At 71.9% G+C, this 439743-nt stretch carries 436 protein-coding genes, 9 pseudogenes and 2 riboswitches (1 of these 447 cut by a window edge); of the genes and pseudogenes, 227 read left to right on the top strand and 218 right to left on the bottom strand.

Annotated elements, in window-relative coordinates:
* A pseudogene (locus ACTMTF_RS07170) lies at nucleotides 1-634 on the bottom strand (DNA-directed RNA polymerase subunit beta); the annotation flags it as partial.
* Between the two features lie 251 nt (nucleotides 635-885).
* Nucleotides 886-1296, bottom strand: a complete 411-nt coding sequence (locus ACTMTF_RS07165; protein WP_441109803.1) for a YkvA family protein — start codon at nucleotides 1294-1296, stop codon at nucleotides 886-888.
* A 167-nt stretch (nucleotides 1297-1463) separates the two neighbouring features.
* Between ACTMTF_RS07165 and ACTMTF_RS07160 the strand changes: the two genes are divergently transcribed.
* Nucleotides 1464-2108, top strand: a complete 645-nt coding sequence (locus tag ACTMTF_RS07160; RefSeq protein ID WP_441109802.1) for a hypothetical protein — start codon at nucleotides 1464-1466, stop codon at nucleotides 2106-2108.
* Nucleotides 2109-2310: 202 nt separating this feature from the next.
* Complete coding sequence (locus ACTMTF_RS07155; protein WP_396999109.1) at nucleotides 2311-2490, top strand: hypothetical protein; 180 nt, start codon at nucleotides 2311-2313, stop codon at nucleotides 2488-2490.
* On the opposite strand, the gene ACTMTF_RS07150 is transcribed toward ACTMTF_RS07155, so the two are convergent.
* Nucleotides 2487-3491: a helix-turn-helix transcriptional regulator gene (locus ACTMTF_RS07150; RefSeq protein ID WP_441109801.1), complete on the bottom strand. Its 1005-nt coding sequence runs from the start codon at nucleotides 3489-3491 to the stop codon at nucleotides 2487-2489. The two genes, ACTMTF_RS07155 and ACTMTF_RS07150, sit on opposite strands and share 4 nt — an antisense overlap.
* A 110-nt stretch (nucleotides 3492-3601) precedes the next feature.
* Between ACTMTF_RS07150 and ACTMTF_RS07145 the strand changes: the two genes are divergently transcribed.
* The 3 genes from ACTMTF_RS07145 to ACTMTF_RS07135 all read left to right on the top strand — a co-directional run bounded on the left by ACTMTF_RS07145 (nucleotide 3602) and on the right by ACTMTF_RS07135 (nucleotide 6242).
* A complete protein-coding gene (locus tag ACTMTF_RS07145; protein ID WP_441109800.1) occupies nucleotides 3602-4024 on the top strand; it encodes a VOC family protein in 423 nt (140 codons plus the stop codon).
* A gap of 82 nt (nucleotides 4025-4106) precedes the next feature.
* Nucleotides 4107-5135 carry an aldo/keto reductase gene (locus ACTMTF_RS07140; RefSeq protein ID WP_441109799.1) on the top strand — a complete coding sequence of 343 codons (1029 nt, stop codon included), beginning with the start codon at nucleotides 4107-4109 and terminating at the stop codon, nucleotides 5133-5135.
* A 3-nt stretch (nucleotides 5136-5138) separates the two neighbouring features.
* A complete protein-coding gene (locus ACTMTF_RS07135; RefSeq protein WP_441109798.1) occupies nucleotides 5139-6242 on the top strand; it encodes a winged helix DNA-binding domain-containing protein in 1104 nt (367 codons plus the stop codon).
* A 43-nt stretch (nucleotides 6243-6285) separates the two neighbouring features.
* Here the strand turns inward: ACTMTF_RS07135 and ACTMTF_RS07130 are convergent, their stop codons facing one another.
* On the bottom strand, nucleotides 6286-7326 hold the full coding sequence (locus ACTMTF_RS07130) for an aldo/keto reductase (protein ID WP_441109797.1): 1041 nt from the start codon (nucleotides 7324-7326) through the stop codon (nucleotides 6286-6288).
* A 107-nt stretch (nucleotides 7327-7433) separates the two neighbouring features.
* Between ACTMTF_RS07130 and ACTMTF_RS07125 the strand changes: the two genes are divergently transcribed.
* The gene (locus tag ACTMTF_RS07125) at nucleotides 7434-8024 is read left to right on the top strand and encodes a TetR/AcrR family transcriptional regulator (protein WP_441109796.1); all 591 of its coding nucleotides are present in this window, start codon (nucleotides 7434-7436) and stop codon (nucleotides 8022-8024) included.
* Nucleotides 8025-8061: 37 nt separating this feature from the next.
* Here the strand turns inward: ACTMTF_RS07125 and ACTMTF_RS07120 are convergent, their stop codons facing one another.
* Nucleotides 8062-9378, bottom strand: coding sequence for an aspartate aminotransferase family protein (locus ACTMTF_RS07120; protein WP_441109795.1), 1317 nt, complete (start codon nucleotides 9376-9378; stop codon nucleotides 8062-8064).
* A gap of 118 nt (nucleotides 9379-9496) precedes the next feature.
* On the opposite strand from ACTMTF_RS07120, the gene ACTMTF_RS07115 reads away from it, so the two are divergent.
* Nucleotides 9497-10411 (top strand): LysR family transcriptional regulator, encoded by a 915-nt coding sequence (locus ACTMTF_RS07115; RefSeq protein ID WP_441109794.1) that lies wholly within the window; start codon nucleotides 9497-9499, stop codon nucleotides 10409-10411.
* On the opposite strand, the gene ACTMTF_RS07110 is transcribed toward ACTMTF_RS07115, so the two are convergent.
* Nucleotides 10404-11861, bottom strand: a complete 1458-nt coding sequence (locus tag ACTMTF_RS07110) for an MFS transporter (protein WP_441109793.1) — start codon at nucleotides 11859-11861, stop codon at nucleotides 10404-10406. The two genes, ACTMTF_RS07115 and ACTMTF_RS07110, sit on opposite strands and share 8 nt — an antisense overlap.
* A 356-nt stretch (nucleotides 11862-12217) precedes the next feature.
* Between ACTMTF_RS07110 and ACTMTF_RS07105 the strand changes: the two genes are divergently transcribed.
* Nucleotides 12218-12814, top strand: a complete 597-nt coding sequence (locus tag ACTMTF_RS07105; protein WP_441109792.1) for a helix-turn-helix domain-containing protein — start codon at nucleotides 12218-12220, stop codon at nucleotides 12812-12814.
* Nucleotides 12815-13114: 300 nt separating this feature from the next.
* On the opposite strand, the gene ACTMTF_RS07100 is transcribed toward ACTMTF_RS07105, so the two are convergent.
* On the bottom strand, nucleotides 13115-13462 hold the full coding sequence (locus tag ACTMTF_RS07100) for a histone-like nucleoid-structuring protein Lsr2 (protein ID WP_441109791.1): 348 nt from the start codon (nucleotides 13460-13462) through the stop codon (nucleotides 13115-13117).
* Between the two features lie 702 nt (nucleotides 13463-14164).
* On the opposite strand from ACTMTF_RS07100, the gene ACTMTF_RS07095 reads away from it, so the two are divergent.
* Entirely contained in the window at nucleotides 14165-15268 is a 1104-nt protein-coding gene (locus ACTMTF_RS07095; protein ID WP_441109790.1) for a glycerophosphodiester phosphodiesterase, read from the top strand.
* Nucleotides 15269-15391: 123 nt separating this feature from the next.
* Here ACTMTF_RS07095 and ACTMTF_RS07090 read toward each other — a convergent pair whose 3' ends face one another.
* Nucleotides 15392-15628, bottom strand: a complete 237-nt coding sequence (locus ACTMTF_RS07090; protein ID WP_441109789.1) for a hypothetical protein — start codon at nucleotides 15626-15628, stop codon at nucleotides 15392-15394.
* A 196-nt stretch (nucleotides 15629-15824) separates the two neighbouring features.
* On the opposite strand from ACTMTF_RS07090, the gene ACTMTF_RS07085 reads away from it, so the two are divergent.
* Entirely contained in the window at nucleotides 15825-16658 is an 834-nt protein-coding gene (locus ACTMTF_RS07085; RefSeq protein ID WP_441109788.1) for a hypothetical protein, read from the top strand.
* 85 nt (nucleotides 16659-16743) lie between these two features.
* Here the strand turns inward: ACTMTF_RS07085 and ACTMTF_RS07080 are convergent, their stop codons facing one another.
* Nucleotides 16744-17196 (bottom strand): hypothetical protein, encoded by a 453-nt coding sequence (locus ACTMTF_RS07080; protein ID WP_441109787.1) that lies wholly within the window; start codon nucleotides 17194-17196, stop codon nucleotides 16744-16746.
* A 264-nt stretch (nucleotides 17197-17460) separates the two neighbouring features.
* Here ACTMTF_RS07080 and ACTMTF_RS07075 point away from each other — a divergent pair, with 264 nt between their 5' ends.
* The 4 genes from ACTMTF_RS07075 to ACTMTF_RS07060 all read left to right on the top strand — a co-directional run bounded on the left by ACTMTF_RS07075 (nucleotide 17461) and on the right by ACTMTF_RS07060 (nucleotide 21306).
* Nucleotides 17461-18351, top strand: a complete 891-nt coding sequence (locus ACTMTF_RS07075; RefSeq protein WP_441109786.1) for an ABC transporter ATP-binding protein — start codon at nucleotides 17461-17463, stop codon at nucleotides 18349-18351.
* Nucleotides 18348-19088 carry an ABC transporter permease subunit gene (locus ACTMTF_RS07070; protein WP_441109785.1) on the top strand — a complete coding sequence of 247 codons (741 nt, stop codon included), beginning with the start codon at nucleotides 18348-18350 and terminating at the stop codon, nucleotides 19086-19088. The genes ACTMTF_RS07075 and ACTMTF_RS07070 overlap by 4 nt, the downstream gene beginning before the upstream one ends.
* Nucleotides 19089-19152: 64 nt before the next feature.
* Entirely contained in the window at nucleotides 19153-19782 is a 630-nt protein-coding gene (locus ACTMTF_RS07065; RefSeq protein ID WP_441109784.1) for a TetR/AcrR family transcriptional regulator, read from the top strand.
* A gap of 57 nt (nucleotides 19783-19839) precedes the next feature.
* Nucleotides 19840-21306, top strand: coding sequence for an MFS transporter (locus ACTMTF_RS07060; RefSeq protein ID WP_441109783.1), 1467 nt, complete (start codon nucleotides 19840-19842; stop codon nucleotides 21304-21306).
* 52 nt (nucleotides 21307-21358) lie between these two features.
* On the opposite strand, the gene ACTMTF_RS07055 is transcribed toward ACTMTF_RS07060, so the two are convergent.
* A complete protein-coding gene (locus ACTMTF_RS07055; RefSeq protein WP_441109782.1) occupies nucleotides 21359-22921 on the bottom strand; it encodes an FAD-binding oxidoreductase in 1563 nt (520 codons plus the stop codon).
* A 72-nt stretch (nucleotides 22922-22993) separates the two neighbouring features.
* Nucleotides 22994-23494, bottom strand: coding sequence for an FBP domain-containing protein (locus ACTMTF_RS07050; RefSeq protein ID WP_441109781.1), 501 nt, complete (start codon nucleotides 23492-23494; stop codon nucleotides 22994-22996).
* A gap of 66 nt (nucleotides 23495-23560) precedes the next feature.
* Here ACTMTF_RS07050 and ACTMTF_RS07045 point away from each other — a divergent pair, with 66 nt between their 5' ends.
* Nucleotides 23561-24136 carry a TetR/AcrR family transcriptional regulator gene (locus ACTMTF_RS07045; protein ID WP_441109780.1) on the top strand — a complete coding sequence of 192 codons (576 nt, stop codon included), beginning with the start codon at nucleotides 23561-23563 and terminating at the stop codon, nucleotides 24134-24136.
* Nucleotides 24137-24175: 39 nt separating this feature from the next.
* On the opposite strand, the gene ACTMTF_RS07040 is transcribed toward ACTMTF_RS07045, so the two are convergent.
* Nucleotides 24176-24670, bottom strand: coding sequence for a signal peptidase II (locus ACTMTF_RS07040; protein ID WP_441109779.1), 495 nt, complete (start codon nucleotides 24668-24670; stop codon nucleotides 24176-24178).
* A 188-nt stretch (nucleotides 24671-24858) separates the two neighbouring features.
* On the opposite strand from ACTMTF_RS07040, the gene ACTMTF_RS07035 reads away from it, so the two are divergent.
* Entirely contained in the window at nucleotides 24859-25764 is a 906-nt protein-coding gene (locus ACTMTF_RS07035; protein ID WP_441109778.1) for an LLM class F420-dependent oxidoreductase, read from the top strand.
* 5 nt (nucleotides 25765-25769) lie between these two features.
* Here the strand turns inward: ACTMTF_RS07035 and ACTMTF_RS07030 are convergent, their stop codons facing one another.
* A complete protein-coding gene (locus ACTMTF_RS07030) occupies nucleotides 25770-26639 on the bottom strand; it encodes an LLM class F420-dependent oxidoreductase (protein ID WP_441109777.1) in 870 nt (289 codons plus the stop codon).
* Between the two features lie 175 nt (nucleotides 26640-26814).
* Between ACTMTF_RS07030 and ACTMTF_RS07025 the strand changes: the two genes are divergently transcribed.
* Entirely contained in the window at nucleotides 26815-27951 is a 1137-nt protein-coding gene (locus ACTMTF_RS07025) for an FAD-dependent oxidoreductase (RefSeq protein WP_441109776.1), read from the top strand.
* A gap of 28 nt (nucleotides 27952-27979) precedes the next feature.
* Here the strand turns inward: ACTMTF_RS07025 and ACTMTF_RS07020 are convergent, their stop codons facing one another.
* On the bottom strand, nucleotides 27980-28612 hold the full coding sequence (locus tag ACTMTF_RS07020) for a cation transporter (protein ID WP_441109775.1): 633 nt from the start codon (nucleotides 28610-28612) through the stop codon (nucleotides 27980-27982).
* Nucleotides 28609-28974, bottom strand: a complete 366-nt coding sequence (locus ACTMTF_RS07015; protein ID WP_441109774.1) for an ArsR/SmtB family transcription factor — start codon at nucleotides 28972-28974, stop codon at nucleotides 28609-28611. The genes ACTMTF_RS07020 and ACTMTF_RS07015 overlap by 4 nt, the downstream gene beginning before the upstream one ends.
* Nucleotides 28975-29186: 212 nt before the next feature.
* On the opposite strand from ACTMTF_RS07015, the gene ACTMTF_RS07010 reads away from it, so the two are divergent.
* Both ACTMTF_RS07010 and ACTMTF_RS07005 read left to right on the top strand, forming a co-directional pair.
* Nucleotides 29187-29744: an RNA polymerase sigma factor gene (locus ACTMTF_RS07010; protein ID WP_441109773.1), complete on the top strand. Its 558-nt coding sequence runs from the start codon at nucleotides 29187-29189 to the stop codon at nucleotides 29742-29744.
* Entirely contained in the window at nucleotides 29737-30012 is a 276-nt protein-coding gene (locus tag ACTMTF_RS07005) for a hypothetical protein (RefSeq protein WP_441109772.1), read from the top strand. The genes ACTMTF_RS07010 and ACTMTF_RS07005 overlap by 8 nt, the downstream gene beginning before the upstream one ends.
* Here the strand turns inward: ACTMTF_RS07005 and ACTMTF_RS07000 are convergent.
* Genes ACTMTF_RS07000 through ACTMTF_RS06980 form a run of 5 tightly spaced genes read right to left on the bottom strand, consistent with a single transcriptional unit; the run spans nucleotide 29993 to nucleotide 35592 of the window.
* On the bottom strand, nucleotides 29993-32515 hold the full coding sequence (locus ACTMTF_RS07000) for an FtsX-like permease family protein (RefSeq protein ID WP_441109771.1): 2523 nt from the start codon (nucleotides 32513-32515) through the stop codon (nucleotides 29993-29995). The two genes, ACTMTF_RS07005 and ACTMTF_RS07000, sit on opposite strands and share 20 nt — an antisense overlap.
* Entirely contained in the window at nucleotides 32512-33204 is a 693-nt protein-coding gene (locus tag ACTMTF_RS06995) for an ABC transporter ATP-binding protein (protein WP_441109770.1), read from the bottom strand. The genes ACTMTF_RS07000 and ACTMTF_RS06995 overlap by 4 nt, the downstream gene beginning before the upstream one ends.
* Entirely contained in the window at nucleotides 33201-33710 is a 510-nt protein-coding gene (locus ACTMTF_RS06990) for a PadR family transcriptional regulator (RefSeq protein ID WP_441109769.1), read from the bottom strand. Before ACTMTF_RS06990 ends, ACTMTF_RS06995 begins: the two co-directional genes overlap by 4 nt.
* 59 nt (nucleotides 33711-33769) lie before the next feature.
* Nucleotides 33770-34447, bottom strand: coding sequence for a response regulator transcription factor (locus tag ACTMTF_RS06985; protein WP_396999142.1), 678 nt, complete (start codon nucleotides 34445-34447; stop codon nucleotides 33770-33772).
* On the bottom strand, nucleotides 34444-35592 hold the full coding sequence (locus tag ACTMTF_RS06980) for a sensor histidine kinase (protein ID WP_441109768.1): 1149 nt from the start codon (nucleotides 35590-35592) through the stop codon (nucleotides 34444-34446). The genes ACTMTF_RS06985 and ACTMTF_RS06980 overlap by 4 nt, the downstream gene beginning before the upstream one ends.
* A 106-nt stretch (nucleotides 35593-35698) precedes the next feature.
* On the opposite strand from ACTMTF_RS06980, the gene ACTMTF_RS06975 reads away from it, so the two are divergent.
* The 4 genes from ACTMTF_RS06975 to ACTMTF_RS06960 all read left to right on the top strand — a co-directional run bounded on the left by ACTMTF_RS06975 (nucleotide 35699) and on the right by ACTMTF_RS06960 (nucleotide 39423).
* Entirely contained in the window at nucleotides 35699-36616 is a 918-nt protein-coding gene (locus ACTMTF_RS06975; RefSeq protein WP_441109767.1) for an ABC transporter ATP-binding protein, read from the top strand.
* Complete coding sequence (locus ACTMTF_RS06970) at nucleotides 36613-38124, top strand: hypothetical protein (RefSeq protein WP_441109766.1); 1512 nt, start codon at nucleotides 36613-36615, stop codon at nucleotides 38122-38124. Before ACTMTF_RS06975 ends, ACTMTF_RS06970 begins: the two co-directional genes overlap by 4 nt.
* Nucleotides 38121-38876: an ABC transporter permease gene (locus ACTMTF_RS06965; protein WP_441109765.1), complete on the top strand. Its 756-nt coding sequence runs from the start codon at nucleotides 38121-38123 to the stop codon at nucleotides 38874-38876. Before ACTMTF_RS06970 ends, ACTMTF_RS06965 begins: the two co-directional genes overlap by 4 nt.
* A gap of 232 nt (nucleotides 38877-39108) precedes the next feature.
* Entirely contained in the window at nucleotides 39109-39423 is a 315-nt protein-coding gene (locus ACTMTF_RS06960; RefSeq protein ID WP_441109764.1) for a hypothetical protein, read from the top strand.
* 79 nt (nucleotides 39424-39502) lie between these two features.
* Here ACTMTF_RS06960 and ACTMTF_RS06955 read toward each other — a convergent pair whose 3' ends face one another.
* Nucleotides 39503-40540 carry a TetR family transcriptional regulator gene (locus tag ACTMTF_RS06955; protein WP_441109763.1) on the bottom strand — a complete coding sequence of 346 codons (1038 nt, stop codon included), beginning with the start codon at nucleotides 40538-40540 and terminating at the stop codon, nucleotides 39503-39505.
* 235 nt (nucleotides 40541-40775) lie between these two features.
* Here ACTMTF_RS06955 and ACTMTF_RS06950 point away from each other — a divergent pair, with 235 nt between their 5' ends.
* Nucleotides 40776-41501 (top strand): DUF2249 domain-containing protein, encoded by a 726-nt coding sequence (locus ACTMTF_RS06950; protein WP_441109762.1) that lies wholly within the window; start codon nucleotides 40776-40778, stop codon nucleotides 41499-41501.
* A 4-nt stretch (nucleotides 41502-41505) separates the two neighbouring features.
* Here the strand turns inward: ACTMTF_RS06950 and ACTMTF_RS06945 are convergent, their stop codons facing one another.
* Genes ACTMTF_RS06945 through ACTMTF_RS06935 form a run of 3 tightly spaced genes read right to left on the bottom strand, consistent with a single transcriptional unit; the run spans nucleotide 41506 to nucleotide 45633 of the window.
* Entirely contained in the window at nucleotides 41506-41943 is a 438-nt protein-coding gene (locus ACTMTF_RS06945) for a DUF4149 domain-containing protein (protein WP_441109761.1), read from the bottom strand.
* A complete protein-coding gene (locus tag ACTMTF_RS06940; protein ID WP_441109760.1) occupies nucleotides 41940-42794 on the bottom strand; it encodes a multicopper oxidase domain-containing protein in 855 nt (284 codons plus the stop codon). The genes ACTMTF_RS06945 and ACTMTF_RS06940 overlap by 4 nt, the downstream gene beginning before the upstream one ends.
* A gap of 55 nt (nucleotides 42795-42849) precedes the next feature.
* Complete coding sequence (locus ACTMTF_RS06935; RefSeq protein ID WP_441109759.1) at nucleotides 42850-45633, bottom strand: hypothetical protein; 2784 nt, start codon at nucleotides 45631-45633, stop codon at nucleotides 42850-42852.
* A gap of 413 nt (nucleotides 45634-46046) precedes the next feature.
* Here ACTMTF_RS06935 and ACTMTF_RS06930 point away from each other — a divergent pair, with 413 nt between their 5' ends.
* Entirely contained in the window at nucleotides 46047-46469 is a 423-nt protein-coding gene (locus ACTMTF_RS06930) for a pyridoxamine 5'-phosphate oxidase family protein (protein ID WP_441109758.1), read from the top strand.
* 96 nt (nucleotides 46470-46565) lie between these two features.
* On the opposite strand, the gene ACTMTF_RS06925 is transcribed toward ACTMTF_RS06930, so the two are convergent.
* Complete coding sequence (locus ACTMTF_RS06925) at nucleotides 46566-47831, bottom strand: MFS transporter (protein ID WP_441109757.1); 1266 nt, start codon at nucleotides 47829-47831, stop codon at nucleotides 46566-46568.
* Nucleotides 47832-48090: 259 nt separating this feature from the next.
* Here ACTMTF_RS06925 and ACTMTF_RS06920 point away from each other — a divergent pair, with 259 nt between their 5' ends.
* The 7 genes from ACTMTF_RS06920 (at nucleotide 48091) to ACTMTF_RS06890 (ending at nucleotide 54841) form a co-directional block, all read left to right on the top strand.
* Nucleotides 48091-48900: an IclR family transcriptional regulator domain-containing protein gene (locus ACTMTF_RS06920; RefSeq protein ID WP_441109756.1), complete on the top strand. Its 810-nt coding sequence runs from the start codon at nucleotides 48091-48093 to the stop codon at nucleotides 48898-48900.
* Between the two features lie 85 nt (nucleotides 48901-48985).
* Nucleotides 48986-50176: a CaiB/BaiF CoA transferase family protein gene (locus ACTMTF_RS06915; RefSeq protein ID WP_441109755.1), complete on the top strand. Its 1191-nt coding sequence runs from the start codon at nucleotides 48986-48988 to the stop codon at nucleotides 50174-50176.
* The gene (locus ACTMTF_RS06910) at nucleotides 50173-50979 is read left to right on the top strand and encodes a citryl-CoA lyase (protein ID WP_441109754.1); all 807 of its coding nucleotides are present in this window, start codon (nucleotides 50173-50175) and stop codon (nucleotides 50977-50979) included. Before ACTMTF_RS06915 ends, ACTMTF_RS06910 begins: the two co-directional genes overlap by 4 nt.
* 24 nt (nucleotides 50980-51003) lie before the next feature.
* Nucleotides 51004-51867, top strand: coding sequence for an extradiol ring-cleavage dioxygenase (locus ACTMTF_RS06905; RefSeq protein WP_441109753.1), 864 nt, complete (start codon nucleotides 51004-51006; stop codon nucleotides 51865-51867).
* Nucleotides 51864-52226 carry a hypothetical protein gene (locus ACTMTF_RS06900; RefSeq protein ID WP_396999158.1) on the top strand — a complete coding sequence of 121 codons (363 nt, stop codon included), beginning with the start codon at nucleotides 51864-51866 and terminating at the stop codon, nucleotides 52224-52226. The genes ACTMTF_RS06905 and ACTMTF_RS06900 overlap by 4 nt, the downstream gene beginning before the upstream one ends.
* Nucleotides 52223-53209: a quinone oxidoreductase family protein gene (locus ACTMTF_RS06895; protein ID WP_441109752.1), complete on the top strand. Its 987-nt coding sequence runs from the start codon at nucleotides 52223-52225 to the stop codon at nucleotides 53207-53209. Before ACTMTF_RS06900 ends, ACTMTF_RS06895 begins: the two co-directional genes overlap by 4 nt.
* A 168-nt stretch (nucleotides 53210-53377) precedes the next feature.
* Complete coding sequence (locus ACTMTF_RS06890) at nucleotides 53378-54841, top strand: amidohydrolase family protein (protein WP_441109751.1); 1464 nt, start codon at nucleotides 53378-53380, stop codon at nucleotides 54839-54841.
* Between the two features lie 226 nt (nucleotides 54842-55067).
* Here the strand turns inward: ACTMTF_RS06890 and ACTMTF_RS06885 are convergent.
* A pseudogene (locus ACTMTF_RS06885) lies at nucleotides 55068-56314 on the bottom strand (RNA-guided endonuclease InsQ/TnpB family protein).
* Between the two features lie 180 nt (nucleotides 56315-56494).
* Between ACTMTF_RS06885 and ACTMTF_RS06880 the strand changes: the two are divergent.
* Nucleotides 56495-57187 (top strand): class I SAM-dependent methyltransferase, encoded by a 693-nt coding sequence (locus ACTMTF_RS06880; protein ID WP_441109750.1) that lies wholly within the window; start codon nucleotides 56495-56497, stop codon nucleotides 57185-57187.
* Nucleotides 57188-57190: 3 nt separating this feature from the next.
* On the opposite strand, the gene ACTMTF_RS06875 is transcribed toward ACTMTF_RS06880, so the two are convergent.
* Complete coding sequence (locus ACTMTF_RS06875) at nucleotides 57191-57769, bottom strand: TetR family transcriptional regulator (protein WP_441109749.1); 579 nt, start codon at nucleotides 57767-57769, stop codon at nucleotides 57191-57193.
* 87 nt (nucleotides 57770-57856) lie between these two features.
* Between ACTMTF_RS06875 and ACTMTF_RS06870 the strand changes: the two genes are divergently transcribed.
* The 3 genes from ACTMTF_RS06870 to ACTMTF_RS06860 all read left to right on the top strand — a co-directional run bounded on the left by ACTMTF_RS06870 (nucleotide 57857) and on the right by ACTMTF_RS06860 (nucleotide 59790).
* Nucleotides 57857-58294: a MarR family winged helix-turn-helix transcriptional regulator gene (locus tag ACTMTF_RS06870; RefSeq protein WP_396999163.1), complete on the top strand. Its 438-nt coding sequence runs from the start codon at nucleotides 57857-57859 to the stop codon at nucleotides 58292-58294.
* Complete coding sequence (locus ACTMTF_RS06865) at nucleotides 58291-59121, top strand: alpha/beta fold hydrolase (RefSeq protein WP_441109748.1); 831 nt, start codon at nucleotides 58291-58293, stop codon at nucleotides 59119-59121. Before ACTMTF_RS06870 ends, ACTMTF_RS06865 begins: the two co-directional genes overlap by 4 nt.
* 102 nt (nucleotides 59122-59223) lie before the next feature.
* Nucleotides 59224-59790, top strand: a complete 567-nt coding sequence (locus ACTMTF_RS06860; protein WP_441109747.1) for a hypothetical protein — start codon at nucleotides 59224-59226, stop codon at nucleotides 59788-59790.
* 74 nt (nucleotides 59791-59864) lie between these two features.
* Here the strand turns inward: ACTMTF_RS06860 and ACTMTF_RS06855 are convergent, their stop codons facing one another.
* Both ACTMTF_RS06855 and ACTMTF_RS06850 read right to left on the bottom strand, forming a co-directional pair.
* On the bottom strand, nucleotides 59865-60512 hold the full coding sequence (locus ACTMTF_RS06855) for a response regulator (protein ID WP_441109746.1): 648 nt from the start codon (nucleotides 60510-60512) through the stop codon (nucleotides 59865-59867).
* Nucleotides 60509-61633 carry a sensor histidine kinase gene (locus ACTMTF_RS06850; protein ID WP_441109745.1) on the bottom strand — a complete coding sequence of 375 codons (1125 nt, stop codon included), beginning with the start codon at nucleotides 61631-61633 and terminating at the stop codon, nucleotides 60509-60511. Before ACTMTF_RS06850 ends, ACTMTF_RS06855 begins: the two co-directional genes overlap by 4 nt.
* Nucleotides 61634-61798: 165 nt before the next feature.
* Here ACTMTF_RS06850 and ACTMTF_RS06845 point away from each other — a divergent pair, with 165 nt between their 5' ends.
* Both ACTMTF_RS06845 and ACTMTF_RS06840 read left to right on the top strand, forming a co-directional pair.
* Nucleotides 61799-63193 carry an OFA family MFS transporter gene (locus ACTMTF_RS06845; RefSeq protein ID WP_441109744.1) on the top strand — a complete coding sequence of 465 codons (1395 nt, stop codon included), beginning with the start codon at nucleotides 61799-61801 and terminating at the stop codon, nucleotides 63191-63193.
* Nucleotides 63194-63220: 27 nt separating this feature from the next.
* A complete protein-coding gene (locus tag ACTMTF_RS06840) occupies nucleotides 63221-63337 on the top strand; it encodes an MFS transporter small subunit (protein ID WP_441109743.1) in 117 nt (38 codons plus the stop codon).
* Between the two features lie 37 nt (nucleotides 63338-63374).
* On the opposite strand, the gene ACTMTF_RS06835 is transcribed toward ACTMTF_RS06840, so the two are convergent.
* The 5 genes from ACTMTF_RS06835 to ACTMTF_RS06815 all read right to left on the bottom strand — a co-directional run bounded on the left by ACTMTF_RS06835 (nucleotide 63375) and on the right by ACTMTF_RS06815 (nucleotide 66774).
* Nucleotides 63375-63872 (bottom strand): DinB family protein, encoded by a 498-nt coding sequence (locus tag ACTMTF_RS06835; protein ID WP_441109742.1) that lies wholly within the window; start codon nucleotides 63870-63872, stop codon nucleotides 63375-63377.
* Nucleotides 63869-65107: an RNA polymerase sigma factor gene (locus ACTMTF_RS06830; protein WP_441109741.1), complete on the bottom strand. Its 1239-nt coding sequence runs from the start codon at nucleotides 65105-65107 to the stop codon at nucleotides 63869-63871. Before ACTMTF_RS06830 ends, ACTMTF_RS06835 begins: the two co-directional genes overlap by 4 nt.
* Nucleotides 65104-65439, bottom strand: coding sequence for a YciI family protein (locus ACTMTF_RS06825; protein WP_441109740.1), 336 nt, complete (start codon nucleotides 65437-65439; stop codon nucleotides 65104-65106). Before ACTMTF_RS06825 ends, ACTMTF_RS06830 begins: the two co-directional genes overlap by 4 nt.
* A 136-nt stretch (nucleotides 65440-65575) precedes the next feature.
* Nucleotides 65576-66184, bottom strand: a complete 609-nt coding sequence (locus ACTMTF_RS06820; protein WP_396999172.1) for a dihydrofolate reductase family protein — start codon at nucleotides 66182-66184, stop codon at nucleotides 65576-65578.
* 44 nt (nucleotides 66185-66228) lie between these two features.
* Nucleotides 66229-66774 (bottom strand): dihydrofolate reductase family protein, encoded by a 546-nt coding sequence (locus ACTMTF_RS06815; protein WP_441109739.1) that lies wholly within the window; start codon nucleotides 66772-66774, stop codon nucleotides 66229-66231.
* Between the two features lie 102 nt (nucleotides 66775-66876).
* Between ACTMTF_RS06815 and ACTMTF_RS06810 the strand changes: the two genes are divergently transcribed.
* Complete coding sequence (locus ACTMTF_RS06810; RefSeq protein ID WP_441109738.1) at nucleotides 66877-67002, top strand: hypothetical protein; 126 nt, start codon at nucleotides 66877-66879, stop codon at nucleotides 67000-67002.
* Between the two features lie 259 nt (nucleotides 67003-67261).
* Here ACTMTF_RS06810 and ACTMTF_RS06805 read toward each other — a convergent pair whose 3' ends face one another.
* From ACTMTF_RS06805 to ACTMTF_RS06750, 12 genes are all read right to left on the bottom strand, one after another.
* Nucleotides 67262-68062 carry a nuclear transport factor 2 family protein gene (locus ACTMTF_RS06805; protein WP_441109737.1) on the bottom strand — a complete coding sequence of 267 codons (801 nt, stop codon included), beginning with the start codon at nucleotides 68060-68062 and terminating at the stop codon, nucleotides 67262-67264.
* A 62-nt stretch (nucleotides 68063-68124) separates the two neighbouring features.
* Nucleotides 68125-69084, bottom strand: coding sequence for a sigma-70 family RNA polymerase sigma factor (locus tag ACTMTF_RS06800; protein ID WP_441109736.1), 960 nt, complete (start codon nucleotides 69082-69084; stop codon nucleotides 68125-68127).
* A 45-nt stretch (nucleotides 69085-69129) separates the two neighbouring features.
* A complete protein-coding gene (locus tag ACTMTF_RS06795; protein ID WP_441109735.1) occupies nucleotides 69130-69273 on the bottom strand; it encodes a hypothetical protein in 144 nt (47 codons plus the stop codon).
* A 17-nt stretch (nucleotides 69274-69290) separates the two neighbouring features.
* Nucleotides 69291-69656 (bottom strand): TIGR04222 domain-containing membrane protein, encoded by a 366-nt coding sequence (locus tag ACTMTF_RS06790; protein WP_441109734.1) that lies wholly within the window; start codon nucleotides 69654-69656, stop codon nucleotides 69291-69293.
* 63 nt (nucleotides 69657-69719) lie between these two features.
* Entirely contained in the window at nucleotides 69720-70526 is an 807-nt protein-coding gene (locus ACTMTF_RS06785) for an urease accessory protein UreD (protein ID WP_441109733.1), read from the bottom strand.
* A complete protein-coding gene (ureG, locus tag ACTMTF_RS06780; RefSeq protein ID WP_441109732.1) occupies nucleotides 70523-71203 on the bottom strand; it encodes an urease accessory protein UreG in 681 nt (226 codons plus the stop codon). Before ureG ends, ACTMTF_RS06785 begins: the two co-directional genes overlap by 4 nt.
* Nucleotides 71204-71229: 26 nt before the next feature.
* Nucleotides 71230-71913, bottom strand: a complete 684-nt coding sequence (locus ACTMTF_RS06775) for an urease accessory protein UreF (RefSeq protein WP_441109731.1) — start codon at nucleotides 71911-71913, stop codon at nucleotides 71230-71232.
* Entirely contained in the window at nucleotides 71913-73709 is a 1797-nt protein-coding gene (locus ACTMTF_RS06770) for an urease subunit alpha (RefSeq protein ID WP_441109730.1), read from the bottom strand. The genes ACTMTF_RS06775 and ACTMTF_RS06770 overlap by 1 nt, the downstream gene beginning before the upstream one ends.
* Nucleotides 73702-74340, bottom strand: a complete 639-nt coding sequence (locus tag ACTMTF_RS06765; RefSeq protein WP_441109729.1) for an urease subunit gamma — start codon at nucleotides 74338-74340, stop codon at nucleotides 73702-73704. The genes ACTMTF_RS06770 and ACTMTF_RS06765 overlap by 8 nt, the downstream gene beginning before the upstream one ends.
* Nucleotides 74341-74458: 118 nt before the next feature.
* A complete protein-coding gene (locus ACTMTF_RS06760) occupies nucleotides 74459-75313 on the bottom strand; it encodes an alpha/beta fold hydrolase (RefSeq protein ID WP_441109728.1) in 855 nt (284 codons plus the stop codon).
* An 11-nt stretch (nucleotides 75314-75324) separates the two neighbouring features.
* Nucleotides 75325-76338, bottom strand: coding sequence for an aldo/keto reductase (locus tag ACTMTF_RS06755; protein WP_441109727.1), 1014 nt, complete (start codon nucleotides 76336-76338; stop codon nucleotides 75325-75327).
* A complete protein-coding gene (locus tag ACTMTF_RS06750) occupies nucleotides 76338-76772 on the bottom strand; it encodes a PPOX class F420-dependent oxidoreductase (protein WP_441109726.1) in 435 nt (144 codons plus the stop codon). The genes ACTMTF_RS06755 and ACTMTF_RS06750 overlap by 1 nt, the downstream gene beginning before the upstream one ends.
* A gap of 88 nt (nucleotides 76773-76860) precedes the next feature.
* Between ACTMTF_RS06750 and ACTMTF_RS06745 the strand changes: the two genes are divergently transcribed.
* On the top strand, nucleotides 76861-77691 hold the full coding sequence (locus ACTMTF_RS06745) for a helix-turn-helix domain-containing protein (RefSeq protein WP_396999188.1): 831 nt from the start codon (nucleotides 76861-76863) through the stop codon (nucleotides 77689-77691).
* A gap of 7 nt (nucleotides 77692-77698) precedes the next feature.
* Here the strand turns inward: ACTMTF_RS06745 and bla are convergent, their stop codons facing one another.
* Nucleotides 77699-78658, bottom strand: coding sequence for a class A beta-lactamase (bla, locus tag ACTMTF_RS06740; RefSeq protein ID WP_441109725.1), 960 nt, complete (start codon nucleotides 78656-78658; stop codon nucleotides 77699-77701).
* A 154-nt stretch (nucleotides 78659-78812) separates the two neighbouring features.
* Nucleotides 78813-79100 carry a hypothetical protein gene (locus ACTMTF_RS06735; RefSeq protein WP_441109724.1) on the bottom strand — a complete coding sequence of 96 codons (288 nt, stop codon included), beginning with the start codon at nucleotides 79098-79100 and terminating at the stop codon, nucleotides 78813-78815.
* Nucleotides 79101-79156: 56 nt separating this feature from the next.
* Between ACTMTF_RS06735 and speB the strand changes: the two genes are divergently transcribed.
* The 3 genes from speB to ACTMTF_RS06720 all read left to right on the top strand — a co-directional run bounded on the left by speB (nucleotide 79157) and on the right by ACTMTF_RS06720 (nucleotide 81193).
* Nucleotides 79157-80179, top strand: coding sequence for an agmatinase (speB, locus tag ACTMTF_RS06730; protein WP_396999191.1), 1023 nt, complete (start codon nucleotides 79157-79159; stop codon nucleotides 80177-80179).
* 64 nt (nucleotides 80180-80243) lie between these two features.
* Nucleotides 80244-80651, top strand: coding sequence for a VOC family protein (locus ACTMTF_RS06725; RefSeq protein ID WP_441109723.1), 408 nt, complete (start codon nucleotides 80244-80246; stop codon nucleotides 80649-80651).
* A complete protein-coding gene (locus tag ACTMTF_RS06720) occupies nucleotides 80648-81193 on the top strand; it encodes a YdeI/OmpD-associated family protein (protein ID WP_441109722.1) in 546 nt (181 codons plus the stop codon). Before ACTMTF_RS06725 ends, ACTMTF_RS06720 begins: the two co-directional genes overlap by 4 nt.
* A 38-nt stretch (nucleotides 81194-81231) precedes the next feature.
* Here ACTMTF_RS06720 and ACTMTF_RS06715 read toward each other — a convergent pair whose 3' ends face one another.
* Both ACTMTF_RS06715 and ACTMTF_RS06710 read right to left on the bottom strand, forming a co-directional pair.
* Nucleotides 81232-81447 carry a tautomerase family protein gene (locus ACTMTF_RS06715; protein WP_441109721.1) on the bottom strand — a complete coding sequence of 72 codons (216 nt, stop codon included), beginning with the start codon at nucleotides 81445-81447 and terminating at the stop codon, nucleotides 81232-81234.
* Between the two features lie 47 nt (nucleotides 81448-81494).
* Nucleotides 81495-82244 carry an SDR family oxidoreductase gene (locus ACTMTF_RS06710; RefSeq protein WP_441109720.1) on the bottom strand — a complete coding sequence of 250 codons (750 nt, stop codon included), beginning with the start codon at nucleotides 82242-82244 and terminating at the stop codon, nucleotides 81495-81497.
* Between the two features lie 129 nt (nucleotides 82245-82373).
* Here ACTMTF_RS06710 and ACTMTF_RS06705 point away from each other — a divergent pair, with 129 nt between their 5' ends.
* The 10 genes from ACTMTF_RS06705 (at nucleotide 82374) to ACTMTF_RS06660 (ending at nucleotide 89462) form a co-directional block, all read left to right on the top strand.
* Entirely contained in the window at nucleotides 82374-83243 is an 870-nt protein-coding gene (locus ACTMTF_RS06705; protein ID WP_441109719.1) for an MmyB family transcriptional regulator, read from the top strand.
* Nucleotides 83244-83293: 50 nt separating this feature from the next.
* Nucleotides 83294-83524, top strand: a complete 231-nt coding sequence (locus tag ACTMTF_RS06700) for a hypothetical protein (RefSeq protein ID WP_396999197.1) — start codon at nucleotides 83294-83296, stop codon at nucleotides 83522-83524.
* A gap of 2 nt (nucleotides 83525-83526) precedes the next feature.
* Nucleotides 83527-83991: a Clp protease N-terminal domain-containing protein gene (locus ACTMTF_RS06695; RefSeq protein ID WP_441109718.1), complete on the top strand. Its 465-nt coding sequence runs from the start codon at nucleotides 83527-83529 to the stop codon at nucleotides 83989-83991.
* 492 nt (nucleotides 83992-84483) lie between these two features.
* Nucleotides 84484-85281: an SDR family oxidoreductase gene (locus ACTMTF_RS06690; RefSeq protein WP_441109717.1), complete on the top strand. Its 798-nt coding sequence runs from the start codon at nucleotides 84484-84486 to the stop codon at nucleotides 85279-85281.
* A 27-nt stretch (nucleotides 85282-85308) separates the two neighbouring features.
* Nucleotides 85309-85737, top strand: coding sequence for a MarR family winged helix-turn-helix transcriptional regulator (locus ACTMTF_RS06685; protein ID WP_441109716.1), 429 nt, complete (start codon nucleotides 85309-85311; stop codon nucleotides 85735-85737).
* Nucleotides 85738-85808: 71 nt separating this feature from the next.
* Entirely contained in the window at nucleotides 85809-86252 is a 444-nt protein-coding gene (locus tag ACTMTF_RS06680) for a hypothetical protein (protein ID WP_441109715.1), read from the top strand.
* Nucleotides 86253-86299: 47 nt separating this feature from the next.
* Entirely contained in the window at nucleotides 86300-87259 is a 960-nt protein-coding gene (locus ACTMTF_RS06675; RefSeq protein ID WP_441109714.1) for a DUF5996 family protein, read from the top strand.
* On the top strand, nucleotides 87246-87512 hold the full coding sequence (locus tag ACTMTF_RS06670) for a hypothetical protein (protein WP_441109713.1): 267 nt from the start codon (nucleotides 87246-87248) through the stop codon (nucleotides 87510-87512). Before ACTMTF_RS06675 ends, ACTMTF_RS06670 begins: the two co-directional genes overlap by 14 nt.
* Nucleotides 87513-87560: 48 nt before the next feature.
* The gene (locus ACTMTF_RS06665) at nucleotides 87561-88064 is read left to right on the top strand and encodes a GbsR/MarR family transcriptional regulator (RefSeq protein WP_441109712.1); all 504 of its coding nucleotides are present in this window, start codon (nucleotides 87561-87563) and stop codon (nucleotides 88062-88064) included.
* A 24-nt stretch (nucleotides 88065-88088) separates the two neighbouring features.
* Nucleotides 88089-89462 (top strand): serine hydrolase domain-containing protein, encoded by a 1374-nt coding sequence (locus ACTMTF_RS06660; RefSeq protein WP_441109711.1) that lies wholly within the window; start codon nucleotides 88089-88091, stop codon nucleotides 89460-89462.
* Here the strand turns inward: ACTMTF_RS06660 and ACTMTF_RS06655 are convergent.
* Nucleotides 89452-90330, bottom strand: a complete 879-nt coding sequence (locus ACTMTF_RS06655; RefSeq protein ID WP_441109710.1) for an alpha/beta fold hydrolase — start codon at nucleotides 90328-90330, stop codon at nucleotides 89452-89454. The two genes, ACTMTF_RS06660 and ACTMTF_RS06655, sit on opposite strands and share 11 nt — an antisense overlap.
* Before the next feature lie 43 nt (nucleotides 90331-90373).
* Here ACTMTF_RS06655 and ACTMTF_RS06650 point away from each other — a divergent pair, with 43 nt between their 5' ends.
* The gene (locus tag ACTMTF_RS06650; protein WP_441109709.1) at nucleotides 90374-92590 is read left to right on the top strand and encodes a BTAD domain-containing putative transcriptional regulator; all 2217 of its coding nucleotides are present in this window, start codon (nucleotides 90374-90376) and stop codon (nucleotides 92588-92590) included.
* A 242-nt stretch (nucleotides 92591-92832) separates the two neighbouring features.
* Nucleotides 92833-93156, top strand: a complete 324-nt coding sequence (locus ACTMTF_RS06645) for an STAS domain-containing protein (protein WP_441109708.1) — start codon at nucleotides 92833-92835, stop codon at nucleotides 93154-93156.
* On the opposite strand, the gene ACTMTF_RS06640 is transcribed toward ACTMTF_RS06645, so the two are convergent.
* Nucleotides 93103-94092: a helix-turn-helix domain-containing protein gene (locus ACTMTF_RS06640; RefSeq protein ID WP_441109832.1), complete on the bottom strand. Its 990-nt coding sequence runs from the start codon at nucleotides 94090-94092 to the stop codon at nucleotides 93103-93105. The genes ACTMTF_RS06645 and ACTMTF_RS06640 overlap by 54 nt on opposite strands.
* A gap of 73 nt (nucleotides 94093-94165) precedes the next feature.
* Between ACTMTF_RS06640 and ACTMTF_RS06635 the strand changes: the two genes are divergently transcribed.
* Nucleotides 94166-94489 carry a cupin domain-containing protein gene (locus ACTMTF_RS06635; protein ID WP_441109707.1) on the top strand — a complete coding sequence of 108 codons (324 nt, stop codon included), beginning with the start codon at nucleotides 94166-94168 and terminating at the stop codon, nucleotides 94487-94489.
* Between the two features lie 5 nt (nucleotides 94490-94494).
* On the opposite strand, the gene ACTMTF_RS06630 is transcribed toward ACTMTF_RS06635, so the two are convergent.
* Entirely contained in the window at nucleotides 94495-94842 is a 348-nt protein-coding gene (locus ACTMTF_RS06630) for a DUF6968 family protein (protein ID WP_396999209.1), read from the bottom strand.
* A gap of 120 nt (nucleotides 94843-94962) precedes the next feature.
* On the opposite strand from ACTMTF_RS06630, the gene ACTMTF_RS06625 reads away from it, so the two are divergent.
* The 3 genes from ACTMTF_RS06625 to ACTMTF_RS06615 all read left to right on the top strand — a co-directional run bounded on the left by ACTMTF_RS06625 (nucleotide 94963) and on the right by ACTMTF_RS06615 (nucleotide 97796).
* Complete coding sequence (locus tag ACTMTF_RS06625; protein WP_441109706.1) at nucleotides 94963-95736, top strand: MerR family transcriptional regulator; 774 nt, start codon at nucleotides 94963-94965, stop codon at nucleotides 95734-95736.
* The gene (locus ACTMTF_RS06620; RefSeq protein WP_441109705.1) at nucleotides 95733-96938 is read left to right on the top strand and encodes a cytochrome P450; all 1206 of its coding nucleotides are present in this window, start codon (nucleotides 95733-95735) and stop codon (nucleotides 96936-96938) included. Before ACTMTF_RS06625 ends, ACTMTF_RS06620 begins: the two co-directional genes overlap by 4 nt.
* Before the next feature lie 111 nt (nucleotides 96939-97049).
* A complete protein-coding gene (locus ACTMTF_RS06615; RefSeq protein ID WP_441109704.1) occupies nucleotides 97050-97796 on the top strand; it encodes a hypothetical protein in 747 nt (248 codons plus the stop codon).
* 12 nt (nucleotides 97797-97808) lie between these two features.
* Here the strand turns inward: ACTMTF_RS06615 and ACTMTF_RS06610 are convergent, their stop codons facing one another.
* Nucleotides 97809-98702 (bottom strand): SMP-30/gluconolactonase/LRE family protein, encoded by an 894-nt coding sequence (locus ACTMTF_RS06610; RefSeq protein WP_441109703.1) that lies wholly within the window; start codon nucleotides 98700-98702, stop codon nucleotides 97809-97811.
* 81 nt (nucleotides 98703-98783) lie between these two features.
* Here ACTMTF_RS06610 and ACTMTF_RS06605 point away from each other — a divergent pair, with 81 nt between their 5' ends.
* Together ACTMTF_RS06605 and ACTMTF_RS06600 are read left to right on the top strand one after the other, a co-directional pair.
* The gene (locus tag ACTMTF_RS06605) at nucleotides 98784-99641 is read left to right on the top strand and encodes a polysaccharide deacetylase family protein (protein WP_441109702.1); all 858 of its coding nucleotides are present in this window, start codon (nucleotides 98784-98786) and stop codon (nucleotides 99639-99641) included.
* 59 nt (nucleotides 99642-99700) lie between these two features.
* Nucleotides 99701-99847: a hypothetical protein gene (locus ACTMTF_RS06600; protein ID WP_441109701.1), complete on the top strand. Its 147-nt coding sequence runs from the start codon at nucleotides 99701-99703 to the stop codon at nucleotides 99845-99847.
* Between the two features lie 50 nt (nucleotides 99848-99897).
* Here the strand turns inward: ACTMTF_RS06600 and ACTMTF_RS06595 are convergent, their stop codons facing one another.
* Both ACTMTF_RS06595 and ACTMTF_RS06590 read right to left on the bottom strand, forming a co-directional pair.
* Nucleotides 99898-100767 carry a hypothetical protein gene (locus ACTMTF_RS06595; protein ID WP_441109700.1) on the bottom strand — a complete coding sequence of 290 codons (870 nt, stop codon included), beginning with the start codon at nucleotides 100765-100767 and terminating at the stop codon, nucleotides 99898-99900.
* Entirely contained in the window at nucleotides 100764-101276 is a 513-nt protein-coding gene (locus ACTMTF_RS06590) for an RNA polymerase sigma factor (RefSeq protein WP_441109699.1), read from the bottom strand. The genes ACTMTF_RS06595 and ACTMTF_RS06590 overlap by 4 nt, the downstream gene beginning before the upstream one ends.
* A gap of 190 nt (nucleotides 101277-101466) precedes the next feature.
* Between ACTMTF_RS06590 and ACTMTF_RS06585 the strand changes: the two genes are divergently transcribed.
* From ACTMTF_RS06585 to ACTMTF_RS06575, 3 genes are all read left to right on the top strand, one after another.
* Nucleotides 101467-102303, top strand: a complete 837-nt coding sequence (locus tag ACTMTF_RS06585) for an alpha/beta fold hydrolase (RefSeq protein ID WP_441109698.1) — start codon at nucleotides 101467-101469, stop codon at nucleotides 102301-102303.
* Nucleotides 102296-102859 (top strand): TetR/AcrR family transcriptional regulator, encoded by a 564-nt coding sequence (locus tag ACTMTF_RS06580; protein WP_441109697.1) that lies wholly within the window; start codon nucleotides 102296-102298, stop codon nucleotides 102857-102859. Before ACTMTF_RS06585 ends, ACTMTF_RS06580 begins: the two co-directional genes overlap by 8 nt.
* Nucleotides 102860-102987: 128 nt before the next feature.
* On the top strand, nucleotides 102988-104340 hold the full coding sequence (locus tag ACTMTF_RS06575) for a sensor histidine kinase (RefSeq protein WP_441109696.1): 1353 nt from the start codon (nucleotides 102988-102990) through the stop codon (nucleotides 104338-104340).
* Between the two features lie 33 nt (nucleotides 104341-104373).
* On the opposite strand, the gene ACTMTF_RS06570 is transcribed toward ACTMTF_RS06575, so the two are convergent.
* On the bottom strand, nucleotides 104374-105594 hold the full coding sequence (locus ACTMTF_RS06570; protein ID WP_441109695.1) for an MFS transporter: 1221 nt from the start codon (nucleotides 105592-105594) through the stop codon (nucleotides 104374-104376).
* Nucleotides 105595-105853: 259 nt separating this feature from the next.
* On the opposite strand from ACTMTF_RS06570, the gene ACTMTF_RS06565 reads away from it, so the two are divergent.
* Complete coding sequence (locus ACTMTF_RS06565; RefSeq protein WP_441109694.1) at nucleotides 105854-106159, top strand: DUF4342 domain-containing protein; 306 nt, start codon at nucleotides 105854-105856, stop codon at nucleotides 106157-106159.
* On the opposite strand, the gene ACTMTF_RS06560 is transcribed toward ACTMTF_RS06565, so the two are convergent.
* Nucleotides 106098-106919, bottom strand: a complete 822-nt coding sequence (locus ACTMTF_RS06560) for a universal stress protein (protein ID WP_441109693.1) — start codon at nucleotides 106917-106919, stop codon at nucleotides 106098-106100. The two genes, ACTMTF_RS06565 and ACTMTF_RS06560, sit on opposite strands and share 62 nt — an antisense overlap.
* Nucleotides 106920-107049: 130 nt before the next feature.
* Here ACTMTF_RS06560 and ACTMTF_RS06555 point away from each other — a divergent pair, with 130 nt between their 5' ends.
* Nucleotides 107050-107691: a response regulator gene (locus ACTMTF_RS06555; RefSeq protein WP_396999241.1), complete on the top strand. Its 642-nt coding sequence runs from the start codon at nucleotides 107050-107052 to the stop codon at nucleotides 107689-107691.
* A 2-nt stretch (nucleotides 107692-107693) separates the two neighbouring features.
* On the opposite strand, the gene ACTMTF_RS06550 is transcribed toward ACTMTF_RS06555, so the two are convergent.
* A complete protein-coding gene (locus ACTMTF_RS06550) occupies nucleotides 107694-109382 on the bottom strand; it encodes a sensor histidine kinase (protein ID WP_441109692.1) in 1689 nt (562 codons plus the stop codon).
* Between the two features lie 141 nt (nucleotides 109383-109523).
* Here ACTMTF_RS06550 and ACTMTF_RS06545 point away from each other — a divergent pair, with 141 nt between their 5' ends.
* From ACTMTF_RS06545 to ACTMTF_RS06535, 3 genes are all read left to right on the top strand, one after another.
* Nucleotides 109524-110231: a CBS domain-containing protein gene (locus ACTMTF_RS06545; RefSeq protein ID WP_441109691.1), complete on the top strand. Its 708-nt coding sequence runs from the start codon at nucleotides 109524-109526 to the stop codon at nucleotides 110229-110231.
* A 167-nt stretch (nucleotides 110232-110398) separates the two neighbouring features.
* A complete protein-coding gene (locus ACTMTF_RS06540) occupies nucleotides 110399-111148 on the top strand; it encodes an HAD family hydrolase (RefSeq protein ID WP_441109690.1) in 750 nt (249 codons plus the stop codon).
* Nucleotides 111145-114066: a pyridoxamine 5'-phosphate oxidase family protein gene (locus ACTMTF_RS06535; RefSeq protein ID WP_441109689.1), complete on the top strand. Its 2922-nt coding sequence runs from the start codon at nucleotides 111145-111147 to the stop codon at nucleotides 114064-114066. The genes ACTMTF_RS06540 and ACTMTF_RS06535 overlap by 4 nt, the downstream gene beginning before the upstream one ends.
* 21 nt (nucleotides 114067-114087) lie before the next feature.
* Here ACTMTF_RS06535 and ACTMTF_RS06530 read toward each other — a convergent pair whose 3' ends face one another.
* From ACTMTF_RS06530 to ACTMTF_RS06505, 6 genes are read right to left on the bottom strand one after another with little or no spacing between them, the layout of a single operon-like run.
* Entirely contained in the window at nucleotides 114088-114927 is an 840-nt protein-coding gene (locus tag ACTMTF_RS06530) for a universal stress protein (protein ID WP_441109688.1), read from the bottom strand.
* A gap of 5 nt (nucleotides 114928-114932) precedes the next feature.
* Nucleotides 114933-115640, bottom strand: a complete 708-nt coding sequence (locus ACTMTF_RS06525) for an ABC transporter ATP-binding protein (RefSeq protein WP_441109687.1) — start codon at nucleotides 115638-115640, stop codon at nucleotides 114933-114935.
* On the bottom strand, nucleotides 115633-116523 hold the full coding sequence (locus ACTMTF_RS06520; RefSeq protein ID WP_441109686.1) for an ABC transporter ATP-binding protein: 891 nt from the start codon (nucleotides 116521-116523) through the stop codon (nucleotides 115633-115635). Before ACTMTF_RS06520 ends, ACTMTF_RS06525 begins: the two co-directional genes overlap by 8 nt.
* On the bottom strand, nucleotides 116520-117341 hold the full coding sequence (locus ACTMTF_RS06515) for an ABC transporter permease (RefSeq protein WP_441109685.1): 822 nt from the start codon (nucleotides 117339-117341) through the stop codon (nucleotides 116520-116522). Before ACTMTF_RS06515 ends, ACTMTF_RS06520 begins: the two co-directional genes overlap by 4 nt.
* On the bottom strand, nucleotides 117341-118300 hold the full coding sequence (locus ACTMTF_RS06510) for an ABC transporter permease (protein ID WP_441109684.1): 960 nt from the start codon (nucleotides 118298-118300) through the stop codon (nucleotides 117341-117343). Before ACTMTF_RS06510 ends, ACTMTF_RS06515 begins: the two co-directional genes overlap by 1 nt.
* 14 nt (nucleotides 118301-118314) lie before the next feature.
* Nucleotides 118315-119862: an ABC transporter substrate-binding protein gene (locus ACTMTF_RS06505; protein WP_441109683.1), complete on the bottom strand. Its 1548-nt coding sequence runs from the start codon at nucleotides 119860-119862 to the stop codon at nucleotides 118315-118317.
* A gap of 173 nt (nucleotides 119863-120035) precedes the next feature.
* On the opposite strand from ACTMTF_RS06505, the gene ACTMTF_RS06500 reads away from it, so the two are divergent.
* From ACTMTF_RS06500 to ACTMTF_RS06485, 4 genes are read left to right on the top strand one after another with little or no spacing between them, the layout of a single operon-like run.
* Nucleotides 120036-120971, top strand: a complete 936-nt coding sequence (locus ACTMTF_RS06500; protein WP_441109682.1) for an AraC family transcriptional regulator — start codon at nucleotides 120036-120038, stop codon at nucleotides 120969-120971.
* Nucleotides 120972-121012: 41 nt separating this feature from the next.
* Nucleotides 121013-122434 carry a pyridoxal phosphate-dependent decarboxylase family protein gene (locus ACTMTF_RS06495; RefSeq protein WP_441109681.1) on the top strand — a complete coding sequence of 474 codons (1422 nt, stop codon included), beginning with the start codon at nucleotides 121013-121015 and terminating at the stop codon, nucleotides 122432-122434.
* The gene (locus ACTMTF_RS06490; protein WP_441109680.1) at nucleotides 122431-122994 is read left to right on the top strand and encodes a helix-turn-helix domain-containing protein; all 564 of its coding nucleotides are present in this window, start codon (nucleotides 122431-122433) and stop codon (nucleotides 122992-122994) included. The genes ACTMTF_RS06495 and ACTMTF_RS06490 overlap by 4 nt, the downstream gene beginning before the upstream one ends.
* A gap of 22 nt (nucleotides 122995-123016) precedes the next feature.
* On the top strand, nucleotides 123017-123535 hold the full coding sequence (locus tag ACTMTF_RS06485) for an N-acetyltransferase family protein (RefSeq protein WP_441109679.1): 519 nt from the start codon (nucleotides 123017-123019) through the stop codon (nucleotides 123533-123535).
* On the opposite strand, the gene ACTMTF_RS06480 is transcribed toward ACTMTF_RS06485, so the two are convergent.
* Entirely contained in the window at nucleotides 123528-124820 is a 1293-nt protein-coding gene (locus ACTMTF_RS06480; RefSeq protein WP_441109678.1) for an ArsB/NhaD family transporter, read from the bottom strand. The two genes, ACTMTF_RS06485 and ACTMTF_RS06480, sit on opposite strands and share 8 nt — an antisense overlap.
* A 236-nt stretch (nucleotides 124821-125056) precedes the next feature.
* Here ACTMTF_RS06480 and ACTMTF_RS06475 point away from each other — a divergent pair, with 236 nt between their 5' ends.
* Nucleotides 125057-127237: a prolyl oligopeptidase family serine peptidase gene (locus ACTMTF_RS06475; RefSeq protein ID WP_441109677.1), complete on the top strand. Its 2181-nt coding sequence runs from the start codon at nucleotides 125057-125059 to the stop codon at nucleotides 127235-127237.
* Nucleotides 127238-127469: 232 nt separating this feature from the next.
* Nucleotides 127470-128747, top strand: coding sequence for a hypothetical protein (locus tag ACTMTF_RS06470; RefSeq protein ID WP_441109676.1), 1278 nt, complete (start codon nucleotides 127470-127472; stop codon nucleotides 128745-128747).
* Here the strand turns inward: ACTMTF_RS06470 and ACTMTF_RS06465 are convergent.
* Nucleotides 128720-129469, bottom strand: a complete 750-nt coding sequence (locus ACTMTF_RS06465; RefSeq protein WP_441109675.1) for a dihydrofolate reductase family protein — start codon at nucleotides 129467-129469, stop codon at nucleotides 128720-128722. The genes ACTMTF_RS06470 and ACTMTF_RS06465 overlap by 28 nt on opposite strands.
* Nucleotides 129470-129563: 94 nt before the next feature.
* Here ACTMTF_RS06465 and ACTMTF_RS06460 point away from each other — a divergent pair, with 94 nt between their 5' ends.
* The gene (locus ACTMTF_RS06460; RefSeq protein WP_441109674.1) at nucleotides 129564-130724 is read left to right on the top strand and encodes an epoxide hydrolase family protein; all 1161 of its coding nucleotides are present in this window, start codon (nucleotides 129564-129566) and stop codon (nucleotides 130722-130724) included.
* A gap of 64 nt (nucleotides 130725-130788) precedes the next feature.
* Nucleotides 130789-131325 (top strand): NUDIX hydrolase family protein, encoded by a 537-nt coding sequence (locus ACTMTF_RS06455; RefSeq protein WP_396999263.1) that lies wholly within the window; start codon nucleotides 130789-130791, stop codon nucleotides 131323-131325.
* 9 nt (nucleotides 131326-131334) lie between these two features.
* Here the strand turns inward: ACTMTF_RS06455 and ACTMTF_RS06450 are convergent, their stop codons facing one another.
* Nucleotides 131335-132087: a siderophore-interacting protein gene (locus ACTMTF_RS06450; protein ID WP_441109673.1), complete on the bottom strand. Its 753-nt coding sequence runs from the start codon at nucleotides 132085-132087 to the stop codon at nucleotides 131335-131337.
* A gap of 95 nt (nucleotides 132088-132182) precedes the next feature.
* On the opposite strand from ACTMTF_RS06450, the gene ACTMTF_RS06445 reads away from it, so the two are divergent.
* On the top strand, nucleotides 132183-132923 hold the full coding sequence (locus ACTMTF_RS06445) for a TetR/AcrR family transcriptional regulator (protein ID WP_441109672.1): 741 nt from the start codon (nucleotides 132183-132185) through the stop codon (nucleotides 132921-132923).
* A 48-nt stretch (nucleotides 132924-132971) separates the two neighbouring features.
* Here ACTMTF_RS06445 and ACTMTF_RS06440 read toward each other — a convergent pair whose 3' ends face one another.
* Complete coding sequence (locus ACTMTF_RS06440) at nucleotides 132972-133313, bottom strand: ArsR/SmtB family transcription factor (protein WP_441109671.1); 342 nt, start codon at nucleotides 133311-133313, stop codon at nucleotides 132972-132974.
* Between the two features lie 84 nt (nucleotides 133314-133397).
* Here ACTMTF_RS06440 and ACTMTF_RS06435 point away from each other — a divergent pair, with 84 nt between their 5' ends.
* On the top strand, nucleotides 133398-134474 hold the full coding sequence (locus tag ACTMTF_RS06435; protein WP_441109670.1) for an NADH:flavin oxidoreductase/NADH oxidase: 1077 nt from the start codon (nucleotides 133398-133400) through the stop codon (nucleotides 134472-134474).
* A gap of 58 nt (nucleotides 134475-134532) precedes the next feature.
* On the opposite strand, the gene ACTMTF_RS06430 is transcribed toward ACTMTF_RS06435, so the two are convergent.
* A complete protein-coding gene (locus tag ACTMTF_RS06430; protein WP_441109669.1) occupies nucleotides 134533-136050 on the bottom strand; it encodes an SDR family oxidoreductase in 1518 nt (505 codons plus the stop codon).
* A 165-nt stretch (nucleotides 136051-136215) separates the two neighbouring features.
* Here ACTMTF_RS06430 and ACTMTF_RS06425 point away from each other — a divergent pair, with 165 nt between their 5' ends.
* Entirely contained in the window at nucleotides 136216-136770 is a 555-nt protein-coding gene (locus tag ACTMTF_RS06425; RefSeq protein WP_441109668.1) for a fasciclin domain-containing protein, read from the top strand.
* 50 nt (nucleotides 136771-136820) lie between these two features.
* Here the strand turns inward: ACTMTF_RS06425 and ACTMTF_RS06420 are convergent, their stop codons facing one another.
* Both ACTMTF_RS06420 and ACTMTF_RS06415 read right to left on the bottom strand, forming a co-directional pair.
* Nucleotides 136821-137630, bottom strand: a complete 810-nt coding sequence (locus ACTMTF_RS06420; RefSeq protein ID WP_441109667.1) for a pentapeptide repeat-containing protein — start codon at nucleotides 137628-137630, stop codon at nucleotides 136821-136823.
* A 96-nt stretch (nucleotides 137631-137726) separates the two neighbouring features.
* A complete protein-coding gene (locus ACTMTF_RS06415) occupies nucleotides 137727-138662 on the bottom strand; it encodes an NAD(P)H-binding protein (protein WP_441109666.1) in 936 nt (311 codons plus the stop codon).
* 96 nt (nucleotides 138663-138758) lie between these two features.
* On the opposite strand from ACTMTF_RS06415, the gene ACTMTF_RS06410 reads away from it, so the two are divergent.
* Complete coding sequence (locus tag ACTMTF_RS06410; protein ID WP_441109665.1) at nucleotides 138759-139172, top strand: winged helix-turn-helix transcriptional regulator; 414 nt, start codon at nucleotides 138759-138761, stop codon at nucleotides 139170-139172.
* 81 nt (nucleotides 139173-139253) lie between these two features.
* Here the strand turns inward: ACTMTF_RS06410 and ACTMTF_RS06405 are convergent, their stop codons facing one another.
* Genes ACTMTF_RS06405 through ACTMTF_RS06395 form a run of 3 tightly spaced genes read right to left on the bottom strand, consistent with a single transcriptional unit; the run spans nucleotide 139254 to nucleotide 141525 of the window.
* Entirely contained in the window at nucleotides 139254-139898 is a 645-nt protein-coding gene (locus ACTMTF_RS06405; protein WP_441109664.1) for a response regulator transcription factor, read from the bottom strand.
* Entirely contained in the window at nucleotides 139889-141001 is a 1113-nt protein-coding gene (locus ACTMTF_RS06400) for a sensor histidine kinase (RefSeq protein ID WP_441109663.1), read from the bottom strand. Before ACTMTF_RS06400 ends, ACTMTF_RS06405 begins: the two co-directional genes overlap by 10 nt.
* Before the next feature lie 2 nt (nucleotides 141002-141003).
* Nucleotides 141004-141525: a GbsR/MarR family transcriptional regulator gene (locus ACTMTF_RS06395; protein WP_441109662.1), complete on the bottom strand. Its 522-nt coding sequence runs from the start codon at nucleotides 141523-141525 to the stop codon at nucleotides 141004-141006.
* Between the two features lie 87 nt (nucleotides 141526-141612).
* Here ACTMTF_RS06395 and ACTMTF_RS06390 point away from each other — a divergent pair, with 87 nt between their 5' ends.
* The 4 genes from ACTMTF_RS06390 to ACTMTF_RS06375 all read left to right on the top strand — a co-directional run bounded on the left by ACTMTF_RS06390 (nucleotide 141613) and on the right by ACTMTF_RS06375 (nucleotide 146146).
* Nucleotides 141613-142536, top strand: coding sequence for an ABC transporter ATP-binding protein (locus ACTMTF_RS06390; protein ID WP_441109661.1), 924 nt, complete (start codon nucleotides 141613-141615; stop codon nucleotides 142534-142536).
* A complete protein-coding gene (locus ACTMTF_RS06385; RefSeq protein WP_441109660.1) occupies nucleotides 142533-144125 on the top strand; it encodes an ABC transporter permease in 1593 nt (530 codons plus the stop codon). The genes ACTMTF_RS06390 and ACTMTF_RS06385 overlap by 4 nt, the downstream gene beginning before the upstream one ends.
* Nucleotides 144126-144199: 74 nt before the next feature.
* Nucleotides 144200-144772, top strand: a complete 573-nt coding sequence (locus tag ACTMTF_RS06380; protein WP_441109659.1) for a TetR/AcrR family transcriptional regulator — start codon at nucleotides 144200-144202, stop codon at nucleotides 144770-144772.
* 168 nt (nucleotides 144773-144940) lie between these two features.
* Entirely contained in the window at nucleotides 144941-146146 is a 1206-nt protein-coding gene (locus tag ACTMTF_RS06375; protein WP_441109658.1) for a Cmx/CmrA family chloramphenicol efflux MFS transporter, read from the top strand.
* Here ACTMTF_RS06375 and ACTMTF_RS06370 read toward each other — a convergent pair.
* The gene (locus ACTMTF_RS06370; RefSeq protein WP_396999280.1) at nucleotides 146107-146781 is read right to left on the bottom strand and encodes a class I SAM-dependent methyltransferase; all 675 of its coding nucleotides are present in this window, start codon (nucleotides 146779-146781) and stop codon (nucleotides 146107-146109) included. The two genes, ACTMTF_RS06375 and ACTMTF_RS06370, sit on opposite strands and share 40 nt — an antisense overlap.
* A 211-nt stretch (nucleotides 146782-146992) precedes the next feature.
* On the opposite strand from ACTMTF_RS06370, the pseudogene tnpA reads away from it, so the two are divergent.
* Both tnpA and ACTMTF_RS06360 read left to right on the top strand, forming a co-directional pair.
* Nucleotides 146993-147297 (top strand): annotated as a pseudogene (tnpA, locus tag ACTMTF_RS06365) (IS200/IS605 family transposase); the annotation flags it as partial.
* Nucleotides 147188-148108 (top strand): RNA-guided endonuclease InsQ/TnpB family protein, encoded by a 921-nt coding sequence (locus ACTMTF_RS06360; RefSeq protein ID WP_441109831.1) that lies wholly within the window; start codon nucleotides 147188-147190, stop codon nucleotides 148106-148108. The pseudogene tnpA and the gene ACTMTF_RS06360, both read left to right, overlap by 110 nt.
* Nucleotides 148109-148196: 88 nt before the next feature.
* Here the strand turns inward: ACTMTF_RS06360 and ACTMTF_RS06355 are convergent, their stop codons facing one another.
* From ACTMTF_RS06355 to ACTMTF_RS06345, 3 genes and pseudogenes are all read right to left on the bottom strand, one after another.
* Entirely contained in the window at nucleotides 148197-148838 is a 642-nt protein-coding gene (locus ACTMTF_RS06355) for a hypothetical protein (protein WP_441109657.1), read from the bottom strand.
* Between the two features lie 157 nt (nucleotides 148839-148995).
* Nucleotides 148996-149094, bottom strand: a complete 99-nt coding sequence (locus ACTMTF_RS06350; RefSeq protein ID WP_441109834.1) for a MerR family DNA-binding transcriptional regulator — start codon at nucleotides 149092-149094, stop codon at nucleotides 148996-148998.
* Nucleotides 149088-149204: pseudogene (locus ACTMTF_RS06345) on the bottom strand (Tn3 family transposase); the annotation flags it as partial. The gene ACTMTF_RS06350 and the pseudogene ACTMTF_RS06345, both read right to left, overlap by 7 nt.
* On the opposite strand from ACTMTF_RS06345, the gene ACTMTF_RS06340 reads away from it, so the two are divergent.
* Together ACTMTF_RS06340 and ACTMTF_RS06335 are read left to right on the top strand one after the other, a co-directional pair.
* Entirely contained in the window at nucleotides 149157-149306 is a 150-nt protein-coding gene (locus ACTMTF_RS06340) for a hypothetical protein (protein WP_441109833.1), read from the top strand. The pseudogene ACTMTF_RS06345 and the gene ACTMTF_RS06340 sit on opposite strands and share 48 nt — an antisense overlap.
* A gap of 210 nt (nucleotides 149307-149516) precedes the next feature.
* Nucleotides 149517-150077 carry a hypothetical protein gene (locus tag ACTMTF_RS06335; RefSeq protein ID WP_441109656.1) on the top strand — a complete coding sequence of 187 codons (561 nt, stop codon included), beginning with the start codon at nucleotides 149517-149519 and terminating at the stop codon, nucleotides 150075-150077.
* Between the two features lie 91 nt (nucleotides 150078-150168).
* Here ACTMTF_RS06335 and ACTMTF_RS06330 read toward each other — a convergent pair whose 3' ends face one another.
* Entirely contained in the window at nucleotides 150169-150669 is a 501-nt protein-coding gene (locus ACTMTF_RS06330) for an AAA family ATPase (RefSeq protein ID WP_441109655.1), read from the bottom strand.
* Nucleotides 150670-151737: 1068 nt separating this feature from the next.
* Between ACTMTF_RS06330 and ACTMTF_RS06325 the strand changes: the two genes are divergently transcribed.
* The 3 genes from ACTMTF_RS06325 to ACTMTF_RS06315 all read left to right on the top strand — a co-directional run bounded on the left by ACTMTF_RS06325 (nucleotide 151738) and on the right by ACTMTF_RS06315 (nucleotide 153559).
* The gene (locus ACTMTF_RS06325) at nucleotides 151738-151977 is read left to right on the top strand and encodes a hypothetical protein (protein WP_441109654.1); all 240 of its coding nucleotides are present in this window, start codon (nucleotides 151738-151740) and stop codon (nucleotides 151975-151977) included.
* Between the two features lie 791 nt (nucleotides 151978-152768).
* On the top strand, nucleotides 152769-152960 hold the full coding sequence (locus tag ACTMTF_RS06320; protein WP_441109653.1) for a hypothetical protein: 192 nt from the start codon (nucleotides 152769-152771) through the stop codon (nucleotides 152958-152960).
* Nucleotides 152960-153559 carry a hypothetical protein gene (locus tag ACTMTF_RS06315; RefSeq protein ID WP_441109652.1) on the top strand — a complete coding sequence of 200 codons (600 nt, stop codon included), beginning with the start codon at nucleotides 152960-152962 and terminating at the stop codon, nucleotides 153557-153559. The genes ACTMTF_RS06320 and ACTMTF_RS06315 overlap by 1 nt, the downstream gene beginning before the upstream one ends.
* A 289-nt stretch (nucleotides 153560-153848) precedes the next feature.
* On the opposite strand, the gene ACTMTF_RS06310 is transcribed toward ACTMTF_RS06315, so the two are convergent.
* A complete protein-coding gene (locus ACTMTF_RS06310) occupies nucleotides 153849-154025 on the bottom strand; it encodes a hypothetical protein (RefSeq protein WP_441109651.1) in 177 nt (58 codons plus the stop codon).
* A gap of 463 nt (nucleotides 154026-154488) precedes the next feature.
* On the opposite strand from ACTMTF_RS06310, the gene ACTMTF_RS06305 reads away from it, so the two are divergent.
* From ACTMTF_RS06305 to ligA, 3 genes and pseudogenes are all read left to right on the top strand, one after another.
* Nucleotides 154489-155421, top strand: a complete 933-nt coding sequence (locus ACTMTF_RS06305; protein ID WP_441109650.1) for a PLP-dependent cysteine synthase family protein — start codon at nucleotides 154489-154491, stop codon at nucleotides 155419-155421.
* 132 nt (nucleotides 155422-155553) lie between these two features.
* Nucleotides 155554-155937, top strand: a pseudogene (locus tag ACTMTF_RS06300) (DUF4326 domain-containing protein); the annotation flags it as partial.
* 351 nt (nucleotides 155938-156288) lie between these two features.
* On the top strand, nucleotides 156289-158430 hold the full coding sequence (gene ligA, locus ACTMTF_RS06295) for an NAD-dependent DNA ligase LigA (protein WP_441109830.1): 2142 nt from the start codon (nucleotides 156289-156291) through the stop codon (nucleotides 158428-158430).
* Nucleotides 158431-158536: 106 nt separating this feature from the next.
* Here the strand turns inward: ligA and ACTMTF_RS06290 are convergent, their stop codons facing one another.
* Genes ACTMTF_RS06290 through ACTMTF_RS06280 form a run of 3 tightly spaced genes read right to left on the bottom strand, consistent with a single transcriptional unit; the run spans nucleotide 158537 to nucleotide 162642 of the window.
* On the bottom strand, nucleotides 158537-159646 hold the full coding sequence (locus tag ACTMTF_RS06290) for a DUF917 domain-containing protein (RefSeq protein ID WP_396999291.1): 1110 nt from the start codon (nucleotides 159644-159646) through the stop codon (nucleotides 158537-158539).
* Complete coding sequence (locus ACTMTF_RS06285; protein WP_441109649.1) at nucleotides 159631-161313, bottom strand: hydantoinase/oxoprolinase N-terminal domain-containing protein; 1683 nt, start codon at nucleotides 161311-161313, stop codon at nucleotides 159631-159633. Before ACTMTF_RS06285 ends, ACTMTF_RS06290 begins: the two co-directional genes overlap by 16 nt.
* A gap of 15 nt (nucleotides 161314-161328) precedes the next feature.
* The gene (locus ACTMTF_RS06280) at nucleotides 161329-162642 is read right to left on the bottom strand and encodes a purine-cytosine permease family protein (RefSeq protein ID WP_441109648.1); all 1314 of its coding nucleotides are present in this window, start codon (nucleotides 162640-162642) and stop codon (nucleotides 161329-161331) included.
* A 308-nt stretch (nucleotides 162643-162950) separates the two neighbouring features.
* Between ACTMTF_RS06280 and ACTMTF_RS06275 the strand changes: the two genes are divergently transcribed.
* The 3 genes from ACTMTF_RS06275 to ACTMTF_RS06265 all read left to right on the top strand — a co-directional run bounded on the left by ACTMTF_RS06275 (nucleotide 162951) and on the right by ACTMTF_RS06265 (nucleotide 165072).
* Nucleotides 162951-163307, top strand: a complete 357-nt coding sequence (locus tag ACTMTF_RS06275) for a hypothetical protein (RefSeq protein ID WP_441109647.1) — start codon at nucleotides 162951-162953, stop codon at nucleotides 163305-163307.
* 150 nt (nucleotides 163308-163457) lie between these two features.
* A complete protein-coding gene (locus tag ACTMTF_RS06270; RefSeq protein WP_441109646.1) occupies nucleotides 163458-164249 on the top strand; it encodes a TetR/AcrR family transcriptional regulator C-terminal domain-containing protein in 792 nt (263 codons plus the stop codon).
* 166 nt (nucleotides 164250-164415) lie between these two features.
* Nucleotides 164416-165072 carry a class I SAM-dependent methyltransferase gene (locus ACTMTF_RS06265; protein ID WP_441109645.1) on the top strand — a complete coding sequence of 219 codons (657 nt, stop codon included), beginning with the start codon at nucleotides 164416-164418 and terminating at the stop codon, nucleotides 165070-165072.
* Here the strand turns inward: ACTMTF_RS06265 and ACTMTF_RS06260 are convergent.
* The 5 genes from ACTMTF_RS06260 to ACTMTF_RS06240 are packed head-to-tail and all read right to left on the bottom strand — an operon-like array spanning nucleotide 165063 to nucleotide 168182.
* The gene (locus ACTMTF_RS06260; RefSeq protein ID WP_441109644.1) at nucleotides 165063-165785 is read right to left on the bottom strand and encodes an SRPBCC domain-containing protein; all 723 of its coding nucleotides are present in this window, start codon (nucleotides 165783-165785) and stop codon (nucleotides 165063-165065) included. The two genes, ACTMTF_RS06265 and ACTMTF_RS06260, sit on opposite strands and share 10 nt — an antisense overlap.
* Nucleotide 165786: 1 nt before the next feature.
* Nucleotides 165787-166374 (bottom strand): ArsR/SmtB family transcription factor, encoded by a 588-nt coding sequence (locus ACTMTF_RS06255; protein ID WP_441109643.1) that lies wholly within the window; start codon nucleotides 166372-166374, stop codon nucleotides 165787-165789.
* Nucleotides 166375-166406: 32 nt separating this feature from the next.
* Entirely contained in the window at nucleotides 166407-167639 is a 1233-nt protein-coding gene (locus ACTMTF_RS06250; protein ID WP_441109642.1) for an RNA polymerase sigma factor, read from the bottom strand.
* Between the two features lies 1 nt (nucleotide 167640).
* On the bottom strand, nucleotides 167641-167991 hold the full coding sequence (locus ACTMTF_RS06245; protein WP_441109641.1) for a YciI family protein: 351 nt from the start codon (nucleotides 167989-167991) through the stop codon (nucleotides 167641-167643).
* Between the two features lie 44 nt (nucleotides 167992-168035).
* Nucleotides 168036-168182 carry a hypothetical protein gene (locus tag ACTMTF_RS06240; protein ID WP_441109640.1) on the bottom strand — a complete coding sequence of 49 codons (147 nt, stop codon included), beginning with the start codon at nucleotides 168180-168182 and terminating at the stop codon, nucleotides 168036-168038.
* Between the two features lie 123 nt (nucleotides 168183-168305).
* Between ACTMTF_RS06240 and ACTMTF_RS06235 the strand changes: the two genes are divergently transcribed.
* The 4 genes from ACTMTF_RS06235 to ACTMTF_RS06220 all read left to right on the top strand — a co-directional run bounded on the left by ACTMTF_RS06235 (nucleotide 168306) and on the right by ACTMTF_RS06220 (nucleotide 174025).
* Entirely contained in the window at nucleotides 168306-169424 is a 1119-nt protein-coding gene (locus tag ACTMTF_RS06235; protein WP_441109829.1) for a winged helix DNA-binding domain-containing protein, read from the top strand.
* Nucleotides 169425-170050: 626 nt separating this feature from the next.
* Nucleotides 170051-171652: a ribosomal protection-like ABC-F family protein gene (gene abc-f, locus ACTMTF_RS06230; RefSeq protein WP_441109639.1), complete on the top strand. Its 1602-nt coding sequence runs from the start codon at nucleotides 170051-170053 to the stop codon at nucleotides 171650-171652.
* Nucleotides 171653-171718: 66 nt separating this feature from the next.
* Complete coding sequence (locus tag ACTMTF_RS06225) at nucleotides 171719-172324, top strand: TetR/AcrR family transcriptional regulator (RefSeq protein WP_441109638.1); 606 nt, start codon at nucleotides 171719-171721, stop codon at nucleotides 172322-172324.
* Between the two features lie 72 nt (nucleotides 172325-172396).
* Nucleotides 172397-174025 carry an FAD-dependent monooxygenase gene (locus ACTMTF_RS06220; RefSeq protein ID WP_441109637.1) on the top strand — a complete coding sequence of 543 codons (1629 nt, stop codon included), beginning with the start codon at nucleotides 172397-172399 and terminating at the stop codon, nucleotides 174023-174025.
* 44 nt (nucleotides 174026-174069) lie between these two features.
* Here the strand turns inward: ACTMTF_RS06220 and ACTMTF_RS06215 are convergent, their stop codons facing one another.
* Nucleotides 174070-174405, bottom strand: coding sequence for an ArsR/SmtB family transcription factor (locus ACTMTF_RS06215; protein ID WP_441109636.1), 336 nt, complete (start codon nucleotides 174403-174405; stop codon nucleotides 174070-174072).
* A gap of 437 nt (nucleotides 174406-174842) precedes the next feature.
* On the bottom strand, nucleotides 174843-177071 hold the full coding sequence (locus ACTMTF_RS06210) for a sensor histidine kinase (protein ID WP_441109635.1): 2229 nt from the start codon (nucleotides 177069-177071) through the stop codon (nucleotides 174843-174845).
* Nucleotides 177072-177284: 213 nt separating this feature from the next.
* On the opposite strand from ACTMTF_RS06210, the gene ACTMTF_RS06205 reads away from it, so the two are divergent.
* A complete protein-coding gene (locus ACTMTF_RS06205; protein ID WP_441109634.1) occupies nucleotides 177285-177944 on the top strand; it encodes a response regulator in 660 nt (219 codons plus the stop codon).
* Here the strand turns inward: ACTMTF_RS06205 and add are convergent.
* Both add and ACTMTF_RS06195 read right to left on the bottom strand, forming a co-directional pair.
* Nucleotides 177886-178887, bottom strand: a complete 1002-nt coding sequence (add, locus tag ACTMTF_RS06200) for an adenosine deaminase (protein WP_441109633.1) — start codon at nucleotides 178885-178887, stop codon at nucleotides 177886-177888. The genes ACTMTF_RS06205 and add overlap by 59 nt on opposite strands.
* A 43-nt stretch (nucleotides 178888-178930) precedes the next feature.
* A complete protein-coding gene (locus ACTMTF_RS06195) occupies nucleotides 178931-179692 on the bottom strand; it encodes a class I SAM-dependent DNA methyltransferase (protein ID WP_441109632.1) in 762 nt (253 codons plus the stop codon).
* 189 nt (nucleotides 179693-179881) lie between these two features.
* On the opposite strand from ACTMTF_RS06195, the gene ACTMTF_RS06190 reads away from it, so the two are divergent.
* Both ACTMTF_RS06190 and ACTMTF_RS06185 read left to right on the top strand, forming a co-directional pair.
* A complete protein-coding gene (locus ACTMTF_RS06190; RefSeq protein WP_441109631.1) occupies nucleotides 179882-180634 on the top strand; it encodes a protein phosphatase 2C domain-containing protein in 753 nt (250 codons plus the stop codon).
* A gap of 216 nt (nucleotides 180635-180850) precedes the next feature.
* Nucleotides 180851-181750, top strand: a pseudogene (locus tag ACTMTF_RS06185) (RNA polymerase sigma factor); the annotation flags it as partial.
* Here the strand turns inward: ACTMTF_RS06185 and ACTMTF_RS06180 are convergent.
* From ACTMTF_RS06180 to ACTMTF_RS06170, 3 genes are read right to left on the bottom strand one after another with little or no spacing between them, the layout of a single operon-like run.
* Complete coding sequence (locus ACTMTF_RS06180) at nucleotides 181747-182847, bottom strand: winged helix DNA-binding domain-containing protein (RefSeq protein WP_441109630.1); 1101 nt, start codon at nucleotides 182845-182847, stop codon at nucleotides 181747-181749. The pseudogene ACTMTF_RS06185 and the gene ACTMTF_RS06180 sit on opposite strands and share 4 nt — an antisense overlap.
* A gap of 16 nt (nucleotides 182848-182863) precedes the next feature.
* Nucleotides 182864-184294, bottom strand: coding sequence for a WS/DGAT/MGAT family O-acyltransferase (locus ACTMTF_RS06175; protein ID WP_441109629.1), 1431 nt, complete (start codon nucleotides 184292-184294; stop codon nucleotides 182864-182866).
* Between the two features lie 38 nt (nucleotides 184295-184332).
* Nucleotides 184333-185397 carry a winged helix DNA-binding domain-containing protein gene (locus tag ACTMTF_RS06170; protein ID WP_441109628.1) on the bottom strand — a complete coding sequence of 355 codons (1065 nt, stop codon included), beginning with the start codon at nucleotides 185395-185397 and terminating at the stop codon, nucleotides 184333-184335.
* 9 nt (nucleotides 185398-185406) lie between these two features.
* Between ACTMTF_RS06170 and ACTMTF_RS06165 the strand changes: the two genes are divergently transcribed.
* Complete coding sequence (locus tag ACTMTF_RS06165; RefSeq protein WP_441109627.1) at nucleotides 185407-186594, top strand: cysteine desulfurase-like protein; 1188 nt, start codon at nucleotides 185407-185409, stop codon at nucleotides 186592-186594.
* Nucleotides 186595-186668: 74 nt separating this feature from the next.
* On the opposite strand, the gene ACTMTF_RS06160 is transcribed toward ACTMTF_RS06165, so the two are convergent.
* A complete protein-coding gene (locus tag ACTMTF_RS06160) occupies nucleotides 186669-187490 on the bottom strand; it encodes an SDR family oxidoreductase (RefSeq protein WP_441109626.1) in 822 nt (273 codons plus the stop codon).
* A gap of 75 nt (nucleotides 187491-187565) precedes the next feature.
* Between ACTMTF_RS06160 and ACTMTF_RS06155 the strand changes: the two genes are divergently transcribed.
* Nucleotides 187566-188033 (top strand): MarR family winged helix-turn-helix transcriptional regulator, encoded by a 468-nt coding sequence (locus ACTMTF_RS06155; protein WP_441109625.1) that lies wholly within the window; start codon nucleotides 187566-187568, stop codon nucleotides 188031-188033.
* A 20-nt stretch (nucleotides 188034-188053) separates the two neighbouring features.
* Nucleotides 188054-189025, top strand: coding sequence for a tyrosine-type recombinase/integrase (locus ACTMTF_RS06150; protein WP_441109624.1), 972 nt, complete (start codon nucleotides 188054-188056; stop codon nucleotides 189023-189025).
* A gap of 16 nt (nucleotides 189026-189041) precedes the next feature.
* Here the strand turns inward: ACTMTF_RS06150 and ACTMTF_RS06145 are convergent, their stop codons facing one another.
* On the bottom strand, nucleotides 189042-189707 hold the full coding sequence (locus ACTMTF_RS06145; RefSeq protein ID WP_441109623.1) for a TetR/AcrR family transcriptional regulator: 666 nt from the start codon (nucleotides 189705-189707) through the stop codon (nucleotides 189042-189044).
* A gap of 107 nt (nucleotides 189708-189814) precedes the next feature.
* Between ACTMTF_RS06145 and ACTMTF_RS06140 the strand changes: the two genes are divergently transcribed.
* From ACTMTF_RS06140 to ACTMTF_RS06105, 8 genes are all read left to right on the top strand, one after another.
* Entirely contained in the window at nucleotides 189815-190189 is a 375-nt protein-coding gene (locus ACTMTF_RS06140; RefSeq protein ID WP_441109622.1) for a nitroreductase family deazaflavin-dependent oxidoreductase, read from the top strand.
* Nucleotides 190190-190284: 95 nt separating this feature from the next.
* Complete coding sequence (locus ACTMTF_RS06135) at nucleotides 190285-190665, top strand: YbaB/EbfC family nucleoid-associated protein (protein ID WP_441109621.1); 381 nt, start codon at nucleotides 190285-190287, stop codon at nucleotides 190663-190665.
* Nucleotides 190662-190976: a hypothetical protein gene (locus tag ACTMTF_RS06130; protein WP_441109620.1), complete on the top strand. Its 315-nt coding sequence runs from the start codon at nucleotides 190662-190664 to the stop codon at nucleotides 190974-190976. The genes ACTMTF_RS06135 and ACTMTF_RS06130 overlap by 4 nt, the downstream gene beginning before the upstream one ends.
* 7 nt (nucleotides 190977-190983) lie before the next feature.
* Complete coding sequence (locus ACTMTF_RS06125) at nucleotides 190984-194958, top strand: hypothetical protein (RefSeq protein WP_441109619.1); 3975 nt, start codon at nucleotides 190984-190986, stop codon at nucleotides 194956-194958.
* 1 nt (nucleotide 194959) lies between these two features.
* On the top strand, nucleotides 194960-195661 hold the full coding sequence (locus ACTMTF_RS06120) for a hypothetical protein (protein WP_441109618.1): 702 nt from the start codon (nucleotides 194960-194962) through the stop codon (nucleotides 195659-195661).
* Nucleotides 195662-195929: 268 nt separating this feature from the next.
* Entirely contained in the window at nucleotides 195930-196307 is a 378-nt protein-coding gene (locus tag ACTMTF_RS06115; RefSeq protein ID WP_441109617.1) for a hypothetical protein, read from the top strand.
* Between the two features lie 256 nt (nucleotides 196308-196563).
* The gene (locus ACTMTF_RS06110) at nucleotides 196564-196971 is read left to right on the top strand and encodes a MerR family transcriptional regulator (protein ID WP_441109616.1); all 408 of its coding nucleotides are present in this window, start codon (nucleotides 196564-196566) and stop codon (nucleotides 196969-196971) included.
* An 87-nt stretch (nucleotides 196972-197058) separates the two neighbouring features.
* Nucleotides 197059-197195, top strand: a riboswitch (cyclic di-AMP (ydaO/yuaA leader).
* 13 nt (nucleotides 197196-197208) lie between these two features.
* On the top strand, nucleotides 197209-198126 hold the full coding sequence (locus ACTMTF_RS06105; RefSeq protein ID WP_441109615.1) for a D-alanyl-D-alanine carboxypeptidase family protein: 918 nt from the start codon (nucleotides 197209-197211) through the stop codon (nucleotides 198124-198126).
* 15 nt (nucleotides 198127-198141) lie between these two features.
* Here ACTMTF_RS06105 and ACTMTF_RS06100 read toward each other — a convergent pair whose 3' ends face one another.
* Genes ACTMTF_RS06100 through ACTMTF_RS06075 form a run of 6 tightly spaced genes read right to left on the bottom strand, consistent with a single transcriptional unit; the run spans nucleotide 198142 to nucleotide 205470 of the window.
* On the bottom strand, nucleotides 198142-198864 hold the full coding sequence (locus ACTMTF_RS06100) for a maleylpyruvate isomerase family mycothiol-dependent enzyme (RefSeq protein ID WP_441109614.1): 723 nt from the start codon (nucleotides 198862-198864) through the stop codon (nucleotides 198142-198144).
* A complete protein-coding gene (locus tag ACTMTF_RS06095; RefSeq protein ID WP_441109613.1) occupies nucleotides 198864-199700 on the bottom strand; it encodes a fumarylacetoacetate hydrolase family protein in 837 nt (278 codons plus the stop codon). The genes ACTMTF_RS06100 and ACTMTF_RS06095 overlap by 1 nt, the downstream gene beginning before the upstream one ends.
* On the bottom strand, nucleotides 199697-200845 hold the full coding sequence (locus tag ACTMTF_RS06090; RefSeq protein ID WP_441109612.1) for a cupin domain-containing protein: 1149 nt from the start codon (nucleotides 200843-200845) through the stop codon (nucleotides 199697-199699). The genes ACTMTF_RS06095 and ACTMTF_RS06090 overlap by 4 nt, the downstream gene beginning before the upstream one ends.
* A gap of 14 nt (nucleotides 200846-200859) precedes the next feature.
* Nucleotides 200860-202053 (bottom strand): thiolase family protein, encoded by a 1194-nt coding sequence (locus tag ACTMTF_RS06085; RefSeq protein WP_441109611.1) that lies wholly within the window; start codon nucleotides 202051-202053, stop codon nucleotides 200860-200862.
* 16 nt (nucleotides 202054-202069) lie between these two features.
* Nucleotides 202070-203302 carry an FAD-dependent oxidoreductase gene (locus tag ACTMTF_RS06080; RefSeq protein WP_441109610.1) on the bottom strand — a complete coding sequence of 411 codons (1233 nt, stop codon included), beginning with the start codon at nucleotides 203300-203302 and terminating at the stop codon, nucleotides 202070-202072.
* Nucleotides 203299-205470, bottom strand: a complete 2172-nt coding sequence (locus ACTMTF_RS06075; protein ID WP_441109609.1) for an acetate--CoA ligase family protein — start codon at nucleotides 205468-205470, stop codon at nucleotides 203299-203301. Before ACTMTF_RS06075 ends, ACTMTF_RS06080 begins: the two co-directional genes overlap by 4 nt.
* 548 nt (nucleotides 205471-206018) lie before the next feature.
* Between ACTMTF_RS06075 and ACTMTF_RS06070 the strand changes: the two genes are divergently transcribed.
* The 10 genes from ACTMTF_RS06070 to ACTMTF_RS06025 are packed head-to-tail and all read left to right on the top strand — an operon-like array spanning nucleotide 206019 to nucleotide 217968.
* Nucleotides 206019-207572 carry an ABC transporter substrate-binding protein gene (locus ACTMTF_RS06070; RefSeq protein WP_441109608.1) on the top strand — a complete coding sequence of 518 codons (1554 nt, stop codon included), beginning with the start codon at nucleotides 206019-206021 and terminating at the stop codon, nucleotides 207570-207572.
* 3 nt (nucleotides 207573-207575) lie between these two features.
* Entirely contained in the window at nucleotides 207576-208556 is a 981-nt protein-coding gene (locus tag ACTMTF_RS06065; RefSeq protein WP_441109607.1) for an ABC transporter permease, read from the top strand.
* Complete coding sequence (locus ACTMTF_RS06060; RefSeq protein WP_441109606.1) at nucleotides 208553-209416, top strand: ABC transporter permease; 864 nt, start codon at nucleotides 208553-208555, stop codon at nucleotides 209414-209416. The genes ACTMTF_RS06065 and ACTMTF_RS06060 overlap by 4 nt, the downstream gene beginning before the upstream one ends.
* On the top strand, nucleotides 209413-210486 hold the full coding sequence (locus ACTMTF_RS06055; protein ID WP_441109605.1) for an ABC transporter ATP-binding protein: 1074 nt from the start codon (nucleotides 209413-209415) through the stop codon (nucleotides 210484-210486). The genes ACTMTF_RS06060 and ACTMTF_RS06055 overlap by 4 nt, the downstream gene beginning before the upstream one ends.
* Entirely contained in the window at nucleotides 210483-211487 is a 1005-nt protein-coding gene (locus ACTMTF_RS06050; protein ID WP_441109604.1) for an ABC transporter ATP-binding protein, read from the top strand. The genes ACTMTF_RS06055 and ACTMTF_RS06050 overlap by 4 nt, the downstream gene beginning before the upstream one ends.
* The gene (locus tag ACTMTF_RS06045) at nucleotides 211484-212863 is read left to right on the top strand and encodes an MmgE/PrpD family protein (RefSeq protein ID WP_441109603.1); all 1380 of its coding nucleotides are present in this window, start codon (nucleotides 211484-211486) and stop codon (nucleotides 212861-212863) included. Before ACTMTF_RS06050 ends, ACTMTF_RS06045 begins: the two co-directional genes overlap by 4 nt.
* Nucleotides 212860-213996, top strand: a complete 1137-nt coding sequence (locus ACTMTF_RS06040; protein ID WP_441109602.1) for a CapA family protein — start codon at nucleotides 212860-212862, stop codon at nucleotides 213994-213996. Before ACTMTF_RS06045 ends, ACTMTF_RS06040 begins: the two co-directional genes overlap by 4 nt.
* Nucleotides 213993-215042 carry an ABC transporter substrate-binding protein gene (locus ACTMTF_RS06035; RefSeq protein WP_441109601.1) on the top strand — a complete coding sequence of 350 codons (1050 nt, stop codon included), beginning with the start codon at nucleotides 213993-213995 and terminating at the stop codon, nucleotides 215040-215042. The genes ACTMTF_RS06040 and ACTMTF_RS06035 overlap by 4 nt, the downstream gene beginning before the upstream one ends.
* Complete coding sequence (locus ACTMTF_RS06030; protein ID WP_441109600.1) at nucleotides 215039-216772, top strand: ABC transporter permease; 1734 nt, start codon at nucleotides 215039-215041, stop codon at nucleotides 216770-216772. Before ACTMTF_RS06035 ends, ACTMTF_RS06030 begins: the two co-directional genes overlap by 4 nt.
* A 56-nt stretch (nucleotides 216773-216828) precedes the next feature.
* Complete coding sequence (locus tag ACTMTF_RS06025) at nucleotides 216829-217968, top strand: ABC transporter ATP-binding protein (protein WP_441109599.1); 1140 nt, start codon at nucleotides 216829-216831, stop codon at nucleotides 217966-217968.
* A 98-nt stretch (nucleotides 217969-218066) separates the two neighbouring features.
* Here ACTMTF_RS06025 and ACTMTF_RS06020 read toward each other — a convergent pair whose 3' ends face one another.
* From ACTMTF_RS06020 to ACTMTF_RS05930, 19 genes are all read right to left on the bottom strand, one after another.
* Nucleotides 218067-219317: a 2-hydroxyacyl-CoA dehydratase gene (locus ACTMTF_RS06020; protein ID WP_441109598.1), complete on the bottom strand. Its 1251-nt coding sequence runs from the start codon at nucleotides 219315-219317 to the stop codon at nucleotides 218067-218069.
* Nucleotides 219305-220396, bottom strand: a complete 1092-nt coding sequence (locus tag ACTMTF_RS06015) for a 2-hydroxyacyl-CoA dehydratase (RefSeq protein ID WP_441109597.1) — start codon at nucleotides 220394-220396, stop codon at nucleotides 219305-219307. Before ACTMTF_RS06015 ends, ACTMTF_RS06020 begins: the two co-directional genes overlap by 13 nt.
* Before the next feature lie 2 nt (nucleotides 220397-220398).
* A complete protein-coding gene (locus ACTMTF_RS06010) occupies nucleotides 220399-221637 on the bottom strand; it encodes a CaiB/BaiF CoA transferase family protein (protein ID WP_441109596.1) in 1239 nt (412 codons plus the stop codon).
* A complete protein-coding gene (locus ACTMTF_RS06005; RefSeq protein ID WP_441109595.1) occupies nucleotides 221630-222760 on the bottom strand; it encodes a CapA family protein in 1131 nt (376 codons plus the stop codon). The genes ACTMTF_RS06010 and ACTMTF_RS06005 overlap by 8 nt, the downstream gene beginning before the upstream one ends.
* Nucleotides 222757-223551: an amino acid ABC transporter ATP-binding protein gene (locus ACTMTF_RS06000; RefSeq protein WP_441109828.1), complete on the bottom strand. Its 795-nt coding sequence runs from the start codon at nucleotides 223549-223551 to the stop codon at nucleotides 222757-222759. The genes ACTMTF_RS06005 and ACTMTF_RS06000 overlap by 4 nt, the downstream gene beginning before the upstream one ends.
* A gap of 14 nt (nucleotides 223552-223565) precedes the next feature.
* Nucleotides 223566-224441, bottom strand: a complete 876-nt coding sequence (locus ACTMTF_RS05995) for an amino acid ABC transporter permease (protein WP_441109594.1) — start codon at nucleotides 224439-224441, stop codon at nucleotides 223566-223568.
* Complete coding sequence (locus ACTMTF_RS05990; protein ID WP_441109593.1) at nucleotides 224438-225337, bottom strand: transporter substrate-binding domain-containing protein; 900 nt, start codon at nucleotides 225335-225337, stop codon at nucleotides 224438-224440. Before ACTMTF_RS05990 ends, ACTMTF_RS05995 begins: the two co-directional genes overlap by 4 nt.
* Nucleotides 225338-225503: 166 nt before the next feature.
* The gene (locus tag ACTMTF_RS05985; RefSeq protein WP_441109592.1) at nucleotides 225504-225959 is read right to left on the bottom strand and encodes a MaoC family dehydratase; all 456 of its coding nucleotides are present in this window, start codon (nucleotides 225957-225959) and stop codon (nucleotides 225504-225506) included.
* Nucleotides 225960-225970: 11 nt separating this feature from the next.
* Nucleotides 225971-226885, bottom strand: a complete 915-nt coding sequence (locus ACTMTF_RS05980) for an SDR family NAD(P)-dependent oxidoreductase (protein ID WP_441109591.1) — start codon at nucleotides 226883-226885, stop codon at nucleotides 225971-225973.
* A gap of 76 nt (nucleotides 226886-226961) precedes the next feature.
* On the bottom strand, nucleotides 226962-227894 hold the full coding sequence (locus ACTMTF_RS05975) for a PaaX family transcriptional regulator (protein WP_396999350.1): 933 nt from the start codon (nucleotides 227892-227894) through the stop codon (nucleotides 226962-226964).
* Between the two features lie 72 nt (nucleotides 227895-227966).
* The gene (locus ACTMTF_RS05970) at nucleotides 227967-229445 is read right to left on the bottom strand and encodes an acyl-CoA synthetase (protein WP_441109590.1); all 1479 of its coding nucleotides are present in this window, start codon (nucleotides 229443-229445) and stop codon (nucleotides 227967-227969) included.
* 8 nt (nucleotides 229446-229453) lie between these two features.
* Nucleotides 229454-230644, bottom strand: a complete 1191-nt coding sequence (locus ACTMTF_RS05965) for a cytochrome P450 (RefSeq protein ID WP_441109589.1) — start codon at nucleotides 230642-230644, stop codon at nucleotides 229454-229456.
* A gap of 27 nt (nucleotides 230645-230671) precedes the next feature.
* Nucleotides 230672-231892 (bottom strand): cytochrome P450, encoded by a 1221-nt coding sequence (locus tag ACTMTF_RS05960; RefSeq protein ID WP_441109588.1) that lies wholly within the window; start codon nucleotides 231890-231892, stop codon nucleotides 230672-230674.
* 123 nt (nucleotides 231893-232015) lie between these two features.
* On the bottom strand, nucleotides 232016-233884 hold the full coding sequence (locus tag ACTMTF_RS05955) for a helix-turn-helix domain-containing protein (protein ID WP_441109587.1): 1869 nt from the start codon (nucleotides 233882-233884) through the stop codon (nucleotides 232016-232018).
* Nucleotides 233885-234065: 181 nt separating this feature from the next.
* Nucleotides 234066-235073, bottom strand: a complete 1008-nt coding sequence (locus ACTMTF_RS05950; RefSeq protein ID WP_441109586.1) for a branched-chain amino acid ABC transporter permease — start codon at nucleotides 235071-235073, stop codon at nucleotides 234066-234068.
* The gene (locus ACTMTF_RS05945; RefSeq protein WP_441109585.1) at nucleotides 235070-235933 is read right to left on the bottom strand and encodes a branched-chain amino acid ABC transporter permease; all 864 of its coding nucleotides are present in this window, start codon (nucleotides 235931-235933) and stop codon (nucleotides 235070-235072) included. Before ACTMTF_RS05945 ends, ACTMTF_RS05950 begins: the two co-directional genes overlap by 4 nt.
* A 9-nt stretch (nucleotides 235934-235942) precedes the next feature.
* Nucleotides 235943-237184 (bottom strand): ABC transporter substrate-binding protein, encoded by a 1242-nt coding sequence (locus ACTMTF_RS05940; protein ID WP_441109584.1) that lies wholly within the window; start codon nucleotides 237182-237184, stop codon nucleotides 235943-235945.
* Nucleotides 237185-237221: 37 nt separating this feature from the next.
* Nucleotides 237222-237929 (bottom strand): ABC transporter ATP-binding protein, encoded by a 708-nt coding sequence (locus ACTMTF_RS05935; protein WP_441109583.1) that lies wholly within the window; start codon nucleotides 237927-237929, stop codon nucleotides 237222-237224.
* A complete protein-coding gene (locus tag ACTMTF_RS05930; RefSeq protein WP_441109582.1) occupies nucleotides 237916-238656 on the bottom strand; it encodes an ABC transporter ATP-binding protein in 741 nt (246 codons plus the stop codon). Before ACTMTF_RS05930 ends, ACTMTF_RS05935 begins: the two co-directional genes overlap by 14 nt.
* Nucleotides 238657-238994: 338 nt before the next feature.
* Between ACTMTF_RS05930 and ACTMTF_RS05925 the strand changes: the two genes are divergently transcribed.
* Nucleotides 238995-239573, top strand: a complete 579-nt coding sequence (locus ACTMTF_RS05925) for a dihydrofolate reductase family protein (RefSeq protein ID WP_441109581.1) — start codon at nucleotides 238995-238997, stop codon at nucleotides 239571-239573.
* A gap of 15 nt (nucleotides 239574-239588) precedes the next feature.
* On the opposite strand, the gene ACTMTF_RS05920 is transcribed toward ACTMTF_RS05925, so the two are convergent.
* Nucleotides 239589-240296, bottom strand: coding sequence for an SDR family oxidoreductase (locus ACTMTF_RS05920; RefSeq protein WP_441109580.1), 708 nt, complete (start codon nucleotides 240294-240296; stop codon nucleotides 239589-239591).
* 73 nt (nucleotides 240297-240369) lie between these two features.
* On the opposite strand from ACTMTF_RS05920, the gene ACTMTF_RS05915 reads away from it, so the two are divergent.
* Nucleotides 240370-241173, top strand: a complete 804-nt coding sequence (locus ACTMTF_RS05915; protein WP_441109579.1) for a helix-turn-helix transcriptional regulator — start codon at nucleotides 240370-240372, stop codon at nucleotides 241171-241173.
* A 101-nt stretch (nucleotides 241174-241274) separates the two neighbouring features.
* Nucleotides 241275-242192, top strand: coding sequence for an NAD-dependent epimerase/dehydratase family protein (locus ACTMTF_RS05910; RefSeq protein WP_441109578.1), 918 nt, complete (start codon nucleotides 241275-241277; stop codon nucleotides 242190-242192).
* Nucleotides 242193-242210: 18 nt separating this feature from the next.
* On the opposite strand, the gene ACTMTF_RS05905 is transcribed toward ACTMTF_RS05910, so the two are convergent.
* Nucleotides 242211-242681: a MarR family winged helix-turn-helix transcriptional regulator gene (locus ACTMTF_RS05905; RefSeq protein ID WP_441109577.1), complete on the bottom strand. Its 471-nt coding sequence runs from the start codon at nucleotides 242679-242681 to the stop codon at nucleotides 242211-242213.
* A 107-nt stretch (nucleotides 242682-242788) separates the two neighbouring features.
* On the opposite strand from ACTMTF_RS05905, the gene ACTMTF_RS05900 reads away from it, so the two are divergent.
* Entirely contained in the window at nucleotides 242789-244132 is a 1344-nt protein-coding gene (locus tag ACTMTF_RS05900; RefSeq protein WP_441109576.1) for an FAD-binding oxidoreductase, read from the top strand.
* On the opposite strand, the gene ACTMTF_RS05895 is transcribed toward ACTMTF_RS05900, so the two are convergent.
* From ACTMTF_RS05895 to ACTMTF_RS05885, 3 genes are all read right to left on the bottom strand, one after another.
* Complete coding sequence (locus tag ACTMTF_RS05895) at nucleotides 244051-244773, bottom strand: class I SAM-dependent DNA methyltransferase (protein WP_441109575.1); 723 nt, start codon at nucleotides 244771-244773, stop codon at nucleotides 244051-244053. The two genes, ACTMTF_RS05900 and ACTMTF_RS05895, sit on opposite strands and share 82 nt — an antisense overlap.
* Nucleotides 244774-244935: 162 nt before the next feature.
* Nucleotides 244936-245337, bottom strand: a complete 402-nt coding sequence (locus ACTMTF_RS05890; RefSeq protein ID WP_441109574.1) for a four-helix bundle copper-binding protein — start codon at nucleotides 245335-245337, stop codon at nucleotides 244936-244938.
* 140 nt (nucleotides 245338-245477) lie between these two features.
* Nucleotides 245478-246077 (bottom strand): TetR family transcriptional regulator, encoded by a 600-nt coding sequence (locus tag ACTMTF_RS05885; RefSeq protein WP_441109573.1) that lies wholly within the window; start codon nucleotides 246075-246077, stop codon nucleotides 245478-245480.
* A 61-nt stretch (nucleotides 246078-246138) separates the two neighbouring features.
* Between ACTMTF_RS05885 and ACTMTF_RS05880 the strand changes: the two genes are divergently transcribed.
* The 7 genes from ACTMTF_RS05880 to ACTMTF_RS05850 all read left to right on the top strand — a co-directional run bounded on the left by ACTMTF_RS05880 (nucleotide 246139) and on the right by ACTMTF_RS05850 (nucleotide 253000).
* Nucleotides 246139-248127 carry a HelD family protein gene (locus ACTMTF_RS05880; RefSeq protein ID WP_441109572.1) on the top strand — a complete coding sequence of 663 codons (1989 nt, stop codon included), beginning with the start codon at nucleotides 246139-246141 and terminating at the stop codon, nucleotides 248125-248127.
* A gap of 111 nt (nucleotides 248128-248238) precedes the next feature.
* Nucleotides 248239-248547: a hypothetical protein gene (locus ACTMTF_RS05875; RefSeq protein ID WP_441109571.1), complete on the top strand. Its 309-nt coding sequence runs from the start codon at nucleotides 248239-248241 to the stop codon at nucleotides 248545-248547.
* A 19-nt stretch (nucleotides 248548-248566) separates the two neighbouring features.
* Nucleotides 248567-249163, top strand: coding sequence for an NUDIX hydrolase (locus ACTMTF_RS05870; RefSeq protein ID WP_441109570.1), 597 nt, complete (start codon nucleotides 248567-248569; stop codon nucleotides 249161-249163).
* Nucleotides 249164-249380: 217 nt separating this feature from the next.
* On the top strand, nucleotides 249381-250106 hold the full coding sequence (locus ACTMTF_RS05865; protein WP_441109569.1) for a lysophospholipid acyltransferase family protein: 726 nt from the start codon (nucleotides 249381-249383) through the stop codon (nucleotides 250104-250106).
* Nucleotides 250107-250109: 3 nt separating this feature from the next.
* Nucleotides 250110-251729: a penicillin-binding transpeptidase domain-containing protein gene (locus ACTMTF_RS05860; RefSeq protein ID WP_441109568.1), complete on the top strand. Its 1620-nt coding sequence runs from the start codon at nucleotides 250110-250112 to the stop codon at nucleotides 251727-251729.
* Nucleotides 251730-251822: 93 nt separating this feature from the next.
* Nucleotides 251823-252467: a GntR family transcriptional regulator gene (locus ACTMTF_RS05855; RefSeq protein ID WP_441109567.1), complete on the top strand. Its 645-nt coding sequence runs from the start codon at nucleotides 251823-251825 to the stop codon at nucleotides 252465-252467.
* A gap of 53 nt (nucleotides 252468-252520) precedes the next feature.
* Nucleotides 252521-253000 (top strand): OsmC family protein, encoded by a 480-nt coding sequence (locus tag ACTMTF_RS05850; protein ID WP_441109566.1) that lies wholly within the window; start codon nucleotides 252521-252523, stop codon nucleotides 252998-253000.
* Between the two features lie 45 nt (nucleotides 253001-253045).
* On the opposite strand, the gene ACTMTF_RS05845 is transcribed toward ACTMTF_RS05850, so the two are convergent.
* The gene (locus ACTMTF_RS05845) at nucleotides 253046-253435 is read right to left on the bottom strand and encodes a DUF3040 domain-containing protein (RefSeq protein WP_441109565.1); all 390 of its coding nucleotides are present in this window, start codon (nucleotides 253433-253435) and stop codon (nucleotides 253046-253048) included.
* Nucleotides 253436-253461: 26 nt separating this feature from the next.
* On the opposite strand from ACTMTF_RS05845, the gene ACTMTF_RS05840 reads away from it, so the two are divergent.
* The 4 genes from ACTMTF_RS05840 (at nucleotide 253462) to ACTMTF_RS05825 (ending at nucleotide 259635) form a co-directional block, all read left to right on the top strand.
* The gene (locus ACTMTF_RS05840; protein ID WP_441109564.1) at nucleotides 253462-254493 is read left to right on the top strand and encodes an Rv2578c family radical SAM protein; all 1032 of its coding nucleotides are present in this window, start codon (nucleotides 253462-253464) and stop codon (nucleotides 254491-254493) included.
* 165 nt (nucleotides 254494-254658) lie between these two features.
* On the top strand, nucleotides 254659-254781 hold the full coding sequence (locus ACTMTF_RS05835) for a hypothetical protein (RefSeq protein ID WP_396999378.1): 123 nt from the start codon (nucleotides 254659-254661) through the stop codon (nucleotides 254779-254781).
* 64 nt (nucleotides 254782-254845) lie between these two features.
* Nucleotides 254846-258166 carry a S41 family peptidase gene (locus ACTMTF_RS05830; protein WP_441109563.1) on the top strand — a complete coding sequence of 1107 codons (3321 nt, stop codon included), beginning with the start codon at nucleotides 254846-254848 and terminating at the stop codon, nucleotides 258164-258166.
* A 155-nt stretch (nucleotides 258167-258321) separates the two neighbouring features.
* Nucleotides 258322-259635, top strand: coding sequence for a glycosyltransferase family 4 protein (locus ACTMTF_RS05825; RefSeq protein ID WP_441109562.1), 1314 nt, complete (start codon nucleotides 258322-258324; stop codon nucleotides 259633-259635).
* Here the strand turns inward: ACTMTF_RS05825 and ACTMTF_RS05820 are convergent.
* The 4 genes from ACTMTF_RS05820 to ACTMTF_RS05805 form a co-directional block, all read right to left on the bottom strand.
* Nucleotides 259595-260503 (bottom strand): S1C family serine protease, encoded by a 909-nt coding sequence (locus ACTMTF_RS05820; RefSeq protein ID WP_441109561.1) that lies wholly within the window; start codon nucleotides 260501-260503, stop codon nucleotides 259595-259597. The two genes, ACTMTF_RS05825 and ACTMTF_RS05820, sit on opposite strands and share 41 nt — an antisense overlap.
* A 48-nt stretch (nucleotides 260504-260551) precedes the next feature.
* A complete protein-coding gene (locus ACTMTF_RS05815) occupies nucleotides 260552-261013 on the bottom strand; it encodes a hypothetical protein (RefSeq protein ID WP_441109560.1) in 462 nt (153 codons plus the stop codon).
* 6 nt (nucleotides 261014-261019) lie between these two features.
* On the bottom strand, nucleotides 261020-261613 hold the full coding sequence (locus ACTMTF_RS05810) for an RNA polymerase sigma factor (protein ID WP_441109559.1): 594 nt from the start codon (nucleotides 261611-261613) through the stop codon (nucleotides 261020-261022).
* A 189-nt stretch (nucleotides 261614-261802) separates the two neighbouring features.
* Nucleotides 261803-263083 carry a S8 family peptidase gene (locus ACTMTF_RS05805; RefSeq protein WP_441109558.1) on the bottom strand — a complete coding sequence of 427 codons (1281 nt, stop codon included), beginning with the start codon at nucleotides 263081-263083 and terminating at the stop codon, nucleotides 261803-261805.
* 95 nt (nucleotides 263084-263178) lie between these two features.
* Here ACTMTF_RS05805 and ACTMTF_RS05800 point away from each other — a divergent pair, with 95 nt between their 5' ends.
* Both ACTMTF_RS05800 and ACTMTF_RS05795 read left to right on the top strand, forming a co-directional pair.
* A complete protein-coding gene (locus ACTMTF_RS05800; protein ID WP_441109557.1) occupies nucleotides 263179-265836 on the top strand; it encodes a CHAT domain-containing protein in 2658 nt (885 codons plus the stop codon).
* A gap of 141 nt (nucleotides 265837-265977) precedes the next feature.
* Nucleotides 265978-266694 (top strand): HNH endonuclease family protein, encoded by a 717-nt coding sequence (locus ACTMTF_RS05795; RefSeq protein ID WP_441109556.1) that lies wholly within the window; start codon nucleotides 265978-265980, stop codon nucleotides 266692-266694.
* A 4-nt stretch (nucleotides 266695-266698) separates the two neighbouring features.
* Here the strand turns inward: ACTMTF_RS05795 and ACTMTF_RS05790 are convergent, their stop codons facing one another.
* Nucleotides 266699-267535 carry an SGNH/GDSL hydrolase family protein gene (locus tag ACTMTF_RS05790; RefSeq protein ID WP_441109555.1) on the bottom strand — a complete coding sequence of 279 codons (837 nt, stop codon included), beginning with the start codon at nucleotides 267533-267535 and terminating at the stop codon, nucleotides 266699-266701.
* 217 nt (nucleotides 267536-267752) lie between these two features.
* On the opposite strand from ACTMTF_RS05790, the gene ACTMTF_RS05785 reads away from it, so the two are divergent.
* Nucleotides 267753-268982 (top strand): isochorismate synthase MenF, encoded by a 1230-nt coding sequence (locus ACTMTF_RS05785; protein WP_396999388.1) that lies wholly within the window; start codon nucleotides 267753-267755, stop codon nucleotides 268980-268982.
* 46 nt (nucleotides 268983-269028) lie between these two features.
* Here the strand turns inward: ACTMTF_RS05785 and ACTMTF_RS05780 are convergent, their stop codons facing one another.
* Nucleotides 269029-269646 carry an IMPACT family protein gene (locus ACTMTF_RS05780; protein WP_441109554.1) on the bottom strand — a complete coding sequence of 206 codons (618 nt, stop codon included), beginning with the start codon at nucleotides 269644-269646 and terminating at the stop codon, nucleotides 269029-269031.
* Between the two features lie 85 nt (nucleotides 269647-269731).
* Here ACTMTF_RS05780 and ACTMTF_RS05775 point away from each other — a divergent pair, with 85 nt between their 5' ends.
* Nucleotides 269732-270841 carry an epoxide hydrolase family protein gene (locus tag ACTMTF_RS05775; RefSeq protein ID WP_441109553.1) on the top strand — a complete coding sequence of 370 codons (1110 nt, stop codon included), beginning with the start codon at nucleotides 269732-269734 and terminating at the stop codon, nucleotides 270839-270841.
* Between the two features lie 42 nt (nucleotides 270842-270883).
* Here the strand turns inward: ACTMTF_RS05775 and ACTMTF_RS05770 are convergent, their stop codons facing one another.
* From ACTMTF_RS05770 to ACTMTF_RS05760, 3 genes are read right to left on the bottom strand one after another with little or no spacing between them, the layout of a single operon-like run.
* Nucleotides 270884-271648 carry an ATP-binding cassette domain-containing protein gene (locus ACTMTF_RS05770; RefSeq protein WP_441109552.1) on the bottom strand — a complete coding sequence of 255 codons (765 nt, stop codon included), beginning with the start codon at nucleotides 271646-271648 and terminating at the stop codon, nucleotides 270884-270886.
* Nucleotides 271645-272679: an ABC transporter permease gene (locus ACTMTF_RS05765; RefSeq protein ID WP_441109551.1), complete on the bottom strand. Its 1035-nt coding sequence runs from the start codon at nucleotides 272677-272679 to the stop codon at nucleotides 271645-271647. Before ACTMTF_RS05765 ends, ACTMTF_RS05770 begins: the two co-directional genes overlap by 4 nt.
* Before the next feature lie 53 nt (nucleotides 272680-272732).
* Nucleotides 272733-273713 (bottom strand): substrate-binding domain-containing protein, encoded by a 981-nt coding sequence (locus tag ACTMTF_RS05760; RefSeq protein WP_441109550.1) that lies wholly within the window; start codon nucleotides 273711-273713, stop codon nucleotides 272733-272735.
* A 176-nt stretch (nucleotides 273714-273889) separates the two neighbouring features.
* On the opposite strand from ACTMTF_RS05760, the gene ACTMTF_RS05755 reads away from it, so the two are divergent.
* Both ACTMTF_RS05755 and ACTMTF_RS05750 read left to right on the top strand, forming a co-directional pair.
* Complete coding sequence (locus ACTMTF_RS05755; RefSeq protein WP_441109549.1) at nucleotides 273890-275026, top strand: aromatic ring-hydroxylating oxygenase subunit alpha; 1137 nt, start codon at nucleotides 273890-273892, stop codon at nucleotides 275024-275026.
* A gap of 33 nt (nucleotides 275027-275059) precedes the next feature.
* Nucleotides 275060-275698: a TetR/AcrR family transcriptional regulator gene (locus ACTMTF_RS05750; protein WP_441109548.1), complete on the top strand. Its 639-nt coding sequence runs from the start codon at nucleotides 275060-275062 to the stop codon at nucleotides 275696-275698.
* Here the strand turns inward: ACTMTF_RS05750 and ACTMTF_RS05745 are convergent.
* Nucleotides 275695-276522 carry an HpcH/HpaI aldolase/citrate lyase family protein gene (locus tag ACTMTF_RS05745; protein WP_441109547.1) on the bottom strand — a complete coding sequence of 276 codons (828 nt, stop codon included), beginning with the start codon at nucleotides 276520-276522 and terminating at the stop codon, nucleotides 275695-275697. The genes ACTMTF_RS05750 and ACTMTF_RS05745 overlap by 4 nt on opposite strands.
* Complete coding sequence (locus ACTMTF_RS05740; RefSeq protein ID WP_441109546.1) at nucleotides 276519-277706, bottom strand: CaiB/BaiF CoA transferase family protein; 1188 nt, start codon at nucleotides 277704-277706, stop codon at nucleotides 276519-276521. Before ACTMTF_RS05740 ends, ACTMTF_RS05745 begins: the two co-directional genes overlap by 4 nt.
* 57 nt (nucleotides 277707-277763) lie before the next feature.
* Between ACTMTF_RS05740 and ACTMTF_RS05735 the strand changes: the two genes are divergently transcribed.
* On the top strand, nucleotides 277764-278438 hold the full coding sequence (locus ACTMTF_RS05735) for a GntR family transcriptional regulator (protein ID WP_441109545.1): 675 nt from the start codon (nucleotides 277764-277766) through the stop codon (nucleotides 278436-278438).
* Nucleotides 278435-279124 carry an HAD family hydrolase gene (locus ACTMTF_RS05730; RefSeq protein ID WP_441109544.1) on the top strand — a complete coding sequence of 230 codons (690 nt, stop codon included), beginning with the start codon at nucleotides 278435-278437 and terminating at the stop codon, nucleotides 279122-279124. The genes ACTMTF_RS05735 and ACTMTF_RS05730 overlap by 4 nt, the downstream gene beginning before the upstream one ends.
* 13 nt (nucleotides 279125-279137) lie before the next feature.
* Here ACTMTF_RS05730 and ACTMTF_RS05725 read toward each other — a convergent pair whose 3' ends face one another.
* Nucleotides 279138-279911, bottom strand: coding sequence for an inositol monophosphatase family protein (locus ACTMTF_RS05725; protein WP_396999404.1), 774 nt, complete (start codon nucleotides 279909-279911; stop codon nucleotides 279138-279140).
* A gap of 144 nt (nucleotides 279912-280055) precedes the next feature.
* Between ACTMTF_RS05725 and ACTMTF_RS05720 the strand changes: the two genes are divergently transcribed.
* Both ACTMTF_RS05720 and ACTMTF_RS05715 read left to right on the top strand, forming a co-directional pair.
* Nucleotides 280056-280796, top strand: a complete 741-nt coding sequence (locus ACTMTF_RS05720) for a GntR family transcriptional regulator (RefSeq protein ID WP_396999406.1) — start codon at nucleotides 280056-280058, stop codon at nucleotides 280794-280796.
* A 221-nt stretch (nucleotides 280797-281017) separates the two neighbouring features.
* Nucleotides 281018-281401, top strand: a complete 384-nt coding sequence (locus ACTMTF_RS05715; RefSeq protein ID WP_441109543.1) for an STAS domain-containing protein — start codon at nucleotides 281018-281020, stop codon at nucleotides 281399-281401.
* On the opposite strand, the gene menD is transcribed toward ACTMTF_RS05715, so the two are convergent.
* On the bottom strand, nucleotides 281355-283040 hold the full coding sequence (menD, locus tag ACTMTF_RS05710; protein WP_441109542.1) for a 2-succinyl-5-enolpyruvyl-6-hydroxy-3-cyclohexene-1-carboxylic-acid synthase: 1686 nt from the start codon (nucleotides 283038-283040) through the stop codon (nucleotides 281355-281357). The two genes, ACTMTF_RS05715 and menD, sit on opposite strands and share 47 nt — an antisense overlap.
* On the bottom strand, nucleotides 283037-283939 hold the full coding sequence (locus tag ACTMTF_RS05705; protein ID WP_441109827.1) for an o-succinylbenzoate synthase: 903 nt from the start codon (nucleotides 283937-283939) through the stop codon (nucleotides 283037-283039). Before ACTMTF_RS05705 ends, menD begins: the two co-directional genes overlap by 4 nt.
* An 81-nt stretch (nucleotides 283940-284020) precedes the next feature.
* Between ACTMTF_RS05705 and ACTMTF_RS05700 the strand changes: the two genes are divergently transcribed.
* The 3 genes from ACTMTF_RS05700 (at nucleotide 284021) to ACTMTF_RS05690 (ending at nucleotide 287023) form a co-directional block, all read left to right on the top strand.
* Nucleotides 284021-285166 (top strand): AMP-binding protein, encoded by a 1146-nt coding sequence (locus tag ACTMTF_RS05700; protein ID WP_441109541.1) that lies wholly within the window; start codon nucleotides 284021-284023, stop codon nucleotides 285164-285166.
* Between the two features lie 43 nt (nucleotides 285167-285209).
* Nucleotides 285210-285533: a hypothetical protein gene (locus tag ACTMTF_RS05695; protein ID WP_441109540.1), complete on the top strand. Its 324-nt coding sequence runs from the start codon at nucleotides 285210-285212 to the stop codon at nucleotides 285531-285533.
* Between the two features lie 167 nt (nucleotides 285534-285700).
* Nucleotides 285701-287023, top strand: a complete 1323-nt coding sequence (locus ACTMTF_RS05690) for an RNA polymerase sigma factor (protein ID WP_441109539.1) — start codon at nucleotides 285701-285703, stop codon at nucleotides 287021-287023.
* A gap of 130 nt (nucleotides 287024-287153) precedes the next feature.
* On the opposite strand, the gene ACTMTF_RS05685 is transcribed toward ACTMTF_RS05690, so the two are convergent.
* Entirely contained in the window at nucleotides 287154-287552 is a 399-nt protein-coding gene (locus ACTMTF_RS05685) for a hypothetical protein (protein WP_441109538.1), read from the bottom strand.
* Between the two features lie 114 nt (nucleotides 287553-287666).
* On the opposite strand from ACTMTF_RS05685, the gene ACTMTF_RS05680 reads away from it, so the two are divergent.
* The gene (locus tag ACTMTF_RS05680) at nucleotides 287667-288227 is read left to right on the top strand and encodes a TetR/AcrR family transcriptional regulator C-terminal domain-containing protein (protein ID WP_396999420.1); all 561 of its coding nucleotides are present in this window, start codon (nucleotides 287667-287669) and stop codon (nucleotides 288225-288227) included.
* Nucleotides 288228-288424: 197 nt separating this feature from the next.
* Entirely contained in the window at nucleotides 288425-288622 is a 198-nt protein-coding gene (locus ACTMTF_RS05675; protein WP_336206534.1) for a DUF5999 family protein, read from the top strand.
* A gap of 237 nt (nucleotides 288623-288859) precedes the next feature.
* Here ACTMTF_RS05675 and ACTMTF_RS05670 read toward each other — a convergent pair whose 3' ends face one another.
* Nucleotides 288860-289453 (bottom strand): alpha/beta hydrolase family protein, encoded by a 594-nt coding sequence (locus ACTMTF_RS05670; protein WP_441109537.1) that lies wholly within the window; start codon nucleotides 289451-289453, stop codon nucleotides 288860-288862.
* 83 nt (nucleotides 289454-289536) lie between these two features.
* Here ACTMTF_RS05670 and ACTMTF_RS05665 point away from each other — a divergent pair, with 83 nt between their 5' ends.
* Nucleotides 289537-289881, top strand: a complete 345-nt coding sequence (locus ACTMTF_RS05665; RefSeq protein ID WP_396999424.1) for a hypothetical protein — start codon at nucleotides 289537-289539, stop codon at nucleotides 289879-289881.
* A gap of 67 nt (nucleotides 289882-289948) precedes the next feature.
* On the opposite strand, the gene ACTMTF_RS05660 is transcribed toward ACTMTF_RS05665, so the two are convergent.
* Nucleotides 289949-290398, bottom strand: coding sequence for a hypothetical protein (locus ACTMTF_RS05660; protein WP_441109536.1), 450 nt, complete (start codon nucleotides 290396-290398; stop codon nucleotides 289949-289951).
* 117 nt (nucleotides 290399-290515) lie between these two features.
* Nucleotides 290516-291454, bottom strand: a complete 939-nt coding sequence (locus tag ACTMTF_RS05655; RefSeq protein WP_441109535.1) for a tetratricopeptide repeat protein — start codon at nucleotides 291452-291454, stop codon at nucleotides 290516-290518.
* A gap of 184 nt (nucleotides 291455-291638) precedes the next feature.
* Between ACTMTF_RS05655 and ACTMTF_RS05650 the strand changes: the two are divergent.
* Nucleotides 291639-291815, top strand: a pseudogene (locus ACTMTF_RS05650) (VOC family protein); the annotation flags it as partial.
* An 82-nt stretch (nucleotides 291816-291897) separates the two neighbouring features.
* On the opposite strand, the gene gcvP reads toward ACTMTF_RS05650, so the two are convergent.
* The 12 genes from gcvP to ACTMTF_RS05590 all read right to left on the bottom strand — a co-directional run bounded on the left by gcvP (nucleotide 291898) and on the right by ACTMTF_RS05590 (nucleotide 305516).
* On the bottom strand, nucleotides 291898-294735 hold the full coding sequence (gene gcvP, locus ACTMTF_RS05645) for an aminomethyl-transferring glycine dehydrogenase (RefSeq protein ID WP_441109534.1): 2838 nt from the start codon (nucleotides 294733-294735) through the stop codon (nucleotides 291898-291900).
* 160 nt (nucleotides 294736-294895) lie between these two features.
* Nucleotides 294896-294987: riboswitch (glycine riboswitch) on the bottom strand.
* An 18-nt stretch (nucleotides 294988-295005) separates the two neighbouring features.
* Complete coding sequence (locus ACTMTF_RS05640) at nucleotides 295006-295626, bottom strand: MerR family transcriptional regulator (protein WP_396999434.1); 621 nt, start codon at nucleotides 295624-295626, stop codon at nucleotides 295006-295008.
* Between the two features lie 148 nt (nucleotides 295627-295774).
* Nucleotides 295775-296245 carry a bifunctional nuclease family protein gene (locus ACTMTF_RS05635; protein ID WP_082310546.1) on the bottom strand — a complete coding sequence of 157 codons (471 nt, stop codon included), beginning with the start codon at nucleotides 296243-296245 and terminating at the stop codon, nucleotides 295775-295777.
* 106 nt (nucleotides 296246-296351) lie between these two features.
* Nucleotides 296352-296978, bottom strand: coding sequence for a transcriptional regulator FtsR (gene ftsR, locus ACTMTF_RS05630; protein WP_396999436.1), 627 nt, complete (start codon nucleotides 296976-296978; stop codon nucleotides 296352-296354).
* A 23-nt stretch (nucleotides 296979-297001) separates the two neighbouring features.
* Nucleotides 297002-297514: an FHA domain-containing protein gene (locus ACTMTF_RS05625; protein WP_396999438.1), complete on the bottom strand. Its 513-nt coding sequence runs from the start codon at nucleotides 297512-297514 to the stop codon at nucleotides 297002-297004.
* A gap of 264 nt (nucleotides 297515-297778) precedes the next feature.
* The gene (locus ACTMTF_RS05620) at nucleotides 297779-300283 is read right to left on the bottom strand and encodes a sugar phosphate nucleotidyltransferase (protein ID WP_441109533.1); all 2505 of its coding nucleotides are present in this window, start codon (nucleotides 300281-300283) and stop codon (nucleotides 297779-297781) included.
* A 3-nt stretch (nucleotides 300284-300286) separates the two neighbouring features.
* Nucleotides 300287-300868 (bottom strand): CDP-alcohol phosphatidyltransferase family protein, encoded by a 582-nt coding sequence (locus ACTMTF_RS05615; protein ID WP_396999442.1) that lies wholly within the window; start codon nucleotides 300866-300868, stop codon nucleotides 300287-300289.
* Nucleotides 300869-301368: 500 nt separating this feature from the next.
* Nucleotides 301369-302118 carry a GNAT family N-acetyltransferase gene (locus tag ACTMTF_RS05610; RefSeq protein WP_441109532.1) on the bottom strand — a complete coding sequence of 250 codons (750 nt, stop codon included), beginning with the start codon at nucleotides 302116-302118 and terminating at the stop codon, nucleotides 301369-301371.
* Nucleotides 302108-302701, bottom strand: a complete 594-nt coding sequence (locus ACTMTF_RS05605; RefSeq protein WP_441109531.1) for a phosphoribosylanthranilate isomerase — start codon at nucleotides 302699-302701, stop codon at nucleotides 302108-302110. Before ACTMTF_RS05605 ends, ACTMTF_RS05610 begins: the two co-directional genes overlap by 11 nt.
* Before the next feature lie 10 nt (nucleotides 302702-302711).
* Complete coding sequence (locus ACTMTF_RS05600) at nucleotides 302712-303137, bottom strand: hypothetical protein (protein WP_441109530.1); 426 nt, start codon at nucleotides 303135-303137, stop codon at nucleotides 302712-302714.
* Nucleotides 303138-303201: 64 nt separating this feature from the next.
* On the bottom strand, nucleotides 303202-303900 hold the full coding sequence (locus tag ACTMTF_RS05595) for a response regulator (protein WP_396999450.1): 699 nt from the start codon (nucleotides 303898-303900) through the stop codon (nucleotides 303202-303204).
* Nucleotides 303897-305516: a sensor histidine kinase gene (locus ACTMTF_RS05590; RefSeq protein WP_441109529.1), complete on the bottom strand. Its 1620-nt coding sequence runs from the start codon at nucleotides 305514-305516 to the stop codon at nucleotides 303897-303899. Before ACTMTF_RS05590 ends, ACTMTF_RS05595 begins: the two co-directional genes overlap by 4 nt.
* A 128-nt stretch (nucleotides 305517-305644) precedes the next feature.
* Here ACTMTF_RS05590 and ACTMTF_RS05585 point away from each other — a divergent pair, with 128 nt between their 5' ends.
* Together ACTMTF_RS05585 and ACTMTF_RS05580 are read left to right on the top strand one after the other, a co-directional pair.
* Complete coding sequence (locus ACTMTF_RS05585; protein WP_441109528.1) at nucleotides 305645-306253, top strand: class I SAM-dependent methyltransferase; 609 nt, start codon at nucleotides 305645-305647, stop codon at nucleotides 306251-306253.
* Between the two features lie 4 nt (nucleotides 306254-306257).
* Complete coding sequence (locus ACTMTF_RS05580; RefSeq protein WP_441109527.1) at nucleotides 306258-307439, top strand: acyl-CoA dehydrogenase family protein; 1182 nt, start codon at nucleotides 306258-306260, stop codon at nucleotides 307437-307439.
* A 321-nt stretch (nucleotides 307440-307760) separates the two neighbouring features.
* On the opposite strand, the gene ACTMTF_RS05575 is transcribed toward ACTMTF_RS05580, so the two are convergent.
* The 3 genes from ACTMTF_RS05575 to ACTMTF_RS05565 are packed head-to-tail and all read right to left on the bottom strand — an operon-like array spanning nucleotide 307761 to nucleotide 310147.
* A complete protein-coding gene (locus tag ACTMTF_RS05575) occupies nucleotides 307761-308540 on the bottom strand; it encodes an enoyl-CoA hydratase/isomerase family protein (RefSeq protein WP_396999458.1) in 780 nt (259 codons plus the stop codon).
* A complete protein-coding gene (locus tag ACTMTF_RS05570) occupies nucleotides 308537-309451 on the bottom strand; it encodes an alpha/beta hydrolase (protein ID WP_396999460.1) in 915 nt (304 codons plus the stop codon). The genes ACTMTF_RS05575 and ACTMTF_RS05570 overlap by 4 nt, the downstream gene beginning before the upstream one ends.
* Before the next feature lie 9 nt (nucleotides 309452-309460).
* Nucleotides 309461-310147: a gamma-glutamyl-gamma-aminobutyrate hydrolase family protein gene (locus ACTMTF_RS05565; protein WP_441109526.1), complete on the bottom strand. Its 687-nt coding sequence runs from the start codon at nucleotides 310145-310147 to the stop codon at nucleotides 309461-309463.
* A 534-nt stretch (nucleotides 310148-310681) separates the two neighbouring features.
* Here ACTMTF_RS05565 and ACTMTF_RS05560 point away from each other — a divergent pair.
* A complete protein-coding gene (locus ACTMTF_RS05560) occupies nucleotides 310682-311749 on the top strand; it encodes a globin domain-containing protein (RefSeq protein ID WP_441109525.1) in 1068 nt (355 codons plus the stop codon).
* A gap of 6 nt (nucleotides 311750-311755) precedes the next feature.
* On the opposite strand, the gene ACTMTF_RS05555 is transcribed toward ACTMTF_RS05560, so the two are convergent.
* Nucleotides 311756-312547, bottom strand: a complete 792-nt coding sequence (locus ACTMTF_RS05555) for a helix-turn-helix domain-containing protein (protein ID WP_441109524.1) — start codon at nucleotides 312545-312547, stop codon at nucleotides 311756-311758.
* Between the two features lie 167 nt (nucleotides 312548-312714).
* Here ACTMTF_RS05555 and ACTMTF_RS05550 point away from each other — a divergent pair, with 167 nt between their 5' ends.
* Nucleotides 312715-313794, top strand: a complete 1080-nt coding sequence (locus tag ACTMTF_RS05550) for a WD40/YVTN/BNR-like repeat-containing protein (protein WP_396999468.1) — start codon at nucleotides 312715-312717, stop codon at nucleotides 313792-313794.
* A 3-nt stretch (nucleotides 313795-313797) separates the two neighbouring features.
* Nucleotides 313798-314106: a molybdopterin synthase sulfur carrier subunit gene (locus ACTMTF_RS05545; RefSeq protein WP_396999470.1), complete on the top strand. Its 309-nt coding sequence runs from the start codon at nucleotides 313798-313800 to the stop codon at nucleotides 314104-314106.
* Between the two features lie 46 nt (nucleotides 314107-314152).
* Here ACTMTF_RS05545 and thyX read toward each other — a convergent pair whose 3' ends face one another.
* The 4 genes from thyX to ACTMTF_RS05525 all read right to left on the bottom strand — a co-directional run bounded on the left by thyX (nucleotide 314153) and on the right by ACTMTF_RS05525 (nucleotide 321118).
* Nucleotides 314153-314863 carry an FAD-dependent thymidylate synthase gene (gene thyX, locus ACTMTF_RS05540; RefSeq protein WP_396999472.1) on the bottom strand — a complete coding sequence of 237 codons (711 nt, stop codon included), beginning with the start codon at nucleotides 314861-314863 and terminating at the stop codon, nucleotides 314153-314155.
* A gap of 105 nt (nucleotides 314864-314968) precedes the next feature.
* Entirely contained in the window at nucleotides 314969-317614 is a 2646-nt protein-coding gene (locus ACTMTF_RS05535; RefSeq protein WP_441109523.1) for a M4 family metallopeptidase, read from the bottom strand.
* A gap of 173 nt (nucleotides 317615-317787) precedes the next feature.
* Nucleotides 317788-318933 carry an amidohydrolase family protein gene (locus tag ACTMTF_RS05530; protein ID WP_441109522.1) on the bottom strand — a complete coding sequence of 382 codons (1146 nt, stop codon included), beginning with the start codon at nucleotides 318931-318933 and terminating at the stop codon, nucleotides 317788-317790.
* A gap of 52 nt (nucleotides 318934-318985) precedes the next feature.
* Nucleotides 318986-321118: an anthranilate synthase component I gene (locus tag ACTMTF_RS05525; protein WP_441109521.1), complete on the bottom strand. Its 2133-nt coding sequence runs from the start codon at nucleotides 321116-321118 to the stop codon at nucleotides 318986-318988.
* A gap of 271 nt (nucleotides 321119-321389) precedes the next feature.
* On the opposite strand from ACTMTF_RS05525, the gene ACTMTF_RS05520 reads away from it, so the two are divergent.
* The 4 genes from ACTMTF_RS05520 to ACTMTF_RS05505 all read left to right on the top strand — a co-directional run bounded on the left by ACTMTF_RS05520 (nucleotide 321390) and on the right by ACTMTF_RS05505 (nucleotide 329050).
* Complete coding sequence (locus tag ACTMTF_RS05520) at nucleotides 321390-322817, top strand: glycosyltransferase family 39 protein (protein WP_441109520.1); 1428 nt, start codon at nucleotides 321390-321392, stop codon at nucleotides 322815-322817.
* 126 nt (nucleotides 322818-322943) lie between these two features.
* Nucleotides 322944-326441 carry a S8 family serine peptidase gene (locus tag ACTMTF_RS05515; RefSeq protein ID WP_441109519.1) on the top strand — a complete coding sequence of 1166 codons (3498 nt, stop codon included), beginning with the start codon at nucleotides 322944-322946 and terminating at the stop codon, nucleotides 326439-326441.
* 93 nt (nucleotides 326442-326534) lie between these two features.
* On the top strand, nucleotides 326535-328115 hold the full coding sequence (locus ACTMTF_RS05510; RefSeq protein WP_441109518.1) for a CocE/NonD family hydrolase: 1581 nt from the start codon (nucleotides 326535-326537) through the stop codon (nucleotides 328113-328115).
* Complete coding sequence (locus ACTMTF_RS05505) at nucleotides 328097-329050, top strand: helix-turn-helix transcriptional regulator (protein WP_441109517.1); 954 nt, start codon at nucleotides 328097-328099, stop codon at nucleotides 329048-329050. The genes ACTMTF_RS05510 and ACTMTF_RS05505 overlap by 19 nt, the downstream gene beginning before the upstream one ends.
* On the opposite strand, the gene ACTMTF_RS05500 is transcribed toward ACTMTF_RS05505, so the two are convergent.
* Nucleotides 329041-329934, bottom strand: coding sequence for an SDR family oxidoreductase (locus ACTMTF_RS05500; protein WP_441109516.1), 894 nt, complete (start codon nucleotides 329932-329934; stop codon nucleotides 329041-329043). The two genes, ACTMTF_RS05505 and ACTMTF_RS05500, sit on opposite strands and share 10 nt — an antisense overlap.
* A gap of 320 nt (nucleotides 329935-330254) precedes the next feature.
* Here ACTMTF_RS05500 and ACTMTF_RS05495 point away from each other — a divergent pair, with 320 nt between their 5' ends.
* The 5 genes from ACTMTF_RS05495 (at nucleotide 330255) to ACTMTF_RS05475 (ending at nucleotide 335194) form a co-directional block, all read left to right on the top strand.
* Nucleotides 330255-330467 (top strand): DUF3311 domain-containing protein, encoded by a 213-nt coding sequence (locus ACTMTF_RS05495; protein WP_396999490.1) that lies wholly within the window; start codon nucleotides 330255-330257, stop codon nucleotides 330465-330467.
* Nucleotides 330464-332074 carry a monocarboxylate uptake permease MctP gene (gene mctP, locus ACTMTF_RS05490; protein ID WP_441109515.1) on the top strand — a complete coding sequence of 537 codons (1611 nt, stop codon included), beginning with the start codon at nucleotides 330464-330466 and terminating at the stop codon, nucleotides 332072-332074. Before ACTMTF_RS05495 ends, mctP begins: the two co-directional genes overlap by 4 nt.
* A 71-nt stretch (nucleotides 332075-332145) precedes the next feature.
* A complete protein-coding gene (locus ACTMTF_RS05485; protein WP_441109514.1) occupies nucleotides 332146-332865 on the top strand; it encodes an ABC transporter ATP-binding protein in 720 nt (239 codons plus the stop codon).
* A complete protein-coding gene (locus ACTMTF_RS05480; protein WP_396999496.1) occupies nucleotides 332862-333683 on the top strand; it encodes an ABC transporter permease in 822 nt (273 codons plus the stop codon). Before ACTMTF_RS05485 ends, ACTMTF_RS05480 begins: the two co-directional genes overlap by 4 nt.
* 98 nt (nucleotides 333684-333781) lie before the next feature.
* Nucleotides 333782-335194 (top strand): dihydrolipoyl dehydrogenase family protein, encoded by a 1413-nt coding sequence (locus ACTMTF_RS05475; RefSeq protein WP_441109513.1) that lies wholly within the window; start codon nucleotides 333782-333784, stop codon nucleotides 335192-335194.
* Here ACTMTF_RS05475 and ACTMTF_RS05470 read toward each other — a convergent pair.
* The 3 genes from ACTMTF_RS05470 to ACTMTF_RS05460 form a co-directional block, all read right to left on the bottom strand.
* A complete protein-coding gene (locus tag ACTMTF_RS05470) occupies nucleotides 335182-335844 on the bottom strand; it encodes a TetR family transcriptional regulator (protein ID WP_396999500.1) in 663 nt (220 codons plus the stop codon). The two genes, ACTMTF_RS05475 and ACTMTF_RS05470, sit on opposite strands and share 13 nt — an antisense overlap.
* A 93-nt stretch (nucleotides 335845-335937) precedes the next feature.
* Nucleotides 335938-337839: a bifunctional sugar phosphate isomerase/epimerase/4-hydroxyphenylpyruvate dioxygenase family protein gene (locus ACTMTF_RS05465; RefSeq protein WP_441109512.1), complete on the bottom strand. Its 1902-nt coding sequence runs from the start codon at nucleotides 337837-337839 to the stop codon at nucleotides 335938-335940.
* A 55-nt stretch (nucleotides 337840-337894) separates the two neighbouring features.
* Nucleotides 337895-338749, bottom strand: coding sequence for a shikimate dehydrogenase (locus ACTMTF_RS05460; RefSeq protein WP_441109511.1), 855 nt, complete (start codon nucleotides 338747-338749; stop codon nucleotides 337895-337897).
* Between the two features lie 259 nt (nucleotides 338750-339008).
* Here ACTMTF_RS05460 and ACTMTF_RS05455 point away from each other — a divergent pair, with 259 nt between their 5' ends.
* The 5 genes from ACTMTF_RS05455 (at nucleotide 339009) to ACTMTF_RS05435 (ending at nucleotide 345235) form a co-directional block, all read left to right on the top strand.
* Complete coding sequence (locus tag ACTMTF_RS05455) at nucleotides 339009-340364, top strand: MFS transporter (RefSeq protein ID WP_441109510.1); 1356 nt, start codon at nucleotides 339009-339011, stop codon at nucleotides 340362-340364.
* Nucleotides 340365-340472: 108 nt separating this feature from the next.
* The gene (locus tag ACTMTF_RS05450; protein WP_441109509.1) at nucleotides 340473-341360 is read left to right on the top strand and encodes a hypothetical protein; all 888 of its coding nucleotides are present in this window, start codon (nucleotides 340473-340475) and stop codon (nucleotides 341358-341360) included.
* A complete protein-coding gene (locus tag ACTMTF_RS05445; protein WP_396999509.1) occupies nucleotides 341357-342454 on the top strand; it encodes a hypothetical protein in 1098 nt (365 codons plus the stop codon). Before ACTMTF_RS05450 ends, ACTMTF_RS05445 begins: the two co-directional genes overlap by 4 nt.
* A 64-nt stretch (nucleotides 342455-342518) precedes the next feature.
* Complete coding sequence (locus ACTMTF_RS05440) at nucleotides 342519-343946, top strand: hypothetical protein (protein ID WP_441109508.1); 1428 nt, start codon at nucleotides 342519-342521, stop codon at nucleotides 343944-343946.
* Nucleotides 343943-345235 (top strand): AAA family ATPase, encoded by a 1293-nt coding sequence (locus tag ACTMTF_RS05435; RefSeq protein ID WP_441109507.1) that lies wholly within the window; start codon nucleotides 343943-343945, stop codon nucleotides 345233-345235. Before ACTMTF_RS05440 ends, ACTMTF_RS05435 begins: the two co-directional genes overlap by 4 nt.
* On the opposite strand, the gene ACTMTF_RS05430 is transcribed toward ACTMTF_RS05435, so the two are convergent.
* Nucleotides 345232-346161: a GNAT family N-acetyltransferase gene (locus ACTMTF_RS05430; RefSeq protein ID WP_441109506.1), complete on the bottom strand. Its 930-nt coding sequence runs from the start codon at nucleotides 346159-346161 to the stop codon at nucleotides 345232-345234. The two genes, ACTMTF_RS05435 and ACTMTF_RS05430, sit on opposite strands and share 4 nt — an antisense overlap.
* Before the next feature lie 67 nt (nucleotides 346162-346228).
* On the opposite strand from ACTMTF_RS05430, the gene ACTMTF_RS05425 reads away from it, so the two are divergent.
* The 3 genes from ACTMTF_RS05425 (at nucleotide 346229) to ACTMTF_RS05415 (ending at nucleotide 347674) form a co-directional block, all read left to right on the top strand.
* Nucleotides 346229-346546 (top strand): STAS domain-containing protein, encoded by a 318-nt coding sequence (locus tag ACTMTF_RS05425; RefSeq protein ID WP_396999517.1) that lies wholly within the window; start codon nucleotides 346229-346231, stop codon nucleotides 346544-346546.
* Between the two features lie 65 nt (nucleotides 346547-346611).
* Nucleotides 346612-347157, top strand: coding sequence for a TetR/AcrR family transcriptional regulator (locus ACTMTF_RS05420; protein ID WP_441109505.1), 546 nt, complete (start codon nucleotides 346612-346614; stop codon nucleotides 347155-347157).
* Nucleotides 347158-347251: 94 nt separating this feature from the next.
* A complete protein-coding gene (locus tag ACTMTF_RS05415) occupies nucleotides 347252-347674 on the top strand; it encodes an ATP-binding protein (protein ID WP_441109504.1) in 423 nt (140 codons plus the stop codon).
* Here ACTMTF_RS05415 and ACTMTF_RS05410 read toward each other — a convergent pair.
* Entirely contained in the window at nucleotides 347661-347795 is a 135-nt protein-coding gene (locus tag ACTMTF_RS05410) for a hypothetical protein (protein WP_396999523.1), read from the bottom strand. The two genes, ACTMTF_RS05415 and ACTMTF_RS05410, sit on opposite strands and share 14 nt — an antisense overlap.
* A gap of 80 nt (nucleotides 347796-347875) precedes the next feature.
* Entirely contained in the window at nucleotides 347876-348835 is a 960-nt protein-coding gene (locus tag ACTMTF_RS05405; RefSeq protein ID WP_441109503.1) for a Ppx/GppA phosphatase family protein, read from the bottom strand.
* 239 nt (nucleotides 348836-349074) lie between these two features.
* On the opposite strand from ACTMTF_RS05405, the gene ACTMTF_RS05400 reads away from it, so the two are divergent.
* Both ACTMTF_RS05400 and ACTMTF_RS05395 read left to right on the top strand, forming a co-directional pair.
* Entirely contained in the window at nucleotides 349075-349890 is an 816-nt protein-coding gene (locus ACTMTF_RS05400) for a formylglycine-generating enzyme family protein (RefSeq protein WP_441109826.1), read from the top strand.
* 4 nt (nucleotides 349891-349894) lie between these two features.
* Nucleotides 349895-351040, top strand: coding sequence for a UDP-N-acetylglucosamine--N-acetylmuramyl-(pentapeptide) pyrophosphoryl-undecaprenol N-acetylglucosamine transferase (locus ACTMTF_RS05395; protein WP_441109502.1), 1146 nt, complete (start codon nucleotides 349895-349897; stop codon nucleotides 351038-351040).
* A gap of 14 nt (nucleotides 351041-351054) precedes the next feature.
* Here the strand turns inward: ACTMTF_RS05395 and ACTMTF_RS05390 are convergent, their stop codons facing one another.
* From ACTMTF_RS05390 to ACTMTF_RS05360, 7 genes are all read right to left on the bottom strand, one after another.
* Nucleotides 351055-351927: a hypothetical protein gene (locus ACTMTF_RS05390; protein ID WP_441109501.1), complete on the bottom strand. Its 873-nt coding sequence runs from the start codon at nucleotides 351925-351927 to the stop codon at nucleotides 351055-351057.
* Between the two features lie 41 nt (nucleotides 351928-351968).
* Complete coding sequence (locus tag ACTMTF_RS05385) at nucleotides 351969-352886, bottom strand: hypothetical protein (protein WP_441109500.1); 918 nt, start codon at nucleotides 352884-352886, stop codon at nucleotides 351969-351971.
* A gap of 33 nt (nucleotides 352887-352919) precedes the next feature.
* A complete protein-coding gene (locus tag ACTMTF_RS05380) occupies nucleotides 352920-353810 on the bottom strand; it encodes a hypothetical protein (protein ID WP_396999532.1) in 891 nt (296 codons plus the stop codon).
* A 49-nt stretch (nucleotides 353811-353859) separates the two neighbouring features.
* The gene (locus ACTMTF_RS05375) at nucleotides 353860-355875 is read right to left on the bottom strand and encodes an MMPL family transporter (RefSeq protein ID WP_441109499.1); all 2016 of its coding nucleotides are present in this window, start codon (nucleotides 355873-355875) and stop codon (nucleotides 353860-353862) included.
* 164 nt (nucleotides 355876-356039) lie between these two features.
* Nucleotides 356040-356690, bottom strand: coding sequence for a response regulator (locus ACTMTF_RS05370; RefSeq protein WP_441109498.1), 651 nt, complete (start codon nucleotides 356688-356690; stop codon nucleotides 356040-356042).
* Between the two features lie 31 nt (nucleotides 356691-356721).
* Complete coding sequence (locus ACTMTF_RS05365; protein WP_441109497.1) at nucleotides 356722-357966, bottom strand: sensor histidine kinase; 1245 nt, start codon at nucleotides 357964-357966, stop codon at nucleotides 356722-356724.
* A 195-nt stretch (nucleotides 357967-358161) separates the two neighbouring features.
* Entirely contained in the window at nucleotides 358162-361242 is a 3081-nt protein-coding gene (locus tag ACTMTF_RS05360; protein WP_441109496.1) for an NACHT domain-containing protein, read from the bottom strand.
* 135 nt (nucleotides 361243-361377) lie between these two features.
* Here ACTMTF_RS05360 and ACTMTF_RS05355 point away from each other — a divergent pair, with 135 nt between their 5' ends.
* Complete coding sequence (locus ACTMTF_RS05355; protein ID WP_441109495.1) at nucleotides 361378-362031, top strand: nucleotidyltransferase domain-containing protein; 654 nt, start codon at nucleotides 361378-361380, stop codon at nucleotides 362029-362031.
* The gene (locus ACTMTF_RS05350) at nucleotides 362028-362801 is read left to right on the top strand and encodes a nucleotidyltransferase domain-containing protein (RefSeq protein WP_441109494.1); all 774 of its coding nucleotides are present in this window, start codon (nucleotides 362028-362030) and stop codon (nucleotides 362799-362801) included. The genes ACTMTF_RS05355 and ACTMTF_RS05350 overlap by 4 nt, the downstream gene beginning before the upstream one ends.
* A 138-nt stretch (nucleotides 362802-362939) precedes the next feature.
* Here ACTMTF_RS05350 and ACTMTF_RS05345 read toward each other — a convergent pair whose 3' ends face one another.
* Entirely contained in the window at nucleotides 362940-363419 is a 480-nt protein-coding gene (locus ACTMTF_RS05345; RefSeq protein ID WP_441109493.1) for a winged helix-turn-helix transcriptional regulator, read from the bottom strand.
* A 94-nt stretch (nucleotides 363420-363513) separates the two neighbouring features.
* On the opposite strand from ACTMTF_RS05345, the gene ACTMTF_RS05340 reads away from it, so the two are divergent.
* From ACTMTF_RS05340 to ACTMTF_RS05330, 3 genes are all read left to right on the top strand, one after another.
* Nucleotides 363514-364731, top strand: coding sequence for an MFS transporter (locus ACTMTF_RS05340; protein WP_441109492.1), 1218 nt, complete (start codon nucleotides 363514-363516; stop codon nucleotides 364729-364731).
* 122 nt (nucleotides 364732-364853) lie between these two features.
* A complete protein-coding gene (locus ACTMTF_RS05335; protein WP_396999550.1) occupies nucleotides 364854-365183 on the top strand; it encodes a nucleoside triphosphate pyrophosphohydrolase family protein in 330 nt (109 codons plus the stop codon).
* 75 nt (nucleotides 365184-365258) lie between these two features.
* The gene (locus ACTMTF_RS05330; protein ID WP_441109491.1) at nucleotides 365259-365936 is read left to right on the top strand and encodes a 2-phosphosulfolactate phosphatase; all 678 of its coding nucleotides are present in this window, start codon (nucleotides 365259-365261) and stop codon (nucleotides 365934-365936) included.
* A 1-nt stretch (nucleotide 365937) separates the two neighbouring features.
* Here the strand turns inward: ACTMTF_RS05330 and ACTMTF_RS05325 are convergent, their stop codons facing one another.
* Nucleotides 365938-366873: a GNAT family N-acetyltransferase gene (locus ACTMTF_RS05325; protein ID WP_441109490.1), complete on the bottom strand. Its 936-nt coding sequence runs from the start codon at nucleotides 366871-366873 to the stop codon at nucleotides 365938-365940.
* Between the two features lie 127 nt (nucleotides 366874-367000).
* Here ACTMTF_RS05325 and ACTMTF_RS05320 point away from each other — a divergent pair, with 127 nt between their 5' ends.
* The gene (locus ACTMTF_RS05320; protein WP_441109489.1) at nucleotides 367001-367981 is read left to right on the top strand and encodes a hypothetical protein; all 981 of its coding nucleotides are present in this window, start codon (nucleotides 367001-367003) and stop codon (nucleotides 367979-367981) included.
* An 11-nt stretch (nucleotides 367982-367992) separates the two neighbouring features.
* On the top strand, nucleotides 367993-368517 hold the full coding sequence (locus ACTMTF_RS05315) for a hypothetical protein (RefSeq protein ID WP_441109488.1): 525 nt from the start codon (nucleotides 367993-367995) through the stop codon (nucleotides 368515-368517).
* 4 nt (nucleotides 368518-368521) lie between these two features.
* Here the strand turns inward: ACTMTF_RS05315 and ACTMTF_RS05310 are convergent, their stop codons facing one another.
* Nucleotides 368522-369316, bottom strand: a complete 795-nt coding sequence (locus ACTMTF_RS05310; RefSeq protein ID WP_441109487.1) for a class I SAM-dependent methyltransferase — start codon at nucleotides 369314-369316, stop codon at nucleotides 368522-368524.
* Between the two features lie 146 nt (nucleotides 369317-369462).
* Between ACTMTF_RS05310 and ACTMTF_RS05305 the strand changes: the two genes are divergently transcribed.
* The 3 genes from ACTMTF_RS05305 to ACTMTF_RS05295 are packed head-to-tail and all read left to right on the top strand — an operon-like array spanning nucleotide 369463 to nucleotide 370961.
* Entirely contained in the window at nucleotides 369463-369879 is a 417-nt protein-coding gene (locus ACTMTF_RS05305) for a CBS domain-containing protein (RefSeq protein ID WP_441109486.1), read from the top strand.
* A 9-nt stretch (nucleotides 369880-369888) separates the two neighbouring features.
* A complete protein-coding gene (locus tag ACTMTF_RS05300; RefSeq protein WP_396999564.1) occupies nucleotides 369889-370236 on the top strand; it encodes an MmcQ/YjbR family DNA-binding protein in 348 nt (115 codons plus the stop codon).
* Nucleotides 370237-370268: 32 nt separating this feature from the next.
* On the top strand, nucleotides 370269-370961 hold the full coding sequence (locus tag ACTMTF_RS05295) for a B3/4 domain-containing protein (protein ID WP_396999566.1): 693 nt from the start codon (nucleotides 370269-370271) through the stop codon (nucleotides 370959-370961).
* 21 nt (nucleotides 370962-370982) lie between these two features.
* On the opposite strand, the gene ACTMTF_RS05290 is transcribed toward ACTMTF_RS05295, so the two are convergent.
* The gene (locus ACTMTF_RS05290; protein ID WP_441109485.1) at nucleotides 370983-371906 is read right to left on the bottom strand and encodes a hypothetical protein; all 924 of its coding nucleotides are present in this window, start codon (nucleotides 371904-371906) and stop codon (nucleotides 370983-370985) included.
* An 87-nt stretch (nucleotides 371907-371993) separates the two neighbouring features.
* Between ACTMTF_RS05290 and ACTMTF_RS05285 the strand changes: the two genes are divergently transcribed.
* The 8 genes from ACTMTF_RS05285 (at nucleotide 371994) to ptsP (ending at nucleotide 378837) form a co-directional block, all read left to right on the top strand.
* Entirely contained in the window at nucleotides 371994-372755 is a 762-nt protein-coding gene (locus ACTMTF_RS05285) for a DeoR/GlpR family DNA-binding transcription regulator (RefSeq protein WP_441109484.1), read from the top strand.
* Between the two features lie 61 nt (nucleotides 372756-372816).
* Nucleotides 372817-373860 (top strand): 1-phosphofructokinase, encoded by a 1044-nt coding sequence (pfkB, locus tag ACTMTF_RS05280; protein WP_441109483.1) that lies wholly within the window; start codon nucleotides 372817-372819, stop codon nucleotides 373858-373860.
* Between the two features lie 43 nt (nucleotides 373861-373903).
* Entirely contained in the window at nucleotides 373904-375157 is a 1254-nt protein-coding gene (locus ACTMTF_RS05275; RefSeq protein WP_441109482.1) for a PTS transporter subunit EIIC, read from the top strand.
* A 3-nt stretch (nucleotides 375158-375160) separates the two neighbouring features.
* Nucleotides 375161-375469 carry a PTS lactose transporter subunit IIB gene (locus tag ACTMTF_RS05270; protein WP_441109481.1) on the top strand — a complete coding sequence of 103 codons (309 nt, stop codon included), beginning with the start codon at nucleotides 375161-375163 and terminating at the stop codon, nucleotides 375467-375469.
* On the top strand, nucleotides 375462-375890 hold the full coding sequence (locus tag ACTMTF_RS05265; protein ID WP_441109480.1) for a PTS sugar transporter subunit IIA: 429 nt from the start codon (nucleotides 375462-375464) through the stop codon (nucleotides 375888-375890). The genes ACTMTF_RS05270 and ACTMTF_RS05265 overlap by 8 nt, the downstream gene beginning before the upstream one ends.
* Nucleotides 375887-376891: a zinc-dependent dehydrogenase gene (locus ACTMTF_RS05260; protein ID WP_396999579.1), complete on the top strand. Its 1005-nt coding sequence runs from the start codon at nucleotides 375887-375889 to the stop codon at nucleotides 376889-376891. Before ACTMTF_RS05265 ends, ACTMTF_RS05260 begins: the two co-directional genes overlap by 4 nt.
* A gap of 10 nt (nucleotides 376892-376901) precedes the next feature.
* The gene (locus tag ACTMTF_RS05255) at nucleotides 376902-377186 is read left to right on the top strand and encodes an HPr family phosphocarrier protein (protein WP_396999581.1); all 285 of its coding nucleotides are present in this window, start codon (nucleotides 376902-376904) and stop codon (nucleotides 377184-377186) included.
* On the top strand, nucleotides 377179-378837 hold the full coding sequence (gene ptsP, locus ACTMTF_RS05250; RefSeq protein WP_441109479.1) for a phosphoenolpyruvate--protein phosphotransferase: 1659 nt from the start codon (nucleotides 377179-377181) through the stop codon (nucleotides 378835-378837). Before ACTMTF_RS05255 ends, ptsP begins: the two co-directional genes overlap by 8 nt.
* Before the next feature lie 3 nt (nucleotides 378838-378840).
* Here the strand turns inward: ptsP and ACTMTF_RS05245 are convergent, their stop codons facing one another.
* Both ACTMTF_RS05245 and ACTMTF_RS05240 read right to left on the bottom strand, forming a co-directional pair.
* Nucleotides 378841-381339, bottom strand: coding sequence for an ATP-dependent Clp protease ATP-binding subunit (locus tag ACTMTF_RS05245; RefSeq protein ID WP_441109825.1), 2499 nt, complete (start codon nucleotides 381337-381339; stop codon nucleotides 378841-378843).
* A 98-nt stretch (nucleotides 381340-381437) separates the two neighbouring features.
* Nucleotides 381438-382079 carry an SDR family oxidoreductase gene (locus tag ACTMTF_RS05240; protein WP_441109478.1) on the bottom strand — a complete coding sequence of 214 codons (642 nt, stop codon included), beginning with the start codon at nucleotides 382077-382079 and terminating at the stop codon, nucleotides 381438-381440.
* 23 nt (nucleotides 382080-382102) lie between these two features.
* Between ACTMTF_RS05240 and ACTMTF_RS05235 the strand changes: the two genes are divergently transcribed.
* Nucleotides 382103-382795, top strand: a complete 693-nt coding sequence (locus tag ACTMTF_RS05235; protein ID WP_396999587.1) for an HAD family hydrolase — start codon at nucleotides 382103-382105, stop codon at nucleotides 382793-382795.
* A gap of 60 nt (nucleotides 382796-382855) precedes the next feature.
* The gene (gene gndA, locus ACTMTF_RS05230; RefSeq protein ID WP_441109477.1) at nucleotides 382856-384280 is read left to right on the top strand and encodes an NADP-dependent phosphogluconate dehydrogenase; all 1425 of its coding nucleotides are present in this window, start codon (nucleotides 382856-382858) and stop codon (nucleotides 384278-384280) included.
* On the opposite strand, the gene ACTMTF_RS05225 is transcribed toward gndA, so the two are convergent.
* From ACTMTF_RS05225 to ACTMTF_RS05215, 3 genes and pseudogenes are all read right to left on the bottom strand, one after another.
* On the bottom strand, nucleotides 384277-385035 hold the full coding sequence (locus ACTMTF_RS05225; protein ID WP_441109476.1) for a thioesterase family protein: 759 nt from the start codon (nucleotides 385033-385035) through the stop codon (nucleotides 384277-384279). The two genes, gndA and ACTMTF_RS05225, sit on opposite strands and share 4 nt — an antisense overlap.
* Nucleotides 385036-385071: 36 nt before the next feature.
* A pseudogene (locus ACTMTF_RS05220) lies at nucleotides 385072-385437 on the bottom strand (aldehyde dehydrogenase family protein); the annotation flags it as partial.
* Nucleotides 385438-385510: 73 nt separating this feature from the next.
* Nucleotides 385511-385744, bottom strand: a pseudogene (locus tag ACTMTF_RS05215) (aldehyde dehydrogenase family protein); the annotation flags it as partial.
* Here ACTMTF_RS05215 and ACTMTF_RS05210 point away from each other — a divergent pair.
* Nucleotides 385671-386039, top strand: coding sequence for a hypothetical protein (locus tag ACTMTF_RS05210; RefSeq protein ID WP_441109475.1), 369 nt, complete (start codon nucleotides 385671-385673; stop codon nucleotides 386037-386039). The pseudogene ACTMTF_RS05215 and the gene ACTMTF_RS05210 overlap by 74 nt on opposite strands.
* Nucleotides 386040-386079: 40 nt before the next feature.
* On the opposite strand, the gene ACTMTF_RS05205 is transcribed toward ACTMTF_RS05210, so the two are convergent.
* Nucleotides 386080-386433, bottom strand: a complete 354-nt coding sequence (locus ACTMTF_RS05205) for a VOC family protein (protein ID WP_441109474.1) — start codon at nucleotides 386431-386433, stop codon at nucleotides 386080-386082.
* A 232-nt stretch (nucleotides 386434-386665) separates the two neighbouring features.
* On the opposite strand from ACTMTF_RS05205, the gene ACTMTF_RS05200 reads away from it, so the two are divergent.
* Complete coding sequence (locus ACTMTF_RS05200) at nucleotides 386666-387502, top strand: helix-turn-helix transcriptional regulator (RefSeq protein ID WP_441109473.1); 837 nt, start codon at nucleotides 386666-386668, stop codon at nucleotides 387500-387502.
* Between the two features lie 340 nt (nucleotides 387503-387842).
* Here the strand turns inward: ACTMTF_RS05200 and ACTMTF_RS05195 are convergent, their stop codons facing one another.
* Entirely contained in the window at nucleotides 387843-388682 is an 840-nt protein-coding gene (locus tag ACTMTF_RS05195; RefSeq protein ID WP_441109472.1) for a LysR family transcriptional regulator, read from the bottom strand.
* Between ACTMTF_RS05195 and ACTMTF_RS05190 the strand changes: the two genes are divergently transcribed.
* The gene (locus ACTMTF_RS05190) at nucleotides 388681-388812 is read left to right on the top strand and encodes a hypothetical protein (RefSeq protein ID WP_441109471.1); all 132 of its coding nucleotides are present in this window, start codon (nucleotides 388681-388683) and stop codon (nucleotides 388810-388812) included. The two genes, ACTMTF_RS05195 and ACTMTF_RS05190, sit on opposite strands and share 2 nt — an antisense overlap.
* A 341-nt stretch (nucleotides 388813-389153) precedes the next feature.
* Here the strand turns inward: ACTMTF_RS05190 and ACTMTF_RS05185 are convergent, their stop codons facing one another.
* A complete protein-coding gene (locus ACTMTF_RS05185; protein WP_441109470.1) occupies nucleotides 389154-390056 on the bottom strand; it encodes a LysR substrate-binding domain-containing protein in 903 nt (300 codons plus the stop codon).
* A 173-nt stretch (nucleotides 390057-390229) separates the two neighbouring features.
* Between ACTMTF_RS05185 and ACTMTF_RS05180 the strand changes: the two genes are divergently transcribed.
* Nucleotides 390230-390973, top strand: a complete 744-nt coding sequence (locus ACTMTF_RS05180) for an SDR family oxidoreductase (protein ID WP_441109469.1) — start codon at nucleotides 390230-390232, stop codon at nucleotides 390971-390973.
* A gap of 185 nt (nucleotides 390974-391158) precedes the next feature.
* Nucleotides 391159-391587 (top strand): type II toxin-antitoxin system PemK/MazF family toxin, encoded by a 429-nt coding sequence (locus tag ACTMTF_RS05175; RefSeq protein ID WP_441109468.1) that lies wholly within the window; start codon nucleotides 391159-391161, stop codon nucleotides 391585-391587.
* A gap of 22 nt (nucleotides 391588-391609) precedes the next feature.
* On the opposite strand, the gene ACTMTF_RS05170 is transcribed toward ACTMTF_RS05175, so the two are convergent.
* Nucleotides 391610-391786: a hypothetical protein gene (locus tag ACTMTF_RS05170; RefSeq protein ID WP_441109467.1), complete on the bottom strand. Its 177-nt coding sequence runs from the start codon at nucleotides 391784-391786 to the stop codon at nucleotides 391610-391612.
* Nucleotides 391787-391820: 34 nt separating this feature from the next.
* Between ACTMTF_RS05170 and ACTMTF_RS05165 the strand changes: the two genes are divergently transcribed.
* The 3 genes from ACTMTF_RS05165 to ACTMTF_RS05155 all read left to right on the top strand — a co-directional run bounded on the left by ACTMTF_RS05165 (nucleotide 391821) and on the right by ACTMTF_RS05155 (nucleotide 395152).
* Nucleotides 391821-393155, top strand: a complete 1335-nt coding sequence (locus tag ACTMTF_RS05165; RefSeq protein ID WP_441109466.1) for an NAD(P)/FAD-dependent oxidoreductase — start codon at nucleotides 391821-391823, stop codon at nucleotides 393153-393155.
* A gap of 61 nt (nucleotides 393156-393216) precedes the next feature.
* Entirely contained in the window at nucleotides 393217-393930 is a 714-nt protein-coding gene (locus tag ACTMTF_RS05160) for a DUF3152 domain-containing protein (RefSeq protein WP_441109465.1), read from the top strand.
* Nucleotides 393931-394030: 100 nt separating this feature from the next.
* Complete coding sequence (locus tag ACTMTF_RS05155) at nucleotides 394031-395152, top strand: MBL fold metallo-hydrolase (RefSeq protein WP_441109464.1); 1122 nt, start codon at nucleotides 394031-394033, stop codon at nucleotides 395150-395152.
* Here the strand turns inward: ACTMTF_RS05155 and ACTMTF_RS05150 are convergent, their stop codons facing one another.
* Nucleotides 395153-395287, bottom strand: coding sequence for a hypothetical protein (locus tag ACTMTF_RS05150; RefSeq protein WP_441109463.1), 135 nt, complete (start codon nucleotides 395285-395287; stop codon nucleotides 395153-395155).
* Between the two features lie 61 nt (nucleotides 395288-395348).
* Here ACTMTF_RS05150 and ACTMTF_RS05145 point away from each other — a divergent pair, with 61 nt between their 5' ends.
* Nucleotides 395349-396275 carry a pirin family protein gene (locus ACTMTF_RS05145; protein WP_441109462.1) on the top strand — a complete coding sequence of 309 codons (927 nt, stop codon included), beginning with the start codon at nucleotides 395349-395351 and terminating at the stop codon, nucleotides 396273-396275.
* 136 nt (nucleotides 396276-396411) lie between these two features.
* Nucleotides 396412-397446 (top strand): WXG100 family type VII secretion target, encoded by a 1035-nt coding sequence (locus ACTMTF_RS05140; protein ID WP_441109461.1) that lies wholly within the window; start codon nucleotides 396412-396414, stop codon nucleotides 397444-397446.
* A 158-nt stretch (nucleotides 397447-397604) separates the two neighbouring features.
* On the opposite strand, the gene ACTMTF_RS05135 is transcribed toward ACTMTF_RS05140, so the two are convergent.
* From ACTMTF_RS05135 to ACTMTF_RS05100, 8 genes are all read right to left on the bottom strand, one after another.
* A complete protein-coding gene (locus ACTMTF_RS05135; protein WP_441109460.1) occupies nucleotides 397605-398021 on the bottom strand; it encodes a VOC family protein in 417 nt (138 codons plus the stop codon).
* Nucleotides 398022-398031: 10 nt separating this feature from the next.
* Nucleotides 398032-398406: a helix-turn-helix transcriptional regulator gene (locus ACTMTF_RS05130; RefSeq protein WP_397001514.1), complete on the bottom strand. Its 375-nt coding sequence runs from the start codon at nucleotides 398404-398406 to the stop codon at nucleotides 398032-398034.
* Nucleotides 398407-398542: 136 nt separating this feature from the next.
* Nucleotides 398543-400540, bottom strand: a complete 1998-nt coding sequence (locus ACTMTF_RS05125; RefSeq protein ID WP_441109459.1) for a protein kinase domain-containing protein — start codon at nucleotides 400538-400540, stop codon at nucleotides 398543-398545.
* A gap of 33 nt (nucleotides 400541-400573) precedes the next feature.
* Entirely contained in the window at nucleotides 400574-401530 is a 957-nt protein-coding gene (locus ACTMTF_RS05120; protein WP_396999641.1) for an ABC transporter permease, read from the bottom strand.
* Entirely contained in the window at nucleotides 401527-402498 is a 972-nt protein-coding gene (locus ACTMTF_RS05115) for an ABC transporter permease (RefSeq protein WP_441109458.1), read from the bottom strand. Before ACTMTF_RS05115 ends, ACTMTF_RS05120 begins: the two co-directional genes overlap by 4 nt.
* Complete coding sequence (locus ACTMTF_RS05110) at nucleotides 402491-404029, bottom strand: sugar ABC transporter ATP-binding protein (RefSeq protein ID WP_441109457.1); 1539 nt, start codon at nucleotides 404027-404029, stop codon at nucleotides 402491-402493. Before ACTMTF_RS05110 ends, ACTMTF_RS05115 begins: the two co-directional genes overlap by 8 nt.
* A 1-nt stretch (nucleotide 404030) precedes the next feature.
* Nucleotides 404031-405098, bottom strand: coding sequence for an ABC transporter substrate-binding protein (locus ACTMTF_RS05105; RefSeq protein WP_396999647.1), 1068 nt, complete (start codon nucleotides 405096-405098; stop codon nucleotides 404031-404033).
* Between the two features lie 15 nt (nucleotides 405099-405113).
* On the bottom strand, nucleotides 405114-407642 hold the full coding sequence (locus ACTMTF_RS05100) for a PA14 domain-containing protein (protein ID WP_441109456.1): 2529 nt from the start codon (nucleotides 407640-407642) through the stop codon (nucleotides 405114-405116).
* Nucleotides 407643-407916: 274 nt separating this feature from the next.
* Between ACTMTF_RS05100 and ACTMTF_RS05095 the strand changes: the two genes are divergently transcribed.
* Nucleotides 407917-408717: a DeoR/GlpR family DNA-binding transcription regulator gene (locus ACTMTF_RS05095; protein WP_441109455.1), complete on the top strand. Its 801-nt coding sequence runs from the start codon at nucleotides 407917-407919 to the stop codon at nucleotides 408715-408717.
* Between the two features lie 66 nt (nucleotides 408718-408783).
* Nucleotides 408784-410286: a sugar ABC transporter ATP-binding protein gene (locus ACTMTF_RS05090; RefSeq protein WP_441109454.1), complete on the top strand. Its 1503-nt coding sequence runs from the start codon at nucleotides 408784-408786 to the stop codon at nucleotides 410284-410286.
* Between the two features lie 27 nt (nucleotides 410287-410313).
* Here the strand turns inward: ACTMTF_RS05090 and ACTMTF_RS05085 are convergent, their stop codons facing one another.
* From ACTMTF_RS05085 to ACTMTF_RS05045, 9 genes are all read right to left on the bottom strand, one after another.
* Complete coding sequence (locus ACTMTF_RS05085; protein WP_441109453.1) at nucleotides 410314-412902, bottom strand: glycoside hydrolase family 78 protein; 2589 nt, start codon at nucleotides 412900-412902, stop codon at nucleotides 410314-410316.
* Nucleotides 412903-412924: 22 nt separating this feature from the next.
* Nucleotides 412925-413752, bottom strand: coding sequence for a carbohydrate ABC transporter permease (locus ACTMTF_RS05080; RefSeq protein WP_441109452.1), 828 nt, complete (start codon nucleotides 413750-413752; stop codon nucleotides 412925-412927).
* A complete protein-coding gene (locus ACTMTF_RS05075) occupies nucleotides 413749-414627 on the bottom strand; it encodes a carbohydrate ABC transporter permease (protein WP_441109451.1) in 879 nt (292 codons plus the stop codon). The genes ACTMTF_RS05080 and ACTMTF_RS05075 overlap by 4 nt, the downstream gene beginning before the upstream one ends.
* Complete coding sequence (locus ACTMTF_RS05070; protein ID WP_441109450.1) at nucleotides 414621-415922, bottom strand: ABC transporter substrate-binding protein; 1302 nt, start codon at nucleotides 415920-415922, stop codon at nucleotides 414621-414623. The genes ACTMTF_RS05075 and ACTMTF_RS05070 overlap by 7 nt, the downstream gene beginning before the upstream one ends.
* 231 nt (nucleotides 415923-416153) lie before the next feature.
* Nucleotides 416154-417191 carry a LacI family DNA-binding transcriptional regulator gene (locus ACTMTF_RS05065; protein ID WP_441109449.1) on the bottom strand — a complete coding sequence of 346 codons (1038 nt, stop codon included), beginning with the start codon at nucleotides 417189-417191 and terminating at the stop codon, nucleotides 416154-416156.
* A gap of 177 nt (nucleotides 417192-417368) precedes the next feature.
* A complete protein-coding gene (locus tag ACTMTF_RS05060; RefSeq protein ID WP_441109448.1) occupies nucleotides 417369-419129 on the bottom strand; it encodes an MOSC domain-containing protein in 1761 nt (586 codons plus the stop codon).
* Between the two features lie 112 nt (nucleotides 419130-419241).
* Nucleotides 419242-420264, bottom strand: a complete 1023-nt coding sequence (locus tag ACTMTF_RS05055) for a coiled-coil domain-containing protein (protein ID WP_441109447.1) — start codon at nucleotides 420262-420264, stop codon at nucleotides 419242-419244.
* 143 nt (nucleotides 420265-420407) lie between these two features.
* Nucleotides 420408-422093, bottom strand: coding sequence for a protein kinase domain-containing protein (locus tag ACTMTF_RS05050; RefSeq protein ID WP_441109446.1), 1686 nt, complete (start codon nucleotides 422091-422093; stop codon nucleotides 420408-420410).
* 123 nt (nucleotides 422094-422216) lie between these two features.
* Nucleotides 422217-423299, bottom strand: a complete 1083-nt coding sequence (locus ACTMTF_RS05045) for an FAD-dependent oxidoreductase (protein ID WP_441109445.1) — start codon at nucleotides 423297-423299, stop codon at nucleotides 422217-422219.
* 131 nt (nucleotides 423300-423430) lie between these two features.
* Between ACTMTF_RS05045 and ACTMTF_RS05040 the strand changes: the two genes are divergently transcribed.
* Nucleotides 423431-423994 carry a DUF305 domain-containing protein gene (locus ACTMTF_RS05040; RefSeq protein WP_441109444.1) on the top strand — a complete coding sequence of 188 codons (564 nt, stop codon included), beginning with the start codon at nucleotides 423431-423433 and terminating at the stop codon, nucleotides 423992-423994.
* 13 nt (nucleotides 423995-424007) lie between these two features.
* On the opposite strand, the gene ACTMTF_RS05035 is transcribed toward ACTMTF_RS05040, so the two are convergent.
* Nucleotides 424008-424871, bottom strand: a complete 864-nt coding sequence (locus ACTMTF_RS05035; RefSeq protein WP_441109443.1) for an SMP-30/gluconolactonase/LRE family protein — start codon at nucleotides 424869-424871, stop codon at nucleotides 424008-424010.
* A 140-nt stretch (nucleotides 424872-425011) separates the two neighbouring features.
* Here ACTMTF_RS05035 and ACTMTF_RS05030 point away from each other — a divergent pair, with 140 nt between their 5' ends.
* From ACTMTF_RS05030 to ACTMTF_RS05015, 4 genes are all read left to right on the top strand, one after another.
* Nucleotides 425012-425836, top strand: coding sequence for a class I SAM-dependent methyltransferase (locus ACTMTF_RS05030; RefSeq protein ID WP_441109442.1), 825 nt, complete (start codon nucleotides 425012-425014; stop codon nucleotides 425834-425836).
* Complete coding sequence (locus ACTMTF_RS05025; RefSeq protein WP_441109441.1) at nucleotides 425833-426483, top strand: TetR/AcrR family transcriptional regulator; 651 nt, start codon at nucleotides 425833-425835, stop codon at nucleotides 426481-426483. The genes ACTMTF_RS05030 and ACTMTF_RS05025 overlap by 4 nt, the downstream gene beginning before the upstream one ends.
* Before the next feature lie 53 nt (nucleotides 426484-426536).
* The gene (locus ACTMTF_RS05020; RefSeq protein WP_441109440.1) at nucleotides 426537-427358 is read left to right on the top strand and encodes an MBL fold metallo-hydrolase; all 822 of its coding nucleotides are present in this window, start codon (nucleotides 426537-426539) and stop codon (nucleotides 427356-427358) included.
* A 118-nt stretch (nucleotides 427359-427476) separates the two neighbouring features.
* Nucleotides 427477-428289: an alpha/beta fold hydrolase gene (locus ACTMTF_RS05015; RefSeq protein ID WP_441109439.1), complete on the top strand. Its 813-nt coding sequence runs from the start codon at nucleotides 427477-427479 to the stop codon at nucleotides 428287-428289.
* Between the two features lie 50 nt (nucleotides 428290-428339).
* Here ACTMTF_RS05015 and ACTMTF_RS05010 read toward each other — a convergent pair whose 3' ends face one another.
* Complete coding sequence (locus tag ACTMTF_RS05010) at nucleotides 428340-429110, bottom strand: NADPH-dependent F420 reductase (protein WP_441109438.1); 771 nt, start codon at nucleotides 429108-429110, stop codon at nucleotides 428340-428342.
* 76 nt (nucleotides 429111-429186) lie between these two features.
* On the opposite strand from ACTMTF_RS05010, the gene ACTMTF_RS05005 reads away from it, so the two are divergent.
* The gene (locus tag ACTMTF_RS05005) at nucleotides 429187-430035 is read left to right on the top strand and encodes a LysR family transcriptional regulator (protein ID WP_441109437.1); all 849 of its coding nucleotides are present in this window, start codon (nucleotides 429187-429189) and stop codon (nucleotides 430033-430035) included.
* Between the two features lie 385 nt (nucleotides 430036-430420).
* On the opposite strand, the gene ACTMTF_RS05000 is transcribed toward ACTMTF_RS05005, so the two are convergent.
* From ACTMTF_RS05000 to ACTMTF_RS04990, 3 genes are all read right to left on the bottom strand, one after another.
* Nucleotides 430421-431197: a DUF4291 domain-containing protein gene (locus tag ACTMTF_RS05000; RefSeq protein WP_441109436.1), complete on the bottom strand. Its 777-nt coding sequence runs from the start codon at nucleotides 431195-431197 to the stop codon at nucleotides 430421-430423.
* 163 nt (nucleotides 431198-431360) lie between these two features.
* Nucleotides 431361-431948, bottom strand: a complete 588-nt coding sequence (locus tag ACTMTF_RS04995) for a hypothetical protein (RefSeq protein ID WP_441109435.1) — start codon at nucleotides 431946-431948, stop codon at nucleotides 431361-431363.
* Nucleotides 431949-432088: 140 nt separating this feature from the next.
* Nucleotides 432089-432856: a hypothetical protein gene (locus ACTMTF_RS04990; RefSeq protein ID WP_441109434.1), complete on the bottom strand. Its 768-nt coding sequence runs from the start codon at nucleotides 432854-432856 to the stop codon at nucleotides 432089-432091.
* Nucleotides 432857-433150: 294 nt separating this feature from the next.
* On the opposite strand from ACTMTF_RS04990, the gene ACTMTF_RS04985 reads away from it, so the two are divergent.
* Nucleotides 433151-433510 carry a hypothetical protein gene (locus ACTMTF_RS04985; protein ID WP_441109433.1) on the top strand — a complete coding sequence of 120 codons (360 nt, stop codon included), beginning with the start codon at nucleotides 433151-433153 and terminating at the stop codon, nucleotides 433508-433510.
* A gap of 84 nt (nucleotides 433511-433594) precedes the next feature.
* Here ACTMTF_RS04985 and ACTMTF_RS04980 read toward each other — a convergent pair whose 3' ends face one another.
* On the bottom strand, nucleotides 433595-434233 hold the full coding sequence (locus ACTMTF_RS04980) for an Lrp/AsnC family transcriptional regulator (protein ID WP_441109432.1): 639 nt from the start codon (nucleotides 434231-434233) through the stop codon (nucleotides 433595-433597).
* A gap of 109 nt (nucleotides 434234-434342) precedes the next feature.
* Between ACTMTF_RS04980 and ACTMTF_RS04975 the strand changes: the two genes are divergently transcribed.
* The 6 genes in view from ACTMTF_RS04975 to ACTMTF_RS04950 are tightly spaced (at most 10 nt apart) and all read left to right on the top strand, a layout consistent with a single transcriptional unit that may run on beyond the window.
* Nucleotides 434343-435917, top strand: coding sequence for an ABC transporter substrate-binding protein (locus ACTMTF_RS04975; RefSeq protein WP_441109431.1), 1575 nt, complete (start codon nucleotides 434343-434345; stop codon nucleotides 435915-435917).
* A gap of 6 nt (nucleotides 435918-435923) precedes the next feature.
* The gene (locus tag ACTMTF_RS04970; protein ID WP_441109430.1) at nucleotides 435924-437051 is read left to right on the top strand and encodes an ABC transporter permease; all 1128 of its coding nucleotides are present in this window, start codon (nucleotides 435924-435926) and stop codon (nucleotides 437049-437051) included.
* Nucleotides 437048-437923, top strand: coding sequence for an ABC transporter permease (locus ACTMTF_RS04965; protein WP_441109429.1), 876 nt, complete (start codon nucleotides 437048-437050; stop codon nucleotides 437921-437923). The genes ACTMTF_RS04970 and ACTMTF_RS04965 overlap by 4 nt, the downstream gene beginning before the upstream one ends.
* Nucleotides 437920-438720, top strand: coding sequence for an ABC transporter ATP-binding protein (locus ACTMTF_RS04960; RefSeq protein WP_441109428.1), 801 nt, complete (start codon nucleotides 437920-437922; stop codon nucleotides 438718-438720). The genes ACTMTF_RS04965 and ACTMTF_RS04960 overlap by 4 nt, the downstream gene beginning before the upstream one ends.
* A complete protein-coding gene (locus ACTMTF_RS04955) occupies nucleotides 438717-439640 on the top strand; it encodes an ABC transporter ATP-binding protein (protein ID WP_396999706.1) in 924 nt (307 codons plus the stop codon). Before ACTMTF_RS04960 ends, ACTMTF_RS04955 begins: the two co-directional genes overlap by 4 nt.
* A 10-nt stretch (nucleotides 439641-439650) precedes the next feature.
* On the top strand, nucleotides 439651-439743 hold the 5' end (the start) of the coding sequence (locus tag ACTMTF_RS04950; protein WP_441109427.1) for a M24 family metallopeptidase. The gene runs 921 nt beyond the window's last position; the window shows 93 of its 1014 coding nt (coding positions 1-93); it begins with the start codon at nucleotides 439651-439653; its stop codon lies beyond the right edge, outside the window.

Here is a 439743-nt window from a genome sequence, read left to right as displayed (position 1 = left end):
TACGGTCGATGCGCACACCGACGCTGTCGCGCTTGTCGATCTCGAACTCGAGCCAGGCACCCCGCGACGGGATGACCCTGCAGGCGTACAGGTCCTTGTCCGAGGTCTTGTCGACGCTACGGTCGAAGTAGACGCCCGGGGAGCGCGTCAACTGCGAGGTGACGACACGCTCGGTGCCGTTGATGACGAACGTGCCCTTCGGCGTCATGAGCGGGAAGTCGCCCATGAACACCGTCTGGCTCTTGATCTCACCAGTGGCGTTATTGATGAACTCCGCCGTGACGAACATCGGGGCGGAGAAGGTCATGTCCTTGTCTTTGCACTCATCGACCGAGTGCTTCGGCGGCTCGAATCGATGGTCGCGGAACGACAAGGACATGGTCCCCGAGAAGTCCTCGATCGGACTGATCTCTTCGAAGATCTCTTCGAGACCCGACTGGGTCGGGACGTCCTTGCGACCGGCCTGACGAGCCGCCTCGACCCGGCCCTTCCACTTCTCGTTACCGAGCAGCCAGTCAAAAGACTCGGTCTGCAGGGCGAGAAGGTCAGGAACTTCGAGGGGCTCCTGGATGCGCGAAAACGAGACGCGACTGGGACCGGCGGGTACGGCCGAGGCGTTGCGCGAGGCTGCCAACAAATGTCCTTCCGGAGGCACGGATGGAATCGAACTGCGCGCATGCCAAACGCCCCGGCCAAATCCCGGGGCGTCAAAAGGCGGCGCAAGGCAGCAGCATAACGCGAATAGAAACGCGTGTCCACATATATTATGGGTGTCAACTACCGTGCCACGTTCATGATTGCACAGCCGGGTGGTCTCGTCAACTCCTCCGGTCGCGGTGAGCTTTCACACCGCACGGCCCGTACGGTGTCCTCTCGGCAGGGGGCTCAGGCGGCGGGCAGCCCCGCCAGACGCCGGACGGCGGCGAGCCCGTCCGGGGTGCCGGGCCAGTGGCGCTCCAGCGCCTGGGGCCCGGCGCCGCGCACCACCGAGCGCAGCACGAGGGCGACCACGATGGCGTCGTCGGCGTAGCCGAGGACGGGGATGAAGTCCGGCACCAGGTCGATGGGCAGCGCCAGGTAGGCCACCAGCAGCCAGAGCCGGATGCGCACCCGGCGCGGCAGGCCGGCGTCGCGGGCCAGGCGCGAGATGAGCCGGAGCAGGTCGGGCAGCAGGCGGATCGCCTCGGTGAGCAGGTTGCCCCGGGGCCGGGCGATCGCCAGCGCGGCCAGGGCGAGCAGCCACAGCAGCACCGTCCCACCCACCACGGCCATCACGACCACGAGCCGGTCGTCCACTGGTCATGCCTCCCCCGCGTCAGCCCAGATCCGCCAGAACTCTACCTTTCGCCCGCTTACCCACACCGACCGGAGACCGGCAAGGCCCCGCACGGCCCGATCCGCGGCCTGAGGCAGCGGGCGGCCCATTGAGGCGGGCCGGCGCCGGGGTGCGGCAGACTGTGCGGGTGATCATCGTGCAGCCCGTCCTGGAGGCCCACCCCTCCGACGGCTTCTCCCTCTGGCCGGTCGCCGAGGCCGAGTCGTACGACCACCTTCCGCTCAGCGGCGGGCTCAGCCCCGCCGAGGTCGGCACCGCGGTGATGAGCCTCGCCGCTTGCAACGACGTCGATCCCCCGGCCGGCGCCCCGCCACGCCCCGCGGATCCGGTCGCGGCCTTCCTGCACGGGCTGCTCACGATGGACGACCTCTTCGCCGCCGGCGGGCTGCGCGTCACGGACACCGCCACCGGCATCGTCCTGCTGCCGGGCTGCTGCATCGGCCTGGAGGACTGGCGAAACTGGTCCCTGGCCCTGGACGGCGGGCCGGCCCCTTTCTCCTACGACTTCGGCCACGACCCGTCCCCGACGGTCGAACGCGTCGGCGAGACCGTCCGCCTGACCGTCGACGGCGAACAGGACGACAGCCCGGTGATCGAGGTGACCGCCGCCGAGCTGCGTCATCTGCTGGCCGGAGCGGAGAAGGACCTGACCGGCTTCCTGAACCAAGTCTCCGGCTGGGCCGCGCGCGAGCTCCCCGGCCATGCGACCTCGATCGTCGCCGCCGTCTCCCGTGCCCTGGACATACCGCCGCGCCGCGAACCACTCGCTTAATCAATCGAAGGCGACTCTAGAGAATTTCTCGCATGTCGCGTGGCGCAGTGAAGGGCTGTTTCCGCATTCGGGCAGTAGAGTGCCAACATCGACGCTGAGTAGTCGATCAATTACCAAACGATGCGATTACGGACAGGGTCGATATAGCTCTTCAAAAGCAGCCAAAGGGGACTCTTCTCCCCTCGTACGAAAGGGGGATCACATGCCATCCCAGCTGCCCCTTCTGAGCGCCGCACTGGTCATTCTCGCCGTTCTCTGGCTCACCTATTACGCGATCCGCCGGCTCTCCGACGTCGCACCGACGACGATCGCCGCCGTCATCACCGCCCTGGCCGCCCTGCTCACCGCCACCGCCCATCTCCTCGGCCTGCTTCCCGCCTAGCCGTGCGGCCGCTCCTCAGGATCCGCCGCCTTGGCGTAGCGGCGGGCCAGGTGCGCAAAGGCCTCCTTGAGCTCGGCCGGGCCGACGACCTCGATGTCGGCGTCGAATCTGCCGATGGCGGCGGCCAGGCCGGGCCATGACCACGAGCCCAGGGTGAGCCGGCAGCGGTCCGGGCCGAGTTCCTCGACGAGTCCGTCGCGGACGTAGTGGGACACGGCGGCGGCGGGCAGGTCGAGGATCACCTCACCGCGGCAGGGCCAGTCGCCGGAGTCGCCGGCGCCTCTGAACCTGGCGGCCACGAAGGCGGCCACCTCGCCGCCGGGCACCTCGCGCGGGGTGAAGCGGGGGCCTGTGGGGGCGCGGGGGGTGATCCGATCGGCTCGGAAGGTGCGCCAGTCCTCGCGGTCGAGGTCCCAGGCGACGAGGTACCAGCGCCCGCCCCAGGTGACGAGGTGATGGGGCTGCACGCGGCGCGGCGCGGTCCGCGTGTCCTCCTCCGCGCTCTGCGGGGAGAAGGAGGCGTAGTCGAGGCGCAGCACCTCGCGAGCGTGCACGGCGGCGCTGAGTGCCATGAGCACGCCGCTGTCGACCTGCGGGTCCGGCCGGAGCGCGGGCCGCTCGACGGCGGTGACCCGGAGGGTGTCGATCCGGTGGCGCAGCCGTGCGGGCATGACCTGCCGGACGGTGTTCAGCGCGCGGGCCGCGGCCTCCTCGATGCCGGCGCCGGCGGTGGTGGCGATCTGGAGGGCGATGGCCAGGGCGACGGCCTGCTCGTCGTCGAACAGCAACGGGGGCAGCTCCGTGCCGGCGTCGAGGCGGTATCCGCCGTCGGGGCCCTTGAAGGTCATGATGGGGTAGCCGAGCTCGCGCAGGCGGTCGACATCACGGCGCACGGTGCGCGGGCTGATGTCCAGCCGCTCGGCGAGCAGCGCTCCCGGCCAGTCCCGGCGCGCCTGGAGCAGCGAGAGCAACGCCAGCAGGCGCGCTGAGGTCTTCGGCATGACTCCATTTTGGCCCAAGTAGCGGCCACACCCTGTCCTCTACCCCTGCGACTGTCGTCTTGCGCCGGACCACGGCGTACCGATCGACAAGCGAAGCACAGGAGCCATCCATGGCCGTCAAGTCCGTGACCCATCTGAACTTCCGGGGCGACGCCCGCGCGGCGCTGGAGTTCTACCAAGCCGTGTTCGGTGGGGACCTCGCCGCCATCACGTACAAGGACGCCGGGAGCGTGCAGGACCCCGCCGAGGCGGATCAGGTGATGTGGGGGCAGGTGCTCGCCGGCAACGGCTTCCACGTGATGGCCTACGACGTGCCCTCGCACCTGCCGTGGGACCAGGGGGAGAACTCCTTCTTCCTCTCCGTCCGCGGTGAGACCGCGGATGAGATCACCGCGTACTGGGAAAAACTGTCCGCTGGAGCCACCATCGTGCAGCCGCTCGCGCCCGCGCAGTGGGCGCCGCTCTACGGGATGCTCAAGGACCGCTTCGGCGTCGTCTGGGTCCTGGACGTGGTGAGCGAATACGGCGGGTGAGCATCGCGCGTGGTGCGGGTGGCGCCTCCCGCACCACGCCGCCGCGCCCGCGATCACCACATGCTCGAAGGGAACGACCAGAATGAGAATGCGACCTTTGGGGCGGACCGGGATACAGGTCAGCCCCTACTGCCTGGGCACGATGATGTTCGGCCAGGTGGGCAATCCCGACCACGACGACTGCGTCCGCATCATCCACCGAGCGCTGGACGCGGGGATCAACGTCGTCGACACCGCGGACGTGTACGCCTACAGCGAGACCGAGGAGATCGTCGGCAAGGCGCTGAAAGGCCGCCGCGACGACGTCGTCCTAGCCACCAAGGTGAGCGGCCCGATGGGGGACGATCCCAACCGGCGAGGCAACTCCCGGCGCTGGATCGTCACCGCGGTCGAGGACTCGCTGCGTCGCCTCCGGACCGACCACATCGACCTCTACCAGATCCACCACCCCGACCCCCGGACCGACATCGAGGAGACCCTCGCCGCGCTGACGGACCTGATGCGCAGCGGCAAGGTGCGCGCCATCGGCACCTCGAACTTCCCCGCCTCGGACATCGTCGAGGCTCAGTGGGTGGCCGAGCGGCGCGCTCTGGCCCGCTTCCGCACCGAGCAGCCGCCGTACTCTCTCCTCAACCGCGGCATCGAGCGGGAGGTGCTGCCCGTCTGCGAGCGCTACGGCCTGGGCGCCCTCGTGTGGAGCCCGCTCGGGATGGGCCTGCTCACCGGCCGTCACCGAAAGGACCGGAAGGCTCCCGAGCGCCGGATGGCCTGGGTGCCCAGGCACATGACCGACGAGCGTACGCACGAGACCGTCGAGCGGCTCGCCCTGCTGGCCGAGGAGGCCGGAGTGCCCTTGACCCACATGGCGATGGCGTTCGCGGTCACCCACCCGGGCGTCACGGCGGCGATCATCGGGCCGCGCACCATGGAGCAGCTCGACGACCTGCTGGCCGGCGCCGATACCATCCTGGATGATGACATTCTCGACAGGATCGACGAGATCGTGCCTCCGGGGACCGACGTGGGCCCGCTCGACGTGTCCTACGATCCGCCGGCCGTCACGCGGGCGGCGCTGCGCCGGCGATCGGCCGGCGAGCGCGCGGCGGCGTGACCGATGACCGTTCTGGGCAACCGGGCGCTCAACCGCGCGACGCTCGCCCGGCAGTTGCTGCTCGACCGCGCCGACCTGCCGGTTCTCGACGCCGTCGGGCACCTGTGCGGGCTCCAGGCGCAGGAACCGCAGGAGCCGTTCGTGGGGCTCTGGTCGCGGTTACGCGCGTTCGACCCGGCGGTGCTGTCGGATCTGCTGATCCGGCGGAGCGTGGTGCGGACCCACCTCATGCGCCGCACGGTCCACCTCGTCACCGCCGAGGACGTCCTGGCGTGGCGGTCCCGGCACGACGCCATGCTGCGCCAGCGGGTGCTCGGGGTCTACCGGGACGAGCTCGCCGGGGTGGACCTCGACGAGCTCGCGGCGGCGGGCCGGGCGCTGCTGGCCGACGGTGAGCCGCACTCGATGAGCCAGGTCGCGCGGGAGCTGGCCGGGCGCTGGCCGGCGCCCGGACCGCGGGCGCTGGGCGAAATGGTGATCGCCGCGCTCGTCCCGGTGGCGCAGCTGCCGCCGCGCGGGGTGTGGCGCGCGCGGGCGGGGGTGCGCAACGTCCCGCTCTCCTCCTGGCTGGGACGCGAGATCGACCCGCCGTCCCCGGACGGCTCCGACCCGGTCGGTGAAGCGCTGGTACGGCGCTATCTGACCGCGTTCGGACCCGCCGCCTCGGCCGACCTGCGTGCCTGGTGCGGCCTCGCCGGGCTGCCGGGCGCGGTGGCCGCGATCCGGGACGAGCTCGTCACCTTCCGCGACGAGCGAGGCCGGGAACTGCTGGACCTCCCCGACGCGCCACGCCCCGACCCCGGCACACCCGCTCCGGTACGGTTCCTGCCGGCGTTCGACAACGTGATCCTCGGTTACCACGACCGTGGCCGGATCATCGACCAAGCCCACCGGGGCCTGTCGGTGGCCGGTGCGCGCGTCGTCCTGGTCGACGGCCGGGTGGCCGCGACCTGGACCGTCGAGACCGAGACCGGCACTGTGACCGTCGCGCCGCTGCGTGCCTTCTCCCGGACCGACCGCGACGCCGTGGCCGAGCAGGGGCGGGCGCTGGCGTCGTTCCTCTCCGACGGCGACGGCCACCGCGTGCGGATCGCCGCGCCTGCCTGAGGGACGCGGGTTCGGGCGCCCGCGCGGTCATGCGGCGGCCCGGTCAGGCGGCGGCCCTGTCATCGGCGGCCCTGTCATCGGCGGGGCGGCGGCGCAGGGCCGGGCGCTGCAGGGCCGGGGGCAGGTAGGCCATGTCGAGCGTGCCGACGTCGGTGCCGGGCGGGACGATCTCGTCGATCCGGTCGAGGATCTCGTCGGTGAGCGTGACGTCGACGCCGGCGAGCAGGTCGTCGAGCTGCGCCATGGTGCGTGGCCCGATGATCGCGCTGGTCACGCCGGGATGAGCGATCGCGAACGCCATCGCGAGGTGGGTCATCGGCAGGCCCGCCTCTTCGGCGAGCGGGATGATCCGCTCGACGGCGTCGAGCCGGCGCTCGTCACTGAGGTGCTTGAAGTGGGCGGCGCGGCGGAGGTCGGTCCGCTGTCCCCTGCGGACGCGCCCGGTGAGCATGCCCTGCGCGAGCGGGCTCCACACCATCGTGCCCATCCCGTAGCGCTGGGCGACGGGCAGCACTTCGGTTTCGATGCCGCGGCTGAGGATGGAGTAGGTCGGTTGTTCGGTGCGGAACCGTTCCAGGCCGCGCCGCTCGGCCACCCATTGGGCTTCGACGATGTCGGAGGCGGGCATCGCGGACGATCCGATCGCCCGCACCTTACCGCTGTGGATCAGATCCGAGAGCGCGGAGAGCGTCTCCTCGATGTCGGTGTCGGGGTCCGGCCGGTGGATCTGGTAGAGGTCGATGTGGTCGGTCCGGAGGCGGCGCAGCGAGTCCTCGACCGCGGTCATGATCCAGCGTCTGGAGTTGCCTCGCCGGTTGGGGTCGTCACCCATCGGCAGGTGCAGCTTGGTCGCGAGCACGACGTCGTCGCGACGCCCCTTGAGCGCCTTTCCCACGATCTCCTCGGACTCTCCGCGGGCGTACGCGTCGGCGGTGTCGACGACGTTGATCCCCGCGTCCAGCGCTCGGTGGATGATGCGGATCGAGTCGTCGTGGTCGGGGTTGCCGATGGCCCCGAACATCATGGCGCCCAGAGCGTAGGGGCTGACCTTGATGCCGGTCCGGCCGAGGGTGCGGTACCGCATGCTGTTTCTCCTGAGATCGCGCTGGATGACGTATCCTGGACTTAACCGGAACGCCTTTCCGGAACTATACGGAAAAGCTTTCCGGTTAAGCAAGCGAAGGAGTTGTCGTGACGGAGAACACGGCGCCGCGCCGGCTGCGCGCCGACGCGCGACGCAACGTCGACGCCCTGCTCGAAGCGGCGAAGGCCGTCTTCGGCACCTCGGGCGTGGACGCCCCCGCCAAGGAGATCTCCGATCTGGCCGGCGTCGGAGTCGGAACCCTGTACCGGCACTTCCCCCAGCGCTCGGACCTCGTCAAGGCCGTGTTCCAGCGCGAGGTGGACGCCTGCGCCGACGCCGCACCGGCCCTGGCCGCGGCGTACGAGCCAGGGGAAGCGCTCGCCAGGTGGCTCCACCGGTACACCGAGTTCCTCGCGACCAAGCGAGGACTCGCCACCGCCCTCCACTCGGGCGATCCGGCCTTCGACGCCCTGCCCGGCTACTTCATGCAGCGGCTCGCGCCCACCCTCGGCTCCCTGCTCGAAGCCGCGACGGCCGGCGGCGAGATCCGCGCCGGCATCAGCCCCGAGGACCTCCTGTACGCCGTCGCCAACCTGTGCCTGCCCGTGACGGACGAGGGGGTCGCGTACAGCCGGCGCATGGTCGCGCTCCTCATCGACGGCCTGCGCTACGGCGCCGAAACGAGCCGGCCGGGCTGACCCTGGGCCGGCCTCGGCCGGGCTCCCGCACGTCGGTTCATGGGTTGACGGGCGCGGCGGCGTCGAGCACCGCCTTGAGAGACGCTTCGAGGATGTCCACACCGGCGTGCAGTTCGTCGTCACTGATCGTGAGAGGCGGGGCGATCCGGAAGATGCCGCCCATCCCGGGCAGCTGGACGATGTTCATGTGCAGGCCTCGGTCGAGACAGGCCGAGGTGACCGCTGCGCCCAGCGCGTCGGCGGGCGCCTTGCTCTTCTTGTCCCGCACGAGCTCGACACCCTGGAGCAGGCCACGGCCGCGAACGTCACCGACGACCTCGTACCCGTCACGCAGCGCCAGCAGCCGGCCGGTGAGCTGATCGCCCAGCTCCGCCGCGCGCTCGACGAGGTTCTCGCGGTCGATGACGTCCAGGACCGTCACCGCGACCGCGGCCGCCAGCGGATCGGAGACATGCGTGGTGTAGAAGAGGAAGCCCCGCTCGTGGCAGACCTGCTCGATCTCGGCGGTCGTCACGACGGCCGCCACGGGCAACCCGGCCCCGAGGGTCTTCGACAACGTCAGGATGTCCGGGGTGACCCCATCGCGCTCGAACGCGTACATCGCCCCGGTGCGGCCGAGACCGGTCTGCGCCTCGTCGAGGATGAGCAGCATCCCGCGCTCGTCGCACATCTCCTTCAGACGGCGCAGATACCCGGGCGGCAGGTCGAGGATCCCGCCCGAGGACAGGATGGGCTCGACGAGGCAGGCGGCGAGGCTCCCGGCGGACTGCTGGTCGACCAGCGCGAAGCCGTAGGCGAGCTCGGTCTCCCAGTCGTACGACCCGTCGGAGGAGCGAAACGGCGAACGGTAGGCGTTCGGCGCGGGCAGCGCGAGGTTCCCCGGCGCCGGCGGGCCGTAACCCCGCCGCCCGGCCGAGAAGGTCGCGGAGGCCGCCCCCTGGGTCATGCCGTGCCACGACCGGTCGAAGGAGACGATCTCGTAGCGGCCGGTGGAGAGCTTGGCCATCTTGATCGCGGCCTCGTTCGCCTCGGCCCCCGTGGTGAGCAGCAGCATCTTGGCCAGCGCGGGAGGCAGCGTCGCGGTGAGCCTGTCGGCGAGATCCAGCACCGGAGCGCTGAGCATGCCGCTGAAGAGGTGGTCCAGCGACGCGACCGCGGACGAGACCGTCGCCACGATGTCCGGGTGCGCGTGGCCGAGGATGGCACTCATCTGCCCGGAGGTGAAGTCGAGGATCCGCCTGCCCTCACGATCGAAGACGTGCACGCCGGAGGCGCGTTCGATGATCCTCGGGGTGAAGCCGACTCCGTAGCGGATCAGCAGCCGGTCCGCCTCGTCCCAGAACGTGGTGTCCATCGTCAACCTCTCTGACCGACGCCGAATGTCGTGCTCGCTGCCATCTTCGATCGCCACAAGAGTCGTAACAAGCAAACAAATGCGACATACCATTCGGCACTGCCTTACAGTCGGCACCATGCTCAACCCGCGACGCCTCGCGATCCTGCGTGCGGTGCTGGCGGCCGGGTCGATCAACGGCGCCGCCCGGAACCTCAGCTACTCCCCCGCGACGATCAGCCAGCACATGACCGCCCTGGCGAAAGAGACCGGCCTGATCCTGTTCGAGAAGCAGGGACGCGGCATCGGCCCCACCGAGGCCGCACGGCACCTGGCCGACGAAGCCCAGTCGCTCCTCGCCGACTTCGGGCGCCTCGATCGCGTCGTCGCGGACCTGCGGGGCGGCCAGGCGCAACATCTGGCCATCGCCTGCTTCGCCTCCGCGGCCGAACGATGGATACCCGAAGTCGTGCGGGCCGTCCGCCGGCACCAGCCGAACCTCACCGTCGAGATCAGCCTCAACGAACCCGTCGACGGACGCGGCCGCCGGCGACCGGACCTGGACATCAGGACCGAGCCCGCCAACGGCGCCGACGTGCGCCTCGACGGCTACCGGCGGCACGAACTCACCGTCGAGGAGCTCGTCGCCGTGCTCCCCGGTACGCACCCGCTCGCCGGCGCCCGCGAACTCGCTCTCCGGGACCTCGCGACCGAACCCTGGGTCGATCACGACATCTACGACAGCCCGATCGGGCAGATCGTCCTGAGCGCCTGCAGGTCCGCCGGCTTCACGCCACGCCACGCCGCCCGCCTGGACGATCACCGGGCGGCGCTGCGGCTGGTGGCGGCGGGCATCGGCGTCACCGTCCTGCCGCGCCTGGCCGTGGCGGAGCTCCCCGACGGACTCGTCGCCAGGCCGATCGTCCGCCCTGCCATCCTGCGGCGCATCGTCGTGCACGCCCGCCAGGATCAACGCCGTGGCGACCTCATCGCCCGCGCGGTGACACGGCTTCACGAGAGCGCCGCCGCATCAAGCGCCTCACCGATCAGGTAGGCACGCCAGAAGATCGCCGTTGCCGCGGACCCCGCGCGAGAACGTAGACGAACAGGACCGCCATGACCACCGCGCCTGCCCACATGGCCTGCTGCCACCCGTCGACGAAGGACTCCCGGGCGGCTCGGGCGAGCGCCGACGCCTGAGGGCCGGTCAGGTCGGCGACCACGAGGGCGTTGGCGATGCCCTCGCGGGCGGTGTCGGCGGCGGCGTCGGGCACTCCGGCGAGCCGGGAGTCGATGGCGCCGCGGTAGCCCGCGGTCAGGACCGCGCCGAGCAGCGCGACACCGAGCGCCGAGCCGAACTCCCGGGTGACGTCGTTGAGCGCGGACGCCACCCCTTGACGCGCACGCGGCAAGGCGCTGGTGATGGCCTCGGTGGAGGGCGTCATCGTCAGCCCCATACCGAGCCCCATGGCGAGCATGCCGGGCAGGATCGAGAGGTAGCCGCCGTCGACGGAGACGAAGGCCGCCATGAGGACCAGCCCCGCGCCGCCCAGGAAGATCCCTGAGGCCATCGTCGAGCGGCCGCCGATCCGCGCGGCCACGCGCGGTGCGAGGCCGGAGGCGAACATCATCAGCAGCGCCATCGGCATGAGCGCCAGGGTGGAGCGCAGGCCGGACCAGCCGAGCACCGCCTGGAGGTACGGGAAGAGGACCACGAAGATCCCCGCCTGCACGCCGAAGACCGTCAGGAGCGACACGGAACCTCTCGCGAGCCCCCGCTCCCGGAACAGGCGGACGTCGAGAAGCGGAGCCCGCCGGCGCAATTCCCATGCCACGAATCCGGCACCGGCGACCAGGCCGACGAGCAGGCTCGCCAGCGTCGCGGGCGCGGTCCAGCCCCGCTCGGGGCCCTCGTGCAGGAAGAAGACCAGCCCGACCACCGCGACCACGGACGACAGCGAACCGACGACGTCGAACCCGTGCTCTGACGCCTCCCGCGAGTCCGGGATGGATCGCAGCGCCATGACGAGGGCGACGACGACGAGCACGATCGGCAGGACGAAAAGCCACCGCCAGCTCGCCAGGTCGACCAGGACGGCCGACAGGTACATCCCCAGGATGCCGCCACCGCCGGCGACGCCGGTCCACACGCCGATCGCCTTGGAACGTTCCTCGTCCGGGAAGGTCGAGGTGATGACGGCGAGGGTGACCGGCATGATCATCGCCGCGCCCACGCCGCTCAGGAAACGTGCGGCGAGCATCATCTCGGACGACGTGGCGAAGCCGGCCGCCGCACTCGCGGTTCCGAAGACGAGCAGGCCCGCGAGCAGCATCGTCCTGCGGCCCCACCGGTCGCCCATCGCGCCCAGCGGCAGCAGCAACGCGGCCAGGGTGATGGTGTAGAGGTTGATGAACCACAGGACCTCGGTCTGCGAGGCGTCGAACTCGACGGCGAGCGCCGGCTGGGCGACGTTCAGCCCGGTCATCGAAGCGATGACCGCCATGAGCGCGACGCAGACCCCGATCAGGATCGTACGTCGTTGTCGTGGGTCTCGGACGATCGGGCCGAGGGCCTCCGTGGCTGAGGACCGGTTCGTACTCAAGGGCGTTCCTTTCGGGCAGGCGCTGTCGGAGCGGGTGATCAGCGGTGTCGGGTGGCACGCACGACGACGTCGTGGAGGGAGACCGCCCGGTCCCCCGGCCGGTGAGCGTGCGCGGGTGCTCGTCGGCGGTGACGATCTGCCGCTCCGAGCCGATCATGTGCGGCGGTGGCCGGCGCCTGGGCGCCGCCGCACCCCGCCATCGTGCTGACCGGGCAGGCGGATGTGCAAACCCTGTTGCCAAATGGCAAAATGGCGGGGTGGACGAAGCCATTGACCGCACCCTTGACGCTGTCGGCCCGAGGTTGAAACGCCTTCGGCTGCATCGCGACGTCACGCTCGCCGACCTCGCGGCAGAGACCGGCATCTCCATCAGCACCCTGTCCCGGCTCGAGGCCGGCCTGCGACGTCCCACGCTCGAGCAGCTGCTTCCGCTCGCCCGCGCCCACGGGGTCACGCTCGACGAGCTCGTCGATGCGCCGCCGACCGGCGACCCCCGCGTCAACCTGCGTCCCATCCCCTGCGGCGACGGCTCGGTCATCATGCCGCTCACCCGCAGGCCCGGAGGGATCCAGGCTTACAAGTTCGTCCTGCCGGCCGGCAGCGACGACGACGAACCCGACCTGCGCACCCACGAGGGCTACGACTGGGTCTATGTCCTCAACGGAACCCTCCGCCTGGTCCTCGGAGAGCACGACCTCATCCTCAAGCCCGGAGAGGCGGCGGAGTTCGACACGCGCACCCCGCACTGGTTCGGGGCCACCAGCGCCGGCCCCGTCGAGCACCTGAGTCTCATCGGCAAACAAGGCGAACGCGCGCACGTCCGTGCGGCACCGAGACACGGCCCGGCCGAGTGAGAGCTCGTGCCGTCAGAGCTACTGTCATGACGGTGTCGATGTCGCCGTCGAGCCGAGATCAGTGCGGGGTGGCGTCCGCAGCGTCTGCGGTGCCCCAATGCCGGCGCTCATGCGCATCGGTCAACGGCGCCTACGCCGACTTTCTCGCTTCGGTCACCGAGCGAGCGGGCCAGCGCCCTTTACATTGTAGATTCATACTTCTCGCCTGCTTCGCGCGCCGGGTGCCCTGCGCCCGGCGCGCAGCAGGAACAAGGAGCACGCCGCCCAGCTGAGGCGGCTCTCCAAGCTTCCGCCCGTGCCCTAGTGGGACGCTTCGTACTTCTCCACCACCGTGGAGGCGATCCGGCCGCGCTCGCTCACCGGAAGGCCCTGCGTCCTGGCCCACTGCCGGATCTCGGCCGACTTCTCCCGGCTCAGGGCACGAGCGGAGCCGACCGCCCCGCGCCGGCCTCGCGCGGCCCGCTCACTCCTGACCGCGCGAGCCTTGGTGATGAAGGGCGACAGCGCCTTGCGCAAGGCTTCCTCGTTCTTCTCCCCCAAGTCGATCTCATACGCGACGCCGTCGAGACCGAACTTGACGATGTTCTCCGACTCCATCGGGCTGCCATCGAGGTCGTCAATGAAAATCTCTTGAATCCGCTTAGCCATGTTCGAACTCCACGCTCGTCAGGATTTTTGGGCTACTGTAGCGCTCTTCAGTAGAACAAGCGCCACCCAAGACCTTAGTGCCCGCCAAACAAGGCGGCGAACTGCCACTGAAGCACGAAGTCAGTCACAGCCGCGCCGAACTCCGCACGGCATAGTGAGCCAGCCTCATGGCGGAACCGCGTTAGCGCGTCACCGGCGGATGTCTTCCGCCTCATACGCCCACACGAACTCAAGGTGAATCTCATCGGGCGCTGACCAGCACTGGTGAGCCAATCCCGCGCGCGGCGCCACGTACCCCTCAATCTTTGGGCGTTGTCGGTGCGCCGTCGTAGTCAGGGCCGATAGGCTAGCGCCGAAACGGTCCAGCGTGCCCTCGATGCCCGGCGCAGCAAAGGCCCTCGTCGCGGGGTTGTCATCCGGCCGATATCCCGTCGGCGGATCATCACGATGCGGACCACACTATCGAAGCCGAATTCAAACGATTGGCCACGGTCCTTCCGCACTCCGGGAACACTCCGCGCACCAATCGGCATCCCGGCCCGGTGTCCGCGATTCCCGGACGTGGCCGACAGGGAAATGAGACGGTCGGCGGATACCGTCGGCACGGAGCGCCGAGCCGGCTCTCGCCGTGATGGAGCCCGCACCATAATCAGCCATCGCGCCGTAACCCCCGGGCCACCCGGGCGGCCTACCGTACGCCGCATGATGATCCGCAAGCTCGCCGCCGGAGCGCTCGCCGTCCTGATGGGCGGCACGGTCGCCGTCGTGCTGTCCCAGCCCACTCCCGCCACGGCCGAGCGCCGCGGCGTCGCACCGCTCGTGATCGGGCATCGCGGCGCCAGCGCCCACCGCCCCGAGCACACCCTGCTGTCGTACGAGGCCGCCATCGCGATGGGCGCCGACTACATCGAGCCCGACCTGGTCGCCACGAAGGACCATGTGCTCGTGGCCCGGCACGAGAACGAGATCTCGGGCACCACCGACGTGTCCGCCCGGACCGAGTTCGCGGACCGCCGCACGACCAAGACCATCGACGGCAGGCAGGTCACCGGCTGGTTCACCGAGGACTTCACGCTGGCCGAGCTGAGGACGCTGCGCGCCAAGGAGCGCGTCCCGGACCTGCGGCCGGACAACGCCGCCTTCGACGGGCTGGCCGGGGTGCCCACGTTCGAGGAGGTCGTGCAGCTGGCGCAGCGGCACGGCGTGGGCGTCTACCCCGAGACCAAGCACCCGACCTACTTCGACTCGATCGGCCTGTCGCTGGAGGAGCCGCTGCTGGAGGTGCTGAAGGAGCACCGGGTCCGCAAGGTCTTCATCCAGTCGTTCGAGACGGCCAACCTGCGTGACCTGCGTGCCAAGACCAGGCTGCCGCTGATCCAGCTCATCACGCAGGGCGGCGCCCCCTACGACTGGGCGGCGGCAGGCGACTCACGCACCTACGACGACATGGTCAAGCCCGAAGGGCTGCGTCAGGTGGCGACGTACGCCGACGGGATCGGTGTGGACACGCGGCGCGTCATCCCCGTGGACGCCGACGGCAGACTCCAGCAGCCGACCACGCTCGTCGCGGACGCGCACCGCCGGCGGTTGAAGGTCCACGTGTGGACCGTACGGAACGAGAACTCCCAGCTGCCTCTGGACCACCGGCTGGGCAACCCGGCGAGCCCTGTGTACCAGCGGGCCACGGGCGATGTGATGGGCTGGCTGGACCGGCTGCTCGCCGAGGGCGTCGACGGCGCTTTCTGCGACGACCCCGCCATGGGCCGGGCCGTCGTCGCCCGCCAGACGGCGGATCCCAAGCTCTGACCTGCCGCGACAGCGGAGCTCCTGCCGAGTGCCCGGCGCTTCCGGGCCTGGGCGGCGCGCGCGAGGCCCGCCCGCACGCCTCGGCGATCACCGTGCCGCCCAGCGCTCCGGAAGATGGGCGAGTCAGAGGGTGAGGCAGCCCACGAGCGGGACTTCGGGCGGGACGGCGAGGGCGCCGGTGGGGCTGGCGACACCACCGGTCGTGCAGTTGGCCATCACCACGGGGTCGATCCTGGTGATCGACTCCAGGCTCTTCATCGTCGCGGGATCGACGACAGCGTGAGCCGGGGCGGACAGGGTCATGCCGCCGATGGCGGCGATCACCGTGGCGGCGGCGATCCTACGGGGGTATGTACGCACTGGAACCTCCTTGGTGGTTATGCGGACGACCATCGTTCATCACAAACGGTAGTTGTACGGCAACGCTTTGTACACGACTGCATGATGAGAAAGTGCACATCAGCCTGCCGTCGAGGCCCGGAATCCTTGATCGACTTCCTGGTGCCGGCTGGCTAATCTGGGGCCTTCACTCCCAACCCCCCCAGGAAGTGGCCAAGTGCCCCGTCGTCATCGTTTCGGCATTCCCGCCCTGCTCGTCACGGGTCTGTACGCCTGCACACTGGTGGTCGCCGCCGTGATCGCGCTGAGCGCCGGCGACCTCGGCGCGTTGTGGCGGTTGACCCTCTTCACGGAGGTGGACGAAGACGTCGCGGTGACGTGGGTGAACACGCTCGTCCTGATCGCGGCCGGTCTTCCGTGCGCCTGGGCGCTGTGGCAGAGTCTGCGCGGGCCGCTGGCGGGGCCGCCGCCGGAGCTGGACCGGGACGCCCGGCGGTTGCGGGCGGGGTTGTACGTGGCGGCGGCGTCCTGGGCGTCCTACGTCGTCGCGCCCTCCTGGCCGTGGTGGGCGGCGGCGCTGGACGCCGTGGTGATGTGGGTCGTCGTGCTGCTGTTCCAGTCCGTGCTGGGAGGCAGCCTGGAGCAGGCGCATCACGCGCGGACCGCGGGCGTGGTGGCGTACGGGGGCCTCGCCGCCATCGCGGTGCTCGATGCCCTCGGCTGGCCCCAGGCGAACTGGCTGCTCCTCATCTGCGGCATCGGGGCCCTGCTCTGGACGGTGCTCGTCCTGCGGGCACAGCGGCGGGACGGCCGATGGCGGCGGGCCACCGTCCGGTACGGCATCGCCGGCCTGGTGGTGCCGATCATCCTCTCGCTGACGGCCACGCTCCTCGACAGGGACGCGAGCATGTACCACGACGTCGCGTTGACAGCTGAGTTCCTGACGGTGATCTGGCTGGCCCGCTCCGCCCACGACCTCGCCGATCCGCGTGACGAGCCGGCCCCGCCCGTGGCCTCACCTCTCGCCGCGGAGCCTCCCGCGACCTCGTGACGCGTGCTCGTGGCCGCTGGTCGTGAGCCCTGCTCGTGAGCCCTGCTCGTGAGCCCTGCTCGTGAGCCCTGCTCGTGACGCCCGGTCAGCTCGCGGCCCGCCGCGTCGCCGCAGCATAGGACCGGAGCATCTCGGCGAACAGGCCGATCACCAGGACTCCTAGGACGCCGTGGTACCACCGCCAGCCCACCCCGATGCCCACGAACCCGTCCACGATCATGATTCCCGCGCCGCCGCCGACGGCCAGCAGCATCCCGGCCAGCACGAGGAGCATCAGCGCTCTCGGCACCCTGCGCCCCAACGCCGTGACCGTGGCGAGGGCGACGCACGCGCCCAGCACGCCGGAGGCGGTGGCGAACCACTGCGCGGTCGCCGCGTCCAGGAAATAGCTCTCCGCCTCGGCGGCCGACACGGGCGGGCCGCCCGGAAACCCGAGCCGGGCCTGCAGCGCGAAGGCGGCCTTCCCTGCCGCGTAACCGAGGAACAGCACCGCCACCGCGTACGCCGGCCACTTTCGCGGGCGATCAACATCAACCATGACTGTGACCGTAGAGGCCGCGCATCGGCCCTGACTCCCCACAGCGAGCCAGACTCCTCCCCCGCAGGGGGGAGACAGCAGCGGGAGCACGCCCCGCTCCCCCGCGTCGGCTCCTGGGCGGGCAAGGTCTTCGCGTCCTGGGCGGGAGGTCTTCGCGCCCGCCCCGATGCGACCTGAGGGGTAGGACCAGGGGCCTAGAGCCCTCGCCCGAGAACCGGCCCTGGGGATGACGAAAACGACCGCCCGGGACGGCACGCTTGGATCATGACCGCGATCCGAGCAACGAACCTCAGCAAGCGCTACGGTGGGGTCGTCGCGATAGCCGACCTGTCGTTCGACGTCGAGCCCGGCCAGGTGACCGGGTTCCTGGGGCCGAACGGGGCAGGCAAGTCCACGACCATGCGCATGGTCCTCGGGCTCGACCGCCCTTCGAGCGGATCGGTGCTCGTCGACGGCAAGCCGTACCACGAGCTGAGACATCCGCTGCGCAAGGTGGGCGCGCTGCTGGACGCCAAGGCCGTGCACGGCGGGCGCAGCGCCCGCAACCACCTGCTGGCCATCGCGCAGAGCAACGCCATCCCCGACAGCCGCGTGAGCGAGGTGCTGGAGGTCGTCGGCCTGCGCGAGGTCGCCAAGCGGCGGGTCGGCGGGTTCTCCCTGGGCATGTCGCAGCGGCTGGGCATCGCCGCCGCGCTGCTCGGCGACCCGGAGATCCTGCTCTTCGACGAGCCCGTCAACGGGCTGGACCCGGACGGCATCCTGTGGGTCCGCACGCTCATGCGCAAGCTGGCCGCCGAAGGGCGGACGGTGTTCGTCTCCAGCCATCTCATGAGCGAGATGGCGCAGACCGCCGACCACCTGATCGTGATCGGCAAGGGCCGGCTCATCGCCGACACGAGCGTGGCGGAGTTCATCGGCCGCAGCTCGCAGGGGTACGTACGCGTGCGCTCGCCCCGGCTGGCCGAGGTGGCCGAGCTGATCAAGGTGGGCGAGTCGCATCCCGACCACCTGCGGGTGACCGCGATGAGCACCCTCGAGATCGGCACCGTCACCGCACGGGCCGGGATCCCGCTGGAGGAGCTGACCTTCGTGCAGCCCTCGCTCGAAGCGGCCTACATGGAGCTCACCAAGGACAGCCTGGAGTTCACCTCATGATCGACATCCTCAGGTCCGAATGGACCAAAATCCGCTCGGTCCGCTCGACGATGTGGACCCTGGCCGTCACCGGCGCGCTGATGCTGGGCTTCTCCGCCCTCATCAGCGCCTCGGCCAAGAGCATGGCCACCGGGCCGATCCCCGGCGCGGAGGCGATCGTCCTGGCCCTGACCGGCACGATGATCGCCGCGCTGTCCATGGCCACCCTGGGCGTGCTGGTGATCTCCAGCGAGTACCGCACCGGGGGCATCCGCACCTCGCTCATGGCCGTGCCCAAGCGCCTGAGCCTGCTGACCGGCAAGATCGTGCTGTTCGGCGCGGTCTCGATGGTCGTCTGCACGGTCGCGGCGGCCGGCGCGATCGGGGTCGGCGTGGCGATCACCCAGCCGCCGTCGATCGACCTGCTCGAGGTGGTGCGGTTCGCGCTCGGCGCCGGCCTCTACCTGACCGCGTGCGGACTGTTCGGCCTGGGCCTGGGCACGCTGATCAGGCACACGCCGGGCGCGATCGTGTCGGCCATCGCGCTGATGCTGGTGCTGCCCACGCTGTCGACTCAGCTCCCGGGCGCGTGGGGCAGGACCGTGTCCGAATACTTCACCACCAACGCCGGCTTACTGGTCGTGTCGGGCCAGAGCAGTGGCTCCCTGGGCCCGTGGAGCGGTTTCGCGGTCTACCTCGCCTGGGTGGCGGTCGCCATGGTCTCGGGGGCCGTGCTGATGCAACGCCGCGACGCGTAACCGTCAACTGTACCGGCGGGCATCGAAGGCGGAGCCCTCGATGCCCGCCGGTACAGTTGAGGAGATGGTCACCCGTGCGAGTTCCAGCGGACGTCGCCAGTTCCTCACCCGCGCGATCGTCGTGGCGGCCGGGCGGCGGGTGGCCGAGGCGGAGGGCGTCGGCGGGCTGACCATCCGGCGGGTGGCCGCCGAGCTGGGCGCCGCCCCCATGGCGATCTACCGGCACGTCAAGGACAAGCAGGAGCTCGTGCTCGCCCTCCTGGACGACGTGGCCGAGGGCCTGCCGCCGCTGCCGGACGGCGAGGGGTCTGCGCAGGAGCGGCTCGTGACCGCGTTCGCCGCGGTGGACGCCTACCTCGCCCGGCATGTGTGGGTCGTGGAGATCCTGCGGCAGGGCGAGCTGTTCGCGCCGCGCGCCGCCGCGCTGTTCGTGTGGACGCTGGATCGCTTCGCCGAGCTCGGCCTGGACGATCAGGAGGCGACCGACGCGTACGCCCAGCTGTGGTGGTACGTCCTCGGTCATCTGTCCTACCTGCCCGGCACCACCCCCGAGCGGCGTGCCGCCCGCCAGGACCTGCTGGCCTCGTCCGTCGAGGATCCGGCGCGCGCCCGCCGGGCCGTCGGCTCCTTCGACCATGAGGCCGCCTTCCTGAGCGGACTCCGGGCCCTCGTGTACGCGCTCGCGGCCCGCTGATCACACCCCGCCGGACTTCCTATTTAGGTTTACCTAATTTCTGTGTACTTTGTACGCATGACTCAGCCCCTGAAGGCCGGGTGGACCCTGGCCGTCGTCTGCCTTGCGGCGGTTCTGCTCACCCTGGACATCACGATCGTCAACGTCGCCCTCCCCGAGATCGCCGGTGAGTTGTCGGCCCGGCTGGACGGCCTGCAGTGGGCCATCAACGGCTACACGCTCGCGTTCGCAGCCCTGCTGCTCATCTCGGGATCCGTCTCCGACCGCGTCGGCCGCCGGGCCATCTTCACCGCCGGGGTCGTCCTGTTCACCGCCGCCTCGGCGGCCTGCGGGGCGGCCTGGAGCGTGAACGCCCTGGTGGCCTTCCGCATCGCGCAGGGCGTGGGCGGGGCGATGATCATGGGCACCGCGATGGCGCTCATCGCCGGCGCCTACCCGGCCGGCCGGGCCCGGCAGAGCGCGATCGGCGCGTTCTCCGCCGCGGGGGGCGCCGCCGCCGGGCTCGGGCCGCTCTTCGGCGGCCTGCTGGTGGACACGCTCGGCTGGCGCTGGATCTTCTGGGTCAACGTGCCCGTGGGCCTGCTCGTGCTGGCCGGCGCGCTGCTCCGGCTGCGCGAGCCGGCCAGGACCGCCGCCGCGGGCCGGCTCGACGTCCTCGGCGCGCTGCTGGCCGTCGCCATGCTGTTCGCGCTCAACTACGCGCTGATCGCCGGCCCCGACCAGGGCTGGGGCTCGCCCGGCGTACTCGCCGCGCTGGCCGCCGGACTGGTCCTGCTCGGCGCGTTCGCCGTGACCCAGGCGCGCCGCCCGTACGCTGTGCTGGATGTACGGCTGTTCCGCGTGCCGTCGTTCACCGGCGCGGTGCTGCTCACGTTCCTGGCCAGGATCTGCAGCTTCGGCATCCTGCCGTACCTGATCCTCTGGTTGCAGGGCATGCTCGGCCACTCGCCGCTGGAGACGGGGCTGCGCCTGCTGGCCATGACGCTGCCCATCCTGATCGTCGCCCCGCTGGCCGGGCGGCTGGGGCAGAAGATCCCCGCCGCCCGGCTGCTGGCCGGGGGCTTCGCGCTGATCGCGGTCGCGTTCGCGCTGATGGCCAGGGTGGGGCCGGACAGCGACTGGGCCGTCGCGTTCCCCGGCCTCGTCCTGCTCGGCGTCGGCGGGGCGCTGGCCTTTCCGCCGCTGCTGGGGGTCACGCTCGACGTCGTGCCGCGCGAGCGGGCCGGGATGGCGTCCGGCCTGTCCAACACCTTCTTCCCCCTCGGCACGGCCACCGGCGTCGCCGCCTTCGGGGCGATCTTCACCGCGCGGATCGACGCCGCGCTTCCCGGGCAGGCCGCCCTGGTGGCCGGCGGCCGGTTCGACCTGGTGAGCGGGCCCGACCTGGAAGCGGCCCGGACCGCCTTCACCGGGGCGCTGTCCGCCACCTGCCTGGTGGCGGCGGCCGCCGGGCTGGCCGGCGTGGTGATCTCCTTACTGCTCATCCGGGCACGCGACATACGGCCCGTGCCGGTGACCGTGTGACGGACGGATGCCGTACGCGGGACCACGCGACCGGTGTGGACGCCCGAAGTCGTCAGGGCTCGATGGACTGGCCGTGGCGGAAGACGTCACGGGGGTCCCAGCGCCGCTTGGCGCGCTGCAGCCGGGGGTAGTTTCCGCCGTAGTAGAGGGTGGACCAGGGCACTCCGGAGGTGTTCCAGGCGGGGTCGCTCAGGTCGAGGTCCGGATAGTTGATGTAGCACCCGTCGGTGGTCTCGCCGGGGACGGGGACGCCGCCGGGGTACATGTTCCGGTAGAGGGTGCGGATCCATCGCAGGTGGTCGGTGCCGTCCTGGTCCTGCGGCCAGTAGATCTGGTGCTGCAACTTCATGATGGAGTCGCGCTGCGCCATGGCGGTCTCCTCCGGCCGCACCCGGTTGACGGCGGAGCCGTAGGAGTCGATCTGTACCACCGCCTCGCGGGAGGTCTCCCTGTCCTCGGTCAGCCCCCGCCATAGTGCGGTGACCTGATCCGGGGGCAGCGGCCGGCGCATGTAGGCCGACTTGTACTTGCCGCATTTGTCGTTGGGTTTCGGGGCGCCCATGACCCTGCTGATCACCTTCCAGGGCAGCGCCGCAAGCTCCCGGCGCTCGCCGGCGAACAGGCCCGCCGGCTCGCCGAACGCCTCGCTGACGGCGAAGGCCGCATGCTCGCCGAACACCTCGGTCAGCGGGTGCAGCTCGCGTTCGACGCCCCGGTTGATCTCCCGTTCGAAGGCGACGATCAGGTCGCGAGCGTTGGGGACGTCGGCGTCGATCTGGGCGATCAGCCCGATCTCGGGCCGGCTCGCGTGGGTCAGCAGAAGGATGGCGAACAGGTCGGCGTACTCGTCGTCGGGCCCGCCCCGGTGCCGGTCGAAGAAGGCGCCGAAGTTGCCGACGATGCGCCGGAACCGGTCCTCGTCGACCTCCGCCCATTTCCAGCCGCCGCTGGCGAGCAGGACGCTCCTGGGCGCCTGGGGCAGGTCGCGGAACCACATCCGGGTGACGATGCCGAAGTTGCCTCCGCCGCCGCCCGTGTGCGCCCACCACAGGTCCTTGAGGTCGGGATCGACGTCGTCCCTGGTGGCGGTGACCAGTTCCACCCCGCCGGCCTCGTCGACGACGGCGACCTCCACCGCGTGCAGATAGTCGACGGTGAGTCCGTACTGCCGCGACAGCAGGCCGAAACCGCCACCGGCCACGTGCCCGCCGAGCCCGACCGTGGGGCACGAGCCGCCGGGCAGCGCCTGGCCGGTGGCCTGGTACAGCTTCTTGTAGAGGTGGCCGATGGTGGCGCCGGCCTCCATGCAGACGGCGTCCATGGCGTCGTCTGCGTAGACGCCGTCCATCAGCGACATGTCGATGATCACGCGTACGTCGGGAGAGCAGACGAAGTCCTCATAGCAGTGACCGCCGGAGCGGACCGTGATGCGTGACCTCTCCGGGGCCGCGGGTTCGCCGACCGCCTCCCGCAACGCCTGCCTGACCTCCTCGCGGCTGCGCGGGAGGCGGATGTAGTCGGGCCGGGCGCCCAGCCAGCGGGAGTTGAACCCGCGGCGGAGCGGCTCGTAGCGGGGGTCGCCGGGCTCGATCTTGGTTCCGGAGTGACACGCCATCGTCGAGCCTTTCGATGTACGGACGAACCGGCGTCACTCAGCGTAATGGATGAGTGACCGAGGGTCACGCTTTCACTCGAGCACTTTGCCGATGAAGGCGGCCACATTGGCCCGCGCGCGGGCGGCCCTTTCGTCCACGGAGAGGGTCTCCTCGAAATCGGCTCCCATGACCGGCTGTTTCCGGCCCCGGATGTAGAGAGAACAGGCCAGGTCGGTGCACAGATACTGCCCGACCGTGTTGCCCAGGCGGCCGGCCTCGCCGGTGCGGCGGGCGGTCATCAGCGCCACGCCGCCGCTGGTGTGGGTGGTCAGGCAGAGGGAGCACATGCTGCGCGCGGTGAACCCACGCGCGGCGACGGGGGCGGCCCGCAGCGCGATCCCGACGAGGCCGCCGTCGTCGCGCTCGGCGACCACGTAGCCGCGCTCGGGGGCGCCGGGATCGCGCCAGCCCAGGAAGTCGAGGTCGTCCCAGGGCTGCTCGTCGAGGTCCCTGGGCACGCCCAGGCGCTTGGCCTCTCCCTTGGAGCAGTTGACGAACGACCCTCGGATGCCGCTCTCAGTGATGGGTCTCATGTACGGCGAGGCTAGCTTCCCTAATACAATTAGACAAATAATTAATTTGGTTAGTCAGGAGGATCCATGGCACGTGCGGGCATCACCGCCGAACGCCTCACCCGGACGGCTGCGGAGCTGGCCGACGAGATCGGCTTCGACCAGGTGACCGGCTCGGCGGTCGCGCGCAGGCTCGGCATCAAGGACCCGAGCCTGTACGCGCACATCGCGAACGCGCGAGAGCTGAAGGTGCGGGTGGCGCTGCTGGCCCTGGAGGAGATGGCCGACAAGGCCGCCGCCGCGCTGGCCGGGCGCGCGGGCAAGGACGCGCTGGTGGCGCTCGCCGACACCTACCGCGAGTACGCCAAGAAGCATCCGGGCCGCTACACCGCGTCCCGGTTCGAGCTCGACGCGGAGACCGCGGCCGGCAGCGCGGGGCCCCGGCACACGGAGATGATGCGGGCGCTGCTGCGCGGCTACGACCTGCCGGAGCCCGACCAGACCGACGCGGTGCGCTTCCTGGGCAGCACGTTCCACGGGTTCGTGAGCCTGGAGATGGCGGGCGGCTTCCGCCACACCCCGCGCGACGCCGACGCCTCCTGGGCCTGGGTCCTGGACACCCTCGACCACGCCCTCAGGAACAACCCCGCAAGGCCGGCATGAACGACACGTGCCGGGGCGCGCCCGGCCGAGCGGCTCTGCCTACGCGGACGTACGCCCCTTGTCGGTGGCGTCCCCGAGGGGGATGTCGCGCAGGGTGAGCACCATGAGCAGGACGCAGCTCAAGGTGAGCGCGATGTCAGCGACGTTGCCGACGAACAGGCCGCCGTAGTCGATGAAGTCCACCACATGCCCCTGGGCGAAGCCGGGCGCGCGGAAGAGGCGGTCGAGCAGATGTGAGAAGGCGCCGCCCAGCAGCGCGCCCAGCACGACGGTCCAGGCGGTGGAGCGCAGCCGCCGCCCGACGTACAGGATCGCGCCGACCGCGACGGCCGCGACGATGGTGAACACCCACGTCGCCCCCGCGCCGATCGAGAAGGCGGCACCGGGGTTGAGCAACAGCCGCAACTGGACCAGCTCGGGGATCACCGCGATGCGCTCACCGTTCGAGAGCGCGGAGATCGCCCAGAACTTGGAGGACTGGTCCACGACGAGAACCACCGCGGCCAGCATGAGCATCCATCCGTACGGCCGCATTCGTCCGCCCCCATCCGCAGTGAGTCCCGTCGACATCCTTGGTGCCGAATCTATCGAGATCGGCCGCGCCCGGCGCGCCGACCGCGTTCCCGACCCGGTGGGCGAACACGGCAAGTCGTGACCCGTACCTCGGGGCGGGACTGCATATCGTGGTGTGACACACGTGACGACGGAGGCGGTGGGCTGCGATGACCGATGTGGCGGCGCTCAAGCGGCGCATGGGACGAGTAGGGGTCTGGAACAGCACCCTGGGCGGCGAATCGGCGTCATTCGAGCGCGAGGCGGCCGCCGAAGTGGAGCGGCTGGGCTACGGGACGCTGTGGGTCGGCGAGAGCCCGCAGGGCAAGGAGGCGCTGGTCCATTCGGCGCTCCTGCTGGGCGCGACACAGCGCATGATGGTCGCCACCGGGATCGCCAGCATCTGGGCCCGCGACGCCATCGCCGCCTCCAACGGCGCGAACGCCCTGGCGGAAGCGTTCGACGGCAGGTTCGTGCTCGGTCTGGGCGTGAGCCATGCCCCCGCCGTGTCGGCGCGCGGCCATGACTACCGCCGGCCGGTGTCGGCGATGAGCACCTACCTGGACGCCATGGACGGGGCGAAGTACGGCGGCCCGCTGCCGGAGCCGGCGCCACGACTGCTGGCGGCGCTCCGTACCAAGATGCTGGAACTGTCGGCGCGGCGCGCCCAAGGAGCGCATCCGTACTTCGTGCCCGTCGAGCACACCGCGCGCGCTCGTGCCGTCCTCGGCCCGGATCCGATCCTGGCGCCGGAGCAGACGGTGGTGCTCGACACCGATCCGGAGCGGGCGCGGCGGACCGCCCGCCGTTTCATGTCGCTCTACCTGGCCCTGCCGAACTACGTGAACAACCTGCGCGACCTGGGCTGGAGCGACGAGGACTTCGCCGGCGGCGGCAGCGACGCGCTGGTGGACGCCATCGTGGCCTGGGGCGAGCCAGAGAAGATCATCGAGCGGGTGCGCGCCCACCTCGACGCCGGCGCGGACCACGTCTGCATCCAGCCGCTCGCCGACACGCCCCGCGACGCCCTGGAGCACCTGCGCGTCCTGGCCGCCTCCGACGCGGTCTCGAGCTGACCGGCCTAGCCGGTACGCAGGCCGAGCGCGTCCGCCGCGGCGGCCAGGGCGCCGAGGTGCTCGTCGACCGAGCGCAGGCCCGCCTTCATGGTGGTGACGCCGAGGTGCGTGGCGCCGGAGTCCCGCCAGCGGCGGGCCGCCTCGGCCAGCTCCGCGGCGTCGCCCGTCCAGTGGACCCGGCCTTCCATGCCGAGGGTGGCCGGGTCGCGCCCGGCCTGCGTGGCGGCCTCCTCGACCATCGCCCTGGCCTCGTCCAGCTCGGGCCCCGGGGACAGCTGCGGGAACCACCCGTCGGCCAGGCGTCCGGCACGGCGGTAGGCCGGGGGTGACTGCCCGCCGAACCAGACGGGGATGGGCCGCCGCACCGGCAGCGGCGCCAAGCCCGCTCCTGTCACCCGGTGGAAGGCGCCGCCGAACGTGACCGACTGCTCGGTCCACAACCGGCGCATCAGACCGACCTGCTCCTCGATCCGCCTGCCCCGGGTGGTGAAGTCCTGGCCGAGCGCCTCGTACTCGACCTGGTTCCAGCCGAGCCCGACGCCCAGCCGCAACCGGCCGGCGCTGAGCAGGTCGACCTCCGCCGCCTGCTTGGCCACCAGCACCGTCTGCCGCTGGGGCAGGACGATGACGCCGGTGACGAGCTCCAGTGAGGTCAGCGCGGCGAGGTACCCGAACAGGACCATGGGCTCATGGAAGGTGCTGCGCACGTCATAGGGCCCCTGCCAGCCCTGGTGGACCGCCGGGTCGGCGCCGACCACGTGGTCGAAGGCCAGCACGTGCCGGAAACCCAGCTCCTCGACGGCCTGGCCGTAGGCGCGCACCGCACCCGCGTCCGCGCCGATCTCGTTCTGCGGGAAGACGACACCGATCCGCATACCTGGCTCCCGTCACGTCGGCTCCCGAGCATCATCGCGCGCCCCGGCGCCGATCCCCCGCGCGACGCTCCGGCGTTCGAGTAGCTGGACGACCGGCTGCTGATCTCTGGTGGCGGCGACCTTGATGCTCTATAAAGAGTAGTACTACTCGTTGTAGAGCTTGGGAGGCTCGCCGGTGCGGGTGATCGTGGTGGGCGCGGGGATCAGCGGGCTGGCCACGGCGCGGGGACTGACCGACGCCGGGCACGAGGTGGTGGTGCTGGAGCAGGCGGCCGCGCCGCGCCTCGGCGGCGGGGCCGTCACCCTGTGGTGCAACGGCACGGCGATCCTCGGCGACCTGGGCGTAAGCCTGGCGGGGGTGGGACAGCGGCTGACGACGTTGCGCCTGCGGACGGCCGCCGGGCATCAGGTGCTGGAGTTCGACCTGGAGGCGCTGGCGGATCGGTTCGGCTCCGAGGCGCGGGTGATCCCGCGCGGGTCGCTGATCACCCTCCTGGAGAGCGGCCTGCCGGAGGGCACCGTCCATTTCGGCGCCCATGTCGCGGCGCTGCGGGCCGACGGTGACGGCGTGCGCGTGCGGACGCGGTCAGGTCAGGAGTACGACGGCGACTTCCTGGTCGGGGCCGACGGCGTGCACTCGCAGGTGCGCGCCCTCGTCCTGGGCGATGGCCGGGCGGCCGTGCTGGGTGCGGCGATCTGGCAGGGACTCACGCCGGCCCCCTTCGATCCGGGGCCGGTCACGACGTTGATGATCGGCCGGCGGGGCGACTTCGGGTACATGGGCGCGGGTGACGGGCTCATGCAGTGGTTCTTCGACGTGCCGTGGTCGCCGGACGCGCCGCCGGTGGACAAGCCGCTGGAGATGCTGCGCCGGCGGTTCGCGGGATGGGCCGCGCCGGTCGAGCGGGTTCTGGCGTCGCTCGGGGACGGCGACGCCCAGCTGTTCCCGCACATCCGGCACAAGGTGCCGTGCCGCTGGGGCGCCGGGCGGTGCGTGCTGCTCGGGGACGCGGCGCACGGGATGCCGCCCGTCATGGCACAGGGCACGAACCAGGCACTCGAGGACGTGGCCACGCTCGTCGACTGCCTGGACTCCGTACCCGACCCGGCCGCGGTCGTCGGCGTCTACTCGGCCAGGCGGAGACGGCGGGCGGCGCTGGCCTCCACGATCGCCTCGCGCAGCCTCGCGGTGTCCGGACCGAGGACGTTGATGCAGAGCGAGTACGTCATGCGCATGAACGGCGCCGCACCGCCGCGCCTGGCCACCCAGGGGTTCGGACGCCTGCTGAGTACCCTCAGCGACCGGATCTGACCGGAGGCGACCGCATCGGTGGGGGCGGTCAGTCGTCGCAGACGAGCTCACCTTCCCAGGCCTCGCGGCCCTCCATGACGGCGAAGGCGGCGATGACGAATCCGGCGACCGCGTCGATCCAGGTCCAGCCGAAGGCGGCGTAGGCGAGCAGCCCGGCGAAGGTGGACACGCTCAGCCAGGCGCACAGCTTGGTCTCGGCGGCGTCGGCGATCACCAGGCGGGAGTTCATCTCCCGGCCGGCCTTGCGCTTGAGGTGGGCCAGGGCCGGCATGACCACGATGGAGACGCCGGTCAGCGCGATGCCGGCGATCGAGGTGTCGGGAGCCTCGCCGCCGATCAGGTCGCGTACGCCTTCGACGACGACGTACGCGGCCAGCGCGAAGAAGGTGATCGCGATGAACTTCAGGGCCCGCCGTTCCTTGGCCGGGTCAGGCTCGCCGCCGCGGATCTCGGCGCGCAGCCGGGTCAGCACCACCGCGGCGGCGGCCACCTCGATGCCCGAATCGATGCCGAACCCGATGAGCGAGACGGCCGAGGCGCCGATGCCGGCGGCGACGGCGATGACGCCCTCGACGAGGTTGTAGCCGATGGTGAAGCGGGCGTAGCCGACCGCGCGGTGCGCGGCGGGCCCGGTCACGGTGGGCAGCCCCGCACCGCTCACCTGCCCACCTCCGCCTCGGGACACAGCGCGACCGCGTGCCCGGTGGCGGCCAGCAGCTGCTCGGCCGACGCGAGGAGATCCATCAGTTCCGGGCGGGTGAGCGCGTAGAACGACTGGCGGCCCTCGGCGCGGTAGTCGATCAGCCCGCAGTCGCGCAGGCAGGCCAGGTGCTTGGACACCGTGGACTGGGCCAGCCCGAGCTCGCCGGTCAGGTCGACCACCCGCGCCTCACCGCGGGCCAGGCGCCGCACGATGCGCAGCCGGGTCTCATCGGCCAGCGAGTGGAACAGCGCCGCCGCGGGCGGCAGGCCCGCGGCGATGTCGGCGCTGACACACCGCCCGCCTCCACCAGTAATCGTCATATGGCGATGATAGCGCCATATACCGATGATCGTACGCCGGGATGACCTGACGGAGGTGAATCCTTTCGTGGCCCGCGCGCCTCTCATACGTGTCCGGCGACCTCGCCGGGCCACGAGATGATGGAGGTTCGTCATGACCCTGTGGATCGCCGCCGCGGTCGCCGCCCTGCTCATCGGCACCTGTAGCGTCGTGGTGCTGCGCAGGAGGGGGCGTGGACGTGGCTGACCCGACCTGGTCCGACGAGCGGCTGGTCGCCGCCGCGCGCGAGGGCGACGCCGAGTCGCTCGCCGCTCTGGTGACGAACGCGCACCCGCACGTGCGGCGGTTCGCCCGCACGCTGTGCGCCACGCCGGAGGACGCCGAGGACGCGGCCCAGGAGGCGCTGATCGTCCTCTACCGCAAGATCGGCACGTTGCGGGCGACCGGTGCGCTGGCCTCGTGGATGTTCCGCGTCATCCGCAACGAGTGCGTCCGGCGGGCCCGGCTCGCGTTACGGCCCGTCCCGCCCGCCGGAGAGAGCCTGATGCCGTCGGCCGAGGACGAGATGTTCCGGCGGCTGGAGGGCGCGCGGGTGGCGGCGGCGATCGCGGCGCTCCCCGCCGACCAGCGGCGGGTGCTCGTCATGCGCGACGTGCAGGGCTTGAGCGGCCGGATGGTGGCGAGCACGCTGGGGTTGAGCATGCCGGCGATGAAGTCGCGGCTGCATCGCGCCCGCGCGGTGGTCCACCGCCGGCTGTCCGAGCCCGTCGGGGACGGCGACGATGGCTGAGCAGCGCGGTTTCGCCAGTTCGTCCGTGCCCCGGCACCTGGCGCGCGGCGCGGCCGGTTTCGGCGCGCTGATCGCCTCGTTCGCGCTCATCCCGCTGGTGGGACCGGTCAGCCTGGTGCTGGCGCCGGTCGCGCTGCTGGCCTTCCGTGGCTGTCCCACCTGCTGGATGATCGGGCTCGTGCAGACGATCTCGATGGGACGGCTGCGGCGTACGTGCACGGACAGCGGGTGCGAGCTGACGGCGCGCGTCACAGGAGCCGGCGAGTGAGGGGCTGCCCGGTCCGGGTGATCAGCGCTCCGAGGGTCGCCAGGACGGGCAGCCCGACCGCCACTGCGATCAGGAAGGGCCACGGCATGGCGATCGTGGCGGGATCTCCGGCGCCGTACGTCGTCATCGGCCGGCTCAGGGCCACCCCCGTCACCGTGCCCGCGACCAGCCCCACCAGCGCGCCGAGCCCGGAGATGTAGAACGCCTGGCCGGCCACGACCACCCGCGACGTCCCGGGTGAGGCGCCGATGGCCGTCATCGTCGCCCGCTCGGGCCGCATGTCGGCGGCGGCCAGGCGGGTGGCGGCCAGCGTGCCGCCGACGACGAGGACGAGTGCGCCGGCGAGCCAGCCCCACAGGCCGGGGTCGGGGACGTTGCGATAGCCCTCCTCGGCGGCGACCGTGACGCGGGAGGTCACCTTGGCGAGATCGCGCCCCAGGGTCGAGTCGGCCGGCAGCCGGTGCATGGCGTACAGCTGGCGTTCGGCCGTCGAGAAGCCGGCCCGCTCGACCAGGGCGCGCGGCAGCAGGGCGCCGCCCTGGTGCTCGTCGGCGGAGGTGGCCAGCACCGCGGGCACGTCGAGCTTGCGCGGAGGGCCGGACGTGGAGCTCGCCCGCAGCGTGAGCTTGCCGTCCCGCAGCGCGGCCGGGTCGAACACCACGGCCTTGCCGCTCGCCAGCGCCGCGGCCGCCCCGGGGTCGTGGCGTCCTTGCAGGAGCCCGAGCAGGGCCTGGTCTCCGACGGCCACCGTACGACGCGTCTTCGTCCCGTTCCATCGCATCGTGTACCGCAACACGTAGCGGCGGCCCTGGGCGTCCTGCACCTGATAGCCGGCGGCCAGGGGCACGCCCGGCAACAGGCGGGCCGTTTCGGCGCGCAGCTTGGTCCAGGTCGCGTCGGCCATGGTGCCGCCCCAGATCGCCAGCGTGCCGGTCGGGCGCGCCGAGGTGTAGGCGTTCCGCCGGTCCATGTACTCGCTGTGGGCGCCGATGCCCACCGCCACGACCGTCGCCGTAACCGCCATGACGGCCGCCACGGCGCTCGCCGTACGGGAGCGGTGGCGGACGGCGTCACGGACGGACACCCGCAGCGGGAGCCGCAACCGCGCGGCCATCCGCCCGGTGTAACCGATCAGCCATGGTGTCAGCGCCACCAGCCCGAACAGGACCAGCACCGCCGAGGCGAGCACCCACACCGAGCCCGGCTGGCGCCGCGCCACCACGGTCGCCCCCAGTCCGGCCAGCACCAGGGCGACCCCCACCAGGGGCCATCCCCGCCGATCGGCCACCACCGGCGCGCGGCCGGCCAGCACCGCCGCGGTGTTCTGCCGAGCCGCCTGTACCGCAGGCACCAGCGCTGCCACGAGCCCGGTGAGCAGGCCCAGCGCCGCGACGCAGAGCACCGGCGTCCACGGTACGTCGGCCGGGCCGACCGCCGGACCCCAGCGCGCTCCGGCTCCCACTCCCCAGCGCGCCACGACGTGGGGGCCGATCGTCCCGGCCCCGAGGCCCAGCACCATCGCCACCAGGGTGGCCGCACCGCCGAGGACCAGCCCGTCGGCCAGCACGATCGCCCGCAGGTGCCGGGCCGAGCCGCCCTGCGCCGCGATCTCGGCCAGTTCGCGGCGCCGTCTCCGTAGCCCGACCGCGAAGGCGGGCCCGGCCAGCAGCACGGTCACCAGCACCACCATGATCACCATGGCGCCGAGCCCGACCATGCTCTGAACGTCGAAGGCCGGCCCACGAACCGGGGTGCGCAGCGGGTCCGTGAGCATGGCGCGGGAGGTGACGTGCAGACCGGCTCTGTTCAGCGTGGGCACGTCGGCCCAGGACACGGGCTTCGCGGTGTCGGCGAGCCATCCGGTGCCGTACTCGCCCTGGGAGAAGAACTCCTCCGGCTCCGCCAACGGGAGATCCGGGCCCACGACCTGCCGGAGCGACGGCAGGTGCGGGTGCTCGACCACGCCCACCACCGTCAGCGGCGCCGCGCCGGACGGCCGCAGGAGATCGCCGGGCCGCAGCCCGAGCGCGGGTGTCACCGCGACCTCGCGTGCGGCGGGGAACCTGCCCTCACGCAGCGTCAGCACTCCCTTGGTGAGGGGATCACGCAGATCGGTCTCCAACGCGTCGGCCCGCTCCGTGCCCAGCCGGAGCACGCCGGTGTTGAAGGGGATCAGCCGGGTGTCCGGTCCGAGCAGTGCGGTCACCTCGGCGGCGCCGAGCCTGGACACGGCCGCTTCGTCGCCGCCCGTGTGCCAGCTCCCCCCGTTCGGCTCCTGGCGGAGCACCGTGCCCTCTCGTGTCCGCACCAGGCGGGCGTCCGCGGTGCCGAGCGTGGCCACCTGCCCCTCCTGGGCAGTGACGTTCATGGTCTCGATGAAGGTGAGCATCGTTGTGATCACCAGGACGGGCAGGCCGATCATCACCATGATGAGCGCGCTTCGTCCCCGGGAACGCCACGCGTTCCGGCGGGCGATGCGCAGCGCGGCGAGCACGGCGCTCATCCGGCGCTCACCAGCGACGCGTCCGTGGAGTCGGTGATCAGCCCATCGCGGAGGAACACCACCCGATCGGCCCAGGCGGCGTAGCGCGGCTCGTGGGTGACCAGCAGGACCGCCGCGCCCGCGTCGCAGCGCGCCCGTAATATGCGCAGGATCTCGTCGCCGGCGCGCGTGTCGAGCGCGCCGGTCGGTTCGTCGGCCAGCAGCAGCCGCCGCTCGCCCACCAGGGCGCGGGCGATCGCGACCCGCTGGCGCTGGCCGCCGGACAGCTCGTCGGGGAACCGGTCGGCCAGGTCCGCCACGTCGATCTCCGCCAGCACGGCCATGGCCTGCTCGCGGGCCGGGCGGGACCGCACGCCGTCGAGCTCGCGCGGCAGCATGACGTTCTCCGCCGCCGTCAGCGACGTGATCAGGTTGAGGTCCTGGAAGACGTAGCCGACGCCGCGGCGGCGCAGCGCCGCCAGGTCGCGGACGGTGGCGAGGTCCTGCTCGCCGATGTGCACCGTCCCCGACGTCGGCCGGTCGAGCCCGCCCGCGAGGTTGAGCAGGGTCGACTTGCCGGACCCGGACGGGCCCATGACCGCGACCAGCTCTCCCGCGTCCACCTCGATGCTCACGCCCTTGAGAGCGTGTACGGCCGCCGCCCCTTCGCCATGCACCCTGGCCACCTCGGCCAGCCGTACGACCGTCATCTTTCCTCCTTGAGAACGGCCTCGCAGTGGTCCAGCCACCTTTGCTCGGCCTCGGCCTGGAAGATCATGGAGTCCAGCACGAGCCGCTGGGCCGCGCCCTCCGGGGCGGCTCTCTTGGCCTTGGTCAGCTGCTGCAGGGCGCGCATGGTCGCCGTGCGCTGCTTGCGGATGACCTCGGTGACGTCCACCTCCTTGGCGGCGACGGCCATGGCCAGCTTGATGACCAGCTCGTCCCGCGGCCGGTCGGACTGGACGACGGGGGTGCCGAACCAGCGCGCCATCTCCGCCCGGCCAGCCGTGGTGATCGTGTAGACGACCCGGCCCTGCTCGTCCGACTCCCCCGGCTCGACCAGGCCGTCGCGCTCCATGCGGGACAGCGTCGTGTAGACCTGGCCGATGTTGAGCGGCCAGGTCGCCCCTGTCGACGCCTCGAACTCCACCCGCAGCTGGTAGCCGTGTCTGGGTCCCGTGCTGAGCAGGGCGAGCAGGCCATGCCTGATGGACATGGATACTAAGTATGCATATTCAGTATGCCTTGTTCAAGAGGATCTCCGAACGGAGGCGGTCAGGCGGAGCCGTCGAGCGCGTCGGCGATGCGGTAGCCGACGCCGGGGGTGGTGGTGATGACGCGGGGATCGCCGAGTTTGCGGCGCAGCCGGCTGATGGTGACGGTGACCGTGTTGGTGAGCGGGTCGGCGTGCTCGTCCCAGACCTGTTCGAGGAGGTCCTCGGCGCTCAGGAAGGCGGGGGTGGCGAGCAGGAGGGCTTCCAGGAGGGCGAACTCCTTGACCGACAGGTCCAGGTGACGGCCGTCGCGGGTGGCGACGCGTCGTACGGGATCGAGCTCGACGCCGGCCGCGCGCAGGACGCGCGCGCGGGCGGCGGGCCGGCGACGGGCCAGCGCGCGGACGCGCAGCACGAGCTCGGGGAAGTGGAACGGTTTGGCGAGGTAGTCGTCTGCGCCCAGGGCCAGGCCGCTGACCCGGTCACCGGGGGCGCCGGCGGCGGTCAGCATCAGGACCATCGCCCGCTGGTCGTGCTCGGTGATCATCTGGCAGAGGGTGTCGCCGTGGATGCCCGGCAGGTCCCGGTCGAGGACGATCACGTCGTAGGGGTTGAGGTCGAGCTTGGCCGCCGCCTCCAGGCCATCGTGCGCCACGTCCACGGCCATCCCTTGGTCACGCAGCCCTTCGGCCAGCACGGCGGCCAGCGCCCGCGCGTCCTCCGCCACCAGCACCCTCATGCCCGGACCTCCGAAGGCGGCAGGGTGACGGTGGCTCGGAGGCCGCCCTCCGGCCGGGCGTACAGGTCCAGGGCGCCGCCGTGGGCGGTGGCGATGGCGGTGACGATCGACAGGCCCAGGCCGGAGCCGGTGTCGGAGCCGGTCCGGTCCGCCGCGAGCCGTTGGAACGGCTCGGCCAGCCGCGCCACCTGCGCCTGGTCCAGCACGCGCCCGCCGGTCTCCACGACGAGCGTCGCGCCGGACGTGACGGTGACCCTGATCCAGCCGTGCTCGTGGTTGTGCACGATGGCGTTGTCGATCACGTTGCCGACCATCCGGGACAGCAGGGTCGCGCTCCCCCGCGTCCAGGCATCGTCGAGATCGCCGTCGAGGTCGCCGCCGCGCAGGGTGAGGTCCTTGGCGGCGAGGTCGGCGGCCCTGGCGTCCAGGGCGGCCGACACCAGGCGGCCGAGCGAGACCTCCTGCCGGTCGACGAGGGCGCCGTGCTGGGCTCGGGCGAGGGTGAGGAAGCCGTCCAGGAGCCGGTCGATCTGGTCGAGCTCGGTGCGCAGCCGGTCGGCCAGCTCCAGGGTCTGTACGGGGACGGGGCCGGGCTTGGCAACGGCCACGTCGAGCGACGCCCGCATGGTGGCCAGCGGGGTGCGCAGTTCGTGGGAGGCGTCGGCGACGAACCGGCGTTGCGCGGCGAAGGCGCCCTCCAGCCGTCCGAGCAGGTCGTCGATGGTGTCGGCGAGGTCCTTCACCTCATCGGCGGGGCCCGGCACCGCCAGCCGCTCGTGCAGGTTGTCGGCGGAGATCCGGCGGGTGGCCGTGGTGATCGTCCGCAACGGGAGCAGCACCCGGCCCGCGATGAGATGGCCCAGCACGGGTGACAGCACGGCCACGACGGCGAGGGCGACCGCCGAGCCGATCAGGGTCTGGCGTGACTGGGCCTCCCGCGCCTCCGACAGCTGGGCGATGAGCTCCTGCGCGGCGGCGAGCGTGGGCCCGCCCGGGGCGTTCCCGACGGGCGCGGTCTCGCTGACCCGTGTCCCGCTCAGGCCGATGAGATCGCTGATGACCAGCAGCCCGACGGCGGACGCGAGGATCACGCCCGCGTACATGACGGTGAAGCGCCACCGTACGGTGGCCGGGCGTCGCGGCATCGGTCTCCCCCAAGAGTGCAGGAGTCCAGGATGCCGTGCCGGACCTAACAGCGGTGTGACAGCCTCCGTTCGGCCCGCGTAAGGGGCATGCGCGTACAACCGACCCATGCGAGCAACCATCGAAGTGTCCGGGCTGCGCAAGCGGTTCGGCCCGGCCCTGGCGCTGGACGGCATGTCCTTCACCGTCCGGCCGGGGCAGGTCACCGGGTTCGCCGGGCCCAACGGCGCGGGCAAGTCCACCACCATGCGGGTGATCCTCGGCCTGGACGCCGCCGACGAGGGGCACGCCCTGGTCGGCGGGAGGCCGTACACCGGCCTGCGCACGCCCCTGCGCCACGTCGGCGCGCTGCTGGACGCCGCCGCGCTGCAGCCGAGCCGCACCGCGCGCGACCACCTGCTGTGGCTGGCCCACTCCCAGAAACTGCCCGTCAGGCGGGTGGACGAGGTGATCGAGCAGGCCGGGCTGACCTCGGTGGCCCGCCGCAGGGCGGGCGGCTTCTCGCTCGGCATGCGGCAACGGCTGGGGATCGCCGCGGCGCTGCTCGGCGACCCGCCGGTGCTGATGCTGGACGAGCCGGTCAACGGGCTCGACCCGGAGGGCGTCGTGTGGATCCGGGGTCTCCTGCGCTCGCTGGCGGCGGAAGGCCGCACCGTGCTGGTCTCCAGTCACCTGATGAGCGAGCTGCAGGACACGGCCGACCATCTGGTGGTGATCGGGCGTGGCCGGGTCATCGCCGACACGAGCGTGGCCGAACTGATCGCCGCCGCCTCCGGCGGCAGGATCACGCTCCGCACGACGGCGCCGGAGCGCGCGAGGCCGGCGCTGGCCCACGCCGGCGGCGCCGTGTCCGTCACCGCGGTGGACACGCTCGTCGTCTCGGGGCTGCCGGCCGAGCGCGTCGTGGCCCTGCTCAACACGGGCGGGGTGCCGTTCTCCGAAGTGGCCGCCCAGCGCGCGACGCTGGAGGAGGCGTACCTGGAGCTCACCAGGGACGCCGCCGAGTTCCGTGGGGTGACGCGATGACGGTGCGCGCCGAGTGGACCAAGTTCAGGACGGTACGCGGCTGGGTGATCGCCATGGGCGCGGCGGCGCTGGTCATCGTGCTGCTCGGCCTGTCGTCCGCCTCGGGGAGTCACGCGTCGTGCGGCGCCGGTCCCGTCGAGAGCGCCTGTCCCGCGGCTCCCGTGGGGCCGGGCGGCGAAGCCGTGGACGACAAGTTCTTCTTCGTGCACCGGTCACTGGCCGGGAACGGGAGCATCACCGCCCGCCTGACCTCCATGTCCGGCCAGATCCGCAAGCCCGACGTCACCCCCGGCGTCCGGAACGTCGTGGCGGGACTCGTACCGTGGGCGAAGGCCGGAGTCATGGTCAAGGAGAGCACGAAGCAGGGGTCGGCGTACGCGGCGGTGCTGGTCACCGGGGCACACGGGACGCGGATGCAGCACGACTTCACCCACGACGTGGCCGGTCGTCCGGGCGGCGTGTCGCCGGACTCGCCGCGCTGGCTGCGGCTGACCCGCTCCGGCGACACCCTCGCCGGGTACGAGTCCGCCGACGGCGCGAGCTGGGCCGAGGTCGGCACCGCCCGGCTGACCGGGCTCCCGGCCACGGTCGAGATCGGGCTCTTCGCCGCCTCTCCCGGCGATCTGACGGTGACGCGGGGGGATCTCGGCGGGTCCGTCTCGGCGTCGCGCTTCACCGAGGCCACCGGCGTCTTCGACCGGGTCACCCTGGAGGGTGAGACGTCCGGCGGCTGGCGCGATGACGACATCGGCGCCACGAAGGGGCCCGACGGCTCGTTCCACCATCCGGGCCGGGCCGGCCGGTCCGGCGGCACGTTCAGCGTCACCGGGGTGGGCGACATCGCGCCGTCCATCGAGGGGCAGACCGTCGAGCGCACGCTTTCGGGGGTGCTGATCGGGCTGATCGTGGTGATCGTGGTCGCGGTCATGTTCATCACCGCCGAGTACCGGCGCGGGCTCATCCGCACCACGCTGCTCGCCGTCCCGGATCGCGGCCGGATGCTGGTGGCCAAGGCCGTCACGATCGCCGGGGTCACCTTCGCCGCCGGGCTCGCCGCCACCTCGACCACCCTCACGATCGGCACCCGGATCCTGCGCGCCAACGGCAACCAGATCCTTCCGGTGTCCCCGCTCACCGAGGCACGGGTGATCGTCGGCACGGCGGCTCTGCTCGCCGTCGCCGCGGTGCTCGCGCTCGCCCTCGGCACGCTGTTCCGGCGGGCCGTCGGCGCGGTCATCGCGGCGGTGCTGCTGATCGTGGTCCCGTACGTCCTCGCGACCACCTCCGTGCTGCCCGACACCGCGGCGCACTGGCTGCTGCGTGTCACTCCGGCCGCGGGCTTCGCGATCCAGCAGAGCATCCCGGAGTACGCCCACGTGCTCGGGCACTACGCGCCGATCGCCGGGTTCTACCCGCTGGCGCCGTGGGCCGGGTTCGCCGTGCTGTGCGGCTACGCGGCGCCGGCGCTCGGCCTGGCCGTCGTCCGGTTGCGCGGGCGGGACGCATGAGACGGCATCTGCACGCGGAATGGACGAAACTCCGCACCCTGCCGGGCACCGGCCCGCTCCTGCTCGCGCTGGTCGCGGTGACCGTCACCGTGAGCGTCGTGGCGGCCGCCGTGGTGTCCTGCGCCCCGGCCGGCTGCGGCCACGACCCCGCCAGGATCAGCCTCTTCGGGATCCAGGCGGGCCAGGCGGTCGTCGCCGTCCTGGCCGTGACGGCGATCAGCGGCGAGTTCGGCACCGGCATGATCCGCACGACCCTGGCGGCGATGCCGCACCGGATGGCCGTCCTGGCCGCGAAGGCCGTCCTCCTGGCCGGGCTGACGCTGGCGGCGGGCGGCGTCGCCGTGCTCGGGTCCGCGCTCGCCGGGCCGCGCGTCCTGCTCGGCAACGGCTTCCCCCCGCCGGCCTACGACGGGCCGATGGTGCGCGCCGCCTTCGGCTCGGTCCTCTACCTCGCGCTCGTCGCCCTGCTCAGCCTGGGGGTGGCCACCGCCGTACGGGATTCGGCGGCCGCCATCGGCGTCGTCCTCGGCCTGCTCTACCTTTTCCCGGCCGTCATTCTCATGATCCCCGACCCGGACCTCGCCGAGCTGCTGTGGCAGATCTCGCCGACGACCGCCGGGCTGTCCATCCAGGCGACCACCCGGCTGTCCGCTCTCCCCCTCGGCCCCTGGGCCGGCCTGGGCGTCCTGGCCGCCTGGGCCGCCGCGGCGCTCCTGACCGGCGGGCTGCTGCTGCGGGCACGCGACGCGTGACCCCGCCCGACGGTCGTCCGCGCCACGGCTCAGCGACACGTACGACCCGCCGTAGGTGTAGACGCCGGTCGCCGCGTTGACGTCGAGGTCCACCAGCGCGTCGGCCTTCGCGACCCGGTTGCGCTCCCACAGACCCGCGCCGGCCGCTAGATCGAACCTTTCGGCTCCGGGCGGTATCGAATGTGGTGACCAACGCTTTCTTCTGTGGAGTCGGCCGAGCCGGAGGCTGTTCGTGGACAACTTCGTCATCGCGATGATCGCGGCGAGTGCCGTACTCGCCGGGGGCGTCGCCTCCGTGGTCACGCGTCGTGATCTACGGGGTGGAGGCAGAGCGGTGGTTTCCCTGGCCTGCGCTCTCCTTGTGGGCGCCACCTGCCTGTTCATCCCCTATCTTCCTGTGGTCGCCTTCCTGGGGGTCGTGGTGGTCTATCTGATAGTGCGGCGGCTGTTCTCGGCCGGGTTCGCGCTCGTCGCCTCGGGGGTCCTTCTTCTCGGCGGGTGCTCGTTCTCCGTGCTGCTCATGATGGCCGCCCTGGAAAGGATGTGAGGTCGAGGCGGCCTACGACCGCATGGCTCCTGGCGGTGCGGATGGTCGGAGGCCCGTACGCGGTGACGGGTCTCGTGTCTCAGTCCTCCGCGGTCGCCGCCGCGTAGGCGGCGCCCCGGCCCCGGGCGCGGGCGACGATCTCGCCCGCCCGGACGCGCACCGCGGCCTCGGTGGTGTCGTCGGCGTCCGGGAGTCCGGCGGCCGAGGCGATGGCGGAGCCGTCATCGAGGACGAGGTGAGGGCCCTGCCAGGCGTCCGGCGCGAGCACACCGCGCAGGCACCCGATGAGGTCGCCGACCCGGAGCCGGATGAGCCGCCCGGTCTCGGCGGGGTCGCTCGTGACCACGGCCACGGTGATCCGGTCGCCCGGACGGGCCGCGCGGACGGCCTCCTCGGCGGCCTCCAGCCGGTCCGCGCCGAGGACCGCGACCACGCCGTCGGCGTCGAGGCCGACCTGGCGGCCGGTGATCTCATCCCGCGACGACGCGGGCGGCCGCCAGGGCTCCTCGACCACGTCCGCCAGGGGGACGAAGGGCAGGTACGGCGGATCCCAGGTGTCGGCGAGGTCGAGGCCCGCCAGGTGCTCGCAGGCGCGTGCCACGTCGAAGGGGTCGCCGAAGCCGGGCGCGGTGTCGGCGAGGTGGCCGGCCCCGTCCAGCAGGGTGAGGACCAGCTCGGCCAGCCGCACCCGGCGTCCCGCACGCGGTGCGGCTGCTTCCAGCGTGAGCGCGAGGAGCAGCGCCTCCAGCTTGGCGGCCTGCGCCAGCGTGGTGCGGCCCGGATCGTCGTCGAACACCCCGGCCAGCGAGCGCAGGCGCAGCTTGCCGCCGGCGGAGGTGTCACCGATCATCGGCAGCCGTTCGAGCCGGGCGCGGGCGAACCGGCTCAGTGCCTCGGCCGGGCCCGCGGGCTCGATCGAGTCGACCAGGACCGCCAGGTAGAGCGCGCGCTTGCTCGGGAAGTTGGAGTAGACAGCGCCACGGGTCAGCTCGGCCCGCTCCGCGATCCGGTCGACCTTCGCGTCGGTGTAGCCACGCTCGGCGAACTCCTGTCCCGCCGCGGCCAGCACCGCCGCGCGGGTGCGTTCCTGCTGCTGCGCCCGGGTCAGCCTGACCATCGCGCCCCCTTCACTCCCTCATTACGATACTCACAACACTCCGATGCCGCGACCATCTCAATGCTTCGCCAGAAGCGATACGCCAGAGGAGAACGGCCCTGATATTCGGGCCCATGGTCCCGCCGGGGAAGTGACCTGTAGCCGATGACGCCGCCCGTGCGGCGGGCCTAGCGTTTCCCTCGTCCCGTTCCCCGCTCCCTCATGACGATCTCGCCGTTCAGACAGGAAGTGCCTCTTGACCGCACAGGACGCCACGCTGGCGACGATCCGCGCCCATCACGACCGGCTCGGCCGGACCATGTCCGACCACGCGCTCACCATCCGCCGCTCGATCGACCGGCTGACCTCGCCGGCGCCCCGGCGGGAGGTGCTGGTCGCCTTCTGCACCGAGGAGATGCTGCCGCACGCGATGGCGGAGGAGGAGACGCTCTACCGCGTCGCCGGCGACCTGCCGCGCACCCGGCTGCTGGTCCAGGCCATGCACGGCGAGCATCTCACCCTGCGCGAGCTGACCGGCGACCTCGCCGCCGCCGGCACCCAGGGCGAGATCATCGGCCTGGCCGCCGCCCTGAACGCCGTCTTCCAGTCACATCTGGTCAAGGAGAACGAGATCCTGCTGCCGGCGCTGATCGACGCCGGGGTCGATCTCGCGGCCCTCCTCGACGGGATGCACGAGGTCCTCGGCGCGGCCGGCAGCGGCGACCACCAGGCGGTCCAGCGACCGGCGGCGGCCGGCCCGGCCCCCGAGCTCGACGTGTGCGCGCTCCCTCCGGCCCAGCGCCACGAGCGGATCTTCGCCACCTTCCACGGCCTGACCGAGGGGACGGCGTTCATGCTCGTCAACGACCACGATCCCAAGCCGCTCTACTACCAGTTCGCCGCCGAGCACCCCGGCGAGTTCACCTGGGACTACGCCGAGTCCGGCCCGGAGCTGTGGCGGGTCCGGATCGGGCGTCCCTGACGGCTCAGGTCGCCGGTAGGGCGGTGGCCAGCAGGATGATGCCGATCGAGCCGATCAGGGAGGCCACCGCCAGGGCACGGGCCGAGCGCCGGTGCCCTGCGCCGGTGGCCCAGCCGTGCAGTCCCGCCGCGACCATGACCGCGCAGAACAGCCCCAGCTTGGCGGCCAGGATCCGCCCGTAGCCAGGCTCGGCCAGCGACGCCCAGGTGACGCCCTTGTGCCAGGCGATGGCCACGCCGGTGGCGAGCTGCACGGGCAGGAACACGACACCGGTGATCATCCCGAACCGGCGGCCGATCGCGGTCAGCATCCGGCCGCGCCGCTCGTCGTCCAACTGGCGGCGCGCCAGCGGCAGCACCACCAGGGAGACCGTGAGCTGCCCGCCGACCCACAGCGCCGCCGACAGCACGTGCAGGAACCTCACCACCGACCACCAGGTCACCGGGCACCCACCCTGAACAGGCCGTGCGCGCCGCCCTCAGCCTGGCGCATCGTGTGGTCCACCACCGGGTACGTGGCCGGCTCGGGGAAGACCAGCTCGGCGAAACCGCCCTGAGCCGGGGCCAGATCCAGCACCTGGGCGCCGCCAGGATCACTCTCACGCAACAGGTACGCACCTTCTCTGTAGATCGTGTCGAACGGCGCCCCCACCACGTGCAGCGCCGTGCCAGAGCTGGGGCCGGCCGCCACGGCCCAGATCCGCACCCGCTCGCCGGCCTTCGCCGTCAGGGGCGCGTGGTCGTACCCGGCGGCGGTGCCGTTGAACATCCAGCCGTCCGGGCGGCCCTCGCGGATCTTGGCCACCTGGGCGGCACCGCCCGGCTCGCCGAGGTGGAGCTCACCCTGCACCAGAAGGTACTCCCGGTCGACCTTCGGCAGGCCGGGCGGGTCGATGATCACCGCGCCGTACATGCCGTTCGCGATGTGCTGCGTCATCGGCATGGTGGAGCAGTGGTAGAGCCACGCTCCGGCGAACTCCGCCCGGAAGCGGTAGGTGAGCCGCTCCCCCGGCGTGATGCTCCGCATCACGCCGTCGGGCGCGTTCGCCCCGGCGTGGAAGTCGATGCCGTGGTCCATGCTGCCGCCGTTGACGAAGGTGACCGTGAAGACGTCGCCGACGCGGCCGCGCAGCACCGGCCCGGGGACGGTGCCGTTGTACGTCCACACGCGCTGCCGTACGCCGGGCGCGACCTCGCGCACGACCTTGTCGTCCACACGGAGCTCGACCTCGTGCTCCGTCCCGCCGGGCGCGGGTTCGAGTGCCGCGTCGTACGGGGTCCAGCCCGGTGACATGGGCGCGGACAGGTCGAGGGGGTCACCGAAAGCACTGTGCCCGTTGTGCCTGGTGTCAGCGGGCAGGGCCGGGGCCCCCGGCCGGGACGACGCGCATGGTCATGCCCGCGGCGCGGTGCCCGGCGACGGTGCACCAGCCGTCCACCGCCTCGCCCAGCGGCCGCAGGGTCAGCGTGGCGCTCTGCCCGATCCCCAGCATGGGGGTGCGTTCGCCGGTGGCCAGCCGCAGGTCGTGCCGCTGGGCGTCGGTGTTGGTGACGCGCAGCGTCAGGACGGTGCCGGGAGCGGCCTCGATCACCGAAGGCCGGATGCTCATCCCGGACAGCGTCACCTCGACCGTCCGGGCGCCGGTGGCGGTGACCTGCGTCCGTGGCCCGGCCCCGCCGGTCGTCGCCACCACGACCGCCGCCGCCGTCAGCAGGCAGCCGGCCGCGACCCCGGCCATCGCGGGCCAGGCCCGCCCGCGCCCCTCGCGGTCGCGGGCGGGCCGTTCCTCGACCGCGCGCGTCCTCGTCAGCGCGAGCACGGCCAGCATGACGAACGCGGCGCCGGCGGCCAGCACCAGCGCCCAGCCCAGCAGCCTGAGCGGCGCGGGCACCGGCAGCGCCAGCAGCGGGACTCCGAGGTTGAGCGCCGCCAGCCGGGCCACCCAGCCGCGCTCCAGCAGCGCCGCGTTCTCCTTGAACCTGGCAGGGCCGCCGCCCAGCACCGCGGGCAGCAGGTGCAGCAGCGAGCCGAGCAGCACCTGGGCGACGAACCCGGCCAGCACGAGCGGCAGCAGCGGCGCCAGCGCGGCGGCCACCTCCCCCGCCGGGCGAGTGGCCAGGATCACCAGGTCGGCGACGATCGCCACCTCGAACCAGACGACGGAGGCCCCCAGCATCCAGGCCGCCCCGGTGTGCGGGCGGCGCCGGCGGGCCGCGTCGGCCAGCGGCACCAGCGCGGTCAGCGTGCCTGCCGCGTACGCGACCAGCCCGGCGAGCGCGACCCACCGCCAGCCGGTCACCAGCCCGGCGACGGCCACGGCCAGGCCCGCCGCCACCAGCGGCAGCCCGGCCCGTGACGCCCGGCGGGTCCGCTCCGACATGCGGGTGCGCAGGACCGTCGGCCACAGAGTGAACAGCGTGCCCAGCACGGTCAGGCCGATCCAGCCGAGCAGGTTCACCTGGGCGTGCGCGGCGTGCAGCCGTTCGTACGTCTCACCGTGGACCGCGTGCGCCGCCAGCAGCCCGCCGAGGACGCCGCCGGCGGCCAGCGCCCCGGCCGCGCAGACGTACCAGCCGATGACGTGACCGAATCTGCCCGGCAGCGCGTGCCGTACCAGCGAGATCAGGGCGTGGGCGTGCCACAGCACGACGGCCACCGCCACGCCCGCCCCGGCCGCGGCCAGGTGCCAGGGTCCGGCCGCGACGCCGTACAGGATCGCCAGTGTCGCGGCGTTCAGCAGCGCGAGCCGCGTCAGGCTCCAGCGCTGGTCGGGCGTGCGCGCCCGCAGGAGCGCCACGGTGAAATGCTCGCTCCAGATGAGGACGGCGGTGGAGACGGCGCCCAGCAGGAACACGTGGACGAGCAGCCAGCGGGGCGCCGGCAGCGCCTCCCCGGCGAGCGCCACCGCGACGGTCAGGCCCAGCCAGCCGAGCACGATCGCGTTCGCCCGCAGGTGCCATGACGCGCGCGGGCGCGGCGGCGTGAACGGTTGCGGGCCCTTCTGTATGCGTACCTCGACGGGGTTCACCGCGGGCACCTTCCTATCGTGACCGGCGCGCGAGCACGCCACCGCGACCGCGCATCCGGCGAACAAGAGCAGAGCGAGTACGGCCAGCACGCCGCCCAGCGTGCGCACCGGGCCCAGCGCGGTCAGGTCGCCGGCGACGCGGGCGGCGACCGCCGCGTGCAGCAGCGCCAGCGGCGCGTACAGCACCGGCCGGTACGGCAGCCGCACGCGGAGCAGCGCGGGCAGGATCACCGGGGCGTGGCCGAAGACCATCGACATCACGAAGCCGAGGAACAGGGCGTGCAAGGCCGCGTCGTACAGATGGCCGCCGGTCGTCAGGCCCGTGGCCGCCCACAGCGCGCCGGCCGCCGCCAGCCAGCCGTAGCCGGCCAGCAGGCAGACGGCCGCGTACCGGGGCAGTCCGGAGCCGCGGACCGTCCGGCGGGCCACGTCGTGCCAGGCCAGCCAGGCGGCCACCGCGAGCATCCCGGCCCCCGCCGTCCGCGCGCCCGCGCCGGGGTTCGCGAGGGAGACCACCGCTCCCGCGCCGAGCAGCGCGGCCGCGCCCATCAGCCCGCCCCGGACGCCGGCCCGCGGGAACGCGACGTGCGCCAGCTCCAGCCGCTCGGCGGCGATGGTCAGCACGTGGAAGGCGGCGAACCAGACGATCAGCTCCGGGATCGGCCGTCCGGCCAGCCAGAGCAGACCGCCGGCGAACCAGGGCAGTCCCCCGGCCAGCTGCAGGGCGGTCTCGCGGCTCAGCCGCCGCCCCAGCAGCGCCACGTACACGCCCACCAGCCAGCCGCCGGCGGCGGTGAGCGCCAACCGGCCGAGCGGCTCGACGCCGGCGGCCAGCGCGACGGCGCCCAGCCCGGACAGGGCGGGGGCGAGGTAGGCCCAGCGGCTGCGCAGCGCCACCGCGCGCTCCAGCGCGATCAGCGTGCCCAGGAAGCCCAGTGCCATCAGCGGCCCGTGCTGCTCGGTGAACGCCACCGGCGCGGGCACCTGGGCGATCAGCAGCGCCAGGCCCCCGGACAGGCCCGCGAGCAGCGCGACGGCGGCCCCGGCCAGCAGCGGGAGCCTGCCGACGGCCAGGCGCGCGCGTACCGGGCCAGACGCCGGCACGGCGGGGCCGGTGGGCGCGTGGGGACTGTGGGGATCGCGGGGGCGCGCTGACGCGGGTGGTGTGGACACGGCCGGATGTGCTCTCCGCGGGTGGTCAGGTGGAGGGGACGTGCCCCACGCTAGGCCCGGACCCCGTCTCGGCGACCGGGCCGAAGGTCACCTTCACCGGGACCAAAGTCCTTTCCCGCACCGGCCGGCGGGTGCCGGTGAGATCCGGGCCGCGACGCGCGCCGTGCACGCAGGCCGTCCTGCCGGTGCCGGCCGGTGACGAGCCGGCCAGGCCGGTGACATGGGCAGACAGCGTCGCCGCGCAGCCGGCGCAAGCCCGTCCCTGCCCGTGAGCGACTCCTCACGGGTGGAAGAGATGACTTAGGTCCCTGTCACGGACGGACGCGCGACGGGAGGATGGCAGGGTGATATCCAGCACGGCGGGCACGCGAGACCTCAGGGACCTGCCCGAGGCGGAGGCGCTGCGGCGCCTGGCCAGCGTGCCGCTGGGCCGGATCGTCTTCACCCGCCAGGCGCTTCCGGCGGTGCGGCCGGTGAATCACATCGTCGTGGACGGCCAGGTGATCATCCGCTCCGACCTGGGCACCATCCTCAGCGCCGAGGTGGCGCCGGCCGGGGCGGTGGTGGCCTTCGAGGCCGACGAGCTCGACGCGGCCGAGCGGCTCGGCTGGAGCGTGATCATCACCGGCATGGCGCGCCTGGTCACCGACCCGCGGGAGATCGAGCGGTTCAAGGCCCGCCTGAGCCCCTGGGTGGCCGGGACCATGGACCAGGTGATCCGCATCCGCCCGGAGATCGTCACCGGCTTCGAGCTGGTGCCGGCCTAGCGGGACGACTCATCCGGCCGCCTCCCGCAGGGCCGCGAGACGTCCGATGGACCATCTCCGGCGTCGTCGGCGGACATGGTCCCGGAGCAGCGGTCCCTACTGCGCGGCTTGTCTCGGGAGCACCATCTTGGACGTCTGCATGAGGGCGACCGCGGCGATGCCGACGATGGGCAGGATGGTTAGCTGCCACAGCCCCGCGCCGTCCCAGCCGAGCAGTCCGACCAGCCGGGCGAACAGCAGCCCGGAGAAGGCGGCCGCGACGTAGTAGAAGAGGATGAACAGCCCGGCGCCGCGTCCGACGTGCTGAGGACGTACGGCCCGCTGCATCGCGGTGGCGCAGTTGGTGAAGAGGAACCCGCTGCCGAAGGTGCCGACCAGGAAGGACAGCACGTACTGGGCCGAGGGGGTGGTGGCGACCTGGTACATGAAGTAGGTGCTGACGGCGGTCGCGGCGAGGGAGAAGGCGAGCAGGCGCGGCTGGTTCATCCGGTCGCCCAGCCAGCCGGCGGGCAGGGCCATCATCGCGCCGAAGCCGAAGAAGGACACGGCCAGCGCGGCGTCCTCAGGGGTGAAGCCGAGCGACTCGCGGAGGAACGTCGGGTACAGCCCGAGGTAGCCGTAGACGACCAGGCCGGACACGGCGGACACGATGCCCACGCCGAGGGTGTTGCGGTTGTACGGCGAGGCGGGCACGTGGTCGTAGGAGACGGCGGCGGAATCGGTGCCGCCACCGGTGACGGCCTCGGTCAGCTTGCGCGACACGAAGAGGGCGGTCAGCAGGCAGAGCACCAGCCCGGCCGAGGCGAACAGGAAGAAGGGGGCGCGCCAGGTGCCGAAGCCGGTGGCGATGTCGGTGCCGACGAGCGGGCCGAGGAAGACGCCCGCGCCGAAGGCGACACCGATCACGCCGGCGGCGACCGAGCGGCGGTGGAAGAAGAACGCGCCGACGATCGCGTACAGGGCGGTGGCCTGGACGCCCTCGCCCACGCCGGACAGGAGCCGGTAGACGCTCATGTCGGCGATGCCCACCGACAGTGGGATGGCGAGCGTGCCGAGGGAGTAAACCAGGACGCTGACCATGATGATGCTCTTGCGGGAGAGCCGGTCGGCCAGATAGCCGGTCGGCAGTCCGGCCAGCGCCAGCCCCAGCGTGAAGCCCGTCGCCAGCCACCCCGACTCCGCCAGGGTGAACCCGAGCTCTTTCGAGATGTCGGGCAGCAGGGGGTAGAACAGCTGCCGGTCCATGGCGTTGAGCATGTACGTGGCGCAAAGGACGGCGAAGCCGACGGCGATGGACACCTTGGTCAACTGGTCGGACCGAGCGGTGCTCTGATCGGGTGGTTGTTGAGCGGTGCTGCTCATGTGCTGCTCCAATCGGAGGGTGGATCGCGCGCAAGGCCGCTGGTGGCGCTGGTTCGGGACGGGGGTTCCGGACGTTCGTCCGCATCACGGTCGCTCACGGGTGGCCCTAGAATGATGTGATGAATGACACCTGTCAAGAGGGTGCATTCACCGGGACCGCTACAGCTTTGCGGTCCAGGTGTCCGAGTCGCGGACAGCTTGGGACTCATCCCTTAGAGTCGGCTGCACACAGCCGTACCGGAAATACTCCTAAGGAGTAGTGATCGCCGTGGCCCGTCGAAGCAGCGACCCTGACTTCATCGAAGCGCTCGCCAGGGGCCTTGACGTGATCCGGGCATTTCGCCCCAACCGTCCAGTGATGACGCTGTCCGAGGTCGCCACCGAAGCCGGCCTGGCCCGGCCCACGGCGCGGCGCATCCTGCTCACCCTGGAGGAGCTCGGCTACGCCCGGGCCGACGAGAACGGGTTCGCGCTCACACCGCGGATCATGGAGCTCGGGGTGGCCTACGTCCGGTCGACAGGGCTGTGGGAGATCGCCCGGCCGCACATGGAGTGGCTGGTCGCGCGCACGCACCAGTCGTCCTCGATCGCCCAGCTGGACGGCTCCGACATCGTGTACGTGGCCCGCGTCGCGGTGCCCAAGATCGTGACACTGCGGGTCGACATCGGCACCCGGTTCCCGGCCGCGGCCACCTCGCTGGGCAAGGTCCTGCTGGCCGCGCTGCCCCCCGCCCAGCTGGCGTCGGTGCTGGCCGAGCCGGGGCGCTCCGGCGTGCAGCCGAGCGCGAGCCCCTGCGAGGAGGAGCTGGAGGCGGCGCTGCGCGAGGTGCGGGCCAAGGGCTGGGCGCTGACCGACCAGCAGCTCGCGCCCGCGATCCGGTCGGTGGCCGCGCCGCTGCGCGACGGGTCCGGCCGGGTCATCGCGGCCCTCAACGTCAACGCCCACGCCGCCGAGACCTCGCTGCTGACCCTGGTCGACGAGTACCTCCCGCTGCTGCTGCAGGCCGCCGGCGAGATCAGCGCCGACTGGGCGCGGCACGAGTCGGTGCCGTACGTCACGGCGGGTTGACCCCCTTGACAGAAGAAAGCGGGACCTCCGAGACTGGCTCCAGCGGACAACCGTCCGCTTGACGGACGGAGAGGTTCTGAGCGGAATGACCAAGCTGACCGACGAGCGACAACGACCCGCCGGGCCACTGGCCGGTCTGCTCGTGGCCGACTTCTCCCGCATCCTGGCCGGGCCGTACTGCACGATGCTGCTCGCCGACCTCGGCGCCGAGGTGATCAAGGTGGAGTCGCCCGGCGGCGACGACACCCGGACCTGGATGCCGCCCACCCGCGACGGGGTGTCGACCTACTACCTCGCCATCAACCGCAACAAGCGCTCGATCGCCCTGGACCTGCGCGATGACGGCGACCTCGCCGCCGCGCGGGAGCTGGCCGCGCGCGCCGACGTGGTGGTGGAGAACTTCAAGCCCGGCGGGCTGCGCCGCTTCGGCCTGGACTACGACAGCGTCAGCGAGGCCAATCCGGCCGTCGTGTACGCCTCGATCAGCGGGTTCGGCGCCGGCAAGGGGGCCGCGATCCCCGGCTACGACCTGATGGTGCAGGCCATCTCGGGGCTGATGAGCCTGACCGGCGATCCCGAGGGCCCGCCCTACCGCGCCGGCATCTCGGTGTTCGACGTGATGACCGGACTGCACGCCACGATCGGCATCCTCGCCGCGCTCCGGCACCGCGAGACCTCCGGCGACGGCCAGCACGTCGAGGTCAACCTGCTGTCCTCGGCGCTGTCCGGGATGGTCAACCACGGCAGCGCCTACGTGGCCGGCGGCGAGGTGCCGTTCCGGATGGGCAACGCCCACCCCAGCCTGTTCCCGTACGAACCGCTGCCCACCGCGGACGGCGAGCTCATCATCACCGCCGGCAACGACGGCCAGTTCGCCAAGCTGTGCCAGGCGCTCGGCCTGCCCGAGCTGGTGGACGACCCCCGCTTCGCGCGCACCGAGGACCGCACCGCCAACCGGGAGGAGCTGCGGCCGTTGCTGGTGGAGCGGTTGCGGACCCGGCCCAAGATGGAGTGGTTCCGCGAGCTGACCGCCGCCGGCGTGCCGGCCGGGCCGATCAACACCGTCGACGGCGGCGTGGCCTTCGCCGAGGAGGTCGGCCTCGACCCGGTCGTCTCCGTCGGCGAGGGCGACCAGGCCATCCCCTCGGTCCGCAACCCCATCGGCTTCTCCGCCACCCCCGCTCGCTACGACCTGCCGCCGCCCTCGCTCGACGAGCACGGCGCGGAGATCCGCAAGTGGCTCGCGAGCCCCGACCCGACCAGGAGCGTCACGTGACCGACGGCGACACCACGCCCCGCTTCCCCACCTCGATCGGCACGTCCGACGCGAGCACGATCCGGCTGCTCGGCCACGATCTGTCCAACGACCTGATCGGCAAGGTCGGCTTCGGCGAGCTGGCCTTCTGGCTCGTCGCGCAGCGCCGCCCGACGCCGTCGCAGGTGCGGGTGTTCGAGGCGGTCCTGGTGGCGCTGGCCGACCACGGCTTCACCCCCACGGCCCTGGCCGCCCGGCTCACCTACCTGAGCGCGCCCGAATCCCTGCAGGGCGCGATCGCCGCCGGGCTCCTCGGCGGCGGCTCACGCTTCCTCGGCGTCACCGAGGACTGCGGCCGCTTCCTCGCCGACACCCTCGCCGATCACCAGGGCGAGCCGCCCCGCACCGACGAGGAGTGGGACGCGCTCGCGCTGACCGCCGTGACCGAGGCCCGCGCCGCCAAGCGGTTCGTGCCCGGCCTGGGCCACCCGGTGCACAAGAGCGCCGACCCGCGCACCGCCGTGCTCATCGGCATCGCCGAGGAGGAGGGCCTGCGCGGACCCCACCTGCGGCTGTTCGAGGCCATCGGCCGGGTCCATCCGCAGGTGCTGGGCCGCACGCTGCCGCTCAACGGCGCCGGCGTGTGCGGCGCCGCGCTCGCCGACCTCGGCCTGCCGGTCGAGCTGCTGCGCGGCTTCGCGCTGCTCGCGCGCACCGCCGGTCTGCTCGGCCACATCGCCGAGGAACGCACCCGGCCGATCGGGATGGACGTCTATCTGACGGTCGACCGTAACGCCACGTACGTCAGCCCCGAATCCGAATAGTCACCGACCCCCCAAGGAGCCGCCATGGCCATCGTCACCGCGGTCATCGCGTCGACGCACCATCCGTTCTACTACCGGGCGAGCACCTCCCAGGGTGAGGACCGGCCTCCGTTCGCCGACGCATGGGTGCGCAAGGTGGAGGCGTTCCGCGAAACGCTGACCAGGGCCAACCCGGACGTGCTGGTCATGGTCGGATCCGACCACTTCCACCAGCTGTGGCTGGACAACATGCCGCAGTTCCTGGTCGGCAAGGCACCGTTCTACGACGCGAACTGGTACAACGAGGAGCGCGAGTTCGGCCTGCCCCGGATGCGGATGCGCGGCCAGGAGGACCTGTCCTCGCACATCCTGCGCGGCGGCCTGGACTCCGGTTTCGACCTGGCCTTCAGCAACGAGCTGCGCATCGATCACAGCGTGACCTGCCCGATCATCACGCTGCGCCCGCAGAACGACCTGCCGATCGTGCCCATCTACACCAACATCTTCGCGCCGCCGCTGCCGCAGCCGAAGCGGTTCGTGCAGCTCGGCAAGGCCATCCGGGAGCTCGTCGAGTCCTGGCCGTCGGACCTGCGGGTCGCCGTCATCGGCACCGGTCACCTGTCGCTCGAGCTCGGCGGGCCGCGCCAGTTCGGGCCGCACGGCCCCGATCCGGAGTTCGACGCCAGGGCCGTGGAGTGGATCGCGCAGGGCGACATCGAGGGCTGTCTGTCGGAGGTCACCCTGGACAGCCTGCACGGCCCCGGCAACGCCACCCATGGATTCATGGACTTCATGCTCATGATGGGCGTCGCCGGAGAGGGCCGGAAGGCCGACTACGTCGACACCCTCGACCTGTTCCACACCATGGAGGCCTACTTCACCTGGTACCCGAAGGGAGCGCCCGCATGAGCAAGTATCTGCTCAACAAGTTCCTCTACACCGTGGACCGCGACCCCGAGCTGGTCGAGCGCTATCGCGAGCAGCCGGTGGAGACCGTCGCCTGGTGGGAGCGCGAGCGCGCCAACGTGATCCTCAACGTGCCGGAGGCCGAGGCCAGCACCTGGCTGGCGTTCACCGACCAGGAGCGGGAGGCGCTGCGCACCCATGACTACAGCACGCTGTTCGAGCTGGGCGCCCACCCCTTCCTGACCCTGACGCTGTTCATCGCCATGTTCGAGCGCGACCATGCCGAGCCGCTCGGGTTCCAGCTCGAGTATGCGGCCCGGCTCGCGCACTTCTCCATGCCGTATCCGGACATCGCCACATGATGCGGGCCGCGACCATCCGCGCGTGCGGCCTGCCGCCCGCCATCACCACGCGTGAGGCTCCGGAGCAGCCGGACGGCACCGCGCTCGTCGGCGTGACCGCGGCCCCGATCACCCCGCTCGACGTGCTCTGCGCCACCGGCGCCTCCTACTTCGGCACGCCGGCCCTGCCGTACGTGCCGGGTGTGCAGGGGGTGGGCGTCGTCGAGCGGGCCGGCACGATCCCCAGCGGCACCGCGGTCTGGTTCAGCACCACGGCGGGGATGCGGCCGGGCGACGGCAGCATGGCCGACTACTGCGTGGTGCCGGAGGCCGACCTCGTGCCGCTGCCCGGCGGCGTCGAGGCGCCGCTGGTGGCGGCGCTCGGCCTGTCGGCGATCGCCGCCTGGATGGCGCTGACCTGGCGCGGCGAGTTGCGCGCCGGTGAGCAGGTCGTCATTCTCGGCGCGGGCGGCGTCGTCGGGCAGGTCGCCGTCCAGACGGCCCGCCTGCACGGCGCGCGGCGGGTGATCGCCGCCTGCCGTTCGGGCGCGGGCCGGCGACGCGCGTCCGAGCTGGGCGCCGACGCCATGGTGGACCTCTCGGGCGCCGACGACGTCGACACGCTGGCCGTACGCCTGCTCGACGCCTGTGACGGCCCGGTGGACCTGGTGCTCGACACGTTGTTCGGCCTGCCGGCGGCCGCGGCCCTGCGCACGTTGCGGCCGCACGGACGCCTGGTCAATCTCGGCAGCTCGGCCGGCGAGACCGCGCCGTTCGACTCCGCGACCCTGCGCAGCCGCTCGCTGCGGCTGCTCGGCTACACCAACAACGAGCTCACCGCCGAGCAGAGACGCGACGCCCTGGTGGCGGTCGTCGAGCACGCGGCGGCCGGGAAGATGAGCGTCCCGTACGACACCGTGCCGTTGACGGACGTCGCCACGGCATGGGAGCGGCAGGCCTCGGGGCAGTCTTCGCACCGGAGCGTGCTCACCACGGCACATTAATTCGGACACGCGTCCGTTTCTTGGGCCAACTCCCCTTTTACCTGCCCAGGGACTCGTGGCGGAGATGTTGACACAGGGACGAAATGCATTCATCGTTACAGCAACATTTCACCTGTCCGCTATGCGGCGACTTGTCCGTCACTCCGGTGATGAGAGAACTGGGACATCATGAGCGAGACGACCACCTCTGATACCTCCGATCGCCCCGTGGTCTTCCGTGGCGGGACCGTACTCACCATGGACGACCGGCACACCGTCCTGCGCGACGCCGACGTCCTGGTGATCGGCGAACGCATCGAGGCCGTCGGCCCCCAGCTCGACGTCCCGGCGGAGACCCTCGAGATCGACGCCCGTGGCGGCATCGTCATGCCCGGCATGATCGACACCCACCGGCACCTGTGGCAGACGGCCATGCGCGGCTACGGCGCCGACTGGACGCTCACCCAGTACTTCGTCTGGTACTACCTGGAGTCGGGCAAGTTCTTCCGGCCGGAGGACATCTACGCCGGCAACCTGCTGGGAGCCATCGAGGCCCTGGACGCCGGCGTGACCACCACGGTCGACTGGTCCCACGGGCTGCAGACGGTGGACCACGCCGACGCCGCGGTCGACGCCCTGGAGGCGGTCCCGGGCCGGTTCGTGCTCGGCTACGGCAACATCCAGCAGGGGCCGTGGGACTGGTCCGCCAAGCCGGAGTTCCGGGACTTCGTCACCCGGCGCATCGACGGCCGCGGGGACATGCTCGGCTTTCAGATGGCCTTCGACGTGACCGGCGACCCGGAGTTCCCCGAGCGCGCCGCCTTCGAGGTGGCCCGCGACCTCGACGTGCCGGTGAGCACGCACGCCGGCGTCTGGGGCGCCACCAACGACGACGGCATCCGTCTCATGCACGAGAACGGGTTCATGACCCCGTCGACCATCTACGTGCACGCCGCCACGCTCAGCCCCGACTCCTACAACCGGATCGCCGCCACCGGTGGCTCGGTCTCGGTGTCCACCGAGAGCGAGCAGAGCGCCGGCCAGGGCTACCCTCCCACCTGGCGGCTGCGTCAGCATGACATCCCGGTGTCGCTGTCCATGGACACCAGCGCCTGGTGGAGCGGCGACCTGTTCTCCGCCATGCGCACCACGCTCGGCGCCGACCGCTCCCGCGAGCACCTGGAGGCCCACGCCCGCCAGGAGACCATCACCCACTGCACCCTGCGCGCCGAGAACGTGGTCGACTGGGCCACCCGGGGCGGCAGCAAGGCGCTCGGACTGGACAGCGCCATCGGCAGCCTCGAACCCGGCAAGAAGGCCGACGTCGTCCTGATCAAGAACGACCGCTCGCCGGTGATGTTCCCGATCTTCAACCCGTACGGCCACGTGGCGCTGCAGGCGCAGCGCGGCGACGTGCACACGGTCCTGGTCAACGGGCGCATCGTCAAGCGCGACCACCGGCTCGTCGGCATCGACCTCGACCGGGCCCGGCAGGTCGTCGAGCAGACCGTCGACTACCTGAAGGCCGAGCTCGGCGAGGAGGCGTGGGAGAAGGGCATGAACCCCGACGTCCCGCAGGTCGAGGTCCTCGACAACCCGTACACCTACACCGATTACGGAACGTCGGCGACGCACAGCAACAGCGCCGAGTAGCCCCCCCCCCCCCCCGATGCGGGCCCGTGCCGACGCGAGTCGCCCGGCACGGGCCTCCGCTCACCAGGGCGAACCGATCGTGGCCGACATCGGGAGGGCGCGGGGAGGCACGCTCCACCCGCCGTACCGGCTTCCGGGGCGGGCAGGCGGCGTAGCAGGCCCTGCCGCTCTCCGCGCCGCCGCGTATCGCGGAGGGGACGAACCACGTCAACTGTTCTGACGTTCCTCAGGGCTTGACTTCCTCCCCCTCGTGAACGAGGCGGATTCCCACGGTCGCCCGCAGGGTTTCCTGCTTCACCGCCGACCGCCCGCCAGAGAGGACTCTCTGTGAGGTCTTACGTCAGCTCCACAGGCGTTTCACCTCTCCGCCAGCCCGGCGGCGAGGACGTTCTTCGCGGCGTTCACATCCCGGTCGTGGCTCGCGCCGCAGGCACAGGTCCATTCCCGGATGTTCAACGGCATCTGGTCCTGCAACGACCCGCACGCCGAGCACAGCTTGGAGGAGGGAAACCAGCGGTCTGCCACCACGAGCTCCCGCCCGTACCAGGCCGCCTTGTACTCCAGCATCATGCGCAGCTCCCGCCAGCCCGCATCCGAGATCGAACGCGCCAGCGAGTGATTCTTCACCATGGTGCGGACGGTCAGGGCTTCCACGACGATCACTTGATTCTCGCGAACAAGCCGTGTGCTGACCTTGTGCAAGTGGTCCCGGCGCCGGTCGGCGATACGGGCGTACACCCTGGCCACCCGCAGCCGCGCCTTGGCCCGGTTGTTGCTGCCCTTGTCGGTGCGGGCGAGCGCCCGCTGCGCCTTGGCCAGCCGGCGCCGATCCCGGCGCTCGTGGCGCGGGTTGACGATCTTCTCCCCGGTGGACAGCGTGGCCAGCGCCGTGAGGCCCGCGTCCACACCGACCACCGCCTCGACCGGTGCCAGCGGGCTGATCCTCTCCTCGCACAGCAGGGACACGAACCAACGCCCCGCCGCGTCCTTCGACACCGTCACCGTGGACGGCTCCGCCCCCTCGGGCAGCGGACGCGACCAGACGATGTCCAGCGGCGCGTTCATCTTCGCCAGGGTCAGCCGTCCATCCCGCCAGCGGAACGCCGAACGCGTGTACTCCGCCGACAGCCGCGACCTCTTACGAGACTTGAAGGTGGGATACCTGGCCCGTTCGGCGAAGAAGTTCGCGAACGCCGCCTGCAAATGACGCAACGCCTGCTGCAACGGCACCGACGACACCTCGAACAGGAAGTCGTACTCGCCGCCGCGCTTCCACTCCGTCAGCCGAGCCGACGACTCCACGTAGGAGAACCGACGCCCTTCCAGGGTGTAGGCGCGGGTGCGTTCTTCGAGGGCCTTGTTGTAGACCAGGCGGACGCAACCGAACGTCCGGGCAAGCTCTTCAGCCTGCTCAGAGGTCGGATAGAAGCGGTACTTGAACGCCCGCTTCACGAGCTGCGCCACGCCTCGCATCGTATCGCGCGATCACCTGACAGTCGCGCGTTTGTTCGAGGCACCGTCCCACGTTTCCTCCCCGCCCTGAAGGACGGGGTCTCCAAGCTCAAGGAGATTCGATGAAGTGACGTCATTCCGTTCGCCGGAGCGTCCGCAACGCGGCCGGACAGTCCCTTCGCCGTGTGCGATCATGGATCGATGCCGACGACCTGGGACGAGGCGTTCGCGAGCCGGTACGACGAGTGGTCGGCGCACATGACGGCCGACATCGCCTTCTACGTGGACCTCGCGCGTGCGGCGGACGGGCCGCTGGTCGAGCTGGCGGCCGGGAACGGGCGGGTCGCGATCCCGGTCGCGCGGGCCACCGGCCGGCCCGTCATCGGCATCGACATCTCGCCGACGATGCTCGCACAGGCGCGCGCCCACGCGGCCACCGCCGGGGTAGCGCTCGACCTGCGCGAGTGCGACCTGCGCGAACTCACCGTGGAGGAGCCGGCGGCGCTGATCTACTGCCCGTTCCGGTCGCTGCAGCACCTGCCGACGTGGGCCGACCGCCGCCGCGCGTTCGAGCGGGTCGCCGCCTCGCTCCGGCCGGGAGGACGGTTCGCCTTCGACGCCATCGCCTTCGACCACCGGATCGCCGCCCGGCTCGACGGCGTGCGCCAGGAGCGGCCCGTGCCGCACACGATCCGCTACGCGGTCGGCGACAACCGGATCGACATGGTCCTGGACGACGGCGCGACGAGCTCCTTATGGTGGGCGACGAAGAACGAGTGGCTCGGCCTCCTCGACGTCGCCGGTCTCGAACTGGAGGCCCTGTACGGAGGCTTCGCGCGCGAGCCGTACACCGAGGACAGCCGGGAGTACGTGTTCGTCGCCCGCCGCCCGTAGGCTTCAGCCGCTCAGGCCGGACTCCAGGTGCGCCAGGGCCCGGTCGATCTCGGCGGGGCCGTCCAGGCCGGGGTCCTGGGCCCACTGCTGCCAGACCATCGCCACGACCCCGAAGACCGCGCCGATGGCGTCGCGCAGCCGGGGGTCGTCCGCCGCGCGGCCGGCCCTGTCCGCCACGATCTCGCGGATCTCCTGGATGAGGCCGGGGCTTCGGCGCAGGTTGGCCGCCACCAGCTCGGGGACGGTGGCCGCGAACACCTCGCGCGCACGTCCCGCGGCGATCTCCTCGGCGGACAGGGCGGCGAACGCCGTGCGGAACGCGCCGCGCAGGACGGCCACCGGTGTGCCCGGCGGCTGAACGGGCAACGCCTCCATGAGGGGCGGGAAGCGGTCGAGCGTGGCGAGATCCTCCTTCGTCGGGAAATAGCGGAAGAAAGTGGCCGGGGAGATCTCGGCGGCGGCGGCGATCTGCTCGATGGTGGTGGCGCCGTAGCCGCATTCGTGGAAGAGCCTGAACGCCTCACGCAGGATCGCCTCCCGCGTCTTGACCTTCTTGCGCTCGCGTAGCCCGCCGGTGCCCATGGGCGAAGTTTACTGCCAATTGATGGTCTGCTTTCAAATTTTACCGGCCTAACTTGCACTGCTAAGTAAGCATGCTAAGTTAGGTGCGTGGAACGGAACCTGAGTTTCAACCTGCATGTGCTCACCGCCCGGCTGGACCGGGCGGCCGACAGGATCCTGCGGGCGGAGCACGACATCTCCTACAGCCGCTTCCTGGCGCTGACCCTGGTCGGCGAGCTGGGCGTCTCGACGCAACGCGCCCTCGCCGACAGCCTGGGCGTGACCGAGCCGTCGGTGAGCCGGATGACCTCGGTGCTGGCCGCCGAAGGACTGCTCGACGTGCAGCCCGACCCCGCCGGAGGGCACCGCCGGCAGCTGACCCTCACCGACGAGGGGAAGCGGCTGGTGTCCTCGGTCCAGCAAGGGCTCGAAGAACGGGTGGCCGCGCTCGTCCACAACAGCGGCGTGCCGTACGAGGAGTACGCGAGGCACACCGCGCTCCTGCTGGCGGCCGTCGACGACATCGAGAAGAAGAGAACCAAGTGAGCATCCAGACCACCCATCCGCGCACGGTCACCTCGGCCGACGGCACCCCCATCAGCTATCGGACCATGGGCGCGGGTCCGGACCTCATCGTGGTCGGGGGCGCGCTGCGCGCCTCGCAGGACTACCTGCCGCTGGCCTCCGCGCTGGCCGGCTCCCGTACGGTCCACCTCGTCGATCGGCGAGGCCGAGGCGGCAGCGGCCCCCAGGGCCCCGGCTACACCCTGGCCAAGGAGGTGGAAGACCTCCTGGCCGTCCAGGCGGAGACCGGCGCGCGAACGGCGTTCGGTCATAGTTACGGCGGGCTCGTCGTCCTGGAGACCGCACGCTCGTTCCCGGTGTTCGACCACGTCGCGGTCTACGAGCCCGGCGTGCCCTGCGGCCCGGTCCACACCCACTGGATGGCCCCCTACCGGGAACGGCTGGCGGCGGGCGACCCCTACGGCGCGTTCGCCCACTTCGTCCGCGGGTCCGGTGGTGCACCGGCCTTCATGGCCAAGATGCCACACTGGTATCTGCGCCTGGCGCTACGGGTCGGGCTTCGCGGGCCCGCCTGGCGACGGATGCTGCCGCTGCTGGAGGCCAACCTGGCCGAGCACGAGCAGGTCGCGGCCCAGCAGGGCCGCCATATCGCGTTCGCGGCCGTCACCGCCTCGACGCTGATCCTCTGCGGCGGCCGCAGCTCGCGGACGAGCAGAGCGGAGTTCGGCGTGCTGCGGGACACCCTGCCGGACGCCACCCTCGAAACCTTGGACGGCCTCGACCATTTCGGCCCGGAAGGCAAGACGGCCTCGATCGTGGCCGATCGGACACTGGCCTTCCTCCGCTGACGCGCCGTTGGTGGCCCGGCGGACGCGGGCGCTCCTCCGCGGACGCGCCGGTCGTGGCGTCACCGGCTTGCCGTGACGCCAACCTAGCGCCATAGTGCCGTCATGGATCTCACGCCGTACGTCGACAGTCTCCGCCGCGAGCTGGCCGTCGCCGCCGAGGCGGGCGGCCCGGAGGCCCGCGCGCTCGCCGAGCGTCTCACCGCGCCGCTGGACTCGGCCGTCCGGCTCACCCTCCTGGAGGCGCTGTCGGCCGCCGCGGGCGAGATCACCCGCGATCTCGCGCCAGGCTCGGTCGACGTACGGCTGCGCGGCCGTGACCCCGACTTCCTGGTGACGCCTCCGCCGGTCGACACGTCACCGCAAGGGGCGCCCCCGAGCAGTTTGAGCACCGCGCTGGCCGGCGCGGTGGAGGTCGCGATGGGCATCCGGCAGCCCGTTCCCCCGGCTCCACCGGAGTCCGACGACGGCGGCACCTCACGGATCTCGCTGCGCGTCCCCGACCACCTCAAACCACGCATCGAGCAGGCGGCCGGCCGGGAAGGACTGTCGGTCAACGCCTGGCTGGTCCGAGCCGTGTCCGCGGCGCTCGGCCCCGCCGAGGGAGGCGGCACTCCCGAGAGCCACGGCGATCCACGTACCGGACGCCATTACACCGGCTGGGTGCGCTAGCGCACCCAGGGCGGCGGAGAGGTGGACAGCGGCGCTGGGCCGGGAGCCGACCGCGAGCGGTGGCCGGCCCGTGGTCAGCCCGTGGCCATCATGCGGCTCTCCCAGGCCCAGGCCGCGATCTCGACCCGGTTGCGGGCGCCGAGCTTGGCCTGGACGCCCGCGACGTGGCCCTTGACCGTACTGAGCGAGATGAACAGCTCGTCGGCGATCTCCTGGTTGGTGCGTCCTCGGGCGACCGCCTGGACGATGTCGAGCTCCCGCGTGGTCAGGGGCCGCGCGAGCGGGCGGGCCTCGGCGCGGGTTCCGCCGTCGGCGAGGCGGCGCAGCAACCGCAGGGTGATCGACGGCGAGATGAGCGCGTCACCCGCGTACGCGGCCCGCACGGCCTCGACGAGCAGGACAGGGCCCGCGTCCTTGAGCACGAACCCGGCCGCGCCGCAGCGCAACGCGCCGTAGACGTACTCGTCCAGGTCGAAGGTGGTGACCATGACCACGCGTGGCGGCGCGTCGGCCAGCGCGCGGGCGACCTCGATGCCGTCGAGGCGGGGCATCTGGACGTCCACCAGGCACACGTCCGGGCGCGTCCTGCGGGCCTGCTCGATCGCCTCGACGCCGTCGCCGGCCTCGGCGACCACGGTGATGTCGGGCTGGTCCTCAAGGATGATCCGCAGGCTGGCCCGGATCATCTCCTGGTCGTCGGCCAGCAGCACCCGGATGGTCATCGGCGCTTCCCGGACAGCGACGGCGGCGCCGGGACGGTGGCGCGGACGGTCCAGCCGGAGCCGGGGCGGGGGCCGGCCGTCAGGGTGCCGCCGAGGGCTTCGAGGCGTTCGCGCATGCCGATGAGACCGTATCCGGCGTGACGGTAGCGCCTGGCGGGCGCCTGCGGGGCGTCGTCCTCGACCACGACCGTGACCGCCTCCTCGTCCTGGGTGATGTCGATGGCGACCGTGCGGACGTGCCGGGCGTGCCGGGAGACGTTGGTCAGCGACTCGCGTACGACGCGGTACACGGTGCTGCTCACCTCGGGCGGCCAGCCGTCCGGCTCGGCGGCCAGCCGCAGGCGCGCCCGCCGGCCATGGCCTTCGAAGTTCTCGATCAGCTCGGCGAGCCGTTCGTGGCCCGCAACGTCGGAGGCGGTGTCGCGCAGGAGGCCGACCACGCGGCGGGTCGCGGCCAGCGCCTCGGAGCCCGCGGTCTCGATGCCGGCGAGCGAACCGGCCGTCCTGTCGGGATGCTTGGCGGTGACGAGCTGGGCGGCCTGGGCCTGGAGCACGATGCTGGTGATGTGGTGGGCCACGACGTCGTGCAGCTCCCTGGCCAGCTCCAGGCGTTCGGCGTGCCGTACGCGCTCGGCGGCGGCGTGGCGGCGGGCGGCGAGGAGCCGGAGGGCGAGCCCGGCCGCCAGGGCGGCGAGCCAGATCAGGGCGCCCTGCACCGGCACGGCCGAGCGGGGATTGGCGAGGTGACCGGCCGCCATCACGGCCGGTCCCCCGGCGGCGACGGCGCAGGCCGTGCGGGCGGGCAGGATCCTGACCGCGGAGCCGGCGAGCACCGCCAGGCCGAGGGAGGCGGCGGGGCTGGGCTCGGCGGGCAGGTGGACGAAACGGGTGACGAGGACGGCGAGCGCCGCCACGGTAAGGCCGGCGACGGCCGTCCACAGGCGAGAGCGGCGGCGCACCACGGCGAGCACGCCCACCGACGCGCCGACGGCCGCGCCGAACAGCCAGTAGCCGTCGCCCCAGGAATCGGCGACCCAATAAGCCTGGAATGCGACGGCTGTCGCGATGACGACGCCGAGCCCGGCGTCGGCCGCCGCCTTGCGCCGATCGGGGAAGCCCACGGTCGTCCAGGCTAGGGCAGGGGTGCCGCCGGTTGATTCGGCCGAAAGTACGGTCTCGTTCTGCACGGCCGTCGCTGCCTTGTCCGGGGAAGTAGCAAAAAATTCAATTAATCAACGTAGTTTCGGTCTCGACCGGAGACCCCCGAACCACATACCGTATACGGCATGTCTGGCGACATGATCCCCCCGGCTCGGTCCCCGCTGACCCCTGCCTTCCTCGACCGCTCCCGAACCGTGGCACCGCCCGGCTGGAGCCGCTGGCTGATCCCGCCGGCGGCCCTGTCCGTCCACCTGGCGATCGGCCAGGCGTACGCGTGGAGCGTGTTCAAGCCGCCGTTGGAGTCCTCCCTCGGCCTGTCCGGCACGATGAGCGCGCTGCCCTTCCAGCTCGGCATCGTGATGCTCGGCCTGTCGGCCGCGTTCGGCGGCACGCTGGTCGAGCGCAACGGGCCACGGTGGGCCATGTTCGTCTCGATGACCTGCTTCTCCAGCGGCTTCCTGATCTCCGCGTTCGGTGTGGCGATCGGGCAGTTCTGGCTGGTGGTGCTGGGATACGGCTTCATCGGCGGCATCGGGCTCGGCATCGGCTACATCTCGCCGGTCTCCACCCTGATCAAGTGGTTCCCCGACCGGCCCGGCATGGCCACCGGCATCGCCATCATGGGCTTCGGCGGCGGGGCGCTGATCGCCTCGCCCTGGTCGGCGGGCATGCTCGGCGCGTTCGGCACGGACACGACCGGCATCGCGCAGACCTTCCTGGTCCACGGCGTGGTCTACGCGGTGTTCATGTCAGTGGGGGTGATGCTGGTCCGCGTGCCGCCCGAGGGCTGGCTGCCCCGGGGCTGGACGCCCTCCCTGGCCGCCGCCAAGCCGCTGGTCACCACCGCGGACGTCTCCGCGCGCAACGCGATCCGTACCCCGCAGTTCTGGTGCCTGTGGATCGTGCTGTGCCTCAACGTGACCGCGGGCATCGGCATCCTGGAGAAGGCCGCCCCCATGATCAGGGACTTCTTCTCCGACACCGACACCCCCGTCGCGGTCGGCGCGGCGGCCGGCTTCGTCGCGCTGCTCTCCCTGGCCAACATGGCCGGCCGGTTCGTGTGGTCCTCCACCTCCGACCTGATCGGCCGCAAGAACATCTACCGCGTCTACCTCGGCGTGGGCGGGCTGCTCTACCTGACGATCGCGCTGGCCGGCGACAGCTCCAAGCCGCTGTTCATCATGTGCACGATCGGCATCCTGTCCTTCTACGGCGGCGGGTTCGCCACCGTGCCCGCCTACCTCAAGGACCTCTTCGGCACCTACCAGGTGGGAGCCATCCACGGCCGGCTGCTCACCGCCTGGTCGGTCGCGGGCGTGCTCGGCCCACTGATCATCAACGCGATCGCCGACGCGCAGGCAGCCGCGGGCCGGTCGGGACCCGCGCTGTACACGACCTCCCTGTACATCATGATCGCGCTGCTCGTGATCGGCTTCGCGGCCAACGAGCTGATCCGCCCGGTCGCCGAGAAGTTCCACGAACGCGTGCCGGAAACCCCGGAAACCCCGGCCACCCGCTGACCGTGACGAGCCGATGAGGACTCCCGTATGAGCAACGACAGCCGCACCCTGCTGATGGTCCTGGCCTGGGCCTGGGTCGGAGTGCCCTTCGCCTTCGGTGTGTACGAGTTGGTCCTGAAGCTCACCCAGCTCTTCGCCGGGTAACGCCCACGCGGGGCCGGGCACCGTCCCCTGGACGATCTCACCTGGTCAGGACGAGCCATCTCTTGCCGTCGATGAGCTCTCGTGCGGCGTCGAGATGACCGGCATGGCAGGCGGTCTCGGTGATGACGTGCAGGACGACCTCCCGTAGCGTGCGCGCCTGCCAGTCGGCGAACCACTCCGGCCACCACACCGGCGCGGCCTGCATCGAGGTGGTGGCGATGACAGCGTTCGCGGCGTCGATCTCCCGCTGGTAGCAGGTGAGGACCGCTTCGACCGGCACGTCGCGGCCGACCTGCCAGGCGTCGCCGGACTGGCCGAGCCCGTCGATGACGGCCCGATCACCGGAGACGACGGCGCGGAACCAGAACCGCTCGACGTCCAGGGCGAGATGCCGTACCAGGCCCAGGCAGCTCCAGCCCGACGGCAGGACCGGCCGCCGCAGATCCGCCTCGCTCAGGCCGGCCAGGATGTCGTGGACATGCCGTCGCTGATGGTTCAGGTAGGTGAGCAGAGTCTCGGTTTCCGGGCTCATCATCGGAGCGGCTCCCGCCGGGCGTTCTCGTCGGCCCGGTCGAGCAGCGCACGGCGTTCGGGCTCGCTGTGCGCGACGGCGGCCGCCTGCCGGAACAGCACCGCGGCGCGGTCGCGGTCGCCACCCCGGGCGGTGAGGTCGGCTTCTGCGGCGATGGCCAGCGGGTGACCGTCCAGCGCGCCGCCCGAACGCAACCCGGCCAGCAGCGCGAGCCCGGCAGGTGGCCCGTGCGCGTAGCCGTGCGCGACGGCCCGGTTCAGCTCGACCACGGGCGTGGAGTGCATCCGGGCCAGGTCGTCGTAGCACCGGGCGATCGTCGGCCAATCCGCGCCGGAGACCGACGGCGCGGTGACGTGGCAGGCGGCGACGCGCGCCTGCAGCCCGTACGGGCCGTCCTGCTCGACCCCGGCCAGTATGTCCAGGCCCTCGGTGATCGCGACCCGGTCCCACCGGGAACGATCCTGCCTGTCGAGCGGCAGCAGATTGCCCTCGGCGTCCTGGCGGGCATCGCGCCGGGAGTGCTGCAGGAGGAAGAGCGCCAGCAGCGCCGACACCTCACTCTGCCCCGGCATGAGCCGGCGCAGCAGCCTCGCCAGCCGGATCGCCTCCTGCGCGAACGCGGGCTCACCGTCGGCGTCGTAGCCCTGGGTGAACAGCAGGTAGAGCACCGCCAGCACGCCGGGCAACCGCTCGGCCAGGGCCGGGCCGGTCGGGACCCGGTACGGGATCCCCGCATCGGCGATCTTCCTCTTGGCCCTGGTCAGGCGCCGGGTCATGGTCGGCTCGGTGACCAGGAAAGCGCGGGCGATCCGCGCGGCCGGCACCGCGCAGATCGTCCGCAGCGTCAACGCCACGCGCGCTTCCAGCGGCAGCGCCGGGTGGCAGCACGTGAAGATGAGCCGCAGCCGATCGTCCACGACCTCCTCCTCGCCGACGGCTTCGGGGCCGTCGTGTCCGGCCGGCGCGAGCCTGGCCAGTTCCTCCAGCTTGCGGCGTTCCACCGAGGCGCGGCGCAGCGTGTCGATCGCGCGGTTGCGCGCCACCGTCATGAGCCAGCCGCCGGGGTTGGCCGGCATCCCCTCCTGCGGCCACCGCCGCACGGCCAGCGCCAGCGCCTCCTGAGCGCAGTCCTCGGCCAGCGTCCAGTCGCCGGTGACGCGGATGAGCGTGGCGACGATGCGCGGGCAGGCGTCGGCGGCCACCGTTTCCAGAGACGCCGCCTCCAGAGACGCTGTCACTGTTCGAAGTCGGCGAACGGACGCAGCTCCAACCGTCCCGCCCTGGCCATCGGATGAGCGCGAGCGACCTCGATCGCCTCGTCCAGATCGTCGCAGTCGAGCAGGTCGAAGCCCACGATCACCTCCTTGGTCTCGGCGAACGGGCCGTCGGAGAGGATGAGCTCGCCTTCGCGGACGCGGACGGTGGTCGCCGCGGACTCCGGCGCCAGGACCGCGCCCCGCAGACGCCGCCCGCGTGCGTCGTTCTCGGCCACCCAGGCCTCGATGTCCGGCTCGTTTTCCTTGTCCGTGTCAGGCTCGGTGTCGCTGCAGACGAACATCATGTACTTCATGACGCGCTCCTCGGATTGACGGCGTACACCATGGTGACGAATGGGCAGGCGGCTTCCGGACACGCCCCACCGATGATTTCGTGCGGACGATGGTGTCACCGTCTTTCCCGAGTTCGCCCGGCCCGTCGTGCGCGCGCTAAGCGACAGAGCCGTAAGCGGGCTTTCCCGTCCAGTCGTAGGTGACGTACACGACGCCGGCGTCGGTGGGCGTCACCCCGGTGAGCTTCAGCCCGGCGGGTGCGGCCCCCTCGGCGAACAGCCGCTTCCCCTCGCCGAGGACGACGGGGAAGACCAGCAGCCGGTACTCGTCGACCAGCTCGGCCTCCTGCAGGGTGCGCAGGAGATCGCTGCTGCCCTGGACCAGGATCTCGCCGTCGGTGCTCCGCTTGAGCTCGGCGACCGTCTGAGCGGCCTCGCCCACCAGGACCCGGGTGTTGCGCCAGGCGGCGTCCATCGGCGTCCTGGTGGTGACGTACTTCGGCATGCTGTTGATCTTCGCGCCGCCCTCCTCGTCCGGCACGCCGGGCCAGTGCGAGGCGAGGATCTCGTAGGATCTGCGCCCCAGCAGCATGCCGTCCGCGCGGTCGAGCTGCTCGCCCATGATGCGGCCGAACCCCTCGTCCACGTGCGGGGCCAGCCATCCGCCGTGCGGGAAGCCGTTGGAGTCGTCCTCGCCGGGCCCGCCGGGGGCCTGCATGACGCCGTCCAACGACACGAACGTGGAAACGACCAGTTTGCTCGCCATCTGTCACTCCTGTCGTGGTGCGGGACTTCTACCCCATGAGCGGGCTACGGTTTCGTGTAGGTGGCGATGATCACGCCGCTCTTCATGACCTGGGTGCCGGCCAGGGCCAGCGTCGTCTGGACGTCGCTCAGCGGCGCGGACACCGACGGACCGCCCACGAACACCGGGTGGATCCAGAACCGGACCTCGTCCACCAGCCCCGCCTTGACCAGGGCGTGCGTGACCACGCCGTAGCCGTACATCAGGATGTCCGCGCCCGGCCCGGCCTTGAGAGCGGTGACCGCCTCGACGAGGTCGCCCTCCAGCACCTCGCTGTTGTTCCACTCCGGGTCCGTGAGGGTGCTCGAGGCGACGTACTTCTTGACGTTGTTGAAGTAGGCCGCGCCGGTGCTCGGGTCGCTCTCGTCGCGGGTCGGCCAGGCGGCGGCGAAGCCCTCGTAGGTGCGCCGGCCCATCAGCAGGGCGTCGGCGGCGGCCGTCTGCTCACCGGCGAAGGCGGCGGCCTCCTCGTCGAAGTACGGCATGGTCCACATGGGGTCTTCGATGACGCCGTCGAGGCTGATGTAGGTCGAGCTGATGAGCTTACGCATCGTGGGTTCCTCCGGGCTGTGCGTGTTTCTTTCGATGACCACTACTGTGCCCGGAGCTTCTTACGATTCGCTTCAGGCCCCCTTACCGGCAAGATGTGGCGAATGGAGACGAATCGACTCGGGCGCAGCTCAGTGGAAGTGACGCGGCTCGGCTTCGGCGGCGGGCCCATGGGCGGCTACGGCATCGGCCACTCCGAGCGCCGCATCGGCGCAAGCCTGCGCGACTGACGACGATCGGAGTTCACCCTCTCCACCAAGGTCGGCAAGGTCCTCATCCCGCAGGACCCCGAGGGGCGGATGGACGAGGCCTTCATGGTGCCCGCCACGCACCGGCGGGTGTGGGACTTCTCCCGCGACGGCATCCGGCGCAGCGTCGAGGACTCCCTGAGAGCCAGTCGTCCGCGCAGGCGATCGCCACGGACCCTGCTCTACCTGCTCTCGTGGGTGCCGGGCCGTCGTCAACCTGTCCATTCTCCAGCCGTGAACATCACGGAGACAGATCGGCCCTCGCCTCGCCCGTCTCCAGGTCGTACGGAATCGAAAGGTGCTGGTGGACCATCACCCACGCGCCACTCCTGCGCTCGAACACCCGCGTGCCCCGCGACCAGTGCTCGGCCTCCCCGGCGACCCGGACCCGGTTGAGCCCCCACGCCACCGCGAGGTCATCCCCCACCAGGACCCGTAGATCCGGGATCTCCAGGCTGACGTCACCGCCGACGCCCAGGCCGCGCGCGCACACCTCCCGCACCGCCGCCGCCCCCGCATACTGCAGCGGAGCCTCATGCTCGTACGACACCACGTCGTCGGCGACGGCCGCCATCACGCCGTCCAGATCCTTGGCCGCGGTGGCGTCGAACCACCGCTGATGCACCTGGCGCACCTCCCGCTCGGCCGCGCCCCGATCCATGATCGGGAACGAGTGGTGCTCATGCGCCACCACCCACCGGCCGCCCTCCTTCCGCAGCCCCAGCGTCAGCCGCAGCCGGTTGCCCGGATCCTCTCCCGGCATGCCGCACCGCAGCAGCGCCTGCGCGAAGGCCACGTCAGCGCCGGCCGTGACCTCCAGGGACACGATCTCGAAGCAGGCCCCCTGAGCCTGCCACCGGAAGAACGGCGGCCACGTCTCCCGGTACGCCTCGATGCCCCGCACCCCCTCCTGAGGAGGCGGCACGTCGAACATCACGATGTCCTCGGCGTGATCCGCGACGACCCCCTCCAGGTCGCCCCGATGCACCGCCTCCGCCCAGCGCTCGATCAGCGTACGAATCCGCATGTCGTCGGTTGCCATGAGATGAGGTCCCTCCGGTTCGATGTCACCGTCACCCCTACAACCCCCGCCGAACCGGAAACTCATCGCGAATCCGGCAACCCGAACGCCGCGAAGTCCGCGTCCAGGAACGAGACCACCTCCGCGACCCGCCTGCCCCGCACCACGAGCACGTCCAGACCGGCCGGAACGTGCACACCTCGCTCCTCGTCCCACATGTACGTGCCGAACGCGAGCTGACCGTTCGCCCCCACCGGCACGAACCGCCAGCGACTCCGCAACGGCCCGTCGACCAGGAACCCGCGAATGTCGGCCCGCCCCGCGTACCACGCCGTCAGCGGCGGCATCGAGTACTTCGCGTCCTCCGTCAGCATGGCCACGATCGTCTCGACGTCACCCGCCTCCCACGCGCGCGCATACCGCTGAGCGAGCTCACGCCGCCCCTCCTCGCCCAGCTCACCCAGCGTCCGCTGCTGCGTCCGCTCGGGCAGCACCTCCGCCAGCACCTTCCGGGCCCGCTGCAGAGCGCTGTTGACCGCCGCCACCGACGTGTCCAGCAGTCCGGCGACCTCGCCGGCCGCGAACCCCAGCACCTCGCGCAGCAGCAGCACCGACCGCTGCACCGCCGTCAGATGCTGCAGCGCCGCCACGAACGCCAGCTCCACGCTCTCCCGCGCCACCACCCGCGCCTCAGGGCTCAGCTCCGCCGTCCACCCCATCAACCGATCCGGGTACGGCTCCAGCCACGCGACCTCGCCGGCCGTTCGCAGATCGGCGGGCAGCTCACGGCGGCCCCGGCGTTCGATGAGCGTCAGCGCCCTGTTCGTAGCGATCTTGTACAGCCACGGCCGGATCGACCCCCGATCCTCGAACCGCCCCAGACCACGCCACGCGCGATCCAGCGTCTCCTGGACGACGTCCTCCGCGTCATGCGCCGACCCCAGCATCCGGTAGCAGTGGGCGCACAACTCATCCCGGAACGGCCCCACCAGCCGGTCGAAAGCATGGCGATCACCCGCCCGCGCCGCCGTCAACTCACCCATCGCCACCACCTTTATCCACGACCGGTACGGAGGCGGCCCTGGAGATCAGCGATGTTCGTGATCGCGCGGGCGCTCGCCGTGGAGCACGTACGCCTCCAGGCTGTCGTCATAGCCGGGATGCGCGGCGAGCACGTCCTCGTAAGCCGCCTCGCCCGCCGGCGTCCGCACCAACGTTACCCATCTCAGCACCAGCGCGAAGGCCACCGTCAGCGGGCACGGATCCGCTTCTTCAACGGTCTCCAGCCCGGCGCCCGTTCGATCTCGGCTTGGCGGGCGTGGCCCATCCGCTTCGACAGGATGGCGAGCACCAGCCGCTCGGCCGGATGCTCCGCCGACATGCCCGCGACAGGCGAGCACAGGCCCTCCGGGGACTCACGGACGACGTTCCGCCTGACGAGCGCGGTGATCACGGTGTCGGCCGGCGACCGGCCGCCGCCGGCCAGCACGGCCAGCTCGTAGGCGTCGGTGATCTCACCGACGCGGCCACGCCCGCTCCGCCACCGCGACAGGCATTCCACCAGGACCAGGACGACGACGGCCACCAGGCCTGACACGACAACGATCAGGAGCATGACCACCGTCCACCCTCGGGACTCCATCCTCACCCATGCGCCTGAGGACGTACAGGAAGATTTTCAGAGACCGGCCACCCGGGAAGAAGCGGCGTCGAGGAGGCGGCACAGCGCCAGCGGGTCCGGGGCGACGGCCGTCACCAGGATGGCCGGGCCGGTGAGCGGGGTCAGCACGGCCTCCCCCGCTCCGAGGCCGCCGCCGAACAGCCGGACGCCGGGCCGCTCCTCCGCGAAGGCCGGGTCGACGACGAGCAGCTGACCGACGGCCCGATGACCGCCGAGGACGGCGGGACCGTCCCACGACGGCGCCCCGGGACCGTACTCAGTCTGCTGGTCGAGCAGCAGGCGACCGTCGTGCCGGACGGTGAGGCGGCCGGTCAGCCGCCCCGGCGGCTCGTTGGCCCGCCCCAGGACCTGCTCCTCGCGCAGCACGAGCCGGGCGGTGGCGGCCAGGTCGATGACGCAGCTCTGCCGGAGGTTGCTGCGCGCGGCGGAGATCAGCGGCTTGGGCAGCCAGTGCAGCCGCGCCCCCTCCGCCACGGTCAGCCGCACGTCGTAGGCGGCGTGCTCGGGGGTGGGCCCGCGCAGCGCGACGGTCGCGGCGGCCGACGTGACCCGCAGGTCGGCGCCCTGCTCGGCGGTGGCTTCGATGCGCAGCCGGTCACCGCCGAGTGGGGCGCTCATCGCGCCCAGGACGCACACCCTCGCCTGTTTCCCGTACGACCGGCCGCGGCGCAGCTCGAACGGCCCGTCCCCGCACAGAACGGGAAGCGCCGTGGCCCCGCCCACCGCCGTCGCCGTGATCCGCGCGGTGGCCCGTACGCCAAGGCGCTCGGCTTCTCGAGCCGGCCGGGTGGGGGCGACGGTCATGCGGCGCCCGCGGTCCAGTCGGCGAGGCGTTCGCCGACCCAGTCCGCCACCGGCTGGACGCCGCCCTCGGACTTCAGCGTGGTGAAGGCCACCGGGAGGTCGCCCCGCTGGGCCTTGGCGTCGCGGGCCATCCCCGCCAGATCGACGCCCACGTACGGGGCGAGGTCGGTCTTGTTGATGACGAGCAGGTCGGCGGTGGTGATGCCGGGACCGCCCTTGCGCGGGATGTCGTCCCCTCCCGCGACGTCGATGACGAAGATCTGCACGTCGACGAGCCCCTTGGAGAACGTCGCGGTCAGGTTGTCGCCGCCCGACTCGACCAGGATCAGGTCGAGCGGGCCGACCTGATCCTCCAGGTCCTCGACGGCTTCGAGGTTGGCCGAGATGTCGTCGCGGATGGCGGTGTGCGGGCACGCCCCCGTCTCGACCGCCTGGATGCGTTCGGCGGGCAGGACGGCCTCGCGGAGCAGGAACTCGGCGTCCTCACAGGTGTAGATGTCGTTGGTGACGACGGCGATGGACAGCCGGTCGCGCAACGTACGGCACAGGGCGGCGACCGTGGCCGTCTTGCCGGAGCCGACCGGCCCGCCGAGGCCGATGCGCAGGGCTCGGCGGCGGCCGTCGGGGCGTTCGGACTCGGCGGAGACGGGGAGGGCGTCCGCGTGGTGCAGGTGCATGGCTGCTCCGATGGTGTGGTCGGCGGTCAGGAGGCGAAGAGACGTACCGGGCGGTCGGCGTGCCGCTCGGCGGCGAGGTCGAGCAGCGGCGCCGAGGCCGCGGGCAGCACGTCGACGCCCTCGGCGGCGACCTGTGACGCGCGTTCGGCACCGTGCGCCGCGATGGCGTCGAGGTCGGCGGTGAGGCGGGCGAGGACACCGGTGGCGTCGAACGGGTTCAGGCTCAGCAGGCGGACGGTGGCGGTGGCCGGGCCGCTGACGGACTCGTACGCCGCCACGTACGCGGCCTGCAGCGGGGTCAGACCCGCCGATCGGGCGGTGAGGCCGAGGACGACGGGCTGGTGAGCGCCGCGTGGCCGGGCGACGGCGAGTGCGTCGAGCTCGGCCGAGGGCCAGGTGGCGCGGGCGGCCCGCATCAGCTGGCGGCCCAGTCTGCGCGCGGTGTGCCGCAGGGCGGGGGCGGGGGTGCGGGCGTCGGCGGCCTCGTCCAGCAGGAGCGGGTCGTGGCCGGCGGCGGCCGCGGCGGTCAGACCCGCCGCGACCAGCCCGCTGGTGTGCAAACGGCCGCGGCAGAACTCCTCCAGGCTGGCGACGTCGTGAACGCGTCCCGCCGTGACAGCCCACTCCGCCCCGCCGGAGTGGGCGTGCCCACCGGCGGGGAAGCGGCCGTCGGCCAGGACGAGCAGTGCGGCGCTGTGCGGCTGACTCATCAGAAGAGGAAGTAGCGCTGTGCCATGGGGAGCTCCGTGGCGTAGGCGCGCTCGACGAGCTGATCGTCGATCTCCGTGCGCACGTCCTTGGCCGTCGCCCCGCCGATCAGCACCGTGAACGTGTCGGGGTCGATCTGGACGTCGGGGGTGGCGTTGTTCTCCCGCATATCCGCTTTGCGGACCTCTCGCGTGCTGCGTACGGGTCTGAACTGCTTGTCCAGCTTGAGCCGTTCGGGCAGGCCGCCGTCGATGGCCCGTTCGGTCACGAAGTTGACGGAGTTGCCGCGAGAGGCCCGGCCGGTCGCGCCGAACACGGCACGGGGCAGGACCGGCTGCGGCGTCGGGATGGAGGCGTTGGCGTCGCCCACCTGGGCGTAGGCGATCTGGCCGCCCTTGATGACGCGATGCGTCTTGACGCCGAAGAACTTCGGCTCCCACAGCACCAGGTCGGCGAGCTTGCCCGGTTCGATCGACCCGACCTCGTGGTCGATGCCCTGGGCGATGGCCGGATTGATGGTGTACTTGGCGACGTAGCGGCGGGCGCGATGGTTGTCGGCGCCGTCGTCGCCGTCCAGGAAGCCACGCCGGGCCTTCATGACGTGCGCGGTCTGCCAGGTCCTCATGATCATCTCGCCGATGCGGCCCATGGCCTGAGCGTCCGACGACATGATCGAGATGGCGCCCAGGTCATGCAGGATGTCCTCGGCGGCCATCGTGGAGGGCCGGATCCGCGAATCCGCGAAGGCACGGTCCTCCTCCACCAGCGGATTCAGGTGATGGCAGACCATCACCATATCGATGTGCTCCTTGACGGTGTTGTAGGTGAAGGGCCGGGTCGGGTTGGTGGAGGCGGGCAGCACGTTCGGCCGGCTCACGATGGTGATCATGTCGGGGGCGTGGCCGCCACCGGCGCCCTCGACGTGGAACACGTGGATGGGGTGGTCGCCGATCGCCTCGATGGTGTCGGCCACCACGCCCGCCTCGTTCAGTGAGTCGGCGTGCAGGGCGAGCTGGACGCCGGTCTCCTGGCACACCTCCAGGCACCTGCGCAGGACGGCCGGAGTCGCGCCCCAGTCCTCATGGATCTTGAAGCCGAGGACGCCCGCGTCCACCTGGTTGAACAGCGACTCCCTGGACATGGTGCTGCCCTTGCCGAACAGCCCGATGTTGACCGGGAAGGAGTCCAGCGCCTCGAACATCCGGTCGATGTGCCAGGAGCCGGGCGTGACGGTGGTGGCGGTGCTGCCCTCCGCCGGGCCGGTGCCGCCGCCGATGAGGGTGGTGACGCCGGCGGCGAGCGCCTCGTGGATCTGCTCGGGGCAGATGAAGTGGACGTGGGTGTCGACTCCCCCCGCGGTGAGGATCTTGCCATTGCCCGCGATAACCTCGGTCTCGGGGCCGATGAGGAAGTCGGTGGCCTGCTCGTGGCCGTCATGGACGGGGTCCATGGTCTCGTCGTTGTACGCCTTGCCGAGCGCGACGATCCGGCCGTCCCGGATGGCGACGTCGGCCTTGACGACACCCCAGTGATCGAGGATGACGGCGCCGGTGATGACGGTGTCCGGAGGCTCGGGGGCGCCGGGCTCAGCGGAGTCGCGGGGCGCGCAGGACTGGCCCATCGATTCGCGGATCACCTTGCCGCCGCCGAAGACGACCTCGTTGCCGCTGCGTCCGGGCCCGCCGGACCAGTCGTCGGTGATCTCGATCCGCAGGTCGGTGTCCGCCAGGCGGATGCGGTCACCGGTCGTCGGGCCGAACCGGTCGGCGTAGTCGGTGCGGGACAGCGGCTCAGCCATCGAGGTGACCTCCGACCAGGCCGCGCAGGCCCGCGACGACGCGCTTGCCCTCGATGGGCACCAGCTCCGCCTCTCGTGGACAGCCGGGTTCGAAGCGCATGGAGCTGCCGGCCGGGATGTGCAGGCGCTTGCCGTACGCGTCGGCCCGGGTGAAGGTGAGACCGGGGTTGGCCTCGTAGAAGTGGTAGTGGGAGCCGACCTGGATGGGCCGGTCGCCGTCGTTGACGACGCTCACGGTCGTGACCTCCCGGCCCACGTTGAAGTGCACGGGCCCCGCCTCCTCCGGATGTTCGACCTTCCCCGGGCTGACCAGCGGCTCCTCCCCCGCCTCCGGGAACGGGTCGTGCACGGTGACCAGCTTGGTGCCGTCGGGGAAGGTGGCCTCCACCTGGACGTTGGGGATCATCTCCGGGACGCCCTCCATGACCTCGTCGCGCGTGAGCACTCCCCGCCCGGAGGCCATGAGCTCGGCGACGGTGTGACCGTCACGTGCCCCTTCGAGCACGTGCACGGTCAACAGCGCGACCGCCTCCGGGTAGTTGAGCCGCACTCCCCGCGCCCGGCGTTTCTCGGCCACGTCCGCGGCCACATGGATCATCAGCCGTTCCCGCTCGTGCGGAGTCAGGTGCATGTCCGCCACCTCGCCTTCGATCGCCCCGTTGACTTGCTCACCGAACGTAATCTTGTGACCACTCAATGTGACGTGGCGGGACGGTGAGGTGTCCGTCACCGGTGGCCCGGCGATCGGATCAGGCGCTGGGCGCGCCGTCCTCGAAGAACGCCGCCGTCGTCGTCACGAAGCGGCCGGCGTCGTCGAGCCACGGATAGTGGCCGGCTCCCGGCTGCACCACGAGCTCGGCGCCGGGGAACAGCTCGGCGAACTCGGCCACGACGACCGGGATCGAGTTCAGGTCGACCTCTCCGGCGAGCACCAGCACCGGCGCGGCGAAGGCGGACAGGGCCGCGCGGGTGGCGTCCGGGTCGAAGGCGCCCTCGGCGCCGAAGGCGGCCGCCGCTTCGTCGTTGCGCCGGCCGTCCTGCGCGGCCAGATGGGCTCGGGCGGCCTCGTCCCACCGGCCGTAGAAGAACGGGTCGACCGCCGCCCAGCTGTCGCCGGTGGCGTCGCCTGCCACGATGGCCTCCAGAGCCGCGAAGGCCGGCGGGAACCAGGGCTCGTCCGCGCGGAGCCGTGCGAGCTCCAGGCGCGCCTGGCCGGTGGCGTCGATCCCGACGGCCCTGGTGCTCGGCGTGATCAGCGCGAGCCTGGCGACCCGTTCGGGGTGCCGGGCCGCGTACAGGGCCGCGAGGTTCGCGCCCGCGCAGTGCGCGAGCAGGTCGAACCGCTCAAGGCCCAGATGCTCGCGCAACGCCTCGACATCATCGACGAGCCGGTCACAGCGGTAGGAGGCGGCGTCCCGCGGGATCGCCGACCGCCCGGTGCCCCGGAGATCGAACATGATCAACTGCCGGTGCGCCGGCAGGCCGCCGAGTTCGCCGAGGTAGCCGGTGTCCTGCATGCCGCCCGGCAGGCAGATCACCGGGGCCCCCGCGCCGAGCTCGTGGTAGGCGAGATCGGTCCCGTCGAACGCGGAGAAGGAAGGCATGGCAGGCATGGTCACATCCGCGCTCCGGACACGGCAACCGGTTTTTCGCCGAACACCCACGGATCCGCCTCGCACTCGGCGATGAAATCGACCGGGAAGCCCACCGCGAAGTCCGTCGCCGCCTCCAGCTCCCCGATCGCCTCCTCGGACAGCACCACGTCGACCGAGCCCAGGTTGTCCGTCACCTGTTCGACGCTGCCGGCGCCGATGATCGGATGCACGCCGCCATACCGGGCACGGGTCCACGCGAGCGCCACCTGGGCCGCGCTGACGCCCAGCTCGCCGGCGACCTTCAGCACGGCACGCGCCACCGCGTGATCCCGGTCGGTGAGGGATGCGGGGTCGACCCGGGTCGGCCCGTCGACGCCGCCGGGCACGGTGAACTTCCCCGACAGCACACCACCGGCCAGCGGCCCCCACGCGGCCACGCTCATCCCGAACGCCTCCGCCATCGGCAGCAACTCCCGCTCGGCATCGCGCTTGAGCAGGTTGTACGGCACCTGCAGCCCGGCGAACGGCGTCCAGTCCCGCCACTCCGCCAGCGTGTTGGCCCGGCTCACCAGCCAGGCCGGCGCGTCGGAGATGCCCACGTACAGGATCTTCCCGGCGCGAACGGCGTCGTCCAGCGCCCGCATCGTCTCCTCCACCGGCGTGCGCCGATCCCACAGATGCACCCAGAACAGGTCGATGTAGTCGGTGCGCAGCCGCCGCAGACTGCGGTCCAGGGACAGCACGAGGTTCTTGCGGTGGTTGCCGGCGGCGTTCGGGTCACCGCCGTCGCGGGACAGCGTGTACTTGGTGGCGACGACGAACCGGTCACGGCGGCCCTCCAGGAGCTCGCCGAGGATGCTCTCACTCTCGCCGTACGCCGAGGCCGTGTCGATCACGTTGCCACCGGCGCCGGCGTACGCGTCGAGCATGGCGCGATACCTCGGCAGCGCGTCCCCTCGCTCGTAGAAGGACATCGCGCCGAAGAACAGCTCGGACACCCGCAGCCCGGTCCGGCCCAGCAGTCGGTAGCGCATCAGGCCACCTGGCGCGCGGACAGCTCGAAGGAGCCCTGATCGATGCCCCACGCCAGGATCCGGCGCGGTCGGATCAGCATCCACGCGGGATCGAACGGGAACGACGCGTCAAGGCGCAGGCCGACCCGCTCGCCACCCTCGGTGTACGTCTCCGCGTGCCCGCGGATCTCCATCCCGCGCGGCGTCCACGGATCGACCGCCGCCAGGTCGTCGACGAGGAACGACACCTCCGGACGGCTGCGCGCGTCGCGGAACTTCTTGCTCCCCGCCATGTTCGAGCCGGCGTGTCCGCCGATCACGATGCCCTGGGCCTCGGGATCGTAGACGACCCCTACCGGCCTGACGGACGGCCTGCCGTCCGTGCCGACCGTGGCGAGGCGTCCCAGCAGCTGGCCGGTCAGATAGGCGACTTCGCCGTCAGTGAATACGTTCATGGGCCTGAGCCTGCCGGACCGGGCCAGGTGGAGGGAGACCGCCGTGAGACGAGCCCTGCCAGGGCCACCCTCGCCTAGACTCGCGGGCATGGGAGACAACGAGCTGGGCGCGTTCCTGCGCTCCCGGCGGGAGACGGTCACACCCGCCGACGTGGGCCTCCCCGGCGGGTCACGCCGCCGCACGCCGGGTCTGCGCCGCGCCGAGCTGGCCACGCTCAGCGGGATCAGCGTCGAATACCTCACCCGGCTGGAGCAGGGGCGCGACCGCCGCCCCTCCCCCGAGATCCTCGCCGCGCTCGCCGACGCGCTGAGCCTGTCCACCGACGAGCGGGTCCACCTGTACCGCCTGGTCAAGACCGTCACGGGAGGCACCTGCCAGGGGGCCGAGCCGCTGGTCCGCGCCGTGCGCCCCACGGTCGCGGCGCTGCTCGACCGGCTGGGGGCGACCCCGGCGGTGGTGCTGAACCGGCCGAACGACCTGCTCGCCTGCTCCCCCGGCTTCGAGCGCCTGGCCGGCCCCGTCGGCCTGCTGGAGGGCCGGCCGCCCAATCTGGCCCGGTTCGTCTTCACCGACGACCGGGCCAGGTCCGCCTTCCCCGACTGGGCGCATGTCGCGGGTCAGCGGGCCGCCGACCTCAGAGCCGCCGCCTCACTCGGCGATCCCCACGCCGCGCGGCTCGCCGAGGAGCTGTCCATCAGCGCCGGCGCCGAGTTCAGCGACCGGTACGCCGCCTCGGCCGGCCTTCCTGGGCGCACCGGCGCCGAGCGCTGGCGGCACCCGTACGCGGGTGAGCTGGCGCTGGCCTACGAGAGCCTCGACCTGCCCGGCGCCGACGAGCACCGCCTGGTCGTCTACCTCCCGGCGGACGAGGCCACCTCGGCCGCGCTCGACCTTCTCACCGAACACGCCCCGGCCTGACCAAGGGTCAGAGCTTGCCGAGGCCGCGGGCCAGGATGGTGGCGGTGTCCGCGACGACCTTGTCGACGACCGGGGCGTCGATGGCCTTCCGGTTGGTGTAGATCGCCATGATGATGGGGGCGGCCGACGTACGGGGCCAGACGACCGCGATGTCGTTGCCGGACCCGTACTTCGAGGTCGTACCGGTCTTGTCGCCGATCGTCCAGCTCTTGGGCAGGCCGGCGCGGATGCGGGCGTCGCCGGTCTCGTTCGCGATCAGCCAGGCGTTCAGCCGCTTCCGGTCTCTGGCGTCCAGAGCCTTGCCCACCGTGAGCGCGCGCAGGTCACGGGCCATGGCCGCGGGCGTGGTGGTGTCGCGCTTGTCCTTCGGGCTCCAGTCGTTGAGCTCGGTCTCCCACCGGTCCAGCCGGGACAGCGGGTCCTTCAACGTGCGGAAGTAGCGGGTCAGCCCGGCGGGGCCGCCGATCTGCTTGAGCAACATGTTGGCGGCGGTGTTGTCGCTGCGGGTGATGGCCGCCTTGCACAGCTCGGCGACGGTCAGCCCGTCCTTCACGTGCTTCTCGGTGATCGGGGAATTCTCCTTCAGGTCGGCCTCGGTCCAGTGCACGACCTTGTCCATCAGGCCGGGCTCGGAGGTGCGCGCCTTGTGCAGCACGGCCCCGGCGACGATCGCCTTGAAGGTGGACAGCAGCGGGAACCGCTCCCCCGACCGGTAGGAGATCGTCTTTCCGGTGCCGGTGTCGATGGCGTAGGCGCCGACGCGGCCCTTGAAGGACGCCTCCAGCGCTCGCAGCTCCTTCCTGGCCTGCTTCGTGGCCTGGGCCTCGCCCGGTGGCGCCGGCACCGCCGCCGTGACCGTCGCGGCCGAGGCGGCGCCCGTGCCGACGGCGCCGCCCGCCAGGAGGGAGAACGTCAACGCGGTCGCCTGCAGCGCCGCCGTGGAACGGCGGGTGCGGAGATATCTCATGCCATGTCCTTACTGTCGTTGTCAGACGGCAGGAGCAAAGCAGATGTGATCAGGGCATGTCTAATAGCGATATCGCGAAGGAATCCATCACGTTTCCCATATGGTCGCAGGTCGGAGCGGCCTTACGACCATCGCCCGGGGGCGATGCCGTCGGCTATCCGCGTCCGGGCTGGGATTGGCGGCGACGGTGAACGCCGACGAGGTAGGCCGTGCGCGCCCAGAGGAGGATCGTGAGTCCGGCGGCCAGCCATCCCGCCCACACCCAGGCGGGCGCTCCCGATAACCAGGAGCCCAGCGTCCAGACGGCGAAGAGCGCCACCCCGCCGATGGGGGCGGTCGTCACCGGATGGGCCACCATCCGGCGGTTCACCCGGGCGCTGACCTCCACCAGGATGGCGACGACTTCGGTGATGGCTATGAGGACTCTCTCGATAATGGCCATTTCTCTTTTCACTGGGGGGACAGGGCCGCGCGGCCTCCCTGGATTAGGCTGCGCGAATGGCTCGTTACGGCACACAGTACGGTCCGGACATTACCTTCCTTGGCATTCCTCCCTGCGATCTGACCGATCCCTCGACCTATGATGACGCCGACGTGGTGATCGTAGGCGCACCGTTCGACGGCGGCACCTCGCACCGGCCCGGCACCCGGTTCGGGCCGCAGGCGATCCGGTCGACGGACTACCTCGCGCACAACGGCACGAGGCCCAGTCTGGCCCTGCGCACCGACGGTTTGCAGGACCTCAAGGTGTACGACGCGGGCGACGTCGAGATGTTCTCGGGAGACGTCCTGAAGTCCCTCGCCGACCTGCGCACCGAGGTCGCCAAGGTGGTCCGGGCCGGAGCGGTCCCGGTGATCCTCGGCGGCGACCACGCGATCGCCTACGCGGACGCCTCCGGCGTGGCGGACGTGCTCGGCCACGGCCGGGTGTCGATGGTCCACTTCGACGCGCACGCGGATACCGGCGACGTCGACTTCGGCTCGCTGTGGGGCCACGGGCAGCCGATGCGCAGGCTGATCGAGTCCGGCGCGCTGCGCGGTGACAGGTTCCTGCAGATCGGGCTGCGCGGGTACTGGCCGGGGCCGGAGGTGCTGCGGTGGATGGCCGAGCAGCGGATGCGCTCCTACGAGATGACCGAGATCGTCGAGCGTGGCCTGACCGCATGCCTGACCGAGGCGTTCGGCATCGCCACCGACGACTGCGACGGCGTGTTCCTCTCGGTGGACATCGACGTCTGCGACCCCGGCGCGGCCCCCGGCACGGGCACACCCGAGCCGGGCGGGCTGACCGCACGCGAGTTGCTCGACGCCGTCCGCCGGACCTGCCTGGAGTTGCCGGTCGTGGGCGTGGACGTGGTCGAGGTCAGCCCGCCCTACGACCACGCGGACATCACCGCCGCGCTGGCGAACCGGGTGGTTCTGGAAGCCCTGTCGGCGATCGCCCGCAGGCGCCGCGACGCCAGGGACGGCACCACCTGGGACCCCCGGCGCCCGCTCCTGGACGGTCGCGCGAACTCCTGAAGCGTTGAGGAACCGTACGTTCCTCAACGGCTTCTAGGGTTCGAGCAAGGGAAAGGGGCACCACATGTTGCGAGGACTCGCCACCGTCAACTTCTTCGCCGACGACCTTGAGGCGGCCAAGAAGTGGTACACCGAGGTGCTGGGCATCGAGCCGTACTTCGAGCGGCCGGGCGACGGGCTGCCGGCCGCGTACTACGAGTTCAGGATCGGCGACCAGCAGGCCGAGCTCGGCCTCATCGACCGGCGGTACGCCCCGCCGGGCGCTCCCGCCGAGCCGGCGGGAGCGATCATCCACTGGCACGTGGACGACGTGCGGGCCGCCCTGGAGCGGCTGCTGGCCCTGGGGGCCACGCCCTACCTGCCGCTCACCGAGCACGGCCCCGGATTCGTCACCGCCTCGGTGGCCGACCCGTTCGGCAACGTGCTGGGCATCATGTACAACGAGCACTACCTGGAGATGCTGGGCCGATGATGCACTTCACGGACTCCGGCCAGTGGGAGTCGTGGCTGGCCGGGCATCACGAGGACGAGGGCGGCGTCTGGCTGAAGATCGCCAAGAAGGGGTCGGCCACCCCCTCGATCACGATCGTGCAGGCGCTGGAGGTCGCCCTGTGCTACGGCTGGATCGACAGCCATCGCAAGGCCCTCGACGAGCACGCCTACCTGCAGCGCTACTCGCGCCGCCGCAGGAGCAGCCCTTGGTCGCGGGTGAACGTGGAGCGGGTGGAGGCGCTGACCGCGGCCGGGCGGATGCGCCCGCCCGGGCTGGCGGAGGTCGCCGCCGCGCAGGCGGACGGCCGGTGGGAGGCGGCGTACGCCGCTCAGCGTGACGCCACCGTCCCACCCGACCTGGCCGAGGCGCTGACGGCTCGGCCGGAGGCCGCCGCCCGCTTCGAGGCGCTCGACAGGACGTCCCGTTATCGGCTCATCCTGCCGCTGCTGAAGGCCAGGACCCCGGCCGGGCGGGCGGCCCGCCTGGACAAGGCGGTCTCCGGCCTGCTGAGCCGGCCCTGACGGTCAGCCTTCAAACGTCCCCTGGAGCTTGGCGAGGGTCAGCCTTCGGGCGTCCCCTGGAGCTTGGCGAGGGTCAGCACGTCGCCGCCGATGCCCCAGCCGCCGTCGGTGACCTCCTCGACCAGCACCAAGGTGTTGGCGCGGGCGCGCTCACCGTAGATCTCCACGTACAGCTCGGTGGTGCGGGTGACGATCTGCTCCTTCTGCTCCGGGGTGAGGGTGTCGGCGGGGACCTTGAAGTTGGCGAATGGCATGATCGTTCTCATTTCTCGTGCGGGATGGGCGATGACGGCCGCGGGCGTCAGATGATGCCGCCGTTGGCGCGGATGACCTGGCCGTTGATCCAGTGGCCGGCCGGGGAGGCGAGGAAGGCGACGACCTCGGCGATGTCCTCGGGGGTGCCGAGGCGTTCCAGCGGGGGCTGCGCGGCCAGCCGGGCGACGGCCTCGTCGTCGTTGACGTCGAGGAACAGGTCGGTCGCGGTGGGACCGGGCGCGACGGCGTTGACGGTGACGTCCCTGCCGCGCAGTTCGCGGGCGAGGATGAGCGTGACCGCCTCCACCGCGCCCTTGCTCGCGCCGTAGGCGCCGTAGCCGGGGAAGGCCAGGCCCACCACGGACGTGGAGAAGGTGACGATCGCGCCGCCGGGGCGCACCCTGCGGGCCGCCTGCTGGGCGACGACGAAGGTGCCGCGGATGTTGGTGCGGTGCAGCATGTCCAGCTCCGCCAGATCCAGGTCGGCGATGGGCGCCAACAGCATCCGGCCGGCGGCGTGCACGACCACGTCGACGCCGCCGTACGCGGACTCGGCCGTGCCGAACAGCGCGGCCACGGCCTGCTCGTCGGCGACGTCGGCCTGGACGGCGACCGCCCGGCCGCCGGCCGCGGTGATCTCCTTGACCGTGGTCCCGGCCAGGTCCTGGTTGCCGGCGTAGCCGATCACGACGGCGAACCCGTCGGCGGCCAACCGGCGCGCCGCCTGCCCGCCTATGCCTCGGGACCCGCCGGTGACAACGGCGACGCGAGGGTGGTCGGGGTCGAGCTGGGACATGGGAACTCCTGCAGTTGAGGCCGCTGTGCCGTCCACGATGGCGTCGCGCGCCACCCGTAGCCAGGGCTGAACCCACCCTGGGGTCGCCATCCCCTGGCTTCGGCCTCGGCACCGGGTGATGATGAGAACGTGAACCTTCCTGAGCTGGCCGCGTTCCTGAAGTCCCGGCGGGCCCGGATCCGACCGGCCGACGTGGGCCTGCCCACCGGACCCCGGCGCCGGGTGCCCGGTCTGCGCCGCGAAGAGGTCGCGCAGCTGGCCGGGCTGTCGGCGGACTACTACACCGAGCTGGAGCGCGGCAACGGCGCCCAGCCGTCCGCCCAGGCGCTGGCGGCCCTCGCGCGGGCGCTGCGGCTGAACGGCGACGAACGCGACCACCTGTTCCATCTGGCGGAGCGCCCCATCCCGCAGGCGGCGCACAGCCCGACCGCGCACGTCCAGCCGGCCCTGCTCGGCCTGCTGGACCGGCTCACCACCACCCCCGCTCAGATCATCACCGACCTGCACGAAACCCTCGCGCAGAACGAGCCGGCCGCCGCGCTCCTCGGCCGCCCGCCGACGACGCGAGGCCCGGCCGCGAGCTTCGTCTACCGCTGGTTCACCGACCCCGCCTCCCGGGCGCTCTATCCGGCCGAGGACCACCCGCACCACTCGCGGGCCTTCGTGGCCGACCTGCGGGCGGTCGCCGCCCGGCGCGGCCGGGACCCCGAGGTGGCCAAGATGGTGTCCGCGCTCCGGCGGCGCAGCGAGGAGTTCTCCGATCTGTGGGACATCCACGACGTCGCGCTGCGCCGCGGCGACCACAAGCGCATCGTGCACGGCTCGCTGGGTGTCATCGAGCTGGACTGCTACTGCCTGTTCAGCGAGGACGGGCGCCAGCGCCTGCTGTGGTTCACCGCGCCGCCCGGCAGCCAGGGCGCCGCCCAGCTGGAGCTGCTCCTGGTCATCGGTACACAGGACCTGGCGGCGAATGACGGGCCCGACATCCGCCAGAGGTGATAAGCAACTCAAGTTGACTGATTCGGCGGCGGTCGCCTACGGTTACCCGTATGTCCGCCGTTGAGAATCCCGCCTCCCAGGAGCCCGCCGACGCACTGGCGTCCGTGGCGGCGCTGAGGCGCCTGGCCGATCAGATCGAGGACGCCGCCGTCGAGCAGGCGATGCGCACCGGCTGGAGCTGGCCGCAGGTGGCCGAGGCGCTCGGGGTGACGCGCCAGGCGGTTCACAAGAAGCACGCCAAGCGGCTCATCGAAGCCGGCGTCACGCTGAGGAGACGGTGACCATGTCCAGCTTCGACCGGTATCTCCACACCATCATCGAGCGGGGCTCCGACGAGGCCCACCAGGACGGCTCGGCGACGATCGAGGCGCAGCACCTGCTGCTGGCGATCGCGGCCCAGCCGGAGCCCACCCTGGCCTCGGCCGGGCTCGACCACCAGGCGATCCGGGACGCGCTGGAGCGGGAGTTCGAGCACAGCCTGAGCGTGGCCGGGGTGTCCCGCGCCGCCTTCGACCTTCCCCGGCCGACCCGGAGCCCCAAACCCCCGACCCAGCTGGGCGCGTCGGCCAAACTCGCCCTCGAACGCATCGCGAGGGCACACCGCAAGAAGGACCTGCGGCCCGCACACCTGCTGCTCGGCATCCTCCAGGCTCAGGCGGGCACCGTCCCGCGCGCGCTCGCCCTGGCGGGCGTCGACCAGGCCGACCTGACCACCCGCGTACTGCGCACGCTCCCGGACGGCGACTGATCGACCCACCCGGGCTCCCGCCGAACGCGACGGGGCAGCCGTCGAGGAGCGCCTTTCTTCGCCACATCTCACAGAATCTCGCGGCGCGGTTCCCCGAGGCCCGGTTCGGCGCCGTGGAGGTACGCCCGATCATGGACCTGTCCGGCCAGGAGATGTGAGCTCCGGGACCGAGGACCTGCTGCGCCGCCTGGCGCCGCGCGGGTCCTCGCCGCGCCCGTACGGCGGCACGGGCACTTCGGGGCTTCCGAGGACACGCGCGCCCTGAGGACACCGACTGGCCGCGGATCGTCACGCTCCACCGGCTGCTGGAGAAGCTGGACCCAAATGGCCGGCGATCATCGGGGCGCCCTGGACGACTACCGCACGGCCGCCTGCCTCCCCGAACAGGTACCTGCTGGGCCGGGCGGCTCGTGTCACGGCGCGGATTGATCGCCCGGCCGGCGGGCAGTGAGTGCCTCGCGGGCGGCACCGGGAGGAAGGAAGGGGACGGTCATGAGGGGGTACACGCGGGTCGCGGTCGTCACGGGGGCGGACTCCGGCATCGGCAAGGCCACCGCCGTGGCGCTGGCGGAGCAGGGGTTCGATGTCGGCGTCACCTTCCACAGTGACCAGGAGGGCGCCGGGCGGACCGCGGACCTGGTGCGCGGCCTGGGCCGGGTCGCCGCGGTGCGGCGGCACGACCTGACGGACCCCGAGCGGGCCGCCGGGGTCGTCGACGAGCTCGCCGACGAACTGGGCGGCATCGGCGTGCTGGTCAACAACGCCGGCACCGGCTCAGCCGAGCCACTGCTGCGGATGGACTACCAGCGCTGGCGGTCCATCCTCGCCGTGGATCTCGACGGCGCGTTCCTGTGCGCGCAGCGGGCCGCCAGGCGGATGGCCGCCGCCGGCGGGGGCGGCCGCATCGTCAACGTCACCAGCGTGCACGAGGAGTATCCGAAGGTGGGAGCCGGGCCGTACTGCGCGGCCAAGGGCGGACTGCGGATGCTCAGCCGGGTGCTCGCGCTGGAGCTGGCCGAGCACGGCATCACCGTCAACACGGTGGCTCCCGGTGAGATCGCCACCCCGATGACCGGACAGGAGGACCGGCCACCGCAGGACGGCAGCAGGCCCGGCTACCCGATCGACAGGCCGGGCGACGCCCGCGAGGTGGCCGCCGCGGTGGCCTTCCTCGCCGGGCCGGACGCGTCGTACGTCACCGGGGCGACGTTGTTCGTCGACGGGGGACTCGGGCTGATGGGGCCGCAGGCCGCAGGGGCGCTCGGGTCGGGCGACTGGCGCAGGACCTGAACGTCCCGGGTGCGGGAAACTTGCCGGGTGACCACCGCGAACGAACCGCCCGTGACCAGTCCCTCCATCGTGCTGCTCACGCTGGCGCGCCGGATCGAGTCGGAGCTCAACGCCGCCCTGGCGCCGCTCGACCTCACCGTCAGCAAACTCGGGCTGCTCGGTCACATCTCGGGGGTGCCCGGGGTGTCGTTCAGCGATCTGGCGCGGATGTCCGGGACCACGGTCCAGAGCGTCCACGGCGCGGTGAAGGCGCTCGCCGCCGCCGGGCTGGTGCGCGACACCACCGCGCGGGCCGGCTCGGCTTCGGCGATCGAGCTCACGGCTGACGGCACGCGGCTGCTGCGATCGGCCAAGGAGGCGGTGGCCGTGGTCGACGAGCGGCTGTTCGGCCCGGCCGCGGACCCGATCCAGCGGCAGGTCGCCGACGCGGTCCGGGCGGCTTTCGACGGACCCTGACCCCTTTCAGGCAGCCTGAAGCTTTCACTGCTAGGCTTCAGGCTGCCTGAAGGTTACGGAAGGAGACCGTCATGGAAGCCGTACTGCTGTCGGTGCACGTGCTCGCCGGCATCGTGTTCGTCGGGGGCTCCGCCGTCGCGGCGAGCCTGTTCCCGCGCTACGCGCCGGTGGCGGCCGGCGCCGCGCCACCGTCCGAGGAGCGGAACCGGGCGGTGGCCGTCGCGCTGCACCGCATCACCCGCGGCTACGGCGTCTTCGGCCTGGTCGTGCCGGTGGTCGGGATCGCTCTGGCGCTCGTCCAGGGGCGGATGAGCGAGATCTGGCTCAACATCTCCATGGTCCTCACCTTCGTCGCGGGCGGCGTGCTGGCCCTGCAGATCTATCCGCGCCAGCGCGACGCGCTCGCCCGGCCCGGCGACGAGAAGGGGCTGCGCACGCTGTCCATGCTGGCCGGCATCTACAACCTGCTGTGGGCGGTCGTGGTCGTGCTGATGATCGTCCGCCCCGGCGGCTAGGAGCGGCCGCCGGTTCCGCCCGGACCACCGGGGGAAAGGGTGGTGTCATGGAACAGTTCGCCGCGATGCCGCTGGCCGGTTGGCAGGACACCAAGGAGACGTTGCATCGGTTCTGCCAGGTGGTGGGCAAGATCCGGCTCGCCTGCGCGGTCCGGCGCAACCACTGGTGGAACGCGCCGTTCCATGTCACCGGGCGTGGCCTCACCACCCGGCCGATGGGCCAGGTCGACGGCAACCCGATCTTCACCATCGACTTCGACTTCCTCGGTCACCGGCTGGTCGTCACCACCGTGGACGGGCGGGAGGTCTCGTTCGGTCTTCCCGGCGGGTCGGTGGCGTCCTTCCACCGCGACACCATGCGGGCGCTGGACAGCCTGGGGGTGCGGGTGAGCCTGGACCAGCCGCACCCGTTCGACCTGCCCGACGCGGACCGGCCGTTCGCCGACGACACCGAGCACGCGGCCTACGACCCGGTCATGGTCACCCGCTACTGGCAGATCCTCAGTCAGGTGAACCTGCTGCTGGAGGAGTTCGCCGCCGGCTACTCCGGCAAGACCAGCCCGGTGCACCACTTCTGGCACACCTTCGACATCGCCTGCACCCGCTTCTCCGATCGCCGGATCGACCAGCCGCCCGACGCCGACCCCGTCACCCGGGAGGCGTACTCGCGGGAGGTCATCAGCTCGGGGTTCTGGTTCGGCGACCCGGCCTTCCCCGAGCCGGCCTTCTACTCCTACACCGCCCCCGAACCCGAGGGCCTCGGCGGCGAGCCGTTGACCCCCGGGGCCGCCCGGTGGATCACGCAACGGGGCGGTCATCTTGCGGTGCTGCGCTACGACGACGCGCGGGCCGAGGCCGATCCGCGTGCCGCCGTGCTCGCCTTCTACGACAGCGCCTACCGCGCCGGCGCCCGGCTCGCCGGGTGGGACATCGCCCGGTACGCCTGCCCCGGCGGGGTCACCGATCCCCAGCTGGGCGCCGACCAGCGGGGGCGTGTCCCCCGATGACCGGGGCCAGGCCGTCGAGCAGCGGCTTCAGGCCGAACTCGAAGAGCCGGTCGAGGTCGAACCCGCCGGCCAGGTCGTCGACGACCCCGCGAAGGCGGGGTACGCGCCCGACCCGGTGATGGCCCGCAGGCTGTCCTCCTGCCCGCTCATCCACTCGTCCCCGGCGCTCGACCTGGGACAGCAGGGGCAGCAGGGGCAGGGCGCCGCGCCGGAGGACGTCCAGAGAGCGGCGAACGCCAGCACCTTGGACTGATATGTCAGAAATTTGCGTCATTTCAGTTATATCGCTAATGTCTCTCATATGGCTTATGAAGTTGAGTTGGCCTTCGCCGACGAGGTCGGGCGTCACTTCGCCCGGCAGAACGCCCTGCCGCCGATGACCGGACGGGTCGCGGGATGGCTCATGATCTGCGATCCGCCGCAGCAGACCATCGCCGAGCTGAGCGAGGCGCTGCGGGCCAGTCGCAGCGCCGTCAGCGGCGCGGTCGCCATGCTCGAGGAGTGGTCCTGGATCCAGCGGTCACGCGCCGCCGGCGAGCGCGTGGACCGCGTCAGCCTGCATCCCGCGATCTGGCTGAGCATGGTGGACAAGCAGGCGGAGTACACCTCACTCGGCGCGTTGGCACGACACGGCCTGGAAGCGCTCGGCGAGGCCCCCGCGGCCCGCCGGGCGCGCCTGCTGGAGGCCGCCGCCTTCGCCCGCTTCCTCGCCGGGCGGATGCCCGCGCTGGCGGCCGAGTGGCGGGACTACCGCGAGACCCTGCGCGTCTCCGGCGAGCTGCCCGCCGACTCAAGGACGAGCTGACCCACCCCGATGAGGAGACCCCCGATGACCTTCGACGCCGCCCGCTGGCAGGCTCGCTTCGACGAGCTGCGCGCCGCCCACCATGTCCCCGGAGCCTGCCTGGCCGTGCTGTCCGGCGGCGACCTCCACGAGCTGGCCAGTGGTGTGCTGCACCGCGGCACCGGCGTGGAGGTGACGACCGACTCGCTGTTCCTGTCCGGCTCGATCGCCAAGGTCTACACCGCCACACTGGTGATGCAGCTGGTCGACGCCGGGCTGCTGGACCTCGACGCGACCGTGGTGAGCGTGCTGCCCGAGTTCGCCACCCCGGATCCGGAAGCCACCCGGGCCATCACCGTCCGGCAGCTGCTCAGCCACACCGGCGGCCTGACGTGCGACTTCACCTTCGACTCCGGCCGGGGAGACGACTGCCTGGCCACCTACGTCAAGGCCGCGGGCCAGGTGGCGCTGGACTGCCCACCGGGAACGGCCCTGTCCTACAGCAGCCTCGGCTACGTCGTGCTGGGCCGGATCGTCGAGGTGCTGACCGGGCAGACCTGGGACCAGGCGCTGAAGGACCGCCTGCTCACCCCGCTCGGCCTCGGCCACTCGGTGACGCTGCCCGAGGAGGCGCTGCGGTTCCAGGTGGCCATGAGCCACCTCGGGGACCCGGGCCAGGACCCCGATCCGGCGCCCGCCTGGGATCTGATGCCGCGTTCGGCGGGACCGTACGGCAGAGTGATCATCTCCGCGGGCGACCTCGCCCGCTTCGCCCAGATGCACCTCGCCGGCGGGCGCGGCGTCCTGTCGGCCGACGCGGTCGCCGCGATGCGGCGCCGCGAGGTCGACAGCCCGGACAAATGGACCGTCAGCGCCGACGGCTGGGGCCTGGGCTGGACCCTGTACGACTGGAACGGCGTCTCCGGGTACGGCCACGACGGCGCGGCCATCGGCCAATATTCCTACCTGCGCGTCGTCCCGCACGCCGGGGTCGCCGTCGCCCTGCTCACCAACGGCGGCGACGCCCGGCGGCTGTACGGCGAGCTGTTCCGCGAGTTGCTGGACGAGCTCGCCGGGGTGCGCATGCCGGAGCCGTTCGGCCCGGCGGCCGAACCGCCCGTGGTGGACATGTCGCGGCTGGTGGGCGACTACAGGCGTGAGGGGGTCGTCGTCACGGTCGCCCAGGACGACGACGGCGCGCGCATCCGCTACGCGTTCGTCGACGGCATGAAGGACTTCTCGCCACCGCTGGAGATGGACCTCGTGCCGGTGTCGGAGACGGTCTTCGCCGCGACGGGCGGCGGCTCCTCCTTCAGCGAGGAGCACGTGCCCGTGGTGTTCTCCACCCTGACCGACGGCACCGACTGCGTGTACATCGGCATGCGCGCCACCCCCAAGAGCGCGCCGATCAGCGGCTGAGCAGGTCCCGGAGGGCCTTGGCGATGTCGGCCGGCGCCTCCTCGGCCATGAAGTGGCCCCAGGTGACCGGGACGTGGCGCAGGTCCGGCGCCCAGGCGCGCCACAGCGCCGCCGCGTCGAAGCCGAGCGCGCTCCCCCAGTCCTGCTGGAGCACGGTGACCGGCATCCGCAGCCGGTTCCCGGCGGCGCGGTCGGCCTGGTCGTGCTCGACGTCGATCCCGGCGGAGGCGCGGTAGTCGGCCACGATCGAGTCCACGGCCGCGCGGGAGGCGTCCAGGTAGGCGGCGCGGACGTCGGGCGGGATCGCCCCCGGGTCGTTGGCCCAGATGTCCAGGAAGTGACCGAAGAAGGCGTCCGCACCGGCGGCTATCAGCTGCTCGGGCAGGCCCGGCGGCTGGGCCATCAGATACAGGTGGAAGCCGACGGCGGCGGTCGTGCCGTGCATGACGTCCCACATGTCCAGGGTGGGCAGCACGTCGAGGCAGGCCAGGTGGGTGATCGTCTCGGGGTGGTCCAGGCCGGCGCGGAAGGCGACCAGGGCGCCGCGGTCGTGCCCGGCCAGCGCGAACCGGTCATGCCCCAGCTCGCGGGCGAGGGCGACGATGTCGGCGGCCATGGTGCGCTTGGCGTACACGCTGCCGTCGGTCTCGGCCGGTTTGCCGCTGGCGCCGTAGCCGCGCAGGTCGGGGCAGATCACGGTGTGGTCGGTGGCCAGGTCGGCGGCCACGTGCCGCCACATCAGGTGTGTCTGCGGGAAGCCGTGCAGCAGCACGATCGGGCTGCCCGTGCCGCCGACGGCGGTGTTCAGTGACACGCCGTCGGCGACGGGGACCCGCTGATAGTCGAAGCCGGCGATGACAGGCGTCATGGTGTCGCCCTTCCGTAGGTTGCCTTCAGCCTGCCGGGCGTGAATGAGCATCCGGTCAGCGCGCTACCGTGGCCAGGAGAAGGGACGGTCGGGAGTGCGGGTCGAGTTCGGGGTGCTGGGGCCGGTGACGGCCTGGGACGACGACGGTCACGCGATCGCCCTGAAGGGGCCACGGCACCGCGCGGTGCTGGCCCGCCTGATCATCGCCCGCCGGCGCGTCGTCCCAGTCACCGACCTGATCGAGGACCTGTGGGACGATCCGCCGCCCGGAGCGGTGGGGGCGGTGCGCACCTTCGTGGCCGCGCTGCGCCGCGCACTGGAGCCCGAACGGCCGCCCCGCACCCCCGCCCGGCTCCTCGTCACCGTCGGGCCCGGCTACGCCCTGCGCGCCGAGCCGGACGCGGTGGACGCCTGGCGCTTCGAACGGGCCGTGGCCGCCGCCTCGACGCTGCCTCCCGAGGACGGGCTCGACCGGCTGGCCGAGGCGCTGGGATGGTGGCGCGGGCCCGCCTACGCCGGGCTCACCGACCAGGACTGGGCCCGCACCGAGCGCTCGCGGCTGGCCGAGCTGCGGCTGCACGCCGTCGAACGCCAGGCCGAGACCCGGCTGACGCTCGGCCGGGACGCCGAGGCGGTGCCGGACCTGGACGCGCACGTGACCGAGCATCCCTGGCGCGAGGACGCCTGGCGGCTGCTGGCGCTCGCGCTGTATCGCACCGGCCGGCAGGGCGACGCGCTCGCCGTGCTGCGCCGGGCGCGCACCCTGCTGGCCGAGCAGCTGGGGGTGGATCCCGGCCCGGCGCTGCGCCGGCTGGAGAACGACATCCTCCAGCACGCCGACCACCTCGACCTCGCCTCCGGGCCCGGCAGGGCGGCGGCCCGGATCTGGGCGCAGACGGCCGCCGTCTACGACCGCACCGTCACCTCCGGCGCCAGGGCCAGGCTGGAGTCGACGGTGAGCATGCTGCGCAGCCTCGCGGTGACCGGCGGTACCGGCCTGAAAGCCGCGCGCCGGCACCGCCTCGCGGCCATCGCCGCGGCGGAGGAGCTGGGCGACGCCGACCTGACCGCCCGGGTGATCGGCGCCTACGACGTTCCGGCGATCTGGACCCGCTCCGACGACCCCCGGCAGGCGGCGCTCGTCGTGGCGGCGGCCGAACGCGCCCTGGCCGACACACCCGAGGACGCCGACGCGTACGGAGGCCCTCACGAGGTGACGGGCGCACACGGGGTGACGGGCGCGCATGAGGTGGCGCGTGCCCGGCTGCTGGCCACGATCGCCTTGGAGTCGCGCGGCACCTCCTCGCCCCGCGGGCCCGAAGCCGCCCGGCAGGCCGAGGAGATCGCCCGCCGCCTGGACGATCCCGGGCTGCTGGCCTTCGCGCTCAACGGCGTGTTCATGCAGACCTTCGACCGGGCGGGCCTGGCCCCGCGGCGGGACCGGATCGGCGCCGAGCTGGTCGCCCTGTCCGCCCGGCACGGGCTGGTCACCTATCGGGTGCTCGGCCACCTCATCCGCCTCCAGGCACGCGCCGCGCTCGCCGACTTCGCGGGGGCCGACGCGCACGCGGCCGAAGCGGACCGGCTGGCCGGTCGGCACGAGCTGCCGCTGGCCGGGGTGTTCACGCAGTGGTACCGGGCGATGCGGCTCGCCGAGACCGGCCCGGCGTCCGAGGCCGAGGCGGCCTACCGGGACGCCGCCGCCCGGCTGGTCGGCGCCGGCATGCCCGGCCTGGAGCACGGCCTACTGCCACTCGCACTGCTGTGCCTACGCCTACGGCACGCCCTGCCCGACCACCGCGACGACCGGGCCCGGCCCGCCCTGGATGACCGCCGCGACGACGGGGAAGGACCGGCCCCAACCGACCGCCGGAACGACCGGAAACCGCCCGCCCCGGCCGACTCCGAGTGGAGCGGTCTGGTGGATGAGGGCGCTGATTGGGGGCCGTACGAGCCCTGGGCTCGTCCTCTGGTGCTGCTGGCTCAGGGCCGGCGCGACGAGGCCGGCGCTGCGCTGCGCGAGGTCCCCGAACCGCCCCGCGACCTGCTGTTCGAGGCCCTGTGGTGCCTGATCGCGCGAGCCGCGATCGGCGTCGGCGACCGGGAGGCGATGCGGCGCGCGCACCACGAGCTCGCGCCCGCCGCCGCCGAGCTGGCCGGCGCGGGCAGCGGCCTGCTCACCCTCGGGCCGGTCGCCCAGCACCTCGCCTACCTCGCGACTGCCCTCCCTGACCTCCCGGACCTCACCGACCTCACCTGAGCCGAGTCGTACGGCTCCAGAGGTTGGCGCATTCTTTCCCCGTGGCGGCCCAGGTCAGAGCATGCACACCAGTGCTTTTCCGGCAACTGGAGCGTAGGGTTGCGGTATCGAGCATTTCTCGCGCACCGGCATGCATGCCGGTGTCACCTGTGGCGACAGACCGCTCACATCTCCTGAGACGCTGGGCCCGCCGGCCATCCGGTGACCGCCCCACTTTCGCGCTTGTCCGAGAGGAGAAGCTGATGACCGTCACCGACACAGCCCCGCTCGGCGGGGCAGGCCCCGCTGAGCCGACCACCGTCCAGTTGTCCGGCGAACTGGATCTCGTCACCTGCCCGGCGCTGCACGAGGAGTTGCTCCACGTCCTGCGCTCCAGCTCCCGCATGCTCGTCCTCGACCTGTCCGGCGTGACCTTCTGCGACGCGTGCGGGCTCAGCCTCCTCATCGACCTCCAGCAGTGCGCCCGGCAGCGCGGCATCATCCTCGCCCTGACACAGCCACGCCCGTGCGTGTCAAGGCTGCTGCACATCTCCGGCCTGGACCGCACCTTCCCCTTCGTGGTGTGAGCCGAAGGAGCGCCGGTAAGCGGCGGGGGTCGTCCGTACGATGCTGTGAAAGCGCCTGCGCAGGTTGGTGGCGGACGACAGGCCGACCCGTGCGGCGATCGTCTCGACCGGCAGATCGGTCTCCTCGAGCAGTGCCCGCGCCGCCGAGACCCGCTGGCCCAGCAGCCAGCGGCCCGGGCTGACACCGAGCCGGCCGGCGAATCTGCGGGCGAGCGTGCGCGGCGAGACCCCGGCCCGTGCGGCGAGGTCGTCGACGGTGAGCGGTTCGTGCAGCCGTTCGGCGGCCCAGTCGAGCAGCGGGGCCAGGGAGTCGGGTACCCGGCCGGGAGTCACCGCGTACTGCAGCTGCCCGCCTTCGCGATGCGGAGGCATGACCATGTGCCGGGCGACCTGCGCGGCGTAGGCGGCGCCGTGGTCGGCACGGACGAGGTGCAGGCAGAGGTCGATGCCCGCGGCGGTGCCCGCGCTGGTGGCCACGTCGCCCAAGTCGGCATAGAGCGTGTCGGCCTCGACCAGCACCTCGGGGAAGCGGGCGGCCAGGTCGGCGGCCATCCGCCAGTGGGTGGTGGCCCGGCGGCCGTCGAGCAGTCCCGTCTGGGCCAGGAGGAAGGCGCCGGAGCAGAGGGCGACGATGCGCGCCCCGCGCCGGTGGGCCCGCCGTACCGCGTCGATCACGGCGGGGCCGGCGGGTTCGTCCGGGCGCTGCCAGCCGGGGATCACGACCGTGCCCGCGGTCTCCAGCGCCGCCAGGCCGTCGGGCACGGCCATGTCGTAGCCCGCCAGGGTCGGCACCGCCCCGGGACGTTCGGCGCACACCCTGAAGTCGTAGCGGGTGGGCAGGCCGGGCCGGGACACTCCGAAGACCTCGGCGGCGCACGCCAGCTCGAAGGTCGACTGCGGGGGCAGGACGAGGGCGACCACCCGGTGCGGGCTCATCATGGCAGGAATGTACCTGAACGCGTCAATCCAGACGCTGGGCCGGGTGCCGCCCACCGGCCACGATGAGGGCATGACACACGAACCCGATGACATCCAGGTCACCCAGGTGGACGAGGTCGAAGCGGTCGAGGTGGTCCCCGGGATCGTCCGTCGGCGGCTGCCGGCCACCGCATGGGCCCGCGGCTGGATGTACGACTTCGCGCCCGGCGCCGAATGGCCCGAAGTGGACGTACACGAAGGAGAGGAGCGTTATTACGTCGTGTCGGGAGAGTTCCTCGACAGGGGGCGGCGGCTCGGGCCGGGCAGCTATGTGGTGTTCGCGCCGGGCAGCGCCCACCGCCCGCGCACCGAGACCGGGGCGCGCATGCTCGGCATCAGCATCCTGCCCCGGTAGGACGGTCAGGCGCCGAAGAGCTTGTGCACCTCCGGGTCGACCTTCAGGCCCAGGTCGGGCTGCCCCAGCCAGTCCAGCGTGACGGCGGCCGCCTCGGCGCGCTCCTGGAGGCTCAGCCGCATGCCGTACACCGACAGCAGGAACGCCTGCAGGGAGTCGATGCCGAAGAACGCCAGCACGGCCTCGTCGCCCAGGCCCAGGATCTGGTGGGGGCAGAACCAGTCCCCGCCCGGCAGGGGATCGGGCAGCGGCTTGCCGATCCTCAGCACCACCGGCGCGCGGGTGCCGTCCTCGGCGACGGCCTCCACCTGGCGCTCGGCGACGACCTCGCCCAGCTCGTAGGTCTTCGGCATTCGTCCCCCACTCGGCTTCTGACGCGGTTCCGAACACGATAGCCAGATCCGGCGACAGATCCCCACACGAGGCGGACCGGCATTGACCTTGACGCGACGTCAACGTCTTGACTGGGAGACATGCGGATCGGAGAACTCGCCGCGCTGCTCAGGGTGTCCACCCGGACCGTGCGCCATTACCACCATCAGGGTGTCCTGCCGGAACCGTCCCGCCGCGCCAACGGCTATCGCGAGTACGGCATACGGGACGCGATCGCCCTGGCACGGGTCCGCCGCCTGGTCGAGCTCGGGCTGAGCCTGGAGGAGGCCGGTGACCTCGTCGCGGACGATCGGGGCAAGGAGCTGCCCGAGATCCTGGCCGGGATCGACGCTGATCTGGCCCGGCAGGAGCGGGAGATCCGGGCCAGGCGGTCGCGTCTCGCCGAGCTTCTCAGGCAGGCGGAGTCGGGGGCGCTCGGGCCTGACGACACCGCCTCGTCCGAGCTGGTGGCGTTCCTGCGCAAGGTCGACGTCCCGTCGTCGAAGGCGGCGGCGTGGGATCGTGACGTGCTGGTGCTGCTGGACAGCATGACGCCCGCACCCGACCGCGAACGCTCCTCCGCGAGGTTCGCGACGCTGGCCGCCGATCCCGCCATGACAGCCCTGGGCCACGACTTCTACCGGCGGCTGGACGAGCTGGCCGGGGCCGTGCCGGACGACGTCCGGATCGAGCCCCTGGCCTCGGCGCTCGCCGCCTACACCACCGAGCACCTGCTGACCGATCCGACGCCCGGCCCGCCGGACTGGAGCGCCGAGTCGGTCGAACCCTTCCTCCATGAGCTCGCCCCGGCCCAGGCGGAGGTCATCCGCCAGGTGGTCCGGCTCCTCACTGACCGAAAGGTGTCCACGCCATGACGACATTGCCGTTCGACAGGCCCCACCCCATGGAACCACCGCCGGGCTACGCGCCGCTGCGCGAAGCGGCGTCCGTGTCCGCCGTTCTCGCCCCTGACGGGCGTCCTGCCTGGCTGGCCACCTCCTACGACACCGTCGCGACGGTGCTGGCCGACCGCCGGTTCGGGCTGGCGCCGCCCTGCGCCGGGTCTCCCGGCAACGACACCCTGTTCCAGGACGGCGAGGCTCATGCCCGGCTCCGCCGGCTGGTGTCGACGGCCTTCAGCCCCCGGCGGCTGGCCGCGCTGCGCCCGCGTGCCGAGGAACTGGCCGCCGAGCTCGTCTCGGCGATCGCCCGCACCGGCCCGCCCGCCGACCTCGTCACCGGACTCGCGGCGCCCCTGGCGATCACCATGATCGGCGAGCTGCTCGGCGTGGCGGCCGGCGCGCGCGAGCACTTCCGTGACCTCGTCGACGCGGCGAGCGGCGCCGACTTCGTCTTCGGCTCGGAAGAGGACATGGCCGCGGCCGTGCAGGCGTGGGAGGCACTCGGCGACTTCGCCGCCGCGATGGTGACCGCCAAGCGGGAGCAACCCGGGGACGACCTGCTCAGCGCCTTGATCGCGGTACGCGACACCGGCGATGGGCGGCTCAGCGACACCGAGCTCGTCGCGATGACCACCACCATCGTCTCGGCGGGCTACCTGTCGGTCTGCAACGCCATCTCGACCGGTACGATCCGGCTCGCGACCGAAGGGCGGCTCGCCGCCCTGGCGACCTCGGCCCCCGAGCGGACCGACGCGATCGTGGCGGAGGTGCTGCGCATGCAGGCCGGGCTGACCGGCGAGCCCTTCCCCCGCTACGCCCAGGAAGACCTCGACCTGGCCGGTGTCGCGATCAGCGCCGGTGACATGGTGCTGGTCCGGCTCGAAGCCGCCCACCGCGACCCCGCGCACTTCGCCGACCCCGACCGGTTCGCGCCGGAGCGGGGGTCCAGCCCGTCCCTGGTGTTCGGGCACGGACTGCACTACTGCCTGGGCGCGTCCCTGGCCCGCGTCGAGGTGGCCGCCGCGCTGGGCGCCCTGGCCCGGCGGCTGCCCGGCCTCGAACTCCAGGAGGCCGTCGACCGGATCGAGTGGATCCGCAACGGGGTCGACATCGGACCCACGGCCGTGCACGTCACCTGGTCGCCGAGCCGGCCAGCAGGAACCCGGCCAGCGTAGATGACCGGGTTCCTGCTCGCCGGCAGCGCGCGATGAATGCGCAGATCAGCGTACGTTCCCGCTCCGTGGCACGATGGTGGGCGGGGGAAGCACTCCGGGGGGAGGAGCCGGATGGACACCACCGTCACCGAGGTCGCACCGGACATCTACCGCTTGTCGACCTTCGTCCCGGATGCCGGGATCATGTTCAACCAGTATCTGATCGACGCCGAGGAGCCCCTGCTGTTCCACACCGGCCTGCGGGCGCTGTTCCCGTCGGTGTCTGCGGCGCTGGGGCGGGTGATGCCGGTCGAGCGGCTGCGCTGGATCACTTTCGGGCATGTGGAGGCCGACGAGTGCGGGTCCATGAACGCCTGGCTCGCCGCCGCGCCTCACTCACAGGTGGCGCACGGGGTGGTGGGCTGCCTGGTGAACGTCAACGACCTGGCGGACCGGCCGCCCCGGCCGCTGGCCGACGGCGAGCTTCTGGAGCTGGGCCGGCGGCGGGTGCGGCGGATCGAGACGCCGCACGTGCCGCACGGCTGGGACGCGGGCCTGTTCTTCGAGGAGACGACGGGGACGCTGCTCTGCGGCGACCTGTTCACCGCGATGGGCGAGGCTCCGGCACTCACCGACAAGGAGATCGTCGGCCCGGCCCTGACCGCCGAGGACGCCTACGGCGCGACCTGTCTCACTCCGGGGACCGGCCCCGCCATCCGCGCACTGGCCGTGCTGGAGCCGGAGACGCTCTGCCTCATGCACGGCCCCGCCTACCAGGGCGACGCCGGGCAGGCGCTGCGCGACCTGGCGGGGGCGTACGACGAGCGGCTGGCCGCCGAGGGGATCCGGCTGCACGGGCCGATCACCCCGTCGGCCTGAACGTACGGCGTGTCAGGGCCGGCCGACGCCCGGCACGGGCGCGGGGACGGCGAGCACCTGGCCGGTCCTGGGCCCGCCGAACGGGTCCGCCGGATTCCACCGGGCGGCCATGATGAACAGCGTCCGGCGGTCCGGGCCGCCGAGCATGCAGGCGAACGGGCTGCGGTCGAGCTCGATCCGCTGCAGCACCTCGCCGCCTTCGCGGACCCGTACGCAGTCGGTCTCACCGATCGAGGTCCAGATGGCGCCGTCGGCGTCGAGGCAGATGCCGTCGGGACCGAGGCCGTTGGCCCAGACGCGGCGGTTCGACAGGCTGCCGTCGGCGGCGATGTCGAACGCGGTGAGCCGGCCGGCGAACGACTCCGAGATGATCAGCGTGCCGTTGTCGGGCGTCACCACCATCCCGTTGGGGAACTCGATGCCGTCGGCCACCTGGCGGGCCGTGCCGTCGGGGGTGATCAGTGCGATGTATCCGGGGACGAAGTCGGGCCTGTCCCGCAGCGGGACGTTCATGGCGTCGGGGCCCTCGCTCTGGAGGCGTTCGAGGAAGGCCAGGAAGTCGAAGTCGGCGCCGTTGACGTAGACGTTGCCGCGGCCGTCGACGACGATCTCGTTGAACCCGCTGGGCAGGCCGCTCAGATCGGCGTGGCCGACCAGTGACCCGTCGGGCTCCTGGCGCAGGAGACGGCCCTTGGGCTCGGCGTTCTTCGGCACGATCAGCAGGCGGCCGTCGGGCAGCCAGTCGATGGAGTGCGGGCTGATCTCCGGGTCGCGGACGACGACCTCGCTGTCGCCGTCGAGGCCGACGGCGATGATCTCGTGCGCTCCCCAGTGACAGAACCAGAGCCGGTCGTCGTGCCAGCGCGGCGACTCGCCGATCATCAGGTCGTTCAGCAGGACGGTCATGGGTGTGCTCCTTCGCTGGGCGGCGGTCCCTCCTCCTTAAACGAATGGCCTGCGGCCGGATCGACACCCCATGCTGTGCTCATGGACCTCACTTCGAACGAGTTGCTTGGTTGTGCCCCAGAAGCCCGCGTGCTCATTCTCAACTGCGACGACTTCGGGATGCACCAGGCGATCAACGCCGCGGTCGTCGCCTCGATCGAGGAGGGGATCGCCGTCTCGTGCAGTCTCATGCCTCCCTGCCCGGGAGCGGCCGACGCCATGCGGCTGCTCCGGCAGCGGCCGGAGATCCCGTCCGGCATCCATCTCACGCTGACCTGTGAGATGCCCGGCCACCGGTGGGGGCCGCTGACCGCCAAGGAGAAGGTGCCCTCGCTGCTCGCCCCGAACGGCGAACTGTTCGCGGAGATCGGCGGCCTGCTCGCCCAGGCCCGGCTCGACGAGGTCGAGGTGGAGTTCCGGGCCCAGATCGAGGCCGTGCTCGCCGCCGGGCTGTCGCCGACCCATCTGGACTGGCACTGCCTGGCCGACGGCGGCCGGGAGGAGATCTTCGACTTGACCGTGGCGCTGGCCGGGGAGTACGCCCTGGCGGCGCGGGTCTGGCTGGAGCCCGGACGCGGCAAGACGCGGCGGCGCGGCCTGCCGGCCATCGACCACCCCTTCCTGGACAGCTTCTCCCTCGACCTCGACGGCAAGCAGGCCCGGTACGCCCGGATGCTGCGTGACCTGCCGCCGGGGCTCAGCGAATGGGCGGTCCATCCCGGCCTGGGCGACGCGGAGTCCCAGGCGGTGGATCCGGACGGCTGGCGGGTGCGCCGTACCGACTTCGAGTTCCTGACCTCCCCCGAGGCCCGCGAGCTGCTGCGGCAGGAGGAGATCACGGTGATCGGGTACGGGACCGTACAACGGGCTTGGTTGACGGGCCGTCCCGCCGATGGGTGAGGAGGCGCGCAGGGCGACGGCGGCGGACGCCGACGAGCTGGTCCGGCTGCGGGCGGTGCGTGACGGCCCTGCTCGGCTGGTACCGGGAGCGGGGCATCATGGCGGTTTTCCTGCGCGCGTCCAGGGAGGGTGAGCCGCTCTACCGCTCGCTGGGCTTCAGCCACACGCCGGACCCCGCCATGCTGCTCCGGCTCCCCCAGGCCTGACGCGAACAGAGCCGCGCGTCTCACCCGTTCTCCTCCTCGCCGGGCTGCTCTCAGTCGCCGTAGACAGGGTTCCTGGCGACCCGCTTCTCTGACACGAGCAGCCTCACCGTGCCTACCTGCTCGGGCTCCGCGGCCCAGACGATCCAGTGGTCGCCGACCGCGGCCGACTGCTCGCCGGGGTTCATGGAGAAGCCGCCACCCGGGCTCGGCTCGATGATCTGGAAGGACACCCGCAGTCCTCTCTTGCGGGCTTCGGCCACGACCTCGGCCACGGTCCGCTCGTTGGGGGCGTAACCGTCGAGCATCTCGCCTGCGGTGTCGGCCCGCTGGTGAGCCTGGTAGCGCTCTCCCGGCTTGGCCGGCCGCCCCAGGTAGACGGTGCCCCTGCCGCTGAAGCCGGCGGACACCGTGACCTTGAGAAGGCAGCCCTCGTGGCCGGGCGTGCAGTCCTCGGGCTCGAGACCGCCGCCGAGCCGGTCCTTACCGGTCGTGCCGGCGAACCCCATCCGCACGATCTCGCCCACCCTGGTCGGCGAGGCCGGCAGCAGTTCCAGCCGGATGTCGAGGCCGAGCGCCTGGAAAGCCTCGGAGTACTGGGCGTGGTCGGCGAACGGGTCCTTGATCGTGGCGATGTACTCCCCGTTCGCCAGCCGGATGTCGATGGCGGCGTTGGCGTAGGCGGTGGCGGGGCCGTCCCGTCCGGTCAGCAGGGTGGGGGCGAGCAGGGCCACGACGGTCAGCACGGCGGTGCCGGCCAGCGCCATGGCCAGGCGGGCACGTACCGGCGTCCGAGGCAGGAGGCGGCGCCGGGTCGGCGGGGTGGCCATGATCTGCGCGCGTAGTTCTCGCACGCCCGGTCCCTGATCCGGTGCGTGCGGTGCGCGGTCGATGGCCTTGACCAGGTTGTCGATGTCGTTCACGGCTGCCTCATCACGATCGTCGGGGACTGCTGCTCGTCCAGCGCCGCTGCGAGCCGTCTGCGCGCCCGGTGCAGGCGGGTGCGGGCGGCGAGGGTCGTGCATCCCACGACCTTGGCGATCTGCTCGCCCGTGAGCCCTTCCCAGCAGGCCAGCGCCAGGACCTCGCGGTCGCGTTCGGGCAGCTCGTCAAAGGCGATCCGTACGTACTCCAGATCGACGGGCTCGACCGGCCGGTCAGCGACCAGCTCGGCGCGCAGGCGGTCGGCGAGCACCCCCTTGCGTAAGGCGCCGCGCCGCTGGTTCGCCAGGACCCGGCGGGCCACACCGTAAAGCCAGAGCAGTGCCCGCTCCCCCTCCGGGACCTCGCCGATGCGACGCCAGACGATGAGGAACGCCTCGGAGATGACGTCCGCGGTGTCGTCGGGCGAGCTGGTACGGCGGGCGGCGTACTGATGTATCGCCGGGTAGTAGGCGTCATAGATCGCTTCGAAGCGATCTCGCTGTGTCACAGGATCTCCTAGGGGGCAGGTGCCGGACACTGTGGTCAGTGTCCGGCTTCCGCCGATGTGTTGCAGACCGCCGCGAGACCCTCGATCAAGACTGCCCGATTGCGACGAACGCCCAGCCGCGGGTCCGGCGTTTGACTCCTGAGGCTAATAGCATTAGCTTTATGGCTATCAATCATTCCCGGAGGCGGACATGACGGCGTTTCTTGAGGTCGACGGTGGGCGGCTCGGCTACGAGGTGACCGGTGACGGGCCGCTCGTCGTGCTGGTCCATGGCATGGGCGACAGCAGGCGGGCCTACCGCTTCCTGATCCCCCGGCTGGTGACGGCCGGATACCGGGTGGCGAACCTGGACCTGCGCGGTCACGGCGACTCCACCATCGGCTGGCCCTCCTACACCCGCACCGACACGGCCGGCGACATCCTGGCGCTGATCCGCCTGCTGGGAGGTCCGGCCGTGGTCGTGGGCCACTCGTTCGCGGGCGGCTCCGCCACCATCGCGGCGGCGCGGGAGCCCGAGCTGGTCAGCGCCGTCGTGGAGATCGGCCCGTTCACCCGGGCGCAGCGAACCGATCTCGGCGGCCTGCTGCGCAACCCCCGCTACCGCAAGGGCATGCTGCGGCTCATGGGCACCGCCCTGTTCCGCAGCGTCGGGTTGTGGAAGAGCTACCTGTCCCACGCCTATCCGGGGGCCAAGCCGGCCGACTTCGCCGACTACCTCAGCACGCTGGAGGGCGAGCTGCGCGGGCCCGGCCGGATGGCCGTGGTCACCAAGATGGGCATGTCCGCCCCCACCGACGCGGGCGCCCTGCTCGGCCGCGTCTCCTGCCCTGCCCTGGTCCTCATGGGCACCCTGGACCCCGACTGGAACGACCCCCGGGCCGAGGCGGACGGCGTCGTCGCGGGCATGCCGGCCGGGCTCGGCAGGGTCGTGCTGATCGAAGGCGCCGGCCACTACCCGCACGCGCAGTTCCCCGGCGACGTCGCCACCGCGATGCTGCAGTTCCTCAAGGAGCGGAGCCTTGGCTAGAGCGATGCTGTCTCCCGCGGCGGTCGTCGATCACGCGCTGCGGATCGTCGACGAGGAGGGGGCCGGCGCGCTGACCCTGTCCGCAGTCGCCGGGCGCGCGGCGGTCGCGCCGCCGTCGCTCTACAAGCACGTACGCAGCCTCGCCGAGCTGCGCGCCCTGGTGTCCGGACGGATCATGGAGGAGATCGAGAGCCTGGCGAGCGAGGCCGTGCTCGGCCGTTCGGGCGACGACGCGCTCCGCGCCCTCATGCGCGCCTGGCGCTCGTACGTCACCCAGCACCCGCACCGCTACTCGGCGATGCTCCAGTCTCCGGAGCCGGCCACGGCCGCGGCGGGTGAGCGGCTGGTGAACGTCATGCTCGCCGCGTTGCGCGCGTACGACCTGGAAGGGGCGCAGGCGATCCACGCGGCGCGCTGCCTGCGCGCGGCCGTCCACGGGTTCGGGGTCCTGGAGGCGGCGGGCGCCTTCCAGCGGCGTGAGGAGCTCGACGAGAGCTACGACCTGCTGATCCACATGGTCATCTCCGGCCTCCGCTCCCCCCGGCCGGCCGGTTGACGGCTTCGCCCGAGCCGTGCCAGGCGGGGCGCTCGCATGGTCTTGGTTCACAGTTGGTGGTGTCTTACCTCGCCATCGCCGCAGGCTCGCCCGGCGCGCACCTAACGTGATCAGGTGGGCGGAGAGGCATGGTGAGCTTGCGGCGCGACCTGTCCGTGCGGGCTCGGATGACGCTGCTGTCCAGTGTCGTCATGGCGTTGCTGTGCACGACGCTGTCCGGGGTCATCCTGGTGAGCGTCCACGACCATGCCACCGGTGACCAGGCGAATCGGATTCTCCTCGCGGACGTGCACGTGATCCGCCAGATCCTGCGGAACCCGGCCCCTTCCGTGCTCCCCGACCACAGGATCGCCGTCATCCAGGTGGTCGCCCCGGACGGCCGGATCGTGGCGGCGAACGCGCGGATGCGCGGCAGACCCCGGGTGGCCTCCTTCTCCCCGCCCGGACAGAGCGTACGAGCGGACCACGTCATCTGCGACCTGCCGGACTTTCCGCGCACTTGCCTGACGGTCGTGGCCATGAAGATCGACCGGCCCGGGGGCGAGTGGCTGGTCTACGGCGCCGATCCCGTCGTCCCGTGGTACGTCGATCACTCGCTGCTGGCGGCGGTCCTCGTCGGGTCCGTGCTGCTGATCGGCGCCACGGCGATCGGCGCCTACCGTACGGTCAGCAGGACCCTGGACCCCGTGGACGCCATCAGCGCGGAGCTGGCCGAGATCACCTCGACCGATCTGGGCCGCCGCGTGCCCGTGCCCGAGCACCGGGACGAGATCTGGACGCTGGCCGACACCGCGAACCGGACCCTCGACCGGCTGGAGGCGGCGGTCGAGCAGCAGCGGCGGTTCGCCTCCGACGCCTCGCACGATCTGCGCAGCCCCATCACCGCCATCCGCACGCAGCTGGAGGAGTCCCTGATGCACCCGGATCAGGCGCACTGGTCCTCGACCGCGCAGGCGCTGCTGACCAGCATCGACCGGCTGGAGGCGATCGTCGGCGACCTGCTCACGCTCGCTCGCCTGGAGTCCGGGGCCGAGCGCGCGGACGACCGCCTGGACCTGAGCGAGCTGGTCAGGTCCGAGCTGCGGCGCCGCGCTCCCATGAAAGGCGTGCACACCGACCTCCAGCCGGGCGTGCTCGTGTGCGGGGACAGGCTGGAGCTCGCCCGGCTGCTCACCAACCTCATGGACAACGCCGCCCGCCACGCCGCCTCCACCGTGACGATCTCGACCCGGCGTGAGGGCGACGTGGCGGTGCTCGAAGTGGCCGACGACGGCCTCGGCATCCCTCCCGACCAGCGGGAGATCGTGTTCCAGCGCTTCGCCCGGCTGGACGCGGCCCGCAACAAGGACCAGGGCGGCACGGGACTGGGGCTGGCGATCGCCAGAGAAACCGCCCACCGGCACGGCGGCGACCTGACCGTCGAAGACTCGGAACGCGGCGCGCGCCTCGTCCTCCGCATCCCCCTGGCCCCCTCCCGCTGAGCGCCGCTCGGCGGGACAGCGCCGTCCCGGCCTTCAGGGACGCTCGGCGGGGGTGAGGGCGGCGGTGCGGACGTCGCGGTTCGCGGTGGCGAAGAGGGCCAGCAGGGCCAGCCAGCCGCCCAGCGCGAGCGTCGTGGCCTGCGGCCCGATGGCGGCGATCACGGCCCCGCCCAGCATGGTGCCGATCGACAGCGCGCCCATGGTGAGGGTCTGCACGGCGGCCGAGGTACGGCCACGCAGCGGCTCGGGGGTGACGGTGAGCCGGTGGGTGCCGATGGCCACCGAGCAGATCGGCGCGATCACGGATTCGGCGGCGGCGACCAGGCCGAGCAGCAGCGGGCCGGGGGCGGCGGCGTACAGGGGGAACACCAGGGCCTCCACCCACAGCATGGTCACCGCGATCCCGCCCAGAGGGAAGCGGCGCGCGACCCGGTCGGCGAGGAGCGATCCGGCCAGGGCACCCACCGCCGCGCCGCTGAAGATCAGCCCGATCTGTGCCGGGCTCGCCCCGACCCCCTGGGCGAGGGTGACGATGACCAGATATCCGGCGCCGTACCTGAGGTTGTCGCCGGTCTGGACGAGGGCGAACAGGCGGATCACCGGCTGCCGCCACAGCCAGCCGAGGCCTTCGCGGATCTCGGCGGTGACGCGGCCTGCGGGCGCGGCGGCATGCCGCTCCCCCTGGAACGGCGCGCGCATCAGGCGGATGGTCGCCGCGGAGGCGACGAACGAGACGGCGTTCACCACGAACGGCACCGTCCGGCCGAGTCCGTGGACGAGGGCGGCGATCGAGGCGCCGCCCACGCGCAGCGTGTTGAGCACGCCCTGGGTGACGCCGAGAGCGCGGGAGAGCCGGTCAGGGCCGACGATGCTCGGCAGGGCCGCGGCGCCGGCCGCTTCGAAGAGGGTGGTCAGCACGCCGGCCAGGGCGGCGACCGCGTACAGGTGGGGCAGCGTGAGCCCGTCCAGCCACAGCGCGACGGCGACGCTGCCGGCGAGGGCGGCGCGGCCGAGCTCGCACCAGATCATGGTGCGCCTGCGGTCCCAGCGGTCCGCGAGCACGCCCGCGACCAGGCCGAACAGCAGGTAGGAGACGGTGTTGAGGCCGAGGACGAAGCCGCTCTGCCCGGACGAGCCGGTCATCGCCAGCACGAGCAGCAGGAAGGCGAAGTCCTGGATCTGGTCGCCGGCGTAGGAGATGACGCGGCCGGAAAGAAGCAGGTTGAAGTTTCTGTCCCGTCGAAGGGGAATCATGCGGTGACGCTCCGTCAGCGAATGCGGACACAAGGATCGGGATGCCTCGTGCCGGGCGCTATTCGATCGGAGCGGTGCGCATGGCGCGCAGATTAGCAGCGTGCGTTCGCGGGCCGCATCTGGGTTTCCGGGGGCGGATCTACCTGCCGCTGTGGGATCCGGGCGAGTTCTTCACGACCCGGAGGCGGCTGATCACGATCACGGCCCCGGTCGGAGGGAAGCCTCAACCAGAGGTAGCCCGATGAGAGGAACGCCGGACATGACCGTCACCAGGGAAGAGACCAAGGTACGCGGCCCGGAGCTGGCCGAGAGGGTGAAGAAGCTGATCCATGAGGGGAACGTCCGCCGGATCATCGTCAAGGACTCCCGCGGGCACACCGTGATGGAGGTGCCGGTCACCGTCGGCGTGGGCGCGTTCATCCTCGCGCCGGTCATCACCGCCGTCAGCGCGCTGGCGGCGCTGGCGGCGGAGTGGACCATCCAGATCGACAGGACCGACGACGTCATCGGCGAGCCCGGATCACCGCCAGCGGGCACGGCGAGCGCTGGAGCAGGGCCTGGCTGACCGAGCCGAGCACCAGACCGGCGAACGCGCCGCGCCCGCGAGACCCGACCACCAGCAGGTCCGCGCCCGTCGCGGCCTGTCTCAGCGCTTCCGCGGGGTGCCCCTGCACGATCTCCTCGACCACGTCCACGCCGGGGTGGCGTTCGCGGCGCCCGGCGAGGGCCTCCCGCACCACCAGCCGCTCGTCGCCCTCGTCGACGGGCTCCGGTCCCGGCCAGGTCCAGGCGTACACCACCCGCACGCGGGTGCCGCGCAGCTCCGCCTCGGCGAAGGCGAAGTCCAGCACGCCCTGTGAGGCGGGCGACCCGTCGACGCCCGCCACGATCTCGCCGCGCGGCAGCGACGGCAGCTCTCTCACCAGCACCACGTCGCAGGCCGCGCGCCCGGCCACGCCGTGGGCGACGGAGCCGACCAGCATGCCGCGCACGCCGCCGAGCCCGTGGCTGCCGAGGACCAGCAGATCGGCGCCCTCGCTCGCGCCGATCAGGGCGGCGCGCGGGTCGCCGGGCAGCAGGGCCGTCTCCACGGTGAGCCGGGGTCGCTCGGCGCGGGCGCGGTCCTCGGCCGTCGCCAGCACGGACTGGCCGCCCTGCCGCATCCACCTGGCCACCTCGGCGTAGCGGCCGGTCTCGGTGTGGGCCGCCCACTCGGTGATGACGTGCACGATCCTTAGGGGCACCTCGCGCAGCGCCGCCTCCCTGGCGGCCCATGCCACGGCCTCCAGACCCGCCCGTGATCCGTCGACTCCCACCACGATCATGCGCCTGCCCTCTTTCCTCGGTGTTCGAAAGCCTATGCCCCGGAGATCCGGCCTCATCAGCCGGACGGCCCCGGCCGAAAGGACTTTGGTCTCTTCCCCCGGCGTGACCCCGGTGACTACGGTCGGGAACATGATTCGCGTGTTCCTCGTCGACGATCACGAGGTGGTCCGCCGTGGCGTCGCCGCCCTGCTGGACTCGGAGGACGACATAGAGGTCGTCGGCGAGGCGGGCACCGCGGAGTCCGCGACCGCTCGCATCCCCGCGCTCAGACCGGACGTGGCGGTGCTCGACGTGCGGCTGCCCGACGGCAACGGGGTGGACGTGTGCCGCGAGGCGCGCTCCAAGGTGCCGGGCCTGGCCTGCCTGATGCTCACCTCCTACGCCGACGACGAGGCGCTGTTCAACGCGGTGATGGCCGGCGCGGCCGGCTACGTGCTCAAGCAGATCCACGGCTCGGACCTGGTCGGCGCGGTCCGCACGGTGGCCTCCGGCCAGTCGCTGCTCGACCCGCAGACCACCGCCTCGATGCTGCAGCGGCTGCGGGACCGGGCGGCCAGGCAGGACCCGCTGGCCGCGCTGTCGGACCAGGAGCGCAACATCCTCGACCTGATCGGCGAGGGGCTGACGAACCGGCAGATCGGCGAGCGGATGTTCCTGGCCGAGAAGACGGTCAAGAACTACGTGTCCAACCTGCTGTCCAAGCTGAACATGCAGCGCCGTACCCAGGCGGCGGCCCTGTCGGCGCGGCTGCGCGCGGACCGGAACGACTGAGGTCAGAGCGGGACGACCCAGCTGAGCACGGTGCCTCCCGCCTCGGCAGAGGTGACGTCGAAGGAGCCGCCCAGCCCGGTCGCCCGCTTCTCCAGGTTGAGCAGCCCGCTGCGCCTGCCTTCGCGGGGCAGCCCCACGCCGTCGTCCCGGACGGTCAGCGCGAGCTCGTCGCGCGACACCTCCACCGCCACGTCCGCCTTGGCCGCCTTGGCGTGGCGCACCACGTTGGACAGCGCCTCGCGCAGGACGGCCAGCAGGTGCTCGGCGATCTCGTCGGGCACCCGGTTGTCCAGCTGGCCCTCCATCCGCAGGCCGGGCATGAAACCCAGGTGGCCGCGGGCGGACTCGACCAGGTCGACGATCTGGGAGCGCAGACCGGGCCCGGCCGGTCCCGAGGGGCTCTGCAGGGCGAAGATGGTCGAGCGGATCTGCCGGATGGTCTCGTCGAGCTCGTTGATGGCGTGCTGCAGCCGGTTGGACGCCTCCGGCCGGTCCACCAGCCGCACCGCGCTCATGAGGGTCATGGCGATGGCGAACAGGCGCTGGATGACCACGTCGTGCAGGTCCTTGGCGATGCGGTCGCGGTCTTCGAGCAGGCCGAGCCGTTCGGCGTCGCGGCGGGTCTCGGCCAGCTCCAGCGCGATGGCCGCCTGACCGGCGAACGCCTCCAGCATGCGCAGGTCGCCGCCGCTGAAGGGCAGCCGGCCGGACCGCTTGGCCAGGGCCAGCACGCCGCGTACGGTGGCGCCGGAGCCGAGCGGGATGAGCAGCTCGGGGCCGTAGCCGAGGTCCCGCAGCGGGCAGTCACCGTCGTGCAGCTCGTCCGCCGAGGCGGCCCGGCCGCTGGTGAACACCCGCCCGGCCGCCGTCGCCCGCAGGTCGAAGGTGAGCTCGGTCGTCTCGTCGCCGCACTCGCCCTCGGCGAAGTCCACGCCCAGCACCCCGCCGCTCTCCTCCGGCAGCAGCACCTGTACGAGGTCGGCGTCGGTCATCTGCTGAGCGCGGCGGGCCATCATGGTGAGCACCTGGTGCGGTGCGGCGCCGGACAGCAGGCTGGTGGTGATCTCGGCGGAGGCCTGCAGCCACTTCTCGCGCCGGCGGGTCTCCTCGTACAGGCGGGCGTTCTCGACCGCGACCCCGGCCGCGGTGGCCAGCGCGATGACGATGGCCTCGTCCTCCTCGTCGAACTCTCCACCGCCGCGCTTCTCCGTCAGATAGAGGTTGCCGAAGACCTCGTCGCGCACCCTGATGGGCACGCCCAGGAAGGTGCCCATCGGCGGGTGTCCGGGCGGGAAGCCGTAGGACTCGGGGTGGTCGGAGATGCGGCCCATGCGCAGCGGCCGCGCGTCCTTGATCAGCAGGCCGAGCAGGCCGAGCCCGTGCGGCCAGTGCTCGATCCCGGCGATCTCCTCCTCGCTCAGCCCCACCGGGATGAACTGTACGAGCGTGCTCTCCTGCCCGACCACGCCCAACGCGCCGTAGCTGGCGTCCACGAGCTTGGTGGCGGTCTCCACGATGCGGCGCAGCACGGTCTCCAGGTCGAGGTCGCTGCCCACCGAGACCACGGCCTCGAGCAGGGCGTGCACCCGATCCCGGGTCGCCAGCACGGTGTTCAGCCGGACCTGCAGCTCGGCCAGCAGGTCGTCGAGCCGCATCTGGGGGATCAGCGGACTCTGCTCGCTCTCCGTCATACGGACAAGTCTCGCACCCGCCCATGCCGCCGCCCCATGGTGATCGTGACCATCCCATGGGGTGGACGCGCCCCTGTCGAGGGACGCGGGGGGCAGTACCGGCAGAGAAGGATCATTGGTGCAGGCACTTCGGGAGCAGTCATGAGCATGACCGTGCAAGACGTGATGACCACCGACGTGGCGTCCGTCCACGAGGACGCCTCCTTTCACGTCGTGGCCGAGTTGCTGATCGACAGGGGCGTCAGCGGCGTCCCTGTGGTGGACGACGACGACCGGGTCCAGGGGGTCGTCTCGGAGGCCGACCTGCTGGCGAAGGAGGAGTTCAAGGAGCGCTACTACGGCGACGACTACCGGCCGCCGTTGCGCGCCCGGCTGCGGCACGCCTTCGGCGGTGAGGGCAGCGGCTTCTACAAGGCGAAGGGAGAGACCGCGGGCCAGCTGATGAGCGCGCCGGCCCACGTCATCACACCCGACGCGAGCGTCGTCCAGGCGGCCAGGCTGATGGACTCCCGTGGCGTCAAGCGGCTGCCGGTCGTGGACGCCGACGGCAGGCTCGTCGGCATCGTCAGCCGGCTGGACCTGATCAGGGTGTTCGTCCGCGACGACGAGGAGATCAGGAGCCAGGTGATGGAGAGCGTGGCGGACACGGCCGTGTGGAGCCCTCCGGACGCCGTCACCGTCCGCGTGTCCGACGGCGTCGTCATCCTGTCGGGCGTCGTCACCAGGCACACCGAGGCCATCGCCGTCGCCCGCATGGCGGCCAACGTCGACGGCGTCGTGGCCGTGCGCGACAAGCTCGCCTGGAAGCACGACGACGTGGTCGACATCCCCGTCTGGGGCGGCGCGTAGGCGCGTAGACCCGGACGGTCAGGCCCGTCCTCGACCTGGGTCGCCGACGTCTGGTTCCCGGCTCCATCGGACCGCGGCCCGCGCGGGCACGGGCAGGGCCGGAGGTCCCGTCAAGGTGAGTCCGACGACCGTGGATGGCGGGGGATCGCCTGGGTAGCGTCCCTTCCATGGCCGCCATCGATCTGTCCAGCCTGCGCGCCGTGGTGTTCGACACCGACGGCGTGGTCACCGACACGGCACGGGTGCACGCGGCCGCCTGGAAGCACACCTTCGACACCTTCCTGCGCGGCCGTTCCGCACCGTTCGACATCCGAGCCGACTACCTGCGTCACGTGGACGGGCGGCCACGCCTGGACGGTGTGCGCACCTTCCTCGCCTCCCGCGGCATCTGCCTGCCGGAGGGCGGGCCGGACGACGAGCCGGGCGCGCCGACCGTGCACGGGCTCGGCATGGTCAAGGACGAGCTGTTCGTGCGGCAGATCGCCGAGCACGGGGTGGCCGCCTTCCCCTCGACGGTCGCGCTGCTGCACGAGCTGCGCCGCCGCGGCTGCCGCACCGCCGTGGTGTCGGCGAGCCGCCACTGCCACTCCGTCATCTCCTCCTCGGGCCTGATCCACCTGTTCGACGCGCTGGTCGACGGGAACGACGCGGCCCGGCTCGGCCTGCCGGGCAAGCCCGACCCGGCGCTGTTCGCGGAGGCCGCGCGCCGCCTGGGGGTGCCCGCCGCCGAGGTGGCGATCGTGGAGGACGCGCTGCCCGGCGTGGCGGCCGGTCGCCGGGGCGGCTTCGGGTTCGTGGTGGCGGTGGACCGTTCGCGGACGCAGGCTGCGGCGATGACCGCCGCCGGAGCCGACGCCGTCGTCACCGACCTGGCGGAGCTGTCGGTCACCGGACGGGTTCCCGTGGGACCGCGATGAACGCCTGGACCCTGTCCTACGACGGCTTCGACCCCGGCTCCGAGAGCCTCCGGGAGGCGCTGTGCACGCTCGGCAACGGCCGGTTCGCCACCCGCGGAGCCACCCCTGACGGGCTGGTGCGCGCCCCCGGCACCTACGCCGCCGGCTGCTATGACCGGCTGACCTCGCCGATCGCCGGCCGGACGGTGACCAACGAGGACCTCGTCAACCTGCCCGACTGGCTGCCGCTGACCTTCGCCACGCCCGGCTGCGACTTCTTCCGTCCCGAGCGGCCCGGCCTGCTGGACTACCGGCAGGAGCTCGACCTGCGCCACGGGGTGCTGCGGCGCACGCTGCGCCGGCGTGACGAGGCGGGCCGCGTCACCCGGGTCAGCCAGCGGCGGCTGGTGTCCATGGCCGATCCCCTGCTGGCGGCGCTGGAGACCACCTTCACCGCCGAGAACTGGTCCGGCCCGCTGCGGGTGCGCGCCGCCCTGCACGGCGACGTCGCCAACCGGGGCGTGGCCCGCTACCGGGACCTGCGCGGCGACCACCTGACCGGGCACGCCACCGGCACGTGCGACGGCCTCACCTGGCTCACCGCGCTGACCCGCTCCTCGCGGATCACCGTCGCGCTGGCGGCCCGCATGGACGCGCCGGGGCGGGCGGAGGTGACCGCCGAACGGACCGTCATCACCTCCGACCTGGTGCTCGACCTCGTTCAGGAGGGGCCGGAGACGGTGGCGAAGGTGGTGGCGCTGGTCACCTCGCGCGACCACGCCATCCATGACCCGTGCTCCGCCGCCCTGCGTCAGGCCCGGCTGGCCCCCGGCTTCGACCGGCTCCTGGCCCGGCACGCCGCCGCGTGGGAGGGCCTGTGGCAGCGGGCCCGGATGGATTTCACCGACCCGGAGCTCGCGCGGATCGTCCACCTGCACATCTTCCACCTGCTGCAGACGCTGTCCCCGCACACCGCCGACCTCGACGTCGGGGTGCCCGCCCGGGGATTGCACGGCGAGGCGTACCGCGGGCACGTGTTCTGGGACGAGCTGTTCGTGCTGCCGTGGCTGAACCTGCGCTTCCCCGAGATCTCCGTCGGCCCGCTGCGCTACCGGTGGCGGCGCCTGCCGGAGGCCAGGGCCGCCGCCCGCGCCGAGGGGTTCGACGGCGCGATGTTCCCCTGGCAGAGCGGCAGTGACGGACGCGAGGAGACGCAGACCCTGCACCTCAACCCGGCCTCGGGCCGCTGGCTGCCGGACACCTCCCACCTGCAGCGGCACGTCGGCCTGGCCATCGCCTACAACGTGTGGCAGCACCGCCTGGCCACCGGCTCCTCGCCGCCGTGGTGCGTGGAGATGCTGATCGACATCGCGCGGTTCTTCGCCTCGCTCGCCGTCCTCGACGAGGCTTCGGGCCGGTACGAGATCCGCGGCGTGATGGGGCCCGACGAGTACCACACCGGCTATCCGGGCGCTTCCTCCCCCGGCCTGGACAACAACGCCTACACCAACGTCATGACCGTCTGGCTGCTGACGCGTGCCCTGGAGCTGCGCCACCTGGCGACCGGCGTGGCCGAGCACGAGGCCGGGCGCTGGGAGGACATCAGCCGGCGCATGCGGGTCGACTTCCACGACGGCGTGATCAGCCAGTTCAGCGGCTACGCGGACCTGGCCGAGCTGGACTGGGAGCGCTACCGGGGGGTGCGCAGGCTGGACCGGGCCCTGGAGGCGCACGGCGACGACGTCAACCGCTACAAGGCCGCCAAGCAGGCCGACACGCTGATGCTGTGCTACCTGTTCGGCCCCGGTGAGCTGCACGCGATCCTCGACCGGCTCGGCTACCCGGCCAAGCCGGACCTGATCCCGCGCACGATCCACTACTACCTGGAGCGGACCAGCCACGGCTCCACGCTCAGCGCCGTCGTGCACTCCCAGGTGCTGGCCGGCGCCGGTCACGAGCAGTTCGGGAAGCTGTTCGGCGAGGCGCTGATGAGCGACATCAGGGACGTGCAGGGCGGCACCACGCAGGAGGGCGTCCACCTCGGCGCCATGGCCGGCACGCTCGAACTGCTCCAGCGCCGCTACCTGGGCCTGGAACTGCGGGGTGACGGCCTCTGGGTGGATCCGACGCTGCCGGACGGGTGCGGCGCCGTGGCGCTGAACCTCCAGGTGCGCGGGGTGCCGTACGTGATCGAAGCCCGTGACGGCGAGGTGGTCGTGGACGGCGAGACAGCGACGCGTGGCAGGAGCCGCATCGTCACCTTCGGACAAGGGGGAATGAACATGACCGGCACCGGCGATCTCGGGCGCCGCATCGCCTATCACCGCGAGCGCCTCGGACTCACCCGCGACCAGGTCGCCGAACGGGCGGCCGTCTCTCCCGGCTACGTCGAATATCTGGAGGAGAGCATCGGCAGTCCCAGCACCGACGCCGTCGCCCGCCTCGCCGGAGCGCTGGAGACGACGGTCGACGAGTTGCTCGGCGGCGCCGTCGACCGTCCTCCGGGGCGCGGCCCCGCGGCGGCTGCGCCGGTGCTGGAGAAGCTGGACGAACAGGAGTGCCTGCGCCTGATCGCGCCGGGCGGCATCGGCCGGGTGGCGTTCAACGGCTCGCACGGCCCCACGGTGCTGCCCGTCAACTTCAAGCTGCACGAGGGCGCCATCCTGTTCCGCACCGCCGTGGGCGGCCCGATGGATCAGGACCTGTGCACCGGCGTCCAAGGAGTGGAGATCAAGGTGGGCTTCGAGGTGGACCGGATCGACGAGGCACAGCGCGACGGCTGGAGCGTCCTCGTACAGGGCCCGGCGCACCACGTGTCGCCGGAGGAGGCGGCCGCGCTGACCGGCTCGGACGTGAGCCCGTGGGCGGGCGGCGACCGCCGGCTGTACGTCCGCATCATCCCGTCGCAGATCACCGGCCGCCGCATCCACGGCCTGTGACCCCGTACGGATCTGATCGGCTCACCGATCCGGAGTCGGGATGACGGCGATCGGGCAGTGAGCCCGGTGCAGGACCGCGTGGCTCACCGAGCCGAGCACGGCGGCGGCGAGCCCGCCGAGCCCGCGCGAGCCGAGCACGACCAGGTCGGCGCTGCGCGAGGCGTCCGCCAGCACCGGCGCGGGGTGCCCGGGCACCACGGACCCGACCACCTCGGCCTCCGGGTACCGCTCCCGCCAGGACGAGAGCCGCTCCTCGAGGTCCAGGGCATCGGGCGGCAGCGGCCCGAATCCGGCCGGATGGGGCGCGGTGATCGGGTACGGCCTGCCGTAGATGGCGTGCAGCCGCGCTCCTCGCGCGCGTGCCTGCTCCAGCGCGTACGCGATGGCGGCGTCGGAGCCGCTGGAGCCGTCGAAGCCGACGACGACCTCGCCGTAGCTCGTGTGCGCCGGGCCTCGGACGATGACGAGCGGGCCGTGCGTGTGCCCGGCCAGGCCGAGCCCCGCCGAGCCCAGCACCAGCCCGGCGAACCCGCCCAGCCCCCTGCTGCCGATCACCACCGTGTCGGCGGTCTCCGACTCGGTCCGCAGCCGCTCGATCACCGCGCCGGTGACCAGCGCGGTGGTCGTCTCCAGGCCGGGCGAGCGGGCGCGGGCCCGGTCCGCCGCGGCGTCGAGCAGCCGGTGGCACTGCTCGGTGCGGGATTCGTGGTCCCCGCTACGCGGGTGCTCGGCGGCCCACGGCTGGCGGACGAGCACCACACGCAGGGCGAGCCCGCGCCGGGCGGCGTCGTCCACGGCCCAGTCGAGCGCCGCTGCCGCGGCCTTCGAACCGTCCACTCCCACGACGACGAACCTGCTCATCACCGTCACCCCCCACCAGGACGACGTCCCCCCTCGCCGGCGTTGTATGCCGGAGGCCCGGCCATGCGTCCGGGACCTTCGTCAGCCGTCCAGGCGCGGACGTCCGCGCCCGCCCAGCGGTGCAGGAGCTCGGTGTCGTGGCTGATGGCGAGCACTCCGGCGCCGGTGGCGTTGCGGTACTCCTCGATCACGGCGACGAGGTGGGCCTGGGTGGACGCGTCGAGCATGGTGGTCATCTCATCGCAGATCAGGTAGCGCGGCTCCAGGGCGAGCGCGCGGGCCACGCAGGCGCGCTGGAGCTGGCCGTCGGACACCTCGTGCGGCAGCCGGGTGAACAGCTCGGCGGTGAGCCCGAGCCGTTCGGCCAGCAGGTGGGCCCGCGCCAGGGGGCGCCCGGCGGCGCGCAGCGGCTCGGCCATCACGTCCAGCAGGGTGAAGCGGGGGTCGACGGCGAGCCGGGGCTGCTGGAAGATCAGGCCGATCGAGGTGCGCTGCGGGGCGCGGTGCCGCCACCGGCCGACCCGCCGCCCGTCGACGCTGACGGTGCCGGCGGACGGCGGCAGCAGCAGGGCGAGCACGCGAGCCAGGGTGGACTTGCCGCAGCCGCTGGGCCCGGCCAGGCCGACGACCTCGCCGGGCGGCACGGACAGCGACACCTGGTCGAGCACCCGGTGGCGGCCGAAGGCGAGGGTGACACCGGTGGCTTCAAGCATGGTGGCAGGCCACTTCGTTCAGGGGCGGCTGCTCCTGGCACAGGGAGGTGGCCAGGTGACAGCGCGGCTGGAAGGCGCACCCGCCGGGCAGGCGGGTGAGTTCGGGCGGCTGGCCGGGGATCGGCGCGAAGGCACGCGAGGGCAGCGCGTCCAGAAGTCCTCGGGAGTACGGATGCCGCGGCCCGGCGAAGAAGTTGTCCGCCTGGGCGAGCTCGACGACGCGGCCGGCGTACATGACGGCGAGGTCGTCGGCGACCTGCTCGGCCGCCCGCAGGTCGTGGGTGATGATCAGGACGGCGCGGCCCTCGTCGCACAGCCGGCGCAGCTCGGCCATGGTGGCGTCGACCAGCGGACGGTCCAGGCCGCTGGTCGGCTCGTCCGCGATGATCAGCGGCGGGTCGCCGGCCAGGGCCAGCGCGTTGGCGACCCGCTGAGCCATGCCGCCGGAGAGCTGGTGCGGGTAGCGGGCGAGGTCGGCCGGTCGCAGGCCGGCGCGTGCGGCCACCGATTCGGGGGTCTCGTCGCGGCCGAGTTCGCGCAGCGTCTCGGCGAGCTGCGCCCGCGCGGTGCGGACCGGGGTGAGGTGCGCGGCGGGGCTCTGCGGGATGAGCCCGATCCTGCGGCCCCTGATCTGCCGGGCCAGCACCTTCTCCGGCGCGTTCACCAGGTCGAGGGAGTCGAGCCAGGCGTGCCCGGTGACGGTCGCGTTGCCGGGGAGCAGGCCGAGCAGCGCGTGCGCCATCACGGACTTGCCGCACCCGGACTCGCCGACCAGCGCGAGACAGCGGCCCTCGCGCAGCTCGAAGCGGGCGTCGGTGACCGCGTGCACCTCCGCGCCCGGCAGGTGGAAGCGGACGGAGAGCCCGTCGACACGTAGCTTCACAGGACCAGCTCCGATCTCCAGCGCGGGTTGGCGCGGTCGCGCAGGTGCTGGGCGAGCGCGGAGATCGCCAGCGTGGGCAGCAGCACGAGCAGGCCGGGGAACAGGCTGGTCCACCAGTCGCCGGCCAGCAGGGACCGCTGCCCGTCGTTGATCATGTTGCCGAGTGAGGCCAGGTGGGGTGGGAGGCCCAGGCCGAGGAAGCTGAGCGCGGTCTCGTGCCAGATCGCGTGCGGGATCATCAGCACGGTGCTGAGCAGCAGCTGCGGCGCCAGGTTCGGCAGGAAATGCCGGCGGATGACGCGGAGCCTGGACGAGCCGCCGGAGATGGCGGCGTCGATGAAGGGGCGCCCGCGCAGGGACAGCACCTCGGACCGGACGATGCGGGCGGTCGTGGTCCAGTGGGTGACCGCCACGGACACGATCACCGCGGTGGAACTGGGCGCGAACAGGGCCACAAGGAAGATGCCGAACAGCAGGTGCGGCAGCGAGTTGAAGCCGTCCACGACCCGCATCAGCAGCCGGTCGGCGAACCCGCCGGCCGCGCCGGCGACCAGGCCGACCAGGCCGCCGATGGCCACGCTGACCACCGCCGCCACCAGGCCGACCAGCATCGAGACGCGCAGCCCGTAGATCGAGCGGAGCAGCACGTCGCGGCCGACCTCGTCGGTGCCGAACGGATGGCCGGGCGACGGCGGCAGTGAGGCGGCGCGCAGGTCCACGAGCTGCTGGTCGAGCCGGGCGATCAGCGGCACCAGGAGCACGACCAGGACCAGCAGGGCGAGAGTGGCGGCGGCGAGCCGGTACCGGGGCGCGCTCATCAGCTCACTCCCAGCACGCGCACGCGCGGATCGGCCACCGTGTAGGCCAGGTCCGCCAGCAGGTTGCCCAGCACGACCGCGACGGTGGCCAGCAGGGTGAGGGCGGCGAGCAGCGGGAAGTCCACCGCGAGCGCCGCCTTGATCGTGGTGCCGGCCACACCCGGCCAGGAGAACACCGCCTCGACCAGGATGGCCCCGGTCACCAGCTCGGGAACCCGCGCCCCCATGATGGTGATGAACGGCAGCAGCGCCGAGCGCAGCGCGTGCCGCAGCAGCACGGTCCGCTCCCGCAGCCCCCGGGCCCGCGCACCGGTCACGTAGTCCTCCTTGAGCACGCCGATGACCGACTCGCGGACGAACAGCAGCAGCCACGACGACTGCGAGAAGGCCAGCACGGTCACCGGCAGCACCATGTGGGCGAGCAGGCCGGACACCGTCACGCTCGCCGAGGCGGCGTCGGTCAGCCCGCCGGCGGGCAGCCAGCCCAGCGTCACGGCGAACACCCAGACGGCCAGCAGGCCGACCCAGAACACCGGCGCCGCCTCGGTGGCGAACGCGGTGCCGCTGATCAGCCGGTCCAGCCACGAGTCCCGCCGCCAGGCGGCCAGCGTGCCGAGAGCCAGCCCGGCCACCAGCATCAGCGCCAGCGCGCAGCCGACCACCAGCAGGGTCCAGCCCAGCCGCTCCCCGATCACCTGCGCCACCGGCAGGTGCAGCGACCGCGACTCGCCCAGGTCGCCGCGCAATAGGTTGCCGAGCCAGGTCGTGTACTGCTCCAGCAGCGGCCGGTCGATCCCCCAGTTGGCTCTGATCTCGGCCATGATCTGCGGGCTGGTGATCGCCGCCCGGTCCCCCAGATACTGCCGTACGGGATCGAACGGGGACGCCTTGGCCAGCGCGAACATCCCGAACGTCACGGCGAGCAGCAGGGGGACGGCGAACGCCAGGCGCCAGGCCACGATCCGCAGCCACCTCACGAGGCGGGCTTCCAGTTCACGACCGTGCCGAGCAGGCCGCCGGTGGCGTGCTCGTGCGGCTCGACGCCCACGGTGATGCCCTCCCAGTCGCCCCGGACGACGTAGGTGTGCTTCAGGTAGACCAGGTACAGCCAGATCGCGTCCTCGGCGATGCGCCGCTGGAGCTCGTCGTAGGCCTTCTTCCGCTCGGCCTCGCCGGACGCCCGCCGGCCCGTGTCGAGCAGCCGGTCCACCTGGGCGTTCTCGTAGCGGCCCGGGTTGAACAGGCCCTGTCCGGCGTAGGAGGAGTGGAACAGCTCGTAGTTGGTGTAGTCGGGGTCGAACGGGGTGCCGTAGCCCATGATCAGGGCGTCCTTGGCCAGGCGCGGCTCGATGGCGGACCAGTCCAGCCCGGCGAGCCGGACGTCCACGCCGATCTGCTTGGCGTCCGAGGCCACGGCCAGCGCGAGCTCCTTGCGCAGCGAGTCGCCCGCCGGATACATGAGGGTGAACCTGGCGGGCGTGCCGTCCTTGGCCCGCACCCCGTCCGCGCCCGGCTTCCAGCCGGCCTCCTCCAGGATCTGTACGGCCTTGCGCCGATCGGGGACGGCCGATCCGGTGACGGCCGGGTTGTGCCAGTCGGTGCCGGGGGCGATCGGCCCGAACGCGGGGGCGCCCGCGCCGGCGAGGATCACCGACACCATCGCCGAGCGGTCCACGGCCAGGCCGAGCGCCCGGCGGACGGCCAGGTCCCCGGTCACGGGCTGCGCCAGCGGGAACATGACCCCCCGGTAGTCGGCGCTGGGCGCCTCGTGAACGGTGACGCCCGGCTCGTTCCTGAACCGGGCGACCGCCTTGGGCGGCAGCTCGGTCGCGGTGAACTCGCCGGCGGCCATGCGGGTGGCACGCGCGTTGTCGTCGGCCGCGTACGCCAGCACCAGGGTCGGAACGGCGGGCACTCCGCCCCAGTAACGGGCGTTGGCCGTCATCGTGATCTTGTCGCCCTTGGTCCAGGACCCGAAGGTGTACGGGCCGGTCCCGACCGGGGTGGCGGTGGCCGCCGGGTCCGAGCCGGACGGGACGATGCCGAGCGTGGCCCGCTGCAGGATCGGCGCGTACGGATGTTTGAGATGGAAGACGACCGTCCGGGCGTCCGGCGCGTCCACCTTGTCGATGGCGGCGTAGTCGCCCCGGATCGGCGAGTTGTTGGCGGGCTTCAGCACCTGCTCGTAGGTGTAGGCGACATCCGCGCCGGTCAGCGGCCTGCCGTCGTGGAAGGTGACGCCCTGGCGGAGCTTGAAGGTGACCTCGGTGCCTTCGACCTCGGGCAGCGCCTCGGCCAGTGCGGGCTGCAGCCGCAGGTCGGGGGTGCGGCGGACCAGCCCGTCGAACAGCAGTGACCCGCCGTCGGGGGCGTAGCCGAGCATCGGGTTGAGCGTGTCGGGCTCCGACGCCAGTCCCAGCACCACGGTGTCCCGCGCCTGCGCCGCCCCGTCCTGCGAGGGGGCCGAGCAGGCGGCCAGCACAAGGGCCATCGGCCCGATCAATGACAGTCCGCGCCTCATGCGAGCGACCTTAAAGAAGATCCCTCGCTATTGCAACATTGTCGCAACTAGGAAGGACATGCATCCCATGCCGGATGGCGTCTGTCCCCGTTTCCTCCGGCATCGTCCCTGCCGTCCGGATCGAGGGCCCCGCCGGAGATGCCATCGGTCCCCGATCCCCTACGGTGAGGCCTATGAGCTCCGAGGAGTCGGTGCGCTACTGGCGGCACCAGGGGTTGGGCGGCCTGCACCTGATGCGGGCGCGGTTCGTCGGGCACCGCTTCAGCCGGCACAGCCACGAGACGTTCGCGATCGGCGCGGTGGAGTCGGGGGTCGAGGAGATTCGCTTCGCAGACGGCGTCGAGCTCACGGGGGCCGACGAGGTCGTGCTGATCGATCCGGGCGTCGTGCACACCGGCCGGGCGTACTCTCCCGGCGGCTGGACGTACCGGGTCCTCTACCCGAGCACGGAGCAGCTCGCGGCGATCGGCGAGGAGATCGGCGCGCCCGGCCCGCACCCGTCGTTCGCCCGGCGGGTGGTCACCGACCGGCGGATGGCCCGCGCGGTCGTGGCGGCGCACCGGGCCGCCGAGACCGGCGACCCGCTCACCGCCGACTCCCGCCTGCGCCTGCTGCTGGCCCGCCTGCTGGCCGCCTACGGCAGCCAGCGGCCCGGCCGGCCGGCGCACCCGGCGGGCCCGAGCAGCGCGGCGAGGGCCCGCGACTTCCTGCACGCCTCACTCCCCGCCCCACCGCCCCCGCCCGGCCTGGCCACCGCGGCCGGCACGACGCCGGACCCCCGCGACCTCGCCACCGTCACGGGGGCGCCGCCGAACCTCCGCGACCTGGCCGCCGTCACGGGGGCGACGCCGAGCTTGAGTGAGCTGGCCGCCGCTGCGGGGGCGACGCCGTTCGCGTTGTTGCGGGCCTTTCAGCGTGCCTACGGGCTGCCGCCGCACGCCTACCTGACCCAGCTGCGGGTGCGGCGCGCTCGTGAGCTGTTGGAACGCGGCGTGCCGCCGGCGGCGGCCGCCGTGTCCGTCGGGTTCTGCGACCAGTCGCACCTGTCGCGCCACTTCCGGCGGATCGTCGGCGCCACCCCGGGCCTCTACCAGCGAGCGGTGCAATAACGTCCAATCCGCACCGGTACGGCGGCTCCTACCGTGTCCGGATGACGAGCCATCAGGAGCGACTCGCTCTCCCCCTTGACCTCGACCAGGACCTGGTCGCCGAGCTGGGCCGGTACGCGGTGGACTTCCTGGCCGAGCGGATCGGCGAGCTGGAGTCGGCCCCGGCCAGCGACTACCGGCAGGCCGGCCACCTGACCGGGCTGCTGCGGCGGCCTCCGGGCGCGGAGCCCGGCGACTTCCGCGAGCTGCTGGAGACCTTCCGCCAGGCCGCCGGCCAGGGGGTGAACACGGCGGGTCCGAACTACCTCGCCTACTTCCCGGCGGGCGGCCTGGTCTCCTCGGTGCTGGCGGAGATGCTGGCCCAGGCGGCCAACCGCTACACCGGGGTGGCGCAGACGGCGCCCGCGCTGGTCGCCATGGAGCAGAGCGTGCTGACCTGGCTGTGCGACCTGTTCGGACTGCCGACCGGCGCGGGCGGGGTGGTCACGACGGGCGCGTCGCTGGCGACGCTGTCGGCGGTGGTCGCGGCCCGGCACGACCGGCTGGGCGACGACGCCCGCGACGGCACCCTGTACGTGACCGAGCACACCCATCTCAGTGTCGCCAAGGCCGCCAGGATCGCGGGCCTGCCGGCCGACCGGGTACGCCTCGTACCGGCCACCGCCGAGCTGCGGATGGACGTCGGCGCCGCCGCCGAGCTGATCGCGGCCGACCGGGCAGCCGGACTGCGGCCCTTCCTGCTGGCGGGCACCGCCGGGACCACCAGCACGGGAACCGTCGACCCGCTGCCCGAGCTGGCCCGCCTGGCGCGCGCCGAGGGGCTCTGGTTCCACGTCGACGCCGCCTACGGGGGCGGCTTCCGGCTCACCGGGCGCGGCGGGGCCAGGCTCGCCGGGATCGAGGGGGCCGACTCGGTCGCGTTCGACCCGCACAAGAGCCTGTTCATGCCGTACGGGACCGGCGTGCTGCTGGTGCGCGACCCGGCCGTACTGCACGCGGCGCACGCCGCGGACGGGCAGTATCTGCAGGACCTGGACCGCCTGGGAGACCTGCCGGACTTCGGGAACATGGGAGTGGAGCTGACCAGGGAGTTCCGCGGACTGCGCCTGTGGCTGCCGCTGCACCTGCACGGCGTGCGGGCCTTCGCCGAGGCGCTGGAGGAGAAGCTGGACCTGGCCGCGCTCGTGCACCGGGAGCTGAGCCGCGACCCGCGCGTGGAGCTGCCGTGGGAGCCGGACCTGTCCGTGGTGGTGTTCCGGCTGCGCGGCGCCGACGAGGCCAACCGCGACCTGCTGGCCAGGATCAACGCCACCCAGCGGATCTACCTGTCCAGCACCACGATCGGCGGCCGGTTCTACCTGCGGCTGTGCGTCCTGAGCGTGCGCACCCGCGCCGAGCACGTCCGTCAGGCGCTGAGCACCATTCAGGATTGTCTCCCTGATGGGATATCGTCTCAGATATGAGACAGGCCGCTCTGGATGAACGACTCGCCCACCGGCTGGCCGAGCTCCGGACGGAGCACGGCTGGTCGCTGGACGAGCTGGCCGGCAGGTCCGGCGTCAGCCGCTCGACGCTGTCGCGGCTGGAGCGGGGGGAGATCAGCCCGACGGCCGCACTGCTGGGCAGGCTGTGCGCGGTCTACGAGCGGACGATGTCGCGACTGCTGGCCGAGGTCGAGTCCGAGCCACCGCGGGTGGTGCGCGCCGCCGAGCAGGCGGTCTGGCGCGATCAGGCGTCGGGATTCACCCGCAGGTCCGTCTCCCCGCCACACGCGGACCTGCGCGGCGAGGTCGTCGAGGGGACCCTGCGGCCGGGCGCGGACATCTCCTACGACGCGCCGCCGGTGGCCGGGCTGGAGCAGCACCTCTGGGTCCTGGAAGGGGCCGTGGAGATCACCACCGACGGGCGGGCCCATCGGCTGGAGACCGGCGACTGCCTGCGCTTCCGCCTCTGGGGCGGCTCACGGTTCCGCTGCCTCGGCGCCACCCCGGCGCGTTACGCGCTGCTGGTCGTCCTGCCCTGACCCGAAGATCGGAGACACCCTCGTGCACACCGTCGAACGCCTGTCCGCCGAGGACTTCCCCGGCAGTGTCAAGGGCCTCGCCGAGGTCCTGGCCGACGCCGTCGACGACGGCGCCTCGGTGGGGTTCGTGACGCCGTTCGACCGGGAGGCCGCGGCCGCCTGGTGGCAGGAGCGGGCCCCGGCGGTGGCCGACGGCAGTCTCGTCGTCTGGGTCTGCCGCGACGCCGGCGGGATCGTCGCCACCGTCAGCCTGGCCCTGGCGGGCAAGCCCAACTCCCGGCACCGGGCCGAGGTCTCCAAGCTGCTGGTGCACCGCGACGCCCGCGGCAGGGGGCTGGCCCGCGCCCTGCTGGCCACCGTCGAGTCGGCCGCCGCCGAAGCCGGGGTCACCCTCCTGGTCCTGGACACCCGGACCGGCAGCGCGGCCGAGCGGCTCTACCTCACCGGCGGCTGGACCCGCTTCGGCGTCGTCCCCGGCTACGCCGCCGACCCGGACGGCTCCCTGCGCGACTGCAGCTTCTTCCACAAGCCGCTCACATGAGATAGCGCACCCACAGGTACGGCGCGACCAGGCCGACGGTCACCACCGTGACGATCAGGCCGTACTTGGTGAAGTGCCAGAAGCTGATCGGCACGCCGTTGCGTGCGGCGATGCCGAGCACCACGACGTTGGCCGCCGCGCCGACGGCGGTGGCGTTGCCGCCGAGGTCGGCGCCGAAGGCCAGCGCCCACCAGAGCACCTGGCCCGGCCCGTCGCCGCCGACGGCCCGCACGAGCTCCTCCACGATCGGGCTCATCGTCGCCACGTACGGGATGTTGTCCACGACGGCCGACAGCACGGCCGAGCCGCCCAACAGCCCCAGCGCCGCCGTCTCCAGCCGCCCGCCGGTGGCCTGCACGGCCGCGGTGGACAGCTGCCCGATCACGCCGGTCTCGACCAGGCCGCCGACCATCACGAACAACCCGGCGAAGAACACCAGCGTCGGCCACTCCACCTCGGCGATCGCCTGCTCGGTGGTCACCTTGGTCGCGGCGACCAGGATGCCCGCGCCCAGCACCGCCACCACCGACGGCTCGTAGTGCAGCACCGGATGCAGCACGAACGCCGCCATCACCAGCGCCAGCACGGTCAGCGACTGCCACAGCAGCCGCCGGTCGGTGATCGCCTCCCGCTCCTGCAGCACCATGACCTCGGCCGCCCGCTCCGCGTCGTAGCGGAACCGGCGGCCGAACATCAGCCAGCACAACCCGATGAACACCGCCACCAGCACGATCACCATCGGCGCCATGTGGATGAGGAAGTCGTTGAAGCTCAGCCCGCCCCGGCTGGCGATGATGATGTTCGGCGGGTCGCCGACCAGCGTGGCGGCGCCGCCGATGTTGGACGCCATCACCTCGGCGATCAGGAACGGGACGACCGGGACCGCGAGCCGCTCGCACACCAGGAACGTCACCGGCGCGATCAGCAGCACGGTGGTGACGTTGTCCAGCAGGGCCGAGGCGCTCGCGGTGATGATCACCAGCAGGACCATGAGCCGGAACGGCCGCCCGCGGGCCCGTTTCGCCGCCCAGATGGCGAGGTACTCGAAGACGCCGGTCTCCTTGAGCACCCCCACGATGATCATCATGCCGGTCAGCAGGAAGATGACGTTCCAGTCGATGCCCGAATGCTCGGAGAAGAACGCCGACTCGGCTCCGGTGGCGTGGATCAGCAGCATGACCCCGGCCCCGCCCAGCGCGGCCGCCACCCGGTGCACCTTCTCGGTGGCGATCAGCGCGTAGGAGGCCAGGAAGACCGCCACGGCCAGCCAGGACAGCACGGTCATCCGACGATCACCAGCACGTTTCGGGCGCGCACGAACCCATCCTTCGCTGCATCGGGGGCTTACCGGTACGACAACGTACCAATGTCCTCTTCGCACGTTCTTGGCACGTCCGGTGGTCACACCGGTGCTAGGATTCATCCGCTGGTGCCGAGTCGCCCGGCCCGCCTCCGCAGGATTCGCGTCGAGGCCCGAAACTTCCCCACGAGCTCACCGATAAGACGGGCAAGCTCCCCCTTATGGACACCAACCGACTCCCCCACCAGCTTGCCCGCACCCGGCGCTTCACCCTCGGCGTCCCCCGCGCCTTCACCCTTTCGCCCGACGGGAGGCGGGTCCTGTTCCTGCGCACGCGCGGCGGCGAGGACCGGACGAGCTGCCTGTGGCTGCTCGACGGCGGCCGGGAGCGACTGCTCGCCGCCCCGGAGACCCTCGGCGTCGCGGGGCCCGTGCCCGAGGCCGAGCTGGTACGGCGCGAGCGGGCCCGGGAGACCGCGGCCGGCGTGGTCGCCTACTCGGCCGACGCCGCCCTGCGCACCGCCGTCTTCGCCGTCGACGGCGCACTCTGGGCGGTGGACGTCAGCCCGGAGCCTGGCTCGACGGACGACCCGCACACCCCGCCCGTGGACGGATCGGACCCCGGACCCACCGCCACACCACGCCCCGAGCCCACCGCCGCACCACGCCTCGTACCCACCGCCGGGCCGGTGACCGATCCCCGGCTGGACCCCACGGGGCGGCGGGTCGCGTACGTCACCGGGGGCGCCCTGCACGTCGCCGACCTGGCCGGCGGCGGAGACCGGCTCCTCGCCGTATCCGAAGGAGAGAACATCACCTGGGGCCTGGCCGAGCACGTCGCGGCGGAGTCCATGCACCGCACGCGCGGCCACTGGTGGTCACCCGACGGAACCCGGCTGCTCGCCGCGCGGGTGGACACCTCGGCGGTGCGGCGCTGGTGGGTCGCCGACCCGGCCGACCCGGCCCGGCCACCCCGCGAGATCGCCTACCCCGCCGCCGGGACCGCCAACGCCGAGGTGATCCTGCACCTGCTCGACCTGGAGGGGCGGGCCGTCGAGGTCGACTGGGACAGGACCGCCCACGAGTACGTGACCGCGGCCGGCTGGGACGCGCACGGCCCGCTGATCGGCGTGCAGAGCCGCGACCAGCGCTCGCTCCGCGTCCTGGCCGCCGACCCGGACACCGGCCGCACCACGCTCCTGCACGAACAGCGCGACGCCGCCTGGGTGGAGTTGATCCCCGGCACGCCCGCCCGGACCGCCTCCGGCTCGCTCGTCCACACGGCCGACACCGCCACCACCCGGCGGCTCCTGGTGGACGGCCGGCCGGTCACCCCGGAGGGCCTGCAGGTCCGCGAGGTGCTGGACGTGAGCGGCGAGAGCGTGCTCTTCACCGCGAGCGACGAGCCCACCGAGACCCACCTGTGGGCATACGAACGGAACCTCGTACGCCTCAGCGACGGGCCGGGCGTCCACACCGGCGCGCGCGCCGGCGACGCGCTGCTCATCTCCGCACACACCGAGCGCGGACGCGCCTTCACGGTGACCCGTCAGGGCCGGGCCGTCGCTCCTCTGACCACGGTGGCCACTGTCGCCTCCCTCGACGCCGAGCCGGTCGTCGCCCCGCGCGTCACCTGGCTGCGGGTGGGCGAGCGGGAGATCCGCACGGCGCTGCTGCTGCCCTCCTGGCACGGGCCGGGTGGTGATCCGCTCCCGGTGCTCATGGCGCCGTACGGCGGGCCCGCGGGGCAGCTGGTGGTCCGGGCCAGGCACTGGTTCCTGTGTGAGGCGCAGTGGTTCGCGGAGGCCGGATTCGCCGTCGTGATCGCTGACGGGCGGGGCACCCCCGGCCGCGGTCCCGCCTGGGAGAAGACCGTGCACCGTGACACTCTGTCGGCGCCGCTGGCGGACCAGGTGGCCGCCCTGCACGCCGCCGCCGAGCACTGTCCCGCCCTGGATCTGGGCAGGGTGGCCATCCGGGGCTGGAGTTACGGCGGCACCCTGGCCGCGGCCGCGGTGCTGCGCAGGCCGGAGGTGTTCCACGCCGCCGTCTCCGGCGCCGCCCCCAGCGATCAGCGCCTCTACGACACGCACTGGCGCGAACGATTCCTCGGCCACCCCGACGAGCATCCTGACGACTACGACCGCTCCTCGCCGATCGGTGACGCGGCCCGGCTGCGGCGGCCGTTGCTGCTGGTGCACGGGCTGGCCGATGACAACGTGGTGCCCGCGCACACGCTGCGCATGTCGGCGGCGCTGCTCGCGGCGGGCCGCCCGCACCAGGTGCTGCCGCTGTCCGGTGCCACGCACATGCCGACCTCCGAGGCGGCCGTCGAGGGTCTGCTGCGCTTTCAGCTGGACTTCCTCCGGGACGCCCTGAAATCCGCCGGCCAGCCGGTGTAGGCGGCCTGTCTCACCGCCGCGCGGGAGCTGCTCGAGCGGTTCGCCACGGCACAGCACGCACCCGCCCTCGGTGAGGTCGACGCGGGCAGGCCCGGGGCGGACGTGAGCGGGATCGTCATCCCGCTCACCGCCCAGGGCCGCCCGGGCGCGACCTCAGGCCGGATCCCGCCCCAGACGCCTGACGCCACCGAACCGGCTCGCCGCCGCCGAGGTCGGCCTATACGATCACCGGATGCCCGAGCCCCCGTCACGAGCACATCGATCGGCCCGCTGGGCGCGCCGGCTGGCCGCCGTCGTGATCAGCCTCTGCGCGCTGGCCGGCGCGGTGCGGCTCGTCGTGCCCGCCACCGCAGGGCCGACCGGCGAGCCGGCCGGCGTCCAGCGGCAGCTCGCCTTCCTGCGCGCCGCACTCGACGGCGGGGCCGGCGACGACGCGCAGCGGCTCTTCCCCGAGGGCTACTTCTTCCTGCACGCCCTGTACGGCCTGACCTGGGCCGAGCTCGGCATGCGGCGACCGCCCGGCGAGCGGCCGGCGGCGTTACGGGAGGCCCGCTGGGCGCTGGCACGCCTGGAATCCCCTGCCGGCCGCGCCCCGTTCAGCCCGGACCTCACCCCTCCCTACGGCGTCTTCCACCGCGGCTGGACCAACCTGCTACGCGGCCAGACACTGAGCCTCCAACCGGCCGGGCAGCGGGATCCGGCGGAGGCGCGCCGCTTCGCCGACGACTCCGCCGCCCTCGGCGCCGCGTTCGGCGCCTCGGCCTCGCCCTATCTGGCCGCCTACCCGGGCCAGGCCTGGCCGGTCGACTCCACCGTGGCGATCGCGTCTCTGCGGCTGCACGACACGCTGCTGCCGGCCCGGTTCGCCGGCACCACCGAGCGGTGGCTCCGGGAGGTGCGGCGGCGGCTCGATCCGCGCACCGGCCTGCTCCCGCACCAGGCCGACCCCGGCACCGGCGACCCCGTCGAGGTGGCCAGGGGCAGCTCGCAGAGCCTCATCCAACGCTTCCTCGCCGACATCGACCCGGCCTTCGCCCGCGAGCAGTACGCCCGCTTCCGCGACCGCTTCCTCGCCACGCCCCTGGGCCTCGGCCCTGCCGTACGCGAATACCCCCACGGCATGGACGGACCCGGCGACGTCGACTCCGGCCCGCTCCCGCTCGGGATCAGCCTTTCGGCGACCGCCGTCACCCTGGGCGCCGCCCAGGTCCACGGCGACGCGCCGCTCGCCGGCGCGCTGGCCAACTACGGCGAGCTGGCCGGGCTGCCGCTCGGCACCCCCTGGACCAAGCGGTACGCCTTCGGCCTGCTCCCCATCGGGGACGCGTTCCTGGCCTGGTCCAAGACCGCGCGGCCTTGGGTGGCCGCCGTGCCCACCCCGCCGCCGACGGTCGTCTCACCGTGGTGGCGCGTCCCGCTGCTGTCGATCCTTTCGCTGCTCGCCGCTCTGCCGTGGCTCCCCGCACTACGACGCCGACGCCTTTACAAAGTAGATTCTTCGACGGCGTAACGCAGCAGGACGCGCCCCCCCGGCCTCTCCTCCACCCCGAGCAGCCGCAGCCCGGTGGGCGTGGCCTCCCTGTCCAGGTCGGGGGCGGTGAACAGGGCGGCCGTGGTGGTCCCCCCGACGGCCATGGGCAGCACCTCCACCTCGACCTCGTCGACCAGCCCCGCCCGCAGCAGCGCGCCGCCCAGCCTGCCGCCGCCCGTGGCGACGACGGTCTCCGCCCCGAACCGGGCGCGCAGCGCCGTCAGCGCCGCGCCGAGGTCGACCCGCTCCTCCCCCACGACGAGGTACGGCACCCCCTCGCGGCGCAGGTAGGCGAGGTAGTCGAGCGGCGTGCGGGCCGCGGCGAGGACCAGGATGTGCCAGCCCGCCCACGCCTCGTCGGGATACTCCTTGTACGTCCACCGCACCCGCCCCCCGCTGTCCGGGACGGTCAGCCAGCCCTTGGTGGCCCGTGCCGCGATCTCGTCGGGCACGAAGTCGCGTAGCAGCGTCGCGGCGGGCCGGTCGGCGGGCGGCAGGGGCGGCGGCTCGTGGCCGCCGGCGACGAACGACCCACTGCCCTCCAGCAGGATCCGCGGCCGGTGCCGGCGCATGATGTCGGCGTAGCCGTCCTGACCGGACGAGGGCCAGCGCTCGTCGAACATGATCGGTGTGCCCGGAGAGAGCGCAAGGCGGCCGTCCACGGCCGCGCTGTTGTGCGTGATGACTCGGGGACGATCCATCGTCTTCTCCTTCCTCCCGCCGTTCTACCAACGCCCACCGACACTTCCCGAAATGCGGAACGAACCTTTCCGCAATGCCTCCTACGGTGTTCCCATGACCGAGAACAGCGAGATCCGCCCCTTTCACCTCGACATCCCGCAGGCCGACGTGGACGACCTGTTCGACCGGCTGGCCCGGACCCGCTGGCCCGACGAGGCGCCGGGAGCCGCCTGGAGCCGCGGCGTGCCGCTGGACCACGTCAAGGAGCTCGCCGACCACTGGCGGACCTCCTTCGACTGGCGTGAGCGGGAGGCCGAGCTCAACTCCTACCCCCAGTTCACCACGGAGATCGACGGCCGGCGGATTCACTTCCTGCACGTACGGTCTCCGGAGCCGGACGCGCACCCGCTGATCCTCACGCACGGCTGGCCGAGCTCGCCGATCGAGTTCCTCAAGGTGATCGGCCCGCTGACGGACCCGCGGGCGCACGGCGGCGACCCGGCCGACGCCTTCCACCTGGTCATCCCGTCACTGCCGGGCTACGGCCTGTCGCCGCTGGGCGACGCCTCCGGGGGCGACCTGTTCCACGTCGCGCGGGCCTGGGCGGAGCTGATGGCCCGCCTCGGCTACGACAGGTACGCGGCGCAGGGCACCGACGTGGGGTCGGGCGTGGCGATGCTGCTCGCCATGGTCGCGCCGGACCAGGTCACCGGCGTGCACATCAACGGACCGGGGCCGTACCCCCTGGGCGGTCCCGTCGACCTGGACGGGCTGTCCGGCGCCGACCTGGTCCGGGCCGAGCGGTTCAACGACTTCCAGAGCCATGGACTCGGCTACCTGCACCTGCAGTCGACCCGCCCCCAGACGCTCGCGTACGGCTTGACCGACTCTCCCGCCGGGCAGCTCGCCTGGATCGCCGAGAAGTTCGCCGAGTGGTCCGGCCCGGCGGACGAGCCCGTCGACCGCGACCAATTGCTGACCAACGTCAGCCTCTACTGGTTCACCAGGTCGGGCGCGTCCTCCGCCAACGCCATGTACGAGGGGATGCGCGGGTACGCGCGGATGGCCGGTTCGGGTCAGGATCAGGCGCACGCGGGCCCGCCGATGGGCGTCGCGGTGTTCTCCGCCGACTTCAGCGTCCGCGCGCTGATCGACCCGGCGAACGCCATCGAGCACTGGTCGGAGTTCGACCGGGGCGGCCACTTCCCCGCCATGGAGGTGCCGGACCTGCTGACCGGTGACGTCCGGGCGTTCTTCCGCGACCACCGCGGGTGAAGATCGCCGAGATCGGCGGCGTCCCGATCGCGGTTCACGGCCCGGCGGCAAGTACGATCAGCGGGTGACCGAAATAACCGAGACCGTGCCCGGTTGGCTCGCTCCTGAGGAGCTGGAATCGGTGCGGGGCAGGATGCCGATCCTCTACGTGGACGCCGTGCCCGTGCGGGTCGACGACGCGGGCGTGGTGACTCGCCTCGGCCTCCTGCTGCGCATCGCGCAGGACGGCGGCGTGAGCCGTGCCCTGGTCTCCGGGCGCGTGCTCTACCACGAGCGGATCCGCGACGCCCTCCTGCGCCACCTGGAGAAGGACCTCGGCCCGGTGGCGCTGCCCAGCCTGCCCGCCTCCCCGGTGCCGTTCACCGTGGCCGAATACTTCCCGACTCCCGGCGTCACGCCCTTCCACGATCCGCGCCAGCACGCCGTCTCGCTGGCCTACATCGTGCCGGTGCGGGGTGACTGCCGGCCGCGGCAGGACGCGCTCGACCTGGAGTGGTTCACCCCTGACGAGGCCGCCTCGCCGATGGTGCAGCAGGAGATGACCAGCGGCCAGGGCGTGCTGCTCAAGCAGGCTCTCGCCTTCGTCGGCCGGCTGCCCTGACGCGCCGCTTCAGTGCAGGCCCCGCTTGCCCGGGGCCCAGAACGGCTTCACCGTGATCGAGGTTCGCGGCCAGTTCCGTTCACGGACCAGATAGTTCCTGATGAGCTGGCAGGTGCGCGCCTCCCCCGCCAGGTAGGCGGCACCGGCGTTGCCGGGCAGGTCCAGCGCCGCCACCGCCGCCAGCAGCGCCTGTGAGCCGGTCGCCGGGGCGCCGCCCCGGTGCACCCGGCGCAGCCGGTACGGCCCGGGGATCGGCAGCTCGTTGTCCGGAGTGTCGCTCTCCAGGGCCCCGTAGACCTCCACGTCGGGCCCGAGCGCCCGGATCATCGGCCCGAACGCCGCGGTGGCCGTCTCCTCCCCCGCGAACAGGTGGAACGGCGCGGGCCGGGGGTGGAAGTCCCCTTGCGGGCCCCAGAACGTCACCGGATCCCCCGGCCCGGCCGCACGGGCCCACCGCAGCCCGATGCCGTCGCCCTCGTACAGGTGGATCCGCAGTTCGATCGCGCGCTCAGCGGGGCTGTAGTCCCAGATGGTGTAGGTACGCAGCGTCTCGACGGGCCGCAGCAGCCCGCGCAGCGACAGCGGGTCGTTGATCTGGATCCGCACGTGCTGCCCCGGCGTGTACGGCAGCGTGATCGGCTCATCGGCGACGAGCCGGATCCGGCGTATCGCCGGCGTCACCATCCCCACCTCGGCCACGGTCGCTCCGGCGACGTACTTGGCGAACGCGCCGGCGAGCGGGTTACGGCGTTCGGTCCTCATGTCGCGACTCCTTACTTAGAGGCTCTAAACTAGCTTAGAGCCATTAAGCAAACATAGGGTCGTTAGGATGTCAACCGGACGGCAGAAGGAGGACGATGACCGCACAGGCCCCCAGCAGGCGGGACAGGCTGCGGCGGAGCACGCTCGCGGAGATCCACGCCGCAGCGCGGAAACTGCTGGTCACGCAGGGCTCCGCGGCGGTGACGATCAACGCGGTCGCGCGCGAGGTGGGCATGAGCGGCCCCGCCCTCTACCACTACTACTCCGGCCTCGACGACCTCATCGGCGCCGTGACCGCCGGCTTCTACCAGGAGCTCGCCGACGAGATGCGCGCCGCCCGCGACGCCTGCCCCTCCTCGCCGATCTCGCGCCTGCTCGCCACGGCCCGCGCCATGCGCGCCTGGGCCGTCTCGCACCCGGCGGAGTTCGGCTGGCTGTTCGCCCGGCCCGCCCCCGCGCCCGGCAAGCGCCGCCCCGACTCCGCCGAGCACCAGGCCGGGGTCGCCTTCGAGCAGGTCTTCCTGGAGCAGGTGGCGGAGCTCTGGGACAGCGGCCCGTTCCCCGTCCCCGGCCTAGAAGACCTGTCCCCCTCGCTGCGCGACCAGCTGCGCGCCTACTCGGCCGGCCTCGGCGGGCGCCTGCCGCCCGAGGCCGCGCACGTCTTCCTGTCGTGCTGGATCAGGCTGTACGGGCTGCTGTGCATGGAGGTGCTCAACCAGTTGAGCTTCGCCTACTCCGACGTCGAGCCGGTCTTCGAGGAGTGCCTGCGTGACCTGTGCGGCATGCTCGGCCGGCCCTACGAGCCGCCGGAGCCGGCGCACCGCCCCACGTCGTAGTCACGTCGTAGTCACGTCGTACGACCATCAGCGGACCGTCGAGCGAGATCACCGATGGGCTGGAGCCTCGACCGCCGGCCGCTGCCTGGCGGTGGCGGCGACGACGCTGTCGAGCAGGCCGGGGAAGAGCGCGTCCAGGTCGTCGCGGCGCAGGGAGTTCATCTTCGCGGTGCCCCGGTAGACCTGGTTGATGACCCCGGCCTCACGCAGGACGCGGAAGTGGTGGGTGCTCGTGGACTTGCTGACCACCAGGTCGATCTCCGAGCAGGACACCTCCCTGCCGGTCTGGGCGAGGAAGCGCACCACCTCCAGTCGCACGGGGTCGGCGAACGCGTGGAGGACCGCCTCCAGCCGGATCTCCTCGGACGTCGGATGCTCCAGTACTCTCACCCCAGCAATAGTACGACAGGTCTCGTAGTTTGACATTTCTCGTAGTACGTTAAGTGTCGTACAAAGCTCGCCTAGGAGGACCCCGTGCTGTTCGACCCGATCACTCTGCGGTCGCTGACCATCCCCAACCGTGTGTGGATGGCCCCGATGTGCCAGTATTCGGCCGCCGTTGACGGCCCGGCGGCCGGAGTGCCGCACGACTGGCACTTCACCCACCTCACGACGCGGGCGGTGGGCGGCGCCGGGCTGATCCTGGCCGAGGCCACCGCCGTCTCCCCTGAGGGCCGGATCAGCCCTGCCGACCTCGGGCTGTGGAACGAGACCCAGCAGGAGGCGTTCTCCCGGATCACCCGGTTCCTGTCCGAGCAGGGCACCGTGCCCGGGATCCAGCTGGCGCACGCCGGCCGCAAGGCCTCCACCGACCGGCCCTGGCTCGGCGGCGGGCCGGTGAGCGCCGCCGACGGCGGCTGGCGGCCGGTCGCCCCGAGCGCCATCCCCTTCGCCGACGGCCACCCGGTGCCCGAGGAGTTGACGGTCGAGCGGATCCACCGCGTCGTGGCCGACTTCGCCGCCGCCGCCGAGCGCGCCCGCCGTGCGGGCTTCCAGGTCGTGGAGGTCCACGGCGCGCACGGCTATCTGATCGGCGAGTTCCTCTCCCCGCACAGCAACCGCCGCACCGACGCCTACGGCGGCCCGTTCGAGAACCGCATCCGTCTGGCGCTGGAGGTCGCGGACGCCGTACGCGCCGTCTGGCCCGAGGAATTGCCGGTGTTCTTCCGCGTCTCGGCCACCGACTGGCTGCCCGACGGCCAGGGCTGGACCGGGGAGGACACCGTACGCCTGGCCAAGGAGCTGCTCGCGCACGGCGTCGACCTGCTGGACGTCTCCACCGGCGGCAACGCCGCGGGCGTGCGGATCCCCACCGGGCCCGGCTACCAGGTGCCGTTCGCCGGTCAGGTGCGGGCCGAGACGGACCTGCCGGTGGCCGCGGTCGGCGAGATCACCGACCCGCGCCAGGCCGAGTCCATCCTCGCCTCCGGCCAGGCGGACGCCGTCCTGCTCGGCCGCGAGCTGCTGCGCAACCCGTACTGGCCGCTCCAGGCGGCGCGTGAGCTCGGCGTGGAGACGCGCCGGCCCGACCAGTATCACCGCGCCGTCTGAGCCGCGCCGGCCCGCATCCCGGTCCCCGCACCCCGGTCGTGGCGGTCCGGCCACGGCCTCACGCGCGTTCTCGCGCGCCACGGTCATGCGGGCCGGGGTGCGGACGGGATCGCGCGGCGCGGCGGACGGCCGCCGCCGCGACGTTACGCGGCATCCGGCCGAAGATGATGCCGTGGAAGGGCGAGATCAGCCACCAGTAGAGGTGGCCGAGCAGCCCGCGCGGGTGGAACACCGCGCGCTGGTGGTAGACCGTCCGGCCGTCCTCCTGGCTCTGGCTCAGCTCCAGCCAGGCCAGTCCGGGGAGCCTCATCTCGGCGCGCAGGCGCAGCAGGCGTCCCCGCTCGACCTCCTCCACCCGCCAGAAGTCGATGGCGTCACCCACCCGCAGGCGCCGGGGGTCGCGACGGCCCCGGCGCAGGCCCACCCCGCCGGCCAGCCGGTCGAGCGCGCCGCGGATCCGCCAGGCGACGGGCAGGGAGTACCAGCCGTTCTCGCCGCCGATCCCCTCGATGACCTCCCACAGCGCCTCGGGGGGTGCGTCGACGAGCCTGCGGCGCCGGTCGATGTAGAGGCTGCCGCCCGCCCAGCCCGGATCGGTGGGCAGGGGATCGCTGGGCGCGCCCGGCGTGGAGGCGGACGACCACCGCGTCGCCACGTCCGCCTCCTTGATCTTCTGCAGAGCCAGCGTGACGGCCTCGCGGAAGCCGATCAGCCCGTCCGGCGGGTCCGGCACGTACGCCGCGATGTCGTGCTCCCGGCAGACCGCCGGGTTGCGCAGCGACTCCACCAGAGGGCGGGCGATGGTGGCCGGCACCGGGGTGACCAGGCCGACCCAGTGGCTGGACAACCCCGGGCTCAGCATCGGCAGCGGGATGATCAGGCGTCTCGGCAGGCCGGCGACGGCGGCGTAGTGGTGGATCATGTCCGCGTACGTGAGCACGTCGGGGCCGCCGACGTCGAAGGCGCGGTCGACCTCGCCGGGGACGTCCGCCCAGGCGACGAGGTAGCGCAGGACGTCGCGGACGGCGATGGGCTGGGTACGGCTGCGCACCCAGCGGGGCGTGGTCATCACCGGCAGCCGTTCGGTCAGGTGGCGCAGCATCTCGAAGGAGGCCGACCCCGATCCGATGATCATCGCGGCTCGCAGGACCACGGCCGGCACCCCGGACCCGAGGAAGATCTCGCCGACCTCGGCCCGTGAGCTCATGTGCGGCGACAGGTGCCCGCCCGAACCAGGGGTGAGGCCGCCGAGATAGACGATCCGCCGTACGCCCGCCGCCTCGGCGACCCTGGCGAACCCGCGGGCGGCCATCCGGTCGGCCTCCTCGAAGCCCTTCCCGCCGCCCATGGTGTGGATCAGGTAGTAGGCGACCTCGATCCCCCGCAGGGCGTCCGCCGTGCGGCCGGCGTCGCCCGCGTCTGCTTCGGCGATCTCGACCCGGCCCGCCCAGGGCAGGTCGCGCAGCCGTGCCGGCGAGCGCACCATGCAGCGGACGTGGTGTCCCGCCGCGAGCAGCTCGGGGACCAGCCGTCCGCCGATGTAACCGGTCGCGCCCGTGACCAGGCATCGCGTCATTCGTCACACCTCCCGAAACCGTCTTTCTCGGATCCGGATCCGTTCAAGACCAGCGGCAGGTGCTCTTTATCCCCTTTTGGGATAGATACGACCCCAGGCTTCTCGACGCCTCCGGACACTGGATGCGAGGCATAACGCCGACGGCTCCATCGAACCGAGGAGACCATGGTGAAACGACTTCTTCTGGCGGCGGCCATGACGCTGACCGCCACACTGACCACCACGAGCGCATCCGCATCCTCCCCCGCTCCCTCACCCGACGCCAGCCCGTTCGGCCCCGCGTGCTCGGCGATCGAGAGCTCCCTCGCCGGCATCGCCGAGCAGCCGGTCGGGACCGCGGTCTCCGAGGTGAGCGAGCTCTCCACGCTGGCGGACGCGCTGGAGCAGGCGGGCCTGGCCGACAAGCTGAACTCGGCCGAAGAGCTCACCGTGTTCGCCCCGACCAACGAGGCGTTCGAGGCGATCCCGCAGGAGACGCGGGACAAGCTGATGGCCGACAAGCAGCAGCTCACCGAGGTCCTCAACAACCACGTGGTCGAGGGCAAGAACGAGCCGGCCGACCTGGAGGACGCCACTCTCACCACCCTCGGGGGCAGCGAGCTGACCGCCAAGGGCTCGGGCGAGGACCTCACGGTCAACGACGCGAAGGTGGTCTGCGGCAACGTGCCGACGAAGAACGCCACCGTGTACGTCATCGACAAGGTCCTCATGCCGCAGTAGCGGCCGTCCGTCAGGCGTCCCGGCCTTCGGGGCGCCTGACCGGCCCCCGCTCAGGAAGCCCAGTGCTCCGGACGGGTGAGCGCGGGCGGGAGCCGGGTGGCGGCGTCGCCCTTGGCCGCGTTGAGCTGGGACTGGGTGAGGAAGACGCTGCCGGTGAGGTCGGCCCCGCTCAGGTCGGCGCCCCGCAGGTCGGCCCCGATGAGGTCGGCCCGCCGCAGATCGGCGCCCTTGAGATCGGCCCCGATGAGATACGCCCCGCGCAGATTGGCCCCGGCCAGATCGGCGCCCCTGAGGGCGGCCCCGATGAGGTCGGCCCCGCTGCGGTCCTTCTTACGGCGGCCCGCACCGCCCCTGACGAGCTCGCTCGCACGCAGCAGCAGGACGTTGACCCGCTGCCGATGGCCGGCGACGTCCAGCTCCAGCAGGTCGGCCGGCCCTCGGCGGGTCAGGCGCTCGGTCTCGTCCAGCATCGACCGGAGGTCACCGTGGATCGCGCGGGCGGCCGGCAGGGCCAGCGCCTCGGTGAGGTAGGCGAGCAGCTCGTGAAGCTGCCGCATGACCGGGAACACCTCGAACATCCGCTCGGCGGTCTCCGGGTGCCGCCTCCAGTCCCGCCCCTCGTAGGTGACCTGGGAGACCTTCTGGCCCGCGCCGAAGCAGTCGTAGACGGTGCAGCCGGAGAAGCCCTCCTGCCGCAGGCGCCGGTGGATGCCGCAGCGGAAGTCGGCCTGAAGGTTGCCGCACGGCTGCCCGGCGGGCTTGTCGACCGCGAAGTCCGCGGACGCGGCGAAGGGCAGCGCGACACAGCACAGCCCGAAACAGTTCGCGCAGTCAGCCCGCAGGGCCCGCTCGTCCGACAACCCGCTCAGTCCTCTCAGAGATCGCTGTCCATGATAGGCGCGGGTCAGCGCGGCTCGTCCGACGGTGACGTCGAGGTCATGACCCTCGCACCGGCTTCATCGGTTCGTCATGATCGCCGACGAGGGCAGCTGACCTGCCAGGGCTGACTGGACCGACGCCATGACGAGGCCGCGCACCGGCCGCGGCGCGTCCAGGAACGCGGTCAGGTCGCCGCCGCGGCCCTCCAGCAGCCCGGCGCCGATGTTGGAGAACGTCGACATGGTGTGCCCCGCCTGGTACGGCTCCAGCCCGGTCAGCGCCGCCCGCGCCTCGCCCAGCGGCACCGGCCGGTACTCGACGGGCCGGCCGAGCGCCTCGGCCAGCGCCTCCGCAAGATCCCGCCCGCCGACCGCCTCCACGCCCTCCAGCTCGTACGTCCGCCCCGCGTGCCGCCCCGAGCCCCCCGAGGCCCCAGATGCCCCCGAGGCCCCGGATGCCAGGTCCGCCTGCGCCTCGGCCGCCACGCGCACGGCCACAGCGGCCAGGTCGTCGCGGGCGACGACCGACAGCCGCCCGTCGCCGAGCGGCGCGGTGAACACCCCGCCGGCCGCCGCCGCAGCGGCTCCGGCCATGGCCAGCCCGGCCGGGATCTCGGCGTACAGGCCGTTGCGCAGGACCGTGACGTCGAAGGGCGCCTCGGCCAGCCGCGCCTCGGTCCAGCGGTGCGCGAGCGCGATCGTGAGCCGCTCCCCCGAGCCGGCCAGGCTGGTGTAGATCACGTGCCGGACGCCGGCGGCGGTGGCCGCCCGCACCACGGCGCCATGACGGGCCAGGACGACGTCGTCCTCGGCGTACCCCGCCGAGACGAACACCAGCACGTCCACGCCCGCGAAGGCCGGCGCCAGCGTTTCCGGCCGGTCGAAGTCGGCGAGCCGCACCGCGGCGCCGTCACCGGAGCTGCTGGCTCCGGCCGTCGCCAGTCCGCCCGCCGCCCGCAGTCCGGCGAGGACCGCACCGCCAAGTCGCCCCGACACGCCGGTGACGAGAATCATGAGACCACTCCTGTTGTTGATGTTCGCAGGTGACCGAAAGGGTGACCGACGCCCAGCATGGGGGCGTCCTGGCACCCGCTGTAAGGAGGCACTTTCATGTCAGTCGCGCACACGGAGGTAACCCCCCAGGCCCCCGGGCCGTGTGGGGATGACGACTGCGGCATCCGCGACGTGCTCGACCGGCTCGGCGACAAATGGACGGTGCTGGTGATGGTGGAACTGACCAAAGGCGTGCGGCGGTTCAGGGAGCTGCAACGGGCGATCCCCGGCATCTCCCAGCGGATGCTGACGCTGACGACACGGCGGCTGCGCCGGGACGGACTGGTCGAGCGCACGGCGTACCCGACGATCCCGCCGCAGGTCGAGTACCGGCTGACACCGGTCGGCCAGAGCCTGGCCGAGACGATCGAGCGGCTGGCCGGCTGGTCGAGGGAGCACAAGGACGCCATGGCGGCGGCCCGGCAGCGGTGGGACGCGGCCTACCCCGGCGAGGCGGCCGAGCCCCGCTGATCCGCGCCGCTGTTCTGTCGCTTGATCGAGCGCCCCGCACGAGACCTCCGCCGAAGATCGCGCACGGGCGGGGCGACGGGGCTAGCCGTCGAGATAGCGGAGGATCGCCAGCACCCGCCTGCTGTACGCGGGGGTGGCCGGCAGGTCGAGCTTGTCGAAGATGGCGTTGATGTGCTTCTCGACGGTGCTCAGGGACACGTGCATGCCGGACGCGATCGCCGCGTTGGTGTAGCCCTGCGCCAGGCGGCGCAGCACCTCGCTCTCCCGTCCGGTCAGCGTGCGCAGCGGGTCGGTGTGGGTGGTGCGGGCGAGGAGCTGCCGGACCACCTCCGGGTCGATGACGGTGCCGCCGGCGCGGACCCGCTCCAGCGACTCCAGGAATTCGGCCACCTCCGAGACCCGGTCCTTCAGCAGGTAGCCGAGCCCACCGGTCTCGCTGGAGAGCAGCTGGGCCGCGTACGTCTTGTCGACGTACTGCGACAGGACGAGCACGCCCACGCCGGGCCGGTCCTCGCGGATGCGCAGCGCGGCGCGCAGGCCGTCGTCGGTGTGGTCGGGCGGCATCCGCACGTCGACGACGGCGACGTCGGGACGGTGGGCGTCGACCGCCTCGATGAGCGAGGGTGCGTCGCCGACCGCCGCCACGACCTCGTGGCCCGCCTCGCGCAGCAGCACGGCCAGGCCCTCGCGGAGCAGCACGGCGTCATCGGCCAGGATCAGCCGCACGGCGCCTGCCTCGGCAGGGTGGCGCGCACGCGGGTGCCGCCGCCTTCGGAGCCGGTCACCTCGAAGACGCCGTCGAGCGCCAGCACCCGCCGGGCGAGGCCGGACAGGCCGGCGCCGGCCGGGTCGGCCCCGCCCCGGCCGTCGTCGGAGATCACCACGCTCACCGTCCGCTCGTCCTCGGTCAGGACGACCAGGATGTCATGGGCCTGGGCGTGCTTGACCGCGTTGGTGATCGCCTCCCTGGTCACGAAGTAGAGTGCGGTCTCCACCTCCGGGACGGGCCGCCCGGCCAGCCCGTACTGGATCGTCACCGGCACGCTGGACCACTCGGCGACGCCCGCGAGGGCGCTGCGCAGGCCGAGCTCGTCGAGCGCGGTCGGGTAGACGCGCCAGGCGACGCTGCGCAGCTCGTCCAGGAGCCGGCGGGACTCGGTGTAGGCCTGGCCGACCAGGTCCGCGGCGGCGCCGGGGTCGTGGCGGGCGCGGCCGAGCAGCATGGCCAGGGCGACGCCGTGCTGCTGGACGCCGTCGTGCAGGTCACGCTCGATCCGGCGCCGCTCGTCGTCCACCGCGCGGACGATGCCGGACCTGCTCGTGGTGAGCTCGGCGATCCGCCGGCGCATCCGCTCGCTCGTACCGGGGCCGAGGAAGCGGGCGGCCAGGCGCCGCTCGACGGCCACCACGCCCAGGCAGCAGAACCCGCCGACCCCGATCAGGAAGAGGCCGGAGACGAGGCCGACGATCCGGGTCTCGGTGATCAGGCGGATGCCGGGAAAGTGCAGCGACACGGGGATGACCTGCCCCGTCAGCGCCGCCCAGCCGGCCCCCGCCAGGAACAGCAGGCCGAGGAAGAGCAGGGACATCGCCAGGTAGCCACCGAGCAGCCCGGCCAGCCCGCGCAGCGCGAGGTACCCGGCTCCGGCCGGGCCCGGGTCGCTGTCCTGGGCGAACAGGACCCGCAGCCGCGCGCGTTCCAGCGCCACCATCGGAGCCGTCCAGCGCTTCCTGAGCGGCCAGGCCAGGACGAGGAGGAGCAGTTCGGCGGCGCCGGTGACCGTCCCCGTCACGACTCCGGCCAGCCTCCGCGCGACGACGCCCAGCACGGCTACTCCGGCGCGGATCGGGCGTTGACCTCGTTCCACTTGTGCAGCAGCTGGGGCACCTCGCTGCGGAGGAAGGCGAAGAACCGCCGGGTCTCGTCCATCCGGGCGCCCGCGGGCGTATCCGTGCCCAGCACTTCCGCCCCGTCGCGCGCGCCCTCCTCGAAGCGGCGGAACACCTCGTCACTCGACGCCGCCGCTCTGTACCAGGCCGCCTGGTCGACGCGGTAATGGTCGCGGCGCTCTCCCGGGTCGCGCTCGCGGGTCACCATCCCGACCCGCATCAGGTACTTCACCGCCCCCGACACGGCCGACGGGCCCACCTGCAGCACGTCGGCGAGCTCGGCGGCGGTACGCCGGCCGTCGTCGGCGATGAGGAGCGCCGCGAGCACGCGGGCGGCCATCCGGGGATAACCCGAGTCGGACATGATCAGGGCGAAGCGTTCGAGGAACCGCAGCCCGTCGGCCGTGGGCCCGCCGCCACCTGTCTCGATCACGCCGCTCCCGTCCTCAGCTCTGCCGGTCATGCACACCTCTGCGCGTTCGTCTCTGCCCAAGGCTACAGCTTTTCCGATACTTCACGAATTTCGTGAAATTCATGTACATTGCACATCATGTCACAAGTAATCTCCGTATCCGGCCTGGTCAAGACCTTCGGCCGGACACGGGCACTCGACGGGCTGGACCTGACGGTCCGGGCCGGCGAGGTGCACGGGTTCCTCGGTCCCAACGGGGCCGGCAAGTCCACCGCCGTCCGGATCCTGCTCGGCCTGCTGCGTCAGGACTCCGGCACGGCCCGGCTGCTGGACGGCGATCCATGGCGCGAGGCGACCACACTGCATCGCCGGCTGGCGTACGTGCCCGGCGACGTGACCCTGTGGCCGACGCTGTCCGGCGGCGAGACGATCGACCTGCTCGGCCGGACGCGCGGCGGGCTCTCCCCCCGGCGCCGGGCCGAGCTGCTCGACCGGTTCGAGCTCGATCCGCGCAAGAAGGGGCGCGCGTACTCCAAGGGCAACCGGCAGAAGGTGGCCCTGATCGCGGCGCTGGCCTCGGATGCCGAGCTGCTCATCCTGGACGAGCCCACCTCCGGCCTCGACCCGCTGATGGAGACGGTCTTCCAGGAGAGCATCCAGGAAGAGCGGCGCAAGGGACGCACGGTGCTGCTGTCCAGCCACATCCTGGGCGAGGTCGAGGCGCTGTGCGACAGGGTGAGCATCATCCGGCGCGGCCGCACGGTGGAGACGGGCACACTCGCCGAACTGCGCCACCTCACCCGCACGTCGATCACGGCCGAGCTCGACGGCCCCGTCCCCTCGCTCGCCGGCGCGGCGGGCGTGCACGACGTGTGGACGCAGGGCGACCGGCTGCGCTGCCAGGTCGACGGCGGCGCGCTGGACGCGCTGCTGGCCGAGCTCGTGAAGGTCGGCGTGCGGAGCCTGGTCAGCCGGCCGCCGACGCTGGAGGAGATGTTCCTGCGCCACTACGAGGACGCTCCGGCGGGCGCGACCGCGGAGCACGTGGCGGTACGGCGATGAGCACCCTCACCGGCACCGGCGGCCTGATCCGGCTCATCCTGCGGCGCGACCGGGTCCGGGCGCCGGCCTGGTTCGGGCTGGTGGCGCTGCTCGTGATCGGGGTCGCGAGCTCGGTGGCCGGCGCCTATCCCACCGAGGAGGCGCGTCAGGTCTTCCTCCAGACGACCAACGGCGACCCGACCCAGCTCATGATGATCGGCCCGATCTACGACCCGTCCGCCGGAGGGTTCGCCGCGTGGCGCGTCCGCGGGCAGGCCGCCTTGCTCATCGCGCTGGCGAGCCTGTTCCTGGTGATCCGCGCCACCCGCGCGGAGGAGGAGGCCGGCCGTGCCGAACTGCTGGGCTCGACCGTGGTCGGCCGGCACGCGGCGCTGACGGCCGCGCTGACCGTGGCGTTCGCCGCCAACCTGGTCACCGCCCTGGTCGTGGCACTCGGGCTGATGAGCCAGGGCCTGCCCGCGCGAGGCTCCCTGGTGATGGGGCTGTCGGTCGCCGCCGCCGGCTGGGTCTTCGCCGCGCTCGCGGGCCTGACGGCCCAGCTGACCGACACCTCCCGCACCGCCACCGGCATCGCCGTCACGGCGATGGGCGTCCTGTACGCGGTGCGCGCGGTCGCGGACGTCGGCGGGAGCACCTGGGTGTCCTGGCTGTCACCGTTCGGCTGGACCCAGCGGATGCGGCCCTTCGCCGGTGACCACACGTGGCCGCTCCTGCCCGTCGTCGGCCTGGTCCTGCTGCTGGTGGCCGTCGCGTACCGGATCTCCGCACGCCGGGACCTGGGCGCCGGGGTCCTCCCTCCCCGGCTCGGCCCCGCCCACGCCACGCCGGGCCTGCGCACCTCGCTCGCCCTGGCCTGGCGGCTGCAGCGGGGCACGCTGCTCGCCTGGGCCGTCGCGTTCACCGCTTTCGGCGCCGGCCTGGGAGGCGTGGCGCGGAGCGCCGCCGAACAGCTGAACGCCAGCGAGGCTCTCCGAGGGCTGATCGAGCGGATGGGCGGCGGTGGCCGTCCCGCCGACGGCTTCTTCGCCTTCGCCATCTACCTGATGAGCCAGGTCATCACGGTCTACGCGATTCAGGCGACCCTGCGGTTGCGGGCCGAGGAGACCTCCGGTCGCGCCGAAACGGTCCTGGCCGGGCCCGTCGGCAGACTGCGCTGGGCGGGCGGTCACCTGGCCCTCGTCGCCGCTGGGTCGGGGATCGTGCTCGCCGGGCTCGGCCTCGGGATGGGCTTGGTCCACGGGCTCTCCACGGGGGATCCGGGCGGCGAGGTCACGCGGCTGCTGGGCGCGAGCCTGACGCGGCTGCCTTCGGTCCTGGTGCTGGCCGCCGTCGCGGCGCTGGCGTACGGCCTGCTGCCACGGCTCGCCGCGATCATCGCCTACACCGCGCTGGGCGGGTGCCTCGCGCTCGAGTTCGCGGTCGAACTACTGCGCGTCGACCCGTCGGTGCTGCGGGTGTCGCCGTTCGCGCAGACCCCTGGTCTGCCGGTCGCCGAGTTCACGGTGACGCCGCTGGTCCTGCTGGCCGCCGTCGCCACCGGGCTCACCGCTGCGGGACTGGCCGCACTCCGCCGTCGCGACCTCGGCTGACCCGCGACCATCGCGTTACGGCCCTCCGGGACAATATTGGACTGGTCGTTTCAAAACGTGTTACGGTACCGGGCATGGCGCGACCGAGGAAGTTCGAGGAGGAACGGGCGGTAGAGGCGGCCATGCGCGCGTTCTGGGACGCGGGCTACGAGGCCACCTCGACACAGGACCTGTGCGAGGCCACCGGACTGGGCCGCAGCAGCATCTACAACACCTTCACCAGCAAGCGCGACCTGTACGACAGGGCGCTGCGCCACTACATGACGCGGAAGAACGCCAGCCTGTTCGAGCTGCTGGAGCGGGACCTGCCGATCCGGGAGAAGGTACGCGTCCTGCTGTGGCAGATCGTGGACGGCGACGACGACGAGCCGACCGGCTGCTTCGTGGTCAACAGCATGGTGGAGCTGGCTCCGCACGATCCGGAGGTCGCCGCACGCCTCCAGCGCGACCAGGAGCGCCGCCTGGAGGCACTGCGGGCGGCGATCGGCCTGGCCCGCCACCGAGGGGAGCTCGGCCAGGACACGGACCCCGCCGCCCTGGCGCACTTCCTCGTCGCGACGGTCAGCGGGATGCGCGTCGTGGCGCGCGGCGGCGCCGACCGCTCCGCGCTGGAGGCGATCGCCACCACGGCACTCACCGCCTTCTGACGCGGACTACGGCTTTCGCGGCCCTTCACACCGGCACCGGGTTTCTCGCACGGGCGCCGCTTCTGCTTGCTCCCCACCTCGGCACCGGGTTGTGCCGGCCCTCCACACCGGCTCCCGGTTCTTCGCCGTCTTCATTATGTACCGATCTATCTAAAACTTGGAGTTCTGATGCCACTGGCCGTCTACATCCTGGGCTTGGCGATCTTCGCCCAGGGGACCTCCGAACTCATGCTCGCCGGACTGCTTCCCGAGATGGCCGCCGACCTCGGCGTGTCCGTGCCCGACGCGGGGCTGCTGATCTCCGCGTTCGCCCTCGGGATGCTGGTGGGCGCGCCGGTGCTGGCCGTGGTCACGTTGCGCTGGCCGCGCCGTACGACATTGCTGGCGTTCATGGCGGTGTTCGCCGTCACGCACGTGATCGGCGCGCTGACTCCCGACTACGGGACGCTGCTGGCCACGCGCGTGGCCGGCGCGTTCGTGTACGCGGGGTTCTGGGCGGTGGCGACGGTCACCGCGATCGGTCTCGTTCCGGCGGACGCCCGCGGCCGGGCAATGAGCGTCGTGACGGGCGGGCTCACCGTGGCCACCACGCTCGGGCTGCCCGCGGGCACGCTGCTCGGGCAGGCCCTGGACTGGCGGGCCGCGTTCTGGGCGGTGGCGGGACTGTCCGCGCTCGCCGCCGTCGGCGTGCTGGCCACCGTCCCCGGCGGCCGTCCCGCACAGCGCGTCTCCTCCCTGCGCGACGAGCTGCGCGCCATGGCCGCTCCCCGGCTCTGGCTCGCCTACGGCACCACCGCGCTGTCCACGGCGGCGATGCTGGTCACCTTCAGCTATCTGAGCGCGATGCTGGTCGACGCCACGGGGCTCGCGCCCGCATGGGTGCCCGGCGTCCTGGCGCTGTACGGCGCGGGCTCGCTGATCGGCATCACCATCGGCGGGCGCACCGCCGACGCCCGCCCCTTCGGCTCCCTGTACGCCGGCCTGGCGGGGGTGACGGTGATCTCGGGGGCGCTGGCCATGACCGCGGGCGTCCCGTGGCTGGCCGTACCGCTGATCTTCCTGCTGGGCGCGTTCGGGTTCGGCATCAACCCCGCGCTGAACACCCGGGTGTTCACGCTGGCCCAGGACGCACCGACGTTCGCCGCCTCGGTCAATGTCTCGGCCTTCAACGTCGGCATCACCGTCGGCCCCTGGCTGGGCGGGCTGGCGATCGGCGCCGGCCACGGCTACCCGCCGGTCGCCTGGATCGGTGCCGGGCTCGGCGTGGCGGCGCTGGGGACGGTCGTGCTGGCCTCGGCCCTGCGCCGGCGGGCCCTCGCCGCACCTCCGCCGGCTCAGCCGGTCGCCGAACCCGCCGCCTGGCCGGGAGCCTGATAGACCGAGACGGCGAACGGCCGGTGCGCCGAGGTCTCCACGAACTCGCTCACCCGCGACACCCTCGCACTGGCGTCGACGAAGCGGTGCAGCCGCCTGGCCTCCGGCCAGGGATGCACCAGCACCAGGACTCCGCCGGGGGCGAGCAGGCCGGTCAGCTGGGCACTGGCCAGGCGCAGCCGGTCACCGCGGCCGATGTAGTAGAGCGTCTCGGAGCAGAACACCAGGTCGTAGCGGTGCTCGGGGGCGAAGGTGAGCAGGTCGGCCGAGACCAGCAGCGTCCGGCCGGCGGCCTCCGCGACCCGCTCGCCGGCCCGCCGCAGTGCCCGCTCGGAGATGTCCACCGCCGTGACGTGGGCGTCCGGGTGGGCCCGGACGAGCTGCTGGGTGAAGACGCCCTCGCTGCAACCCATCTCCAGGATGCGCCGGTAGGGGTGGGCGGGGACCTGGGCGAGGGTGGCGGCGTACTTGGCCTGCTCGTAGGCGTCCGTGCCCATGTTCCACGGGTCGGGGCGGCGGTGCCACCAGTCGAAGTAGCGGCGCAGCAGGGCTCCCTGTCCCCGTGAGGAGAGCAGGGAGAGCGTCCTGAAGAAGGTGCGGTGCATCTTGTCGGCCAGCTCTTTCACGGCTGTCATGCTGCCCCTGCCGCTCGCGGGACACTGGCGCGCGCAGATTCCATCACATCCTCCTAAGGGGGCCGTCGCCTTGAGGCGACGGGGGAATCGGGAGCGGGAGGGCCGCCAAGGCCCGAGCGTGTAGTGACCTGTCTGGCCTGCGCATCAGGGTTCTCCGTTCGTCACCACAGAAGATGTGCGGCACGGTGATGATGATCGTGTGGCTCGCCAGGTGCGCACTTCCCCCGGCGCGGCGTACGACCTCGGGTACCACGTCGTGTGGTGCCCGAAGTACCGCCGGCCGGTTCCGGGCGGGCGGGTGAAGGCTCGCTTGGAGGAGTTCATCCGCGCCAAGGCCGACGAGCACGGCTGGAGGATCATGCGCTGGAGGTGCTGCCCGATCACGTGCACCTGTTCGTCAAACCGCATCCGAAGACCTCGCCGTCGTACGTGGCCAACCAGCTCAACGGCTTCACCTCCCACCACCTGCGCGCGGAGTCCCCGCACCTGCGCTCCCGGCTGCCCAAGCTGTGGTCGACACTCCCGGCCCGAGCATCCCACCGCGACGTTCGTCCGCCTTCAAGGCGTCGGGCATGTCCGAGTGCACCAGCACCGGCCGGCCAAGGGCCGCGTGAAGACGATCAGCGTCAAGCGGGAAGGACTCCGCTGGTACGTCGTGGTGTCGTGCGACGGGGTGTCCGCCGAGACACTGCCCGCGACGGGTGCAGCGGCCGGGATCGACATGGGTGTTGCCTCGCTCGTCACCACCGGCGACGGCGAACATCTTGAAAACCCGCGTCATCTGGCCGCGTCCGCTGACCGACTCGCGGCGGCCCAGCGGACCCTCGCCCGCAAGAAACGGGGATCCAAGCGCCGCCGTAAGGCCGTCGCCGGCGTCGCGGCGCTGCACGCGAAGATCCGCCGTCAGCGCTTGGACGGCGCGCACAAGGCCGCGCTCACGCTGGTCCGCGCCTACGACGTGATCGTGCACGAGGACTTGCGGATCGCGAACATGACCCGCTCGGCTTCTGGCACGATCGCGCAGCCCGGCCGGAACGTCGCACAAAAGTCCGGGTTGAACCGGAGCATCCTGGACGCGGGCTGGGGGGTGTTCCTGACGATCCTGTCGCACAAGGCTGAAAGCGCCGGTCGAGAGCTGATCGCGGTGAACCCCGCCGGCACCTCCCGCACCTGCTCGCGCTGCGGGCACTGCGCTGCGGAGAACCGCGTCACCCAAGCCGGGTTCCGATGTACGGCGTGCGGGCATACCGCGCACGCCGACGTGAACGCGGCGGTCAACATCCTCAGGGCAGGGCTTGCCCTTCGTCAGGCTGCGGAAGCGGCTTAGCGAGAAGCCGCCCCCTTCAGGGAGCGGAGGAGTCACTGTTCAATCCTGCATGACGTCGATCCAGCGCGCGCGGACCCGTTCGGCGCGTTCAGCCGAAGGTGACGCGGCCCGCGCCGGAGACCGCGCCGGTGCCGCGCATGGCACAGGCGAGCACGCTGTCGGCGGACGTGATGCCGCCGCGTGCCCGCCGGCCCGCCAGCGGGCCGCTGGTCACCGTGCCGGTCAGCAGCCCGCCGCCCGCACTGCGGTCCGCCAGGTCGCCGCCCCGGGTGCGTAGCTTGGAGCTGCCGATCGGGCGGCCCGCCGCGTTGTACCAGGTGATGGTGGCGACGCCGCGCAATCCTCGGGCTCCCGCGCAGGAGGCCTGGCCGGTGGCGCGCAGGGTGACCCAGGCGGACCGGAGCCGGGGGCGCGAGCCGTGACAGCCGCTCAGCCACAGGGCGCCGCGCACGGTGACCTGGCCCGGCATCAGCGTGAGCGCCGGCACGAACGTCGGCGGGCTGCCGGGCGGCGTGCCGACGTCGCAGGCCAGCGTGACGGCGCGGGGCGCGGCCGGGATGAAGGCCGTGGTGCGAGGCTGAGCCGGAGTAGCGGTGAGGGAGGTGGCGGTCTGCGGACGAGCGGGAACGCCGGTGAGGAAGGTGGCGGCGTGTGGCCGGGCGGGAACGGCGGTGAGGCTCAGCGCGGCCATGACCCCTGCTGCGGCAGCGCCGATCGACGTGACGTTCATGAGACCCCCGACAGTGCGTGATTCTTGCATCACATTCTGTAGCAGCCACGGGAGTGGCGGGAGGAATATGAGGGAGCTTCTGGGCAGCCCCATCCGCCACTCCAGCTCCGCCTTGTGCCGCTCCAACAGGCGCGCCGCTCCTCCCGGTGTAGCGGCGTCACCCGTTCGCCCGCCTGACCGGGGTCAGCAAACCCATCGTCTCCCAGTGGCGCAGCACGTAGGTGGCCAGGCCGAAGCGCGCCGCCAGTAGGAACACGACTTCAGTTGCGAGTAGATGCACAACCGGCCCTTGTCGACGTGCCAGTAGATCATGACGCCGTGACCGCCGTAGCGGGCGTGGAACTCGGTCATCAGATTGGAGTCCCAGGAGGCGAACCGTTTGGAGGCGTCCGCGACCTGGCCACCGGCTCCGCCCTGGACGACGCCACGCTGGCGAAGTTCCTGGACGAGAACGGCAGGCTGCTGTGAGCGGTCGGCAGACATCACGGCGCAACGGGATGGGGTGGACGCAGGCCGAGCTCGACGTCGCGGACGTGATGATCTGGCTGCGCGGCAACCACGGTCAGCTACGCCGACATCGCCGCCGGCGTCGGTATCCCCAATGGTCGCCGGCTGCGGCGCGCCGTCCGCGTCGTCCGCGTGATCGCGGCCAATCGGGGCGATCGCCTGGAAAGGTTCATGCCGTCGACCGACCCGGCCCGGCGTCGGGTCCATGTCACCCGCTACATGCGCCACGGACACGGCGATGAGTTCAGCGCCCACGACGCGATGTCCGCCGCACGAGCGGCGATGACGTCGGTCAAGGACATGCACCGCACCACCACCTTCGAGGCCGGAAACTCCCGCTCGATCGCGCACACGGAGTTCGCCACGACGGCCCAAGCCGCCGGTGAGTGCATCACGAAGGTCGCCGGCCTCGACAAGGTCGGCCCACAGGTGCCCGCAGGAGAACACGGGCCCGCTTGCCCAGATGATCGCCGGCCTCGAAGCCCGGTTCACCGAGCATGCAGCAGGCTGACCAGGACCGTTCCGGACGCACCACAACCCCAACGACCGGCCAGGGAGCCCATCATGACCACGCTCGAACGCACCCTTGCCAAGGCCCTCACGGAGATCGTCATCGTGCTTGATCTCAGCGAAGACGACGCCATCGCCGAGGCCTCGATGCGGTCGCCGGAGCCGGCGCTCGCCCTGCTGCAGGACCTGCCGGAGCAGGACCGGCAAGCCCCGCCGATCTGATCAACCAGTTCGCGCACCAAGAAACCGACCATGAGCGGCAGCTGACCGCCTGGGAAACACCCGAAACTCTGGGACTCCTATGTGAGCCTCGTCAAGGCGTGCCGGTCTTGACCTGGCCGATGAGATCCCTCAACTGACTTACAGTCTCGGTGAGCGGCTGACGTGTGTCGATTTCCATCGTTGCCGATGCGCGGAGCAGCGGCTCGACCTCGGCCGTGTCGTTGATGATCCTCTCGCGTTCGTCGAACGTCTTGCCGAACGGGTTGGTTTCACGGGTGGCGATACGCTCGAGCATCACCTCGAGAGGCGCGCTGAACAAGATGACCTGGTCGAACCTGGGATAGAACTTGCCTTGGTTCCGGGACGTTCCGGAGATGAACAGCGGCACGCCTGAGAGTTCGTGTTCGGCGATCAGCTCGGTGATGCGAGCCTCACGCCATTGCAGCTCAGTGCCGGTGCCGCCAGGAACTGGCACGTCTTCCATCCAATCGCCATAGTCGGTGTCCACAACCCGATAGCCCAGCCGCGCCAGCTCACCGAGAACCGTCGACTTCCCGGTGCCGGACATACCGGTTATGAAGATCACCGCCACGTCCGCATCATAACGGTGGCCAATCGGAGCGAGAATGCGAGCAGCCTACGTGCCTTGCGTGCCTTACAGACCTTCAAGCGGCTGACCAGCTAGAACGCTTGAATACCCCAGATAACGATCGATCCCGGCACCTCGGGGAGATCGTGCGGTAGTTGATCCGATTGCAGGGACTCGGCGAGTCGGTGCTTGTCGTCGTAGAGCCAGGCGCGCTTGAACGCCTGGGTGGTCAGTTCGCCTAGGCGGCCTGGCGCCACAGACCTGCGGGCCGTCCCGGTCCCGCGGCAGGTGGACGAGAACGGGACGGCCCTGGAGCGGCCGGCGGTGGGTAATCCACCAGACAGCTAGCGTGCTGCCCGGACCGTGGCGGTGGCAGGGTGAGTGCTGTTATCGCTCACCGAGCCGTGCGAGCCTTGTTCCTGATCATTCGTGCTCCTCTTGTGGACCTGCCCGGCGAGCTTGTCACGTCGCCCCCTGTCTGGTGGGGTCCAGCAGGGGGCGACGTCATGATCAGGTGGCACCGGGCGATGGTGAGCGATCCCGGCGCCGGCGCCCTTGGTCAGCTGGTTGAGACTTCACCGGTTGTCATCTGCGCCGTCACCGCGGTCGCCGTGGTCGTCGTTTGCGGGGGTTGCGGCGAGCGGGCCCAGGAGCTTGCCGCCCGGAGTCTGGACGCTGCTGTGAACGGTGTCGTCTCGGACATCGGCCGAGGCGGGGGTGAGTAGGCCGAGTAGGCCACCTGCCATGACAGCGATGATGACCGGACGCGCGACGTTACTCATGGCGATCCTTTCGTTACCGGTGGGGTCAGGGAGATGGTTTCGCATCACGCCCGCCACTCACAGTAGCAATAGCGCTACTTAACGCTATCGAAGAGCGGCTTGACCAGTTCGGAAGCGGTCACATGCCACCGCCCCTGGCCGGCTCTCGCCTAGTCTGCTCAGGCACGAGTAGGCCTCACTCCGCGGCCGCGCGGCAAGGCCTGGATCGGGCCCGCGCACACCGGGCAGGCGCTGGTCAGGGCAGCGGTCATGGCCTGGCCTTTCGACGGATCAAGGGGGAGCCGGGGAGTTGCGTCGTCCGGTGCCGACCGGCGCCGCCGCGACGGAACGCCTGGGGAACGCCTGGGGACGGGCTGGGCCGGCCAGGCGGTCATGGGCCGTCGGTGCGGCCGGGGCGCTCAGCCGGCATCCGCGCCAGCCAGGCCCGTTCGGCGGCCACCGCATCGTCGACTGGACCGGCCGGATCGGCCGGGGTGGTGGCGGGCCGGTCGGCGTCCTCTTCCCGAAGGCGCCTTCAGCCCCGAAGTAGGTCGATCGTTGCACGTCAGAGGCGTGTTCCGGACGGCGCAGAGGCTGGGGTTTCGGCGCGGAAGGGTGGTGCTGAGATGCGGCCGAATCCGCTCAGAGAACATAACCCCCTGAGCTGACCTGCGGCTATGCCGCCGCGGAAACCGGACAGAGTTGAAGTTCTGAGTGATCGGCGCTAGTTGGCGGTTGGGGACGCCTTCGGGAGGAGGACGCCCGATTGCGTGTACCTGGTGGCGCGAGTGTTACCGACACCCCGTCCTGCGTCGCCCACCGCAGTCACCTCCAACCGGCGCGCATGAGCCGACCGAGACTCCCGACCGGTAACCGCATAGCTTCTAGACCCGCCGAACTGCCGACCTCCAAGGTCCGGTACTTGGGTCGGGCCCGCTGTTGGCGCAGCGGGCCCCCTGCATGTCGAGGTGTTCCGTGGTCGAGGCGGATTCCCCGGACTTCATCGCAAGATCGCCCACTCACAGATTGTTGAACGATGCTTGCGTCTCCCACCATTGAACCCGGCCAGGTGGACGCGGACATAAGCCTGCGCCAGTTCCGCACGAGACCGAACGTGGCAGGAACGACATCGAGCGTTTCCGAACACCGCCGAACACCCGCGCACGCCTGCGCCCCCGCACGCGGACGAATGCACGCTCCATCCCGAAAGAGCCCTGGCGGCGTCGGTGAAAATGGAGCCAGCGCCCTTGATCCCGGCTGGTTGGCGCCGGTCCGGGATCATCGATCCTGCGGGCGTGTTCCGTGGTCGATGTCCTTTCTTGGAAAGGCAGGTAGTCCCCGATGCTCTCCATCCGGCTCCGATCCCCGCGCGCGGGGATCGGCATCCTCATCATCGTGATCATCTTCATGCTGACGCTGCTCCATCTCGGCTACCCACCCGAGACCGTGCTGCTGATCGTCGCCGGCGCCGGCGCCGTCGCGGTCAAGGCCGCCCGGCACCTGGCCCCGCCCTCCCTGGCCAGGGAGGCCTGATGGGACGGGCCCCTACCAACGTCGTCCAGGCCGCACAGCGTCTGCAGGAACTGCTCGGCCAGAACGCCCAGGTCACCGTCCAGCTCCCCCCGCATGCCGTCGGCGACAGATCGTCGTGGTTCACCTCGCCCACCGGTGCGCACACGAGCGTGACATTCTCCTCGAGCTCCCCGCCCGAGCTCACCGGCTCCCCGGCGGCCTCCGGCCCGGCCCAGGCGCCCGGTGGCGCGATCGCCGACCTGGACGGCTACGACGACCTCAAGCCGGATCCGCTCACCGCCCGCACCGCCGCCGACTTCGTGGAGCGGATGAAGGACTACCGCATCTGGGCCGGCGAGCCCAGCTACCGCGAACTGGCCCGCCGTTCCGGTAAAGCCTTCGGTGCCAGCAGTCTGTGCGAGGCGCTCAACTCCACCCGCCTGCCCGCGGAGAAACTGGTCCGTGCCTTCATCTGGGCCTGCTCGCACTCCGAGCATGACATCCAGGTATGGGTGACCGCCTGGCGGCACCTGCGTCTGCGCCACAAACGCGTCCAAGGCGAAGTCCTCGCCCCCGTCACCGAACTGTCCAGCCACGACCAGCGTCGCAAGACCGGATAGAAAACCCCGGACCTCACCCGCGGTCGGAGGGCCAGGACACCGCCCTGGCCCTCCCCTACCCGCCCTCCGCTCGGGTCGGTGCCATAGGCCGCAACATAGGGTCGTATCCCGAGGTCACGGCGTCGCACCGGTGCCTGTCTGATTTACTTACCGAATCGTTCACCGACGTTGATTCTCGACACGAGTTCTCGACGTTAATCACCTGCGACCTTGCGGTTTCCGGCGGGAGTGTCAGCAGACGGCCGTTTGCCCGACACCGACGAGCGATTACATAGAGCTACTTTGCACTTCATGGCACCGACCCGAACGCCGGGCCGACTCGGGGGCCGTCTACTGCGGCGAGCACTACCGTCAGGCCGCGCACCGCGCCCGTGACCGCGCCGCCCGCGCCATGCAGACCCTCACCCACCTGCGACGCCGCCTCACAGCCGACGTCGACCAGCTCGCTCACCTGACCGCCCAACACTCATCACCCTCCACACCACCGCGCATGGTGGTGGGCACACCGACGGCCGCCGACAGCGAGCCACACAGCGACGCAGATGGGCCACCTGGCCGATCGCACGGTGGCGGGCCCATCGAGCGGCTGGGAAGCGCAGCTCGCCGAGCTCGCCCGCCGCACCGCATCGGTGGCCATCGCCGGCGCCGCCCGCAGCCACCGCTCCACCGCTCCACCGCTCCACCGCCGCCGGCTACCGCCACGCCGCCCGCATCGCCGGCCCTCACCCCGCACCCTGACGGGCCCGCCCACGCCCGCACGCGCGGCCACGCAGGTAGGCGTGCGTCCTACTGGTCATATGGTCAAGACACACCTCATGATGGCCACACTCAGTCGAAGACCTCGGTGACCCAGACCTTGAACTGGATACGGCGTGCGATCGGCCAGACGATCGAAGCGCGGCACGGACGTCGAAAGGAACTAATGGATCATGGACAGTGACAGCAGCGTACTGACGGCGATTGGAAACACGCCGCTGGTGAGACTGCGCAGGGTCGTGCCGGCCGGATGCGCGGAGATCTTCGTCAAGGTGGAGGGCCAGAACCCGACTGGGAGCATGAAGGACCGCATGGCCCAGTCAATGATCGCGAGAGCCGAGGGCGATGGGCGGCTAAGGCCCGGTGACACCGTCGTCGAGTACACGGGGGGCAGTACCGGCGCCTCCCTCGCTCTGGTGTGCGCGGCCAAAGGCTACCGTCTGCGGATTGTCAGCTCTGATGCCTTCAGTGAGGACAAGCTGATCCAAATGGCGGCGCTCGGCGCGGAGCTCACCCTCGTGCCCAGCGAGAACGGGCTGATCACCAAGGCCCTCATCCAGGGCATGATCGAAACCGCCCGGGAGTTCAGCCGGCAACCGCGCACGTACTGGACCGATCAGCTGAACAATGCTGACAGCATCGTCGGCTACTACCCCATGGGCGAGGAGATCTGGCAGCAGACAGGGGGACGAGTCGATGCGTTCGTCCACTCGATCGGGACGACGGCCTCACTTCGCGGAGCGATGACTCCGCTCAAGCGTCACAATCCAGCGCTTCGAGTCGTCGCGGTAGAACCAGCGGAGTCCGCGGTGCTCTCCGGCGGCCAGCCCGGCGCACACCGCATCGAAGGCATCGGCATCGGCTACCTTCCGCCGATGTGGGATCCCACCCTTCCGGATGACATCGTTCCCATCTCCACCGCCGACGCCGAGGAGATGGCCAGGCGTCTGGCCCGGGAAGAGGGATTGTTCGCCGGGACGTCGTCCGGAGCGAATGTCCTCGCCGCCATCCAGCTCGGGCAGCGGCTGGGGCCGCAGGCCAGGGTCGCGACCCTGCTGGTCGACTCGGGGCTGAAGTACCTCAGCACCAAGGTGTACCAACGCTGATCGAGGCTCTTCCTGGGGTGCCAAACTGGCGACCTCCCGTAATCAACTGTCGCGTGTTCACGCGTTCAGGGGCCGTCACGGTTACGTGCGTAGTGGCCAGCGGATGGGCGGGGCCGCTGGACATCAAGCCGGATGACGCCTGCTTCCTTCCGGTGTGAACGTGAAGGCGTCCTTGAACGCTCCCCTCCCGCAGCGGACGGCCAAGAGGACAGGTTCGTCGTAGCTGGGGGACCGAGTCGTTTCGGTCTGCCGGGTGGTGATGGCTCACCTCGGCCGACTCCATGGGCTGGAGTTTCCAAGGCCGCCGTACCCCGACTGCCTGTGGGGGTGCGCGTCGAAGGCGACCTCTACCACGGCCGGGTGCCCGCCGGTGCGGTCTACATCGGCCGGGCCTGCCCGGGTTCGCCGGGGAGTCCGTTTCGCAGCCTGGTCGAACACCCCGAGTTGGTCGAGCAGGCCCGCCGCGAACTCGCTGGGAAGGATCTGGCCTGTTGGTGCCGCCCCGGCGACCCGTGCCATGGAGACGTCTGGCTCGACGTCCTCGCCGAGGTCGAGCTGTACGGCGCGGCCGCCGGCTCCGCGAGATCGGGGCCTGTGACACTGGTGACGCTAGGCGAGAGGGGTCCGGCACGCCGTACGAGGAGGACGAGGAGAGCGAGCTCGACGCATTCCCGACGACATGGGAAGCCCAGCATGCCCCAGCCCGCCACGACGTCCCCGGCGACCCGGGGGAGTGCCGGACCCTCGGCATGGCCGCGCTGGTGGCCTTCCTGCCCGCCGAGACGGCACCGAGCCGCAGGTGAGGGCTTTACCGTGGGCGCGGCGGGCGGTACGGAAATTGTCGGTGGGACCCGGCACGATAGGACCATGACTGACGCGCCCCCCATCACCGTCCTGCCCGACCACGCCGCCTACGTGGCGGCGGTGCAACTGGCGGTGGACGCCAACGCGGCCTATTACGGCGCGGGCGAGTCGTCGCTGGACGACGACTCCTACGACCGGTTGTTCCGCGGCATCCAGGCCTACGAGGCCGAGCACCCCGACGAGGTGGTGCCCGACTCCCCCACCAGCAAGGTGGCCGGTGGTGCGGTGGTCGGCGACGTCCCGCACACGGTGCCCATGCTCAGCCTGGACAACGTGTTCTCCGCCGAGGCGCTGGTCAAGTGGGTGGCCGGCCTGGAGCGCCGCCTCGGCCGCCCCGTCGAGACCTACAGCGTGGAGCCCAAGCTCGACGGCCTGGCCATCTCGGCCCGCTATCACGGGGGAAGGCTGGTCCAGCTCGTCACCCGGGGCGACGGCGCGGCGGGCGAGGACGTCTCGCACGGCATCGGCACCATCGTCGGGCTGCCGCTCGAGCTGGCCGAGCCGGTGACCGTGGAGATCCGCGGCGAGGTGCTGATGACCAATGAGCAGTTCAAGGACGCCTGCGCCAAGCGGGAGGCGCACGACGGCACGACGTTCGCCAACCCGCGCAGCGCCTCGGCGGGCACCCTGCGCGCCAAGGACCGGCCCTACGTCTGCGAGCTGACCTTCTTCGGCTACGGCGCGCTGCCGCTGCCTCCGGACGACGACTCCGGCCTCGCCACCCGGCTGCGCGAGCTGCCGCACAGCGAGGTCATGCGGCTGGTCGCCGAGCTCGGCGTGGCCACCACAGCGGCGACCCCCGTCGCGGGCATCGTGGCCACCTCGGTCGAGCGGATCCAGGAGCGCATCGGCGAGCTGGCCGCCGCCAGGCCGGAGCTGCCGTTCGGCATCGACGGCATCGTGATCAAGGCCGACAGCGCGGCCGACCAGGCTGAGGCCGGGTTCGGCACCCGGGTGCCGCGCTGGGCGATCGCCTACAAGCTGCCCGCCACCGAGAAGATCACCAAGCTGCTGGGCGTGGAGTGGGGCGTCGGCCGCACCGGCATCATCGCCCCACGGGCCAGGCTGAAGGAGGTCGAGCTCGACGGCAGCAAGGTCAACTACGCCACCCTGCACAACCCGGCCGACATCGCCCGGCGCGGGCTCATGCTCGGCGACTCCGTCATGGTGCACAAGGCCGGCGACGTGATCCCGCGGGTGGAGGCGCCCGTGGTGCATCTGCGGACGGGTGAGGAGACCGAGATCCCCATCCCGGAGGTCTGCCCCAACTGCGGCGGTGAGATCGACAAGTCGCAGGAGCGGTGGCGCTGCGTGCAGGGCCGCGCCTGCAAGGCCGTCGCCTCCATCCTCTACGCGGCCGGCCGCGACCAGCTCGACATCGAGACGCTGGCGGAGAGCCGCATCGTGCAGATGATGGACGCCGGGCTCATCGTGGACTTCGCCGACCTGTTCACCCTCGACCGGGAGCGGGTCCTCGGCCTGGACCGGATGGGCGAGACCAGCACCGACAAGCTGCTGGCGGCCATCGAGCAGGCCAAGAGCAGGCCGCTGAGCCGGGTGTTCTGCGCGCTCGGCGTGCGGGGCACGGGGCGGTCGATGTCCCGCCGGATGGCGCGGCACTTCGGCACCATGGACGCCATCCTCGCGGCCGACTCCGAGGCCATCCAGGTCGTCGACGGCATGGGCAAGGAGAAGGCGACGCTGCTGCTGGCCGAGCTGGAGGAGCTGCGGCCGCTGATCGCCAAGCTGATCGCCGCCGGCGTCAACATGACCGAGCCGGGCGTCACCGCGCCCGCCGCCGTCGCCGTTGACGGTGCGAAGGACGCCGCCGAGGTGGTCGCCGCCGAGGGAGTCATCGGTGAGGGGGACGCCGTCCTGACGAGCGCGGTCGCCGAGTTGCCGCTCACCGGGAAGACGGTCGTGGTCACGGGCTCCATGACGGGCAAGCTGGCCGAACTGTCCCGCAACGAGATGAACGAGCTGATCGAGCGGGCCGGCGGCAAGTCGTCCTCCAGCGTCTCGGCCAAAACGAGCCTGCTGGTGGCAGGCGAGAAGGCGGGCTCCAAGCGCACCAAGGCCGAGTCCCTGGGCGTGGAAATCATCACCCCGGACGAGTTCGCCACCGAGGTCGCCGCCTTCCTCTGACGCACGCGTGAAGGCCCCTGACGCACGCGTGAAGGTCCCGCCGAGGCAGGGCAGGGCCGGGGTGACATCAGAGGGTCGGGGCAGATGGTCAGGGCAGGTGGTGGCGTCAGGTGGTGGCGGGCGCGGTGAGGTGTTCGACGGGGATGTAGGGGTCGGGGAGACCGAACGCCGCGGGGCCGAAGCAGTCGAGGGCGTCCGGGGTGCGCATGAGAGCCGGGGTGGAGATGGCGAACACCGTCAGGCGCTGGCCGTAGGCCAGGGCCTCGGTCGTCACCGGGGTGCCCGTCTCGGTGTTGAGGGTGCAGATCAGGTCGGGGACGATGGCCGCCACCCGGCCGCCGCGCCTGGCAACGAGGTGCTCGTTCTGGAAGGTGATCTCCAGCTGGTCGCGCGGGTCCTCCAGGTCGGCGAGGGTGACGTGGCCGCGGGCGAAACCGTCCACGGTCTTGCGGTCCACGTCCGTCACCTTGCCTCTGAACAGGACCAGGCCGTGCCGGTAGAGGGTGCCGGACAGGGCGGCGGCCAGGGCCTGGAAGGGGTCGGCGTGCTCGGCGCGGGCCTGCCGGAGCGCGGCGCCGAGGCGGCGGGCGAGAGTGAGGGTGCCGGGCACCGCGGTGCGGCGGACGGTGGCGGCGTCCATCGGATAGTCGCTGATGTAGGAGGCGCCGCCCATCTGGATGGTCATCGCGCGGGCCAGCCATTCCATGCGGCGGTTGTCGGTGGCGTTGATGATGCCCGTGTCGCCGTGGTCGGAGGCGATGGCCATGGGCGAGCCGGAGACGCCGTAGACCGCGAAGGTCTCCATCTGCAGCTCGGGGAAGGCGCGGCCCATACCGTCGGCGTCCACGACCGGCAGGCCGAGCTGCGCGCCGAGCAGGAGCGGCATCATGCTGTTGAGGCCGCCGCACTCGATCGGCATGGTGGCGGCGGCGGTCCGGCCGAGGTGGGCTTCGAGGGCGCGCAGGGCGGCGATGTTGCCCGCGCCCGACGGGAGCTTCTCGATGAAGACGGTGGGAGCGCCCATCATCGCCGACGGGATGACCAGGGCGTCGTCGGGCAGTTCGGCGGCGTCGATGATGGTGACGGTGCGGCCGGCCTTGAGCTGCTGTTCGACGAGGAGGCGGCCGATGTAGGGGTCGCCTCCCCCGCCGGTGCCGAGGACCGCCGCGCCTTCGGCCAGGTCGCGCAGTCCTTCGAGGGTCAGGGCGTAACCCACTGGGGCTCCTCCTCCGTGCGGGTGTGCCGGGCGAGGTCGAGGTCGCCGACCGCTTTGACGCGGATCCGTACGGCATTGCCGGGCAGGTAGCCGACGTGGACCTCGTCGATCTCGACCACCTCGACGGTGTCGGGGGCGGCGCCGGCCGCGACCGCGCGTTCGACGGCCTCCGTGCGCGCCTGGTCGAGGACGTCCTCGCGGGTGTGCGTGGCGGTGATCGCGAACAGCCGGTCGACGTCGCCGCCGATCTGGCCGATGGCGGCGCCGATCGCGTTGGCGACCGCGTGGTGTTCCGGGCGGTGCACGGAGGGGATGCCGGGCAGTTCCGGAGGCATGAGCACGCTGCCGCCTCCGACGACGATGACGGGCAGCGGCGCGGCGGACACCCGCATCCGTTCGACCAGGTCGGCGACGCGGGCGGCCATCCAGGCGATGCCGCGGCGGACCAGGTCGGAGTCGAGGTGGCGGACGTACGCGGGGTCGCCGATGTCGGCCAGCCCGGCCGCGACGGCGAGGTCGGTGGCCGTCAGCACGGAGCCGCCGAAGACGAGCGCCCGTTCGGTGAGCTGATAGCCCACGGACTGCGGGCCGACCTCCAGCCCGTCCCGGCCGGTGGGCCCGTCAGCGCCACCGTGCCTGTCCCTGCCCCAGCCGTGCCGCCCGCCGGGGCCGTCCTCGGTGCCCGCCCTGGTTCCCAGGGCGTGGGTGACGCGGCTGCCGCCGCCGAGGCCGATGGACAGCACGTCGGGCATGCGGAAGTTGGTGCGGACGCCGCCGATGTCCACCTCGCCGGTGGCGGCTCTCGGGTAGCCGCCGGTGAGTACGCCCACGTCGGTGGTGGTGCCGCCGATGTCGACCACGGCGCAGTCCGCCCGGTCGGCGAGGAACGCCGCGCCGCGCATGCTGTTGGTGGGGCCGGAGGCGAAGGTGGCGACGGGATAGCGGCGGCAGTGGCCGGCGTCCATGAGCGTGCCGTCGTTCTGTGACAGGAACAGCGGTGCCGCCACGCCCACGGTGCGCAGCGCCTGCTCGAACGCCTCGACGATGTCGTCGGCGAGGTCGCGCAGGCAGGCGTTGACGACGGTGGCGTTCTCCCGCTCCACCAGGCCGAGGCGGCCGATCTGGTGGGACAGGCTGATGTGCAGGTGCGGGAGTTCGGCGCGCAGGATGGCGGCGGCCCGCTCCTCGAGCTCGGTGTTGACGGGTGAGAACACCGAGGAGACGGCGACGCTGCGGGCGCCGCTCGCCTCGATGGCGGCGGCGACCCGTTTGAGCTGCTCGGGGTCCAGCGGGGAGATGGGGCGGCCGTCGAACTCGTGGCCGCCGTCGCACAGGTGGACGCTGGGCCGGATCGCGGTCAGCAGCCGGTGGGGCCAGTCGACGAGTGGCGGCAGCGCGGCGGTGGCGGGCAGGGCGAGCCGTACGACGGCGGTGGGGGCCAGGCCGCGGCCGGTGACGAGGGCGTTGGTGAAGTGGGTGGTGCCGATCATCACGGCCGTGATGCGGGCGCGGTCGACCCGGCCGGCGGCGAGCAGCCGCCGCAGCGCGGTGACGACGCCGCCGGTGACGTCGTGCGTGGTCGCGGTCTTGATCTCGGCTACGACGGTGGTCTGGTCCATGAGGACGGCGTCGGTGTGGGTCCCGCCCACGTCGATCCCTACGCGCACTGGTGCTCCCGCTGATCAGGTGGTACGTGGCTTCGCGCTCAGCCTGCCGATGACCGCGTAGAGGATGAACGCCGCCACCAGGGCGTTGAGGGCGGGGATGCCCCAGGCCACGAAGTGGCCGATGAGGGCGGCGGCCGGCCAGGCGACGAGCGCGGCGGGCACCCAGCCGGGCGCCGAGGCGGGCAGTTCGCCGCGGGCCCGGGATTCGGCCAGGTCGGCCCGCCATCGGCGGACCACGTAGTACTCGGCGATCAGGATGCCGGCGATGGGCGGCACGGCGACGCCGAGCAGGACGAGGAAGCCCACCAGGTGGTCGGCGATGCCCAGGGCGGCGAGGGCGGTGCCGAGCACGCCGAGCACGATCGTGACCTTGGCACGGCTGACGCGGAGGCCGAAGGCGGTGTCCAGGGCGTTGGTGACGCCGAGGGAGGAGGAGTAAAGGTTCCAGTCGTTGACCTTGAGGGTGGCGGTGACGAGCACGATGGTGCCGACCACGCCGGAGGTGGTGGTGACGATGGCGACCACGTCCCCGGTGCGCAGCGCGTGCGCGAGCAGGACGCCGACGAGCGCGAGGACGTACTCGCCGAGGGTGATGCCGACGATCGTCTGCTTGACGACGTCGGCGGCGCTCCGGTTGAACCGGCACATGTCCGGGCTGATCGTCGCGCCGACGATGAATCCGCCCGCCACCAGGGTCGCCCCCTGGGCCAGGCTGATGACGGGGCCGGGTGGGGCGGAGGCGATGAGCTCGCCGAGCGGCTGCTTGGCCAGCTCGACGGCGATGGCCCAGCCGGCCAGGGCGAGGAAGGCGGGCACGGTGATCCACGCGGTCCAGGCCATGCCCGCGAATCCGTGCACCACGATGGCGGTGATGACCAGGCCGCCGGCCACCGCCCAGACCCACACGGGCGGGCCGCCGAGCAGGGCGGCCAAGCCCTGCCCGAGCACAGCGGACTGGACGCCGAACCAGCCGAGCAGGCTGACCGCGAGGACGACGCCGACGAGGCCGGAGCCGTAGCGGCCGAACCCGGCCCAGCGGGCCAGGAGGGTGGTGGACATCCCTTCGCGCATCCCGGCCACGCCGACGGCGATGGCGGCGAGCTCCAGGATGGCGGCTCCGATGGTGATGGCGAGCACGGCGTCCCAGAAGGTCATGCCCATGCCGAGGGTGGCGCCTAACAGGAACTGGGACAGGGCGCTGAGCAGGCCGAATCGTTGTACGGCCACGGTGGCCCAGCCGTAGCGGGCGTCGGGGGGCACGCGCTGGAGCGCGTAGTCGTCGCGGACGATTCCCTCATCGGACAACGCGGCGTCAGCCGGTTTCGTCATGCGGGCTCCTGTGACGCTGACGGGGGTGTGCTTGCGACGTTAGGTCGGTTCGCGATCTATGGAAAGGGTCGGGGGCCACTCCGTTGCGGCCGGCCCTCCCCCGCCGGGCCGACCCTCCTCAGGGTTAATTACTCACTGTTACCGAAAAGGGGGCGAGAAAAGATGATCTCGCGCTGAGAAGGGGTCTAAGTAGGCCTCTGACCAGGAGTGATACAAGTTCGCCCGGTCAGGTGTGGCGTAACTCCGCAGGGGGGAGACATGAATACGTATAGTGACGAATAGATGTCACTTCGTGATCAGGGGGGATCATGAAAGGTAGTTTTATCGCCGCTGGCGGGGTGCTGCTGGCCGCCGCTGCCATGGCCACGACCATGGTGGGTACAGCCGTCGCCGACGACGACAAGAGGGCGTCGCTCTGCGTCCTGGACGCCTCTCAGGACGCGACCTGGCTCCGCATCGACCGCCACTCGGTCACCGCGGGCACGCGGGACGCCGACGCCTGCAAGGGCCGGGTGGTCTTCAAGGACGATGACGACAAGGACGACGACAAGGACGACAAGTACGACAAGTACGACGAGAAGGACGAGAAGGACGAGAAGGACGACGACGGTCGCCACCACCACTACGGCTGGCAGCAGCCGGGCTGGTGGGGCCTGGACGGCTGACGCTCCCCGGGGCCGGTCCTGAACCACACGGGTTCCAGGACCGGCTCCGGCCTGTGTTCGGGCGGCGCCGGACCGCAGACCGGGCGGGGAACCCGCTGATAGCCTTAGGGCGTAAAGAGATGTTTCGGGCACGCCGCGAGGAGCCGCACGTTGGTCGTCTACGCCGGTCAGGGCGACGCACGCCGTTCGATGGCCCTGCTCTGGCGGGCTGAGGCCGCCCCGGAGAAGCGGACCGGCCCGGGGCCCAAGCCCGGGCTGAGCGTGGACGTGATCGTGGACGCGGCCATCGCCGTCGCCGACGCCGAGGGCATGGCGGCGCTGTCCATGCGCAGAGTCGGCGAGCGGCTCGGCCGCAGCGGCATGGCGCTCTACACCTACGTGCCCAGCAAGAGCGAGCTGGTCGACCTCATGTACGACCGCGCCCTGGCCGAGCTGCCCGCCGCGTACGACCTGCGGGACGGCTGGCGGGCGGCCGTGACCGCGTGGGCCGAGCGGACCCGGGCCTTCTACCTGCGCCACCCCTGGGTGCTGCAGGTCTCGCAGGCGCGACCCGTGCTGGGGCCGAACGAGTTCGCGGTGATCGAGGCGTTGGTGCGGATCCTGCGCGAGACGGGTCTCGACGCGCGCACCCTGCGGGGCGTCGTCGCGCTGCTGCACGACTTCGTGCGCGGGTCGGCCCGGACGGTCGCGGAGTCGCGGCAGGCGCCGGCGGCGACCGGCGTGGCCGACGAGGAGTGGTGGCACGCGCGCGCGGCCCTGCTGGAGGAGGTCGCGCCCGGGTTCGCCGGCCGCTACCCGATGGTGACCTGGCTCGAGACCCAGGCGGCCACTCCCCCGCCGGACGAGCACGCCTCCTACCTGGAGGGCAAGGCGGGCGCGGCGTTCGCCACCGGGCTCGCCGTCCTGCTCACCGGCGTCGAGGCCACCACCTCCGCCCCCTGACCCGCCCACCACTCCCCGCCCGCGACCGACACCACATCCGGGCCCTGACACAGCCGCCTCTCCCAGCCCCGTGACCGGCACACCATGTCCAAGCTCTGGCCTTACGTTCCCTACGCCGTTGGCGGAAACGCTGGCCGGCGGTGTGGGCTCGTGGTCGTTTGGAGGGGTGAAGGCCGCTTATGACGAGATCGCCGACTGGTACGAGCACGAGTTCCTTCCCCAGGGTGACCCGCTGGGTCTGCAGCGGGTGCTGCGCGACCTGCTGGGCGAGGGGCGGGGCCCCTGCCTGGAGATCGGTTGCGGCACCGGCGTGCACGCGGCGCTGGTCCGAGAACTCGGCTGGACGCCGGCGGGCGTCGACCTGTCCGCCGGGATGCTGCGCCACGCCCGCGGCCGCCTGCCGGCCGTACGCGGCGACGCCGGGCGGCTGCCGGTGCGCGACGCGCGACTGCCCGCGGTGATCGCGATGATGACGCACACCGACATGCCCGGCTACCCGGCGGTGCTGCGCGAGGTGGCCAGGGTGCTGCGGCCCGGCGGGATGTTCGTGCACGTCGGCGTGCATCCGTGCTTCTGCGGCGGCTTCGCCGACCGGACGGATCCCGAGGAGGTGCTGATCCGGCCCGGCTACCTCGACGGCCACTGGACGAAGAAGTCCTGGACAGACCGGGGCGTTCGCGACAAGGTGGGCGCCAGCCATTGGCCGGTCCAGGATCTGCTGCACGCGTTCCTGGAGGCGGGGCTGGTGCTGGAGCGGTTCGCCGAGACCGGCGGGGCCGTGCCGATCGTGCTGGCGATCAGGGCCCGCAAACCTCAGCCGTAGAGCCGCTGGAGCCAGGCCCGCCAGGCGGGGCCCTGGTCTCCGGTGTCGCCGAACAGGTGGTGGGAGGCGATCATCATGCCGCCCATCCCCTGCAGGAACCTGTAGAGGGCGTCCCCGGAGCGCACTCCGAGGGTCTGGGCGCCGATGTGGTACACGACTCCCTCGACGGGGGTGAGCCCGTCGGGCGCGAAGCGCACCTTGTCGCCCACCGAAGGATGCCCGAGCTCGGCGTACAGGGTCTCCCAGGCGCGCGGCCAGTCGGTGACCGGCGGGCCGAACTCCGTGAGCGGGGTGGCGGTCCGGCCCGCGAAGTGGTCGAGGTACGCCACCAGGGTGGCGAAGAACAGCGCCAGGCCCCCGGTCATCGCCTCGAACTCGGTCTCCCAGTCGTCGCCCGGCAGGAAGCCACTGGTCACCATGCGCACGGTGGTGCTCGCCTGGTCGCGGCCCTCGATGAGGAACTCGTAGGCGACGAACCGCCCGTCCTCGGCCGTGCCGCTGGTGTGCGCGAAGCGGCGCTGCGGCTCGGCGGCGGTCACGGTGGACGCGGGCAGGTCCATGCCGCCGAAGGCGGTGCTGACGACGCCCTGCGCCACCTCGTTGCGGCCCATGAACCACGAGTCGATGCCGGGGCCGGTGGAGATGGCCGCCCACACCTCCTCGGGGCTCGCCTCGACCAGGGCCTCCTGGGGCAGCTCGAACTCGTGACCCACTTCAGTGCTCCTTCGTCACGGCGGGGTGCACGGCGATCACCAGGCGGTGGTCTCGGCCGCCCTCGGCGCCCTCGTCGTGGTATTTGCTCACCAAGGAGGTGACGGCGCCGGCCAGCTCCTCGGCGAAGGCGGCGCGGTCGGCCGCGGAGGCGAAGCGGATCTCGCCGTCGATGGCGAAGGTGGCCACCCGCTTGCGGGCCTCGGTCGCGCCGGTGACCAGCGAGCCGACGTCGCGGACGAGCTGGGCGGCCAGGGCCAGCAGCCAGCGGGCCGACAGCCGGTCGGGGGATCTGGCGGGGTCGGGCTGCACCGAGGCCAGCGCCGTCGGCGAGATCACGAACGACGCGGCCGTGGCCTGCATGACCCGCTCGGTGACGTTGCCCTTCTTACGCTCTTCGACGAGCTCGACCAGGCCGTGACGCTCCAGTGTCCGGAGGTGGTAGTTGACCTTCTGCCTGGCCAGGCCGACCTTGGCGGCCAGGGAGGTGGCCGAGCCGGGCTCGACCAGCTGGGCCAGCAGCTTGGACCGCATGGGGTCGAGCGACGCCTCCGCTGCCGCGGGGTCCTCGATCACAGCCACTTCGTACATGCGCCCAACGATCGCACCGAAAAAATATCTTGTCAAGCCAGCTTCGCGGCCCGCTCCTCCAGGTAACGCCGCTCGGGCAGGCTCGTGGTGCGACGGGCCGCCTCCCGGTAGGCGGTCACGGCGGCCTCGGCCTCCCCGGCCCGTTCCAGCAGATGGGCGCGGACCGCGGCGAGCCGGTGGTGATGGGACAACCGCTCGTCGGCGGCCACCTCGTCGAGCAGGTCCAGCCCGGCATGAGGGCCGTGCACCATGGCGGCGGCCACCGCCTGGTTGAGCCTGATCACCGGGTTGTCCGCCATGCCCGACAGCACACCGTACAGCGCCAGAATCTGCCGCCAGTCGGTGTCGGCGTCGGTCGGGGACTCGTCGTGCACCGCCGCGATGGCCGCCTGGAGCTGGTACGGCCCGAGCGGCGAGCCGGACAGCGCGCCGGTGACGAGGTCGACGCCCTCGGCGATGGCGGCGCGGTCCCACAGGGCGCGGTCCTGCTCGGCCAGCGGGATCAGCCGCCCGTCGGCGTCGGTGCGAGCCGGGCGGCGGGCCTCGGTGAGCAGCATGAGCGCCAGCAGCCCGGCGACCTCTCCGTCGCCGGGAAGCAGCCGGCGCAGGGCCCTGGTCAGCCGGATCGCCTCCCCCGTCAGCTCCGCCCGATGCAGGTCGGGCCCCGAGGTGGCGGTGTAGCCCTCGTTGAAGATCAGATAGAGGACGTGCAGCACCACGCGCAGCCGCTCGGCCCGCTCGGGCTCCGGCGGGAGCGTGAACGGCACGCCGGTCGCCTTGATGCGCTGCTTGGCCCGGCTGACCCGCTGCGCCATCGTCGCCTCCGGCACCAGGAAGGCCGCGGCGATCTCCGCCGTCGTCAGCCCGCCCACCGCGCGCAGCGTCAGCGCGAGCTGCGAGGGCTGCGACAGCGCCGGATGGCAGCACAGGAAGAGCAGGGTGAGCGTGTCGTCCTGGTCGGGCAGGCGTTCGTCGCCGGGGGCGGGCGCCACGAACTCGTCGGCCGGCACGCGGGCCGCCGCGCTCTCCTCCCTGCGACGGCGCGCCGACTCGCTGCGCACCTGATCGATCAGGCGACGGGTGGCCACCGTGACCAGCCAGGCGCGTGGATTGTCCGGCATGCCCTGCTCGGGCCACTGCACGGCGGCGTCGAGCAGCGCCTCCTGTACGGCGTCCTCACAAGCGTCGAACTGCCCGTGGCGCCGCACCAGCACCCCGAGAACGTGCGGCGCCAGCTCGCGCAGCGCATCCTCGACGGTGCTCACCTCAGGAGACCTCGTCGATGATCGGCCGGACCTCCATGGCGCACAGGCGCGCGTCGGGCCAGCGGGCGGCGATCTCGGTGGCCCGGTCCAGGCTGTCGCACTCGACGATCAGATAGCCGGCCAGAAACTCCTTGGCCTCCAGGAACGGCCCGTCGGTGACCACCGGCACGCCGTCGCGCACCTGGACGGTCCTGGAGGCGGCGGGCTCGGCCAGCGCCTGGCCGCCGGCGAGTTCCCCGGACTCGGTCAGTTCCTTCATCAGCGCGTCGACCTCGGCCATCACGTCGTCGGCAGCGTCGGCGATCGCGTGCTGGGAGGCCGGATTGCCATAGATGAGCAGCATGTACTTCATGCCGCACAGCTAACCAGGCAGGCCGCCCGCTCGCGACTCGTGGCTCATTCCGCGTCGGCGGTCCTGAACCGCTGGTCCTGTTCCAGCATCTCCAGCAGCTCCGCCCGCAGCTTCGGGTCGTCGGGGGCGGCGTCGCCGCAGGCCGGGGTCGGCAGGAGCACGGCGAGAAGAGCGGCGAGCAGCGCGCGCATGAGCGCCCCCCTCCTCAGGGACCCCGAACGTACAACGCCGGCCATCTCCGGCCATTGCGGAAGTCATCCTTCCGCAATGGCTTCTACCGTGGTCGTACGGACCGAGGAGGACGTGTGATCGAGATGTCGTGGCAGCAGGTCAGCGCCAGGCGGCTGGAGCGTGCGGGGCTGACCGCACCGGTGAAGGACGGCACACCGGCGCAGGTCGTGGCCGCGATGTGCGGGGCGCACGCGCAGGTCATGTCGGCTGCCGAGCTGTCCATCGCGCTCCGCCTGGAGGAGGCCACCCGTGCGGACGTGCGGCGAGCGCTGTGGGAGGAGCGCAGCCTGGTCAAGACCCACGGACCGCGCGGCACCGTACATGTGCTGCCCACCCGTGACCTGCCCGGATGGGTGGGCGCCCTGTCATCACTGCCCACGGGGCGCAGCCCCCACTCCGAGAGCGTCCGGATGACGCCGGAGCAGACCGACGAGGTGGTGGCGGCCATCCGAGCGGCGCTGGACGGGGCCTGCCTGACGATCGACGAGCTGCACGACGCGGTCGTCGCCGCCACCGGGCCGTGGGCGGGCGAGGCGGTCATGCCCGCCTTCCAGACGATGTGGCCGCGCTGGCGGCAGGCCATGAGCCTCGCGGCGCACCGGGGCGCGTTCGTCTTCGGCCCGGTCCGGGACCGCAAGGTCACCTACACCGCCCCGCCCGCCGGCCTCCGTCCCGCCGACGGGCTGGCCGAGCTGGTCACGAGCTATCTGCGGGCGTACGGCCCGGCGACCTCCGGCCAGTTCGCCCGATGGCTGGACGCGCCGAAGCGGTGGGCCACGGCGCTGTTCGCGTCGATGGAGCTGGAGCAGGTGCTCTTCGAGGGCGAGCCCGCCTGGGTGGTGGCGGGCGACACCGAGGCCCCCGCCGAAGCGCCGCGAGGGGTGCGGCTGCTGCCGTATTTCGACGCCTACCTGGTGGCGGGCATGCCGCGCGATCTGCTGTATCCGGGACCGGCCGCCGAGCGGGCGCTGGCGGGCAGGCAGGCGGGCAACTTCCCGGTGCTGCTCGTGGACGGGCAGGTGGCCGGTGTCTGGCACCAGCGCCGCTCCGGCAGCAGGATCGACGTCACGGTGGAGCCGTTGATCGAGCTCGGCCAGGCACGGCTGGGCGAACTCGACGAGCAGGTGGCCCGGATCGGGGAGATTCTGGAAGGCAGGCCGCGGCTCACCATCGGCACGATCACCGTGGGGGCGCATGCCTGAGATTTCCTGACCTGACGCACCCGCAAACATGGACAGCCGTTGGGCATGGATCCACCTGCCGGGCGGTAGGCCTGGGGGGACGGTCCCGTTCTCGTCCGAGGAGTCCCGACGTGACACTGTCCCAGGTCCGGCCCGGCGCGCACGCCTGCGCCCGTGGCGTCTTAAGGCCGCCTTCGAGGCGATCACTCCGCTGCGACCACGCGCGCGCCGGAGGCCGCTCGGGGCCGTGCGCGTGGGCCCGCCGGCACCGCCGGCCGGCCGTGGCGCACCCGGCCCCCGTGCCGCCGCCCGTTCCCGCCCCGCGACCGGCGCCCGTCCGGGTCAGCACACCGGTGGAGGTCCTGTCCGGCAGCCATGACGAGCCTCGCCAGGGCTGGCAGCACCTGGGGGGCGTACGGCTGCCGCGCGACCGCTTACTGCTGTTCCCGCGATAAATCGGTCGCACCCTTCGAGTCCTTCGGGTACGGTCGCGGACATGGGTGCATGTTCAGGGATGCCTTTCAGGCTGTGGTTCCACTAAGCCTCCCGCGCTGACGCGGCGAGGCGGCTCTCGGCTTTTCACCGATCGAGCCGGACCACCTCTTTTTCCCTGATCATCTTCTCCGCAGACCTGGAGGGCTCCCCTCGTGAGCCAAGTCACCCTTCGCGACGTGTCCAAATCGTACGGTGAGCGCGCCGTAATCGATCAGATCTCCCTCACCGTCCCCTCCGGTGAGAAAGCCGGTGTCATCGGTGAGAACGGGGCCGGTAAGTCGACCCTGCTCCGGATCATCGCCGGGGCGGACCGGCCCGACGGCGGCGAGGTGATCGTCGCCGCCGACGGCGTCGGGCACCTGCGCCAGACGCTGGAACTTCCTCCCGGCCACACCGTCCAGGACGCCGTGGACGAGGCGCTCGGCGAGCTGCGCGACCTGGAGAAGCGCATGCTCCGCGCCGCCGAGGCCGCCGACATGGACTCCTACGGCGCGCTGCTCACCGCGTTCGAGGCCCGTGGCGGCTACGAAGCCGACGCGCGGGTGGAGGCCGCCATGCACGGCCTGGGCCTGGCCGGCGTCACCCGGGACCGGACCCTCGGCAGCCTGTCGGGCGGCGAGCGGTCCCGCCTGGCCCTGGCCTGCGTGCTGGCGTCGGCGCCGGAACTGCTCCTCCTGGACGAACCGACGAACCACCTCGACGAGCAGGCGGTGACGTGGCTGGAGGACCAGTTGCGCGGCCACCGCGGCACCGTCATCGCGGTGACCCATGACCGCGCCTTCCTCAGCCGGTTCGCCACCGCCATCCTCGAGGTCGACCATGACCGGCGGACCGTCGTCCGCTACGGCGACGGCTGGGACGGCTACGTGGCGGCCCGGGCCGCCGCCCGCCGACGCCGCCAGCAGGAGTACGACGACTGGGTGGCCGAGACCGAGCGCCAGTCCCGCCTCGCCGAGAGCGGCATCGTACGGCTCGGCGCGGCGGAGCGCTCAGCGGACCGGCCGCGCACGGCGGGCCATCGCAGGTCCCACGAGGCCGGGCTGTCGGGCACGGTACGCAACGCCCGCGAGCGGCTCCGGCGCCTGCGGGAGAACCCGGTGCCCCGGCCACCGGACCCGCTCCGCTTCACGGTCCGCCTGGAGGGTGGGGCCGAGGAGACCGCCGGCGGCCATGCGGGCGGAGATGCCGCCTCGATGCGAGGCGTCACAGTGGCCGATCGGCTGTGCGTGAACCGCCTGCGGGTGGCTTCCGGTGAGCGGGTGCTGATCACGGGTCCGAACGGGGCCGGTAAGACGACGCTGCTGCGGGTCCTGGCGGGCGACCTCGCCCCGGACTCCGGCGCGGTCCGGCGGCCTCGCCGGGTCGGTTACCTGCGTCAGGAGGTGCCGCCGGCGGCCTCGCGTACGACGGTGCTGGGCGCGTTCGCCGCCGGGCTGCCGGGACCGGCGGACGAACACGCCGTCAGGCTGCTGTCACTCGGCCTGTTCGCCGGGGCCGAGCTGGGGCGCCCGGTCGGTGACCTGTCCGTGGGGCAGCGGCGCAGGCTGGAGCTCGCCCGCCTGGTGAGCCGGCAGGCCGACCTGCTCATCCTCGACGAGCCGACCAACCATCTGTCGCTCGCGCTCGTCGAGGAGCTGGAGGAGGCCCTGGGCGCGTTCGAGGGGTCGCTGGTGGTGGTCTCCCACGACCGCCGCTTCCGCGGCGGCTTCGACGGCACCCGGCTCACGCTGCACGAGGGCAGACTCGTGAGCTGAGGGCCGACCTTCGCTCGTAGTTGTCAAGGACGAATGTTCGTTCTACGGTGAGGTGGCATGGCCCGCATGCCCAAAGAGCATCTGGAGGCCCGTCGCCGCCAGATCCTCGACGCCGCCCGGCGCTGCTTCATCCGCAACGGCTTCCATGCCACGTCCATGCAGGACGTTCTGGCCGAGGCAGACCTGTCGACCGGAGCCGTCTACCGCTACTTCAAGAGCAAGGACGACATCATCGCGGCGACGGCCTCCGAAGCCCTCGCCGAGTTGGCCGCGGCGTTCGAGGCGGACGAGTCGGCCGCGCCGCCGGATCTGGACGACATCGTCGACCTCGTGCTGCAGGTCGGAAGCCCGCCGCTGTCCGGCTCGCGGGAGTCCGCGCAGTTCATGGTCCAGGTGTGGGCGGAGGCGATGCGGTCGCCGGCGTTGCGGACGAAGCTTCAGGCGGTCATGGAGGAGGCTCGCCGGGTGGTCGCCGGGCTGGTGGCGCGGCATCAGCGGCACGGGCTGCTCTCCGGTGACGTCCCGGCCGAGCATGTGGCGGACGTCCTGATGGCGCTGGTGGACGGATTCCTGGTGTCCCGCGCGGTGTACGGCCACGACGGCCATGCGGACGCGGTGGCCTTCCGTAACGGCATGCGCGCACTGATGTCGGCGCCCGCTCAGGCGAAGTGACAGCGGCTCTTGACGGCCATGGCTCATTCATGCTCTTCTGAAAGAACGATCGTTCGTTTTTTAGGAGGAGTGATGACCGTCGGACCAGACGTACTCATCGCCGGCGCGGGGCCGACCGGCTTGGTGCTCGCGATCGAGCTGGCGCGCAGAGGCGTGATCCCGCGCGTCGTCGACGCGGGCGCCGCCGACCACCGGGAGAGCCGGGCGGTGTCCATCGTGGCCCGGACCCTGGAGGTCCTGGACGACCTCGGGCTGGCCGAGGACGCCATCGACCGCGGCGTGCCGTTGCACGCGCTGAACTTCTACCAGGGCACCACGACGCTCGCCGAGATGGACGTCACGGCCGTGGACTCCCCGTTCCCCCTCGACCTGTGCATCCCGCAGTGGCAGACCGTCGGCTTGCTGCGCGAACGCGCGGCGGAACTCGGAGTCTCCGTCGACTGGGGCACCCGCCTGCTGGAACAGAAGGCGAGCGAACACGGGGTCACCGTGGAGCTCCAGCACGACGACGGCCGTCGCGAGCGCTGCGAGACCAGCTGGCTGGTCGGCGCGGATGGCGCGCACAGCACCGTCCGCGAGGCGGCGGGGATCGGCCGGAAACGGGCGGACCTGCGGCGGGGATTCATCCTGGGCGACGTCGCCGCCGACTGGCCGCTGACGCGCGACCGCTTCCACGTCTACTTCGCCCGATCGGGGCTGGTCGCGGTCTTCCCCATGGCGGGAGGCCACTGGCGCATCCTGGCCGACGCTGGAGAGCCGCCGTCGGCACCCGGCCTGGACGCCTTCGCCGCCCTGGTCGCCGACCGCACGCCCTTGGACCCACGCCTGCGCGACCTGCGCTGGAGCTCGTCGTTCGTGGCCCGCGAAAGCCTGGCCGAGCGGCTGCGCGACGGGCGGGTGCTGCTGGCCGGCGACGCCGCGCACAACCACAGCCCGGTGGGCGGCCAGGGCATGAACACCGGCATGCAGGACGCCTACAACCTGGGCTGGAAACTCGCCCTCGTCGTCACCGGCGACGCCGCCGAAACCCTCCTGGACAGCTACCACGCCGAACGCTGGCCGGTGGCCAAGGCCGTCGTCGACGCCACCTCGGCCACGACCAGGGTCGTCACCGGCAGCACCCTGATCGTTCGCAGAGCCAGACGGCACGCGTTGCGCCTGCTGGGCCGGCTGAACCCGGTGCAACAGCGGCTGTCCGAGGCCTTCGGTGAGCACCTGGTCCACTACCGCGACAGCCGCCTGGTCTTCCAGCGCTGGCGCGAGTCCCCGGCCCGCGCCTGGAGCGACCTCGCGAGCACCGGCCCACGGCCAGGGGAGCTGATGCGCGACGCCTACCTGGAAAGGCGCGACGGCCCGGTGGCACTTCGGCATCTCCTGCGCGGCCCCGGCCACCACCTGCTGCTGTTCGCCGCGGACACCACCGATCCCGCCGCCCTGGCGGCCTGGCGATCCGCGGCCCGCACGGCGATGGCCGGGCACGGCGAGGCGCACGTCATCACGCGAGGCCATCTGCCACCCGGCCCGGCCGCCGGCATCGCCGCGGACCTGCGCAGCGAGGCGCACAACCGCTACGGCGTGCGCCGGTCCAGCCTCTACATCGTGCGCCCCGACAAGTACATCGGCTACCGCGGCGACAGCGTCGACTTCACGGCGGCGAACGACTACTTCCGCGCCCTGACCGCCACGGACGTCGCACGGTAGGCCCCGGCCGGTCGAGCGGCCGGGACGAATCCCTCGCGTGCCGCTCAGTCGCAGGCGGGAGCGAGCGGGGCGGGGTTGCCCATCACCACGTCGGCGGCGGTGGGGAAGCAGCTCACGCAGGTCTCGTTGATCCGGTAGAGGCTGGACGTGCCGCGCTTCTCGACCAGGACGAAGCGCACCTCGGCCAGGATCTTCAGGTGATGGGAGACGGTCGACTGGCCGACGCCCGACGCGGCGACGATCTCCCCCACGGTCATCGGCTCCCGGCGCCTGGCCAGCAGCGACACGATCTGGATGCGGGTGGCGTCGGCGAGCGCCTTGAACCAGCTCGCGTACTCCTCGGCCGCGGCCCGGCCGAGCGGACTCTCATGAGCATTCATCGTCGATCGACGATAGTTGATCGTACGCCTGCGGGCCACCCCTGACCCGCCGCGCACCGGGCCGGAACCGGGCGCCGCGGGGACCGGTGCCGGCGCGAGCGGCGTCGCCTCGCGGGTCCTCGTCGGCGCTCTCGCCGGCTGTCGTCCAGGGCACGAGGTCACCCTGGTCACCTGCATGCCGGCGGGGCGGGCGGCCACGCCGCTGTGCGGCGTTTTCCGTCGCGGGCCGGATCACGTCAACTACGCTGGGGAGTTGTTCATTGACTCTTAGTCATATCTGGAGGTTGACGTGGTGCGTACGTTGAGTCGTTGGGGGCTGGCCGTGGGCATCGCGGTGGTCACGGGACTGGGGCCGGCGGCTCACGCCGCCCAGCAGGCGGGCAGCGGCATGAGCGCGTCACCGGCCGTCCACTGCCCCGAGCCTGGCTCCCCGTCGGCTACCCCGGGTCCGGAGTGTCCTCAGCCGTGCCCGCCGTACTGTCCGTGGGAGCCGCCGCTGCCGTGCCCGCCCTACTGCCCGTGGGAGCCGCCGCTGCCGCTGCCGTGCCCGCCGTACTGCCCCCACTCGACTCCGCCCACCAGGTAGCCGACGGCGAGCCGGCTTCGCCATGAGCGAGGCCGGCCTCCCGCAGAGGTCCGGGCGTGGAGCGTGGCAGCCACGCCTGGACGCGGGTCCCCGACCCGTCGCTCGAGATGCAGAACCTGCCGCCCAGCTCGGCCGCCCGTTCGGCCATCGAGCGCAGGCCGATGCCCCGGCGCCCGCCGTCCGCGCGGAAGCCCGTCCCGTCGTCGGCGACCTCGGCCACCAGCGCACCCGGCGTCACCGTCACCGTGACCCGGCAGTTCGCGGCGCGGGCGTGCCGCACCGCGTTGGTCAGCGCCTCCGACACGATGCGGTACGCCGCCACCTCTAACGCCGCCGGCAGCGCCACCAGCGGATCGGGGTCGAGCTCGACCGTGAGCCGCGGCCCGCCGCCCTGCAGGGAGTCCGCCAGGCGGCGTACGCCCTCGCTCAGCCCGAAGTCGGCGAGCGTCACGGGCACCAGGCCGTCGGTGATGCGCCGGACGTCCACGATCAGCCGGGCGATGCCCTCCGACACCTCCCCCAGCGACGCCGAGGCCGGCGAGTCGCCCGGGATCTGCGCCGACGTGGTGTCGACCCACAGCCGCAGCGCGGAGAGGGTGGCGCCGAGGCCGTCGTGGATCTCCCGGCGCAGCCGGCGGCGCTCCTCCTCGCGGGCGGTGATGATCTGCTCGCGGCTGGCCTGCAGGTCCTCGTACAGGCGGCAGGCGGCGACGGACGAGGCCGCCTGGGCGATCAGGACGCGCAGGATGTCGCGGTCCTGGCCGTCGATCCCGCTCTCCCCCTCACGCGCGCCCACCAGCAGCGCGCCCACGACCGCGCCCTGGTGCACGAGATCGAAGCCGCTGTGCCGGTCCGGCATCCGGCCCCGCCCGGCGATCTCGCGCGGCCCCTGCCGGGTTCGTACGATGATCCGCGCGGCGGGCAGCCCGAGCTGTTCGACGGCGGTCTCGCACAGCAGGCGGGCGGCGTCCTGCGGCCCGGGAACCCGGCCGAGGTCGGCGGCGAGGTCGCGGACCAGCTGGTAGGGGTGCGCGCGACGCCCGTAGTACAGCCGGTCGGCGACTTCGGCCGACCAGCGCGCGGCCCGCCGCGCGGCGAGGCCGATGAGCAGCGCGAGCCCGGCCAGTCCCAGCGCGGGCCCGCTGCGGGCCGCCGGCGCGAGGAACAGCACCACCGCGACCCCGCCGCCGGGCAGCACGATCAGCCCGACGGTGAGCACGAAACAGGTCAGCAGCCACCGGGCCGACCGATCGATGGCCCAGACCCGATCCCGGGTGAACACCCGGACGATCACCGCGCACAGCAGCGCCGCGCAGCAGCCGAGCAGGGCGAACCGCACCCAGCCGCTCGCCTCCAGGTAATACGCCGCCTTCAGGGCGCCCGCCCACAGCAGGTACGGTCCGAGGAACACCACCGCCTGTCGGCGCCGCGCCGAGTCCGCGTGCCGCCAGTGCCGGGTCAGCACGGCCAGCCCGATCCCGATCACCACGGCGAAGCTGAGATTGGCCACGACGTGGAACCGGTCGTAGAGGTCGCCCGCGACCCGGCCCGCCGCCCACGACCGCAGGGGATTGGGCTCGCCCGCCTGCTCGCTCTCGGCGGCGACCGGCAGGAACGACACGACCAGCGCCCACACGGCGACCACGACCACGTACGCGCGCGCGGCCCGCATCCTGCCGTCCGGGAAGCACAGCGGGAGCACGGCCGTGAGGAAGGCGTGCAGCGCGCTGCCGAGCACCCAGACCAGCAGCGCCACGGTGATGGCCGCGGCGTCGCCCTTGACGACCGGCATCAGCTCCGACGCCACCCTGGCCATGATCATGCCCAGCCCGGTGGCGAGGAACAGCCAGCCCATCGCCAGGCCGGCCCGGTGCGCGACGATCACCAGGCCGGACACGGCCAGGACCAGCGCGACCAGCACGGGCCCGGCGTCGTCCAGCAGGGTGCCGACGTCTCGCTCCCTGGCCTGACCGCCGAACAGCAGCGCGCCCCAGCAGACCAGGCTCGCGGCGGTGAGCACGCACAGGATGGAGGCGCCGGTCAGTTGCCGCCTGGCGAGGCGGCCGGCCGGGCCCGTCATCGCGGGACTCCGCCGGGTCGGAAACGCATCACACGGTGACTCCACTTCGGTTCGTACGGGGTGATACGGCGCGTGGTTCTTCGAACGTGGCAGGCCTGTGGTCATGACCGCATGGGGCGGTGGTCCCGGATGCGCCCGGGGTGGGCGCCCGGGATCCGGGCAGAGCGTCAATCGCTGTACGCGTTCAGGCGACTACTCGTAGTGTAGAAGGCTGTGAAGGATGTTCCGGCGGTACGCGTTCTGATCGTGGACGATCATCCGCTCTTCCGGCACGGCCTGCGGGCGGCGCTGGAGAGCTCGGGAGACATCGAGGTGGTGGCCGAGGCGGGCTCCGCCGCGGAGGTCGACGACGCCGTCGCGCGGCACCGCCCGACCGTTGTGATCATGGATCTCGGGCTGCCCGGGACATCGGGCGTGGAGGCCACCCGGCGGCTGGCGGCGGCCGAGGACGCGCCTCCGGTGCTGGTCCTGACGATGTCCGACGACGACGGCAGCCTGGTCTCGGCGCTGCAGGCGGGCGCTCGCGGCTACCTCGTCAAGGGGGCGGGGCGGGACACCGTGCTGCACGCGGTCCACACCGTGGCGGCCGGGGGCGCCGTCTTCGGCCCCGACGTCGCCCGGCGCATCTCGCGTCTGCTCACCGATCCGCGCGGGAACGCCGCGCAGCTACGCCTGCCCATGCTGACCGCGCGGGAGCGGGAGGTGCTCACCCTGGCGGCCCGCGGGCTCAACAACCACCGCATCGCCGCGGCGCTCGTCCTCTCGGAGAAGACCGTACGCAACCACATCGGCCGCATCTTCGAGAAACTGCAGGTCACCAGCAGAGTCGAGGCAGTGACCATGGCCCGGGACGCGGGCCTCGGGGATCCCTGACCTCCCCGGCGAGCCAGTCGTCCACCCCCGTCAGGAGTGCGGCCTTGAGCTCCGGCCGGGCGAACGACGCCTCGATGCCGGTCCTGGCCAGCTCGGCCAGGGCCGGGTCGTCGCAGCCGAAGATGTCGCGCGCGCGGCCGTACTCGCCGGCGAGGGTGGTCTCGCCGTCGGTGTTGAGCGTGACGGCCAGTCCGGCCGCGCGCAGCCGCTGCAGCGGGTGGGCGGCCAGGTCGGGGACGACGCCGAGCAGGACGTTGGAGGTGGGGCAGACCTCGAGCGGGATGCCCCGCTCGCGCACCTCCTCGACCAGGGCGGGGTCCTCCAGCACGCGGATGCCGTGGCCGAGTCGTTCGGCGTGGCCGAGGGTGAGGGCCTCGCGGACGCTGGCCGGCCCGGCGAACTCCCCCGCGTGGTGCACCAGGTGCAGGCCTGCGTCCCTGGCCGCGTCGAACACCTCGGCGAACGGCGCCAGCGGGTGGCTCTCGTCACCGGCCAGCCCGATCCCGATCACCTGCTCGTAGCGGGTGGCGAGCCTGTAGGTCCGCCAGAGCCGCTCGACGGGCCGCCGCCGGGAGTGGTCGAGCAGCACCCGGCACTCGATGCCGTACCGGGCGCCCTCGGCCAGCCCGTCGAGCACCGCCTCCAGCGGCATCTCCGGCGCCCCCAGCCGCTCGCCGTGGGCGGCCGCGGTGAAGGTGACCTCGGCGTAGCGGGTGCCCTGCGCCGCCTCGTCCTCGCAGAACTCCAGCGCCACCCGCCGGAAGTCGCCGGCCGTGCGCAGCAGGCCGCGCACCCGCGCCCGCTGGTCGGCGAACGCGCGGAAGCTCGTGAAGCCCTCCTCCGGCGCCGGCTCGCCGCCGAGGTCGAGCACGGTGCGTGGCCGCACCGTGCTCTCCAGGTGGACGTGCAGGTGGGCCTTGGGCAGCGCGCGGACGTCTCTCACCCGCAGCAGCCTAGGGACCGGCGGGTACGGCGCGCATCCGGATTCATCGCCGCCTGGTGACGCGGATCTTGGACTGCTTGTGCGGTCCTCGCTCCCAGTCCTCCATGAAGGCGGCGTCCAGTCCGTGCCGGTCGGCCAGCGCCACCAGGGTCTCGGTGCGGTAGTAGAAGTCCTCGCGCAGGACCTGGTGCTCCTTGCCCTCGGTGCGGTCGAAGGTGAAGTCGAACCAGCCCGTCGGCCGCATGATCCGGCCGACGTGCGCGAAGCACTCGTCGATCACCTCCAGCGGCGAGTGGGAGAAGACGCTGTGGGCGTGGACGACGTCGAAGTGCTCGTCCGGCAGGAACGCGAAGCGCAGGTCACGTACCGGGGTGAGGTAGGGCATCTTCTCGCGCAGCCCGTGGGTGGCGACGGTGTCGTGGGCGGCCATGAGGATGTCCGGCGAGATGTCGATGCCGTAGTAGTTGCCGGTGTGCAGGTAGTCGACGAACAGCCGCCCGGCCCGCAGATTGCCGCAGCCGATCTCCAGCATGCGGCATTCGGGCTTGAGCCCGTGCTCCACCAGGTAGTCGAACTGCATGCGGCCCAGGGCCAGCCAGCGCTTGTGCGAGTGGGACCCGACGGCGCCCTCCGGGCTGCGCGCCGTGTCGGACTTCATGACCGCCCGGTAGTAGGCGACGTGGTCGCGGGTGCGCAGGCGGAGCCACGAGTCGCGGGCGAGCCTGCGCAGGTGCGGTACGACCTTGTGGGGGTGCTTGAGCGCGTACGAGGCCTGGTGGACGAGGCTCGAACGAGGGCGTGTCATGTGTTGTACCGCCAAAGGTAGATCCGGGCCCTGTCACGGGCCGGAGAGGTGGGCACGGCCGTCATGAGGGGAATGTAAATCACCTGCCGGAGCCTCCGACCGGCTCGCGTGACAATCTTGAATCGCCATTTGCGCAGCCTTTCTCCGTAACGGTTACCCGCGAATGCGCCGGCCATTCCGAGGAGTTCGATGACGCGGGTCCGCTATGCCACTGCCGCCGCGCCGGGCGGCGTCAACGAGGACTACGTGATCGCCGGGCCGTCCTGGGTGGTGGTGCTGGACGGCGCGACCGCGCCGCGCGGGATCGACTCCGGCTGCGTCCACGACGTGAGCTGGCTGGTGCGCACGCTGGCGGGCGCCCTGGCGGTCCGTCTCGACGGCGACGAGCGCCTGCCCGGGATCCTGGGGCGGGCGATCGCCGCCACCATGGAGGCGCACGCGGCGACCTGCGACCTGGGCAACCCGAACTCGCCCTCCTGCACCGTCGCCATCGCCCGCCGTCGCGGCGACCGGCTCGACCACCTGGTGCTGTGCGACTGCGCCATCGGGCTGTGGCGCCACGACGGCACGGTCACGGTCGTCACCGACGACCGGCTCGAGCGTCTGCCCGGCGGGCGGCCGTACTCACTGGAGCTGGTCGCCTCGCTGCGCAACAGGCCCGGCGGGTTCTGGGTGGCGAGCACCTGCCCCGAGGCGGCGGCGCAGGCGCTGACCGGCTCGACGCCGGTGCCCGAGCTGCGCGGGATCGCCCTGTTCACCGACGGCGTGACAAGACTGGCGGACTGGTACGGCCACTCCTGGGAGTGGCTGGTCAGCGGCGCCGCGCGGGCCCCCGAGGAGTTGCTGGCCAGGGTGCGTGCGGAGGAGCGGGCGCACGGCCCGGTGCGCGGGAAGCCGCATGACGACGCGACCGCGGCGTGGATGTCCTTCAGATCAGGTTGAGACGGGCGTCACAAGCTGTCGGTGCCGTTGGGTAGCTTGGGGGTGAACAATTCTCCCGCTCGTGCTAGGGGGCCGATTCCCGAACTCGACAAGCACCCGACGCCGGTGCCGGCGCCGCCGCCGACTCCGTCCAACCCGAGCGAGGAGATCGCCTTGACCCAAGCAGCAGCAGAGCTCGTCGACCTGGACGACAACACGACTTCAGTCATCGGCACCGACTCCGTCAAGACCTACCTGAAGGAGATCGGGCGGGTGCCGCTCCTGACCGCCTCTCAGGAGATCGACCTGGCCAAGCGCATCGAGGCCGGTCTGTTCGCCCGGGAGCGGCTCGACACCGAGGACGGCATCAGCGGTGAGCTCCGCGCCGACCTCGAGTGGATCGCCGACGACGGGGACCGCGCCAGACAGCGGATGCTGGAGGCCAACCTGCGCCTGGTGGTGTCCATCGCCAAGCGCTACACCGGCCGTGGCATGCTCTTCCTCGACCTGATCCAGGAGGGCAATCTCGGCCTCATCAGGACGATCGAGAAGTTCGACTACCGCCTCGGCTACAAGTTCTCCACCTACGCCACCTGGTGGATCAAGCAGGCGATCACCCGGGCCATGGCCGACCAGGCGCGCACGATCCGCATCCCGGTGCACATGGTAGAGATGATCAACAAGGTCGCGCGGGCCCAGCGCACGCTGCAGAGCGACCTCGGCCGCGAGCCCACCCCGGAGGAGATCGCCGCCGAGACCGAGCTCACCACCGACCGGGTGATCGAGGTGCAGGGCTACGGCCGCGAGCCGATCTCCCTGCACACGCCGCTCGGGACGGAAGGCGACAGCGAGTTCGGCGACCTCATCGAGGACACCGAGGCCGTCTCCCCCGCCGAGGCCGTCTCCTTCACGCTGCTGCAGCAGCAGCTGCGCGCGCTGCTGGACGACCTGTCCGAGCGCGAGGCGGGCGTGATCTCCATGCGCTACGGCCTGACCAACGGCAAGCCGATGACCCTCGACGAGATCGGCCGCATCTATGGCGTGACCCGCGAGCGGATCAGGCAGATCGAGGCCAAGACGATGTCCAAGCTGCGCCACCCGTCCAGGGCCATGGCGCTGCGCGACTACCTCGGCTAGCGGCCGGCGCCGCTCGGCCGGTGCTCTGCCGAGGGGCGGCGCCATGTGATGGTGCCGTCCGGCGCGCCCGCGAAGCCGAGCAGGCCGGCGCCCTCGGCGGCGAGTTCGGCCCTGGCCGGCTCCGGCAGCGGGTGGAAGGGCCGCAGGTCCAGCGCGCCGTCCTTGATGTCCCACATGCCGGCGACGACGCCGTCGACGAGGAAGGTGGGGAAGATGACGGCGCCCACGCACACGGCTTTGCGCTGCTCGTCCGTCATCAGCCGGGTGCGGTCGGCGTACGCGACGATGAGGTTGTCGAAGGCCGGCAGGAAACGCACGGGAGCGGGCACGTCCTCCTCGGCCAGCGGCGCGTCCGGCAGGTCGTAGAGGACACGACCCTCGGTGTCGTGATATTTCCGTAAAGACATGGCGTCGATCACCGGCCGCAGCCGGGTCAGGCCCGACCACATCTGCACGTCCATCACGCTCGCGGGGCCGAAGGCGGCGAGGTAGCGGGTGACGAGTCGTTCGACGGGCAGGGCGTCGTCAAGCGGCCGTCCGAGCCACTCCTCGGCCAGGGTGAAAGGGGTCGCCCCGCCCCGGTTCCAGATGCCGCTCGGCGGGGTGTGCACCACCGGCACCAGCGCCTGCGCCGACCAGCCGAGCGCCATCGGCTCGACGTCCGGCCAGCGTTCCAGGAGCAGGTCGCGGAGCTGGGGCCGGGTCAGCGTACGGCCCGCTAGGTGGCCGCGGGCCAGCGTCACCAGCTCGTCCAGGTCCACCCCGGCGGTGGTCCGGCCGAACCCGGCCTGCCGGGCCCGCGACATCGGCGCCTGCATGAGCGGCCGCAGCCACCGGTAGTCGTCGGCCAGGGCCAGATGCTGGGTGCCGCGCAGCAGCGAGCCGCGGACGACCTGCCTGCCGTACAGCAGGGAGGTCAGGTCGTCGTGGGCGAAGGAGGCCAGGCGCGACCACAGGCCGAAGTACGGCGGGTTGACCTCCTGCCCCTGGAGGGCGACCAGCCGCTCGATCGCCCGCGCCGGGGACAGCGACGAGCGGGCGAGCAGGAGCTGGCGGTTCAGCGTCGTGCGGTTGAGCACCCTGCGGTTCAGCTTCATACCGGCAGGCTAGGCACTATCGCGGAAAGGAAGCTTCCGCATTGAGCAGTTCGTCGAGTGCTTCGCGCAGGTGTCCGGCCAGCTCCCACGCGTCCGGCACCATCGTCCGGTCGGTGACCACTCCGAAGTCGAGGGAGCCGTCGTAGGAGAAGGCGGTGATGTTCACCCCGCCGCTCATGTCGGTGATCACCGAGACCGGATAGTGGTGCAGCAGCCGCACGCCGGACACGTACAGCGGGAACTGCGGGCCCGGCACGTTCGAGATGAACACGTTGATCGGCGGCACGGTCTGCCCGACCAGCCCGAACGCCGACCTGGAGGCGAGCCCCATGAGCGCCGCGGGCATCGACTCGCTGAACTCGCGCAGCCACCGCGCGGGCGACAGCGAGAACCGGTCCTTGATCCGCTGCATCGCGTGCCGCACCTCGTGCAGCCGGGCCACCGGATCGTCCAGGTGCACGGCCAGCGGCGCGGTCATGATCGTGACCTGGTTGCCCGTCCCCTCGTCGCCCGCCGCGCGCAGCGAGAACGGCACCCCGGCCACCAGCGGCTGGTCCGGGACCCCGCCGTGCGCGGCGAGCCAGCGGCGCAGCGCTCCCGCGCACACCGCCATGACCACGTCGTTGACGGTGACGTCGAATTCCTTGCGCACCGCCTTGAACTCCTCCAGCGGCAGCGAGACGAACGCGAAGCGCCGGTGCGCCGAGATCGGTCCGCTGAACGGCGTCTTCGGCGCGGGCAGCGACGGCAGCTCCGGCGCCTGCCCGCTGCCCGCGGCCCGGCGCGCCAGCGCCGCGACGGCCCCGCTGCCGGGCAGCGACGACACGACGGGGATCTCGTCCAGGTGCGGCATCGCGCGGGCGGCGAACCGCAACGCCTGCGCCGGGTTGCCGGCCATCCTGGCCAGCCCGCGCGCCACCATCTCGGCGTGGCCGGGCGGCGGCTCGTCCCACTCGGGCTCGTGCTCGGGCGGGGGCGCGGGGACGGGCCCGAGGTCGAGCAGCGCGGCCAGCACGTCCGCGCCGCCGACGCCGTCCACGGCCGCGTGATGGATCTTCACATAGAGCCCGGTACGCCCGCCGCGCAGCCCGTGGATCAGGTAGATCTCCCACAGCGGCCTGCCCCGGTCCAGGCGGCGCGGATGCAGCCGGGCCACCTGCTCGGCCAGTTGCCTGTCGTCCCCCGGCGGCGGCAGCCCGATCTCACGTACGTGGTAGTCGAGGTCGAGATCGTCTTCCCGCACCCAGTAGGGGTGGTCCAGGCCGAACGGCACCGGGGCCAGCTTGCGGTGCAGCGCCGGGACGTACGGCAGCCGCGCCTCCAGCAGGTCCTGCAGGTCGGCGCGGTTGAGACTTCCCTCGAGAACGGCCAGGCCGGCGATGTTGGCGACGTTCGTGGCGGTCTCGAAGTGCAGGAACTGCGCATCCAGGGCGGTCAGCTGGGACATGGTGAAATGGTGACACCTCCGCCCTGAACCAACCAGACTCACCCCACTACTTCAAGTCGGCGGCCCGGCGCGTCCGGCTCGGCGAAGGCCAGCAGCGCCATCCCCTCCTCTTCCAGCGGGTCCATCGGGTGCTCGGCGAACGGGGTGACGAGCAGCCTTGCCTGCTTGCCGGAGCGCTTGATCTGCCATGTGCCGGCGGCGAAGCCGTCGATGAGGTAGGTGGCGCGGATCCGCAGGTTCTTGGTGGCGACCGCGCCGCGGTGCTCGTCGGCCAGCACCCGGGTGCGGTCGGCGTGGCCGAGCATCAGGTTGTCGAAGTCCGGCAGGAACCTGACCGGTGCGGGCACGTCGCCGCCCGGCCGGGGCGCGCCCGGCAGGTCGTACAGCTCTCTGCCCGTCTCGTCGGTCAGCACCTCCAGCCGGTCGCGCAGGCCGGCGAAGACGGGCTTGAGCCCGCCCAGCCCGGACCAGACCTGCATGTCGGCGACGGTGGCGGGCCCGAACGCGGCCAGGTAACGCTCGACCAGGTCCGCCGTCGAGGGCGCCGGGTCGAGGTCGATGCCGGGCGGCGCGAAGGCGGACTCGCGGGCGAAACTCCACCGGTCCCCCGTCGGCACCATGATCAGCGGCGCGAGCATCCGCACCGCGTAGCCGAGCGCCCGGTCGTCGGCCCCGGGGAACTCCGCCTGCAGCCGTGGCCGCAGCTCGTTGAACGTGTGCGGCCGCTCGGCCAGCATCCGGCCGGCGGCCTTCACCACGGCGTCGACGTCCCCGCCGAGATCCACGGCGTCGAAGCGCCGCGCGGCGGCTTCCAGCACGGGCCGCAGCAGCGGCCGGAACGCGGCGAAGTCCGCCGCCGTCACCAGGTGCAGGGTGCCGCGGTGCAGGGTCGCCCGCACCACCATGCGGGCGTGCAGCGCCGCGTGCAGGTCGTCGCGGGCGAAGCCGGCCAGCCTGTTCCACATCCCCAGGTAGGGCGGGCGCGGCTCCTGCGCCTGCAGCCCGGCCAGCCGGTGCACGACGTCGGTCACGGCGCCCTGGTGCCGCCGCAGCAGGTGCTGACGCGCCAGGGTGGCCCGGTTGAGGTCCCGCAGGCTGAGCATGATTCCATCATGCTCCTTCCCATCGCATCAGTACGTTCCTCCTATCCCGCCCTGACCGACGGCCACGCCTACCTCGACGGCGCGGCGGGCACCCAGGTTCCGCAGGCGGTGATCGACGCCATCGCCGGCGCCTACCGAGCCGGAATCGGCAACGTGGGCGGCGCCTTCCCGGCCAGCCATCGCTCGGAGGCGATCGTGGCGGCGTGCCGGGAGGCCGTGGCCGACCTGGTCGGCGGTCGGCCCGGCGGGGTGATCCTCGGCCCCAACATGACGACCCTCACCTACCGGCTGGCCGGGGCGCTGTCCAGGGACTGGGGGCCGGGCGACGAGGTGGTGCTGTCGCGGCTGGACCACGACGCGAACGTGCGCCCGTGGGTGCAGACCGGGGCGACGGTCCGCTGGGCCGAGGTCGATCCGGTGACCGGCGAGCTGCCGGTGGGGCAGTACACCGAGCTGATCGGCGAGCGTACCCGGCTGGTGGCGGTGACGGCGGCGAGCAACGTGCTCGGCACTCGCCCCGACGTGGCCGCGATCACCGCGCTGGCGCACCGGGCCGGGGCGCTGACGTACGTGGACGGGGTGCACGCCACCGCGCACGGCCCGGTCGACATGCGGGCGCTGGGCGCCGACTTCTACGCCACCAGCGCCTACAAGTGGTCCGGCCCGCACATCGGCGCGGTCGTCGCCGACCCGGCCCTGCTGGAGACGGTCAGGCCGGACAAGCTGGCCTCCTCCCCCGACACCGTGCCCAACCGTTTCGAGCGGGGCACCGCCGCCTTCGCCGACCTGGCCGGGGTGACGGCGGCCGTGGACCATCTGGCCGCGCTGACCCCCGGCACGGGGACGCGCCGCGAGCGGCTGCTGGCCTCGATGACGGCGGCGGAGAAGCACGAGCTGGAGCTGTTCGAGGTCCTGCAAGCGGGCCTGGAGGCGATGCCGCACGTCACCATGTACGGCAAGCCCGTCAGGCGCACCGCCACCGCGTACTTCACCGTGGCCGGGCACACGCCTCTGGAGGTGGCCCAGCACCTGGCGGCGCGCGGCGTGAACGTGGCGAACGGGCACAACTACGCCTGGGAGGTCACCGCCGCGCTCGGCATCCGCGACGCGGGCAGCGCGGTGCGGGCCGGCCTGGTCCACTACAACGACCGCTCCGACGTGGACCGGCTCCTGGAGGGCGTGGCCGACCTGGACTGAGCCCGTCCGGCCCGCCGGCCCGGTCGGTCGGTCGGCGCGGCCGGGAAGCCTACCGGCGGCAGGGCGCTTCCGGTTCAGTGGGGCGGCTGGAAGTCACCGGCGTGGTCGGCCGCCCAGGTCTCGAAAGGGCGGGCCGGGTGGCCGGTCAGCTCTTCGACGGTGGCGGTGAGTTCGGCGGGCCTGCCGTCGTTGGACCGCCACCAGTCGAGCAGCGCGTCGGCGACGTGGCCCGGGATGTGCTCGGACATCTCGGCCTTCCACTCCTCCCGGGTGACGTGCCGGGTGCCGATGCTCTGGCCGGTCACCTGGGAGAGGTGATCGATCTGCTCGGCGAAGGTGAGTGATCGAGGGCCGGTCAGCGTGTAGGGCCGTCCGGAAATTTCCGCCTTTGTCAGTACGGCCAGCGCGACGTCCGCGACGTCGGCCTCGTGGATGGGGTCGCTGTGCGCGTTCGGGTACGGCAGGCTCACCGGCCTGCCGGACCTGATCGGCCAAGCCCAGGCCAGCGCGTTGGAGGCGAACGAACCGGGGCGCAGCGTCGTCGCCCTGACCGGCCCGGCCAGCAGGGCGCGCTCCACCTCCAGGTGCGACGCCGCGATCGGGTCGGACTCGGCGCCGGGACCGAGAACGGCCGAGGACGAGAGCAGGACGATGTGCTCGACCCCGGCCCCGGCCGCCTCCCGGACGAACGCGTCGGCGTGTGCGGGGTGGGCGTACAGGAAGACCGAGCGCACGCCCTTGAGCGCGGCCGGGAAGGCGGCCGGGTCGCTCAGGTCGCAGGTGTGCTCGGCCCCGGGGTCGCTGGAGGCGGCGCGGACGTCCATGCCGCGCTCGCGCAGGAGGGCGATGAGGCACGTGGCGACGGCGCCACGGGCGCCGGTGACGAGAATGGTCATGGTTCCTTCAGATCTATAAGCGTGCGTCACGCACATGTTGCGTAACACACATAAACTGGCCGACAGGGAGGGCTCGTGTCGAACCGGCAGGAGTTGATGGGGCGGATCACCGCCGAGAGCCAGCGGCACTACGCGGCGTACGCGCTGTTCAACCAGGCCATGGCCGACCATCTCGGCCTGCACCCCACCGACCTCCAATGCGTGTCCATGCTCGACCTGGAGGGCCGCCCGGTCACCACGGGCCGGATCGCCAAGCTCACCGGGCTGACGCCGGGGTCGGCCTCGCGGCTGGTCGACCGGCTGGAGAAGGCCGGGCTCGTCGAACGGCGGGCCGATCCCGAGGACCGCAGGCGAGCCCTGGTGGCGCTGACACCCGGCGTCCAGGACCGGATCGCCGCGGCCTGGGACCGGCCGGGGGCCGCCTACAACGAGTTGCTCGCCACCTACTCCGACGCCGAGTTGCGCCTCATCGCCGACTATCTGGGCCGGGCCACCGGCATGGCGCTCGGCCAGGTCGAGCGGCTCGCGTCCGGCGACCGCTGAACGGCTTCTAAGATCACCTTATGAGTCTGCCCGCCGTGCTGGACTCGGCGGCGTCGCCCGTCGAGCCGGCCCGCGACGCCTACCACGTCTACCTCGCCTCGCTGACCAGCCCGGAGTCGCGGCGCACCATGCGCGGCTGCCTCGACCGGCTGGCCCGGCTGCTCACCGGCGACGAGTCCGCCACCGGCTCGGGGCAGCCGTGGCACCTGCTGCGCTACGAGCACACCGTGCGCATCCGCACGCTGCTGACCGAGCAGGGCTGGTCGGCCGCCTACGTCAACAAGCACCTGGTGGCGCTGCGCCGGGTGCTCAAGGAGTCCTGGCGGCTCGGCCAGACCACCACCGAGGACTACGCGCGCGCCTCGGACCTGGCCCCCGTACGGCAGAGCCGCCTGCCCACCGGTCAGCACGTGCCGCCGGAGGTCGTCGGAGCGGCCCTGTCGGCCTGCGACGACTCGGCGGCCGGGATGCGTGACGCGGCGCTGATCGCGGTGCTGTACTCGACCGGCTGCCGCCGCGCCGAGGTCGGCGGGCTGGCGCTGGCCGACTACGATCCGGGCGCCCGCTCGCTGCGGGTGCGCGGCAAGCGCGACAAGGAACGCCTGGTCTATCTGACGACCGAGGCGATCGGCCTGCTGGAGCGCTGGCTGAAGGTACGGGGCCGGACTCCGGGGGCGCTGTTCAGCCCGATCAGCAAGGCCGGGCGGCTGCGGCTGCGCGACGACCGGCCGGTGGGGCTGACAGGACAGGGGATCGCCGACATCCTGGCCCGCCGGCTCGGCGAGGCGGGCGCGTCCCCGCGCACCGCGCACGACTTCCGGCGCACGTTCATCGGCGAACTGCTGGACGCCGGGGTCGACCTGGCGACCGCCCAGGCGCTGGTGGGCCACTCCTCTCCGGCCACGACCGCCCGCTACGACCGCCGCCCCGAGCGCACCCGCCGCGAGGCCGTCGACCGCCTCCGCCTCCCTCCGGCCCGCCCCCTGGCCTGACCGGCGGGGGCGAGGTTCACGTGGCGGGGCTCTGCCCGCGGCGAGCTTCGAGCGCGTCCAGGATCAGGTCCAGGCCGTAGCCGAACTCGCTCGTGTGGTCGTAGCCCGGGCGCAGGGCGTGCTCGACGATCATCTCCGTGAGGTACGGCAACTCGTCCGCGGGCAGCCGCCCGAGGATGCCGCCGGCCACTTCGTCGACGTCGGCGGGCGTCTTCACCGGCAGGTTCGCCTCCTGGAGGACGTATCCGCCGATGTAGCTGTCGATGAGCGAGACGGCGTGCGCGGCCATCGGCAGGGTGAACCCCGCCTCCCGGAGGACGCCGAGGACGGCGTCGTGGTGGCGTAGCGTCGCCGGCCCCGGGTGGCGGCGGGAGTCCAGGAGAGCGAGGGCCCAGCTGTGCCGAGACAGGACCGTACGCGCGGAGTGAGCGCGCGTCCGGATCGCGTCGCGCCAATCGCCGCGCTCGGCGCCGGGCAGCTCGATCGCGGCGAACACCGTGTCGACCACGCCGTCGAGGATCGCGTCCTTGTTCGGTACGTGGTGGTAGAGCGACATCGCCTCGACGCCCAGTTCCTGCGCCACCCGTCGCATCGTGATCGCCTCCACGCCGCCGCGATCCGCGACCCTGATCGCGGCTTCGAGCACGCGACCTCGGCTGAGCGGTAGCGGTGCTGGGGACACGACGGCTCCTGGGTGGGCGCGGGTTGACAACCTTACGAGTGTAAGCCAGCCTTACGTCGGTAAGTCTCCTTACGGGTGTAAGTCGCGACGAGAGAAGGTGGTCCCGAATGCCGATGCCGAGGTGGTGGGGGCAGGTCAACAAGCGAGTGTTCAACCCTCGCGCGATCGCGGGCGGAAAGTGGCCGGTGCTGACGCACGTCGGCCGCGCGTCCGGTGCGATTTACCGCACGCCGCTCGACGCGTATCCCGTCGACGGCGGCTACCTGTTCGTCCTGGTGTACGGATCGGGCTCGGACTGGGTGCGGAACGTCCTGGCGGCCGGCGGTGCGCGGCTCCGGGTCTACGGGCGGGAGGTGGAGCTCGCCGTCCCACGCCTCGTCGGGGAGGACGAGGCGTTCCAGGCCCTCCCCGATGAGGCGGCACGCCCACCGAGGCTGCTGCGCATCACCGAGTTCCTCCGCATGGACCTGGCCACGGGCTGACGATCGGAATTTGAGCAAATCGGAATTTGAGCAAAAGGCCTAACTACGCGGCAAAATAGAAGTCATTCGTTAACCAAGTGGCAGGTGATGGCCGAGTGAACGAGTTCCAAGCGGCGGTCGAGGAGCTGGCCGCCGACATCGATCAGCGGATCGCCGGCACGCGCGCGGCCTACCGGGCGGTGGGGGCGATCGAGGCCACGGCACAGTCCGCGGACGGCATGATCAGCGTGACGGTGGGTCCTCAGGGCCGGCTCCGCGACATCCGGCTCCATCCACGGGCGTACCGGCACCTGTCCCCGTCCGAGCTGGCCGGCGCGATCATGGAGCAGGCCGCACGGGCCACGGCGGACGTCGCGGAGCAGCGCAGACGACTCATCGCACCACTCATGCCCGAGGAACTGCCCTACGACGAGGTGTTCGGTCAGGGCGTCACACTCGACGCGTTCCTGCCGCCGCCCGTGGACGGGGACGCATGACCGAGCCGTCCCGGGACGGCTTCGACGTCCGCCCCGACGCGCTGCGCCGCGGCTCCCACGCCTACGACGAACAGTGGCGGACCGCGGCGGAGGTGCGCGACCTCCTGCGAGCGGCCTTCGACCACGACAGGAAGGCGCTCGGCGACGACGAGTACGGCGCGGAACTCGCCAAGAAGCTGCCGGGGATCGAGTCGGGCATCTTCACCGCGTTGCGGTCCTACATCGACGCGCTGGACCGGATCGCTCCCGGCCTGCACACCAGCGCGGCGAATTACGAGGCGGCGGACCGTCCCCCCGCTGCCGGCTCCTGACCGTCGCATGGGGTTCGACGGTGTCCTGGTCCCTGACTGGGCCAAGGGGTACGTCGGCTGGGTGGTCGGTATGGACTGGCCCGAAGGGGACGAAACAGGTTGTTTCAGACTCGCCGACGCCTGTGTGTCCGCCGCTCACCGGCTCGTCGAGGGCACCGCCGCCGACCAGCCGTGGACCGCGGACAAGATCGGCGCGGACTGGGACGGCAGCGCCCACCTGGCCTTCGCCGAGTACGTCGCCAAGGTCACCGACGCCCAGGTCGCCGACGTGGTGAACCGCCTCGTCAACGCCGCCGTCGCGCTCAACGGCGTCGGCGTGCAGATCCAGTGCGCCAAGTACATGATCGAGCTCACCGTCTGGCTGCTGATCGCGCAGCTGACGTACCTGCTGGCCGCCTCGCTGGCCAGCGGCGGGGCCACCCTGGCGATCATCCCGGCGCGGGTGCGGCTCGCCCGCATGACCGTCGCTCAGATCGCCGAACGCACGCTCGCGAACATCGCGATCTTCGCCGGGGTCGTCGCCGCCATGGACGGCGGCGTCCAGCTCACCCAGCTGCCCCAGGGACGCAGGGACGAGCTCGACCTGCGGCAGCTCGGCATCTCCGCGCTCAGCGGCGGGGCCATGGGCGGGGCGATGGGGCTGCTGTCCGGCGGGCTGACCCGGCTGGCCACACCCGCGCTGCGCGCCGGGCTGACCAGAGCGGAGATGAGCACGGCCGAGCGGCTGCTGGCGGCCGCCACCTCGTCGCTCCATGGTCAGGCCGCCCAGGACGCGCTGACCGGTGGGCTCACCACGGCTGGGACCATGCTGGCCCAAGGCGACTTCAGCTGGGAGCTCCTCGCCAAGGGCATGACCTCCAGCGCCCTCGGCGCCGATGGCCAGCACCTGACCACGACCCTCCCCAGGGGCGGCGACCCGCCGCCCGATCGCCGCGCTGTTCCCTCTCTCACCTCGTCACCCGGTCCCTCGCCGGACCCCCGCGTGACCGACACCGATGGCGGCACCTCTCTGAGCCAGGTGCGCCACGGCCAGGACGCTGTACCCGGCCGGGACGCTGTGCCCAGCCCGGACGCTGTCCCGCAGGTCCCTGCGGAGCGGCCGTCAGGCCCCGGCGTTCCGGGGGAGACGAGGGCGCACACCGTACCGGATCAGGGTTCGGCGCCCGTACACGGAGCCGAGCGCGGCGGCGCGGCGGATCCGTCACCGCGCCCCCTCGATCAACCCGCACCTCCGCCCCCGCGCGAGCACAGCGCCCCCGCGTCCCGGAACGCCACTGAGCAGACAGCCGATGGTGGCGTGCGGCGGCCTGGCGACCCGCTGTCCGGCGGCACGCCGCGCCGCGACACGGAGGGTGTGGAAGGCGCGGAGGGCGCTGCCCCGGACGTGCCGCCACCGGGAACGGGCCGCGGTGAGAGCGGTACGGCGGGGGGTCAGGGAGCGCTCAGCGAGCCGGCCCCCACCAGCCGGATCGAGCGGCTGCTCAACCACGTCCCCGAGCCCGGAGACAGCGCGCCTCGCACGCAACCGCCGGACCGCACCACTCCGGCCGCCGCCGGCGACGTCCCACCGCCCCCAGCAGGCTTCGCGCCGTCCCCGGCAGGCGTCCCGCCGACCCTCGCGAGCGTGCCGCCGATGCTATCCCGAGCGGACGGCGATCCCGCTCCGCCCCCAGGGCAGGCGGGCTCGCGAAGCACTCCCGCGCGGGTCCCGTTCGACTTCGAACGCTTCTACAACGACCCCCGCTGGTCGGCGGACGCCACGAAGTTCGAGCGGCGTCTGGGCGCCCACTACTTCAACGACCCGCAGACCCTGGACGCCGCCCGCACGGTGCTGAGCAAGCTGCGGGACGTCCTCCTGGCCCTCACCCCGGGGGAACCGGGCGAGTCGCCCGCCGCCTTCGCCCGCCGCGCGGAGAGCCCCTTCTTCAAGGACGACCCGGCCAGCGCCGGCCAGGTGGGCACGCGCGCCGGCCTGACGGTCGACGACCTGCTCGCCCACGGGAACCTCCGCGAACTGGTGACCGCGGTCTACAACGCCGCCTATTACAACCGCCACAACCCGCACATCTTCGGCAAGGCCCTGCTCCGCATCATGGACACCGGCGCCTGGGATCGGGCTCGCGAGGTCGGTCTCGACGTCGCGGAGGTACGCCGGGCGCACCACCAGTTGGACGAGCGACTCCACCGTCCGCTGCTCGGACGGCTGGAGGCCAGGTTTATGGACGACAGCTACACCTTCGCCCGCGACCCGTTCGGCACGGGCAACGTCGGCATGCTGTCCGAACGCGGGGCCCGGGACGTCGCCGAGATGGTCAGCAGCCAGCACAACCGGAACGAGCGCTCCGAATCGGAGATCCAGCGGCTCGGCCTCCATACGACACCCGCTCATTACGAAGAGCTGGGCGCGCCGCTGGGCAGATTCGAGCGGGCGCTGGTGGAGGAGAACGTCGACGGCGGGCTCGGTCCCGACACGCCGCTGCCCTGGAGGGAGGGCGCGACCGCGCACGAGTCCACGTCGACCCGGTGGGCGAGCAAAGTCTCCGGTGAGGGTTTCCTCGTGGTGGACGGGATCTCAGGCACCACGGCCAAGATGCTCACCGCGGTCAAGATGCTCGACCTGGGGCGTCCGACGACCGAGCGGTTCCTCGGCGCGCTCATGGGCTGGATGCTGCCGGGCCTGGACCACTCCCTGTTCGAGATCGCCAGAGGCGCGCAGATCGCCGACGTGGGCGGGATGAGGCTCGACCCCGGATCCCGGCCCTCGGCCGTGGACTTCTACCGCGACCTGCCCGGCCTCGATCTGGCCACGCTGCGGCACGAGATCCTGCCCGACGGCATGTTCCCACACGAGCACCGATATTTCGCGAACGCCACGGACAAGGCCGGTTTCTCCGAGACGCAGCATCCCAAGGTCCGCGAGACCGTCGACCGCCTCTGGCCCCAGCTCGCCAGCGGCCAGGTGACCGACCCGGATCTGTCGAACTGGCTGCGGCGTTCCGGCATCGACCCGGCGGACCCGGCCGAGGTGCGCGCGCTGGGCGAGCGGTTGTCACCGGCGCATGTGATGGCGCTGACCGTGTACACCCGGCACAGCCACTACCTCATCAACAACGTGACGCGCACCCAGCTGTGGACCGCGGGAATGTCGGAGTCCTTGGTCCGCCACCGCATGGTGGACAAGGCCGGCCGGCTGGTCGGCGACTACCTGGACAACCTGGCCGCGGGCACCAAGGCGCTGCCCCTGCCGATGGCGCTGCGCCCGATGCTGCACGTCGGGGACGGTCACCTCGACTCGCGTTCGCCGCTGAGCCCGCTCGCCGGCGCCTACGTCGACGCGGTCCGCCGTACGGACGAGGCCAAGCAGCGGGTCGCCGGCCTGCAGGAGCGGGGCCGTACGCAAGAGGCGAGGCAGGCGGGCGGGGAGCTCAGACAGGCGCGCAGGGACCGGCGGGAAGCGTGGAACGCGCTGAAGGAGCGCCTCGACGGGGTGACGCCACGCCTGTGGGACGAGATGCGCTGGCACGCCGACATGGCGCACGACGCGATGACGCGGCTACCCGGCGTCGGCTCACCGGAGAGCCCCGTGCAGGCGTACCGGGGGGACTGGATCACCCCGGTCCACTCCCCCATCTACGGCTCCCGGCTGCACCCGCACGGGACCGCCCGGGAGTTCCTGAGCGTGAGCGGGCTGCTGGAGGTGGCCATCCGGTTCATGGCGGAGAATCCGGCCGGCGACCGCAAGGTCCTGGTCGCCTATCGGCTCACCGGGCGACAGGCGCGCGACATCTCCGTCTTCTCCTCCTTCGCCGAGGACCAGGAGTCCGTCTTCCCACCGCACTCGCGTACGCGCCGGGTCGACGATCTGGAGTCGGCCGCGAGGCTTCGCGAGGAGGCGGACCGGCTGGCCGCGGACATGGTCGTCCGGGGCGTCATCCCGGAGGCGCCGCGGTCCTATGAGATCATCGTGATGGAGGAGAGCTGACGTGAGCGCCGAGTGGGGCGAGCTGGACGAGAGGGCGTGGCGGCTCTACAGCGGCGCGCACAGGCTGTTGCTCCGCCTGGCCGGTCAGGTGCCCGACGAGCTGATCGCCCGGGTCCGCGCCATGCTGGCCAGGGGTGAGCTGTCCTACCTGCCCGACACGGTGACCATGGCGGCGGTGGCGGGCGGGGTCGCGCTGACGGCCGAGGAGGTCGCCGTCCTGCGCGAGATGCTCGCCGCGCTCGGCGCGGACGGTGAACCGGCAGGCGCCGACGCGGTCGCGGTCACGACCGGCACACCCGCGACGGATCACGTCTTCTCCCCCGATGCGGCTCGCCCGGCACGCGTGCCCGCTGGGCTCGACCTGACGGACGGCGTCCCTGGCGAGTTCGCCGACCTGGAGGACGAGCTGTTCGACCTCACCGACCACCTCGTGGTCGACGCGTTGAGCGAGCACGCGGGCGTCGCGGAGGTCCGGCGCGCCTGGCGTGCCGGCCTCTCGGGGCCGCGCCGCGTCTATCTGGCCGAGGTGGACCCAGGTGTCCCGGCCTGGGAGCTCGCCCTGGAGGCGCAGGACGAGCTGCTGGAGATGGGCGAGCACGATCCGCAGGTCGAGGTCTACTGGACCGGCGACGACCTGCCCTCGTACCACCGGTCCGCACACGCGTCCGCCATCCTCCTGTGGAGGCGCCCCGACCCTGCGTGAGCCGCCGCCGGACGGCTTTCCGGGAGGTCTCTCAGGAGAGTTTCGCCGCCTGCGGCTTGCCGTGCTCCTCGAACAGTTCCCGCAGCTGGCGAGGGTCGTACGCGGTCGCGAGCGACAGGGTCAGCAGGAGCCGCGCCCTGCGCCTGCTGGAACCGCTGCGGCGAGGGGGTGCCCCTCATTCTTCGAGAAACGGCCGTCCAGGTAAGTCACGCCCACCGGTGATCCGGGAGGAGAGGCCTCCCTACCTCCGGATGGCTACGCTGGTCGGGTGACCCTCGAACTCCCATACGACGAAGTACCGGCAGATCCCGAGCAGCGCAGGCCGTGGTTGAGGAAGATCGCGTGGTGGGTGGCCACGGTCTTCGCCGGCGGCTTCGCGATCGCACAGGGCCTCACCAGCGGCGTGGTGGCCTCCGTCGCCGTCCTGCTGTTCTTCGCGTTGCCCGACATCGCCCGCGTGATCAGGCTGCGTAAGACCACCCTGCTGTACCGCGCGGTGCACGAGCCGTGGGTGCCGCTCGTGTTCGTGATCGTCTACTCCCTCAGCCCGCTGTTCTGGGCGCCGCTGTTCACCGCCGGGCTCGGCTGGCTCACCCGGTCCCTCCTCATCCGGGCCCTCCGCTACGGACTGCCCCGGCTGCTCTGAGCGGCGCACCGGTCCGGGCCCCGCTGTCCGTACGACGCGGCGGGCGGTCGCGTACACCGTCCGCGCGCCGCGCTTCAGGAGCTCCGCGGCGAACCGGCGGCCGATGCCGCGGTTGGCGCCGGTGCGAGGGCGATCTGGTCGGTGATGTCCCTGCGGAAGCGTTCCTCCTCATGCGCAACCGCTCGTCACGTGCGACGCGGCTACGCTGATAGTTGACGTTGACGTCAAGGGCAGGTCGGCACCGAAGGAGATCATCGTGCGCATCGGGGATGTGGCGAGCCGCGCCGGAGTGAGCACCAGGGCCTTGCGGTACTACGAGGAGCAGGGCCTGCTCGATCCTGAGCGCACGGCGAGCGGGCAGCGCAGCTACCCCGAGTCCGCGGTCCAGCGGGTCCGCCTCATCCAGCATTTCTACGCCGCGGGGTTGCCGAGCCGGACCATCCTGCACGTGCTGCCCTGCGTCGACGCCGGCACCGCGACGCCCGAGGTCCTCGACGTCCTGTCCGTCGAGCGCGACCGCATCGCGGCGAAGATGGCCGAGCTGGAGCATGCTCTCGCCCAGCTGGACCGGGTGATCGATTTCGCCCGGCACCCGGATCACTGCTCCGCCCCCCGTACACGGGGTGCGACCCCCTCGTGGGCGGGCGATCATAACAATTCTTGACCGATTTATACCCGTTTGCTACGTTTGGGGCTTGCGAGCGGCGGTCCCGTACATGCGGCCGTTGCTGTTCATTGCCCGGACCGTGCCTTCGCGCGGCCGCCTAATCCGCCGTCAGGCGGAGCCGGGGACCCACTTTCTGGGGTGAATCAGCGCATATCCGCGCTGTAGGGCACTTCCACGCCCGAACCCGTCAGCTAACCCGGTAGGCGGTATGGAAGCTAGGAGCTAGCCTTTTTCATGCGTCTCACCAACCGGCTCAGCCATGCCCTGCTCGGCCTCGCCGTCGCCACCGGCGCCCTGACCGTCGGCGCCGGTGCCGCGCAGGCCGCCTCGCCGGCCGCCACTGCCGTCACCGCCGACGCCACGGCCGCCACCCAGACCCGATCCCCCGTCACAGACGCTCCCGCCGTGCTCGGCAGCGCCGCGTACCTGATGGACGCGGAGAGCGGCGAGGTGCGCTTCAGCAAGGAGGCCGACCTGCGCCGGCCGGTCGCCAGCATCACCAAGGCGATGACCGCCTACACCGTGCTCAAGCAGGCCAAGCCGACGGACAAGGTCAAGATCACCGCTGCGGACGTCCGGTACGGCGCCCAGGGCGGGGCGTCGGTGGCCTACCTGCGCGCGGGTGACGTCCTCACCGTCGAGGACCTGCTGTACGGGCTGATGCTGCCTTCGGGGGCCGACGCGGCGCACGCGCTCGCCCGCGCTTACGGGCCGGGCGTGAAGACGTTCGTCGCCGAGATGAACGCCACCGCCCGCGAGCTCGGCATGAACGACACCATGTACGTCAACGCCGACGGCATGCCGTACCAGGGCGGCGGCTACTCCACCGCCCGTGACCAGGCGATGCTCGCCAAGGCGCTGCTGGACGACGAGACCCTCAGGACGGTCACCTCGACCCGCTACCACTCGGTCAGCGCCACGTCCGAGCACGGCTCGTACAGCTGGAAGAACACCAACCGGCTGCTCGGCAACCCGGGCGTCCTCGGCGTGAAGACCGGCTACACCCGGGCCGCGGGCTACACCCTCGCCTTCGCGGCCGAGCACGACGGCGACCGTCTCATCGGCGTGCTCCTCGGCGAGACCGACTCCAGCCGCCGCTTCGAGACCGCGCAGGCCCTGCTGGACTGGGCGGCGGCCGCCGACGACCGATGAGCCCGGCACGCGGTCCTAGAGCCACCGGGGCAGCTCCGGCGCCGGTCGGCCGCCGAGGCCGGTGACGCCGTCCGTCCCCCGGCCGGAGAGGTATGCCGCGAGGCCGGCGAGGGTGCCGGTCACCGGGGTGGAGCCGCCGGCGCCCGCGGTGGACCACTCGCCGTCGTGGTCGGTGGCCGTGACGGTGAGGGCGGGTCCGTCACCGGCGCCGGACCGTTTGGCGGTGATGTCGCCGATCAAGGCGGCGAGGAAGTCGGCCGGGAGGGCGTCGAAGCCCACGCCCGTGCCCAGGTCGACCGCGTGGACCATGACCTCACGGGCCCGCATCCAGGGGATCTCGCCGGCCGGGACGGTGCGGCCCTGGGCGGTGCGGACCTGACGGGCCCACTGCCGCTCGTCCAGCTCGGCGAGCCGCTCCTGAAGCGTGCCGGCGGACCGCGTGGCCCAGGCGCGCAGCTCGGCCGCCGGCCGGGCGGCACCCGCCTCGATGTCGGCGTCACGCTGCGCCGGGGAGGCGTACATCGGCGTCTCCTCCCCGGTGCGCGCCCACTGGGCCAAGTTGACCAGCGCGTCGGCGTTGGCGGCGACGTGGGCCAGCAGGTGCCCGCCGGTCCAGCCGTCGAGCGCCGTCCGCCGGAGCAGCCGGTCGTCCGGCAGGGTGTCCAGGGCGCCGAAGAAGATCTCGGTGCCCTGGGCCGTCCAGCGCAGGCTGTCGGCGCGGCTCCTGCCCGCGGCCATCAGGCCACCGACTCGGCGACGGCCTTGGCCTCGGACCGGCCCAGTCCGGTGATCTCGGTGGTCAGGACGCTGCCGTCGGCGAGGTACCGGGCGGGCTTCCGGGCGTGCCCGACCCCGCCGGGGGTGCCGGTGGCGATGACGTCACCCGGGCTGAGCGTGACGATCGTGGAGACGTAGCGCACCAGGTCGACGGGGTCGAACACGAGGTCCGAGGTGTCGGCTCGCTGCACGGTCTCGCCGTCGACGGATCCGGTCAGGGTGAGCGACGGCCGGGTGCCGCCGGGCAGTTCGTCGGGGGTGACCAGGTACGGGCCGAACGGCGTGCTGCCTTCCCAGGTCTTGCCCTGCAACCACATCGCCGAGCGGTACTGCCAGTCGCGCATGGTGACGTCGTTGAACAGGGCGAACCCGGCGATGGCCGCGACGGCGTCGGTCTCGCCGGCGCGCCGCACGGTCTTCCCGATGACGACCGCGAGCTCGGCCTCCCAGTCCACCTGCCCGGATTCCGGCGGGAGCCGGATCTCGTCGTCGGCCCCGATGAGCGCCTCGGCGTACTTGGCGAACAACGTGGGGTGGCGCGGCAGCTCCCGGCCCATTTCGAGGATGTGGTTGCGGTAGTTCAGGCCGACACAGACGATCTTGCCGGGGCGGGGGACGACCGGCGCGTAACCGACGCTCGCCACTGTGCTTCCCGACCCCCGCGCGGCTCGCGCGGCCCAGTCCGGCCGGGTGAGCAGCTCGCCGACGTCGTTGAGGCCGAGGTCTACCAGGGTCTCCCCCTCGACGCGCACGGCCCGGGTGGCGCCGTCGGCGGTGCGGATGGTGGCGAGCTTCATGCGTTCCGTCCTTCCACGTGGGCGCGGTCGAGGTGCAGCGCCTCGAAGATCGGCCCGTCACTGAATCTGAAGAGATCGAGGGCGCCCGCGTCGGAGTCGGACGCCGAGGCCTCGGACCTGGCCGAGAACGGCGTCCAGGACGGGACGACGAACAGATCGCCCCGGGTGACCGACCAGGACACGTCACCGACCGTGACCCGCCCGCTGCCGTCGAAGACCTGGTACACCGAGGAGCCGACCTCCTGGCGAGGCGCGGTCTCCGCGCCGCTCCGGATCCGGTGCATCTCCACCCGGATGGTCGGCAGCACGTCGCCGCCCGTGGTGGGATTGGTGTAGCGCACCGCCGCGTGGCCGGGCTCCACGGTCCCGGCATGGCCTTCGGCCTCGAGGTCGAGCTGGTCCGTCAGCGCGCGGTCGGTGTCGGCCCACCGGTAGGCCAGCAGCGGGGTGCCGGGCTGGGAGCCGGTGACCGAGACCGGGCGCAGGCCGGGATGGCCCCACAGCCGCTCCGATCGGGACCGTTCGGGGGTGGTGCGTTCGGCCGCGCTGATCTCCTCCCGGCCGAACTCGAAGAACTGGGCGTCGGTGGCGTACTGGAAGGGGATGTCCAGGCCGTCGATCCAGGCCATCGGCTCGCCGGTGGCGTTGTGGTGGGCGTGCCAGTTCCATCCCGCCTGGGGCAGGAAGTCCCCGCGGCGCATCGGCACCGGATCGCGGCCGACCACGGTCCAGACGCCCTCGCCCTCGACGACGAACCGGAACGCGTGCTGGGTGTGCCGGTGCTCCGGGGCGTCCTCGCCCGGCATCAGGTACTGGATCGCCGCCCACAGCGTCGGCGTCGCGAACGGCCGGCCGGCCAGCGCCGGGTTCGCCAGCGCGATCGCCCGCCGCTCCCCACCCCGGCCGACGGGCACCAGGCGCCCCGCCCGGCCCGCCAGGGCGAGCAGGCTCTCCCACCGCCACAGGTGCGGGACCGCCCTGGAGCGTGGGTGCGGCGGCATCAGGTCACCGATCTCGGTCCACAGCGGGACCAGCAGCTCCTGCTCGAAGCCGCGATACAGCTCCTCCAACGCCGCTGACGGCGTCGGCTGGTCCGGCGAGTCGACCACGGTGAGGCGAACCGGCGAGTTCGCGGTCTCGGTCATGTCTGGGTCCTTCATCAGTCGGTGACCTCCACGACCACCGCGCCCGCGCTGTCCCCGGCGGCGCAGCCGGTGAACAGGCCACGGCCGCCGCCTCGCTCGCGCAGCGCCTCGATCAGCTCGGCGATCGCGCGGGCTCCCGTGGGCCCCTGCGGGTGGCCGTAGATCAGGCTGGAGCCGTACGGGTTCATCCGCTCCAGCGGGAAGCCCGTCTGGCGGGCGAAGTACAGGTCGTTGACCGCGAACGGATTGTGCGTGGTCACCAGGTCGATGTCGGTGATGTCCAGCCCGGCGTCGTCGAGCGCGGCACGCGCGGCGGGCACCGGGGCCTTGGGCATGCGTGCCGGCTCCACCCGCGCGAAGGCGACGGCCAGCAGCCGGGCCACGCCCGCTCCCCCGCTCATCTCCCGGGCCAGACCAGCGCTGGTCACGACCATGCCGGCCGTGCCGTCCGCCGGGTGGGTCTGGGACCCGTAGGTGATCACTCCGTCCGGGGAGGCGGGCGCCAGCTTGGCCAGGCCCTCCGCGCTGGTGTCGTACACGCCGTGGTCCTCGGCGACCACGGTCACCGCTCCCCGGCGCCCCGGCACGTGCGCCTCCACCAGGTAACGGCGCTGGAAGGCGCGGTCGCCGGCGAGCGCGGCGCGGTACTGCTCGTAGCGGAGCAGCGTGACCTCGTCGATCTCCTGGCGGGTGTAGCCCTCGTCGGCGGCGACGTTCTCGCCGGTGTCGAGCATGGACTGGCCGGTGGCCGGGTCCTGGCGCATCGGGTCGAGCACCCAGTGCTCGGTCACGGGCGCGCCGCCCGGCCGGGACGCCGACGGGTAGATCATCAGAGGGCCGTTGCTCGTCCGGTCGGCGGCCACGGCCAGCGTCACCTCCTGGGCGCCGCTCTCGATCTGGACGGCGGCGGCCTGCACGATGGCGGCGGAGGTCGCGCACGCCTGGGCGATCATGGGGCCGGTCACGGCGTCCAGGCCGAGACGGGCGGCCACGGTGGGCGCGCCGTAGAAGGACGTGGGCTGCGGCACCGTCATGCCCAGGACCAGCCCGTCGATCCGGCCGGTGTCGAGCCCGGCGGTCGCCAGCCGGCGCGCGGTGACGTCGACGGCGAGATCGAGGCTGCTCATCTCGGCCAGCGGGCCCTGCCAGCGAGCGAACGGTGATGACCAGGCAAGTCCCAGTGGGATGGCCGCCTTGTCCAGTTTCATGGTGCCTCCGAGGTCGTCAGTACTTGTAGATGGTGTTGCCGGGGGCCGCCTCGCGTGGACCGTAGGGGGCGATGTCGAGCCAGTGGCCCATGCTCGGATCACGTTCGGCGTTCTCGGCCGCGGACTCCAGGCGGGCACGTTCCTCGGGGCCGGGGCGCAGGTGGGTCAGGGCGGCGCCGGCGGCGTCGCAGTTGTACACGGCCGAGCGCCTGCGCGAGAGGGCGTACTCCGTCACCGCCGCCTCGGCGCGGGCCGGGCCGGACGCGGACATGGCCAGGTGCACCGCGTTCGCGGCGGCCTCGGCGTCGGGGACGCCGGAGTTCATGCCGCGGGCGCCGAAGGGCGCGAACAGGTGCGCGGCCTCGCCGGCCAGCAGCACCCGGCGGTGCTCGTCGGCGAAGTCCTCGGCGATCACCTGCAGGAACCTGTAGGTGGACGACCAGGTCACCCGCTCGGCGTACGGCGCGGGCAGCACGGCGCGCAGCCATCCGCGCAGGCCCTCGCCCGTGCTGAGCTCCTCGGGGTCGTCATCGTCGTGCAGTTGCAGGTCGACCCGCCACCCGCCGGCGAACGGCACCAGCAGCACGTTGCGCCCGTCCACCGCGGGATGGGCGTAGTGGAAGATCCGCTCCACCGGGAGCGGGTCGCCGGGGTCCTCCTCGGCGTCCACGACGACGTACCAGCCGTCCGAGCGGCTGCCCTGCAGCGGGATGCCGAGCGAGTCGCGCACGGCCGACCGCGCGCCGTCGGCCGCGATCACGTAGTCGGCGTGCCAGCGGGTTCCGCCGGTGGTGGCGAGGATGACGCCGTCCCCGGAGGTGGCCGCCGTGGCGACCTCCTGGTTCCAGGCGAACTCGACGCCCGCTTCCTTGCACGCCTGCAGCAGCAGCCGCTCCGTCTCCACCTGCGGCAGGCTGCTGAAGTGCGGCAGCTCGCCGGGCGGCGGCGGGGTGTAGCTGCGGGAGAAGACCTCGCGGCCGGCGTAGAAGGTGCGCTTGGTGTGCCAGAGGAGCCCCTGGGCCGCCAGGTCGTGCGCCAGTCCCGGGTGGGAGCGGTCGAGGATCTCCAGCGTGGCCCGGTGCACGAAGATGGCGCGGCTGCCGGGCCGGAGCCTGTCCTGCTCCCCTGCCTCCATCACCGTGACGGGACGGCCGAGCGCGCGCAACGCCAGCGCCGCACTGAGCCCCACCGGGCCGGCGCCGACCACGATCACCGGTCGGCGGTTCGGGCTGGCTGCGCTTTCAGTCATCTGTGACCTTCCTTGGCGGATTCGGGCGCTGATTCGGGCGCGGATTCAGGCTGGGCCCGCCGGCTGCTGACGACGAGGGCGTCCAGGGCCACCGGGCCTTCGGGGGCGAGCCGCAGCGGGTTGATGTCGAGTTCGGCGATGTCGGTGTAGGTGAGGAGGATCGAGGCGGCGGCGAGCAGGACACCCGCCACGGCGTCGGCGTCGGCGTCGACGGGAGGCGCGCCTCGGTAGCCGGTGAGCAAGGCCGGGGGCAGCGCGTGGACCATGTCCAGAGCGTCGGCGCGGGACAGCGGGGCCAGGCGGAGGATCGGCTCCGGCGCGAGCTCGACGCCGACACCCCCGAGGGCGAGCAGCACCACCGGCCCGAACGCCTGGTCGCGGATGGCGCCGACGATCAGCTCGGTCCCGGCGGGCGCCTGGCGTTCGACCAGGTAGCGGGCCGGTCTGCCCAGCTCCGCGGCGAGCGCGTCCACGGCGTCGAGCGCCTGCCTCAGGCCGGTGACATCGCGGATGCCGGGGTGTACGCCGCCCTGGTCGGATTTGTGCAGGACGGTGGCGTCCAGGATCTTCACCACGACCGGGGCGCCCAGCTCGGCAAGGGCCTGCTCGGCCTCCTGCCGGCCGGCGCAGGCGCGCCCCTCGGGTATCCGGATCCCGGCCGTGGCCACCAGCGCCTTGGCCTCATGCTCGTCGAGCGCCCGCCCGCCGAGCGTCCCGTCCCGCCCGGCGGGTGCGCTTCCGCTTCCCGGCTGTGGCTCGTCGGCCGAGGTCGCGATGCGGTGGCGGGCGGCGGCGTCGGCCGCGAGCGCCCGTGCGGCCTTCGCCGCCCGGTCGGGAGAGCGGTACATGGGGACCGTGAGTTCGGCTTGGCGGGCGTCCAGCGCGGCGGCGGGGCCCCCGCAGGCGAACAGCACGGGCACAGTGTCAGGCCCAGTGTCAGGCCCGGCGTCGGGCAGTGGCTCGGAGCCGGATCCGGCCGGGGTCACCGCCTTCAGCGCGGCGACCGGGTCGAGGGCGTCCGGCTCGTCGAGGGCGTAGACCAGGAGGGCGTCCACACCCGGATCCGCGGCGACGGCCGACAGCACTGCCTCGAACGTGCCGGACGGCCGGCCGGTGTCGACGGGATTGCGCTGGTACGTCAGCGGCGGCAGCAGCTCCGCCAGCCGCCGGGTGGTGTGCCCGGCGAGCTCGGGGAGCGCCACGCCGCTGCCGCGCAGGGTGTCGGCGATGATGAGCCCGGGCCCGGCCTGGCCGGTGACCACGCCGACACCGGGCCGCCGCCGGGGGCGCATCCGCCGTACGGCGAGTGCGCGCATGGCGTCGACCAGCTCCGTCGGGTCGTCGACCACGACGGCGCCCGACTGGACCAGGGCGGCGCGGGTGAGCGCGTAGCCGCCGGTCAGCGCTCCGGTGTGGGACCGCGCGAAGTCGCCGACGTCGGCGCGTCCGACCTTGAGCGCCACCACGGGCTTGCGGGCGCTGAGCCGGCCGACGGCCTCGCACAGTTCGCGGCCCGCGGTCGCCCCCTCGATGTGCAGGCCGACCACGCGGGTCTCGTCGTCGTCCGCGAGGTGATCGAGGACGTGGTGAAAGTCCACGTCGACGGCGTTGCCGAGGCCGACGCCGAGCCGGAGGCCGAGCCCGTCGGCCGCGGCGAGGAAGGACAGGGCGAGGTTGACGCCGCCGCTCTGGGCGACGATGGCGGCCGGGCCGGGCCGCAACTCGTGCACGCCGGGCAGGAAGTTCGCCAGCACGCCCGCCGGGGGGTTCATGAAACCCGAGGTGTTGGGGCCGAGCACACGGATGGCGTGGGCTCGGGCGATGGCGCGGACGCGATCCTGCAGCGCCTGCCCGTCGGGCCCGGTCTCGGCGAAGCCGCCGGAGCAGATGACGGCGGCGCGCACGCCGGCCCGCCCGCACTCCTCCAGGGCGCCGGGCACGGCGGCCGGGGGCACGGCGATCACGGCCAGCTCGACCGCTTCCGGGATCCGCGCGATCGACGGGTAGGAGTCGTGCCCGGCGATCTGCCCGCCGCGCGGGTTGACCGGGTAGAGCCTGCCGGGCAGGCCCGCCAGCGAGCGCATCATCGCGTTGCCCGCTTTGCCGGGCGCGGCCGAGGCTCCGACGACCGCCACGCTCAAGGGGCTGAACAGCGGCCGCAGGCTCATCGCCACTCCCTCGTCCTGGTATCCGAGCAGGGCACCACACACCTCCATCTCGCCGACACAGCACTACATTAGACAGTTATATCGTCGATCGTCAAACAGCTGTCGTCTTTATGGGCGAGGGCCTTGTCGGGACGGACTATGGCTGCGAGGACGTCACCCAGCCGGTTCACGGCCAGCTGGCCATGATGACCTGCAGATACCGCCCCTATCGACCCTCAACTGTAACATTTCGCCCTACTAGACAGCGGGAATGCGCTTCAGGTCACACCGAGGCATGCGTTCTCTCCTCAGATGAGCGGCACTTGTCCTGGCGATCAACATCCCCCAGGGGAACCCTTCGCAGCCGAAGCCGACACTGCGGGCGCTGGACCACCCTCGAAGCCTTGACCTCCAGCGCGAGGACAGCACGACTCAGCAGGCGGCAGCCTTAGCCATATGAGGCAATCTATTTACGGTCGATTAAAGATATGTTACACATATGACCACCTTCGAACGCGGCCCCTGATACCGGGGGCGCCTTCTTCCCGAGCACTCCCGTGGGGTGACCCGTGCCGAACAAAGCCGCGGCCCTAGCCGCCAGCGCATTGATCTTTCTCTCCGCCGCCTGCTCCTCCGGCGCCCGGACACAAGAGCCCGCCCAGGAGCCCGGCAAGGCCGCCGCCACCATCGTCCTGGGCGTCGAGGCCGTCCGCGGGCTCGATCCCGCCCAGCTGTTCAACCTGACGCCGTCCGGCGACGCCAACCGGCTCTCGGCCGTCTTCGGCCTGCTCTTCTGGTCCGACACCAGCACCGGCAAGGTGAGCCCGGGGATCGGGGAGAGCCTGACGGCCTCCGCCGACGGCAAGGAGTGGACCATGAAGCTCCGCGCCGGGGTGAAGTTCAGTGACGGCACCCCGCTGGACGCCGAGGCGGTGAAGTTCAACTACGAGCGCATCGCCGATCCCAAGACCAGGTCACCGCTGGCCACGCTCCTTGAGGACGTGACGTTCGCCGTCTCCGGCGAGCGGACGCTGGTCATCAAGCTGCCCGATGCCAACATGGCCTTCGACCAGGTGATCGCCACCAACCTGGCCTTCATCGGCTCGCCCACGGCCATCGAGAAGGACGCCGCCGCGTTCGCCCAGAACCCCGTGGGCGCCGGGCCGTACATGCTGAAGGAGTGGGTGCGCGACGACCACATGACGCTGACCCGCAACCCCGGCTACCACGAGCAGGGCAAGCCGCTGCTGGAGACCCTCACCTTCAAGGTGATCGCCGATCCCGCGCAGCGGATCAACGCGGTCGCCAGCGGGCAGGCGCAGGCCGCGGTGCCCGGCTCCGACCTGTCGTTCATGGCGCGCGCCAAGGGCTCCGGCCTCCAGGTCACGCAGGCCGCCACGGGCGGCGGGCCGATGCTGATGTTCAACACCGCCAAGCCGCCGTTCGACGACGTCAAGGCCCGCAGGGCGGTGGTCCTGGCGCTCGACACCCAGCAGATGGCGCAGGTCGTCGACCCCGGCGCCACCGCGCCCGACAGCCTGTTCGGCGCGTCCTCGCCGTTCCACCCGGCCGCCGGCACGGTGCCCGCGCACGACGGCGCCGGCGCGCAGAAGCTGCTCGACGAGCTGGCCGCCGCGGGCGAACCCCTGAAGTTCACCATCTCCATGCCCGCCAGCGGGTTCTTCCGCCGCACCGCCGAATACCTGCAGAGCCGGCTCAGCCAGCTCAAGAACATCCAGGTGGAGATCGAGGTGCTGGACAACGCCTCGCTGGACCGCAAGGTGTTCACCAACCGCGACTTCGCGGTGTCGGCCCAGATCGTCCCGATCGCCGACCCCGAACCGAACCTGTACAAGCTGCTGCACAGCGACGGCCAGACCAACCACATGGGCTACGACAACCCCGAGGTGGACGCCGCGCTCGACAAGGGACGCCACAGCGCCGACGAGGTCGTGCGGCGGGAGGCGTACGCGACGGTCGAGAAGCTCGTCATGGCCGACCTGCCGGTCCTGCCCTTCCGGTCCCAGGTCGCCTACACCGTGCACAGCGACAAGCTGACCGGTCTGACACTGCAGGGCGACGGCTCCCTCCTCTACGAGCGTCTCGGGCTGGGCGGGAGCTGAGCCATGGCCGCAGGCACCCTCCTGACCACGCCGCGCGTCCCGCTCGGGCGGGTCGCGCGGCGGGCCGCCCACCTGCTCGCGGTGCTCCTGCTGGTCACCCTGGCGGCGGCGGCACTCGTCGACCTCATCCCCGGCTCGCCGTCAGCGGCGATCCTCGGCCCGACCGCGACGCCGCAGCAGCTCGCGGAGCTCGACGCGGAGTACGGCTTCGACCAGCCGTTCCTGACCCGCTACACCGGCTGGGTCGGCGGCCTGCTCACCGGTGACCTCGGCCGGTCCATCCAGTCCGGCCAGCCGGTGCTGGACACGATCGTGGAGCGCCTGCCGGTGACGCTGGAGATCGCCGTCCTCGCGGTGGCGATCTCCCTGCTGATCGCCGTCCCCCTCGGCGTGTACACCGGGGCCCGGGTCGGCGGCCCGCTCGACCGTCTCGTCACGGGCGCGGCGTCCGCGCTGATGTCGATCCCGGTGTTCGTCGCCGGCGTGGTGCTCATCTACCTGCTGGCCATGACGACCGGCTGGTTCCCCGTCTCGGGCTGGTCCCCACTGCAGGACGGCGTCGGCGCCAACCTGCATCACGCGTTCCTGCCCGCCGTGGCGCTGGCGGTGGGCGAGACGCCCGCGCTCCTCCGCCTGCTGCGCGGCGACGTGATCGCCACGCTCAGGGAGGACTTCGTCCGCACCGCCGCCACACGAGGGCTGCCGCGGCGCTACATCCTGTTCCGGCACGTGCTCCGGCCGTCCGCCCTGCCGCTGGTGACGATGGCCGCGGTGGTGTTCGGGAGGCTGCTGGCCGGCTCGGTGGTGGTGGAGAGCCTGTTCGCGCTGCCCGGCCTGGGCGGCCTCGCCCTTCAGTCCATCCCGGCCAAGGACATCCCGGTCATCCAGGGGCTGGTCGTCCTGGTCGCCGTCACGTACGTGATGGTGAACATGGTCGTCGACCTGGGCTACTCGACACTCGACCCGAGGACCCGGTCCCGATGACAGCCACGATCACCGCCGCCGGCACATCCCCGGACCCGGCCGTCGCGCCCCGGCAGAAGCGGCGCGGGGCCGCCTTCTGGCTCGCCACCGGCTGGCTCGGCCTGCTGGCCCTGCTCGCCCTCTTCGTGGAGCTGCTGCCGCTGGCCGCCCCCGACGCGCCGGCGGGTGCGCCGAACCTGCCGCCGTTCGCCGCCTTCCCCGAGTTCCTCGGCACCGACGGCATCGGCCGTTCGGTGCTGTCCAGGCTCGTGCACGGGGCGCGCATCTCGCTGACCGTCAGCATCGGGGCGACGCTCCTGGCCGCCGTGGCCGGCGGGCTGCTCGGCGTGCTGGCCGCCTACCTGCGCGGGCCGGCGGAGTCGGCCATCGGCGTGCTCCTCGACACCGTCCTCGCCTTCCCGCCGCTGCTCCTGCTGCTCGCCCTGGCCGCGGTCGTCCGGCCCGGCGTCGGGACGCTGGTGGCGAGCCTCGGCCTGCTGTTCGTGCCCCCGTTCGCCCGGCTGGCCAAGGCGGCCGCGCTGTCACGGCTCAGCCGGGAGTACTTCACCGCGGCCCGGGCGCTGGGGGCCGGGCACGGCCGGCTGCTGTTCCGGGAGCTGCTTCCCGGCTGCGTGGCGCCGGTGGCGTCCTACGCCGTCGTGATGGCCGCCCTCATGATCATGGTGGAGGGGGCGTTGAGCTTCCTGGGCGTCGGCATCCCGCCGCCCGCACCGAGCTGGGGCGCGATGATCGCCGCCGGCAAGGACTTCCTGGCCGTCGCGCCGCAGCTCGTCCTGGTGCCGTGCGCGGCCATGTTCCTCACCGTCCTGTCCTTCAACACGGCCGGAGAGCGGCTGCGGGCGCGCGGGGAGGACGCATGAACGGCGCCACCCGGCCCGTCACCGCACGGCACGACGGCACCGGCCACACGGGCCACACGGGCCACACAGGCGACCCGGGAGGCCCGCTGCTCGTGGTCGACGACCTGAGCTGCCACATCCCCACCGCGCGCGGCACCGTACGCGCCGTCGACGGCGTCTCGTTCACCCTGGCGCGCGGGCAGGTCCTCGGCCTGGTCGGCGAGTCGGGCTGCGGCAAGTCGACCCTGGCCAGGGCGCTGGTCGGCGCGTCCGCCGCCCGCGCTGCGGTCTCCGGGACCGTGACCGTCGCGGGCGCCGAGCTGACGCCCATGCCCGGCGAGGCGCGGCGCCGGTTCGTGGGACGGCACGTCGGCATGGTCTTCCAGGATCCGATGGCCGCGCTCAACCCGGTCGTGCCCGTCGGCCGGCAGATCGGCGAGGCCGTCCGCCACCACCTCGGCCTGTCGCGGGCGGCGGCCCGTGACCGCGCGGCCGAACTGCTCGAACAGGTCGGCGTGCCCGACCCGGCCCGCAGGCTGCGGCACTACCCGCACCAGTTCTCCGGCGGCCTGCGCCAGCGGATCACCATCGCCATGGCGCTGTCCTGCGACCCGGACCTGCTGATCGCCGACGAGGCCACCACCGCGCTGGACGTGACCGTGCAGCGGCAGATCCTCGACCTGCTGACCGGCCTCGCCCGAGACCGCGGCATGGGGCTGATCCTGGTCAGCCACGACCTCGGCGTGATCGCCGGGCGAGCCGACGAGACGGCCGTGATGTACGCGGGCCGCATCGTCGAGCACGGCACCACCCGCGACGTGTTCGCCAAGCCGCGTCACCGCTACACCGACGCCCTGCTCGGCGCGATCCCACGGCTCGGCGTACCCCCGCACACCCGTCTGCGGACGATCCCCGGCGCGCCCCCGGACCTGACCGCGGCGATGCCCGGCTGCCCCTTCGCCGCGCGCTGCCCGGCGGCGCGCGAGCGCTGCGCGGGCGAGCCGCCCCGGCTCCGGGAGGAGACCGGAGGCGAGGCCACTGGAGGCCACGCGCACGCCTGCTTCTTCCCCGCGGAAGGTGAGACGAGATGACGAGCGAGCCCCCTCTGCTGCGGGTGGAGAACATGGTCAAGCGGTTCCGGGTGCCCGGCGGTGTCGTCGAGGCGGTGTCCGGGGTCGGCTTCACCCTGCGGCGCGGCCAGACGCTCGGCCTGGTCGGCGAGTCGGGCTGCGGCAAGTCCACCACCGGACGGGCCGTGCTGCAGCTGCCGCCGCCGGACGAGGGCACCGTCCGGTTCGACGGCGCGGAGCTGACCGCCCTGTCGCGGCGCGACCTGCGCGAGGTCCGCCGCCGCCTGCAGATCGTCTGGCAGGATCCCCGCTCGGCCCTGAACCCCGGCCGGCGCGTCCGTGACGTGGTCGCCGAGGGGCTGGTGATCGCCGGCCGGCCCCGCGCCGAGATCGGCGAGCGCGTGGACGCCGCGCTGACCGAGGTCGGGCTGGATCCGGCCGTCGTGGCCGACCGGCGCCCGCACGAGTTCTCCGGCGGCCAGTGCCAGCGCGTCGCCATCGCCCGCGCCCTGGTCCTGGGGCCGGAGCTGCTGATCTGCGACGAGCCCGTCGCCTCGCTGGACGTCTCCGTCCAGGCGCAGGTCCTCAACCTGCTGGAGGACGTCAAGGCGCGTCACGGGCTCTCGCTGCTGTTCATCTCGCACGATCTCGGGGTGGTGCACAACGTCAGCGACCGGGTCGCGGTCATGTACCTGGGCCGGATCGTCGAGATCGGCGACGTGTCGAGCGTCTACGGCGCGCCGGCCCACCCGTACACGCGGGCGCTGCTGGACTCGGTGCCGGTGCCCGACCCGCTGGCCCCTGCCCCCGGACCGCCCCTGACCGGCGAGGTGCCGTCACCGCTGAACCCGCCGTCGGGCTGCCGTTTCCGCACCCGCTGCCCGATGGCGCGGCCACTCTGCGCCGAGCGGATGCCCGAGCTGCGCGAGATCGGCGACGACCACCAGGTGGCGTGCCACTTCTCCCCCAAATCCCCCAAATCCCCCGAATCCCCTGCATTCCCCCAAGGCGGGCGGCCGTGACGCCGGCCACCACCGCGCTGGCGGGCTTCGCCTCCCGGCTCACCTTCGCCGAGCTGCCGCCCGGAGTGGTGGACCGCGTCCTGTGGCACGTCCTGGACAACATCGGCGCCGGGCTCGCCGGGTCCGCCAAGCCGTGGAACGCCGTGGTCCGCCGTTACGCCGAGCGGGAGACCGCGCCCGGCCGCTGCGTGCTGTACGGCACCGGCACGACAGGCCGCCCCGAATGGGCGGCGCTGGCCAACGCCACAGCGGGGCACGGCTTCGAGATCGACGACTACGCCCTGCCCGCGCTGGCCCATCCGGGCTGCGTGGTGGTGCCCACCGCGCTGGCGATCGGGGAGGAGACCGGGGCGCGCGGGCACGCCGTGCTCGCGGCGGCCGCGGCGGGGTTCGAGACGGTCGTGCGGTTCGGGCTGGCCACGACGCCTTCCCTCACCTCCGACCGGGGGTTCCACGTCACCGGCGTGCACGGGGTCTTCGGGGCCGCGGCGGTCGCGTGCGGCCTGTACGGGCTCGATCCGGACACCGCCGCGTCGGCGTACGGTCTGGCCGCCAGCCAGGCGGGCGGCGTGACCGAGTACACCCGGTCCGGAGGCGAGGTGAAGCGACTGCACGCCGGGCTGGCCGCCATGGCGGGCATCCGTGCCGTCACGCTGGCCGGCGACGGGTTCACCGGCCCGCGCACCGCGGTCGAGGGGCCGCGCGGGCTGCTGCGCGCCTTCGTCGCCGACGCCCGCCCCGCCCTGCTGACCGACGGCCTCGGCGAGCGGTGGGACCTGCACGGGCTGGCGCTCAAGCGGTACTGCGTCTGTGCCGGCATCCAGGCACCCCTGGAGGCCATGGCCGGGCTTCGCCGCGACGGGCTGCGCGCCGCCGACGTCGAGGAGATCGCCGTGGGCGTCGACCCCGTCACCCTCGCCCACGTGGGCGCCGTCGGAACGCGGCCGCGCGACATGACCGAGGCGCAGTTCAGCGCCAGGCACGCGGTGGCCATGCACCTCGTGCTGGGCGGCAGCGGCGCCGCGGAGTACGCGCGGCTCGAAGCCGCCGGGTTCGACCTGCCCGAGGTGTCCGCCCTCGCCCTGCGGGTCCGGCTGGAGACCGACGCCGAGGCGGAGGCCGCCTTCCCCCGCAGGCTGCTGGCGCGGGTGCGGGTCCGCCTGCGCGACGGCGGCCGGCTGGAACGCCGTGCGGAGGCCCCGGGCAGCCCGAACGCCCCGATGACCGGCGAGCAGATCGAGGCCAAGTTCCTCGGCCTCGCCGCCGAAGTGACAGGTGACCGCGCCGCCGGCGCCGTCCGCGACGCCGTCCTGGCGCTGGCGGACGACGCGCCGGTCTCGGCAGTGCTGGCACCCCTACGTGAGGAGTACGCATGAGCGACGCCGTGACCCTGTACGCCGTGGGGGACGTGGGCCCGGAACGCGCCGACCCCGACACCCTGTTCACCGGTGTGCGCGGCACGCTGAGCGGCGGCGACCTCGCCTTCTGCCAGCTGGAGATGAACCTGACCGACCGCGGCACCCGGCTGCCGCAGGTCCGGCACACCGCGCGCGCCACCCCGGCCACGGCCGGATCGCTGCGGCGGGCCGGCTTCGACGTCGTCTCCTGGGCGGGCAACCACTGCATGGACTGGGGCCCCGACGGGTTCTTCGACACCATCGACGCCCTGCGACGCGAGGACATCACCGTGCTCGGGGTCGGCGCCGACCTCGCCGCCGCCCGCGAGGTGCGCGTCGTGGAACGTGCCGGCACCCGGATCGCCTTCCTGGCCTACTGCAGCATCCTGCCCGCCGACTACTGGGCCACCGAACGGCGGCCCGGGTGCGCGCCCATGCGCGCCCACACCGTGTACGAGCCGACCGAACCGGACCAGCCGGGCACCCCCTGCCGGATCATCACCTATCCGCACCGGGGCGACCTGGCGGCGCTGACCGGCGACATCGCCCGCGCCCGCCAGCTGGCCGACGTCGTCATCGTCTCCCTGCACTGGGGCATCCACTTCGTGCCGGCGACGCTGGCCGACTACCAGCGAGACGTCGCGCACGCGGCGATCGACGCCGGAGCCGACCTCATCCTCGGCCACCACGCGCACATCCTCAAGGGCATCGAGGTCTACCGGGGCAAGGCGATCTTCTACAGCCTCGGCAACTTCGCGATGGACCTGCCGATGACCGCCGAGCACGCGGCCAGTCCGGGCTTCCGTGAGCTGCTGAAGCTGCATCCGGGCTGGGAACCGGACCTCGGCAGCACCTACAACTTCCCGCACGACTCCCGCAAGACGATCGCGGTGCGCTGCCGGATCTCCCCCGGCGGCATCGATGAGGTGGCCTTCCTGCCCGCGTACATCGACCGCTCGTCCCGCCCGGAGTTCCTGACCGGCGACGATCCCCGCTTCGGCGAGGTCGTCGGCTACCTGCGCGACGTCGGCGCCGGCCAAGGACTCACCACTCACTTCGATCCGGCCGGGGGCGCCGTGATCGTCCGTACGGACCCCCTGGAGGAATCATGATCTCTCGTCTTCGTACCGTGGCGGCGGCCGCCGGCGCCGCGCTGCTCCTGACGGCCGGGTGCGGCCCGGACGGCGGCGGGGCCGGCGCGCCGGCCGTGCCCGCCGACGCCCCGCCCGCCCTGCGCACGCTCATCGAGGCGGCGCAGAAGGAGGGCGAGCTGACCTGGTACAGCGTGCCCGCCGAGAACATCGCCAAGTCCGTCTCGGACGACTTCGCCAAGAAGTACGGCATCCAGGTCAAGTTCATCCGGCTGACCTCCAGCGACCTGGCGCAGCGCTTCGCCGCCGAAGCCGAGAGCGGCAAGCCCGCCGCCGACCTGTTCGTGGGCTCCTACACGCCGTTCGTCGCCCAGGCGCTGGGCAAGGGCTGGACCGTGAAGCTCGCCGACGCCCAGATCCCCGGCTACCCGAACGGATTCCCCGGCACGTACCTGCTGCCCGACGACGGCACCGCGGTGATCCAGATCCAGCCCACCGGGATCGCGGTGAACAGCCAGCAGGCGGGCGACGCGATCAAGGACTGGCCGGACCTGCTGGACCCGAAGTGGAAGGGCAAGATCATCCTGGTGGACCCGCGCACGTCGGCGGCGTACACGCCGTTCTGGAACCTGATCGTCAAGGAGCACGGCGAGGAGTTCCTCACCAAGCTCAAGGCGCAGCAGCCGATCGTGGCGTCCGGCGCGGCCCCGGCCACGCAGCAGCTGGCGGCGGGCGAGGCGGCCATCGTCATGCCGGCCGTGCAGTCCATCGCCGAGGACCTCAAGAGCAAGGGCGCACCCGTCGCCTACGTGCAGCCGCCCGCGTCGACCGGGCCGGAGATCGTGCCCGGCCTGGCGGCCAAGGCGGCCCACCCGAACGCCGCCCGCCTGTTCGTCCACTACCTGATGAGCCAGGAGGGCAACAAGAGACTCAACGCGCTGCCCGGCTCGGGATCGCCGCTCGACCCGTCGTCGCTGCCGGCGCGCTACGCCTTCAACCGTGAGCTGACCGGCACGCCCGCCGAGCGCGTCCACGCCTTGCTGGGCCTGGCGGAGGAAACCTCGTGACGTCCGCCGGCGGCCGGATGCGGACGTGGACCGCCGCGCTCACCCCGTTCCAGATCACCGGCACCCTGCTGGCGCTGCTGCTCGGCGCGCTGGCCGTCTATCCGCTCGCGCTCGTGGTGATCCGCCCGTTCTTCACCGGCGGGCGGCTCGACCTGGCGCCCGTCCGGGACATGCTGGCCCAGCCCGACCTGGTCACGCTGCTGTGGCACACGGCGGTGGTCGTGGGCGCGAGCGGCGTGGCGGCGATGGTCATCGGCTCAGGGCTCGCCTGGCTCAACGAGCGGACCGACGCCCGCATGGGGCTGCTCACCGATGTGGTGCCGCTGGTGCCGTTCCTGCTGCCGCCGATCGCGGGCGCGATCGGCTGGTCGCTGCTGGCCTCGGAGCGCTCGGGCTACCTCAACCTCGCCCTGCGCCCGCTGCTGGGCATCGAGGGCGCGCGCGGCCCGATCGACATCCATTCCTGGTACGGCATCATCTTCGTCTACACGATCTACCAGGTGCCGTACGTTTTCATGATCGTGTCGGCCGGGTTGCGCAACACCGATCCCGCGATGGAGGAGCAGTCGCGCACGAGCGGCGCGGGACCGTTCAGGACGCTGCGGCGCGTCTCGCTGCCCGCCGTGCGGCCGAGCCTGGGCGCGGCCGCGCTGCTCATGGTGTGGACCGGGTTCGGCCTGTTCTCCATCCCGGCCATCCTCGCGCCGCAGGCCGGCCTGGACATCCTGTCGGTGCGGGTGGTCCAGCTCCTGTCGTTCACGTACCCGCCGGAGACAGGCGTGGCGGTGAGCCTCAACCTCGTCGTCATGCTGGTCGTCACGTTCGTCTGGTACGCCCAGACGCGGATGCTGCGCAGCAGCCGCAACGCGGGCATCGGCGGCAAGGGCGCCCGGCCCCGGCCGATCCGGCTGGGCCGCTCGCGGACCCCGATCCGGGCGCTGATCGTGGCGTACCTGGCCCTGACCTCGATCCTGCCGCTCGGCGGGCTGGCCCTGGTGTCGCTGACCGGCTACTGGAGCAACTCCGTCGACTGGACCAGGCTCAACCTCGACGCGGTGGTCCGCACGCTGACCGACACCGTCACGCAGGAGGCGCTGGTCAACAGCCTCATGCTCGGCGTGGCCGGCGCGACCGTCGGCGTGCTCGCCGCCGCCGTGGTGTCGGTCCTGGTCCGCAGGTCGGGACGCGGCACCGGGATGCTGGTGGACGCCGCGATCAAGTTCCCGCCGACGCTGTCGCACCTGGTCATCGCGGTCGGGTTCGTGCTGGCGTTCAGCGGCGCCCCCTTCCATCTGGGGGGCACCCTGTGGATCCTGCTGCTGGCGTACGTCTCGCTGCACATGCCGCAGGCCACGACCGCGTCGGACGCGGCGATCAGCCAGGTCGCGCCCGAGCTGACCGACGCGTCGCGCGTCAGCGGCGCCGGGCAGGCGCGCACGTTCCGGCGCGTCACGCTGCCGTTGATGGCGCCCGGCCTGCTGGCCGGCTGGGCGCTGCTGTTCGTCACCATCGCGGGGGACATCAGCGCGTCGGCGATCCTGGCGGGCACCGGCAACGAGGTGGTGGGCTTCCGCATCCTGGAGGTGTTCGCCAACGGCGACTACGCCATGCTCGGCGCCATCTCGATCATGCTGACGCTGGCCACCTCGCTGGTGGTGCTGCCGGTCACCTGGTACGCGCGCAGGCGCGGGCGCGGCGGCTCCTCGCCCTTCCCCGGCGCACACCCCTGATCCTCTCCTTTTCCACGCACACCTTCGATCCGCGGAGGCGGTATCCGATGCAGGCCATGGACTCCACGACAACGAGCCAGGACGCTCCAGGCGACGAGCGGCCCGAGCCCGTCGTCCGGCTCACCGGCGTGCGCAAGAACTTCCGGCGGGTCGACGGCACCCCCACCCCGGCCGTGGACGGGGTCGCCCTGGAGGTGGCGCCGTCGGAGATCCTGGTCCTGCTGGGACCGAGCGGCTGCGGCAAGACCACGCTGCTGCGCTCGATCGCCGGTCTGGAACGGCCCGACGAGGGCACGGTCCGGATCGGCGGCCGGACGGTGTTCGACAGCGCCACGGGCCTCGACCTGCCGCCCGAGCGGCGCGGCCTGAGCATGATGTTCCAGTCGTACGCGCTGTGGCCGCACATGTCCGTCTTCGACAACGTGGCCTATCCCCTGCTGAGCCGGCGGGGTGCCCGGCCGGACAAGGCCGGGGTGGCCCGCCGGGTGAGCGAGGTGCTGGAGCTGGTGGGGATACCCGAGCTGGTCCGGCAGTATCCCGGCGAGATGAGCGGCGGTCAGCAGCAGCGCGTGGCGCTGGCCCGGGCGCTGGTCGCCGGTGACGGGCTGGTGCTGTTCGACGAGCCGCTGTCGAACGTGGACGCCAAGGTACGCGAGCGGCTCCGGGTGGAACTGCTGGCCATGCAGCGCAGGCTCGGCTTCGCGGCCGTCTACGTCACGCACGACCAGACGGAGGCGATGGAGCTGGCGACCCGCATCGCCGTCATGCGCGCGGGCCGCGTGGAACAGCTCGGCGCGCCCCGCGAGATCTACGACCGCCCCGCCACCCGGTACGTGGCCAACTTCGTCGGCGTCGCCAACGAGATCCCCGGCACGGTGACGGGCGCCGGGGCGGACACGGCCACGATCCGGACCCCGTACGGGCTCCTCACCGGCGTGTGCGGGCCGGGGGTGAAGGACGGCGAGCGGGCCGTGGCGGTCTGGCGTCCCGAGCACGGCCTGATGAGCGCGAGCGAGCCGCCGGAGCCGAACCGGTGGCGGGCGCGCCGGCGGCTCTCCATGTTCGCGGGGCCGCACGTCGAGCACCACCTGGACGCGGAGGACATCTCCTGCCGGCTCTGGTCGTCCGGCGAGGCCGCCGCCGACGAGGTGTGGATCGGTGTGGCGCCCGAGCGGCTGCTGATACTCCCGGCCTGACGAACCGGCCGGACGAGACGGCCTGACGGACGAACCGGCCGGACGAACCGGCCGGGCGTCAGCTCAGGACGATCGGAGCAGGACGTCAGCGCTCGACGTCAGCGCAGGACGTCCTGCTCCAGCCAGTGCCCGATGCGGGCCGCGACCGCGTCGTCGTCGTAGGTGCGGGTGTCGACGTTGTCGGCCCTGATCTCGATGACGGGGAACCCGGCCGACTCCAGCGCCCGCGCGGTGAAGTAGCTGCCGCGCGGGTCGTCGGACACCAGGTGGACCACGCCGTCGATACCGTGCAGGCGGGCTTCCTTGACGTACCACTCGCTGGACCACGGGGGCGTGTACAGCTGGTCGGTGAAGGCGGCGAAGCGGGCGGCGAGCGCGCGCATGGGATCGTCGCCGTAGCGGATGTAGCCGTCGGCGGCGATGGCCAGGTACATCGACCAGACGAACACCGCCCCGTACCGCTCCTGGAAGCGCTGGTAGAAGCCCATGTCGTACCAGAGGCCGCGGCCGATCCACATCAGCCTGGCCCGCTCGCCGGGGCAGGCGGCCTGGCCGGTGCCGACGCGTTCGCGGACCTCCTCGTAGAAGTTCCTGGCCGCGTCGCGCGCCCACTCGGTGCCGCGGTGCCACTGCGGCAGCATGACGCTGGGGATGCTGTCGGAGACGCCGAGCGGGGCCGGACGGGTGCGGGCGATGAGGTCGCGCGCCTTCCTGTTCCACTCCTCCTGCTCGTTGACCAGGGCCATGACCTCGCGGAAGCGGGACTCGCGGAACGTCCTGCCGGTGGTGGTCTCCAGGAACCTGACGAGGTTCTCCATCTCGGCGGTGAGCAGGTCGAGCCGGGCGGGCCCGACGGCCTCCTCCCAGCGGTGCGGCATGAGGTCCCACCAGTTGGCCGGCACCTCGTTCTCGGCGGCGCTCTCCAAGGGGTAGAAGGTGACGCCGGGCTCGCTGCCCCAGATGTCGAAGATCTTGCGGGTGACGTCGCCGGAGGCGTCTCCGACGACGAGGGTCGGCCTGGGCAGGCCGCCCCACGGTCCGCTGCCGGGCTCGGGATCGAAGGCGGAGCCGAGCGCGACCGAGTTGTACTGCTCGGAGTAGTCGGGGTAGCCGCGCTGCCGGACCAGCTCCAGGTAGTGGCCGGAGCGCTGCTTGGCGGCCACCACGGACGCCCACCACTGGCTGACCACGTACGGGATGTCCATCGCGCGGAAGATCTCGTGGGGCACGTCGGCGTTGACGACGGCGAACGGCTCCCCGTCGGCCACCCGCCGTCGCAGGTCGGCGAACCATTCGCGCTGGTGCCGGCCCGCCTCGGCGGCGGTGGCGAGGGATTTCACACTGCGCATGGGTCTTCCTTCCGCAGGGCCGCCAGGTCGACGCGCCCGTACTCCTGCCGGTCGAGCAGCACGGCGGGGATCTCGAGCGCGGCCCGCTGCGCGGGGAAGTCCCACGCGGGGGCGTCGTCGCCGGCTCTGGCGTAGCTGACGAGCAGTTCGGCATGACAGCGCGCGGCGGCCATCGCGGTGTGCGCGGCGCGCTCGGCCACGGTGGCGCGCGGCGCGGCCGGGCCGTTGTCGTGGTAATGCTCGGCCAGCGCGTCCAGGCCGCCCTCCCCCACCTGCCGCTCGAACGCCAGGTCGCCGAAGGAGTGGTCCTCCCCCACGATCACGTACCCCTGCGCCTCGATGGCCTCGTAGACGTGCGGGGTGTCGTGCTCGCTGCCGCTCAGCAGGACGCGCCGCCCCGGCTGTGCGGGCAGCCGGGGCGTCTCGGCCAGCAGCCGCTCCAGCATCGTGATGTGCTCGTCCACGGGCAGCCCGGCGTTGGCCGCGGCGAGGAACTGCCGCCCGGTCAGGCGGGCGGGGACGGCGCGGCGCAGCTGGGCGACCTCGGTCAGCAGCCGGCGCCGCCGGTCGTGCGCCGCCACCGCGCGGCCGAGACCCTCGCCGCCGGCGGGACGGCCGGTCCAAGCGGCGAGCCGGCCGGCGAACTCGCCGATCCTGCGCCGGTTGTAGCGGGCGGTGGTGAGGTGCGGCAGGTGCAGGATGTCCACCAGGTACGTTTCGGGCAGGTCCAGCTGAGGGCTGACCCGGCGCAGCTCGCGCAGGGCGTAGAACAGCCGCAGCGACGCCTCGCGGTCGTGCGCGACGACGACCCGGTCCAGGTGGCCGTACGCGCCGGCGAGCAGCCGGGTGAGAATCGAGCGGGCCATCTGGTCGACGCCGGTGCCCAGGTACAGGGTGCCGGGCGCGGGGTCGAGCGCCGGGTCTCCGGTGAGGCGCACCGCGTGGGCCCCCGCGGCTGTCAGCAGCTCGACGGGCACGTCCGCGCCGACGTATCCGATCACCGGGCCGAGCGACGGGCGCGGGCCCTGGCGGGTGTACGCGTCCTCCAGCGCCTCCAGCGCCGTGAGCGCGGGGGTCATGCTCAGATCACCCCGTCGTCGGCCAGCGCCTTGAGCTCGTCGTCGCTGTAGCCGAGCAGTCCGCCGTAGATTTCGGCGTTGTGCTCGCCGAGGCCGGGGGCCGGCTCGTCGAGCGTCGCCTCGGTGCCCGAGAAGCGGATGGGCACGCCGGTCCCGTACAGGTCGGCGGTGCGGCCGTGCACGGGATGCTCCAGCGGCACGACCTCGCCGCGGGCCAGCACGAGCGGGTCGCGTACGGCGCTGATCGGCTCGCGCACCGGGGCGGCGGGCACCCCGTTGCGCTCGAACCGGTCGATGACCTCGGCGAGCGGCAGGCCGGCCGCCCACGCGGCGATCAGGTCGTGCAGCTCGCCCGCGTGCGCGACGCGTGCGTCCCGGGTGGCGTACCGGGGGTCGGCGGCCAGGTCGTCACGGCCGAGCGCGGCGAAGACGCCGTGGGCGAACGCGTCGGTGGGGCCGCACAACGCGAACCAGCCGTCGGCGGCGGGGAAGGTGCCGAACGGCGCCAGCCTGGGCACGGTCGCGCCGGTGCGCAGGGGCAGGCCGAGCTGCTCGTAGGCGTCGAACGGCTCGCAGGCGACGAGGGAGGTCAGCGCGCCCAGCATGGACACGTCGACGTGCTGCCCGCGCCCGGTGGCGTCGGCCTGCAGCACCGCGGCGAGGGTGCCGATCACCGCGTAGAGCGGCGCGAGCAGGTCGCCCACGGGCAGGCCGAAGCGGACGGGCGGCTCGCCGGGGGCGCCCGCGGTCATCATCACGCCGCTGAGCGCCTGCACGATGGTGTCCATGGCCTTGCCGGAGCCGGGCCCGCCCTGGGCGCCGAATCCACTGATGGACGTGCACACGATGCGCGGGTTGATCGCGCCGGCCCAGTCGTGTCCGATGCCGAGCCGGGCCGTGACACCCGCGCTGTAGTTGTCGACCATGATGTCCGCCTCGCGGACCATGTCGCCGAGGACGTCGCGGGCCTTCGGGTGCTTGAGGTTGAGGGTGACGCCGCGCTTGTTGCGCCCGCGCAGGAGCATCGACACCGACATGTCGCCGGGCGCGTGCCGGGTGGGGGTCAGGCCGTCCGCGCCGACGTAGGGGGAGTTGTTACGGGAGCTGTCGCCGCCGGTCAGCGGGTTCTCCACCTTGATCACGCGGGCACCGAGCCCGCCCAGGAGCAGGGTCGCGTACGGTCCGGCGAGCGCCGTGGTCAGGTCGATCACGGTGCGGCCGGCCAGGGGACGCTCAGCCACGACGCACCATCACTTCGTCGCCGTCCCAGGCGAAGGTGGTGTCCAGGCCCGCCTGGCGGGTGATCCGCTCGATGTATCCCGCGACGCGCCGGCCTTCCTCACCGTCGCCCAGGGGCACCGGCCGGCCCGCGTCGTCGATCCAGCACGGCACGAATCCGGCCGAGACCAGCCCTTCCCGGTCGAACCGGCAGACCGCGATGGCGGTGTTCCGGCTCTCGGGGTGGAAGGGGTAGAACGGCATCGCCGGGTCCGGGGCGAAGCCGTACAGCTCGATCCTGCGGCGTGCCCACGCGGCCCGCTCGGCGCTGTCGCCGTCGCCACCGGTGGGCGTCAGGGCGTGGGTCACGGTGACGAAGTTGCCGAGGCCGTGGTAGATGGGCCTGTCACGGTAGACCTCGATGCCGCGCATGATGTGGGCGTGGTGGGCGAACACCGCGTGCGCGCCCGCGTCGATGGCCGCCCGGGCGACGGGCCGCTCGTACATCGCCAGGACGGCGGGGGTGTGGCCGACGCCCTTGTGCAGGGACACCAGGACGATGTCCGCCCGCTCGGCGAGCGCGGCGACGTCGTCGGCCATCCGCTCCAGGTGGGCGGGGTCGGCGAAGGTGTAGACGGCGGGCGGGCCGCCGGGGCTGGCGTGGTCGAGCTCGTAGTGGGTGAGCACCTTGACGTGCGCGCAGCCGGGCTTCCTGCTGGTGGCCCAGGATTCGCGAGGGCCGACGCAGTTGTAGCTGAGCACGCCGACGCGCAGCCCGTCGCGCTCCACGACGGCGGGGCGGCGGGCCTCGTCGAGGGTCAGGCCCGCGCCGGCGGTGGCCAGCCCGGCCTCCTGCGCGTACTTGACGGTGTCGGCCACTCCCTCGTCGCCGGCGTCGTAGACGTGGTTGCCGGCGAGGGTCACGATGTGGAATCCGGCCTCGGCGACGGCCACCAGCGCGGCCGGATCGGCGGGCGGCGCGGGGACATCGGTGCTGACCTGGGCGGTGGTGGTGCTGTGCGGCACCTCCACATGCCCGATCACCACGTCGCCGCGGCGGAGCGTGCCGGCGGCCGGGGCGAAGAACGACGCCGGGTCCGGCTCGTCCACGACGAGGTCGCCGACCGACATCACGGTCACGCTCATGGCATGCTCTCCTTCTCCAGCGGGCGTTCGTGCACGTCATCCCGATTGAAGCGCGACAGGAACGCCTGCAGGCGGGGGGACGTGGGATGGTCGAAGAGATCCCTGGACGCGCCGCTCTCGACGACGCGGCCCTTCTCCATGAAGACGCACCGGCCGGCCACCTCGCGGGCGAAGCTCATCTCGTGGGTGACGATGATCATCGTCATGCCGCCGTGGGCGAGGTCGCGTACGACGCTGAGCACCTCGTCGACCAGCTCGGGGTCCAGGGCGCTGGTCGGCTCGTCGAACAGCATGATGCGCGGCCGGGTGACGAGGGCCCTGGCGATGGCGACGCGCTGCTGCTGGCCTCCCGAGAGCCTCCGGGGATGCTCGTGGGCCTTCTCGGCGAGCCCGACGCGCTCCAGCAGGCGCATGGCCTCCTCGCGCGCCTCCCCGGAAGGGCGGCCGTGCACGGCGACCTGCGCCTCGGTGAGATTGCGCAGCACGCTCCAGTGCGGGAACAGGTTGAACTGCTGGAAGACCATGCCCATGCGGCGGCGCTGGGCGGCGACGCGGCGGTCGGGCAGGGGACGCAGGTGGCCGCGGTGCGCCGCGTAGCCGAGCAGTTCCCCGTCGAGGTACATGGCGCCGCCGTCGATGCTCTCCAGCTGGTGCATGCAGCGGACGAGGGTCGACTTCCCGGACCCGGACGGGCCGATGACGGCGACGACCTCGCCTTCGCCCACCTCTAGGCTCACGCCGTCGAGCGCCTGGTGGTCGCCGAAGCGCTTGCGGAGGTCGCGTACGACCATGACCGGGGTGTCGGTCACCGCTGCCCCTTTCCGAAGTGCCGTTCCAGGCGTTGCTGACCGAGCGACAGCACGGTCACCACGGTGAGGTACCAGACGCACGCGACGATCAGCAGCGGCACGATCTGGTACGTCCGGTTGTAGATCACCTGGACCGAGTAGAGCAGGTCTGCCATCGCGATCACGCTGACCAGCGAGGTGCCCTTGAGCAGGCTGATGAACTGCGAGCCGGTCGGCGGGATGATCACCCGCATGGCCTGCGGGAGCACCACCTTGACGAAGCTCTGGGGGGCGGTGAAGCCCATGGCGCGGGCCGCGTCACGCTGGCCGCCGTCCACGGACATGATCCCCGCCCGGACGATCTCCGCCATGTACGCGGCCTCGTGCAGGGTGAGCCCGATGAGGGCGGCCGTCAGTGAGCTGATCACGGCGTTGGTCGGCCACGAGGCGAACGTGGGGCCGAACGGCACGCCGAGCGACAGCCGCGGCAGCAGGTAACCCAGGTTGAACCAGAAGATGAGCTGCACCAGCGGGGGTATCCCGCGGAAGACGCCCACGTAGACGGCGCAGGCCCAGCTGACCGGCTTGAAGTCGCTGAGTCTGCCGGCCGCGACGAGCATGCCGAGCAGGCTGCCCAGCACCATCGCGATGACCGTCAGCAGCAGCGACATGCCGAGCCCGCCCAGGATGTTCGGGTCGAACACGTACTCCGCGACCACGCCCCACTCGAACCGGGGGTTGGTGACGAGGAACCAGCCGAGCTGCACGGCGAGCACGAGCAGCACCGCCCCGGCCAGCCACCGTGCGGGACGCAGCCGGGGGCGGGCGGTCGCCACATCGACGGCGGTGTCGCCGGTGGTGTCGCCGGTGGCGTGCTGGACCTGGGTGCTCATCGCCCGGCCGCGGTGTTCAGCTTGGGCGCGTCGACCGCCACGTTCTCCAGGCCGTACTTGTCGACGATCTTCTTGTACGCGCCGTTCTTGAAGATCTCCTTGAACGCCTCGAACATGACCGGGCCCAGGCCACTGGACTTGGGCACGAGCATGGCGAGCTGATCGACGCCGGCGCCCTGCTCGTCGGTCTGGGTGACGTAGGTGAAGGCGTCCTTCTCCTTGGCCATGGCGTCGATCGCGGCGCTCTCGGTCATGCCGGCGGCGTCGGCGCGGCCGGACTTGGCGGCCAGGATCGTTCCATTGGTGTCGGCCAGCGGGAGGAAGGCGATCGCCGCCTTGCCCTGCTTGGCGCACCACTGGGTCAGGAGCTTGACCTGGTCCTCCACGATGCTGCCGGCGGTGCCGGAGATGCGCTTGCCGCACAGGTCGCCGGAGCTCCCGACCTTGGTGGACGCCGACTTGGGGATGAGGTAGGAGGTCCGGCTGACCATCCAGACGATGGCGTCGAACTGCTTCTCCCGCTCGGCCGTGTCCTTCACCGGGCCGTTGAAGGCGTCGTAGCGCGACGACAGCATGCCGGACAGGGCCGCGGGCAGTCCGCTCACGATCGCGATCTCGCTTTTGACACCGAGCGCCTTGGCGAGTGCCTCCTGGATCTCCTTGTCGACACCTGTGACAGTTTTACCGTCGTTGGCGACGATCCTGTAGGGTGGATGCGAGTCGCCCGCGAACCGGATGACGCCCGCTTCCTTGACAGCGTCAGGCAGGGTTTCATACAAGGCGGTCTTGCCGGGTGCTCCTTGCCCCACCGCGCCGTCTTCCCCGCCCCCGCAGGCCGACGCGGCGAGAAGGACTAGTGCCGCAGCGGCCGTGAAAGCCGTCCTGGGCATACTCATGGTGGTCCTCCGCCGACTTGTTAGTGCTGCAATTACATTTCGATCGTTATGGGTAATGTCACATCTTGGGCTGCACACCTGTCAAGGGGCGACCGTGAGAACCGCACAGCACCCTAGGCATGTATGGGCGATATATACAAGAGGGTCCGTTTTCCCGGCGAAGGGTTCACGACAGGAACCGGTAGACGGTCTGGGCCACGCAGGCGGGCTTGCCCGAGCCCTCGACCTCGACCGTGAAGTCCAGCGTCGCCTGAACACCGCCCTTGACGTCCTCGACCCCGGCGACCCGGCCGGTGAGGCGGATCTTCGCGCCGACGGGGACGGGCGCGGGGAAACGGACCTTGTTCAGCCCGTAGTTCACGGCCATGCCGATGCCCTCGATCTCCAGCAACTGGCCGAAGAGCGGGATGAGCAGTGACAGGGTGAGGTAGCCGTGCGCGATCGGACCCTTGAACGGGCCGCCGGCGGCACGGGCCGGGTCGACATGGATCCACTGATGGTCGTCCGTGGCGTCGGCGAAGGTGTTCACCCGATCCTGGGTGATCTCCATCCACTCCGTGGCGCCGAGGTCCACGCCGGCCAGGGCCCTGATCTCGTCGATGCCGTTGACGGTGCGAGACATGGGATGCTCCTTCAGTCCAGGTCCGGCACGGGGATGCCATAGGTTTCCGGGCGGGCGCCCACGGAGGTGGCCCACACCCGGGCGATGTCGGCGGCGGGCCAGCCGCCGTCGCGGTAGGCGACGCTGATCTCCTGCGGGTGGGACCACAGCGACAGCCGGTCGCCGCCGATCCCGACGCACTGGCCGGTCACCTGGGCCGAGGCGTCGCTCGCCAGATAGACGACCAGACCGGCGACATCCTCGGCGGTGCCGAAGCCGATGCCCTTGCGCAGCGAGTCGGGCAGCGGCACGCCGTCCTTCTCCAGCGCCTCGATGTACGGGGCGAACGCCGGGATGCTCTTGGTCATCTCGGTGGCGGCGTTCGGGATCACCGCGTTGACGGTCACGCCCGCCTTGGCGCACTCCATCGCCCAGGTGCGGACCATGGCCGCGATGCCCGCCTTGGCGGCGGCGTAGTTCGTCTGGCCGAAGTTGCCGCGCTGACCCGCGGGCGAGCCCGCGACGATCACCCGGCCGCCGCCCTCGCGCTCGCGCATGTGCCGGACGGCGGCCCGCACACAGGTGAACGTGCCGCGCAGGTGCACCCGGACGACGTCGTCGAAGTCGTCGTCGGACATCTTCCACAGCACGCGGTCGCGCAGGATGCCGGCGTTGGTGCACATCACGTCCAGCCGGCCGAACTCCGAGACCGCCCGGTCCACCAGCCGCTCGGCCGCCTCGGTGTCACCCACCGCGGCCACCTCGGCCACCGCGCTGCCGCCCGCCGCGACGATCTCCTTGACCGCCGCCTCGGCCGCGGCCGGATCCACATCGTTGACCACGACCGCGGCCCCGGAGGCCGCCAGCGCCTTGGCGTAGGCCAGCCCCAGGCCGCGCCCGCTTCCGGTGACGACCGCCACCTTGCCGGTGATTCCCGCACTCTCCATCGACAGCCCTCTCTCACGCTCTCTCCAGCGCCAATGTAGGGCAATCTGATGTCGATCGTCAATGATATGTATCGTTTTATGCTGACTCAGTGGCCGCCAAGATCGTGCTGGTGCGGTGGTGCGCGACCAGTTCGGCCAGCCGGGGCTCGAACTCCGCCACGATCTGCTTGACGCGGATCTCGGCGAGCGGCCCGAGAGTGTCGTAGATCTCGACGAAGACGTCGCGGGCGGCCGCCCGTGGCCAGTCGGCCGGCAGCAGCTCCACCGGCAGGCCGGGGTCGAGGTTGGGGAACGTCCGCCAGGTGTCCATGATCCCCGTGCGCGCCACCAGCGCCTCGGACGCCCCCACGGCGCCGTTGCGCACCCGGACGAGCAGCGGCGCGTAACGCGCGACGAACTCCTCATAGTTACGCCGCAGCAGGCCGAAGTCCCACGCCTCCTGTGGCGCCCGCAGCCCGGGCACCTGCGGCGCGCCCGCCAGGAACACCGTGGAGGTGGCGACCCCCAGCTCGGTGAGCTCCGCCGCCGCCGTGCCGGCGTCCGCCGTCGGCGACACCCACAGCCCGTCGTACAGCGGCGCGAATCCCAGCCAGCGCAACTTCGTCCGCAGGGAGTGGCGCAGGTCCCGCTGCTCCTCCGCGATCGAGAAGGCCGCCAGCACCCACGTGCCGTCCCAGGCGCCCCGGTCCAGGCCGAAGGACATGATGCGGTGGCGTCCCTCCGACAGCACCGCCGACGCCCGGTCGGTCAGCCGGTAGTAGGTGCGCCGCCCCACCTTGGACGACTCCAGCAGATCCCGTCTGGCCAGGCGGCTGAGCGCCGCCCGCGCCGCCACCGCCGAGACGCCGAACTCCTCGGTCAGCCGCACCAGCGCGGCGGAGGGCAGTTGGTCGGCCCGGCGGAACCAGTAGTCGCCGAGCAGTGTCGTGATGAGATGTTGCGGAGGCGCGCCCACCTGGAAGCGCGGAAGGTCGACATCCCCTGGCTCTGGCCATTCACCGTCAGTCACAGATGAAGTATACGTATGACGGTTCTGTCTACGTGCGTTATCGATTCGTCGCGAGCGAACGATTTGACGATGCTACGCGCCGGAGGCGTACTCACGACGGAGCTGGGGCTTGAGCACCTTCCCCGATGCGCCCCGAGGCAGCGCCGAAGCGAACTCGACGCTCTTGGGCACCTTGTACCTGCCGAGCCGTCCGGCCAGGTAAGCCAGTAACGCGGCCGCGTCCGGCGTGGCACGCTCCTTGAGCACCACGACGGCCTTGCCCACCTCGCCCCACTTCTCGTCCGGCACCCCGATCACCGCGCACTCGGCCACGTCGGGATGCTCGTAGAGCACGTTCTCGACCTCGGCGGGGTAGATGTTCTCCCCGCCGGAGATGATCATGTCCTTGATCCGGTCCACCACGAACGCGTAGCCGTCCTCGTCCACCACCGCCACGTCGCCCGAGCTGAACCAGCCGTCGTCCGTCAGCACGGCCCGGGTCTCCTCCGGCCGTCCCCAGTAGCCCGCCATGACGTTCGGCCCGTGGACGATCACCTCGCCCGGCTCGCCCTGCTCCACGTCGGTCCCGTCCGGCCGGACGATCCGGACGTCGGTGAAGAAGTGCGGCACGCCCGCCGAACCCACCTTGCGGTGGCTCATCGCCCGGTCCAGGCAGAGGGTGCCCGGCGCCGCCTCCGTCATCCCGTACCCCTGCACGAAGGCGAGCCCCCGGGCCAGGTAGGTGCGGATCAGCGCCTCCGGCGCGGGCGCGCCGCCGCACAGCAGGGTGCGCACCGATGACAGGTCGGCCTCCCACCAGCCGTCGGCGGCGGCGAGCGAGTCGAACATGGCCGGCACCCCGAACAGGAGCGTCACCCGGTGCCGCTGGATGAGCTCCAGCGCCCGCTCCGGCCGGAAGGCCGCCTCCACCAGCACCTGGCCGCCCTTGAGCAGCGTGGGCAGGCAGGTCATGTTCAGCGCCGCCGTGTGGAACAGCGGCGCGGTCACCAGCGTGACCTCATCGGCCGTCAGGTCGACGTCGACCAGCACGTTGAGCGAGTTCCAGATGATGTTGCCGTGGGTGAGCACGGCCCCTTTCGGCCGGCCCGTGGTGCCGGAGGTGTACATGACGATGCACGGGTCCGCCGGTGCGACCGGCTCGTCCAGCGGCGTGCCGTCGGCCGACTCCAGGAGACGCTCGTAGTCCTCGCCCACCCGGAGCGTGGGCAGGCCGAAGTCGTCCGCCCGCCCGCTGATGAGGACGGCCGCGCCGGAGTCGGCCAGCATGTACGCCAGCTCCTCGGCCGACAGCCTCGTGTTCAGCGGCACGAACACGGCCCCGAGCGCGGCAGCGGCGAACAGCGACTCCAGGAAGGCCGGATGGTTGTCCCCCAGGTAGGCCACCCGGTCACCGGGCCCGGCCCCCATCCCGCGCAGCAGGTGGGCGAGCCTGGTGACGCGTTCGTCCAGCTCCCGGTACGTCCAGGTCCGGCCGTCGTGGACGACCGCCGGCTTCCCGGGGGTCCTGCGGGCGCGGCGCCGCGGCCAGGCCCCGATGCCTTGGTTGCGCATGCGGTCGATCACTCCTCGTTCGGGGCCGGCTCCAGCCGGATCGGGACGGACACGGCGCCGATCTCCGGCATCCGCGCGTTCTCGACGGGTCCGTTCACCTCGAACCTGGACGTACGGCGCAGCAGCTCCGCCAGCGCGACGCGCATCGACAGCCGCGCCAGCGGCATCCCCGCGCAGGCGTGCCGCCCGCGCCCGAAGGCCAGGTGCGCGGTGATGTTCGGGCGATCCAGGACGAACGCGTCCGGGTCGGGGAAGACCTCCTCGTCGCGGTTCGCCGAGGCGTACACGAGCGTGACGGGCTCGCCGGGCCGGATGCGCCGGCCGTGCAGCTCGATCTCCTGGGAGACGGTCCTGGCGAAGCCGCGGTACGGCGTGAACAGCCGCAGGAACTCCTCCAGAGCCGCGGGCAGCAGCTCGGGCCGCTCGCGCAGCCGCGCCTGCAACTCCTGGTCCTGCGACAGGTGCCGGCAGATGGAGCCGAGCAGGATCGGCGGCGCCACCATGCCCACGACCAGGCACTGGCGCAGCGCCCCGACGATGTGCTCGTCCTCCAGGGGCCGCCCGTCGGGCCGCTCTGCCAGCAGCGAGCTGGCCGGGTCCTCCTCCACCGGCCGCGGCTCGGCACGCCGGTCCCGTACGAGGTCACGGGCGATGCCGTACATGCGTTCGCTCGCCTCGTTGACCACCGGGCCGTCCATGGACCGCCAGGCCCGCACCCACCGGGCCGCCGTCGTGGCCAGCTCGGGGGCGATCTCCGGGTCGAGGTTGAGCCACTCGGTGGTGACCCAGGCGGGGAACTGCGCGCCGAACTCCTGCGCGATGTCACCGCCGCCGCGCTCGATCAGCGGGGTCAGCTCACGCGCCGCGTGCGCGCCCAGCCTCGGCTCCAGCCGCTCGATCCGGGCCCGCTGCAGGGTGCGGTCGAGCGCCCTGCGGTACGGCGTGTGCGCCGGCGCGTCGTAGTTCAGCGGCGGGCGGCGCAGGCCGCGCGGGTCGCTGGGCACGACGGCGCGAACCGAGGAGATGAACGTCACCGGGTCGCTCGCGGCGGCCGCCACGTCGGCGTGCCGGGTGAGCGCCCAGAACCCGCCGTAGCCACTGCTGTGCGCCACCGGGCACGTCCGCCGCAGCCGCGCGTACATGTCGAGGCTCTCGCCGGCCGTTTCCGCCTCGAACGGGTCGAAGTCGTCCTGCGTCATGACCTTCCTTCGTCAGGGCCGGGAATTTCAGGCGGCGGGCGTGAACCGCAGCGGAACGGAGTTCGTTCCCCACTCCGCCCAGCGGGCCATCATGATCTCCCCGCCGAGCTCGAACGACGCCGTCCTGGCCAGCGCCTCCTCCAGCGTCGTGATGAGCATCATGCGCGCCAGGGGCGCCCCCGGGCAGGTGTGGACGCCGCCGCCGAACGCCAGGTGCCGGGCCAGGTTCGGCCGGTCGAATCGGAAGGTCTCCCCGTCGGGGAAGACCCGTTCGTCCCGGTTGGCCGAGGTGTAGACCAGGGCGATCGGCTCGCCTGCCTTGATGAGCCGGCCGCCGATCTCGACGTCCTGGCGGGCCGTTCTGGCCATGCCGCGATAGGGGCCGTACAGGCGCAGGAACTCCTCGACCGCCGCCGGGATCCGCTCGGGGCGGGCGCGCAGCAGGTCCGCGAGCTCCGGGTCGCCGGCGAGGTGCACGAACATGTTGCCGATGAAGACACTGGGCGCCACCATGCCGGTGACCAGCAGTTGCCGGACACAGCCCAGGATCATGTCGGCGGGCAGCGGCCGCCCTTCGTACTCGGCCTCCATGAGGGCGCTGGTCAGGTCGTCGCGCGGGTCCATCGGGCTGCCGGCGCGCTCGTCGATGACGGCCTGGGCGATCTCGTACAGTCTCCGGCTCAGACGTACGACGTTTTCTGTGTCGACGATCTGGATCGCCGCCACATATTCGGCACTGATCTCCTTGATCAGCGCGGACAGTTCCGTCGGCAGGTTGAAGAACGCGGCGAACACGTGCGCCGGGAACTTCTGCGCGTAGTCCACCGAGACGTCCCCCTCGCCGGCCTCGACGAGGGGCTCCAGGAGCTGAACCGCGTACTGCCGCACCCGCGGCTCGATCGCGGCCATCTTCTCCCGGGTGAAGAAGCGGTTGATCACCTTGCGGTAGGCGGTGTGCTCCGGCGGGTCGAAGTGCAGGGGCGGCCGCCTGCCGGTGAAGGCGAACTTCGGCACCGTGTTCTGCACCGACGTGGTGAACACGTCGCGGCTCTCCAGGACGTGCTTGACGTCCTCGTGCCGGAACAGCGCCCAGAAGCCGCCGTCGTAGGTGTCGCTGTGCGCCACCGGGCAGCTCGTGCGCATCTCCTTGTAGAGCGCGTGGGCGCTGGTGAAGGCCTCGGGGGCGCGCGGGTCGAAGTCGTGCGTGAGCTCGCGATCCGGGGCGGCGTCCTGGTGGGGCGCGGTCATCACGACTCCCTTTCGGCGTGTCGACAAGGCGCGGCGCGGGGGCACGCCACCCCCAGAACAATAGACATTTATGTCATCGATCGTCAACGAACACGACTCTCATTGCCCTGGGGCGTCGAGTCGTCAGTCGTCGAGTTCGCGGCCGAGCCGGTGCAGCCTGAGCGCCAGCTGCACCTCCAGGGTGTGATCCGGGCTGTTCCAGTCCATGCCGAGCAGGCGCCGGACCCGGTCGAGGCGCTGGGTGACGGTGTTCGGGTGGATGTGCAACCGCTTGGCGCTGGCGACGAGGCTCTGCCCGGTGGCGAAGTAGGCTTCGAGCGTCTCCATCAGCGCGGTCGAGCGCTGTTCGTCGTGCCGGATGACCGGCCCCAGCGTCCGTGCCACGAACCGGACCGCGGACGCGCCGTCGCCCAGCAGCAGTCCGGCGTACCCGAGGTCGGCGGCCGTGGCGGCGACGCCCACCCGTTCGAGCCGGAGCAGGGCCTGCGCGCACGCCAGCGCCTCCGCGTAGGCGGCGGGCAGGTCGGCCGGATCGTCGACCGGTCCCGCCGCGCCGACCGTGACCGGCGACCCCAGCCGCATGGTCATCGAGCGGGCTGTCCGGCGGCCCGTCAGCGACGGATCGTCGGAGGGGATGACCAGGATCGCCTGACCGTCCCGTACCGTGCTCAGGCCGTCGCTCGCGGCGGCGAGATCGGACGCCACGGAGGCGAGGCTCTGCCGGTTCTCCGCCCGGATGTGCGCGACGACGACGGCATGCCGCTTCTGGGGCTGGTAGCCGATCCGCAGGGCGCGCTCGGCCAGTGAGGAATACGTGCGCGGGGTGGGCGTGAGGAGGTCGTCGAGCAGCTCGCCGCGCACCCTGGCCTCAGCGGCGGCGAGGTTGCGGCTGAACAGCTGGAGCAGCGAGGCGACGACCGCCGCGCGGGCGAGCAGCCGCCTGTCCAGGTCGCCTACCTCGGTGGAGGCGACCGGTGGCTCCCAGACCAGGGTGCCGAGATTCTCGGTGCCGGCCACCAGATCGGTGACCCAGTACGCCCCGTCGTGCGCGCCGCCCGCCGCGACGGACATCGCCTTCAGGACCTCCTCGGGCGCCCCGGGGGTCCAGGCGACGGGCGTCTCGAACTCGTCGAAGATGGCGAGCACGCCGCCGAGCTGATCACCCGCCGCGGTCACGACCTCCTGCACGCCACCGCCCCGCAGCACGATGGCCATGCTCTGGTCGTGCGCCGCGACCGCCCTCTCCTGGTCGACCGTACGCTGCCGGAGAGCCTCGTTCGCCTGCCGCAGGGCCGTCAGGGTCTGATCCCGGTCATACCTCGACCGCGCCTGCTCGATGGTGGTCGCGGCGAGGGCGGCGAAGGAGCCCAGGAGCGCGATGGCGTCGTGGGAGAACCAGCCCGGCGTGCGGTTGGCGGCGAACAGGACCCCGATGACGGCGCTGGTGCGCAACGGTACGCCGACGATCGACAGCTGCCGCTCCGCCCTGACCGAGGCGTCGACGACCGGATCGTGCGTCAGCCGTTCGTCGCTGAAGTAGTCGGGCGTGGAGAAGGGCGTGCCGGTGGCGGCGACCCGGCCGCCGATGCCGATCCCGAACGGGATCCGGACGTCCCTCCAGGCCGAGGAGGTCGCGCCGACCATCACCTGCATGCAGGTCACCCGGGCCGCGTTGTCGTTCAGGCTCAGGTACGCCATGTCGCAGCCGAGCAGCCGCTGCGCCTGGCTCACGATCAGGCTCAGGATCGTGTCGGGGTCGCTGCGGTCCTCGGCCAGCTCCTTCGCGCACTCGACCAGCGCCCGCTGCTGTTCCTGCCGGCTGCGCCGTTTCTCCAGCGTGTCGCGGAGTTGGAGAGCGAGCGTGTGCTCGGCGTGCAGGTCCGCCACCTCGGCGGGTGAGGCGGCGTTCGCCACCGCGTCGTGCAGGACCTCGTCGTAGTGGGGCAGCGGTGCCTCGTCGACGAGAAGCTGGAGGAAACTGCGCCTGTTCACAACCCTTGCTCCCGTCCACGCGGGCTCGTCCGCAGGACTCGTCCGATGATGCGGACGCCGTTCGACCGCCGCGTGATCGATGACTTTGTCCATCGTTGTAGCATTCGCGCACCCACAGTGAGCAATAGTCAAGACCCTGGGGAGCGCGAATCCAGGCGGCGGCGAGCGGACGGCTCGACGGTCAGGCAGGGGTGTCGACGGACTTCCTGGGTTCGGCGGCCACCTCTCCGGATTCGGCGGCCGCCCGCCGGGAGTCCAGCAGGTGCCGGGCCGTTCCCCAGATGCCCCGGCGGAACAGCAGCACGACCACGATGAAGATCGAGCCCGTGATGATCCCGGTCTCCGCGAACCCGGCGGTGGCCAGGAAGTCCTGGAGCTGGACGACCAGGGCCGCGCCGATGGCGCCGCCCCACAACGTGCCGATCCCGCCGAGGATGACCATCATCACGGCCTGCCCGGAGGTGGTCCAGTAGACGCCCTCGAGTGAGGCGAAGCCGTGGCCGATGGCGAAGACTCCCCCGGCCATCCCGGAGAGCGCGGCGGACAGGACGAAGGCCAGGAGCCGGTAGCGGTCGACGGGGTAGCCGAGGGCGCGCGCCCGGTCCGGGTTGGCGCGGATGGACACCAGTACCCGGCCGAACGGCGAGCGTACGATGCGCCAGGCGGCGAACAGCCCGGCCAGCACGAACGGCAGGCCCGCGTAGTAGAAGAAGAACGAGTCGGACAGGTCGAGTCCGAACAGCTCCCGGGGGATGCCCTGCAGGCCGTTCTCCCCGCCGGTCACGTCCCGCCACTGGTTGGCGATGAAGTACGTCATCTGGGCGAAGGCCAGGGTGACCATGGCGAAGTAGATGCCGCTGAGCCGTACCGACAGATAGCCGATCGGCAGCGCCAGCAGTGCCGCGAACGCCGCGCCGCCGAGGATCGCGACCGGGAACGGCAGCCCGGTGTGCAGCGCGATCAGGCCGGTGCAGTAGGCCGATCCGCCCCAGAACGCGGCGTGCCCGAACGACAGCAGCCCGGTGAAGCCCAGCAGCAGGTCCACCGCCGCGGCGAACAGCGCCCAGCAGGCGATGTCCAGCGCCACCGGCGGATAGATCATCCAGGGCAGGACGAGGGCCGCGAACAGCCCGGCGACCAGGAGCAGCAGCCCGCCTCGGCCCGATCGGGCCAGCCTGGACAGAATCACCGGAACGCCTCCTGCTGTCCGAACAGCCCGGCCGGGCGCCACAGCAGCACCACGGCCATGAGGATGAACACCATGGTCTGGGAGAGCGCGGGCACGTACAGGTTCCCCAGGGCCGACACCAGCCCGACGGCGAACCCGGCGGCGACCGAGCCGAACACCGAGCCCAGGCCGCCGATCACCACCACCGCGAAGACGGTGATGATCAGGTCAGCGCCCATCAGCGGGTTGACCGCGCGCATCGGCGCGGCCAGCACCCCGGCGAACGCGGCCAGCGCGACCCCGAAGCCGAACACGGGGGTCACCCACCGGCCCACGTCGATGCCCAGCGCCCGCGTCAGCTCGGGCCGCTCGGTCGCGGCCCGGACGATCATCCCGACGCGGGTACGGGTGAGGACCACCCACACCGCGACGCACACCAGCGCCGACACCGCCAGCACGAACACCTGGTAGGCGGGGTAGGTGAACAGCCCCAGGTCGATCGTGCCGCCCAGCTCCGGCGGCCGTGGGTACGGCTGGGAGCTCACCCCGTACTCCCGCTTCACCAGGTCCTGCAGGATGAGCGCCAGCCCGAAGGTGAACAGGAAGCCGTACAGGGGGTCCAGCGGGGTCAGCCGGCGGATGAACAACCGTTCCAGGACGACCCCGGCCAGGCCCAGCAGCGGCGGCACCAGCAGCAGGGCCGCCCAGAAGTTCAGGCCGAAGGAGTCGAGCGCGATGAACGCCCCGAAGGCGCCGAGCATGTAGAACGCGCCATGAGCCAGGTTGACCACGCCGAGCATCCCGAAGATGACCGCCAGGCCGAGGGCGAGCAGGGCGTAGAACGCCCCGCCCACCAACCCGTTGAACGCCTGCTGGAGCACGCCGGCCGCCTACAGCTTGCAGGCGGGGTCGGGCTGCGGCTGGAACGCCTCGGCCGCCGGGATGGTCTTGAGGATCTTGACGTAGTCCCACGGCTCCTTGACCTCGGCGGACGGCTTCACCTCCGCCAGGTAGGCGTCGTGCAGCAGCAGGTGGTCCTGGGCGCGGATGGTGCCGTTGCGGGCGAACATGTCCTCCACCTTGTAGCCCTCGAGCTGCTTGACCACCTCGTCGGAGTTGTCCGTGCCGGCGCGCTGGACGGCCTCCAGGTACTGCAGGGCGGCCGAGTAGTTGGCGGCGTGGTTGGCGGTGGGCCGCTTGCCGGTCTTGGCCTGGAACCTGTCGGCCCAGGCGCGGCTCTTGTCGTCGGTGTTCCAGTACCACGAGTCCGTGTAGCGGGTGCCCGCCAGGGCGTCCGGGCCGAGTGAGTGGATGTCGGTGAGGCCCAGCAGCCCGATCGCGAGACCCACGCCCTTGTCGCGCAGCTTGTACTCGTTGTACTGCTTCACCAGGTTGACCAGGTCACCGCCGGCCTGCATGGTGCCGAGCACCTGGGGCTTGGGGTCCAGGTTCGACGCCTTGAGCAGGAACGTGGCGAAGTTGTCGTTGGGGAACGGCGTCGGGTCGGACTCGACCACGCTGCCGCCGGCCGCCTTGATCGCCTCGCCGAAGGTCTTCTGCATGTCCTGCCCGAACGCGTAGTCGGGGTAGACGATGTACCAGTTCTTGGCGCCGTCCTTGGTGACCTCGGTGCCGGTGCCGTGGGCCAGCATGTAGCTGTTGTAGCTGTAGTGGAAGGTGTACTTGTTGCACGACTTGCCTTCCAGCTCGGTGCTGGCGGCGCCGACGTCGATGAAGACCTTCTTCTTGTTCTTGGCGACGGTGGCGACGGCGAGCGCGGCCGAGGAGGTCGGCACGTCCAGGATGACGTCGGCCTGCTGCCGGTCGTAGAGCTCCTGCGCCTTGGAGTTGGCGATCTCCGGCTTGTTCTGGTGGTCGGCGGCCTCCACCACGATCTCCTTGGCCACCGCCTTGTCGCCGTGCTTGGCCCGATAGTCGTCCGCCGCCATCTTGACGGACTCGATCGTCTCCTTGCCGGAGGTCGCGGAGTAGATGCCCGACTGGTCGTTCAGCACGGCCAGCACCACCTTGTCGTCACTGATCTTCCCGCCGCCGCCTCCCGGCCCGCCCGCGCACCCGGTCAGCAGCAACCCCGCGGCGGCCAGGCAGCCGCTCCAGCCCGTGACTCTCATTCAGGCATCTCCTCTATTTCCACGATCATGGCCGTCGTCAGATTCCGAGGTATTCGAGCAACTCGTGCTCGCGTTCGCGGACCTGCTCGTTGTCCAGCGATTCGACGATCCGGCCCTCGGCCAGCAGGTAGTGGCGGTCGGCGACGGTCGCGGCGAAGTGCACGTTCTGCTCGATGAGCAGGACGGTCACCCCGGCCGCCTTGACCTCGCGCAGGATCTCGCCGATCTGCTGGACGATCAGCGGCGACAGGCCCTCGGTGGGCTCGTCGCACAGCAGCAGCCGGGCGCCCGTGCGCAGCACGCGGGCGAGCGCGAGCATCTGCTGCTCGCCGCCCGACAGCTTCGTCCCGGGGAAGCGCCGCCGCTCGCGCAGCGCCGGGAACGTCTCGTACACCCGCTTCAGCGGCCACGGCTCCGAGCCGGTCTTGTTGACGGGCGGCAGCAGCAGGTTCTCCTCCACCGACAAGGTGGCGTAGATGCCCCGGTCGTCCGGGACGAAGCCCAGGCCGCGCCGGGCTCTGCGGTGGGGGCCGAGGCCGGTGACGTCCTCCCCGGACAGCGAGATCGTGCCCGCCGTCCTGCCGTACGAGCCGTGCAGTCCCATCAGGCAGCGCAGCAGCGTCGTCTTGCCGGCGCCGTTGCGGCCGACCAGCGTGACGATCTCGCCCTCGTCGACCCGCATCGACACCTCGCGCAGCGCCTGCGCCTCGCCGTACCACGCCGACAGCCGGTCAACGATCAACATGGGAGTCTCCGAGGTAGGCGGTGATGACCCGCGGGTCGTGGCGGATCTCGGCGTACGGTCCCTCGGCCAGCACCTTGCCGTGCTGCAGGACGGTCACCCGGTCGGCGAGGCTGGCGACCACGCTCATGTTGTGCTCGACCAGGACCACGGTGCGGCCCGCGCGGATCTTGCGGATGAGCTCGATGGTGCGGTCCACGTCCTCCACGCCCATCCCGGCGGTCGGCTCGTCGAGCAGCAGCACCCGGGGCTCCAGCGCCAGGGCGAGCGCCAGCTCCAGCGCGCGCTTCCTCCCGTACGGCAGCGAGCCCGCCTGGACCTCGCCGTGGCCGGACAGCCCGACCTCGTCGAGCAGTTCCTCCGCGCGTCCGGTGAAGCGGGCCAGCGCCCGGTCCGAGCGCCAGAACCGCCAGCCCAGGCCGGTGCCGCTGGCCAGCGCCAGCTCCACGTGCTGACGCGGGGTCAGCTCGGCGAACAGGCTGGTGATCTGGAACGAGCGCGCCACACCCAGCCGGGTGATCGCCTCGGGGCTGCGCCCGGCCAGCTCTCCGCGCGCCGCCAGGACCACGCTGCCCGCGGTCGGCTTGAGGAAGCCGGTCAGCAGGTTGAACAGGGTGGTCTTGCCGGCCCCGTTGGGACCCACCAGCGCGTGCACGCCGCCCTCGGCCACGTCCAGGTCCACGCCGTCCACGGCCAGGAAGCCGCGGAACTCCCTGCTCAGCCCACGCACCTTCAGAATGGGCCCGGACTGACCGGTAACGGCCTGAGCGGTAACGGCCTGAGCGGGGACGGATCCGCCCGGGGCGACACCGTGCCCGCTCCCCGTCGGATCTACTCCCATGCGCCCTCCTCGCGCGTCAGGCGGGACCTGAGCCGCGCCCGGGCCGCCGTAACCGTGAACGCTAGGTGTCATCCGGGCCAATGGACCAGGTGACTCGGGCACATATTCCGGCGGCCCGCTATGAGGCCGGGCACATGAGGAAGAAATTCCCCGGAGCCGTGTCGATCCCGGCGGCGCGCGATCGACGCATGGGTGAAAGGACAGGCAACGAGCACGGAGGAGATGTGATGAGCACCGTAGTGATGCACAACGTCGTGTCGGTGGACGGCTTCATCGCCGACGCGAACGATGAGATCGGCCCGCTGTTCGACTGGTACTTCAACGGCGACGTCGACCTCGTCGACGGCGGCGGGATGAAGGTCTCACGGGCCTCGGCCGACTACATCCGGCCGATGTGGGCGCGTATCGGGTCGATGGTGATCGGGCGTCACCTGTTCGACATGACCAACGGCTGGGAGGGTTCGCCGCCTACGGGCGAGCACGTCGTCGTGGTGTCCCACCGGCCCAAGCCCGACGGATGGCACCCTGAGGCGTCCTACCACTTCGTCGACGACGTGACCCAGGCGATCGCCAAGGCCAGGGAGCTCGCGGGAGAGCGCACCGTCGCCGTGGCGGCGGGCGAGGTCGGCGGTCGGGCCTTCGGTCTCGGCCTGGTGGACGAGGTGGCGATGGACGTCGTGCCCGTGGTCTTCGGCTCGGGCAAGCGCTACTTCGGGTCGGTCGACGCCCAGCACCTGCTGGAGGACCCGCACGTGGTGATCCAGGGCGACCGGGTGCTGCACCTGCTCTACCGGGTCCGCCGTTAGCGGGCGCGGCGTCCCCTACCACGGGACGGGCGTGCCGTCCCAGGAGAAGAACTCGCCGGAGGGCCCGTCGTCGGGCAGCAGCGCGAGCCGGACCGCGCCCGCCGCGGCCTCGGCCGGGTCGCCGCCGGCGGCGGCGGCACGGGCGTTGAGGTCGGTCCGGCGCAGGCCTGGAGCGAGCACGTTGGCCTTGACGCCGTCGTCCGCCAGGGTGTGGGCGTAGTACACCGTCAGCGCGTTCAGCGCCGCCTTGGACGACCGGTAGGCGGCGTAGGCGCCCTGGTGCGGGAACTGCGGCCCGGTGCTCCAGGTCAGCGAGCCGGTGCCGCTGGAGACGTTCACGATCCGGGGGTGCGCGGACCGGCGCAGCGCGGGCAGGAAGGCGTTGGTCACCGTGACGACCCCGAAGACGTTCGTCTCGTAGACGCGGCGGAGGGTGTCGAGGTCCTCTTGGTCCGGGGTCTTGTCATCACCGGAGATTCCGGCGTTGTTGACCAGGATGTCCAGCGTGTCGACCTGCCGGGCAGCGTCGGCGACGCCGGCCGCGTCCGTGACGTCGATGACGAGCGGCCGGGCGTCGCCGCCTATCTCCTCGGCGGCGCGCTCGCCGCGCCCGGCGTCGCGCGAGCCGACGTAGACGGTGAGGCCCGCGCCGGCGAGTAGGCGCGCGATCTCCTTGCCGATGCCCTTGTTGGCGCCGGTGACCAATGCGATCGAGTTGTCCATGCCGTCGAGGGTGCCGCCGGCGAAACGCCCGATCCAGGGACAATCAGTACCAGGGAGACCGAGGAGGCAGCGTATGGCGAGAAGCGAACTGGCCCGTTTTCTGCGTGACCGGCGGGAGGGCTTGCCGCCGGGCGCGGCCGGACTGCCCTCAGGACCCCGGCGCCGCACTCCGGGCCTGCGCCGCGAGGAGGTCGCCGAGCTGGCCGGCATGTCGGTCGACTACTACGTCCGCCTGGAGCAGGCGCGGGGGCCGCGCCCGTCGCCGCGCATCCTGCGATCTCTGGCGGGCGCGCTCCGGCTGGCGCCCGCCGAGCGGACGCACTTGTTCCGGCTGGCCGGCGTGGCTCCGGAGCCGCCCGCCGGACCGCCGCGGGAGGTCCGGCCGTACGTGGCGGGCCTGCTGCACCGCATCCCGGGCACCGCGGTCGTCGTCACCGCGGCCGGCTACGACGTGATCGCCTGGAACCCGCTCGCCGAAGCGCTGCTCGGCGACCTCGGCAGCCGGCCCAACCTGGCCCGGCGGCGCTTCCTGGACCGCGATGAGGTGCTGACCACGGGCCACGAGGACTTCGGCGAGATCGCGGTGGCACGGCTGCGGGCCGCCGCCGATCGGTATCCCCGTGACAGGGCCCTCGCCGCCCTGCTGGCCGACCTCCGGGCGGGCAGCGCGGAGTTCGACGAGATCTGGGCCACCAACCCGGTGCGCGCGCCCGGCCACCGGACGAAGACCATGACGCATCCCGAACTCGGCCGGCTCCACATCAACTGCGACATCCTCACGGTTCCGGACGACGACCAGCAGGTGGTGTTCATGACCGCCGACCCGGACACCCCGACCGCCCGCGCCCTGCACCACCTCGCCACCCACGTCGCCTGAGCAGCCTGCCTTTGCCAGTTCGGCAACAGGGTTTGCCCGCTGCGGAAAGCCGGGGTGAGGATCTCCTCGTCTTACACCCGAACCGGCGAACAGGACCTTCCTTGAACATTTTCGTCACCGGCGCGAGCGGCCTCATCGGCGGCACCGTCGCCGCGCGGCTGATCGAATCCGGCCATGCCGTCACCGGCCTGATCCGCGACGAGTCCAGGGCCGGGGCCCTCAGCGGCCTGGGCATCGAGCCGGTGGTGGGCACCCTGGACGACGCGGAGTCGCTCGCCCGGCTGGCCCGCCGCGCGGACGCCGTCGTCAACGCCGCCGACAGCGATCATCGCGGCGCCGTCGAAACCCTCGTCACCGCCCTGGCCGGCTCGGGCAAGCCACTGCTCCACACCAGCGGCTCCGGCTTCGTCGCCACGGGCACGACCGGCGAACGATCGGAGGACGTGTTCGGCGAGGACGCCGTCGCCGGCTGGGTGCCGGACCATCCGGTCCGCGCGGCCCGCGTCGCCATCGACCGGCTGGTGCTGGCCGCCGCCGAGCAGGACGTGCGCTCGGTCGTGCTCTGCAACAGCCTCGTCTACGGGCAGGGCAGGGTTCCGGGCCGCCAGAGCGTGCTGATCGACGCGCTGATCCGCCAGGCGCACTCGGACGGCGTCGTCCGCCACGTCGGCGCGGGCCGCAACATCTGGTCCAACGTCCACGTCGACGACCTGGCCGACCTGTACGCCCTCGCCCTGGAGAAGTCCCCTGCCGGCACGTTCTACTTCGTCGAGAGCGGTGAGGAGTCCTTCGGTGCGATGGCCTCGGCCCTGGCCGGCGCCCTCGGCATGCCCGCCCCGCGGCCCTGGGACCCCTCCTCCCCCGGCAACCTCTGGGACCCGGGATTCGCCGCGCACGCCCTGGGCTCCAACAGCCGCGTGCGCGGCGCCCGCGCACGCGATCTTCTCGGCTGGAGCCCCCGGCACCACTCCGTCGTCGAGTGGATCGCAGGTGCCGGCCTGCGCGCTGCCGCGCCGTAGGCCGGGCGCGCGCCCAGGTCAGGTCGCCGCAGGTGGCGTGGCGGCCTTGTTCGTGGCGCGTTGGTGGCGGGTGAGCTGCTGGAGGGTGGCCTTGAAGGCGGCGTACCGGTCGGCGCCGAGAGCCTCCGCGTAGCGCTGTTCGATGGCGGCGATGATGGCGCGGGCCTTGGCGATCTCGTCCAGGGCGCGGTCGGTCGGGACGATGAGCTTGGCGCGGCGGTCGGCGGGGTCGGGCCGCCGGGTGACGTAGCCGAGGCGGGTGAGCTCGTCGGTGATGGTGCCGACGATCTGCTTGTGCTGGCCGGACCTGGCCGACAGGTCGGTCGCGCGGATGCCGCCCGGGTCGAGGAAGGCCAGGACGGATCCGTGCCGCGGGCTCACCTCGGGGTGTCCCTGTTCGGCGAGGGCGCGGAAGAGCTCCTCCTGGATCGCGCGCATCAGCTGACCGGTGAGCATGCCCAGGTCCGGGCCTTCGTCGATGACGCCCATGGGGGATCCTCCGAGAATTTAATCACGATCATTGACTATCAATGATCGTGATTATATCGTGAGTTCAACACTCCGGCGCACACGACCATCCGACAGGGAGCCCCATCATGACCGGATCAGGGAACACCTCCACCGCCGAGCGCCGGCTGCGCGCACGCTTCGACGGCGCCTTACACCTCCCCGGCGACGCCGGGTACGACCGGCTCCGGTGCTCGGCGTTCACGCCGGTCGACCCACGACCCGCGCTGGTGGCCGAGGCGAGCGGCGTCCAGGACGTCCAGGCCGCGGTCGTGGCGGCCAGGGACGCCGGCCTGCCGCTGGCCGTGCAGGCGACCGGCCACGGCACCCACGCGCCCTGCGACGGCGGTCTGCTGCTGCGCACCTCCCGGATGGACCGGGTGTTCCTCGATCCGCGCCGGCGCGTCGCCCGCGTCGGCCCCGGCGCCCGATGGGGCCAGGTCATCACGGCCGCCCAGCCGTTCGGCCTGGCCCCGCTGTCGGGGTCGCACGCAGACGTCGGCGTGACCGGCTACACCCTCGGCGGGGGCCTGAGCTGGCTGTCGCGCGCGTTCGGCTTCGCCGCCGACAGCGTGCTGCGCGCCCAGGTCGTCACGGCCGACGGACGGCTCGTGACCGCCACTCCTGACAGCCACCCCGATCTGCACTGGGCGCTGCGCGGCGGCGGCGGCAACTTCGGCGTGGTGACCTCGCTGGAGTTCCGGCTGCACCCGGTGGCCCGGGTCGTCGCGGGCACCGCCTGTTTCCCGGCCGGACGCGTCGGCGAGATCGTGACCCGCTACCGCGACCTGCTCGCCGGCCTGCCCGACGAGCTCAGCACCGCGCTGGTGCTGACCTCGATGCCCGACGACCCTCAGCTGCCCGCACCGGTGCGCGGCCGCCGCGTCCTGCAGCTCAAGGCGATGTACGCGGGCGACGCCGGCCGGGCCCGGCGGCTGCTACGGCCGCTGTGGCGGGCCGCGGGCCCGGCTCTCACCGAGGACTTCCGCACCATGCCGTACGCCGAGGCGTCCCTGGGCGGCACCGCCCCCGCCCAGGTCGAGCTGCTCAAGGAGCTGCCGGACGAGGCGATCGCGGCGATCATGCGGGTCGCCGGGCCGGACGACGGACCGGCCGTGGAGATCCGGCACTGGGACGGCGCCATGGGCCGCCCCGGCCCCGGCGCCGGCCCTGCCGGCCACCGCGACACCCGGCTGTCAGTGATCGCCGACGCCGGGTCCCCGGCCCTGGCCGACGCCCTGCGCCCGCACACCGGCGGCGGCGCGTTCCTGAACTTCCTGCACGACCCCACCCGGACCGCGGAGGCCTACACCGAGGCCGACCACCGGCGGCTGACCACCGTCAAACGCCGCTACGACCCCTTCAACGCGTTCGGCGTCACGCACAACATCCCGCCCGCCTCGCCCGCCTCGCCCGCCGCCGCGATCGCCTGAGCCGGTTTGCGGGTCAGCAGGTCGACGGCCGGGAACCCGCGCACGGTGTCCTCCCCCGGGGCGTACACCAGTCTGGCCACCTCGTCCAGCCCGTGCTCACGCAGCAGGCCGGCGACCCGGTCGGGTGACCATCGGTAGGCGCGCGCCACCCGGTGGTCGTACGCCTCCGCCGGCTCGGCAGGCTCGTCATGTGCGACGAAACTGAGCATCAGATGACCGCCTGGAGCGAGCACCCGCGAGAACTCGGCGATGATCTCCGGCAGCCGCTCCGGCGGGGTGTGGATGATCGAGTATCGCGAGAGGACCCCACCGAGAGCGCCGTCCGGCACGTCCAGCGCGGCCATCGTCCCCACCTCGAACCGCAGCCCCGGGTGCGCCTGACGAGCCAGCGCGATCATCTCCGGGGCCAGGTCGACGCCGAACGCGTCCACGCCGAGGGCGTGCAGGTGACCCGTCGCATACCCGGGGCCGCACCCGACGTCGGCGACCGGCCCGCCGCCCCGGACGAGCGCGGCGAAGGCGTCGAGCATCGCCCGCTGCAGCGGCGCGGTCTCCAGGGTCGCGCTGAACGACTCGGCATACTGGGCGGCGACCGCGTCGTAGGAGTCACGGGTGGCACGTACGAAGTCCGGTTCGATCATGGCCGGGCATCGTATCCCACGGCCCCGACCGAATCAGATGACTACTTGTTGCCCGGCTCCTGGGTGCGGCTGTCGAACTCGGTGTGGCCGTTCGGGCATTTGGGGATCTTCTCCCCTTCCTTCGCCGACACCTTCTCACCGCACTTGGCGATGCGCTCCTCCTCAGCTCATGACCGCGAGCAGGTCGCGGCAGGCCTGCTCACAGGCGCGGCACTGGTCCGCGCAGACGCGGCAGTGCTCATGCGTGCGCGAGTGCCGGCCGCACTCCTCGGCGCACGACACGCACGCCTGGACGCAGGCCTGCAGCTGGGCGCGGGAGATGTTGGCGTCGTAGCCGGTGTGCCGCGACAGCACGCGCGCCGTGGTGTCGCAGATGTCCGCGCAGTCGAGGTTGGTACGGATGCACTTGCGCAGGTCGTCGACGTCGCCCTCGCTCAGGCACGCGTCGGCGCAGGCCGTACAGGCCTGGGCGCAGTCGATCAGCGCCCCCACGGTGGCGGCGATGCGCTCCCGGTCGAGGTTGATGTCCGCCGGGTAGGTCTCGATCATCTCGCGTACCGGCATGCTCGTTCCTCCCTCTCTACGTCCGCTACGTCGTCGTCTCGATGCCGCCCTACCCGTACCGGGGGCGAATAGGGTCGGGTGGCCGAAATTTGAGGATGTCCGGACCGCAGCCGTCATTCCCGCGCGGAGACCGTACGAGATCAGGTCCGCAGCTGGGAGAAGGCGCGGTCGGCGGCGCGCAGGGCGTCGGGCCGCAGGTCGGCGAGGGGAACGCCGTCGGCGAGGGCCTGCCAGTTGCGGCGGGCCAGGACCCGCTGCACGGCCAGCACCTGCGCGGCCAGCAGGCCGGCGGTCAGCTCGTCGAGGGTCTCGGCGAGCGCTTCGGCGAGCGCCTTCTCATCCTGGGCCATGTAGTGGAACACCCGGGTGGCCAGGCTGGGCGTGCCGAACACCATCCGGTGGAAGTCCAGGACCTCTGGGTGGTCGTTCAGCCCGGTGACCGGGTCGTGGCGGGCCAGGCCGTCGAGGAAGTGGCGGCGCAGCGCCTCCACCGGCGACTGGCCGGGCTCGCGCGCCCGCACCACGCGGGCCTGCTCGCCCTGGTGGTCGGCGATGCGGTGCAGGACGAGGTCCTCCTTGGTCGGGAAGTACTTGAACAGCGTGGGCTTGGAGACCTGCGCGGCGGCGGCGACCTCGGTGACCGGCACCTCGTCGAAGCCGCGCTCCAGGAAGAGCCTGATGGCCGCCGCGGAGATGGCCTCCCGCACGCGCTGCCGTTGCAGCTGTCGCAGTCCCGTCATGAGCACACTCTAGCAAAGTGTTAACCTGGTTAAATTATTGACCGAGTTAATGGGAGGTGTCATGTCCGCGCTCACCGAGGAGAGACTCAGCGAGGAGAGGCGGTACGTCCAGCGCTGTATGGCCGGGCTGAGCCGGATGCTGCGCGACGCGCGCGAGAACGTCGTGGTCGGCGAGAGCGTGGCCGGTGACCGGTACAGCGCCGAGCGGCTCGGCCGCCACCTCAAGAGCCTGGCCAAGGAGCTGAGCGAGGAGCCGGACGGGCCGCCGTTCTTCGGCCGGCTCGACTTCGGGCAGAGCTCGGCCGAGCACCGGGGGCGCAGCTACCACATCGGCCGGCGGCACATCGGCGGCGAGCGCGGCGGCCCGCCCCTGGTGATCGACTGGCGCGCGCCCGTCTCCCGCGCCTTCTACCGCGCCGGCGCCCGGGATCCGCAGGGGGTCGCGGTGCGCCGCCGCTTCGGCTGGTCCGGCCGCACGCTGACGTCGTTCGAGGACGAACGGCTCGAAGCGGGCGAGGAGGACCGCACCGGCCGCCTGCTGGCGGCCGAGATCGAGCGGCCCCGCGTCGGCCCGATGCGCGACATCGTCGCGACCATCCAGCCCGAGCAGGACGATCTCGTCCGGGCCGGGCTCGCGGAGTCGATCTGCGTGCAGGGCGCGCCCGGCACCGGCAAGACCGCCGTCGGCCTGCACCGGGCCGCCTACCTGCTGTACGCGCACCGGGAGCGGCTGCGGCGCGGCGGCGTACTCGTGCTCGGGCCCAACCGGGCCTTCCTCGGCCACATCTCGGCCGTGCTGCCCACGCTGGGCGAGGTCGACGTCGAGCAGACCACCCTGGAGCAGCTCCTGGCCACGGTGCCGGTGCGGGCGGAGGACAGCCCCGCGGCGGCGGCCGTCAAGCACGACCCGCGGATGGCCGTGGTGCTGCGCGAGGCGCTGTACGCACGCATCCGCAAGCCCGCCGAACCGGTCGAGGTGGCCGACGGCTCGGCCCGCTGGCGGGTCCGCGAGGACGTGCTGCGCCGCCTGGTCGACGACACCAGCCGCGACGCCCTGCCGTACACGACAGGCCGCGAGCGGGTGCGCGCCCGGCTGGTGGAGCTGGTGCGGCGGCAGGCCGAGGCGCGCGGGCGGACGGCGACCGCGGCCTGGACGCGCATGGTGGGCAGGGCCGTCACGCCGTTCCTGGACGCCGTCTGGCCCGCCGTACGGCCGGAGGAGGTGCTGCTGGAGGTGCTGAGCGGCCGGGCGCCCGCCGACGCGCTCACCCCCGCGGAACGCCGGGCCATCACCTGGGCCCGGCCGCCGCGCGGCCACCGGAGCGCCCGCTGGACCGCCGCGGACCTGGTCCTGCTCGACGAGCTCGCCGGGCTGCTGGAGCGGCCGCGCGGCTACGGCCACGTCATCGTGGACGAGGCGCAGGACCTGTCGCCGATGCAGTGCAGAGCCGTCGCCAGGCGCAGCGAGCACGGCTCCATCACCGTGCTCGGCGACCTGGCCCAGGGCACCACGCCGTGGGCCGCCCGGTCCTGGCCGCCGCACCTGGAGCTGCTCGGCAAGCCGGACGGCCGGCTGGTGGCGCTGACCGAGGGATTCCGGGTGCCGGCCGAGGTGGCGGAGCTGGCCGGCCGGCTGCTGCCCGCGCTGGAGGTGGACGTGCCCGTCACCCGCTCGCACCGCGCCGACGGCCGGGTCCGCCTGATCAGCGTTCCCGAGCTGCGGGAGGGCGTCGTGGAGGCGGCGCGGCAGGCACTGGAGTTCGAGGGGTCCGTCGGGGTGATCGCCGCCGACGACCAGGTCGACGCGCTGACGGCCGCGCTGTGGGACGGCGGCCTCGACGTGGCCGGGCGGCTCGGCGTGCTGCCCGCCTCGCTGGCCAAGGGCCTGGAGTACGACCACGTGGTGGTGTGCGAGCCCGCCGCCATCGCCGAGGCGGAGGAGCGCGGCCTCAACCGGCTGTACGTGGCGCTGACCCGGGCGGTGTCGCGGCTGGACGTGGTGCACGCCCGGCCCCTGCCGCCGCAGCTCTCCCGGGAGCCCCTCCGCTGAGACGAGTCCGGCAGGTTCGCTCGACAGGCCGCCCACTTCGGTGTGTGATGTTTCTCACGTCACGAGACGGGCGGGCCGCCGCCAGGTGCGTTCTCGAGAGGAGCACGATCGATGACCTCCCCGCACGACCCACCCCCAGGCGACGACCGCTACACCCAGCAGGGGCAATGGTCGCAGCAGCAGCCCCCCTACCCCCAGCCGCAGGCGCAGTCCACCCCAGTCCTGTCGATCATCGGGTTCATCTGCGCGGCGGTCGCCCTGCTGTTCATCCCGCTCCTGTTCGGCATCGCCGGGATCGTCCTCGGCATCGTCGGCCACACCCGTGGCGAGACGCTGGGCAAATGGGCGGCCATCGCCTCCGCCATCACCATGATCGCCGGCATGGTCCTCGGCTATCTGGTGCTGACCTCGATGAGCTGACCCATGTCATCCTGAGCGGGTGCTGCCCCCGTTCGACGAGCTACGCGACCTGATCACGGCCAACCTGGCGGCCTTCGAGCGCCGCCAGGTTCCTCCCGCCGAGGGGGTGCGCAGGGCCGCCGTCACCGTGTGCGTGCTCCAGGACGCCGAGCGGACCCCGTACACCGTCCTCATCAGGAGGGCCCCGCACGGCCGCAACCCGGGGCAGTGGGCGCTGCCCGGCGGGCGGCTGGACGACGGCGAGGAGCCCGTCGAGGCGGCGCTGCGGGAGCTGGACGAGGAGGTCGCCGTGCGCGGCGTCCGGGTGGCGGGGCTGCTCGACGACTTCGTCACCGACTCGGGGTTCGTCATCACGCCGGTGGTGGCCTTCGGCGGCCGGCAGCAGCCGGTGGGCGACCCCCGGGAGGTGGCCTCGGTGCACGCGGTGCCGCTGGAGCGGTTCATGGCGCCGGGGGTGCCGCGCTGGCGCGACGGGCTGCTGCAGATGCCGCTGGGCCCCGAGATCGTGATCCACGCGCCGACCGGGGCGATTTTGTGGCAGTTCGCCGAGGTCGCGCTGCGCGGCCGTGAGCTGCGGGTCTTCAACGTGACCCAGCCCCGCTGGACCCGATCCTGACCGAATCTTGGGGCCCGATGGAATACGACCTGCCGGATGTCGGTTAGCATCAAATGGCCGATGTGGTCTGTGTCCCCCGGGCCGCAAATTACCGCCTTCACGGAATACCGTTCGGCTGGAGCCGTGTTGTGCACCTCGCCGAGGAGGCGACCGCCACATCGGCCTTAAACATGTATCAGGCGCCCCGTCCGAGGACGGGGCGCCTGCTTTATGGTGGGTGGCCGAACCGACGATCGTCCAGGAGAGCCAGTTGCTGTATCAAGTGGTCAAGTTCGCCGCCGCACCGCTCGCTCACGCGATGTGCCGCCCACACGTCTCCGGCGCCTCGCACGTGCCGAGGACGGGCCCGGCGATCCTGGCCGCCAACCACCTGTCTGTCCTCGACTCGTTCCTGCTGCCCGCGCTGCTGCCACGACACGTCACCTTCGCCGCCAAGAACGAGTACTTCTCCGGCAACCCGGTCTCCGGCTGGTTCATGCGCCTCGGGGGCAGCCTGCCCATCGACCGCGAGAGCGCCCACGCGGCGCAGGCCATGCTCGACGCCGCGGCCGACCTGCTGGAGCGCGGCGAGCTGTTCGGCATCCACCCCGAGGGCACCCGCTCCCCCGACGGCCGCCTCTACCGCGGCAAGATCGGCGTCGCCTGGCTCGCCCTCAAGACCGGCGCGCCCGTGCTCCCCGTGGCCCTCAGCGGCACCGAGAAGGTGCTCCCCGTCGGCTCCCGGTTCCCCCGTCCCGCCAAGATCGGCATCACGATCGGCGAGCCGCTGAAGTTCGCCGGCGACCACGCCAACGCACGTGACCGCCGGCAGGTCACCGACGACATCATGGCCGCGATCCAGCGGCTCTCCGGGCAGGAGTACGTACCCACGTACGCCGCCAGCCACAAGGCGTCCAACGGCGTGGCCGAGCCGCCTGCGAAGAACCGACGAACTGGAGGCTGACCCGTGCCGCGTGGCCGAACGATCGCGATCATCTCCGGCGCCACCGTGCTCGTGCTGGCAGCCGCCGGCGGGGGCGCCTACTACCTGCTGCACACCCGCGGCACCCCCGCCGAGACCGCGCAGCGCTTCGTCGCCGCCTGGCAGACCGGCGACCAAGCCCGGATGAGCGCCGAACTGGCCACACCCGCGAAACTCGACCCCTACGGTCAGTTGCGCACCGCTCTCGGGGTGGAGTCGACCACGGTACGACTCGGCCGCCCCAGCGAGACCGACGGCCGCGCCACCGTCCCCTACACCGCCACGCACCGGCTGAAGAACCTCGGCGAGTGGACCTACGAGGGCACCATCGACCTCAAGGTGGCCGAACGCCACTGGAAGGTCGACTGGACCCCCAAGACGCTGCACCCGTCCCTGGCCGCCGGCGCCGCCTTCGAGCTCAAGACCGAATGGCCGGACCGGGCCGAGATCACCGACGCCTCCGGCGAGCGCATCGACACCGGCGCCGTCGGCGGCTCGGTGCAGCAGCTCGTCGGCTACCTCGACAAGGCCACCAAGAAGGACGTGGAGCGGCTCGGCAGCGCCTACAAGGTCGGGCAGACCATCGGCGCGAGCGGGCTGCAGGCGACGTTCCAGAAGCGGCTCGCGGGCACGCCCACGACCGAGATCCAGGCGGGCGGCAAGACCCTGGAGACGATCGAGGGCACCGAGGGCGAGAGCCTGCGCACCACGCTCGACCCGCGTGTCCAGGACGCCGCCGTCGCCGCCGTCAAGGACGTCAAGAAGCCCGCCTCGCTGGTCGCCATCGAGGCGGGCTCGGGCGAGATCCTGTCCGTCGTCAACAACCGGGGCGGCTTCAACCGCGCCCTCGACGGCCGCTACGCGCCCGGCTCCACGTTCAAGGCCGTCACCGCGATCGGCCTGCTGGCCGAGGGGATCTCCCCCAAGCAGACCGTGACATGCCCCAAGTACGTCACGGTGGGCGGTCTCCGGATCCGCAACTCCGACGAGTCGTCCTTCGGGTCGGTGTCCTTCCAGGACTCCTTCGCCCATTCCTGCAACACCACCTTCGCCCCGCTGGCCAAGCAGCACCTGGGCGCCGACAAGCTGCTGAGCACCGCCGAGAGCGTCGGCTTCAACCAGCCGCTCACCATCGGCGTCCCCGCCACCAAGGCCAGCTTCCCCAAGGCCGAGTCCGACGCCGAACTCGCCGCCGAGTCGTTCGGCCAGGGCCGGATCACCGCCAGCCCGCTGTCCATGGCCTCCGCCACCGCCGCCATGGCGGACGGCACCTGGCGCCCGCCCACATTGGTCCCCGACCACGAGCAGAAGGCCACCGAGCAGAAGCTGCCCAGCGGCGTCACGTCCGACCTGCACGCGATGATGGCGGCCGTCGTGACCAAGGGCACCGCCAAGGCCGCCGGGCTCCCCTCGGGCACCCGCGGCAAGACCGGCACCGCCGAGTACGGCACGGGGCCGGAGCTGGACTCGCACGCCTGGTTCATCGGGTTCAAGGACGACGTGGCCTTCGCCGTGGTGGTGGAGGGCGGCGGCGGGGGCGGCAAGGTGGCGGCCCCGATCGGCGCGGACTTCCTGCGGGAGCTCGGGGACTACCGGGCGGAATGAGGGTCCGTACATCCCGCTGAGCGAGAGTGGGCTGGGATGCCCGTTGACCGCCTTGTCTTGCATGCAATGTATGCAATGGATACGATCGCCGTCATGCAGAACGATGTGGCACATCGGCGGCTGCGGGAGCTGATCCTGGACGGGACGTACGCGCCGGGAGTGCGGCTCACCGAGGTGGACGCGGCGGCGGCGCTGGAGATGAGCCGGACGCCGGTGCGCGAGGCGCTACGCGCGCTGGCCGCCGACGGGCTGGTCCGCGCCACCGGGCGGGGCGTCGTCGTGGTCGCCCTCGATCCGGGCGACCTGGAGGACGCCTACCAGGTACGGGCCGCGCTCGAGGCGCTCACCGCCGAGACCGCCGCCACCCGCCAGCGTGCCGGCCGCATCGCGCCCGCGGACCTGGCGGCCCTGCGGGACCTGGCCGACGTCACCGCCGCGGCCACGAGCGAGGGCCGCCTGGTGGAGGCCGTCGAGCTCAACCGCCGCTTCCACCGGCGGATCGCCGAACTGGCCGGCAACCGGATCGCGTCGCAGACGCTGGACCGGGTCTGGGACCAGATCCAGGTGTCCACCCTGCGCTCGCTCAAGCCGGTGGTCCGCCACGCGCACGTCTCCGCGCAGCACGACGACCTCCTCACGGCGATCACCGACGGGCGGACGGAGGACGCGGGCCGGATCGCCCACCGCCACGTCCTCGACACCCGCACCACCGCACAACAGCCAGGCGAACCGCGGTGACCACACCCCTCACCCTCAGCGCCGCTCCATGATCACAAGTAAGGAAGCCTGACATGTCACGCCTGCACACCTACGCCACGACCACGACCTGGACCGGCAACCAGGGCACCGGCACGAGCGGATACCGCGACTACGCCCGCAGCCACACGCTGACCGCCGACGGACGCGAGGCCATCCTGGCGAGCTCGGACCCCGCTTTCCGCGGGGACGCCACGCGGTGGAATCCCGAGCTGTTGCTGGTGGGCTCGCTCTCGGAGTGCCACATGCTGTCGTACCTGCATCTGTGCGCCGTCGCCGGGATCGTGGTCACCGAGTACGTGGACCACGCCGGGGGCACCATGGCCGAGACCGCCGGCGGCGGCCACTTCACCGAGGTGGTGCTGCGGCCGCGGGTCACGGTGGAGTCGCCGGACATGGTGGAGGCCGCCACCCGCCTGCACGCCGACGCCCACACGGCCTGCTTCATCGCCAGTTCGGTCAACTTCCCCGTACGCCACGAACCGCACGTCACGGCGCCCCACGCGAACGGCTGAGAGGAACGCGCTCGAACGGTCAGAGTCAGCGGGAGAGGGCCGGGGTCAGAAAGCGGCGGCCAGGGCGAGGGCGGCGGCGGTTTCGTGCTGGAGGACCATGATCAAAAGGGCGGCGACCAGTGTGGCGATGAGCAGCCAGCTGATCAGGATGATGACCGTAGAACGTTGGAACCTGCGACCACCGACCGACTCACCGCCGGCTCTCGCCTCGCTGCGGCGCACCCGCTCGTTGAACGACTCAAGCCGGGCGACGAGTCTCGGATCGTCGTCGACGAGGTGCTGCTCGATCTGGGCCAGCATTCGCTCCTCATCCTGCGACCAGGCCATGGTTGCACCTCCGGAACGCAAGCTCTGTGCGGGGTTTCCTGCCCAACCATGAAGATCATTAGCCTCCAGCTGACCATGTAATTGCGACGTCTTTCGGTTTGCGATCATCGTCGAACCTTTGTTCTAATCAAGGTATGCGCTGGGACAACCTGCGCCTGGCCGACGCCGGCCGGGACGATCCGGCCGTGCCGCTGTTCGCCCGCGACGCGGTCACCCGCACGTTCGACACCCCCGAGTTCCGGGGGATGACCTTCTACGAGATCCAGGCCCGATCGATCATCAACCGGGTGCCGGCCGCCAGCCGGGTGCCGTTCGAATACACGATCAACCCCTACCGGGGCTGCGGCCACCGCTGCGTCTACTGCTTCGCCCGAAAGACACATCAGTACCTTGACCTGGACTCCGGCGCGGATTTCGACTCCAAGATCGTGGTCAAGGTCAACGCCGCGGAGCTGGCCCGCAAGGAGCTCGCCGCACCGGGCTGGGGCGGCCACCACGTGGCCATGGGCACCAACGTCGACTGCTACCAGCGGGCCGAGGGCCGCTATCGGCTCATGCGCGGCATCCTCGCGGCACTGCGCGACGCGGCCAACCCGTTCTCGATCCTCACCAAGGGCACCTTGATCCTGCGCGACCTCGACCTGCTCACCGAGGCCGCCGACCGCGCGGAGGTGAGCGCGGCCGTGTCGGTGGGCTTCGTCGACTCCGGCGTGTGGCGCTCGGTCGAGCCCGGCACCCCCGACCCGCGCAGGCGCCTGGAGACCTGCGCCACCCTCAACGACAACGGCATCGCCTGCGGCGTGCTGATGGCGCCCATCCTCCCCTACCTCACCGACTCCCCCGCCGAGCTCGACCGCACCGTGCGGGAGATCGCCCAGGCGGGCGCCACCCACCTGACCCCCATCGTCCTGCACCTGCGGCCCGGGGCGCGGGAGTGGTGGCTGGCGTGGCTGTCCCGCGAGCACCCGCGGCTCGTGCCGCGCTATCTGGAGCTGTACGGCAGAGGCGCCTACGCTCCCAAGCCCTACCAGCAGCGCATCGCCGCACAGGTCAGGGAGCTGGCCGCCCGTCACGGCGTCGGCCGCGCCACGCCCGCCATGGCCCGCCGCCTCCCGCCGCCACCCGGTCCGGGACAGGAGGCCCCCGAGCAGCTCACCTTGCTCTGACCGCACCCTCCCGCGAACGACACCCACCCGAGACCCCGGCGGCACCGGAAGTCCGGCCGTCCATGACGTGCACAGATAACGCTATGTCGGGTTTTGGTGACAGATGGGTATTAAGGGCCTTGGTGCGCCAATCTGGCACATCTGTCCGCACAGGGGGAGAGACCAATGGCTGACACGAAGAAGAAACCCGGCAGCAAGTCCGGCAAGGCGAAGAAGCAGGCCATCAAGTCCAACCGGCAGGCCAAGGAGAGCAAGAAGGAGACCACCACGAAGCCCGAAGAGGCGTAGCCGGGTGACATGATCAGACAGCCGAGGGCAGGTCCCCGGCTGTCTGGTCGATCGTGGAGGGCCCATGACGGGTTACCTGCGCTTCCCCGCCGTGTTCCGGGATGTTGTGGTGTTCGCCGCAGAGGACGATCTGTGGATGGTGTCCGCGCAGGGCGGGCGCGCGTTCCGGCTGACGGCGGGAGTCGCGGAGGCGGGCTATCCGCGCATCTCGCCGCGCGGCGATCAGCTCGCGTTCGTCGGGCGTGACGAGGGGCCGGAAGAGGTGTACGTGATGCCGGCGGACGGGGGCGCCGCCCGGCGGGTCACGTTCCACGGCGCCCGGTGCACCGTCACCGGGTGGGATCCAGCGGGGCGCATCCTGTACGCGAGCGACGAGTCGCAGCCGTTCGAGGGACGCAAGTGGCTGCATCGGGTGGAGCCGGGAAAAGTGCCGGAACGGCTGCCGTACGGGCCGGCGAACTCCATCGCCTACGGGCCCGAGGGCATGATCGTGCTGGGACGCAACACCGCCGACCCGGCGCGGTGGAAGCGATATCGGGGCGGCACGGTCGGCGACCTGTGGATCGATCGCGAGGGCGGCGGCGAGTTCCGGCGGCTCCTGCGGCTGCCGGGCAATCTGGCCTCGCCCTGCTGGAGCGGCGGGCGGGTGTGCTTCCTGTCCGACCACGAGGGCGTCGGCAACGTCTACTCCTGCACGCCGGACGGCGACGACCTGCGCCGGCACACCCACCACGACGACTACTACGCGCGTAACCTGTCCAGCGACGGCCACCGGCTGGTCTACCACGCCGGCGCCGACCTCTACCTGCTGGATCCCGGCGAGCGGCCGCGCAAGCTGGAGGTGCGGCTGGCCAGCTCGCGCACGCAGCGCAACCGCCGGTTCGTGGACGCCGACGACTACCTCGACAGTGCCACGCTCAGCCCTGACGGCAGCGCGCTGGCCATCACCGCCCGGGGCAAGGCGTACGGCATGGCGGGGTGGGAGGGGCCGGTCCGCCAGTACGGCGCCCCCGACGGCGTCCGCTACCGCTTGCTGACCTGGCTGAACGACGGTCGCCGGCTGATCGCCGCAGCCTCGGGCGACGACGACGAGGAGTCTTTGGTCATCCTGCACGGCTGCCAGAGACCCAGCCCGGAGAACGACGCCTCCGGGGCTGACAGCCCTCAGGGTGACACCCCAAATACGGACAACCCCAAGCCTGATACCCCCCAGGCTGACAGCCCTGAGACTGACAACCCCCAAGCTGACAACCCCCGGCGTGAGAGCACCGAGGGTGACGGCCCTCAGAGTGGCAGGCTTCAGGATGACAGCCCTGGGGTGGAGGGTGTCGGCAAGGTGCAGGTGGTGGCGCGGCTGGGGCGGATCACGGCGCTGGTGCCGGATCCGGCCCATGATCGGGTGGCCGTCACCAACCACCGCCACGAGCTGCACCTCGTCGATCTGTCCACCGGCCAGGCCGTGCTCGTCGAGGCGAACCCGTACGACTCGCCCGAAGATCCCGCCTGGTCGCACGACGGACAGTGGCTCGCCTACGCGAGCCCGCTCAACTCCCGGACCACCGCCATCAAGCTCCACCACCCCGGGACGAGCCGGACCGTGGCCGCCACCGAGCCCCTCCTGCGCGACGCCCGCCCGGCCTTCGACCCGCAGGGCCGCTATCTGTACTTCATCGGCCAGCGGGTCTTCTCCCCCGCCTACGACCAGCTCCAGTTCGACCTGTGCTTCCCGCTCGGCACCCGCCCGTACGCCGTCGCGCTGCGCGCCGACGTCCCGGACCCGTTCGTCCCCCGGCAGCGCCCGGTGCACGACAAGGACGAAGAGGACGATGACGACGGCGAGCCGGAGCCGGTGCGGGTCGACGAGGCGGGCCTGATCCGCCGCATCACCGCCTTCCCCCTGCCGGAGGGCCGCTACGAGCGGGTCGCCGGACTGAAGGGGAAGGCGCTCATCCTGGCCAGCCCGCTGGAGGGGGAGAGCGCCCTGCGCCTGTTCGACTTCGCCAAGGGCGACGACGACACCTTCGCCGAGCGGGTCACCGACTTCGAGCTCGGCCGGGACGGCAGGACGCTCCTCTACCGCGCCGGCGACCGGCTGCGGGTGGTCAAGGCCGGCGAGCCACCGGACGGTGGCGACGATCCGCCGGGGCGTGACAGCGGCTGGATCGACCTGTCGCGGGTCAAGGTGTCGGTGTGCCCGGAGACGGAGTGGCGGCAGATGTTCCGGGAGGCGTGGCGGCTGCAGCGGGAGCACTTCTGGACCGAGGACATGGCGGGCGTCGACTGGCCCGCCGTCTACGACCGTTACCGGCCGCTGGTGGAGCGGGTCACCACCCGGGGCGAGTTCTCCGACCTGCTGTGGGAGCTGCACGGCGAGCTCGCCACGAGCCACGCGTACGAGAGCGGCGGCGAATACCGGCCGGGCCCCGACTACACCCAGGGCAAGCTGGGCGTCGACTGGGAGTACCGCGACGGCGTCTACCACGTCGGCGCGATCGTCCACGGCGACCCGTGGGATCCGCGGGCCACCTCACCGCTGAACCGGCTGGGCCTGGACGTGCGGCCGGGCGACGCGGTGCTGGCGATCAACGGCGCGCCGATCGGGGCCGATGCCACCCCGAACGAGCGGCTGGTGAACCAGGCGGGTGAGGAGGTGGAGCTGACGCTGCGCCGCGAGGGGCGGGTGTTCGCCGTCACGGTGCGGACGATCGCCGACGAGGCGCCGGGCCGCTACCGCGACTGGGTGAACCTCAACCGCGCCCTGTGCCACCAGCGTTCGGCGGGCCGGATCGGCTATCTGCACATTCCCGACATGGGGCCGGAGGGGTTCGCGGAGTTCCATCGGGGTTTCCTGGCCGAGTACGACCGGCACGCGCTGATCGTGGACGTGCGTTTCAACGGCGGCGGCAACGTCTCGGCGCTGCTGCTGGAGAAGCTGGCCCGCCGCCGCCTGGGCTACGACTACCCGCGCTGGGGCGCCCCGGAGCCGTATCCTCCCGAGTCGCCGCGCGGGCCGCTGGTGGCGATCACCAACGAGTGGGCGGGCTCCGACGGTGACATCTTCAGCCACACCTTCAAGGTGCTGAAGCTGGGCCCGCTGGTGGGCAGGCGCACCTGGGGCGGCGTGATCGGCATCTGGCCGCGCCACCGGCTGGCCGACGGCACGGTGACGACGCAGCCGGAGTTCTCCTTCGCCTTCGACGATGTCGGCTGGCAGGTGGAGAACTACGGCACCGATCCCGACATCGAGGTCGACATCACCCCGCAGGACTACGCCTCCGGCGTGGACGCGCAGTTGGAGAAGGCCATCGAGGTGGCGCTTGACCTGCTAGGCAGCAAACCCGTACATACTCCTGATCTTTCGCATAGGCCGCGCATGCAACCTTAGTCACCTCCAAGGCGTCTAAAGATCATAGAAGTGGATAGCGCCACGGGGATGGACGGCGCACACCACTCCAAGCTCCACGGCACGCCGGTGGTGAGAAAGTCCTCTCACCACCGGCTGCTTGTCATGGTCATCCAGACGGCAGGGGGATCTTTCAGGTGCGGGCACTGACGCGTAGAGGCAAGTCAGCGGTGGTCCGGCTGTACCGGGGATACAACCGGCGCAAAGCCAGGCAGGCACCACCGGCCTCCACCCACCAGGTGAAGATCCTGCTGCTGCACGCCAACGGCATGGGCGGCACGATCAGAACCGTGTTCAACCTCGCCGGTCACCTGGCCGACCGGCATGACGTGGAGATCGTCAGCATCCTGAAGGAGGCCGAGGAGCCGTTCTTCCCGATCGACCCGCGCGTGCGGTTCCGCTATCTGGACGACCGGCTCAACCCCGGCGCCGACCCGATACGGGCGATGCTGTCGAAGCTGCCCAGCAAGCTCATCCCCAAGGAGGAGACGGCCTACCACCGCTTCAACCTGTGGACCGACCTGAAGCTGGCCCGGTTCATCCGCTCGATGAACACCGGCGTGCTCATCGCCACCCGCCCCGGCCTGGTTCTCACCGCGGCCCAGTTAGCGCTGCCCAGCGTCATCACCATCGGCCAGGAGCACGTCGCCCTGCGCACCCAGCCGGAGCCGGTCCAGAAGTTGATCAAGTGGCGCTACCGCCGGCTGGACGCCCTGGTCACCCTCACCAAGGCCGATCTGCAGGACTACCGTGACGCCCTGCCCAAGAAGCCCGGCAAGCTGGTGCGGATCCCCAACGCGGTGCCGCCCATGAGCGGCGAGGTCGCCAAGCTGGACGCGAAGGTCGCCGTCGCCGTCGGCAGGCTGACCCGCATCAAGGGCTTCCACCGGCTGATCACCGCCTGGCAGCAGGTGGCCGAGGCGCATCCCGACTGGACGCTGCGCATCATCGGCGCCGGCCCTCAGGAGGAGGCGCTGCGCGCCCAGATCAGCGAGGCGGGCCTCGACGGCACGGTGGTGCTGCCTGGCCCCACCGCCGACGTGGGCGCGGAGCTGGAGAATGCCTCCTTGTACGTCCTCAGCTCCCGCCATGAGGGCTTCTCCATGACCATCCTGGAGGCCATGGCCAAGGGGCTGGCCATCGTCAGCTTCAACAGCCCGCACGGCCCCAAGGAGATGCTCACCGACGAGGTCGACGCGCTGCTCGTCAAGCCGCGCACCAACGACAACCTGGCCGCGGCCATCCTGCGGGTGATCGAGGACGAGCCGCTGCGCCACCGCCTGGCCGCCGGAGGGCTCCAGACCGTCCGCGCCTACGACATCGCCACCATCGGCGCCCGCTGGGACACCCTCCTCGACGGCCTGCTCGCCCGCCGCACCCCGCAGGCGGCGGAAGCGCAGGCCGTCCCGCTCACACCTCCGACCCCGTCAGCTCCACCGGCTCCGCGATGACGTCGACCAGCGCGCCGTTGCGGTAGACGGTGATCGGCAGCGGCCGCCCGATCGCGTCGGCGAACATCAGCCGCTGCAGGCTCTGCGCGTCGTCCACCGGGGCTCGGCCGGCGCTCAGCACCAGGTCCCCGGCCCGCAGTCCGGCCCGTGCCGCGGGCGAGCCGGGGATCACCTCCACCACCCGCAGCGCGCCGGTCCGCCCGGTGCGCTGCCGCAGCGGCCCGGCCAGCGGCGCGGGCGAGGTGACCAACCCCAGGAACGCCCGCCGCACCCTGCCGTCCCTGATCAGCGCCGCGATGATGCCCCTGGTCGTGCCGTTCACCGGCACGGCCAGGCCCACTCCCACCCCGGCCACCGCCGTGTTGATCCCGACCACCCGCGCCCGCGAGTCCGCCAGCGCCCCGCCGGAGTTGCCGGGGTTCAGCGCCGCGTCGGTCTGGATCACGTCCTCGATCAGCCGTACGGCGGAGCCGCTGCGCGCGGGCAGCGACCGGCCCAGCCCCGACACCACCCCGGCCGTCACCGACCCGGCCAGGCCGAGCGGGTTGCCGACGGCCACCACGAGCTGGCCCACCACGAGGTCGTCGCTGTCGCCGAGCACGGCGGGCTCGGGGGTGGGCACCTGTGACCTGATCACCGCCAGGTCCGACAGCGGGTCGCGGCCGACGACGGTGAACCCGCCGGAGGAACCGTCGGCGAACGCCAGCGTGCCCGACCTGGCGGAGCCGATGACGTGCGCGTTCGTCAGCAGGAAGCCGTCGGCGGTGAACACCACCGCCGACCCGCTGCCCCGCCCGGCCCGCACACCGGCGACCTTGGGCTGCAGCTCGGCCGCGACGGAGGAGACGATCTGCGAGTAGGAGTCCATGTGAGAGCCTCCTCGAAGGGGATGCTTACATCATTACTCCATAACGCGTCACAGCGCGATCCAGTCCGTCACCACGTTGCCGCCGCCACTCGGCCGGCACTGCAGCCTGAACGCCTGCGCCGGAGCCGGTCTGAACACGAAGCACCCCGACTCGTCGATCATCGACGTGACCACGTCCCCCGTCACCAGATGCGTGTACGCCGTCCCCGGCCGGGCCGGCACCACCTGGCCCAGCAGCGCCTCGGGGCCCACCTCCAGCTCGATCGTCAGCTCCGGCGTCGCGAAGATCAGCGCCCGCAACGTCGCGTGCTCGGCGCCCCGCGTCGCCGCCCCCGCCTCGTCCACCGCCGAGTCGTAGGTGAGCGCCGCCAGCTCGGCGTCGATGTCATGCCAGGCGAACAGCGCCTTGCCGGCCGCCACGAACTCCTCCGGCACCTCCCGCTCCGCCGCGCGCGCCTGCCGTACAGCGGCCAGGAACCGGTCGTCGTCACTCCACCACGGCGTGTCCATGCCCCGTCACCCTCTCCCCTGGTCGTCCCGTTCGGACCTGATCAGAGCGGCCACGGCCGGCGTGCGGCGCAGCTTCTCCAGGCACCGCGCCCGCGTCGGCCCGATCGCGCCCACCGGCATGGACAGCTTCGCGCTGATGTCGGTGTACGGCACGGGCGGCTGGCACATCAGCATCGACAGCAGCTCCTGGCAGCGCCCGTCCAGCTGCCGGAACCCCGCGGCCAGCGCCGCGTTCCGCTCGGCGTCGATCAGGTCCTGACCCGGCGCCGGCGCCCGCACGTCCACCAGCACGTCGGCGTCCACCGGCAGTCTGAGGCGCTGCTGACGCTCGGCCGCCTGGGCACACCGCAGACACTCGCGCCTGGTCGCCGTCGCCAGCCAGCCCGGCAGCGCCGCCGGCTCACGCAGCCGGGGCAACTGCTCCACCAGCGACAGCCACACCGACTGCCCCACGTCGTCGGCATCGGCCCGGCTCAGCCGGAAGGCCTTGCAGATCGACCAGACCAGCGACGCGTACCGCTCGACGATCTCGTCCCAGGCGTCCCTGTCACCGCCCCTCGCCCGCACCACCAAGGCGACGACCGATGGATCGTCACGCATGTCCGTGTGCTCCCTTCCCGGCACGGCCCACCCAGCAAGAGTGAACGCGGATAAGCGGTGCGTCCAGGCAGGACGCTTCAGCGTACGAACAGGGGACGGCTGGGCCATGTCGTCTCTTCACTGCTCGGTGACGGTGGTCACCCGGACGGAGCGGCCGGATCGCGCCCTGATACCTCACCCGGCGAGGCGTCAGCTCTCGCCGCACGGGGACAGGACCATGCCCACGCCGTCCAGCTCCCGCGCCGAGGCCAGCACCGCCTCCTTCGCGTCCTGGGCCGACTCCCCCGTACGCGCCATCCGGGCCGCGATCAGCCCCGCCACCAGCGGCGCCGCGAACGACGTGCCGGCCCACCTGGCCATCCCGGAGAAGTTCTGCACCGCAGGCATCTTGGGCGGCTCCCGGTAGGTGTACTCGCCGGTGGCGTAGGCGTTGACGTGCCCCTCGCCGAGGGCGTACACCCGCACCCAGTCGCCGTGGTTGCTGAACCACGCCCGGTGCGCCTGGTCGGGGCCGAGCGCCCCGACCGACACCACCCAGTCGTAGGCGGCCGGGTAGAACGGCCGGTCCGTGGCGTCGTTGCCGGCCGCCGCCACCAGCACCACGTCCGGGTGCGCCCGCTGGAACGCCTCGAAGCCGAGCGAGGACCAGTTGCCGCGCGTGTAGGTGCCCGCCGACAGGTTGACCACGTCCGGCGCGGGCGTCCGCCCGACCAGCTCCTCCAGCTTGGCGATCATCACGTCCTCCAGCTCCGCGCCGGAGGCGGAGAAGTGGTCGACGATCGCCACCTCGGCCGACGGCGCCATGCACTTGGCGATCCCGGCGACGAACGTGCCGTGCCCGGCGAAGGGCGGGATCCGCGGCAGCCCGCTCACCGGCGACGGCGGGTCCAGCGTCTCCAGGTCGCCGTCCACCCCGCCCAGCCACGGGTAGGCGGCCGGGTCCAGCCCGAGCCAGCCGGTGTCGCTGACGCCGATCCGCGCCTCGCGCACCACGTCCCCCTCCGGGCACGGCGGCGGCCACGGCCGATCCGGTGATCCGGCGGGCACCTCCGGCTCCGTACCCGGGCACAGCCTGCTCACGTGCAGGACGTGCACGGGAGAGGCCAGCGGCAGCCGCGGGTCGTCCTCCCGCCGGCGTGGCACCCGCCGCTCGATGAGCTCCAGCGCCTCCGGCACCGTCAGCGCGCCGTCCGCCCCGGCGTCCGGCCCGGCGTCCGGCCCGGCGTCCAGCCCGGCGTCCAGCGACAGCACCACCAGATCACCCCGCCCCCGGGCCTCCACGCGGCGTGCGCCGGGCAGCGCGGCCTCGATCCGCTGGACGTTCTCCCCCCGGTTCAGGGTCAGCAGGCGGCCCGCCTCGTACAGGTAGTCGACCTCGCCCGCCGGGGTGTAGGCCACCTCCACCCGGATCCCCCGCGCCAGAAACGCGTCCTTGACGATCCGGAACTGAGCGTCGAACACCGCGTCCATGGATTCCTCTCCCGGGCGTAGCCAATGATCACACTTTTCACACCTATATCGACTTGGGGTTGCGGGCGCTACAGCCGATCGTCAACGCTCGGTACATGCCGGCGGACCCCGTACCCTCCTCGACCGCCACGGCGGAGTTGCTCCCCCTGGCCCTGTCGCGCCCCCACGAGGCCCTCGACAGGGCCCGTGACCTGCTCGCCGGCGACCCGCCGCCGCTGGCCGCGTCCATGGCCAGGCAGGCGATCGGCATCGTGCTGCGCGAGTTCGGCGACATCGACGCCGCCGTGGCGGAGCTCGAGGCCGCGGGCCGCCTCGCCCACCAGGCCGGCTGCGCCGAGCGCGAAGCCGACGTCCAGGCGACCCTCGGGGTGGCCCTCGCCTTCGCCGGTCGCACCACGGCGGGCCGCGCCGCGCTCGACGCCGCCGTCCAGCGATCCACCGGGCCGCTGAACGGGCGCATCCTGCTGCGCAGAGGCGGCGTGCTGCTCATCCTGGGCCACCATCACGACGCCCTGGCCGACCTCAACAACGCCGTCACCGCCCTGCGCGCCGCCGGTGACGCCATCTGGGAGGCCCGCGCCCGCAGCGAACGCGCCACCTGCAACCTGGCGCTCGGCTCCATCACCAAGGCAGCCACCGACCTGGCCCGCGCCGAGGAACTCTTCAACGCCACCGGTCAGGAGCTCGAGTCGGCCGACGCCATCGTGCACCGCGGCGTCCTGGCCCTGCGCATCGGCGACCTGCCCGCCGCGCTGCTCTGCTTCGACCAGGCCGCCGAACGTTTCGACCGGCTCGGCACCCCCGATCCCAGTCTCAGCATCGAGCGCTGCGCCGCGCTCCTGGCCGCCGGCCTGCCCCAGGACGCCCTCACCGAGGCCCACACCGCCCTCGACCGGCTCGACCGCATCCACGGCCAGCCCGTCAAGAAGGCCGAGCTGCTGCTCACCGCCGCCAACTGCGCCCTGGCCGCCCGCCGGCCCGCCGACGCGCTCGGCCACGCCGCCGACGCCACCGACCTCTTCGGCCGCCAGCACCGCCACTGGTGGCGGGCGCACGCCCGCCTGGTCAAGGTACGCGCCCAGCTCGCCACCGGCACCACCGACGCCGCCCTGCTGCGGGAAGCCGAGGAGTGCGCCCGCGAACTGGCCGCCCTCTCCTCGCCCGACCTGTCACTCGGCCACCTCATCGCCGGCCGGCTCGCCCTCGCCCTCGGCGACACCGCACGCGCCAACGGTCACCTCGCCACCGCCGCACGCGGTCGCCGCCGCGGCCCCGCGCTCTCCCGTGCCGCCGCCTGGCTCGCCGAAGCCCTGCGCGCCGAGGCCGGCCACGACTCCGCCCGGCTCATGCGCGCCTGCCGCCGTGGCCTGCGTGTCCTCGACCAGCACCGCGCCACCCTCGGCTCCAGCGAGCTGCGTGCCCAGGCCAGCGCGCACGGCGCCGAGCTCGCCGCGCTCGGCCAGCGGCACGCCCTGCGCCTCGACCGGCCCCGGCTGCTGCTGTCGTGGAGCGAACGCTGGCGCGCCACCGCCCTGGCGGTCCCCGCCGTCCGCCCGCCCGACGACGAACGCCTCCAGGCGGAGCTGGCCGCCATCCGCGCCCTGACCAGCCGCCTGGCCCAGGCCCGCGCCAAGGGCCTGCCCACCGCGCACCTGTCGGCCGAACAGCTCCGCCTGGAGCGGGCCGCCCGCGCCAGGGCGCTGCACGCCCACGGCCACGACCACAGGCATCACCACGCCCACGCTCACGAGGACGCGGCCGCCCCCGGCGTCGACATCGACGCCCTCCTCGACGAGGTCGCGGACGACCGGCTGCTCGAACTCGTGGACGTCGACGGCCACCTGCACGTTCTGGTCTGCGGCTCGGGCACCGTCCGCCGCCATCGCGCGGGACGCACCGAGGAGGCGGCCCGCCACGTCGACCTGGCCCGCTTCAGCCTGTCCCGGCTCGCCCACGGCCGCTCCACCCTGTCGCCCGCCGAACTCCTCGCCCAGCTGGAGACCATCGGCCACACCCTCCAGCGCGTCCTGCTAGGCGACGCCGCCCAGCATCTCGGCGACCGGCACGTCGCCATCGTCCCGCCGGGCCGCCTGCACGCCGTCCCCTGGGCGCTGCTCCCCTCGCTACGTCACCGCGCCGTCAGCGTCGCCCCGTCGGCCAGGTCCTGGTTGCGCGCCCGCCGCACCAGCGCCCCCGCCCACGGCCGCGTCGTCCTGGTCCGCGGCCCCGGCCTGGCCTCGCAGGGCGCGGAAGTGCGGGAGGTGACCGCAGGGTACGCCGCTCCCGTCGTCCTCGGCGAAGGCAGCGCGACCGTCGGCCGCATCCTGCGCGCCATGGACGGCGCCCGCCTCACCCACGTCGCCGCGCACGGCACCTTCCGCGCCGACAGCCCGCTGTTCTCCGCCCTGCGCGTCGACGACGGCCCCCTCACGGTCTACGACCTCGAACGGCTCACCCGGGCGCCCCACCAGGTCATCCTGTCGAGCTGCGACTCCGGCCTGACCGCCGCCACCGGCGCGGACGAGCTCCTCGGCCTGGCCAGCTCGCTCATCCAGCTCGGCACCACCGCCATCGTCGCCGGTGTGGTGCTGGTCAACGACCTCGCCGCGGTCCCGCTCATGGTCGCGCTCCACCGGCGGCTCCGTACCGGCGCGGGCCTGGCCACCGCGCTGCGGGACGCCCGCCTGGACACGGCCGGCGACCCCGTCGCCACCGCCACCGGGTGGTCGTTCACCTGCCTCGGCGCCGGCTGACGGCCATGACCCGCCACCCGGATCAACAGGACGGCCAGCCATGAACCTCTCACGGAACCGCTTCATACCCCTTACCGTGTCAACATCGCCCACTGCGGGAATCTCTCTAGAGAACCCCCGAACGGCACCCGGGAGGCGTGCTTGAGCGCAAAGGACGCCGTCGCCATCCTCGCAGCAGCCGCTGTCCTCGCCGCCCTGGTCAACGGCACCAGGCCCACCACCGCCGCCGAAGCCGCCAGCCCGCTCGGCAACGCCAGCGGCACCCTGCCCGGCCTGGCCCCCGTCACCACCGGACCCGACAAGAAGGCCGCCCGCGCGCTCATCAAGGACCTGCGCGTCGCCGCCCGCGGCTCCAGCGCCGGCTACAGACGCACCCGCTACGGCGACAACTGGGCCGACAGCGCCACCGGGGTCCCGTACGCGCGCAACGGCTGCCGTACCCGCGACGACCTCCTCGCCCGCGACGGTCGCAACATCCGCTACCGCAAGGGCTCCACCTGCGAGGTCGTCGCCATGGACCTGCACGACCCCTACACCGGCCAGATCATCGACTGGCACAAGAGCGACGCCGACGAGGTCCAGGTCGACCACGTCGTCCCGCTCGCCTACGGCTGGCGCATGGGCACCCGGCGCTGGAGCATGACCAAACGCGTCGACTTCGCCAACGACCCGCTCAACCTGCTGCCCGTGCTCGGCCGCGCCAACGAGCAGAAGGACGCCTCCGGCCCGTCCGGCTGGCTCCCCCCGCAACGCCGCATCCGCTGCGCCTACGTCACCCGCTTCGCCCAGGTCGCCACGAAGTACGGGCTGCCGGTCACCCGCGCCGACAGGAAGGCCATGCTCACCCAGTGCCGATGACGGCTCAGCGCGGATCGACCCAATCGAAGCCGTTGCGGAAGGTCCGCTCCGCGAGCACCCGCTGCCCGGCCTCGTTCGGGTGGAAGTAGTCCCACCGGCTCACATGTTCCAGCGTGAACGGGTAGGCGAAGACCGCGCCCGCGTCGGTGCGGCACGACGTTCCCAGTGCCGCGCAGGCCCGCGCCGCCTCCCGGTTGTAGGCCATCACCCGCTCCCGCACCCGGGCCCGCCGCTGCCTGTCGGCCGGCTTCACCGACGACGGACGGGCGAGCATCGTCTGGCAGATCCGGCCCACCGTCCAGAACGTCCGCGCCAGCGCGTTGCCCTTGCCCACCTGCCAGAGCCGGTGCAGGTCGGGGATGCTCGACACGAACACCCGGGCCTGCGGCAGCCCGGCCCGCAGCTCCGACAGCGCCTGGTCCAGACGCCGCCGGTAGACCCCCACCGGGGTCATCTGCCGCTCCTCGAGCTTGCAGGCGTCCTGGGCCCCTATGAGAATCGTCACGTAGTCCGCCTTGGCGCCGACCGCCTGCCGCACCTGGCCCAGCAGGTCCGCGCTCGTCGCGCCCGGCACCGCGAAGGCACGGTTGTGCCCCTCGATCGGCGACCCCAGCCGCAGCAGCCGCAGGTAGTGACTGTTCACGCTCGCGTGATCGCCGGCGGACCACGACCGTGACGGGCAGGACACGTACCAGCCGCAGCTGTTGAATCCCGACGAGATCGAGTCTCCGAGCGCCGCCATGACCTCGGGCACCGGCTCCGGGGCGGCGGCCTGAGCAGCGCCGGAACCGGCGAGGACAACGACGGCGGCCATGAGGGGCCCCAGACGGCGAGCGATCATGGCCCAAAGGTAGGGAGCGCGTCGCCGCCCCACCGTGACCTAGGGGCAACGTCTGCCATCTCAGGACCGACTTCATATCGCCACTTGACGAGCCCCAGCCGATCGGGTTGCACCAAAAGCAGGGCAATATCCGTCCTTATCCGGAAGCATGAACCACAACCGGTCAGACACGGGGGTCCCAGTCGAACGTGTTCAGTTCCCGCATAGAGTGTCTCGGGTGAGTGTCGCGCTCGGAACAACCCGCCCGCTACCGGTTCGCACCACCCCCATTCGCGACCCCGGTAATCTGCTGGCATCCCTCCCCCGGACCGCGCCGTACGCCTGGATCAGGCACGGCGAAGGCCTCGTCGGCTGGGGCCAGGCCGCCCGCGCGGACATTCCCCCAGGTCCGGACCGCTTCGCCTGGGCCCGTGAGTGGCTCGCCGCGGTCTTCGCCGACGCCCACGACGACGACACCGTCCAGATCCCCGGCAGCGGCCCGGTCGCCTTCGGCACGTTCACCTTCGACGAGAACTCCGCCGGCTCCACCCTCGTCGTCCCCCAGACCATCCTCGCCCGCAGGAACGGCCGCGCCTGGCTCACCACCATCGGCGACGCCCCGCACGAGACCTTCACCCCGCTGGTCGACCCGGGGCACATCAGCTACGGCGACGGCAGCCTGACCGCCCCCGCCTGGGAGCACGTCGTGGCCCGCGCCGCCCGCCGCATCCGCCGCGGCGAGCTGGAGAAGGTGGTCCTCGCCCGCGACCTGCTCGCCACCGCCGAGCACCCCATCGACATCCGGCTGCTGCTCCTGCGCCTGGCCCGCCGCTATCCCGAGTGCTACACCTTCTCCGTCGCCGGCCTCGTCGGAGCCACCCCCGAACTCCTCATCCGCCGCACCGGCCAGGAAATCCAGTCCCTCGTCCTGGCGGGCACCACCCCCCGGGGCACCGGCCCCGCCGACGACCTCAGACGCGGCGCCGCCCTGCTCGCCTCCGCGAAGGACCGGCACGAGCACGAGTGCGCCATCGCCTCCGTCCGGCACACCCTCGCGCCGCTCTGCGCCCAGTTGCACACCCCCGACGAGCCGGAACTGCTCGTCCTGCCCAACGTCCAGCACCTCGCCAGCCACGTCAGCGGCCGGCTCGCCGACGGCGCCTCGGTCCTCGACGTCGTGGCCGCCATGCATCCCACCGCGGCCGTCGGCGGCACCCCGACCCACAAGGCCATCGACGTCATCCGCGAGCTCGAAGGCATGGACCGCGCGGGTTACGCCGGCCCGGTCGGCTGGATCGACGCCCACGGCGACGGCGAATGGGGCATCGCGCTCAGATCCGGCATCGTGGAAGGCCGCCGGGCCCGCCTGTTCGCCGGGGGCGGCATCATGGGCGACTCCGACCCCGCCTCCGAGCTCGCGGAGGCCCAGGCGAAGTTCCGCGTCATGCAGTACGCACTGGAGGGCTGACGGCCGCTGATCCCCGCGCGGCCGGCCGCGGGTGGCTGAGCCGGCCTCATTGCGGTACGTGTACGTCGCGGCCCAGCTCGACCCTGGCCCGTCCCGCCGTCAGCGAGGCCGCCCAGTCCCGGAAGGCGTCCACCTCGTCCACGCCCACCGCCACCACGAAGTCGACCGCCGAGCCGTAGCCGACCTCGCGCACCGCGTAGCGGGAGGCCCGCAGGTCGTTCTCCACCCGTCCCGCCTGGTCGTGGGCGACCGCCACGTGCACCAGCCTGGCCGGCACCATCCTGACCGGCTCCACCCGGTCCAGCGTCTCGGTCACCGCCGAGCCGTAGGCGCGCACCAGGCCGCCCGCGCCCAGCAGGATGCCGCCGAAGTAGCGGGTCACCACCGCGACCACGTGGTCGAAGCCCCGGCCGACCAGCGCCTGCACCATGGGGGTGCCCGCGGTGCCGCCCGGCTCGCCGTCGTCGTCGCCCTTCTGCAGCCCGGCGACGACGTAGGCGGTGCAGTTGTGGCTGGCAGAGGCGTGCAGGCGGCGGCGCCCGGCGATGAACGCGGCGGCCTCCTCCGCGCTCTGGACGGGTGCCAGGGCGCAGACGAAGCGCGAGCGGCGGGCCTCGGTCTCGTGCTCGACGGGGGTCTTCAGGGTGAGGTACGGCGCTGACACCGCATCAGGCTAGCGCCTGCCGGAGTTGCGCCCGCCCAACCGTATGGCGTACGGTACGCCGTACCAACCACGATGGAGGACCAGCTTGAACGACGTCCGGCCCTTCCGGCTCGAAATCGCCCAGGCCGACCTGGACGACCTGCGCGCGCGGCTCGACCGGGTGCGCTGGCCCGACGAGGTCCCCGGCCTCGGCTGGCGGTACGGAGTTCCGCTCCCGCACATGAAACGGCTCGTCGGCCACTGGCGCGACGGCTACGACTGGCGGCGCGCCGAGGCCGAGCTCAACCGGCACGACCAGTTCGTGACCGAGATCGACGGCCAGCGGGTGCATCTCCTGCACGTGCGCTCAGCGAATCAGGACGCGCTTCCGCTGCTGATCACGCACGGCTGGCCGAGCAGCCCGGTGGAATACCTCGACGTGATCGAGCCGCTCAGCCGCGACTTCCACCTCGTCATCCCGTCCCTGCCCGGCTACGGCCTGTCCGGCCCCACCACGGAGACGGGCTGGGGCTCCACCCGCATCGCCAAGGCGTGGCTGGAGCTCATGACCAGGCTCGGCTACGACCGCTTCGGCGTGCAGGGCGGCGACTGGGGCAGCTGGATCTCCCGCGAGGTCGGCGTGCTCGCCCCCGAGCGGGTCGCCGGGATGCACGGCAACGGCATCATCTGCTTCCCCATCGGGGCCCCCGGCGAGCTCGACGGCCTGACCGAGACCGAGCAGGAGCGCCTGGCCTTCCGCGACGCCTATCTGACCGAGCAGTACGGCTACAAGCTCATCCAGTCGACCAGGCCGCAGACCTTCGCCTACGGCATGACCGACTCCCCCGTGGCCCTGCTGTCCTGGTTCGCGAGCGTCTATCACGAATGGAGCGACAGGGAGATCGACCCCGACCGCCTGCTCACCACCACGATGCTCTACTGGCTGACCGGCACCGCCGGCTCGGCCGCCCGCTCCTTCGTCGAGACGCCCGACACCGACCAGGACACCAGCGTCGAGTGGGAACTCACGGCGGCCACCGTGCCGACCTCGATCTCCGTCTTCCCCAAGGACATCCTGCGCCCCATCCGCCGCTTCGCCGAACGCGACAACAACATCGTCGGCTGGGTGGAGCACGAGCGCGGCGGCACGTTCGCGGCGCTGGAGGAGCCGGAGGCGTTCGTCACCGACGTCCGCGCCTTCTTCACCGGCCGCTGACCCTGCCACCCCGTCCGATCGACCCCCAGAGGGGGCGGGTCCTCACTCGCGTTCCAGCTCGTGGGCGAGTTCCTCCAGTTCCGCGTCGCCGGCCATCAGGGAGGTGAGCTTCTCGCGGGTGATGTCGGCCTTGGCGTACTCGCCCATGCTCGTCCCCCGGTTCAGCAGCAGGAACCGGTCCCCCACGGGGTAGGCGTGGTGCGGGTTGTGCGTGATGAACACCACGCCGAGCCCTCGGTCGCGGGCCCGGGCGATGTAGCGCAGCACCACCCCGGCCTGCTTGACGCCGAGGGCCGAGGTCGGCTCGTCCAGGATGAGCACGCGGGCGCCGAAGTAGACAGCCCTGGCGATCGCCACCGACTGCCGCTCGCCGCCCGACAGGGTGCCGACCGGCTGGTCCACGTCCCGGATGTCGATGCCCATGGCCCGCAGTTCCTCGCCGGCGACCCGCTTGGCGGTGCGCACGTCGAAGGCGCCGGCGAGCAGGCCCTTGCGCGGCTCCGAGCCGAGGAAGAAGTTCCGCCAGACCGACATCAGCGGGATCATCGCCAGGTCCTGGTAGACGGTGGCGATGCCACGGTCGAGCGCGTCCCTGGGGCTGCTCAGCCGGACCTCCGCGCCGTCCACCAGCAGGGTCCCGGCGTCATGCTGGTGCACGCCCGCGAGGATCTTGATGAGGGTGGACTTGCCCGCGCCGTTGTCACCGAGCACGCAGGTGACGCGGCCCGCCTCCACCCCCATCGACACCTCGCGCAGCGCCAGCACCGAGCCGAACGACTTGCCGATGCCCCGGGTCTCGAGTATCAATGCTTCACCTCCTCGGCATAGCGCCTGACCAGGCGATTGGCCAGCGTGGCCAGCAGCAGCATGGCCCCCAGGAAGAACTTGAACCAGTCGGCGTCCCAGCCCAGGAAGACGATGCCCTTGTCGGCCATGCCGAAGATCACCGCGCCGATGGCCGCGCCGATCGCGGAGCCGTACCCGCCCGTGAGCAGGCAGCCGCCGATCACGGCGGCGATGATGTAGATGAACTCCTGCCCGATGCCGATGTTGGCCTGCACGGACGTGTAGCGCAGCGCCATGATCGAGCCGACCAGCCAGGCCGCGACCGCCGTCGTCATGAACAGCGCGATCTTCGTCCGGGCGGCCGGCACCCCGACCGCCCGCGCGGCCGGCTCGCTGCCGCCGACCGCGAAGATCCAGTTGCCCACCCGTGAGCGCATCAGCACCCAGGTGGCCAGCGCGGTGACCAGCAGCCACCACAGGATCGCCACCCGGAAGGAGGTGCCGCCGATCTGGATCGTGCCCGCGAAGACGGTCCGCGCCGCCTCGAAGCCCTCCGACCTGCGCAGCCCGCTGACCTGTACGGTGCCGGTCAGCGCCTTGGTGACACCGAGGTTGACGCCCTGCAGCATGAGGAAGGTGCCGAGCGTCACGATGAAGCTGGGCAGCCGCGTCCTGGTCACGATCAGGCCGTTGAGCAGCCCGACGCCGAGCGCCACGACGAGGCTGACGAACATGGCCAGCCACACGTTCAGGCCGTAGCGGGTGGCGAGGGTGACCAGGATGAGCCCGGTCGTGCCGGTCAGCACGCCCGCCGACAGGTCGAACTCGCCGCCGATCATCAGCAGGGCGATGGCCACCGCCATGATGCCGAGGGTGGCGGCCGGGTCCAGCCAGTTCGCGATGCCCTCGGGCGACCTGAACACCGCCGACTGGGTCGCGAAGAAGGTGAAGACCACCACCGCCCCGACGACCGCGCCCAGTTCGGGCCGGATCAGCAGGCGGCGCAGCAGCCCCACCCGCGCGAGCCGCTCGTCGGCGGCGGCGGCCGTCACGGTGCCTCCCCGCTCATCACGGTGCCTCCCCGCTCATCACGGTGCCTCCCCGCTCATCGCGTGCCCGCCTCGGCCAGCTTGGCGACCTGCTCGGCGTTGTCCTTGGTGACGAAGCCGGGCCCGGTGTTGACGGGCAGGCCGCCGCCGACGGTGTTGAGGTTGTTCTTGTACAGGTGGAGGAAGGTGATGGGCAGGTAGCCCTGCAGGTACTGCTGCTGGTCGACGGCGAACAGGATCTCGTCGCCCTGGATGGCGGTGACCACGTCGGCCGACAGGTCGAAGGTGGCCAGCTTGGCCTGTGAGCCGGCGTCGGCGATGGCGTCCCTGGCGGCGACCGCGACGGCCGGGTTGAGCGCGAGCACGCCGTTTACGGCCTTGTCGGTCTGGAGCTTCGCGGTGACCTTGGAGGTCACGTCGGCCAGGTTGCTCACGTCCACCTGCAGCCGCTCGACGGTGCCGCCGAGCGTCTCCTCGGCGCCCTTGCAGCGCTGGTCGAGGCCGATGTTGCCGGCCTCGTGGATGACGCACAGCAGCTTGGTGACGCCGGCCGCCTTGAGCTGCTCGCCCGCGCCGCGCCCGGCCACGTCCTCGGACTGGCCGACGTGCGTGATCGCGCCGAGCTCCTTGGCAGAGTCCGCGCCGGAGTTGATGGTGACGACGGGGATCTTCGCGGCGACGGCCTTGCCGATGGCCTCGCGCAGCGCGTCGGGGTTGGCCATGGAGACCACGATGCCGTCGACCTTGCTGGAGACCGCCTGGTCGATGAGCTGCGACTGCTTGGCGGGGTCGCCGTCGCCCTGGTAGGTGACCTGCGCGCCGTACTCCGTGCCCGCGGCCTCGGCGCCGTTCTTGACGACGTCCCAGAAGGAGTCGCCCGGCGCGCCGTGGGTGATCACGGCGTAGGTGCCGGCGCCTGTCGCGGCCGGGGCCGAGCCCTGCGCGGGGGCACTCTGCGGGGTCTGTTCGCCCGGGGAGGAGCACCCGCCCAACGCCAGGACGCTCATCATGGCCAGCACTACCGGAATTCGTCTCATCCGAAACCTCCAAGAGCAACGGGCTGCCCCCGGTTGTACCTCAATATCATCTGTATGTATAGACATGCGGACTAATGACGACGTTGTGCCCCTATTGCAGACGAGGCTCGCGGCAAGCATCATGGGCCTCGATCCGGCGGTGCAGTCGCGCGGGACGGCCACGCATGGGAGGCACGGTGACACCGGACTCGATCGCGCACATCTCAGCCGGATACGACCCCGACCCCGCGCTCTCGATGTCGTTGCACGCCGATGCCTACACGGATCCGCAGTGGTTCGACGCCGACCAGCGGGCGATCTTCGCGCGTACGTGGCAGTGGCTGTGCCATGCGGAGAAGCTCCGGGAGCCGGGAGGCTACGTGACGGGCACGGTGGCCGGCATGCCCATCGTCGCCGTCCGCGACGAGACCGGCGCTCTGCGGGCGTTCTACAACGTGTGCAAGCACCGGGCGCACGAACTCCTGTCCGGCTCCGGCGTCCGGCGCAGCATCGTGTGCCCGTACCATGCCTGGAACTTCGACCTGAGCGGCCGGTTGAGGCGAGCGCGCAACACCGGCGGCATGCCGGGCTTCGACACCTCCGACGTGTGCCTGGATCAGGTCCAGGTCGCCGAGTTCGCCGGCATGGTCTACGTCAACCTCGACCCCGGGGCGGCCCCGCTGCCGGAGCAGACCGGGGGCCTCCTGGCGGAGATCGAGGCGAGGGCGCCGGACGTCGCCGAGCTCACCCTGGCCCGCCGGCTCACCTACGACATCGCCTCCAACTGGAAGAACGTCGTCGACAACTTCCTGGAGTGCTACCACTGCCACGTGGCCCACCGGGACTTCGTGTCCCTGGTCGACATGGACACCTACAAGGTCACCACCCACGGGATCTACTCCAGCCACATGGCCCGGGCCGGTGCGGCGGAGAACTCCGCCTACGACGTGTCGGGCGCGACCGTCACCGAGCACGCGGTCTGGTGGCTGTGGCCCAACACCTGCCTGCTGCGCTATCCCGGCCGGGGCAACTTCATGGTGTTGCAGATCATCCCCGACGGCTCCGGGCGGACTCGCGAGACCTGGGACTTCTACCTGGAGACCGCGGAGCCCGACGAGGCCGAGCTGGGCAGCATCCGGTACATCGACGAGGTTCTCCAGGTGGAGGACATCGCCTTGGTGGAGAGCGTCCAGCGCGGCATGCGCACCCCCGCGTTCACCCAGGGGAAGATCGTCCACGACCCGGACGGCTCCGGGCTGTCGGAGCACGCGGTGCACCATTTCCACGGCCTCGTCCTCGACGCCTACCGGCGCGAACTCGCGCGGTCCGGATAGAACGGAATTGTTCGTTCCCATTATGCTGTGGTCATGACCACTGCACCCATGAGCGGCCGCAAGGCCCAGGCCGCGCGGAACGACGAGTTGATCCTCGCGGCGGCGCGCGCCGTCTTCACCGCCGACCCGGGCGCCCCCATCGCGGCCGTGGCCGAGCGGGCGGGCGTCGGGATCAGCGCCCTCTACCGGCGTTACCCCAGCAAGGAGGCCCTGCTGCAGAAGCTCTGCGGAGACGGGCTCCAGCTCTACATCGCCGTCTCGGAGCAGGCGATGCGGGACCATGACGACCCGTGGGAGGAGTTCGCCGGCTACATGCGCGGGATCGTCGACGCCGACACCAACTCGCTCACGATCAAGCTGGCGGGCACCTTCCATCCCACGCAGGAGCTCTACCAGTACGCCACCAGGGCCTCCGAGCTGGCGACCCTGCTCCACGCGCGGGCGGTGGAGGCGGGCGTGCTCCGGCCGGACGTCACGACCGCCGACATCGCCCTGATGTTCGAGCAGCTCGCCTCGATGCGGCTGGGCGACGAGCAGCGGACCGGTGAGCTCCGCCACCGCTACCTGGCCCTGATGCTCGACTCCCTGCGGCAGCCGCCCGCCCATCGCCCGCTGCCGGGCCCCGCTCCGGAGGACGCGGAGCTGTCGGGCCGCTGGACCCCCGGGAGTTAGGCGCCGTCGGCCAGCCGCGTGAACAGGGCCAGCGTACGGCGTGCCCTGGCCACGATCGGGGCGTCCACGAACCTGCCGTCCGGCAGGGCGAGGGCGCCCGCTCCGGCGACCTCCGCCGCCTGGACGATCTCCGCGGCCTTGACCGCCTCCTCCTCCGTCGGCCGGAAGGCCGCCCTGATCAGCGGGAGCTGCCGCGGATGGATGGCGGTCCTGCCGAACATGCCCAGCGCCCGGCCCGCCGCGCACGAGGCCATCAGCCCGGCCTCGTCCCGCAGGTCCGGGTAGACGGCCATGGGCACCGGCGGCAGTCCCGCCGCCGCGGCGGCGAGCACGGCCTGCAGCCTGAGGTGGGTCACGGCGCTCTCGCCGGTGATGGACAGCTCGGCGGCCAGGTCCTGCTCGCCGAGCGCGATCCCGTCGACGCACGGGTGGGCGGCGATGGCCCGCGCGTCCATGATCCCGGCGGCCGACTCCAGCAGTGCGTACGCCCGCACGCCGAACCTCTCCAGCAGGTCCAGCGTGCCGGCCGACTCGACCTTGGGCAGTCGTACGGCGTCGGCCAGCGCGCCGAGCGCGTCCAGGTCGTCCAGCCCGCGCTGGGTGGCCACATCGTTGACCCGCACGTGGACGGGCGTCCGCTCACGGGCCGCCGCCGGCCGTTCGCGCAGGAAGGCGGCGGCGTGCTCGCGGGCCTCCTCCTTGCGGGCGGGCGCGACCGCGTCCTCAAGGTCGATGATGACCACGTCGGCGCCGGAGCCGACCGCCTTGGCGAACCGCTCGGGCCGGTCGCCGGGCACGTACAGCCAGGTGACGGGGAGGTTCACGCGATCACCCCGCTGTCGCGCAGCACGGCGATCCGCTCGGGGGTGTAGGCCAGCTCGCCGAGCACCTCGTCGGTGTCGCGGCCGAGGGCCCGCCCGGACCAGCGGACCTCACCCGGCGTCTCCGACAGGCGGAACAGCACGTTCTGCATGGTGACCGAGCCGAGCTCCTCGTCGGGTACCTCGACGAAGGTGCCGAGGGCCGCGTACTGCGGATCCCGCGCGATGTCGGTCACGTCGTAGATGGGGGCGACGGCGGCCTGCACCTCCACGAAGCGGGCGATGACCTCCTCGGCGTCCCGTTCGGCGATCCAGGCGGCGACGGCCTCGTCCAGCTCGTCGGCGTGCCGCACCCGGCCGCTGCCGCTGCCGAACCAGGGCTGCTCGACCAGGTCGGCGCGGCCCACCAGGGTGACGACCCGCTCGGCGATGGGCTGGGCGCTGGTGGAGACGGCCAGCCAGCGGCCGTCACGGGTGCGGTAGGTGTTGCGCGGCGCGTTGCTGCTGGAGCGGTTGCCGGTGCGCTCCGGCACCACGCCGAGGGCCTTGTACGCGGTCATCTGCGGACCGAGCAGGCCGACGATGGGCTCGATGATCGCCATGTCGATGACCTGGCCGCGCCCGGTCCGCTCACGGGCGTGCAGGGCGACCATGACGGCGTAGGACATGGCCAGGCCGGCGATGCCGTCGGCCAGGGCCAGCGGCGGCAGCGTCGGCGGCCCGTCCGGCTGGCCGGTCATCGCGGCGAACCCGCTCATCGCCTCGGCCAGGGTGCCGAATCCGGGCTGCCTCGCCATCGGGCCGGACTGCCCGAAACCGGTCATCCGCGCCACGATCAGCCGCGGGTTGAGCTCCATCAGGTCGGCGGGCGCCAGGCCCCAGCGCTCCAGCGTGCCGGGGCGGAAGTTCTCCACGAGCACGTCGGACCGCTCCGCCAGGCGGCGCAGGATCTCCTGCCCCTCCTCGCGCGACAGGTCGACGGCCGCCGCGCGCTTGTTGCGCGACAGCGACTTCCACCACAGCCCCACCCCGTCCACCGAGGCGCCGTGCCCGCGTGACGGGTCGCCGCGCCGGGGGTGTTCGATCTTGATCACGTCGGCGCCGAAGTCGCCGAGCATCATCGCGGCCGAGGGTCCGGCGAACAGCGTCGCGGCGTCGATGACCCGGAGGTCGGCGAGGCTTGTCATAGTTATGCAACTTATAAGAAATATGTCATAGGTCAACTTTGGGAGACACTAGGAGTCATGACCAGCCAGCCGCGGCCGCCCATGAGCAAGGCCGAGTACGTCTACAGCGTCCTGCTGGACGAGATCCGCACCGCCCAGATCCCCGGCGGCACCGCCCTGCGCGCCGGAGCCGTCGCCCGGCGGCTGGGCGTCTCGGTCACCCCGGTGCGCGAGGCGCTGCGCAGGCTGGAGAAGGACCGGCTGATCAGTTACGAGGCCCACCACGGCGCGACCGTGGTCGACCTCGGCGACGACGCGCTGGAGGAGTTCTACGGGCTGCGCGCGGTGGTCGAGGGCCTCGGCGCGCGGCTGGCGGCGGCCCGGATCACCGGCGAGGAGCTGGCCCGGCTGCACGAGATGCACGCCGCGATGGTCCGCGACGCCGAGGAGGGCGGCAACGACCGGCTCGGCGAGCAGAGCAGGCACTTCCACCTGCGCATCGCCGACATCGGCGGGCCCGCCTTCCTCGGCCAGCACGCCAGGGCGGTGCGCAACAGCTTCCCGGTGCCCGCCGCCGCGTCGCTGTGGCTGGACGCGGCCCAGGTCCGACGGCAGCTCGACGCGCACGCGGGGATCCTGGCCGCCCTGGCCGGAGGCGACGGCGCGCGGGCCGAGCTGCTGATGATCGAGCACGTCCGGCAGGCCGGCGACTATCGCAAGCAGCACGGACCCGCTGGCAGGATGACCTCATGATCAAGGGCATCCTGTTCGACCTCGACGGCACCCTGCTCGATCACCGCGCCGCCGCCGACGCCGGGATCACCGCCTGGGTGTCGGCCCGCGCGCCGGGCCACCCCCGGCTCGGCGAGGCGGCAGGGCTCTGGGCCGCGCTGGAAGGGCCGCACCTGGAGGCGTGGCAGGCGGGCGAGTGCTCGTGGGAGGAGCAGCGCCGCCGCCGCATGCGGGCGCTCTGCCAGGAGCTGGCGCTGGAGACGCCCGGCGACCTGGACGCCGCCTTCGCCGCGTTCGCCGCGCACTACCGCGACGGGTGGACCGCCTTTCCCGACGCGGCGGACGCCGTGGCCGCCCTCGGCGGGTTCCGGCTGGGCGTGCTCACCAACGGCATCCAGGAGATGCAGGAGGCGAAGGTACGCGCGATCGGGCTGGCCGGGCTGGTCGGCCCCGTGCTGACGGGCGAGGTGCTGGACGGCTGCTACAAACCGGTCCCCGCCTGCTACACCGGCGCGGCCGCCGCACTCGGGCTGACGCCCGGGGAGGTGCTGCTGGCGGGCGACGACGTGGACAAGGACGTCACCGGTCCGGCCACGGCCGGGATGCGCTCGGTCTGGCTGGACCGGCTCGGCGTCGAGGCCGCTCCACCGGGCTTCCCGAGGATCACCACCCTGGCCGAGCTCCCCCCGCTGGTCGGCCGCGCCTGAGCACCGGTCGGGATCAGCCGGGCAGCACCTCGGCCAGTGCCGATCCCTGCAGGTCGAATCCGCCCACGTGGGCCAGGTAATCGCCCTTGACCAGCGGGTCACCCCGATAGACGCCGCCGGCCTGCCGCACCAACAGGGCCCCGGCCGCCACGTCCCACGGGTGTGAGCGGGTGCCGTAGGCGGCGTCCGACCACCCGGCGGCGACGTGGGCGAGCTTCAGCGCGGCGCTGCCGGGCCGGCGCACGGCGGAGAAGGAGTCGACGAAGCGGCCGTAGCGGCGCAGCGCCTCCTCCCCCTCGGCCTCCAGGTCGAGCGGCGTCGGATAGCTGGACAGCAGCATGGCCTCACGGTCACGGGCGGCCCCCTTGCTGCGGATCGGGCTGCCGTTGCACCAGGCACCCTCGGTGGAGGCGGTGAACTCGTCCTCGCGTACCGGGTCGTACACCACGCCCGCGACCAGTTCGCCGCGCACGGCGGCGGCGATGGAGACGCAGAAGAACGGCAGGCCGGCGGCGAAGTTGGCGGTGCCGTCGATCGGGTCGACGTACCAGCACAGGTCGCCCGAGCCGGTCTCGCCGCCCTCCTCCCCCACGATGGCGCTGTCGGGCCACCGCGCGGTGATGACGGCGCGGATGGTCTCCTCCGCGGCCCGGTCGTGCTCGGTCACCGGGTCGTGGAAGTCACGTTTGGTGGTGATCTGCGGTCGGGATCTGAAGGCCTCGCGCAGCCGGGGGCCCACGGCCCTGGCCGCTTCGGTGGCCGTGTCCAGCAGTCCGGTCATGTCCATGCGTTCCCCCAGTGAGCTCGCCGGCGGCCCTTCATCCGGTGACTATGACAGGACATAGTTACCTCAGGATGAACAAGCGACACGACCTGAAGCTTAACAAGTGCTATTTGTCAGGACATTCTGACCTCGGATAATCTGATCAGCATGACCGCGAATCTGGCGATCGACCTGGACCGATCCAGCCCTGTGCCGCTCTACTTCCAGGTGGCCGAGCAGATCGCCGAAGCCATCCGGCGCGGCGACCTGACCCCCGGCTCCCGGCTGGACAACGAGATCCTGCTCGCCGACAAACTGGGGCTGTCCAGGCCCACGATTCGCCAGGCGATCCAATATCTCGTCGACAAGGGCCTGCTGGTCCGCAAGCGCGGCGTCGGCACCCAGGTGGTGCACGGGCAGGTCAAACGCTCGGTGGAGCTGACCAGCCTCTACGACGACCTGCGCCGCTCCGGCCAGGAGCCGGCCACCCAGGTGCTCACGCTGGAGCCGCGCCAGGTCGAGGAGGCGATCGCCGCGATCCTCGGCGTCGAGCCCGGCACCGACGTCCTCTACCTGGAACGGCTGCGCTTCGCTGCGGGCGAGCCGCTGGCCGTGCTGCACAACTGGCTGCCGCTGGGCCTGGCCCAGCTCACCGCCGCCGACCTCGAAGGCCGTGGCCTGTACGAGCTGCTGCGCGGCTCCGGCGTGCGGATGCGCGTCGCCAACCAGCGCATCGGCGCCCGAGCCGCCACCCAGACGGAAGCGAAACTGCTGGAGGAGCGGCGCGGCGCCCCCCTGCTGACCATGATCCGCACCACCTACGACGACCAGGGCCGGGCCGTCGAGCACGGCTCGCACATCTACCGGGCCTCCCACTACTCCCTGGAGGTCACCCTCATCGAGCGCTGACCCGCCGGGAACGAGACTCCCGTATCTTCCGGCGAACCGACGGTCTGTCCGGCTACACTCCAGCTTGGAAGCAAGCAGTCGCAGATGGCTTCACCGTGCCGCCCGAACCCCGCGTCACACATTCCTCGCGCCGACCGCTCGGATCCGCCACGCCCGTGGGGGCACGGTGTGGCGCGCCCGGGACCGGCGCTTCTTACGGCTTTGGGGACGGCATCCGGGCTATGGCACCACTCCACCTGACGACCAGGGACCACGACGACACCGTGGCGGACACCGCGGCTGCCACGGCGGCCGGCACCGTGACCGTCTCGGTCTCCGGCGAGCTCGACATCGCCACCGTCGACGTGCTGCGCACCCACCTGCTCCAGGTCCTCGAACGGGCCGGCGGCGAGGTGGTGCTGGAGCTGAGCGGGCTGTCGTTCATCGACGCGGCCGGGCTCGGCGCGCTGGTCGCCCTGCGCGGGCAGGCCCGGCTGCACTGCACGGAACTGCTCCTGGCCGGCGTGCCCGCGCCGATGGCGCGGCTGCTGCGGATCACCGGCCTGGACGGCCACTTCCTCACCCTGAGGCGGCAGAGTCCCGGGAGTCCTGAAGGAAGGCCGTGATCGCCGCCTCGGTGGCGTCGCGCAGCCTCGCGTGCACCACCGCGTTCGCCGCGCGGTCGGTGCGCACCTCCACCACTCTCGGCCCCTCGCCGCGCAGCGCCTTGGACAGCTCGGACGGGTCCTGCACCTGCGTGTACGGGGTGCCGGTCGCGGCGGTGGCGTAACCGAGGTCCACGCCGTGCGGCGTGCCGAAGACGCGCTCGAACGGGTCGCGCAGCGCCGCCTGGGGCAGTAGCGAGAAGATGCCGCCCCCGTCGTTGTTGACCACCACCAGGCACAGGTCCGGCCGCGGCTCCCGGGGGCCGAGGATCAGGCCGTTCTGGTCGTGCAGGAACGACAGGTCGCCCATGAGCGCGTAGGCGGGCCCGTTGTGCGCCAGCGCCGCGCCCATGGCCGTGGACACCAGCCCGTCGATGCCGGAGGCGCCGCGATTGGCCAGCAGCTTGAGCCCGCGCCGGGGCCGCATCGCCTGGTCCAGGTCCCTGATCGGCATCGAGGAGCCGCAGAACAGCAAGGCGCCGTTGGGCAGCATGTCCACCAGGTCGCGCGCCAGCCGGGGCTCGCTCAGCCCCGAGGTGTCCAGCACCTCGTCCAGCGCCGCCCTCGCGGCCGCGTCGGCCTGCCGCCAGGAGTGCAGCCAGCTGTCGTCGCCCGAGGCCACCGGGATCTCCACCGCCTGCGCCACCTGGCTGGCCGAGCGGGTCGGGTCAGGCCAGCGGTCCAGGTCGGGAGCGACCACGATGTGCTCGTCGGCACGCTCCAGCCAGGACAGCAACGGCCGGGACAGGCCAGGACGGCCCAGCGTGACCACCACGTCCGGCCGGTAGGCGCCGGCGAAGTCCGGCACGCCGAGCAGGTGGTGATAGGTGGAGATGGCGTGGTCGCCGTAACGGGCGCCGCCGTTCGGCTCCGACAGCACCGGCCAGCCCGCCATGCCGGCCGCGGCGACGTACCGGCGCACGTTCGGCGCGCCGTCGCCGACCACGAGCACGCCGCGCCGGGTGGCCGGGATGTGCAGGGCGACGGGCGGCGGCGCGACCCGGGAGCGGACCCACGGCCCGCCGGCGCGGCCGTCCAGCGGCTCGCACCACGAGGGGTCGCCGTCGGGGATCAGCGGCTCCCTGAAGGGCACGTTCAGGTGCACCGGGCCCGGATCGTCGGGGCCGACGGCGCGCTGGTAGGCGCGGCAGGCCAGCGATCGCCAGTAGGCCACCTGGCCGGGCCGGTCCTCGGGCGTGCCGATCTCGGCGAACCAGCGGACCGCCGAGCCGTACAGCTTGAGCTGGTCGATCGTCTGGTTGGCGCCGGTGCCGCGCAGCTCGGGCGGGCGGTCGGCGGTGAGCACGAGCAGCGGCACGCCGGACTCGCTCGCCTCGATGACGGCGGGGTGGAAGTTGGCGGCGGCGGTGCCGGAGGAGCAGATCAGCGCGACGGGCCGCTCCGCCCGCCTGGCCAGCCCGAGCGCCAGGAAGGACGCCGAGCGCTCGTCGATCCGGACGTGCAGCCGCACCCGTGACTCGGCGTGCAGTGCCAGCGCCAGGGGGGCGGAGCGGGAGCCGGGCGCGATCACGACGTCGGTGAGGCCGCAGCGCACCAGCTCGTCGACCAGGACCGTGGCCAGCGCGGTAGCGGGATTCACAGTGACGCCTCCTGCATCCGGCGTAGCCACGACGGAGAATCAATCTCAAAACTCGACATATCCGACAAATGCTGAAAATTCACCTCAGGATGGCGTACGGCGAGCATCCCGTCCAGGGGCACCAGCGAATCCTCCACCACATCGCCCGACAACAGCGCCATCGTCGCGAGCCCGCACGCGTACGGCAGCTCCGGGAGCGCGGCGGCCAGCGCCAGCCCGGCCGCCAGCCCCACGGAGGTCTCCACGGCGCTCGACACCACGGCCGGCAGCCCGCACGCCTCCACCACCCGCAGCGCCGCCCGCACGCCGCCCAGCGGCTGCACCTTGACCACCGCGATGTCGGCCGCCTCGGCGGCCCGCACCCGCAGCGGATCCTCGGCCCGGCGGATGGACTCGTCGGCCGCCACGGGCACGTCGCAGGCCCGCCGCACCGCCGCCAGCTCCGCCAGCGTGGCGCAGGGCTGCTCGACGTACTCCAGGTCGAACCGGTCGAGCTCCTTGAGCCGCCGGACCGCCTCGTCCACCTCCCAGGCGCCGTTGACGTCCACGCGCAGCCTGCCGGACGGGCCGAGCGCGTCACGCACGGCCTCCACCCTGGCCAGGTCCTCGGCGAAGCCCTGCCCGCGCTCGGCCACCTTGACCTTGGCCGTGCCGCAGCCGGAGCGCCGGACGATCTCGTGGGCCTGCTCGGGCCCGACGGCGGGCACGGTGGCGTTGACCGGGACCGCGTCGCGGACCGGCGCGGGCCATCCCTCGAAGGCGGCCTCGCGCGCACACGCGAGCCACCGGGCGCATTCGCGCGGCCCGTACTCGGGGAACGGCGAGAACTCGCCCCATCCCGCCGGCCCGTGCAGCAGCACCCCTTCTCTGACGGTCTGTCCCCGGAACCTGGTGCGCATCGGAATCCGGAAAACCACGGGAGAACGCGTCACGACCCTCCCTGCGCCGCTGCCCGAACTGACGCCATTAACCTTACGAGCATGTGGAGGAACCCGTCGCATCCGGACCGTCCGCTGCACGCCGTGGTGCAGCCGGCGGGCCCCCGGTTGTTCGCCGCGATCCGCGACGCGCTGTCCGGCGACGGACCCGCCGTGCTGCCTCTGACCCCCGGTCAGGAGGGCGCCGCGCTCGCGGCGCTGCGCCCCACCCACGTGGACGGTGTACGACGGGCCGACGGTGCCGGCGTGCCCGGTGACGTGGCGGTCGTCATCGCCACCAGCGGCAGCACGGGCGCCCCCAAGGGCGTGATGCTCTCGGCGAGCGCCCTGCGCGCCTCCGCGGCCGCCTCGCTGCGCCGGGTGGAGGCGGCCAAGGGCGAGCGGTGGCTGTGCTGCCTGCCCGTCTCCCACGTGTCCGGCCTGCAGGTGCTGGTCCGATCACTGCTCAGCGAGAGCGAGCCGGTGATGCACGAGCGCTTCGATCCCGAGGCGGTGCTGGAGTCGGGCGCCGCGCACGTCTCGCTGGTCCCGACGCAGTTGCACCGGCTGGTCGGGCTCCGGGCGGACCTGTCGCGGTTCCGCACCGTCCTGCTCGGCGGCGCGGCGCCCCGGCCGGGGCTGCTGGCGGAGGCCGCGGCGCTCGGCGCCCGGGTGGTCACGACGTACGGGATGAGCGAGACCAGCGGCGGGTGCGTGTACGACGGCCGCCCCCTTTACAATGTAGATTGCAAAATCGGCGACGACGGCAGGATCCGCCTGGCCGGGCCCGTGTTGTTCTCCGGCTACCGCTTCGGCGGCGAGCCGCCCCTGGACGGCGGCTGGTTCGTCACCTCCGACCTGGGCGAGCTGTCCGGCGGCAGGCTGCGCGTCCTCGGCAGGGCCGACGACGTCATCAACACCGGCGGCGAGAAGGTGGTGGCCGCCACCGTGGCGGCCGTGCTCGGCGCCCACCCCGGGATCGCCGAGGTGGCGGTGGTGGGCCGGCCGGACCCCGAGTGGGGCGAGGCCGTGGTGGCCGTCGCGGTCCCCGCCGACCCGGCGAATCCGCCCACGTTGTCCCAGCTCCGGGCCTACTGCGCCGATCGGCTGCCGCCCTTCGCCGCGCCACGGGAGTTGCGCCTGATGCCCCGCTTGCCCTTGCTGGCAAATGGGAAAACAGATCTCATGCGGCTAAAGTCCGGAACCTGATGACTTGTTGGATGCGTCATAGTGGGGAGAAGGAGGGAGCCTCATGAACCAGTCCCGCAAGACGTGGGCCTCTGCGGCGGTTGTCGGCGTGATCCTCGTCGGCGGCGTCTCGGTCGCGGCGGCCGCCTCGGCGGGCAGGCTCGACCAGGCCCGGGAGACCAGGGCCGTGGTGAAGGAGGACCCCACGTTCAGCCCGCCGCCGACCCCGGACGCCACCGACCGCGTCGAGGACGGCATCGTGGTCTCCGAGCAGCTCGAGTCCGACCCGGACGGCGTCGTCGGCTACTGGACGGACGACCGCCTGCAGGAGGCGCAGCCGATGCCGATGCCCGAGGTGAAGCCGGGCGAGCTCGTCCTGCCCGAGTAGGACCGTCAGGGCGGGCCGCATGGGGGGGTTCCGCCCTTTTTTCCACCTCACGGGAACAAATAACGGCCGACGGCGTTATGGATACTGGTGAGTCGCGCGGCCGGACGGGCCGCCCCACCATGAAACCCGCCTAGATCGTTTCCGCTCCGTATGGAGGAGGTGTCCTCATGCCCCGAACCGCCGTGGCGACCGCGACCCCGCCCGCAGACCTCGAGCAGCTCATTGACCGAGGGCGAAACCAAGGTCACCTTTCTCTGGCAGAGCTGCGTGACGCATTCGCCCAGGCCGGCATCAGCCCGGCTCAGGGCCGCTCGATCCTGCGCGAGCTCAGCGACGCCGGCGTGAGCCTGGCCGCCGAGGACGAGCCCGCACTGGCCAGGTCCGCCAAGAAGACCAAGCGCCCCACCAGGAAGGCTTCGAGTACCGAGACTACCGACTCGAATGCCGCGAAAGCAAAAAACAAGCCCACGAAGGCCGGCGACGAGGACGGCCCCGACGACCTGGCGCTGGAGATCTCCGCCGAGGTCGCGGAGGAGGTCGACGCCGAGAACGAGCCGCTCGACCTGGACGACAACCAGTCCGTGATGGGCGACTCCGTCCACACCTACCTCAAGTCCATCGGCCGCCGCACGCTGCTCACCGCGGCGCAGGAGGTCGAGCTGGCCAGGCGCATCGAGGCCGGCCTGTACGCGGAGTACAAGCTGGAGAGCACGCCCGACCTGACCGCGGCCCGGCGCGCCGACCTGATGCTCGTGGCGCAGGACGGCAAGGCGGCCAAGGACCACATGCTGGAGGCCAACCTCCGGCTGGTCGTGTCGGTCGCCAAGAAGTACACCGACCGCGGCATGTCCCTGCTGGACGTCGTCCAGGAGGGCAACCTGGGCCTGATCAGGGCCGTGGAGAAGTTCGACTACACCAAGGGCTTCAAGTTCTCCACCTACGCCATGTGGTGGATCCGCCAGGCCATCCAGCGCGGCTTCGCCGACTCGGCCCGCACCATCCGGCTGCCGGTCCACGTACTGGAGATGTTGTCGAAGCTGTCGCGCATCGAGCGCGACATGCACCAGCGGCTGGGCCGCGAGCCCACGCCCGAGGAGCTGGCCGTCGAGCTGGACAAGACCCCCGACCAGATCGAGGAGCTGCTGCGCACCAGCCGGCAGCCCATCTCGCTGAACGCGACGATCGGCGAGGACGGCGAGACCACGATCGGCGACCTCATCGAGGACGTCGACTCGCCGGAGGCGTCGGAGATCGTCGACCGCCAACTGCTGGGCGACCAGCTGCGGGGCGTGCTGCGGAACCTCTCACCGAGGGAGGCCAAGATCATGGCGCTGCGGTTCGGCCTGGTGGACGGCAAGCCGCACACCCTCGACGAGATCGGCAAGCACATGGGACTCACCCGTGAGCGCATCCGCCAGCTCGAGAAGGAGTCGCTGTCCAAGCTGCGCCACCCGAGCAACACCCGCCCCCTGCTCGACTGGGCCAGCTGAGCCCTCCGGGGCTCTGAGGCCCGTACGAGGGCGCCTCAGGGGCGGGCGGGTCCCGCCCTTTCCGGCGCCGAGCGCGCGGACGCCCTGACCCGGGAGATCTCCCGGACCAGGGCGTCTTTGGTCAGCGCCCTCAGCGGGCGGCGGGCACCGCGCGCGGCGTGCGCGGGATGCCCCACATCCGGTTGTCCTCGCGCAGCGTGCGCAGCCGGTCCGCCTCGGCGGTCCACATGACGCCCGCGGGCGTGGCCTTCGCCTTGCGCCGGGCGATGCGGTCGTCGTAGGCCTTGACGCCGAACGTGGCCCGCTGCCCCGCCTCGGCCGCGCGCAGCGCCTCGGTCAGCGCCTTGTCGAACGCCACTCCCGCGGCCCGCAGCTCGATGTCGTCGGCGTTGGCGGCGCGCAGCTCGCGCAGCGTCCGCTCGGCCATCCTCGCCTTGTCCAGCAGCTCGGGGAAGCTCTTGGAGATCTCCTGATCCGCGTGGAAGCGGACCTCGGCCTCGCGGCTCACCCGCGGACGGAAAAACGCCATCGACTCTGCCCTTCGAACTGTCGGCTCTTACCAGCGACCAGGGTACGCGGTGACGCGCCACGCCCAGTAACCGGATCCACGCGCCCGACGCCTTTACATAGTAAGATCCTCTGCATGCCCGCCAAGCGACCGCCCGTCCCCCTGTCCCGCGAGCGCATCATCGAGGCCGCGCTGCACATCGCCGACAGCCAGGGCCTGCGCAGGCTCACGATGCGCAGGCTGGGCGACGCCCTGGAGGTGGAGGCCATGGCCATCTACCACCACCTGCCCCGGGGCAAGGAGGCGCTGATGGACGCCTTGGCCGAGCACGTCACCGCCGTCCGCGTGGAGCAGGCGGCCACCTGGCAGGAGACCGCCAGGGCCTGGTGCCGGGCCAGCCGCGAGGTGCTGCGCGACCACCCCGGCGTGCTCGCGCTCGCCCTCACCAAGCCGCCGAAGGGCGGCACCGCCCTGGCCATCGGCGAGCAGGTCGAACAGCTCACCGACGGTGGCCTGCCGGACGCGGCCGACGCCGTACGGTCGCTGCGGGCGTTCGTCTTCGGCAGCGTCGCCGTCGAGGTCCAGCAGTCGGGATGGGCCGACCCTGAGGTGGACGAGTGGACCCGGCGCGACGAACGGGCCGACGCGGACTTCGAGCGCGGACTTGAAGCTTTGCTCCGAGGACTCCAAATCTAGTGTGCGTGTCGAGCTTGGCCCGTTATCCTGCATAAGGCACGCTGTGTCGAAGGTCACACGATCGGGGCATCCTCCTCTAACAGTCCTAACGGGCTATGTCGGAACGTGTGACACACAACGCACACTTGCTGCAAACGAAAACCCGAGCGCTCCCACCCCTCTTCCGGGAGCACCCACGAGATATCGGAGGCACGCCGATGTGCCCGCACGACCCGGTCTGTCCGTCTGCCGAGGCGCCCGACCGCGAGGCCGCACGCACCCTGGCCTGCCACCCCGAACAGGGGTGGAGCCTGCTGTGCAACGGCGTAGTCCTGTTCGAGGACACCGGGGAGCTTTTGCCCGGCGGCACCGCCATCGCCCCGCACCGCCCCGACCCCCTGGTCGGCGCGGCCTGACCCACACCCGGCCGCCCGCAGCGAACGCGGGCCGGTCACCCACGTCCCGCCCGTGAAGTCGGCGGGACGGCGAAGCCTCGACCGCCAGCACGGACCCCGCGACCCGAAGGGTCGCAGCACAGCCGACCGGCCCAGGCGGCGACCCGCAACCTCCAGCAGGTTGCGGGACCAGCATCCTCTCCACCACCGGGCGGTCTCCTGGGACAGGCGCCCGCCGTCCCGCTGGATCGCCGGCCGTCAGCTCCAGTGGCGTTTGAGCCACTCGGCGACCACCTCGCCCACGCGGGCCGGGTTCTTCTTCAGATCATGGCCCTCCCCCGGCAGCACCACCATCCACGTCGCGTCCGCCGGATCCGGGAGCCCGAACGGGTCCTTGTCCCCGCTGACCACCAGCACGTCCACCCCGGCCCCGCGCAGCTCGTCGGCCCTGGACCGGTCCGGCCTGCCCGGCGGATGCAGCGGGAAGGCGAGCGCCACCACCGAGGCCGCCCCCACCGCCTTGGCGGTCCGGCAGGCCACCCGCGCGCCGTTGCTCCGACCGCCCTGCACCAACGGCACCTCGGGCCACCGCGTACGCAGCTCGTCCAGCACGACCTGCCAGGCCTCGTCCTGCCGGGCCGGCGTCCCCGGCGCCCGCGCGCCGGCCACCCGGAACGCCTGCGTCACCCTGGCCACGCTCGCCCCCACGCCGAGCGCCGCGTCGCGCACCGCCAGGAGATCGGGCGCGTCCACTCCCCCGGCCGACCCGTGCGTCAGCACCAGCAGCATCCGGGCCCGCTCCACCTCGTCGACCTCGACCAGCGCAAGGCCCCGAGGGGTCATGATCTCCATGGCAGCACCGTACCTGGGGATGAGTTCGACATCGCTCTCAGGTGTGATGACGGCGCGCCCTTCAAGGATGCAGGATTACCCCTATGCGAGACACGAGACCCTTGCGCGAGGACCTGCAGGCGACGCTGGACGCCCGTCGCGACCTCGGTCCCGAGTACGAGCCCGCTCTGGTCGACTCGCTGGTCGAGCGCCTGGACGCCACCATCGCCGCCCGGGTCGACGCCGAGCTCCACCTGCGCGGCGTGCGGTCCCCCAAGCAGCGCGCCAGCGGCTCGGCCATGATCCCCATCGCCTTGGGCTCGATGGGGATCGGCATCCCGCTCACGGCCATTGCCAGCAGCGTCGGCCTGGTGGGCCTCCTGGCGGCCTGGATGGCCATCGTGGTGATCAACGTGGCGTCCGCGGTGGTCATCATGCGCCGCCCCTGACCCGGCGGCCAAGCCGCGCACACGGCGTAGGCGCGCGGCCGGTGCGGCCCGGAGGAGCAGCCGTGCCTCAGCCCGCGTTTCCGGGACGGGCCGGTTCCCAGATCGCCTCAAGGTCGGAGCAGACCACCCGCACCGTGCCGGTGAGAAACACCAACTCGTGGCCGCAGCCATGCTCATGCGGCATGATCTCGTCCAGCCGCAGGCTGTCCAGCCCGGCCTCCGGGTCCGCGTCGACCCGGACACCGGCCACCCCGGCATAGCGGATGACCAGGCGCTCGGAGTGCTTCCACGGATTGGGCTCCAGGCGAAGCTCCAGACCGTTCGGTCCCAGGGTCAGGCCACCGAATTGCAGGTCCTTCACACATCTGGGCCCAGCGAAGTCATAGTGGTCCGGATCACCGGCGAACGCCCGCGCCCCGACGGGCAGATGTGGGCTCAGCTCGGGCAGCTTGTCCAGGTACGGGGAGGGATCATGCATCAGCGCACCGTCCCGCCACTCCACCACGACCAGCTCCACCGATCTCCCCTTCAGTCCCCGGTACAGCGTTGTACGACGAGACGGCGAGGGGCGCACGACCAGATCACGCGCCCCTTGGAGCCTGCCCTCCGATCGCTGGCAGGTCGCCGCGCGCGGTCAGTCACGGTCGTAGCGCAGGCGCACCTCGGACGCGAGCGTCTCATCGTCATGATTCAGGCCGTACGCCCACACATGGTCGGCATCGTCGGCGCGTCCCCGTAGGGGGAGCGTGCGGGCCAGCAGCTCGATCGCGAGGGCGGTGGTCTGGCCCTCGCCGCCGTCCTCCACGGCACCGGCGAACTCGGCGCAGGCCAGCTCCAGGTGTGCGATGCCGAGCTGCACACGCAGCCGGGCCGCGTCGTCACCCGAGGCGTCCTCCAGGGCGTCGAGCAGCACCTCCGCCGCCTCCCCCGGCTCACCACGCTCCATGAGCAGGTCGGCAAGCTGCTGGCTCGCGTGCACCCGCACATCCGCACCACCAGGCCCACCCGCACTCCCCGCCGGGTGGCCGTACGCGCCTGTGTCTCCCGCCGCGTGGCCGGGCCCACGCGCGTCCTCTGCCGTGCCTGTGCCGTCGGCGTGGTCGGGGCCGCCGTTTCGCCCGCCGGTCGGGGGCGCGTGGCCGGTGTCGATGGCGGCGCGGAGCTCGGTTTCCGCCTCGTCGTACTCTCCGGTCTCCGCGGCGAGCCTGGCGAGCGCGAGGTGGGCGAGCGGGACGTAGGCCGGGGTGCCGACCCCCAGCACCGCCTGCCAGGCGCCCCTCGCCTGCCCGTAGCGGCCCTCGCGTTCGAACCCCTGGGCCAGGTGGCAGGCGGCCTGGGCGGCGAACTCGGGATGCCCGGTCGCGAGCGCGGTCCTGGCGGCGGCACGGGCTCCGTCGACGTCGCCACGCTGGTCGAGGACCACGGCGAGGCCGACGGCGGCCTGTGCCACGTCGGGGCCGCCGGGGGTGGAGGCGAGCTCCGCGAGTATGGCGGCCGCACCATCGAGATCACCGTCCTCGGCCAGGCGGCGGGCGATGTCCAGCGGCGGGGTCTCCAGCTCTGAGGACGTCAAGAGAGCTCCTTCGGCGACGATCGCACCGAGCCTAACGACTTCTGGCGATCATGTCTGCTCACTTGCGACCGTAGGCATGGCAGGTGCACATTTCAGCTGATTCAGGCAGTTCGCGGCGGCTCAGCACCAGTTCCCCCGGACACATCTCGACCTCAGCGCGGGGGACCGCGATCTCGACGACGAGGTCGACCGGCTGGTCCTGCTGGGTGCGCAACGTGTCGACCGGTCTCGCCATCCCGAGAACCCGCGGCCGGAAGTCCCCACGTTCGTGGTGGTCGCCGATCCCGAGGGCAACCCGTTCTGCGTGGAAGACCGCCGTCGCGGTTCCGAAGGGCTCCAAGCGCGGCCCTCGGGTCGCTGACGTCGGACGCCCCCGGCCCGCCGGGTGGCGGGCCGGGATGGGATCGGGGTAGGGCCGCGGTGCGGCCCGGGTGGGGCCAGGGTCAGTCCTCGTACGCCTCCAGCGGCGGGCAGGAGCAGACCAGGTTGCGGTCCCCGTACGCCTGGTCGATGCGGCGCACCGGCACCCAGTACTTGTCGTCCCGCAGCGAGGGCACCGGGTAGGCCGCCTCGGTGCGGGTGTACGGGTGGGGCCACTCGTCGGCGGTGAGCGCCTCGGCGGTGTGCGGGGCGTTCCGCAGGGGGTTGTCCGTCTTGTCGTAGTCGCCGGAGCCCACCTTGGCGATCTCGCCGCGGATGGCGATCATCGCGTCGGCGAACCGGTCCAGTTCGGCCAGGTCCTCGCTCTCCGTAGGCTCGATCATGAGCGTGCCCGCGACCGGGAACGACATGGTCGGCGCGTGGAAGCCGTAGTCGATGAGCCGCTTGGCCACGTCGTCGACGGTGACGCCGGTCTCCTTGGTGATCTGCCGCAGGTCGATGATGCACTCGTGGGCGACGAGCCCACCCCGCCCGGTGTACAGGACCGGGTAGTGCGGGGCCAGGCGGCGCGCGAGGTAGTTGGCCGACAGGATGGCCTGCTCGGTGGCCGCCGTGAGGCCGTCGGCGCCCATCATCCTGATGTACGCCCAGGAGATCGGCAGGATCCCGGCGGAGCCGTACGGGGCGGCCGAGACGGGACCGACGGGGGTGCCGTCCCGCAGCGGGTGGCCCGGCAGGTAGGCGGCGAGGTGCGCACGGACCGCGACGGGCCCGACGCCGGGGCCGCCGCCGCCGTGCGGGATGCAGAACGTCTTGTGCAGGTTCAGGTGGGACACGTCGGCGCCGAACTCCCCCGGCTTGGCCAGGCCGACGAGCGCGTTGAGGTTGGCCCCGTCGACGTACACCTGGCCGCCGGCGCCGTGCACCTTGGCGCAGATCTCGGTGATGGTCTCCTCGTAGACCCCGTGCGTGGAGGGGTAGGTGATCATGATGGCGGCGAGCCGGTCGCGGTGCTTGTCGATCTTGGCGTCGAGGTCGGCCAGGTCCACGTTGCCGCCGGTGTCGCAGGCCACGACCACGACCCGCATGCCCGCCATGACGGCGCTGGCGGCGTTGGTGCCGTGCGCCGAGGAGGGGATGAGGCAGATGTCGCGCTCGCCTTCGCCTCGCTCACGGTGGTAGGCGCGGATGGCGAGCAGCCCGGCGAACTCGCCCTGGGAGCCGGCGTTCGGCTGGATGGAGACGGCGTCGTAGCCGGTGACCTCGGCCAGCCAGCCTTCCAGCGTCTCGATGAGGTCGACGTAGCCGGCCGCCTGCGCCTCGGGGGCGTAGGGGTGGATGGCGGCGAACTCGGGCCAGGTGATGGGCTCCATCTCGGTGGTCGCGTTCAGCTTCATGGTGCAGGAGCCGAGCGGGATCATGGAGCGGTCGAGCGCGATGTCCCTGTCCTGCAGCCTGCGCAGGTAGCGCAGCATCGCGGTCTCGGAGTGGTGGTCGTGGAAGACCGGGTGGGTCAGGTAGCCGGACTCGCGCGCCAGCGAGGCGGGCACCGCGTCGGGTACCCGCGGGTCGTCGAGGGTGACGCCGTCGCGCTCGACGCCGAAGGCGGCCCACACCTGGGCGACCTCGGCCGCGCCGGTCTTCTCGTCGCAGGCGACGGAGACGTGGTCGGCGTCGGCCTGCCAGAGGTTGACGCCCCGCTCGGCGGCTGCGGCGACGATCCCGGCCGCGCGGCCGGGCACGCGGGCCAGCACGGTGTCGAAGAACTCCTGGTGGACGACCTCGACGCCGCCCTGTCGCAGGCCGTCGGCCAGGACCACGGCGTGCCGGTGCACGCGGGCGGCGATCCGGCGCAGCCCTTCGGGCCCGTGGTAGACGGCGTACATGCCGGCGATCACGGCCAGCAGGACCTGGGCGGTGCAGATGTTGCTGGTGGCCTTCTCGCGGCGGATGTGCTGCTCGCGGGTCTGCAGGGCCAGCCGGTAGGCGGGGTCGCCGTCGACGTCCACGGACACGCCCACGAGGCGCCCGGGCATCTGCCGTTGCAGGCCCTCACGTACGGACATGTAGGCGGCGTGCGGACCGCCGAAGCCGAACGGCACGCCGAACCGCTGCGAGGAGCCGATGGCGATGTCGGCGCCGAGCTCGCCGGGGGCGGCGACCAGCGTGAGCGCGAGCAGGTCGGCGGCGGCCACGACGAGCGCGCCGGCGGCGTGCGCCCGCTCGGCGACGTCGCGGAAGTCACGCAGCCGGCCGGAGGCACCCGGATACTGCACGAGCACGCCGAAGCACGCCGGCAGCTCGCCCGCCAGGTCGCTCTCCACGAGCGTGATGCCGAGCGGCTCTGCGCGGGTGGCCAGCACCGCCTTGGTCTGGGGCAGCGTGTCGGCGTCGATCACGAACACGTCGCTCTTGCTCTTGCCGGTCCGCCGGGCCAGCGTCATGGCCTCGGCCGCGGCGGTGCTCTCGTCGAGCAGGGACGCGCCCGCCACGGGCAGGGCGGTGAGGTCGGACACCACGGTCTGGAAGTTGAGCAGCGCCTCCAGGCGGCCCTGCGAGATCTCCGGCTGGTACGGCGTGTAGGCGGTGTACCAGCCCGGGTTCTCCAGCAGGTTGCGGCGGATCACCGCGGGCGTGACGGTGTCGTGGTAGCCCAGGCCGATCATGGAGGTGAGCACCTGGTTGCGGTCGGCCAGGGCACGCAGCTCGGCGATGGCCTCGGCCTCGCTCGCGGCGGCGGGCAGCTTGAGGCGGTCCTTGCTCCGGATCGCCTCGGGGACGGCCACGGCCACCAGATCCGCCACGGACTCGAAGCCCACGGCCTCGAGCATGCGCTGCTGCTGGCTCTGCGACGGCCCGATGTGCCGGGCGGAGAACGGCGGTGGTGACAGGTCGGTCATGGAGATGCCTCCCGAGGCGATGGAGACCGGCGCAGAGCGCGGGCGTATGCCAGGTCTCCCCCTCTGTCACCGCTGTCTTCGCGACCTGAGAGCTTCACCCCGCGGGGCTTGCACCGTCGGTGAAGCGCGCCTGGCGAGCGCGCCTGCTTTCCAGAGTTGCCTCACCCGAGCGGTACCGGTTGCCTGAGAGATTCCGGGGAGGTTGCTCCTTCGGCGCCCCGGTCCAGCCGGGGACTCTCCCGCATGGGGTCATCGACATGTCCTAGATTACTACCCTATTCGGCGCGCCCGTCGCCTCTGGGCCAGTTCGTCAGCGGGATGGTCGGCCGGGACGGTGTCCGCGACCGCCGCCCGTTCCCCCGGCAGCTCCGCGAGGGATCCCTCGACCTCGCGCCAGACCCGGCCGAGCGCGATGCCGAACACGCCCTGGCCACCCTGGAGAAGGTCTATCACCTCGTCCGCCGAGGTGCATTCGTAAACGCTCACACCGTCGCTCATCAGCGTGATCTGCGCGAGGTCGGCCACCCCGCGATCACGCAGATGCTGCACGGCGGTGCGGATCTGCTGGAGGGATACCCCGGTGTCGAGCAGTCGCTTGACGACCTTGAGCACCAGGATGTCGCGGAAACAGTAGAGCCGTTGGGAACCCGAACCTTGCGCTGCTCTTATCGTGGGCTCGACCAGGCCGGTGCGCGCCCAGTAGTCCAGCTGCCTGTAGGTGATGCCGGCTGCCGCGCACGCCGTCGGGCCACGGTATCCGATGTCGTCCGGCACCGTCGCGGGCTGCTCGTCGAAGAGCAGGCCCTGCTCTCCGGCACGCTGCCGCGCGCTCTCACGCCGTACCGGATCTTCCTGGCCGGCCGTCTTTCCCTCGCCGCTGCTGACCGCCACGCGGACCTCCGGCTTTCTCTCATCCCGCGGCCTGATCTGGGGGTTCGTAAAAAGGCGGCCACGGGTTTCACTTGCACCGTAGGACCGTGACCATGCCCAGTCAACGATCCGGCTCGGCGCGTCGTGAAGCGTAAATGCACTGAAATACCTACCCCGCCCTGCCAAAGTCTTCGGGAGAGATCGTGTCAAGGAACTCCCTGAACTTCTCCACCTCGTCCTCCTGGTCGTCGGGGATGATCACTCCGGCCTCCTGAACGACCTCCTCACTGGCGAAGATGCGTGCCCCGGTGCGCAGCGCCAGCGCGATGGAGTCGGACGGCCTGGCGCTCACCTCCACGCCGTTGGAGAACACCAGGTCGGCGAAGAAGATCCCGTCACGCAGGGCGACGATGTTGACGGCACGCAGGCCCACGCCGAGGGCGCTCAGCACGTCCCGGAACAGGTCGTGCGTGAGCGGCCTGGGCGGCGGCTCCTCCGCCTGGGCCAGGGCGATGGCCGTCGCTTCGGTCATGCCGATCCAGATGGGCAGGAACCGTTCCCCGTGTGCCTCCTTGAGCAAGACGATCGGCTGATTTGTGGGCATTTCTACGCGAACACCCACGACCTCCATCTGCAACACGGGCTGCTCCATATTCGACTGGCCGGCGACCCGGCACAGCTCATTGCTGGTCCGCTTCTGCAATTCAACGTAACACCCGGGGGGCCCTGAATGTCCCTCGGGCCGCTCATCGCCCGAGAACGCTCCGCACGCCCGTACGCAGCAGGGCCTCGTGCAGGTCGAGCAGGAGCGTGGACAGCTCCCTGGCCGTCTCGTCGGCCTCGCCGATCGCGCCTGGCGCCCGCCGTTTCAGGATCGGCGCCACGGTCTGCTCGACCAGACCGGCCTCCCGTTCGGCCGCCGCCTTGACCGCCCGCAGGTGGCGGGCGTGCAGCCCGAAGCGGGCCAGCGCGCCGACGCTGCGCGCCACCTTGAGCGCGTCCTCGTCATAACGCCTGGCCTTGGGCGCGAGCAGGCCGTAGTCCTCCAGCTCGGTGAGCGTCTCCTCGTCGAGCCCGGCCGCCTCCAGCAGCTCGGCACGGCTGAGGCGCACCTCCTGCTTGTCCTGCACGGCGCGGGGGCGGGCGAAGCTCTCCGCCATCTTGTCCTTGATCACCCTCAGCGGCAGGTAATGGTCCCGTTGCTCGGTGAGGATGTAGCGGAGCTGCTGGACGTGCAGGTGGGTGAACTTGCGAAAGCCCGACGGGGTGCGCTCCGGCTCGATGAGCCCCTCCCCCTCCAAGAAACGGATCTTGGAGACGGTGACATCGGGGAACTCGCCCTGCAGGAGGGCGAGCACCTCCCCGATGCTCATGTGCGAGCGTGCCGCCTGCGAGGTCATGTGCCGGCGGGTGTCCGCATCAGGAACAGCAGCCGGAACTTTCCGATCTGCACCTCGTCGCCGGAGTGCAGCGGGACCTCCTCGATGCGCTCCCTGTTGACGTAGGTGCCGTTGAGGCTGCCCACGTCACGCACGGAGAACAGGCCGCCGCGCTGGCGGTAGAACTCGACGTGCCGGCGGGAGACGGTGATGTCGTCGAGGAAGATGTCACTCTCCGGATGGCGCCCGGTGGTGGTGAGGTCCTTGTCGAGCCGGAAACGGCTGCCCTGGTTGGGCCCCCTGGTCACGGTCAGCAACGCCGCGCCCGGCGGGAGCTGTTCGACCAGCGCCCGTTCGGCCAGCAGCATGTCACCGGTCTCTGCCTCGTACGCCTCGATTCCCGCGACGGAGATCGTCGAAGTGGTGTCCCCTGAGACCTCCGGTCTGGTCAACGGTGACCCACAGCGAGAACAGAAACGGGCATCCTCGGGGTTGGCGTGCCCGCACTGCGTGCAGTAGACGCTCGGCATCGATCGGCTCGGCCTCCTACCGCGAAGACGCGGCAACGGTGCTCGGGGCGCGCCTCGCTTCGCTCTCAAGTTTGCGAATGCCGCAACTTACGCTGATCAGCGGCAAAGGTCAAGGCGGGGCGCTGGACGACAGGTTCGGACGCTGACAAAGTTACCGCCGCCCCTGCCTGAAGGTCCATGCCGCCGCGCCTTCTAACATTACGATCTTGCACCCCATACGACAAATCACCGTCGCCCCGGGGTCGTGGGCGCGGCCCCGGGCGGTCACATGGCGGCCTGCTCGACCACGGTGGCCCACCGCTCCAGCAGGAGCTGGGCGGTGTCGACGTCGGAGGCCTCGGCCCACAGGTCGGTGACGGGCTCGGTGGCGGCGGGCAGGATGAGCACCCAGCTGCCGTCCTCCCCCACCACCCGGACCCCGTCGGTGGTGTCGATGTGGTAGCCCTCGGGGGCGGACTCGGCCGCCTCGATGACCGAGCGCATCACCGCGCCCTTGGCCTTCCACTGCGTCGGGATCGCCCGCTTGAGCAGCTTCGCCTCGGGGATCCTGGCGTCGATCTGGCTGAGCGAGAGCCGGGTGCGGGCGACCAGCCCCAGCAGGCGCATGAACGCGGCGGGACCGTCGAGCGCGGGGCTGAACTCGGGCACCACGAAGCCGCCCCTGCCGTCACCGGCGAAGATCATGCCCGGTCCGGCGGCGGCGGAGGTGAGGGCGTCGACCGCGGTGGAGGTCCACTGCACCTGCACGCCGTGGAAGCGGCAGACCTGCTCGGCGACCCTGGTGGTGGTGATCGGCAGCGCCACCCGGCCCGCCCGGCGCTCGGCGGCCACCAGGTCGAGCACCACGAGCAGGGCGCGTTCCTCGCTGATGAACTGCCCCATCTCGTCCACCAGCGCCACCCGCTCGCCGACCGGGTCGAAGCGCACGCCGAAGGCCGCGCGTGAGGAGCTGACCAGCTCCGACAGCCGCTGCAGGTCGCGGCGGCGCTCGGCGAGCGTCTCCGTGGGCGACAGGTCGTCCAGGACGGCGTTGACGGTGAGCACCTCGATGCCCACCCGGCCGAGCAGCCTGGGCAGCACCAGCGAGGAGGTGCCGCCCGCGCAGTCGACCACGACCTTCATGTCCCTGACGCCGGTCATGTCCACCCGGCGCAGCAGCTCGTGGGTGTAGTCCTCGACGGCTCTGGACGGGTAGGTGAGCTCGGCGATCTCGCCGGGGAAGGCGCGCCGGAACTCCTGGCGTGAGAAGACGCGTTCCAGCTTGCGCTGGGCGGCCGGCGACAGGTCGGCGCCCCGGTCGTCCATGATGACGATGTCGACGCTCTGCGGGTCCCCGGCGGTCGTGCGCAGCGCGATGCCACCCGCGGCCGTCCCCCGCGAGGAGTGGAAGCGGGTCACCGGCAGCGGCGCGGCCTCCAGGTCGAGCACGTTGATGGCGCTGGCGGTGAGCGCGCTGATCACGGCCCGCTTCAGCGCCCTGGCGGCCAGGGAGGCGTCACGGGAGGTGACGACGCGCTCGCCCTTCTTCAGGGTGGTGGCGTAGGCGCTGGCCAGCCGTACGCACAGCTCGGGGGTGATCTCCACGTTGACCAGTCCGCTGACGCCCCGCCGACCGAACAGGCTGCGCTGGCCGCGCGACTCCCAGATGACGCTGGTGTTGACGACGGCGCCCGCCTCGATGGTCTTGAACGGGTAGACCCGCACGCCGCTGGAGACGTACGCCTCCGCCTCGATGACGCATTCGTCGCCGATGACGGCGTTCTCCTCGATACGGGCGCCGCGCATCACGTCGGTGCTCTTGCCGATCACACAGCCGCGCAGGTGGGTGCCGGGGCCGAGGTAGACGTTGCTGTGGACGATCGCGCGATGCAGGAAGGCGCCCTCGCGGACCACGGCGTTGTTGCCCAGGACGGTGTATTCGCGCAGCTCGGCGCCGCCCTCGACCTTGGCGTACTCGCCGATGAACAGCGGGCCCTTGAGCACCGCGTCCGGCTCGACGGAGGCCGACCCGGCCACCCAGACGCCGGGCGACAGCTCGAAGCCGCCGATATCCAGCCTGACCTGGCCGGACAGGGCGTCGGCCTGGGCCTTGCGGTAGCTCTCGTGGGTGCCGACGTCCTCCCAGTAGCCGTCGGCGACGTAGCCGTAGATGGGGGCGCCGCGCTCGAGGAGCGCGGGGAAGACGTCGGAGGCCCAGTCGACGGACTCTCCGGCGGCCACCTCGTCCAGCACCTCCGGCTCCATGATGTAGATGCCGGTGTTGACGGTGTCGGAGAAGACCTGGCCCCAGGTGGGCTTCTCCAGGAAGCGCTGCACCCGGCCGAGTTCGTCGACGATGATGATGCCGAATTCGAGCGGGTTGGGAACCCGCTTCAGACCAATGGTGACAAGAGCCGAATTTTCCCGATGGAACCGGATCATGTCCGATAAATCGATATCCGTCAGAGCGTCGCCTGAGATGACCAGGAAGGGGGCGTCGTGCAGGCGGGCGGCGGCGTTCTTCACGCTGCCCGCCGTGCCCAGCGGGATGTCCTCGGTGGCGTACTCCAGGCGCATGCCCAGCTCGTCGCCGTCGCCGAAGTAGTTGCGCACCAGCGCGGCCAGGAACTGGACGGTCACCACGGTCTCGGTGATCCCGTGCCGCTTGAGCAGGCGCAGGACGTGCTCCATGATCGGACGGTTGACCACGGGGAGCAGGGGTTTGGGCTGGTTGGCCGTCATCGGACGCAGCCGAGTGCCCTCACCGCCCGCCATGACGACCGCCTTCACCGGTCACTCCTTCGTGGTCGCGGCGGTGAGCCGGCGCACCTGTATCACGTACAGCGCACCCGCCCACCAGTACAGGCCTGTTCCCCAGAGCGCGAAAGCCCACCCGACAATGCGCGCTATATCGGCATACCACCCCGAGTGGGAGGCAAGGAAGAGCAGGGGGAAGGCGTACATGAGGTTGAACATGGCGGCCTTGCCCAGGAAATGCACCTGAAGCGCCCTATATCCGTGTTTGCGAAGTACGGGGATGAAACACGCGACGAAGAGCTCCCGGCCCAGGATGATCGCCGCCAGCCACCACGGGATGACCTCCCGCACCAGCAGCGCCGCGATCGTGGCGAACACGTAGAGCTTGTCCGCCGCCGGATCGATGATCCGCCCGAGCTTGCTGACCTGATTGAACGCCCTGGCGATCTTGCCGTCGAGCCAGTCGGTGAATCCGGCGACCGCCAGCACGGCGATGGCCCACCCGTCCGCCCTCGGGCCCAGAACCAGCCAGAGGAACACGGGTACGCCGAGGAGTCGCAGGAAGCTCAGCAGGTTCGGAACCGTCCAGATTCGGTCCTCGGCGGAAGTTTCAGTCACGCAGCAGACCCTACTGCGTGAACTTCCAGCGCAGCGGCCCTGTATTCGCCCGATCCGATCACCCCACGATCAGCACCCCCTGCCCACCAGAAAGGCGATCCCCGCGACCCCGCCTTCCGCCCCCCACCCTCCCCCGCCCGGAGCTTCTCAGGTACACCCACGCCCGACCCCGAGCCACCGGGCCCGCCCGTTTCAGGTACGCCCAAGCCCCGAGCCGATCTTTCACGTCCCCCTCCCCCAATCAGACCTTTCAGGTCAGGAGGGAGCACGTTGGGCTGACGTCCGAAGGAAGAAGTGGGGGGACGTCCGAAGGAAGGAGCGGGGGGACGTCCGAAGGAAGGAGCGGGTGGGACGGCTCAGGTCCGGAGAAAGGGTGGGTACGGCTGGGGTTCGGAGAAGAGGCCGGATGGCCGCCTGCATGCGCGCAGCCTGGGTTCGGGGGTGACGCGGCGTGGCCGGGCTTTGGGCTCCGACGGGGCGTGGCCGTCGGAGTGGGTACGTCAGCTCCGGAGGAAGGAGTGGGTGCGGCCGAGGTCGGCGAATCCGTGCCGGGCGTAGAACTCCCTGGGCCAGTCGGCGGCATCGGCGACCAGGAAGACCAGCTCCGCATCCGCCGCCTCCACCAGCAGCGATCTCAGGAGCGCGCGGGCATGGCCCTGGCCCCGGTGGCCGGGAGCGGTGTAGACGTCCTCGATCTGGGCGACGCCGTCGTGCACGTACAGGTCCGCTCTGGCGGCGAGCTCACCGTCTGGGGCGCGCACGCCCCGGAAGCCGACCAGGTCGGCGCCGCGCAGCCGGGTCTCGACCCGGCGGGCGAGCTGCTCGACCGTCCGGTCCGGGGCGTCCGGCAGGCTCTCGCGCCAGTGCCGGCGCAGTACGGGCAGCAGCGTCTCCAGGTCGAGGTGCTCGGCCGCGGGCTCGCCCACGGGCGGGTCGCCGCGGAAGGCCATGACGAGGTTGACGGCGGGCTGGTAGCCGGCCGCGGTGAACGCGGGCGTCAGAGCCGCGCCGAGCTCGTCGTCGTCCACGTGGACCAGACGGTGCGCGCACCCGGCCAGGACCTCGTCGGCCGTCCGCAGCACCGTGGCGGGATCGCCGGCGTCCCAGAGGATGAGCTTGTTGTCGTCGTGGGACCCCGGATAGCGGTCGTCGAACACGGCGAAGCCTCCGGGCACGTCCACGGCCCTGGGCGCCCTGCGGCGGGCGAACCCCCGCAGGAAAGCGAGCGCTCGCGGCAGCTCAGGCGGCATCGCGGGCCGCCTTGAGGAAGCGGGCGATGAGGGCGGAGTCCTTGACGCCCGGCGCGGTCTCGACCCCGCTGGACACGTCGACCCCCCACGGACCGGCCGCGGCGACGGCCTCGGCCACGTTGTCCGGGTCGAGGCCGCCCGCGAGCAGCCATCGGCCGGTGGGGCGGCCGCGCACCGCCGCCCAGTCCCAGGGCTCCCCCGAGCCGGGGCGCGGCGCGTCGACGATCAGCAGGCTCTCGTCGAAGGCGCCGCAGCGCAGGTCGGCGCTCGCGTCGACGGCTCTGACGAGGGTGCGGCCGAGGTCCTTGAGCGCGGTGAAGTCGCCGTGCGGGTGCTTGCCGTGCAGCTGGACGCCGCGCACCCCGGCGGTCTGGGCGGCGGCCCGCACGGTGGCGGGGTCCTCGCCGCGGAAGACGCCGACGGTCAGCACGCGGTCGGGGACCAGGGCCGCCAGCTCGGCCGCGCGCTCCGGGCTCACCCGGCGGGGGCTCGCCGTCAGCACGAACCCGATGGCGTCGGCGCCCGCCTCGACGGCGGCGGCCACGTGCTCGGGCTCGCTCAGCCCGCAGATCTTCACGTACACAGCCTCGACCCTAGCGGCGCCGGGAGGCCCCCGGCGACCAGGCCCACAGCAGCATCGCGGTGATGAGGCCGAACAGGATGACGCCGTTGGGCACGTGGGCGCTGAGCAGGTCCCAGGTGAAGTGCTGGGCCATCCCGACAAGGAACAGGCCGAAGCTGACCAGGGCGGGCCAGCCGGCGCCGCGGCCGGGCCGCCAGACGAGCACGGCGCAGACGATCTGCACCAGCGCGACGAGGTGGACGAGCATCCCGGCCATCACGTGCGCCTCGCCCATCGCGCCGTCGGTGGCCACCGCCTGGCCGGCCAGCGAGGCCGTCACCACGAGGGTCACCGCCTGGGCGACGATGGCGACGCGCAGGGTGTACAGCAGGCCGGCGGACACCGGCTTGGCGGGGGCGGTCTCGGGCCGGGCGGCCTGCGGGGCGGTGTCGTACATCGTGTGGTCCTTCCGATCTCGCGATGAGGACCAACAGGATCGTCGCCGCGCCCGCCGCGGGTCGTCAGCCTCGCGGGCTATTCGGCGGTCCGCCACGCGGTGGACGCACCGGGCGGAAGGAGGCGTCGACCAGGCCGCTGCGGTGCGCGACCACCGCCGCCTGGATGCGGTTGCGCAGGCCGAGTTTCTCCATCGCGGCCGCGATGTGGGTCTTGACGGTGGTGACGCCGACGTGCAGCCGCTCGGCGATCTCCGCGTTGGACAGGCCGGTGCCGACCAGGGCGAGCACCTCCATCTCGCGCTCGGTGAGCCCGCGGGGGCCGGGCACGGCGGCCCGCTCCTCGGCGTCGAGGAAGCGCTCGACGACGCGGCGCAGCACGGAGGGCGCCAGCAGCTGCTCGCCGGCGTGGGCCCGGCGCACGGCGTCGACCATGCGCTCCGGCTCGTCGTCCTTGACCAGGAAGCCGACGGCGCCGGCGCGCAGGGCCGCGTACACGTTGGCGTCCTCGGCGAACGTGGTCAGCACCACGATCCTGGTGCCGGGCCGGGCGGCGAGCACGCGCCGGATCGCCTCCAGGCCGTCGACCCTGGGCATGCGCAGGTCCATCAGGATGACGTCGGGCAGGTGGCGCTCGGCCAGCCGCACCGCCTCGGCGCCGTCGTCGGCCTCGCCGACCACCTCCATGTCGCTGTTGGCCTGCAGCAGCATCCGCACGCCCGCCCGCACCAGGACCTGGTCGTCGGCGATGAGCACGCGGATCACGCGGTGCCCCTGGTGGTGGGATGCGTGGCCGGCAGGGTGGCAGGCAGGGTGGCGGCCAGCAGCCAGCCGCCGTCCTCGTCGGGGCCGGCGGTGAGGGTGCCGCCGAGCGCTCTGACCCGCTCGCGCATGCCCGCCAGGCCGCGGCCTGAGGAGGGCAGGCGCTCGATGGTGGTGGGCGGGCGGCCGTTACGGATCTCGACGGCCAGGCCGTCGCCGTCGGAGCAGACGCAGACGCGGACCTTCGTCCCTGGTCCTGCGTGTTTGAGCACGTTCGTGAGGCCTTCCTGGACGATGCGGGCCGCGGAGGTCCGGGCGATGAGCGAGGCGTGGTCGGTGTCAGGGTCGAGGGTCAAGTCCACCACGAGTCCGGCGGCCGCCATCCGCTCGGCGGACTCGCGCACCACGTCGGCGGGGTCGGCGAGCAGGCCGGGCTGGCGATCGGGGTCGCGCAGCAGGTCGATCAGCCCGCGCAGGTCCTGCAGCACCTGGTGGCCGGTCTCGCGGATGTCGGTCAGCGCGTCGGCGACCGGGCCGTCCGGCGCGGTGTAGCGGGCGGCGCTGGCCCGCAGCACCATGGCGCCGACGTGGTGGGCGACGATGTCGTGCACGTCGCGGGCGATGCGCTCGCGCTCGGCGAGCTGGTCGGCGCGGAGCTGCGCCACGGTGAGCCTGGTCGACTCGCTCGCCCGCAGCCGTTCGGCCGCGGTGGCGGCCTGCTTGACGCCCAGGTAGCGGCCGATCGCGACCGGTGTGATCACCAGGGCGCACAGCACGGCGGCGCCGAACGCGGTGACCTCGGTGCCGGGCCCGACGACCGCGAGGGCGGCGAGCAGGCAGGTGGCGAGGTAGGCGATGGACGTCCAGATCCAGGAGGCGACCCGCATGGCGAAGACGCCGAGCGCGATGAGGGTCAGGACCAGGCAGGTGTTGACCACCTCGTTGAGGTAGCCGTCGGCGGCCACCAGCAGGATGGCCTGGAACAGGAAGACCAGCCCGGGCAGCCGCCTGGCGACGCCGAGCGACAGGCCGGCCGCCACGGCGAGCAGCCCGATGACCCAGGCGGGCTGGCCTCCGCTGTGCCAGCTGGTCCAGGTGCTGAGCACGGTGTGCGCGACGCCGCCCGCGGCCAGGAGCACGTCCGGGGTGACGTCGCGGTGCGTCAGCTCGCCCACCGATCCGCGCAGGTAGCCGCCGACGATCGCGGGGAACAGGGTGATGCCGGCGGCGTACAGCCACACGTCGGAGGCGAAGGCGGGATCGGCCAGGTTGATCCCGGTGGCGATCCCGCTCGCTCCCATGGCGACCGCGATCGCGCGCTGGCCCCCGCCGTAGGCGGTGACGCCGACGGCCACGAGCAGCAGCATCTGCGCCGTGTTGGAGCTGAACGCCTCGATCCGGTCGGTGACGACCAGCGCCGCCGACAGCCACAGCGCGGTCGGCAGCGGCCGGCGCCGTACGAAGCCCATGGGCGCGCCGACCAGCAGGGCCAGCGGCAGGACCGTGAGATGCGGCGGCAGGTCTCCTGTCCGCGCCTGAGCGGACATCAGCAGGTCCAGGCTGACACCGGCCGCGGCGAGGAGCAGGTCGAAAGGCACGCCGCGCCAACGCCAACTCATGGGGTAAAGGTATCCAGGTCAAGACCCGGGACAGTCCTCCGTGCGGTGGATGCCGTCTCCTCCTTGTGGCCGGATCTCCGCCCCTAAGATGGACGCAGCATCAGATCTTTACCCATACCGTCAATGACATGTCGAACGACAGCGCACTGTTCCTCGGCCAGTTCCTGCGGGCGCCGGCCAGCATCGGCGCCATCGCCCCCAGCTCCCAACGTCTGGCGGCGGCCGTCTGCGCGCCGTTGCCCGAGCGCGGTGAGCCGACCGTGGTCGAGCTGGGGCCCGGCACAGGCCCGTTCACGCAGGAGATCCAGCGCAGGCTGGCCGGCCGTGGTCACCACCTGGCGGTTGAGCTCAACGAGCCGATGGCGAAGATCCTGGCCGAGCGGTTCCCCAAGGTGGACGTGGTGCACGGGGACGCCGCCGAGCTGACCAAGCTGCTCGCGGAGCGGGGACTGCGCCAGGCGGACGTGGTGGTCAGCGGCCTGCCGTGGGCGGCCTTCCCCGGTGAGTTGCAGCGCGGGCTGCTGGGCGCGGTGACCTCGGCGATGAACCCGTCGGGCGCTTTCACCACGTTCTCCTACGTGCACGCGATCCCGCTGGCGCGGGCCCGCCGCTTCCGTGCGCTGCTGGCGGACCGGTTCGAGGAGGTCGTGGCCGGGCGGACGGTGTGGCGGAACGCGCCGCCGGCGTTCGTCTTCCACGCGCGCCGCCCTCGACCGGCGGCAGAGCTTCTACGATGATCTGATGGACTTCACCCTCCCCGAGAGCGCCCTCGCGGTGCGGCGCGGCATCGGCGACATCTGCTCCCGATACGACCTGGACTACTGGCAGCGCTGCGAGAATGACAAGCGCTGGCCCGAGGAGGTCTGGGCGGAGCTCGGCAAGGGCGGCTGGCTGGGCCTGGCCGTGCCGGAGGAGTTCGGCGGCGGCGGGCAGGGGCTGCTGGAGCTCGCCGTGGCCACCGAGACGATCGCGGCCTCGGGTGCGGCGGGCGGTTCGGCTTTCACGTACGTGCTCACGCCCGGATTCGGCGCGCTGACCCTGGCCAGGCACGGCACCCCGGAGCAGCAGACGGAGCTGCTGCCGCGGCTGGCCACCGGCGAGGTGGAGACCTGCTTCGCGCTGACCGAGCCGGACGCCGGGTCCAACTCGCTGGCGATCACCACGTCGGCCCGCCGCGACGGCGGCGACTATGTGATCAACGGGCAGAAGATCTGGATCACCGGCGTGCAGCGGGCCACCTGGATGCTCCTGGTCACCAGGACGATCCCGGCGGCCGAGGCCGAGCCGCGCACCAGCGGGCTGACGGTCTTCCTGGTCAACGTGCCGGAGGCGGTCGCGGCCGGGCGGCTGTCCTATCAGCCGATCCCGAAGATGGGCGCCAACACCACGCCGTCCAACATGGTCTTCATCGACGACCTGCGGGTGCCCGCCTCCCGCGTGGTCGGGCAGGTCGACCAGGGCGCGGCGGTGCTGTGGGACATCCTCAACCCGGAGCGGATCCTGCTGGCGGCCTCCGCGCTGGGCGGGGCCGAGGTGGCGTTGCGGGTGGGCGTCGCGTACGCCAAGGAGCGCGAGGTGTTCGGCCGCCCGATCGGCGCCAACCAGGCCATCGCGTTCCCGCTGGCCCAGGTGAAGGCCAAGATCGAGCTGGCCCGGCTGATGATCTACAAGGCGGCGTGGTCGTTCGACCGGCGCCTGCCGTGCGGCACCGAGGCCAACATCGCCAAGCTGACGGCCTCGCAGGCGGCGTGGGAGGCGGCCGACGCGGCGTTCCAGACGCACGGTGGCATGGCGTACTCACTGGAATACCCCGTTGCCAGACTGCTGACCGACGCCCGGATCGGGAAGGTCGCACCTGTGACGGAGGAGCTGCTGCTCAACTTCCTCGCGACCCAGGTGCTGGGCCTGCCCCGCAGTTTCTGACCGTCACCCCTGCACGCCCGCCGCCCGTCGTCGCCGGTCTTCACGCCTCGGCCGGAGGGGAATCCCTCGCGCGCCTCCTCGGCCTCGGCCTGGTCTACCTACCTCCGCGTGGAGGGGTGCACGACCTCCTCTGTGCTCGGCTCCTCTGCGCTCGGGTGGCCGGCCGGGCGCCGTCGGGCCGCTGCTTCGTCCCCCGGGGCAGCGTTCTCGACCTCGGCTGACAGGCCCGCTGCGTGCGCGTGCCGGCGCCCTTGGTGACCAGCCACTTCTCTGTCCTGCATGGGCTTGCGCCTACCCTGGGCACACGGGCGAAACCACTGCTCAGGAGAAGGTGGGAGGCCGCTTCTCGCGCAGGGCGCGCACACCTTCGGCCACGTCGGGGCCGGTGAAGCCGAGGAACTCCATCGCCAGCGAGGCGTCGAAGGCGGGCCCCGCCATCCGCAGCCAGTTGTTGAGCGCGTACTTCGTCAGCCTGATCGCCTCCTGGGAGCCGGCGGCGAGCTTCACGGCGATCTCCATGGCGGTGTCGTGCACCTGGTCGTCGTCGACGCAGAGGCTGACCAGGCCCATCCGCTCGGCCTGCTCGCCGCTGACCGGCTCGCAGAGCAGCAGGTGGTATTTGGCCTTGGCCATGCCGCACAGCAGCGGCCAGATGATGGCCGCGTGGTCGCCGGCGGCGACGCCGAGCCGGGTGTGGCCGTCGATGATGCGGGCGGTGCGCCCGGCGACGGAGATGTCGGCCAGCAGGGCGACGGCCAGGCCCGCGCCGACGGCGGGGCCCTGGATGGCGGAGACGACGGGCTTGGCGCAGTTGAGGACGTTGTAAACGATGTCGCGGGCCTCGGCGAACACGCGCAGCCGGGTGGCGTGGTCGCGGGTCATCTCCTCGATCATCGACAGGTCGCCCCCCGCCGAGAACGCCTCGCCCTCGCCCCTGACGACGACGGCCCTGACGGAGTCGTCGCGGTCGACGTCGCGCCAGATCTCGGCCAGCTCGCGGTGGCCGGTCATGTCGACCGCGTTGCGCTTGCGCGGCTCGCTGATGGTGATCCTGAGCACCCCGTCGGCGGGGACGTCGGTCTTGAGCCGCGCGTAGCTCACAGGGACTCCCTGAGCCGCTCCGCGACGTACTCACGGGCCTCGCCCGCCTGGTCGAACAGCCTCGGCAGGCCGAAGAAGCCGTGCACCGCCCCGTCGAACCTGCGCACCTCGACGGGCACGCCCGCCTCGGCCAGCCGCTCGCCGTAACGCTCGCCCTCGTCGCGCAGCACGTCGCAGCCGGCGGTCAGCACGGTGGCCGGCGCCAGGCCGGCCGTCGACGGCAGGCGCAGCGGCGACAGGCGCGGGTCGGCCCGGTCGGCGCCGGCGGCGTACTGCCGGACGAACCAGGCCATCTCCTCGGCGTCCAGGCCGAAGCCCTTGGCGAACTCGCTGTAGCTGGGGGTGTCCAGGCCGGCGTCCAGCACAGGGTAGACCAGCACCTGGTGGGCCAGGCGCAGCCCGGCGTCGCGCGCCTGCCAGGCGGCCACGGCGGCGAGGTTGCCGCCCGCGCTGTCGCCGACCAGGGCGATGCTGCCGTTGCTCTGGTAGAAGGCGGGCCGGGCGAAGATGTCGCGCAGCACGGTCCAGGCGTCGTCGGCGGCGGCCGGGAACGGGTGCTCGGGGGCCAGGCGGTAGTCGACGGAGACCACGACCGCGCCGGTGCGGATGGCCAGGTCGCGGCCGAGGGCGTCGTTGCGTTTGACGCTGCCGAACACCCAGCCGCCGCCGTGGAGGTAGACGACCACGGGCAGCGGCGCGTCGCCGCGGTCGGCGCGGTAGATGCGCACGGGCACGCCCTCGGCCGTCTCGTCGCGGACGTGGGGCAGTTGCGGCAGCGGGCCGCGCTGGGCGGCCAGGCCGTCGTGCGCGCGTATCTCCTGGATCCGCTCCAGGTCCAGCTCGGCCAGGTCGGTGTTCAAGTCCGACGGGTAGTCGGTGAGGTAGTCCCGTGCCTGAGGGTGCAGCGGCATGATCGCAGCCTATCGGGCCGCTTCCACGAGCGCATCGAACAGCCCGTTGTCGTCGCCGCGCTCGGGGTGCCACTGCACGCCCACGGCGAAGCGGTGGCCCTGCAGCTCGATGCCCTCCACGATCTGGTCGTCGGCCCAGGCCACCGCCAGCAGGCCGCTGCCGAGCCGCCGCACCGACTGGGTGTGCGGGGCGACCACCTCGACGTGGTCGCCGACCGCCTTGCCGAGCTTGCTGGACACGCTCACCTGGATGCGGTGCGGGGTGGCGGGCTCGGCGTGCCGGTCGCTCTCCAGCATCTCGGGCAGCCAGGGGATGAGGCTGCCGCCCTGGGCGACGTTGAGCACGTGCATGCCGCGGGCGATGCCGAGGATGGGCACCTCGGCCCGCACCGCCGCCCTGGCCAGCGCCAGCTCGAACCGGTCGCGCTGTGGCTGCGCCGCGGGCACGCGCTCGTCCTGCTCGTCGCCGTAGGCCGGGCCGCCGACCTCGACCCCGCCGGTGAGCACCACGCCCCGCAGCCCGCGCACGTAGTCGTCGACGGCGTGGGGGCTGAGCGGTGGCAGCACCACGGGTGCGCCACCGGCCCGCTCGACGGCCTTGGCGTAGGCGGGCGGGGACAGCACCGCCTCCCGCACCCAGACATCCCAGCGGGCGGCTTCGAAGTAGGCGGCGATGCCTATCAGCGGTCGGGACATGCGTTCTCCAGGGGGAGCGTTCTCCAGGCGGCAGGGGCGGGTGTCCGTGCCGGCGCCGGTCGGGCAGCCACCAGCCCATCATGACGCACTCCATTTCGGTTATGTCGCTTCTCCCGCAGATCTCCTTCCCCCTGCCTCTCTCGATCCCGGTGTCCGAACCGGGCAGGCGTCGCCAGGAGGGCTGGTGGGCGATGAAGCCGCCACGAATTATCAGATAAGACCGCTTTTCACGATGAACGCGAATGCAATTCTTATTCACTTTGCCGGACCGCAACCCGGCCAGGCGAATGGTGGCGTCGTTACGGACAGTTCAGACGTGCCCGCCATTAGGGCGAATCGGTTGTGAGGCAAGGAAGGCGGTGTAACACTTGATTCGAGCGCTCGGACGCGCCGGGGTCCGCCGGACGCTCATCACCCGGAACCGCCAGGGAGGTGGGCCACGACGATCGGAGTTGTCTCCGGTCAAGAGGACGGGTTGGGTATATGTCGATAAATCCGCGTCTGGTAAAAGAGAGTTTCTCCCTCATCGAGCCGGTGGCCGACAAGGCGGCCGCCTACTTCTACGGTCGGCTGTTCGCCGAGAACCCGCATCTGCGCGGGATGTTCCCGCCCGCCCTGGACGTACAGCGGGACCGGCTCTTCGGCGCGCTGACCCGCGTCGTGTGGAGCCTGGACAGTCCGGGCAGCCTGACGTCCTTCCTCAGCCAGATGGGCAGGGACCATCGCAAGTACGGCGTGACCCCCGAGCACTACACCGCCATCGGCACGGCCATGCTGGCCACCGTGCGGCGCTTCGCCGTCGAGATCTGGAACGACGAGATCGAGGCCGCGTGGGTGTCGGCCTACACCGCGGCGGCCAACATCATGATCGAGTCCGCCGAGGCCGACGCGGGAGTCTCCCCCGCGTGGTGGCTGGCGGAGGTCATCGAGCACCGGCGCCCGCACGACGAGATCGCGGTCATCACCCTGCGCCCCACGCAGCCGTTGCCGTACACCGCCGGTCAGTACGTCGACGTGCAGGTCTCCCGCTGGCCGCGGGTGTGGCGGACGTTCTCCATCGCGAACGCGCCGCGCGAGGACAACTCGATCCGGCTGCACGTGCGCTCGGTGCCCGGCGGGTGGGTCTCCGGCACCCTGATCAGGGACACCCGCGTCGGCGACACGCTCATGCTCGGGCCGCCGATGGGCACGATGGCGCCACCGGAGGACAGCCCCCGCGACCTGCTGTTCGTGGCGGGCGGCACCGGGCTGGCGCCGCTGAAGGCGATCGTCGAGCAGGTCATCGCCTCAGGCCGCCGGCCCGGCATCCACCTGCTGTTCGGCGCGCGCACCTCGGCCGAGCTGTACGACCTGCCGGACCTCATCCGGATGGAGTCGTCCTTCCCCTGGCTGCAGGTGCTGCCGGTGGTCTCGGACGAGCCCGCCTACGACGGGATGCGCGGCCGCCTGCCGGAGGTGACGCAACGCCTGCGCTCCTGGACCGAGCACGAGGTGTACGTGTGCGGACCGTCCGCCATGGTGGACGAGACGGTCTCCCGCCTGCGGACGGACGGCGTGCCGCTGTCGCGCGTGCACCGCGACGTCGTGCACTCCGAGCGGTGAACGGGTTCACCTGAAGGCGGCGGCGGTCTCCTCGTCGTTGGGCCAGAACATCTCGATGGCCAGCTCGGAGACCGTCACGTCCACGGGCGAGCCGAACGTGGCGAGGGTGGTGAACATCGACAGGGTCGTGCCGCCGTGCCTGATCCGCAACGGCACCAGGATGTCGGCGGGGCCGGGGACGTGCGCCACGTTGAGGTTCACGCCCGGATAGACGTAGCCGGCGAGCTCGTCGTGCAGATCGGCCAGACCTCCGTCGGCCGACATCTCGGCCTGCCTGCGCAGCCGGTGCAGCAGGTGGGCCCGCACCTCGGCGAGGTTGACCAGCCTGCCGCCCATCGCGTCGGGGTGCAGCGACAGGCGCATCACGTTGACCGGCTCCTCCAGCAGCTCGGCCGGCACGCCGTCCATGAACATGGCGGCCGCCGAGTTGGCCGCCACCAGGTTCCACCCGGCGTCCACGACCAGGGCGGGGTACGGCTCGCAGCCGGCCAGGATCTTGTCCAGCGCCTCCCGCACCGACCGCAGCCGCGGGTCGTGCACCTCGCGCTCGGGGAACACCGGCGCGAACCCGGCGGCGACCAGCAACCTGTTGCGGTGCCGCAGCGGCACCTCCAGCTCCTCCGCCAGCTTGATCACCATCTCCCGGCTCGGCCGGGCCCGCCCGGTCTCCAGAAAGCTGATGTGCCGGGACGACACGTCGGCGTCGATCGCCAGATCGAGCTGACTCACCCGGCGCCGCTGGCGCCACGATCGCAGCAGATCACCGAAAGTCTCTTCTTGTACGGCCAGCGCTCCCATGTCCAGCAACGTTATCTGTCAGTGGGAACTGCGACGATTACCTCTCAGGTCATCAAGGGACGGCGACACGCCGGAGCCGGCCGTCTTGATGCGACGAAACGCCCAGTCCTCGGCGGCGCGGACAACCGCGTGGCACGATGGCCGGAAGCGAACATGGGAGCGATGCCATGACTGACGCAATGCTCGCGATCGGCACCCGCAAGGGCCTGTTCCTCGCCCGCTCGTCCGGCGGCGGACCCTTCGAGCTCGAGCCGATCCAGTTCTCCACGGTCGCGGTGCACGCGGTGGCGATCGACACCCGCGGCACCACCCCCCGTCTCCTCGCGGCCATCGAGTACGGCCACTTCGGCCCCTCGGTGATGTACTCCGACGATCTCGGCAAGACCTGGCAGGAGGCCGAGCGGGCGCCCATCGCCTTCCCCGGGCGGACCGGGGCGACCCTGACCCGGGTGTGGCAGCTCGTCCCCTCCCCGTCGGAGCCGCACGTGGTCTGGGCGGGCGTGGAGCCGGGCGCGCTGTTCCGGTCGCAGGACGGCGGCGTCACCTACGACCTCGTCGAAGGGCTGTGGGAGCACCCGCACCGGCCGCACTGGCAGCCGGGCGGCGGCGGGCTCTGCCTGCACACGATCATCCCCCACCCGTCCGACCCGCTGATCATGGGCGTGGCGGTGTCGACCGGCGGCTTCTACCGCACCGGCGACGGCGGCCTGACCTGGGAGGCGGCCAACCAGGGCATCCGCGCGCCGTTCATGCCCGAGGGGCAGCAGTATCCCGAGTACGGCCAGTGCGTGCACAAGGTCGTCATGCACCCGTCCCGGCCCGAGCGCCTGTTCCTGCAGCACCACTTCGGCGTCTACCGCAGCGACGACTTCGGCGCCTCCTGGCAGGACATCGGCTCGCCGCTGCCGTCGGACTTCGGCTTCCCGATCGTGGTCCACCCCACCAGGCCCGACACCGTCTACGTGCTGCCGCTGCACGCCGACATCGACCGCACCCCGGTCGGCCACCGCTACCGCGTCTACCGCAGCGACGACGCCGGCGACACCTGGCAGCCGCTGGACCGGGGCCTGCCCGAGGAGCCGGTCTACGCCTGCGTGCTGCGCGACGCGATGACGGCCTCGGCGGCGGGGGTGTTCTTCGGCACCCGCGACGGCGCGGTCTACGGCTCGCGCGACGACGGGGACACCTGGTCGCTGGTGGGCCGGCACCTGCCCGACGTGCTGACCGTGCGCGCGGCGGTGCTGTGAGCCATGGCCAAATCCGTGATGATGGTGGTCTTCGTGCTGCCCAGCTCGCTGCGCCGGTGGGTCAGCGGGCGCACCGAGGTCAAGGTGTTCGCCGTCGGCGCCGACCGCGACTCCCCGCCCACCCTGGGCTCGGCCCTGGACATGCTGCGCCGTACCCACCCGCTGCTGGAGGAGCGCATCCGTGACGAGTACGGGCGCATCCGCCGGCACATCAGCATGATCGTGTGCGGCGAGAACTCCCGCGGCCTCGGCGGCCTCGACTGTGCGATGCCGCCGGGCGCGGAGGTCTACGTGCTGCCCGCGCTCGCCTGACCGGCTGGGCCGGGGCGGCGGGCAGGGCGGTGGGCCAGGGGGTGGGTCAGGGGGCGACTCGGCCGTTGGCGATGAAGGCGGCGTGGGTGAGGGGCATCAGCCCGGCCCAGATCGCCTCCATCCGCTCGGCCACCATCTCGATCTCGCGCTGCGGGAACGACGGCACCCTGGCCTGCTCGTGCTGGGTGCGCAGGGACAGGAAGTGCATGAGCGAGCGGGCGTTGCAGGTGGCGTACATCGTGGAGAACACCCCCAGCGGCAGCACGGCGCGCGCCACCTCACGGGCCACGCCCGCCTCCAGCATCTCCTGGTAGGCGGCGTAGGACTGGCGGTAGGCGCCCTCCATCGCCTCGGTGACGAGCTTGTGCTGCTCGGGGGTGCCCTCGGTGAAGACGTAGTGACCCGGCTTGCCCTCCTGCACCAGCTTGCGCGCCGCGCCGGGCACGTAGAAGGCGGACTGGAGCTCGCGGTAGCGGCCGCTCTCCTCGTTGTAGGACCAGCCCACCCGGTGGCGCTGGAACTCGCGGAAGACGAAGATCGGCGCGCTGACGAAGAAGGTCATGGAGTTGTGCTCGAACGGGCTGCCGTGCCGGTCGCGCATCAGAAAGTTGATCAGCCCCTTGGAGCGCTCAGGGTCCTTGCCGAGCTCCTCCAGTGACTGCTCGCCCGCCGTGGACACCCGCGCCGCCCACAGCACATCGGTGTCCGCGGCGCTGTGCTTGACCAGCTCCACCGTCACGTCGTCCAGAAAACGCACTCGTCGATCCCTCCGTCTGCGAACAGGCCGCCCGCCATCGTACGCCTGCCGCACCCCGGTCACGGGACACGGCAGGCGGGTCGGGCGAGCGGTCGGGCGGGCCGGTCAGCAGCGGCGGGCCGGCCCGGGGCGGGTGACGAGATCGGTGTCGGCCGCGGTGCCGTCGAGCCAGACGGCTCGGGCGCCGTCACCGGCGGCGAACAGGTACTGATCACCTCGGTTGCAGGAGTAACGCTGGAGCGTGCCGCCGTTGAGCGGAACCTGGAACAGCTTGGGCAGGCCGGCGTTGTCCTCGACGCCGAAGCTCGTGAAGAGCCCGACGGTCACGGCCGAGTCGCTGGCGTCCAGCCAGGTGGGGAAGCCCAGCTCCGGCCCGTCGGGGACGAGCGCGGTGGCGCTCGTGCCGTCGGCGGCGGCCCGCATGACGCCGTACGTGCCGTCGCCGTCGGTGTCCACGAGCCAGACCAGGTGCCGCGAGGTAAGGACGGGCACCGCCGACGCCGACGGGGTGTCGCCGGTGGAGGGCACCTCGGGCAGCACGGTCCGCGTACCGGTGGCCAGGTCGTGGACGGCCGGGGTGGTGTGCGGGACGCCGTCCTGGACCGCCCACCGCAGGTAGGCCAGCCTGCCGGCGGTGAGCGACGGCTGAAGGCCCTGGGCGCCGTCCTCGGCGGAGACGTTGACCGGCTCCCCGGTGCCGCGCTTCAGCCAGACCTGGGACTCCCCGGTGTTCAGATCGGCCTCTTCCCAGGCGAGGTCGTCGCCGGAGACCACCACGGAGGCCACCAGCCTGGTCGTCTCGTGCACGGTGGTGGCCGGGGAACGGCCGTCGAGGGGGCGCGACAGGATCTGGAAGCTGGTCTGCGCGTCGTCGAAGGAGACCCAGACGGCCCGGCGGCCGTCCGTCGCGGGCGCGGTGTTCCACTGGTCGTTGTCCGACAGCTTCACCGCCTTACCGCCGCGTACGCGCCCGGTGAGGACGGAGGTGGGCCCGGTGGCGTCAGCGTCGGAGTTGACCGCCACGTACCTGTCCCCCGCCACGTCAGGCTTGACGAAGGCGTCGGTCAGGCCGTCGACCAGGACGCGGCTGTCGGTGCCGATCCGCCGGTCCCAGCCGGGCGTGATGCCGTGCCGTTCGAAGGCGCGCGCGACGGTGATCCGGTCGCGGGCGGGCAGCCGGGCCGCGCGGGCGGCGGACTCGACGGCGCGGCGGCCGTCGACGAAGTCGTCGAGCGGCGTCATGTACTCCGTCAGCGCCTTGTAGACGATTTTGTCGGTCTTGTCGCCGCCGAGCCGCTCCCTGATGTCCCACAGGGCGCCGGAGAAGATCGTGGAGTTGAGGTGCACGCCGCCGCTGTCGAGGCTGACGGTGACGCCGAGGTAGTCCTCGACGGCGTTCCGGTCGTCGTCGAGGTCGCGGATGGCGCACTCGGCGGGTGCGGCGGTCCTGCAGATCCCCTGGCCCAGCAGGCTCGCGTCCGGGTCGGACAGGGGGATGCCGAGCGCGTCGGTCTCGATGGCGTTGCCGAAGTAGTCGGCCAGGCCCTCGTTCATCGCGCCCGACTGGCCGAGGTAGACCAGGTCGGCGCTGTTGGTGATCACTCCGTGCGTCATCTCGTGCCCGACCACGTCGAGGCCGGCGGCGAAGGAGTGGTAGTCGGGGCCGCCACCGCCGTAGACCATCTTGGTGCCGTCCCAGAACGCGTTGGCGAACGGCTCACCGGACAGGGTGACGTTGACGACGGAGTGCATGGTGCCGCCCTTGCCGTCCAGTCCCTCGCGGCCGAGCCGCCGGTAGTACTCGTACACCTCACCAGCGCCATGGTGGGCGTCCACCGCGCCGCTCTCGGTGTGCGCCGGGCCGAAGGCCTGGGTGGGCGACCGGGCCGGTTCGGTGCCGGCCGGGATGCCGGGCTCCAGGTAGTCGAAGACGTCGCGGCCGGCGGCGTCGTAGGTGAGGATCTCGCCGGTGCCGCCGTTCCACATCGGGCGGGCCCGGTCGCGCAGCTCGTAGGCGTCGTCGGCGCGCTGGTAGGCGTTGAGCGTGCGCTGCTCGCCGTGCGCGCTCTGACCGGTCGCCTGTACGGGGCCTTCGAAGTGGAGCCTGTCGACGGCGAACAGCGGGGCGCCGGAGCGGGCGTCCACGTAGGCGTCACGCAGGATGGGCCGCTTGGCGGCGCGGTCGTGGTTCTTGAGCGGGATCCGCCAGGCCAGCACGCCGCTGCCGCGCGGCACCACGACGAGCTCGCCGGCGCCCGCCTCGACGCTCTCCCGGGCGACCCGGTTCCTGATCAGCAGGTTGCGGGCGAGCTTGCCGGCCGTCTCGGCGGTGACCGTCGGGGTCGGGTCGACGCTGAGCTCGGTGAGGAAGCGGCCGCCGGCCCCGGTGACCACCCGCTGCCCGTCCCGGTCGGTGAAGTGGACGAGGTACTGGCCGCCGAACACCGGCAGATCCCGGTGGCGCTGGGCGAACCTGACCGTCCGGTCCGGGCCGTCGGTGATCGTCTGGAGAGGCACCAGGTCGTCGGGGTCCAGGTGGTAGCGCGGGTCTTCCAGGTGCGCCTTGGCCGCCTGGACGAGGTCTCCCGCCCCGGCGGGCTCGGCGAGGCCGCTCACCTCGGCGGGGGCCTCGGTGCCGGCACGGGACTCCACCTGGGGTGGTGGTGGGTCGTCCGCGACCGCGGTTCCGGGTACGGCCAGCGCGGCGGCCAGCGCGGCGACGGCCGTGAGGGTGATGGGGCGCCAGGACACGACACCTCCTGGTGTGGCGTAGGGGGTCTGGCGCCCTGATCATGACAGCAGATTTGACTGACCGACAAATAACAATTCGATCACCAATGTACGGAAATAGCGATTAATGCTCGTACGAAACAGGAAAAAACACCGAAAGGGCAGGTCGCGCGGATCAACCCTGAAATATGGCCTTAAAGTCGGTATATCCGACGGGCATTACCGGAGCCGATCATGTGGGCGATTCTGGAGGCGTCGGCCGCGTTCCACTCGCCCTCGTCGAGCCGCGCCTTGAACGCCCTGCCGAGCGCCCGCCTGAAGTGCAGCGCGCCGAGGAAACAGGTCTCCGACACGCCCCGGCAGCCGGAGCCGAACAGCAGCTTGTGGAACGGCGCCAGCTCCAGCAACTCCTCCACCAGCCGCGCGGAGCCCGCCCCCGTCTGCGCGAACGCGGGCCCGGCGTCGAGGTAGACGTGCGGGAAGGCGTGGGCCAGATGGGCGGCCTGGCGCTGGAAGGGGTAGCCGTTGAGCAGGACCATCGGCACGCCCAGCGGCTGGAGCGCCCGGACGAAGCCGGCGAGCCGGGCGGGGTCGGCGCGGTGCGGGTCGGCCTCGCACTCGCCGAACCCGGTGTGGAACTGGATCGGCAGGCCGCGCTCCCTGGCCACGTCGACCGCCGTCCAGAGCAGGTGGCGCAGCAGGACCGGCTCGTTGAGCCGCCGCTTGGGGTCCGACAGCCGCCGGTTGGCCGCCGCGATCACCGAGCCGCGGCTCGGCCTGGACGGGTCGAAGTCGAGGCCGAGCCGGTAGGCGGCGACCGTCTTCAGCCCGACGGCCCGGACCGCCCTGGCGGCGAGCTCCTCGCCCAGGCTGTCCATGTAGTCGACGGCGACCTGCGCCATCTCGGCCACGTCCTGCTCGATCTGCTCGACCCTGACGATCTCGTCGGCCGCCGCCTCGCCGCCCCGGCCCATCTCGGCGGCCGACAGCAGGTCGACGCTCTCCACGCCGGTGTCCACCAGGAACACCACCACGCCCGCCGCCTGCAGCAGGCGGCGGTTGGCCTCCGCCGCGCCGAGCTCGGCGCGGCGGCTCACGTAGACGGCCGGTGGCGCGTGCGGCTCCAGGCCGAGCACGGGCGCGCACCAGCGGCGGATGCCGGCGCCGATCGGGGTGTCGAAGTGGGTGGTGCCGGGCGGGGCGGGGCTCGCCCCCTCGTTGATGAGCAGCTCGAACTGCGCCCTGGACAGCTCGTCCCGGCGCACCCCGTGACAGGCGTGGTCGACGAGCGGGGCGAGCAGGGCCTCACGCACCGTGTCGGGCAGGTCTACGGGGAGCATGCGGCAGACTCTAAAGGCTGGCCGCACGCCCCGTGGACGTTTTACCGACGAGTTAGGCGGTCCTGCGGGAAAGCCGCAGGACGTTCGCGATGACCTTCGCGCCGGCGCCGCCCTCCGCGGTGAGGATCGACTCGGGGTGGAACTGCACGGCGAAGCGCCGGTTGGCGGTGTCCTCGATCGCCATCACGTTGCCGTCGGGCGTGACCGCGGTCGGGGTGAAGCCGACGACCCCGGGCCGCTTGGCGTGCAGCGAGTGGTAGCGGGCCGCGGTGAACTCCTCGGGCAGCCCGTCGAGCAGCGCGCTGCCGCCCAGCCGGGCGACCCGGCCGCGCTTGCCGTGCTCGGGGTAGTCCAGCAGCTCCAGGCTGCCGCCCGCCTGCTCGACCATCGCCTGCAATCCCAGGCAGACGCCGAAGACCGGCAGCTCACGGGCGTAGATCTCGTCGATCAGCGCCGACATGCCGAAGTCGGACGGCCAGCCGGGGCCGGGCGAGAGCACCACCAGGTCGGGGCCGATCTCGTCGATGGTCCGGGCGGGGAAGCCGTGGCGCAGGGTCACCACGTCGGCGCCCTCCTGGCGGAAGTAGTCGGCCAGGGTGTTGACGAAAGAGTCCTCGTGGTCCACGAGCAGCACCTTCATGCCCTGGCCCGGCTGCTGCCTGGGCACGGTGACGGGCACCGCCTCGGGCTCGTTGACGGCGGCGAGCGCGCCCAGCAGGGCGCTGGCCTTGAGCTCGGTCTCGCGCTCCTCGGCCTCCGGGTCGGAGTCGAACAGCAGCGTGGCGCCGGCCCGCACGGTCGCGATGCCGTCCTTGACCTGGGCGGTGCGCAGGGTGAGCCCGGTGTTCATGGAGCCGTCGAAGCCGATGAAGCCGATCGCGCCGCCGTACCACCTGCGGGTGGTGGCCTCGTGATCCTCGATGAACTGCATGGCCCAGGTCTTGGGCGCGCCGGTGACCGTGACGGCCCACATGTGGGTCAGGAAGGCGTCCAGGGCGTCGAACTCGGGGCGCAGCCGGCCCTCGATGTGGTCGACGGTGTGGATCAGGCGTGAGTAGAGCTCGATCTGGCGGCGGCCGATGACCTTGACCGTGCCGGGGACGCAGACGCGCGACTTGTCGTTGCGGTCGACGTCGGTGCACATGGTCAGCTCCGACTCCTCCTTGACGCTGGTCAGGAGGGTGCGGATGGCCTCGGCGTCCTCGACCGGGTTGGCGCCTCTGGCGATCGTGCCGGAGATCGGGCAGGTCTCGACCCGGTCGCCGGTGACCCGGACGAACATCTCGGGCGACGCGCCGACCAGGTGCTCGCCCTCGCCGAGGCTGATGATGAACTCGTACGGGGCCGGGTTGCTCTGGCGCAGGCTGCGGTAGAAGGCCGCGGGGTCGGTGCAGGTGGCGTGGAAGACCTGGCCGGGCACGACCTCGAACAGGTCGCCGCGCTTGAACCGCTCCTTGGCCGCGGCGACGACCTTGGCGTAGTCGCCTCTGACCGGGTCCGGCGGCAGCTGCGCGGGCGTGACGAGAGGGGTGGACTCGCCGGTGCGCTCCAGGCCGCGGGTGGTGGCGCCGTCGACGGTGAACTCGTAGCGGATGTCGACGCAGGTCTCGCGCTGCCTGTCGATGACGACGAGCCGGTCGGGCAGGTGCAGGACGAGGTCGCGCTGGTCGTCGGGGCGGACGAGCTCCTGCCTGATCGGCTCGAACTGGAAGGCCAGGTCGTAGCCGAACGCGCCGTAGAGGCCCAGGTGGGGGTCGTCGCCCTTGAAGGCGGCGATGACCTCGCGGATCGCGGTGAAGACGGTGGGCCGGCGGCTGCGCAGCTCCTCGGGGAGCAGGTCCTCGGACTCGTCGACGCGCACCTCGACGTAGTCGGCGGTGGGCTCCTCGACCGGCTTGCCGGCGGCCAGCAGGCAGGAGGAGACGGCGGGCAGCACGACCCTGCCGCGCTCGTTGAGCGCCCTGGCCGAGATGGTGCGGCCCCTGGCGACGAGCTCCACGCAGGGGTCGACGTAGCCGAACGCCCAGCGGCTGTAGCGGCCGGGGTAGTCCATGCCGGAGGAGAAGGCGCCGCCGCGCCTGTCGCCCAGGGACGTCACGATCTCTTCGAGGGCGTCCTCCGACACCTGGCGCACTTCGCGCTCGACGCCGACGCCTCCGGCGGTGGTATATCCACTCGTCTCCACTGCTGCCCCTTTTGGTATCCGAAAATGATGAGCCCCGGGGGCGGACACGACAAAGGCCGCCTTCACCGGGGCGGCCGTCCGTTGAGGTATGCGAATCTCGCGCCGCCTAGAAGCGGCGCCACCACTGAAGCCTGGCGCGATTTCGCATGAGGAACAGATTACTCCGCTGGGCCAAGATCACGCAACGCGGACACGCCGGGCGACAAGGGGGTGAAACCCGTACTGACAGGACGCACACAAAGGATCTAGTTTGGGCCCAATGAGGCAGCCCTTGGCATGGCGATCCGTCACCGTGATCGCGGTCCTGCTGTTCGGCGTCCTGCTGGTGCTCAGCCCCGGCTACGGATTCCACCGCGACGAGCTGTACTTCCGGGTGCTGGCCGAGCATCCCGCCTGGGGGTACGTGGACCAGCCGCCACTGACGCCGATGCTGGCCAAGGCGGCCATCGCGCTGTTCGGTGACGGCATCACCGCGATCCGGGTGTTCCCGGCGCTGTCCGTCGTGGTCCTGGTGTTCCTGATGGCGCTCATCGCGCGCGAGCTCGGCGGCGGCCGCGTGGCGCAGGCGCTGGCGGCGGCGGGGACGGCCGGCGGGGCGTACACGCTGATCGCCGGGCACACGATGCTGACGGTCAGCTTCGACCTGCCGCTGTGGGCGGCGGCGATCCTGTTCATCCTGCGGGCGCTGCTGCGCGACCCCCGCTGGTGGCTCGCGGCCGGCGCGGTGCTCGGGCTCGCCACCTACAACAAGCACCTGATCGCGATGCTGGTGCTGGGGCTGGCCGGCGGGCTGCTGGCGGTGGGGCCGCGCCGGGTGCTGGCCGGGCCGTGGGTGTGGGCCGGGGCGCTGGTCGCGTTGACGCTGGCCGCGCCGAACCTGGTCTACCAGCACACCCACGGCTGGCCGCAGCTGGAGATGGCGGCGGCGCTCAGCGAGAACAAGGGCGACGGCATGCGGGCGCTCTTCGTCCCGATGCAGCTGCTGCTCTTCGGGCCGGTGGTGGCGGTGATCGGCGCGTTCGGGTTCGTGCGGCTGTGGCGGGACGCGCGCGTACGGGCACTGGCCGTGGCGTACCCGGTGACCGCCGCGGTCACGCTCATCAGCGGCGGCCGGTTCGACTACACGGCCGGGCTGATCCTGCTGCTGTTCGCCGCGGGCTGCGTGAGCGTGGAGGCGGCGGGCCCGGACCGGGTCCGCTCGGGCGTCGTGTCGGTGGCGATGAACTCGCTGGGCTGCGCGCTGATCGCGCTGCCGCTGATCCCGGTGAGCGTGCTCGCCAGGACGCCGGTGCCGGCGATCAACGAGGTGGCCCGGGAGTCGATCGGGTGGCCCCGGCTGAACGAGGCCGTCAGCGGGATCCTGCGCTCGCTGTCGCCGGAGGACCGGTCACGGGCTGTGATCGTCACCGCCAATTACGGCGAGTACGGCTCGCTGTCGGGTGCCGGTCTGCCGCGCGTCTACTCGGGCCACAACCAGCTGGGGGAATACGGCCCGCCGCCCGAGTCCGGGACGGTCGCGATCGTCTTGGACATCGGCCCGATGCGCCGCGACCTGCAGTTCTCGACGTGTGAGCTGAGGGCCGAAGTTGACAATGGCGTCGGCATCGACAACGAGGAGCAGGGGCTGCGGATCCACCTCTGCAGGGGACTTGACCAGCCATGGAGCACCACCTGGCACACATGGCGACATTTCAGTTGACCAGATCACATTTCAGGAAATGTCAGATTTTGTTTGGGTTAAGCACTTGCTTTCCGAACAAGATCTCTTCACTCTTCTCGACGTAGGCGTAAAGATCAGCTCTACCGCTGAGTGCGAAGGAGAGTTGTGCTGAACACCCCCCGATGGCGCGCGCTCTTACTCGGAGCCGTCGCTACTCTCAGTCTCATCCTCCCCTACGGCGTGGCGCACGCCGCCCCCGACCCCGGCAAGATCGACTCAGCTGTCCAGAAGCAGCTTGACAGCGCTGACAAGGCCACCTTCTGGGTGCACGTGAAGGGCGAGGCCGACCTCAGCTCCGCCCGCCGGGCCACCTCCAAGGAGGTCAAGGCCGAGCGGGTCTACGCGGCCAAGACCGATCAGGCCGAGACCTCACAGGCGCCCCTGCGCAAGCTGCTGAAGTCGCACGGCGCCGACTTCACCCCGTACTGGATCGTCAACGCCATCAAGGTGACAGCGGGCGCCAAGCTGGCGGCCGAGATCGCCGAGCGGCCCGAGGTGGAGCGGATCGAGCCGGTCCGCACGCTCACGCTGCCCAAGCCCGAGCCGGGCAAGGCGGAGAACAAGATCAACGCGATCGAGTGGAACATCGACCGGATCGGCGCCCCGCGGGTGTGGGACGAGCTGGGCAACCGCGGTGAGGGCATCGTGGTGGCCAACATCGACACCGGTGTGCAGTTCGACCACCCGGACCTGCAGGCGTCCTACCGCGGCCGCAACCCGGACGGCTCCGTGAGCCACGACTACAACTGGTTCGACCCGGCCCAGATCTGCCCGAGCTCCGCGCCGTGCGACAACAACGGCCACGGCACCCACACCATGGGCACCATGGTGGGCGCCAACGGCATCGGCGTGGCCCCGGGCGCGACGTGGATCGCGGCCAAGGGCTGCGAGGCCAACTCCTGCAGCGACGCCTCCCTGCTGGCGTCCGGACAGTGGATCCTCGCCCCCACGGACGCCGGCGGCGCCAACCCGCGCCCCGACCTGGCGCCTGACATCGTCAACAACTCCTGGGGCGGCTCCGGCTTCGACCCCTGGTACAAGGAGACGGTCGAGGCATGGGTCGCCGCCGGGATCTTCCCGGCCTTCTCCAACGGCAACTCGGGCCCCGCCTGCACGACCAGCGGCTCACCGGGCCAGTACATCACCAGCTACAGCGCCGGCGGCTTCGACATCAACAACGCCCTGTACGCGCGCTCCAGCAAGGGCGCGGGCGAGAACGGCGAGATCAAGCCGAACATCGCGGCCCCCGGAGTGAACGTCCGCTCCTCGGTGCCCGGCGGCTACGACTCCTTCACGGGCACGTCGATGGCCTCGCCGCACGTGGCGGCCACCGTGGCGCTCATCTGGTCGGCGGCGCCGAGCCTGAACGGTGACATCGAGGCCACCCGGCCGCTGCTCGACGTCACCGCGATCGATGTGCCCGACACCGCCTGCGGCGGCGCCCCCGCCGACAACAACATCTGGGGCGAGGGCAGGCTCGACGCCTTCGCCGCGGTCCAGGCCGCGCCGCAGGAAGAGGTGGGCGAGCTCAAGGGCGTCGTCACCGCGGGCGGCGCGCCGGTGGCCGGCGTCACGATCACCGCCTCGGGCCCGACCAACCGCACGGTCGTCACCGGCGCGGACGGCGCCTACACCTTCGTCCGCCTGGTGCCGGGCGCATACGAGATCAAGGCCGCGAAGTTCGGCTACGAGACGGCGAGCGCGACCGCGACCGTCGTGGCCGAGCAGAGCGCGACCGCCGACGTGGCGCTGACCCAGCTGGCCTCCGGCGTGGTGTCCGGCACGGTCACCACGGCCGGCACCGCCGAGTCGGGCGCCCGGATCGAGGCCGACGGCACGCCGCTCAGCGCCGTCACCGACGCCGAGGGCCACTACCGGCTCACGCTGCCGTACGGCGACTACGAGCTCTCCGTCGTGCCGGCGTCGCGCTGCTCCGGCGGCACCACCGTGTCCGTCACGGTGGCCGGCGACCTGACCAAGGACGTCGAGCTGCCGCTGCGCGGCGACAACTTCGGCTACACCTGCGGCAGCGGCGCCGAGCCGTACACGGCCGGCACCGACAAGCTCGCGCTCACCGGCGACGATGACGCGACCCAGGTGACGCTGCCGTTCTCGATCCCGTTCTACGGCGGCGCTGCGTCCAGTGCGTGGATCACCACCAACGGGTTCGCCACCTTCGCCGCCGGCAGGGTCGTCAGCGGCAGCAACGGCACCCTGCCCAGCTCGGGCACGCCCAACAACGCGGTCTACCCGTTCTGGGACGACCTGGTGGTGGACGATCAGAGCGGGGTGTACACCGGGGTCGTCGGCACGGCTCCGCACCGCCGGTTCGTCATCGAGTGGCGCAACGTCAGGTTCTACAACGACGACACGCAGCGGGTCTCGTTCTCGGCTCTGCTGGGTGAGGACGGGTCGGTCGCCTACCGCTACAAGGACATCGAGAGCGAGCGCGACCAGGGCTCGTCCGCCACGATCGGCATCGAGAACGGCGCGGGCGACGACGCGCTGCTCCACTCCGCGAACGAGGCGGCGATATCCAACGGGCAGAGCCTCACCTTCACGGCGAGCCAGCACGGCCTGGTGACAGGTGCGGTGACCGACGCCAACGACGGTGACCCGCTGCCGGGCGCGACGGTCAAGATCGGCGAGGTGGGGACCTTCACCACCGGCGCCGACGGCAGGTTCTCCGGCCAGGTGCTGGCCGGAGACTACGAGGTGGAGGTCTCCAAGGAGCACTACGGCACCTTCACCCAGTCCGTCACGGTCGTGCCCGGGACGCTGACCCCGGTCGACACGGCGCTGGTCACCGGCCGGGTGGCCGCCTCGGTGGCCGAGCTCGCCGTGGTGATGCCCGCGGACGCCAGCAGGACGCGGACGATGGAGCTGACCAACCTCGGCTCGGCCACGCCGTACACCGTCACCGCCGAATCGGCGGACTGGCTCACGGTCACACCGGGCTCCGGCACTCTCGCCAAGGACCAGAAGACGACGCTGAAGATCACCGTCTCCAGCGACGGCGTGGCGGCCGGCACGGCGCGCGCCGCCAAGCTGCTCATCAGGTCGGCCAGCGGCCGCCAGCCCGTCATCGAGGTCGCGGTGACGGTCGTGGTGCCCAAGCACCAGGTGGCCGTGGACGTCGGCGGCACCCGCGGGACCACGGACGCGGCCGGCGACAGCTGGACCGCCGACAGCAGGTACCGGGCGGGCGGCCACGGCTATGTGGCCAACCACAGCAGCACCGGCAGCACGCGCAGGACGATCCAGGGCACCGAGGACCAGTCGCTGTTCAGGACGGCTCGCGAAGGGATGCTGGAGTACCGCTTCGACGGCGTCCCCAACGGGGTCTACACGGTGGAGCTGGACTTCGCCGACATCGAGAACACCCGTCCGGGCCGGCGCGTGTTCGACGTGCTGGTCGAGGGAGAGCTGGCCATCCCGGCCCTCGACCTGGCCCTGGAGGCGGGCACGTACACGGCCGTGAGCAGGCAGTACACGGTGCGTGTCAGTGACGGGCAGCTGAACGTGCGCTTCGCCACCCGCGAGGGCTCGACGCTCGTCAACGGCATCAGGATCTCCGAGCGGCCCGACAGGACCGCCCCGTAGGTCCGTCGTCCACCGAGCCCGCCCCACCGCCGGTGGGGCGGGCTCCGGCACCCCGGCTACCGTCCTGCCGGCGGAGTATGTTACTGGTAGGTAATGCGACGCGTCCGAATTCAGCGCGACCTTCCCGTCCCGATGCCGGACGGCGTGCTGTTGCTGGCCGACCGCTACGTGCCGGTGGGGGCCGAGCGGGCGCCGGTCATCCTCGTCCGCTCCCCCTACGGCAGGCGCGGCCTGTTCGGGTTCGTGTACGGGCGCGGGTTCGCCCGCCACGGCTTCCAGGTGGTGATCCAGAGCTGCCGGGGCGGCTTCGGGTCGGGCGGGCAGCTCGACCCGCTCGGCGACGAGCGCGACGACGGCCTGGCCACCCTCGCCTGGCTGCGCGAGCAGCCCTGGTACTGCGGCTCACTGGCGATGTTCGGCCCCTCCTACCTCGGCTACACCCAGTGGGCCGTGGCTCCCGACGCCGGGCCCGACCTCAAGGCGATGTCCACGCAGATCACCGCCTCGCAGTTCAGGGACGCCGCCTACGTGGGCGGGGCGTTCGCGCTGGAGTCGGCGCTGAGCTGGACCACCCTGACGGACTCCATGTCGCGCCGGTTCGGCGGCACGGCGGCGCTGACCGCGCCCAGGGTGACCCGGCGGGCCGTGCTGTCCGGGCGGCCGATGGCCGAGCTCGACCTGGTCACGGCCGGGCGGCCGCTGCGCTTCTACCGGGATCTGCTCGCCCATCACGCCGACCCCGAGCCGTACTGGACCAAGCGCGACTTCTCCTCCAGGGTCGGTGAGGTCGAGGCCGCGGTCACCATGATCGGCGGCTGGTACGACGTGTTCCTGCCGTGGCAGCTCAAGGACTACCTCGCGCTGCGCGCGGCCGGGCGGCGGCCGCATCTGACGATCGGGCCGTGGTGGCACGTCGACACCCGGCACGGCCGGGTGTCGATGGCCGAGTCGCTGTCCTGGTTCCGGGCGCATCTGCTGGGTGACGCCTCGGGGCTGCGCGAGCAGCCGGTGCGGCTGTACGTGACGGGGGCCGAGGAGTGGCGCGACCTCCCCGACTGGCCGGTGCCCGGCATGCGGCCGCGGCGCTGGCACCTGCAGCCCGGCTTCGGGCTGGGGCCGGAGGGGCCGCCGGAGAGCGAGCCCGACCGGTTCCGCTACCACCCGGACCATCCCACGCCGGTGATCGGCGGGCCGGTGCTGCTGGCCGACTCCCGGCCGCGCGACCAGCGGCGGCTGGAGGCCCGCCGCGACGTGCTCGTCTACACCTCGCCCGAGCTGGGGTCGGACGTGGAGGCGATCGGGCCGGTCAGCGCCGAGTTGTTCGTGCGCTCCAGCACCCCGCACGTGGACGTGGTGGTGCGCCTGTGCGACGTGCACCCGGACGGCAGATCCATGAACGTGTGCGAAGGCGTGCGCCGGCTCGGCCCCGGCAATACGCTGGAGGACGTGCGCAGGGTGTCGGTGGAGCTGTGGCCGGTGGGACACCGGTTCAAGCGTGGCCACCGGATCCGGCTGCACGTGGCCGCGGGCGCGTACCCGACGATCGCCCGCAACCCCGGCACCGGCCTGCCGATCGGCGACGGCGGGCCGATGGTGCCGTCCGACGTGGAGGTGTTCCACTCCCCCGCCCGCCCGTCCGCGGTGGTGCTGCCGCTGTGCGCGCCGCGCGGCTGATGTCGCTGGTCCTGCTGCTGCAGGGCCGGGGCGGCATGACGGCGGCCGAGCTCGCGGCCGAGCTGGAGGTGTCGGAGCGGACCGTGCATCGCGACGTGCTCGCGCTGTCGGGGGCCGGCGTCCCGGTCTACTCCGATCGGGGACGCGGCGGCGGCTACCGGCTGCTGGAGGGCTACCGCACCCGGCTGACCGGCCTCGACCGGGCCGAGGCCGAGGCGCTGTTCCTGTCCGGCGTGCCCGGCGCGCTGCGCGAGATGGGGTTGCAGGAGGTGGCGGCGACGGCCCGGCTCAAGGCGGCCGCCGCGCTCTCCCCCGGCCTGCGTGACGCGCCCGCGACCGCCGCCCAGCGCTTCCACCTGGACGCCCCCGGCTGGTTCGCCGGCGACGACCCGCCCCCTGCCGCGCTGACCCGGCTGGCCAGGGCCGTGTGGAACGACCGCGTCGTCACCGCCGTCTACAAGGACCGGCCCCGGACGCTGGAGCCGTACGGGCTGATCCTGAAGGCGGGCGCCTGGTATCTCGCGGCCCGCACCCGCACCCGGTTCCTGATCTTCCGGGTGGACCGGTTCGGCGACCTGGACGTGCGTGACGACGTCTTCGCCCGCGATCCCGGCTTCGACCTGGCGGCCTTCTGGGCGGAGCAGTCGGCGGCGTTCACCCGCACGCTGCTGCGCGCCGAGGTCACGCTGCGGCTCACCGCGCGCGGGGTGCGGCAGCTGCGGCACATCGCCGACCCGGCCGCGCTGCCGGACGCGCTCGCCTCCCTCCAGCCCGACGGGACCGTACGGCTCGGCGTCGAGTCGCTGGAGGTGGCCTACTCGCAGGTGCTGCGGTTCGGGCCGGAGGCCGAGGTGCTGGGTCCGCCGGAGCTGCGGGCGATGGCCGCCGAGGCCGCCGCCCGCCTGTCCGCCCTGTACGGGCCGCCTCAGCGGTAGTCCAGCGGGTCCGCCCGCGCGCCCGTCTCCTCCACCTCCACGATGTAGCGCCACACGTCCGGCCTGCTGCCGTCCACGTCGGTGAAGCCGTACTCCTTGGCCAGCGTCCCGCTGTCGACGGACTTGCCGGACCAGCGCATCCGGTCGGGGTCGGTGGCCAGGGCGGCGACCGCGCGGCCCGCGAAGGCGGGCGTCTCGGAGACGGCGAACGTCGGCTGGTGGGCGACGGCGTCGCGCCAGGTGGCCTCGGTGACGCCGAAGTTCTCCAGCATGCTCTCCGAGCGCAGGAAGCCCGGCGTGAGCGCCACCGCCGCGCCGTCGTACTCGCGCAGCTCCTGCGCCTGCGCGTAGGCCAGCCGGTTGACGGCCATCTTGGCCAGGTCGTAGAAGATGGACTCGCGGTAGCGGGTGGCGTTGAACTCCCAGGTGCCGTCGGTCACCTCCACCACCAGGCCGCCCTTGTTCCGGATGAGCAGCGGCAGCGCGTGGTGGCTGGTGATGAGGTGCGTGTCGACGGCCAGCCTGAGCAGTTTCAGGCCGTTGTCCAGATCGTGCTTCCAGACCGGCGTCGTCCACTCCCAGAGCGCGTCAGCGCCCCAGACGTCGTTGACCAGGACGTCGAGCCGGCCCTGCTCCTGGTCGATGCGCTCGACCAGGGCCTTGACCTGCGCCGGGTCCAGGTGGTCCACCCGCACCGCGATACCGGTGCCGCCGGCCGCCGTCACCAGCTCGGCCGTCTCCTCGATCGTCTCCGGCCGGTTCATCTCCGAGCGCTGGTCGCGGGTCGTCCTGCCGGTGCAGTAGACCGTCGCGCCGGCGGCGCCCAGCGCCACCGCTATTCCTCGTCCCGTGCCGCGGGTCGCGCCCGCCACCAAAGTGATCATGCGGCCAGCCTGTCCGGTAAAGGGGACATCCTCTGTCATGTTTTCCGGCGGGTTCCGGGGCCGCTGCCGGGCGATCGACCGTTCGGCGCGGGGAGGCGACCACTCGCCGCTTGACGACCTGACGGCCTTTCCGGTCAGGGCTAATGTGACGTACGAATTCGGCTCATTGCGCCCTGTCCCGCATCACGAAATTTACGCCAAACTGTGACATTAGGGACACTGGGGTATATATCTCGACGCAGTTAGTCTCCATTCACTGACTATCAGTCAGGAACCGAGTCGTTTCGGCCCCTGGCCTGAGTGTGTCTGGGAGACAAACAATGACGACCCCGGAATCCGGGCAGAAGACACGCAGCGATCGCAGCCCCTGGAACTGGCTGCTGTTCGTGCCGATCGTGCTGCCCCTGTTAACGTTCCTCTTCAACTCCGAAGAGCCGCGACTGTTCGGCTTCCCGCTGTTCTACTGGCTGCAGCTCGCCTTCATCATCGTGGGCGTCAGCTGCACCACGCTCGTCTACCGGATGACCAGGTGAGCGCGCACACGACCGAGCTGGTCGTCTTCACCTTGCTGTTCCTGCTGGTCAGCGGCATGGGCTTCGTCGCCGCCCGGTGGCGCCGGCCCGACAACATCGAGAGCCTCAACGAGTGGGGCCTCGGCGGCCGCAACTTCGGCACCTGGATCACCTGGTTCCTGGTGGGCGGTGACCTCTACACCGCCTACACCTTCGTGGCCGTGCCCGCGCTGGTGTTCGGCGCCGGCGCGCTCGGCTTCTACGCGCTGCCGTACACCGTGGTGATCTATCCGATGGTGTTCCTGGTGCTGACGCGGATGTGGTCGGTGTCGCACGTGCACGGGTTCGTCACCCCCGCCGACTTCGTCCGGGCGCGCTTCGGCTCGCCGACGCTGGCGCTGCTCGTGGCCATCACCGGGCTGGTGGCGACGATGCCGTACATCGCGCTGCAGCTCGTCGGCATCGAGGCGGTGCTGAAGACGATGGGGATCACCGGGCACCTGCCGATCGTCATCGCCTTCGCCATCCTGGCGGCGTACACCTATCAGTCGGGGCTACGGGCGCCCGCGCTGATCGCGTTCGTCAAGGACACGCTGATCTACATCGTGATCCTGGCGGCCGTGATCTACATCCCGACCCAGCTGGGCGGCTGGGAGGCGATCTTCGGCGCCGCGAAGGAGAAGTTCGACGCCTCGCCCTCGCAGGCCGACGGGCTCACGTTGAACGCGAGCAACCAGCTGCAGTACATCACGCTGGCGTTCGGCTCGGCCCTGGCGCTCTTCCTGTATCCGCACAGCCTCACCGGCGTGCTGGCGTCCAGGAACCGGAAAGTGATCAAGAGGAACATGTCGGCGCTGCCCGCCTACAGTTTCCTGCTCGGGCTGATCGCGCTGCTGGGCTTCATGGCCATCGCGGCCGGGACGAAGCCCGTCGTGGGGGCGAACGGAAGGCCGGACGGCAACACCATCGTGCCGGTGCTGTTCGACCAGATGTTCCCGGACTGGTTCGCCGGGGTCGCCTACGCGGCCATCGCGATCGGGGCGCTGGTCCCGGCGGCGATCATGTCCATCGCGGCGGCGAACCTGTTCACCCGCAACATCTACCGCGAGTATCTCAACAAGAACGCCACCGACGCTCAGGAGGCCAAGGTCTCCAAGATCACCTCACTGGTGGTGAAGGTCGGAGCGGTGCTGTGCATCCTCATCCTGGATCCGCAGTTCTCCATCGACCTGCAGCTCATCGGCGGTGTGATCATCCTGCAGACGCTGCCGTCCGTGGCGCTGGGGCTCTACACGCGCTGGTTCCACCGGGGCGGGCTGATCACCGGATGGGTGCTCGGGCTCGGGGCGGGGCTGTGGATGCTCTACCTGATCCCGAACCCCGTCAGCGGTAAGGCGCACTTCGGCGGATCGGCCTTCGGGCTGTCGAACCTCGGCTTCGACACGACGATGACGATCTATGCCGGGTTCCTGGCGCTGGCCGTCAACCTGGTGGTGGCGGTGCTGGCGACGCTGGCGTTCCGGGCGATGAAGGTGGCCGACGGTGGGGACGCGACGACCCGCGGCGACTACTTCGCCGACGAGGGCGACCCCAAGGTCAAGCCCATGGACCTGACCGGCACGCACTGACGGACCGGCCCCGGTACGGCCTGCTGGAAAATCCGTTGCGCCCGGTTGCGCGGGAGCCGCAGGCTGTACTGGTGCCCCTACTCGACGCGGTCCGGTTGGTGAAGCGGTTCGGGACGGTCACCGCCGTCGACGGGCTGAGCCTGAGCGTCGCCGAGGGCGAGGTCGTCGGGCTGCTGGGGCTCAACGGCGCGGGCAAGTCGACCACCCTGCACATGCTGCTCGGGCTCATCACCCCCGACGCCGGGCAGGTCAGGATGTTCGGCCTGGACCTGGCCCGGCGCCGGACCGAAGTGCTCAGCCAGGTGAACTTCGCCGCGAGCTACGTGGACCTGCCCGGCGTGCTGCTGGTGCGCGAGGTGCTCGACTGCTTCGCCATGCTCTACGCGCTGCGCCGGCCGAAGGCGCGGGTCGCGGAGCTGATCGAGCTGTTCGAGCTGGGGCCGCTCAGCGGGCGCAGGATGATGGATCTGTCGTCGGGGCAGCGCACCCGCGTGCAGCTCGCCAAGGCGCTGCTGAACGCGCCCCGGCTGCTGGTGCTCGACGAGCCGACCGCCAACCTCGACCCCGACGCCGGTGACCGCATCCGGGGCCTGCTGTCCCGGGCCGCCGGGGAGAACGGCAGCGCGATGCTGATCACCTCGCACAACATGCGCGAGGTCGAGCGGATGTGCGACCGGATCCACTTCATGGCCGACGGGCGGATCGTGGCCTCCGGCAGCGCCGCGGAGCTGGCCGGCCGCTACGGAGCCGAGGACCTGGAAGAGGTGTTCCTCAAGGTGGCTCGCGGATGACCGCTCTCACCCTTCCCCCGCTCAGCCTGGCCGCGCGGCGCAGGCGGGTCTTCGGCGTCGTCCGGCGTGACTTCGCTGCGCTGCGGCGCAGCTCGATCAGGATGTTCGAGATCCTGTTCTGGCCCACCGTGGAGCTGGTGCTGTGGGGGTTCGTCACGGCGTTCCTGCAGACGCAGCGGGTGCCGTTCGTAGCGTCGTTCCTCATCGGGGCCGTGCTGCTGTGGCAGGTGCTGCAGAAGGCCAGCAACGAGATCTCGATCGCGTTCCTGGAGGACATCTGGTCGCGCAACCTGCTGAACGTGCAGGTCAGCCCGCTGTCCAGTGGCGAGTACCTGACGGGGCTGATGCTGTTCGCGCTGGGCAAGGTGGTGCTCGCCGTCACCGTGATGGCGGGACTGGCGCTGGCCTTCTACGGGTTCGGGGTGACGAGCCTGGGCGTGGGGCTGGTGCCGTTCATGGGTGTGCTGCTGGTGTTCGGCTGGTCGCTCGGGCTGGTGGGCATCGCGGCGGTGCTCAGGTTCGGCGAGAACGCCCAGGTGATCGCCTGGTCGCTGGTGTTCGTGGCGCAGCCGCTGGCGGGGATCTTCTACCCGGTCTCGGTGCTGCCCGCGCCGCTGCAGACGGTCGCCTGGCTGATGCCGGCCTCCCACGTGTTCGAGGGCATGCGCACCGTCATGGGCGGCGGGGCGGTGCCATGGGACCGGCTGGCGTGGGCGGCCGGGCTGAACGTCATCTACCTGGCCGCCACGCTCGGCCTGTTCGCGTGGGCGCTCAGCGACGCCCGGCGGCGTGGGCGGCTGTCCCGCTTCGGTGACTGATCCGCGCCTCGGCTCGCCTGTGTGCGCGTTGCACCGCGTGCTGCCGGGGCACGGGATGGCAGACTGCCCACAGGTGTCCTGAATCTCCGGAGGTACGCGTGTCCGACGAGTTCGACGTCATCGTGATCGGAGCCGGGCCGGCCGGCGAGAACGTCGTGGACCGGGCGGTGCGCGGCGGACTGACCGCGGCCGTCGTGGAAGAGCGGCTGGTCGGCGGCGAATGCTCCTACTGGGCGTGCATCCCGAGCAAGGCGCTGCTGCGCCCGGTGGAGCTGGCGGCCGAGGTCGCGCGGATGCCCGGCATGTCGCTCGGCCCGATCGACGTCGACGCGGTGCTCGCCCGGCGCGACGAGGCGGTGTCCCATTACGACGACTCGGGACAGGTCCGCTGGCTCGAAGGGGTGCCCGCCACGTTCGTACGCGGGCGCGGGAGGCTGGACGGCCCCAGGCGGGTGCTGGTCACCGAGCCGGACGGGTCACAGCGGCTGCTGACCGCCCGGCACGCGGTCGTGCTGGCCACCGGCAGCACCGCGGCGATCCCGCCGACGCCCGGCCTGCGCGAGGCCTCGCCCTGGACCAGCCACGAGGTCACCGCCGTCACGTCCGTGCCCGGCCGCCTGGTCGTGGTCGGCGGCGGCGTGGTGGCCTGCGAGATGGCGCAGGCCATGCACGGCCTAGGCGCCCGGCAGACGACCGTGCTGGTGCGCGGCGATTCGCTGCTGCCGAGGATGGAGCCGTTCGCGGGCGAACTGCTGGCCGCCTCCTTCGCCGCCTCCGGCATCGACCTGCGTACCCGTACCGAAGCCGTACGGGTGGAGCGGCCCGAGCCGGGCGGCAAGGTGACCGTGCACCTGCCGGACGGGCCGCCCGTCGAGGCCGACGAGATCCTCGTCGCGACCGGGCGGAAGGCCGCCACCCAAGGGCTGGGGCTGGAGAGCGTGGGGTTGTCCGTCGACAAGCCCGTCCAGGTGGACGACAGCCTGCGGGCGACCGGCGTGGGCGAGGGCTGGCTGTACGCGGTGGGCGACGTCAACGGCCGTAACCTGCTCACCCACATGGGGAAATATCAGGCGAGGGCGTGTGGTGACGTGATCGTCGCGCGCGCCAAGGGCGAGCCCGACGACCTGCCCGCCCAGCGCGCCACCGCCGACGGCTACGGCGCGCCGCAGGTCGTCTTCACCGACCCGCAGATCTGCGCCGTCGGCCGGACCGAGGAGGCGGCCCGCCACGACGGCTTCCGGGTGCGGGTGGTGGAGTACGACCTCGCCTCCGTCTCCGGCGCCTACCTGCTCGGCGACGACTATCAGGGCCGGGCCAAGGCGGTCGTCGACGAGGACCGCCGGGTGCTGCTCGGGGTCACCTTCGCCGGGCAGGGCACCGCCGAGCTCCTGCACGCGGCGACCATCGCGGTCACCGCCGAGGTGCCGCTCGAACGCCTCTGGCACGCGGTGCCGTCCTTCCCCACCGTGAGCGAGATCTGGCTGCGCCTGCTGGAGACCTACGGCCTCTGACCTCCGCGCAGGTAGGACACCACCATCTCGCCGACCATCTTGCGCAGCCGGTCGCGGTGCTCCGGCGCCGTCATGTCACGGCCGAACAGGGCGCCGAAGGTGTGCTGGTTGGCGACGCGGAAGAAGCAGAACGCGCTGATCATCATGTGCACGTCCACGGCGTCGGCCTCGGTGACGAACGCACCGCTCGCCCGGCCGGCGTCGAGGATGCGCGAGATGACGTCCAGCACCGGGGTGCCGAGGTTGGCCAGGGCCTCGGACTTGCGGATGTGCCGGCCCTCGTGGATGTTCTCGATCGCGACCAGCTTGATGAAGTCGCGGTGGCGGTCGTGGTGGTCGAACGTCAGCTCGGCCAGCGTGCGGATCGCCTCCACCGGCGCCAGGTGCTCGACGTCCACGGCGCGCTCGGCGGCGCGGACCTCGAAGTAGGCCTTCTCCAGCACGGCGACGTAGAGCTTCTCCTTGCTGCCGAAGTAGTAGTAGATCATGCGCTTGGTGGTGCGCATGAGCTCGGCGATCTCGTCGACCCTGGCCCCCGCGTAGCCGCGCCGCGCGAACTCCCCCTGGGCCACCTGGAGGATCTCCGCCTTGGTGCGGTCGGCGTCACGCCGGCGCTCACCGGCCGGGCGGGTGGTGGGCTGCGAGGTCATGGGGCTCCACGGAAAGGCGGGACCGATCCGCCTCATCCTATGACCGGCTCGCTCACGGCGCGCCTGGGCCGCGAGCGTGCCGGGGGTCCAGGCTCACGCCGTGCCTGCGCCACGCGCGTGCTGTACGGCCAGGCGGACGGCCGCGTTGGCGGCGCCGTAGCCCCGGTAGCCGCCCGACCGCTCGACGACCTCGAAGAAGACCCGGCCCACCGTGATCGTGTACAGGTGCAGGAACTCGCCGTGCTCGTCCCTGTCGTACAGCAGCCCGAGCTCCCGGATCTCCGGGCCGACGTCGTGGCGGGCCTCCAGGTCGTCGTAGTAGTTGCCCGGGATCGGCAGCAGCAGGCCGGGGTGCTCGGCGCGCAGGCGGCGGGCGAGGCCGCGGAGGTCGTCGCAGGCCAGCGCGACGTGCTGCCAGGGCGTCTGCCCGGCTCCGACCCGCGCCTGGTTCAGCACCATCCGCACCCCCTCGTCCGGGCCGGCCATCGCCCTGCTGCGCAGCAGCCCGGACGGCTCCGGGACCTCCACGCTCTCCAACGGGCGCAGGCCCAGGACGCTGCGGTAGAACAGCGACGCCTCGTCGAAGTGATGCCACGGCTGGGTGAGCGCCACATGGTCCACCCGGGTGACACACCCTGACGACGGAGACGAGACCGGCACCGGCCTGACCGTGGCCGGCGCCATGGCGGCCGGGGTCGTGGCCGCCGGGGTCGTGGGCGGGGCCGGGGCGCGGGTGAAGTCGCCGGTCCAGTCCGGGTGGTCGGGCCGGCCGCTGCGGCAGAAGAAGATCTGGGTGCCGTCCGGCGCCGCGATCGCCTCCAGCGGGGCCTCTTCCGGGGCTCGCTCGCGCGGCAGCACGGGGGCCAGCAGGTCCTCGGCCCGCCTGACCGACGCGGCGGGATCCGGGGTCTCCAGGCCGATGGCGGCGAGCGCGGCTTCCGTTCCGGTGGCGTTGAGGAGGATCCGGGCCGCGCCCTGCTCCCACATCTCGACCGGTTTGGTGGGGTGCGCCCCGGTGCGGGTGAAGCCGAGTGCCGCCAGCAGGCCGACCAGCGTGGCGGCCGCACCGGAGGCCGGGGGGACGGTGTCACCGGCGGACGGCCCACCGGTCCGCACGGCCGTCGCCGTCCCGGTGGTGAGCTCGGCGAAGGCGAATCCCGTCGGGATCACCGGTCCCGGTGCCCGGCGGTCGAGCGCCTCCTCCAGGGCGATCAGCGAGCGCATCGCGTCCAGGGCCGTACGGCGGGCGTCGGACTGGCGGAAGACGTCGTTGAAGACCTCCAGCGACAGCGGCCCCCGATATCCGGTGTTGAGGACGTGGCGCACCAGCCCCGGCACGTCGAAGCCGCCCTGGCCGGGGAAGCAACGGTAGTGGCGGCTCCATTGGAGCACGTCCATGGCCGGCAGGGGCGCGTCCGCCAGCTGGAGGAAGAACACCTTGTCCCCCGGGATCGCCTCGATGCCGATCGGGTCGGAGCCGCGCGACAGGATGTGGAAGCTGTCCAGGCAGGTGCCGAGGTTCGGGTGATCGGCCAGCTGGACGATGCGCCAGGCGTGCAGGTAGTCGTTCACGTGCCGGCCCCAGGCCAGCGCCTCGTACGCGACCCGGACGCCGTGGCGGGCCGCGAGCTCGGCGAGGGCGTGGAGGTGCGCGGCGGCCAGCTCGTCGTCGTCCGCCGCCTCGGGTGACACGCTCGAGCACACCAGCAGCGTCCCGGCGCCGAGGCGCTCCATGAGCCGGAGCTTGCGCTCGGCCCGGCGCAGGTTGTGCTTCAGCGTCGCCGGCCCGGCCGCTTCGAAGTCGCGTAACGGCTGGTAGAGGTCGATGCCGAGGCCGAGGTCCGCCGCGCGGTCGCGGATCCGTTCCGGGGAGAGCGGGCAGGAGATCAGGTCGTTCTCGAAGATCTCCACGCCGTCGAAGCCGGCGGCGGCGATCGCGGCGAGTTTCTCGGTCAGCGTGCCGCTGACCGAGACGGTGGCGATGCACTTGCGCATGCCGTCCTCCTGTCATGTCGCGCCGGTCCGGGGCGTCCGCCGCCGGCTTTCCGGGTCAGGTGGTGATGAGGTCGGCCAGGTGGGCGAGCATGCGCTCGGCGTCCGGTTCCTGGCCGGTGAAGAGCTGGAAGGCGTGCGCCGCCTGGAAGACGACCATGCCGCCGCCGTCCAGGGTGCGGCAGCCCCGCGCGCGGGCGTGCCGCAGCAGGTCCGTCTCCAGCGGGCGGTAGACGATGTCGGCGACCCAGAGGCCGGGGTGCAGGAGCTCGGCCGGCAGCGGCGTCCCGGGATGGTGGGCCATGCCCGTCGGGGTGGCGTGGACCAGGCCGTCGGCCCGGGGCAGCAGCGCGGCCAGGTCCGCCTGCGCGGCGGGGCGGGCGCGGCCGGTGCCGAAGCGTGCGGCGAGTTTCTCCGCGAGATCCCGCGCGCGGGCCGGGACGGCGTCCACCACCGCGACCTCGTCGGCTCCGAGTGTGAGCAGCGCGTGGGCGACGGCTGCCCCCGCTCCGCCCGCGCCCAGCTGGACGACGCGGCCGGTGGGGGCGTCGGGCAGGCCGCGGGCGAACGACTCGGCGAAGCCCGTCCAGTCGGTGTTGTGGCCGATGGCGCGTTCGCCCTCGAAGACGACGGTGTTGACGGCGCCCAGGGTGGCGGCGTCGCCGGACAGGCCGTCCAGGTGCGGGATGACGGTCTGCTTGCAGGGGTGGGTGATGTTGAGTCCGTCGTAGCCGAGCCGTCTCGCCGTGCGGACGAGCTCTCCCGCGTCCTGAGCGGCCAGGCCGAGGTCGCCGAGGTCGATGAGCCGGTAGACGTACGGGAGCCCCTGGCGGCGCGCCTCGCGCTCGTGCAGGGCGGGGCTGAGGGACGGGCCGATGCCGGATCCGATCAGGCCGACCAGGTAGGAGGTCATCTGACGTGGCTCATCCTCACTCCGTAAATGTACGAACTAGTGAGTTAGTCATAGCACTCCGGCGGCGGACGGTGAAGAGGTGGGCCGGATCCTCTTGACACCTGTTGGCCGCCACAGGAGCATGACGGCACACAATTAACTATCTAGTTCGTAACTACATCCGGCAGGCTCGCGTACACGATCAGCGGTGCGTGACGGGGGGACCTCCAAACCGCACGAAACCCACCCAGAACCAGATTCAGAGCCGCAAGGAGCACTCGTGACCGATCAACCCCCCAGCCTCCCGCAAGGCACCCCCCGCAAGGCGGCCACCGCGGCCTGGATCGGCAGCGCGCTGGAGTACTACGACTTCTTCATCTACGGCAGCGCCGCGGCCCTGATCTTCTCCCGGGTCTTCTTCGACGAATCCGACCCCGCCACCGCGACGCTCCAGTCACTGGCCAGCTTCGGCGTCGCGTACGCGGCCCGCCCGGTCGGCGCGTTCTTCCTCGGGCACGTGGGCGACAGGTTCGGCCGCAAGAAGATCATGGTGTTCACACTCGTCCTGATGGGCGTGTCGACCTTCCTCATCGGCTGCCTGCCCACCCGCGACCAGATCGGCGGCCTCGCCCCGGTGCTGCTGGTCGTCCTGCGGGTGCTGCAGGGCCTGTCGGCCGCCGGTGAGCAGGCCAGCGCCAATTCCATGAGCCTGGAGCACGCCCCGGCCCATCGCCGTGGCTACTACACGAGTTTCACGCTCAACGGCACGCAGTTCGGGCAGATCCTGGCGACCGTCGTGTTCATCCCGGTGGCCGCGCTGCCGGAGGAACACCTGCTGACGTGGGGATGGCGGGTGCCGTTCTGGCTGAGCCTGGCCGTCGCCGTGGCCGGGTGGATCATCCGCCGGAGGCTGGAGGAGACGCCGGCCTTCGAACGCGAGGTCGCCGAGGGGACCGTGCCCAGGATGCCGCTGTCGCTGCTGTTCCGCGACCACTGGGCGAGCGTGCTGCGGGTGGTGTGCGCGGCGCTGATCGCCACCGTCAGCACCATCTTCACCGTCTGGGCGCTCAGCTACGCCACCAGCGACGCCGTCGGCCTGGACCGGGCCACCATGCTCTGGATCAGCACCGCCGCCAACGCCACCGCCCTGCTCGCCATCCCGCTGTGGGCCATGCTCTCCGACCGCATCGGCCGCAAGCCCGTCTTCCTCATCGGCGCCGTCGGCAGCCCACTGATGATCTTCGCTTACCTGGCGGCGATCAACTCGAAGAGCTACCCGCTCATCTTCCTCGTCGGCATCCTCACGCTCGGTGTCGTCTACAGCGCGTCCAACGGCATCTGGCCCGCGCTGTACGGCGAGATGTTCACCACCAAGGTCCGGCTGTCGGGCATGGCGATCGGCACCCAGATCGGGTTCGCCATCGCGGGCTTCGCGGTCGCCTCGGCCGCCGGGATCGTCTCCCCGTCCGGGTGGCTCGGGCTCCAGGGCTGGGGCGGGGTCGCCGTCTTCACCGGCGTCCTCTGCGCGATCAGCGCCATCGCGGTGGCGACCGCGCGGGAGACGTACCGGACTCCGACCGAGCACCTCGGTCTGGACCCGTCCGAGCCCCGGCCGAACGCCTCCACGCCCGCCTGACGCCTGCCCGCTTCCGGGGACCGCCCGCCCGTCCGGTCTCCGGAAGCACACGCGGCGCGATGCGGCGATATTACTGGTAATTACTGGAACTATTGGTACGCTCGCGCCATGAGTGACCGGCTGGACGATCTCGAAAGGCGGATCGACGAGCTCCGGGCCGGCGTGCGCAAGGCGATGCGGGCCAGGGACGCCGCCACGGCCAGGACCCTGCGCGCGGAGCTGCGCACCGCCGAGCGCGCCTGGGACACGCTGGTCAGCGGCCAGGACGACCCCGCCCCGGCGGACGGCTCGCCGGCTGAGAACGTACCGGATGAGACCGGGCGGGGCGCGGAGGCGCGGACTCGTGCCAAGGGGGCCGGGCGCGGTGACGGGCCGCGGCTGGTGACGGTGCGCGAGCAGGTGCACCAGGCGCTGGCCCTGCTGGACGCGCCCGCGCAGGCCCGGCTCATCGTCGCCGTCAGCCAGGCGTTCTTCGCCGGCTCCATCCGCAGCCCTCAGCTCACCAGCCTGCGCCGCGACGAGGAGCGCTCGTTCCGGGCCTCGCCGTACGGCAGGCCGTACTACCTGTGCGCGGCGCTCACCGACCGCCTCTCCCCCGCGCGCGGCCTGCTCACGGTCAGTACGTGGCCCGCCGAGCGCAGGGTCGTGGGCCCGCTCAGCCCCCGCGTCGACTTCCTCACCTGCGCCGTACGGGTGGCGCGGCACCTCAGCGGGCTGCCGGGCTCCTTACCCGACGGGAACCGGCTGCTGGCCAGGATGGCCCGCAACATCCCCGGCGCGGGCGACGACGCGTTCGGGCCCCCGGATCCCGGCCGGGTGATCGAGGCGGCCCGCAGGGAGCTGCGCGTGCACACCGGCCGCGACACGCGGGACAGGGCGGAGCTGGCGAAACGCGCGACATCCCAGCTGGATGAGGCGGCCGGGCTGTTCGGCGCCGCTACGCTGAGCACCGTCGCCAAGGGAAGATCCACGAGGGTTATGAGAGGCGGCCGATGAACCGGCTGGACGCGCTGCGCGGCACGACGCCGCAGAAGCCGCACGACGCGCGGGCGATCGCGGCGCTCGCGGCCAACCCCGGCTGCACCCGCCGCGCGCTGATGGACGGGGCCGGGATCGACAAGGACGCCGCCGCGCGGCACCTGGGATTCCCCGCGCCGTTCGGGCAGTCGCCGTTCGCGATCACGCGCGGCAACGCGTTCGAGGCGCTGGTCAAGGCCGACGGCTGCGCGGAGCTGCTGCGGATGCTGCGCGAACTGCTCGGCCTGCCGATCGCGGAGGTGGCCTACCACGACGTCGAGAACGTCGGCGCGCACCTGCGCCACGCCCACACCCGGACGCTGATCGACCGCGCCGTCCGCCAGGAGGACGCGGGCACCGTCTACGACCATCCCCTGTTCACCCTGGACATCGCCGGGCACACCGCCTATCTGGAGCCCGACGTGGTCGCCTTCCAGGTCGGCGGGCGGTTCCACATCGTGGAGATCAAGTCGTTCGCGGTGATCGACGGGCAGGCGGACCCGGCCGCGGTGGCGGCGGCGGCGCGGCAGGCGGCCGTGTACGTGCTCGCGCTGCGCGGGCTGCTGGCCGAGCTGGGGCACGACCCGCTGCGGGTGTCGCACGAGGTGGTGCTGGTCTGCCCGGAGAACTTCGCCAACCGGCCCGTGGCGACGCTGGTGGACGTGCGCAGGCAGCTCGCGGTGCTGCGCCGCCAGCTCACCCGGATGACGAACCTGGACCGGCTGCTGGACGGGCTGCCGGACGACCTGACGTTCGACCTGCTGCCGGGCGAGGACGGGCTGCCCACCAGGCCGGTCGCCGAGCTGGCCGACGCGGTGCGCGGGGCGGCCGCCCGCTACGCGCCCGACTGCCTGTCCACCTGTGACCTGTGCTTCTTCTGCCGGGACGAGGCCAGGCAGGAGGGCGCCTCCGACCTGCTCGGCCGGAACGTCCGCGACGAGCTGGGCGGGGTGGCCTCCGTCGGCGAGGTGCTCGGCCTGGCCGACGGCACCCGTGACGCCGCGGCCGGCCAGGAGGAGATCGCCCGGCTGCTCCGCAACGCCGAACGCCTGCGCCGGGAGTGCCTCACGTGACCCCGCCCCACCGGATCGGCTTCCGCCGCATCACCCTTCGGGCCGTGTGCCGGAGGTTCGCGGCATGAGCCTGCTCACCTCGCTGGCCCGGCTGCGGGCGCTGGACGAGGGCATCGCGCAGCCCATCGCGACCGTCCGCCACTGCCACGTGTCGGCCCGGCCCATGGTGTTCATCCCGCTCAAGCTGTCGGGCGAGGCCGCCGCGCCGCTGGCCGCCATGCTCGGCACCGACCGCGACGAGCCCCGGCTGCTGGTCGTGCCCCAGCCGCGCAACCGCGACCTGCGGTTCGCCTGGGCCGCCGAACTGGCCGGGGTGCTGGTGCCGTACGTCGAGACGTTCCTGTCGAGCACCGAGACGGTCGAGCGCAAGAACGCCGACCCGTACGAGCGGGCGCTGGACGCGCCGCAGCTGGTGGTGCCGAACCGGGCGGGGGTGGCGTTCACCCGGCTGCTCGGGCGCTCGACCCGCTTCCGCCGCCTCGACGGCCCGTACCCGGTGCCGATGGGGGTGCCGCTGCTGGGGCGGTGGCTGACGTACTTCGGCGAGCGCGCCGCCTACCCGGGCTCGTCGCTGACGCTGTGCGCGACCGACGAGCTCGGCAGGCACTGGGCGAGCGGGCAGAGCTCGCTGGAGGACGCCAACCTGGCCGCGCTGGTCTCCTGGATCACCGAGGGGCCGGACGACGACGCCGAGGACCCGCTGATCTGGCCGCCCGCCGGACCGGCGACCGATCCGGGGTTCGACTCGGAGGTGCTCGCGCCGGCGATCGACAGCGAGTCGGCCGAACGCGTCACCGAGGCGCTGCGCACCCAGCTCGAACCCACCTGGCGGCTCATGTGGCGTGCGCTCGACCTGCTGCGCGGCCTGGCGGAGGGGGCCAGCGTCGCGCAGCGGTGGGAGCAGGACCGCGCCTCCTTCAGCGGCATGGCCGCCCAGGTCACGGAGGGCGGGCCGCCGCAGGCCAGGCGGGACGGCGCGATCGCCGCGGCCGCCCGGCTGGCCCGGATGGAGCGCGCCCAGGCCACCTACGACGTGCAGCGCGCCTACGACGACCCGCTGATCATGGCCGAGTACCGGCTGACGGGCGAGGCGTTCGCGGGCGAGGTGGTCGACAACGACCCGGACAACACCGAGGGCGAAGGCCGCTCGCGCAAGCTGCGCCCGCTGGTCGTGGTCAAGACCGACGATCCCGTACGGCTCGCGCCGGGGACCGCCCTGGGCACGCCGGAGCGTCGCGGCCAGGGCGCGCAGCTGGTGTCGGCCCGCGACGGCCTCGTCACCATCAAGATCACCAAGGGGATGGGCCGGGCCAGGACGCCCGCTCCCGGCTCGGTGCCGGAGGTGGGCGAACGGGTCTGCTACACCTCGCTCACCGGCGACTTCCAGGGCTCACCGGCCTTGCCGGACCCGGAGGCGACCCCGTGGACCCACGGCGGCCCGCCCCAGCCGTACGTCCCCACCGACGAGGACGCCCAGGAGGAGTGGTCGTGACCGTACAGCCGACCGGACCCACCCCGGAGCAGGTCATCCAGGCCGTGCTCGCCGACCTGCCGCGCAACCGGGGCGTGGTGGTCGACTCGCCGCCGGGCGCGGGCAAGTCCACGCTGGTCGTACGGGCCGCCGCGCACCTCGCCGAGACCGGCGAGCCGCTGATGATCGTGGCCCAGACCAACGAGCAGGTCGACGACCTGGTGGCGCGCATCAGCGACAAGCACCCGCGGCTGACCGTGGGGCGGCTGTCGGCGAGCGGCTACGTGCCGCCGGCCCGGATGCTGGAGCTGCCCGGCGTCACCGTCGGCACCCGCGTCCAGGACCTGGGCGATCCCGACATCGTCATCGCCACCGCGGACAAGTGGGCGTGGATCTCCGGCCGGGTCTGGCCGTGGGCGATCGTGGATGAGGCGTACCAGATGCGCTCGGACAAGCTGCTGCGCATCGCCGGGCTGTTCGAGCGGGCGCTGTTCGTCGGCGATCCGGGCCAGCTCGACCCGTTCTCCATCGTGGACGGCGATCGGTGGTCCGGGCTGTCGTGGGACCCGCTGCAGAGCGCGGTCTCGGTGCTGCTGCGGCACAACCCGGACCTGCCGGTGCACCGGCTGCCGGTGTCGTGGCGGCTGCCGGCCTCGGCCGCGCCGGTGGTGTCGGGGGCGTTCTACCCGTTCACCGGGTTCACCTCGGGCACGGGGCCGCAGGACCGGCGGCTGGAGCTGACCACCGGCGGCATGGGCACGGTGCACGACCGGGCGCTGGAGGAGGCGGCCAGGTCCGGGTGGGCGCTGCTGGAGCTGCCGAACCGGCACACCGTGCGCACCGACGGCGAGGCGGTGGAGGCGGTGGCGCTGCTGGCCGAGCGGCTGCTGCAGCGCGGCGCCGTGGCGAGCTCGGAGCAGGGCGAGCGGCCCGTGACCGCCGACCGGATCGCGGTCGGCGCCGCCCACCGCGACCAGGTGGCGGCGATCAGGAGCGCGGGGCTGCCGCCGGAGATCACGGTCGACACCGCCAACCGGCTGCAGGGCCGTGAGTACGACGTCACCATCGTGCTGCACCCGCTGTCGGGGCGCCGGGACGCCACCGCGTTCCACCTGGAGTCGGGACGGCTGTGCGTGCTGACCTCGCGGCACCGGCACGCCTGCGTGGTGGTGGCCAGGGCGGGCATCGCCGAGCTGCTGGACGCCCATCCCTCGGCGGAGCCGGTGCAGCTCGGGGCGCCGGTGAAGTTCCCCGACGGCTGGGAGGCCAACCAGTCGGTGCTGGACCACCTGGCCGCCCATCGGGTTTAGATCCGGCGCCGCCACGCGTCCATGATCAGCACGGACCGCATGCCCGCCGACTCGTAGAGGCCGAGCGCGGGGGTGACGTTGTTGGAGTCCACGTGCAGGATCGTGCCCTTGCGGCCACGGGCGGCGTCGGCGGCGAAGGCGCGCCGGAGCAGGAACCTGCCGAGCCCCCGGCCTCTGAACTCGGGCAGCACCGCGAGCGAGGCGACGTAGCCGCAGCTCTCGTCGATGACGAACTGGTCGTTCGCGTGCAGCGCCGCCGCCGGCCGGCCGTCGATCCTGACCAGGGTGAGCTGACTCCAGTCGTTGACGCTCTGCTGCTGCCTGCGCTCGAACCACAGGTCGTAGCCGCTCCTGACGAAGCCGTGGTGGTCGGCGAAGGCATCCTCCAGCACCTGGTGCGCCTCGCGGCGGATCTCGTCGCTCTCGCCGGTGTGCACGGTGAGCCCCAGCGGCTCGGCGGGCGGCTCGACGGGCCCGTCGAAGTCGACGCGCATCCGGAAGTAGCTGGTGCTGTGCTCGAAGCCGTGCTTCTCGGCCAGCGCCCGCTTGGTCTCGTCGGCGCGGTAGACGACCGCGTCGACCGTGGCGGTGTCGTAGCCGCGCTCGCCGGCGATCTCGCGGGCCCGTTCGACGACGACCGGCCAGAGCCGCTCGGCCAGGCCGGTCGTGCCCGGCCGGACGATGACCTCGATCTCCACCAGGTCGCTGTCGCCCGGTCCGCAGGCCCACGCCCAGGCGAGGAGCGCGCCGTCGGCGTCGTGCGCCAGCCAGGCGTCCTTGCCGAGATCGAGCGTCGGCTCCGCCAGCACGTCCTCGACGTCGCCGAGCGTCGTGTCGGGCACGCCGAGCGCCGCCACGTCGCAGGCCACGCTGAGTTCGTGGATGGCGGCGGCGTCCTCGGCCCGTGGCCGCCTGATGATGTGCATGCGGTGATTCTCCACAAAACCCCTACCGCCTGCCTCTCATTTTCCGTCCGCGGATAGGCTGTGGGACGTGCTCGACAAGACGCCGCTACGCATCGAGATCGACTCACCCACCGCGGGGACGATCCGGATCACGCTCAGCGGCGACCTCGACTTCGACACGGCGGCGGAGCTCTCGTCACTCCCCGTGGACGGTTACGACCGGGTGGACGTCGATCTGTCCGGCCTGGCCTTCATCGACTCCTCGGGGCTGGCCTCGCTGGTCCGCCTGCAGCAGGCCGTGGCCGGGACGGGCGCGGTGCTGCGCATAGTGGCGCTGACCCCCTATGTGCGCAGCCTGATGCGGATGACGGCGCTGGACCGGCTGTTCGGCATCCCGCCCGCCTGATCTTGCCTCCCGGCAGGTGCCCTAGGCTGGGGGATCTCATCTCCGGCCGTCGAGACAGGTGCGTTGTGCGGGAAGACACCCGGTCCCGGATCCAGGAGGTCGCCCTCGAGCTCTTCACCGAGCAGGGATACGAGGCGACCTCGCTGCGGGAGATCGCCGAGCGGCTCGGCGTGACGAAGGCGGCTCTCTACTACCACTTCAAGACCAAGGACGAGATCGTGGCCAGCCTGGCCGAGCTCTGGGCGGCCGAGATGGACGGCCTGCTGGCCTGGGTCAGGTCACAGCCGAAGACTCCGCAGATGCGGCGCGAGCTGATCCTGCGTTACGCCGCCAAGCTGCGCGAGCCCCGCTACGTCGGGATCGCCCGGTTCCTGGAGCGTAACCAGACATCGCTGCGCCACCACCCGAGGATCTTCCGGATGCGCGAGGTGCTGGTGGGGCTGGTCGGCGAGATGAGCGAGCCCGACATGCCCCCGGCCACCCGGGTCAGCCGGTTCATGGCCCTGTACACCCTGCACGCCAGTAAGTGGGTGGCGGGCGACGGCTCGCTCACCGAGGAGGAGGTCACCGAGGCCTCGCTGGAGGTGGCTCTCGGTCTCCTGGAGCCGTAGGACGCCGAGGCGGGAGTGGCGCCGGTGACGATTGCCGGCCCGGATCTTGGGCAGGGGGTTCCCACGGCGAATGGGGAGGAACGCAGTGGAGACGATGATCGCACTCCGTCTGCCCAGGGATGCGGCCAGTGTGCCGTTGATCAGGCAGATGCTGGACGGCACACTGCGATCGCTGGGCGTCGACGCGCAGATCCGCGACGACATCGAGCTCATGCTCAGCGAGGCCTGCTCCAACGTGGTCAAGCACGCCCAGCCCAGCGACGACTACACCGTCAGTGTCTCCGTCTACGACGACCTCTGCGTGATCAAGGTGATCGACACGGGCGGCGGCTTCGACGCCGGCGCCGTGCGTGAGCCCTCACCCGGCTCGGAGCACGGCCGCGGCCTGCAGATCATGCGTGCGCTCGCCGATGACATCCGCTTCACCAACAAGCGGGAGAACGGCGCCATGGTGTGCCTGGAGAAGAAACTCCGCTTCGTCCCCGGGGCGGCCGGACCGCACTTCATGACGACCTAGCCGTCATGCTCGCCATGAAGGCGAGCCAGACGAGCACGACCACCGAGATGAGGACCACGGCCAGGAACGACAGGATGAGGGCGATCACCAAGGACGCGAACGCGCCGAGCAGTGTCCACATCCGCGAAAAATGCCCGCAATCCACCCAATTCATGCTGTTTCGACGCCGCTAACTGGGCGTTATGTGGGGATATTTCATCCTTACTTGGCGGTGTTGTTGTGCGGGTCGAGGCTGCTCGGGAGCATGTCCAGCCGGCGCAGTATCACCCCTTCGCGCAGCGCCCACGGGCACACCTCCAGCCGGTCCACCTCGAACAGGTCCATGACGGCGTCGGCCACGACCGCCCCCGCCCCCAGCTGCGCCGCCCGCCCTTCGGACACGCCCGGCAGCTCGGCCCGCTCGGCGGAGCGCATGGCGGTGAGCTCCGCCGCCCAGTGGGCGCTGTCCTGCCTCGTCAGCGAGCGCGAGACGTAGAGACCGTCGCCCGAGGGCGCCGCCCCGGCGATCCTGGCGAGCTGCTTGAACGTCTTGGAGGTCGCCACGGCCCGGTCGGGCCGGCCGTACCTGACGACGTCGCCGACCGTGCGGGCGATCTCGGTCCGGATGTGCTTGCGCAGGCTCCGTACCTCCTCGACGGTGGGCGGGTCCGCGGTGAGCCGGTCGCGGGTCAGCCGGCCCGCGCCGAGCGGCAGCGACACGGCCACGTCGGGCTCCTCGTCGACCCCGGAGGCGATCTCCAGCGAGCCGCCGCCGATGTCGAAGACGAGCAGCCGGCCGGACGACCAGCCGAACCAGCGCCGCACCGCCAGGAACGTCAGCCTCGCCTCGTCACGCCCGGACAGCACGTCGATGTGCACCCCGCAGCGGTCGTCGATCCCGGCCAGCACCCGCTCCCCGTTGGCGGCCTCGCGCACGGCGGAGGTGGCGAAGGCCAGCAGGTCCTCCACCCCCTTGTCCTCGGCTATGCGCACCGCTTCCTCGACGAACGCGCCGAGCCGCTCGATACCCTCGGCCGACAGGTTGTCGCCCTCGTCGAGGTGCTCGCTCAGCCGCAGCTCCTCCTTGTGTGAATAGGCGGGAATGGGCCGGGCGCCGCGGTGGGCGTCGACGACGAGTAGGTGGACGGTGTTCGAGCCGATGTCCAGCACGCCGAGTCGCATGGCTTGACGCTACAGCTCCGCGCATCACCCGGTGAAGCCGAGGCCACTGCGCTACCTGGTGAGCGGAGCCCACTGCGCTTCCTGGTGAGCGGAGGCCACTACGCTTCCTTGGTGACAGATGAGGAGTGCTGATGGCAGCGTGCTGCGGTCCGAGCAGGGACGCGGCCCCCGGGGCGGACCGGCCGGCGGCCGGCCGGCCCGTGGTGGTGGAGACGGTGCGGCGAGAGCCGCCGCGCGGGATGGCGCGCATTCCCGGCGGGACCTTCTGGATGGGCGGGGACGACCCGGACGGCAACCAGGAGGACGGCGAGGGGCCGGTGCGGCAGGTGCGGCTGACGCCGTTCCTGATCGACCCGGCCTGCGTGACCAACGCGCAGTTCGCCACGTTCGTGAAGGACACCGGTTATGTGACGGAGGCCGAGCGGATCGGCTGGTCGTTCGTCTTCAGGCAGTTCGCCGGGCCGGGCGTCATGGACGCGAGCGTGCCGCAGGCACCCTGGTGGGCCGGGGTCGAGGGGGCGACATGGCGTTCGCCGGAAGGGCCCGGCTCCTCGGTGGGCGACCGGCAGAACCATCCGGTCGTGCACGTCTCATGGAACGACGCGGCCACGTACGCGGCCTGGGCGGGCAAGCGGCTGCCCACGGAGGCCGAGTGGGAGATGGCCGCGCGCGGCGGGCTGGAGCGCGCCCGCTACCCCTGGGGAGACGAGCTGGCGCCGAAGGGCCGCGCGCGGTGCAACATCTGGCAGGGCCACTTCCCGAGCGCGCCCAGCAAGGGCACGATGCCGGTCAAGTCGTTCCAGCCCAACGGCCACGGCCTCTACAACGTGGCGGGCAACGTGTGGGAGTGGACCGCCGACTGGTGGGGCACGGTCTGGGAGCCGTTCGCCGAGGACCCGACCGGGCCCGCCGACGGCGACGCCAAGGTGATGCGCGGCGGCTCCTACCTGTGCCACGACTCCTACTGCAACCGCTACCGGGTGGCCGCGCGCACCGCCAATACTCCCGACTCCGCCACCGGGCACACGGGTTTCCGCTGTGCGGCCATAGTCTGAGCGCATGTCACGAACCCTGCGACTGTTGATCACCGGCGGCGGCACCGGCGGTCACACCTATCCGGCTCTGACGACTCTGTCGGCGATGCAGCGCCGTCAGGTGCCGCACGACGTGCTCTGGGTGGGCACGTCCGGCGGCCTGGAAGCCAAGATCACCGCCGAGCACGGCATCCCGTTCAAGGCGATCACCACGGGCAAGCTTCGCCGCCGGCCCAACCTCCGCGAGCTCGGCACCAACATCGCCGACGTGTTCCGGATCCCGGTGGGGGTGTTCCAGGCGATCGGGCACGCCGCCCGCTACCTGCCCGACGTGGTGCTGTCGACGGGCGGCTACGTGGCGGTGCCGATCGGCGTCGCGGCCAAGCTGATCCGGCGCCCGCTGGTCATGCACGAGCAGACCACGGTGGTGGGGCTGGCCAACCGCATCCTGTCCAGGCTGGCGACCCGGATCGCGCTGTCCCACGAGTCGTCGCTGGACTACCTTCCTGCCTCGACCAGGAGCAAGGCGGTGGTGACGGGCAACCCGATCAGGCCGGAGCTGCTGCAGGGCAACCGGGCGGCGGCCTACGACCTGTTCGGGCTGACGTTCGAGGTGCCGCTGATCTACGTGACGGGCGGCGCGCAGGGCAGCAAGCAGATCAACACGCTCATCCAGGAGATCCTCCCCCGGCTGCTGCCGCACGCCCAGATCGTGCACCAGTGCGGGCCCGCGTGGATCGAGCAGATGCGCTCGGTCGAGCTGCCCGCCGAGCTGGCCGACCGCTACCATCCGGTCCCCTACGTGGGCGGCGAGTTGCCCGACCTGTACGCCGCCGCCGACGTGGTGATCGCCCGCAGCGGCGCCGGCACGGTGTCGGAGCTGACCGCGATCGGCAAGCCGTCGGTGCTGATCCCGCTGATCCCGACGGGCGGTGACGAGCAGCGCAAGAACGCCTCCTACCTGGTGTCGGCGGGCGCCGCGCGGGCGCTGCTGGAGCCGCGCCCCACCGCCGACATGCTCCTGGCGGAGCTGATGCCGCTGCTCGCCGACCCGGGCCGGCTCGCCTCGATGGGCGAGGCGGCGCAGAAGCTGGGCCGCCTGGACGCGGCCGACGCGCTCTGCGACCTGCTGGTGCAGTCCGTGGCGAGTACGACGCGGCCCGGCGGCTAGCGGGGCCCTACGGCTCAGGGATCCAGATGGCGGAAGGCCTCGTGGGCGGAGTGGAGGCTCCGCCGCAGGGCCTGGTCGAGCTGGTCGGCGTCGCGGGACAGCCGTTCGATCTCCGGCACGGCGAAGCCGTCGGCGCCGGACTCGGCGACCAGCTCCTCATACTGGTGGATCCGGCCGCGCAGCTCCTCGATCTGGTGGTGGGCGCGGTAGGCGCGCTCGGCCTCGGCCACGTTGGCGGCGTAGCGCTCCAGCGCCTCGACCCGGGCCACGACGGCGTCCTCGCTGCTGTCTAGGGCCCTGGCGAGCGGCTCGGCGACCACGGCTACCTCGGGGCTGAGGCCGTCGGTGACGGTCTCCCTGTGCTTGGTGCGCAGCGCGGACAGTTTGGCCAGCAGCCGGGCGATCTCCCACTCCTGCGCGGGCAGCATCACCGAGTTGCGCACGTCGTCGAGCAGCCCCTCGGCGTTGACCGTCGACTCGGTCACGGCGGTGACGGCCCGGTGCGCCCTGGCCAGCAGCCTGCGTGAGGATTCGTCGAGGTCGTCGGCGAGCACGTAGCGGCCCTCGTACCAGCGGAGCTGCTCGTAGATCTCGCGGTCGGCGACGGCCTGCTCCTCCTCGCCGGGATCGTTGCGGACCAGGGTGACCATGAGGATGGGCGCGGCCACGATGGCGAGCAGCAGCATGCCGAGGCCTCTGGTCATCACGGCGAGGGTGACCAGGAGGGCGGCGACGGCCAGCACCGTGATGGTCATGGAGCGGCCCACGCCCGCCCTGGGTGGTGGCTCGGGCACCCAGCCGCGGCGCATCTTGATCAGGACGTGCTTGCTCTCCCTGATCAGTCGCGCGTCCTCCGGCGGCACCCCCGGATCTACTACCACGTCCACCACAAACTCAAATCCTATGGGAAATCGGCGTTCGGGGGTTATCAATCGTCTCCCCCACGTAAATGGCGGAATGCCTCGTGGGCGGAGGTGACGCTGACGCGCAGGGCGTCCTCAAGACGGTCGGCGTCCTCGGTGAGGCGGCTCAGCTCGGGCAGGGCGGAGTCGTCGGCGCCGGATTCGGTCAGCAGTTCCTCATAGCGGGACAGGTTGGCGCTGAGCCGGTCGATCTGGTGCCTGGCGCGGTAGGCGCGCTCGGCCTCGGCCACGTGGCCGGCGTAACGTTCCAGCGCCTCGACCCGCGTGCGCACGGCCCGCTCGCTGCTGTCGAGGACCTGGGTCAGCGGCCCGGTGACGGCCGCGACCTCGGGGGTGACGCCCTCGGCGACCACCTCGTCGTGCTCGGCCCGCAGCCGCGACAGCTTGGCCAGCAGCCGGGCGATCTCCCACTCCTGCTCTGGCAGCATGACCGCGTTGCGCACGTCGTCGAGCAGCCCCTGGGCGTTGACATGGGAGCCCATGATGGCGTCGATGGCCGTCTGGGCGCGGGTCATGAGCGCGCGGGCGCCCTCGTCGAGGTCCTCGTGCAGCACGAACCTGCCCTCGTACCGGCGTGCGCTCTCGAAGACGTGGTGCTCGACCGCGTGCCGTCGCTCGGCTTCGGCGTCCGGCCGGGGCCTGGCCAGCGCGCCGACGATGAGCAGGGCGGCGAGGGTCATGATGACGACGAACGGCGTGTAGAGGCCGGCCAGGAAGAAGTCGAGCCCCGCTCCGATGGCCACCAGCGCCACCGCGCCGATCAGCATGTTGGTGACCAGACCGAACGCGGGCGGCCGGGGCCGGTGGGTGGGGATCCACCCGGCGCGGATGCGTACCAGCAGATTGCGGTTGTCACGGAACAGGTCGGCGGCCTCGCCAGGCACCGTCGGCTCTACTACCACCTTCGCAGGGCGACCGGGCACATAACAGATCCTATGTGGCGATCTGTCCGAAAGTCAGCCCTCCAGGTAGCGGAACGCCTCGTGCGCGGAGCTCACGCTGCGCCGCAGCGCGCGTTCGACGTCGTCGGCGTCCTGGGCGAGCCGTTCGATCTCGGGCACGGCCAGCGCGTCGGCGCCCGACTCGGCCAGGAGCTCCTCGTAGCGGGGCAGCCGGGCGCGCAGCGTCTCGATCTGGCCGCGGGCGTGGTAGGCGCGCTCGGCCTCGGCGACGTGGCCGGCGTAACGTTCCAGGGCCTCGACCCGCGCGACCACGGCGGCCTCGCTGACGTCGAGCGCGTTCTGCAGCGGCCGGACCACGGCCGCGACCTCCGGCGCGATCCCCCGGGCGACGAGGTCGTGGTGCTCGGCGCGCAGCACCGAGAGCTTGGCCAGCAGCCGGGCGATCTCCCACTCCTGCTCCGGCAGCATCACCGCGTTGCGCGCGTCGTCGAGCAGCCCCTCGGCGTTGACATGGGAGCGCAGCACGGTGCCGATGGCCCGCTGCGCCCTGCCGAGCACCTGCCCGGCCCGCTCGTCGAAGTCCTCGGGCAGGAAGTAGCGGCCTTCGTGGCGCCGGGCGTGCTCGTAGACGTCCCGCTCGTGCGGGCGGTGGCCCTCCGGAACCTCGTCATAGCCGGCCATCTTGATGAGCACGACGAAGACGAACGTGCCCAGCAGGACGAAGCCGACCGGCGCCATGGCGGTCTCCAGCAGCACCGCCATCAACGCGATGATCACCGGCGTGGCGGCGAGCAGGACGGCGCTGGACGGGCTCCTGCGCCGCGGCCCGACCGGCACCCCGGCGGGGGGCACCCAGCCGGATCTGAACCTGGACAGCAGCGGGGCGTTGGCACGCAGTGACCCGGCGATCTCCGGTGGCACTCCGGGATCGACCACCACACCCACGCTCTGTCCTGGCACCCTGGCGCCCCCAACGCTCGTGATGACGGGGATACTACGAGACATTTCTCCTAAGTGGCAGCCTCGTGAAGGACAGGTGAGGGAACCACCAGTTGCGTTCGCCGAGCACCTCCATCGCGGCCGGCACCAGGATCAGCCGCACCACGGTGGCGTCGACCAGCACTCCGGCGGCCAATCCGATGCCCATGATCTGCAGCGCGCGGTCGTCGAACGTGCCGAAGGCGGCGAACACGCAGAACATGATCGCGGCGGCGGCGGTGATGACCCGCGCCGTCCCGGCGACCCCCGCCGCGACGGCGGCGCTGTTGCCCAGCCCGCCCAGATACTCCTCCCGGATGCGGGAGAGCAGGAACACCTCGTAGTCCATCGACAGCCCGAACGTGATGACGAACAGCATCATCGGCACCCAGGCGTCGACCGGGCCGCCGGTGCCGCGCCCCAGCAGGTCCCACTGGAAGACCGCGACGATCACCCCGTACGCCGCCCCGATGGACAGCAGGTTGACCACGATCGCCTTTAACGGCAGCACCACGCTCCTGAACACGCCCAGCAGCAGCACGTACGAGGCCAGCAGCACCGCCCCGACCATCCACGGCAACCGCCCGGCGGCGAAGGCGGCGAAGTCCGCGGCGGCCGCGGTCGAGCCGGTGACCAGCACCGGCGCGGGCAACTCGGCACGCAGGCGGTGGATCAGCGCGGTGGTGGCCTCGTCCTGCGGCCCGGTGGCGGGCACCACGAGCGCGGCCCCCTCGCCCAGCGCCACGGCATCGGCCACACCCGGCGTCCGGCGCGCCCGCTCGACCGCCTCGCCGATCGCCTCCGCGTGCTCCCGGCCCGCCGCCAGCACCAGCGGCGCCTCCGCGCCGGGCCCGAAGCCGCGGGCCAGGAGGTCTCCGGCGCGCCGCGTGGTGTCGCTGACCGGCCGGTTGCTCGCGTCGGACCAGCCCGCGCGCAGGTCCAGCGCGGGCAGCGCGAGCACGACGAGCAGCCCCGCCGCCAGCAGTCCCGCCGTCCACGGCCGGCGCCCCACGATCCCGCTCCACCGCACCGACAGCGGCTCCCGTCCGGTACGGCGCGGCAGCGACAGCCCGTCGATACCGGTGCCGGCCATCCGCAGGAGGGCGGGCAGCAGGGTGAGCGCGGCGAGCATCACCATGAGCACGCCGCATCCGGCGGCCAGCGCGATGCCGCCGCCGAGCGACGGCCCGAGGAACAGGATGCCCGCGCCGGTGACGATCACCGTGACGCCGGCGAACAGCACGGACCGGCCGGCCGTCCGCATCGCCTGGCCGATCGCCGCGTCCACGCCGAGCCCTTCTTCCAGCCCGGTGCGGAAGCGGGTGACGATGAGCAGCGCGTAGTCGATGCCGACGCCCAGCCCGAGCATGATGGTCAGGAAGACGGCGAAGCCGGGCGTGTCGACGACGTTGCTCAGCAGGGTGAGGAGGGCGACGCCGCAGGTCACCCCGATGACGCCGATGACGATGGGGAGCGCGGCGGCCAGCAGCGACCGGAAGGCCAGCAGCAGGATCACCGCCGCCGCCAGCAGCCCGACCCCCTCCGTCACTCCCCCGGGCGTGAAGTCCGCGAAATCCTCGCCCGCCAGCTCGACGGCCACGCCGGGAGCGGCGAATCCGTCCCGCAGGCTCTTCAGCTCCAGCGCGGTGCCGGCGTCCGGGTAGCTGATCGGGATGGTGCCGATCGTGCCGTCCGGTGAGACCTGCCCGTAGGGGGCGCCGGTGGAAGCCCGCTCACCTGCCTGGCCGACCTGTACGCCGGCGACGGCGTTCATGCGGGCGACCAGCTCGGTCACCCGTGCGCGGACGGCGGGGTCGCGCACGCCGGAGGAGGCGGACACCACGAGCCTGCCGGAAGGTTCCGGCCGGGCGTCGCCGAGCAGGTCGGCGGCCCGCTGACTCTCCGAGCCGGGCAGCGAGAAGTCATCGGAGGAGGGGCCGGGCCGGGCGACGGCTCCCGCCACGAGAGCGGCGGCCAGCACCAGCCAGAGCATCAGGACGAGGCGCCGGTGACGAACACAGAAACGGATCATGCGGCGAACGCTAGGAACCGCCACCACCCCCGGTCGTCCACCCACCACGGACACCGCGCTACACCGGACGCGGCATCCGCGAGGGTCGTCGGGCAGAGATCGGACGCGGCATCCGCGAGGTCGTCGGGCAGAGGCCGGGCGCGGCGGGTACGCCTGCCGCCCGGTCAGGCGCTGTGGCCGGGCCGGACCAGGCCGCTCTCGTAGGCGAGGACGACGAGCTGGGCTCTGTCGTGTGCGGCGAGCTTGGCCATCATGCGGTTGACGTGCGTCTTGACGGTGGCGGGGCTCATGAAGAGATCCTCGGCGATCTGGGTGTTCGTCAGGCCGTGCGCGACCCTGGCCAGGACCTCGCGCTCGCGGGCGGTCAGCGGCGCCAGCAGATGGGCGCTCCCGCTCGCCGGGCGGGCGGCGAACTCCTCGATGAGCCGCCGGGTGACGCCGGGCGACAGCAGCGCGTCGCCTCTGGCCGCCACCCGCACGGCATGCCGGATCTCGGCGGGCTCGGCGTCCTTGACCAGGAAGCCGCTGGCCCCGGATCGGAGCGCCTCGTAGACGTACTCGTCCAGGTCGAAGGTGGTGACCACGACGACCCGGGCACCGGTGGGGACGATCTCGCGGGTGGCCTCCAGGCCGTCGAGCCCCGGCATCCGGATGTCCATCAGCACCACGGCGGGTCGCAGCCGGGCGACCTCCCGTACCGCCTCCCGCCCGTCGGCGGCCTCACCGATGACGGTGAGGTCGTCCTCGGTGTCCAGCAGTGCCCGCAGCCCGGCCCTGACCAGCGGCTGGTCGTCGGCGAGCAGAACAGTGATCACGCGGGCTCCCCGTCGGTGAGCGGGTTCGGCATCACGCGGGCAGCCAGGCGTCGACGCGGAAGCCGCCGGTGGGGCCGTCGCCCGTGGTGAGGCGGCCGCCGGCGGCGGCGACGCGTTCGGCCATGCCGGTGAGTCCGTGGCCCCTCGGGGCCCGGCTGCCGGCGCCGTCGTCGTCCACCCGGACCGTCACAGCCGATTCGTCGTAGGTGAGCGTCACCGTGGCGCGGGTGGCGGCGGCGTGCCTCATGGTGTTGGTCAGCGCCTCCTGTACGACCCGGTAGACGGCCAGGTCGACGGCGGGTGGGAGGGAGCGTGGCGAGCCCGAGACCGCCAGGTCCACCGGCAGCCCGGCGGTCTCGGCCAAGGCCGGGAGCTGGGCGGTGCCGGGCGGCGGCCGGCGGGAGCCGGGGCGCAGGACGCCGAGGACACCCTTCATCTCGGCCAGCGCCTGGCGGCTGGAGGCGCGGATCACCTGGAGAGCGGCGCTCGCCTCGGGCGGCCCGCCGGCCCGTTCCACCGCCTCGGCGGCGACGGCGGCGTGCAGGGCGATCACCGACACGGTGTGCGAGGTGACGTCGTGCAGCTCCCTGGCCACCCGCAGCCGTTCCTCCTGCGCCCGGCGCAGGGCCTCCTCCTCGCGGGTGCGCTCGGCCTCGGCGGCGCGCCGCTCCACCTCGGCGACGTACGCGCGGCGGGCCCGGGACACCTCGGCGGGCTGGGCGACGACCAGGACGAGCAGCGCCCAGATGACCACGCCGACGACCCGGTCCAGGCCGGGATGCGCCGCCGTCGCGATCGCCGGCACCGCGACCAGGAGCGCGGCACCCGTCCAGCCCGCCGACCGGCGGCCCGCGGCGATGGCGGCGAACATCGCGACCAGCGCTGGGACGGGCCAGAAGGCGTAGGCGTAGCCGAGGGCGAAGCAGGCGCCGGCCGCCGCCACCGTGACGACCAGCGCCACCACCGGCCTGCCGGGCAGCCACGCCAGCCCGGCGGCGGTCACGACCAGCAGCGCGTAGCCGAGCACGTCGAGCGGCCTGCTGTCCGGCTGGTTACCGTAGGCCATGACCGTCGAGGACAGCACCACCACGGCCAAGCCGCCCACCAGCGCGACCATCCGTATCCCGGCCGCCTTCGAACCCCCTGGCCCCAGGCCGGGCCACCGCACGCCGGCCGCCCGCAGGCCGACCCACCGCACACTTTTCCGCACGCCGGCCCACCACATTCTCCGCACGCCGGCCCGCCCCGCACCCGCCCGCGCACCGGCCCACTTCACACCCGCACAGTAGTGCGCGCCCCTGCCGCCGCGCGATACCGCCGTGGCGGTACAGCGGGTACGGCGAGCGCGGCAGCGCGGCCGGCCATCGGGATGGCGGGCGACGCGTACCGGTGGTCGCATGTCGGTCGCGGTGGTCGCCGGGGCCCGCGAGGAGGGGGCGGCCTGACCATCAAGGCCGAGCCGCCGGTCGTCCTAGGGGCTGTGGATCTTCCGTAGCACGTCCTCCGGGATGCCCGCCTTGACCAGGCTCTCCCAGCTCTCGAACCGTTCGGCGATCATCGACTCCACGAGGGGGCGCAGCAGCGCGTGGTCGGTGCCGCCGTGCAGGAGCTCGCTGAGGATGCGGCCGCGGTCGGCGAAGGGCAGTGAGGCGCCGTCCAGCGTGACGGCGTGCGCGATGAGGCCAAGCAGCCGGCCGTTGCGCGGCGTGTTCGGCGCGGTGACGGCGGCGATCGTGTCCAGGTAGAGCGCGACGCGCTCACCGGCGGCACCGGGCTCGCGGGTGAGCAGGTCGTGCACGAGGCGGGCGCCGCTGGCCACCTCGCCCGAGGGGCGCAGCACGAGGGGAAGCTCCGCCTCGTCCCCGAGCAGGTCGGCGAGCAGGTCGGTGTCGACGCCGAGCAGGTAGGGGCGTTCGGCCAGGGCCCTGGTGCGGTGGCGCAGCAGCGTGGCCTGGCGGCGCGGCCGGTGGTCGAACCACCAGCTCAGGCCCGCCGGTTCGGGCGCCTGCCCGGCTCGGCCCAGCAGGATGTCCCGTTCGCCGCCCTCTGACACCCGGTGCGCCGGCAGGGCGGCGAGCAGGCCGGCCCAGCCGTCGTCGCCGAGCTGGCTGCGCCACAGGTGCGCGTAGGAGGTCCAGCGGGCCAGGGGGTCGGGGTCGCGCAGCAGCTCCGAGACGCGCACCGGCTCGGTGGACGCGGCCACGCGGAGCAGGGTGAGATTCGCCGAGTAGGCGGCCAGCCGGCGCGTCACCGGGTGGCGGACCGGCTCGAAGCCGGTGAAGGAGCGGCGCCGCCGCTCGTGCAGCGACTCGCGCAGCAGCGTGCCGAGCAGGTCGCCGGCCCGGTCGCGCAGTTCGGCGGGCAGGGCGGCCATGAGCTCGACGGCGAAGCCGACCATCGGCCCGCGCTCGGCCAGGCAGGAGAACGAGATCACGGCGTGCAACAGGTCGTCGTCGATGTCCTGGGCGGGGGCGGCGGCCAGCTCGCTGTCGACCAGCTCGTGCCTGCGGACGAGTTCCCGCACCGCGTGGACGGCCAGCCAGCCGACGAGGAACTCGCCGAAGGTGACGTGCAGGAACTCGTAGCAGCGCACCCGGCCGGTGGGCGGCCCGGTCTCCGTCCGGTGCACGAAGAAGAAGCGCCGGGTGGCCCGCCGCGCCCAGTTGACGGTGCCGTGGTCGGTGCCGTCGTTGACGGCGTCGTCCGCGCCGCCGCGCGCCTGCCCGCACAGCGCGGCCAGGTCCCGGTCGAGCACGGCCTCGGTGGCGACCGCCCGGCCGCGCGCGAACATCGACAACGCCACCACCCCGAGCTGCACCAGCTCCCGGTCCACCAGCGCACGCAGGCGGGCGGGCGGCAGGCCTGCCGCGTCGGCGTCCTTGACCACCTCGCGCTGGGCGAAGTCCCTGATCAGCGACTCGTAGAGCTGGGCCCGGCCGATGTGCGGCCCGTCTCGCCGTACCGTGTTGCCGGTGGCGTCGTAGAGGGCGAGCAGGAGCAGGAGCAGCGGCTGGGTGGCGAGCTCGCCCTGGGCGAGCGCCACGTCGGCGGTCAGCGGGGTCCGGTCGTGCCTGGCCAGTACGGCGCGGTTGGTCTGGTCCCAGATGTCCAGCCAGCGCCGCACCTGGTCCTCGTCGAACGGCCGCAGTTGCAGGGCGAGCACGCCTTCGGGGAAGCCGACCTGGTCGGCCACGACGGTCCGGCCGGTGACGATCACGGCGACGGGCCGTCCCGCGCGGTACTGCGTGAGCTGGAACCGCTGGATCTGCTCCAGATAGTCGTACCTGCTGGCGTGCGCGGCCTGGATCAGCTCGTCGAAACCGTCGAGCATAACCACGGGCAGCGCCCCTTCTCCCGTGCCCACCAGGTCCTCGAAGCGCGCCTCCTCGCCCAGCATGTGGCGTAAGCCCTGGTCGATCTGTGATGAGACGGCGGAGTCCGCCGCCACGTCGCCCAGTTCGACCCTGATCGGCAGGAATTCCGATCCGGCCAGCCGCGCGGCCAGCACCTCGGTCAGCTTGGTCTTGCCCGAGCCGGGCTCGCCGAGCACGACGAGGGGCGCCTGGGTGGCGCGGAGCGAGGTGAGGTGCCCGATCAGGAACGCCTCGGCGTCGGGCAGTTCGCGCTGGTCGGCCCACCAGCTCTTGGCGGCGGGCGTGGCCTCGCGCGTCATCTCCGCGACCCGGCAGCGGGGGCTGATGTAGCCCTCGCCGAGCAGCGGCAGCGTGACGTCCTCGGGCGCCGTCCCGCCGGCCATCAGCGGCAGGTCCAGGGCGGTGGCGGCGAGCCGTACCAGGTGGATCATCGGCCGGTCGCCCACCCTGGGCGGGGCCAGCTCGGCCAGCAGCCGCGCCACCCTGGACAGGCCGGTGCCCAGCGGTTGCGGCTCGGTGACGAGGCTCCACATGCCGAACTCGGGGCTGTCCGCACCGAGCAGCCGGTAGTCCTCGTCGTAGATCCGCAACGCCTGGGTGGCCGGCCCGTCGTCCAGCAGGATGGGCAGGCGGGTGCGGTCGCCGGCGGACATCTCCCCCCACACCGGCAGCTCCCGGGCATACGTGGTCAGAGCCTGCGACATCCGCTCGTAGAACCGCCGCACGGCCTGCCGGGTCTCGGCGTAGGGGCGGTGCGGCTCGGGCATCGGCAGCGGCTCCAGCAGCAGGCTCTCCACCAGGGCCGCGAACTTCTCCGCCGGGCCGCTCCCGGGATGGCGGACGTGGTCGAGCCGGTCCAGTTCGACGGGCAGCCTGGCGTCGCCGAGCGCCTCGAAGTACGCCGACACGACGAGCACGGCGTGCGTGGCGGCCAGCCGCCGGGTGCGGGTGAACCGGTTGCCGCCCCTCCCCCGCCGGCCGGTGCGCCGTACCACGTCCTCGGTGTAGCCGACGATGTCGCTCCGCAGGTCGAGCAGGCCCGTCGCCGGCCGCGCGACGCCGGCCGTGGCCCAGCCGGTCCGCGCCACGGTCGAGGCGAACTCGGTGAGCTCGACCAGCCTGCTCTGCTCACAGCCGAGGATCTCCAGGGCGTCGGCGTAGCTCAGGATGTCCGTCATAGGCGTCTCCAGGAGGTACGGGTGGGTCCATCATGACGCCGTTCCCACTGCTTTTGGAGCGTTCTCGGCTAGTACGGGCGATCAGCCGTTCCGTTAAGGTATGGCTTCGAGTCAGGCACGGGGAGGTGGACGATCATGACGTACGCCTCCGCGGGCGAGGACCTGATCCTCTCGGTGGTGGTGGGGTCGCGCGCCTACGGGCTCGACACCGCCTCGTCCGACACCGACCGGCGGGGCGTGTTCGTGGCGCCGACCGAGGCCTTCTGGCGCCTGGACAAGCCGGCCACGCACCGCGACGGGCCGCTGCCCGAGCAGTTCTCCTGGGAGGTCGAACGGCTGTGCCGGCTGGCCCTGGACGCGAACCCGACGGTGCTGGAGTGCCTATGGTCGCCGATCGTGGAGGTGTGCACCCCGGAAGGGCAGCGGCTGCGTGACCTGCGGGGCGCGTTCCTGTCAGCGCGCGCCCACCGGACGTTCACCGGATACGCCGACGCGCAGTTCCGGCGGCTGGACCCGGCCGCGCCGAAGTGGAAGCAGGCCATGCACCTGATCAGGCTGCTGCTCAGCGGCCTGCACCTGGTACGCCACGGCGACCTGCTGCTCCAGGTGGGCCCGTACCGCGAGCGCCTGCTGGCCGTCCGGCGGGGTGAGGTGCCGTGGGAGCGGGTGACCGCCTGGCGGGCCGAACTGACCGCCGAGCTGGCCGGCGCGGAGTCCGTACTGCCTGAGCGGCCGGACGTCCGCGCGGTGGAGGAGTTTCTGATCGACGTGCGCAGGGAGCATCTGTGAGACTGCCCGACTGGCTGCCGGAGATCCCCGGCGAGCAGCCGCATCCGCTCGCGTTCGCGACGGTGAGCGGCGCCCACCTGTACGGCTTCCCGTCCGCGGACTCCGACGTGGACCTGCGCGGCGTGCACGTGCTGCCGGTCGAGCAGGTCGTCGGCCTGACCGTCGGCCCACAGACGCTCGACAGGACGTGGACCCGTGACGGGGTGGAGGTGGACCTGGTCACGCACGACCTGGCCAAGTTCTGCCGGCTGCTGCTGAGCCGCAACGGCTACGTCCTGGAGCAGCTGCTGTCACCGCTGGTCGTGGCGTCGTCGCCGGTGCACGAGGAGCTGGTGGCGCTGGCCCCCGGCTGCCTGACCCGTCACCACGCCCACCACTACCTGGGGTTCGCGCGCACGCAGTGGCGGCTGTACGGCAGGACGGGCGAGCTCAAGCCGCTGCTCTACACCTTCCGGGTGCTGGCCACCGGCCTTCACCTGATGCGGACCGGCGCGCTCGAAGCCGATCTGACCAGGCTGTACGCGTACGGTCCCGGGTATCTGCCGGAGCTGGTGGCCGCCAAGCGGGAGGCCGAGCACGGGGCCGCCCCACCGGTCCCCGACGCGGCCGGGGACGTGGCGCGGCTGACGGCGGAACTGGAGGCGGCGAGGGACGCCTCGCCTCTTCCCGAGACGGGCAGCGCCCACCAGGCCGTACACGACCTGGTCGTACGGACCCGCCTGGCGGGCGGCACCATGACTCAGCCGGCCGCAGGATCGGCCCTGAGATAGGCGACGGCACCAGCCGCACCGCGAACCCGTCCCGGCCCCGGCCGGCCATGCTCGTGCTGATCTACTTGTGCGAACTCCGCTGCCGCCCGCTACGTGCAGGTCAACCCCTAACTGTCGACGTGGGCTCGATCGAGGGAATCAGCTCCGTTGGCCACGATCAGCCGTTCGGGGCTGATCGACCTTGTTGACGATGGTGTCATCGGGGTCGAGCCGTCGCCCATCTGCGGAGCGGACCTCCAGCAGGCGAAGGGGCCGCCCGCACTGGCGGTCGATCAGCTCCGAATGCGGCTCATCGGGCGCGAAGAAGTGTCCTTCGCCCCATTGCCGCAGCGCCACGATGACGGGGAAGAGGTCTTTGCCCTTCGGCGTCAGAACGTACTCGTGGTAAGAACTGCCGTCGGCAGCCGGGACGACGTCGAGGACGCCGCCGGCGACCAAGGCGCGCAGACGCGTGGTGAGGATGTTCTTGGCGACGCCGAGGCTGCGTTGGAAGTCTCCGAAGCGGCGGCTGCCGTCGAACGCGTCCCGCACGATCAACAAGGACCACCAGTCGCCGATCGCGTCGACTGATCGCGCGACGGGACAGTCACTGTCATTGAGACGCGTCCGCTTCACCATGACACCCTCCACCCCACCTCGGTTGCAACATGCTACCAGAATGACTACCGTCCCCCTGGTAGCAAGATGAAACCACTCTTCGGGAGGACGCCTGGTGGCCGGCAACGACGAGACCACGACACCGCAGACCGCGGGCACGAAGGAGAGGACTCCCGGCCGCGCGCTGCCCAGGGGCATCACGCTGCTCTTCGCCATCGCCTGTGGGACCGCGGTGGCCAACGTCTACTTCGCGCAACCCCTCCTGGTGACGCTGGGCCGTGACTTCGCGATCAGCCCGGCGACACTCGGTGCCGTCGTCACCCTCACACAACTGGGTTACGGGCTGGGACTCTTCTTCCTCGTGCCGCTGGGCGACCTGCTCGACCGCAGGCGGCTGATCGTGGTGCAGCTGCTCTTGCTGGCAGCGGCGCTGATGGTGGTCGGCACCGCCACCATCGCGGCACTCCTGCTCGCGGGCATGGCCGCCGTAGGACTCCTCGCGGTGGTGACCCAGACGTTGGTGGCCTTCGCCGCTTCGCTCGCCCCACCGGCGCAACGCGGACGCGTCGTGGGCCTCGCGACCAGCGGCGTGGTCACCGGCATCCTGCTTGCCCGCACCGTATCCGGCATCCTGGCCGACGTCGCCGGCTGGCGCTCCGTCTACCTCACCTCGGCGGCCCTCACCTGCGCGCTCGCCCTGGCCCTGCACCATGCCCTGCCGCCCCGCGACACCGCCGCACCGTCCATGCACTACGGACAGCTCCTGCGTTCCACGCTCACCCTGTTCGCACAGGAGCGCCTCCTTCGGCTCCGCGCCCTGCTCGCCCTGCTCATCTTCGCCGCCTTCAGCACCCTGTGGAGCTGTATCGCGCTGCCGCTGAGCGCGCCTCCGCTGTCTCTGTCCCACACGGCGATCGGCGCGTTCGGCCTGCTGGGAGCCGCGGGCGCCCTGGCCGCGACCGCGGCCGGCCGCCTGAACGACCGCGGGCTCTCCCAGTGGACCACCGGCATCGGCCTGGCCCTGCTCGTCGCCTCGTGGCTGCCCCTGGCCTTCGCCCGGCAGTCGCTGTGGGCGCTGGCGGTCGGCGTGATCGTCCTCGACCTCGCCGTGCAGGCGGTCCACGTCACCAACCAGAGCCTGATCTACGCGCTTCGCCCGGACGCGGGCAGCCGGCTGATCGGCGGCTACATGGTCTTCTACTCGCTCGGCAGCGCCTTCGGAGCCATCGCCTCGACCGCCCTCTATGCCGTGGGCGGCTGGAGTGCCGTGTGCGCATTGGGGGCCGCGATCAGCTGCCTCGCACTCCTGGTCCTCAACCGGATCCGGAAGTAAGCACCGTTGAGAAAACCTCAGGGGATTCGCCAAGTCGGCGATCCCGAAATGTCCGATCCCCGTCCATTACCGCCCCACGGACTCGACCGATTCACCTGGCATCGACACGATAGGGTGAGCGTATGAACTTGAATGATTATCAGCAGGCGGCACTTCTGACCGCAGCTCCCAAGAGCAAGCACAACGAGCTGTTTCATCTGCTCCTCGGACTCGTCGGCGAGACAGGGGAAATTGCCGAAAAGGCCAAGAAGGTCGTTCGCGATCACGATAGCGACTTCTCTCAGTGGGACGTAGAAGACCTCAAGAAAGAACTTGGCGACTCGCTTTGGTATATCGCCGTGATCGCCGATTACTTTGATGTCGAACTTGAGGAAGTCGCCCAACTCAATATTGCCAAGCTCGCCGACCGGCAGCGACGAGGAGTGATCGGCGGCAGCGGCGACGGTCGCTGACATGGCGACGTCGTCGCCCCGGCTCAGCACGTGTACGGCACCCAGCGCGCCCTGGTATGCCCCATCATGACCGGAATGGACACTCGTTTCCTCGGTATCGCTGAGCTGGTCGAAACCCCGTCCGTGGCGGTCGTGGTCGACGTCATGCGTGCTTTCACCGTGGCCGCCTGGGCCTTCGCCCAGGGGGCGGAGAAGATCGTTCTCGCTGAGTCGCTGGACGAAGCCCTGGCGCTCAAGGCCCGCCACCCGGATTGGGTGGCGGTCAAGGACGGTCCGCTCGCGCCCGGGTTCGACGCGGTCAACTCGCCGGGCCTGCTGCGGTCCATCGACCTGGGCGGACGGACCGTTGTGCAGAAGACCACGGCAGGGACGGTCGGCGCCCTTGCGGTCAAGGAGGCGTCGCTGGTGCTGTGCGCCGGCTTCGTGGTGGCGGAGGCGACGGCTCGGCTCTTGCGGACGCGCGAGGGGGACAGTGTCACGTTCGTGGTCACCGGCGAAGACGGGCAGGCCGATGAGGATCTGGCGTGTGCTCAGTACATCGCTCGCCGGGTCACCGAGGCCGCGACGGATGCCGCCGAGTTCCTCCGCCGCGCCGCCGAGTCACGCGCCGCCGCCGAGCTGGCGGAGGGGGTGCGCCAAGGAGTCCACCCTGATGACGTCGCGCTCTGTCTCGAGGTCGACCGGTTCCCCTTCGCCATGGTGGCGACCTCGGAAGGCTCGCTCATGGTCCTGCGGCCGCGCGTGACGCCGTGACTCAGCCGGCCGCGGGATCGGCCGACAGCACCAGCCGCACCGCGAACAGCCGGTAGCCGGCGCGTTCGAACGCCCTGGCCATCGGCAGGTTGGTGGAGTCGGTGTCGGCGGCGATCCGCTGCGCGCCCCGCTCGGCGTGGCAGCGGGTGATCTCACCGAGCAGGTCGTCGACGTAGCCGTGGCCGCGCTGCTCGGGCAGCACGCCCAGATAGCCGACGACGGGCCCGGCGTTGTTGGCGGACGGCAGGGCGAAGCCCGCCAGGTCGCCGGCCGGGGTGTGGGCCAGCCGCCACCAGGACCTGTCTCCCGGCATGCTCAGGTAGTCGGCGAGGTCCTCGCGGGCCTGCGTCTCGGCGTCCTTGGTGAGCAGGGCCAGGCGGGTGTGATGGTCGAGGCTGCCTTCGGCGACCCGGCGGAACACCTCGACGAACACCTCGTCGTCGGGCTCCGCCGTGAACGTCAGCCTGCCTGACGGCTCGGGCACCGGCGCGGCCGGCGTCCACGCGTACCGCAGGCGTTCGAGCTCGTCGGTCAGCCCGGCGCGGCGGCCCGCCTCCCACCGCCACGCGACGGCACCGGCGACGGCGGGGTTGTCGCGCCAGCCGGTCGGCACGAACACGTGGTAGGCCGGGGCGTCGCCGAAGGCGGCGTGGCCGTGCCGCAGCAGCTCGGCGGCCAGCGTCACCCGGTCCTCGACCGAGGGGTGCACGTACAGGCAGTCCAGGGCGAGCGGCCGGTCGCCGTCGGGGAAGCCCCACCAGACGGCGCGGGCCAGGATTTCGCCGTCCTGCTCGGCGATCCAGACGCGCTCGTGGCGGTAGTGGCCGTCGGCCAGGAAGGAACGCAACCGGTCGGGATTCGCCCAGCTGACGGGTTCGTCGACAGTGCAGTGGAGCAGGCGGTCGAGGTCAGCCTCGACCGTGGAGCGGAACAGCACGATTCCTCCAGAAGGACGCGGGAAGCGTCCGTAGACCACCGGACATCGCAGCGCTTCCTTTCCCTCGACTTTTCAGGGCCCCGCCGACTTTAACCCAAAGTGACGGGAGTTCCGACAGGATAAGAACGTGGGCACCTACAACGACATGCTTCCCCTCCAGCCGCCGCTCCGGCTGCCGCCGGACGACGAGCTGGCCGACGCCGTCCGCGCCACCCCTCTGGCGGCCGAGATCCTGCGCCGCGAGGAGGCGGGCGACCCTCGGGCGAACGCCGAGATGGCCGCCGCGCTGCGCGACGGACCGGCCGAGCTGACCCTGCGGACCTGGTCGGAGGTCTGCCGCGCGCTGCTCGCCCCGGAGGAGGCGCTGCTGCTGGAGGTGGTCCGCCTGTTCCTCGGCAGCGAACCCACCGAGGACGACTCCCCCGACGTGCTCGCCAGCCTCGGCCTGGTGGAGGCCAAGGGCCCGTACGAGCTGACGCCGCTCGGCCGGTGGATCGGCAGGCAGGTGCTCGCGGAGGCGGCGGGGCAGGAGGTGCCCGTCATGGGCTCGCTGGCGGGCCAGGACGCCGCCGCGCTGCTGCACGGCCTGCGCTCCTACCCGCAGGCCGAGCGTGAGGAGGAGCTGGCGGGCTGGCTGGAGGGCCGGGAGCCCGCGCAGGCGGCGGCCGAGATCGCGGCGGCGCTGGGCAAGGCGAGCCCGCTGGGCCGGGCGGTCGGGGTCGAGCTGCTGGCCTCGCGGTTCGGCGAGGACGGCGCCAAGGCGCTCGACGGGCTGCTGGACGAGCCCAGGGTGGGGGCCGTGATCGCCGCCCGGCTGGGCCGCGAGGGCCACGACCCGGCGCCGGAGGACATCGCCTGGGTGCTGGTGGACATGGCGGCGGCGCTGCTGGAGTTCGGCGGCGAGACGAGCGAGGTCATCGAGTCGCTCGCCGACGGCAAGGACCCGGAGGAGCAGGCGGGCACCATCGCGCTGCTCGCGCTGGGCGACCATCCCGGCACCGAGCTGGTGCTCAGGGTGTTCATCGACCACCATCCCGACAGCCGCGTCTCGGCCGCCGCCCGTAAGGCGCTGCGCCGCCTGCACGGCCTGGCCGACGCGCGCCGGTAGAGTCTGGCGCGATGACGAAGCACACGATCACCCGGCAGACCAGCACCATCCTCGGCGACGGCTACGCCTGCGCCTGCGGCACGCGGCTGGTGCATCGCATGGCCGCCGAGCTGCACGCGGCCGAGCAGCAGTTGTGCTCGGCCTGCCTCGGCACGGTCGAGGAGGAGGTGGTCCCCGGAGTGACGCGCGAGTGCACGGCCTGCGCCGGCACCGGCCGCCGCCGCGAGCAGATGATCTGGCAGCTCGCGCACGCCGAGGCCGAGCAGGTGATCACGATGGCCGTCGTGCGCGGCGTGGTGGCGGACTTCGACGGGCCGTTCCACCTGTCGGAGATCGCCGACACGGTCCGGGACGGCCTCGGCCTGCCCGGCGGGCGGCTGCCGGTCGGCCCCCGGGTGCGCGACCTGCTGCTGCGGATGCAAGAGGACGGCGAGATCACGATGCTGTCGGCGCCGGACGAGCTGCTCGACGCCACCGCGAACGTGGTGCTCTACCGCGACCCGCAGTGGCAGCGCACCACCACCCTGGGGCTCTGACCGGTCAGGCGCGGCAGAGGATCTCGCCGTGCAGGATCGACAGCCAGCCGTCGCCCGCCCCGGCCCACTCCAGCCATCCCCGTGAGATGCGCCGCAGGTCCTGCTCGGTGGCGGCGCCGGTGGCCAGAGCCTGGTCCGCCATGGCGGAGGCGAGGATGCGCTCCGCCCACATGCCGCCCCACCAGGCCCGGTCTTCGGGGGTGGCGAAGCACCAGGTGGACGAGGTGGCGGTGACCTCGACGAAACCGGCGGCGCGGGCCCACGACAGCAGCCGCCGCCCGGCGTCCGGCTCGCCGCCGTTGCCTCGCGCCAGCCGCTGGTAGAGCGTCATCCACTCCTCCAGCTCGGGCAGCGCCGGGTGCCAGGCGAACGCGGCGTAGTCGCTGTCACGCACCGCCACCAGCCCGCCCGGCCTGGTCACCCGCCGCATCTCGCGCAGAGCCTGTACGGGGTCGCCGACGTGCTGCAGCACCTGGTGGGCGTGCACGACGTCGAAGGAATCGCCGGGAAAGTCCAGGTGGTGCACGTCCGCGACGGCGAAGTCGACGTTGCCCACACCGGCGGACTCCACCTCGGCCCTGGCGAGCGCCAGCGCCTGCTCGCTCACCTCTGACGCCGTGACCCGCGCCACCCGCCTCGCCAGGTCGGCGGTGATGGTGCCCGGCCCGCTGCCCACGTCGAGCAGGCTCATCCCCGGCCGGAGGTGCGGCAGCAGGTAGGCGGCCGAGTTGGCGGCGGTGCGCCACCGGTGCGAGCGCAGCACCGACTCATGGTGGCCATGGGTGTAGACGGCGTCCATCGAGACTCCCTCATGTCGTTCGGGTACCGGCACGCTAACACCGTCTCGCCATTCAAGAAAGATTGTCTCATTATGAGAGACATGTGAGAGGCCGGAATATCGGGTAGCAGGAGGGCTCCAGCGACAGCGACGAATGGAGGCACATCATGGCCAGGACCGTGGCAGATGTGATGACCGCCCACCCCGCGGCCATCGAGGGCGACCAGCCGGTGAAGGTGGCCGCCGCGCTCATGCGCGACAACGACACCGGCGCGATCCTCGTCAACGACAACGGCCGCCTGCAGGGCATCGTGACCGACCGCGACATCGCGGTGCGGTGCGTCGCCGACGACAAGGGCCCCGACACGCCGGTACGGGAGGCGTGCTCGGCCAGTGTCGAGGCCGTCGGCCCCGACACCAGCATCGACCAGGCCATCAAGCTGATGCGCACCCACCACGTGCGCCGTCTCCCCGTCGTGGAGGACGGCCGCCCGGTGGGCATCCTCAGCCTGGGCGACCTGGCCATGGAGCGCGATCCGAACTCGGCGCTCGCCGACATCTCTGCCGCGGAGGGCAACCGTTAGGCTGGCCGCATGGTCACGGTCGACGATGTACGACGGCTCGCGGCGACTTTTCCCCGCTCGTCGGAGCACCTGATCCGGGACCGGGTCAAGTTCCGCGTGGGCGCCATCGTCTACCTCGCGTTCTCCCGCGACGAGACGCTGATGGGCTTCGCCTTCCCGAAGGAGGAGCGGGCCGCGCTGGTCGCCGCCGAGCCGGACACGTTCCTGCTGCCGCCGGAGTCCGACCTGCGCTTCAACTGGGTGCAGGCGCGGCTGGCCGCCCTGGACCCGGAGGAGATGCGCGAGCTGGTCGTGGAGGCCTGGCGGATGGTGGTGCCGAAGAAGGTCTACGCCGCCTACCTGGCCGCATCCCGGTAGGGTGATCAGGCATCCGAGCCCGGAGCGACCACATGCACTTCCAGCATTCCAGCGACATCTGGCGGGACTTCCCCGGGCTGGCGGCCGGCGCGCTGCTCGCCGACGGCATCACCGGCGACGCGCCCGCCGGCTCCCGGATCGCCGGCCATCACGCGACCGCGAGGTCCCGGCTGGCCGGCGGGCCGGAGTCGGAGCTGCCGGAGATCCGGGCCTGGCGGCGGACCTTCGCCGCGATGGGCCTCAAGCCCACGCAGTACCGCTGCGCCTCCGAATCGCTGCTCCGGCGCTTCAAGAAGGACGGGACGCTGCCCCGGATCCATCCGCTGATCGACGTCTGCAACGCGATCTCGCTCGCGTTCGCGATCCCGGTGGCCGTGTTCGACCTGTCGGAGGTCACCGGTTTCCTGGAGGTCCGGCGTGCCTCGGGTGAGGAGGAGCATCTCACCTTCGCCGGTCAGATCGAGCATCCGGAGCCCCGCGAGGTGATCTTCGCCGACGCCGCCGGGCGAGCGCACGCCCGGCGCTGGTCCAACCGGCAGAGCGGCCTGTCGGCCGTGCGCGACACGACGAGCTCGGTGCTGATCGTCGCCGAGGCGCTGCACGCCACGGCCGCCGACGACGTCCGCGCCCTGCTGGCCACTCTCACCGACGATCTGAAAGCCCTCTGGGGCGCCGCACCCGAGACCGCGCTGCTGAGCCCGCGCTCCCCGCGCCTGGAGTGGTGAGGCACGCCGCCGGCTTCGCGTTCAGGAGACGCTGCGGTAAAGCCCCTTGGCCAGGGTGGTGATCCGGCGCACCGAACTGCTCCAGGTGCTGCCCGCGGGGTGGGTGGTCAGCAGCGCCATGACGTACCGCTCGTCCTTGCCCACCAGCCCGGTCGTGTAGAGGACGGGCCGTCCGAGGTCGGGGATCCCCGAACCGGCGGATCGCAGCGCGATCGTGGAGATCGACGCGCCCGAGGCGCGGGCGTCGCACTTGACCGGCGGGACGGTGCCGAACCCGGACCAGCCCTGCTTGACGGCGCGCGGCGCGGGCACCGCCTGGGGGATGCCGAAGGTCTGGTCGAAGCCGTCGCTGCCGCACGGGGTGGCCTTGCGCAGGTGGCCGAGGATGGTGTCGCGGACGCGCGGCTCGGCGGTGTCCAGCAGGTAGCGGTAGGTGCGGACGATGTCGTGGGCGCTCAGTGACGCGTAGCCCCAGAACCCCGGGTGGGTGGCGGGCGGCGGCGCGGTGTCGGACAGGCGCAGCTTGCGGGCCATCCTGGTGACGATCGCGCCCTTGCCGCCCCGGTTCCAGAACGCCGTCGCGGCGGCGTCGTCGCTCTCCCGCAGCATGACCCTGAGCAGCCGGGCGTCGGCGGCCGAGAGCGCGGCACGCTTGTCCAGGAAGTCGATCGCGATCAGGATCTTGATCACCGAGGCGGAGCGGAACCTGCGGTGCGCGTGCTTGGTCGCCACGAGCTTGCGGGCCTTGCGGTCATAGACGAGCCACGAGGCCGTGGTGCCGGCGGGCACCCGGGGCGGCTTGGCCGTACGAGAGGCGTCGGCGGCAGGCGCGCTCAACGGGGACGCGCCGGTCGTCGCGGACGCTGGGCCCGCTGAGGGGCCCGCGACGCAGCCTGCTGCGAGGGGTACGGCTGCCGCCACGGCGGCCCACGGCTTCATTCGCATCCGACATACCTATCAGAGTCTTGACGCACCACAGAAACAGTACTAAACACAGAGGAAACCAAACGGAAACGGCGGTGAATCAACATCATGTACGCCGAGGAGCGGCAGCAGGAGATCCTCCGCAGAGCGCGTGCAGCGGGCCGCGTGGACGTGGTGTCACTGGCGGCCGAGCTCGACGTGACCACCGAGACCATCCGCCGTGATCTCACCGCGCTGGAGCGGGCGGGAGTGCTGCGCAGGGTGCACGGCGGCGCCATCCCCGTGGAGCGGCTCGGCTTCGAGCCCGCCGTGGCCACCCGCGACGAGGTGCTGACCGCCGAGAAGGAGCGCATCGCCAAGGCGGCGCTCGCGGAGCTGCCCGAGGACGGGTCGGTGATCATCGACGCGGGCACCACCACGGGCCGCCTGGTGGGCGTGCTGCCCGCCGACCGCGAGCTCACCGTGGTGGTGAACTCGCCGCCGCTGGCCACCGTGCTGGCGGCGCGCGCCAATCTCACCGTCATCATGCTGGGCGGCAGGGTCCGCGGCAGGACGCTGGCGACGGTGGACGACTGGGCGTTGCTGCCGCTGGCGCAGCTCCACGTCGACGTGGCGTTCATGGCGACCAACGGCTGCTCGGCGGAGAAGGGGCTGACCACGCCCGACCCGGCCGAGGCGGCGATCAAGCGGGCGATGGTGCGCGCCGCCCAGCGCAGCGTGCTGCTCGCCGATCACACCAAGTTCACCAACACCTATCTGGCCCAGTTCGCGGCGCTGAGCGAGATCGACCTCGTGATCACCGACACCGGGCTGGACCTCTCCCTGGCCGCCGACCTGTCGGCGGCCGGCCCGGAGGTGGTGCGGGCATGATCCCTTCGACGACCCCTCCTTCGAGGATCTCGTACGGAGCCAGGACCGGAGGGCGGCGGCCGTGATCCTCACCCTGACGCTCAACCCGAGCCTGGACCGCACGATCGAGATCGCCTCGCTGACCAGGGGCGCCGTCATCCGCGCCGCCACCGCCCGGCTGGACCCCGGCGGCAAGGGCGTCAACGTCTCGCGTGCCCTGCTGGCCAACTCGGTCGCCTCGCGGGCGGTGGTGCCGTTCGGCGGCGACGAGGGCCGGCAGCTCGTGCACCTGCTCCGGCAGCAGGGCCTGGACATGGTCACCGTCCCGGTGGCGGGCCGGACCCGGTCCAACGTCACCCTGGCCGAGCCGGACGGCACCGTCACCAAGATCAACGAGCCCGGCACCGCGCTGTCCACCGGCGAGCTCGACACCATCGCCGACGCCGTGCTGGCCGAGGCGCACGAGGCCGACTGGGTGGTGGCCTCGGGCAGCCTGCCGCCCGAGGTGCCCGCAGACGTCTACGCCAGGCTCTGCCGCAGGTTCGCCGGCGCGGGCATCCACGTCGCGGTCGACACCAGCGGCCCGGCGCTGGCCAGCGCGCTCGGCGCGGGACCCGCCCTGGTCAAGCCCAACCTGGAGGAGCTCGCCGGCGTCACCGGCAGGCCGATCCTGTGCGTCGGCGACGTGGTGGAGGCCGCGGCCAAGCTCCGCGCCACCGGCGCGCGCACCGTGCTGGCCAGCCTCGGCGCCGACGGCGCCGTCCTGGTCGAGGACCAGGGCATCTGGTACGGCGAGGCCACGGTGACCGGGCCCCGCAGCTCGGTCGGCGCGGGGGACGCCATGCTGGCCGGGTTCCTCGCCGGGGGCGCGCGCGGCGAGGAAGCCCTGGTGGAGGCCCTCGCCTGGGGCGCCGCGGCGGTCCGCCTGCCCGGCAGCCGGATGCCGGGGCCGGGCGACATCAGGCGTGACGGGGTCCGCACCGGCAGGCCCGACCCGGCCCGGCTGCTCACCTCCGCCGTCTGGTCGGAGGCGCCCGACCCGCGTCCCAGCGGCCTGGATCCCCTCGGCCCGCCGGGGGCGGGCCTGGGCGAGCCGGATCACCATCCCCCACCGGCGCCCCGCTGACCTTTTCAGGAGCGTCTGCTCACCCCCCGAAGGAGCACGTCCAATGGCCGACACCTACACTCCCCCGGTCCAAGGGACCGGCATCAAGGCCACGATCCAGCGGATCGGCGGCCATCTGGCCGGCATGATCATGCCGAACATCGGCGCGTTCATCGCCTGGGGCCTGATCACCGCGCTGTTCATCCCCACCGGCTGGCTGCCGAACGCCACGCTGGGCGCGATGGTGGACCCGATCATCAAGATGCTGCTGCCCATCCTCATCGCCTACACCGGCGGCCGGATGGTGCACGGGCAGCGTGGCGCCGTGGTCGGCGCCGTCGCCGTCATGGGCGTCGTGGTGGGCGCCGACATCCCGATGTTCCTCGGCGCCATGATCATCGGCCCCCTCGCGGCCCTGGTCATGAAATATGTGGACAAGTTCACTGAGGAGCGGACCAAGTCCGGGTTCGAGATGCTGGTGGACAACTTCACCGCCGGCATCGTCGGCGGCGTCATGGCCATCGCGGGCATGTTCGCCATCGGCCCGATCGTCCAGGGCATCACCACGGCGGCCAGCGGCGCGGTCGGGTGGCTGATCGACAACGGCCTGCTCCCGTTCGTCTCCGTGCTGATCGAGCCGGCCAAGGTGCTGTTCCTGAACAACGCCATCAACCACGGCGTGTTCGGCCCGATCGGCGTCGCCGAGGCGGCGGAGAGCGGCAAGTCGATCATGTTCATGCTGGAGTCGAACCCCGGCCCCGGCCTCGGCCTGCTGCTGGCCTTCCTGTTCTTCGGCCCGCGAGCGCTGCGTCCCAGCACCCCCGCCGCGATGATCATCCACTTCTTCGGCGGCATCCACGAGATGTACTTCCCGTACGTGCTGATGAAGCCGCGTCTGATCCTCGCCATGATCGCGGGCGGCGCGGCCGGCGTGGCCACCTTCATGGTCACCGGCTCGGGCCTGGTGGCGACGCCGTCGCCGGGCAGCATCTTCGCCTACGTCGCGGTGACGCCGCGAGGCGGCTGGCTGGGCATGATCGCCGGAATTCTCATCGCCACGGCCGTGACCTTCATCGTCGCGGCGGTGCTCATGGGCTTCGGCAGGGGCGAGAAGGAGGTCCCGGCCGACGACCCGACGGCCGACGCCACGCCGGAGCCGGCCGAGGACGCCGAGCGCACCGAGCGCGCTGAGCAGGCCGGGCAGGCCGGGCAGGCCGAGCCCGCCCGTGCCGAGGCTCAGGAGCCGCAGCGCGCCGAGGCCCAGAAGCCGGAGCAAACGCCGCAGTCGCAGCCCCGAACCATCGCCAAGGAGGCGTGAGTCATGCCCAGCATCGACAGCAAGGACATCCACAAGATCATCGTGGCCTGCGACGCGGGGATGGGCAGCAGCGTGATGCTCGCCACCCAGCTCCGCAAGCAGCTCAAGTCCACCGGCGTCACCGTGGAGCACACCCCGGTCAACGACATCCCCGCCGACGCCGACGTGGTGCTCTGCCACACCGGGCTCGCCGCCAGGGCCAGGGTCTCCGCTCCCGGCAAGGTGCTGGTGCCGTTCCAGATCTTCCTGGGCGACCCGGCGGTGACCAAGCTGGTCGCCACGATCAAGAACGGTGGCACCGTAGATGCGTGACGACCTGCTGGACCCGCGCGGCGTGCTGCTGCACGAGAGCGCGGGCAGCCGGGAGGAGGCCATCCGCCGGTGCGGGCGCGCCCTGGTCGACGTGGGGGCCGTCGCGGAGCCGTACATCGAGGCCATGCTCGAACGCGAGCGTTCCATCTCCACCTATGTCGGTGAAGGGGTGGCCATCCCGCATGGCACCGCCGCCTCCAAGGAGGACGTCAAGCGCGACGCGATCTGTGTCGTGCGCTTCCCCGACGGGATCGACTGGGACGGCGAGCGGGTCACGGTCTGCGTGGGCATCGCGGCCAAGGACGACGGGCACGTGCCGCTGCTGGCCGCGCTGGCGGAGATCCTGCTCGACCCCGACAGGGCGCGGACGCTGCGCGAGGCCACCGAGGTTCATCAGGTGACGAAGGAGTTGACGTCGTGAAGGTCGCCAGATTCCACGCGCCGGGCGACATCCGGGTGGAGGACGCCCCGGAGCCCGAGGCGGGTCCGGGCGAGCTGAAGATCCGGGTGCGCAACTGCTCGACCTGCGGGACCGACGCGAAGATCTTCAAGTTCGGGCACCACCACATCCGGCCGCCCCGCGTGATGGGGCACGAGATCGCCGGCGAGGTGGTCGGCACCGGCGAACGGGTGCAGGTGATCGCCGCGATCCCGTGCGGGACGTGCGCGGAGTGCGCCAGGGGACGGCTGACCGTCTGCCCCAACCAGGAGTCGATGGGCTACCACTACGACGGCGGCTTCGCCGAGTACATGATCGTCCCGGCCAAGGTGCTGGCCGTGAACGGGGTCAACACGATCCCGGCCGGGGTGAGCTTCGCCGAGGCGTCGGTGGCCGAGCCGCTCGCCTGCGTGCTCAACGGGCAGGCGCTGGCCCGGGTGGGTCAGGGTGACGACGTGGTGGTGATGGGCGCCGGCCCGATCGGCTGCCTGCACGTCCGGCTGGCGCGGGCGCGCGGCGCGGCCCGCGTGTTCCTGGTGGACGTGAACGCCGAACGACTGGCGATGGCGGCCGAGCTGGTACGCCCGGACGCCGCCATCGACACCGACCCGGTCGACCAGGTGCTCAAGCTGACCGGCGGGCGCGGCGCCGACGTGGTCATCACCGCGGCGGCGGCCGGCGCGGCGCAGGAGCAGGCGGTGCTGATGGCCGCCAGGCAGGGCCGCATCAGCTTCTTCGGCGGCCTGCCCAAGGACGACCCGTTCATCAGGCTGGACTCCAACCTGGTGCACTACCGGGAGCTGACCATCGTCGGCGCGAACGGCTCCAGCCCCGCGCACAACGCCGAGGCGCTCCGCCTGATCGCGGAGGGCGCCGTGCCGGTCGCCGACCTGATCACGCACCGGCTCCCGCTGTCCCAGGTGCTCGACGGGATCGATCTCGTCAGCCGGGGCGCGGCCATCAAGGTCACGATCGAACCCTGAGGAGGTTCCGATGCCAGCAAGGACGGTGGCCGTCGCGTCGGCCAGCGGGCTGCACGCCCGCCCTGCCAAGCTCTTCGTTCAGGAGGCCGCGCGGCTGGGGGTGCCGGTGCGGATCCGGGTGGGTGACGGCAAGGCGGTTCCGGCCAACAGCATGCTCGGCGTGCTGTCGCTGGGCGCGGTGCACGGCACGGAGGTGACCCTGGAGTCGGACGCGCCGGGCGCCGAGGAGGCGCTGGAGGCGCTGGCCGGGCTGCTCTCCCGCGACCTGGACGCGGAAGAGGCCCTCGATGCCTGACGAGGCGGTCCCGGCCCCCGGGACTCCCGCCGACGCCCCCGCGGCGCCGGGGGGCTTGACCGGGCTGGGGGTCAGCCCCGGCCGGGCCGCCGGGCCGCTGATGCGGATGGCCGGGCCTCCGGTGCTGCCCCCGGCGCGGCCCGTGGCCGACGCCGGGGCGGAGCTTGCGGTGGTGGGCAAGGCCCTGGAGGCGGTGGCCGCCGACCTGCGGCGCCGCTCCGCCGCCGCGCATGACCGTACGTCCGGCTCTGGTGGCGACGACGCGGCCGAGATCCTGGACGCGCTGGCCATGATGGCCGACGACCCGATGCTGCGGGAGGAGGCCGAGCAGGGCGTGCGGGACGGGCTCGACGCCGCGCACGCGCTGGACGCGGCGTTCAACCGGCATCGGGAGGCGCTGGCGGCGCTCGGCGGCTATCTGGGTGAGCGGGCCGCCGACCTGGACGACCTCAAACACCGGGCGGTGGCCGGCGCGCTGGGCGTGCCGATGCCCGGCCTGCCCGCGCCGGGGCACCCGTACGTGCTGGTCGCCGAGGACCTCTCCCCCGCCGACACGGCGGGGCTGGGCGCCGACGTGCTGGCGCTGGTGACGGAGAAGGGCGGCCCGACCAGCCACACCGCGATCCTGGCGCGCGGCCGCGGGCTGCCTGCGGTGGTCGCGTGCGCGGGCATCACCGAGCTGGCGGACGGTACGTACATCTCCGTGAACGGCGTCAGCGGCGAGATCGCCGTCGGCGTCACCGAGGCGGAGGCCGCGCGCATCCTGGACGAGGAGAGCAGGGAGCGGGCGAGGCTGGCCGCCACCAGCGGGCCGGGCAGGACCGCCGACGGCCACCCGGTCAAGCTGCTGCTCAACATCGGCTCGGCCGCCGACCTGCGGCCGGGCGCGGAGGGCGTCGGCCTGTTCAGGACGGAGTTCCTCTTCCTGGACCGGAAACAGGCGCCGTCGTTCGAGGAGCAGGTGGCCGCCTACACCGAGGTGTTCAGGCAGGCCGAGCAGGTGGTCGTGCGCACCCTGGACGCGGGCACGGACAAGCCGCTGCCGTTCCTCGGCCTGCCGCCGGAGCACAATCCGGCGCTCGGCATCCGGGGCCTGCGCGTGGATCGCGTACTGCCGGAGGTGCTGGACACCCAGCTCGACGCGATCGCCGAGGCGGCCCGCGCGACCGGCGCGGACGCGTGGGTGATGGCGCCCATGGTCACCACCCCGGCCGAGGCCGCCGACTTCGCCCGGCGCGCCCGCGCCCGGGGCATCGGCCGGGTGGGCGTGATGGTGGAGGTCCCCGCCGCCGCGCTGCAGGCGGACCGGCTGCTGGAGGAGGTCGACTTCCTCAGCATCGGCACCAACGACCTCAGCCAGTACACCTTCGCGGCGGACCGCCAGCATCCCGGTCTGGCCGACCTGCTCGACCCGTCGCAGCCCGCCCTGCTGCGGCTCGTCGGCGCCTGCGCCGAGGCGGGGCGCGCGGCGGGCAAACCGGTCGGCGTGTGCGGGGAGGCGGCCGGCGACCCGGTGCTCGCCCCGGCGCTGGCCGGGCTCGGTGTCACCAGCCTGTCCATGGCGCCGGTCTGCGTCCCCGCCGTCCGCGACGCCCTGGCCCGGCACACGCTGGCGGAATGCCGGGAACGCGCCCGTACGGCCACCGCCTGATCGTCAGCCGACCGGCTGGGGATGGTGGGCGCGCAGGCTGAGCTCGCCGCCTTCGACGTCCACCGTCACCCGGCCGCCCTCGGGGATCTCCCCGGTCAGCAGCATCGTGGACAGCCGGTTGTCCAGCTCACGCTGGATGGTGCGGCGCAGCGGGCGGGCGCCGAACTCCGGCTGGTGACCGCGCGCCACCAGCAGGTCCTTGGCCGCGTCGGTCACCTCCAGCGTCACGTTCTGGCCGCGCAGCCGCTGCCTGGTCTTCTCCAGCAGCAGGTCCACGATCTGCCGGAGCTGCTCGCGCCCCAGGCGCTCGAACACGATGGTCTCGTCGATACGGTTGAGCAGTTCGGGGCGCAGGGAGTGGCGCAGCAGGTCCATGAGCTGCTCGCGCGGCACGTCACCGGGCGCGTCCAGGATCAGCTGGGCGCCGATGTTGCTGGTCATGATGACGATCGCGTTGCTGAAGTCGACGGTGCGGCCCTGGCCGTCGGTGAGGCGACCGGCGTCGAGCATCTGCAGCAGGATGTTGGTCACGTCCGGGTGCGCCTTCTCGACCTCGTCGAGCAGGATGACGCCGTGCGGGCGGCGGCGGACGGCCTCGGTGAGCTGCCCGGCCTCCTCGTACCCGACGTAGCCGGGAGGCGCGCCGATGAGCCGGGAGACGGTGTGCCGCTCCTGGAACTCGCTCATGTCGATCCGGACCATGTGGTCCTCGCCGCCGAACAGCGCGGCGGCCAGCGCCCTGGCGAGCTCTGTCTTGCCGACGCCCGTGGGGCCGAGGAACAGGAAGCTGCCGATCGGCCGGTTCGGGTCCCCGAGGCCGGCGCGGGCCCTGCGCACCGCCTCGGCGATGGCGACGACCGCGTCGTCCTGGCCGATGACCCGCTCGTGCAGGAGCTGCTCCAGCCGCATCAGCCGCTCGCGCTCCTGCTGGGTGAGCTGGGTGACCGGGATGCCGGTGCGGCGGGAGACGACGTGGGCGATGTCCTCCACCATCACCTGCGGCACCTCGTGGTGGCCCTGCCTGGCCCGGTCGAGCTCCGGCCGGACCTTGTCGATCATCGCGGTGACCTCCTTGGCCCGGTCGAAGTCGTCGGAGGAGATCGCCTGGTCCTTGTCCCGGCGCAACGCGTCGAGCCGCTCCTCCAGCTCACGCACGTCACCGGCGGGTGTCCGGGAGCGCAGCCGGACGCGGGCGGAGGCCTGGTCGATCAGGTCGATGGCCTTGTCCGGCAGGAACCGGTCGGCGATGTAGCGGGCGGACAGGGTGGCGGCGGCGTCGAGCGCCTCGTCGGTGATGCGCACCTGGTGGTGGGCCTCGTACGCGTCCCGCAGTCCGGCGAGGATCTCGATCGTCTCCTCGACGGTCGGCTCGGCGACCAGGATCGGCTGGAGGCGGCGCTCCAGGGCGGCGTCCTTCTCGATGTTCTTGCGGTACTCGTCGATGGTGGTGGCGGCGATGACGTGCAGCTCGCCCCGGGCCAGGGCGGGTTTGAGGATGTTGGCGGCGTCCATGCCGCCTTCGGCGGAGCCGGCGCCGACCAGGGTGTGCACCTCGTCGATGAACACGATGGTCTCGTCGGCGTGCGCCCGCACCTCGTCGATGACCTGCTTGATGCGCTCCTCGAACTCGCCCCGGTACTTCGTGCCCGCCACCATCCCGGTCAGGTCGAGGGCGATCACCCGCCGGTCCTTGAGCGTGTCGGGGACGCTGCCGTTGACGATGCGCTGGGCGATGCCCTCGACGATGGCGGTCTTGCCGACGCCGGGCTCGCCGATGAGCACGGGGTTGTTCTTGGTACGGCGTGACAGCACCTCGATGGACTGCTCGATCTCCTCCTCGCGGCCGACGACCGGATCGAGCCGGCCCTGCCTGGCCTCCTCGGTCAGGTCCCGGCCGTACTGGTCGAGCGAGGGTGTGTCACCGCCGGATCGCCGGCCGTCCGGCGCCGGCTGCCCTGGGCCGGACGGCTCGGCGAGCATGGCCTGCTGCACCTCGTTGGCGGACACGCCCTGCTCCTGCAGGAGGCGCCCGCCGTTGGACTCGGGGTTGGCGGCGACGGCGAGCAGCAGGTGCTCGGGGCCGATGTAGGAGGACCCCAAAGCTCTGGCGACGCGCTGGGCGTCCAGGACGGCCCGTTTGGCGGCCGGGGACAGCGTGCTCGGCGGCTCTGCGGCCTGGCCCGTCCCGGCGAGCGCGGCGATCCGGTCGCGCAGCCGGCCGGCGTCCGCGCCCGCCTTGCGCAGCAGCTCACGCGTGGGCTCCGCCTCGGTCAGCGCGCCGAGGATGTCGAGCACGTCCAGGTCCTCGGCCCCGCGCCGGCCGGCGTGCTCCAGCGCGCCGGACAGCACGTCCCTGGCCGTGGCGCTCAGCAGCTTGCCGACGTCGACCCGCTGCACGCTCGGCCGGGCCGGCGGCCAGGCGTCCATGTCGCCGAACACCCGGCCGGTCAGCTCTTCGAATCCTCTGAACGGGTCCCTGCCGAAGAACGACCCGAATGGCATGTTCGACACTACGTCCCCTTTCGCCCACCTCCAGGGACCTGTTGCCGGGCATGCCGCAACCTATGGCCAGCTGACAGTAAAGGCTGGGGACCGGCGGGTCACTGGGTCGCGACGAGCTCGCTGATGGGGGTGTCGCCGGTGACGAGCTCCAGGGTGCGGCGGCCGGTGTCCGGGGCCCGGAGCAGCGCGGCGATGACGGCGGCGACGTCGTCGCGCGGCACCGAGCCCGGTGGCACCTCGGGCGCCAGCCGCACCAGACCGATCCCCGGCTCGTCGGTGAGCCGGCCAGGCCGCAGGATCGTCCAGTCCAGGTCGCGGCTGCGCAGGTCCTCCTCGGCCTCGGTCTTGGCCCTGAGGTAGGCGGCCCACACCGCGTCGGTCCCGGGGCTCGGCGCCTTGCCCGTGCCCATGGCGGAGATCTGCACGAAGGTCCGCACACCCGCCCGCTCGGCCGCGTCGGCCAGCAGGACGGAGGCCGCCCGGTCGACGGTGTCCTTGCGGGCGACGCCGCTGCCCGGACCGGCTCCGGCGGCGAAGACGACCGCGTCGGCGCCGCGCAGGATCTCGGCGACCTCCTCCACGCTCGCCTTCTCCAGGTCGCAGAGCACGGCCTCGGCCCCGGTGGCCTCGACGTCGGCGAGGTGCGCGGGGTTGCGTACCAGGCCCACCGCGCCCGCTCCGAGCAGCTTCGCCAGGCGCAACCCTATTTTGCCGTGCCCGCCCGCGATGATGATCCTCATGGTCGCCATGGTGTCATGGAGCCATGTACGACTTCCCTGAAGCACCCACTCCGGCGTTTCTCTTCGACCTCGACGGCACCTTGATCGACAGCGTCTACCAGCATGTGATCGCCTGGCGGCAGGCGCTGTCGGGGTTGGGCATCGACCTGTCGGTGTGGCGGATCCACCGGCGCATCGGCATGAGCGGCGGCCTGTTCGTCAACGCGCTGCTGCGTGAGACCGGTCTGAAGCTGACGCAGCAGCAGATCGACGAGTTGCAGTCGGCGCACGCCACGGCGTACGAGCAGCAGGCCGACTCGGTCAGGCCGCTGCCCGGCTCGGTCGAGTTGCTGAGCGAGCTGACCTCGCGCGGCGTTCCCTGGGCGATCGCGACCAGTGGTTACGCGCGTACGGCCAAGCTGGCTCTCGGCCTGCTGGGGCTGCCCGACGACGCGCCGATGGTGACCCGCGACCTGGTGCGCCGGGCCAAGCCCGACCCCGATCTGTTCCTCGCCGGCGCCGCCCTCCTGCGGGTGGATCCCGCGCATGCCATGGTGGTGGGTGACAGCATCTGGGACCTGCTCGCCGCACGCAGGGCGGGCGCGCTCGGGATCGGGCTGCTGTCGGGCGGCTACGGCCGGGACGAGCTCGAACGAGCGGGCGCGTTCCGGGTCTACGCCGATCCGGCCGACATGCTGGACCGGCTCGACGAGCTGGGTGTCCGGCAGAGCGACTGATGGGAATATCCGGCCGAACCATCAGGCTGGAGCATCCGTATCCCTCATGGAGGAGCTGACATGGACTTGGCAGACATAGGCGTCACCGGCCTGGCCGTGATGGGCCGCAACCTGGCTCGCAACCTGGCCAGGAACGGCTACGCGGTGGCCGTGCACAACCGCTCGGAGACCCGTACCCAGGAGCTGGTGCGGGAGTTCGGCGACGAGGGGACGTTCGTGCCCGCGAGCGAGCTGGCGGACTTCGTCGCCTCGCTGAAGCGGCCACGGCGGGCGATCATCATGGTGAAGGCGGGCGGCGGCACCGACGCGGTGATCGACCAGCTCGCGGAGCTGATGGAGCCGGGCGACATGATCGTCGACGGCGGCAACGCGCACTTCGCCGACACCCGGCGGCGCGAGGCGGCGCTGCGCGAGCGGGGCATCCACTTCGTCGGCAGCGGCATCTCCGGCGGCGAGGAGGGCGCGCTCAACGGCCCGAGCATCATGCCGGGCGGGTCGAAGGAGTCCTGGGAGGCGCTCGGCCCGATCCTGCAGAAGATCTCGGCCCAGGTGGACGGCGTGCCCTGTGCGGTGCACGTGGGTCCCGACGGCGCCGGGCACTTCGTGAAGATGGTGCACAACGGGATCGAATACTCCGACATGCAGCTCATCGCGGAGTCGTACGACCTGCTGCGCCAGGCGCTCGGCGTCACGCCCGCCGATCTGGCGGAGGTGTTCAGGCAGTGGAACGAGGGCGAGCTCGGCTCCTACCTGATCGAGATCACCGCCGAGGTGCTGGAGCAGGTCGACGCCGAGACCGGCAGGCCGTTCGTGGACGTCGTGGTGGACCAGGCCGAGCAGAAGGGCACCGGCCGCTGGACCGTGCAGAGCGCGCTGGAGCTGGGCGTGCCGGTGACGGGGATCGCCGAGGCGGTGTTCGCCAGGGCGCTGTCCGGCCACCCGGAGCAGCGGCGGGCCGCCAGGTCGCTGGAGGGCCCCGAGCTGTCCGGGGACGGCGCCAAGGAGCTGGTCGAGGACGTGCGGCAGGCGCTGTACGCGTCCAAGATCGTCGCCTACGCGCAGGGCTTCGACCAGATGGCGGCCGCGTCCAAGGAGTACGGCTGGGACGTGGACCTGGGCGCGATGGCCACCATCTGGCGGGGCGGCTGCATCATCCGGGCCAAGTTCCTCGACCGGATCCGCGCCGCCTATGACGCCGACCCGAACCTGCCGACGCTGCTGGCGGACCCGACGTTCGCGGGCGCGCTCAACCTGGCGCAGGAGTCCTGGCGCCGGGTGGTGACCACGGCGGTGCGGATCGGGGTGCCGACCCCCGGCTTCTCCTCTGCGCTGGCCTACTACGACGGGCTGCGGCGTGACCGGCTGCCCGCCTCGCTGGTGCAGGGGCTGCGCGACTACTTCGGCGCGCACACCTACCACCGGGTGGACAAGGAGGGCGCCTTCCACACCGACTGGTCGGGCGACCGCGCCGAGCGGCCGGCCTAGCTCGGGTTGGCGACGGCGGTGACGAGGCAGTAGCCGATCGGTCCGGCCGCGTCGTGCACGGTGCACTGCCCGGCCGCGACCCCCTCGGCGCTGAGGTGACCGGTGGCGTCCATGCCGATCACCTCGCCCTCCGGCAGGCGGGCCAGGTTGAGCGTGTAGTCGGCGTTGATGAACTGCAGCCCGCCGCTGTCCATGCCGCTGAGCGGGCTGGCGAAGTCGGCGGCCAGCGCCGCCCGCACGAACGGGGAGAGCTCCTCTTCCTCGACGAGCGGGCGGTTCTCCCGTGTCCAGATCCGCCGGCGTCCCGGCCCGTTCCACGCCGACAGCGGCCACAGGTCGAACGGCGGCGTCCAGCCGCCGGCGTGCTCCGGTGGCGGCCCGTCGGGCGGGCTCTCCCCCCACGCCGGGGTGACCGGCCGGTCGCCGGCGGGCTGCTCGCCCTTCCTGAGCAGTACGGCGCCCGCCCGGCCGATGACGCCCTGCTCGGTGCGGAGCACGGCGTCGGCCACCCGGATCCGGCGCCCGTCCCTGACCAGGTCCACCTCGACGGTGATCGGCAGCATCGGGCTGTTGCGGAACAGGTCGACGGTGAGCCGGGCGAAGTGCATCTCCGGGTCGCCGTACTCCTCCTCGATGGCGCGGGCGGCGAGCCCGCCGATGAGGCGGCCGTGGAGCATGCCGGGGGACCAGGGGCTGCGGGCGTGCGGGGCGGGGACGAACCCCGCCGGGCCGCGCGTGAAGAACGCTGACGTCACAGAATCGGATTCTAGAGCAGAGCCGGCCGGCGGCCCTCACGTCGTATGGACGCGGAGCGCCTGGAGGTTGGCCAGTTCGTACACGCCCCACCTGCCGAGCTCGCGTCCGTGGCCGCTCGCCTTGATGCCGCCCGTAGGCAGGCGCGGATCGGTCGCGGAGATCACGTTGACGAAGACCGCTCCGGCCTGGATCCGGGCGCTCACGGCCGCGGCGTGCTCGTGATCCATGCTCCACAGGCTGCCGCTGAGCCCGTACCGCGAAGAGTTGGCGATGGCGATGAGCTCGTCGTCGTCCGCGCCGGTGGTGAGCGCGCCGAGCGGCCCGAACGTCTCGTCGGAGAGGAGGACCGAGCCGGACCCGTCGACTTCGACGATCGACGGCGCGAACCACGCCCCGCGGGCGGACTCGGGCGCGCCGGCCTGGGTGGCCGACTCTCAACGCGCGGACCCGCGGCGCCAGGGCGTCCACGAACGCGTCACGCACGTCGCGGTGGACGAGGATCCGTTTGGCCGCGATACAGCTCTGCCCGTTGTTGAGGAATCGGGATCGCACCGCGGCGGCGGCAGCGGCGGGGATGTCGGCGTCGGCCAGGACGATGAACGGGTCGGATCCGCCGAGCTCCAGCACGCACTTCTTGAGCGCGGCGACGAGCGCGCCCACGCGGTCGCTGCCGGTGAAGGTGACGGCGGCGACCCGCCTGTCCTCGATGATGTCCGACGCCGTCGCCCCGTCGACGACGGCCTGCAGGACGCCCGCGCGGGCGGGAGACCGCCAGGTCACCGGGATCGCCTCCGCTCGCCGCTCCGCCGACCCGGTCACGTGCCTGTCGCCTGGCCTTGCGGCGACGGCGCGCCCGCTCGTCGTCGATCTGCTGGGCCGGTTCGGGCTCTCCGGGTCCCGCCGCATCGACCCGGCCGGCGTCATCCAGCGCGGGCACTTCACCGGCTACGACGGGTCGATCCACGCGTGGGCCGACGCGATCGGCGTCCCGTCGGCGCCGTGACCCGCCCGCACGATGTCGTACGAGGCGATCGCCGGAGTTTCTAGGCCGCCGAGATGCAGAACGGGTGGCCCTCGGGGTCGACGAGCACGGTCCACCCGTCGCCGCCCGGCTGGAAGTCCGGCACCGTCGCGCCCAGCCCGGCCAGCTCCCGGGTGGCGGCTTCGACGTCCGCGACGAGCAGGTCGAGGTGGAGGTGCTTGGCGTCATTCGCCCACCCCGGCCCCTGATAGCCGTCGATCCGCTGGAAGGACAGCTGAACGGCGCCACCGTCGACACCGGCGGAGTCGGCGTCGGCGTGCGACACCGCCCAGCCCGTGGCCTTGGCGTAGAACTCAGCCAGCGCGCCGGGCGCGGCGCAGTCGAACACGATGGAAGAAATAGCGGTAATGGTCATGAGCTCAGCGTGCCCGGAGAGGACAGGCCGGGTCTTGAACATCCTTGCACCCTTCCGGCGCGCACCGAAGTCTGCGGTCGCACCGGGTGCGACCGCGCGAACCGGCTCACGGTCCCATCGGATCCGTCCTCTTCCTGGACGTGAGTGCCTGTCATGCCGCCCGCTTCTCGTCCTTGGGTGCCTGCGAGTACGGCACGGGAAATTGTCGTAGGCGCGGCATAGCGTTGGGGCCATGCGTTCGGCTCGAAGACTGGGGGCCGGGCCGGGATTCGTCTTGGACGCGGTGACCTGCCTGGACGATCATCCGCGATGGTCGGCGCCCGAGGTGAGCTCCGGCCACCGGATGGTGCTGGTCCGGCGCGGCAGGTTCCGCCGTGGGTCCGACGGCCACAGCGCCGTGGTCGACCCCACCCTCGCCTATCTGGCCACCCCCGGCGAGGAGGAGCGCTTCGCCCACCCGGCGGGCGGCGACGAGTGCACCGCCCTCTACCTGTCCCCCAGCCTGTGGCGCACCCTGGCCGGCGACGACACCCGGCCGGCCCGCTCCACCGTCTACGTGGACGCCCGCCTGGAGCTGGCGCACCGGCGCGTGCTGTCCGCCGCCCGAGCCGGCGACCCCGCCTTCGAGCTTGCCGAGGCCCTGCTGCCGCTCGTCTCCACCACCCTGAGCCAGGTGGCGACGACCCCGACCCCCGCCACCCCCCGAAGATCCCCGCCGTCAGGGCGCGCGGCCGCCATCGTGGAGGCCGCCCGCGAGGCCATCACCGCCGGCCACCCCGCGGCCGACGGCCTGGTGCCGCTCGCCGAGCTCCTGACCGTGTCCCCCTACCAGCTGAGCAGGGCCTTCACCCGCGAGCTCGGCGTCTCACTCACGCACTACCGCAACCGCGTACGAGTCAGCACCGCCCTCGACCGCTTGCAGCAGGGCGAGCCCAGCCTCGCCACCCTGGCCACCGACCTCGGCTTCGCCGACCAGGCCCACCTCACCCGCACCATCCGCCGCCACGTCGGCCACACCCCCAAGGCCCTCCGCCACCTCCTGACCCACCCCTCCCCGCCCCACCCCTGACGCTAAGCTGCCAACCGCCCCGCCCGGATCACGTCGACCATGCCGACGCGGCGGCACGACGACACGTCAGCACAGCGGCCTGTCTCGGCGGCACAGCGGCGCAGCCGCCCATCGCAGCGAGCGCGGCGTGCAGGCCGGGGCTCGGCCGGCCGATGTACCGCATTCGCCGCATTCTCAGCCGGACATCGAAGGATCCGGCCCGGCTGCGGCGGGCGATCGTGGTGCTGATATCCGTCCGCCCAGGGGCAGACGTTCAGGGACTACCTCGCTGATGCAAGAGCGTTGAGCTGACGGTTGCTTGATCGGGGCTGAGGTTGGGTGGCCGCCCTCCCAAGCGAAGTCAAAGACGTGTCGCAACGCGGATCAGGTCAGCAACCGCACGAAGGCGGCTGTGCGGCGGCCAGGCGATCACCGTTGTCACGGGCGGGGCGTCCAGGACCGGCACGGCGGCGAGGTCCCGGCGCAGGTCGGCGCCGGCTGACTCGGGAATGACCACAGTGGTACGGCCGAGCGCGATCAGCTGGAAGAGCTGTGTCAGGTTCCGTACCTCTGCGCCCGGCCCTTCTGGGTAGCTGCCGCCGGGACCGGGCCAGCGGGCCATCGGGAGCTTCGGCAGTGTGGTGACGTCTGCCATCCGGACCTGGGAGCGGCCGGCGAGCGGGTGTGAGGCCGGCAGGACCGCGACCTGTCCCTCGGTGTACAGGGTTTCGGTGTCGAGCCCGGCTGCTGAGTCGAAGGGCAGGTGTAGCAGAGCCACGTCGGCTTGTCCGTCCTGCAGCAGCTGCTGGTGCTGGTGTGCCTCGCAGAGCAGCAGCTCGACGGTGGCCGCGCCGGGTTCCGCGGCGTAGGCGTCGAGCAGTTTCGTCAGCAGCTCGCCGGCGGTGCCGGATTTGACGGCGAGGACGAGGCTGGGGTGTGCTGCCGCGGCCCGTTGGGTACGCCGCTCAGCTGCGGTCACTGCGCTGAGGATCGCGCGCCCTTCGGCCAGCAGCACGCCTCCGGCCTCGGTGAGCGTGACCTTGCGGCTGTTGCGTTCCAGCAGTGCGATTCCGAGCCGCCGTTCGAGCTGGATGATCGTGCGGGACAGGGGCGGCTGGGCTATCCCGAGGCGCTGGGCAGCCTTGCCGAAGTGCAGCTCCTCGGCGACGGCGACGAAGTACCGCAGCTCGCGTATTTCCATGAGCCCAGGCTGGATTCAGCGGGACCGGACCCCCGAGCAGGGCGCGGCGATCGCCATCCGGCTGGCGACCCTGTCGGACGACGGCCCGACCGGCCAGCTGTTCGACGACAACGGGGTCGTACCCTGGTGACCTGACCTTCGGCTGCGTTCCTCGTCGATCAGACCGCGGCCGCCCTTCAGCCCCACGTACGCCCCGCGAAGATCGCTGTCGTGCGCCGTAAGGGCTCCCGGCTGATCGTGGGCACGACGCGGCAGTCGACGAGATGGCCCGGCGAGCCTGGACAGGCTCCAGGTGGCGATGCCCGTGATACCCCAACTCTGCGGGGAATGTCCGGGCGATCAGGCGGATGTGCCCACGCACCCGCTCACTGATCGCCCTCCGGCGTCCCCCGCTCCATTGCGGGTCCGGCGCGTCGAAATCCCCGCTCGTTGCACGCGTACGTCACCCGGCCAAGGCTGCGAGCCGGACCACTAGCGTGCCGCGGTGCCTGTGAGATGGGCTCCCGCGAGTTTGCGGAAGGCCGTCACGAGGCGGTCGCGGTCGCCGGCGCGGGTGGCCAGCACGACCTGGCTGGGCTCGACGCCCTCCAGGGGGATCGTGGTGAGGTCGGGGCGCAGCCGGCTGGTGTGCTCGCCGGCCGGGATGATCGCGGCGGCCTGCCCTGTGGCGATGAGCTCCGCCTTGTCCTCGACGGCTTCGATGAGGGGGCCGTCGGGTGCGCGGCTTCCGTCGGGCCGGGGGTCGATGCGCCAGAAGGCGTTCCAGTCCGGGTCCGACACCCGGGGCAGAGGTTCGTCCGCGATGTCGTCAAGGGTGACGGATTCCTTGCCGGCCAGGCGGTGATCGAGGGGCACCACGAGCACGCGGGGTTCGTCGTACAGGACCGTCACGTGCAGTCGGTCGGTCGGGAACGGCAGCCGGGCCACCAACGCGTCCACCCGGTGATCGAGCAGCGCCGCTCGCGCCTCGTCCCATGCCAGGTACGCGGTGCGTACGTCGGCGTCCGGGTGCCGGTGGCGCAACTCACGCACGGCCGGGGTGATGATGAGGTTCGTGGTGTAGCCGATGGTGATCCGGGTGGGCCGGGCGGCGGCCCTCGTCCGCGCCACGGCCTGGGTGGCCGACTGCAGCAGCGTCCTGGCGAGCGGCAGGAAGACTTCACCGGCTTCGGCGAGCTCGGTGCCCTGGGGGGTGCGGTCGAGCAGGCGGACGCCCAGTTGCTGTTCGAGGCGGTGGATCTGCCGGCTCAGGGACGGCTGGGTGGTGTGGAGGGCGGCGGCGGCACGGCCGAAGTGCCGGTGCTCGGCGACGACGGTGAAGCAGTGCACCAGTCGGAGGTCGAGGTTCACCGAAGGCGGTGGCGAGTCGGGCATACCCGCAGCGTAGCTCGCGCGATGGCCATCATGACGTGCGGTGATACGCGAATCGTATGACGCGATACGAAACATTCATTGGATCTTGAGTGCTCTGCCGCCACAGACTGGGTCAGCGGCCGGACACCATCGTGGTGCCGCAGCCGGGCCGCTCATCACAGATGGAGTGCACCATGTCCGCACCTACAGCCCTGATCACCGGCGGAACCAGCGGAATCGGCAAGGCCACCGCCGAGCTGCTGCATGCCCGCGGATACCGGGTGATCGTCACCGGGCAGAATCCCGACACCATCGCCGCAGCCGAGAAGGCACTCCCGGAAGAGATCGTCGTGCTCCGCGCCGACGCCAGGTCCCTGACCGACACCGACCGCGTCACCGAGGAGATCCGGGAGCGCTTCGGCGCTCTGGACGTGCTGTTCCTCAACGCGGGGATCGTCCGGGGACGACCGGTCGCGGCGTTTGACGAAGCCACCTTCGACGACCTGGTCAACGTGAACTTCAAAGGCCAGTTCTTCACCCTCCAGAAGACCCTCCCCTTGCTCAGCGACGGAGGTTCGGTCATCTTCACCGTCGGGATCGGCGCCATTCGCGGGATATCCGGCGGGTCGGTCACCTCCGCCACCAGAGGCGCCCTGCTGTCTCTCGTACCCTCGCTCGCGGTCGAGCTGGCGCCCCGGCGCATCCGGGTCAACGCCGTCAGCCCCGGCGCCGTCGACACCGGGATCTGGGCCAAAGGCGGGCTCCCGCCCGAAGCGATCGAAGCGACCGCCAACGCCACGGCCTCCCGGGTCCCCCTCGGCAGATTGGGGACCAGCGAGGAGATCGCCGAAGTGGTGGCGTTCCTCGCCTCGACCGCAGCCGGTTACATCACCGGCGAGAACATCATCGTCGGCGGCGGAGGCGGGATCGGAGTATAGGGACGCACCCCACGCCGGGGCCGCAGCGTCCTCAGCGGGGTAGGAACAGGCGTCAGTCTGATGCTGAAGTTCTTCGAGCCGGCGGCCCGCTTGGCCCACAGCTTGCCCAGCGGCCGGTCCGGCGTCGACAAGGGATCCGAATGCCCCGACTGGCGGGGATCCGGTGGGTTCCGTAGGATCCGACGGTGCGAGATTCAGGTGAAGACCCCCGGCCTGTCAGGGGCGCCGTGCGTGAGGTGTCGTCGGCTCAGGTGGCGACGCTGTCCTACTCTCCCGACCTCGACGGTCTCGCCGATCCCGGTGAGATCGTGTGGGCGTGGGTGCCGTACGAGGAGGATCCGGCGCGCGGCAAGGACCGGCCGCTGCTCGTCGTGGGCCGTAGCGGGCGCGGGCTCTTGGGCATGATGCTGTCCAGCCGGGGCGACGACGCGCCCGACTGGATGAGCGTCGGCGCGTGGGGGCGCGACGGGAAGGTGTCCTACCTGCGGCTGGATCGAGTGTTCGTGCTGAACGAGGACGACATCCGGCGCGAGGGAGCCGTCATGGACGCCGACCAGTTCGCGCGGGTCGCGGCCCGCCTCATGAAGCTCTACGACTGGTCCGCCGGACGCTGACCCGCCGGCACCACGGCAGGAGTCACGATCGGGTCGCCGCGGCCCGGTCGTCGGGCGCGTTCACCGGGTACGACACGCCCGGCTCACCCGTGCCCCTATCGATCACCAGAACGTCCCGGCCGAGCCCGATCAGCCTGTCATACAGCCATCCGTATTCCCGGCCCATGGCGACCAGCGTTGCGATGAGTACACCCGTCATCCTCTGACGTCGACCCGGCTGCGATCATTGCCGTATGCGTGTTGCAGTCATCGGGAGCGGCATCGTCGGCGCCGCCGCCGCTTACCACCTGAGCGGCCGCGGCGTGTCCGTCACCGTGATCGACGGGGCCTACCAGGGCCAGGCGACGCAGGCGGGGGCGGGCATCGTGTGCCCGTGGGTGGACCATCCGGACGACGAGGACTGGTACCGGCTGACCAGGGAGGGCGCCCGCCGCTATCCCGAGCTCGTCGGCGTCCTCGGCGAGGACATCGGCTACGCCCAGGTGGGGGCGCTCCTGGTGGCAGAGGACCCCGCCGAGCTGGAACCGGTGCGCTCCCTGCTGGCCCGCCGCTACGCGGAGGCGCCGGAGATGGGCGCGGTCACGGACGTGACCGCGCCGTCGGAGCTGTTCCCGCCGATCGCCGAGGACCTGAGCGCGCTGCTCGTCCCCGGCGCCGCCCGGGTCGACGGGCGCGCGGTGCGGGACGCGCTCCTGGACGCGGCCTTCCGCCAGGGCGCGGAGTCGCGTACGGGGACGGCGATGGTCACGCCGGACGGCCGGGTGCTGGTCCGGGAGGCGCACGAGGCCGACTCGCGCGGCCGGCTGCTGTCCCGGCAGCCTCCGCCCGGGACACGCGGCACCACCGGTGCCCAGGCGTCCTGGCGCCAGGGCGCCCCCGAACCGGCACCACCCGGAAGCCTCCACATCCCGGGCGAAACGGCCACTGAAGAGCGCACGACCGGCCTGGAGGAGGCACGCCCGGAGAGCGCGGCGGTCGTTGAGAGGGAGGCCGGGGGCGAAGGGCCGGTGGCCGGGAGCGAGGCCGAGGGCGATGAGGGAGGCTGGACGCCGATCGAGGCCGATGTGGTGATCGTGGCCGCCGGGGCCTGGACCGGCGAGGTGTGCCGGCCGCTCGGCGTGGAGTTGCCCGTCTTCCCGAGGCGCGGTCAGATCGTGCACGCCACCCTGGACGGCGTCGACACGGCCTGGTGGCCCATCGTGCTGCCCAGGAGCGGGCCGTACCTGCTGGGGTTCCCCGGCTCGCGTGTGGTGGTGGGCGCGACGGTGGAGGACGTCGGGTTCGCGCCGCGGATCACGATGGGCGGGCTGGAGGAGGTGCTGCAGGCGGGGCTGCGGGTGGCGCCCGGCCTGTACGGGGCGACTGTGACGGAGACGAGGGTCGGGCTGCGCCCGGTGTACGCGCCGGGTCCGCCGCTCATCGGCCGCGTCACCGATCGGGTGGTGGTGGCGACGGGCCTGAGCGCGTACGGCCTGACGGCGGGTCCGTTCACCGGCGAGCTCGCCGCCGGGCTGGCGCTCGGCGAGGACGCGCCCATCGACCTGACTCCGTACGGCCCCCCTGGCTGAGGGACGAAACGGCTCTTCTATCATCGAAGCCTCCCCACCGTGCTCGGAGGGGGAGGCGGCCATGCGCCGGTTCGTACTGCTGGTCCTCATGCTGCTGCCGGTCACGGCGTGCGGCGCGACGACGCCGAGAGCCCGTGAGGCCACCGCGCCACCGGGCAAGGCCGACGCCGGGAAGCCGCCGCGCACGCCACCCCGGGAACTCCCGGCGGAGGCGATGCCGCAGGCACCGAAGGTGCCGAGGGCCGCGTCCGGTCATTACGCGGTGGTGCGCGGCGGGGCGGCCCCCAGGCGTGGACGCGGCGCGGTGGTGCGTTACCTGGTGGAGGTGGAGCGGGGGCTGCCGTTCGACGGCCGCGCGTTCGCCGCCGAGGTGCACCGCACGCTGAACGACCCGCGTGGCTGGGCCCGGTTCCGGCGCGTGGACCGTCCGCCGGTGCGGGTCCGCGTGGCCCTGGCCAGTCCGCGCCTGACCGACCGGGGGTGCCGGCCGCTGCGCACCGGCGGCGACCTGTCCTGCTGGAACGGCACCCGCTCGATCATCAACGCCGTCCGCTGGGCCACGGGCGTCCCGCAGTACCTCGGCGACCTGCGGGCATACCGTCAGTACGTGATCAGCCACGAGGTCGGTCACGCCCTCGGCCACCACCACACCGGCTGCCCCGGCCCCGGACGTCCGGCTCCGGTGATGATGCAGCAGTCGAAGTCGCTGGGCCGCTGCAGTCCCAACCCCTGGCCGCACCCTGGCCGCACCGGGAACGGCGAACCGGAGCGGTAGGCCAGGACAAGCGCGTCGCGACATATCGTGGCTGATGGGAACACGGGGGACATCGGGATCAGTTGAGCTGGGTGTAACTGATTCTTGGAGGAGTGTGGCGATGGCAGGTTTTCGGACGGTTCGGCGCATCCTGGCGGGGGGCGCGGCCCTGGCCGCCGCAGGATGGGTGCTGCGGGACGTGCCCGCCGAGCTGGGCGTGCGGCCGCTGACGTCAGGGCCCGACCGGGCTGACAGGATACGGCGCTCACGCCAGTTCAGGGATGGCACGTTCGTCAACCCGATGCCCGAGACGACCACCATGATGACGGCGCCGCCGGTGAGCCTGCTGGGCGAGATGGTCAAGGACAGGGAGCTGCGCCGCCCGCCCGGCCCCATCCCGGTGCGCGTGCCGCCGACCGGCGCCCCCTCGCCGACCGGGCTGGGAGCCATCTGGTACGGCCACGCCTCCACGCTGGTCGAGATCGAGGGGCGGCGGGTGCTGTTCGACCCGGTGTGGAGCGATCGTCCTTCGCCCTCGCAGCTCGTCGGCCCCAGGCGTCACCATCCGCTGCCCGTGGCGCTCAACCGGCTCCCGCAGGTCGACGCCGTCGTGATCTCCCACGACCACTACGACCACCTGGACCTGAACACCGTGCGCGGGCTGACCAGGACGCAGAAGGCGCCGTTCCTGGTGCCGCTCGGCATCGGCGCCCACCTGGAGCGGTGGGGCGTCCCGGCCTACCGGATCATCGAGCTGGACTGGGACGAGGAGGCGCACGTGGCGGGGCTGCGGTTCGTCGCCACGGCCGCCCGCCACTTCTCCGGCCGCACCCTCACCCGCAACGACACGCTGTGGGGCTCGTGGGTGGTGGCCGGCGCCGCCAAGCGGGTCTTCTACGCTGGCGACTCCGGCTACTTCGAGGGCTACAAGGGGATCGGGGCCGCGCACGGGCCGTTCGACCTGACCCTGATGCCGATCGGCGCCTACAACGCCTCCTGGCCGGACATCCACATGGACCCGGAGGAGGCCGTCAACGCCAACCTCGACCTGGGCGGCAAGCTCATGCTGCCGGTGCACTGGGCGACGTTCACCCTGGCGGTGCACCCGTGGGCGGAGCCGGTCGACCGGCTGTGGCGGGAGGCCAAGGCCCGTGACGTCAAGATCGTGGTGCCGCGCCCGGGCGAGGCCGTCGACACCGCCGCCGCCCCGCCGGTCGACGGCTGGTGGAAGACCCTCGGCTGATCACGGGGACGACCGCCGCGGCCTGCGACCGCTCGCCGCGGCGTCGCCGTACGGGCCGCGGCGCTGCGCGAGCGTGGAGGCGATAGCGGCGAGCAGCCAGATCACCGGCCCGGACAGCCCGCCCACCACGTCCACGTGACCCGGGCGGACTGATCGAAGCCGAACCGGCCGCCCAGCTTCGCCGTACAGTCGTGGGGTGAGCAATCTGGAGCGGGAGCCGCGTGAGGTGCGTTGCGGCAGTGCTGGCCGCGGCGGCGGTGGCGAGGAGAGCGAGCTGCTGGAGGGGCGTGCGGTGCCGCTCGGCGGCCCGCGCGCGATGGCCGTCAGCAGGACGCTGCCCAACGTGCGCCGGCGCATGATCGGCGCCTGGTGTTTCGTCGACGCCTACGGTCCCGAGGAGACGGCGATGCGGGTGCCGCCGCACCCGCACACCGGCCTGCAGACGGTGAGCTGGCTGCTCGCAGGCCGGGTGCTGCATCGCGACAGCCTCGGCAACCTGCAGGAGATCCGGCCGGGCAGTCTCAACCTGATGACCGCCGGCCGCGGCATCTCCCACTCCGAGGAGTCGCGGCACGAGGTGCTGCACGGGGTGCAGCTCTGGGTGGCGCTGCCCGGCGAGCGGCGGGACGTGGCGCCCGGCTTCGAGCATCACGCGGCGCTGCCCGTCCGGGCCGGGTCCGGCTTCGCCGCCACCGTGATCATGGGCTCGCTCGGTGGGGAGACGTCGCCGGCCACCATGCACAGCCCGCTCGTGGGGGCGGAGGTGGCGGTCGACGGGAGCGCCGAGGTGCCGCTCGACCCGGCGTTCGAGCACGGGCTGCTGCTGCTCGACGGGGCCATCGAGCCGCTACGGCCAGGCCCCCTGCTCTATCTGCCGCCCGGCCGGGAGAGCGTGCGCGTCAGCGGTCAGGGCCGGATGCTGCTCATCGGCGGCGAGCCGTTCGGCGAGGAGATCGTGATGTGGTGGAACTTCGTCGGCCGCGACCATGACGAGATCGCCGCCTTCCGCAAGGAGTGGACGGAGGGTAGGGGCTTCGGCGCCGTCAAGGGATTCGACGGCGAACCGTTGCCGGCCCCCGCCCTGCCGGGGACCCGCCTGCGGCCACGCGGGCGGGTTCGCTGATCAGTGCCCGTGAACGAACTGATCGCGCGTGCCTGGACTGGGTGAGGAGATCCCGCTCCTGTACGAAGGAAGACCCGGCCTTGTGTACATCTGATCTTCATCTGCCCGTCAACGTCGGCTCATAGCGTGGACGACCATGTCCCGTGAACCCCAGAACACCCGCCAGGACGAATGGTCGGCGTGGGAACCCTATCCGCAGCGGCAGCACTATTGGCCAGGGCTCGGCTTCGAGCGCGTCGACGGGTACGAGGTCGATTACGCCCGGCTGCAGACCATCGGCACGCACCTCATGACCGAGTTCGAGAGCGTTCACCGGCTCCTGCCCAAGCCGGAGCTCGACGACTTCGCCAACCTCATGGGTTACCGCCCGGCGGGGTGGAGTGCCGCCCAGACCTGGACGACCATGGTCGGCGCCTTCGAGGAAGCGCTGTGCTCGCTGACCACGGACGCGATGATGGAGACGGCAGCGGCGGCCAGGGCGGTCGCGACGGCCGGGCGCAACTACGAACTGGTCGACAAGGACCCCCTGCTGTCCAAGCACCAGCTCGGGGGTGGGATCAGCGCTGACCGCTACCGGGTGACCAACGCCTACCCGTCGGGATCGATCGGGCTGCTCGACCCGTATGCGAACTACGACGACCCGATCGAGAGCTTGGTGGTGAACGAGCTCTGGTTGGACCTGGACGACCGTACCTCCGTCTGGCGCCAGCTCATGAGCTGGAGGCCGGAGGGGCTGACCTCCTACGCGAGCACGGTCACCGGCTTCGCCGACGGGCTGGTCGAGGTCACGCACGGGCTGATGTCGCGCGCGCAGGAGATAAGAGACGCGCCCTGGCAGGGGCCCGCGGCCGACCACGCCCAGCAGTCGCTCCGGCAGATCTACGCGAACGTCCGCGGGCTGGCCGCCACCCACGGCCAGGTCGCGCACGGCCTCACCGCCGCCGCCGAGATCATCACGACCGCGCAGAGCCGCTTCGACCTGGTGGTCAACAAGGGCGGCTGGGAGTTCTCCGACCTGTGGCACGGCGACGACGAGGACGCCAGGAACTTCCTCAAGGGGGTAGGCCGGCAGCTCGCGGACGTGCTACGGCAGATGCCGCAGACCGCGCGGATCGACCTGCCCGGCCTCATCCCCGAGGCCCAGCGGGCGACCTACTCCCTGAGCGAGTGACTACCCGATCGGGGTGGTCGGCGGCTCGATCACGCGGTCACGATCGACCGGTTCGCTCACCCCAGCACGTTCCGTGACGTGGAGATGACCATCGGCCAGCGGGTGTATCGGCTAGGCCGCCGCTGCGCGGAAGGCCGCTCAATCCCCCTGCAGACGGCTCACCGGGCGCGAGACTGGTTGAAGCGCAGCATGTTGCCGGAGGGGTCGCGGAAGGCGCAGTCGCGGACGCCGTACGGCTGGTCGATCGGCTCCTGCAGCACCTCGCCACCCGCGGCGCGGACCCGCTCGAAGGTGGCGTCACAGTCGTCGGTCCTGAAGATGATCCCGCGCAGCATGCCCTTGGCCAGCAGCTCCGCCATGGCCTTCCGGTCGGCGGGCGAGGCGTTCGGGTCCGCGAGGGGCGGTTCGAGGACGATGTCCACCTCGGGCTGCGACGGCGAGCCGACGGTCACCCAGCGCATCCCCTCGAACTCGACGTCGTCGCGCACCTCCAGGCCGAGGGCGTCGCGGTAGAAGGCGAGCGCCTGGTCGTGGTCCTCGACGGCGATGAAGCACTGTGAGAGCTGGATGTCCATGGGTTTCACCTTAGGAACGGCGGGCGGCCTTCGCTTCTCCATTCCTGACGGGTCGCGTGTAGATCTTGGCGACGCAGGCCGGGATGGTGGCGCCCTCGTCATGGCTGCGGGCCCGGTAGGCGCTGGGGCTCTCGCCGACCAGCTCGGTGAACCGCGTGCTGAACGACCCCAGGGACGTACAGCCGACCGCGAAGCAGACCTCCGTCACCGTCAGGTCACCCCGGCGCAGCAGCGCCTTGGCCCGCTCGATCCGGCGCGTCATCAGGTAGCTGTACGGCGTCTCCCCGAAGGCGGCGCGGAAGCTGCGGGAGAAGTGGCCCGGTGACATGAGGGCGACCCGCGCCAGCGCCGGCACGTCGAGCGGCTCGGCGTAGTCACGGTCCATCCGGTCGCGGGCCCGGCGCAGCCGGACGAGGTCCTCCAACGTCGTCACCCGACCAGCATCCCACAGCGCCGTGCCGCCGTCTCACCGGAGTTCTCGCTGATCAGAGCGCGAACAGCGCGACTTCGGGCGGTGGCGGCTAGTCGGTGTGGCTGTAGGTGTAGGTCAGGCTGAGGTCCGCCGCCCCGGTCGGGGCGTCGACCAGTACGCGGATCGGGGTGCCGGTGAGGTCCACGACCTGCGCCTGGTGTCGTCGGCCGCCGGGGTCGGGCCGGAGCCAGCAGATCAGGTGGTCGTCGTCGTACCAGTTGGCCAGGTTGGTGCAGCGGGACTCGACACGCTTCAGTTCCTGCCCCGAAAGGGAGTCGTACACGCAGGTGGTGCCCGCGGCGAGGCCGGGGCAGGTGGTGACGAACCTCTTCCCCGACGGTGAGAACAGGTGGTCGGCGAGGCCCGCGCCCACGCCGGGGATGCTCCGCAGGCGGCGGCCGCTGTCGTCGAAGAAGCGCAGGTCCTGCCGGCTGGTCCGGTCGGCCAGGGCCACCACGCCGCCGCCCGAGGGGGCGAAGCCGTAGCGGATGCCGCTCAGGTGGCTCTCCCGGAGTGCGGCGACGGCGGCGGTACGCGTGGGCACGTCCACGATGGCGAAGCCGGTCGACTGCCACGAGGCCTTGACCGGATTGCCGACGTTGAGCAGCAGGCGACGGCCGTCGCGGGACCAGGCCTGGATGTAGGCGCTGAGCGGCCGGCGCACCACGTTGACGCGGGAGGTCCGGCCCGTCTCCCTGTCGGTGATCCTGACGCTGTCGTAGCCGTCGACGTACCGCTTGCCGCGCTGGGCCAGGTATCGGCCGTCGGGCGACAGGACGCTCTCCCACACATCCGGATATTTCCGGAACTCTCCGGTGAGGGAGTTACGGGGGTAGTACACCCACTGCTTGGCCTTCGTGCTGTAGACCGAGTACGTGGTCAGCCTGACAGGGTCGGACGGGTGCTCGAAGAGGGTGGCGTCCGTGCCGGGCAGCGACGAGCCGACCAGGTCCGCCGTCCGCACCGGCGTGGGAGACGGGGTGCCGGCCGGACCGCTCGTCAGGGCGATGGGCCGCACCTCGCGCCCGTCTCCCAGGTCGCTCACCGCGACGACGACCACGGCGCCCGTCGTGACCAGCGCCGCCCCGACCGCGATCGCCGCGACCACCCACCCCCTCCGGCCCTTCTGCCGAGCGGGCCCGGACGACGAGGAGAACGACGGGGGGTAGGTCGGGGAGAACGGCTCACCCACGAAGGACTTCCCGGAGGAGGGCTGGAACGGAGCGCTATCCGAGAACGCCGGGTGCTCCATCAGGCGGAGGATCACCTCCTCGGCGGCCGGCCGGCGGGCCGGGTCCTTCGACAGGCAGGCGGCCACCACGTCGCGTAACGGCCCGGTCAGCCAGGTGAGGTCAGGCTCGTCGTGCAACACCCGCTGAACGACCTCGGGCGCCGACTCCGCGGCGAACGGGCCGACGCCGTCGGCCGCGAAGACCAGGGTGCTCGCCCAGGCGAACATGTCCGCCGCCGGCCCCGCCGGCCGCCCCAGGATCTGCTCGGGGGCCATGAAGGCGGGGGCGCCCACGGGTACGGAGCCGATCGTCGCGTTGGCGTCGAACGCCTTGGCGATGCCGAAGTCGATGACGCGCGGCCCTTCGCCGCCGAGCAGCACATTGTTCGGGTTGAGGTCGCGGTGCACGATTCCGGCCTGGTGGATGGCGGCCAGCGCGGTCACCGTGCCGATGGCCAGCCGGTGCAGCCCGGAGCCCGCCCGGGGCCCCTCCCGCGCCACCGCCTGCCGCAGTGACGGCCCGTCGACGTACTCGCTGACGATGTACGGCCGGCCCTCGTGCACGCCGGTGGCCAGCACCCGCGCCGTGCAGAACGGCGCGACCCGCCGCGCCAGCGCCGCCTCACGGGCGAAGCGCTGGGCGGCCGCCGGATCGCCGGCCAGGTGCGGGCGCAGCCACTTGATCGCCACCTGGCCGCCGTCGGCGTCCACGCCCAGGTAGACGACTCCCTGCTCGCCTTCGCCCAGCCGGCCCCGGATGGCGTACCCGCCGAGCTCGGCGGGATCCTCGGCTCGGCTCTCCATAGCGGGCGACATGTCCCGATTATGGCGGTAATGCGGAACCGGACCTCAGGACAGGCGTTGCGCCTTGCTCAGCAGCCGCTGCGCCACCACGACCAGCGCCAGGAACAACCCGCTGACCACCTGCTGGAAGGCCGAGGTCAGGTTGCCCACCTGGTTGATCAGGCTCTGGATGACCCCCAGCAGCAACACCCCCGCCACCGTCCCGGTGATGCCGCCCGCTCCCCCGGTCAGCAGGGTGCCGCCGATCACCACGGCGGCGATGACGTCGAGTTCGAGGCCGATGCCGAGGATGGTGACGCCGGAGGACAGCCGGGCCGCGTTCAGCGCTCCGGCCAGCCCGGCGAGCAGCGCGGACATGACGTACACGCGGATCTTGGTGGCGGCCACCGGCACGCCCATGAGGGCGGCCGCCTGCTGGTTGCCGCCGATGGCGTAGACGTTCTGGCCGAAGCCGGTCCGTTGCAGCAGCACCATGGCGGCCAGGGCGAGCCCGATCGTGATGTACACGGGGTAGGACAGGCCGAGGATCTGCCCCTGGCCCAGCGCCGCGAAGGCGGGGTCCTTCACCAGGTAGGTGGTGGCGCCCTCGTCGGACAGGGCCAGCATGAGGCCGCGGACACCGAGCAGCCCGGCCAGGGTGACGATGAACGGCTCCATCCCGGTCCTGGCGATGATCACGCCCTGCAGCAGGCCGACGAGCCCGCAGGCGGCCAGGGGCAGGACCAGGGCGACGACGATCCCGTACTGCGAGCCGTACGCCGCGAGCACCCCGCCGAGGACGAACAGCGAGCCCACGGACAGGTCGATCCCGCCACTGATGATCACGAACGTCATGCCGATGGCGATGATCGCCAGGAAGGACGAGGAGACCACGACGCTGGCCGCGTTCCCCGCCGTGGCGAACGAGTCGAAGGCCAGGCTGCCCACGATGACCAGCAGGGCCAGCACCATGAGGGCGCCGTGCTGCTGGAGGGTACGGCTCACCTGTTCGCGAGAGGTCATCGGGTCCCACGCTCCCTGGTGGCGTAGACGGCGGCCAGGATGATCCCGGCCTGGACGATCTGCGTCCACGACTGCGGCAGGTTGTGCTTGATCAGGGTCGCCGCGAGCAGCTGCATGAGCAGGGCGCCCATGACGGTGCTGAGCACCCTGATCCGCCCGCCGGTCAGCGGGGTGCCGCCGACCACGACCGCGGTGATCGCGGACAGCTCGATGAACAGGCCGAGCGAGGTCGGGTCGGCCGCCTGCAGCCTGGCGGTGGCCAGCACGCCGGCCAGCGCCGCGAGCAGCCCGGAGATGACGTACACGATCAGCAGCACGCGCTTGACCGGCAGGCCGGACAGCTCGCTGGCCGTCCGGTTGCCGCCGATGGCGACCACCTGGCGGCCGAAGGTGGTGCGCCGGACCACGAACATCATCACCAGCGTGAGCGCGCCCGCGATGAGCACGATGATCGGGATGCCCGCCACGGAGCTGCTGCCGAGCGCGATCAGGCCGGGGCTGCGGAACTCGACGAGCTGCGGCACGAACACGTTGGCCAGGCCGCGCACCCCGACGAGCAGCGCGAGGGTGGCGACGATCGGCTGGACGCCGACGTAGGCGATCAGCGCCCCGCCCGCCGCCCCGGCGACGGCCCCGCCGACCAGGGCGGCGATCAGCGCCGGCAGCCATCCGTAGCCGAGGTAGAGCACGACCACGGCGGCGGCCAGCGCCATCACGGAGCCGACCGACAGGTCGATGCCCTGGGTGCCGATCACCAGCGCCATGCCGAGCGAGACGATGACGATGGGCGTGACCTGGACGAGCTGGGTGCGGAAGTTGGAGGCGTCCAGGAAATACGGCGTGAACAGCACGTTGAACAGCAACAGCGCCAGCACCGCCGCGTACACGCCGTAGTCCTGCACCCAGGCGTAGACGCGCGGCTTGAGCACCGCCATCCGCTCGCTTCGCGGCGAGGTGAGCTCAGCCATCCGACTGCTCCGCGATCGTTGCCATGATTCTCTCCTCGGTGACGTCGTCGCCGGACAGCTCTCCGACGACCGCGCCCTCGCGCAGCACCAGGATGCGGTCGGCGCCCTCGACGAGCTCCTCCAGGTCGGAGGAGATCAGCAGCACGCCCAGCCCTTCGGCCGCCAGCTCGTCGATCAGCGCCTGCACCTCGGCCTTGGCGCCCACGTCGATGCCGCGGGTGGGCTCGTCGAGCAGCAGCACCTTGGGCCGCACGGCGAGCCAGCGGGCGAGCAGGACCTTCTGCTGGTTGCCGCCGGACAGCTCGGACACGAGCTGGTTCGGCGAGGCGGCCTTGATCCGCAACCGGCGCATGAAGATCTCCACCACCCGGTCGATCTTGGTGTCGGAGACCACGCCGGCCGTGCCGAGCGAGGGCAGCGCGGCCAGCGCGATGTTCTCCCGCACCGACAGCGTCGGGATGATGCCCTCGGCCTTGCGGTCCTCGGGCAGCAGGCTGATGCCCGCCCTGATGGCCGCCTTGGTGGAGCCGCCGCGCAGCGGCAGCCCCGCGACGATCACCTGCCCGCCGTCGAGGGGCATCGCGCCGACGATGGCCTTCGCGGTCTCGGTACGGCCCGCGCCGAGCAGGCCGCCGAGGCCGACCACCTCGCCTGGCCTGACCGATACGTCCACGCCGTCGAGCACGTGGCGCCGGGTGAGCCCGCGGGCTTCGACGGCCGGCTCGGCCTTCTGGTCCACGGACGTCCCGGCGGCGAGGTGCCGGTCGCGGGAGAACTTCGTCACGCCCGCGCCGCGCACCTCACCCAGGTCGCGGCCGAGCATGAGCGAGATGAGCTCCAGCCGCTCCAGCCCGGCCAGCGCGCCGGTGTGCGCCAGCCGCCCGTCGCGGAGCACGGTGACCCGGTCGCACACCTGGTAGAGCTCGTCGAGCCGGTGGCTGACGTACATGACGGCGATGCCGCTGTCGCGCAGCCGCCTGATCACCCCGAACAGCGTCTCGACCTCGCGCGGCTCCAGGGACGAGGTGGGCTCGTCCATGATGACCACCCGCGCGTCCACCGAGACGGCCCTGGCCAGGGCGACCATCTGCTGGGCGCCGATGCCGAGGTCGCGCAGCGGCCGGCGGACGTCGGTCTCGACGCCGTAGCCGGCCAGGACGCGACCGGCCTCGCCGTACATCGCGTTGGCGTCGATGACGCCGAAGCGGCTGCGTGGCTCGCGGCCGAGCAGCAGGTTGCGGGCCACGCTCATCATGGGGACGAGGTTGACCTCTTGGTAGATGGTGGAGATCCCGGCGTGCTGCGCGTCCATGGGTGTGCCGAACACGGCGGGCCGCCCCTGGTGGAGCAGTTCGCCGCCGTCCGGGTGGTACACGCCGGTGAAGACCTTGATCAGCGTGGATTTGCCGGCGCCGTTCTCCCCCACGAGGGCGTGCACCTCGCCCGGGTGAAGGGCGAGGGACACGCCGTCGAGAGCGAGCACGCCGGGGAAGCGCTTGCTGATCCCCTTGGCCTCGAGTACCGCTTCCAACTCAGTACGCCTCACCGAGGGAGGTCTTGGCGTTGCTCGTGTCGTAGTCGCGGTCGGAGATGATCACTTTCTCGGGGATGGCCTCGCCGTCCAGGAATTTCTGGGCGGTGGAGAAGGCCAGCGGGCCGAAGCGGGGGTTGGACTCGATGACGGCGTGCAGCCAGCCGTCGGCGATGGCCTGGACCGCGCTGCGGGTGCCGTCCACCGAGACGATCTTGATGTCACCGGCTTCCTTGCCCGCGCCCTTGAGGGCGGTGACGGCGCCCAGGGCCATCTCGTCGTTCTCGGCGTAGATGCCGTTGATGTCGGGGTTGGACTGGATGAGCTGCTCGGTGACCTGCTGCCCCTTCTCGCGGGCGAACTCGCCGGTCTGCTCGAAGGAGATCTCGATCTCCGGCGCGGCCTCCTTGACGCGGTCCTTGAAGCCGTTGGTCCGCTCGGTGGTGACGTTGTTGCCGGGCGCCCCGAGCAGGATCGCGACCTTGCCCTTGCTGGAGAGCGCCTCGATCATCTGGTCGGCCGCCCGCTTGCCCTGCTCGTAGAAGTCCGAGCCGATGAAGGTGAGGTAGTCGCTGCACGGCTTGGCGTTGATCTTGCGGTCGACCGTGATGATGGGGATCTTCTTGGCCGCCGCCTGCTGGAGCACCGGCTCCCAGCCGTCGGAGTTCAGCGGCGCGATGACCAGCAGCTTCACACCCTGGGCGATGAGCTGCTGCACGTCGGTGATCTGCTTGGAGAACTGCGACTGCGCGTTGGTGACCTTCAGGTCGGCGATGCCGAGCTTGGCCGCCTCGTCCTTGATCGACTTGGTCTCGGCGATGCGGAACGGGTTGGCCTCCTTCTCCGACTGGGAGAAGCCGACAGTGGCCGTCTTGAGGTCGAACTTCTCGCCGCCGAACTGCTGCAGCGTGCAGGTCGCGCCGGCGCTGCCGGTGGGGGTCTGCACGACCTGCTGCCCGGCCGTGCTGGTGGCGGCGGGCGCGCTCTGCGGCGCCTCCGCCTTGGCGCACCCTGCGGCGGTGAGGAGGACGGCCAGCGCCAGTGACGCCGTCCGGATGGGGGGCTTCATAGGGATTCCTTCCTATCAGGCACAGGCCGGGCTGAGTTCGCCGGTGAGCGCCTTGTTCGCGTCGTGCACGCGCTGAACGTCGGGCTTGGTGATCGCGCGGTCGTAGGTCATGAGGCCGTTGATCTCGGTCTCGACGTCGGTGGTCTGGGTGTAGATGGCGGCGCTGAGGTCGTCGCAGGCGTGCAGCCGGCGCAGTTCCTCGGTCATCGCGATGTAGCGGTCGGTGAGCGCCTTGTTGTCCGGCTCGGTGGCATAGCCCCAGCCGCCGCCGGTCCAGGTGTGGCCGATGACCGGCAGGGCCAGCCCGCCGTACTCGCCGAGCACGGTCGCGCGGGTGCCGCTGGGCTTGCCGGTGTTCCCGGGGCCCGGGTAGATGTGCAGGTCCTTGACGTCGCCGTTGCCGCCGTCGACGGCGCCGCAGCAGTTGACGCCGCTCTGGTTGTTGACCAGGCGGGAGGGGTCCCAGCTCTTGACCTGGTCGGCGATGCGGGCCATGTCGTACTGGCCCCAGCCCTCGTTGAAGGGCACCCACATGATGATCGACGGGCTGCTGCGGTGCTGGTCGACCATCGCCTTCAGCTCGGCCTCGAACTGCGGCCTGTCGGTGCTCCGGTGCGCCGACGGCATGTCCTGCCAGACCAGCAGGCCGAGCTTGTCGGCGTGGTGGTACCAGCGGTCGGACTCGATCTTGACGTGCTTGCGGACGGCGTTGAAGCCGAGCCTCTTGGTCTCCACCAGGTCGTGGCGCAGTGCCTTGTCCGTGGGGGCGGTGTAGATGCCGTCAGGCCAGAAGCCCTGGTCGAGCGGGCCGATCTGGAAGACGGGCTTGCCGTTGAGCATCATCCGGTTGTTCTCGACGGAGATCGTCCGCATGCCGAAGTACGACTTCACCTCGTCGTGCTTGACCTTGACGGTGAGGTCGTACAGGTGCGGGTCCTCCGGCGACCACAGCTTCGGGTTACGCACGGGCAGCGTCAGCTCGGTGCCGACCTTGCCGACGACCCGGCCGACGACGCGCCTGCCGTCGCGGGCGGTGACGATCGCGGTGCCGGACGAGCCCTTGACGGTGACCTTCAGCGCCTGGCCGGGCACGTCGGGGACGGTGTCGACGCGCTCGATGTGGTTCTCGGGCACCGGCTCCATCCAGACCGACTGCCAGATGCCGGAGGCCGGGGTGTACCAGATGCCGCCCTGGGCGAGCCGTTGCTTGCCGACGGCCTGGCCGCCCTGGTCGGTGAGGTCGACGACGCCGACGACGAGCTCCTGCCGGCTGTGGCGCTTCAGCGCGTCCGTCACGTCCACGGTGTGGCGGTCGTAGCCACCCTTGTGGTTGCCCACCCGCTCGCCGTTGACGTACACGGTGGAGTCCCAGTCAACGGCGTCGAGGTGCAGCAGGACGCGCTCCCCCTTCCAGGAGCGGGGCACCTCGAACGTCCTGCGGTACCACATGCGCTCCTCGTGCCGGCCGATGCCGGACAGCTGCGACTCCACCGGGTACGGCACGACGATCCGCTCGGACAGGTCGCGGCCGATCGGGGCGGCCTCGCCCTCCTGGGCGGGGGCGAACTGCCAGGTGCCGTTGAGGCTGCGCCAGTCGTCCCTGACCAGTTGCGGGCGGGGGTACTCGGGCAGCGGGCGGGCCGGGTTCACGTCCTTGGACCAGCGGGTGGACAGGATGTGCGTGGAGGCGTTGATCACGAAGGCGTAGGGGAAGGCGGCCAGGGGGGTGCCGTCGGTGTGCGTGATCCCGCCGCTGCCGTCGTAGGAGGCGCGCAGGCTGCTGCCCGCCTTCGCGGGAACCGGGTGCTCCAGGGTGAGCGCCACCGTGTCTTGTCCCGTCAGGGCGGCGGACTTCACCGGCCATCTGGTGCCGGCGACGGTGATGACGAGCTTGTCGGCGGCGTCGGCGGGCAGCGCGTTCAGGGGCTTGCCGAACGTCAGCGTGGCGACGTCACCGGCCTCGTTCACCGTGGCGGCCACCGGTCCCGGCGGGTCGAACCCCTCGGGCAAGGTGAGCGCCTCGACGGGCACGATCTCCTTCGGCTGACTCGGACTCTGCCAGCGCAGCCGCAGGTGGGCGCCGCCGAAGTGCTCGAAGTACTCGACCTTGACGTCGTACTTCCGGCCCGCCTCCAGCGCGATCGGCGTGCCGACCTGCTCGACGTCCCAGTCGTCGACCCAGTGATCGATGATGACCTGGCCGTCGATCCAGAGCCGGAAGCCGTTGTCGCCGATCATCGAGAAGGTGTAGGTCTCGGAGTGCTCGGGCTGGATCTGCCCGGTCCACCGCACGGAGACGTCGTCGGCCCGGCCGGTCAGCAGTTGCAGCGCCGGGTTGAGGTCGGACAGCTCCAGGTTGGGCTCCACGACGCTGGCCTTCAGCTCACCGAAGTCGAGCGTTCCCGCCCCGGTGGACAGGTGGTAGTCGCCGCGCAGGCCGTGCCTTTCGCCGGCGCTCGTATCGGAGACGGCGGGCGGCGCGGCGACCACCGCGCCTAACACCGCCAGCAGTACGGAGGTCAGTACCGCGATCGTCTTTCGCACGGATGGTCCTTTCACACGGAGAGCACGTTCACGTTCACGCACGTTCACGCGGGGGGATGCGAGGAACAGGTCCCGACAGCGCGGGGGCGACCGGACGGACGAAGGTGGGGGGTGCGCATGATGCGGCCCTTCGATCAGGATCGGACAGGAAGTGACCCCTGTCTGGGCTCCAAATAAGCACTAATGGACCCAGCCGGTCAAGATTTCCGATCAGATTCGTACTTAATCGGTCAGAGGCGAAAGCGGATTTGACCGTGCGTCTATGATCGGGAGCGTGAGCGACACGCAGAGCGACGGACGCCGGCCCGTGTTCGCCGCTGAGCGCAGGCAGCGCATCCTGGAGCTGGTGCGCGCCAACGGCGCCGTGTCGCTGCGCGAGCTCGCCCAGGCCGTGCACTCCTCCGAGGTGACCGTGCGCCGCGACCTGCGCGCGCTGGAGTCGGAAGGGCTGCTCAACCGCCACCACGGCGGCGCGACGCTGCCGGGCGAGCTGACCCGCGAGGCGGGTTACACGCACAAGGTGTCGCTGGAGTCGGCCGAGAAGGCCGCCATCGCCGAGCTGGCCGCCGCGCTGGTCGAGGACGGCGACGCCATCGTGATCGGCCCCGGCACCACCACCCAGGAGTTCGCCCGCCGCCTGACCAGGCATTCCGAGCTCGCCGTGGTGACCAACTCGCTGCTGGTCGCGCAGGCGCTGGCGGGCTCGCCCCGGGTCGAGGTGATGCTGACCGGCGGCACCCTGCGCGGCTCCATCCTGGCCCTGGTCGGCAGCGCCGCCGAGCGTTCGGTGGCCGGGCTGCGGGTGCGCCGGGCGTTCATCTCGGGCAACGGGCTGAGCGCCGAGCGCGGCCTGTCGACCCCCACCATGGTGGTCGCGGGCGTCGACCGGGCGCTGGCCGCGGCGGCGGAGGAGGTGGTCGTGCTGGCCGACCACACCAAGGTGGGCATCGACACGATGGTGCAGACCGTCCCGCCGGAGGAGATCGACCACCTCGTCACCGACGAGGGCGCGCCCACCGAGGTGCTGGACGAGCTGTCCGGCCGTGGCGTCCGGCTGCACATCGCCCGACTCTGATCGAATGTGACTTCTCTGTTACTGGATTGTTTCCTGCTACGATCACGATCGAGTCCGGAGGCAACCGTGTTACAGGTCGCAGGAGTTCTCAAGACCTTCCAGGGCGTCATCGCGCTCGACCACGTCACCCTGTCCGTGCGGCCCGGCGAGGTGCACGCGCTGGTCGGCGGCAACGGCGCGGGCAAGTCCACTCTGGTCAAGGTGCTGTCCGGGGTCCACCAGCCCGACGCGGGCGAGCTCCGCTACCGAGGCGAGCCGGTCAGGTTCACCGACCCGGCCGACGCCCGGCGCGCGGGCATCGCCACCGTCCACCAGGAGACCAACCTGGTGCCCACCATGAGCATCGCCAGAAACCTGCTGCTGGGCAGGGAGCCGCGCGGCAGGTTCGGGCTGATCGACTTCGCGGCCGTCAACGACCGCGCCACGCAGGTCCTCGCCACGTACGGCCTGCGCACGGACGTCCGCAGGCCCCTCGCGTCGCTGGGCGAGGGAGCCCGCCAGCTCGTCGCGCTGGCCAGGGCCGCCTCGGCGGACGCCCAGCTGGTGATCATGGACGAGCCCACCGCCGCCCTGGACCACGCCGAGCTGGAGACGCTGTTCGGTGCCGTGGCCAGACTCCGTGAGCAGGGCCGCTCGGTCGTCTACGTGACCCACCGGCTGGAGGAGCTCTACGAGATCTGCGATCGCGTCACCGTGCTCCGCGACGGCCGGGTCGTCCACACCGGCCCGCTGGCGGGTCTCGACCGGCTGCGGCTGGTCTCGCTGATGCTGGGCCGGCCCTTCCACCCGGCGCGGCCCTCCGCCGTCACCGGGCAGCCGGACGAGCCCGGCGACCTGCCGGTGCTGGAGGCCACGGGCCTGACCCGCCACCACGTGCTCGACGGGGTGTCGCTGGTGATGCGCGCGGGTGAGGTCGTCGGTCTCGGCGGGCTGCTGGGCGCCGGTCGCAGCGAGACGGCCCGGGCCATCGCCGGCGCGATGCCGGTCGACGCCGGCCAGGTGACGGTGTCGGGGGCGGTGTCGGGGGCCGGGCCCCGCAACTGGTCGATCAGGAACGCCATCCGCGCCGGCATCGGCCTGGTCCCGGAGAACAGGAAGACCGAGGGCATCGTGCCGACCCTGTCGGTGCGCGACAACATCGCGCTGGCGGCGCTCCCCCGCCTGTCCAGGGCCGGGATCGTGTCGGACGCGCGGGTCGACAGCATCGTGGCCACGTTCATGAAGCGGCTCGGCATCAAGGCGGTCTCCCCCCACCAGGCCGCGGGCGAGCTGTCCGGCGGCAACCAGCAGAAGGTCCTGCTGGCCCGCTGGCTGGCCATGCACCCCAAGGTGCTGCTGCTGGACGAGCCGACCAGGGGCGTCGACGTGGCGACCAAGGTGGAGATGCAGAGCCTGCTGGACGAGCTGGCCGTGGACGGCCTGGCCATCCTGCTGATCTCCTCCGACGTGGCCGAGCTGGTGGAGAACTGCGACAGCGTGGTGGTGCTGCGGGACGGCGCGATCACCGACCAGCTCGCCGGCCCCGAGGTGACCGAGGAGCGCCTCCTCGCCGCCCTGGCGAAGGACTGAGACGCCGGCGAGCCGGCCGGCCGCGGGTCAGCGCGCGGTGGCGAAGGTGTGCGTACCCGAGCCGACCTCCACCGGAGCCAGTCCGGGCAGGTCCACCTCCGCCACCACGTTCGCCGGAACCGTGGCCGTCACGGTGAGAACGCCGTCGTCCAGCCGCCAGGAGACCGCCGCGCGGCCGTAGGGGGTGTCGAGTTCGGCCGCGGCCGACGTCAGGTCCCCGCCGGGGCGCGGCGCGATCCGCAGCCGCCGATAGCCGGGCTCGGCGGGAGCCAGCCCGGCGACCACCCGATGCAGGAAGTCCGCCACCGCGCCCAGGGCGTAGTGGTTGAACGAGGTCATGTCGCCGGGGTTGACCGTCCTGTCGGGTAGCAGGCTGTCCCACCGCTCCCAGATGGTGGTGGCTCCCATGGTCACCGGGTACAGCCAGGACGGGCAGTCACGCTGGAGCAGCAGCCGATAGGCCGTCTCCAGCTGCCCGGCGTCGGCCAGGGCGTCGCAGACCAGCGGGGTGCCGACGAAGCCCGTCGCGATCCGGAAGTCGTCGAAGGCGGCCAGCTCGGCCAGCCTGCGCCCCGCCCGGTCACGCTGCTCGGGCTTGGCCAGCAGGTCCATGCTCAGCGCGAGGGCGTACGCCGTCTGGCTGTCGCTGGTCAGCCGGCCCGCCGGCGTGACGTACTCGTCCCGGAACGCCTCGCGGACGGCCGCGGCGAGCGCCGCGTACCGGACCGCGTCCTCGTCCCGCCCGAGCAGGGCGGCGGTCTCGGCCACCAGGTGCGCGCTCCACGCGTGGTAGGCCGTGGCCACCAGGGCGCTGTCCGTCCTGGCCTTCGCCGGGCGGTCGGGGGGCGCCGCCGGATCGAGCCAGTCGCCGAACTGGAAGCCCGTGTCCCACAGGTGGCGCTCACCCGCCAGCCCTGCGACCTGGTCGACCCAGGCCGTCATGCTGGGATACCGGGCGGCCAGCAGGCCGAGGTCGCCGAACCGCTGGTACAACGTCCACGGCACGATCACCGCGGCGTCGCCCCAGGCCGCCGCCGGGCCGACCGGGAAGACCAGGGGAACCCACGGCACGTAGTGCGGAACCGTGCCGTACTCCTCCTGCTCGGCCGCCAGGTCCTCCAGCCAGGACGTCAGCGGGCCCGCGCAGTCGTACAGGAAGGACGCCGTGGGCGCGAACACCTGGATGTCGCCCGTCCACCCGAGCCGTTCGTCGCGCTGCGGGCAGTCGGTGGGCAGGTCGACGAAGTTGCCTCGCATGCTCCACACCGCGTTCTCGTGCAGCCTGGTCAGCTCGGCGTCGGAGCAGGTGAAGCGGCCGGTCCGGCGCATGTCGGTGTGGCAGACCACGGCCCGCACCGAGTCGGGGCCGAGGTCACCGGGCCAGTCGTCGACCTGGGCGTACCTGAAACCGTGCACGGTGAAGGTGGGCTCCCACTCCTCGACGCCCGCCGCACCGCGCAGCGTGTACGCGTCACGCGCGGCGGCGCCCCGGAGGGGGCGCAGGGCGAGGGCCCCGTTCTCCAGCACCTCGGCGTGCCGCAAGGTGACGGTATGGCCGGCGGGGCCGTGGACGCGGATGCGCAGGCGGCCGGAGATGTTCTGGCCGAAGTCCAGGATGGTCTCACCGGCGGGCCCGGTGAGGACCGCCACCGGGCCGAGCGTCTCGACGCGGCGTACGGCGGGGCCCGCCGGGGCGACGAGCAGGGCGGGATCGAACGCCACGACGTCGGCGGGAATCCAGCCGGCGTCGTCGAAGCCCGGTCGCGACCAGCCCGCGGGGGTCAGGCGGGCGTCGAAGCGCTCCCCGTCGTAGAGCGAGGCGGCCGTGACGGCGCCTCGGGCGCATCGCCACCGCTCGTCGGTGACCACCCGGAGCACGGTGCCGTCGTCATAGGTGACCTCCAGCTGGGCCACGAGAGCGGTCCGGTCGCCGTAGACGCCGGTGCGCCCGCCCTCGAACCCCACGCGTCCACGGAACCAGCCGTCCGCCAGGGTGGCGCCGATGGCGTTGTCGCCCTCCCGCAGCAGGGCGGTCACGTCATGCGTGCGGTAGCGGAGCCGGTGCCCGTAGCTGGTCCATCCGGGAGCGAGGACGTCGTCGCCGACCACGGACCCGTTGATCTCGACCTCGTAGAGCCCGTGGGCCGTGACGTACAACCGCGCCCGGGCGATGGACGCGCGCACGGCGAACTCCCGGCGCAGGTGAACGGCCGGCCCGTCGGGGGCGCCGAGCAGTTCCAGAGGCGGAGCCGCCGCGCCGGCCCGCCACTCGCCGGGCTCCAGCAGCCCGGCTTCGACCCAGGCCCACGGGCTCCAGTCACTGCTCGACCCGTCACGGCCGTGCACCCGCACCCGCGCCCCTCGTCGCCGGCGCGACTCCAGGGGCACGCCGGGCCAGGGCACCAGCACGGAGGAGCCGGTATCGACGATCCCGGTGGCGTACGTGATCGCGCCGTCGGCGTCGCAGAGCTCGATCTCGTACGCTCGCTGCAGCCAGTCCGGCAGGTCGGTGACGGTCGTCCAGGACAGCCTGGGAGTTCTCTCTCCGATGCCGATCGGCTCCCGGTGGTGCTCGAAGCGGGGCAGTTCGACGCGGAGGTCAGGTGCGGGGGTCACAGGGTGTGATGCTCCTCTGAGGTCAACCCTTGATGGCGCCGGCGGTCATGCCGGCGACGATCTTGCGGTTGAAGAAGACGAAGGCCAGCAGCGGCGGGATCGTGATGAGCACGATGTCCATGAACAGCAGGTTCCACCGGGTGCTGTACTGGCTCTGGAAGTTGTAGAGCGTGACCTGGACGGTCACGTTGTCGTCGCCCGGCAGGAAGTACAGCGGGTTGACGAAGTCGTTGAAGATCGTCACCGAGCTGGTGAGGATGACCGTGATGGTCACCGGCCGCAGCAGCGGGAAGATCACCTTGAAGAACAGCCGGTATCCGGTGCACCCGTCGATCTGCGCGGCCTCGTCGAGCTCACGCGGGATGGCGGCGATGAACGCCCGGAACAGCAGCATCGCGTACGACACCTGGAAGGCGACCTCGACCAGGATGAGGCCCGGCAGGGTCTTGAACAGGCCGATGGACTGCAGCAGCCAGATCGTCGGCACGATCGCCGGCGGGATGATCAGCCCGGACAGCACGAGGATGTTCGCCACGGCGCCGACGCGGCCGCCGCGACGCTGCAGGACGAAGGCGGCCATCGCGCCGAAGACGACGACCAGCGCCACCGAGGTGACGGTGAGGATCGTGCTGTTCAGGTAGGCCCGCAGCAGCACGTAGTCCCGGGCCGAGATGACGGCGATCAGGTTCTCGACGACGGGCCAGTTCGTCGGCAGCGCGAAGCTCAGATCGGCCGCCTCGGCCTCGTCCTTGAGCGCGGTCAGCAGCATGAAGGAGAACGGGACGAGGAAGACGACGGTCGCGATGAGCAGGACGGCGATCTCGCCGGCTGACCTGCGGAGCGCCCTCACGAGTAGACCTCCCGTCTGCCCAGGAAGTACGCCAGCGGCACGACGATGGCCGTGACGACCACGAACAGGATGACGTTGCCCGCCGTGGACAGGCCGAAGAAGCCGGCCTGGTACTGCTTGTAGATGATCGAGGCGATGACGTCGCTGGTGAAGCCGGGCCCGCCGCGCGTCATCGTCCAGATCAGGTCGAACGAGCGCAGCCCGCCGATGAACGACAGGATGATCACCGAGTACGTCGCGGGCCAGCTGAGCGGCAGCGTGACATGGCGGAACCGGTGCCAGGCCGTCCCCCCGTCGGCGGCGACGGCCTGGTAGTAGTCCTGGGGGATGGACAGGATGCCCGCGATGTAGATGACGACGGCCAGGCCCACGCCCTTCCAGACGTCGACCACCACCACGGACAGCAGGGCGGTGTTCGCGTCACCCAGCCAGTCGGGGCCGGAGACGCCCACGAGCGCCAGCGCCTTGTTGACCAGGCCGGTGTCCGGGCGCAGGAGCACGCTGAAGGTGATGCCGACCGCGACGGTGCTGACCAGGACCGGGAAGAAGACCACCGAGCGCAGGAATCCGCGCAGCCGCAGCTTCGAGGTCAGCAGGACCCCCAGCGCCATGCCCAGCACGACCTTGAGCCCGCTGGTCAGCACCGCGTAGACGATGGTGTTCTGGAATCCGATGCGCAGGTTCTGCTCGGCGAAGAAGTCGACGAAGTTCTCGAACCCGACGAACGTACTGTCGAAGAGCGTCCACCGGGTCAGCGAGAAGTAGAAGGCCATCACCGTCGGGACCAGGAAGATCACGACATAGACCACGGCCGCCGGAAGGTAGAGGGCGTAGGGGTAAGGGCTCTTCGTGGTCCGGTGGGGGGTGGTCACCATCCGGGCAGGCCCAACTGCTTGGCCTGCTTCTCCACGTCCTTGTCGTACTGGGCGGCCCCTTCGGCCGGGGTGGTCAGGCCCGAGCCGACCGCGGAGGTGATCTGCTCCAGGGCCGGCCCCTTGATCGGGGAGACGAACTCCAGGGCGGGGGCGGTGGCGTTCTTGTCGATGTAGGCCTGGAGGTCCTTGGCCACTTGGATGGCGTCGTCGGGGAGCTTGGCGCCGTCGATGCGGTACGGGCCGGCCGGCTGGACGACCTTGTTGACGGCGTCGGCGGCCGGCGGGGAGGCGATGAAGGCCAGGAACTTCTTGGCCTCCTCCTGGTGCTCGCCGGTCTTGGCGAGGTAGATGCCCGGCGGTTCCCAGATGGTGGCGCCGTTGGTGGCCGGGTCGTCGCCCGGGATGGCGAAGAAGCCGATGTCGGTGGCCGCCGCCGGGGTGGTGGCCACCAGCGGCGGGAGCTGGGCGCTCAGCATGGGGTAGTGCACCCCTTCGCCCGCTACCAGCATCTTCATGCCTTGCTCGTTGGTGGCCGAGCCGAAGCCCTTGTTGACGTACCCCTTGGCGTGGATGTCGGCCAGGTGCTGGAAGCCCGCCAGCGCGGCCGGGGTGGTGGCGAACTTGGCCTTGTTGGCGGTGTAGTCCGACGCGAAGGCCGGCACCGCGGCCTGGACGTTGAAGTGGTCGCCCAGCACGAGCAGCTGGGAGGTCCAGGTGTCCTTGAAGGTGGAGATCACCGGGGTGCGCCCGGCGGCCTTGATCCTCTCGTTGTTGGCCATGAACTCGGCCCAGGTCATGGGCACTTTCAGGGCGAGTTCGTCGTAGACCTTGCGGTTGTAGAGGATGCCTCCGCCCATGGCGGTGCCGGCCGGGACGCCGTAGACCTTGCCGCCCTGGGTGACGACGGGCAGATAGTCCTTCTGCACGTTGGCGAGCACCGGGTCGCCGGTGAGGTCGACCATGGTCTGGGCCGGGTTGAGCGCCTGGAGCAGCGAGCCGGAGTTGTACCAGAACACGTCGGCCATCTCGCCGGTCGCCAGGCGGGTCTTGACGATGTTGTCGCCCTCGGTCCCGCCCGGACGACTCTCCGTTTCGACCTTGATGGTGGGATTGGCCTGCATGAACGCGTCCGCGAGCGCCTTGGCGGTGTCCATGGTGGCCTGGCTGTTGTCCACGAGGAACGTCAGGGTCACGGAGCCGCCGGTCGCCGGTTCGCTGTCAGAGCCGCAGGAGGTCAGGGCAGCCATGGTGAGAACGGCGAGGCCCATTCCCAGCGCGCGGTGAGAGGTGTTCATAACGCTCTCCAAGGTCCGATCGAATCGTTTTAAGGCCCGATTGCGAGTTAACGTAGGCGTCACACGACAGCCCGTCAAGGCTGATAACGGGTAACGATCCTCAACCGTTATCGGGCGTGGTAGTGGGAGATCACCTCAACCACATCCGCCAAATCATGTCTTTATGGGTAACGTTACCCATCGTTTGCGCAGTTCACAGGACCTGTCGTCACCGTGTGCGAGCCCTGCGGCTCAGACCCCGCCCCAGGCGGCGGTGGACCTCCGCGTGACCAGCGACGGGGTCACGGAGAAACGCACCGACGACGTACGACCCTCGACCCGCTCCAGAAGGAGGCGCCCGGAGGTGCGGCCCATGAGCACGCCGTCCTGCTCGACGGTGGTCAGGGCGATGTTGGGCAGGGCCGCCATCCTGGTGTTGTCGTAGCCGGCTATCGAGAGGTCGCCGGGCACCGACAGCCCGGCCTCGTGCGCCGCCGCCATCGCCCCCAGCGCGGCGAGGTCCGCGCCGGCGAAGATCGCCGTAGGGCGCGCGGGGCGGCTCAGCAGTTCGCGCGCGCCCATGTAGCCGCCCTCCTCGGTGTAGGAGGTGGCGACGACGTCGATCTCCTCGCCGAGCCCGTGGTCGCGCATGACGCGCCGGTACGTCTCCGCCCGGATCGCATGGAGCAGATCCACCGGACGACCCCGGCTGTTGTCCTTCTGGCCGATGTGCGCGATCCGGCGGTGCCCGAGGGCGATCAGGTGCTCCACCGCGAGCTCGGCGCCGAGTTCGTCGTCGTCGAAGACCGAGTCGAAGACCGACGACCGCTCGTGCCTGCCGAGGACGACGGTCGGCACGTCCTTGGCGATCTCCTCCAGGCCCGTCCTGGAGGAGAGCGGCACGACCATGAGAATGCCGTCCACCTGCCTGTCGACCAGCGCGTTGATGGCGCGGCCTTCGGCCTGCGTGTTCTCGCCGCCCTGAATCATGATCGCCTGGTAGTCGGCCTTGCGGACCTGCTCCTGGAACCCGTCGAGGATGTCGGCGAAGAAGGGGTTCCGGATGTGGGGCAGCAGGACGCCGATGGTGAACGTCCTGCCGCGCATGGCGCGGGCCGCGGCCTGGGGACGGTAGCCGAGCTCGTCGATCGCCGCCTTGACGCGCTCGCGCATCGCGGGGCTGACGCCGTAGGCGTTACGGAGGACCTTCGACACCGCGGTGGTGGAGACCTCGGCATGGCTGGCCACGTCGACGATCGTCACCCGCCGCCGTCGAGCACCCGAGCCCATGGCCTCCCCCTCCGGACAACGTCATCCTCGATGCTCGGCGGCACCGTCGCTAACGCATACGTTAGCGAACGCCGCGGCTTGTTAAAACGATTCAACACCAGCTGGGGCGCCGCCCGATGATTTGCGGGCCTGTTTCTCCCCTCCCTCTTGAGCTTGTCGCGCGCCGGCGAACGGGGGTCACAGGTCCAGGACGAGCTCGCCGCGTGGTTGTGAGCAGCAGATCAGGAGGTTGCCCGGGGCCGGGGCGTCGACCGGTTCGGGTGCGTAGCCGACGGATCCGGACAGCAGGCCGCTCTCGCAGTTGTGGCAGACGCCGGTGCGGCAGGACCAGCGGGTCGGCACGTCGCAGGCCTCCGCGAGCTCCAGCAGGCTCGCGTAGGCGGGGTCCCAGGGCACGGTGAGCCCGCTGCGCGCGAAAGTGACCGTCGGGCCCGTGCCCGGCGGGCCCGCCGGTGCGTGCACGGGCCGGGCCGGGACGTCGGCCAGGCCGGGACTGAACCCCGAGCCCGCTCCGAAGATCTCCGTGTGGATCCGGGCGGGAGCCAGGCCGGCCTCCGCCAGGGCGGCGGGCAGCTCGCTCATGAACGCGGACGGGCCGCACAGATAGACGTCGGCGCCCCGTGGCACGCCGAGGCGGCGGAGCAGGCCGCCGGAGAGCCGGCCGTGCGTCTGGTAGTCGACGCCCGGCCGGTCGGCGGCCGTCGGACGGCTGTAGCAGACGTGCCCGCGCGCGTGCGGAAGCCGGGCCAGCAGGGTGCTGCTCTCCTGGGCGAAGGGGTGCTCCGTGCCGTCGCGGGCCCCGTACAGCCACCACACCTCGCGGGTGGAGCGCTCGCCGGCGAGCGCGTGCAGCATGGCGAGCATGGGGGTGACGCCGATACCCGCCGAGATCAGCAGGACCGGGCTCTCGCCGGCCTCCAGGGTGAACGCCCCGCGCGGGGCCGCGACGTCGAGGACGTCGCCGACACGCACGTGGGCCCGGAGGTAGCCGCTGGCGGCGCCATGGGGCTCCCGCTTGACGCTGAGGCGATACCGGCCGGCCCCCGGCGGGCCGGACAGCGAGTAGCTGCGGACCAGTGGCGGGCCGCCGCCGTCCGGGCGCACCCGGACCGTGAGGAACTGGCCGGGCAGGGCCACCGGCAGCGCGGTTCCGTCGGGAGCGGCCAGCGTCAGCGAGAACACGCTCTCGCTCTCCACGTCCAGGCGGGTGACCCGCAGCGGCCGGAACCCGCTCCACGCGGCGGGCGGCCCGGCGGCGGCCGCCGGGACCAGTCCCGCGTTGCCGGCCGGAGCGGCGTCCTGGTCGTGGAGGGCCCGCAAGGAGGCCTGCCAGCCCGGGCTGAGTGCGGGGATGCGCAGCGCCCATGCCAGCCGCTCGCGCGAGTGGCCGGGGAGGTACAGCAGCGCGTCGATCTCCGCGACGGTCATCCCCTGCGGGCCCGACTCGATCTTGACGATCTCGTCCCCGGCCTCGACCCGCCCCTCGGTGAGGACCCGCAGGTAGAAGCCGGGACGTCCGTGAGATACCAGCAGGGCGGGCAGCCTCGGCTCGCCCATCCGCAGGCCCACCCGGTAGCAGGTGACGCGCGGCTGGCTGACCTCGAACGTGGCCTCGCCGATCCGATAGCGGTCCCCGACGCACACCTCGTCGTCCGGCAGCCCGTCGACGGTGAAGTTCTCGCCGAACTGGCCGAAGACGAAGTCGTCCCGGCCGAGCCGTTCCTGCCAGTAGCGGTAGGAGTCGAGCTGGTAGACCAGCACGGCGCGGTGCTCGCCGCCGTGGCCCTGGAGGTCTCCCTGGCCGTCACCGTCGATGTTGAGCCGGCGCACCAGACGTGGGCCGGTGACGGGCTCTTTCCACACAGCGGTACGCACGGTCCTGCCGTGCCAGGCGATGTCCTGCGGCAGGCCGACGTTCACCGCCAGCAGCTTGGCCACGCTTCGATCGTTCCCCGCGGATCGTGTGTTCCGTAGCGTCACGCCAGCGTAACGAGGCGAACGTCTCCTCTCGGTCCGACCTCGGTAAAGACCGCGCTCCCGCACGCGGCGTTCAGTAGACCGAGATGTGCGGGTGGTCGTAGTGGTTGGCGGTGGTGCCGCCGCGGTCGGTCATCACGCGCCAGCCGCCGGTGCTGACGTGCCAGATCCGCTGCCGGTAGATGACGTACATGATGCCCAGCCTGCGGGCGTTCTTGATCGCCCACTCGGAGATCTCGTGGCCGCGCTCGATCTCCGCCGCCGTGGGCATCATGCCTCCGCGGCTGAGCATGAAGTCGCAGGCCCTGCCGAGCGGGTGCTGCCCGCCGTCCTGGATGGCCCGGTAGCAGCCGATCCCGAACGGGACGTCGAAGCGTTTCTCGATGAGCGTCTTGACCAGGCGCATTCTGGGCGTGATGTTGTCGGAGCCGCCGGGCAGCTGGGGGAGGAAGGTGCCGTCGGAGCGGCGTCCCGGCGCCTTGTGCAGCTGGTCGATCTTGTCCTTGATCTTCTCGATGAGCTTCTCGGCCTTCTTCCGGCGCTCGTCGATGTCGTCGGCGGTGGCGTCGAGCTCCTTGGCGCGGTCGGCCGCCTCCCGCTGGGCCCGCTCGTGCTCGTCCCTGACCCGGGCGAAGCCGCTCAGCCTCGCCTCCTGCTGCGAGACGAGGAACTCGCTGAGCGCCATCCTGCTCATCGTGGAGGTGTACTGCCCGGAGTCCGCGATCAGGGTGAGGTGGCTGGGCCGGCCGCCGATGTACTCGGAGACGGCCATGGCTCTCAGCTGGGTCGACTCGCTGTCGTACACCTTCTGGGCCGCCTCCAGCTTCTCGCGGGCGGCCTTTTCGGCTTTCTCCGCCTTCTGCTGCTCGCGGCGGCCGTGGTAGTAGTCCTCGATCAGCTTGTCCGACTCCTTGCCGAGCTCGGCCAGCTCCTTCTCCAGCTGCTTGACCGAGGGCTTGGGGTCCGCATGTCCCGCCGTAGCCGGCATGACCAGCGATAACGCCACGACGAACCCGGCCGTCAGCCCCGTGAAGGCAGCTGTGGTGCGAGCTCGGAGCGGGCCGCGCCGCCGGTCGGCGGAAGACGCAACCGCCACGCTTCTCCTTTGCCCATAGCCGCAGGGCGAGATTCGGTCGGCCAGTAACCCAGACCGGGAACGCCCTCTGCAAGATAGTAGAGGATCTTGCGTGTCGGCATGTGAATGTATGATTTATCGCTCTATCGTGTGTGACCGACCGTTCACTCGTCGCCCGGCTCCGGGTCGCGGGGGCGGCGGGTCCTGCGGAACACCAGGTGGCGTCCGAGCAGCACGGACCCCGGTACGACCACGAGCCCCAGCAGGCCGGTGCCCACGCCGAGGCCGACGTCGACGCCCAGCGGGCCGGTGCCCACGCCGAGGCCGACGTCGGCGTCCAGCAGGCCGTCTCCCCTGCCGCCCAGCACGGGCACGTCGAGCGACACCTTGACCGACACCGAGATGAGCGGCTCGTGGGCCCTGGCGGGCGGCGGGTCCGTGCCGGGGTCGGACGGGCCGGTGGGTTCCGGCTCCTCGGGCGTCCGCGTGGGCCGGTCCGGCGTCGGCTCGGCGGGCGTCCTGGTGGGGCGGCTGGTGGTGGGGCGGCTGGTGGGCCGGCTCGTGGCGCTTGTCGTCGGGCGGCTCGTGGTCGGGCGGCTCGTGGGCTCGCGTGGCGGGTCCGACGTGGCGGGCGCCCTCGTCCGGCCGGGTTCACGCGCCGGGGTGCGGCCGGTGTCGGGTGCCCGCGTGGGCCCCGTGGTCGGGGCCGGGTCACCACTGGTCGGGGAGCCGCCGGTCGAGGTCGCAGGCGGGGTGGCCGTACCGGATCCGGTCGGAGGCGGCGAGGTCAGGTCCGGGGTCGGCGGGCGCGAGGTCCTGAGCGCGGCCGGCGGGGACGCGCCGCTCACCCGCTGCGGACTCTCGTTCCAGATCAGGAACACCGAGACCACGGCCACCGCCGTCGCCAGCACCAGCCCACCGGTCAGTGCGATCTTGGTGGCGGGCGCGAACGTGGACTGGAACAAGGTCGTGCCGACCTCGGGCACGGGCTCCGCGAGCGGCCGGGTCATGAGGAACGGCACGGTCAGCGCGGCGAGCCTGGCGCGCCCGCGCACGTCCCAGCGCCGGCCGTACGCCTCCGCGGCGGTCTCCTCCAGCTCGGCCAGGAACGCCTCGGCCGACTCGGGCCGGTCGGCGGGGTCCTTGGCCAGGCCCTGCCGGACCAGCCCGCGGATCTCCTCGTCGATGCCGTCCAGGTCGGGCGCGGCGTGCTGGTGCTGGTAGGCCAGGGCCGCGACCTCGCCGGCGGCGAACGGGCGCCGCCCGGTGAGGCATTCGTAGAACACCACGGCCGCCGCGTAGATGTCGGCGGCCGGCCCCGCCGGTGCGCCGTCCCACTGCTCGGGCGCCATGTAGGAAGGGGTGCCGATCAGGGGCGCCTGCTCGCCCGCGTGGGCGGCGACACCGAAGTCGACCAGCTTGCTGCCGCCCTCCTCGGTGATGATGACGTTCTCCGGCTTGAAGTCACGGTGCACGATGCCGCGCCGGTGCGCCTCGGCCAGCCCGAGCAGCGCGCCCTTGAGCACGCTCAAGGCGGCCTGGGGTCCGGTGCCGCCCTCCTGGCGCAGCAGGCGGCGCAGCGGGATGCCGTCGACGAGCTCCATCACGATGGCGGCGTCGCCGGGGTCCTCGACGTAGTCCAGCAGGCGGGCCGTGTGCGGGCTGTCGAGCTCGCCGATCACCGCCGCTTCGGCGCGGAAGCGCTCCAGGAAGTCGCCGTCCTCGCGTAACGCTGCGGACAGGTGCTTGATCGCGACGGGCTCACCGTCGGAGTCGCGGACGGCCAGCATCACGTGACCGGTGGCACCGCGTCCGAGCTCCCGGACCTCGGTGTAGCCGGGAACCTCCATGCGTGACACCTCCGGCTCCGGAAAGATCCTTCGCAGAGGACGCTAGACCACCGTCACAGGACGTGTCGAGATATTTCACCCCTGTGACCATGGTCAGTATGGTTCGTGCGGCCCGGCCCGCCTTCAGCGACGGATCAGGCCGCCGGTCACGAAGCGGCGGACGTTCTCGGCGGCCGTGCGGCCCGCCCGGTTGGCGCCGATGGTGCTGGCCGACGGACCGTAGCCGACGAGCTGCAGCCGCGGCTCCTTGACGGCCTGGGTGCCGTCGACCATGATCCCTCCGCCGGGCTCGCGCAGGCGCAGCGGAGCCAGATGGTCCAGGGCGGAGCGGAAGCCGGTGGCCCACACGATCGTGTCGGCCTCGTGGCTCCGCCCGTCCGCCCAGCGCACGCCGTGCCCGGTGATCCGCTCGAACATCGGCAGCCGCTCCATCGCCCCCTTGGCCAGGGCGTCCAGCACCACGGGGGTGTGGCCGAGCCCGGTGACGCTGACGACACTCTGCGGCACGAGCCCGGCACGGACGCGCTCCTCGACCAGGGCGACGGCCGCGCGCCTGGCTTCCTCGTCGAAGTCGTCGCCGCGGAAGGCCGGCAGGCCACGGGTCACCCAGAGCGTGCTCGCGGCCACGCCGGCGAGCTCCGAGAGCACGTGCGCGGCCGAGTGCCCGCCGCCCACCACGATCACGCGGCGCCCGGCGAACTCCGCCGGGCCCCGGTAGGACGCGTAGTGGAGCTGCCTGCCCCGGAAGTCGCGCGCACCCGGATAGTACGGCCAGTAGGGGCGGGTCCAGGTGCCGGTGGCGTTGACGACGGCGCGGGCGGCCCACTCCCCCGCGTCCGCCGTCACGATCAGCCGGCTCCCGTCCTCCGGGCCGGCGAGCCGCTCGCCCGCGACGGCCGTGACCTTGACGGGGCGCAGGACGGGCAGGTCGAGCCGCCGCTCGTAGTCGCCGTAATAGGCGGGCACGACCTCGGCGGCGGGCAGGCCGCCGGACCGCCCGTCGTCCGGGTCGCGCCTGACGCCGGGCAGGTCGAAGATGCCGTGCACCTTGTCCATGGTCAACGTCGGCGACCGGTGCCGCCACGCCCCGCCGGGCCCGTCGGCGGCGTCCAGCACCAGCGGCTCGTAACCGAACCTGCGCAGATAGTAGGCGCTGGACAGGCCCGCCTGCCCTGCCCCGATCACCACCACGTCGATCTCGTCCACCTCCCTGCGAACAGCGGTGGGCCTCGCTGTCTTCCCCGCTGCGCCGGCGACGGTTTGCCGTGCGGCCCGCGCGGCTACGACCAGTACCAGCCGCCCCCGCGGACACCCCCCGACGAGGACAACGACCTGAGATGAAGCGAACCGGCCTGCTGCTCGTCCTCCTGCTCGCTGTCGCCGGATGCGGCCAAGGCGAGGTCCCCGTCCCCGGAGGCCACCCCACCCCGGCCCCCACCGTCTCCTCCCCCGCCGGGGGCTTCAACGGGACCGACGCCGCGTGGGTGCAGCTCATGATCCCGATGATCGAGCGCACCCTGCCCATGCTGGACCTGGCCGCGCGGCAGGCCGCCGACCCGGCGGTGGGCCGGCTGGCGTCGTCCCTCGCCACCGCGCACCGCGCCGAGCTGGCCCGCCTGACCGAGCTGCGGCGGGCGGCGGGGTTATCCGACGTCAATGTCCATGAAGGTCATGACATGCCGGGCATGGTGACCGCGTCGGAGCTGGACGCCATGCGCTCGGCCGACGGGAAGGCGTTCGACGGGCTGTTCCTGCGCTTCCTGCGCGACCACCTGGACCAGTCCGTCCTGGTGACCCGCGGCGAGCGCGGCTCCGGCGCCGACCCGCGCGCCCTGGCCCTCGCCACCGACGTCGAACGCTCCCGCACCACCCAACTCGCCCGCCTGGAGAAGCTGCCGTAACGGTTGGCGGCGGTCAGAGGGTGGTGGGGAGGACCGGGCGGCCGTGGACTCCGGGGTCAGCGGCGAAGACGGCTCCCGCGTCGGGCTCCCGGGTCCGGTCGGCGCCGATCGCGGAGGTCGTGATGAACAGCCGGTCCAGGTCATCGCCGCCGAAGGCGACCGCGGTGACCTTGCGCACCGGCACCGGGACGATCGCGTCGAGCTTGCCCTCCGGGGTGTAGCGGTGCACCGCCGAGCCCTCCCAGAGCGCCACCCAGACCCCGCCCTCGGCGTCGACGGTCAGCCCGTCGGGCGCGCCCTGGTCCGGATCCACCCGCACGAACGGCCTGCGACCGCTCAGTCCCCGCTCCCGGTCGTAGTCGAGCACGTCGACCCGCCCGGTCACGGTGTCGGCGTAGTAGGCCAGCTCCCCTCCCGGGCTGAAGTCCAGCCCGTTGGAGACGCCGACGGCGGGCAGCACCACCTCCAGCGTCCCGTCCGGCGCGGCCACGTACAGTGCCCCCTTGTCGGGGCTCTGGTCGTAGGCCATCGAGCCGACGTAGAGGCGGCCGTCGGGGTCGCAGCCGCCCTCGTTCATCCGGATGGACTCGTCGCGCCACGCCTCCCCGAGCGACCGCAGCGGCGCGTCGAGGTCGTCGTGGTCGGACAGCAGGAGCTCCCGCTCGGTCGCGACCACGAACCCGCCGGTGACGCGCGGCCGGATGAGGGCCGCGAGCACGCCCACGCGCCTGCGCCGCACGGTGCCGTCGGGGTCGAGGGCCAGCACGTCGCCGGCCAGCATGTCCATCCACCGCAACCCGCCCCAGCGCGCACACCACACCGGCCCCTCGCCGTGCTCGGCATGCGGTCCGGTCACGGTGTACGCGGCGATGGCCATGCTGCCTCCTTGGTGCTCCCTGCCCCGGAGGCAGTGCCGTAACAGGATATTGATCACTTCACCCTCCGGCCACGCTCTTGACCCGAGCGCGTCATGAACGTACGTTCATGAACGTACGTTCATACCTTAGGGAGACCAGCGTGACGATCGTCAACACCCACCAGTCCGAGGCGTGGAACGGTTACGAAGGCACCCACTGGGCGGATCACCACGACCGCTACGACGCGCTCAACGCCGGCTTCAACGACCACCTGCTCCGGTTCGCCGGCGACGGCGACCAGGTCCTCGACATCGGGTGCGGCAACGGCCAGGTGACCAGGCTGGCCGCCCGCAGGGCCGGCGGCGCCACCGGCGTCGACCTGTCCTCCCCCATGCTGAGCAGGGCCCGCGCCCTCGCGGCGGCGGAAGGCGTCGCCAACGTCGACTTCCAGCAGGGCGACGCGCAGGTCCACCCCTTCCCCGCGGAGTCGTACGACCTGGCGATCAGCCGCTTCGGGATCATGTTCTTCGCCGATCCGGTGGCCGCCTTCGCCAACATCGGCCGCGCGCTGCGCCCCGGCGGGCGGGTGGCGTTCCTGTGCATGCGCGCCCTGGCCGGCAACGACCTCGGCCGCGTGTTCGCCGCCATGGCCGAGCATCTGCCGCCGCCCCCCGCCTCCCCCGACGGCACCTCCCCGGCCTCGCTGTCCGACCCCGCGCGGATCCATGAGATCTTCACCGCCGCGGGATACACCGACGTCGCGGCCACCCCCGTCGAGGCGGAGCAGATCTGGGGCCGGGACGCCCAGGACGCCGCCGACTTCCTCGCCGCCTGGGGTCCCACCCGCTTCCATCTCAGCCACGCGGAGCCCGCCGCCGCCGCTCGCGCGACGGCCGCGCTCGTTCCCGCCCTGGCACCGTACGAGCGGGACGGCGCCGTACGGCTGCGCGGCGGCGCCTACCTGATCACGGCCGGTCGGCCGTGACCCCGCGCAAGCCCGCGACCGCCCGCGACGGCGAGACCCTGTCCGCCCATCTGGTGGCGGCGGCGGGGCGGCTGCTCTCCCGGCACGGCGCGGCCGGCCTCACCGTACGGGCGATCGCCAGGGAGGCCCAGGTCGCCGACGGGGTGCTCTACAACCACTTCGCCGACAAGGAGGAGCTGATCGCGCTGGCGTTGCAGGCGCACGTCCGCTCGGTCGAGGATGGCCTCCCGCCGCTGCCCACCGCAGCGGGCTCGGGGACACTGGAAGACAACCTGCGCGCGTACGTCACCTACGGGCTGGCGCTGCACCTGGCGATCCTGCCCGCCTTCGCCGGGCTGGTCGCGCACCCCAGGATCCTGCACCGCTTCGCCGAGCTGAGCATGCCGGTCGCGCAGGGGCCGCACCTGCGCGCCGCGCTGACCGCCTACCTCCGTGCCGAGCAGGCCCTCGGCCGGCTTGCCCCGGAAGCCGACCCGGACGCCGCGGCCACCATGATCGTGGGCGCCTGCCACGAGCTCATCCTCCCCCACCTGTTCCACGGCACCCCGGCGGCGGAGATCGGGTTTCCCCCCGGCTTCGCCGACCACCTGGTCGCCACCTGCCTGCGAGGCATCGCCCCGAAACAGGCCGGAACGGGAGGAGTTTGACGCGGGGCCCTCGTGGCAGGGGCGGGAAAAAGGCCGAACCAAGGGAGGCCACCATGGCCGGCCATGGAAGCCTGACGTTCATCGGCAACGCGACCGTGCTGATCCGGTACAACGGGTTCACCCTGCTCACCGACCCGAACTTCCTGCACCGAGGGCAGCGCGCCTATCTCGGCTACGGGCTCAGCTCGCGCCGCCTGACCGAGCCCGCGATGCGGATCGACGAGCTCCCTGCGCTGGACGCCGTGGTGCTGTCGCACATGCACGGCGACCACTGGGACCGCGTCACCCGCAGGGGCCTGGACCGGGACACGCCGATCCTGACCACCCCGCACGCCGCGCGCCGGCTCGGCCACCAGGGGTTCGGGCAGGCGCTGGGGCTGGGCACCTGGCGCGCGCACGAGCTGCGCGGGCCCGGCGGCATACTGAAGATCACATCCCTGCCGGCCCGCCACGCGCCCGGCATCGTCGAGACGTTGCTGCCGCCGGTCATGGGGAGCATGCTGGAGTTCCGCGACCCGGCGGGGCAGGTGGACCTGCGGCTGCTCGTCAGCGGCGACACGCTGATGGACCCCTGGCTGGAGGCGATCCCGCGCCACTTCCCGGACATCGACGTGGCGCTCGTGCACCTGGGAGGTACCAAACTGCTCGGCCTGATGACGGTCACCATGAACGGCGAGCAGGGCGCCCGCTGGGTGGACCTGATGAACCCCGGCACGGTGGTGCCGATCCACTACGACGACTACGGCGTGTTCGCCTCACCTCTGCACGACTTCCGCCAGTACGCCGAGCAGGCGGGGGTCGGTGACCGGGTGGTCTATCTGGAACGCGGCCAGACCCACGACCTGACCGGCCGCCAGACACCGCACCACACCTGACCGTCGCACCGCAGGGCAGAGCGCCGCCCTCCTCTGTGAGCAGCGCTCTTGACCAACGTCCGCGGCCGTGGTTCACTCTTCCGAAGAGAGCACTGATCTCGTTTTGGAGCGTTGAGCCATGCCCATCATGAAGACGCCGGAAGGCCGGATCGCCTACGAGCAGACCGGCCCCGCCGACGCTCCCCTGCTGGTCCTGGTCCATGGCATGGGCGATACCGCCGCCACCTTCCGCCTCCTCACCCCGCGCCTGGCCGCCGCCGGTTACCGGGTCGCAACCATGGACGTGCGCGGGTACGGAGCCTCCAGCTCCGGCTGGCCCGACTACGCGACGGCCTCCGTCGGAGCGGACCTGCTCGGCCTCATCCGCCACCTGAACGGCGACGCCCCCGCGACGGTGATCGCCCACTCCATCGGCTGCTCGTCAGCCGTCTGGGCCGCGGCCGAAGCCCCGCGGGCGGTCAGCGCTCTGGTGCTCATCGGCACCTTCTCCGGTGAGGCGCCGATCAGGACCTGGATGAAGGCCGCCTCCCGGCTCGTCGGCCGCAGCGCGGCGCTGTGGGCCCTGTTCGTCCGCTCGTCCTATCCGACCGCCAAGCCGGCCGACTTCGGCCACTACCTGGCCGGCCTCAGGAAATCCCTCCGCCGGCCGGGCCGCCTGGCCCCGCTGCGGGCACAGATCGAGATCTCCCTGTCCGGCGTCCAGAACCGTTACGCCGAGGTCACCCAGCCGGCCCTGGTCATCATGGGCACCCGGGACGCCGACTTCGCCGACCCGGCGGCGGACGCCGCGCTGAGCGCCGCCAAGCTGGCCGGCCCCGCCCGCGTCCACTTGGTCGAGGGCGCCGGCCACTATCCGCACGCCGAAATGCCCGCCGAGACCGCCGAGGCCGTCCTGTCCCAGCTCCGGCATGCGACGCCCGCCCAGGCTTAGCAGTTTCTGCTGGATCAGACCGAGCCCGGCCGCGAATCGCCGTCCGTCCGCTACATCTGGAAACCGGCAGGCCCGCGCACCGCAGCGGCGGCCAGGTCCTTGACCAGGGCGGCGGGTACCGGCACGCCGGGTGCTCCCTGGACCCAGGCCACCAATTCCGGCACGGTCAGGCCGGACGGCGGCTGCCCCACGTACGGAAAGGCGTACAGCGGGGTGTTGGGCTCGCTGCGCCAGCTCTCCGCCAGCGTGCCGAGGTCCACCGCGTCGAAGCCGAGGACGTCCAGAAGGTCGGTCACCTCCTCATTGGCGGCCGGGTCGTCGCCGGACAGTGGCAGCGCACTGCGGTCGGGGGCGCCGGCCGGCCGGCACAGGTCCAGCAGTTGCCTGGGGCCGATGTTGTGCAGCGCCTTGACCACGCGGGCGCCGGCGACGTGGCGCTGCACCAGCTCGCTGGAGGTCAGCTCGTCGCTGTCGAGTTCCGGAATTCTCCATCCGGGCTTCGGCGCGTAGTTCATCGGGTCGATCACGGTCTTGCCGGCGAGCTCCGAGCGGGGCAGCCGCTCGTGGGCGGCCAACGGCAGGGACGCGAGGACCAGGTCGGCGGCGCGCGCCGCCTCGGCCGGGGTGGCCGCGCGGGCCCGCGGGCCGAGCTCGGCGACGAGACCGGCCAGTGTCTCCGGGCCGCGCGAGTTGCTCAGGACGACGTCGAGGCCGGCGTCCACGGCCCGGCGGGCGACCCCTGCGCCGACCATTCCGGTGCCGATGATGCCGAGGGTCGATGTGTTCACTTCTGTTCTCCGTTCAGATGGGCTCGTATCCATCACAGCCGGATTGACCAGCGCGAACAATGATCAGAACCCATCGGCAGCGATCACATAATGTGATAGATCAGGACATATGGAACTAAGGGCGCTGCAGTACTTCGTGACCGTCGCCGAGGAGTTGCACTTCGGCCGCGCGGCGCAACGGCTGCAGATCGTGCAGCCGGCGGTGAGCCAGCAGATCACCCGGCTCGAACGCGACCTCGGCGTGCGCCTGCTCCACCGCACGTCACGCAGGGTACGGCTCACTCCGGCAGGCGAACGAGTGCTCGCCGCGGCCCGGGAGACCCTGGCCGCGGCGGCCCGCGTACGGGTGGTCGCCGGGGAACCGGCAGCCGCCCTGCGGGTCGGGGTGGCGTCCTGCGTCACCCAACGGCTCGACCGCGCGCTGACTCGCCTGCGAGACAGCGAACGCCCCGCCGAGCCGAGACTCATCGACCTGCCGGTGACCGCGCGCCTCGACGCCGTACGCGATGGCGAGCTGGATCTGGCGCTGGTCCGCGGCGCGCTCACGTCCACGTCGATGACGGTGGTGCGCGCCTGGTCCGAGCCGCTGCACGCGGTGCTGTCCGGCGGGCACCCCGCCGCCGGCAAGCCCGCGGTCAGCCTGCACGACCTCGACCCGTACGGCCTGCGGCTCCCCGCCCGTGACAGTGACCCGCCGATGCACGACGCGATCCTCGCCGCCCTGCCCCGGGCGCCGCTGCGGCCGCCCGCCGGGGACCTGCTCAACGTGCTGTTCGAGGTGGGCCGGGACCCCGAGGGCTGGACGCTGCTACCCGCCGAGCAACTCGCCGGGTCCCGCTCCGAGCGGGTGCTGCAGGTGCCGCTCGACCCGCCGGTGCCCGTCGACGGCCACGTCGTGACGTCACTCGCCACGCCGGAGCCGTGTGTGGCGTCGTACGTGGCCGCGTTCGCGGACTGAGCGTCCAGGCGGACGATCAGAGCAGGCTCCCAGCGACTACGCCCGGACGGTCGGCCTCGTCACGCTGGTCGGCACCGTCGTCGTGGTCCTCCTGGAGAACGCCCTTCTTGAGGAGGTCTTCTCCCGTAGGTGGCTGCAGACCGGGCGGTCGCGCGAGGCGTGAGCGCCCCTCCGGACTGGATGGGCACGCCCGTCGGTCGCACGCGTTCGTGGACGGGCTGACGTTGCCCGCCGCGACGTACCCGAACGGGTTGTCGGCGGAGGACTTCCGGGAAAGCCTCCGCCACGAGCTGGACCTTCTGCGGGCTGGCGCCTTCTGAGCCTCGCCCGGACACGGCGCCGATCCCCTGGCCTCGGCCCGGTTCGCCGACGAGCGGCTGAGAGCTCAGGGGCGGGTGGCGCCGATCGTCCGAGCCAGATCGTCGGACAGTGCGTAGGCCCGCTCCACCGGAAGCCGGGGAGCGATGTCCTGCCCGGCGCGCAGGGCGGTGTGGAGGTCATGGACGCGTTCGGTGACATCGGTGATGGACAGGGTCCACTCCTCGATGTAGCGGGTGACCGCCTCGCCGGACAGGCCGATCTGGATCGACCGGTACGGCAGCGCGTTGTGGTGCGGGTCTCGCTCCGGATCCCACTGGATGCGCACGGGACTGCGCCGCAGCCGCTCGGCCCACTCCCTGCGGCCGATCTCCTGGCCCACCCGACCGGCACGATCATCGGCGCGCGTCACGGCGGCTCCAGCCGGGTGAGCGCTGGAGCCGAGGCCTCCGGCGCCTCCCGCCGGTCGGGAGTGGGGACCGGCGCTTGGACCTGGGCCTGGACTAAAGCTGGGGCTGGGGCCGGGGTTAGCGACTGGGCTTGGGCTTGAACTGGAGCTTGCGTCAGGGTGGCTGAGGCACGAGTGCGCCAGTGCCCAGGCGAAGCCCTCATGGGTGAGGGCGATCGCCAGGACGCGGGTCTGGCCTGGCTTGGTGGCCCAGCCACAGCGGTACATCATCCACAGGAACGACGGTTTGATCCAGGTCATCCGCTCCCGCTTGAACGGCGCGACGAACCGCTGCGCGGCGACGGCCGGGTCGGCGAGGGCCGGGTCGTAGGCCTGGTAAACGGTGATGGACTCCTCGTCGTAGGCGGCACGGATCTGCCGGTAGGGCGGGTTCATGCCGGCCAGCTTGACAACCTCCGGCCCGCCCGGCAACCAAATTAGGTGGTCCCCGACTCCACCCAGCAAGCGCATCAGAGCATCCCCGGCCCCACCCGGAAGCCGCATCAAAGTGCCACCGGGCAGCCGCATCAGACAATCTCCGGCCCACCCGGTAGCCGCATCAGCGGACGGCGCCGAACGCGACGGCGGTGGTCGAGGCGATCACCGTCGTCAGCACGACCATGATCAGCACGGTGGCCAGCGGGTTGGGGCGCTTGAGCGGCGTGACCGGATGCGGCGCGTACGCGCGGACGTCCTTCACCGACGGGGTGGGCGTCGGCGAGGGGGTCGGCGAGGGGGTCGGCCGGACCAGGTCAGGCACCATCAGGACCGGCCCCCGCGTGGGGACCGGCGCACGCGGGGTCTTGACGGGCGCCCTCATCGGACCGCACCGTCCGACCAGGACACTGCCCGTGGGCCCGTCCACGCAGACCGCGTCGTCGTAGACCTTGATGCCGCGCGTCGACACCTCCGGCCTCGGGCGCATCCTTCTGGGCCGAGGGTCGTCCAGGATGGACACGCCGGGCACCGACACCCGCGGCTCCGCCTTGCGCTCGATCGACACCCCTGGCAGTTTCACCCCGTGCTTCGACACCCCCGGCGCGGAGACGCGTACGTCGGGGATGTTCGGGACCTGGGGCGGGCGCGGTTCGGCCGCTGCCGGCGCGCTCGCGCAGGCCACAGCGAGCGCGACAGCGACAAGCGCCACGACAGCAGGCCCGACAACGGCACGCCTGACAGCGGCCGGCCCGACGACGGTGGACCCGACAGCGGCCGGCGCGACATCAGCTGACCCGGCGACGGTGGGTCCGGCAGCGGCCGGCAGCGGCTTGTGCCTGGCAGCCACGGTCACACTCCCCCGGCGATCCGGGTGAGCTCCTGCAGCGCGCCGCTGAACGCCTCGGGACCCACGGCCAGCGGCCCGGCGAAGGCGTGGGCGATCTCCCAGGTGAGGTGGACGCCGAAGCCCAGCATGGCCGCCATCGCGATGAGCGGGAGCAGCGCCGCCCCGCGCGGCCGGGCGCCGGCGAGGAACGGGAAGACGATGACCGCCAGGCCGGTGAGGATGGTCAGCCACAGCAGGCCCTCCGGAGGCGTCGCGGCGGCGTCGGCGGCGCGCTGGGCGCGGGTCGCCGCGACGACGCCGAGATGGTCGAGCACGACCCCTCTGGCCTCCAGCTCACCGTCGGTGTCGGCCTTGAGCTTGAGCACGTCAGCGCGCAGCTTGTCGAGCCGCTCGGCTCCGGCCTCCTCCATCTTCCCTTCCGCCATGACGGGCCACTCGTCTCTGACCACGAACGACGCGTAGTCGCGCAGTCCGGTGCGGATCGGGGCGACGCCGTCGGCGGGGAGGTCGGCGGCCGCCCAGTAGGCGTCGATCACGGCCCGGCTCTCGGCGTGCGTGTTCTGCCGGGCCGCGTCGGCCGTGGTCCACGGCACGATGATGGCGATGGCGAAGACCACCAGGAACAGCGCCGACAGCATGGCGCCCGCGTGGCCGGCCGAGGGCCCGTCCGCGGCGCCGTCGTCGCTGCCCTTGCCCGCGAGCCTGAACGACAGGGCGGCGACCGCCACCACGCCCACCGCCGCGACGATCGAGAACAGGTACGTCAGCATGAAGATCTCCCCCAACCTGATGAACCACGTAGAGTCACATGACTATCACACTACGAAGTCTTGGCGTTACGCGCCGGAGCCGAAGTACTGGTGGACGCGCCGCGGGCCGACCCAAGAAGGCGGACGCACGGCTGGCGTTACGCGCCGAGGCCAGGAGCGCCGATGGACCGTCGTGCTCGCGTGCGGGCGGCCCGGCGGGGCCTGCTGGACGGATCGCCGGCCGGGTCGGGGGGTGCGCGACGATCCGTCCAGCGGCGCACCGCGCCCCCGCGAGACCTCGCGAGCATAGGGACCGTGAACCTTCTCAACGGCCGCAGATTCGTGATGGTGAGCTCGACGGCGAGCGTGGTGGACCCGGAGCGGCCCACCGAGTTCCTCTACTGGGAGGCCGACGGCGTCGTGTGGGGCAGTTACACCGGCGACACCGTGATCCACGGCCGCTTCGTCGGCACCCGGGACGGCGACCAGGTCACGATCTCGTACGTGCACGCGCTGAAGGCCGGCGGCCAGGCGGGCGGCCAGAGCGACAGCCGCGTCGAGACGGAGGACGACGGCAGGCTGCGCCTGGTGGAGGAGTTCCGGTTCGAGGGCGACGACACCCGGCACGTGAGCGTGTGCACCGAGGTCGTCACCACTGCAGAACCCACCGCCTGAAAACCTGAGCACCGCCTGAAACCGTCTGAAACTGTCTGAAGCACCGCCTGAAGCACTGTCTGCAGCACCGCCTGGACCCTCTTGTCAGGTGTCCTTCTGCAGGGCCGCCCTGCCTTCGGCCGCGCCGACGAAGCGCATCTTGCCGAGTGGCACCTCGCCGCCCGGCGTCTCCTGGGCGGGGCGCCGGGCGGGTCTGGCCTTCTCGCCGTCGCTCGGCAGCACGTACGGCCGTTTGAGCACCTCGTCCAGGATGAACACGGTCTCGGTGGCCTTCACCGCCGGGATGTTGGCGAGCCGGTCGGTCACCATGGCGTGCACCGCGGCGACGTCGCCCATCCTGACCAGGATCATCGCGTCGTGCTGCCCCGTGGTGATCGCGCAGTACTCGACCTCCGGCATCCGCGCCAGCTCGGCCCTGAACTGCTTCCACATCTGCTGCCGTACCGTCACGAAGATCAGTGCGGTGATGCCGAGCCCCGTCCTGACGGGGTCGATCTCGGCGGTGAACCGCTTGATCGCCCCGTCCGCGCGCAGCGCCTCGAACCGGGTGTAGGCGTTCGCCCGTGAGATGCCCACCCGCTCGGCCAGTGCCGCGACCGAGATCCTGCCGTTCTCGCGCAGGACCTCGAGGATCTTCAAATGGGTGGCGTCCAGTTCGAGACCGATGCCGATCCGTCCAGACTGACCGCCACCGCTGCCACCATTTCTGGAAATTTCACTCACAGTTACCTCCTGGCCCTTTATATCCGTCTTGGGGACCGTACGGAGCCTGGACATTCTGCCGGACAATCCTGGACATCTTCGTTCCAACCGTCCATCTGGAGGACTCACCATGGCGACCCGCTCGCAGACGGCGGCTGTGCTGCTCGCCGGTGCACTCGCCCTCGCCGCCTGCGGAAGCGGCGGCGCACAGGCCCCCGCCGCGCAGAGCGGCGGCAAGACCCTCGTCATCGACACGTCCTTCGACCTCAAGACGGCCGACCCCGGACGCACGTACGAGCCGACCGGTCTGATCGTGGGCAAGGCGACGTATGAGACGTTGCTCACCTTCGACGGCGGCGACGTGACGAAGCCGGTGCCCGCGCTCGCGGAGTCTTACGAGCTGTCCGAGGACGGCAAGGTCCTGACCCTCAAGCTCAAGCAGGGCTCGACCTTCGCCGACGGCTCCGCCGTCACCGCGGACGACGTGGTCTTCTCGCTGACCCGGGTGCGCGACATGAAGGGCACCCCGTCGTTCCTGCTGGACGGGGTGGAGATCGCCAAGACCGACGACTCGACGATCACCCTGACGTCCGGGAAGGCCAACGCGGCGCTGCCGTACATCCTGCCGAACCCCGCGCTCGGCATCCTCAACAGCGACGTCGCCAAGCAGAACGGCGCGACGACCGACCCGCAGGACAAGGCCGAGCAGTACCTCAACGCGAACTCCGCCGGGTCCGGGCCGTACCTGATCGAGTCCTTCAACGTGAGCAGCCAGGTCGTGCTCAAGGCGAACCCGAAGTACCACGGGACCAAGCCGGCCTACGAGAAGGTCGTGATCCGCAACGTCGAGGCGGCCACGCAGAAGCTGAACGTGCAGCGCGGCGACAGCCAGGTGGCGCTGAACCTCTCCGGCGACCAGGTCACGAACATGCCCGCGACCCTGCAGGTGAACAAGACCGCCTCGGCGAACGTCATCTTCCTGCTGGCCAACCAGGACTCCGCGGTCAGCAAGACCACGCCGAACCCGAAGTTCGTGGAGGCCGTGCGCAAGGGCGTCGACTACGCGGGCCTGCTGGAGCTGGCCGGTGAGGGCTCGACGCAGGCGCCGGGCGTGATCCCGTCGCAGCTGCTCGGCGCGCTGCCCGCGGACCAGGCGGTCAAGCGCGACGTCGAGGGCGCCAAAGCGGCGCTGGCGGCGAGCGGGCTGGCGAACCCGACGGTCAAGCTGGAGTACCCCACGGAGCTGACCGTCAACGGCCTGTCCTTCCAGCCGCTGGCCGAGCGGATCCAGGCCAACCTCAAGGAGGTCGGCATCACGGTGGACCTGCAGCCGGCCCCGGTGACCACGGCGCTGGACAACTACCGCAACGGCAAGGAAGAGATGGGCCTGTGGTACTGGGGCCCTGACTACCCGGACCCGAACGACTACCTCGCGTTCCTGCCTGGCCAGACGGTCGGCAAGCGGGCCGGGTGGCAGAGCGGCGCGGCCAAGGACATCGAGGCCGCAGGCGAGAAGGCGGGCGCCGCGATCGGGGACGAGGCCCGCAAGGAGGCCTACTTCGACGTGCAGACCAAGCTCAACGCCGCCGGGCCGTTCATCCCGCTCATCCAGCCGAGCCAGAACATCGTGACGGCCGCCTCGGTGACGGGCCTGGAGTACCACCCGGTCTGGACGGTCGACGTGGCCGACCTGGGCGCGAAGTAGCGCACAGTGCCCGACGAGCACGTGCCCGACAAGCAGGCGCCCGACAAGGACGCACCCGAGAAGGGCGTGGCGGTCGCGGCGGCGCCGCGCCCGGTCAGGCGGCGGCGTGAGGTGCCGCCACTGGCCAGGTTCCTGATCCGGCGGATCCTCATGGCCGTCCTGCTGGCGTGGGGGATCACGCTGGTGACGTTCGTGCTGACGAAGCTGGTCCCGGGCGACCCGGTGGCGGCGAACCTGGGCCAGCGGGCCCTCGGCGATCCGGCCATCGTCGCGCAGTGGCGCGCCGAGCACGGCCTGGACAAGCCCCTGTGGGAGCAGTACGTGCTGCACCTCGGCGGCGTCCTGCAGGGTGACCTCGGAATGAGCCAGCAGAGCCACCGCCCGGTCAGCGAGGACCTGGCCGAGTACGTGCCCGCGACGCTGGAGCTGGCGGGCGTGGCCATCGTCATCTCACTGATCCTCGGTGTGGCGTTCGGCGTGGTGGCCGCGCTGCGCCGGGACCGGCTCTCGGACCACGTGCTGCGCGTGCTGAGCCTGGTCGGCATCTCGGTGCCGACGTTCTGGCTGGCGCTGGTGGCCTTCTACGTGTTCTTCTACCGGCTGCAGATCACGCCGGGCAGCGGCCGGGTCGATCCGGCGCTGGGCGCGCCGCCGGGCGTGACCGGGCTGCAGACGGTGGACGCGCTGCTGGCGGGCCGGTGGGACATCTTCACCTCCGCCGTCGGCCACCTGATCACGCCCGCCCTGGTGCTGGCGCTCTACACGATCGGGCTGCTCACCCGCTTCACCCGGTCGGCGGTGCTGGAGGTACTGGGCCAGGACTACGTGCGCGCGGCCAGGGCCAAGGGGCTGCCCGGCAGGGTGATCCTGTTCCGTTATGTGTTGCGCTCGGCGCTGGTGCCGATCATCACGGTGGCGGGCCTGGCGTTCGGCAGCCTGCTGTCCGGCACCGTACTGGTGGAGGCGATCTTCGCCTGGCCCGGCATCGGCCAGTACGCCTACAAGAGCGCCACCAGCCTGGACCTGCCCGCGGTGATGGGCGTCGGCCTGGTGGTGGGCGTGGTCTATCTCGCCATCAACCTGATCGTGGACGTGCTGTACGGCGTGATCGATCCCCGAGTGAGGCTGCAGTGAAACGGGATCCTCTGGCCCGCAAGGGCCTGCTGAGGCGGCTGCCCGAGGCGTGGCGGCAACCGCTGGCGGTGGCCGGCGTGGTGATCGCGCTCGGCTGGCTGGTGATCGCGCTGGCCGCGCCGGTCCTGGCTCCGCACGACCCGCTCGCCCAGGACCTGCCGCGGCTCGCCGCGCCCGGTCCCGGGCACTGGTTCGGGACCGACCAGCTCGGGCGCGACATCCTGAGCAGGGTCATGTACGGCGCGCGGGTGTCGATTCCGCTGACCGTGGTGCTGGTGGCGCTGTCGCTGGTGATCGGCGGCCTGCTCGGCGCCTGTGCCGGATATTTCGGCCGATGGGTGGATGAGACGATCATGCGGCTGGCGGACCTCGTGTTCGCCTTCCCGACGGTCATCCTGGCCATGGTGGTGGCCGCGGCGCTCGGGCCCAGCCTGACCAACGCCGTGCTGGCCGTGCTCGTCGTGGCCTGGCCCGCGTACGCCCGCGTCACCCGGGGGCTGGTGCTGGGGGTGCGGGAGCGCGAGTTCGTGCTCAGCGGGCGGCTGCTCGGCTTCTCCGCCTGGCGGTCGCTCCGCGTCGACGTGCTGCCGAACGTGACCGGCCCGATCCTCGTGCTCGCCACCCTGGACATCGGCACCGCGCTGCTGCTGCTGTCGGGCCTGTCGTTCCTGGGGCTGGGCGCCAAGCCGCCGTCCCCTGAGTGGGGCGCGATGGTGTCGTCGGGCGTCGAGGTCTTCGACAGCTGGTGGGTGGCGACGTTCCCCGGCCTGGCGATCCTGACGGTGGTGCTGGCGTTCAACTTCCTCGGCGACACGCTGCGTGACGCGCTCGACCCGCGTACCGCCCGGGCGATCAAGGAGCGTGCGCTGTGACGCTGGCCATCACCGACCTGAAGGTGACCATCGGCGGCAAGGACATCCTGCGCGGCGTCGACCTGTCACTCCAGGAGGGCAAGGTGCACGGCCTGGCCGGCGAGAGCGGGTCGGGCAAGACCATGACCGGCCTGGCCGTGCTCGGGCTGCTGCCGCACGGCGCGCGCGCCACCGGCAGCATCGCGCTCGGCGGGCGCGAGCTGCTCACGCTCGCGAGCAAGGAGCTCAACCGGGTACGCGGCGGCGAGGTCGCCATGGTGTTCCAGGATCCCGCGACGAGCCTGCACCCGATGCTCACCATCGGCCGGCAACTCACCGAGCACATGCGCCACCACCTGGGCCTCGGCAAGAAGGAGGCTCGGGCCAGGGCGGTGGAGCTGCTCGCCAAGGTGCGCATCCCCGGCGCGGAGGAGGCGTACGGGCGCTTCCCGCACCAGTTCTCCGGCGGCATGCGGCAGCGCATCGCCATCGCGATCGCGCTGGCCTGCTCGCCGAAGGTGCTGATCGCCGACGAGCCGACGACCGCGCTGGACGTGACCGTGCAGGCGGGCGTGCTGCGGCTGCTGCGCGGGCTGTGCGACGAGCTCGGCCTGGCCGTGCTGCTCGTCACGCACGACCTCGGGGTGATGTCCGCCGTCGCGGACGAGGTGAGCGTGATGAAGGACGGCCTGGTCGTGGAGAGCGGCCCGCGTGGCCGGGTGCTGCGTGAGCCCTCGCACCCCTACACCCGCTCCCTGCTCGCCTCACTCCCGGATACCGCCACCACCGGCACTGTCACTGATGAGGGGGTTCGATGAGCCTGCTGACCATCGATGACCTGGTCGTCGAGCACCGCTCCCCCGGCCGTCCCGTCGTCAGGGCGGTGGCGGGCGTGAGCCTGGAGGTGAACGCGGGCGAGGTCGTCGGCCTCGTCGGCGAGTCCGGCTGCGGCAAGTCCACGCTGGCCCGCGCCGTCTGCGGCCTCAACCCCGTCACCGAGGGCCGGATCGCCTTCGACGGCGAGCCGGTGACGCCGCTCGGGCTGCGGCGCAGGAAGCTGACCGGCATCCAGATGGTCTTCCAGGACCCGTACGCGTCCCTGAACCCGCGCCGCCGGGTGGGCGACCAGATCGCCGACGGCCTGCGCACCGCGGGCGACACCGCCACCGAGCCGGCCGACCTGCTGGAGCGCGTCGGCCTGCCGCGCGACTTCGCCGGCCGGCACCCGCACGAGTTCTCCGGCGGCCAGCGGCAGCGCATCGCGATCGCCAGGGCGCTGGCGGCCAGGCCGCGGCTGCTGATCGGGGACGAGCCGATCTCCGCGCTGGACGCCTCCGCCCAGGCGCAGGTCGCCACCCTGATGCGGGACCTGGCCGTGGACTCCGGCGCGGGGCTGCTGTTCATCAGCCACGACCTGTCGGTGGTGCGGCTGATCGCCGACCGGATCGCGGTCATGTACCTGGGCCGGATCGTCGAGGTGGGCGACACCGCCGAGGTGTGGGCCGACCCTCGCCACCCCTACACGCGGGCGCTGCTGGGAGCCATCCCGAAGCCCGACGGGATGGGCGTGCTGCCCGCCGAGTTGCCGGGCGACGTGCCGGATCCGGCGGATCCGCCGCAGGGCTGCCGGTTCAACCCGCGCTGCCCGCAGGTCATGGACGTGTGCCGGGTCAAGGAGCCGGAGTTCGGCCCGGTCGCCTGCTGGCTGCACGAGCCGTCCCCGGCCGGGACCGCGTGAACGGCCTGCCATGACCACCGACGCCACGTATCCGGATCCGGGCGCGCGGGCCGTGCGGGACCGGCTGGTCGCCGTCCGGGCGGCCATGGCGCGGGACGGGGTG

Source organism: Nonomuraea sp. ZG12 (assembly GCF_052068115.1).
Taxonomy (GTDB): Bacteria; Actinomycetota; Actinomycetes; order Streptosporangiales; family Streptosporangiaceae; genus Nonomuraea.
The sequence above is the reverse complement of the archived record's forward strand: the minus strand, read 5'-3'. Positions and strand labels throughout refer to the sequence as shown.

What these genes read in the sequence shown, in the direction of transcription:
- ACTMTF_RS06560 (WP_441109693.1), bottom strand. Translation starts at nt 106,919, where the DNA reads ATGATCGTGGTGGGAGTCGACGGATCACGGGCGGGTCTGGAGGCCGTG.
- ACTMTF_RS06470 (WP_441109676.1), top strand. Translation starts at nt 127,470, where the DNA reads ATGCCCGAGCCCCCGTCACGAGCACATCGATCGGCCCGCTGGGCGCGC.
- ACTMTF_RS06990 (WP_441109769.1), bottom strand. Translation starts at nt 33,710, where the DNA reads ATGTCCATCAGGCATGGCCTGCTCGCCCTGCTCAGCACGGGACCCAGA.
- ACTMTF_RS06125 (WP_441109619.1), top strand. Translation starts at nt 190,984, where the DNA reads ATGGGGTTCGACGGTGTCCTGGTCCCTGACTGGGCCAAGGGGTACGTC.
- ACTMTF_RS06585 (WP_441109698.1), top strand. Translation starts at nt 101,467, where the DNA reads ATGACGGCGTTTCTTGAGGTCGACGGTGGGCGGCTCGGCTACGAGGTG.
- ACTMTF_RS06995 (WP_441109770.1), bottom strand. Translation starts at nt 33,204, where the DNA reads ATGACGGTCGTACGGCTGGCCGAGGTGGCCAGGGTGCATGGCGAAGGG.
- ACTMTF_RS07075 (WP_441109786.1), top strand. Translation starts at nt 17,461, where the DNA reads ATGACCGCGATCCGAGCAACGAACCTCAGCAAGCGCTACGGTGGGGTC.
- ACTMTF_RS06715 (WP_441109721.1), bottom strand. Translation starts at nt 81,447, where the DNA reads ATGCCATTCGCCAACTTCAAGGTCCCCGCCGACACCCTCACCCCGGAG.
- ACTMTF_RS06550 (WP_441109692.1), bottom strand. Translation starts at nt 109,382, where the DNA reads ATGACGGAGAGCGAGCAGAGTCCGCTGATCCCCCAGATGCGGCTCGAC.
- ACTMTF_RS05460 (WP_441109511.1), bottom strand. Translation starts at nt 338,749, where the DNA reads ATGACCTCCTACCTGGTCGGCCTGATCGGATCCGGCATCGGCCCGTCC.
- ACTMTF_RS05920 (WP_441109580.1), bottom strand. Translation starts at nt 240,296, where the DNA reads ATGGACAACTCGATCGCATTGGTCACCGGCGCCAACAAGGGCATCGGC.
- ACTMTF_RS06915 (WP_441109755.1), top strand. Translation starts at nt 48,986, where the DNA reads ATGACCAAGCTGACCGACGAGCGACAACGACCCGCCGGGCCACTGGCC.
- ACTMTF_RS06320 (WP_441109653.1), top strand. Translation starts at nt 152,769, where the DNA reads ATGCTCTCCATCCGGCTCCGATCCCCGCGCGCGGGGATCGGCATCCTC.
- ACTMTF_RS06980 (WP_441109768.1), bottom strand. Translation starts at nt 35,592, where the DNA reads ATGCCGCGACGCCCGGCCACCGTACGGTGGCGCTTCACCGTCATGTAC.
- ACTMTF_RS05470 (WP_396999500.1), bottom strand. Translation starts at nt 335,844, where the DNA reads ATGACCTCGCAGCCCACCACCCGCCCGGCCGGTGAGCGCCGGCGTGAC.
- ACTMTF_RS06545 (WP_441109691.1), top strand. Translation starts at nt 109,524, where the DNA reads ATGAGCATGACCGTGCAAGACGTGATGACCACCGACGTGGCGTCCGTC.
- ACTMTF_RS06700 (WP_396999197.1), top strand. Translation starts at nt 83,294, where the DNA reads ATGTCCGCCGTTGAGAATCCCGCCTCCCAGGAGCCCGCCGACGCACTG.
- ACTMTF_RS05835 (WP_396999378.1), top strand. Translation starts at nt 254,659, where the DNA reads ATGGCTGACACGAAGAAGAAACCCGGCAGCAAGTCCGGCAAGGCGAAG.
- ACTMTF_RS05585 (WP_441109528.1), top strand. Translation starts at nt 305,645, where the DNA reads ATGTCGAACGACAGCGCACTGTTCCTCGGCCAGTTCCTGCGGGCGCCG.
- gndA (WP_441109477.1), top strand. Translation starts at nt 382,856, where the DNA reads ATGGACTTGGCAGACATAGGCGTCACCGGCCTGGCCGTGATGGGCCGC.
- ACTMTF_RS05990 (WP_441109593.1), bottom strand. Translation starts at nt 225,337, where the DNA reads ATGAGTATGCCCAGGACGGCTTTCACGGCCGCTGCGGCACTAGTCCTT.
- ACTMTF_RS05915 (WP_441109579.1), top strand. Translation starts at nt 240,370, where the DNA reads ATGGCGAGAAGCGAACTGGCCCGTTTTCTGCGTGACCGGCGGGAGGGC.
- ACTMTF_RS05675 (WP_336206534.1), top strand. Translation starts at nt 288,425, where the DNA reads ATGTGCCCGCACGACCCGGTCTGTCCGTCTGCCGAGGCGCCCGACCGC.
- ACTMTF_RS06335 (WP_441109656.1), top strand. Translation starts at nt 149,517, where the DNA reads ATGCCGTCGACCGACCCGGCCCGGCGTCGGGTCCATGTCACCCGCTAC.
- ACTMTF_RS05170 (WP_441109467.1), bottom strand. Translation starts at nt 391,786, where the DNA reads ATGACGGGTGTACTCATCGCAACGCTGGTCGCCATGGGCCGGGAATAC.
- ACTMTF_RS06085 (WP_441109611.1), bottom strand. Translation starts at nt 202,053, where the DNA reads ATGAAACTGGACAAGGCGGCCATCCCACTGGGACTTGCCTGGTCATCA.
- ACTMTF_RS06535 (WP_441109689.1), top strand. Translation starts at nt 111,145, where the DNA reads ATGAACGCCTGGACCCTGTCCTACGACGGCTTCGACCCCGGCTCCGAG.
- ACTMTF_RS05600 (WP_441109530.1), bottom strand. Translation starts at nt 303,137, where the DNA reads ATGTACGACACCGCCCCGCAGGCCGCCCGGCCCGAGACCGCCCCCGCC.
- ACTMTF_RS05545 (WP_396999470.1), top strand. Translation starts at nt 313,798, where the DNA reads ATGGCCAAATCCGTGATGATGGTGGTCTTCGTGCTGCCCAGCTCGCTG.
- ACTMTF_RS06065 (WP_441109607.1), top strand. Translation starts at nt 207,576, where the DNA reads ATGGCCGCAGGCACCCTCCTGACCACGCCGCGCGTCCCGCTCGGGCGG.
- ACTMTF_RS05625 (WP_396999438.1), bottom strand. Translation starts at nt 297,514, where the DNA reads ATGCCGAGCGTCTACTGCACGCAGTGCGGGCACGCCAACCCCGAGGAT.
- ACTMTF_RS05200 (WP_441109473.1), top strand. Translation starts at nt 386,666, where the DNA reads ATGCGTTCGGCTCGAAGACTGGGGGCCGGGCCGGGATTCGTCTTGGAC.
- ACTMTF_RS06075 (WP_441109609.1), bottom strand. Translation starts at nt 205,470, where the DNA reads ATGAGCCTGCGGCCGCTGTTCAGCCCCTTGAGCGTGGCGGTCGTCGGA.
- ACTMTF_RS06790 (WP_441109734.1), bottom strand. Translation starts at nt 69,656, where the DNA reads ATGCTCCTGATCGTTGTCGTGTCAGGCCTGGTGGCCGTCGTCGTCCTG.
- ACTMTF_RS05735 (WP_441109545.1), top strand. Translation starts at nt 277,764, where the DNA reads ATGACCAGCCAGCCGCGGCCGCCCATGAGCAAGGCCGAGTACGTCTAC.
- ACTMTF_RS05050 (WP_441109446.1), bottom strand. Translation starts at nt 422,093, where the DNA reads ATGGAGGTTCCCGGCTACACCGAGGTCCGGGAGCTCGGACGCGGTGCC.
- ACTMTF_RS05405 (WP_441109503.1), bottom strand. Translation starts at nt 348,835, where the DNA reads ATGCGACTCGGCGTGCTGGACATCGGCTCGAACACCGTCCACCTACTC.
- ACTMTF_RS05445 (WP_396999509.1), top strand. Translation starts at nt 341,357, where the DNA reads ATGAACCGGCTGGACGCGCTGCGCGGCACGACGCCGCAGAAGCCGCAC.
- ACTMTF_RS05985 (WP_441109592.1), bottom strand. Translation starts at nt 225,959, where the DNA reads ATGTCTCGCACCGTCAACGGCATCGACGAGATCAGGGCCCTGGCCGGC.
- ACTMTF_RS05400 (WP_441109826.1), top strand. Translation starts at nt 349,075, where the DNA reads ATGGCGCGCATTCCCGGCGGGACCTTCTGGATGGGCGGGGACGACCCG.
- ACTMTF_RS06570 (WP_441109695.1), bottom strand. Translation starts at nt 105,594, where the DNA reads ATGATTCCCCTTCGACGGGACAGAAACTTCAACCTGCTTCTTTCCGGC.
- ACTMTF_RS06825 (WP_441109740.1), bottom strand. Translation starts at nt 65,439, where the DNA reads ATGAAGTACATGATGTTCGTCTGCAGCGACACCGAGCCTGACACGGAC.
- ACTMTF_RS06615 (WP_441109704.1), top strand. Translation starts at nt 97,050, where the DNA reads ATGGACACCACCGTCACCGAGGTCGCACCGGACATCTACCGCTTGTCG.
- ACTMTF_RS05270 (WP_441109481.1), top strand. Translation starts at nt 375,161, where the DNA reads ATGCCCAGCATCGACAGCAAGGACATCCACAAGATCATCGTGGCCTGC.
- ACTMTF_RS05940 (WP_441109584.1), bottom strand. Translation starts at nt 237,184, where the DNA reads ATGAGAGTCACGGGCTGGAGCGGCTGCCTGGCCGCCGCGGGGTTGCTG.
- ACTMTF_RS06000 (WP_441109828.1), bottom strand. Translation starts at nt 223,551, where the DNA reads ATGGTCGTACGCGACCTCCGCAAGCGCTTCGGCGACCACCAGGCGCTC.
- ACTMTF_RS06255 (WP_441109643.1), bottom strand. Translation starts at nt 166,374, where the DNA reads ATGTACGAAGTGGCTGTGATCGAGGACCCCGCGGCAGCGGAGGCGTCG.
- ACTMTF_RS06635 (WP_441109707.1), top strand. Translation starts at nt 94,166, where the DNA reads ATGACACACGAACCCGATGACATCCAGGTCACCCAGGTGGACGAGGTC.
- ACTMTF_RS05695 (WP_441109540.1), top strand. Translation starts at nt 285,210, where the DNA reads ATGAACCAGTCCCGCAAGACGTGGGCCTCTGCGGCGGTTGTCGGCGTG.
- ACTMTF_RS05690 (WP_441109539.1), top strand. Translation starts at nt 285,701, where the DNA reads ATGCCCCGAACCGCCGTGGCGACCGCGACCCCGCCCGCAGACCTCGAG.
- ACTMTF_RS06540 (WP_441109690.1), top strand. Translation starts at nt 110,399, where the DNA reads ATGGCCGCCATCGATCTGTCCAGCCTGCGCGCCGTGGTGTTCGACACC.
- ACTMTF_RS06810 (WP_441109738.1), top strand. Translation starts at nt 66,877, where the DNA reads ATGGAGACGAATCGACTCGGGCGCAGCTCAGTGGAAGTGACGCGGCTC.
- ACTMTF_RS05800 (WP_441109557.1), top strand. Translation starts at nt 263,179, where the DNA reads ATGCCGGCGGACCCCGTACCCTCCTCGACCGCCACGGCGGAGTTGCTC.
- ACTMTF_RS05980 (WP_441109591.1), bottom strand. Translation starts at nt 226,885, where the DNA reads ATGGAGAGTGCGGGAATCACCGGCAAGGTGGCGGTCGTCACCGGAAGC.
- ACTMTF_RS05190 (WP_441109471.1), top strand. Translation starts at nt 388,681, where the DNA reads ATGAGCCCAGGCTGGATTCAGCGGGACCGGACCCCCGAGCAGGGCGCG.
- ACTMTF_RS05995 (WP_441109594.1), bottom strand. Translation starts at nt 224,441, where the DNA reads ATGAGCACCCAGGTCCAGCACGCCACCGGCGACACCACCGGCGACACC.
- ACTMTF_RS05495 (WP_396999490.1), top strand. Translation starts at nt 330,255, where the DNA reads ATGACGACCCCGGAATCCGGGCAGAAGACACGCAGCGATCGCAGCCCC.
- ACTMTF_RS06100 (WP_441109614.1), bottom strand. Translation starts at nt 198,864, where the DNA reads ATGGCCGCGGGCAGGAGCCGCGCCGACAGCCTGCGCTGGACGGCCCAG.
- ACTMTF_RS05355 (WP_441109495.1), top strand. Translation starts at nt 361,378, where the DNA reads ATGACGTACGCCTCCGCGGGCGAGGACCTGATCCTCTCGGTGGTGGTG.
- ACTMTF_RS07045 (WP_441109780.1), top strand. Translation starts at nt 23,561, where the DNA reads ATGGCACGTGCGGGCATCACCGCCGAACGCCTCACCCGGACGGCTGCG.
- ACTMTF_RS06925 (WP_441109757.1), bottom strand. Translation starts at nt 47,831, where the DNA reads ATGAGCAGCACCGCTCAACAACCACCCGATCAGAGCACCGCTCGGTCC.
- ACTMTF_RS05715 (WP_441109543.1), top strand. Translation starts at nt 281,018, where the DNA reads ATGGCACCACTCCACCTGACGACCAGGGACCACGACGACACCGTGGCG.
- ACTMTF_RS05440 (WP_441109508.1), top strand. Translation starts at nt 342,519, where the DNA reads ATGAGCCTGCTCACCTCGCTGGCCCGGCTGCGGGCGCTGGACGAGGGC.
- ACTMTF_RS06475 (WP_441109677.1), top strand. Translation starts at nt 125,057, where the DNA reads ATGGACACCAACCGACTCCCCCACCAGCTTGCCCGCACCCGGCGCTTC.
- ACTMTF_RS06090 (WP_441109612.1), bottom strand. Translation starts at nt 200,845, where the DNA reads ATGACCGAGACCGCGAACTCGCCGGTTCGCCTCACCGTGGTCGACTCG.
- ACTMTF_RS05330 (WP_441109491.1), top strand. Translation starts at nt 365,259, where the DNA reads ATGGACACTCGTTTCCTCGGTATCGCTGAGCTGGTCGAAACCCCGTCC.
- ACTMTF_RS05925 (WP_441109581.1), top strand. Translation starts at nt 238,995, where the DNA reads ATGAGCACCGTAGTGATGCACAACGTCGTGTCGGTGGACGGCTTCATC.
- ACTMTF_RS05255 (WP_396999581.1), top strand. Translation starts at nt 376,902, where the DNA reads ATGCCAGCAAGGACGGTGGCCGTCGCGTCGGCCAGCGGGCTGCACGCC.
- ACTMTF_RS05830 (WP_441109563.1), top strand. Translation starts at nt 254,846, where the DNA reads ATGACGGGTTACCTGCGCTTCCCCGCCGTGTTCCGGGATGTTGTGGTG.
- ACTMTF_RS06895 (WP_441109752.1), top strand. Translation starts at nt 52,223, where the DNA reads ATGATGCGGGCCGCGACCATCCGCGCGTGCGGCCTGCCGCCCGCCATC.
- ACTMTF_RS05300 (WP_396999564.1), top strand. Translation starts at nt 369,889, where the DNA reads ATGGTCACGGTCGACGATGTACGACGGCTCGCGGCGACTTTTCCCCGC.
- ACTMTF_RS05290 (WP_441109485.1), bottom strand. Translation starts at nt 371,906, where the DNA reads ATGCGAATGAAGCCGTGGGCCGCCGTGGCGGCAGCCGTACCCCTCGCA.
- ACTMTF_RS06645 (WP_441109708.1), top strand. Translation starts at nt 92,833, where the DNA reads ATGACCGTCACCGACACAGCCCCGCTCGGCGGGGCAGGCCCCGCTGAG.
- ACTMTF_RS05075 (WP_441109451.1), bottom strand. Translation starts at nt 414,627, where the DNA reads ATGGTGACCACCCCCCACCGGACCACGAAGAGCCCTTACCCCTACGCC.
- ACTMTF_RS07035 (WP_441109778.1), top strand. Translation starts at nt 24,859, where the DNA reads ATGACCGATGTGGCGGCGCTCAAGCGGCGCATGGGACGAGTAGGGGTC.
- ACTMTF_RS04955 (WP_396999706.1), top strand. Translation starts at nt 438,717, where the DNA reads ATGAGCCTGCTGACCATCGATGACCTGGTCGTCGAGCACCGCTCCCCC.
- ACTMTF_RS05160 (WP_441109465.1), top strand. Translation starts at nt 393,217, where the DNA reads ATGCGCCGGTTCGTACTGCTGGTCCTCATGCTGCTGCCGGTCACGGCG.
- ACTMTF_RS06005 (WP_441109595.1), bottom strand. Translation starts at nt 222,760, where the DNA reads ATGAGCGTGACCGTGATGTCGGTCGGCGACCTCGTCGTGGACGAGCCG.
- ACTMTF_RS06630 (WP_396999209.1), bottom strand. Translation starts at nt 94,842, where the DNA reads ATGCCGAAGACCTACGAGCTGGGCGAGGTCGTCGCCGAGCGCCAGGTG.
- ACTMTF_RS05760 (WP_441109550.1), bottom strand. Translation starts at nt 273,713, where the DNA reads ATGAGACGAATTCCGGTAGTGCTGGCCATGATGAGCGTCCTGGCGTTG.
- ACTMTF_RS05105 (WP_396999647.1), bottom strand. Translation starts at nt 405,098, where the DNA reads ATGAAGCCCCCCATCCGGACGGCGTCACTGGCGCTGGCCGTCCTCCTC.
- ACTMTF_RS06940 (WP_441109760.1), bottom strand. Translation starts at nt 42,794, where the DNA reads ATGTCACCGGGCTGGACCCCGTACGACGCGGCACTCGAACCCGCGCCC.
- ACTMTF_RS06450 (WP_441109673.1), bottom strand. Translation starts at nt 132,087, where the DNA reads ATGAGGACCGAACGCCGTAACCCGCTCGCCGGCGCGTTCGCCAAGTAC.
- gcvP (WP_441109534.1), bottom strand. Translation starts at nt 294,735, where the DNA reads ATGACCGACCTGTCACCACCGCCGTTCTCCGCCCGGCACATCGGGCCG.
- ACTMTF_RS05265 (WP_441109480.1), top strand. Translation starts at nt 375,462, where the DNA reads ATGCGTGACGACCTGCTGGACCCGCGCGGCGTGCTGCTGCACGAGAGC.
- ACTMTF_RS05245 (WP_441109825.1), bottom strand. Translation starts at nt 381,339, where the DNA reads ATGCCATTCGGGTCGTTCTTCGGCAGGGACCCGTTCAGAGGATTCGAA.
- ACTMTF_RS05205 (WP_441109474.1), bottom strand. Translation starts at nt 386,433, where the DNA reads ATGACCATTACCGCTATTTCTTCCATCGTGTTCGACTGCGCCGCGCCC.
- ACTMTF_RS05165 (WP_441109466.1), top strand. Translation starts at nt 391,821, where the DNA reads ATGCGTGTTGCAGTCATCGGGAGCGGCATCGTCGGCGCCGCCGCCGCT.
- ureG (WP_441109732.1), bottom strand. Translation starts at nt 71,203, where the DNA reads ATGCACCTGCACCACGCGGACGCCCTCCCCGTCTCCGCCGAGTCCGAA.
- ACTMTF_RS06490 (WP_441109680.1), top strand. Translation starts at nt 122,431, where the DNA reads ATGAGACAGGCCGCTCTGGATGAACGACTCGCCCACCGGCTGGCCGAG.
- ACTMTF_RS05180 (WP_441109469.1), top strand. Translation starts at nt 390,230, where the DNA reads ATGTCCGCACCTACAGCCCTGATCACCGGCGGAACCAGCGGAATCGGC.
- ACTMTF_RS06460 (WP_441109674.1), top strand. Translation starts at nt 129,564, where the DNA reads ATGACCGAGAACAGCGAGATCCGCCCCTTTCACCTCGACATCCCGCAG.
- ACTMTF_RS05550 (WP_396999468.1), top strand. Translation starts at nt 312,715, where the DNA reads ATGACTGACGCAATGCTCGCGATCGGCACCCGCAAGGGCCTGTTCCTC.
- ACTMTF_RS06180 (WP_441109630.1), bottom strand. Translation starts at nt 182,847, where the DNA reads ATGAAGCTGAACCGCAGGGTGCTCAACCGCACGACGCTGAACCGCCAG.
- ACTMTF_RS05155 (WP_441109464.1), top strand. Translation starts at nt 394,031, where the DNA reads ATGGCAGGTTTTCGGACGGTTCGGCGCATCCTGGCGGGGGGCGCGGCC.
- ACTMTF_RS04990 (WP_441109434.1), bottom strand. Translation starts at nt 432,856, where the DNA reads ATGCTGACGTACCTGTTCTCGATCGTCGCGGCGGTGGGCGTGGTGGCG.
- ACTMTF_RS05415 (WP_441109504.1), top strand. Translation starts at nt 347,252, where the DNA reads ATGATCGCACTCCGTCTGCCCAGGGATGCGGCCAGTGTGCCGTTGATC.
- ACTMTF_RS05065 (WP_441109449.1), bottom strand. Translation starts at nt 417,191, where the DNA reads ATGGGCTCGGGTGCTCGACGGCGGCGGGTGACGATCGTCGACGTGGCC.
- ACTMTF_RS05895 (WP_441109575.1), bottom strand. Translation starts at nt 244,773, where the DNA reads ATGATCGAACCGGACTTCGTACGTGCCACCCGTGACTCCTACGACGCG.
- ACTMTF_RS05130 (WP_397001514.1), bottom strand. Translation starts at nt 398,406, where the DNA reads ATGGACCGTGACTACGCCGAGCCGCTCGACGTGCCGGCGCTGGCGCGG.
- ACTMTF_RS06860 (WP_441109747.1), top strand. Translation starts at nt 59,224, where the DNA reads ATGGATCTCACGCCGTACGTCGACAGTCTCCGCCGCGAGCTGGCCGTC.
- ACTMTF_RS07150 (WP_441109801.1), bottom strand. Translation starts at nt 3,491, where the DNA reads ATGCCGAAGACCTCAGCGCGCCTGCTGGCGTTGCTCTCGCTGCTCCAG.
- ACTMTF_RS05360 (WP_441109496.1), bottom strand. Translation starts at nt 361,242, where the DNA reads ATGACGGACATCCTGAGCTACGCCGACGCCCTGGAGATCCTCGGCTGT.
- ACTMTF_RS06840 (WP_441109743.1), top strand. Translation starts at nt 63,221, where the DNA reads ATGAGCAACGACAGCCGCACCCTGCTGATGGTCCTGGCCTGGGCCTGG.
- ACTMTF_RS05450 (WP_441109509.1), top strand. Translation starts at nt 340,473, where the DNA reads ATGAGTGACCGGCTGGACGATCTCGAAAGGCGGATCGACGAGCTCCGG.
- ACTMTF_RS07065 (WP_441109784.1), top strand. Translation starts at nt 19,153, where the DNA reads ATGGTCACCCGTGCGAGTTCCAGCGGACGTCGCCAGTTCCTCACCCGC.
- ACTMTF_RS06690 (WP_441109717.1), top strand. Translation starts at nt 84,484, where the DNA reads ATGAGGGGGTACACGCGGGTCGCGGTCGTCACGGGGGCGGACTCCGGC.
- ACTMTF_RS06820 (WP_396999172.1), bottom strand. Translation starts at nt 66,184, where the DNA reads ATGGCGAGCAAACTGGTCGTTTCCACGTTCGTGTCGTTGGACGGCGTC.
- ACTMTF_RS06225 (WP_441109638.1), top strand. Translation starts at nt 171,719, where the DNA reads ATGCCCAAAGAGCATCTGGAGGCCCGTCGCCGCCAGATCCTCGACGCC.
- ACTMTF_RS06220 (WP_441109637.1), top strand. Translation starts at nt 172,397, where the DNA reads ATGACCGTCGGACCAGACGTACTCATCGCCGGCGCGGGGCCGACCGGC.
- ACTMTF_RS07115 (WP_441109794.1), top strand. Translation starts at nt 9,497, where the DNA reads ATGCTCAACCCGCGACGCCTCGCGATCCTGCGTGCGGTGCTGGCGGCC.
- ACTMTF_RS05805 (WP_441109558.1), bottom strand. Translation starts at nt 263,083, where the DNA reads ATGGACGCGGTGTTCGACGCTCAGTTCCGGATCGTCAAGGACGCGTTT.
- ACTMTF_RS05375 (WP_441109499.1), bottom strand. Translation starts at nt 355,875, where the DNA reads ATGATCCGTTTCTGTGTTCGTCACCGGCGCCTCGTCCTGATGCTCTGG.
- ACTMTF_RS05275 (WP_441109482.1), top strand. Translation starts at nt 373,904, where the DNA reads ATGGCCGACACCTACACTCCCCCGGTCCAAGGGACCGGCATCAAGGCC.
- ACTMTF_RS06985 (WP_396999142.1), bottom strand. Translation starts at nt 34,447, where the DNA reads ATGAGGGTGCTGGTGGCGGAGGACGCGCGGGCGCTGGCCGCCGTGCTG.
- ACTMTF_RS06425 (WP_441109668.1), top strand. Translation starts at nt 136,216, where the DNA reads ATGGTGAAACGACTTCTTCTGGCGGCGGCCATGACGCTGACCGCCACA.
- ACTMTF_RS05010 (WP_441109438.1), bottom strand. Translation starts at nt 429,110, where the DNA reads ATGGATACGAGCCCATCTGAACGGAGAACAGAAGTGAACACATCGACC.
- ACTMTF_RS07100 (WP_441109791.1), bottom strand. Translation starts at nt 13,462, where the DNA reads ATGGCTAAGCGGATTCAAGAGATTTTCATTGACGACCTCGATGGCAGC.
- ACTMTF_RS06235 (WP_441109829.1), top strand. Translation starts at nt 168,306, where the DNA reads ATGTCGTGGCAGCAGGTCAGCGCCAGGCGGCTGGAGCGTGCGGGGCTG.
- ACTMTF_RS05840 (WP_441109564.1), top strand. Translation starts at nt 253,462, where the DNA reads ATGCGCTGGGACAACCTGCGCCTGGCCGACGCCGGCCGGGACGATCCG.
- ACTMTF_RS05295 (WP_396999566.1), top strand. Translation starts at nt 370,269, where the DNA reads ATGCACTTCCAGCATTCCAGCGACATCTGGCGGGACTTCCCCGGGCTG.
- ACTMTF_RS05530 (WP_441109522.1), bottom strand. Translation starts at nt 318,933, where the DNA reads ATGCTCCCCGTAGACCTGCCCGACACGGTGCGTGAGGCCCTGCTCGCC.
- ACTMTF_RS06500 (WP_441109682.1), top strand. Translation starts at nt 120,036, where the DNA reads ATGAGCTCCGAGGAGTCGGTGCGCTACTGGCGGCACCAGGGGTTGGGC.
- ACTMTF_RS05570 (WP_396999460.1), bottom strand. Translation starts at nt 309,451, where the DNA reads ATGCCGCTGCACCCTCAGGCACGGGACTACCTCACCGACTACCCGTCG.
- ACTMTF_RS05790 (WP_441109555.1), bottom strand. Translation starts at nt 267,535, where the DNA reads ATGATCGCTCGCCGTCTGGGGCCCCTCATGGCCGCCGTCGTTGTCCTC.
- ACTMTF_RS06410 (WP_441109665.1), top strand. Translation starts at nt 138,759, where the DNA reads ATGTCAGTCGCGCACACGGAGGTAACCCCCCAGGCCCCCGGGCCGTGT.
- ACTMTF_RS06655 (WP_441109710.1), bottom strand. Translation starts at nt 90,330, where the DNA reads ATGACGCCTGTCATCGCCGGCTTCGACTATCAGCGGGTCCCCGTCGCC.
- ACTMTF_RS07030 (WP_441109777.1), bottom strand. Translation starts at nt 26,639, where the DNA reads ATGCGGATCGGTGTCGTCTTCCCGCAGAACGAGATCGGCGCGGACGCG.
- ACTMTF_RS06815 (WP_441109739.1), bottom strand. Translation starts at nt 66,774, where the DNA reads ATGCGTAAGCTCATCAGCTCGACCTACATCAGCCTCGACGGCGTCATC.
- ACTMTF_RS05305 (WP_441109486.1), top strand. Translation starts at nt 369,463, where the DNA reads ATGGCCAGGACCGTGGCAGATGTGATGACCGCCCACCCCGCGGCCATC.
- ACTMTF_RS05845 (WP_441109565.1), bottom strand. Translation starts at nt 253,435, where the DNA reads ATGATCGCAAACCGAAAGACGTCGCAATTACATGGTCAGCTGGAGGCT.
- ACTMTF_RS07095 (WP_441109790.1), top strand. Translation starts at nt 14,165, where the DNA reads ATGATGATCCGCAAGCTCGCCGCCGGAGCGCTCGCCGTCCTGATGGGC.
- ACTMTF_RS06525 (WP_441109687.1), bottom strand. Translation starts at nt 115,640, where the DNA reads ATGCTTGAAGCCACCGGTGTCACCCTCGCCTTCGGCCGCCACCGGGTG.
- ACTMTF_RS05285 (WP_441109484.1), top strand. Translation starts at nt 371,994, where the DNA reads ATGTACGCCGAGGAGCGGCAGCAGGAGATCCTCCGCAGAGCGCGTGCA.
- ACTMTF_RS05875 (WP_441109571.1), top strand. Translation starts at nt 248,239, where the DNA reads ATGACCTCCCCGCACGACCCACCCCCAGGCGACGACCGCTACACCCAG.
- ACTMTF_RS06875 (WP_441109749.1), bottom strand. Translation starts at nt 57,769, where the DNA reads ATGGGCACCGGCGGGCTACGCGAGCGCAAGAAGGTCAAGACGCGGGAG.
- ACTMTF_RS05345 (WP_441109493.1), bottom strand. Translation starts at nt 363,419, where the DNA reads ATGGTGAAGCGGACGCGTCTCAATGACAGTGACTGTCCCGTCGCGCGA.
- ACTMTF_RS05590 (WP_441109529.1), bottom strand. Translation starts at nt 305,516, where the DNA reads ATGAGTTGGCGTTGGCGCGGCGTGCCTTTCGACCTGCTCCTCGCCGCG.
- ACTMTF_RS05000 (WP_441109436.1), bottom strand. Translation starts at nt 431,197, where the DNA reads ATGAACCCGCCCTACCGGCAGATCCGTGCCGCCTACGACGAGGAGTCC.
- ACTMTF_RS06380 (WP_441109659.1), top strand. Translation starts at nt 144,200, where the DNA reads ATGGCGCGACCGAGGAAGTTCGAGGAGGAACGGGCGGTAGAGGCGGCC.
- ACTMTF_RS05580 (WP_441109527.1), top strand. Translation starts at nt 306,258, where the DNA reads ATGGACTTCACCCTCCCCGAGAGCGCCCTCGCGGTGCGGCGCGGCATC.
- ACTMTF_RS06745 (WP_396999188.1), top strand. Translation starts at nt 76,861, where the DNA reads ATGGGAGACAACGAGCTGGGCGCGTTCCTGCGCTCCCGGCGGGAGACG.
- ACTMTF_RS05700 (WP_441109541.1), top strand. Translation starts at nt 284,021, where the DNA reads ATGTGGAGGAACCCGTCGCATCCGGACCGTCCGCTGCACGCCGTGGTG.
- ACTMTF_RS06880 (WP_441109750.1), top strand. Translation starts at nt 56,495, where the DNA reads ATGCCGACGACCTGGGACGAGGCGTTCGCGAGCCGGTACGACGAGTGG.
- ACTMTF_RS05070 (WP_441109450.1), bottom strand. Translation starts at nt 415,922, where the DNA reads ATGAACACCTCTCACCGCGCGCTGGGAATGGGCCTCGCCGTTCTCACC.
- ACTMTF_RS06025 (WP_441109599.1), top strand. Translation starts at nt 216,829, where the DNA reads ATGGACTCCACGACAACGAGCCAGGACGCTCCAGGCGACGAGCGGCCC.
- ACTMTF_RS05960 (WP_441109588.1), bottom strand. Translation starts at nt 231,892, where the DNA reads ATGACCGCGCCCCACCAGGACGCCGCCCCGGATCGCGAGCTCACGCAC.
- ACTMTF_RS06735 (WP_441109724.1), bottom strand. Translation starts at nt 79,100, where the DNA reads ATGGCCATTATCGAGAGAGTCCTCATAGCCATCACCGAAGTCGTCGCC.
- ACTMTF_RS05465 (WP_441109512.1), bottom strand. Translation starts at nt 337,839, where the DNA reads ATGCGCAAGTGCATCGCCACCGTCTCGGTCAGCGGCACGCTGACCGAG.
- ACTMTF_RS06190 (WP_441109631.1), top strand. Translation starts at nt 179,882, where the DNA reads ATGACGCGGGTCCGCTATGCCACTGCCGCCGCGCCGGGCGGCGTCAAC.
- ACTMTF_RS06755 (WP_441109727.1), bottom strand. Translation starts at nt 76,338, where the DNA reads ATGCGCTACCGACTGCTGGGCCGGACCGGGCTGCGGGTGTCCGAGCTG.
- ACTMTF_RS05935 (WP_441109583.1), bottom strand. Translation starts at nt 237,929, where the DNA reads ATGTTGATCGTTGACCGGCTGTCGGCGTGGTACGGCGAGGCGCAGGCG.
- ACTMTF_RS06195 (WP_441109632.1), bottom strand. Translation starts at nt 179,692, where the DNA reads ATGACACGCCCTCGTTCGAGCCTCGTCCACCAGGCCTCGTACGCGCTC.
- ACTMTF_RS06105 (WP_441109615.1), top strand. Translation starts at nt 197,209, where the DNA reads ATGCGTCTCACCAACCGGCTCAGCCATGCCCTGCTCGGCCTCGCCGTC.
- ACTMTF_RS06355 (WP_441109657.1), bottom strand. Translation starts at nt 148,838, where the DNA reads ATGAACGTCACGTCGATCGGCGCTGCCGCAGCAGGGGTCATGGCCGCG.
- ACTMTF_RS06605 (WP_441109702.1), top strand. Translation starts at nt 98,784, where the DNA reads ATGGACCTCACTTCGAACGAGTTGCTTGGTTGTGCCCCAGAAGCCCGC.
- ACTMTF_RS07155 (WP_396999109.1), top strand. Translation starts at nt 2,311, where the DNA reads ATGCCATCCCAGCTGCCCCTTCTGAGCGCCGCACTGGTCATTCTCGCC.
- ACTMTF_RS05555 (WP_441109524.1), bottom strand. Translation starts at nt 312,547, where the DNA reads ATGGGAGCGCTGGCCGTACAAGAAGAGACTTTCGGTGATCTGCTGCGA.
- ACTMTF_RS06800 (WP_441109736.1), bottom strand. Translation starts at nt 69,084, where the DNA reads ATGGGTGAGTTGACGGCGGCGCGGGCGGGTGATCGCCATGCTTTCGAC.
- ACTMTF_RS06725 (WP_441109723.1), top strand. Translation starts at nt 80,244, where the DNA reads ATGTTGCGAGGACTCGCCACCGTCAACTTCTTCGCCGACGACCTTGAG.
- ACTMTF_RS05880 (WP_441109572.1), top strand. Translation starts at nt 246,139, where the DNA reads ATGTCCGCGCTCACCGAGGAGAGACTCAGCGAGGAGAGGCGGTACGTC.
- ACTMTF_RS05725 (WP_396999404.1), bottom strand. Translation starts at nt 279,911, where the DNA reads ATGGACATGACCGGACTGCTGGACACGGCCACCGAAGCGGCCAGGGCC.
- ACTMTF_RS05500 (WP_441109516.1), bottom strand. Translation starts at nt 329,934, where the DNA reads ATGATCACTTTGGTGGCGGGCGCGACCCGCGGCACGGGACGAGGAATA.
- bla (WP_441109725.1), bottom strand. Translation starts at nt 78,658, where the DNA reads ATGAGATATCTCCGCACCCGCCGTTCCACGGCGGCGCTGCAGGCGACC.
- ACTMTF_RS05430 (WP_441109506.1), bottom strand. Translation starts at nt 346,161, where the DNA reads ATGCACATCATCAGGCGGCCACGGGCCGAGGACGCCGCCGCCATCCAC.
- ACTMTF_RS07060 (WP_441109783.1), top strand. Translation starts at nt 19,840, where the DNA reads ATGACTCAGCCCCTGAAGGCCGGGTGGACCCTGGCCGTCGTCTGCCTT.
- ACTMTF_RS05185 (WP_441109470.1), bottom strand. Translation starts at nt 390,056, where the DNA reads ATGCCCGACTCGCCACCGCCTTCGGTGAACCTCGACCTCCGACTGGTG.
- ACTMTF_RS06430 (WP_441109669.1), bottom strand. Translation starts at nt 136,050, where the DNA reads ATGACGCGATGCCTGGTCACGGGCGCGACCGGTTACATCGGCGGACGG.
- ACTMTF_RS07080 (WP_441109787.1), bottom strand. Translation starts at nt 17,196, where the DNA reads ATGGTTGATGTTGATCGCCCGCGAAAGTGGCCGGCGTACGCGGTGGCG.
- ACTMTF_RS05730 (WP_441109544.1), top strand. Translation starts at nt 278,435, where the DNA reads ATGATCAAGGGCATCCTGTTCGACCTCGACGGCACCCTGCTCGATCAC.
- ACTMTF_RS05685 (WP_441109538.1), bottom strand. Translation starts at nt 287,552, where the DNA reads ATGGCGTTTTTCCGTCCGCGGGTGAGCCGCGAGGCCGAGGTCCGCTTC.
- ACTMTF_RS06130 (WP_441109620.1), top strand. Translation starts at nt 190,662, where the DNA reads ATGACCGAGCCGTCCCGGGACGGCTTCGACGTCCGCCCCGACGCGCTG.
- ACTMTF_RS07005 (WP_441109772.1), top strand. Translation starts at nt 29,737, where the DNA reads ATGGCTGAGCAGCGCGGTTTCGCCAGTTCGTCCGTGCCCCGGCACCTG.
- ACTMTF_RS06805 (WP_441109737.1), bottom strand. Translation starts at nt 68,062, where the DNA reads ATGGCAACCGACGACATGCGGATTCGTACGCTGATCGAGCGCTGGGCG.
- ACTMTF_RS06855 (WP_441109746.1), bottom strand. Translation starts at nt 60,512, where the DNA reads ATGACCATCCGGGTGCTGCTGGCCGACGACCAGGAGATGATCCGGGCC.
- ACTMTF_RS06385 (WP_441109660.1), top strand. Translation starts at nt 142,533, where the DNA reads ATGAGCACCCTCACCGGCACCGGCGGCCTGATCCGGCTCATCCTGCGG.
- ACTMTF_RS05665 (WP_396999424.1), top strand. Translation starts at nt 289,537, where the DNA reads ATGCGAGACACGAGACCCTTGCGCGAGGACCTGCAGGCGACGCTGGAC.
- ACTMTF_RS07110 (WP_441109793.1), bottom strand. Translation starts at nt 11,861, where the DNA reads ATGGCGGTCATCGCTTCGATGACCGGGCTGAACGTCGCCCAGCCGGCG.
- ACTMTF_RS05480 (WP_396999496.1), top strand. Translation starts at nt 332,862, where the DNA reads ATGACCGCTCTCACCCTTCCCCCGCTCAGCCTGGCCGCGCGGCGCAGG.
- ACTMTF_RS07000 (WP_441109771.1), bottom strand. Translation starts at nt 32,515, where the DNA reads ATGAGCGCCGTGCTCGCCGCGCTGCGCATCGCCCGCCGGAACGCGTGG.
- ACTMTF_RS06660 (WP_441109711.1), top strand. Translation starts at nt 88,089, where the DNA reads ATGACCTTCGACGCCGCCCGCTGGCAGGCTCGCTTCGACGAGCTGCGC.
- ACTMTF_RS05005 (WP_441109437.1), top strand. Translation starts at nt 429,187, where the DNA reads ATGGAACTAAGGGCGCTGCAGTACTTCGTGACCGTCGCCGAGGAGTTG.
- ACTMTF_RS06640 (WP_441109832.1), bottom strand. Translation starts at nt 94,092, where the DNA reads ATGAGCCCGCACCGGGTGGTCGCCCTCGTCCTGCCCCCGCAGTCGACC.
- ACTMTF_RS06480 (WP_441109678.1), bottom strand. Translation starts at nt 124,820, where the DNA reads ATGACCGTGCTGTCCTGGCTGGCCGTGGCGGTCTTCCTGGCCTCCTAC.
- ACTMTF_RS05040 (WP_441109444.1), top strand. Translation starts at nt 423,431, where the DNA reads ATGAAGCGAACCGGCCTGCTGCTCGTCCTCCTGCTCGCTGTCGCCGGA.
- ACTMTF_RS06395 (WP_441109662.1), bottom strand. Translation starts at nt 141,525, where the DNA reads ATGACCGGCAGAGCTGAGGACGGGAGCGGCGTGATCGAGACAGGTGGC.
- ACTMTF_RS06035 (WP_441109601.1), top strand. Translation starts at nt 213,993, where the DNA reads ATGATCTCTCGTCTTCGTACCGTGGCGGCGGCCGCCGGCGCCGCGCTG.
- ACTMTF_RS06055 (WP_441109605.1), top strand. Translation starts at nt 209,413, where the DNA reads ATGAACGGCGCCACCCGGCCCGTCACCGCACGGCACGACGGCACCGGC.
- ACTMTF_RS06515 (WP_441109685.1), bottom strand. Translation starts at nt 117,341, where the DNA reads ATGAGCGCGCCCCGGTACCGGCTCGCCGCCGCCACTCTCGCCCTGCTG.
- ACTMTF_RS06305 (WP_441109650.1), top strand. Translation starts at nt 154,489, where the DNA reads ATGGACAGTGACAGCAGCGTACTGACGGCGATTGGAAACACGCCGCTG.
- ACTMTF_RS05965 (WP_441109589.1), bottom strand. Translation starts at nt 230,644, where the DNA reads ATGACGCAGGACGACTTCGACCCGTTCGAGGCGGAAACGGCCGGCGAG.
- ACTMTF_RS06775 (WP_441109731.1), bottom strand. Translation starts at nt 71,913, where the DNA reads ATGAGTCAGCCGCACAGCGCCGCACTGCTCGTCCTGGCCGACGGCCGC.
- ptsP (WP_441109479.1), top strand. Translation starts at nt 377,179, where the DNA reads ATGCCTGACGAGGCGGTCCCGGCCCCCGGGACTCCCGCCGACGCCCCC.
- ACTMTF_RS05315 (WP_441109488.1), top strand. Translation starts at nt 367,993, where the DNA reads ATGACGAAGCACACGATCACCCGGCAGACCAGCACCATCCTCGGCGAC.
- ACTMTF_RS06215 (WP_441109636.1), bottom strand. Translation starts at nt 174,405, where the DNA reads ATGAATGCTCATGAGAGTCCGCTCGGCCGGGCCGCGGCCGAGGAGTAC.
- ftsR (WP_396999436.1), bottom strand. Translation starts at nt 296,978, where the DNA reads ATGAGCATCGGGGAGGTGCTCGCCCTCCTGCAGGGCGAGTTCCCCGAT.
- ACTMTF_RS07055 (WP_441109782.1), bottom strand. Translation starts at nt 22,921, where the DNA reads ATGGCGTGTCACTCCGGAACCAAGATCGAGCCCGGCGACCCCCGCTAC.
- ACTMTF_RS06210 (WP_441109635.1), bottom strand. Translation starts at nt 177,071, where the DNA reads ATGACGGGCCCGGCCGGCCGCCTCGCCAGGCGGCAACTGACCGGCGCC.
- ACTMTF_RS05815 (WP_441109560.1), bottom strand. Translation starts at nt 261,013, where the DNA reads ATGGACACGCCGTGGTGGAGTGACGACGACCGGTTCCTGGCCGCTGTA.
- ACTMTF_RS06900 (WP_396999158.1), top strand. Translation starts at nt 51,864, where the DNA reads ATGAGCAAGTATCTGCTCAACAAGTTCCTCTACACCGTGGACCGCGAC.
- ACTMTF_RS06555 (WP_396999241.1), top strand. Translation starts at nt 107,050, where the DNA reads ATGATTCGCGTGTTCCTCGTCGACGATCACGAGGTGGTCCGCCGTGGC.
- ACTMTF_RS06975 (WP_441109767.1), top strand. Translation starts at nt 35,699, where the DNA reads ATGCGAGCAACCATCGAAGTGTCCGGGCTGCGCAAGCGGTTCGGCCCG.
- ACTMTF_RS07070 (WP_441109785.1), top strand. Translation starts at nt 18,348, where the DNA reads ATGATCGACATCCTCAGGTCCGAATGGACCAAAATCCGCTCGGTCCGC.
- ACTMTF_RS05890 (WP_441109574.1), bottom strand. Translation starts at nt 245,337, where the DNA reads ATGCCGGTACGCGAGATGATCGAGACCTACCCGGCGGACATCAACCTC.
- ACTMTF_RS06785 (WP_441109733.1), bottom strand. Translation starts at nt 70,526, where the DNA reads ATGACCGTCGCCCCCACCCGGCCGGCTCGAGAAGCCGAGCGCCTTGGC.
- ACTMTF_RS06390 (WP_441109661.1), top strand. Translation starts at nt 141,613, where the DNA reads ATGTCACAAGTAATCTCCGTATCCGGCCTGGTCAAGACCTTCGGCCGG.
- ACTMTF_RS06675 (WP_441109714.1), top strand. Translation starts at nt 86,300, where the DNA reads ATGGAACAGTTCGCCGCGATGCCGCTGGCCGGTTGGCAGGACACCAAG.
- ACTMTF_RS07135 (WP_441109798.1), top strand. Translation starts at nt 5,139, where the DNA reads ATGACCGTTCTGGGCAACCGGGCGCTCAACCGCGCGACGCTCGCCCGG.
- ACTMTF_RS06665 (WP_441109712.1), top strand. Translation starts at nt 87,561, where the DNA reads ATGGCTTATGAAGTTGAGTTGGCCTTCGCCGACGAGGTCGGGCGTCAC.
- ACTMTF_RS06625 (WP_441109706.1), top strand. Translation starts at nt 94,963, where the DNA reads ATGCGGATCGGAGAACTCGCCGCGCTGCTCAGGGTGTCCACCCGGACC.
- ACTMTF_RS06015 (WP_441109597.1), bottom strand. Translation starts at nt 220,396, where the DNA reads ATGACCCCCGCGCTCACGGCGCTGGAGGCGCTGGAGGACGCGTACACC.
- ACTMTF_RS05335 (WP_396999550.1), top strand. Translation starts at nt 364,854, where the DNA reads ATGAACTTGAATGATTATCAGCAGGCGGCACTTCTGACCGCAGCTCCC.
- ACTMTF_RS07120 (WP_441109795.1), bottom strand. Translation starts at nt 9,378, where the DNA reads ATGGACACCACGTTCTGGGACGAGGCGGACCGGCTGCTGATCCGCTAC.
- ACTMTF_RS07015 (WP_441109774.1), bottom strand. Translation starts at nt 28,974, where the DNA reads ATGACGATTACTGGTGGAGGCGGGCGGTGTGTCAGCGCCGACATCGCC.
- ACTMTF_RS05195 (WP_441109472.1), bottom strand. Translation starts at nt 388,682, where the DNA reads ATGGAAATACGCGAGCTGCGGTACTTCGTCGCCGTCGCCGAGGAGCTG.
- ACTMTF_RS06020 (WP_441109598.1), bottom strand. Translation starts at nt 219,317, where the DNA reads ATGCGCAGTGTGAAATCCCTCGCCACCGCCGCCGAGGCGGGCCGGCAC.
- ACTMTF_RS05310 (WP_441109487.1), bottom strand. Translation starts at nt 369,316, where the DNA reads ATGGACGCCGTCTACACCCATGGCCACCATGAGTCGGTGCTGCGCTCG.
- ACTMTF_RS06505 (WP_441109683.1), bottom strand. Translation starts at nt 119,862, where the DNA reads ATGAGGCGCGGACTGTCATTGATCGGGCCGATGGCCCTTGTGCTGGCC.
- ACTMTF_RS06415 (WP_441109666.1), bottom strand. Translation starts at nt 138,662, where the DNA reads ATGATTCTCGTCACCGGCGTGTCGGGGCGACTTGGCGGTGCGGTCCTC.
- ACTMTF_RS06315 (WP_441109652.1), top strand. Translation starts at nt 152,960, where the DNA reads ATGGGACGGGCCCCTACCAACGTCGTCCAGGCCGCACAGCGTCTGCAG.
- ACTMTF_RS06770 (WP_441109730.1), bottom strand. Translation starts at nt 73,709, where the DNA reads ATGGCTGAGCCGCTGTCCCGCACCGACTACGCCGACCGGTTCGGCCCG.
- ACTMTF_RS04975 (WP_441109431.1), top strand. Translation starts at nt 434,343, where the DNA reads ATGGCGACCCGCTCGCAGACGGCGGCTGTGCTGCTCGCCGGTGCACTC.
- ACTMTF_RS05120 (WP_396999641.1), bottom strand. Translation starts at nt 401,530, where the DNA reads ATGACCTCTCGCGAACAGGTGAGCCGTACCCTCCAGCAGCACGGCGCC.
- ACTMTF_RS06695 (WP_441109718.1), top strand. Translation starts at nt 83,527, where the DNA reads ATGTCCAGCTTCGACCGGTATCTCCACACCATCATCGAGCGGGGCTCC.
- ACTMTF_RS06150 (WP_441109624.1), top strand. Translation starts at nt 188,054, where the DNA reads ATGAGTCTGCCCGCCGTGCTGGACTCGGCGGCGTCGCCCGTCGAGCCG.
- ACTMTF_RS06095 (WP_441109613.1), bottom strand. Translation starts at nt 199,700, where the DNA reads ATGAAGCTCGCCACCATCCGCACCGCCGACGGCGCCACCCGGGCCGTG.
- ACTMTF_RS06060 (WP_441109606.1), top strand. Translation starts at nt 208,553, where the DNA reads ATGACAGCCACGATCACCGCCGCCGGCACATCCCCGGACCCGGCCGTC.
- ACTMTF_RS06495 (WP_441109681.1), top strand. Translation starts at nt 121,013, where the DNA reads ATGACGAGCCATCAGGAGCGACTCGCTCTCCCCCTTGACCTCGACCAG.
- ACTMTF_RS06165 (WP_441109627.1), top strand. Translation starts at nt 185,407, where the DNA reads ATGCTCCTTCCCATCGCATCAGTACGTTCCTCCTATCCCGCCCTGACC.
- ACTMTF_RS05670 (WP_441109537.1), bottom strand. Translation starts at nt 289,453, where the DNA reads ATGGAGATCATGACCCCTCGGGGCCTTGCGCTGGTCGAGGTCGACGAG.
- ACTMTF_RS05905 (WP_441109577.1), bottom strand. Translation starts at nt 242,681, where the DNA reads ATGGGCGTCATCGACGAAGGCCCGGACCTGGGCATGCTCACCGGTCAG.
- ACTMTF_RS06750 (WP_441109726.1), bottom strand. Translation starts at nt 76,772, where the DNA reads ATGAACGTATTCACTGACGGCGAAGTCGCCTATCTGACCGGCCAGCTG.
- ACTMTF_RS06040 (WP_441109602.1), top strand. Translation starts at nt 212,860, where the DNA reads ATGAGCGACGCCGTGACCCTGTACGCCGTGGGGGACGTGGGCCCGGAA.
- ACTMTF_RS06905 (WP_441109753.1), top strand. Translation starts at nt 51,004, where the DNA reads ATGGCCATCGTCACCGCGGTCATCGCGTCGACGCACCATCCGTTCTAC.
- ACTMTF_RS05020 (WP_441109440.1), top strand. Translation starts at nt 426,537, where the DNA reads ATGGCCGGCCATGGAAGCCTGACGTTCATCGGCAACGCGACCGTGCTG.
- ACTMTF_RS07050 (WP_441109781.1), bottom strand. Translation starts at nt 23,494, where the DNA reads ATGAGACCCATCACTGAGAGCGGCATCCGAGGGTCGTTCGTCAACTGC.
- ACTMTF_RS05125 (WP_441109459.1), bottom strand. Translation starts at nt 400,540, where the DNA reads ATGTCGCCCGCTATGGAGAGCCGAGCCGAGGATCCCGCCGAGCTCGGC.
- ACTMTF_RS06720 (WP_441109722.1), top strand. Translation starts at nt 80,648, where the DNA reads ATGATGCACTTCACGGACTCCGGCCAGTGGGAGTCGTGGCTGGCCGGG.
- ACTMTF_RS06575 (WP_441109696.1), top strand. Translation starts at nt 102,988, where the DNA reads ATGGTGAGCTTGCGGCGCGACCTGTCCGTGCGGGCTCGGATGACGCTG.
- ligA (WP_441109830.1), top strand. Translation starts at nt 156,289, where the DNA reads ATGACTGACGCGCCCCCCATCACCGTCCTGCCCGACCACGCCGCCTAC.
- ACTMTF_RS06175 (WP_441109629.1), bottom strand. Translation starts at nt 184,294, where the DNA reads ATGTCCCAGCTGACCGCCCTGGATGCGCAGTTCCTGCACTTCGAGACC.
- ACTMTF_RS06370 (WP_396999280.1), bottom strand. Translation starts at nt 146,781, where the DNA reads ATGACAGCCGTGAAAGAGCTGGCCGACAAGATGCACCGCACCTTCTTC.
- speB (WP_396999191.1), top strand. Translation starts at nt 79,157, where the DNA reads ATGGCTCGTTACGGCACACAGTACGGTCCGGACATTACCTTCCTTGGC.
- ACTMTF_RS06965 (WP_441109765.1), top strand. Translation starts at nt 38,121, where the DNA reads ATGAGACGGCATCTGCACGCGGAATGGACGAAACTCCGCACCCTGCCG.
- ACTMTF_RS05140 (WP_441109461.1), top strand. Translation starts at nt 396,412, where the DNA reads ATGTCCCGTGAACCCCAGAACACCCGCCAGGACGAATGGTCGGCGTGG.
- ACTMTF_RS06610 (WP_441109703.1), bottom strand. Translation starts at nt 98,702, where the DNA reads ATGACCGTCCTGCTGAACGACCTGATGATCGGCGAGTCGCCGCGCTGG.
- ACTMTF_RS06530 (WP_441109688.1), bottom strand. Translation starts at nt 114,927, where the DNA reads ATGAGCAGGTTCGTCGTCGTGGGAGTGGACGGTTCGAAGGCCGCGGCA.
- ACTMTF_RS05720 (WP_396999406.1), top strand. Translation starts at nt 280,056, where the DNA reads ATGACCGCGAATCTGGCGATCGACCTGGACCGATCCAGCCCTGTGCCG.
- ACTMTF_RS05135 (WP_441109460.1), bottom strand. Translation starts at nt 398,021, where the DNA reads ATGGACATCCAGCTCTCACAGTGCTTCATCGCCGTCGAGGACCACGAC.
- ACTMTF_RS05740 (WP_441109546.1), bottom strand. Translation starts at nt 277,706, where the DNA reads ATGACAAGCCTCGCCGACCTCCGGGTCATCGACGCCGCGACGCTGTTC.
- ACTMTF_RS05855 (WP_441109567.1), top strand. Translation starts at nt 251,823, where the DNA reads ATGCAGAACGATGTGGCACATCGGCGGCTGCGGGAGCTGATCCTGGAC.
- ACTMTF_RS05820 (WP_441109561.1), bottom strand. Translation starts at nt 260,503, where the DNA reads ATGGACTCCTACTCGCAGATCGTCTCCTCCGTCGCGGCCGAGCTGCAG.
- ACTMTF_RS07040 (WP_441109779.1), bottom strand. Translation starts at nt 24,670, where the DNA reads ATGCGGCCGTACGGATGGATGCTCATGCTGGCCGCGGTGGTTCTCGTC.
- ACTMTF_RS06140 (WP_441109622.1), top strand. Translation starts at nt 189,815, where the DNA reads ATGCCGATGCCGAGGTGGTGGGGGCAGGTCAACAAGCGAGTGTTCAAC.
- ACTMTF_RS06080 (WP_441109610.1), bottom strand. Translation starts at nt 203,302, where the DNA reads ATGACTGAAAGCGCAGCCAGCCCGAACCGCCGACCGGTGATCGTGGTC.
- ACTMTF_RS07145 (WP_441109800.1), top strand. Translation starts at nt 3,602, where the DNA reads ATGGCCGTCAAGTCCGTGACCCATCTGAACTTCCGGGGCGACGCCCGC.
- ACTMTF_RS06160 (WP_441109626.1), bottom strand. Translation starts at nt 187,490, where the DNA reads ATGACCATTCTCGTCACCGGCGCCCGTGGCGCCGTCGCCACGTGCCTC.
- ACTMTF_RS06845 (WP_441109744.1), top strand. Translation starts at nt 61,799, where the DNA reads ATGTCTGGCGACATGATCCCCCCGGCTCGGTCCCCGCTGACCCCTGCC.
- ACTMTF_RS05885 (WP_441109573.1), bottom strand. Translation starts at nt 246,077, where the DNA reads ATGACGGGACTGCGACAGCTGCAACGGCAGCGCGTGCGGGAGGCCATC.
- ACTMTF_RS05510 (WP_441109518.1), top strand. Translation starts at nt 326,535, where the DNA reads ATGCGACGCGTCCGAATTCAGCGCGACCTTCCCGTCCCGATGCCGGAC.
- ACTMTF_RS06680 (WP_441109715.1), top strand. Translation starts at nt 85,809, where the DNA reads ATGGAAGCCGTACTGCTGTCGGTGCACGTGCTCGCCGGCATCGTGTTC.
- ACTMTF_RS06170 (WP_441109628.1), bottom strand. Translation starts at nt 185,397, where the DNA reads ATGCTCAGCCTGCGGGACCTCAACCGGGCCACCCTGGCGCGTCAGCAC.
- ACTMTF_RS06445 (WP_441109672.1), top strand. Translation starts at nt 132,183, where the DNA reads ATGACCGCACAGGCCCCCAGCAGGCGGGACAGGCTGCGGCGGAGCACG.
- ACTMTF_RS05565 (WP_441109526.1), bottom strand. Translation starts at nt 310,147, where the DNA reads ATGTCCCGACCGCTGATAGGCATCGCCGCCTACTTCGAAGCCGCCCGC.
- ACTMTF_RS05810 (WP_441109559.1), bottom strand. Translation starts at nt 261,613, where the DNA reads ATGCGTGACGATCCATCGGTCGTCGCCTTGGTGGTGCGGGCGAGGGGC.
- ACTMTF_RS06835 (WP_441109742.1), bottom strand. Translation starts at nt 63,872, where the DNA reads ATGATGAGCCCGGAAACCGAGACTCTGCTCACCTACCTGAACCATCAG.
- ACTMTF_RS05015 (WP_441109439.1), top strand. Translation starts at nt 427,477, where the DNA reads ATGCCCATCATGAAGACGCCGGAAGGCCGGATCGCCTACGAGCAGACC.
- ACTMTF_RS05235 (WP_396999587.1), top strand. Translation starts at nt 382,103, where the DNA reads ATGTACGACTTCCCTGAAGCACCCACTCCGGCGTTTCTCTTCGACCTC.
- ACTMTF_RS06955 (WP_441109763.1), bottom strand. Translation starts at nt 40,540, where the DNA reads ATGGTCAGGCTGACCCGGGCGCAGCAGCAGGAACGCACCCGCGCGGCG.
- ACTMTF_RS07140 (WP_441109799.1), top strand. Translation starts at nt 4,107, where the DNA reads ATGAGAATGCGACCTTTGGGGCGGACCGGGATACAGGTCAGCCCCTAC.
- ACTMTF_RS05970 (WP_441109590.1), bottom strand. Translation starts at nt 229,445, where the DNA reads ATGCGCAACCAAGGCATCGGGGCCTGGCCGCGGCGCCGCGCCCGCAGG.
- ACTMTF_RS05900 (WP_441109576.1), top strand. Translation starts at nt 242,789, where the DNA reads ATGACCGGATCAGGGAACACCTCCACCGCCGAGCGCCGGCTGCGCGCA.
- ACTMTF_RS06760 (WP_441109728.1), bottom strand. Translation starts at nt 75,313, where the DNA reads ATGCCTTCCTTCTCCGCGTTCGACGGGACCGATCTCGCCTACCACGAG.
- ACTMTF_RS05750 (WP_441109548.1), top strand. Translation starts at nt 275,060, where the DNA reads ATGACCACTGCACCCATGAGCGGCCGCAAGGCCCAGGCCGCGCGGAAC.
- ACTMTF_RS06620 (WP_441109705.1), top strand. Translation starts at nt 95,733, where the DNA reads ATGACGACATTGCCGTTCGACAGGCCCCACCCCATGGAACCACCGCCG.
- ACTMTF_RS07130 (WP_441109797.1), bottom strand. Translation starts at nt 7,326, where the DNA reads ATGCGGTACCGCACCCTCGGCCGGACCGGCATCAAGGTCAGCCCCTAC.
- ACTMTF_RS05395 (WP_441109502.1), top strand. Translation starts at nt 349,895, where the DNA reads ATGTCACGAACCCTGCGACTGTTGATCACCGGCGGCGGCACCGGCGGT.
- ACTMTF_RS06465 (WP_441109675.1), bottom strand. Translation starts at nt 129,469, where the DNA reads ATGGATCGTCCCCGAGTCATCACGCACAACAGCGCGGCCGTGGACGGC.
- ACTMTF_RS05240 (WP_441109478.1), bottom strand. Translation starts at nt 382,079, where the DNA reads ATGAGGATCATCATCGCGGGCGGGCACGGCAAAATAGGGTTGCGCCTG.
- ACTMTF_RS06375 (WP_441109658.1), top strand. Translation starts at nt 144,941, where the DNA reads ATGCCACTGGCCGTCTACATCCTGGGCTTGGCGATCTTCGCCCAGGGG.
- ACTMTF_RS06565 (WP_441109694.1), top strand. Translation starts at nt 105,854, where the DNA reads ATGACCGTCACCAGGGAAGAGACCAAGGTACGCGGCCCGGAGCTGGCC.
- ACTMTF_RS06050 (WP_441109604.1), top strand. Translation starts at nt 210,483, where the DNA reads ATGACGAGCGAGCCCCCTCTGCTGCGGGTGGAGAACATGGTCAAGCGG.
- ACTMTF_RS06240 (WP_441109640.1), bottom strand. Translation starts at nt 168,182, where the DNA reads ATGCGCGCGCTGCTCGCCGCTCTTCTCGCCGTGCTCCTGCCGACCCCG.
- ACTMTF_RS05680 (WP_396999420.1), top strand. Translation starts at nt 287,667, where the DNA reads ATGCCCGCCAAGCGACCGCCCGTCCCCCTGTCCCGCGAGCGCATCATC.
- ACTMTF_RS06245 (WP_441109641.1), bottom strand. Translation starts at nt 167,991, where the DNA reads ATGAAGTACATGCTGCTCATCTATGGCAATCCGGCCTCCCAGCACGCG.
- ACTMTF_RS06650 (WP_441109709.1), top strand. Translation starts at nt 90,374, where the DNA reads ATGAGCATCCGGTCAGCGCGCTACCGTGGCCAGGAGAAGGGACGGTCG.
- ACTMTF_RS05610 (WP_441109532.1), bottom strand. Translation starts at nt 302,118, where the DNA reads ATGCCGCCTGAGCTGCCGCGAGCGCTCGCTTTCCTGCGGGGGTTCGCC.
- ACTMTF_RS06710 (WP_441109720.1), bottom strand. Translation starts at nt 82,244, where the DNA reads ATGTCCCAGCTCGACCCCGACCACCCTCGCGTCGCCGTTGTCACCGGC.
- ACTMTF_RS05115 (WP_441109458.1), bottom strand. Translation starts at nt 402,498, where the DNA reads ATGGCTGAGCTCACCTCGCCGCGAAGCGAGCGGATGGCGGTGCTCAAG.
- ACTMTF_RS05035 (WP_441109443.1), bottom strand. Translation starts at nt 424,871, where the DNA reads ATGGCCATCGCCGCGTACACCGTGACCGGACCGCATGCCGAGCACGGC.
- ACTMTF_RS05410 (WP_396999523.1), bottom strand. Translation starts at nt 347,795, where the DNA reads ATGTGGACACTGCTCGGCGCGTTCGCGTCCTTGGTGATCGCCCTCATC.
- ACTMTF_RS05850 (WP_441109566.1), top strand. Translation starts at nt 252,521, where the DNA reads ATGTCACGCCTGCACACCTACGCCACGACCACGACCTGGACCGGCAAC.
- ACTMTF_RS06765 (WP_441109729.1), bottom strand. Translation starts at nt 74,340, where the DNA reads ATGCACCTGACTCCGCACGAGCGGGAACGGCTGATGATCCATGTGGCC.
- ACTMTF_RS06275 (WP_441109647.1), top strand. Translation starts at nt 162,951, where the DNA reads ATGAAAGGTAGTTTTATCGCCGCTGGCGGGGTGCTGCTGGCCGCCGCT.
- ACTMTF_RS05705 (WP_441109827.1), bottom strand. Translation starts at nt 283,939, where the DNA reads ATGCGCACCAGGTTCCGGGGACAGACCGTCAGAGAAGGGGTGCTGCTG.
- ACTMTF_RS06970 (WP_441109766.1), top strand. Translation starts at nt 36,613, where the DNA reads ATGACGGTGCGCGCCGAGTGGACCAAGTTCAGGACGGTACGCGGCTGG.
- ACTMTF_RS06280 (WP_441109648.1), bottom strand. Translation starts at nt 162,642, where the DNA reads ATGACGAAACCGGCTGACGCCGCGTTGTCCGATGAGGGAATCGTCCGC.
- ACTMTF_RS06890 (WP_441109751.1), top strand. Translation starts at nt 53,378, where the DNA reads ATGAGCGAGACGACCACCTCTGATACCTCCGATCGCCCCGTGGTCTTC.